This window comes from Paenibacillus sp. IITD108, from assembly GCF_036541265.1.
Classification (GTDB): domain Bacteria; phylum Bacillota; class Bacilli; order Paenibacillales; family Paenibacillaceae; genus Pristimantibacillus.
The window spans coordinates 1-324,935 of the sequence record NZ_JAZHCT010000002.1 but is presented as its reverse complement, the minus strand read 5'-3'; the positions used below and the strand labels follow the sequence as shown (position 1 = coordinate 324,935).

The window sequence follows — 324,935 nt, the reverse complement described above, 5'->3', positions numbered from 1 at the left end:
GGTACGCTTGGAACCAAGTAAAACTCGGTTGTTTTAGCGTGTGCACCGCGTTGTCTCAGCGGCGACTTTTATAATATATCACAGTCGCCTAATATAATGCAAGTGTTTTTTTGTTTTTTTTTATTTGTTTATTATACCCAATTCATAACCACTATATGTACTCATCTAAAGTTAATTATTATCTAGATGTTGCTTTCAGGCTGTTAAAAAACCGCAACAAGTATTTTGCAACAACGACAAACGTTGTTCGCGGGAAGAGCACTCACGCGCTAAAGCTAACATTTATGGAAAAGCACTCACACGCTAATGCTAACTACATTTCCTGTACTTAGTTTTTAGAAATTTGGAATTTTCAAAATTCTAAAAGGAAAAACCCAGGCTGTTGAAAAGTAGTTTGGAAACTCTAACAAATCCTAGTAGCGTTATTACACCGAAAAAGCTGGTTTTGAAAATGTAACGAATCGTGGTGTGCTTATCGGGTATAAAACGCTGCCCAAATGACCATTTGTTCACAGATAGCGTCTCTGTGATGCATTAGAATTTCAAAAGGGGCATTATATGCGAAATAACGTATTCAAACTTCGTTAAAAAATGAAAGCATCTCGAGTTCCGCTCTAGGTCCGTTATGTAGACTATTAAGTGCACAAAATGTACTTAACTTCCACGGGCATGGATGTAGCACCTGTCCGCACCTTTCCATTTCTTCATTGTATACTTTTCCAACAACTTGAGCTATAACCGTAATTCCTTGCTACAGTCTATCTACTGACTAAGCAAATAAAAAACGGACCTATTATAGAAGATCCGTTTCCTTTTTTAGTTATTCCATGTCGCCACTTACAATAACGCTGATTCCATTATACTCGCCTTTGTTGTTATAAGCCTTTTCTATACTATTTAATATTCCCGCTTCCTCCATTACAGCTGTTACAGGCAGATTCCCTATAACAAGCTTCTCACCCTTTTTAATATATAGATTATATTTAGCAATCGGATAGCCATTGTCAGACAGGCACTTGTGAATCTTCGTTACCTGTTCGGCTAATGCTTGCAGGTTTATTTTTTCTGCTTCATTCAGATCAATGTTTACATATAAGTAAGCATCAATCGGAAGCGCAGCATCAAATGGCATGTCGAGTTCCAGCAAGTCCTTGTATTTCTCAATTTGTTCTGCTGAATAGGCTGCCCGGATTTCTTTGTACCGCTTATCCACCTGCTCATGAAGAAGCTTTGTCACTTTTTCAGTATATTCATCGGATAATCGCATCAATGTATTAGAATATTCAAGCACATTCAGCTCATAATTATCCCACTGAACGATTCCATTCCGGGTGCTAATCATAAATTGCAAATCCTTGACGGTTTTGGACTGAACGACTGATACATAAGTTTTATCTTTAAAATTGAATTTCGCTTTTCTTACAACCTCCAAGTCAAGCTCACTGTATTGGTTTTCTATATATTTTTTAACCGCATGATTCGCTTTAGCCGCTGCAAGCGGATTTCCCGCAAACGATACTGTTATATAGCACAATAAACCGATCAATATAAAGGCTGCTGCTGCCGCAATAACTCTGCTCCATTTTCTGCGCGGACGCTTCATAATTCTGTCTCCTTCCCAAAGGCAAATTGTAATAATGCTCCTATTGCAAGCCCGATCCCCGCTAATACGGAGTATACCGAGCTATAAAAAATTGCGTCATTAAAGGCATACATAACATTGCCTTCCTCTATAAAAACCTTTGCGAACTTCCAGCCATACGCAATAACAAAAATAACGAGCGGAAAGCTGTACTTCCATTTGCTTCTAAAGCTAAAAACAGCAAGCGCTCCTACAAACGGCATTAACAAAAAGTTATAGAGCATTTCAAATGAATCGGTGATCGCTACGCCTATAACGGTGCCCGCTACAAGAATCATAAGCTGAGTAAGCATAATACTGCGCTTCATAGCATTAATAATACGAATATCTCTGGCTGGCGGGAGTGACAGCTCTTTATTTTCAAAACTAAATTCTTCGTATTGATCAAATTCATGCTTTAACTGTTCATCCTGCTCCAAGTAAGCATATACAAGCTTAACGGAATCCTCGCTGGCAACGCCATCTTTCACTAATGGTATTAAATCTCTTATTACGTCTGAGGTTACCTTCATACTAGTCCCTCCTTCTTCAGCCTTTCTCTGAGCCATTGCTTGGCTCTATAATCAATGACTCTGGCACTGCTTTCAGACAACTGAAGCTTTTCCGCTATTTCTTGAAAGCTGTACCCCTCCAGCCTCATTTCGACGACTAATTTTATGCGCTCTCCCTTTTCCTCTAATAAACTGCCTACTCTTTGCTGCAGCTCCGCGTTTATATAATGGGACTCCACACTTGTCTCAACATATCTCTCAAGCTGTTCATTATAAGAGATAACATGCTTTTTACTGCGCAAATGGTCCAGCCATTTGTTTCTGGCAATCGTAAACAGCCAGGTTTTGATCGAGGATTTACCGCGAAAGCTGGAAAGTGATTTTATAGCGCTAATAAAGGTTTCAGATAATAAATCCTCAGACAAGGTTGGATTTCGAGTTAGCGAAAGCAAATATTGATATATATCCTGCTTATGCAGCTCATACAGCTGCTCAATTGGCTTCATCTCCATCCTCCTTTGTCTATTAGTCGCATTCGATTATCGTTTCGTTACAATTTTTTTAAAATTTATTAATTTCCAAAAATAAGATAGCTTTACCGTTCTTTTTTTAAACTTACAATACAACAATACGAATATATGTAATATGTAATTAATGTTTTGCAAGCTATAAATTCTTATAATTTAAAAAGAAAAAAAGTGAGGCTGCTGCTGCAGCACTCACTTATGTTTTCACGATTTCCTTAATATGCAAATGTCTGTCCTTCGTCAAATTAATAATCTGACCATGAACTGAAACCCAAGGCCTAGTCGGATGTAAACGATCAGAAAATACAATTTCGCCGATCCGGTCATCGCTTAATCTGACTACGGTGCCTTGATGAAACTGGGTAACTTTTTCAATAAATACAGTAACATAGCTCGGATCAAGCTTACCGAATGCATCATTTTGCAGTTGCTCCAAAACCAAATATGGCGATTCAGCTTTTCTATAGGCTTTATTTAAGGTCATTGCGTGGAATATATCTGCAATACTTACGATTTTGGCATACGGATGAATTTTTGTAGAATCTATTCCGAGCGGGTAGCCCGTCCCATCAACTCTTTCATGATGCTGCAGGGCAGCCAGCTTCACACCTTCATTCAAAGCCGCAATATTTTTCAAAAGCTGATAGCCTTGAACGGTATGCTGCTTCATTTCTTCTGTCTCTTCACGAGTAAGCGGTGTAGGCTTAGTAAGTATAGAACGATCCAAGCGAATATTTCCGATGTCCTTCAGCAAGCCTGCAAGCGCGATTTGCATCCATTCCTTTTGCTTAAAGCCAGCCCACTGCGCTAATTGATACGACGTCAATGCAGAGCATACACTGTTATGAATATAATAGTCAGTCTCCGCAAAGCTTCTTGGTGCAAAGGAAAGTATATGGTAGGACTTCATTTGCAGCAAAAGCTTCTCAAGCTGCGTACGAATATCCATAATAGGGAAGCTTTGACCGCTTATATAGGAATTAAAAACCGTGCGAAGCGTCTTCACCATCTGATCATACTCATCGTGCAAATCGGATGATACCTGTGCCGCTGAAGGCTGCTGCGTATCATCCTGCACTGCAGTCATTTGACCCTTAGCTGCTTGAGCAGTATCTTCAATGACTGCACTGGACACAAGAAAGGCTTGCATAATTTCCATTGTCCTTGGTGTAATCACTTCACCCTTACGCAATAGTACACCGCCAAACGGAGTGAGGACATCTTCCCCAAGTTTGTCACCTGACTTTAATTGTGATAGCAAGACTGTGACCACATTTGTCCTCTCCCCATTGGTTTTTAATGAATTATACTATGTGCCAACTAAGATTATTCAGCAGCAGGACCATTCTCCTCATTGCCATTGTCCTGTATAATCTCTGTTTCTTCCAGCTCATTATCATTAGTATCCTCGCTGCGAGCTACACGGGTTACAGTTGCGACTGTATCATCGTCACGAGTATGGATCAGTCTGACGCCTTGAGTATTGCGGCCCATAGTAGAAATACCTTCCATGCTTGTACGTATTAATGTGCCAAGCGCAGTCATAATCATGAGATCCTCGTCATTTTCTACTACCTTCAGAGATACGATAGGACCGTTCTTATCTGTAACATTCAATGTTTTAATCCCTTTACCGCCACGGTTCTGGATACGATATTCATTCATAGGTGTACGCTTGCCGTAGCCTTTGGACGTTACGATAAGCACATCGCGGTCATCTACGACAACATCCATATCGATTACTTTATCTGTATCATCAAGCTGGATACCTTTAACACCAGTTGCCGAACGGCCCATCGAGCGAACATCCTGCTCGGAGAAACGAATCGACATCCCTTCTGCTGTACCCATAATAATCTCTTGGTTGCCATCAGTTAGCTTAACGCCAATCAAATCATCATCTTCACGCAGTGAGATAGCTATCAAGCCGACTTTGCGGATATTGACATAATCATCAAGCGGAGTCTTTTTCACTACACCTTGGCGCGTAGAGAAGAACAGATACTGATCTGAATTAAAGGCTTGAACAGGAATAACAGCATTTATCGTCTCGCCTTGTTCAATTTGAATCAAATTGATAATTGGCGTACCGCGTGCTGTACGGCTAAGATCAGGAATCTCATAAGCCTTCAGGCGATACACTTTCCCTTTGTTTGTAAAGAACAATAGGAAGTGGTGGGTATTGGATACAAACAAATGCTCTACGAAATCGTCATCCTTCGTATCCATGCCAACTACGCCGCGTCCTCCGCGCTTCTGGCTGCGATAAGTCGTAACTGGCAGCCGCTTGATATAACCGGAATGCGTAATGGAAATGATAACATCCTCGCGAGGAATAAGGTCCTCATCCAGGATTTCTTCATCGCTGGCTGTAATTTCAGTGCGACGCTCATCACCGAAACGCTCTTTCAGCTCCTCAAGCTCCGTGCTGATAATATCCAGAACTAGCTGCTCATCTGCAAGAATCGCTTTGTATTCTGCAATTTTGCGCATTAATTCTGCATATTCAGCTTCAATTTTGTCACGTTCCAAGCCAGTCAGACGCTGCAAGCGCATATCAAGAATCGCTTGTGCTTGCTCATGCGTCAGTGCAAAGCGCGTAATTAATCCTTCACGTGCCTCGTCAGCTGTTTGTGAAGCGCGAATTAATGCAATGACTTCATCCAGATGATCAAGCGCAATCCGCAAGCCCTCTAAAATATGCGCTCTTGCTTCTGCTTTTCTAAGCTCATATTCCGTACGGCGGCGAATAACCTCGATTTGATGCTGAATGTAGTGATACAGCATCTCTCTTAGATTCAGTGTTTTTGGCTCGCCATTCACAAGCGCAAGCATATTAATACCGAAGTTGGATTGCAGCTGTGTTTGTTTATATAAATTGTTAAGCACTACATTTGGATTTACATCACGGCGCAGCTCGATCACGATACGCATGCCGTTACGATCGGATTCATCACGCAAATCTGTAATGCCGTCTATTTTTTTCTCGCGAACAAGCTCCGCAATTTTTTCGATTAAACGGGCTTTAATTACCTGATATGGCAGCTCATGTACAATAATGCGAGCTTTGCCGCCGTTTTCTTCAATAATCGCTCTTGCTCTCATTGTAACGGAACCGCGGCCAGTCAAATAAGCTTGTCTGATACCTTGTCGTCCCATTACAAAGCCTGCTGTTGGGAAATCTGGACCTTTTACATATTCCATTAGCTCAAGCGGCGTTATATCGGGATTGCGAATAAGCGCCTGTGCTCCATCAATAACCTCGTTCAAGTTATGAGGAGGTATATTAGTGGCCATACCTACAGCGATGCCCGTTACCCCGTTAACAAGCAGGTTAGGGAAACGCGCCGGCAAAACAACCGGCTCATGCTCTTCACCATCATAGTTGGGAGCAAAATCTATAGTCTCTTTATTGATATCGCGCAGCAATTCCATTGCCATTTTGGAGAGACGTGCTTCTGTATAACGCATTGCTGCCGCCATATCGCCGTCAATCGAACCAAAGTTACCATGACCATCTACCAGCGGATAGCGCATAGAGAAATCCTGCGCCATTCTGACCATAGATTCATAAACCGCGGAATCACCATGAGGATGGTACTTACCGATAACCTCTCCTACAATTCTCGCTGATTTTTTATGCGGCTTGTCAGGTGACATTCCTAGTTCCGACATCGCAAATAAAATGCGTCGATGAACGGGCTTCAGTCCATCTCTTACGTCCGGAAGGGCGCGACTTACTATAATGCTCATCGCATAATCCATAAAGGAATCGCGCATTTCCGTTCCAATATCACGGTCTTTTATTGACATACGTTGTTCTTCCGCCATGCTTTACCTCCCTGGCAACATCAATCTGCATAACTTAAGCTATTATCTTTCTTTCACAAACAAGGTTAATATAAACCTGCTTGCGTATAGCTGCTATATTTTGCCTTATATTACATACAACTGCCGAATGGCCGATGCGATCCGCCAGGATGACACCAGCTCATGGTTTCATATACTTGGGAAAGCTTTATCCCAAAATTGCCCTATCTATTATTATAACATTCATTGCAGACTCTGTCTTGTAAAGGTTATGAAAGATAAAGCAATAATCATGTTTCACGCTTATAACTGCAAGATAAGCGGCTTAGCCATTGTTAGGACATGCGCGCAAGGATAAACGGCTCCGCCGTCCATTGGAATGGCGCGTTTACCGATGAATTATAAAATCTATAGAAAAAACTTATAAATTGTTATAATTTTAAGTATAAACAGCCATCCTGGCGAATGGCTGTCTATTGTTTCTATATATCGAGGTTTGTAACATAGCGCGCATATTTTTGAATAAAATCACGGCGCGGCTCAACGTTATCGCCCATAAGCGTATCAAACACGACATCAGCCTCAATGGCATCCTCAATCGTTACTTGAAGCATAGTGCGGCTTTCCGGATCCATCGTTGTTTCCCATAGCTGCTCCGCATTCATCTCTCCAAGACCTTTATAGCGCTGAACGTTTACCTTTACGCCTTCACCGAATTCCGCAATAATATCATCGCGTTCCTTCTCTGATTGGGCATAGCGGATTACTTTATTGCGTTCAATTTTGAATAGAGGCGGCTGTGCGATGTAAATATAGCCGGCTTCGATAATTTCCCTCATATAACGATAAAAGAACGTCAACAGCAGCGTGCGAATATGTGCGCCGTCGACATCGGCATCGGTCATAATAATCACTTTATGGTAACGCGCCTTCGTAATATCGAAGTCATCGCTAATGCCTGTGCCAAGTGCTGTAATAATCGCTCTGATCTCAGCATTGCCAAGAATACGATCCAATCTCGCCTTCTCAACGTTCAATATTTTTCCGCGCAGCGGAAGGATAGCCTGGAAATGACGATCCCGGCCTTGCTTCGCAGATCCGCCTGCAGAATCACCTTCAACGATGTACAGCTCACTTATGGACGCATCCTTGGAAGAGCAGTCGGCAAGCTTACCTGGCAAGGAACCAACTTCCAATGCGCTCTTGCGGCGAGTCAGCTCACGCGCCTTGCGTGCAGCCTCGCGTGCTCTTGCAGCCTGCAGGCCTTTTTCGACTATCCTTTTAGAGACAGAAGGGTTCTCCTCCAAAAATTCCATCAGCTTTTCCGCAAAGAATGATTCAACGATTCCGCGTACCTCACTGTTGCCAAGCTTGGTTTTTGTCTGCCCTTCGAACTGAGGATTTGGAATTTTCACAGAGATGATTGCTGTAAGTCCTTCACGCACATCATCTCCAGAGAAGTTGGAATCATTGTCTTTGATCAAGCTGTTCTTGCGCGCATAATCATTAATAATACGGGTCAAAGCACTTTTAAAGCCGGATTCATGCGTTCCGCCTTCATGCGTATTAATGTTGTTGGCAAAGGAATAAATATTTTCCGTATAGCTGTCATTGTATTGCAGCGATACTTCAACTTGAATATTGTCCTTCATGCCTTCCACATAAATAGGCGTTTCATGGAGCGCTTCACGATGTTTGTTCAAATGTTTAACAAACTCGATTATTCCGCCCTCATACAAAAATGTGTTCGAAACATCGGTTCGTTCATCCGTCAAAATCAGCTCGATGCCTTTATTCAAAAATGCAAGCTCGCGAATGCGCGTTTGCAATATATCATACTCAAAAATAGTTGTTTCCGTAAATATTTCTTTATCCGGCAAGAAGGTAACAATAGTACCTGTATCCGCCTCATCCGCCTGGCCTACAATCTTGATGTCGTATTGCGGGGCTCCGCGGCGATATTCCTGCTGATATATATTTCCTTCACGTTTAACCTGAACAATAACCTGCTCAGACAATGCGTTTACGACGGAAACACCAACGCCATGCAAGCCGCCGGATACTTTATAGCCCTCTCCGCCAAATTTTCCCCCTGCATGAAGAACAGTCATGACGACTTCAAGCGTAGATTTTTTTAGCTTTGTATTCTCGCCGACCGGAATGCCTCGCCCATTATCGATGACCGTTATGCTGTTATCTTTGTGAATAATGACTTCGATTCTATCGCAATAACCAGCTAGCGCTTCATCGATACTGTTATCAACGACCTCCCAAACGAGATGATGAAGACCTTTTCCGCTAGTTGAGCCTATATACATACCCGGACGTTTACGTACCGCTTCAAGCCCTTCAAGTACCTGTATCTGACTCTCGTCATACATTTGCTGTTCCAAAGACATGCAAGTTCACTACTCCTCTCAACTGCTCTTACTCAATTACTTTCACCGTTAGCCGCCTGTAACAAATTGATGTGCTCTTTTTTTCAAAGTGGAGGATGATATTGGCGAATAGTATATTTTTTTCTCCGTAACGACAATCGACTTGGGCTCTTCCTCGCCGATCGTTTCCACATCTTTCCGCTTGCGTGCACCCGCTACGAATTGCTTTGATAACTTAGAAGATTGCTCAATAGAAACATCAAATATAGCGACCAGCTCTGTCGCCCTAACAATCTTCTCCCCACCCAAATGGATGTACATGCGCTTCGTTTCACCTCTCCTAATTGCACATTAACGGCTAACCTTGCCGTTTTCCACATGAAAAATGCCTACATCCTGAAGTTTATCAAGACGTACACTATCAAGACTTGTAGTCGTAATAAATGTTTGCACTTTATCTTGAAAGGTTTCTATTAGCTGCGTTTGCCGATTATGGTCAAGTTCAGACAATACATCATCTAGAAGTAAAATCGGGTATTCGCCGATTTCCTCGCGAATCAGTTCAATTTCTGCTAGCTTTATCGATAATGCAGTCGTTCGCTGCTGACCTTGAGAGCCGAATATTTGGGCTTCCTTGCCATTAATAAAGAAGGCCAAATCATCACGGTGCGGGCCTACAAGGGTAACCCCTCTGCGAATTTCCCCATCTTTCACCTGTGATAACTTTATCATAAATTGCTGAAATAAAACAGTTTCTTCTTCTTCCGGCTCTGCTTCAAAAGAGGGGCGATAGTGGATCTCAAGCTGCTCCGTGCCATTTGTTATACCAAAATGAATTTGTTCTGCATAGGTTTGCAGTTTTTGTATAAAGTGTTGCCTCTTTTTCATAATTTTAACACCATGAGAAGCAAGCTGTTCATTCCATATATCCAGCAATGCTTGATTAAGCGCAGCGCGATCTGCGCTTTTAAGAAAATTATTTCGCTGCTGTAATACTTTGTAATATTGTTGCAGCGTATACAAGTAACCGGGCTGTACTTGTCCGATTTCCATATCGAGAAATCTTCTTCGCACGCCCGGCGTTCCCTTCACAATCTCCAAATCCTCTGGAGCGAACATAACCACATTCATAGAACCGACAAAATCACTTAGCTTGCGCTGCTCTAAGCTATTGATTTTCGCTTTTTTCCCTTGTGCTGAAAACATAAGCTCCAGCTTGACGCTGCCATATTTTTTATCCACAGTGCCTGTTATAGCTGCATGGTCTGATTGCCAGCCAATCAGTTCCTTATCCTTTGAAGTCCGATGCGACTTGGATAAGGCCAGCACAAATATGGATTCGAGCAAATTCGTTTTGCCCTGCGCATTAGGACCTAAAAATACATTAACCTGATGCTCAAGCGGCAGCTGGAGCTCGCTATAGTTACGATAATTTTGCAATTGAATTTGTTTTAAAAACACAATGGAACCTCCCGGCTCTGGCTCACTTTGCCTGTACGACAATGAATTTGCCGCAGCCCTCTACCACTACTTGATCGCCTGCATACAGCTTTCTTCCGCGGCGCTGATCCTGTTCCCCGTTAATATGAACGGTAGTTTCAGCTAGGAAGAACTTGGCCTGCCCGCCAGTAGCAATGCATTCGGACAGCTTTAAAAACTGCCCTAACGCAATATATTCCGTTGCGATTGCTATTTCTTTCATCATGTATTCTTCCTCTCTGTTCAAGGATAAACACCAAAATACTAGTTAGTTGTTCGGTAAGGCAGTATGACGTACATACTGAAATCATGATCAATAGGCTTAATAATAATTGGGCGCATCGCTCCGGTAAAGCCGATAAATATTTGCTCGCTGTCTACTGCTTTAAGCACATCCAGCATATATTTGGAGTTAAATGCAATTCGCAAAGGCTCGCCTTTAAACGATAAAATATCCTGCTGCTCCGTTACTCTTCCCAAATCCATTGAGCTGGATGAAATTTCAACGGTCTGCTCATTTAGCGTCGCAAGACGCACTACATTCGTCTTTTCCTCACGTGACATCAAATAAGCACGATCAATAGCATCCATTAGGCTTTTAGTATGCAGCACAAGCTCTGTCTCAAATACTTGAGGGATGATTTTTGATGTATCAGGGTATGTGCCATCCAATATCCGCGTATAAAAAAGCACATTATCGACTTTAAATAATACTTGGTTATCCGCTACTACAATATCAATCAGCGTGTTTTGATCCGGGATAATACGCGACAGCTCGCTCAATGTTTTGGCAGAAATAACGATATTGCTGAAATGATAATCGTCTGGCACATCAACGGATGTTGTTCGGCTAGCCAATCTATGGCGATCTGTTGCTACGAACTTAAGTTCTCCTGCGTGGAGATTCCACAGCACACCTGTTAGTATTGGCGTTTGTTCGCTTGTAGATGCAGCAAGAATCGTCTGTCTGATCATCGTTTTCAATAAATCGCCGGGAATTTGCAGCACTTCATTTTGTTCGATTGAAGGCAGCACTGGGAATTCTTCCGGATCAAGCCCGACCATTTGAATTTCTGTCGTTCCGGAACGAATTGTCGTTTGAAATTGAGCATTAACCTCTATTGTTACTTTATCGGAAGGCAGCTTTTTAATCATTTCCACAAAAAACTTAGCAGGCAGAACAACACTGCCAGGCTTTTCAATTTGGGCAATAATAATATCTTCTTGTTCTACCGGGATGAAGCTTTGAATAGATATATCTGTATCACTGGCTGTTAGTGTAACGGTTTGATGAGTTACGTCAATTTTAATACCGCCAAGTATAGGAATAGTAGGTCGGGAAGAGGTTGCCTTCGCCACTTGCTGTATAGCATCATTTAATTCATTTCTAGAGATCGATAATTTCATTATTTCACCTGTTTCTACTAATTTTGTGACATACGCATTAAATAATTATATCTATTATACCGTTTCTGCAGCATTTGGCGATATAGTCGGATTTGTTGCTGCCGGTTTACTTTTAACGCTGAATTTGGATGGCTGCTGCGTATGCGGTTTATGATGATATTTTATTAAAGATTTTAATAGCAGTAGTAGTAGGGGCTGTTAGTATGTGGATATGTGTAAAACATAGTGATAAATCAAGCCTATCCACATGTGTATATCGTGTGCATAGGCTTGTTCAAGTTATTCACATATTATTTTTGATTTTTTCAGTCAGGTTTTGCATGATTTTGTATAATTCAGGATCATCCTTGACGAGCTTTGATATTTTTTCGTGAGCGTGGATGACAGTAGTATGATCCCTTCCGCCAAAGGCTTCGCCTATTTTGGGTAATGAAAACTCAGTCAGCTCTCTGGAGAGATACATAGCAATTTGCCTCGGAAAAGCGATTGCTTTCGTACGCTTGCGCGCTTTGAAATCATCCAGCTTAAGGCCATAAAATTCGCCAACCTTAGCTTGTATATCCTGGATCGTTATAATTTTTGGCCGGCTTGACGGAATGATATCCTTCAAGGCTTCGGCTGCCAAATGCGAGGTTATGTCTGCATTAATGAGCGAAGAATAAGCAACTACGCGTATAAGTGCGCCTTCCAGCTCTCTTATGTTCGTATCAATTTGTCCTGCAATATAGTTCATTGCCTCATTCGGAATATCCAAATTTTCGGATTTGGCTTTTTTGCGCAGGATAGCGATTCTTGTCTCCAGGTCAGGAGGCTGAATATCGGTTATTAATCCCCATTCAAAGCGTGAGCGCAAGCGATCCTCTAGCGTTGGAATTTCTTTTGGAGGCCGGTCGCTTGATATGACGATTTGCTTCCGTTCTTCATGCAGGGCGTTGAATGTATGGAAAAATTCCTCTTGCGTCTGCTCTTTCCCCGCTAAAAACTGAATATCGTCGATTAATAAAACATCGATATTGCGATATTTGGTCCTGAAGCTTTCGCCCTGGCTATCGCGGATCGCATTAATAAATTCGTTAGTAAATTTTTCAGATGAAATATAAAGCACCTTTGTATTTGGATTATGCTCCATGATGTAATGGCCGATTGCATGCATTAAATGCGTTTTTCCGAGCCCTACACCACCGTATAGAAACAAGGGATTATACGCTTTTGCAGGTGCTTCGGCTACAGCCAGGGAAGCAGCATGCGCAAATCGGTTGTTTGCGCCGATTACAAAGGTATCAAATGTATATTTGGGATTAAGCATATGCGTAAATGGTTCTTCAGCTGGGGCTTGCGGCAGCACCGGCTTAGGTGGTACCACAATGCTTGCTTCTGTTCCAAGCGGCTCTTCAATAGAGAAGCGAACGTCAACCTGCCTGCCTAAATATTCAAATAAAGTAGTTCTGATTAATTTGGTGTAGCGTCCTTCCAGCCATTCAGCCGCAAAAGTAGTTGGCGCTGTGATCTCCAGTAAGGAATCGTCAACAAAAGAAGCTTTTGTCGCCTTAAACCAGGTATCAAAGCTTGGCTTACTTAGTTTTGTTTGAATAATAGAAAGGATTTGCTGCCATAAATCATACGTATGGCTGTCCACAGACTGTCACTCCTCTTATTTCAATCGTCGCGTGGGCGCAGTTGCAAGAAAAAGCTGTCGAATGAATGAATAAAGTTAAGAAATCATTCACATTATGACGGAATAAGTGTAGGTAAGTTATAAAGAGGGGATAACTTTGTTCACAATATTATCCACAGGATGTTAATAACTTTAAAAGAAAAATGACTCATCCACAGAGAAAACATAATAATCATAGCAAAAGATGCCTTATAATTCAACGGCTTTCGGGATATTATCCACAACCTCAATAACTTGTGTATAAAAGTTATCTACAACACAAGATATTGTTTATAGGTTGTTAAGAATTCGACAAAATTCTATTTTGTTGTGGAAAAACTGTACACATGTTATTAAATGAAAAATAAAAAGAGGGAGAGTTCCGTCGATTGTGGATGAATAATGAAAATCGAATTGGATATATGAATTGGATATATAATGTAACGGGTGCTATGATTGACTTTTGGGCTGTAGCGTGGTTTAATTATAAAAGCGATTTTTTGATATAGCGGGAGGTGCAGCGTAATGGGTCCTACATTTAGACCAAATGTAAGCAAGAGAGCTAAAAACCACGGTTTTCGTAAGCGCATGAGCACGAAGAACGGTCGTAAAGTTTTGGCGGCTCGCCGTCAAAAAGGTAGAAAAGTATTGAGCGCGTAAGAAAAAACTTGCACATGAGGTTTTTTCGTAAAATATAAGCTTAATGAGTTAGAATATATATAATCTTATATTTTAAGCAGAAGACCACCGAGTGTGGTCTTTTTTTTTGTCATAAATACGTTTACTATAGATAAGAAGTAATAATAATGGCAATACTTATTAGAACAATTAGGGATTAGGTGAACGTTACTCGTGCAAAGAAAACTGCGTCTGCGCAATCGAGCAGATTTTAGTCGTGTCTATAGAGGTGGAAAGTCCTTTGCCAATAGTCAGTTTGTTGTGTATTGGTCAAAGCATAAATTAGCGGAGCCATTCCGACTTGGCGTTTCTGTAAGCAAGAAGGTCGGCAATGCTGTCGTGCGCAATCGGATGAGGAGAGTTGTGAAGGAAATCGTTCGTCATTACGAAGGAAAAATTGCACCTCATACAGATTTGATTATAATTGTAAGAAAGCCTGCAACAGCAATGAAATTTACTGAATTAGAAAAGAGTATTGCGCATGTGCTTCGCAAAGCAGGATTGTTAACTACTAAATCATCTTAGAAGGTTATGCATGTAGTTTCCTTGCGCAGCAAATTATGTTATAGTCTATCTTGAAATAAAAAGTAGAATATAACTTTGCAAGGGCTCTCAGAGAGGAGATTTAATGTTGTTTCGGAATAATAAACAAAGATGGCTGTTAGTATTAGGATTGATCCTGCTTATGGGCTTAATCGCGGGCTGTGGCGGTGATATTAATAATACTAAGGAAACAGGAGATTTATTAACGGGTAATTTCTGGGAGAGAAACGTAGTTTATTATTTTGCTATTACCCTTGACGCGTTCGCTAGATGGTTTGGCAATTCGTATGGACTTGCGATTTTGCTGCTGACTATTATTGTTCGTACGCTTATTTTGCCATTAACACTTAAACAATACCGTAGTTCTAAAGCGATGCAAAAGCTGCAGCCACAGATGGCAGAAATTAAGAAAAAATATAAGGATAACCCACAAAAACAGCAAGAAGAGACGATGAAGCTGTTTCAGACACATGGGGTTAATCCTCTCGCAGGTTGTTTGCCGCTAATCGTACAAATGCCGATATTTATCGCGCTTTACAATGCGATTTATTGGAACAGTGATATTCGTACACATGAGTTTTTAGGCTTGATGCTTGGTGAGCCAAGCCCTTGGTACTTCTTGCCGCTGTTAGCTGCTGCAACTACTTTTATTCAGTCCAAAATGATGCAAAAACAGCAAACGCAAGCTATGCCGGGCATGTCTATGATTTTGACGATTTTCCCAGTATTAATTTTCGTAATGTCTATGTCATTCCCTGCAGCACTTCCGCTGTATTGGGTATTTAGCAATTTGTATACAATCGTTCAAAATTACTTCCTGTACGTACGTCAGTCTGACAAAGGTAAGGAGGTCGCTGCTAAATGATGAAAATCACCGCATCAGGCAAGACGGTGGATGATGCTGTTCGAAATGGTTTAACACAATTACAAGTAACTGAAGACCGTGTAAAGATTGTCGTACTGGAACAACCGTCAAAGGGATTGTTCGGATTGCTTGGCGTCAAAGAAGCTAAAGTTGAGCTGGAGCTTATACCGGATGCTGTAGAAGAGGCTGAGCAATTTCTATTAGAAGTAGCTGGAGCAATGGGATTGCAAGTATCGGTTGACCGCAAGGAAACGAAGGAAGGACATTATATGTCGCTTTCGGGCAGCGGAGATATGGGTATGCTTATTGGACGACGAGGACAAACATTGGATGCATTGCAGTACTTGACAACGATTGTGGCAAATCGCTTATCCGACAGCCATATCCGAATCGTTCTTGATGCTGAGGATTTTCGCGAGCGTCGACGCAAGACGCTGGAGGATTTAGCCGATCGATTGGCTGGACAAGTAATTCGTACTAAAAAAGAAGTGATGCTGGAGCCGATGACTCCGCTTGAGCGCAAAGTCATTCATTCGAAGCTGCAAAATCATCCTAAAGTTAAAACTTATAGCAAGGGCGAGGAACCTAATCGCCGAATCGTCATTATGCTTAAGTAATGAAGCACTAAACACAGCAATGGCTCTTAGCGGTCATTGCTGTTTTTCCATTTGAAATATAGGAAAGTATAACATTCTGCCATACTTTCTCTATATTTCTCCGGAATGAAACGCGTGATCGCCAAAGGACGGCGATATCCGTTTCACCTTGAAATATAGGAAAGTATATATTTTCACTTTATACATGTTCCTATATTTCATCGGTAAACGCGCTTGTCCAAAGGACGGCGGAGCCGTTTATCCTTGATATATAAGAATTTTAATATTTTTTGCATGTTTTTGTATGTTAATGATGGCATAGTCATCTAGAAAGGAGTGGTTAAACCGTGGAGCATGACACAATAGCAGCTATATCTACTGCTGTTGGAGAAGGTGGAATAGCTATTATTCGAATTAGCGGTCCGGATGCCATCAGCAGCACGGATCGTATTTTTAAATCGTCAAAAAGGCTATCAGAAGCTGATTCACATACGATCCATTATGGGCATATTATTAATCCGGAAAGCGGCGAATCGTTGGATGAGGTGTTAGTTACCTTAATGAGAGGACCGAAGTCCTTTACAGCCGAGGATGTCGTTGAAATTAACACACATGGAGGAGTTATTGCTGTAAAAAAAGTAATGGATGCAGTATTGCAGCTAAATGCAGTCAGAGTTGCCGAGCCTGGCGAATTTACGAAGCGTGCCTTTATTAACGGACGTATTGATTTGATGCAGGCTGAAGCTGTTATTGATTTGATTCGTTCCAAATCAGACCGGGCATTTTCTGTAGCAAAGAAGCAGGCTGAGGGCGTGTTGTCGCGTAAAATCAAAGCGCTGCGCCAGACGGTTATCGAGCTGCTTGCTCATATTGAAGTGAATATTGACTACCCTGAGCATGATGTTGAGGAATTGACAGTTGCTTTTATAGAGGAGCAATGCACAAAGGCTATTGCTGAAATAAATAAACTGCTAAAAACGGCTAGCGAGGGGAAAATACTGCGTGAAGGGATTATGACGGCCATTGTTGGTAGACCTAACGTTGGCAAGTCTTCCTTGCTAAATGTTTTGGCACAAGAAAACAAAGCGATCGTAACGGATATCCCTGGTACAACTCGTGATGTTATTGAGCAAATTGTAACGATTAACGGCATTCCGTTAAGGCTTTTGGATACAGCCGGCATCCGCGAGACCAGTGATATCGTTGAACAAATAGGGGTAGAACGATCTCGTGATGTGCTGCAGGAAGCTGATTTGATCTTATACGTGCTCAATTACAATGAGCAGCTGCAGCCGGAAGATAAATTGCTGCTGGAAGGTATGAAGGGACGTTCAGTTATCGTCATTGTCAATAAAACGGATTTAGAGCAGAAGCTTGATTTGTCAGAAGTTGAAGCTATATTGGACCGCTCCGTTATCGTTCTGATGTCGATGCTGGAGGAGAAGGGCCTTGAGGAGCTTGAGAACAAAATAAGCGAGCTGTTTTTTGAAGGACAGCTGGAAAGCGATGATCTTACGTATATAAGCAATGTAAGGCATATTGCTTTGCTGAAGAAGGCTCGCCAGTCGCTCCAGGATGCGATTGAGGCGTCACAGGCGGGCGTGCCTATAGATATTATTCAAATTGATGGACGGATGGCTTGGGAAGCGCTAGGAGAGATTTTAGGGGACGAGGCTGGCGATTCATTAATTGATCAAATTTTTTCACAGTTTTGTCTTGGAAAGTAGGAGGTAAATTATGGGATATGATGCTGGACAATATGATGTCATTGTCGTTGGTGCCGGCCACGCTGGCTGTGAATCAGCGCTGGCAGCAGCAAGAATGGGATGCAATACGTTATTGTTGACGATTAATCTGGATATGATCGCATTTATGCCTTGTAATCCGTCAATCGGCGGACCGGCTAAAGGGCATGTTGTTAGAGAAGTGGATGCGCTTGGCGGTGAAATGGGCCGCAACATTGATAAAACCTTTATTCAAATGAGGATGCTGAATACCGGGAAAGGCCCTGCGGTGCACGCGCTGCGCGCGCAAGCAGACAAGGTGCTGTATCAGCAGCAGATGAAGCATACGATTGAAACCACGCCTAATCTTACACTTCGTCAAGGCATGGTCGAAGATCTGATTGTTGAGGATGGACAATGTCTCGGGGTCGTAACAAAAACTGAAGCGAGATATTATGCTAAAGCAACGGTTATTACGACAGGCACTTATTTGCGTGGAAAAATAATTATGGGTGAGCTTGCTTACGAAAGCGGACCAAACAACCAACAGCCTTCAATTAAGCTTGCTGAAAGCTTGAGAAAAAATGGTCTGGAGCTAGTACGTTTTAAAACCGGTACACCTATGCGTATAAGCAAGCAATCGATTGATTTTTCCAAAACAGAAATTCAACCTGGGGACGAAAATCCGAAGTTTTTCTCCTATGAGACAGAATCCTCGGATAATGAGCAGCTGCCTTGCTGGCTGACCTATACTTCAGAGCAAACGCATAAAATTATCAATGACAATTTGCACCGTGCACCTATGTATACGGGAGCAATCGAAGGGGTAGGCACAAGCTATTGCCCTTCGATCGAAGATAAAATTGTCCGCTTTGCAGATAAGTCCAAGCATCAAATCTTCTTGGAGCCGGAAGGAAAGCACACGTCAGAATATTATGTTCAAGGCTTATCCACAAGCATGCCGGAAGATATTCAATTGAAAATGTTGCAATCAGTTCCAGGATTGGAAAAAGCTGAGATTTTGAGAGCGGGATATGCCATTGAGTACGATTCGATTATCCCCACACAGCTATGGCCATCGTTGGAAACAAAGGTGCTGCCAGGATTATTCACAGCTGGACAACTTAACGGAACATCTGGTTATGAGGAAGCTGCAGCTCAAGGTATTATGGCGGGAATAAATGCAGCCAGAAAAGTACAAGGGGAAGAGCCAGTAGTTATTTCAAGATCTCAAGGTTACATTGGGGTTTTAATTGATGATCTGGTTACGAAGGGCACGAAAGACCCTTACCGTTTGCTCACATCAAGAGCTGAATATCGCTTGCTTCTGCGTCATGACAATGCAGATTTAAGATTAACTGAAATAGGCCATTCAATCGGATTAATATCAGACGAGCGTTTTGAAAAGTATTTAAATAAAAAGGCGATGGTTGAAGCAGAGGTAGAGAGGCTGCGCTCGGCCAAAATTAAAGTTGATGATGCCAATCCGGTATTAGCTACAATTAATTCAACGCCTTTGGAGCATGGTACGGATGCCTTGTCTTTATTAAGACGTCCTGAAGTGACTTATGACATTATTGATCAATTGACTCCATCTTCAGAAGCTTTAACTGAGGAAATGAAGGAACAGGTTGAAATTCAAATTAAATATGCCGGTTATATTGATAAACAGCTGCTGCAAGTAGAAAGATTAAACAAGATGGAGAAAAAACGCATCCCTGCTGATATTGACTATCATGAGATTCAAGGATTGGCTAAGGAAGCCCGCCATAAGCTTAGCCAAGTTAGACCGTTATCTATTGGACAGGCATCTCGAATTGGTGGGGTAAACCCAGCAGATATTTCTATCTTGCTAGTTTATTTGGAGCATTACAATCGTGTAACAGCGGCAAGGGGAGCGCAATGAATCAAACAGTACAATGGTTTACTGCTCAATTAGAGGAGAGAGGCATGACTCTCTCTTCAGCCCAAATAGAGCAATTTGAAACTTACTATCGTCTCTTGGTACAATGGAATGAGGTTATGAATCTTACTGGAATTACTGAGTATGATGCTGTTTATGAAAAGCATTTTTATGATTCCATTACAGTTGCCTTTTTTGCACCAATGGATAATATAACGAGCATCGCTGATATTGGCTCGGGTGCGGGATTTCCAAGCATTCCTCTTAAAATCTGTTTCCCTCGCTTAAAAGTATTAATTGTAGATTCGTTAAACAAACGAATTCAATTTTTAAATACGGTAGTGAATGAGCTTCATTTGTCCGATGTTACTTGCCTTCATGGAAGAGCAGAAGATGTAGCTAGAATGGAACAATATCGTGATCAATTTGATCTTGTTACGGCAAGAGCAGTGGCAAGACTAAATGTGCTTAATGAATTTTGTTTGCCTTTTGTAAAAAAAGGCGGCAGCTTTATAGCGATGAAAGGGTCTCAATTAATAGAAGAGATTGCTGAAGCGGGCAAAAGCTTAAAGGAGCTGCAGGGAAGCATTCAATCGCAGCATAAGCTGCTGCTGCCCAAGGAACAATCAGAAAGACATCTTGTTTGTATTAAGAAAAATGCAGCAACTCCAAAAAAATATCCTCGAAAAGCAGGCACGCCTTTAAAGCAGCCGTTAATGTAAGGGGAGGCAGTAAATGTTTCACGTGAAACATTTACTGCTGCATTTTGGAAAGTAAAAACTTTCATCTTATAGCTACTCTTATATTTCTACGGAAATAACTAAAAAGTTAACTAGATAGATTTCCATGACCGTAAATATTAAAATGTTTTTGCTAGAAACAGAAAGTTATATGAAACAGAAAGTTATATGCAGCATGCATATTATTATACATTTCCTACTAACATGGAATCTTCCTTAATAAGAGGATAATTTCGTGCTGATTATCATTGAAAAATCGGGTATATCTAATAGTATTTCGTTGTCAAGCAGGAGTTCAAAATGATAAAGTAGAATTTGTTACATATAAAGATTCTTTTATCACATGATCGGGTGGTAATCATAAATATGAAAGAGCAACTATCTCGTTTGTTTGGACTTTCCGACCAGAAAAGTGGACAAGAGGAAGTTCGACAAATACCTATTGATGAAATTGATACTAGTCCTTTTCAGCCTCGTACTATATTTGACGATGAACGAATAGAAGAGCTTTGCCAAACTATTCGTACGCATGGTGTTATTCAGCCCATCGTAGTCCGGGTTCGTAATAATCGATATGAGATTATTGCCGGAGAACGCAGATGGCGTGCTGTCAGCAAGTTGGGTTATGCTACAATTCCAGCCATTATTAGAGAATTTAATGATTCTCAAACAGCATCGATCGCTCTAATTGAAAATTTGCAACGGGAAAATTTAACAGCAATTGAAGAAGCGATTGCTTACCAAAAGCTTATTGAACTGCATCAATTAACACAAGAAAGCTTGGCGCAGCGTCTAGGTAAAAGCCAGTCAACAATTGCCAACAAACTGCGTTTGTTAATGCTGCCAGAACAAGTTAAAATGGTATTGATGGAGCGTAAAATCACGGAACGGCATGCGAGAGCGTTGTTGTCGTTGGAAGAGGAAGAGCTTCAGCTTAAAGTATTAGAGGAAATTATAACAAAGGACCTTAATGTAAAGCAAACTGAGGTTAGAATAGCTTTTTTGAAGGAATCTACTAACAATAAAAAGGCAAAGCGTATCTCTTTCACTAAAGATGTTCGTTTGGCGCTTAATACTATTCGCCAATCCATTGATATGGTTGCTGGTTCTGGTCTGCCTATTAAAACGAATGAGAAGGACTATGAAGACCATTATGAAATTGTTATTCAAATTCCAAAACGCTAACTTTACCTTAAGCAGATATTGTTCAAGATAAAAGGATAACGAAAATTATGGGCCGCTCCTTAGGGGGCGGCGAAGCCATTTATACTAAAGTTCCAAACATGAGGTGAGTTAGAAGTGTCAAAGATAATTGCAATTTCCAACCAGAAGGGCGGTGTCGGTAAGACTACGACTTCTGTGAACTTAGCGGCCTGCCTTGCAACATTGGGAAAAAAAGTTCTGCTTGTCGATATTGATCCGCAAGGAAATACAACGAGCGGCTTAGGAGTTAATAAGGCAGACGTTCATAATTGTATTTATGATGTTCTTATTAATGAAGTCCATCCTAGCGATGCTATTGTTCAAACGGATGTTCCTGGTCTTTCTATTATTCCTGCAACAATTCAGCTAGCAGGTGCAGAAATTGAACTTGTTCATACTATTTCCAGGGAACAAAGATTAAAGAAATCATTACATTTGGTGAAACAAGATTATGATTATATTCTAATAGATTGCCCTCCTTCCCTTGGCATATTAACGATTAACTCTTTAACTGCTGCTGATTCGGTATTAATTCCAATTCAATGTGAATATTATGCGCTTGAAGGATTAAGCCAATTGTTAAATACAATCAGGCTTGTTCAAAAGCATTTGAATACAACGTTGCAAATCGAAGGTGTTCTATTAACTATGCTTGATGCGAGAACTAATCTTGGCATACAAGTAATAGAAGAAGTTAAAAAGTATTTTCAACAAAAGGTTTATCAGACGATTATTCCTAGAAATGTACGTTTAAGCGAAGCACCATCTCATGGTCAAGCTATTATCACATATGATCCAAGGTCAAAAGGTGCGGAAGTCTATCTTGAACTTGCGAAGGAAGTGATTATGTATGAACAAGCGGCTAGGTAGAGGGTTAGATGCATTAATTCCATCACTTTCTGTTAATGAAGAAGATAAAGTTATAGAAATATCATTATCTAAACTAAGGCCTAACCCATATCAACCACGTAAAACATTTGATGAAGAGTCGATTAAAGAATTGGCAGAATCGATAAAACAGCATGGTGTGATTCAGCCTATAATTGTACGTACAGTCGTAAAAGGCTATGAAATAATTGCTGGTGAAAGAAGATTCAGAGCTTCGCAATACTGCGGTAATGAAACAATACCTGCTGTAGTTCGCTCGTTTTCTGATCAGCAGGTAATGGAAATTGCTTTAATCGAAAATTTGCAAAGAGAAGACTTGAATGCGATTGAAGTAGCGATTGCTTATCAAGCACTGCTTGATAAGTTCAACTTGACGCAAGAGGAGCTTTCTTTAAAAGTAGGAAAATCGAGATCTCATATTGCTAATTTTGTCAGGCTGCTTAGTTTACCAGAAGAAATTAAACAAAATGTTTCACGTGGAACATTATCAATGGGACATGCCCGCGCGTTAGCAGGTATTAAAAATGAGAAAACGCAGTTAGAGATAGCGGATCAAGCGATTACGCAAGAGTGGAGTGTAAGGGAGCTTGAGGATGCGATTCAAAAGCTGGATAGCAAGCCTGTCGACACAAAAGAAGTGGCTGTAAAAACGAAAAGCAGAGACCCGTATATTGAGCATGTAGAAGAAGCATTGCGTGATCGTTTTAAAACAACTGTGAAAATTAAGCAGCAAAAAGATAAAGGTAAAATTGAATTACAATATTACAGCAAGCAAGACTTGGAGCGCTTATTGGAATTGCTTCAGCAGATGGCTTAGCAAGTAGACAATTGTTCAAGGCATATCTAAGTTGTAATCTTCATTCTGAAGGATTAAACTAAGATATGCCTTGTTTTTTTTGGAGTGAAGGATCGATAATCACGACTGTCCCGAGTACAACTCATAAAAATCGGACTGCAACAGTGGTCGGAATTCCAATCTTGATCGCAGTGGCACCCCTTTGATAGATGTTGTTTAATAGACATATTAGGATAGATGGAGGCTGAATAACAGTGCAGACTGAAAGTGCGTTTATTTATTTGGATAATGCAGCGACCTCATGGCCTAAACCGCCTGAAGTAATTGAAGCAGTTACCCAAACTATGATGTACGACGGAGCCAATCCGGGAAGAGGCAGTCATGCGATGGCCGTTCGAGCGAGCAGAGTGCTGTTTGATACAAGAAAGCAGCTTGCTAAATTGTTTCATATTAAAAACCCTAATGATATTGCATTTACAAGTAATACGACGATGGCATTAAATATGGCCATAAAAGGGTTCTTAAAGCCAGGCGATCATGTTATTGCAACTTCGATTGAACATAATTCTGTTAGAAGACCTTTATATGAGCTGCAGCAAAAATTAGGTATTGAGGTTACGTATATACCATCCGATGTAGAAGGTAATATTAATATAGCTTTGCTGAAGGCAGCGATTCAAAAAAACACAGTTCTTTTGATTGTTAACCATAGTTCTAATCTGCTGGGAACGATTTTGCCGCTTGAACAATTAGCCGATATAGCGAAAAAAAACCAAATAAAGCTGTTAGTTGATGCTGCGCAAAGTGCTGGGTTGCTGTCTATTGATGTGCAAGCGCTGGGAATAGATATGATGGCTTTTCCAGGCCATAAAGGGTTGATGGGTCCTCAAGGAACCGGGGGACTGTATATAACACCGGATATTGAATTGGAGCCTTTATTGCATGGCGGAACTGGCAGCCAATCAGAAACACCGCATCAGCCGACAGTCAGACCAGACCGATATGAGGCAGGCACGCAAAACACAAGTGGACTGGCTGGGTTAAAAGCCGGCGTAGAGTATATTCACAAACGATCTGTTGAAGCGATTGGGGGGCATGAGTGGAGCCTGTCGCAAAGGATAATAGAGGGACTAATGCGCAATAATGATGTAAGAGTATTAGGCCCGGCCCTTGGAAAGCCTAGAACAGGAATTGTATCTTTTACAGTTAATCATATAGAACCGTCAGAAATGTCATTTATATTGGATCAGCATTATCAAATTGCAGTCCGATCAGGCTTTCATTGTACGCCTTTAGCGCATGAAATAGCTAAGACAGATGCTACTGGCGCGATAAGAGCAAGTGTCGGCGCATTTTCAACTGAGAAGGAAGCTGATCATTTTATAGCTGCAGTTAATGAAATAACAAAACAGTATTCCAAGGCTTAGAGAAGAGGAAAAGAAATGATGGAATGGGTTGAGGAACCGATAGCAGCTATAGCTTTGGCTGTGGCGCTTGTAATGGCTCTAATTTTGTTTCTAATGTTAATTTGGGTAATAAGGCTGAGCGGCAGGCTAAAGAGGCTTACAAGGCAATACAGGGCGTTTATGGAAGGGTCGAGTGTCGACGATCTGGAACAGGTAATCATAAATATGAAAAATAATATTTTTCAAAATGAAGAACAAATCAAAATTCAAGGTCAGCAGCTTCAGCAGGTTCAAGCTAAACTGCCAACAATGAGCAGCAAAGTGGGGATTAATCGTTATAATGCGTTTGGCGACAGAGGGAATGATTTAAGCTTTTCTATTGCCATTGTTAATGAGACAGAGGATGGCATGGTGCTGACAGGCATTCATAGCCGTGAAACGACTTATGTATATGCGAAGCCTCTGGAAAAAGGCACATCAAACTATCCACTTACTCCTGAAGAGCTAAAAGCGATCAGGGAAGCCAAGTGAAAGCTTGATGAATGCCATCATGATCATTACTTGGGCATGCAAAGTGTGTAACGGTTGCTATAGCCGCTAAAGAGCTGATTTTAAGCAGTTTAATTTTTTAATGGTTGTTTTAGCGGTTATTTCGGCTTTTTGGCATGTTTTTAGCATAATTTTATTGAATAGCGGCAATAGCAACCGTTAGATTTTAAAACACCTTATTTTTTTAAAAATAGGCTCTATGGCAACCGTTATAAGATCCTGTATTCCTATGATATTACCTGTTATTATATTCCGACGGTAAACGCACTTCCTGCGTTCAAGCAAAGGAAGGAGGAAGCCGTTTATCCTTGGGTAGCGGCTGTATGTGCGGAAGCATCGCGATACGAGCGCGCATGAATGGATTGATAAAGACTTCTGCTAATCACTTCTGACATTTTGACAACCAGATGCAGCCGAGTATTTTGCAAAACAAAATACTCCATAAAGCCGCCTACGTTAACAATGCCAGTAATGTGAATATCACCAACCGGGGGAAGCTCTTTATTAACGCCTGCTCCGGGCCTTACAGGGCCCGAGCCTACTTGAATGCATCCAACACTCGCTACCTGTCCCAGGCAAGCGTCAATGCCTACCACAAAGGGGTTATGAAAGACTGTTTGTATATGTTCAATCGTTTCGGCCAGATTCATGGCATGGACAGGCTCTTCTAACGTTCCGAACAGGTGGAACGCAGTGCTGTTATATTTCGCTAGTGCAGATCCGATTAAAGGGCCTAATGAATCTCCTGTGGATCGATCAGTGCCAATACAAACAATTACTAATGGTTGTGCGGCGGAAGCTTGCTGAAAATGCTCAGAAAGACGTTTCGTTAATAGACGCACAATATCAGGTGACGTGTAAGGCAGCTTGAATGAACTGTCATTTAAAAAAGGTAGATTCATAGAATCCCTCCACTATTGAAAAGATAGTATCAGTATATGGAAAAATAAGAATGTTTATACCTGACGGGGGAAGTAAATAAAATTTGGTAAAACAGGAGGTAAGAGATGCTTATCGCATTCGACTCCACCCAGCAGGCGCTGCGTGCAGAAATGCTGCTGGAATATGCAGATATCGAAATTGATATTTGTCCGACACCTAAGCAAATTACTGCTGGCTGTGCCTTGTCGATTGAGTTTCCAGATGACCAACTAACTGCAGTACAAACGATACTAATAGAAGAAAACGTAGAGATTAGAGGTATATTTCAACGCGCAGACGATAACTACGAGCTTATTACTAATTAAAGCAATTTGATGGAGGGGAACGATATGGAGAAAAAGCAATTTGAGCTGGGCGATATTGTTCAAATGAAAAAATATCATCCTTGCGGCTCGAATGAAATGGAAATTATCCGTATGGGCATGGACATAAGAATAAAATGTGTAGGCTGTCAGCATAGTATTCTTTTGCCTCGATCAAAGTTTGAAAAGAACATGAAGAAAGTGCTGCGGACAAAAGAGGAGCAGTAAATAGAAAGTGCTTGCATCCTCATAATGGGTATGGTAATATATTTTCTGTTGCACCATCTCGCGGAGAAGTACCCAAGAGGTCCAAGGGGGCTGACTCGAAATCAGTTAGGCGTGTCAAAGCGTGCGTGGGTTCGAATCCCACCTTCTCCGCCACTTTTAAACTAAAATAAGCAAGGGCGTTCATTGTAGTATTTAACTACTCTGAACGCCCTTTTTGACGGTGTTTATGATGGTTTAGTATCTATTGAGGAGTTACTTTCGTCAATCGGAATCATTCAGCCCATGCTTCATTATTTCCAATGCGCAAGTTCATCAATTTTTTTCTTCTTACCGAGTAAGGAGTACAAATTGATCTCCGCATCCCATTAGAGCAGATAAACTGCTTTAATGTCTTGCACCAATCGATTCAACGGAACCACACCTCTCTTGCACCGTCGATAATTATAATGCTCTGTTTTATCGATTTGTATACAAACTGTATGCAAAAAAATTATTTCAAATATTTCCATTTTCGATTATGGTTCGTATTCTTAGGAAATGGCTCGCCTTTTGCAAGCTGTACCATTTGAGGATCTTTCACACCGTCATGATTGCCATTTTCGCCATCCTCGATATAAACGCCGGCTTTTGGAGCTTTGTTGCCCTCTGTAAACATTGAAACTTCACCCATTACGCTCATTCCTTCCTTATGATCTGTTGGGCATACACGGACCCAATTATAGTTTAACTGCATGATGGCTTTGAAATTCCAAGCAATTGTTAGCAAGAACAGTCCGATCAATAATTGCTTGAAACTAACGATTTTATTTGTTAATATAGAGTGATGCGGGCAAATGCCCGTTCCTTGCTCCAGCAATGGGGCCGTTTAGTCCAAAAGGAGGTGAAAAATATGCGCAAATATGAAGTGATGTACATCATTCATCCGGAAGTTGAACAAGAAAACGTTCAAGCTCTTGTTGAGAAATTTAATGGCATCATCTCCAATGGCGGAGAGGTCACTAAAACTGACGTTATCGGAAAACGCCGTCTTGCGTATGAGATCAACAAGCTTCGTGATGGTTATTTCGTTCTAGTTAACTTCACTGCAACATCTGAAGTTGTTAACGAACTTGATCGTAACATGAAGATTTCGGATAGCGTTATCCGTTCGTTGATCGTTAGAGACGTAGCTTAATTGCAGTCTGCTGACAACGCAAGAAGATTTATTGGAGGGAGGTCTGTACAATGTTGAACCGTGTCATACTGATTGGAAGATTGACGAGAGACCCTGAATTACGCTATACGCCTGCAGGAGTTGCGGTAACGCAATTTACGCTTGCAGTAGACCGTCCATTTACATCCGGACAAGGCGGCGAACGTGAGGCGGATTTTATTCCTGTTGTTACGTGGCGCCAATTGGCGGAAACTTGCGCAAATTATTTGCGTAAAGGTCGTTTGACAGCTGTAGAAGGTCGTATTCAAGTAAGAAATTACGAGAATAATGAGGGCAAGCGTGTCTATGTAACAGAAGTTATTGCTGACAACGTAAGGTTCCTGGAGTCTAACCGCGAAGGCGGTGCACCGCGTGAGGAAGGAAATAGCGGCAATTACGGAAGCAATGCTGGAGGCGGCGGATCATATGGTGGAAACACCAATAATTCGAACTCGAACTACGGCGGCGGAAGTCGAGGCAGTAACCAATCACGGGGCGACAATAATGATCCTTTTAAGGATGATGGACGCCCGATCGATATATCTGAAGATGATTTACCATTTTAAACAAGAAAGGATGGGTTAAGATGAGCTTCAAACAAAGAGAAGGCGGCGAAGAACGCGCAGATCGCAAATTCGGCGGCCGTAAAGGCGGACGCAACAAGCGTCGTAAAGTATGTTTCTTTACAGTTAACAAAATTACTCACATTGACTATAAAGATACAGATTTGCTTAAAAAGTTTATCAGCGAGCGCGGCAAAATTTTGCCACGTCGTGTAACTGGAACAAGCGCGAAATACCAACGCTTGCTTACAATTGCAATTAAACGTTCACGTCAAATTGCTTTGCTTCCATACACAACTGAGTAGTATATACTCATGAAAGCCTGATCTGGAGTTCATTCTCCGGACAGGCTTTTTTTGATTTTATTGCATAATGAGGAAATGTAAATATTGGAATATGGTAAATGTTGAAACAATTATGCAAGTTATTCGTCTGAATAAGTAGATCATTGAAAGGGCTTGGAGGTGAAGCGAGTTGCTCATTAAATTCAGCAGTGCCGCATTAATAAGGACCGCAGCCAGCATATCGATTAGCGTTGGCGTAATATATATGCTGGCTATTATGCATTTAACGGATTCATTAACTGGAGTCAGCTCCATTTTAGTTATGCTGGAAGGGCAAAATTTGGTGGCGAAGTGGGCGGCCTATGCTTTATTCGGAGGAATGGCTGTATTAATAGGCTCATTATTTATGAATAGTAAGAAATCAGTGCTGTTTAAACGTTTTATGCTAGGTGTTGCATTAATTGCCGGCTTGCTTCTGATTGTAGCTCAGCTTCCGCCGTTGTTTTGGTGGATCCTTGTAAACAGCTCTACATTTTCCTGGTCAGGCGGTTTATTTTTTATATTGCATTTAATTATTATGCTCGTTTCATTATGGCAATCTTTAGTTACCATTTATGCATTGGAACGGTCAATTGCAAAATAGTAATAACAAAAGATGCTTTGTCAGCGCCGCAAGCGGTTGCCGTCAAAGCATCTTTTTGTTGAACGATTAACCGATCATAATATTATCTTCCGGATAACCAATCTTACTTGTTGTTTTCTTTTGTGAAAGCGCAAAGGCAAGGGTTAGCGGACCGAGACGTCCTATAAACATCGTTATAGCTACAATAAATTTGCCCAAAGGGGACAAGTCATTGGTAAGCCCCATGGAAAGTCCGGTTGTGCTGAAGGCTGAAGTTGTTTCAAACAGCACCTCCAGGAAATGATCCTCCAGCATATCCTCTGTAATAGTGAGGACGAGCGAAATGAATAATACAAATGCTAAAGAGCTGATTACAACAGCAAGCGCGCGCAGAACGGTATCTTGAGATATTTTGCGTCCAAAGGCATGAATCTGCCCGCCGCCGCGAAACGTATTTAACGTAGCCAGCAAGATAACGACAATTGTATTTGTTTTAACTCCGCCGCCTGTTCCTCCTGAAGAAGCTCCGATAAACATTAAAATAATAAGGACAAACTGCGAAGTCGTCAGCATGCTTCCGATATCAATCGTATTAAAGCCCGCACTACGCGGTGTCAGCCCTTGGAAGAAGGAAGCCAGCAAGCGTTCCCCGACATTCAAATCGCCAAAGGTAGCCTTATTCCAGCTCTCAAGCATAAATATAATGAGAAAGCCGCCTATGGATAAGATAGCAGATGTAATTAAGACAACCTTAGTGTGCAAGGAAAGCTTTCTCCACGATCTTTTTCGGAAAATATCTACGATAACGATGTATCCAATCCCGCCAAGCACAAATAAGGTAACTATCGTAATGTTGATAACAGGATCACTTACAAAGCTGGATAAGCTGTCCGACCATAGTGAAAAGCCTGCATTATTGAAGGAAGATACGGTATGAAACAGGCCATAGTAAAAGGCTTTGCCTAAGCCCAGCTCGCCGCTCCAACGAAGGGTAAGAATAATCGTTCCGATAACTTCCAAAGTGAGCGAAATGAGAATCATATAAAGCGACAGCCTTACTAAACCTTTAGAGGAAGAGGACTGCGTTGTCTGTTGAATAATAAGGCGCTGTTTAAGGCTGATTTTTTTGCCAAGCAGGATGGCAACCATGACGCTGAAGGTCATAAATCCAAGCCCGCCGATTTGTATGAGAATCATAATAACAATTTGTCCGAACATGGAAAAGGCGGTTCCCGTATCTACAACGACGAGCCCATTCACGCATATCGCAGATACGGCTGTAAACAGCGCATTTAAAAGGCCTACGGATTGTCCATTGCCAGAAGCAAAGGGTGATGCGAGCAAAATGGTGCCAATCGCAATCAGTATGGCAAAGACAGAGATAATAAGCCTTGGCGGGCTTAATGGAACACGTTTTTTATCTTTTTTCTTATGATGATGATGCAAAATATGCAGTGTGTTATTTTGCTCGCTCATAGGCATTCTCCAAATCACGAATTTCTTCATTGCTGCCGATTATAAGCAGAATATCGCCAGTATGAATTTGATCATCCGCTCTAGGGGAAATGTTAATTTTTTGTCCAGTTTTAATCGCCATAATCGTACAGCCAAAATTAGCCCGAATATCGAGCTCTTTAAGCGATTTGCCATTCATCGCAGGCGGGGCTAAAATTTCTGCCAAATTGTAGTCAGCTGACAATTCGATATAATCGATTAAATTTTCCGAGCTTAACTGATTAGCAATCCGGGCACCCATATCGCGCTCCGGATAAACAACTTGGTCAGCGCCGATTCTTTTCAGTACTTTGCCGTGCATTTCATTTTTGGCCTTCGCTGTTACTTTAGGCACCTTAAGCTCTTTCAGCAGCAGCGTCGTCATGATGCTGGCCTGGATGTCATCGCCTATAGCGACGATCGCATGCGAGAAGTTGCTGACGCCAAGCTCCAGAAGTACCGATTCATCGCTGCAATCAGCCTGCAGCGCATGAGTGGCGATAGGAGCTATTTCCTGCACATAATGCTCATCTTTATCAACCGCGAGCACTTCATGCCCATTGGCGATCAAGGTGCGCGTTACGCTGGATCCGAACCGGCCTAATCCAATTACAATAAACTGTTTTTTCAATATGTCACTTCCTATCAGACGTTAATCCGGACTAGTTGAACTTTCATTGCTGCCTAACATGATAGGAGACGAACTTATATTTGTCAAAGGTTGAAAACACGAACAAAACCGATAAAATTCAATCTCCAAGGTGCTCAGTTCATTATTCTGCCATTACAGGCACAAATTTAATATATTCTCGAGGTAAATGAAGAGAGGCTGGATTTTGATTGGATGAAAACATAAATGGATTGCCTTCCGATGCTCGTACCTGCTCATATTGAGTATGATTGACCCATGTCAGCAGCAATGCAAGCATTGCGAAAATAAGGAGACAGACAGCGGATTTCAATCGCAGCATATGGTTCACACTCCCGCTTTATTCAGTAATAAACCGAATGTAATACACAAAGTAATCCCCAATTGGCGGTGTTTCCATTCCTAAACGATGATAAAATAATTTTGACAATCTAGGAAAGACGCGATATACTAAATTGAATTTTGGGAAAAATGAATATTGGGAATTAATTGGAGGAGCCTGTCACTAACAGGCTCCTTTTGTGTTTAAAAGGAGTAATTAGGAGGGAAAAGAGGTTGTCTGCGTATCATTTTATAATTATTCTTCCATTTATTGGCGCTCTTTTATTGCCGATTATTTATCGAAGCTTGCCACGTATTCATGCTGGCTGGTATGTGCTTCCCATTCCGGTTGTATTATTTATATTTCTGTTAAGCTCTATAGCTGATTTCAATGAAACAGGCAGCAGGAACGCTAATTGGTCCTGGATGCCGTCTTATGGCATTGATTTTAATGTATATATAGACGGGCTGGCTTTATTATTTGCTTTGTTGATTACAGGAATTGGAAGTCTGGTTGTCTTTTATTCCATTTTTTATATGGACAAAAGAAGGGAGAAGCTAGCCTCCTTCTACGTTTACTTATTGCTTTTCATGGGAGCAATGCTAGGTTTAGTGCTTTCGGACAATATGATGGTGCTGTACGGCTTCTGGGAGCTTACCAGCTTGTCTTCCTTCTTGTTAATTGCTTTTTGGCACGAGCGCGGCAAATCAAGGTATGGGGCGCTTAAATCGCTTGTTATAACTGTAGCAGGCGGCCTTGCGATGTTTGCCGGCTTCCTGCTGATTTACGTTATGACAGGAACGTTCAGTATAAGAGAGGTAGTCAGTCAGCTTCCTGCAATAAAAAGCGAAGGACTGTTTATTGCTGCTATGCTGCTTGTCCTTCTTGGCGCATTCACGAAGTCAGCCCAGTATCCATTCCATATCTGGCTGCCGGATGCCATGGAAGCGCCGACGCCAGTGAGCGCGTATTTGCATTCAGCCACGATGGTTAAAGCAGGGCTTTATTTGGTAGCCCGTTTTTCACCTGTTTTTTCAGGGCATATGCTTTGGTTTTGGCTTGTTTCAGGCATTGGCCTTGCGACATTAATTTATGGCTCATACAGAGCTATGAAGCAAATCGATCTAAAAGCGATTCTAGCCTACTCTACAATAAGTCAATTGGGTCTTATTATGTGCTTGCTGGGACTCGGCTCCGCAGCTGAGCTGGCAACCTCTGACATAGCTATCGCCACATTAATGAATGCTACGCTTGCTGCTGTATTTCATTTAATAAACCATGCTGTTTTTAAAGGCGCACTGTTCATGACAGCAGGCATCATTGACCATAGCACGGGCACTCGCGATATACGCAGGCTTGGCGGCTTAATGGCGATCATGCCGATCACTTTTACGATAGCTTTGATCGGCACCTTTTCGATGGCAGGGCTTCCGCCATTTAGCGGCTTTTTAAGTAAAGAAATGTTCTTTACAGCAGTTGTTAAAATTACCACACTGGAAGTGAAGCATTGGGAAGAGCTGCTTTATATTTTTCCTGTTGTCGCATGGATCGCCAGCGTATTTACATTCTTTTATAGCATTCGCTTGCTGCTGAGAGCATTTGGAGGCAAAGGAAATATCGAAAAGCTTGAACGAAAGCCTCATGAAGCGTCGTTAGGTCTGCTTATACCGCCTGTAATATTGGCATCGTTAGCCGTTCTGTTTGGCTTGTTTCCGAATGTGCTGTCCTATACGATACTTGAGCCTGTGCTGCATGCCGTACATCCGGCGTTAATCCCTGCAAATAAGCAGATACAAGTAGCTATTTCATTCTGGCATGGCCCTACTGTTGAAGTATTTATGACGATAGGCGTAATAGGATTAGGCTTAGCATTATATTTGCTGTCTCCGAGACTGGCTCTATTCGTTAAGCCGCTTGGCAGCCGCTGGTCGCTAAATAGTCTGTATGACCGGGGAGTTGCAGGCGCGCATCGACTGGCCGGCTTGGCAACAAGGCGATATATGACTGGTTCGATCCAGCATTATATGCTGTACATTTTGATTACGATGCTTTTGCTCACAGGAGTGACATTTGCACTCGTCAGCGCATTCCATATCGACACGACCGGATATGCGGATGCGACGGTTTTTGAGATCGTAATTATTGCAGCGCTTATAGCTGCTGCACTGGCTGTCCCCTTTGCCCGTACTCGATTAACGGCTATATTGCTGACGGGGCTTACAGGATATTTGGTTGTTCTGTTTTTCGTTATTTTTCGAGCGCCGGATTTGGCTCTCACTCAAATTATTGTGGAGACGGTGTCGGTTGCGCTCTTCCTGCTATGTTTTTATCACCTGCCTAAGCTGAAGCGGGAAAAGTTCAGACCTCGCTTTAAGCTATTGCGATTGTTGGTAGCCTTGGGGGTTGGAGTGACGGTTACAATCATTGCTCTAAGCGCCAGCAGCACAAAGCTGTTCGACTCTATTTCCCAGTATTATGTTCAAAATAGCGTGAAGCTTGCAGGAGGCAGCAACATTGTTAATGTTATTTTGGTAGATTTTCGCGGCTTCGATACGATGCTTGAGATTGTGGTGCTTGCGATTGCATCTTTTGGCATCTACTCGCTTATTAAAATGGGGGAGCAGGAAAAAACGTCCGACAATGCCGGCATGCCGGCAGAAGCTTCCAGCCCGACTTATTATCTCGGCAGCAATGATGTCATGCTGCAAACGATCGGAAAGCTGGCTGTCGTGATTATGCTTTGCTTCTCGCTGTATTTGCTTTATTCGGGACATAACCAGCCGGGAGGGGGCTTTATAGGCGCCTTGGTAGCATCCTCTGCGTTCATTTTGCTGGCGATGGCCTTTGGCATGAAAAGCTTTGAGCGCTTCGTTCCAGTTGATTTCCGAAAAATAACAGCCTTTGGCTTAATGATTGCATTTTTGACCGGTGCGGGCTCCTTTTTATTTAAAGTGCCGTTTCTGACACATAGCTTTGGTCATATCGAGCTGCCGCTTATCGGCTCGCTGGAGCTGGCAACCGCTATGATATTTGATCTAGGCGTTTACTTAACGGTGCTAGGCGTTACGATGACGATTATATTTACGATTGGGAGGGATCGAACATGATGGAGTTATATATGTCTGTCGCTATAGGCGTCTTGTTTACAGTAGGCGTGTATCTGCTATTGTCCAAAAGCTTACTGCGCATTATTCTCGGCATGTCGCTCTTAACCCATGGCGTCCATTTGCTTCTTCTGACGATGTCCAGCTTGAAGACCGGCTCGCCGCCGATCGCGGGCGAACAAGCGCAGCGTTTTGTCGATCCTTTGCCGCAGGCGCTTATATTAACATCGATAGTTATTAGCTTTGGCGTAACTGCGCTGTTTATCGTAATCGCTTATCGCGCGTATAAGAAGCTTCAGACGGATAATATGGATGAGCTGAGAGGTGGGCAGGATGAATAATATACTTGTTTTACCGCTTCTGCTGCCTTTATGTACGGCTGCTGTTCTATTATTTTTTGCCAAGCATGTTGCCGCACAGCGTGCAATTAGTTTGCTTGGCAGTGTATTGCAAATGATAGCGTCCATTTATATCGTTGCACAAGTCAAGGAGCATGGCGTTCTTACGCTTCATATGGGCGGCTGGCTTCCGCCTTACGGCATAGTGTTTGCAGCTGATATGACAGCGGCATTGTTAACGGCTGCCACAGCAATAGTGGGGGGACTGTGCCTGCTGTACGCCATGGGAACGATAGGGGAACAAAGAGAGCGCCATTACTTTTATCCGCTTGTCCAGTTTTTACTGGCAGGCGTATGCGGCTCATTTTTGACCGGAGACTTATTCAATCTGTTTGTATGCTTTGAAGTGCTTTTAATTGCGTCCTATTCCTTGCTCGTGCTGGGCGGGGAAAAAAAGCAGTTGAGAGAAACATTGAAGTATATGATTATTAATATATTTTCCTCAACGCTCTTTGTCGCTGCAATGGCCTATTTGTATGGAGTCGTGGGGACACTGAATATGGCCGATTTGTCGCAGCGAATCGCTGAGTCGCCATCTGGCATCCTGGAAGTGATTGCTGTACTGCTTATGCTCGTGTTCGCTCTTAAAGCCGGACTGTTTTTATTTTTTTGGCTGCCAGGCTCGTATGCTGCACCGCCTGCCGCCATAGCGGCTTTATTCGGAGCGCTGCTGACGAAGGTCGGTATTTACGCTTTAATAAGAACGTTCACGCTGTTATTTCCTTTGGAGGGCAGCCATATACAGCTTTGGCTGGGCATAATGGCAGGGCTGACGATGACGCTTGGCGCAATCGGAGCAATTGCCTATTCGGATATTCAGCGCATACTAAACTATAATGTCATCATTAGCGTAGGGTTTATCATCTTTGGCCTGACCGTGGCTGTTCGCGCCTCCTTGGAGGGGGCCATCGTTTATTTGCTGCATGATATGGCAGCCAAGGCACTTCTTTATATGCTTGGTGGACTCATTATATATGCTTCAGGAACGAATAAAATTACGGAGATGGGCGGTTTGCTGCGCAAATATCCGCTTCTCGGATGGATGTTTTTCCTTACTGCCCTCGCTATCGCAGGCTTGCCGCCGTTAAGCGGCTTTCCGGGCAAAGTATTGCTCATTAGAAGCGGGCTGCAGCAGGAGTATTATATACTTGCGGCGCTTTCCCTGCTGTCCAGCTTTATTGTGCTGTATTCCTTAATCAGAATCTTTATGCATGCCTTTTGGGGGGATGAAAGCAAGGAAGGTCATAAGCCGGCGCTTATTCCGCGCAGCGCCTTAGGCTCGGCCTTAGGCTTGCTAGCTATCGTTATCGGTATGGGGATAGGAGCAGAATGGTTGTACAGCTTCATTGAACAGGCAGGAGCGCTGCTTGTCAGCCCAGCACAATACATTGAGGCCGTTTTAAAGTAGAGGAGGGGCAATATGGCACTATTACGTAAAATCTGGCCAGCATTCAAGCTGCTGGCATTGTTTAATAAAGAGCTGTTTTTATCCAGCTATGCTGTGCTGCGCCATGTCGTCTCTCCACAAATGCGCATGCAGCCAGGCATCGTGGCGCTGGAAACGCAATTAACGTCCAAATGGGAGGTCACGCTATTATCCAGCTTAATTTGTTTAACGCCGGGGACGCTGACACTTGATATTGCTCCTGACGGGAAAACATTATATATCCACGCGATGGATATTGAAGATGCCCAGCAGCTTATCGATCAAATGAAAAATACGTTTGAGCGGGCGATTATGGAGGTGAGCCGGGCATGATAAAGCCGTTATTGATGATCGCCTTGGCATTGCTGGCGCTTGCGATTGCAGGCAGCATGTACAGATTGCTGAAGGGGCCGTCGATCCCGGATCGAATTGCTGCGCTGGATATGATCGGTGTGCTTATTTTGTCCATGGTCGCCATTATTGGCTTGCTGCTCGGGACGAGGGCTTATTATGATCTTATTTTGGTAATTGGAATCGTAACATTTGTCGGTACCACCGCATTTGCCAGATATATTGAAAGAGGAGGCGTGTTTGATGTGGGAGACGATAAAGACAGCTAGTGAAATTGTGCTTTCCTTATTCATTGTTGCGGGAGCTTTCATCAGCTTGCTTAGTGCAATTGGCGTCATACGCTTTGCCGATGTATACTTGCGTTCGCATGCGGCGACAAAAAGCGCCACATTAGGCGTACTCATTATTGTAACCAGTGTGTTTTTGGCGGAATGGATCATAAACGGACATTTTAGCATGAAGCTGATTTTAGGAATCATATTTGTGTTTCTAACCTCGCCTGTAGCGGGCCATCTTAATGGCCGTGCGGCATATCGGTCGGGAGTTCCGCTCTGGGGCAAGAGTGTAAGGGATGATTGGAAGGGAAGCAAAGAGGGACAGAAAAAAATATAATTGGAAGAAGAGCCTGCTGTGTGATAAGATCGCGCAGACAGGCTCGTGTTCATTGATAACCGCGCTGTCCAAAGGACGGCAAAGCCGTTTTTCCTTTGACAAGGCTTAGAAGCGTCGAACCTGCTCATCAACAAAGTCGCTAATAACGGGAATGCGAATCGTTCTGCCTTGCAAAGCAAGCAGCATAAGGGCAATCCACAAAATAAATGTCAGCGGTCCAACGATGATGCCTAGAAGCCAGCCAATAATTGGTATAAACGAAAGAATTAAATTAATGGCTGCCAGTCCGCCAAACACAACCGTTGACTGCATGGCATGGAATTTTACAAAATAGCTCTTCTTTTCTACAATAAGAAATATAATGCCTGTAATGAAGCCTACCAGATAGCATAGCAAGCCTGCTACTTTAGGGTCTAATCCCGTTGAAGACGGATCAGGAGTTACATGTACTGGCTGCATGGAGCGTCATCCTTTCTTGGACATATTCTTGCAATGATTGTATTCCATGCCAGCTGCCGTTATACCTTTTTTATAAGCCAAAAAATTTGTAAAATTTTGCAGAGTGTTGCAAGAACAATTATAATGAGGAAAATTTATATTCGTGATGCAAAAATATGTCGATCTGTAGTGAGCAACAGTTGGAACGAAGATATGCGGGCGGAGAGCGATTTATTACAATTTTTTAATGAGAAGTATTAAAATTGTAAACGGTTTGTAACTTGTTGCCCTGTTTGTTCGTTTAGAATAATGTCGATAATATTTGCTGCTTGATGTAAGATATTGCAGATTCTTGATTGGAGAGGAAACGACGATGAATAGGAAGAGATGGATCTATGCAGGCAGCGCTCTTGCTGTTGCATTGATTGCGGTGCTTTATTTGAATAGAGGAGCTCTGGCCATGCTCGGTTTTGACTGGTTTGTGGAAGGCCATGTTAAGGAGCAATTAGAGAAGACATACCAGCCACTAGAAGGCAGAGAAAATAATTACCCTACCAATGTTGTGAATAAAAAAGCAGACCCAATCGCGTTTCTTCTAATGGGAATTGACCAGAGAGGAAAGGAAACGGGCCGCTCAGACACTTTGCTATATGCAGTAGTTCGTCCATCAGACGGCAACATACTGCTTGTTTCTATTCCTAGAGATATGTATGTTGAGATCGTCGGACGCGACCGGAAGGATAAAATTAACCATGCGTTTGCTTTTGGCGGCGCAGGCATGTCTATGGATACAGTAGAAAAGCTGCTGGATTCTCCGGTGCATTATTATGCTTCAATTAATTTTGAAGGGTTTAAGCAGGTTATCGACGAGTTGGGCGGCATTGCGCTGCCAATCGAGAAAGATATCGAAAACAAAGACCCTAATCATGATTATTTCTTTATTAAAGGCGGCCAAAGTCTTTATAACGGTACAGATGCATTGAATTTCGTCCGATACCGCGAGGATGCCGGCGGGGATATGAGCCGTACGGAGCGCAATCAGCAATTATTAAGTGCAATGATGGATAAAGCTACCAATATGAATCAGTGGATGAAAATTCCCCAGCTGATTAATATACTTGGCAACAACTTTCAAACCGATATGAGACCGGATAACCTTGTCGACTTGGCTCAAGTCATGCTACAGTCTAAACAGAGGAATATTTATAATCACACGCTAGCGGGCGAAGGACATCGTCTGGAAAGCGGCGGAGCCTGGTATTATTTTGCTGACGAGAAGGATTTGAGCAAGGTTCAGGCCATGATCAAAAATTGGCTGGATCCATCCGTGAAGGATGCAAATTTGATTTTGCCTGAAAAATATTTGAAGGATAAGGAATCGCAGGTTCAGTCAATTACTAGTGCTGCTGATAGATCGGAGTGAAACAGTTCATGAATATAGCGTTTTTCTTGCTGCCTAAGCAAGAGGTGATTAGTGTGGCACATGATGCTACACTGAGGCAGACGCTTGAACGAATGGAATATCATCGCTACTCGGCTGTCCCTATTATTAATGATGAAGGCGGATATGTAGGTACTGTTACGGAAGGCGATCTGTTATGGTTTATGAAAAATCGTCCGGACCTCACCTTTGAGGCAACCAATAAAGTAAAGCTAAGTGATGTTCCGTTAAGGATGAATAACAAGACCGTGCAGATTGATGCTAATATGGAGGATTTGATTTCTCTGGCCAAGCAGCAGAACTTCGTTCCCGTTATTGATGACCGCAATCATTTTATTGGTATTGTACGCAGAAGTGAAATTATTGATTACTGCCAGAAACGTCAGGAATACTGGAAATAGCCAGTATTTCTGGCGTTTTCTTTTTTGTTGCTCTTATAGCTTGATCTCCGTGCGTTTCTGCATAGAATCGTCCAGGTGTGACCTGGTTGGTCAGACGTTCCGTTATAATGCTGAAAGTAGCAGTTTTAAGGAGGTAAAGTGACAGACGTTCCGTTATTGGCTAATAATTGGCTGAAATCGCCCCAATTATAGCTGCATAACGGAATGAGTGTCAGCGAAAATTGAAAAAAGGTGATTTTAGGGCAAATAGCGGATCGTATGACCACTACAGTTACCTATATAAAGCTATCTCTTCTGCATCAATTGCAATGTGACTCTCAACCGCTAACAACCAGCATTTTTGTATATAAAAACGCAGCGCCGCCAAAGCTGCACCATTCTTGGCTCACTTGAGTGGAATTAATATCTAATATAATGCGTTCAAAATGATTTATGTTATAATGGAGGAATAGTGATTTGATAAGCGGTATGCTCTGGAAAGCTTATAGAATGTAAGCTAATCTATCCTGGAAATAATAGAAAGTATAAGTTTTTAACTTATCCTGTTTCTATATTCATCGGTAAACGCGCCTGTCCTATGGACGACGAAGCCGTTAATCCTTGCATACTTTGATTTGAGGAAATTTTTTACACTTTCTTCATGAGCCAAACAAAAAATGAATATGTAAATTCTAAGAGGTGAATCGTTTGAAAACTGGCTTGAAACCAGTGCTTTGGAGTGCAGCCGCTCTAATTACACTATTGCTGCTTGTTGTGCCTGTACTAAACTTCCCCGCACTATGGTTCATTATGGTGCCTTTTGTAGTCCTCTACACGACATTGCCCAGGAAATCATTTGTATTATGTCTAATACCGATTGCGGTAATAGCAAGTATAATTATAAATTCGGCTATTATGATGATAGGGCTGTTTTTCGTTGTGCCTTCAATCGTCATGGGGCATTTATATCAGAAGGGCGCATCGGCAGGCAAAGTTATTCGCACAGTGTCGATCGTATTTTTGGCGCAAATTATGCTGGAGCTGTTATTGTTCAAGCTTCTGCTTGATTATTCTTTGATTAAAGAAATAGGCGACTATATACGCACGTTATTCCAGCAGCTGGCAGACAGCAACTTGCTTATGCCGAATTGGAACAGCGATATGACAGAACTGATGATTCGCACGGTGCTGAACGCAATTCCATTATCGTTTATTATGCTTTCATTTCTTTATACGGTATTTACTCATTTCATTTCCAGACGCATTCTTAACAAGCAAGGAATGGAAATTGCTGCATTTCCACAAGCTAAGGATTGGCGATTGCCGCGTATCCTTGTGTTCTATTACTTGATTGCTTATGTAGGGGATATGATGATTTCACCTACGGACCAGTCATTTATAGCGATTGCTTTGTTGAATCTAGTACCTCTGCTTTCCTATGTATTCGCCATTCAGGCCATCGGATTATTTTTCTTTATCGCTGATCAGCGCGGCTGGCACAAGTCAGTACCTTTATTGCTGGCCATACCTGTGCTGCTATTTCCGCCGCTTAGCCTGATTGGAGTGCTGGATACCGCATTTCCAATCCGCAAGTCATTTACGAAATCATAGCACGGGAGCGAGTGAGAAATGCCAAAGTTTTTGGTAGCAAAATGGAATGGAACGCATCAGCTGTGGCTATTTGCTGCCATGCTTGTCATGGCTGCCGCGCTAGCCTGGTTTAATTGGCTGCTTGGCGCTGCTGCGCTGCTGCTTGCTATTGCTACAGCCATATATTACATCATGGTTGAGAAACAAAACCGCAAGGAACTGAAAAATTATATTGCCACGCTATCTTATCGATTGCATAAGGCGGGGATTGCGATTAGCAATGAGCTCCCGTTTGGCATTATTTTATATAATGAAGATCGCAAAATCGAATGGCATAATGGATATATAGCGGGTATGCAGGAGCGGGAATCGCTGATAGGCCTGCCTCTTACAGAACTTTTTCCGACCTTGCAGCACGGCAAGGACCGGGATGGCATCGTAGAAGCGGCAGTCGGCACGCAAATGTTCAGCCTGCTTTTCAAGCCCAAAGAACGCATATTGTTTGTAAACAACATAACGGATTTATGGCAAATCAGCCGCAGGTACGAGGATGAAAAGCTGTCTCTCGGTATTGTGATGATCGATAATTTGGATGAGGTTACAACGGGGCTTGATGACCATCAGCGCAGCTCACTCCTGTCAAAAGTAACGACAGCCATTACCGAATGGGCGCAAAAGTATGAAATATATCTTAAACGGCTTAACTCTGACCGTTTTTTACTTATAACAGATTTGCAAAAGCTGCGGCAGCTTGAGCAGTCGCGCTTTGTTATTTTGGATGAAGTACGGGAGATGACTTCTGATCAAAAAATTCCAGTTACACTGAGCATAGGCTTTGCGGCACTCGCTGAGGATGCTGTGGAGCTTGGACAATGGGCACATATGAGCCTTGATATTGCACTTGGACGCGGGGGCGATCAGGCGGCGGTCAAGATTGGCAGCAGACAGTCATTCTATGGCGGCAAGTCGAATGCTGTTGAGAAGCGGACCAGGGTGCGCGCCCGCGTCGTGGCGCATGCGCTGCGGGATTTGATGAAGGAAAGCCACAACATTGTTATTATGGGACATAAAATGCCGGATATGGATGCGGTGGGAGCTGCCATAGGTGTGCTTAAAGCTGCACAGCTATTCGGCAAAGAGGCTTACATTGTGCTGGAGGGCATAAACCCAGCTATTCAAAAAATGATGGAGCTGCTGCGGGAGGATGAAAAGCTGTCTCGGCGATTTGTATCGCCAGAGCAGGCTGCCAATTTAATCGCGCCGCAATCGCTCGTTGTTGTGGTCGATACCCATAAAGCATCTATGGTGAAGGAGCCAAAGCTGCTGCAGCAGACCGATCGTATTGTCGTAGTTGATCATCATCGCAGAGGCGAGGAGTTTATTGCCAATCCGATTCTTGTATATATGGAGCCGTATGCTTCATCCACCTGTGAGCTTGTCACGGAGCTGCTGCAATATATTCATGATCGTGTTACCCTTGATGTACGGGAATCTACAGCGCTTCTAGCAGGAATAACCGTCGATACAAAAAGCTTCTCGCTCCGCACGGGCGCCAGAACCTTTGAAGCTGCTTCATTTCTGCGCCGTCATGGGGCAGATTCTGCGATGATTCAACGCATGCTGAAGGAAGATTTGCAGGAGTACATCATTAAGGCAGAAATAATTAAGCATGCTGAAGTTTACTATGATCATATCGCTATTGCTATCGCAGAGAGCGGCCGTCAATATTCGCAGCTGCTGATTGCGCAATCGGCAGATACACTGCTTAATATGACTGGCATAAGAGCTTCGTTTGTGATCGGCGAGCGTCCAGACGGCTTAATTGGCATAAGTGCCCGTTCTCTTGGTCAAATGAATGTTCAGGTTGTCATGGAGCGTATAGGCGGCGGGGGCCATCTAACCAATGCTGCTGCTCAGCTGGAAACAACAGTTGAGGAAGCTGCTGATCAATTGAAGGCTATATTAGCGCAAATTGAAAAGGAAGAGGGGTTATTTGAATGAAAGTAATTTTTCTTAAAGATGTTAAAGGTCAAGGCAAACGCGGTGACGTAAAGGATCTGTCCGAAGGCTATGTACGCAATTTTTTATTGCCGAAGGGCCTCGTTAAAATTGCATCGGAAGGCAATATTAAGACGTTAGAGGTACAAAATGCATCTGCAGAAAAGCGTAAAGCAGAGGAAAAACGCGAAGCGGAAGCGCTTGGCAAAAAGCTGGAGGAAATGACCATCTTAGTAAAAGCGAAGTCAGGCGAAGGCGGGCGTTTGTTCGGAGCGGTTACCTCTAAACAAATAGCGGAAGCTCTCGCTGCCAGCAGCATTAAAATTGATAAGCGTAAAATTGAGCTGGATGAGCCTATTCGCACCTTAGGTGTAACTCAGGTTTCAATTAAGCTTCACCCGGAAGTGAAAGCGAAGCTTAATGTTCAAATTGCTGAAGAATAAGGATAAATAGCTTTCGCATCCCATGCAGTTTGAAAGATGGTTAAAAATGAAGGAGTAGTGCGCAATGAGTAACGAGCTGATGTTTGATCGTATCCCTCCTCAAAACTTAGAAGCGGAGCAGGCTGTTATTGGTGCAATTCTTCTCGTGCCAGAGTCATTGATTACGGCTATGGAGAGATTGAGAAGCGAAGATTTTTATAGCTCAGCCCATCAGCGCATCTACGAGGCGATGATTGAGCTTGGCGAGAACAATCAGCCGATAGACTTGGTCACGCTCACTTCACATCTGCTCGATCAACAGCAGTTAGAGGATATAGGCGGCGTTAGCTACTTGGCCAAATTGGCCAATGCAGTGCCGACAGCCGCGAATGTAGATTATTATGCTCAAATCGTAGAAGAAAAGTCGATGCTGCGCCGATTGATACGAACGGCTACGAATATCGTATCCGATGGTTATGCGAGTGCGGATGATATCGGCGTGCTGCTAAGCGATGCCGAGAAGCAAATTCTTGAAATATCCAATAGACGCTCCAGCAGCGGGTTTATATCAATACGCGACGTATTGATGGAAGTTTTTGAGAAGGTAGAGTTCTTATATTCCAATAAAGGCGGAACCTCTGGCATTCCGTCCGGATTTGTGGATTTGGATCGTATGACAGCAGGCTTCCAGCGAAGCGATCTGATTATCGTGGCGGCCAGACCGTCCGTAGGAAAGACGGCGTTTGCCCTTAATATAGCGCAAAATGTCGGCGTCAGAGCTCGTGAAACGGTAGCGATATTCAGTCTGGAGATGTCGGCGGCACAGCTCGTACAGCGTATTATTTGTGCCGAGGCGAATGTGGATGCCACCCGTATGCGTACAGGAAGTCTTGAAGGCGATGATTGGGAGAAGCTTACGATGGCAATTGGCGCATTGTCGGAGGCTGAAATATATATCGATGACACACCTGGCGTGACCGTAGCGGATATACGCTCCAAATGCCGTCGTTTGAAGAAGGAACGCGGTCTGGGCATGATTCTGATCGACTATTTGCAGCTTATTCAAGGGCGCGGCAAGGCGGGGGAAAATAGGCAGCAGGAAGTATCCGAAATTTCTCGTACGCTCAAGATGATCGCGAGAGAGCTGGAAGTGCCGGTTATCGCTCTGTCACAGCTGAGCCGCGGCGTAGAGCAGCGCCAGGACAAGCGTCCGATGATGTCCGACCTTCGGGAATCCGGTTCGATTGAGCAGGATGCCGATATCGTAGCGTTTTTGTACCGTGACGATTACTACGATAAGGAATCTGAGAAAAAAAATATAATTGAAATCATTATCGCTAAGCAGCGTAACGGTCCTGTTGGCACGGTTGAGCTAGCATTTTTGAAAAACTTTAATAAGTTCGTGAACTTGGATCGTTCGCACCAGGAGCCGGCTTCATAATATATAATGGAATGGATAAAACCCGCCAGATGGAGAGGAACGAAATGTTCCTTATCCGCTTGGCGGGTTTTCTTCACTTTATATTTCTACAATTAAGCCATCATACGCTGTTGTAATGCCATGACGTTCGAAAATAGCTTCCAAGTCTTCATGCAGTAATTGTGCATTATGAGAGAAATGTGTGACTATGACAGGTGCATTTTGTTTCAATAATTGCTCTAGGCGCAGCTTGGCGACTGTTTCCAATACAGCGTCAACATTCATATGAGTAAGCCGATAATGGTTGTAACCCATTGTACACTCCAAAACAACCAAATCGAGCGGCAGAGCTTCCTGCTCCAGCCATTCCCACACATCAGAAGGGAAATCCCCGCTGTCATGCCCATATAGAATGGCTTTCCCATCCTTTTCAATATAAAAGATAAAGCAGGTCTCCAGGGGATCATGGCTTGCCGGCAGAGGAACTATGCTGGCCGTTTGCAGCTTTGTCCTTACAAAAGGCTGCAGTCTGTTCAATTGGAACTTTTGCTGCAAGCCACCGTTAACAGCCAGTATATGCATACATTTGGATAGGACAAGATCGTTTCCATAAAGCTGTAATGTATGGTCGAGCGATTTGCCATAGCCCGGCAAGCGGGCAGCAAGATCTTCCGCATAGAGATGGTCGGAATGAGAATGGGTGAATAGGATGTCTTTTACTTGCTCATAATTGAGTCCAAAACGGTGCATATGATGCAAGGAATCTGGCGGAAAATCGATTTTCAGCTCATTGTCGATCATAGCGGATGTGCGGGAACGAATATTTTTGCCGCCAAGCTGAATAGCTTTTTTACATAAGTCACAAGTACAGAATAATGAAGGAATTCCCTCAAAAGCAGCGGTTCCCAATAACTGCAGTTTCAATGACTTGACCTCCAATCCCTATACGTTAGCCCTTCACAGCTGAACTGACTGTCAGTGCTCGTTCCACTTGCTCAGAGAAAATCAAATATACGATAATGGTAGGCAAAGTGGACAGAACCATGACAGCTCCCATCGCTCCCCAATCTGAAGTAAATTGTGTTTGGAAATAGAGCAAACCAAGCGGTATTGTCTTGAGCGCAGTTTTACTGATCATAACAAGCGCTACTAAAAACTCGTTCCACGCATTCAAGAAAACGAAGATGCTGACAGAAGCAACAGCGGGCTTAACAAGCGGCAAGATAATACGAAAGAATGTCGTATAAATACTTGCTCCATCAATAGCTGCCGATTCCTCGATTTCGTAAGGCAATGATCGGAAAAACGCATAAAAGACGATGGATGCAAACGATAGCTGAAAGGCTACATAAGGCAATATTACAGCTAAATACGTATCTTGCAAATGAAGTTGCCTGTTTAGTATTAATAAAGGAATTAAAATAATTTGCATCGGGATAAACATACCGGCTGTCATATAGATCCGGCTGATCTCAGAAAATTTCCATGTCATGCGGGCGGTAGCATATGAAAACATTAATGCTAAAAATACAGTAATCGCGACCGTTCCTGCTGAGACAATTAAGCTGTTTTTAAAGTGCAGTATAAGATCAAACGCCGCAAAAGCATTTTTGTAGTTTTCAATCCGCCAAATCTCCGGTATTCCAAAAACGTTAGTTGAGAAAATTTCCTCATTGTTTTTAAAGGAATAAAAGAGCAGCCAAACTAGCGGATACAGGCTGACAATGACATAGAAGGATAACGGACCGTAAGCCAGCGCCCTCTTGGATGTTCGCATTAACATATGATCCTCCCCGTCCTAGTAACTGATCTTCTCTCGTGCTATTAATTTGTTAATAAGAATCGTCATAATCAAACATTGAATAACAAGCACAGCAGCAGCTGCAGAGCCATAGCCGTATTCACCGGAACGGAAGGCGGCTTTGTACATCATAAATGTAAAGGTGTATGAGATATTGCCAGGTCCGCCATTGGTCATAACGAACATGTTTTGGAAAGCATTCAGCCCGCCTGTAATAGCTATAACCAAGCAGAACTTATAGGTTTCGCCTAATAACGGGATAGTGATGCGTGTATGGGTTTTCCAAAAGGAGGCGCCATCGAGCGTCGCTGCCTCATACAAATGTTCAGGAATGGATTTGATCGCAGCATAAATGAGCACCAAATGGACACCCATATTTTGCCAAGCATTAGTAAATGCAATAGCCCAAATCGAAGTATGCTCTCCGCTAAGCCATGCTTGCTGATAATTAAACCCGAATAAGGAAAACAAGCTGTTCAATAGTCCGCCATCTGCGTTATATATCGCGATCCACAATTGAGAAACAACAACACCTGACAATACAACCGGGATGAAATAGCTTGTTCTAAAAAATTTGCGTCCACGCAATGTCTTGGAGCTCATCGCAATTGCGAGCACGGTGCCCAGTCCGATCTGATAGATAACGAGTACAAAGGCAAAGATGAACCCGTTCTTTAAGGAAACCCAGAAGTCATCGTCTTCCCAAAGTCTTGTATAGTTATCTGTGCCGATATAAACCGGTGCCGTCAGACCGTTCCAATCAAAGAAGCTTTTCTGAAAGGTTTGAATGATTGGATAGACAACCATGACAGTGAAAAATAGCAGGGTAGGGACAGTAAATACAAGGACAGCCAGTCTGTATTTCTGTTTTGCAGTCATAGGGTCCTCCTCGAAATAACAGGTTACCCCGGTTAGCACCGGGATAACCTGCTGTTGGTCATTATTTGCGCGCTTGCTCTAACACCTTGTTCGTTTCTTCAATAAATTTCTCTGGCGCTTGACCTGCAAGCAGTTTTTGCGAGTTATCCTCGATCATCGTCTTGAATTTAGCATTCTCATAACCCCAAGCGAAAGTAGTCATCGTTTGGAAATTAGCAGATTGCTCCGCATAAAATTTTTGAATAGCCGTGAATCCGCCGTTAGGCTCGATATCTTCTACCAAGATAGAGTTCGGGTCGCCGATTTGAATAACGCGTTGCTTGGCAAATTCGATAGAGAACAGTGCCGCGTATTCAGCTGCGATTTCTTTGTGCTTGGAATTTTTAGATACGGCAAAGCCTTGGTTGAAACCGCCGCCGCTTACATTCCACTTCACATTGTCGGCAATATCAGCATCCTTCAGTGGTGTGAACAGCATGCCCAGCTTATCGCCAAGCTTTTCTTCTATGCTGCCCATTCCCCATGAGCCATTAACGAACATCGCTGCTTTTTCGGAGGTGAACAATGCATTGGCATCGTCTGCAGTCGTGTTAAATGCATTTTTGGACAAAAGACCGGCAGAAACCAGCTCGGCTACTTTATGAACCGCTTTGGAGAATGCTTCGTCAGAGAAATTCCCTTCGCCATTGTCCAGTTTTTTGATGCCTTCAACATCGTAGCCGACAGTTGCCATATCCAAAAGCAGAACACCAGGCCACTTTTCTTTAGCAAATACAGACAAAGGAGTAATATCTGTTGCAGCAAAAGCTTTTACTGCTGCTAAAAACTCATCATAGTTTTCTGGAACTTTTACATTGTGCTTTTCAAATAAATCTTTGTTGTAATAAATAACGCCTGCCCACTGACCAACGTTTGGTACTGTGTAGGAGTGCCCATCCTTATTGCGAAGCATCGGTTTGGAGGACTCGTTCAGCAAAGATTCAATATTGTGTTTTTCTACATACTCGTCGAGAATCATCAAATGCTCGGATTTTTTCAACGTCTCAATCAAGCCGCTGGAAGCAAAGAAGATGTCTGGCAAAGTGCCTGCTGCGGCATATGTTTTAATTTTTTGCTCATCATCCTGTGCAGCTACTTCAAATTCTACTTCAACGTTCGGCATCACTTTTTTCAGCTCGTCGCGCGCTGCATCATAAACTCCTTTTTCTAAGCCGCTGTATTGAGCGTAGAAGTTAAGCTTGACAGTTTCACCGCTGTTGTCCGGCGGGTTTTTCGTTTCGGCATTATTGTTTTTCTCTGTATTGGACGGATTGCTTGATGGAGCAGGCTCCTTGCCGCCTCCACATGCGGAAAGCGTTAACATTACTAGCATAAGTGCAAACAGTAACAGTGAAGCTTTTTTGGCTTGCATGATTATTCCCCCTAGTTACGTGATAAGCCTATTGTATATAGCGGAGCTGGAATCGATAATGGACGATTCGGAACATCCATGTCTTTTTACGTTCTATTTTGAGCGCAGCACTTCAAATTCACTTGGTGACAAGCCTGTATATTTCTTAAATCGTTTGCTGAAATGGCTGGCGTCATTGTAGCCGCTCATTTCGGCTACATCGGTCAAGCGTAAATTTTGTCCGCTGCTGAGCAAGCTTTTTGCCTGCTCCATCCGCAGCTCCAAAATATAGTCACTGACGCTTTTGCCCAGCTCCTGATTAAAAATTTTGAGCAAATAACGAGGTTGTATATAGACATGCTTGGCTACATCCTCCACCTTTAATTGACTGTTAGTGTAGTGAACTTGAATAAAAGCCAGTGCCTGTTTGAGTAAACGGTTGGATTTGGAAGGCTTCGACTGTTTGGATTTATCGCATACCGTTATATAGAGCTCCCTGATCCAGCCGAAAGCTGCTTCGAGTGATGGCTGCTCCAGCACATCCTGCGGAGAAAACTGCTCTAGCAGCATATCCTCCGTTGATTTGCCCAATTCATAAATATAAGTAAGCGCTAATGATACGAGGCTGGATAAAATAAGCTGTGTATATTCCATTGCCAGCTGATGTGAAGTGACATGTGCTTGAATCGTTTTTAAACTGTTCTCAATTCCCGCTGTATCGTGGCTGCGCAGTTGAACTAGCAGCTTTTCATTAATTTCGCTTGGATAGAAGCCTGCATTGGCGAAGCGTTGCTTCATCTCCTCAAAATAGAGCACATCGGCAAGCTGCATCGTCATTTTGTTCGAAAGAGCAATTACGGCTTCCTTGTATGAGCTGCGAATACAGGATAGACCAAGCCCGGCACTGCCTGCACCGATCGTTACACTAAATCCGAAATGCCGTTTAATCAGTGAGCATAGCTTTAACAAAGCCGCGTTCGTTTGCTCCTCCTCTTCTTTCGACAATAATGCGGTATGATCGTATCGTGTTGTCTCCTTGTTGAATTGAAGCAACAGCACGACTCTGTTTTCCGGGCCGTTGCCAATATAAAATTGACCGTCGATCTTAATTAAATCTTGAAGCAGGTTGGCAATAATCGATTTAAATAACCGAATATCATGTGCGCTTGGTTCGTGATCCTGCAAATGATCAATTTCGACTGTGAACACTTGAAATACCCCATCGGTTTGTTGGAGATAAGCTGTAATTTGCTCACGCATCAAATCATTATTTTCTGAAAACTCGTTGCTAATTAATTGATTCAGCATAGTTTCACGCCAAACGGTTTGTTCTTTTAATGCTTTATTATGCTCTTGTCTTGTTTTTTCAAGTTTGCTTTTCACCTTGGCAAGCGCAGTTTGCAGTTCGTCCTCATCGAATGGTTTTAAAATATAATCATCCACATTCAGCTTAAGCGCCTGGCGAGCATACTCGAATTCACTATGCCCCGTTATCATCAGAATAGCTGTATGTGGGAACTGCTCTTTAATAGCAGCAGCCAAATCAATGCCGTTCATAAACGGCATATTAATATCAAGCAGTGCAATGTCCGGCTGTTTGTCCCGAATGAGCTCAAGCGCTTCTTTGCCGTTGCCAGCCTCCCCCACGATATGGAAGCCATGCGCCCTCCAATCAATGACATGCCAAAGAAATTTACGGTAAACCGCTTCATCATCTGCAAAAATAACTTTATACATAAGGAGTTTCTCCAATCATCGGAAATTCCAGCAGCACTGTTGTACCTTCTCCTTGCCTGCTGGTTATGGTTACGCCATATTGGTCGCCAAAGTAAAGCTTGATCCGCTCATGCACACTGTGAAGACCGAAGGAATCTTCATTGTTATCACCTTGTAACAGTCCAGCCAGCTTTTGCGGAGCAATGCCAAGTCCGTCATCGGTAATTTTTAATTGTATGATTTGCTGGTGCATAACGCCAGTGACGGATATATGCCCAGCTGTTCCGTTTTCTTTCAGCCCATGATAAATCGCATTCTCAATTAACGGCTGCAGCGTCAATTTGGGAATGGAGCCGTTCAGCAATTCATTTTGAATATGAACAGAGAAGGTAAACATATCCGGATAACGAGCCTTTTGAATATAAAGATAACTGTTCACATTGCGAATTTCTTCCCGAATTGAAATGATTTCCTTCCCGTTGCTAAGGCTTACCCGATAGTAATCGGCAAGTGCCTTGACAGCCCGGCTTGCCTCAATGCTTTCGCCAGATTTGCACAAAACATAGATCAAATCCAATGTGTTATAGAAAAAATGAGGCTTTATTTGCTCTTGGATTAAGGCAAGTTCGTATTCGCGCTTTTGTTGCTGTTCTTCCTTAATTCGTATAAGAAGATCGTTCACTCTGCCAAGCATCATATTCAGTCCCGCACCGAGAATGCCGATCTCATCACTGCTCCTTACCTGGACCGGACGATCTATATTTTCGTCGCGGATCCGATTAATATGCTTGGCAAGAGAAATAATTGGCGAAGCAATTGCTTTGGAAAGAATAATAGCGCCAAGCAAAGCAAGCAGCAAACAGATGCCGGCAGCAATTAGAATAACGGAGGATACTTTACGGGTTTGCTTTGTTAGCTCCATGAGCGGAATTTCATTGACGAGCGTCCAATCCATCTTGTCAAAATGCATTGTGCTTCGCAAAAATTGGTCTGAACGATCTGCTAGCTCTGAGTCGGACAAGACAGGTTGTAAAATCTGCTCACTTCGGGAGGAGGAAATAATCATTCCTCGATTGTCTGTAATGTAGTAACCATTCGATTGCACAGGTCCTACTGGAGCATAGACAGAAGATAGTGTTTTCTCATTAATGTTGACGAATAAATAACCAAGTAAATCAAGCGATTCGGTGTCATATATTTTTTTGCCTGCAGTAAGCACCGGCTCCTCGGGAGCAAGCGACCAAAACTCACGTTTTTCCATCGAAAACCAAATGGGCAATCCGTTGCTGGCAGCAACAGCTTCAAACATCGGGCTGGAGAATCCCTCGATAGAGCCTGCAACAAGCCGATGATCGGTCACATAAACATTGTAGCTGCGGTCAACAAAAACAGCGGATTCTACCTCCGGAAAAATAAGCTTGGCAATGTCCAGCTTCATTTCTATTTGGTTGCGGATAATATAATCCGGATTGATAGGAATTTGTGTCATAGGCTTGGGTGCTCCGTCTTGCAGCTTTAGTCCGGCTTCCTTGTTCAAATCGAGCATCGCATTATTGGCAAAGCTTTCAGCTGCTCCCAATATGGCATCAATACGGGTCGTTATAAGTCCGGACTCATCCCGCATATTTTTTTTGGTTTGGGCAATAACAGCGTCCGTATTGATCTTGTAAGAAAAAAAGCTGAGCAATAAAAGGGGAATGAGCACCAGCGGCACATAAATAATAATAATTTTGTATTGAATTTTTTGTTTGCGAAACCACGCAATCGCTTTCATCTGCTTTGTTCATCCTTCCTTTTCTGAACATATAAAAAGTATAAGGACGGCGGAAGCCGTTTCTGCTTGACAGCATAATAATTTGATATGAATTATAGGACTGAAATGAGGCGCAGACAAGAAGCAAGGAAAAAACATATGTCCATTTACCAAAATATCATAGTTTAAATTACATAAAAAAAGGATATTTTCACAGAAACGGCTGTCCAATAAAGTGAAATCGAAAGGCAGCAAGACGGGTATGCAACTCTTTCATGTTGACCATAATGAAAGATAACTAGATATTGTGAAACGTTATTCTATGAAATGTGTCTGCTCTGGCGGGAGGGATAGTGGTTCGTCGGAGGAAGGAGTGAGGGTATGTTTAAACGCGCTATAGAGATAATCAAATTGGCGGCAGCAGTCATTCTCATCAGTACGATAACGATATGGACAACGGGTATTATTGTAACCCATTATCTGGATTCGTTATTGAAGCAATATAATATCCCTTTTGATACGAAGCCTGTCGTAGTATCCGGTTTTTGGGGGACATTGTGGGGAGCTAACCCGCCAGTTAAGTCAAATTCCACTCAGGAGCCGGGTGATGCAGTAGAAGTATTTGGCCAGCTTCCAGACAGCCTTGAGACCGATTCTGAGTCTGATAATACGAATACAGGAACAGAAACGGAAACGGAATCGGAAACAGAAACGGATACAGAAATTGACGGCAATCAAACGGATCCTGCTGGCGCAGATGACGAAGGGGATCTGGACCCGCTTATTAACGGAAATAAAGGAAGCTCGGATATAGATGGCGTAGATACGGCTATGACTATGGAGGAAATAACATCCGTAAAGGACAGCATCAGCCCTGCGGATAAGGAGCAATTATTTGCGATGCTGGTAGGCAAACTGCCGGAAGAAACATGGCAGCAGCTATCAGAAATCGTCGAAGACGGCGTAACGGAGCAAGAGCTTTCGACGATTCAGCAGCTGATGGCGATGCATCTGGATAAGGCTGAATACGAGGAAATGATGAATATTCTGAAAAAATATTAATTTTGTGTTTAGTTTGTAAAGGTTGCCCCATTAAAGAATGATATGATACAGTAATAGGCGAGTGCTCCAACGGGAGAATTCGTCTTTTTTCTCGTTTGTACTCGTAAATCTATCAGCGGAAGTGCGAAAAGGAGACAATCATGACCGATTTCAGGGACATGAGTCGTATTAAGAAATTCTGGAATCAAACGATTCAGTATGTTCGTGGTACGCGCTCGCAAGACTTGAAGGGCAAGAGTGATCAACAAGAAGCCGCAGCAGTTGCAGCACCGCTTTGGCGTAGAAAGTCAGTTCAGATTATTGGCGGGGCAGTCATTTTATTGACAGCTGCTGGTCTAATAGGCTATCAACAATACACTCAATATATCAAAGCAAATACATTTGAATTTTTCCATGTTTCTATGAATGGACAGGAAATAGGAACCGTTAGCAGCACAGAGCAAGTGGATGAGCTGATTGCCAGCAAGCTAAGCGAAGTTAAAGCAGCTAATCCTGATCTTCAGATGGAATTGAATACTGGATTGATTACATATGAAAGCGAAAGTGCTTTTAAGCCGCAAATCGATGCTGACGCGACACTGTCGAAGCTAGGTTCTATGTTTACCTCTTATGCGGTAGGCGTTGAAGTCAAGGTAGATGGCAAGGTAGTCGGTGTAGTAAAGGACCAGGAAACAGCGGACAGCATTTTGCTTCGCATTCAAGGCAAGTATGCTCCGGAGTTAGTTGCACAAAGCAAAAACCCACGCTCAGTAATGGCTCTATCCTATAATAAGGATGGCGATGAAGAGAAGAGCGCAGATGCAGCTGCTGACGAAGAAGTTAAACCTGGCCGTGTGGTCAGTGAAGTAGAATTTGTTGAGAAGGTAGACTTGAATAACACAAATATCGATCCGGAAGCGGTTGAGGATCCGGAGCAGCTATATAAAAGATTGACGGAAGGCTCGCCTAAGCCTACAAAATATGTCGTACAAAAAGGCGATTGCGTAGGATGTATTGCCCACAAGTTTGATATTTCCCCACAGGTTATTTACGAGAATAACCCTTGGATCAAGGACGATATGATTCGTGTAGGCGATGAGCTTGATTTAACAGCCATTCAGCCTGAGATTACCGTTCGAACAGCGGAGAGCTTGGTCGAGGTTGAAGCGATTGCGGCACCTGTAGAGGTACAGAAGAACAACACAATGCCAGTTGGACAATCGAAAGTAATCCAGGAAGGTGTTGAAGGCTCACAGCGTTTAACATACCGCATATCCAAGGAAAACGGCTATGTCATTAGCGAAGAGCTTATAAGCAAGGAAGTGCTGCTAGAGCCGGTTCCTGAAATTGTCGAAAAAGGAACGATGGTAGTCATCGGAGAAGGCTCAGGCAAATTCGCTCTGCCGGTTACCAATTACCGTATTACGAGCAAGTTCGGTCAACGTTGGGGCCGTCTGCATAAGGGCGTAGACTTTACAGGCAATAAAACGATTCTTGCATCCGATGCCGGCGAAGTTGAATTTGTTGGCAGAAAGAGCGGTCTGGGCAATACCGTTATTATTAATCACAAAAACGGCTATAAAACAGTGTATGGCCATTTGAGCTCCTATAAGGTTAGCAAAGGCGATAAAGTGAAGAAGGGCGCTTCGATTGCAATTATGGGCAACACAGGCAACTCCACTGGAACGCATCTACATTTCGAAATTCATAAAAACGGCGTTGCACAAAACCCGTTAAAGTACTTATAAACTTATACTCATTATTTTAAACACTGCTCGCCATAATCTGTGGACATTAAGTTCCAGCTTACGGATGGGCAGTGTTTTTGTTTTGCTGACAAAGGGACAATATATAATTATATTTATGAACAAGCACTAGACGTATGTTAGAATAGAATTATTAAGGATAAGCGGACAGGCGGTGGAACGATGCACGGAAAAATATTAGTGGTCGATGACGAGCAGCCGATAGCAGATATATTGAAATTTAATTTAGAAAAGGAAGGTCATCAAGTCATTTGCGCATTTGACGGCGCCGAGGCAGTGCGGCTGGCTTTTGAAGAAAAGCCTGATTTGATGCTGCTTGATTTGATGCTTCCGCTTAAGGATGGCATGGATGTTTGCAGAGAGGTAAGAGCTAAGCTGCAAATGCCAATAATTATGCTGACGGCAAAGGATACTGAAATTGATAAAGTGCTCGGGCTGGAGCTGGGTGCCGATGATTATGTGACGAAGCCTTTTAGTACGCGGGAGCTGCTTGCCCGTGTGAAGGCTCATTTGCGCAGACAGCAAAAAACAAATGAGCTGGCAGAGTCGCCGGATGCTTCAGAAGAGCAGGAACAGCAGCAGGGCTTGAAGCTGTTTAATTTATTTATTGATACGGATATGTATGTCGTATATAAAAACGGTGAGCCGCTTGATTTGACGCACCGTGAATTCGAGCTTGTTTACTATATGGCTCGCAACAGCGGCAAGGTCATGACCCGCGAGCACTTGCTGCAGGCGGTTTGGGGCTTTGAATATTTTGGAGATGTACGAACTGTCGATGTTACGATCCGCCGACTACGTGAAAAAATTGAGGATGATCCAAGTCGTCCTGAATATATTATGACAAGACGAGGGCTTGGATATATGATGCGCAACGCCAAAAGTGGAGGCTTTGGTTAAGCATGAAAATATCCAGCTTTTTTCGTACTATTCAAGTAAAGCTCGTTATCATATACTTGCTGCTTATACTTGTAGCCATGCAGTTAATCGGCGTTTATTTTATAAGCACTGTTAAGCATTCCCTGATTACGAGCTTTACAAGCAATTTAAAGGAGCAAGCCGATATTTTGTCTAAATTCGCCGCTCCCAGCTTGTCGCCTAATGTAGAAGCGGAGGGTGATTCCGCAGAAAGCACAACAGAGGATTTGAATCTCATTGTTCGCAATTTGTTCAGCATTAGCGGCACGGAAGTACAGGTGCTTGATTCGAATGGAAAAATAGTAGCAACGTCATTGCAGGTGCATCAATCGAATATCGGAAAGAAAAACAAGTCGCTGGCAGTTAGCCGCGCATTGCAAAATATTCCCGATAACGAGGAAGAAATTATTGATGAAGACAATATCCGCAAAAAAATGATCGCTCAACCGGTTGTACATAATGACAAGGTCGTTGGCGCCGTCTATGTGGTGGCGTCAATGACTGAATTGTACGAGACGGTAAATCGAGTCAATCAAATTTTTATTTCTGGAACGTTGATAGCCCTTGGTTTAACCGGGGTGCTTGGCATTGTGTTGTCGCATACGATAACAAGTCCGATACAAGGATTGACCAGGCAGGCGGAAGCTGTTGCCGAAGGGCGTTTCGATTTGCAGGCACCGGTGCTGGGGGACGACGAGATTGGCCGTCTGAGCATGGCCTTTAATGAGATGACTATTCGGCTTAAGGAAGCATTATCCGTTAATGAGGAGGAAAATGAGAAGCTGTTCTCTATTCTTTCCAATATGAGTGACGGCGTGCTAGCTTCTGATGAGCATGACAATATAATCGTATGGAACCGCAGAGCCTTGGAGCTGCTGCAGATCAAGAAGTGTGAAGGCATCAACTTGTGGGAGCTGCTCGCTCTTACGGAGGAAAATCAAACAGAGCTGATGAGCGGGCGCAGACAAACGGTTATTATGAGAAGCAGTGCAACCGGTGATGCAGAGGATGACAAAGAAGACAGCCTGCTTCGAATTACTTTTACACCGATTCATCGCAGAGATGCAGGAATTGTAGGAACAATAGCGGTTATTCAAGACGTAACGGAGCAGGAAAAGCTGGAGCAATCGAGACGGCAATTTGTTGCCAACGTCTCTCATGAGCTTAGAACGCCGCTGACGACGATTAAAAGCTACGCCGAGGCGCTGCAGGATGGAGCGCTCGATGAGAGGGAGCTGTCGCAGCGCTTTGTAGGGGTAATCAGCAACGAAACCGAGCGGATGATCCGATTGGTTACCGACCTGCTGCACTTGTCTAGGCTCGATTCCAATACAGGGCCGCTTCGCAAGCAGCGTATCAATTTGCATGAAATGCTTGATGAGGTTGCGGACCGTTTCTCCTTCCAGCTGCGCCAGAAATCAATAAGAGCGGTTGTAACAGTTGAGCGAGGTCTTAAGACCGCGTGGATGGATAGGGATCAGATTGACCAGGTGCTCGATAATTTAATGTCCAATGCGATAAAATATACACTGGATGGCGGTTCCATCGTAATGGCCGCAAAGCGGTCAGCAAATAAATCTGATCTTGAAATTAGCGTGAAGGATACAGGAATAGGCATTCCGCATAAAGATTTGAATCGTATTTTTGAACGGTTTTATCGCGTTGATAAAGCTCGTTCCCGCAACATGGGCGGGACAGGACTTGGACTTTCGATTGCCCGGGAAATCGTGAAGGCGCATGGCGGATCGATTTCGCTGCAATCGGAGCTGAATGAAGGAACTACGGTAACGTTTACTCTTCCGTTAGTGCACGAAGGAGGAGAGCAGGCTTGATGGAAAAGTTAAAAACGACAGCGCTTATTTTTCTTGTTGGGCTAAGCTTGCTGCAAAGCTATTTTCTTGTATATCGCATGCCTGGCCTCGCTGCAACGATGCGCAGCGATCAAGATTATGTCAATACGGAGCCGATGGGAGCATCATCGTCGGTTGAAAGTTTAGTTTTTCCTGAAAAAATTATTATCCATCTTGGAGAAAATACACACACTGTTCTCGATCCCGGCACTCAATTTTACGATATGATTTTGAAGCAGCGCATCGTTGGCCGTGAATTTAAAGGCTTCCAGCGCGGTCCTGAATCGATGATTGATTGGGACGATGTTCGTAAAAACGATATCGGGCTGGAGCTGCGATTTTCCAATGGCATTGCTGTGGAGCTGCTGCAAAAGCTGTTGAAGCTTGAAGGTGATCTTTTGTTTTTAAATGAAAAAATAGATCGTATATGGATTTACAAGGTGGCAGATACCGAAGAAGTGCGCACTTTCTTTTTCAGCAGCGGCAACAAAATCGTTTACGAATCGGTACGAGCTGACTTAACCGTGCGAGATGTACAGGATTACGTAGGATTTGGACAATATTTGCCAAAATACGAAATGACTGCAGATGGTTTGTATATTCCGACTGAGCCCATTCAGGCAACGGAAATGGTGTTTGATTATGAAGCCTATTCTCCTGAGCAAATGCAGCGTAACTTTTTTGATCCAAGCACAACGCTAGCTGTAGAAGATCGCAGCGGCTCATTAATATATACAGACGGCAAGCGCGGTTTGCAGGTTGAGCAAAATGGCATGTGGATTAATTATACGAATCCGGCTGCCTCACAAAGCACTTCCAGTCATATAAGCGAGAATGTATATGCATCTATAGAATTTATTAACCAGCATGGCGGATGGGATGGTGTTAATCGTCTTGTTAACCCTGTTTCCTCCAGCTCGGAAAAATATGTTACATTCCGTAAATATATTGAGCAGTATCCAGTTATAGAGCTTCCGCCATTTCGTTATGGTTATATGAAGCTTACTTTGCAGCAAGGCGTCGTAACGGAATATGCCCGTTCGCTTATTACATTAAGCAGTACCGCCGAGGAGAGAGAAGCACGGTGGCTTCCAGGGGGACAGACGTTAAAGGATCAGCTCAAGGCTCATCGTAATCGAAAAGACATCGTCGGGTTATTCCCGGCACTGAAAGCAATGCCTATTGATGACAGTAAAATGAGTTTCGTTCCGGTATGGGCAATCAAGCTTAAGGACGGCTCTGAGCAAGTGTTGATGGAGGCTTATCCTGCAGGCTTTAAGCCTGGCAAGCTGCCGAGTGAGCAGCAGGAGGAAGCAGATAAGAAAGCTGTGGGGCAGGCTGTTGACAGCAAGTCTGATGAGTCCGCGGAAGAGCTTTCGGATAAACAAGCAAATTAGGTTAGCGGGGTGAAGGTAAGTGGACTGGGGTAGAGCGAAAAGCGTGCTTATATTTTCATTTCTCATGCTGAATATACTGCTTGGCTATCAGCTGTGGCTGGATATTCGCGAGCAATTGAATGCCAATGTAAATTCTGCGGAGCTGCCTGCCGATAAATTGCTTATTATGCAGCAAAAACGCATATCGCTTGCCGCTAACTTGCCTTCTGAAACCCCGGCGCTCGGCGATTTAACGTATTTGCTGCACTCGGAAAGCCGTTCGCAGAAAAAAACAAAGCTGAAAAATCCGGCAGATTCAGCGTTTATCTTTAACAAGTCAGAGCTTAAAAAAGCGTTTGGTCAAGAAATTGCGGAAATAGATTTATATGCCTACGACTTATTGGGCAGCTCAGAAGGCGTATTCGTCATGTACAGAATTGTAGATGGGTACCCTGTTTTTAATGTTAGGCTGGAGCTGTTCAACAGCAATTTAAAAATTACAGCCTATCAGCAGGACCGGATGGAGCTAGTGAGCCGCGGAGAAGCGAAGCAGGTGCTTCCCGCTAACAAGGTTGTAGCCAGCCTCATTGAAACGTATTTGGAGGACGGCTCGACGATATCTGATATTCAGCTTGGCTATTATGGCCAAATATTCGACTCGGACAAGCAGGTCTCTGCGCCGACATGGCGCGTGATGCTGGAGGACGGAAAAACGTACTATGTCAATGCTATTAGCGGAGAGGTAGCAACTGACGCGGAGAACGACGACCCTGATGCAGAAAACAAGGAATAAATGCGCAGCAGCGCCAAACATTTACTTTAGCATTAACGGGTCAGTTATGTTATGTTAGCGGGGAAAGGACAGGACAGACAGCTATGGGATTACGATTTACGGTTTTGGGGAGCGGTTCAACCGGCAATGCCACAATTGTACGCGGCAATGGACATACAGTCATGGTGGATGCGGGGCTGAGCATGAAGAGGCTGGAAGTGCTTATGAAGGATCAAGGATTAGCGGGTCATGACATCGATGCGTTATTTGTGACGCATGAGCATTCCGACCATATTAAAGGCTTGGGCGCTTTTGCGCGCAAGCATCAGCTGCCGATCTATGCCAATGAAGCGACCTGGCATGCGATGGAGCGGCATGTGGGAACGATCGCTGACGATAAGAAAATAAAAATCGAGACCGGTGAGGAAGTTTGCTTTGGCTCTATGAAGGTGCAATCCTACCCGATCTCGCATGATGCAGCAGAGCCGGTAGGCTACTGCTTTGTAGAGGATGGAGAAAAACTGAGTCTAGCAACCGATTTGGGCTATGTTAGTGATAGAGTTCGCAATCAAATCATAGATTCCGATGTGCTAGTGCTAGAATCCAATCATGATACCGAAATGCTTCGCATGGGCAGATACCCATGGAATATTAAACGCCGTATTTTAAGCGATATAGGACATTTATCAAATGTAGCGGCAGGAGAAGCGCTGCTTGAGCTGATGACCGATCGTACGAAGCGGGTATACCTGGCACATTTGAGCCTTGACCATAATCAAATTGATTTGGCCATGCTGACTGTTAATTCTATTTTGGAGAACAACGGAATATTTTATAAAAAGGATGAATTTCCTTTGCGAGCGACCTATCATGACCGTCCTACAGCTTGGGATGAGGTGCGCCGAAAATCATAGATTCCAGCTTTTTATCGATAGCGGAAGCTTTGCTTTCCAGCTCTTCCAGGGTTAAAATCTTTTTTTCAATAAGCAGCTCGAGCATTGCGCTAAGCGTGAGCACAGTATTGTAATTGTCCTGCTTTAGGTCAGCCAGCTTTGCAGCTAAATCGACATGCTCCCAAGTGGAAGAGTTTATGGAAGAAGATGAGGATTTCATAATGTTTTCTCCTTTATACGTCATATAAGGTTATAATAGTAGGCGTGGAACTGCACCTTTTCAGAAACAGATTCGAATCTATTAATAGTGTAGTCACGACTAATCACAAATATTCCAAATTTCAAAAATATAAGAGAGTATAAGTTTTCACCTTATACTTATATCAATGTTTACTATGGCGGTATAGAGAGAGGCGATAATGATGAGCTTGTTCGATGATGATTTTTACTCAACGAAGGTATCCAAACGCATAAAGCGAGAAACAAAGGGGACTTCGCTGAAGCTTCCGTTTCAATTCCGTTTTCGCTTTCGGGGATATAAATTATCAACTTTGCAAATTGCTCTGTTATCGTCACTAGCCAGTTCAGCTATCGTCGTCATCCTATTCGTGCTGTTCACCGGCGGCATTAGCGGCAGCGGAAAGCTGGGCGCCTCTACATCAGGCATCGATCCTTCAGAAAGAGCGATATATGCGACCTCCAAGGTAAGACCTGCTGTCGTAAGTGTGATTAACGAGCAAACCTTCCCCGTAGGGGCAGGCGGCAAAAAATCCGGAAAGTCAGAAGATGGGAATGGCATACTGCGAGAAGCTGGCGTCGGCTCTGGCGTTATAGTGGAGAAGAAAAATGGGAAAGCCTATATTATAACGAACCATCATGTTATTGCAGATGCGGAAAAGGTTAAGGCTGTGCTGACCAGCGGTGAGATACGCGAAGCGAAAATCGTCGGATCGGACCAGATTACCGATTTGGCTGTGCTCGAAATTGATGCCAAAGGCATCAATACCGTTGCTGAAATAGGCGATTCCTCCACACTGCGGGCAGCCGAGTTCGTTATGGCAATGGGCAATCCGTTAGGGATGGGCGAATCGATCACACTGGGCATTGTCAGCGTTATTCGTGAGGTAGTTCCAGTATCGCTTAGCCAAAATGGCATTATGGATTGGGAGCAGGAAGTTATCCGCGTAGACGCTGCCATCAATGAAGGCAACAGCGGCGGTCCGTTGATTGATCTCAACGGCAAGGTTGTCGGCATTAACAGCATGAAAATTGCTGATTTCGGCGTAGAAAGCATCGGTTACGCCATTCCAATTAACAATGCAATGCCAATTGTGGAAAGCATTATAAGCAAAGGCTATGTGCCAAGACCGTATCTTGGCGTTTATACGATAGATTTGGAACAATACTGGAGTCAACAGGAGCTGCAAAAATGGCTGGAGGAAGAGCAGCCTAGTGCAAACGAAGAGAATGAGGATGGCGAAGAATTGGGCGGCGATCAAGGGGATGGCAGCACACCTATGCCTAAGCTTCAGCTGCCGGATGAAGTATTTTCCGGGGTTATTGTGCTCGAAGCCGTTGGACCGGCCAAAGATGCAGGCCTGCAGTACAACGACGTCATCGTGAAGCTCGACAAGAAAAAAATCGGCAGCACAAGAGAGCTGCGCAAATACCTCTACAACGACAAAAAAATTGGCGACAGCATTGAAGTAAGCTACTATCGCGAAGGCGCGCTGCAGGTTACGTCGTTTAAGCTGGGGGATAAGGCGGAAGAGGAGTAGAGTTTAGCTCATTTTTCTCAAAGCAAACCTTAGTAATGTAAATACAAAAAGAACGGAATAACCGTAGCCCAATTTTTAAATACAAATTGACAAATTCCGCAGAGGCGACAGGCTTGTCGAAAAAAATAAAATAACCGAGATATAAAAGAAATAAAATGGAACCGGCAAACAATATATCGACAACACGTTTTAGCACTTTTATTGCCATACCATCACCTCTTTTCAAACTAACTATACTATATAACTTTTTTCCTGATTATGGAGGTGCAGGAAGGCGTTATGGCTTTATTTAACGACCGTGAGCTGAGGGCTTGCGGTTTTTTATTTCTTTAGGAAATTATGCATCAGTTAAAATTGTAGATAATTATGTCGAGCTCGAATTGATCCTAATGATGCGGACATTTATGGCCGTTAGCGCTCATTTTTCGCCAACTTCCACTTTCTAGCGGACAGAAATTTCCGTTAGCGGGAAAAAAGTTAGAAAATTCGACGGAAAGTTCTTCTAATGGTCATAAATGTCCGCATACGCAACAAAAAGGACTGCTTTTGGGTTCTAACGGTCATTGATGACCGCACTGCAATAGGAAGATATAAATTTTCACCATACACCTATTCCTACATTTCATCAGTAAACGCGCCAGTTAAAAGTAAAACAGAGCCGTTTATCCATGTATCAGTTATGTTTTGAGGGGGATGTGTAATGTTAATTTTATTAGCAGGTTTGATTTGCTTATCGGCCGTTTTATTCTTTGTCAATTTCATAACACTGCTTAAAAAAATGAAAGCTGATCAAAATATAACTAGACAGATTACGTTAGGTGTATTTTTTCTAGTGGTTAGTATAATATTGTTTCTTTTATTCGCAATGTTGCTTAATGAGTAAGATAAAGACCGAGATTGTCGATTAATTGTGGGCAACTATTGAATAAGCAATAAAGGGAGCGAAAGAGCGAGCTTGGGAATGAAGAAGCGATAGCGTCCGCCTTTGTAAGCCAATTAAATTCTTTTAGGCGTTATTCAACAAAAAATTGGACTACAACAGCGATCGTAATCCCAAGCTTGATCGCAGTGAATCCTTTTCAATTGCTTGTTGCCCTACCCAGAATTAATCGATAGTCTCAAGCCAATAGTTACTGCTTTCGAAGCATGTCGTTTTTTGATATGCTATATACATAAAGAGCGGAACAGCTCGCAAAATGAATCCACTAGATAGGAAGCGAATTATTGTATGTATTGTGTTTGCAAACCATGTATTGAAAAAGCTTTGGAGCGATTTGTCGACGAATATGAGGATGCTCCGGACGTAGTAGATCTAAAGGAGACGCAGTTTGCGGATTGGGATCCGCCTCGCAAATGTGATTTTTGTGATGCAGCTGCGGAATATTTGGTTGTATAACGTATCGTAAATAATGAGCCTGCTAATGCTATGACCCGTATGGTGAGTAAATTAGCGGCTTTTTTTATAATTATAAAGGATTATAAGTTATGGCCTTATACTTGTCCCGATATTTCTTCGGAGTCGTTTATCCTTGTAATAAGGCGAGTTAAAGGTATTCTTGAGGAAAACTGCATAATATGGCCGGTAAAAGTAGAAATAACACTAATAGCCTATCTGACATTAAGACATAAAATAAAGCAAAACGGGGATGTGTAGCATTTGCATATACAGATTGCAGCTGTCGGCAAGCTGAAGGAGAAATATTTGGTGCTTGGCATAGCCGAATATGCCAAGCGTCTCGGGCCTTACGTGAAGCTTACGCTCACGGAAGTGCCCGATGAGAAGGCACCGGAGACGATGAGTCCGGCGGAGGAGGCGCAGGTGCGCGAGCGGGAGGGGGAGAGGCTTCTGGCGCAGATTAAGCCAGATGCCCATGTAGTCGCGCTCGCGATCGATGGCGAGCTTTGGTCCAGCGAGGACCTCGCGGACCAGCTCGATAAGCTGGCCACGTACGGGCGCAGCCACGTGGCCTTTGTCATTGGCGGGAGCACAGGGCTCGCTCCCGCTGTGCTTGCGCGCGCCCAGCAGAAGCTGAGCTTCGGGCGCATGACATTGCCGCACCAGCTCATGCGGCTGGTGCTGGTGGAGCAGATTTATAGGGCGGTGAAGATAAATCGGGGGGAACCGTATCATAAATGACGCGAATTTTTGGCTTTAACCGCTTGCTGGGCGCGGAAAGTTGCCCAAGAGGGGTAGGATGGGGGATGGGCCACCCTGGGGGAAGATTACTGCGTAGGCGGCTCGTACGCTGGATCTGATGGGCAAAAATGATACGGTCTGAGTGTCGGGTGCAAAATTGAAAATGAAGTGATTTTCATGAAACCCTTCTGCCATGCGAAGGGTTTTTCGCTGTTCAGATGGAGTGGCAGCTCGCGGGAGGACGCATTAATATCGCTATTTAAGCAAACAAAGAGCAACAGGGGCATTTCTGGAAAATTTACTTGACAATGTTCCCGGTTGTTCCTAAAATAGGGAACAAGAGCAACCGGAACAGTCAGGAACATTGAGTGGGGAGCGTGAGGCTATGTATACTGCAAGGTTAACAAAAGGCGGAATAAACAGTTGGGCCGTTGAGTTTAGACATCCGGTATTGAAGGATCGCGAAGGTAAACAAGGAAGAAAGATAAGGCGAGGACTAGGCTCGGATCAGGGGGAAGCACAAGCGATCGTAGATGATTTAAACCACTTGCTTTCGGATGAAAGATACTGGTCTTTAAACGAGCAGAGGCAAGCAAATGTAGAGTTCCATAGTAAGGCGGTTGATATATTTTACGATCAGATGGAAGAGGATTTGGTGAAAGACCCATGGGACCTACGAAATGAAAAAGTAGGATTGCCGTCCAAAGATGAGGGTTACTCACGGGTAATGTTTCTAGGTACTACTGGGGCAGGGAAAACAACTGTCATTAGGCAAATGATCGGAACTGAGCCGGACGAGATTAGTTTTCCTGCTATTTCCTCAAGTAGAACCACGACTTGCAACACAGAGTTCATCTTTAGAGAAGGTAACTGGAGTGGAGTAGTAACCTTTATATCGCAGGCGCAGACGATAAAGTTGATTGAAGAGTGTGTATGGGAAGCGTTTCGAAGAGCAGTAATCGGAGAAGACGAAAAAACAATTGCAAAAGCCCTTCTATCGCATCCTGAACAACGGTTTCGATTAAGCTACTTACTCGGCCAATACAGGTCTTCGGGCAAGCATACAACCAGTAAACAACAAGATCAGGAACCGGAGATTCCTTATCCCGATCAACTGGCTTTGCAAACGGATATAGACTACATCATTAAGGAAGTTCAAAAGTTAGCAAAAGATGCACTCGACCAGTATACCCCAGAAGAGGATCAGGTCGATGAGGCAATTGATAAATTATACGAAGATTGGATTCGGGAAGAGACCGAGAGTTTTAACGAACTTGTCCATTACATTTTAAACCTGATCAAATTACGGTTTGATTTAATCAAAACAGGACGACTCTTTAAAGACACCCGTGGATGGCCCGTATATTGGTTTAATCAATCAGATGATAAAACCGAAGTGGTTACAATGATGAGATGGTTTGCTGGTAATGAAGGAAGAAGATTTGGTCAGCTACTTGCTCCGGTTGTAAACGGGGTTAGATTAGAAGGTCCATTTCAACCAAGTTGGTGGGAAGGTGATGTCCCTCCTCGTTTAGTACTGGTTGATGGAGAAGGAATAGGGCACGATTCCAATATAACAACAAGTATACCAATGGAAGTGACAAATAAGTTTAAAGAAATTGATGCTGTAGTACTTGTAGATAATGCCGTTCAGCCTATGCTGGACATTCCAAAGGTGATTTTGCGTGAAGCTTCTTCTCGCGGCCAACAAGACAAAATGATGGTTGTCTATACTCGCTTCGATCAAGTACAAGGTTCCAATATGCTGGATGAAGAAGACCGCCGCGATCATGTGTTAGGCATTCAAACGGGTGCTATCGAAGCCATGCAAGAGGCTTATAATTTAAATCCAAAAATGATACGTCAATTGAGAGATCATTTGGAACGTAATGCATTCTTCTTTCCAAATACCCAAGAGTTGAAGAATCCATCTGATGAGCTTATTGCTGAAATGGAAAACTTTATTGACTCCGTTCTTGCAAAAGCCGAGAAGCCTGGCTCCCAACTGCCGGTTGGTCTTTTGCCGGTACCTAAATATGACTATGGACGTTTGGTACTTGCGATAAGTGAAACCGAAGAGTTGTTTATGCAGAAATGGCTTGGCTTACTAGGGTTGAGGAACTCACAATTCCCTAAACAACACTGGACACGTATAAAGGCATTGTCTGTGCGTGTAGCCAATTGGCCGAGCGTCGTAGAATATAACGATTTGAAACCAGCAAGTGATCTTGCCGGGTATTTGATGCAACGGCTTAATGAATTTCTTAGTGTGCCCAAAGAATGGTCGGCCCTCGCATCAGATGAAGTAAAAAGCAGAACACTTCAAAAGCTAGCGGAAACTGTCGGTGATAAAATTAATCATCTGATTACTAGGCGTCTTAAGGTTGACTTACACTCTCAATGGATAACTGCACACAATTACAAAGATACGGGTTCAGCGGCAAAAAGGGCAAGTGAGATACGCAGTATTTATGAGAGGGCAATACCCCAACCGAGAATAACATATGATTCAGTTTCAGGTGATCTATTAGAAGAATTGAAAACAATTGTAAATGAATCAATAAAAGAACTTAATGATATGGCTGACAGTCAGAACATAGCTTGATCTAGGAACGGAGGGGCTACATGAATAAAAAGGATTCAGAAGTAATGGTTCGGCTAGCTAAGGAAGGGAAACATATCTCAAAGATCTGGACGGAGGACTTTCCTGAATATGACTATTTGGACATATATATAGAGGTCTACGGAGCGTGAGAACGAAGCTCGGTTGGAGTTATGGGCTAGTTGTGAATGCTGCGGAGCAATCCGCAGCTTCTTTTCTGTAGATTCCAACTAAACTTTGCAAAGTAAATTTTGCAAAGAATACTTGTCAATTACTGGACAAGTATGTTATATTTCCATTAAGCAAGGAGTGGTGAGTTTGGAACCCAAATTTTTATCTAAGCTAGGAGAGGCGAGGGCAGAGGCGGGTTTGTCACAGGAGGAATTGGCGCGTCGTGCTAACGTAAGCAGAGAGACTATTCGGAATATTGAAAACGGGTCGTCTGTTCCAAATGTTCTGCTCGCCCTTTTAATCGCTGGTATTGTTGGGTGGCTAGTTACGGATCTATTCAAAAATAAGGAGGGGTGAACATGAAAAAAGCGATGAAGGCTGCGGGGTTAATATTAGGGATTGTGATTGCAGTAGAAACTATTGCCTTGAATGTAAAGAAGCTGAGGAGCGTGTAGTTCTGGTTCTGAGGGAATACATATTTTAGGATAAGGAGAGGGACAATGGCTAGGAAGATGCGAAGTGATTGCACTGTACGAACCTTTGAGAGGAAGCATGGTCTACCCTAGGGACAATTAGGAATCCGAACGGCAGAGATACTCGGAGCGATAAACTTATCGGTACAATCATAAAAGAAGCTGAAAAAAGATCAAAATAATTAAAGGAGAGAGCGTGTATGGATAGGTATAGCAAAACAAAATTTCGCCGCGATGGAATGCCAAAAAAGTTGGCTCCGTTCCCTGCACTCTTACAGGAAGCTGGAGAAACTCACGGAGCCAACGGAACTGAAAAGGTCCAGAACTTTAAGAAAAACCTCGTGACTGAGGGCGCACTTATTGTTGCATCAGAGTTAAATCGAACTATAGAAACTTTAACAAATGAAGTTACGGATCTTCGAAGGGATCTGGATCTAAAGCCGAATATAAAAGTGGTGAAGAAGAAATCGAGCCAATAATAGATTCAGATACTCTACAAGATGAAACGGGCCAAAATTACCATGTAACCAAAGCACCGTCAACAGCGTCTCTTGAACGCTTTTGACGGTGCTTTTTCTTTGTGTTGCTATTAGACCTTTGTTGATTACTGATATTTGTTGAAGTAAAATTTACTTAAAAAGGGACAGAGAGGAAGGAATTTCATTGTTTGAGGATTTGATGGACAGTGTATTTAGAAGGGAACTGCGGGAATCACGCAATATAGAGTTTAAAAGATCGTATAGCTGGTCAAATGCAGAGCATAGGCATAAAATTGTTAAAACTGCTTTAGCATTTACGAACGTGCGTGATGGCGGTTTCTTGATTCTTGGGGTAGAGGATGGGAGTGGAAAACCTATTGGGATGCTGGATGACGACTATGAGCGTTTGAATAGTGACCACATAATGGCCGAAATAAATAACTTTGCTGATCCATTTGTGGAGATACAACTAGAAAAGGTCGAGCGCGAAGGGATGAAGTTTGCAATAATTAAGTTTTTTGAGTTTACCGAAATACCTGTTGTATGCAAACGACAAGGAGAAGCCAATTTGCGACAGGGGCACATATACACGAGAGGTACTAGGATGCCTGAGAGTATAGCTGTACCAGGACAAACTGAAATGAGGGAGATTATTGAACTTGCTGTCGATAAAGCTATTCGCATTTTTGAAACAAGACGATTACGGCAAAATCCCCAGTTGCAAGTGACACAGCAAATCAATGATTCCCGCAAATTTGAAGAAGAACTGGGGGGGATATAATTAATGACAAAGCAACAAGATATCATTGAAAAAATAAAGACAAAAGGTTACACCAGAGTTATTCTCCGTCCAAGTACTCATGAGAATGAGAAAATCAAATCATTAACTGAATGTCGATCAATAATTGAGCAGTGCAAAGTCAGTATGCGTGGCTGGGATTTCCCCCATATTGACCGGGATTTACACGGAAACGATCAAAGTTTTGTTTTTTCCGGAACTGATTGGAGCAGGTATAAAGAATTATGGAGATTTTATCAGAGCGGGCAGTTCGTTTATTTGGGAGGACTGTACGAGGACTGGGAAAATGAAACGGTTGGTTTATTCGGACCGCAGGATCATTCCCTAGGGTTCAAAGGTTATGCGATCGACGGTAATCTATACCGCTTTACGGAAATCCTTGAATTTGCTGCTCGATTAGTTCCCAAAGGTGTCTTTGATGGCCTTGTCAATGTTGAGATTACCCTATTTGATACTGCGGATCGAAGATTGTTTTTTTATGAACGAGGTCGACATTTAGTACAAGAAGCTAAGTCGATGATGTCTGAAATTAAATTTGAAAAAGCTTATACCGAAGATGAAGTATTGACTCGGGGGCATGAGATAGCAGTTGAAATTGCCCAGTTTTTCTTTGAAAGATTTAATTGGCAAAATCTTAGAATCGAAGTGCTAAGGGAGCTACAACATAAATTTATCTCGGGTAGATACTAAGATGTGGTGTAAATGCATTGTCATAAAGACATATCCTTGAAGAACCTCAACTTAACGCACAATGGTTGGATGTGGATTTGTCCAGCCGCACCTCACCGCACTGAACTCCCTTCTAAGCAACTCAGGGCACCCTTTATTTAGGGTGCTCTTGAATTTCGCTTTTTGATGATACGGTGAACGTACCCCAAATGACGCAAAATTTTTAGAAAGGAAATGGAAGGGAAGTGTCGAAAACACTTTAAGTGATCACATTTTTTCTAGGGAGATGCTATCCGTGAAACTCTCATCATTAATACTTAAACTAAAGGGTTTCTTTGGCTTCCTACGAAAAGTGGATGAGCAGGCAAAGGAATTTCCTCCGTTAAGAGAGAATGAGATACGGAAAAGGGATCTGGTAATTGAGACAGAGATGGATAGTCAAGTTGCCGAGGAAGCAGGTATTGAACGTCACCATTCTCACAAAAGTTTGGGTATTGTAAAGGCTGACAATATAGTACGCTCAAGTAATGACAATGAATCATTAACAGTTTACTTGCCTGTAACAGATGAACTTAGCAGTGAAGAATTACTTATCGATAACCATCAGAAAGAGAATGTTGAACCGACTGTAATCGATCAACAACCACAATTAATAGTAGAAACATTTGAATCTGAAGAAAGTAACCCTAAAGCAACAGAAAAGGAAACTCTAGATTTCGCTATATTAATTGAGCCCAATGAGGTCAATTTAATTGATAAAGATGGTAACACTATTCTAATGAGAAGCGCAATCGCTGGTGATTTGCGAAAGGCTAAGCGGGCTCTAGAATTAGGTGCTAACCCGAACCAGCAAAACAAGAGTGGTGCTACGGCAATAATACTGGCTACACGGGCAGGCCACATAAATATAGTGGACCTGCTTGTACATTCAGGTGCAGACATTCATTTAAAGACTAATCTAGGTCTGAACGCCATGGATATAGCCATTAAGAAAGACAACATGGAGATAGTGCGTGTCCTAAGAAAGGCCACCCACATTAATCCGATCAAAGAAACTAATAGACCTAAAGTAATTAAGGAAGATCAGCGTAAGGGTATAGTTGTAGTAGACAGACCCCCCAAAAATCCAATTACCCTCCACAAACAGAATAAAGCTGATCAACTTACGCAGTTTATTAAGGGGAAAATCCCGGAACAGACCAAATTAAAGTTTGATGGCTTCTACCACATGACTCACATGAATAACGCCGCCTCAATAATAAAAGAAGGTAGACTCTATTGCCGAGCAAAAAATCACATGAATGTAGATATGGCCCAAACATTGGAGACAACAAGTAGTGTGTTAAATAATACAGGTTTTACAGTGAAAAATTATTCGAGGCTGTACTTTAGACCCCTGACTCCTACATATTATTATTTTCAAAAATCAGGGGCAATGGTGCTTCTAAGATTTAGCGAACAACTTATAGGCTCTGAAGGTGCTATGTTTTCAGTGGGTAATGCCGGAAAATACACACCACGAATACTGCCTGTATCTATAGGGAATATAAAACAGCTCGATTTTGACTTGTTGTTCATGTCTTCAGAGGTAGCCACAACAGATTATGAAAAGGACCTCAGGCATACGGAACTGCTAATACCTAATTATGTTTCAATACGATACCTTGAAGAAGTTTACTTCATGACTAAATTGGATCTTTCTATTTTCTCTGAGACATATGGATTGGCAAGCGATATAAAGTACAGTGTCAATTTAGATAAATTTTTTCAGGAGGCGAGAAAGATTGTCTTATAATTATTATCCTGGCAGTGTGTTTGAATGTGCTGAAGAAAACAAAATTGATACGATAGTAAATACAGTTAACTGCAAGGGCTTCATGGGGGCAGGCTTGGCGCTTGAATTCAAACTTCGCTTCCCAGAGATGTACGTTGATTACGAAGAGAAATGCTCTAAAAGGGAAATCAAAGTCGGTTCAGTCGACCTCTACTACAGTCAAAGCACAAACACCAAAATATTGAATTTTCCAACCAAGGACGATTGGAAACAACCCTCAAGAATACAGTGGATTGAGAGAGGTCTCAGTGATTTTCGAGACTCCTATAAAAGCTTTGATATTAAATCAATTGCCTTCCCAAAACTAGGAACAAGTAATGGGGGGCTGGAGTGGAACCAAGTTAAATCTATAATGGAAAGGTATCTTTCGGGAATAGATGAATTGGAGATTTTTGTTTGTACTGATGAAAAGGTTCCAAGTGGAACAGAGGGTAGAATGCTTGAAATAGTCAACTCCCTGAGTGAAGATACGCTTAAGAGAATCGGGCTGAGAGCAAACGCTATTGATTCCTTGAAAAAAAATGTCCCTGTAAAAAGGTTTTTTATGATTAGCAAGGTAGATGGGATAGGAGTAAAGTCTTATGAATCTATACATAGGTACTGCTATCAAATAGCAAAAGATAATAATCCCGCAAGAAACAGTAGTGCACATTCAGAGCAAATTACATTTGATCTTTAAACACCCTCTCGAAAGTTTAAACCATACCCGGTGGCATGAATTATTAGTTACTGGTAAGGGGTGAGGCATTGAACGATACGGGCAGGTTGTTTAAAACTCGGACTCGTGTTCAATCGTATAATTTAATCAATTATGTTTAGCCACCCACAAGGTGGCTTTTCTTTTTGTGCCTGGGGACATTGAAGAATGCCCAAACGTAACGAGAAAATAATAAAATTTATATTATTTTCCTGATTAGTTAAACTTCATAATATCAAGGGGGTCGAGCTATGATTCTACTTAGAAGGTATTCGGACATTTTAAGCCTAAGGCGAAATTTTGAAGTCTGCACGGGTCTGACAGAGCATCTCGAAAACGAATGGGCAGAACTCTTCGATGAAACAGAAGAGGAAGGCGATGACCACGATACGTTTTTCTCTCAGCAACACACCCACGTTGCGATACTGGAGAAAGGTGACACAGACCTAAGGCCTGTAGGACTGCTAGGCAACCTTTGTGAACAGTGGTTGGAGTTTGTGGAGATGTTACGACCTGAAGGGGCGCGGGCATTCTACAGGATCGGCATACTCGCTGACAACGAATACTTTGTCCTGCTGTACGCAGCCCAAAACACGCTTGACCCCGAAACTGAATCATGGCTTGCCTATCAAGCCCAATCCTAGATCCCCTATTCCGCTTACGGAGTAGGGGATTTTCAATTCAAACATAAGGAGCGACTATACGAATGACCAATCCAGTCCAGCAAATCGAGATGTTCCCTGTTACCCAGATGACCAAAAAATCCTCCGCCAAACGCGTCAGTATTGTCAGCCTTAAGATGGTTCGCGAGTCCACCATCCTGTACCCCGAGAGGTCCATCCGTTCTCCGCAGGACGCAGCGCGGCTCCTTCGTCCTCTGCTTCAAAATGAGGATCGCGAGCATTTCCTCGTTGTCTGCCTCGACACTAAGAATAATGTTAACTCCATCACAACCTGTCATATCGGATCGCTTAACGCCAGCATCGTCCATCCTCGCGAATGCTTTAAAACCGCTATCCTCAGTAACGCTGCCTCCATTATCTGCGCACACAATCATCCGAGCGGCAACGCAGCTCCATCGCAGGAAGATATACAAATTACTTCTCGTCTCAAGGAAGCCGGTGAGCTACTCGGCATCGACCTGTTGGATCATCTGATCATCGCCGGTGATAATTTCTGCTCACTCAAAGAGGGCGGACACATCTAAATAGAAGGGAGTAAAGATGGCTTGTTCAACAACACACGCTACATGACACGGGGCATTCAGGAAGAGGTACACTTGGGACTCCAGATCATCATCTGGCAATTGATCGACGACTGCAAGGCGAAGGGGCTGAAGCTCGACTATCTTCAGGTGTTCGAACTCAGCACCGAAGTAGTCGGCGGACAACTCGTTCAGGTCATCCAACACCGGCAGGAGGAGCCCCTCTACCGGAGAACGCATCGATTTGCTCCCATTGAAGTGCCACAGGAAACTACGATATGGGCAATCGATGACGGTGACCATTCCACCATGCTCTTACCGAGCGAATATTAGAGAGGGGAAGCTGAAATGAAGTCGTGGATCGTCATCCTGCTTTACGTCCTACAGCTGATTTTGGAGGGCCTAACGAAAGAAGCGGCAGTCCAGAAGGCCGCAAGCCATTTCGGAGTATTAGCTAAAGACATTCGACGCAAACTGTGATCAACAAATCACAATTGACTTCGATTGGGGGAACAGGCACGCCCTGTTCTTTTTTTCTAGGGGGTTAGGGGGCAAGGTGGTTAGAAAATTTTTTTTTTATTTCATCAGCCCAGCCCGTCCCGGTGCCGCTCGATCAGACTGTCCAAAAGCGCCGATATGTTATCGATGCCGCCGCTTTCCTTCAAGCACTTCAGGTATTCGAGATTCTCCGGCTTCAGCATCGCGGTGAACTTCACGTGCGTCTGCTTGTAGGCCTCGGACGGGTCTTTTTTTGGCCGTCCCCTTTTCTCTATCTGCACTCCCGCCGTTTTGAGCCTCCCTAGCAGGATTGACTTTCTTTTCTCTTCAACCCGTAACCTATTCTGTAGATGGACTTGTTCGACGCGGGTCATTTCTTTGGCAACCTGCTTTCTTAACTTAACAAGCTCAGCTTGGCATAAGTTAAGCTCAGCTTTCCATCGTTGAATGTCCTTTTGCTTTCTCTCCTCAAGTTGTGCAGAGAAGGTGGAAAAGGACCGGATTCTGTGCTCCATTTCAATTCTCCCCTTAATTATTGCGAATGTAATGAATTGTTTTCGGGTCGACCAAATTTTTTGTAAAAAGAGGCCTTATTTAATAATCTAAGCTATGGTGTTACCATTTAGGAGACAACAGGCAACAGGAGGTTACCATGACAACAGAAACTAGCACCGTATCCCTACGAAAAATTGCTCTGGAATTGCTTGATGAGGAAATGAAACAGGACAAAGAATTCGAACGGCTTCAGGTCCTTTACGAGGAAAATAAGGCCAGCAAGAAGGAAAAAGAGCAATACGATGAGCTTTTCAAGAAATATACCGAAGCAAACTATTATCGAAACATTCAGCGATATACTGAGCAGATCATCCAGTTTAACCGGGACTTTGTAAAGGAAGATGGGCGGGACGAATACTTTATTGACGGTGACCAAGAATGGCTACTGAAAGTATTTCTGCGTGAGTACATGAGGCCGTTCAGCAAGAAATCCCGGAGTAAGCGTCTGACTCAGCTTACATTTGAAGAATTCGATAATTTTGTTCAAAGCATCGAGAGGGCGATTCAGGAGGCATTCCCGGACAATGAGGAGGAGCGGCAATACCAGCTACATCTGCTGAACCTGTACACGAACTACAAGACCCGCCGCGCTGTGTTCGCGACCAAGCAGGAAATCGAGAGGTTGGTTTCAGAAGGAATGGCCTCCACCAAGGGGATCCAGAACTTCCACGCTAGGCTTCAGTTCTTAGAAGAGTATCGGAAGGATATGAAGCGGCTTACAGAACACTTCAAAAATGAGGTCCACTTACACGTCGAGGCTGAGGAAGCTCTCCTAAATGACATGACCGATGAAGATATCCTCCTCACAAAAGGCCTGTACACGAAGGAAGAGGAGGATGCCCTTAAGGAAGCATTCGATCAGGATGTACACCAATCGCGGTTCGGGTACAGTGAAATGGATATCCGCGACATTCTGCGGATGCCTATCACGGAAGACGAGAAAACTAGACTGCAAGAGAAGCTGGAACAATGGCAAAAAATCATCCGAGCAGAATATGAATGAACCTACGGACAGGAGGAGACCCCTCCTGTTTTTCTATCTGTAGCCTCTTCTTTACCCCACGCCACCTAGCCACCTCACCCCCAGCAGTGCACAACGCCTATTCCTATGACAAAAAACAAAATGGTTTCTGTCCTAAAAGCCAGGCCTTCCAATCTATAAGATGAAGATATTCCAGCAGGGCAGACATCGACGCAGCAAACGAAGCTACGACAAAAAACGAATTGCTTTCTGTCCTAAAAACGCGGTGTCCCAACCTGTAGGATGTAATTATCCCAAGCGGGGCATGGCAAATGGAATAAACGTTTGCTAGCGTCCTGCTGCGAAATCACAGTTTTAGTGGGGGAGGGGTTTTTCTGAAAGCTCTAAATACGCTCCGCCAGCTTGGTTGCCTCCTTGCGGTTAAAGAGCGTCATATTCACTACAAGTTCCCGAGTAGTGTGGAGTTCAATCACAAGATTGTGGCGGAATGTTTGAATGAGGTACGCCGCCACAAGGGGCTGGCACTTGATCTGCTGACCCGTCCACTTGCGGAATTTCATCAGATTCTAGCAGTCGATCTGGAGACCAGCGGGGACGCCATTCGCCTCATCTCTTGGGCGGACGGCAAGAACAGCGGTGTTTCGGAGAATGCCAGCGTTCTGGCAGGTAAGTTAAGGGACCCTTCCATTCTAAAGGTGTTCCACAACGCTCTCTTTGACGTACCGTTACTGATTAAAAGTGGTTTCGATGTCAGCAACTACACCGACACCATGGTGTTAGCTCAGGTCCTGCACAATCGAGTCGCTCAAGAGAACAGCCTAGCCGAATTGGCGTGGAGGTACCTCGGGGTTACGCTTAACAAGGCCCTGCAAGCGGAGGACAATTGGGAAGGCGTCCTGACAGAAGGCCATTACGAGTACAGTAGGCAGGATGCAGAAGTGACCTACCGTCTCTACCATGTCCTGACCGATCGGATTGAGGACCGCTACCTGGAAGGAGTGGCTCGTCGCGAGATCGCCGCGTTACCGGCAGCGGTTCACCTCCAGATGGCCGGTATCCCCTTCGATTACGAAGGATGGAAGGCTGAGCTTCATCGTCTGGAAGCGGAACAACTGGCACTTCAAGGGACGATCGGGCTGGAACTGGGCCGTGAGGATATCAATCTTCGCTCCCCTCAGCAACTCAAAGAGGCCCTGCTCCAACTCAGCATCCCCGTCCAAGGCACTGCCGATGAGGAGCTCGCCAAGCACGAAGGTACACATCCGGTCATCACCAAGCTCCGCCGCTACAAGAAGATCCAGAAGACACTGAGCGCCTACAGCGAAAAGCTCCGCCAGCGGATCGAGCAGGACGGGCGAATCCGAGGAAAATGGCGGCTCATCGGAGCGAATACATCTCGGATGGCCTGCAACCAGCCAAATCTCCAGGGTCTTCCGAGCATCGCCAAGCCCTACGTAAAGGCCCCGGCGGGGCGGACGCTAGTTATCGCCGACTACTCGCAGATCGAGCTCAGGGTCATCGCCCAACTCGCCAATGAGGAGCGAATGATCGAAAGCTTCCGTTCTGGGGAAGACCTTCATTACAAGACCGCCTCCCTCATTCTGGGCAAACCGGTCGAGGAGGTGACGCCCGAAGAACGAAAGATCGCGAAGACGACCAACTTCGGCCTTCTCTACGGAATGCAGGCATACGGACTCATGAAGCGCATCCAGACCCAATGCGGGATCGACATCTCGCTTGAGACGGCTACGACGTTCCGTGACGGGTATTTCTCCAGCTACCCTGCCATCCATCGGTTTCAGGACCACGTCCTGCAAGCCGACAGGCTCGAGACGTTGGGAGGGCGTTACTGGTGTCCGGGTCATGCAGACCTCAAGAAAGGCGCTATTCAGCGGCTGAACTACCCTGTCCAGGCTACCGCGGCTGAAGGCTTCAAGGAGGCACTGGCCCTACTGATCGAGAGGCTCCCAGGCGGGTGGCTGCTGGTAGCCGCGGTGCATGACGAGCTCGTGCTCGAAGTGCCGGAGGAACAGGCCGATGATGCCGCAGCATTTTTGGCTGACGTCATGACGGAGGGCATGTCCAGTCTGATTGACAAGGTCCCCATCCAAGTTGATGTGCGGCTCAGTCCCTACTGGAACAAAGGCTAAAAACTATTTCCATCCTCGGCAACTCCCTTGCCACCCCACCCCTTGCTAGGGGGCAGGTGGCGAGGTCAATCATACAAAACCTAAAAAATACTAAGGAGCGTGCTCAGCATGACAACATCCAATATTCTCGAATTCGGCCCCCGCAAGCCAAAACTTGACCCTATTATCTACCGCGCCAAGATCGCCAATCATGAAGTTCTGACGAACTGCAATACCCCCTATGGGGTAAGGAACAAAGTTCTCGTCACCTTCGAAGTTGAGAAGCCGACCGGGACGGGTATCAAGGTTGTGATAATTCGCCAGTCCTACTTAGTTTCAAACCATCCCGGCTCCATGTTCGACAAGCTGGTCTTCGGCGTGACGGGGTGTCCGGTCGGCAAGCGGTTCGACCTGAACTCCCTGCTCGGGGCCGAAGTTATGATCCAAATTAAGCACCACGTCACCTCAGATGGTGACACGTTCGACAACGTCGATTCCGTATGGCGCGAATCGCAGGACCTGACACAAGGCGCAATCTAAAACCCCATACTTGAGAGGAGAAATGACCATGTCTACACAAACCCCATCCGTATCGCCTGCTACGCTGTCTCAAATGTCTCCCAGTACGTTCTGCACGTCGGACTTCCTTCGACCGTACAACCCTTCCTACCCGGCTCTCCTTCATAAGGTAGAGGCCTTCCAATGGATCAAGACGCAAATGGCCACCTCAGATTCGCCGATCTTTCAGACGGCGTTGTCTAACCTTCATCCATTGGGGGAAGACGGCCGGAGATTTCTGCACCTCTGGCTCCGAGATCAGCCCTCCTACTCGGCAGCTAGCGTGGACGAGAAGTTCCGGGCTGCCTGCTCGGAAAAGCCAGATCCCGCAACCTACGGGGATCTGGCGGCCCTCGGGTTCGTTTCAGATTACAACCTGGAGTCTACTCCGTTGGAAGATGTACGGGCATACGCGGTTAAGAAGCAGATGTACACCTATGGACTCTCTCGCGATGAGAAGGGGAAGCTCATCCTGAACGCTAACCTCTTCGTGCGGGGTTGCCTCAAGCGCATCAAACTATGCCTTGTGGGAGGGACGGACTTCTACGCGTACCATCAAGGCGGATTCTGGGTACAGCTAGAAGAGCTTCAGGTATCCCAGCTTCTTCGGGATATTCTGCACGAAGCAGCTCCCTACTCCTGGAAGACAAGCTACAACAAGGAGTATCTGGCGGCTCTTCGCCTCTCTATTCCGCAGGTTAAAGGCATGAACCAGAACCGAGCGTTCTTAAACTTGAAAAACGGCATGCTTAACACCCAGACCATGGAATTGGAGGCGCACCAGCCCTCGTACTTCTCGACCATTCGTATCCCGATTGAGTATCGGTTAGGAGCGACCTGCCCGAGGTTCCTTCAGTTCCTTCACGAGATTATGGACGGAGATCAAGAGCGTATTCTCCTTATTCAGGAGATGATGGGTTACTTCCTTACCGCAGAGACAATCGTTCAGAAAGCGTTCTTCTTCTACGGAAGCGGCGCAAACGGGAAGAGCCTGCTTGCCAAGATCATTACCCTGCTCTGCGGAGAAGAGAATGTGGCGAACGTTCCGCTCAGTGAACTGAGCAATCGTTTTGGTCTTCAGAACCTGCCCGACAAGACGCTGAACATTGCCACAGAGAACGAGTTCTCAGAGAAGGCTTTCAACACCTCCATGTTCAAAGCCATTACGGGAGATGACACCGTTCATATCGAGCAGAAATTCAAGAAGGCCTTCAGCTACAAGCTACTCTGCAAGCTGCTGGTGTTGCTTAACACGATGCCTCAAACGAAGGACCTTTCTCACGGCTATTTCCGGCGCATTCTCCTCATCCCCTTCAACAAGCGCTTCGAAGGGGCTGCAGAAGATAAAAATCTGCTGAATAAGCTGCTCGTTGAACTGGAGGGTATCCTGATCTTTGCTCTTGAAGGCTTGCAGCGACTCCGGACCAACAACTACGTGTTCACGGAGTCCGCAGCGGTGCAGGAGAGTGTTGAGGACTATCGCCGCGACCAGAATCCACTCATTGAGTTTGCGGAAGAGAAGATACGGCTGGTGCCTGAGGGACGCATCAAGCGTCCTGATCTTCCGAATGTCTTCCGTGACTGGTGTATCGCCAACGGACACGAAGACTGGGCCCGCAAAGATACGCAAATCTTCTGGTCCCTCTTCCGAATGACGATGGCTGAGAGAGGCTGGGAATACACGACAAAGAAGGTGCAGGGGACCGTTTACCTCGCCGGCCTAGCACTCAACCAGCTTCCACAAAGCCCGAATGCCGAGAATATGCTCCGCTTCGCCTAGTGTTGAAAGTGGCAAGCCCCCTCGCCCCCTATGCCACCAGCCTTTACTTTGGTGGCTAGGTGGCGCGGTAGCAGGCCGGTTGTAGCTTGCCACAATGCGTAAGTCCCAACGGTTGGAATATATATTATATCTTTGTAAATGTCTTACCATTCATTTCAGTCATCAGGGAGGTAACTTATGGCACATCCTACATCTACCAACACGTCTTACCAACTGGTAATTGACATTTTGGCCGACCTCGTGAAGGAGGCAATGGCTTCATATGACTCATTCGGTGACAAGCCAGAATCGGCCTCAGAGACAAAGAAGGAGTAACGACTAAAAGGAAGGGTGGTCTACACCATTAACATGACTAATGTAGCTCTTTATATACGAGTATCCACATATGAACAGGCTGAATATGGTTACAGTTTGGCAGCACAACTGGAGGCCCTGCAGGAGTATTGCAGGGCTAATCAGTGGACTGTCTTCGAGGCCTACGTGGACGAAGGCATTTCCGGGAAGCGGGCGGACAACCGTCCTTCTCTCCAGCGGCTCCTAGCAGATGCGGAGCAAGGTCGGTTCCAGTTAACCATGGTGTGGAAGATCAACAGGCTCTCTCGCTCCGCTTTGGATCTACTGGAGCTGGTCGAGCGCCTCAAGCAGCATAATGTTGCCTTGCGTAGCTTGACGGAGCCCTTCGAGACCCAAACCCCGATGGGGCAGTTCACCCTCCAGATGATGTCTGCTGTTGGAGAACTTGAGCGTAAGACGATCTCCGAGAATATGCGTCTTGGGAGGCAGCGGAGAAACCGGCTGGGGAAATACTGCGGTTCCCGAATTTTGGGCTACGATGTGGAGATGACGGGCTACCATTCAGCTCGCCACCAAACCACCGCCCTAACGATCAATCTGCAAGAGGCAGCTCTCGTGCAGCACATGTTCACCCTGTACGCCGAGGGAATGGGATATAAAGCCCTGATGAACCGTCTGAATCGCTCGGGGTATACGACGAAGGGAGGAAAGGCTTTTAGCCTGAATACCATTCGATCCATTCTCAAGAATGTTGTCTACGCGGGATACATTCGGTTTTACGACCCAGAGAAGCAAGCAGAAGAAGTGGTCCAAGGAGAGCATGAGCCCATTATTCCCCTGCCTTTGTGGGAGGAAGTGCAGCGGCGGCTTCGGGATAATTCGGGTCGACCGAAAAAACGGGTCTCCCATGAGTTTATTTTAGCCTCTCTTTTGCGCTGTCCAAGCTGTGGGGCAGGTATGGTGGGAGGCTACACAACGGCGAAGCGAAAAAATGGGACCAGTAAGCGGTATATTCACTATGTCTGCTCCCATTACCACAACAAGGGCCAAGCGGCCTGCAAGCCGAATCATGTGCAGGCAGCAGCGGTTGAGGGCGAGGTATTAAGCCGCCTAAAGCAACTCATTACTCACCCGAGGCTCCTCCGAGACATTGTGAACCGCGTGAACGATCAAACCAGGCAGCGGCTAAATGAGCTAGGTAATCAATTGCAGCGGAGTGACCGTCAGATCAAGGAAGAAGTCGGTCAACGGAAACGCCTATTCGATCTTTTCGAACAAGATCTCATTAGCCAGCAGGAGCTGGCCAAGCAACTCGGGAGCATCAAGGAATCACTGGCGGCCTTTGAACATGAAAAGGCCCGACTGGAGCACGAGCTAGAGATGGAACATAGCAGGGAGGTATCCTTGCCTCACATCCAGAAAGCTCTGGAGCAGTTCAATCTCCTTTGGCAGCCGTCCTCACCCGAACAGAAGCGGCAATTGCTTCGGAGCATGATCGAGAGAGTCACGATCGGGGAAGACAAATCCATTCAGGTTCACTTGAAAGAGGTGCTTCTCGAGATTTCCTTGCAGCTGGCTGATTCGGCGCAACAAGCTAGTTAATGCTCAAGCTTCACGAAAAATTTCCAACGCTAAGAAATGAACCGCACGATGATCAACCATTCGAAAAGGGGATTTCTATGTTAACCAATCATCGTATTGCTATCTATGCAAGGGTATCTACAGAGGAACAAGCGGAGTTCGGCTATTCCATCGACGCTCAACTTGACACACTCCGAGCTTACTGTAACCTCCATCAGAAGGTCATCGTTGGGGAGTACGTGGACCGCGGTGTCAGTGGTAAGTCGATCGAGGGCCGCTATGAGCTGCAAAAACTGCTCCGAGACGCAAAGCAAGGCCTCTTCGATGAGGTTCTTGTGTGGAAAATCAACCGCATTAGCCGCCGCACGATTGACCTCTTGAAAATCGTGGAGGAACTGAGCCAAAAAAGAATTACATTTCGTAGCTTCTCTGAGAACTTCGAGACGGAAACCGCCATGGGCAAGTTCGCCCTCCAGATGCTCGGTGCTGTCGGGGAACTAGAGCGTAATACCATTGTTGATAACGTAAGGATGGGTATGAAGCAGCGAGCTCGGTCTGGTCAGTGGAACGGTGGAAAAGTGCTCGGGTACCGCAGCAGCCAAGCAGTCCGCGGCCAAAGGCATCGGAAGGACTCCACCTTGGAGATCGTCCCCGAGGAGGCAGCCATTGTGCGGAAGATATTCGAGCTCTATGCATCCGGTAAGGGGCTCAAGGCCATTGCCAATCAGATCAATCGCGAAGGGCACACGACCAAGCGTGGAAATACCTTCAGTACGGATTCCATAAAGCAAATCATCTTGAATCCTGTCTATGTTGGGAAGATCCGATACCTACAACATGAGAACTGGAACGAGCGACGGAGAAAAGGCAAGAATGCCACCCCTATGCTGGAAGATGGTGGCCATGAACCCATCATCTCAGAAGAATTATGGGGAAAGGTTCAGATCCTTCAGAAGTCCAAAGCTGTTACAACATCAAGAACCTTCGACGGCAAGTATACCCTGACAGGCCTCTTACGCTGTCCCCAGTGCGGCGCAGCGATGGTGGCAAGCCGGACCGTCAACAAACTCAAGGATGGTTCAAGGATTGTCCGCCGCTATTACTCTTGCGGCAACTTCAAGAGCAAGGGCAGCTCTGTCTGCTCCGCCAATAGCGTAAAAGCCGAATATGCTGAATCGTTCGTTTATCAGCGATTGAAGGAGGTGATCAACAGTGAGCGGATTCTTGCGGACGTCATCTCCGCCATGAACCAGCACCGGAAGGGCAACACGATTCCGCTCCAGGAGGAGTTGAAAGCAATCCGTCAGAAGGTTGAGTCCATTGAGGGCAAGCGGCAAAAGTATTTCGGCCTGTTTGAGGACGAACTGGTGGACCGCGAAACCCTTGCCAACCGGCTGGAGGAACTGAAGGCAGAGAAGGAACGACTTCTCGCCAGAAAGTCTGAGATCGAGTGGGAGCTCGGCAACGACAATAGTCAGACGGTGGATTTCGATTATGTCCGGGCTATACTGGCCCAGCTTGACCAGCTTCTCTTCAAAGCCTCTACTGGGCAAATCAAGTCGCTGCTGCACCTGGTCATTAAGCAAATCAGCATCAAGAACCGTAAGATCGAAGCGATCGAATTGAACTTCGATGAAGATATGCAGAAGCACTTCTTGGCTGCCCCTTCCGACGATGAATCGGAGGGGGCTTTTTCTGTTTTGAGGCCACGGCCACTGCTGTACAAATTCAGCTTGGTCATTTGACCACCAAACGACGAAGGGAGAAAACACAATGAAAACCGTTAATGAACTGATTCTTGAGAGGCTGAAAGAGGAATTCGAGCGCAACGGGTACAACCCTGCCCAGCAAATGTTCGATGATAATGTATGGGTCATGACAGCAGCAGTAATCCCGTTTGAGGAAGAACTGGAGGTTGCGGATTTGCTCCCGTACTCACTGGAAGATGTAACGCTTCGGGAATCGTACTTAAACCAAGGTAAGCCAACCCATATAGTAAGGGTGGTCCTCCGAACAAACGGCTCTTACGGCCTTTGCGAGTATGTGGATGGGACGGACGTGTATTTTTCAGTCGACCGAAAAAAACAAAAAGCTGACTGCTTAGTTTGGTCCGATACTTGGGTTGAGGGGCCTCCTAAGTTTGAGGGAGGGAGCGTTGAATCATCGCTTTCTTGGGTCAGAAGGATGGGGGAGCCGTTCATCATTTTTGTTAAAGATCCTTTTATTTGATTTTGTATCATATTAACGCAGCAGGACTATCCTGACGATAGGGTAGCCCTGCAACTTTTAAATTGTAATGATGACCAAGCTATAACCACAAGTCATCATTAAAAATGAGTCTCTAAAGCAAAGACAATGAGATATTATATATTAGAGCGATGTCTGATCGACTGGCAATCAGGGATCACAGAAAGATTGCTTTCGTGGGTCAAAGGTATGGCTAGGCCTTCTATATTCAAGAGATAGACCCTTTCTTGAAGTAAGTGTTGTATAGAGATATTCAATGGCTGCATTGACCTTTTTAAGAAAGGATGCAGAAATAGCCGGAAACCTGTGGGTGGAGTCTGGCCTTTCCTATGGTGAGAACTAGGTCGATTATAGTATTTCATAGCAACGATACATTCTATAACTAGGTATTATTCCAACCTTTTATAAGAAACTAGAAATAATCCATTAATAAATGTTGACACTAACCATAATCCATTGTATATTTAAAACACAGAAATAAAATAACTAAGAATAATCCATAAACAACAAGTGGATTATACTAAGGAGGAAACAAAGTGGAGCAATTAGGATTTAGATTTTTGGATGAAGTACGTTCAACAGGCAAGGATTATTTATCAGAGTTTGATGTGATGCTCGATCAAATCATTTCTTACAAAAAGGGAGGAGTATTATCTCAAGAAGTTCAGTATCCGCACGTAATGAAGGAATTAATTTTTTTGCCCGCAATTCAACAAAATGAAATCTTAGAATTCATCCTTCGTAAGATCACCTCCAGTTCGGCATCAATGTCTGGAGAACATCAAGATACTGAATTCGTTACAGAATTTTTTAGCCAAATAGCAAAACATGTAGTTGGAAATCGCCAAATTACTATTGCTGATATAACTTCAGGGCTTGGTTTCACACAGAGAAGACTCATTAATGAGTTGGAAGTTACAGAGGCGATATCTTATGAGTTAAAAGAAGTGCTTGTAAGAATCCAACAAAAATTGGCTCTGTTATTAGATTTGAATGTTGTGGCAGAACAAAGGAATATTGTATCTGAAAATGTTGACGAGTCTGTTGTAGATCTTGTGGTTTATAGTGCCCCTATTGCAGGTAAGGTCCCAGCGGCGGACATTAATCTAGACGAAAGTGTTTTATTGGGGGAAATAAAAACGACTGAGGTTGATCTGCTGTGCCTTGATAGAGCAATGAGAATAGTAAAGCCTGGCGGACATGTGCTGACGCTGCTATCAGCGGGATTTCTTTTCAAAGGGGGAAGTACGCAAAAAGTTAGAGAATCTCTTCTGAAGGAAGCACATGTTAAAGCGATTATTACAATGCCGTCCAATTCTCTAATGCCATACGCAGGGGTATCAACCTGTATGTTATTACTACAAAAAAAGGCGGTTGGATTAGTTCAGCCGAAGGATGTTATAATGGCGGATTTCAGTCATGTGAAGCTAGACCGGAAACTGAAAACTAGCCCTGTGGATATCGACGAATTTAATGAACTATGCCAATTAATCGCTGGAGGAATGAACAATGGGAATTAAATTAGTCGAATACGATAAGTTGCAAGAAAGATGGGAGCCAATATTTTACCTTAAGCAGCCATCTGAAAAGATTTATGTTGAAACAAGGCTACTTGAAGAGGTGTGTAGTATTTTACCGGACAGTCGTCGGGTGAAATTTGATCAGGGAGAGGAATATTTGCAATACGTAGATGGGAGTTGTATCGATAAAAGGACCGGAATGATAACAGAATGTAAAGAGGTAACTGAGGAAGTTTCCAAAAGGCTGCGTTATCGTATGACGGCAGGAGATATGTTGATCCCACTAGTAGAAGTTGGGGTAATGGTCCCGACTATCGTCTCCTCACCTCAGGACCGGTTTATCCTGGTATCAGACATTTTTGCAGTCGTTACTCCAAAGGTAGACCCGCTTTATCTTTATTGGGCTCTAACGACAGAATATGTTAGGGATCAATTCGAGGCAAGAAGCAAAGGTGCAATGATCCGTAGAATCAGTTTGTCAGACCTGAAGGAGATAACTATACCTTGGCTAACTGAAGAAGAGAGGAAAGAAAAAATCCAAATGATTAAGCTGCAACTTAGTCATTTGGAAAATAAAGATAAGGAAACTATCTCAGAAAAAATCGATAAAATTGTTAGTAGTCATTATAACATAAAAGTTCCTAATGATGCTATTGGGGCAGTAGTTAAATTACCGTATTCAGAACTGATTGAAAATCCACTATGGACATATGCGGCACTTAATCCCCAAATTTCTGAGTTTCAAGAGATGATTCGGGGATGTGGGAATGTATCTTCATTGGAAGAGGTCTGCTTCACAATTGATACCGGGGTTAATCCGACAAAGGAAAAGAACGGAGGAATTGAAATTGGGATAGTGAAATCGAAGAACATAGAAGTATTTACGCTTAAGGATGAGTTTGACACTATTTTGGTAGAACACCCCCGAGATAAGGAAACCCTCAACGTGGATGATGTATTATTTCGGCATAAAGGTATTATCGGCCCAGCTGCAATTGTAGGGCGGGAAAACGAAGGACTTCTATTTCATGACCATTTATTAAGATTAAAAGTAGATCCAGAAATTATCGACCCGAATTATCTTGTGATTATGCTAAATTCTTTTGTGATTAGGGAACAAGTTAAACAATATGTAACAAGTAGTACTATTAGCTTCATATCCAAACAAAACTTTGGCAAGTTATTAATTCCGGTACCCACCATTTACGAGCAAAAATCGCTTGTTGACCAAACACATCGACACTAAAGGGAAATTGTAGCCCCCTGAGATATCCAAAATAATAAATCCATCTCAAGGGGGGCTACTTGTTAATAATAATCCAAAGGAACTACTTGTAAACATGGTTTTACAGGAACTAGAAACATCATGTCGAATTAATAATTATGAGCATTCTTGCGCTTTAACGAACATTCGTTTCCTGACAGCATAATAACATCATCACATGATAGAATGTTGAAGTGCATATTCAGCCTGTTAATGATGAGGTGGATATATGAAAACAAGCAACTTTGCTTTTCTAGCAGAAAAATGGCCGATCCTAGCATCACTCGGTCAATTAGCTGAGGAGTACCTTCTTAAAGACCCCAATACAGCGATGGTTAAGATTCGTCAGTTTGGGGAGACGCTGGCTCAGCTGATTTTAGCAATAGAAAAGGTAGCTGAGCCTGAGGACAGGTCACAAAATGCTCGGTTACAAGTATTTCGCCGGGAGGACTTGGTCCCTTCAGAGATGGTGTCCTTTTTTCACTCGATCAAAAATATCGGGAACAATGCCGTGCATGCTTTGCATGATTCTAAGGGTGACGCCAAAGCAGCCATTTCCTACGCATTCACTCTGGCGGTATGGTTTATGCAAACCTACGGCGATTGGAGATTTGAACCGCAACCACTTGACCTCACAAGAACAGAGCAACCGAGCACCGACAATGAGGTCATTCTGACCAAACTTTCCGCTGAGTACGAGAAAAAAATAGATGAACTGCAGAGTCAGTTGGAGCAATTCCGGCAGGCGCAATCTACAGTGGAAGAACGAAACAACCGTAGAAAACAGTCTGGTAAGGTTGCCGCTGCACTTCTAGACGAAGCGGAGACAAGAAGGCAATTCATCGACCTGCAACTACGGAACGCTGGCTGGGAAGTGGATTCAGATGGCTTGAAGTATTCAAAGGGTACACGTCCCGAAAAGGGAAGAAACCTGGCTATTGCTGAGTGGCCATCCAAAAAGGGGCGGGCAGACTATACACTCTTTGTTGGGCTGAAAATGGTCGGTATCATCGAGGCAAAGAAAAAGGCGAAAGACGTATTGTCTGACCTGGCCCAAGCTAAGAAGTATGCAAAAGAAGTACAGCATGGGGGAGAAGAAGAGTCTGTTGGAACCTGGGGAGAATATACGGTGCCGTTCCTGTTTTCTACGAACGGTAGACCCTATCTCCAGCAGCTTGAAACGAAATCAGGGATTTGGTTTCTGGATGCACGAAAGAACACTAATCATCCTCGTGCACTGAGGGATTGGTACGCACCTGGAGAACTTCTGGAGATGCTTAAGCAGGACATCGACGAAGCACAATCTAAGCTTCAGAGTGAACCGCTGGACTACCTTGGTTTGAGGGAATACCAGTATCGGGCGATTAAGGCCGTTGAGGATTACCTTGGTGAAGATCAACGTAACATTCTGATTGCTATGGCTACGGGGACAGGTAAGACGAGAACGACGATTGGGCTCATTTATCGCCTTATCAAAGCGAAACGTTTCAGACGCATTCTCTTTCTTGTAGATAGAGAGGCTCTCGGGCAGCAGGCACAGGATGCTTTCGAAGAATCTAGGATGGAAGACTTCAATACCTTCACAGAAATATTTGAGCTGAAAGGTTTGACTGATAAACGACCTGAGGCAGAGACTAAAGTTCACATTGCTACTGTGCAAGGGATGGTCAAGCGGATCCTATTCCCAAGCGATGGTGAGACTGTGCCAACGGCAGGTCAGTACGACTGTATTGTAGTTGACGAGGCGCACCGCGGCTACATCCTTGACAAGGAAATGACGGAACTCGAATACCAATTCCGCGACCAGAATGATTATATCAGTAAGTATCGGACCGTACTAGAGCATTTCGATGCTGTGAAAATTGGTTTGACCGCAACACCAGCCTTGCATACGACGGAAATTTTTGGACCCCCTGTTTTCACCTATTCATATCGGGAGGCCGTAATTGATGGGTATCTAGTAGACCATGAGCCTCCGCATCAGCTGGAAACCAAACTAAAGAAACACGGTATCCAGTGGAAAGTAGCTGAGCAGGTCGAGGTCTACAAAACGAATTCCAACACCGTGGAGACAGAATATCTTTCTGATGAAGTGAACATCGAAATTGAAGGCTTCAACAAGATGGTGATTACGGAAAACTTCAATCGAACGGTAATTGCCGGGTTGGTGAAGTATATTGATCCTGCCTTGGATGGCAAAACATTGGTGTTCGCGGCTACAGATACCCATGCCGATCTTGTGGTGAAGATCTTCAAAGAAGAGCTGGCCAAAGAATTTGGTGAGGTAGATGATGATGCCGTTCAAAAGATCACGGGCACGATTCATAAACCTTCGGAAGCCATTAAAAAGTTCAAAAATGAGAAATTGCCCAATATCGTCGTAACGGTAGACCTACTTACAACGGGCATTGACGTTCCCAAAATCACCAATATCGTGTTTTTACGAAGGGTGAAATCGCGTATTTTATACGAGCAGATGCTGGGGCGTGCTACCCGATTGTGCCCAGAGATCGGCAAGACCCATTTTTCAATCTTTGACGCGGTAGGAATATACGAGGCACTGGAATCGGTTAGCACAATGAAACCGGTTGTTGTAAACCCTTCGGTCACATTTAAGCAATTGGTTGAGGAGCTCCAGCATATTGAAGACTCAAAACAGCAGGAAGACCATATTCAGCAAATCATTGCCAAGCTGCAGAGGAAGAAAAAGCTGCAAAAACGGGAGCAACAAGAGGAGTTTAAGACACTCTCAGGCGGACGTAATGTTGAAGAGATGATCGAATGGCTGAGAAAAACGCCTCCTGCGGATACGGGGAAAGTATTGTATAACAACCAGCGTCTTGTTACATTTCTAGATGAAAAGTTTAGCGAGCCGACTAAGCTATATATTTCTCGCCATGAGGATGAACTTCTCAGTCATGAGAGGGGTTACGGGAAGGCAAAGAAGCCAGAGGATTATCTGGACCAGTTCGCAGTTTTTATTCGTGAAAACATGAATGAGATTCCGGCACTTCAGATTGTTTGCTCTAGGCCGCGGGATCTGACGAGACAGGATTTGCGTGAATTGCAAGTGATTCTTGCCCAAAAGGACTTTACTGAGACGAACCTTCGCACCGCTTGGGCACAAATGACCAATCATGAGATAGCCGCGGATATTATCGGGTTTATTCGCCAGAGAGCACTGGGAAGCCCGCTCGTTGGACATGAAGAGCGGATTAAAGCAGCGATGCGAAAGATCTATTCGATACGGGCATGGGACCCGAGACAAAAACAGTGGTTAGACCGAATTGAGAAGCAGCTGCTCAAGGAAACCGTCTTAGGGCCATCTGCACAAGAGGCTTTTAGTGTTGCCCCATTTAATCAGGATGGTGGGTTTAATCGGATTAATCGGGTCTTTGACGGGCAGTTGCAACAAGTACTAGACGATATCAATGAAGCATTATATGCGTGATGAAAGGACGATACAAAAACCCCTATGAATACACAAGAGATTGTACAGAAACTTTGGAACCTATGTAACGTACTGCGAGACGACGGCATCACTTACCACCAGTACGTATCAGAGCTAACTTATATACTCTTCTTAAAGATGATGAAAGAAACCGAGCAAGAAAAACTTATTCCAGAGGGTTATCGTTGGGATGACTTAGTTGATAAAGATGGCGTAGAACTAATGCGATTTTATCGACAACTGTTACTCGACCTCGGTACCACAGGGAATGCAAAGGTCAAGCAGATCTATGCTAATGCTTCGACGAATATTACTGCTCCGGCAAACCTGAAAAACATCGTTTCATCTATCAACAACTTGGATTGGTTTAGCGCGAAAGAGGAAGGTTTGGGGGATCTTTACGAGGGTCTTCTGGAGAAAAATGCGAATGAGAAAAAATCTGGAGCGGGACAATACTTTACGCCAAGACCTCTGATCAATGTGATGGTGAAGTTGATCGATCCCCAGCCGGGTGAGCGCTGCAATGACCCGGCAGGTGGTACCTTTGGTTTTATGATCTCCGCTGATCAGTACGTACGAAGCAAAACAGGCGATTATTATGATTTAGGCGAAAGGGAAGCAAGTTTTCAACGTAAAGAAGCATTTAGTGGTTGCGAACTAGTTCAAGACACTCATCGGCTTGCTCTTATGAATGCGATGCTTCACGGCATTGAAGGCGAAATTTTGCTTGGTGATTCGCTCTCTAACCTAGGAAAAACGATGGGGAATATGGATGTCATTCTAACGAATCCCCCGTTTGGTACAAAAAAAGGCGGGGAGCGTCCAACTCGGGACGACTTGACATTCGCTACTTCAAACAAGCAGCTAAATTTCTTACAGCACATTTACCGTGCCTTGAAGCCTAACGGCAAGGCTAGAGCGGCGGTTGTATTACCGGACAATGTCCTGTTCCAGGACGGCGACGGTCAGAAGATTCGGGCGGATTTGATGGACAAATGCAATTTACACACCATTTTGCGGCTTCCTACAGGCATTTTCTACGCCCAAGGTATTAAGACGAACGTGCTCTTCTTTACCCGCGGCGAAACAGATAAAGGAAACACGAAAGAGGTTTGGTTTTACGACCTGCGTACGAATATGTCGAAGTTCGGTAAACGTAATCCACTCACTGAAGATCATTTTAAATCATTTGTTGAGGCATATACTGCAAAAGACCGTTACCAAATATCTGATGAAAGATGGAGTGTGCTAACACGAGAGCAGATTCGCAATTTAGACGATAATTTGGACCATGGACTTATTGCTGATGAATCATCTTCAATATATGATAACCTGCCAGACCCACTGGAATATATAGATGAAGTCGTCGAGAAACTACAAAGGACCACCATAATATTACAAGAGGTCAGTAATAACTTAAAGACATCAAGCGATAATAATATCATCCTCGTGGAGGAAGCATTAGAAAATAATAAAGCTTTAATGACTCTTTTGGAGGCTGCAACTGTTTCTGAAGACGATTTCCCATATGACCTTCCGGAAAAATGGGTTTGGGTTGAACTTGGTAACATTGCAAAATTTATAAACGGGGATAGGGGCAATAATTATCCATCACAAAAGGATTTCATTAAGAGTGGTATTCCATTCATAAATGCAGGCCATTTAAAAAACGGTAAAATAGACATAGCTAAAATGAATTACATTTCAAAGGAAAAGTTTGAAGCTTTGGGAAGTGGCAAAGTTATGGAAGACGATGTTCTTTATTGCTTAAGAGGGACATTGGGGAAGGCTGCTATAGTCAGTAATATTGATGAGGGAGCGATAGCCTCTTCACTAGTTATTTTGAGACCTCACAAGGGTATTGTCTCAAAATATATTTATTATTACCTAATTAGTAGTATTGGAATGTCAATGATCAATATTCATGATAATGGTTCAGCCCAACCAAACTTATCAGCGGGCAATGTGAAAAAGTACTTAGTCCCTATTCCTTCTTATTATGAGCAGCGACGGATTGTTTCTAGGCTAGAGGCTACATTTAATAGGATTGACAATGCAAGACGTATAATTGGTGATCTTAAGGAATTCGAGATTCTTAAACATTCCGCATTATACAAAGCATTCCGAGGGGAGTTATTTGACCTAGTATTTAACGATTAGTTACTACAGTATTGTAAATAGACATATGATTTCTTTGTTCCAGGCACCTTATAGGTGCCTTTTTTTCGCCGTTACCCCCGTTACGGTGAACCGTATCATAAGTAAAGGAGATAGTTTCTATTTTCTTCTTTAACAATGCATATATAAGAATTTTGTTGGTGTAGATAATAATTTCACTTAATGTTAAAATATTCATGTTAATAAGAGTGTTTTTAAGGAGATATTAAATCTATGGCAATAGATACTATTTTGATAAATATTACATCTAATTTTTTGTATGATCTTATTAAATGTATTAATAATAGAACTAGGTTAAAAACGATAGAGAGCTTAGTGAAATCAAAAGAGAGTATACTATTGAAATCAGACCTTACTGAAAATTCAGGAAGTTTCTACAAATTTTTAGAATTAACGAGTACCAGAATGAGTTTTCTAAATTTCATAAGATACAATTCATTTAAGCATCACTATAAGAAAAATGATGTTAATTTCGGATTAAATAAGAATAAATTTTTGGAAAATTTATCGGAATGCGCAATTGTATTTGTGAAGAATAATTCTGGAAAAAATTTGAACGAACTAGAAGTGAAAAATTACTTTCATGATGTACTTGAAATAATTGAAGAAAAAATGATAGATAATTTACCCAAGGAACTATTGTCAATTCCATATTATTTATCTTTGGCTGTTCAAGAGTTGGAAGAAAAGATATTTGAAATAAATAGAACTAAAAGTGAAATTGCAAATATTAATTTTGAGCAAATTAGGATAGATTATGTGAAAAATTTAAAAGCAAGGTATAAAAAAAGCCATGTATACGGTATTGATAGATTAGATCTTACGGAATTTTACATTTTTCCAAAGTTTTTTATTGAACAGAGAATTGAAGACAATTCAATAACAATAAATAGTCAATCAAAAATTATTGATTGGCAAAATTCTTTGAATATATCTAATATTATTTCAATAATAGGTGGTCCCGGTTTCGGAAAAACACTATTTTTAAAAAATCTCATAAATAACTTTGAAGACTTAAATATATTTGAAGGCAGCAATTTACTACCGATATATTGCAATTTAAAGGAATATACTAACTTTTCAAAGAAAAAATCATCAGCATATTCAATAGAAGATTATCTGGTAGATTCAATGATCTTTAATACAGGAATTGATAATAATCTGATAACTAAGGATTTTCTTCGGTATTATATAAATAGTGGTAGATGTCTGTTGTTATTTGATGCATTGGATGAGGTTGATGTTGAAGAAAGAGAACATATTTCTGAGATAATAGTTAGCTTCTTTAAAACATCTAATAAGAATAATAAAGTATGTATTACTACAAGAGAAAGAGGGTTAATTCCAGAGACACCGGTTGTTCTTAGGGTATTACCAATAAAAAAAACAGAAATAGAATCTTATTTAAGGAAAATGTCCATTATAAATAAGTTTGATAGTGAAGATATTCCATTGTTTTTAAGTCAATGTGAAAGTTTAATTCAAAGGGGATTTCTAACAAATTTTCTAATGGTAGCGTTAATGGTGAATATTTTTAAATCCGAAAGAGAACTTCCCGAAAACAAAATTCAACTGTACAAAAGCTGTACAGATTATATATCTCGAAAACGTGAAATTAATGATAAAAGAGTTACTTATAAGTATGATCTTATTAGGACTCTTATAGGAAATGATTTAACATTTGAGGAGTTATCATTTTTATGTAAAAGAACAAACAAAGAAGCTGATCGTATTGCTATCGAGAAATGTTTATCTAAGGCATACAGGACGTTATATTTGGATGGTAATCAATTATTAAATGCTATTGACGAGTTCCTGACATTTTGTTCAGAAAGAACTGAATTATTCGTTCAAGGAAGTGAAGATCACTATAAATTCTTTCATCGATCCTTTTTTGAGTATTTTTATGCGAAGCATATAATTAAGACGCATAATAATAATGAGTTATTTGAGGAACTTCTGAACTTTACAGCTGATTCAGAACTATTTGAGTTAACAATTGCACTCTTAAAAAATGAGTACTACGGGCGTTATCAAGAGTTTTTAGACCACATTTTTTATATCTGTGAAACAACAGAAACTATAAAAGAGATTCCTATTGTAGTAACTATGCTACTAGAGTTTATGGTAGTTGCTGATGAAGAGTATTATTGGAAGAGATTTTATGGATTATGCTTCGGAGACAAAGAATTATTAAGTTATTTAGATGATGAATCAGATAAGGTATATAATGTGCTAACTAGGTTTGGTGATGTAAATACACTATATGAAAACTTAGTTAGATATTACAAAACTCATGTTATTGGAGAGTGTGCAATATTTTACCCACTTTCGAAGTTTATTATACCTCGTGTTATACATACGGGTAATAATGCTGCTAGATGGTTCGTAGGTATTGAAGCAATTAGTAAAAATAATGTAATTGAGAAGATGATTAAGTTAATTACTTTCGAAGAATTTCAGGAGGCCTTAAGTATGTTTTCTATCGAATATAGAAAACAAATTTCTGAAGAGGATCTCGAATATGAAGATGGAATTTTTACGGACCTTAGTGAGGAAAGCGAAAATCTTAGTGAATACATTTACAGACATATGACGGGTAGAATTGAATAAATTTAGACATTATATTGAGCATAGTAATGGTTGCTTTTTAAGAAATAGAGTGAACGGTAACATAAAAAAGATTAAAAATGAGGATGCTGATTTCAGCATCCTCATTTTTAAATGTTGTCCGCATACGACCACCGTTATTCTAGTTTATTGTGGTTTTCTTTAATTACTATCAGTTAATTATAGCTTATTTAAGCAATAAATAAATCTCCTTTAGATACACTACGGTGAACCGTATTACAAATAGTGGTAACGCGGAGGGTTGAGTTGAAGGTAGAAGCAGCGATGCTCAATCTGCGGATTGGAGCTTAAGTAAGTACTCGACACATGTGGAGAACTGTGTGTCGCTCGTAAGGAAGTAATATATCAGAGTCACATTTACCTGCCAGTCGATACCGAGCGTTGTTAGTACTTGGGCTTTTTATCTTCTAGACGTGCTTCACTACTCAAAGAAATGAAAATATATCAAAGGAATAATTTAGCTGGGAGAGCGCTTCGCTCACAATGACAAGTCAGGGGTTCGATTCCTTAAGCTTCATAAAGAAGAAAGAGGTTGGTCTGAGAATTAACTTCTTTCTTCCTTAGTACAGCTAGAGGGCGAATCTTGGACTGAATAAAAACATTCATAAAATTTTGTAGTAGTCCAATCTGATAAGAGCTTCTCTTAAGTTGTTCTATCTATTTAGAGTGAACACCCGTTAGGTCCACAAACCCTATCAGATGAACCAAAACTTTTCAGGTCAGGTTTAATCAACTTCTTCTTCAGCAACTTGTTGTAATGCATTTTCAAAAACCCCTTGGGGCTAACCGCCTGAAATAGCATATTTACGGTTAATAACAAAGAATGGAACACCAGTGATTTGCAATTTAGATGCTTCCACTTTATCATTTTCAAATTCAGCCCAATATGCATGGGCATCTTCGACAATTTTTCTTACAGCTTTTTCATCAAGACCTGCTTCATTTGCTAAAGCGATAAGTTGCTCATTGTCCGGAAGAAATTTATTTTCAGTAAATACCGCATAAATATCCGTTCTGGATATTCCTTTCCTTTACCGACTTCTTGCGCATACTTTGCGACACGGTGTGTGTTCAATGTATCTTGCCATATCATATTGTCATAACGATACTCAAGTCCTAAACCTTTCGCTTTTTGAGTTGTGCTTTCTAGCATTTCACGAGCTTTTTCTAGAGGCTGCCCTGTTTGTTTACTTAGTGCTTCCAATGTACTTATTGTTGGGGTAGTTGGGCTAATCCTACTAAGGAAGGAACATACTCCCAAGATATTGATTCAACTTCTTTCTGCATTCTTATAATTATCTTCTTTAACTCAATACGAAAAGCCTCATAAGTAATGGCAATGGTTTTTGGGGCGAAACCCGAATGTGCAATTAAAAAACGATAACCGCAGTTTTTCGATAGTAGGCAAAAATATTGGCGGTAATGTGCCGGGGCGCTCGTTCGTTCTATTAAGCTAACGGACAGATTTACCGAATGCTCGAAATTACTTAAAAAGGTAAAAATAAGTGTAGATATTCATTACTCCCAAAATTAGGGTGATACTAAATCACATAAAGGAACACTTGTTCCCAAACTGGTTATTTGTTAGTATAGATATATAACTAATCCAGTATTGGATTTTGGAGGTGAAGGGATGGCGGTAAAGCATACCCCGACAAACATTGTGCACAGTGGAGTCAAAGGCGGTAGAACTGGCTGTGGTTTTAACACTAATGAGAATCCAACTCATTGGGTTGATAGTCACTCCAAGATCACCTGTGACAAAAACGGTTGCAAAAACTAGGCATTTTTCCATCAAGAGCCCGTTCTCGTTATTGCTGAGGGGGCTCTTGTTATTTAATGTTAGGGTTGTCGAAGCACTAAACGGCAAGCTTTTTATCAAGGATTAGCGGGCAGGGGCTGTGAAAGACGATAGCGAATTATGAATGATGTACTCCTGCAGAGGTTGAGCTTGATGAATCGGATGACATGAAATTATTCCTGCTACTCTAGGAGAGGGGAGGTCATTGGGTGAATATGCTCGAAAATCTCAATAAAGCTTTAGACCACATTGAACAGAATTTGGAGAATGAAATCGAAGAACATGTTATTGCAAGATATGCGAATTGTTCTGTTTATCATTTCAAAAGAATGTTTTCCTACTTGGCGGATATTTCTCTTCATGAATATATTCGTCGCGCCGACGTCTAACTCTCGCAGCATTTGAACTAAGGAACAGCTCAGCCAAAGTTATTGATGTTGCCATGAAGTATGGATACCAGTCACCTGACGCTTTTATACGCGCTTTTCAAAACCAGCATGGAATGATACCAACAGAAATGAGAATATCGAATCAATCTCTAAAAGTGTATCCTCCAATGACTTTTCTATTATCTATTGGAGGTGGCGAACCGATGAAATTTAGAATTGAAAGCAAGGAAGCATTTCAGGTAATTGGAATAACCAATCGAAATGGGTGAACGCCCTGGTGTCGAACAAGTTTGGAGATCAACCGATCACACCACGTTCGCTGAGCTGAAATCGCTTAATAATGTAGAGCCTTACGGTATTCTTCATGTGGATGTAGCCGAGGGGGCTGGACGAAGAATGGCTGATTACAATTACTATTTATCAGTTGTTTCAACGAAGCCATGCCCAGATAAATTCTCTCAATTATTTGTACCGGCTATGACCTGGGTTGTAATTGATATAAAAATTCCTTGGGGGCCAGAAAAATGGAAATAAATTTACGGGGGATGGTTCCCAACTTCAGGGTATGAGCAAATTGAGGGACCTGCAATACAAGTAGGGCCAGAAATCCAAGTTGGTGTAGAGAAGCAGATCATTACAGAAGAAGTTGATGTCGAGCCTTGGATTCCTGTTAAAAAGGTTCGGTAGAGCAAGCAGATTACGTGATAGATGCATTAAGAGAGAGCCATCCTGCATCAGGGGTGGCTCTAAAGCATTCAGTTTTCAGACAGCGGACTGAACACTACATATAAAAGAAACGAAGCGAATCTATTTCGTATTAGTCGCTTGATTCACACTCTTTAAACCATCCGATCCTAGGAAGTAAATAAATATGTGATTCGAAATAAAGATAGGTAAGATAGAAGTCCAGCAAGCTCTTTGGCTGCATCGTGAAACAAGAGTTCACTGTTCTCTAATCATAGTCGGAATATGGACGTTCCAGCGGTTGAACGGAAGCGGCTTGCCGGATTGTGTGTCGTCCATAATCATGCCATCGTAAGCGAGAGTGTGAGCCAATGCCTCCATCGAATTCTAAGAAGGGTCGGCCTTCATGTAGCCGATATATTCCCCAGCAATACCAAGTGCTTCCGACATGTAATATTCAACCGCAACGCTTTTTCTGTCAGCTTCAATCTGTTCAAGTGCTCGACGTATTCTGCCGGAACCGGCTTATGGCTATCGTTAATAAAAAAATGAGGCTCATACAGATACAGCCTTGTGACCTGCTCTTCTAATGGCTGGCTGCCTTAAGAGCCAAAATTGCACCGGAAGAGCTTCCGAATAGAAGTGCTTTGCCCCCGGCCATTTGAATTAATGCCTTAACGCTTGCGCCAGACATGCATTGGCCTTGCAGGTTCGAAATCGCGCTGATCCAGCCTTCCGGAGAAGTGATGGACGTCAGTCCGGGCTGACCGAGCACCTCGCGCCGGGAGTCGCGAAAGGTGCCTGATCCAGCCGACTGAGCCGTCCTCTTTACACTAAATTTGCCTTATAAAATGATACGGTATGGAAATGAGCTCACGGTACGTTTCCGCCAGCTCATTTTTAATGCCTTAGTCTGCCTGCAAAAAAATAGATAGTTAAATCATCTCTTTTGCAAGTATCTTCGTCGAAGGTAATTCACCTAAATCGCCAATACCCCGTTAAGCTGAACCTACCACAAAAAAATATTTTTAAAACTTTTTAAAGCTGCTTTGCAGGAAAATACGGTTCCAGAATGGAATTCGTTGGTGGTATTGAGGAAGTCATACATGTTAGATTTAACCTTGAAGCAGCACCTCGAAAGACAGGAGGGAAATAAGATTATAGAAAAGTACGGAAATGACAAAGAGCGTTTTCTAAAAGACATAATGAATTTGATGGTGCTAATAGAGGGTGGATCCGTTGAACTGCGCGATTATATCAATATGAATAAATGGCTTAGTTCGGATTACACGTTATCAGACCCTGGAAGTGGAAGTAATAGAAAGGTTATTACATGGACGGAAACGATTGAACCTTTCTATGTAATGAAGTATCCGGTAACACAGCATTTGTATCATTTTGTACTGAACGAAGAAGAAGTAGAACCGAATGTGTGTAACCTCCCAATTACGGAAGTTTCGTGGATAGATTCGCTTGTCTTTTGTAACAAATTGTCCAGAATGCTTGGCAGGACTGAATGCTACAATATCGACAGTGAAAGTAAGAACACGATATATAACAACAAGGCGAATGGCTTTCGTTTGCTATCAGACGCCGAATGGCAGTATGCATGTAAAGCGGGAACCACGGGATATCGGTATGCAGCAATTGATCAAATCGCATGGTATCTAAAAAACTCCAATGGATCAGCTCAACATGTCGGAAAGCTGCTGCCTAATCCCTGGGGGCTTTACGATATGATCGGAAATGTGTGGGAATGGTGCTGGGATCTATATGATACTAATCGATATGGGAATTATAGGGTCTTCCGCGGAGGCAGTTGGGCTGAGGTTGAAAACAATTGTGGTTCAACGGTCAGAAGGAAAAGCATGCCTGAATTCAAGATAGATGACCTTGGTTTTAGAATAGCACTTACAAAACCTTGAGAACACGAGATCTAGAGAATACGATAACACACACACTAAATACATTTTCCCTAAAAAAGGAGGCTAATATGAACGAGACGACAGTTGATTTGCAGTTATTAGAGAATTTGAAGCCGGAGTTAACATCGTATTGCTACAGAATGCTTGGATCTATCGAGGACGCGGACGATGCTGTCCAGGAGACTAGCATACGTGTATGGCAAAGCTGGAACTCATTCAGGCAAGAATCCTCGTTTAAAACATGGGTTTACCGTATCGCAACTAACTTATGTCTGGATAAACTAAGACAAGCTAAACGCCGTATCCTTCCCGTTGATCTGTCAGATCCTGCGACCTCTATTATAGAACCCAGGAAAACGCTGCCTGACTCTTCATGGATATGGCTTGCTCCTGACTTTGGGGAGAATCCTGAAGATGCCCTCATTCGCAAAGACACCCTGCAGCTCTGCTTCATAGCCATCTTACAAGCCTTACCGCCTCGTCAACGTGCTGTGCTTATTTTGAAAGACGTATTTGAGTGGACCTCCAAGCAAATTTCTGAAACACTAGGCATGTCGCCAGCGGCCGTTAACAGCGCCCTACAAAGAGCTAGAGAGACGATGGACCGGACCAAACTGCGTTCCGACGAGCTCAGCCGAATGGATGTTGAGCCTGATCACGAGCTGCTGTCCCGGTATGTGGATGCTTTTGAGAAATTTGATATTGATGCGCTTGTTGCATTATTCCATGAGGAAGGCTGTATGTCCATGCCTCCATTCCCGATGTGGATACGTGGCAAGGACGATTTGTTCAAGTTCTTCTCACTGACTCGCTGGCATTGCGAGGGTTCCCGCTTTCAGCCGGTAGCTGTGAACGGAGGTTATCCCGCATTAGCACAGTATGCACCGAATCCTGAAGATACAACCATCCTGATTCCTTGGGGGATTCACGTTCTCGAAGTCAAGGATCAGAAAATACTCCATGTTCAAAATTTTATTAACACCAAATTATTTTCTCGATTTGGGCTGCCGGAGCAAATTCACCGATGAATTTTGAATTCGACTGACGTCTATATTATTGAGAAACAAAATAACGATGATATTAAGAGAGGTGTCGTTCAAAATGGATATAAGCAAATCGACAAAAGTAACCGTTCAGGCAGTAGTGAAAGCGCCAATTGAACAAGTATGGAGCTATTGGACAGAGCCGAAGCACATCACGAAATGGAATCAAGCATCCGAGGATTGGCATGCGCCGAGGGCGGAGAATGATTTGCGAGCTGGTGGAAAGTTTCTAACTAGAATGGAAGCGAAGGATGGAAGCATGGGGTTTGATTTTTTTGGGGTATATGATGAAGTACAGCAGCATGAGCTGATTTCATACACCATAGAGGATGGAAGAAAGGTCGAGATCACCTTCGAGGATCTAGGCGGCGAAACGAAGGTTGTTGAAACTTTTGATGCTGAAAGCACCCATCCCGTCGAATTCCAGCAAGCGGGCTGGCAAGCGATTCTGGACAATTTCAAACAATACACAGAAGAAGGGGTGCAAGGATGACAGTAAAGCTAACCCCTTATATAACACTGGAGGGAACTGCAAAAGAAGCTATTCAGTTTTATGAACAAACAATCGGCGCAAAGGTTCTCTCGATTATTACTTACGGAGAAATGCCGGAAATGCCAAATACTTTTAATGATGAACTAAAGAATCTCATAGCACATGCAAAGTTACAAGTAGGTGAGACGGAACTCATGTTTTCTGATGCTCCAGGAGGTCTGCATATAGCAGACGGAAAACGGGTTACCATATGCATTACAACAAACGATGTGGAAAAATCAAAACAAATTTATGAAGCCCTAAGGCAAGATGGGCAAGTCAATATCCCTTTTCAGGAAGAGTCTTTTAGTCCTGGATTTGGAGATGTAACGGACAAATACGGCGTCACCTTTCAAATCTTTACGGAATATCAAAACTAAATGAAGAATAAAGAGCTGTCCCAAGGTGAGCAGTAACAAGTGAATAGGATATAACTATAAAAGGCACCGAATTTGGGTGTCTTTTTCGTTCACTCTATAAAGGTAATTAGAAGCCCTTAACATATCACAACGTGCTAAGGGTTATTTAAATTTGATTTTTCAATTGGTATGAACACAACCACTTACATCATCGCTGTTTCCCGAATAGATGCACCATTTGGCGGAAATGATAGGTAAACCATCATTGAAAGATGCAAGTATTATCTACCTAATTCGTACCTAAACATGACAATTCAAAGGGGGTGAATGTATATGCAGGAAGAAGAAATTATACTTGAAATTCAAAAAACATCTAAGCCCATTAAGACGATGGAAGATCTACATATGGTCGTACAAGCCGTTGGTGATATTGAGATTGTTATGCAAGGTGCTCAATCAACCGCTTGGACATCGGGCAATTGACGTTGTTTACCACCCGGAATTTGAGTGTGGTAACTATGTGCCATCCATACTCCCAAGCCGGTATGATGCTTTTATCTATGTAGATCAGTCACGAGCACTGGAACCGCTTAGGCAGCCTGTTCTATAAATGGGCACTATGGTTTAGTTTCTTTAAATTTCGCCCTAATTTGCAATTTGTTCGTAATACTAATAAATGTCCACTTGCCATCTAACTATTGTCTACTACGAAGAGTTGAAATTCCGATTATGATTAGACTATTAACGATGGGAGGTTGTGGACAATGATGGCTCAAGGTATGAAAAGAGTATTATTTTGCATGGCATTAGGATTGGGGTTAATTACTTTCTCAAGTGTGATATGTGCGGCTGCAGATACTATAGAAGATATAGACAATAAGGCGGCGATTTATAGTTTGCGTCTGGTTGAAAGCGATTACAATGGACCGTTAATACAGGTAAGACGATCAAGCGACAATGCAGTAGAGGATATTTACAGTGCTGCTAATGGTGAATTGGCCATCGATGCATTGTTGAAATTTGTAGGAAACTCAAACGGTCATGTCGCGGTATGGTATGACCAGAGCGGGAATGGAGCTGATGCGGTGCAAGCCGTTTCCAATCTTCAGCCGCTGATTGTGAGTGAAGGAGCAGCTCAGTATGTGGATGGCAGGCTAGCCATTTACTTTGATGAGTACAATGAACTGTCTCTAAGCTCGATCAATACGCCTGCTCCGCTTTCAATTAACTTGGTAGGAAGAACAACGTTCGGGAATGGCAGCCGTTTTATATTTGATCCTAATGGCGCTGAAGTCTACCGTTGGAATGTTGCTCCTGCAGTCAATGAACTTCGAGCAGGCAATGCTGGTCATCTGATACAGGCCTCGGGTCTTGATTTTCGAGAAAGCTTCGTAAGCACCAGCATCATTAATGGTTCATCTTCTTCCATTTCATTGAATGGCGATGTTGTTCTCGGCAATATGGGGACAGCAGGACTTACATCTGCTGCAACCATCGGAAGCAATGCGATAGGAGTCGGACTGGTAGGATATATGCAAGAGGTGCTTGTATTCGCTGACGCATTGACTTCGGCGGAACGATCCGTCATTGAGGCCAATCAAATCGAACAATATTTGACGCCGGGTAAAGTTAGGAAAATAAAAGCCGCCGTATCCAGCAATCAAGTGAATATAAGCTGGGCAGCGCCCATCTCCTCTTATGCATCGGTCACCAACTACAGAGTCGAGTATAAACTTTCTGCTTCGGATACATGGCAGCTGCATAGCAGCACAGCTTCTAGATCGGCTATTGTGTCGGGACTGGATGCGAATCAATGGTATGATTTTCGAGTTCGGGCCGTTAATAGTTATGGCGCAGGACTTTCATCCGATGTATTATCTCGCAAACTTGGCGGTTCCTGGGGGAAGATTGCGGATGACTCCGCTCAATCTAATGTGCTGGCTTCAACCCTGATGTTTCCGGGAATTCCGAACAGTAATTTTATGTCCGCCTATACAGCGCTGCCATTAGAAACAGAAATGGGATTTCAGGAAGAAGATATCCGGCTTCAACTGCAGCGTATGAAATCGATCGGTATAAATGCGGTGCAAATCAGCTTTTTCGGCGCTGACACGTTAAGCGGTTCCAAGTTTCTTCCTATGAATGCATGGAGAAATCGTACTGATGGTCAAATTTACGAGGACTATGACCGCTTAATTTCATTAATTGAGGAAGAAGGACTATATTTCTATCCTCTCATTGAAACGTCAAGCACAATGCCCTTCTATTTGGATTTTGGCGTAAATAATGAAAACATAGTTAATAGAATTGGTTACTGGGCGGAACGCTGGGGAGATTCCCCGAGCTGGCTTAAGCTGTACAATCAAGATGGCGAGGCGAAACAGGTTGTATCCTTTATTGAATCCATAAAAATAGGGACATATTCGGCCAACTTTTTTAAAGACAATCTTACAAATATAGCGGAAGCTGTTGCAGAGCATTACGACATTGAAATTGGTTTTGCTCTGGATCCGACAAGACTGCCAAAAGAAACGGAGGGCGGATTGCTGCCGGGCGCATATGGACCGAGACCTGCGGATCTAGCTAATAATGAGTACGTTCTGTTAATCCATCCTTGGGAAATAACAGTTGATGGAAGCAGTGACGAAGCAAGAACGCGATGGGCTACAAAATTATTGAAGACATGGAATGATGCGGGGTTTCCGACAGCTTCCTTTGTTATTGCAGGTTACGATTCGACCAATGTATTCCCTGACAGCGATGTATATGGTAAAACACCGCAATGGCTGGAATTGCAGAAAACACTGGCTACATCGGGGCTGGGTTCGGCAGGAATCACCTTTGGTCCGTGGAATGGATGGACAGAATGGTTCCATATTACAACATCCAGAGGGAGTACAGGCGATACCAACCTGAATTGGGCAATGGAAAGTATTCGCATTAATCAGCAGCGCGCGAGCACCAAGCCTGGATTTGTAGAAAATTTAGCGGGAACAGGAGCAAGTTCAAGTCTCAAACTGACTTGGCATGCACCGATTTCTGATGGAGGAAGCGAGATTACCGATTATAAGATTGCTTACAGGGTAAGCGGCAGCGGCACTTGGTATGAATGGGCTGATGGCGTCTCGCCAATAACCGGGGCCACTATTACGGGACTTGCTGCCAACACGCTCTATGAAGTTCAAGTTAAGGCAGTCAATGTTAACGGAGATAGCGAAGGTATTACAGTCGTTCAACTAAGTACATTGTAGATGCAAACCAATTGGGAAGCTAAACACTTTCTCTAGCAGCATGTCATAGGATCGCATGACAGGAAAGCTATAATTAGCTAGTTTTAGTATGTTACTATATAAGAAAAAAATAGAATGGGGATATCCCATTGAGAAAAGCTATCCTTAATATGTCACTCTCCAACAAAATTGTGGCCATGGTATTTACCATGGTCATGATTCCTGTTTTTTTGATAAGCTGGTTTTTTTTCAGAGAAATGCAGCATTCGATTAGGCAGGAAGTAAGCTCGAACTATGTTCATTTTGTAGAACAGTATGCAGTAAATTTGAATTACAAATTGGAGATATACAAAAATTTGTTGCAAACATTATCATCTAATCAAAACTTTCAAACAATTATGCAACAGCAATATCAGTATGATACCAAAGATTTAGTCTATATTAGTAATTTTTTTACATCGGAAATGAAAAATGTTATCTTTTCTGACTATCCGGAGATTTACAATATTATGTTCTACGCCGAGAGTCCGCAATTTCCGAGAGATGGCAGGCATATTGCCAATCTTGAAGCTATGGAGGAGGAGCATTGGTATTCCGATGCTCTATCAACCTTAATGTTGGAATCTCTAGTTTTTGACTATCAAACATTAGGATTGAAGAAGAAAATTGTTTCTTTTACCAGTCCAATGAAAGATTTGAGCGATGGCACTTACAACCGCACGTTGGCTTTGATCAAGATTGATGTTGACGCCGCTCTGATCTTTGAGGAAAGCCTTGTAACGAATTATTCCAGTGATTATCAGTTTGCCATTAGAGATGGCAAAAATAATATTTTATTTGCTTCTCATGAGCAATTTACTGCTCAGCTTGACAACGATACTATGCAGAATAGAGACGCGATTGTGCATTTGACATCAGGAGAGGTTCTAATAAGGAAGCCCGTTGAAAAATTGAATGGAGAGGTTCTTTTTCTATTTCCTGATTTTGAAATCGAACAAAAAACGAAAGCCGTTTTTAGTAAGGTTGTCACATTTGTCATCGCCATCATTATTTTTACATTTGTGATGAGCTATTTGATGTCTCTCATATTAATGAAGCGCTTGCGACGTTTTATAAGAAAGATGGATAGTGTTAAGGAAGGAAAGCTGGAAATAACCGAATATATTGAAGGCAGAGATGAAATTGCCATTATCGACAGCCAGTTTAATACCATGGTGCGGAGACTGAATGAAGTCATTCAAGAGAATTATATTCAAGGGCTGTACAAGAAAAGAGCAGAATTGTCTGTTTTGCAAAATCAAATTAACCCGCATTTCCTGTTTAATACGCTGGAATCAATTAATTCCATGGCTTCGATTATGGAAGCCCGGGAAATCAGCGCAGTTACGGAGAGTCTGGGAGATATGCTGCGTTATAGCATTAATATAAGCGACAGTCTGGTTCCGTTAAGCAATGAGCTTAATAATATTGTCCACTATGTAAATATTCAAAATGTACGCTTCGATGACCGGTTTTTGCTCTCTATTCAGATTGCGGAGCATCTGCAGAATGTCAAGGTGCTGAAGCTTATTTTGCAGCCCATTGTTGAAAATGCAATACTCCATGCTTTTCGTGGAAGAAGAGGCGTCGGTCGAATTGAAGTGACGGCGGAGCAGCAGGACGGGCAGTTAAGGCTTGTTATTTCTGATAATGGCATAGGCATGTCTTCGGAGGTTTTACAGCATCTGAATAATACGCTTGCTTCCAGTGAACATCACAGCGACAGTATTGGACTGCACAATGTTCATTCCAGGGTTCATCTGACCTTTGGTCAGCAATACGGGGTACAGATTGAGAGTGTGCCAGGCGTCGGAACGAAAGTCGCAATAGTCATGCCATTTGCAAAATAGGAGAGGACAGCTATGTATAAGGTGCTTATTGTAGATGACGAAAAGTGGATTCGCAAGGGGATCGTGCATAAATTGCAGCAAATAAATGTTCCGTATGAATGGGTGAAAGAGGCTGCTGACGGCAGTATGGCGATGGATATCATTCAGGAAGAATGTCCCGATATTATTATTACAGATGTCAAAATGGATGATGTAGACGGTATTTCCTTGATCAGGCTAGTTAGGGAAGCGGGACTGGATGTGCGGTTTATGATCATCAGCGGCCATGCTGAATTTGAATACGCCGAGCAAGCGTTAAATATGGGGGTAATGGGTTATTTATTAAAGCCGATCAAGGAGGAACAATTCCGATCTATATTTGCTAATCTTTGTGAAGATGTGAAGAAAGGCAAGGAGAGGCAGCAGTCAGAAGCTAAGCGGGAGATACAAATGAAGAAGACCAAGCAGCTGATAGAGGAGCAAGTGCTCAATCATGCTTTGTCTCAGAACAAGACCAAGAGTGAAGAATATTTTCCTAGCGATCTGCTTGCAGAGTGGGAGCATACAGCTGCTCCGTTACCAGAGTATTTTCAACTTTTCGATCGTCCCAATATGCAATATACGCTTGTCATCGTTCATATTGATCGAACGAATTACAGTGGTGAACGATTTAAATATCAGGATTTGGGTTTGATGAAATTCGCGATTAAAAATATTTCAGAAACCTTGTTAATGGACAGGCAATTTTTGATCGGAAATAATTTGAAGGACCAAAATCAGGTTCACATACTACTGCAATTCGCACAAAAAGATGGGCACACAGCGCAAATTGAGCAATTTATTTTCCGCCTGTTTACAACCGTGACCAAGCTGTTGAAAATAACGGTTACCATCGGAATCAGCTCGACTTTGCCGCAGGTTTCAGAAGAATTGTACAAACAAGCCCGCGCAGCATTGGATTTGAGGTTTATTAAAGGGAATCATAACGTATTTTATGCCAAGGATGTATCTATGTCCTCACGTATAGATATTCCGATAGAGCAGCTCAGCCTGCTCAGCAAAGCAATCGAGCTATCGGATTTCAAAAATGTCGAAGTTATTTTATTAGAGCTGCTATCCAACAAAAAGCTTAAGGACGCTTCATTATTAGATTTTCGTTTGATTTACATGGAGATTATTCGGACTTTGATGCGATTATGCTCTCAGCAGCAATTAGAGCTGCCAGATTCGATTGATTTTGATTTTATGAATATGGATTTGGTGCAGCACTTTGATCGCACGGAAGATCTAGTGCAATATTTACTAACAACCATTGTCACCTTGGTCAAGCCGGAACATCGGCTGCCTATGGACTGCAGCGCAATTGTTCAGAACATTAGAGGCTATATGCAGGCCAATTACGCTGACAATTTAACCGTGAAGGAGCTGTCCAGAAAGTTCGCCATTAACTCTAACTATTTGTCAACCTTGTACAAGGCGGAAGCAGGCATTACTTTTGTCAAGGAACTAACGGGCATTAGGATGGAGAAGGCTCAGCAATTGCTGCAGCTTACTGGAATGTCTATTGCGCAAATTGCCCTAAGTGTGGGATTTGAGGACGTTCATTACTTTCACCGCAAGTTTAAGCAAATGTATGGGATTACACCGCTTGAATATCGGAATCAAGCAGCCAAATAAAGAAATGGAACCCCGGGATTGTCGATTTTAGAATCGATTTGAATCGGGTTCCTTTTTTTTATATCAAATCTGATAGAAAACGTATGAGTTTCGTCCAATACACAGCAAAGATTAATCCATTATGCAACTATCCAGAAAATTTTATGATAGATACATTAACACTTTAGAGAGGGCGATACTGATGTTTAACGGTTTGGAATTACATCCTAATAATTTGTGGAAGTTATCAAATGCAAGATCGAGATCCATTTCTCCTGAGAATCCTACAGGCGAAGTTGCAGGCGGAGCCAAAGCTGAAGCTGACCCGAATGGTCCCGCGAGAGAGCTTGGATTGGGGTGGAAATGCAGGCCTTGCGTATGGGTAAAGCCTGGGGAGACGCTGGTTTTAGCGGATATTCAAGATGAGGGTGCCATTCAAAGTATTTGGTTTGCTGGCACAATAGGAAGAGATTTTATTTTACGGATTTATTGGGATGACTGCGAGCAGCCGTCAGTAGAGTGTCCGCTTTCGGATTTTTTTGCAACTCCGTTTGCATTTATGGATCCGGCTGTGCCGACCAAGGGGCCATTCGCCCAAATCAGTTCAATGATGGTGGCGGTTAATCCGAACCGAGGCATGAACTGCTTCTGGGAAATGCCTTTTCGAAAACGCTGCTACATGACACTGGAGAATATTCATCCTTCTCAGGATCAGGTTATTTATTATCAGATCAATTACACGCTTACTGATGTGCCGGATGATGCAGCATACTTCCATGCTCAGTTCAGGCGGCAAAATCCGTTGCCTTATGGCGAAGTATACACGATTGTGGATGGAATTGAGGGCCAGGGGCAATATGTGGGCACTTCCATGGGCTGGGGGATTAATAACAACGGATGGTGGGGAGAAGGGGAAATCAAATTTTATCTCGATGGCGATGAGCAATTTCCTACCATTTGCGGTACGGGTACCGAAGATTATTTTGGCGGGGCATTCAATTGGGATGTAGATGGGCAATACCGGACTTATACAACGCCTTATATGGGTATGCATCAGGTACTAACTCCGGATGGGTTGTATCAATCCCAACACCGGCACGCTATGTACCGTTGGCATGTTGTCGACCCGATTCGCTTTCAGAATGATTTGAAGGTTACTATACAGGCTTTGGGGTGGCGGGACTCGGGACGTTTTTATCCCGGAACGCATGATATTAGTTCGGTTGCATATTGGTATCAGGCAAAGCCAGCTAAGAAATTCCCTGTCTTTCCAACACGTAATCAGGTAGAGATAGTATGATCTTGAAGAGGATATGGAGGTACAAATATTTATATTTATTTTTATTTCCGGCCTTGATCTATTACTTTATCTTTGCCTACATTCCCATGTATGGTGTCACATTGGGGTTTAAACACTTTCAGTTTAATAAAACCATGTGGGAGCTTCCTTGGGCGGGGTGGAAATACCTGGATCAGTTCGTTAACTACTATAAGTTTTGGGATTTGATCCGTAATACGCTTGTCATTAGCTTTTTGAAGTTAATGTTTGGCTTCCCAGCTGCATTAGGGCTGGCACTGCTGCTGAATGAAATAAGAAACCGATGGTTCAAACGTGTCATTCAAACAGTATCATATCTACCCTTTTTCGTATCCTGGGTTGTGATTATCACCCTGTTCTCGAAAATATTATCTCCGAATGCAGGTCCAATCAATGAACTGAAGGTCAAATTGTTTGGCGGAGATCCTATTTTCTTTATTGGAGATCCATCATGGTTCTATTCGATTGTGGTCATGTCGGACATATGGAAGCATGTAGGGTGGAACACAATTATTTTTTTGGCTGCAATATCCGCGATCAATCCCGATCTATATGAGGCTGCCAGCATGGATGGCGCCAAGCGCTTCCAGCGCATGTGGTACATCACGCTGCCAAGTCTCAAGCCGATTATCGGAATATTGCTCATATTGTCTATGGGAGGGCTAATGAGTGCAGGCTACGAGCAGATTTATTTAATGCGGCAGCCAAGCAACTTATCCGTGTCCGAAATATTGGATACGTACATTATCCATATGGGCCTTAGGCAAGGGTATTACAGTCTGGCTACAGTAGCGGGCTTATTTCAAGGCGTAGTTTCCTTGATCATTATTTTCACGGCTAATACGATCTCTAGGCGTGCGACGGGTGTTTCCTTATGGTAAACATTCAAGGAAGGGAGGTCTTACGCTAATTGTTCTACAAAGAAACGTTAGGTGAAAAATGGTTTACCCTGTGCAATTATGTCTTTCTTATCTTATTTGGATGCAGCACCGTGTATTTGTTTTATTACATCTTCGTGCTTTCCTTTAATGATGGGATTGACGCTTTGAGAGGCGGTATTTATTTCTGGCCGAGAGAATTTACACTGGCCAATTATGCGACTGCTTTTGGCAATCCCAATATAATAAGTGCATTTCAGCTTTCATTGCTTCGCACAGGGACAGGAACCATTTTATCGGTTATGCTGACTTCTATGGCGGCTTATGCGCTTCTGAACAAGGAGCTGCCCGGAAGGAAATACATTATTTTCTATTGCTTTTTTACGACCTTATTTAGCGGCGGAATTATTCCGTTATATATGCTGTATAAACAAATCGGCCTGATCAATTCCATCTGGATTTACATTATTCCGGGCATGTACAGCTTCTTTAATATCATCATTATTCGAACCTATTTTGAGAATATTCCCTACAGCCTGTCGGAGTCTGCCAAAATAGACGGCGCAAGCGATTTGCGTATTTTCTTTCAAATCTATTTGCCGCTGGCCAAGCCTGTTTTGGCGACCATAGCCCTGTTTGTGGCGGTAGCGCATTGGAATGATTGGGTGACGGGAGCCTTTTTTGTGAATGATCCCAATATGATTCCTGCAGCAACGCTGCTGCAAAAAGTGCTTGCGGAAACATCGTTTGAGGCGAATGCAATGCAGCAAAGCATGAATTCCGACTTGATGGCCAGAGCAGTATCCAATACAACGCCTGAGGCGTTAAGGATGGCTTTTGTTATCATCGTTACAATTCCGGTTATATGTGTGTATCCATTTTTGCAAAAGTATTTTGTAAATGGTGTTATGATAGGCTCGATTAAAGAGTAATAAAGTACAATTATTTTGAGGGGGCATTGGACGATGAACATTTGGCTTAAGAAAAGTTTCTCGCTTTGTATGATTCTATTGCTTTGTTCAGTTGCTGTAATGGGTTGTGCGGGAACAGATAATGGAGCTTCCCCAACTGTCTCGCCTAAGACGAATGCAAAAAGCGGCGGCAGCAGCGACGATAAACCGGAAGAGGTCACGTTGAAGCTGTTGGTTGCCTGGCAAGGCCTGTCCTTCTTGGCGCCTTCCGATCTTGTAAATAATCCTGTTGCCCAAGTTATTAAAGAAAAGACAGGGGTTACGCTTGACGTCGAGTGGATTACAATTCCTGAAATTGAGCGTTTGAATTTATTGTTTGCTACCGGCAACATGCCGGATATGGTGATGGCTCCTTATTGGGGAGGACAGGATGTGCATACGGTTGCGATCAAAAAGGCGGCCCGAGAAGGGTTGATCATGCCGCTTAACGATCTGATTAATCAGTATGGACCCAATATGAAGGATGCTTTTACTGTCGGTGTGGCTTCTGACTTCAGTGAAAACGATTTGGAGGATGCATCATTCAATGGCGAGCACTATTTCCTTCCTATGCACACTCCTTTGAGTCCTGATGACACGACGCAGTGGGCGTACAATGTATTCGTTAGAAAAGATATACTCGAAGCATTGAATGTTAAACCATCCGATATTCGTCATTCCGAAGATCTGTATCCGTTGCTGCAGAAAATTAAAGAAGGTGATTTCAAAGATACTGCAGGGCGTCCCGTTATTCCGTCGGGTGCATGGCAGAACGGCTGGAATTACTCTTCTATGCTCAATTCATTCTCTGAAAATAATTTTACTGCTTTCACAAAAATTGACGGCGAATACCGTCATGGCATCTTCTCGGAGTTGACTGACAAGCGAGTATTATTTATGAGAAAGCTGGTGTCAGAAGGTCTATTTGATCCAGAAGCATTCCGCCAAAACGATACGGTCGCCAAAGAGAAAATGGCAACAGGGCGAGTAGCTATGGTTAGCGCACACTATCCTCACATGAATACGGTTCTAAGCCAGTCTTTATATGTGGATCATCCGGAAATGGAATATGTACCTGTAGGACCGATTGTGGATGCAAACGGTGAAAATACGATGGTGGAGTCTAAAGTATTAAAAGGACAATCCGGCGTGCCGGGACTATTTATTACAAGTGACAGCAAAAATGCGGAAGCGGCGATGCGCTACTTAAACTTTATCAACAGTGAGGAAGGCAAACTCCTGGCATATTTAGGAATTGAGGGCGAGCATTGGACGATGGATGCGAACGGACAACCGAAGCACACGGAACAGTTCTTGTCCAACGCCAAAAACGACCCGAGTTATGCAGTTAATCAGGGGATTGGAAGCGTCTATACGTTAGGTGTATATGGTTTGCCGAATCGTATGTTCACAGCAGCCGGCGATACAGCAGATATTGACGAGTTGTATGAGACAGCGAAGAATATATACGGTTTGACAGTAGTGGACGGTTATCGCTTAAGTTATTTCAATGATGAATATCCGGAATTTGATAAGATTCAAATGTTGCTGGATAGCAATACCCAGCGTGACATCATCGAGAGCGCCTTTTTTGCTGGAAGTGATGATAAGGCACTTCAGATTTTGAATGATTACCGCGAACAATTGGTCAAGGGTGGCATTCAGGAATACGAGGCGTTTATGAACGAAAAAGCCAAAACCAGAGACGATATTATTCATTAATCTGCCTTTCTATCATGTTATCTCAATTCTCATCTGGTACTCTCAAGGAGAACGTCCATCACGGGCGCTCTCCTTTTACAATTTAACTTCCATTACAGTTGTTTATTGCCTGATGTATAACATCTTCTCTTCCCGTAAACGCTGAAAATATTCTATTTAACGAAATGCGGAATTCGGGGGGATAGTACATGCTAATCGGAAGTCACGTATCTATGGGCGGCAAGGAGATGTTGCTTAAAGCCAGCAAAGAGGCTGCTTCTTACGGAGCGAATACATTCCTGATATACACCGGTGCTCCACAAAATACGAAACGAAAACCGATCTCTGATTACAAGATTTCAGAGGGGCATGCGCATATGAAAGAGCATGGAATCAGCAATATTGTTGTTCACGCTCCTTTCCTAGTCAATCTGGCAAACTCCGTGAACAATCAAGTGATTCCAAGAATGAACGCGGCTCCCATAAAGATCGGCACGAGAATATCGGACATGGGTTCATAGGTCTGCATGCCTTGGACTATATTGTTCACCATCCTCAACTTTCTAATCTACCCAAACTGCTTGAAACCCCATCTATAGGACCTATTAAATACAAAAACCCTCCGTATAAACATGAAATTGCTTTACTGAGAAGAGAATTAACAGAACCAATAGAAAAGTAGCAGACTGTTGAAAAATAATTCTAACGAAGCTGACAAGCGTTATTTCAACGAAAATAGCTCATTTTAGATTGTAACGAAGCGTATCAGCTCTATGTGTGAACAAAAATTAGAATAGTATCCAATGCTATTGGTAATTATTATTTAAAGTTGGAAATTTAGGAGGGGCTTTTAATTGAAGAAAAATAATACTGAAGTATCAAAGGAATTGAAACGCGAAACCTTAACAAATAGACAAGGTCATCCGATTACGGATAATCAAAATTTACGGACAATTGGCAACCGTGGTCCTGCTACTTTAGAAAATTATCATTATATCGAAAAAATTTCGCATTTCGATCGCGAAGAAGTACCGGAGCGCGTTGTTCATGCGCGTGGTGCGGGTGCTTTTGGTTATTTTGAGACGTATGGCAAGGTTGGGCAAGAACCTGTTGAAAAATATACCCGTGCCAAAGTGTTTTCAGGTGCAGGTAAGCAAACCCCTGTCCTAGCTCGTTTTTCTACAGTAGCAGGCTCAAAGGATTCACCAGAAACTGCCCGTGACCCCCGTGGCTTTGCAATAAAAATGTATACGGAAGATGGAAACTGGGACTTAGTCGGTAATAATTTAAAAATATTCTTTATCCGCGATGCAATGAAATTTCCAGATATGATTCATGCATTTAAAGCAGATCCAGCTTCAAATATTCCAAATCCAGAAAGAATGTTTGATTTTGTGTCACGTACACCGGAAGCAACTCATATGATTACGTTCTTATTTTCGCCATGGGGAATTCCAGCGACTTATCGTCACATGCAAGGCTCTGGCGTTAATACGTATAAATGGGTCAATGATAAAGGCGAGGCTGTCTTGATTAAATATCACTGGGAGCCGAAACAAGGAATTCGAAACTTGACGCAAGAAGAAGCTGATGCAATTCAAGCAAAAAACGTTGGGCATGCAACACAGGATTTATATGAAGCTATTGAGGAAAGTAATTACCCTGAATGGGAGCTTTTCGTGCAAATGATGAGCGATGATGAGCATCCAGAGCTCGATTTTGATCCGCTTGATGATACAAAATTATGGCCAATAGATAAATTTCCTTTCTTGCCGGTTGGTAAAATGGTCTTAAATCGGAACCCGACAGACTATCATGCAGAGATTGAACTTGCTGCATTTGGCACAGGAGTATTAGTGGATGGGCTCGATTTCTCCGATGATAAAATGCTGCAAGGTCGTACCTTCTCTTATTCGGATACACAGCGTTATCGAGTGGGAACAAATTATTTGAAATTACCGGTTAATGCGCCAAAGGTGCAAGTTCGAACCAATCAGCATCGTGGCCAAATGGATGTACCTCGTGCAGAAGAATTCGGTGGAAATCCTCATATTAATTATGAACCGTCGATGATTGGTGGTTTGCAGGAAGCTGATTCAACTAAGCGGCCAAAGCATGAACCTATGTACAATGATAAATTGCAAAGCGCGCCAATTGATCGCCCAAATAACTACGGACAAGCTGGAGAGACGTATCGTAATTTTGAAGAGTGGGAACGAGAAGAGCTTATTAAAAATTTGTCGAATGCATTAGCTATTTGTGATGTGCGTATTCAAGAGGCAATGATTGAACACTTTACACAAGCAGATGAGGATTATGGTCGTCGTGTAAAAGAAGGCATTGCTGCAAAAATGAAAGAAATGCAAGTGTATAAGGCCCAAAAAGGCGAAGGTTCTATTTCTGCGAATGAGGCTGTAGATAAGGCTGAAAATGCGGGAACAAAAGCAGAACCATACTAAGTGGCTAGCGCTTCGGCAGCTGACATTTTTCCAGCGGTATCGGTGAAGGGCGACAATAAAGGCAACTTCAAGCCGCATCAGGCCACACTGTGCGGAGCTGATGCTTTGTTAAGAATGTCTGCTTGGTAAGCTCGGATATATGTAATTGCAAGGAAGCTTTTGCATGGTTCTTACTGTGCAACGGCTTTTTTTGCGTGAAACTGCGGAATTGTATGGCTGCGGCATCTCAGTATTCTTTTTGTAATGGAAGAAACGGCTGCAGCATAGTGTCGCTGGGCGAGTGAAGTCAACACATCAAATATGACTTTTTTGTTTTTTTACGTTATTGTATAAAGGACATAATTACAATGAAATGGATTGAATCACATGCAAGAATCAGAACAATGGTCGTCGAAGATTGGTTTTATTTTATCAGCAGCAGGATCAGCTATAGGAATAGGTGCAATATGGAAGCTCCCTTATGTCACCGGTATAAGTGGGGGAGGCGCCTTTTTTCTTCTGTTTATTTTATTTTCTTTGTTTATGGGTCTCCCATTGTTATTGGCAGAGTTTGTTATCGGCAGAAGCACGCAAAAGGAAGCAATTAGCGCTTATCGTAGTTTGGCTCCTAATAGCAATTGGCATTGGATTGGAAAAATAGGGGTATTTACTTGCTTTCTCTTATTGTCTTTTTATAGTGTAATTGGCGGTTGGATTGTTATCTATTTTGCAAAAGGTTTATTTGGCGGAATCATTAGCGAGGGAGCAGATTACGGTTCCGTTTTTAATGCGACGATTGAAAATCCGATCTTGGTTATTGCAGCGCAGTTTGTATTTTTAGCGATTACCGTTGCAGTTGTTGCAAAAGGGATTCAAAATGGAATTGAAAAAGCAAGTAAAATTTTGATGCCTGCTTTATTTGTACTTTTTATTCTTCTAATCATTCGCTCACTTACACTTGATAACGCAATGGAAGGTGTGAAGTTCTTTCTAGCACCGGATTTCTCGAATATTACATCTCGAAGTATTTTGTTTGCGATGGGACAGGCTTTTTTCTCCTTAAGTGTCGGAGTATCAGTAATGGTGACGTATAGTTCATATCTTTCAAAAAAGGAAAGCTTGATTCAACCAGCTGTTTCAATCGTTACAATGAACTTATTGATTGCTCTATTAGCAGGCTTAGCAATCTTTCCAGCTGTATTTTCATTGGGATTAGAACCAACTGAAGGACCTGGTTTGCTTTTTGTTGTATTGCCTGCCGTGTTTGATCAAATCGTTTTTGGAGAAGTGTTCTTACTAGCTTTTTTAGCATTATTTTTATTTGCTACATTAACCTCGGCCTTTTCTATGCTAGAAATCATTGTAGCATCTGTAGTGAAAGGGAAAGTAGAGAAAAGAACAAAATATGCATTTATGGTTGGTGCTCTAATTTTTGCAGTGGGAGTTCCCTCTGCCCTATCTTATAGCACTTTTGTTGATGTTTTAATTTTCTCAAACAATTTATTTGATTCGGCTGATTATTTAGTTAGTAATATTTTAATGCCGCTTGGAGTATTTTTGATTTCTATTTTCGTTACTAATAAGATTAAGAGAAGCACTTTGCGAGAGGAACTATTACAGCATTCTCGCTTAGGGGCGTCTGTGTTTCAAATATGGTTTTTTATAATGAGGTTTATTATCCCTTTAGTCATTATCGTCGTATTTCTTAATATTACGGGAATACTTGATAAAATAGTAAAGGCTTTCTAAATGAAGGGCATTACGATAACTTGAACAAAGATAAAGAAATTGCGAAGTTGGATAGGAGAGGACTTATGGGAATAATGGCCTGTTACTTGAGTTTAAATGATGCTCTGGCGGATGAAGTGGCACAACTGGACAATACAGCTATCCCTACCAAGATTGAGCAATTGATGGAAAATCGACTCTGTCCGGTTTACGAGATGGATAAATGTTGGGACGGGCTGCATTTTCTTTTAACTGGTGTATCTGCATCTCAGCCGATTGAAGATGATCCTTTGAGCGAGGCGATTGTAGGTGTCCATGTTCTGGACACAGAAGACTTCATAGCAGTCATTGGCTCGGACGAATTGCCGCGCATTGTCGAATCACTGCAAGCCGTCGATAGGATTGAGTTACGAAAACAATTCAAACTCTCAGCATTCAGGGAACAACAGATTTACCCGAACATTTGGGTCGACGAAGAGACAGATGAGCTTTTCGCAGAGTTAACCTTGGAACTGAAAAACTTGATTTCCTTTTATGAGCGCAGTCGTGACCAAGGGCATGATATATTGATTAGTATTTACTGATTTAAAGTCTTGACCCCTATATAGGCCCAACACGTTAGATCAATCGTTCCAATAAAGAATCGTTTTTGCACATAAAACCGCCTCAGCTCATTCCATGACCAGCCCGCCGGTAACGGGCGTATAGGTTCCGGTCAGAAAGCGCGCGCCGTCGCTGGCGAGAAAAGAAACAACGCCCGCCACATCCTCCGGCTCGGCGATTCGGCCCAGCGGCGTAAAGCTGCCTATCATGCGGCTCTCTTCCTCAGAGACCATAGCAGGCTCATCGCTTCGAATGAAGCCGGGCGCGACGACATTGGCTGTAATCCCGCAGGGGCCGAACTCCTGCGCAATGTAGCGCGCAAACGTATCAAGTCCGCCCTTCGCCGTACCGAATGCGAGATACGAAGGGGTAGGGTCTTTGCCCTCCGTGCTGGACAAATAGATGATCCGGCCGAATTGCTGTGCCGTCATCGCCGGGATGACGGCTTTTGTCGATTCGAACGCCGCCTTCAACTCATCGGTCAACTGCCGTTCGAACGATTCCCAGGACAGCTCGGCAAAGGTCGCGGCTTTAGCGCTACTGCCCGCATTGCATACGAGAACATCGATACGCCCGAAGGTGTGCTGCACGGCATCCGCAAGCCGTTTCATTTGCTCCGCGCTGCGGGCATCCGCTTGAATCGTCAATGCCTCGCCGCCATTCGCAACAATCTCGGACACAACGGCCGCGGCGGCCAGCTCATTTTCAAAGTCGTTGACGACAACCTTCGCTCCTAGTTTAGCAAGCTGAATGCACGTCGCTCGTCCGACTCCGCGAGCGCCTCCGGCAACAATAGCTACTTTTCCATGTAAGGACATCATGAGCAACCCATCCTCTCTGAACTTATTCCTTATCCAATCCGCCATACTGTTTCGCTATATCCAGAGCTATTTGCTTTACTTTTGCGGCCATATCGGCTGGCTCGAGCAGGGTAACATCGGTCATATAATGAAATACAGTACGAATCAGCCAACGTTCATTTGAATAGGTCGTTCGTACAAGAAGCTGACCGTCGGGCAATTGTTCAATATCTTTTTCATCAAAATGGTCCATGACAGACACGGCAGCCGACGCTTTGAACAGAAGGACAACTGCAAACCTCTCATTTGCCTCATAGATTGCAGGTATTTTCCATCTTTCGTTCAACTGCGCAAGCGACTCCGCACGACGCAAGAACGTTTCGGCCTGCAAGCTCAATTCGCGAATTCGGGTCAGCTTGAATATGCGATAATCGTCGCGCAAGCGACAGTAGCCGTGCAAATACCATGCATAATTTTTAAGTACAAGCGCCATCGGTTCGACTTCACGCTCTTGTTCGCCGCCTGTTCTGCTCGTGTATTTGAAGCGGATGAGCTTTCGCTCATTTATGGCCTGGCGAAGCGAATCGTAACGGCCTTGATCCTCCTCGCTATTTTTCCAAGGGGTAAAGTCGATATGAATACGGTCTCCTTCACCGGCCCGGCCTTGCTCGGCTTGCGCCACCATCGCGCCAACCTTGCCGAGGAGGAGATCCATATTCGAGCGGTCGTAAGCTTTTGTAGACTCTAGACCGCGAAGCGCAGTGGAGAGGGCGGTCAGTTCGTCGAAGGAGAGCAGCTGCCGATCCAACCGGAAGCTGTCCATAATCTCATAACCGCCCTCCATGCCGGTATAGGAGACGATGGGAATGCCGGCCTGACCAAGCGAATCAAGATCGCGATAAATAGTACGCAGAGATACCTCCAACTGATCCGCCAATTCCTGTGCTTGCACCCGTTTTCGATTGAGCAGCAAAATCGTAATCGTCATTAACCGTTCAAGCTTCATGGTCATCTCTCCTAAGTCGGCACGATGCGGCCTGCCGATATTTGAATTAGTGTGCGGTTGCGTATTCTTCGCTTTCGGCGGCCGGGTCCATCGTATCCCTTGTCATCAGGAATGCCGCAATCAGTGCAAAACCGGCGGGAATGACGCTCCAGGCAAAGGTTGATCCGATGGAGCCGGATAGTCCGGCGGTAATGGCATCCAGAAGCTGAGGATCGACAGACTGGCGCAACGCCGGGTTGAGCAGCGAATGGGGATCGCTTAAGTTCAAGTCGGCCGGAACCGCTATGTCGCCTTTGCCAAGCGATTCGGTGAGTTTGGACAGCAGGCTATGGCTTTGGACAATTCCGAAAATGGTAATGCCAAGCGCCATGCCGAGCGAACGATTGAAATTCAAAGTTGCGCTTGCCGCCCCGCGCTGCGCTGCAGGGAACGAATGAAGCACCGCAGTGCTTAATACCGAGAAGGAAGCGCCAATTCCCAGACCGATCAGAATCATAATTCCTGTAATTGAAAGTCGAGTAGATTCTACCGTAATTTGTGAGAGAAGAGCAAGACCCGTCAAAAGCATGGCCAGCGTCCCGATCATAATGGTCCGGTATTGCAGCTTCGTCATTAGAAAACCGCCAAGCGTCGCGGTGACAACCGAACCGACCATCATGGGCAATAAGGTTAGCCCTGAATTGGAGGCGGAACCGCCAAGCACGCCCTGCACGTAAATCGGAATGAAAATCGCCGCCGTCATATACGCTGCACCGCTGAGCATGGCGACCAAATTGCTTGTTGTGTAGAGTCTGCTGCGGAACAAGCTGAACGAGATGATTGGCTCCTCTGCTTTTTTCTCAATAAGAACAAGCAAGAAAGCGAGAATCGCGAAGCCGGCGAACAGCCCTATAATTTGCAGGGAATCCCACGCATACGTTTTGCCGCCCAGCTCAAGTCCAAATATAAAGCAGACGACAGCTCCTACGAGCAGAACCGAACCCGCCCAATCAATTTTTTGCCGCGAGTGCGCCGCCGACTCCTTGTAGAACGAGGCAATCAACAGCAAGGCAATGAAGCCCAACGGCAAATTAATGTAGAAGATCCACGACCAGTTGAGATGATCGGTGATGTACCCGCCGAGCAGCGGACCAACTACACTCGACAGACCGAACACGGCTCCAAATGCGCCCATCATTTTTCCGCGATCCTTTGGAGGCATTACATCAAACAATATCGTGAACGTAATGGACACCATCGCCCCGGCGCCGATCCCTTGCACAGCGCGATAGAGGCTTAGCTCGACGATGGATTGCGCCATGCCGCATAATGCTGAACCGATCATAAACACGATAATCCCGAAAATGAAAAAACGTTTGCGTCCATACATATCGGACAGCTTGCCGAAGATCGGCATGCAGGCCATTTCAGCGACCATATACGCTGTGGTGACCCATACAAACTTGTCGAGTCCTCCCATCTCTCCGACGATCGTGCCGATTGATGTTGATACAATCGTGTTGTCCATGGACGCCATCAGAAGGGCAAGCAACAATCCTCCAACGATTGCTGTCAATTTGTTTTTCATACACTTCCATTCCTCTCTTATTCCTGAATTGATTGGTGAACAATCATCTGAATCCATCATAAACAATCCTTGTTGACATCTGTCTGTCAGGGAAGAAAGGTTTGCTTGGGATTTTTTTTAACAGTTGTATAAACAAGTCACTGGCCAAGAGCGCCGAAGGCTAATAACTAAAAAAACTATTTCCTATACAGGATATTAATGCTACTATGGAACTAATTTAATATTGGGCATGCCTTGGCCGCTTCTGGCGGCAGGGGGAATGGGGTGTAAAGCCCCGCGAGTCGGTCACTGTGAAGCCTCTTTTGGAGGATAAGTCAGAATACCTTAAGGCTGTCCTTGTTTCTGCCGGAACCGGAAACTGCTTTTTTCGAACACGCAATCCGTGTTCTGGTTGTTTTATTTACATCTGTTTGCCGGTTCTGGCAGGCAGATTTTTATTTTTGGAGGAGAGAAAATGAAACAACGATTACTATCTCTATTTCTGACGTTGGTCTTGGCGGTGAATTTGATCCCGGCGACTGTTTTTGCGGCGGGCGCCTGGGACGGTTCTGCCCAAAGCCAACCAGCTGCCGATGGCGACGGCGTATACCAAATCGGTACGGCAGCTGAACTGGCGTGGTTTAGGGATCATGTTAATGTAGAAAAAGACTATACCGCAAATGCCGTTCTAACGGCCGATATTGACTTGAACAATCAAAGCTGGACCCCGATTGGCGGCGGCAACGGTTACGCCACAACCTACTTCGGAGGCAGATTTGACGGTCAGGGGCATGTGATTAAAAACTTTAATATAAACGCCAACTATAATTTTGCGGGCTTTTTCGGATATGTAAAAGGAACAATCACAAATCTGCAAATTAAAGATGCAGACATTTCTTCCAGCAGCAACAATGTTGGCGGCATTGCCGGGACTATTATTGATGGAGAAATCTCGAATTCTTCTTTTTCTGGAACGGTTACGAATACGAAGAGCAGTTCTGGATATGCGGGTGGTATTGCCGGATATGTGGGAAATACAAACGCCACTTCTCCCTTGATTCAAAGCAGTGCAAACTATGGCACGATTACTGGCCCTTATGCGGGCGGTATTACTGCTTATGCAAAATTTTCATTAGGCATTAAAAATAGTTACAATGCGGGAACGATTATAGGACCAGACAAAGCATCTGGCCGTGTGGGCGGTATCGCAGGGCAAGTTATGAACAACACTCCGATCGAGAATAGTTACAATATCGGAATTGTCAGCGGAACCGTTAATATCCCCGGCGGAATCGCTGGGTTTAGCGGTACTTCTATTACCAATAGCTATTGGCTAAATCCGGAAGTTGGGATCGGAGGCGGTACGGGAACAACAAGTTCCGTCGACAGAATCACCTCCCCGGAAGGCTTGCTTGAAAAACTGGGCAGCGCTTTTGTAGCTGACACGAGTAACGTCAACGGAGGCTATCCGATACTTGCGTGGCAGTCGGGCAGCGTTACGGCGCCAGATACAACTCCGTCAATTAGCCTGAAGGGCGATACGACGCTGTATGTTCAGCAGGGAGCGGGCAGCAACTACACGACGCTGACTGCCGTTAAGACCAATATGGATGATCTTGACGCAGGTGATGTGATTTGGAGTATCGAGAAAAAGGGCGGTGGCGATGCCGCTAAGATCGCAGTGCTCGAGGGAATTGAAAATACAAACGACAGCGTCATCGTCAGGGCGGTAGGCGGCGGCGTTGTCACTGTCACCGCAACGGTCGTTGCGGATGAAGTGAAATATACGGATTCGCGTGACATTACGATCATTCCGCAGATTACAACGGCGTCAATTGCGAACATTAATACGCCTGGTGCGGTAGCTGTTGGACAGACTGTTAAGGCGACGGTTTATGTAAATGGCGGCGAAGAGTACGATTACGATAACTATCCGTCGTTAACGTATCAATGGAAATATCGTTCAGCGAGCGGAAGTATGACCGACATTCCGGGCGCAACCGGACAGACCTTCACTATACCTGCGGCATATAACGAGTGGGATTTCCTGCATGTAGAGGTGAGGAGCGGCGGTACATTGGTTGTAGACGGAGCCAATGTCTATGTCAGCATTCGCTCTAAGGATTACGGTGAACTCTATCCAGTAGCTTATGATCCAGCCTTTACTCTCCCCGCTGATAAAAAGGACGACACTGCAATCGATTTGCCTGTTACCCATAAGATCAATGGTGTGACGTCGAGCATCGTATGGACTTCCAGCAATACTGACGTAATTGACGTTGACGGCACTGTGATGCCGCCTGAGAGCGGCAAGGAAGCAGTAACGCTGACAGCGAGGTTTGAATATGGCGAAAGTTATGCAAACCGCACGTTTATTATAACAGTTTGGTCGGAATCGGCCGTGGCTGAGGATACAGATAGTAACAGAACATACCTGCAACAAGCCGCAGCCGCTCTTGGCAATTGGTACAGCTTGGTTCCTGTTTATGGAGCTGACACCAATGTCGCGGCTATGCTGACCACCGATTTAGCTGCCAAGGGTTATGGGGATATTTCAGTGGCTGTTAAAGCTGCGACCGAGGTTTATGGCAATAGCAGCATTGCCTCGAACGGCGATATTACTTATTTCTATGCCGATCCGAACAGTATGCGGGGGTTGTGGTTCGGACGCTATGACGTGTCTTTTGTATTGACAAAGGGCGATGAAAGCCTGGACCTTAAAGATGTGCCCGTTACGATTCACTGGGATGTTAACGAGGTCAAGGCTGCTATGAGCAGTCAAATCCTGAGTGGAGTGGATGAGACTGCCATCCTTGGGACAAATACTGACAAAAATAATGTCATATCAAATCTGATTCTGCCTAAAGTGGTAAACGACAAGAAATGGGCGTTGATCTCCTGGACGTCCTCTGATGCGGGCGCTATTGCCATCAGCAATGAAAATCAAGGCACTGCCGACACATTATTTTCCCCATACATTGGACAGGTGATTCGAGGCGCGAAGGACAAGGATGTTACTTTGACTGCTGCCTTTACCTTCCAACGGACGAGCGCTGAGCCGTCTATTGTGATGTATAAAACCTTTACTGTCACGGTTAAGGCGCTGAGCGGGGCTGAGGCGGATGCTTTACGAGCTGAGCTTTTGCAAAAGCTGGATGCAGGCTTTTCGTCTGCCGGCTTGAAGGATTACGTTACGGGGCAACAACTGAATGCTGTAGAAGATGTTTATAGCGCCATGAACGATATCCAGCTGCCAACGACCCGAGATTTCGGTGTCGACGGGAAATACTATCCTGTGACGATTACGAGCAGCGATGAGGATACGATAGCCGCACCAGATGTGGCGAATGCCGCCCGAGTGATGGTCTATCGACCTCTTGCGGGGGAAACTGTCAAAACCGTTACATTGACGGTTACATTATCGGATAAGCAAAAGGGTGTAGCGGCCTCAAAGGAATTCCAAATAAATGTGCAGCCGCTGACGCAGGCGGAAATTGACGATGCGCTTGTGCTAATGGATATGGCAATTTCCGGATATTTCGACGGCTTGAACAATGGTAAATATGCGGATTCCTACTCAGTTACCGGAAACTTGAGCTCATTCAAGGAAGCGGTATGGAACGACACACATGATGCTATTGCTTGGGTATATTCCGAGCAGAACAGGCTACGAAACGGCATAACTTCTGACGAACTTGAGAATTGGGCGGAGCAGGAGGCTTGGCGGGTGTTCCGTTCAAGCGATCCGTCAATCCTTGCCCATGAGTCGCTTCATCTAGTTGCAAAGCCCGAGCAGGACACCTTTGTACGCGTCAATAGCGTACTTACGCATGAGGTGTTTGGAAAGTATTGGGATAAATTTGCCGGTGTTCCTGGCTATGAAGTATTCAAGCTGTTGTATAAACAGCCGGTATCCGAATATATAATGGTGGAAGGGAAAAATCATCAGAAGCAGCCACAAGATACTTTATTGGCTTTGCGCAATTTAGCGGTTGCCCGGATTGACACGCCGATAGAGGTCGGATTTACCTTGCAGGGGACTGGCGGCATGTTGATACAGACAACGGTAAGAGGCCTTAAATCGGGACCAACTGTTTTTGAGGTGTTCCGGACAGCGCTTGCCGAGGCGGGATATACCTATACTTCAAGGGGAAGTTATGTGCAAGCCATTACCGATCCGAACGGAAATACACTATCAGAGAAAGACGGCGGTCCGAACTCAGGTTGGATATATAAGGTGAACGGCGTTATGCCTTCGATATACATGAACGGGTTTTCTTTAAAAGACGGCGACAAGATTGTCGTGTCTTTCACACAGGATTACACAAAAGAAGACTTATTCGAGAATTCAAAACCAGATGGGAACTTGTCGGGAGGCGGTAATACAGAGCAGCCGAATATTACGGTTCCTGCAGGTGATGAAATTTCGCTGAATGCCATAAGGACAGGTAGTACAGTAGCCATCGATATGCCAAGCAGTATAGTAAATGATATGATCGATAACTCCAAAGATAGCACACTTGTCCTCGACTTATCGAAACTCACTGGTGTCACCGATGCGGTATTGCCGACATCGGCCGTGACACAGCTTGCAGACGCCAAGCTTGATCTAGAAATCAAGCTGCCACAAGGAACGATGACGTTTGCTGCAGGAGCGTTACAATCGATGAAACAGGCAGTCGGCACAACTATAACGTTGTCGTTGAACGCTGTCACACCATCAGAGCTTACGACGATACAGAGAGAGGCGGTCAAGTCTGGAGATTTGGTATTCAACATTTCGGCTTCGTCCGATGCACAAGCTATACACAATTTCGATGGAAAGATTACAGTAAGCGTGCCGTATTCTGGTGCGCTGCCAGTAGCGGTATGGTATTTAAACGATAGCGGAAAATTGGAGAAAATCCCTTGCTCGTATAACACAGAGGAAAAAACGGTTACGTTCGTGACCTACCATCTTTCATTGTATGTTGTGGGCATGTATCCAAATCCTTTTGCCGATGTGAAAAGCGAGGATTGGTTCTATAGCGCAGTAACATATGCATACGGAAACGGTCTGATGAAAGGTACGGAAGCTGACAAGTTCAGCCCGGAAAGCGGGCTGACGCGCGGCATGGTTGTAACGGTGCTTTACCGTTTTGCAGGAGAGCCGAACGCAAGCAGTTTATCCAATCCGTTTAACGACGTAGTCAATGGCAAGTATTACACTGACGCTGTGAAATGGGCGGCGGCAAATGGCATTGTGAGCGGATTAGGCAATGGCAGATTTGCTCCGGACGATTACGTAACGAGGGAACAGATGGCGCTTATGCTCCTGAACTACGAGCTGTACTCTGGGAAAATACCTCACGATATTGTTATGGACCGAGAGTTTGCCGACTGGAATAATATCAGCGATTGGGCCAAAAGCGCAGTAAACAGACTGACGATTCAAGGCATAATCAGCGGCAAACTGAAAAACTTGTTTGATCCAAAAGGTAATGCAACCCGTGCGGAATTTGCCACTGTATTATATAGATTTGCAGAGGCGGTTTCAGCCGAATAAGTTACGAGTAAAAAGGTCTCGACATCGTCGAGACCTTTTTTACTGAAATTTTAATATTGCTATCCAGCTCCAAGTTAAACAAGACCTTCCCCATTAATCTTAACACCGTCCAGTATCGTATTCCCCCAGGCAGGAAGCAGACTGGTCTCTCCCATAAAACGGCTTCCGGCTAATGAACTATTATGAAAAGAAGCCCCTTCAAAGCTGCACTCCTCAAACCGGCAATACATTAGCATTGCGCCTCGAAGATTAGCTTCGGAAAAATGGCATCGTATGAATGCTGCGTCGTTCGCTATTGCTTTGCTTAAATTACTTCCTGTAAAATCACAATTCTCAAATCGCTTACTTATTCTTGCATTATTCAGATTTGCCCCTCGAAACGAACAGTTGCTGAATTCATGAGTTACATATCTGCTATTCAGCTTGACTCCATCAAAGCAACAATTTGTAAATTTTGAAGTGTTTAAACTTGCAGTCTCTACGAAACGAGCGTATGACAAATCGACTTGTTGTACGGTCAGATATTGAATGGTCTCGGTCAAGACGACGCCTCGAAAATCTTCCAGCCCTGCATCTGTTTGTCCAAAGGGCGACGATGGAAAGACTCTTTCTTTTTTATGCAGGTTTTGTTTGCCCGTAACAGCAGCCAATGCCCGATTTGCTTCAGCGATCTGCTCATCATTCCATCTTGCAATTAGTTGCTTCTTGTTCAATATAACAACCTCCGCACCCTTGTTAGCATTTTTAACCATTATAACAAAGCTGGTAATTTACATATAGTTTCCAAGGATGTCCAGACTAAAACTAAAGGCATTTCTATCAAAAATCGTCGTTTTCTCATATAGAAAACATATTGAACGTTTACTAAAATTGGAATTGTGGTTGTACTTTCATTACAAGTGGAATCTGAAGTGAAACGGGAGGGGAAAGTGAAATGAAAACTGGAGGGAAGTCTGATGCTTTAGATGGTATGGTTGTTGGTCAAAGCCGGGTTCTTACCGATTCTCAAGTGACAACCTTATGGGGCGGAATAGATGCACAGTTTTCACCAGAGCATGCTGTTGCTGCCGTACAAAGTCTATTGCCGCAAGAGGAATATGAGCAGTTGTTCCCTTATCGAATTGGTTCGACGGAATGGCATAAATTGTCTGCTGATCAACCAAACTACAATGCGGAACAAACGGACTACTATTCTTACAGCAGTTTGATAGCCGCCGTTACAGAAGTGGCTAATATTAAATATAAGCTGGAATACAGGCAGGACGATATGAATAACAGCCGTGTATATCGATTAGATAAAGAGACAAAGAAAGAAACGCTTGTTTACCAAAATGCTAACTATAACACTCCCACAAATGTAAAGGTTCCGATCCTATCACAAACGGTCGATTTCGGTTCTTTTATTAAGGAAGGGTCTGACTTAAAGCGAAAGCATGAGCTGGCAGCTTTTCTCGCTAATATTTCTCACGAAACGGGAGGAGGCGGGCCAGCATCCACAGGAGGCCCGCTTGCATGGGGATTATTTTGGAATGAGGAAATCGCTTATATTAACACCAGCACTGTCAATTATGTTGAAGCTAATGAAAACTTCCCGCCGGTTGCAGGCAAATCGTATCATGGACGCGGGCCAATGCAGTTGAGCTGGAACTATAATTACGGATTAATTAGTGGAATTATATATGGTACCAAAGATAAGCTGCTGAAGCAGCCTGAGCTTATTGTGAATGATGGCAAGCTAGGCTATATGACGGCTATTCTGTTTTGGATGACGCCGCAGCCTCCAAAGCCTTCCGCCCATGATGTGATGATTGGTAACTGGTCGCCTTCTGAATCGGACATTTCTAAAGGATTATCGCAGCCTGGTTTTGGGATTACGATTATGATTATTAACGGTAATCTTGAGGGTAACCTGGATGAAAGTGATCGCCGAATCGGGCGTCGTGTTGGGTTTTATCGTAAAATTACAGCACAAATGGGGATTTCAATTGAAGGGGAGAAGATAGATACTTTGGGCATGAAACCTTTTTGAGCCCTAAAGAATGAACACAGTTCCTGCAATTAATATGTATTCAATCAGGGCGCCTTTGTTGAGGTGTCCATTTTTCGCTGCTTGTCTAATTGCCACAATACATCGAACAATTGCCGAAAGGCAAGCCATCACGTCAAGCGGGAGCATCCGTTGTTGGGATAATCGTTAAAGACTGCAAATTTCACATATGGAGAAAAGAAATGGCTTATGTACAATTTGAGCTTTCGTTTATTAAACTAGACTAGCATTCGAAAAAGATTGAAATGAGGGAACAAGCTATGCCGTTAAATGCTCAAAACCGTAAACAGATCTACTATAATGCTCTTGCTTCCTATAATGATGTAAGCGCTTTTCGTTTGGAGGGGGAGGCCTCCATATCATTTCCACATGGTGTTATGCGCATGGAAAATAAGCTGGATCCGGATGAAGGGCAAGCATCCAACTTCGTCTTTTGGTGTCCCGAAAATTTCCCTGCAGACATTGCGGTTACGTGGGATTTCCGCCCTGTAAGGGAGCCTGGGCTGTGCATGTTATTTTTTTCAGCAGCCGGCCGCAATGGAGGATTTGTTCGATCCGCATTTATCCCGAAGAACGGGACCATATGGGCATTATCATAGTGGAGACATTAATGCGCTGCATGTTTCTTATTTTCGCCGCAGGTATCCAGAGGAGCGGGCATTTCACACATGCAATTTACGCAAAAGCTATGGAGCACACCTTGTATGCCAAGGGGCAGATCCCATACCTAATGTAGAGGACACATCGGGTTTTTATCGTATGGAATTGATGAAACAGGGAGCGGACATCACTTTCTCAGTCAATGGTTTGCAAGTGTTCCATTGGACAGATGATGGCCATACATATGGCCCTTTGCTAAGCGGGGGTAAGATCGGATTCCGGCAGATGGCGCCGTTGATCGGAGAATACGCTAACCTTACCGTATATTCGCTGGAATAAGAGAATATTATGGCTTTATGTTTTATATGATCAACTGACTATTTTATTTATTATGTAATGCAGACTACTAAAGTTAACATCTTTTTATGGTAAATATTTATTTGTGGCTGTTGATGAATAGTGAGCAACGCCCAAACTTGATTATAGCGATCAACCGTTTCTACTTGCTTGTTGTATATCTAAAAATGGAGGTTATGCGATGAAGAAAAAAGTGATAATCTATTTGATCGTATCTATGCTAATGCTAATAACTGTACCGCACAGTGCTTCGGCAGCTGTCGATTTTACGGATATTGAAGGATCGTATGCTAGGGATGCGATTAAGGAATTAGCTGAGCGAGGTATTTTAAACGGCACTGGTAATGGAAGTTTTAATCCGACAGGGAATATTGAGAGGCAGGATTTTGCTATTATAATGGCAAAAGCGTTAGGGCTAAATCTATCTGAAGCTCCTGCTTCAGCTACATTCAGTGATGTGCCGAGCAGTCATTATTCCTATGCGGCTGTAGAAGCTGCAGTTAGAGCTGGTCTTATTCAAGGAATGGGTAATGGGGCGTTTGGCACCGATGCGAATTTATCGCGTGAGCAAATGGCGGTAATATTTGTTAGGGCGCTAGGATTAAACGCTGAAGGCAGCGGAGATAATCTGACTTTTTCAGATTCAAGCAGCATATCTTCCTGGGCCAGAGATGCAGTTGGAGCAGCAGCTAACCTTGGTTTAATAACAGGTAATTCGGATGGAAGCTTTAATCCGCGAGGAAATGCAGAAAGGCAAGCCGTTGCAGCTGTTGCAGCAAGATTTTTAAAGGCAGCAGAGGAGATATCTACACCTAAACCAACTGCAACGCCGGAACCGACGCCGTCTCCGTCTCCAACGCCAGAACCGACACCGGCTGCAACACCAACGCCGACTACAACACCTGAGTGGACACCTCCGCCTCAACCTAGAGTGGCAACACCGATTGCAAATTTGGTAAGTGGAGATGAAGAGTATATTAGAGTGATCGAGCTTTCAACAACGACTTCAGATGCAGTCATTTATTATACTACGGATGGAAGCAGACCAACATCTGCAAATGGTACAGTGTATAGCGAACCGATTGTTCTTCAATCAGATATAACTGCAACGATAACGTTAAAAGCTGTTGCTGTGAAAGCTGGATATGTTAATAGCAATGTAATGACCGAGAGCTACGAAATTATTGTTCCAGAAGAGGAAGGGCCAGTCATTAGCGAAGGGTTTCCTTTAATAGAAATCGTTGGCGAGACCGAGGAAGCAGAACAGCTCATCAACATTCATGTTCATGCTAGCCACGCAACTATGGCTTATTATGTTGTTGTCCCTAATAACACGGAAGCACCTACTGCGGAACTAATAATAAGTGGTTTAGACAGTACTGAACAACCTGCGATAGCCAACGGTAGCGAGGATATAGGTCCAAATACTTTAATATTCGAAACTGTACGTCTTTCATTAGATGTTACGGATTATGATGTGTACGTAGTTGTGGTGGATGCAGAAGAGAGAACAAGCGAAGTTCGTAAAGCTACTGTAATGGTCCCAGAGTACCCAGTAACATAAACTTCATAAACAATTTCTAAGCCTCAATAAGTGCGGTTAGCAAATAGCCAAAACTAATACCTAATGAAAAAGGCAATCACCTCAAAGTCACCAATTGTGATTTGCGGGTAATTGCCTTTTGAATTTTTATGTCTTGAGAATGGCAACTGACATTCAATAGAGAAGGATAATTTTGAATTTAATAGGTAATAATATAAATACCCATTAGTATGGCGATTAATTAATATTTAACCTATACTAATGTTGACTAAAGAGCAAAAATATACGATAATTAATGTATGAGAATTATAATTATTATAATCTGATCATTATTACATTACTTAATGTTGATTAGAGAGAAACGGGAGGAACTATCATGGCATTAATCGGCAAAGAGATTCAACCATTCGCAGCAAAGGCTTTCCAAAAAGGTCAGTTTATCGACGTTACTTCTGAGAACTTCAAAGGTCAATGGAGTGTAGTTTGCTTCTATCCAGCGGATTTCACTTTCGTATGCCCAACTGAGCTTGAAGATTTGCAAAACCAATACGCAACGCTAAAAGGCCTGGGTGTAGAAGTTTACTCTGTATCTACAGATACTCACTTTACACATAAAGCATGGCATGATCATTCACCTGCTATCGGCAAAATCGAGTACATCATGGTTGGCGACCCAAGCCACACCATCTCAAGAGCATTTGATGTATTGAACGAAGAAGATGGTTTGGCTGAACGCGGTACGTTCATTATCGATCCAGATGGCGTTGTACAAGCTGTAGAAATCAACGCTGGCGGTATCGGCCGCGACGCTTCTACAATCATTGGCAAAATTAAAGCCGCTCAATATGTTCGCAACAATCCAGGCGAAGTTTGCCCGGCAAAATGGCAAGAGGGCGCTGAAACATTGAAGCCAAGCCTAGACCTAGTAGGTAAAATCTAATTTAACATAGCAAGAAATAGGCGACAAAAACAATCTTTCCGGTTGATTTTGTCGCTCTATTTTTAATAATGTCCTTTTAATTATAAATTATAGATATACACGTGGAGAAAAGTGAGGTGAATGTCTGTTACGGCAAGATAGGATGGATCCTAGCTCGCCTAGGTAGCAGCACGATATATGCTATTGGATAATCAAATAAAAATACAATTACAGCAATATTTAACGATGCTTGAAGGCGATCTTGTATTAAAAGTGAGCGCTGGCAATGACAAAGCATCGCAGGATATGTTAGAGCTTGTAACCGAGCTGGATAAAATGTCTCCTCGTATTTCGGTGGAGAGAGTGCAATTAGAGCGTACGCCAAGTTTTAGTATTAATAAAGCGGGTGAAGAATCCGGCGTTATTTTTGCTGGATTGCCATTAGGGCATGAATTTACATCTTTAGTACTGGCGCTTCTTCAAGTAAGCGGTCGTGCGCCAAAGATTGATGACAGTGTGATTAAACGGATTAAAGCGATCAAGGAACCGATGCATTTTGATACATTTGTAAGCTTAACCTGCCATAATTGTCCTGATGTTGTACAAGCTTTAAATATCATGTCTGTTTTGAACCCGAATATTACACATTCCATGGTTGAAGGCGGTACGTTCCAGAACGAAGTTCAAGCAAAAGATATTATGGCTGTGCCTACTGTATTTCTGAACGGTGAAAGCTTTGCAAGCGGGCGCATGGAAATTGAAGATATTCTTAGCAAATTAGGCAGCAAATCAGACGGCTCTGAGCTCGCCAATATTGAACCATTTGATGTATTAGTGGTTGGCGGCGGTCCTGCCGGTGCAAGTGCAGCTATTTATGCTGCTCGTAAAGGTATCCGTACCGGTATTGTTGCAGAACGCTTTGGCGGCCAAGTAAACGATACTCTGTCTATTGAGAATATTGTAGGTACGAAATTTACTGAAGGCCCTCAATTTGTATCCAGCTTGGAAGGACATGTAGCGGAATACGATATTGACGTCATAAAGCCGCAACGTGCAGCCAATGTTACTCGCAAAGAGCTTGTTGAAGTAGCACTTGAGAATGGTGCGGTTTTAAAAAGTAAAACGGTTATCCTTTCTACTGGAACACGATATCGCCAGCTGGGTGTGCCAGGCGAGGAGAAATATAAAAATAAAGGCGTGGCTTACTGTCCGCATTGTGACGGTCCTATTTTTAAAGGGAAAAACGTAGCCGTAATTGGCGGCGGCAATTCCGGTGTCGAAGCTGCAATTGATTTGGCAGGCATTGTGAATCATGTTACGCTGCTTCAGCATCGTGCTGAGCTAAAAGCAGATAAAGTATTGCAAGAACGCCTGTATAGCTTGCCTAATGTAACGGTGCTGCTGAACGCATCAACACAGGAAATTACAGGTACAGATAAGGTGAATGGCCTGACCTATATGGATCGTGCAACCGGGAATACTCAGCATGTTGAGCTTGACGGTGTATTTATCCAAATCGGATTGCTGCCGAATACAGAATTTTTAAAGGGCACAGTCGATCTTAATGATCATAATGAAATCATTATAGACAAGCATGGCGCAACAAGCATGCCAGGCGTATTTGCTGCAGGCGACTGCACGGATACCGTATACAAGCAAATAGTCATCTCTATGGGTTCGGGCGCTACAGCTGCATTAGGGGCGTTTGATTATATGATTCGTCATACGGCAGCACCAACTCCAGAGCCGGTGGCGTAACTTTAATAAATAAGGAATGCTCAATAACAAAGTAACCTTCGATCGAGGGTTGCTTTTTTTATTTGGAATCATATAAAAAGGCCAGGCATACTGCTGCCGGGCCTTTTTACACACGAACATTACTTATAATGTTATCGTTTTGGGGCCAGTTCTATGGCGGAGCGTATTGCTGCGATCATGCTCTTCTCATCAGCGATATTTTTTCCGGCAATATCAAAAGCTGTGCCATGATCGACTGACGTCCGAATGATGCCGCCCTTCAAGCCGACTGTAATGTTTACTCCTTCTTCAATGCCCATTACTTTAATAGGCGCATGACCTTGGTCGTGGTAGCATGCAACGACGATATCGAACTCGCCTCTTCCTGCTCTGAAGAATAAAGTGTCGGCAGGATGCGGACCCGATACGTCTATGCCTTCACGCTGAGCTTTTTCAATGCCGGGCACCAGCTTTGTTTCTTCTTCTCCGTTGCCGAACAAGCCATTCTCTCCGGCGTGCGGATTAATGCCGCAAACAGCAATTTTCGGGTTCTTAAAGCCTGCATTGATAAGCGTATCATGTGCCAATTTAACAACGGTATAGGTTCTTTCCGGAGTAATGCTCTCTATGGCAGCAATGAGACCCATATGGGTAGTTAAGTGAATGACTCTCAGGTTAGGAGTCGTCAGCATCATAGAGAAGTCTTTGGTTTCCGTAAGTTCAGCAAGTATTTCGGTATGTCCTGGATAGAGATGTCCTCCCAAATGCAGTGCTTCTTTGTTAAGAGGGGCTGTACATATTGAGTCGATTTGCTTATCCTTGGCCAGTGCAATTGCTTTGGCTAAATATTGAAATGCCGCATCGCCTGCGGAAGCAGAAACGACCCCGAACGGCAAATCAGCAGGCAATAAATTTAAATCGATCACATCGATAACGCCATATTCATACTTGGCCTCAGAAGGATCTTGAATGGCATGGACCTTTAACGCGGAATTGACGATCGGCAGAACTCTTTCCAGTAATTTAGCATCACCTATAACTAATGGCTTGCAGCTCTCGTACATTTCTTGATGACCTAACGCTTTAACGATGATTTCAGGTCCAATACCTGCAGCATCCCCCATAGTAATACCGATAATTGGTTTCATTATTTATTTGCTCCTTTCAATTTGTTTATGGCATGCATAAACACGTTCTCTGATCCGAATCCGCCGGCTTTAGTGACTACATAAAGGTTATCCACCCCTAGAAAGGCAGAGATAGGGACTCCGATTTCCAATTCGTCCAAAAGTTCGAATCCCTTTATCCCCCACAAGCTGCAAATTTGTTTTGCCGTATCACCGCCGGTCATAATTACGCCTTTGAAGCTTCTCTTTTCGAGCAGATCTGCACAAATCATCCCCATAGCCTTTACGATCTCATTGCTGATAGCAGTATGATTAAGTCCGTTTGCTTCACCAGCTTGCCATGCCCGTTCAATGTCTGCTTGTTCTGCTGTCGAATAGATAACAACGTCATGACCTTGTTGAGCTTTTGTATAAGCCGCTTGCTTCACTTTTTCTATTTCTTGTTTTCTTTCCGATTCATTCGATACGGCTTTATAGGATTCAAACGGAATAGGATAAGTAGTTGTCGATTCAAGCAAGGCATTTAACTGCGCTCTTGAATTTTTATTGACACTTCCAATAACGGTTAAAATAGGACCTTGATTAGCGGGAATGGACAAGTTGTTTTGCTTCCCGGGTATTTCATAGTAAGCAGGCAAATAATTCGCGATACCTGCAGAGCCGACCCATGCAAACTGATAAGGCAGGCTTTTGGTGAAGCTTAAAATTTGCTCAAGCTGATATTCTTCAACAGAGTCAATAATGAGGTAAGGAATATTGCTTTTGAAATACTTTTGCAGCTTGTTTTGAATATGCTGTTCACCTTTTGCAAGATCATCGACTGTAACCGTTCCGATGTCACGCTTCGTCTGTTTTTTTAGTAGATCAGGAAGATAGGATACAGTTACTGGTGTCTTGGGATCTTTGGAAATTTCCGTTTCCCCTAAAGGAATGCCATTTAAAAAATGGGTAGATTGACGAATGACCCGGTTGTTTTTAGGATAACCAGGTGCAATCATCATAAAATCAGGCTGCAGTGCATCGTATACAGCGTCAATTTCCGCACCGATATTTCCCCGCATTGTAGAATCCAGCTTTTTGAATATCGATTTGAATCCTGATTTCAGTAAAAATTGAGCCGCCTGCTTCACTTTGTCGTAAGCTTCCTCGTGATCGATGGAGCGGCTGTCGGTATCAAAGACGACCGCTTCGTAATGCTTCACATTGGCTTCGTCCATGTCGAACAGCACGGTAGTTTTAAGGCCATGACGAGCTAATTGCACACCGCTATCGTTAGCCCCTGTTAAATCATCAGCAATAATCGCTAATTTCATAACAATCTCCTCCAAAATAATATAAAGCGTGGAAAGAGAAGAAGGTTGCCCCTCTTCTCTAAGTCCGTTCGTTGTATTTGGCTAATCCGCCATTTTTCTCGACATATTTGGCCAGAAAACCGATAAAGATCGGCAGTAAAATAGCGGTTGTTACTACGCTGGCAGCTACTTGTACAGTAGCAAGTTCGGCAATCGGAGCAAATGTTGCGTTGACGGCCGCAATTGCTGCTGGTGTTCCAACGGCATTTCCGGCTGTGGAGCCTTCCGAAGCGCCAACGACTGGATTCCAGCCAATCCATTTGAAAATAAAAAATCCGATGCCTCCTGTCAGGAGAACGGTAAGTACTCCGAGGAGAATCCCGCTTAACCCACCTTTAATGATTGCGTCAAAGTTAATCCCCATACCTAAAGCGAAAGCAAAAAACGGAACGAGCTTATCGCTGCCTTTATTTAAGAAATCACCCATCTCACGGTCGAGGTTACCTATAATGACCCCTATTAAAAGCGGCAGGACTACGGCTACCAAAGTCATAGCGGAGAACATGCCAGTTGCAAAGCCCATCGCTCCAAATATCGATAGGGATACCATCGTTAGAAACGGACCATCGCTCAGCGCTAGAAACGGATAGGCTGCTTTATCGTCTTCCTTGCCGTACTGACCTGCAAGTGCAATATATAGCCCGCCATTTGAGTTGGTCATGGCTGCTATAATCGCCATTGGCGCCAGTCCGAGGAACAGCCCGTTAGAATCGGCAAGCCAGAAACCGAGAAGTCCGATTAGGGAACCGAGCACCCATTTGAAAACTAAAAGTGTAACGCCTTTGCCTACGGACGATCTGGCTGTTTTTAAATTAATTTGTGTTCCTGCAATTAATAAGAACAAGGCAATTAAGGCGCTGGCGCTGTTGACAAACAAGGCTTCTGTAAAACCGCCAATCCTCAACAAATTTGGAAAAAACGTATTGATCGTTGCTGCTAATAAAAGGGGAACAACCATCATGCCCCCAGGGATTCGATCTAAAGTGGCTTTGATCTTCATCATCTTGACTCCTTATTTAGAGAATTGTAAATATTTAAAACGTTTACATCCATCATATTAAAATAACTAGTTTAAAAAAGCAACATATAAAATTTAGAAAAAGAATAAGTGTTCAAATTGTTTAAAAATGCAACAGTAAGTAGAAAAAAAAACAAACCTAAAATTATTCTTTAAGTTTGCGCCATAAAGTAGCCCGGTTTATTCCCAGTCGTTCTGCTGCTTTTGACTGGTTATTATTCTCTTCCATAAGGACATGTTTTATTATCTCTTTCTCTATTTCCCTTAAAGTACCATTTAACGAAATGGTGCCGGCGATATCCTTTGTTGAATCTGTTACTACACTTTGGATCGTGTCTGAATGAATGACAAAATCCTTTTCAATCAGAGCAATTTGCTTAACGATTTGTTTTAAGTCATCAATATTGGCGTTGCGAGTATAATCTTTCAGCAGCTGTAAGGCATCATTGCTGATTTTAACAGGTGCAGTGCCAAGACGCTGATGGAAATCGGCGAGGAAATATTGGACCAAAGGCTGAATATCCTCTTCCCGCTCAGCCAGACTTGGCATAATAAGCTTGTTTATGCGCAGCTTTTGAAAAAAGAGGCTTGCTGAAGAATCAGTTGTAATAATAAAAAGGTGAATGTTCTGCTTAAGACAAGCTTGGACGAGCTGTGCCACTTTTTTATGATCCTGAATAGGGTCTATATTTTTTATTTTAATGGTTCGAACATTGGTCAGCGCATCCTTATCGATATTGTCAAGCTGACATTGCTGACAATCAATCGTAATCAGCATACCGTCCTTCGTATATGCTTGATGAATGTAGCTCGTTATGAAATCTTTGCCCGTTCCTGGATCTCCCTGTAATAGAATGGGCTCATTTCTTTCGTACAGCACCTTTATCCGATCAAGGAGGAAACGGATAGGGGCGGAGATCGCCGCAATAGGTTCATTCAATGTATCGGCGTGCAGAGTTATTCCGTCTTGCTTTAAAATATTATATTTATTTTTTTGCAGCATATAAATTTTGTATAGCTGGCCATTAATGGATTGATAGTAACCGGCGATGTCTATCAGGCAATCATTCCACACGAAATTTCTCGTTATTTTATTTTGTTGAAGGTCAAGATCGGCATGCAAGAGCGAAAGCTGTTCTTCCGTTATAGGGCTGGAGAAAAAGTCTGTTAAATGCTCATAGATCAATTCATTGTTAGCGTCATAAATAAGTAAGTTGCGATTTTGCTGTAACGTAAACTGCTCCAGAATATAATTTATTTTATTGCTATTGTATAGATATCCATAGATCAGTTTTGCATCTTCCAGCGACCTGATGATCGTCTCTTTGCCGGATTGAATTAAAAAACCTTTAAGACCGTAGGCATTAGCCGTTTCAAGAGTAATAACATCGCCGGCGATTTGCTTGAAATTCAAATTTTTGAGCTCCAGCAATAAAGGAGCTACTTCATCCGAGCTATTGATGGTGAATACCTCCAGCGGCAATTCCAGCAAATCAATGATGGCTTGCGCACCCGAAGTAATGCTTGGAAATCCGACGATGGCGGTTTTATCCTCGAAATGACTGGCTAATGAGAGGGAGCGAATCATATCATAACCGGATAATTGCATATCAATAACGGGAATAGAAACGGCTTTTTTAATTAATTTTGCGGTACCGCCTCTGCTTATAATAATATCTGTCCCTTTTTTCTCTTCAGAAAGGGCAATTTCCGCACCTTTTGCCAAGTCGCCAACCGAATAAGCAATATCCAGCTCCGGAAATAAAGGTATGCATTCTTTAATAATGTATAGCATCGATTCATAAGGTGCGATAATATGTACTTTTATTTTCATGAAATCACCACTTTCTTATCCCGCTTTGCTGCACAATTTTTTTCAGTAGTTTTTCTTATTATAGCGCAACTGTAACGGATTCAACCAGTTGAAACGATTTCGAATAGACTGGCAAGCTCTATCCTGCTCCATAATTCAAGCCTGCTGCGAGAGGTGGATTTTAGCAAATTTTCAAGTCCAATAAAACAAACTAATTTTTTTGCAGATTTTGGTGATAATAATTCTCATTATTGGCTACACTATTTCTGAACAAAAAAACGGACAGCGATCAGGGCTGTCCGTCGTTCATGAAGCTAAACATCATTAAACCTTTGGTTCGAAGGTTTTGCAGTCGGTTTCTTCGGAATTGGATGCTTTCTTACCACGGTTGAAGACGACATAAATGGAAGAAGCTCTGCAATTGTTTCCTGTCGCCCAGTACTTGCAGGTGTTGACCTCACATAAAACGTCTTTTGCCAATGGACTCACCTCCTTTCCTTATCTAGGATGGACGGATGGAGTCCTTTTTTATACCTTGCCGAAAAACGATCTCTCTATATAGCAGTCCCTTCTGAAAAATAGTGGAAATAGCTCGATTAAAACTTGCAACTATCATATAATAGTAATAGCGTATTTTAATCTATATCTAATAGTGATACACTAATATTAAGTTATTATTGATCCAGAAAGATGTGTGACAAAGTCGCGCCCTGCTTCGCTGTGGCGCTTAAACATAGTGCCTGCATCCTTTCTGCAAATCGTAGGGTATAAGGACGGTAAAAATGAGCGACAGACAAACCAAAACAGATGTTATTTTAATTGGCGCCGGGATTATGAGTGCAACTTTAGGGGCACTGCTGAAGGAATTAGTACCGAGCTGGGAAATTAAGGTGTTTGAAAAGTTAGCAAGCGCAGGTGAGGAAAGCTCTAACGAATGGAACAATGCGGGAACAGGGCATGCTGCACTTTGTGAGCTTAACTATACCTCCGAAAAACCAGATGGATCGGTAGATATTAGCAAGGCAATCTCTATTAATGAACAGTTCCAAATTTCAAGACAGTTTTGGTCCTACCTTGTAAGCAGCAATTTGATCCGCAATCCTCAAGATTTCATTATGCCTTTGCCGCATATGAGTATGGTGCAAGGCGAGAAGAATGTTAAGTTTCTAAAGAAACGCCATGAAGCCATGTCCAACCATCCTTTGTTCCAGGGGATGGAATTTTCTGATGATCCGAATAAGCTGAAGGAATGGATCCCGCTAATTATGAATGGACGGACATCCAATGAACCGATCGCAGCAACGAAGATCGACTCTGGTACAGACGTCAATTTTGGCGCATTAACTCGCATACTGTTCGATTACTTGAAGAAGAAAAATGTGCAATTGAATTACAAGCATAGTGTAGATAATATCAAGCGTACTAGCGATGGCTTGTGGGATTTAAAGGTGCGTAACCTGGAAAGCGGTACGGTAGAACGTCATGCTGCGAAATTCGTCTTTATTGGCGGAGGCGGAGGCAGCTTGCATTTGCTGCAAAAATCCGGTATCCCAGAGGGCAAAAGTATTGGCGGTTTCCCGGTAAGCGGTCTGTTTATGGCATGTAAAAACCAGGAAGTTGTAGAGCAGCATCATGCGAAAGTATACGGAAAAGCTCCTGTTGGCGCTCCTCCAATGTCTGTTCCGCATCTGGATACAAGATATATCGATAACAAAAAGTCGTTGCTTTTCGGACCTTTTGCAGGATTCACTCCTAAGTTTTTGAAGAATGGTTCCATGCTCGATTTAATTACATCCGTAAAACCTGATAATCTCGTTACGATGCTAGCAGCAGGTGCCAAAAATATTCCATTGACTAAGTATTTGATCCAGCAGGTGATGCTGTCGAAAGAAAAGCGTATGGAAGATTTAAGAGGGTTTGTTCCTACAGCTAAAAGTGAAGATTGGGAACTGGTAGTTGCAGGTCAGCGTGTACAGGTTATCAAAGACACTGAAGCTGGCGGGAAAGGTACGCTGCAATTCGGTACAGAAGTCATAAGCGCTGCTGACGGTTCAATTGCGGCTTTACTTGGCGCTTCACCGGGTGCTTCTACAGCCGTTCACGTCATGCTGGAAGTAATCAAGAAATGCTTCCCGCAGCAATTGAAGGAATGGGAGCCGAAAATTAAAGAAATGATTCCTTCTTATGGCGTATCGCTGGCTAAAAATCCTGAGCTGATCCGCGAAATTCATGCTTCAACCTCTAAAACGCTTCGCTTGGCCGGAGAACTGCAAGCAGCCTCAAAGTAATCTAGTAAAAATAAATAGCCTTTGTCCTCAAATGGAGGATGAAGGCTTTTTTGTTGTACACACGATGCAGGTTTATCTATTTTCTATATTTATATTTTTTCCAGCACTAAAAAACGCAGTGACAGCAAGCAATTTGAATCTATTATCATTAACCGTGTGAAAAAAGAAGAGCAAGGAAAAAGTAAGATTTACTTTGGTGAAGCGCTTACATAAGATTGATTTTGCAGTGTAAATCACGTTGAAGGGAGAAAGAAACAGATGAACAGTCAACGATTAAAGAGGGGGTTGCGAAGGTTTTTATGTGCAGGGCTTTGTATAGTCATTGTGTTTTCAATGTTTGGCTATACTTCACCAGTGCGTGTAAGTGCTGCGCCTTTGAGCTTAACCAATCCAGGATTTGAAGACGGAATGGAGGGATGGACACTTGTAGTAGGATCACAAGATCAGGTCACGATTGACAGCACTATTGTGTCAGAGGGCTTAAAAAGTTTGAAAATAGCGGATACCAGCAAATCTGCCTCTTATATGGTGGAAAGTAATAAAATTGCGGTTAACGAGGGGTACAAATATACGGCAGCCGCAAAGTTTTATCAGAAAGGAAGAACGGCTGGTTACGCCAATATAAGTCTTGTATTTTATAATGCGGATCATGCGCTAATCCCGATTTCTCCTGTAGCAGAAGCAACTGCAACTTATCTCAATAATGCCTGGACAGACTTATCTGTCAGTCGGAATGCTCCTGACGGAGCGGCCTATGTCAGTATCAGGCTTGCCACAACAACGAGTTATGTCAGTGAAGGTGCTTATTTTGATGCAGTCAGTTTGGATGAGGATTCCGATGACTATAACATTGCTGAAAGTGACAGCCAAGCCTTGTAAATCGGTTTCGCACAAGGAGATAATGCGGATACTGTAAGGAATGGAGTAGAACTTCCAACGGCTGGCATGGCTGGATCAACCATAGCCTGGGATTCAAGCCACCCTGAGATTATTACGGCGGATGGAACGGTATTACGCCCATCATCGCTTATCGGAGACCAGCAAGTGACTTTAACAGCGATCGTGCAATTCGGGTCCGCCTCCGTAACAAAGTTGTTTCCTCTGACGGTGTTAAGCTACCCAGTTGTCTTAACAAATGCCGGGTTTGAGACGGGAGATCGTACGGGATGGAGACAAATTGCAGGCAGTGCAGCTGATGCTGTAGTTGTTAACACTCAAAAACATACGGGAAGCTATAGCATTAAGTTTACAGACAACAGTCCAACAGGAGCCTTGGGAGTAGAAAGTGAACGGCTTGAGGCAGGAGAAGGGTTATATTATACGGCTTCCTCCAAAGCTTTTATTGAACAAGGCAATTTTACGATTTATTTGCGTTTTTATGCGGAAGATGACAGTGTGCTCTATCAAAATGCGATTTCTTCCAAAGTTCTAAACAGCTGGCATACGATGCAGATTTCCGATATTGCACCGGCAGGCGCCAAATTTGTATCCGTCGTGCTGAGTTCGAATACGAGCAATGTCGGAATAAGTTATTTCGATGATATTGAACTTTCCTGTTATAAGGATACAGAAATACTGGAACTCGATAAGGAAGCGATTGAAATTGGATTTGCTGAAGGGGATTCGGCGGCATCTGTTACAGCGGATTTAACGTTACCAACAAGCGGCCGGTATTCAACCATTTCATGGTCATCGGATAATGAACAAGTTATTGCGGCGAGCGGTTCTGTCAGTCGACCTAGTATGGAAGAAGGCGATGCGGAGATTACGCTGACAGCTGCAGTTTCAGCCAACGGTCAAACGGTTACACGTACGTTTACTTTAATAGTCAGAGCAACAGGAATGACGACAACTCATGTTAATCTGCCGCTTGTAAACGCAGGTTTTGAGGACGGGTTGGCAGGTTGGACGATGATTGCAGGCACGCAATCAACTATCGATGCGGTATCGAATCGTGCATATGCCGGACAGAAAAGTTTGCTCATTGCTGATTCGGGCGCTGCACAGGCTTATACGTTGGAAGGTGTGAAGGAATTGGCTGCGCCCGATATAACCTATTCGGCCTCAGCGCAATTCTATCAATTGGGAAGAGGAAAGAGTTACGCTTATTTTTATCTGTACTTCTATGACAGTGGAAACAATCTGATTGAAACGAAATCGGCTACAGGCCCTTACAGCAACAGTACCGGAAACAATTGGACACCGGTGACCATAACAGCTACCGCTCCTGCTGGAACCCGTTTTGTAAGCTTGGGCGTCGGGACGACCACTATTTATACGGGACAGGTGTGGATAGACGATGTACAACTTGAGGCAAGCACACAAGCGGATAATACAGTAATAAGTGATAACGATGCAGTGGGCGCGGATGCAGGCTCTCTTTCTATTCGTTATATAGGCGGGGACTCGGCTGCAGGTGTATCCGGACCATTGGGGCTGCCGGTAGTGGGCGCCCATGACACTTTGATTGCGTGGAGTTCCAGCCATGAACATATTCTTTCGAGAACTGGCGTTATTAACCGTCCTGAAGCCGATACGGATGTTACCTTGACCGCACGTATCACACGAGGAGGGCGGTCGATGGAACGTGCTTTCTCGTTAAAAGTGATGAAGAAAGCGGTTGTGCAAGTATCCGTCGGAACCAGCTTGCAAAATTCCGGGTTTAGTGACGGAATAAACGGCTGGGAACAACTTACGGGTGATTCTGAACGGGTATCGGTGACGAACCAGGGCTATAATGGCCCAGGACTTGAAGTGAACTCACCAGGCACGGAGGCCATTGTTATTCAAAGCTCTGCTGTGCGTGCTGAGAAAAAGAAAGAGTATACAGCTAGTGCCAAAGCAAAAATAAATGCAGGAAAACTTTATCGAAAAAGATGATGTAGGCAATATTTATTTCTCTGATTTTACAGGTCTTGTAAGATACTCCTATATGGATAGCAACGCAATGCTGGATAGCGGGCTTGCTGCTGCCAAGCTTCATGCGGATGCAGAAGCGAATGTAATTGGCTATAGCGGCGGCGATCATGCCGGTCGAGTAACGCAAAATGTTGTTTTTGCGGCAAATGGTGTGAATGGGTCCATTATTAGTTGGGAGTCCGATCATCCCGAGTATATCAGCAATAGTGGAGTAGTCGTTAGACCTGCACCAAATGCCGGTAATGTCACTGTGGATATAAGAGCGACCTTTGAATTAAACGGCCTTGAGCAAAAGAAGCTGTTCCGCTTAACGGTGATCGCAGAAGAAGCGGGTAATGGAAATGGGAACAATGGCGGCAATAACGGAAATAATGGAAACAACGGGAATGAAGGAGGCTCAACCTCACCAGAAAATCCAGTCCAACAAGACAATGACCAGATTAAAGTAAGTTTTAAAGGAACGTATGTCGATATAAAGGCTGATGATTTAATAGAACTGCTGGAAGGGAAGAGCAAGATTTTAGTGGCTTCAAATTCAGAGGCTGCGTTCGAGTTTTCGTTGTCTGAGTCGCAAATAAAGGTGCTGGCTCCTTTCACTGATACGGAGTCGCTCAGTTGGTCCGCTCCTTATCTGGCTGCTGCCTTGCAAGATCAAATAGTACAAGGTAAACCGGGCAATCGGCTTGATCCGAAAGGAGTACTTACAAGAGCAGAGATGGTTGTTATGTTGAAACGCTTTTTAACCAAAGTCTCGTATGTATCAGAGTAAGAGCTTCAAGCCTGGCCAATCGAGCATCTGATGTTTTAGTATTTCTATTGTTATATTATTTCCACCCGCCCCAAACCCTTGATACATCAAGGTTTTGGGGATTATTTAGAAAGAGGAGCCGGGATATTGCTGCTCACGAATTCCTCTTATTTACGGAATTAAAGCGCTTACTTAATATATGAAATGTGTCACATAACAAATTTAAAAATGACAATCAAAATGGGAGGAAGCACTTCATGAAAAAGATTTCTTTTATTCTTGTTACAGCCATGATGATCTTATTGACCGCTTGTGGAGGAAATGATCCGAAACCGGCAGCAACAAACACAAATCAATCCGGGGGGAATGAAACCGTATCACCAACAACAGAGGTTGCAGCTGATTACGGTGATACAGGTGGATTGACGCTTCCACTAGTTGATAAACCGACAACGATTACATGGATGCTAGTGAGTGAAAATCCGGTACAAGACAAACTGATTGTAAAGGAGATTGAAAAGCGTACCGGGATTAAAGTAGAGTTTCAAACTTACTCCAAAGCCACATTTCAGGAAAAATTGCGCGTAACGCTTGGGTCAGGCAAATTGCCCGATGTTTTTCATGGCTTAACCCTGGCGGAAGTGAAAAAGCTTGGCAAGCAAAATGCAGTAGTTGCCCTTAATGATTATGCTGACCAGCTTCCTAATTTCTCCAAGCTATATCTTGAAGAAAACAGCTGGGTTATTCAATCGTATGGAGATGAGCACGGAAAACTGTATACTTGGCCTATATATAACATGAATCGTGATGTTAACCACGGTTTCTTATACCGCAAAGACATATTTGACAAGCATGGCATTCCGCTATGGACGAATACAGAGGAATTTTATCAAGCGTTAAAGGCTTTAAAGGAGCATTACCCGCAAAGCTATCCGTTAGCTTCCAAGACAGCAGCCAATTTGTTTAAAGATTATGCATATGGCTGGGGAATTGGCGGGGAGAGCTATCCCATGTATTATGACGAGGCTAATAAGGTTTGGAAGTTTGCTCCGATGCAGCAGCAAAACAAAGATATGCTTGATTTCTTAAAGAAATTGCTTAATGAAGGCTTGCTCGATCCGGAATTTTTGACTGATACATCAGACTCCTGGACATCGAAAATGACAACAGATAAAGCATTTGTCACTTTTGATTGGATCGGAAGGCTCGATTTGTTCTACAACCAAATCAGCAGTAAAAATCCTTCCTATGATTTGCGATACGGCAATCCGGTTGGTCCAACAGGAAATATTCGAACCTTGTTTCCAATTAACAACGAGCTGAATATTGCAGTTGCTAATAACGCTAACAAAGAAGTGGCTTTGAAGCTGCTTGATTATTTGTCCAGCCCATCTGGAGGAACTTTAATGTCAATGGGCATTGAAGGCGAGACTTTTACAATGGTTGATAATAAGCCTGTTTATCCAGAGTTGAAGGATGTACCACTGGTCGATATTAGTGTGCTTGACAACAAATATGGTTTATGGCTGGAAGGAGCCACACTGCGTCCTGACCGCAGAAGTGTCTACTACAATTTTACAGAGAAAGAACAAGAGGCACAGGATATGATGCTCTCTGCCAAATCCTTTGAGCCGCTTGATCCCATATTAAACTTTACAGATGAAGAAACAGCAGAAATATTGGAATTGCAGCAGGGCTTGCAAAAAGCAGCTGAAGAGTTCAATTCCAACTATGTGCTAAATCCAGCTTATGGCGAGAAAAATTGGGAGGATTGGCTGCAATACGCCGAGAAGCTCGGTTCTTCCAGCCTGGAAGCGACTTATAATCAAGCGCAACAGCGTTATGATGCAGCTGCGAAATAAATAAAAACGGGCATCAAGTAAAGGCGCCCGATTACGGGTGAATCGGGCGCTGCTTGGCAAAGGAGGAAGGTGCTGTGGCAAGATTGCGCAATGCATTTAAACATGCCGCACGGGATAAGCAGCTGCTGCTTATATTTTTACCCTGTCTGGCATTCTATATTATTTTCCGCTATGGCCCTTTATACGGACTGATTATTGCTTTTAAAGATTACAACGTTTTTGAAGGAATACTTAGAAGCGACTGGGTTGGGCTAAAGCATTTTATTAAGTTTTTTGAAAGCCGGGAGTTTCTGCAATTGTTTCGAAACACGTTACTGCTAGGCGTATCCACATTAGTATTCAGCTTTCCTTTTCCGATTTTGTTAGCTGTATTGCTGAATGAAGTGAGGGTGGAAAAATTTAAGAAAGCGGTGCAAACGGCAAGCTACCTGCCGACATTTTTGTCGGTTGTTATTATAAGCAGTATGATTATTGACTTTCTTTCGCCATCACAAGGCTTGGTAAATAAAATTATGATGCTGTTTGGCTTTGAGAGCAAATATTTTCTTGTTGATTCGAGCTGGTTCCGTCCAATCTATGTGCTGTCTGAAATATGGACGAATACAGGCTATGAGGCGATTATATATTTGGCTGCTATCGCGGGAGTGAACCCTACATTATATGAAGCTGCAAGGATAGACGGAGCAAATCGCTTTCATATGATGCGGCATATTACGATACCTGGCATTTTGCCAGCTATACTCATTATGTTTATATTAAAAACAGGTTCAATGATTCGCATCGGCTATGAAAAAGTGCTTTTGCTCTATAACTCTATGACCTATGATGTTGCAGATGTATTCTCCACCTTTGTATATAGAAAAGGCTTGCTGGAATCCAATTACAGCTATGGAGCTGCAGTCGGCATGTTCGAAGCAGTGATCGCAATGACGATGCTGTTGCTCGCACATTTTGTCAGCAAGAGAATAGGGGGCAGAGGATTGTGGTAGGACAACGCCAAATTAATGTTTTTACAGTGTTCAATACACTGTTGCTGCTTTGTGTAGGGATTGTTACGGTTTATCCGATTGTTTATATTACATCTATATCGATAAGCGATACAGCCAGTGTGATACAGGGAAATATATTTTTATGGCCGGAAGGAATTAATTTTGATGCATATCAGAAAGTTTTGATGGATAATAAAATTCCAAGGGCGTATTTAAACACTATATTCTATACTTCGCTTGGCACGTTTATTAATTTGGCCATGACATCAATTGCCGCGTACCCGCTTTCCAGGCCTGACTTTTTTGGACGAAAGTATTTTATGTTCGCAATTGTCATTACGATGTTCCTGCAGCCCGGTATTATACCGAACTATTTAATTGTTGAAAGATTAGGCTTGCTGGACTCTGTATGGGCGCTTGTTTTGCCGAACGCAATCTGGACATTCGAATTGCTTATTTTAAAAACGTTTTATGAGAATATGTCTGAGCAATTGCGGGAAGCGGCACTCATGGACGGTGCATCGGAGCTTCGTATATTATTTAATATTATGATTCCGTTGTCCAAGCCGGCTATTGCCTCCATCGGTCTGTTTTATTTTATCGGGCATTGGAACAGCTTCTTTCTGCCGATGATCTATTTGCATGACCAGACGCTGTACCCGCTGCAGGTCGTGCTGAGAGATATGCTTATTTTTAGAGACGGAAGCGATTCCAATCTGGTTGACGCTTCAGCGCTGGCGCCGCAAGCTATGAAGAATGCAACAATCGTACTATCTATGATCCCTGTGCTGCTGATTTATCCGTTTGCACAAAAATATTTTGCCAAGGGTGTCATGCTCGGCTCTGAGAAGGGATAATTCATATTTACGCTTAGGGGATACATTCATAATGAGAGGAAGCTGACTGTTGGTGAGACGATTGTTTACAAATCTAGGCATGCTGCAGGTGTTCATCTCGGGGCTGTTGGTTTTCGTCATTATGTTTGTATCCACCTTGTTTATTTATCGCAATTTAATATCCGGCATTTATGAAAAGGTGTCAGAAAATAACGGTCTAGTTGTGCAGTCAATCGTACAGTCATTGGACAATAGTTTTCGAACCATAAACAATATTATTTATACCATACATCGATTGCCGCCCTATGACAGCTTGGCGCTCACTGCAGATAACCATGTTCAGATGCTTAAAGTTCAAGAACTGGTGCAAAATTTGGAGACATTGATTTCTACTGTCGATTATATTGAAGAGGTTGTAGTTTTCTTCGATTCCTCCAATCTGGCAGTAACCTCCAAAGGAACCAGCAGCTTTGATTTGCTGTTTAACACAAAATATAATCATGCCTCCTATAATGCCGATTATTGGAGAGCATATGCTAAAGCGCAGCATCCGTTTAAGCTTTTCTCTGCAGAAGAGTACACGATCTATAGTGAAACTAATCGGCAAACGAGAACGGAAAACTTGATTATGGCTGTGGCTGGCAACAAAATGAGCGCCTCCAGCAAGCAAATTATTATTATGATCAATAGCGATGCTCTTATGAAGCATGTAAACCAGCAGCCGATGATACCGGGTGCGACTTTGACAATGCTTGATCAAGACCGGAATATAGTATACAGCACTGGCAAACAGCTGGATATTGTTGATATATTGAATGAAGCGACGCTTTCAGCTAATGCGGATACGTCTTTGACCAAAGAAAATTTTGAGTATAACTTCTATTATTCGGATTACAACGATTACACCTATATTGAGAAGGTTCCTTATCGATTTCAGAATCTGGGTACCGTCGAGAAAGCCAACTATATGATTATGCTGCTGGCATGTGTCAGTGCTATTGTGGTGGCTGTAAGCACAAGCTTGTACATGCATAGACCTGTCAGGAAAATTATCCGGCAGTTGGGCGGGGGGAACAGCAAGGGGGATGATTTTCGGAAAATTCATAGCGGTATTGTAAAGCTGCAATCAGAAAACGATACTTACCGCAAGCAAATTTCCAGCTATGATGCAGAACAGTTCAGGTATATATTTTTACGAGTGCTGCACGGACAACTACATCATGAAGAGCATGATTTTCAACTGCAGAAATATTATACTCGCTTCTTTAGTGAAAAGTATTTTGTCATGGTTAAATTTGAGCTTGATGTGTCTGACGAAGGAACTGTATCCGTCAAAACAGTTGAGGAGCTTGCGTCTGTATTGCAGGAAGGAATGAGCCAGCTGCAGTTGTCAGGTACGGTAATTTATGATCACACTGCTTATATTGCATTGATTGGAATGAAAGCGCCGGAGGATAAGGATGTATGGCTAAGGAGAGCACGCCAATCGCTTGCAGGTCTTGGCAAGCATGAATTAAATGGTTATAGCTGCAGGGGATGCGTCAGCAAAGTTTATATATCTGAGCTTGAGAATTGCCAGCATGCTTATGCAGAAGTTAATAATGCCAGCTTGCATCGTCAGGTGAATGAAGGCGATATTTTATTGGATGCCGAATCTGTTCGCCTGGTTTGGAACGCATACTTGCCTTTTGAGAGGCTCGAGAAGCTGTCGAATTACATTTTGACAGGAAAAGCGGATGAGGGCATTGCCATTATAAAGCAAACTATGCAAGAAAATATTGCGCGTAATGTCCATTACTATCAGCTTGAGCATATTGCAAAAACAATATTTTTCTATTTAATTAATATAGCTGGCGGACTTGGGAATGCTCCACAGCAACTGTATGAACTTGAGCATGAGTTCCTGCAGCAATTGGATAGTCGCTCGAACGGTGCTGCGATTGAGAATGCATTAGTAAAGGTAGCACAGCATTTATCGCGTTTAAGCAAAACAGAGCCTAAAAATAAGCTGAACCCGGTATATATTGCTCAGTATATCGAGCTGAACTATATGAAGGATTTATATTTGGATCATATTGCTGAAGTCATGGAGACCTCACCCAAATATTTCTCTTATTTTTTTAAGAAAAGCTTCGGTGTTAATTATGTCGAGTATTTAAATAAAGTAAGATTGACGCATGCCAGGGAGCTTTTGAAAGACACGAATGACTCCATTACAGAAATTGCAGAAAAAACCGGATATTCTACACTTTCATCATTTACAATTACGTTTAAAAAATATATGGGCATCTCCCCAACAGATTTTCGCAAGCAAATTGATCTGTAACACCACAAAGGGAGTGCATACTTTTCTGGGTATTTTGCAAAACTATGGTGTGGACGACATCATTCCATCGACAGGGAGGAACAATCACCTTGGCAAAACACTCAGATATAAGTTGGAAGCAGGATCATCCCAGCACCTTGTTAAGCAATTCTGTCCAAAAGGCAAACAATGCAGTGAAGCAAGCGATGTCACACCCGGCGGAGCAGGTGGTGGAGCAAGCTTACGATTCCATTTCCCATGCAGAAAACGCGCTGTATAATGCAGAGCAGCATCAAGAACATATGGACATTGTCGAGCAAAATAAAGAGCAGCTTGAGCGGTTGAAGCAGCAAATGCAAGAAATACAAGAAAGTCCAGATAATCGGTAAAAACATTATAACCTCCTTGCGTTTAACCAAACGTAAGGAGGTTATTTTAAATTATAGGAATGTATAAGTTTTTTTATAAACTTGTTCTTATCATTCATCGGTAAACGCGCCTTTCCAAAGGAAACAATACGAAATATTTGATCTACATTTAATCAACTATCAGTTAGAATGGATAAATAGGACATTCATTAAAAAGGAGGCTGTTGTAATGAAGCAGTGGACAAGCGAAATTGAAATACATAGTCCGATTGAGCATGTATGGTCGTATCTGGATGGTTCATTAGAGCAGATGCAAAAAATTATGCCTCAGGTAGTTGAAAATAAACCAATTAAAATTACGAAAGAAGGCGTTGGCAGCATTTACCGGCAAAAGTATCAGGAAGGCAAGCGCATCGAGGAGTACGATGTCCATACGCTGGATTATTCCAATCAACCGGATAATAAGAAAGTGAAAATTGGATTTACGTTGGCGAACAGCTTTGAGATTACGGCTTTATATGAGCTGCGTAAATTAGAGGACCAAAAGACATTGCTTCGGTATACAGCTGCCACTAAGCCCTTAAAGTGGTTTTTAAAGCTGCTTATGGTATTCGCAACGGAGAAGGTTGTCGTTTCTTTTTTGGAAAGGGTAAAAAAGGTTGCGGAATCCGAAACTAGCTCTTGATCATATAATGGGGGTATAAATGTCTATGCGATTCAACCCATTGTTTCATTTCGAAGATCATCTGATCATAGCTCGGAACCTGGAACGAAAAATCAGTCCGATTGTTTCGTAAGGTTTTATCCAGATTGACGGTGTCAGAAGGAAGGATATTTATGCTGTTTGCTTTAAAATGCTGATTAAAAAGCTGTAACAAATCGTATTTGCTTATGCTTGTATTGTTAACAAGATTATACAATCCCGTTAGTTGTTCCGCAGCGGCTCTTTCCATAGCCTTGGCCAAAGTTAGTGTAGTGACCCCAGTCCAAATAGCATGGGTATATCCATATATTGATTCTTTTTGCTTCATAAACCAGTTAAATAATCCGATTCCATCTTTTTTCATATCTGGACCGATAATAGAATTTCTGAATGTGAGCTGCTGGCCGTTATTTATTTCGCCTAAAGCTTTGGAACGGTCATAAAAGGTTTCGCCGTCATGCAGGCTGTTTTCGTTATAAGGTGCTGATTTCCCGGAGAAAACACAATCGGTGCTCATATGAAATAGTTTAGTTGGGGTGTTTTTTAATAGTTCAACGATTAGATGGGGGAAATAGCTATTCAGGTATACAGCGTTTGAGGGGTTTATGTCACATGCTTCGTTTAATACACCGATACAGTTGATAATAGCATCATAGCGGCCATTGGAGAAAATGGATGTCAGGAAAGTGCGATCCTGTAGGTCTCCATTAATATTGGCGCAAAAAGGGAATGATGCTCTTGAATAGGTCGTGACATCATGACCTCTTTCATGCAAATACAAGGAGATCGTGTGACCTGCCATACCTGTCGCTCCAAGAACTAAAAATTTCAACCGGCTCATCCTTTCCATTTCCGCAGTTCTTCTTGAATATAGGCAAGCTGGATCAGTTTTTTCTTTATTTCTTTGACGGAAAGAATTTTTGTATTATTAGAATTGTATTCATCCGTTAGCGTAATTTTGTGAGATCCGTTCTCCAGGTACTTTCCATAATTCAAATCACGATTGTCAGATGGAACCCTATAGAAATTGCCCATATCAATCGCTTTCGCAGCTTCTTCCTTCGTTAAAAGCACCTCGTACACTTTTTCGCCATGACGTGTTCCAATCACTTCAATTTTATTGCTTGCACCAAACAGTTCTTTTAATGCTTGAGCTAAATCGCCAATATAGGAAGAGGGAGATTTTTGAACCATAATATCTCCATTTTCTGCATGCTGAAAAGCATACAGTACTAATTCGACTGCTTCTTCCAGGCTCATAATAAAACGGGTCATACTCGGATCTGTGATCGTTAATGGTTTACCCGCTTTAATTTGCTCAATAAATAACGGTATGACGGAGCCGCGTGAGGCCATGACATTACCGTACCGTGTTCCACAAATAAGCGTTTTGTCAGGAGAAACGGTTCTAGATTTTGCAATAAAAGTTTTTTCCATCATAGCTTTGGAAATTCCCATGGCGTTGACGGGGTATGCGGCCTTGTCTGTAGAGAGGCAAATGACTTTTTTTACACCTGCCTGAATGGCGGCGGTTAATACGTTGTCTGTACCAAGCACATTCGTTTTTACAGCTTCTAAAGGGAAAAACTCGCAAGAGGGGACTTGTTTAAGAGCGGCGGCATGGAAAACATAATCGACCCCATACATTGCCGTATTTAAGCTGCTGATATCACGCACATCCCCGATGAAAAACTTGATTTTATTATTTTGGTATAAAATACGCATGTCGTCCTGCTTCTTCTCGTCCCTGGAAAATATTCTGATTTCCTTAATATCCGTATGCAAGAACCGCTCTAATACTACATTGCCGAATGATCCCGTACCGCCTGTAATGAGTAGTATTTTATCTTTAAACATAAAAATCTCGACACCTTTCCTTAGCGTGCGACATGAAAGCGTTGTGACAAAATAATGCCTTACTTTAGACCTCTTTGATACAAATCATATTCGGAATTTTCACGAGGGTAGTTATACCAATAGGCAAATATACCCGTATAATAACGAGATGGACTTTTATCCAGCAGGACTCTATTAAAATCGCAGTCTCCAGCCATATCATTTCTAATCGTGAACTTTGCATCGCCAATAAAGCTTCGCCGAATAATTTTAAATTGACCGCACCAGCCGTAACGATTGGATTCGTTGATTACGAATTGCAGACCCAATTTTGTAAGCATATTGTAGTAATAAATGTCATATCGGCCGTCAATCTTTGCCAGCACATCCCGAATAGTAGGCAAATACATATCATCGCTATCAATAATACCTACATAATCGCCGGTTGCCTCTTCGATACACCGGTTATAGGAGTAGCTTGCGCCCTTATTTTGTTCGTTTAACAAGATTTTTAATTGAGGGCAGGTTTTTTGATATTCTCGTAAAATATTTAAGGTTTGATCCGAAGAGCCGTCGTCACAAACGATAATTTCATAGGCATATTCTTTAGGAATGCTATCCAACATCGTTTTGAGCCATTGCTGACTATTATAGACGGGGCTTAAAAAGCTAAATTTCATAGAAATCCTCATTCCTTTATACGGCTAGTAACTAGGTTTCATCAATTCTGTCGAGTTACTATATGCGTAATAAGACGAGATGGTTCCTATAAATAGATTGGTAGGCGGACCAGAATGATGGACATAAAAAAGAACCATGCATTTAGCCATGGTTCTTTGTCTTGCTTTCTACTAATAAGCTGCCAATTTAAGTGCTCCAGTATTCACATCCTTGGGATAGCAGCCATTGCTTCATATCGGCAAACTCCTGTTGCGCAGCCTGCTCATACATGATGGCCACTTCTTGCTTGTAGGCGTAATTAAATCTAATATAGCCGCCCAGCCGTTGATAGAACAAACGGCAAGTATATTCATTTTCAACAATCAGATCAGGCGGAAAAGCCGCTCGGAACCATGCGGCCAGTTCCGGCAAATCAGGCAAACCCTGATTTGGCAGCAACCGCAAGAAGAGATGGCTTTGCGTATTGGAACAAGGCTCATAATAAACGGCTTCATCTTGTTCGCATCTATAAACCTGACGATAAATTTCGTCCAGCATGATAGCATATGTACGCTCGTCCTCTTGGGCCGGAGCCTGCAGCACATTATTCTGCTCAGTAGTTTACCACAATTGGCAGTTTGTGTACTGAGTCTTTTGTTTCACAGCGTGTTCTATAATCAATTGGACCTATGGGATTTTCTGGATTGTCACCTGGCATAGGCCCTTGGACTTGTTGTTTTTTACCAGTCCGTTTCCTATACTTTTTATAAGACATTGAGTGGGAGCGGGTAAAGATGATCAGTTTGAAAGATGTTGGGAAGTTCGAGGAGCTGCCTGAGATTGCGATGCATATTTCCAAAGGAAATATACCGGCATTGCAGGCTGCAATTGCAGACGGCTGGGATATGGAACAGAGCATCGTGCTTAGCAAGCATACTGCAATAAGCCCTTTGGACCTAGCGCTAATATCGCAGAAGCTGAGTGTAATAAAGCTGCTGATCGAGCATGGCGTTAATTTAAATGTCAAACATAATCCGGCCTTTTTGCGGGCGGTTCGTTATTGCAAGGAAGATATCGTTCGATACGTTGCAGCGCAGGGCGCCAGACTGGATCTGCTCAATCAAGTAGGGTCAGGCGCTTATTCCCAGGCCTACTATGGCCATAAAAACAATATTCCGCTTATTCATGAGCTCGGATTGGATATTAAGCAGTATGGCGGAGAAGTGCTGCGTCAAGCGGTATCCGATTATGATTTTAAGACGATTACTTATTTGCTCGATCAAGGAGTAGATATTAATTATAACAAGGCCGATATGGTTTATCCTTATCAGGCGACTCCGCTAACAGTGGCCGCGAGAATAGGCAATTTATCCATGGTAAAATTTCTAGTTGAACGCGGTGCGGACGTTACTTTAGCAGAAAAGGACGGGGAGCGGCCATATACGATTGCGGTCAGCAATAAAGATAAAGCGCTGGCTGATTTTTTGAAAGCATTGGAGCCGGCAGAGTTTCATCAACTCGAGAACAAGAAGCATGAGCTTAAAAAATATAAGTTAACGGATGAGCTGGTCTCTTTTCTGAACAGCGACAAGCTACGGCTTGAGCTGGCGAAAAATGAGTATGAACTCGGATATATCGATTTTTTTACATTCATGGATACGATAGAGATGAAGACAGGCAAGCAAAAGCTGCTGCGCATTTCAGCCAATATCGACAACTACCCCCATCTGCAGCTCGTATGGAATCCGAAGAAAAAAGGTCTCATAGGCTGTTACGATATGGAGCATGAGACGTATGCAGATTTATGCAGCTTTGAAGAGTTTCTCGAAAAGCCCGAACTTTACCTCATTCGGTTCATGGAGGGTGAATGGTAAGCAATAAGGAAGGGACACTTATTGGGTGTCCCTTTATTTATGGGGGCGGCCGAGAACGTATTAATTGTGAGTCATGCAGCACTGATGAAGATTAACAGCTCAACGCATGGGGATTTCCAACATTTATGTTATTATATATATACATATAGAAAGGTCGTCTATTGTAGCAGGACAGCAGGTGAATATTTTACTGGAGGGGTTTACAATGTATGACATAACAATGGACTTAACAGGCGATTGGATCAGAACGGTCAAGGAGATTGTTCAAAGCGCTGGTGAGTCACTTGAAGGAGAGCATTCGGAAAAAGAGCTGGCACTTCGATATTTTCAGCTGACCATGTCTGCCGAGGAAGCGGAAGCAGCGGCAAACGCAGCACTGCTGCGACTGCAGGAACTGGAAATCATTATTCGCAACAATTTGGAAGCGACGATTTTACCAGACATACGCAAGCGGACCAGCTATGAAGGCAATGCGTTTCACTTTTGCTGGGTTTACAATCAGGGAGAACATATTGTCGAATTGAAGTCAGAGTATAGAATACCGTTAAATGTAGAATAGATGGATTCATTTTGTGCAGCCATTGGCGAGCAACAAAAAAGGACAATGAATCGGATAGTCTCAGTCATACTGGTTAGCAGAATATAATGTGCGAGGGAGATGAAATTTAGTGAAAATTACTTTTTTGGGACATGCCGGCTTATTGGTAGAAGGGGCAGGCAAACGAATCGTGATTGACCCTTTTCTGAGCGGCAATCCAGTAGCTGTAATGAAGCCCGAGGAGCTGAAGGTTGATGCTGTCGTTCTAACCCATGGGCATAGTGATCATTCCGGCGATGCAGCAGCGGTTGCGCTCGCTAACCAATGCCCAATCGTGGCGGTAGTAGAACTAGCGGGGTTTTTAAGCGCAACTGGAGCTGATACGGTTGGGATGAACACAGGAGGCACCTATCGTATCGAAGACGGCATATCCGTAAAATTTACGCAGGCATTTCATAGCTCTTCTTTCGAAGTGGATGGGGTGGCATACTACGCGGGTCAGCCGCAAGGGGTAATACTTACTATGGGTGACCGTGCTTTATATCATATGGGTGATACGGCGCTATTTTCCGACATTCAATTAATTGGCCAGATGAACAAAATTGATATTGCCGCGGTGCCAATAGGAGACCATTTTACAATGGGACCTAAGGAAGCATTGCTTGCTGCGAAATGGACGGGCGCCAAGCATATTATTCCTATTCACTTTAACACATTCCCGCCGATCCGCCAGGATGGCGAGCAGTTTATTAAGCAGCTGGAGGCACAGCAACAGCAAGGGCACGAATTAAAGCCGGGCGAATTCGTTGAAATTTAGATATTTCCTTAAGCCCAATTACCTGAGACAAAATTAGATTAAAGGTCAATAATGGAAACCGACAATGGGGTAATATTGCACTCAACGAATTGCGGGTTTGGACGAATTAAATAAAATGCTTGCAAAAAGAGGTCGAATTCAAAACTCGGCCTCTTTGCACTTTTTCGATTGGTGGACACTCGTTCCGTTTTCGAAGTTTCATGGACATACGGAGACTGTCGATTAATTGTAGATAGAGCAACAAGCAATTGAAAGGGGTCCACTACGATCAAGATTGGGATTCCGACCGCTGTTGTAGTCCAATTTTTTTGATAAATAACCCCTGTAAAGGATAAAATCGGCCTACAAAGGCGGACGCTGCCGCTTCTCCATTCCCATTCTTGCTCTCCGTTCTCCCTTTCAAAGTATCTATCGCCTTAAATCTCCAGCCGCTCCAATCCATTCATATACTTCTGCAAAGCTTTTGGTAACCGTATTGACCCATCCTCCTCCTGATGATTTTCTAATAGCGGGATTAAAATGCGCGGTGAAGCGATTGCTGTATTATTAAGAGTATGGCAAAGCTGTGTTTTGCCATCTGCATCCCGGTATTTAATGTTCGAACGGCGAGCCTGAAAATCCAGCAAAATAGACGACGAATGAGTTTCCCCATACGCTTGCCGGCTAGGCATCCACGTTTCAATGTCCCATTGCTTATAATTTTTCTGTGATAAGTCGCCGGTGCAAACTGCCATTATACGGTATGGAAGCTCAAGCAGCTCAAGGATTTCTTCTGCATTACTCGTTATATGATGAAACATTTGCTCCGACACATCCACACTGTTCTCGCAAATAATGACTTGCTCGACCTTAGAAAACTGATGCACACGGTATAAGCCATGAACGTCTTTCCCTGCCGAGCCTACTTCGTTGCGGAAGCAAGGGGATACCGCCGCTAGCTTAACAGGCTCCGATACATCTACGATTTCATTATCATAATACGACACCAGCGGAACCTCTGATGTGCCGACAAGCCACTTGTCCTCGTCTTCGATTTTATAGGCTTGCTCTTGGCCGAGCGGAAAATAGCCTGTATTATACAGTGCCTCCGTACGTACCATTAAAGGAACCTCAAGAAGTGTAAAGCCTTTGTCTGCTAGCCAATCTAGAGCAAGCTGCTGTACAGCCCGATGCAGGGCAACGCCCTTGCCCGTAAGATAATAATTACGGCTGCCTGCCGTTTTTACCCCGCGCGGGATATCGATCATGCGATGCAGCTCTCCCAGTGTAACATGGTCCTTAGGTTCAAAGGCGAAGCTTGTCGGCATGCCTTGCCGTTTGATCTCGACATTATCTTTGTCAGATAAACCTTGCGGTGTATCTGGCGAGATAATATTAGGGACGTATAGCAGCAGCTGTTGGCATTGCTGCTCCACCTGCCTGTGCTCCTCTTCCAAGCTGCCCAGTTTTTGATTGATTTCCTTTACAAGCTGCTTGTGCTGCTCGGCTTGCTCGATGCTTTTGTTTTGAATGAAGGCCCGAATAGCTTCGCTTTTCTGATTTCGCTCCTGTCGAAGCTGCTCGATTTTTTGCAGCAGACGCAATCTTAGATCGTCCTGGTCGACCAAATGTGCGATAGATATCGCGATTCCTTTCTGATCTGCTGCTGTTTGAACGATGTCTTGATGCTGTCTAATCCATTTGATGTCTAACATGGCAACGCACTCCTTTTTAATAAAATGCAAAAAAGCGCTCTTCATCCCACATTGGGACGAAGAGCGCTATATTCTCGCGGTGCCACCCAAATTGATTAGACATTGTCAGATGTCCAATCCACTTAGTTCCGCGGTAACGGGCGGGCCCGGTTAACTTAGGGAGCAGCTGCCGCTCTCCTTGACGAAAACGCCTCCGAGTTGGATTCTCTTCACAGGCATGATGTCGATATTTTTTCTATTATAGCTGATTATGTGACTTTTATTCAAGTTATGCTTAGAATGCTGGGAATAGCACTGCGTGCAAGTTAAGGTAGAAGGCCGCTGTTGTACGTGGACACTGACGCTTCTCCAGTCTCAACCTTGCTCCCTGTCACCATTCCTTGCTTGCGAAGACATGGACACACGTTCCGTTATTTGCCTTAAAACCGCCATTTTTTTAATTTCGCGGTCACACGTTCCGCTACTCGGCCTCGAATGGGGCTTTTTCTGCGATTTATGGATCAATACCGGAACGTCTGTCACTTTGCTGCTTCAAAACTACGATTTTGGGCGTAATAACGGAACGACTGACCAGCTGGAGTGCTGTCGATTCATTGTCGACAGGGCAACACACAATTGAAAGTGGATTAGCACAACACGCGAGCTATACATAAAAAACAGTTCAATAGTCCCCCTCTTTCGATGTTCACTTGTCAATCATTCAGTTATAGAATACAAATTATATGATTTCGGAATTTTCCGAAGCTAAGCTTTGTTGGTCATATCACGATATTGAGGAGGTTTCACATTGCATATTTTGAAAGGGTTTTCAAAGAAATCAATCCGCTTCAAGTTGATCGTTGGTGTGCTTTTGCTTATCGTGCCGCTGCAATCCTTGCTTTTGTATGACAATTATTATGCGATGCAGGTCGTGCAGGAGCAGGTCGCTAATTCCAACCGTAATTTAACCGCTTTGTACATGGACCAGATTGACCATAATTTAGAGGAGGTATCCAAATATTTAAAAATGACGGTTGCATTTGAGAGTGATTTGCTGCTTATCGACGTCCCGCGGGAGGATAACAGCGATTCGTACAATATGGCCAGAATTTATCTTTTTAACAAAATCGAACGTGATATTGCCAATTATAGGACGATCGATTTGTTCTTTGTATACTCCTCTATTAATCAGGATTTAATTACGAACCAGCCATCTACGGAGAGTGTTGCGCAGCTCCAGGCTACACGCGCTGGTATTATACGTATGCTGCAAGAGAAGGTGGAGACTGATCCTGATCTTGCGGATCAATGGTTCACCTACAAGCTGGACGATCAATATTATTTATATAAAATTCAAAAGCTCGGACAAGTCTACATAGGCGCCTGGGTGCTGGCCTCCAAATTAATGGTGCCGATCAGCCTGCTGGATATGGGTGACGACGGCAAGTCGCTGCTCGTAACAGAGCAATATGAACCAATGGACGGCCTAACAACGTTAGGTGATGAAAAGCAATATTTGCATGTTAGCACGCCTTCCAGTCAAGGTAATTTCTCGCTCCTTATATTAATGCCATATCGGGATATTTTAGCGCATTTGCCTGATTTAAGGCGCGTATGGTATTTGGTTTTGATCGGTTCTCTCGTCATCATTCCCTTCTTCTATATGTTTCTAAGGCAGGTCATATTGCTGCCGATCAATCGGATTGTGACTGTTATGCGCAGAGTGCGGGATGGCAATCTGGAGCACCGCGTGAATAGCTCACCTGTTTCTTACGAATTTGAGCTGATGAATGATGTGTTTAACGGCATGGTTGCACAAATAAAAGATTTGAAAATCCATGTTTATGAAGAGCAGCTGCTTAAACAAAAAGCTGAGCTCAAGCATTTGCAGCTGCAAATTAATCCGCATTTTTTCTTAAATGCGCTTAATACGATCTATAATTTGGCACAGTTCCGCAACTATCAGCTTATTCAGGAGATGTCGGAGTATATGATGAAGTATTTGCGGTTCATGTTCCAAAGCAATATGAAATTTGTCTCCCTTGCGGACGAGCTGGCACATACTGAAAATTATTTGCGTATTCAGGCTGTACGATTTCATGAAGGCTTTACCTATGAACTCCGCTGTCCTGAAGCATTCTCGGGTATGCAAATTCCGCCTCTGCTTATACAAACCTTTGTCGAAAACATCATTAAGCATGCGATTACGATGAACGAACCGATTAAACTTGGCGTTGACATCCGACATAGCTCTGAGCATGGGGCAATGATGAGCATCATTATTTGGGACACGGGCAAAGGCTTCTCTCTGGAAGCGCTGCAGCAATTTCAGCAGGATGTGCCAACGATGACGGACGGAGACGAGCAAATTGGCATCTGGAATGCCAAGCAAAGATTGAAATTAATCTATAAAGAAAAAGCCAGTCTGCAGTTGTCCAATCGCCCTGATGGCGGGGCACAGGTTAAGCTGCTATTACCTCTTATAGAAGAAGCGCAGGAGGGATACAATGTTTCAATTGCTTATCGTTGACGATGAAATTCATGCAGTAAAAGCCGTGTATGCAGGTGTTGCATGGGAAGAGCTTAATATCGTTCGCATTCATACGGCCTATAATATTGGCCAAGCGAAGGAAATTTTTCAGACCTATCCGATCGATATGATGATATGTGATATTGAAATGCCGCAGGGGAGCGGAATCGAGCTTTTAGCATGGGTACGGGAGCAGTATCCGTTAACGGAATCGATTTTTTTGACGTGTCATTCTAGCTTTGACTATGCGAAAAAAGCAGTACAGCTCGGAAGCCTGGACTACATGCTAAAGCCTGTGAAATTTCTTGAGTTGCAAAACGCGGTGCAGCGGGGACTTTGCAAGGTTGCGGATAAAAGAGAGCAGCTGACCAATAAAGAAACGAGCCATTACTACTCTAAGTTATGGGAAACTCATCAACCTATATTAATTGAAAAGTTCTGGCAAGATTTGCTGGCTTACCGTATCTCCTCCAGCCCGGAGAAAATACAGGAGGCTTTGCACAATAATCAGCTTCCAATTACAGAGTCTGATCTCTTTATGCCTGTCGTCATAGCTGTTCAACGCTGGCTGCGCCCGCTGTCATCGCGGGACGAAATCATTATGGAATATGCGCTCCGAAATGCTGCTGACTATTTAATTTTCAATCAATACGACGGCCGGCTGATCCGGTACGGGGCTGATAACCGTCTAATGGTGCTGCTGTTTCCGGCAGGCAGCGGGGAGCATTCCTACAACCAGTCTGCTGCATTCAAGCAAGCTCTAGAAAGCTATATGAACTCATGCGCGCAATACTTTAATTGCGAGCTGGCTTGTTATGTTGGCGAGCCGGTGTTTGTCTACCAGCTGGCAGATCAATTTGCCGGCTTGCTTAAGCTGAGCAAACAGAATAAACGTAGTACGGGTCCGGCAAATGGCATTCAGTTTCTTCATGAAGCTGTTAAGCTTGCAGGCCCGCTTGAACAAACATTAGAAACGGTGCGCAGCTTTATTGCAGAGCAGGTGCATAACAGTATTTCGCGAGAGGATGTTGCGAGGCATGTCCATCTGCATCCGGACTACTTATCGCGGCTTTTTAAGAAAGAAACCGGCAAATCAGTTATTGAATACATTCTCGAGGAAAAGATGGAGCTGGCCAAACGGTTGCTGTCCGATACAGACATGTCAATTAGTGATATTGCCGTTTACTTAGGGTATTCCAACTTTTCATACTTCGCTCGTGTATTCAAAAATACTGTACAAATGAGCCCAAAGCAATATCGCAGACAAAGTCAGAATAATGACAGTAACAGGTCAGAAAAATAGCGGTTCTGCTTTTTTCCATCCACTACAATAATTTCAGAAGCCAGCAATCCACAATAATAGAAAGGAGGTTAAGTTCATGTTGAAAACGCTCACAAGATATAAAACGCTGTACTTGATGCTCATACCCGGCATAATCTACCTGCTCATTAACAATTACGCGCCTATGTTTGGGCTGATTATCGCCTTTAAGGATATCAACTTCGCAAAAGGTATTCTCGGCAGCGACTGGGTTGGCTTCAAAAACTTTGAATATTTGTTCAAAACAGCAGATGCTTACATCATTACGAGAAATACGATTTTGTATAACATCGTCTTTATCATTCTCAACTTGGTTGTTGCCGTAGCTTTGGCTGTGCTTCTCAATGAACTGCGCAGCCGCTTTTTTTCCAGGTTTTATCAAAGCGTTATTCTACTGCCGTATTTAATTTCTTCTGTTATTATCGGTTTTCTCGTTTTTTCTATGCTAAGCGCGGAGACAGGGCTCGTGAATAAAACAATTTTGCCCATGCTTGGCATTGATCCGGTCATGTGGTACAACGAGTGGCAATATTGGCCGTATATTTTAACCTTTGTCAAAGTGTGGAGCTCGGCCGGCTATTTATGTATCGTATATTTTGCTGCTGTAGTCGGCATCGACCAGGAATATTACGAAGCAGCGAAGCTGGATGGCGCCAGTAAAATGCAGCAGATCTTCACCATTACATTGCCTTTAATAACACCTGTTATCATCATTATGACGCTGCTCCAGGTTGGCCGTATTTTCTACTCTGATTTCGGATTATTTTACCAGGTTCCGCTGGATTCCGGCGTACTTATGCCAACTACGAACGTAATTGATACTTATGTATATCGTTCCTTGCTCCGCAATGGCGATATCGGCATGTCATCGGCCGCTGGGCTCTATCAATCGGTCGTCGGATTTATTATCATTCTCGCATCCAATTACGCTGTTAAAAAGATTAATCCTGAAAATTCACTGTTTTAGGGAGGAGTGAGCAACGATGAAGGTAAGCCGTCTTGAGCAGATCATTGTACACACTGTTTTTATTATTGCTGCTGGCCTATGTTTGATCCCTTTTCTGCTGCTTATTTCTGCCTCATTGACGAATGAACAGTCGATTGTTCAGTATGGCTATTCTTTATTGCCCCGCAATTTCAGTATAGAAAGTTATCGTTACCTGCTCAAGGAGCCTCAAATGATCGTCAATGCTTACGGTATTTCTATTCTTGTTACTGCAGTCGGAACAATGGTTAGCCTGCTTATTATGACCTTGCTGGCATACCCGATTTCCCGCAGAGATTTGCCGTTCCGCAACGCGATTGCGTTCTTCATTTTTTTCACGATGCTGTTTAATGGCGGGCTGGTTCCTACCTATTTGATGTATACCAATATTTTCGAAATCAAAAATACTTTAATTGCCTTTATTGTACCCGGACTGCTTGTAAGTGCCTTTTTCGTCATCTTAATCCGCACTTTTTTCACAATGAACATTCCTGTTGAAGTCATTGAGTCCGCTAATATGGACGGCGCCGGGGAATTCCGCATTTTTTATCAGATCGTTCTGCCGCTTTCCAAGCCGGTATTGGGCACGGTTGGTATTTTTCAAGTCATCAATTATTGGAATGACTGGTTTAATGGCTTAATCTACATTACAGACAGCAAACTGCACAGCATTCAAGTGCTGCTAAATACTATTTTGCTGAACGCACAATATTTAGTGACAAATTTGGAGGCGGCTGACCAGCTCAATCCAGGGGATGGCATTCCAAGTCAAGGCTTGCGGATGGCTATTGCAGCGATCGGGGTCATTCCAATCCTTATCACGTACCCGTTCTTCCAGAAGTATTTTGCTAAAGGTTTAACAGTAGGAGCGGTAAAAGGTTAAATCCGTTTGCTGCTTGCTTGACCAATATTTTAATGGGGGTTATTCCATGATTAGAAAAGTCGGCTTCGTCTGGTTAGCTATTATGCTTACGGCGGCATTGCTGCTTTCCGCTTGCGGTAATTCGAAGGAAGTGAATAGTACTCCAACAAATAGCGCCGGTGTGAAGGACGGGGATGGAAGCAGTCCAAAGCCTAGTGAGCTTCCGCCTTATGAAATTAATCTCGTTTTCTATGGGCCTGCGCAAAAGGATCTTGATCTCGTAGCTGAAGAAATGAGCAAAATTACGAAGGAAAAGATTAATGCAACCGTAAAGCTCGTGCGTATCGAGCCAGCAGCCTGGGATCAACAATCGATCCTCATGCTGACCTCCAAGGAGCAGGTTGATTTAATTGTAACGGGAGGCAGCAGCTATTCCCGCCAGGTTGCCCAAGGACAGCTTCTCCCGCTTGATGATTTGCTGCAAGAGCACGGGCAGGACATTATAAAGGCTTTTCAGCCTGAAGTTCTGGCAGCTTCCAAGGTAAACGGCCAAACTTACGCTGTTCCGAGCATTCGGGACTTCGCCTCCGACCCAATTGTCCTAATGCGGACGGATCTATTGGAAAAATACAATTTAAGTCTTGATAATGTGAAGAAGCTCGATGATTTGGATGCTATTTTCAAAGTCATTAAAGAGAATGAACCGAATATTAATGTACTGGGCAAGGCAAGCGCAGCTGCCTCGATCGGCAACCGGCTGTTAGAGACACAGTGGGATATATTGGGCGATTACATCGGCGTCCTGCCTAATCTGGATGAGCTGAAGGTCGTCAATCTTTATGAAACGCCCGAATATGCCGACATGCTTAAAACAATTCGCAGATGGTACCTGGCTGGCTATATTCACAAGGATGCTGCTACCAGCAATGAAACGGCTGTCGATTATATTAAGGCCAATGTTGGATTTGCCACAATTAGCAAAGGAAAACCTGGCGCCGTTGCTCAAACAGAGAACAGAACAGAAACAAAATTATCGTCTGTAAGTCTTGGGCATCAAATTACGAGCACAACGAATATTACTAGCATCATGCTGGGAATTCCTACTAACTCCAAGGATCCGGCACGTACGATGATGTTCCTCAATCTGCTTAATTCTGATCCTGATTTGGTTAACTTGATCAACTGGGGCATTGAAGGCAAGCACTACGCCAAAGTGTCCGAGAGCTCAATTGATTTTCCGCCAGGCGTAGACTCTACTAATAGCGGATTTAACTTGCGTCAAGGCTGGATGTTCGGCAATCAGCTGCTTTCGTATACATGGGCAACAGATATCCCTGAATTGTGGAAAGAAATGGAGGTATTTAATCGAGAATCGAAAAAATCTGCGGCTCTTGGCTTTACTTACAATCCGATTCCAGTGAAGACGGAGCTTGCTGCTATCAGCAATGTGACACGTCAGTACAGCATGGCGCTGGAAACGGGCACCCTGGACCCTGAGGTTAACCTTCCGAAGTTCATTGCTGCTCTAAAAGATGCAGGCATTGATAAGGTCATTGCTGAAAAGCAAAAGCAGCTCGATGAATGGGCTAAAAATAAATAATAGAGGAGTACTGCAGCTATGAAACTTTCAATTGGCGGTTATTCTTTCAATAATACTTTTCTTGCTGGAAAGATGGACGTATTCGGCTACCTGGAGTCGGTCAAACATCGTTATCATCTTAGCACAGTAGATTTGTATAACGGTTTTTTCGTAGATAAAAGCACCGATATATGGAGGCTGGCAGATGAAGCCTATTTGCGGAAAATTCGCGAAGCGCTGGATGAAAAGCAAATGACGGTTGTTAATATTGCCATTGATACGGCGGCATTATGGGATCCGGACGAGAACAAGCGTGAGCTGCAATATCAGAATGCATTGCAGCATCTGCATGCGGCGGCCATTCTCGGCGCCAAAACCGTGCGTATCGACACAGGAGGCTCCTATTCGAATGATCCGAACGGCGACTTTTTTAAGATGAATGAAGAGCAGTTTGAGCATATTGTTACCCGCTATCAGGAATATTGTCAGATCGCTGCTGATTATGGGTTTATGATCGGTCCAGAAAACCATATGGGCCCTTCGCTCAACCCGCATTTCTTAAAACAGATTGCCGAGGCGGTTAACCACCCTAATTTTGGAGTGCTCCATCACGTTGACCGCTGGAAGGTTGATCCTGAGCTAGGTGACAGCATTATTGCACCATGGGCATGCCATGTTCATTTTGGCGCTAATACATTAGCGAATGAGCAGCGCTCGGTACAAATTGCCCGCGTGCTTCTCGATGCTGGCTTCGACGGCTACTGGGCAATTGAGCATAATGCGCCAGACAATCAGTATGCGGAGGTTGAATGGACTCTGGCGGCCATGAAGAAAGTACTGCATAAAGCATTAAATAACTAAGGAACAGAGTGCCGGTTAATTATGGGCGGCCGAACCTTGCTTGTAGTAACCGCCCTTTTTCACCGTTGCTTTTTGCCTAATCTACACTCGGCACTCTTCAATAAACGACTGGAGGCATAATTGATTATGAAAAAAGTAAAAATTGGCGTTATCGGCGCCGGCTTGATCGGTCAGACTCATTTGGATAATTATGCTAAAATAAAAGAGTCAGAGGTCGTTGCGGTTTGTGATATTAATGAGGATGCTGCTCGTGCTGCTGCAGCTCGTTTCGGCATCCCTGATGTCTATACTGATTTTCGTGAGCTTTTGCAACGAAGCGATATTGAAGCGGTCGATGTCTGTTTGCATAATAACTTCCACGCACCTGTTACGAATGAGGCATTTCAGGCAGGCAAGCATGTTTACTGCGAAAAACCGATAGCGGGCACCTACTATGACGGAAAGTCGATGCTCGATGCAGCCAATGCTTCTAACCGAATGCTGCATATTCAGCTCAATACGCTGTATCGCAAGGAAACGAAGGCGGCAAAAGCTTTAATCGAAGGCGGCAAGCTCGGCAAGCTGTATCATGCCCGCTCTACAGGCTTCAGACGGCGGGGGCGTCCTTTCGTAGATGGTTATGGCACGAAGTTTTTCAACAGAAAAGAAACGGCAGCCGGTGGCGCTCTGTTGGATATGGGCGTATATCATATTGCTCAAATGCTGTATCTGCTCGATCTTCCCCAAGTAAGCAGAGTATCAGGTAAGATTTATCAGGAGATGGAAATGGATGCAGCAAGACAGGCTGAATCAGGATTCGATGTGGAGGAACTTGGACTCGGCCTTGTCCGCTTCGAAGGCGGCATAACGCTTGATTTAATCGAAGCATGGTCCATGCATCTGGGCGGCTTCGAAGGCTCCAGCATCGCCGGCAACCGCGGCGGATTGCGTCTTCCTGCTGCTTCTTATCCGGGGGTACCGGGCCCGCTTACTTTCCATACGACACAGTGCGACATCGATATGGATAGTGTAATCAACCTTGATGACATGGACTTGCGTTGGAGCAGATTGAAGGCGGATTATGATGCATACAGTTCTTCACAGCATCATTGGATTGCCGCACTGCAGGGGCGTGTTCCACTGCTGCCAACTGCTGAGATAGCCCTGCAAACGATGCTCATCAGTGAAGGAATATATTTGTCCGATCAGCTTGGGCGTGAAGTGACCGCACAAGAAATTATAGAGCATTCCACTACGACGAATGTAAATGTATAGCGAAGGGGATGAAATGATCGTGTCCAGCCTTACTGTCAGCCGGAACATGCTGCGGATGCTGAAAGTGTTCAATTTCGTTGTTTATGGCGCGATTGCGATCTACAGCACCTTTTTTGCTTTATATTTGAAGGAGCTCGGTATTTCCACTGTACAGATTGGCTTGCTCGTCGCCGGAGGACCGCTTGTCGGTCTTCTAGCCAATCCATTTTGGGCATATTGGGCAGATCGGTTGCGAAATAATAAGGTGATTTTGCTTATTTGTTTGATCGGTAATTTCATTTGTATGCAATTTGTATTCATGACGCAGGAATATCCGGTCATTTTTACCTGTATGCTAATGTTTTTTGCCTTTCAAACCCCTTTATTTACGCAGAGCAATAGCTTAATACTAAATGTTATTGAAGGCACAAAGCATAAATTCGGAGAGTTTCGGGTTTGGGGGTCGCTCGGCTGGGCACTGATCGCTGTCGCTGCCGGCCCCGTCATTGGCTGGCTTGGTATTAGCAGGCTCTGGATTGTATTTGACGTTATGATGCTGTTCGCTATCTTTTTTACCTTCTTAATGCCTAGCGGCAACGAAAGAGAATTGAAGGGCAAATTTTCAAATAAAGGGTATTTGCAGGTGTTTAAAAACAAATACTTTCTATTATTTGTGCTTCTCGGGGTGTTGATCTCCATTCCGAACTCTATCAATATGACATTTCTAGGCATACATATCCGAAATCTTGGCGGTTCGGATACACTGGTTGGCTGGTCAGCTTTCGCCACTGCCATATTGGAAGTGCCTGTCTTCCTGCTGCTGGACAAATATTTGAAGAAGAAATCACAAACGATGCTGGGATGGCTCATCATTATTTGCTTGCTGTTTTCCTTGCGCTGGCTGCTTATGTCCTTGGCAGCTTCGGCACTCCAGGTTGTATTTGTACAATTGCTGCATTCTGTGACTTTCGGCGGTTACTATTACATTGGTACACAGTTGACCTCCCATCTCGTGCCTGGCGAATATCGTTCCAGCGGGCAGGCCGTATACGGGTTGACGTGGGGCGGTATATCTGGAATTGCCGCAGGCGTTCTTGGCGGCTGGATGTTCGAGGAATTGAGCTCCGCTGTGTTGTACCGGATCTGTTTGGCCGCAACAGTAGTAGGAGCATTCGGTTTTCTGCTGCTGTGGCAATTTGTCAGATCGGCTGACAGCAGGCATGGCGTTCAAGGGAAAGCGAAATCGTTGCAGGGCTGAAAGGGAAGATCAAACATTTCATGAATACAAATCGTTGTTAAGCGATAATTATTGAAAACGATAAAGCATGCCCCGGCACCTTTGATGTGCTGGGGCTTTTTTAATCACAACGAAATTTACTGCCAAAGTTACTCTAACGGTTGCAACGAGCGCTATTATGCCATTTCTCGAGCAAAACAGTGTATTTTGGGAAATTAAGCGTAATAGGAACCGTTAGAAAATTGAAGCTGTCATTTTTGCACGAATAGCGTTTGTGGCAACCGTTAGAAGTTTATCATTGCTCAATACAAATTTAAGCTTCGAAAGTTGAGATAAGTTTTGCACACTTGTCCTATTCTGCCGTTTATCCTTGCCAATTATATGTTACGCTTAGTCTATTGAATGATCCAATGCTGAACGTTTATCATTTATCTCATGAATGAAGACAGGTTACGGGGGATTTAAATTGAAGTCTTATGTCATAGGGATCACCCTGCATATTGCAATGTGGGCGGCTGCTATGTATGGGTATTTATCTGATTTTGAAAGTGAATATTGGCGTTTATTTAGTTTATCGGGCTATTTTAGTGTTTTTTTTCTACTGCCCCTTTTAGAAGAAAAACAGAAAATATTAGCGGTGTTATTTGGAGTGAAAATAATTTTTGCAGTTATTACGGTTTATCCGGTAAATCAGGAAATGTTAACTCCCTATTTTCTGCTTATTGTGGCTTTAATAGTTGGGGAAATGGTGTACCGTCTTAAATCTCTATTTTTCTGCATCATTATAGCTATCGAGCTTGCAGCAGGGATCGGCGTATTGGTAATAAAGGCTGACGCAGCGCTATCCTTCAAGCTATTCTTTGCTTGCTATATGCTGCTGCTGTTTAGTGCTGCCACAGCTTATAAAATAAAGCTTGACGGAGAACGCTTCGCAAATTCGAGGTATGATGCGCTGCTGGCCGAATATAGGGCATTGAAACGAAAACAGGCATCCGAGGAAGAAGTGGCCAGACAGGAAGAGCGGATATTAATCGGTCGTGAAATTCATGATTCGGTAGGGCATAAATTAACAGCACTTCTGATGCAGCTGGAAATGTTTCGGTTAAATTCAGAACAAAATCAGCAACAAGTGCAGTCCCAAATACTTTCGTTAAAAAAGCTTGCTCATGAAAGCTTGGAGGAAACAAGACGGGCAGTAAAAACGTTAAAGCATAATGAGACGGGTGGACTGCAGGGTATTATGCGGTTAATCCGTAAGATGGAAAGCGACAGCTTTCTGAGGGTTCATTTTACGGTCAATCACGGTGCCTTTAGTGCGCCTCTTACTGGTGAGCAATCATTTGCTATTTATCGCTCTGTACAGGAAGCTTTAACAAACATTATGAAGCATAGCAAATCCAGAGAAGCCAAAGTGCTGTTTGAGATGCCTGGGGGCAGTGTTTTTCGGTTTGAAATTAGTAATCCTTATATGGAATCCAATGATTTCAAAGAAGGGTTTGGTCTTACGTCAATGCGGGAAAGGCTAAAAAAAATAAACGGCGATTTGGACGTATATAGAATTTCCGGCCAATTTGTGGTTAGAGGGTGGATAAGTTTAGTAGATAGGGGGGGCATTGGTGATTAGAATATTGTTAGCAGAAGATCAAGTGATGATCAGGCAAGGGCTGAGGTTCATGCTGGAGACCGACCCGGGCATTCGTGTGACAGGAGAGGCCAATAACGGCAAAGAAGCAATTGCGCTTTGCGAGAAGCAATTTTTTGATATAGCAGTACTGGATATTCGAATGCCAGAAATGGATGGAATCGAAGCAGCAAAAATAATTCATGACCGTTGGCCGAATATGAGGCTGCTGATCCTAACGACATTTGATGATAACGACTATGTCATGAACGCGTTAAAGATTGGTGTTAACGGTTATTTACTGAAAAATGGAGATACGGAGTCGTTGATTCGTTCCATTAAAAGTGCCTTTGCAGGCGGTTTGTCAATTGAAGACCAGATTGCAGCAAAGGTTATGCCAGTATTGCTTGGGAAGCAAGAAAAGAAAGCCGAAAAAAATGAGCCCGATCCATCACTAACCCCAAGAGAGCGCATAATATTGACTTGTATAGGCGAAGGCTTAAATAATCGTGAAATAGCCGACAAATTGGCTCTTTCCGTTGGAACCGTCAAAAATTATGTGACGCAAATTTTGAATAAGCTTGAGCTTAGAGATCGGACCCAGCTCGCTATATATGCGATCAGCCATCATCTCGTTTAAAAATAAATGACTAAAGTAATGCCTTAAACATGAACTTGTGACCAGAGAGAGTATCTGCTTTGGTCTTTTTTCATTTATGATGTAAAAAATGATCAAGTTACAGGAGGGTGTCCGATGCTGGAGACATACAAGCTAAGTAAGTCGTTCAAAGGCAAGGTGGCAGTAGATGAAGTTAATCTTTACTTGGATGAAGGGGAATCTGTTGGATTGCTCGGACCGAATGGTGCGGGAAAGTCAACAACGATCTCTATGATTTCAACGCTTATAAAACCGACTTCAGGCGATATAAAGTTTCAAAAAAAGAGCACGATTTCTAATCCTTCCGAAATTAGAAAGGTGCTTGGCGTGGTTCCGCAGGAAATTGCCTTGTATGAAGAGCTTTCAGCTTACGAAAATTTAAAATTTTTTGGAAGAATTTATAAAATGGAAAAAAGATTGCTAGCTGAGCGCATTCAGTATGTGCTTGATATGGTTGGACTTAGCGATCGGCAGAAGGATATTATAAAAACCTTCTCTGGAGGAATGAAGCGAAGGATAAATATTGCTGCTGCTTTGCTGCACAATCCAAAAATATTGATTTTAGATGAGCCAACCGTCGGTATTGATCCTCAATCACGTAATCACATCTTAGATATGGTAAGAAAGCTAAATATACAATCCGGGACAACTGTCCTCTATACGAGCCATTACATGGAAGAGGTTGAACAATTATGCAACAGAGTCTACATTATGGACCATGGCAAAATAATAGCTTCAGGCAGTAAATCAGAGCTGCTCAGCATTTTATCAAATGAAGATAAAATACATGTGCAGCTTAATCGGCCGAGCGAAGCATTTATGGCGGCTGTTAAGGCTTTTGCCAATGTACGTCATATTGAAGGCACAAAGGATGGCATTACGATTATTGCCAAAAAAGAAAGCAATCTTATTAGCCAATTAGTGCGGGAGGCTGATAAGGCTGGTACTGAAATGATTAATTATCAGCTGGTAACTCCTAGTCTAGAGGATGTATTTTTACATCTAACTGGGCGAACGCTTCGGGATTAAGGGGGGGGGGTAGCATGCTGAATTTTATAAAAAAAGACTTGCTGCTGTTTTGGAGAAATCGCAGGGAAACAGCTACAGTACTTTTATTTCCGATTATATTGATTGTTGTATTAAATTTTGCATTTTCAGGAATGATCGGATCGGATTCAAACCCAGTAGCTCTTAAGCTGGCAATCGTGAATGAAGATAATGAAGCGGAAGGGATCAAGCAATTTGAACAGCATGTATTGGCGATGGATATGAAATCGGAAGCTGCACAAGCGTTAGCTGCGCAAGCCGCTCAAAGTTCTCCGATCACGCTCTTGTATAATTACTTGCAGTATGAAGATCTATTACAGTGGCTAACGGTTAGCGAGCTGAGCGAGGCAGAAGCGATTCAACAGGTGAAGGAAGCGGCCATCGATGGCTTTATTAAAATTCCGCAAGGGTATACGTATGAAACCTTAAATGCAGTATTACTTGATCAAGGCGCATCGGTCTCCCTTCCTTTCTATGTGAAAGAAGATACTATGAATGTATTTATAATTGATAACGTGATTAACGAGTACTTTGACCAAATTAATTTACAAATAGCTCTTCATAAAGTGGCAGGCGAAGCAGTTGATTCCGCGTCAGCGGTTGGTCCATTGCTTGAAGGCGGCCGAGAAATCGTCGGAGGCTCAAAGCCTTTTACGATGCTTCAGTACTTTACACTCGCGATAGGCTTGCTCTTTCCCTTATTTATGGCATCAAGCGTCGCTGAAAAAACTGGTGCAGAAAAAAGAGAGCAAGTATTTAACAGAATCATGATAACGAATTCGAGACCACTCTCGTTTTTGATGGGTAAAACATTTGCTACTTTTTTATTAGTCTTTCTGCAAAGCTTATTAGTCATTATCGTTTCCCATTTATTGATGAATGTATTCGACGGAAAATCAATAGATTTCTGGATGGGGCTAATAATGGTGCTTACAGTCTATGCCATGTGCATGGCAGGGTTATCTGCGTTATATACCTCGATTATGTTGAAGTTAAATAGTACAGATGCTGCAAATGGTCTGTTCATGCTTATCACAATGGTACTAGGTCTAATCGGTGGTAATTTTGTTCCGATCTATTTATACCCGCAATGGGTGCAGCGAATAGGCGAATGGTCTCCAAATGGTTTGACATTAGCTGTACTTTCAAAGTGGATTCAATTTGAGGAGCTGGCAGCGATGAAAATGCCATTACTTGCGCTCGTTATTTTCTCTGCAGCGTGTATAGCTGCGGGGGTAGCGCTCTATCCCAAAAGAGGTGAAGGTTAATGTGGTCCATATTTATGACTCAGTTTGCAAAAGATCGACGAAGTCCGATCGTTGTTCTTCTTTTTATTGGTCTAAGCATTATATTAACATTACTTTTTGCCAGATCAACGCAAGGTCCGACTTCAATTATGATCTTTAGCGAAGAGGATAATTCGAAGCAGATTGAAGAAAAATGGGCTGAGCTGCTTAATGATGGGAGGGCCTACTACCATTTTAAAATCAATGACGCCAAGCTGGCGCGCCAACAAGTGCAGACTGGTCAAAGTCAAGTAGCAGTCAAGCTCATGGAGAATGATTATCGTATTATAGCTGTTTCCGATTCTTCGACCGTACAGCAGGTAGAGCAATATGTCCACAAAGTCTTTGAGCAAGAGCTGCTTATTCAAAGCCTTTCCAATGATTTGAATGAGACTAGAGAGCAAGTGGACCGTTATATGGCTGATCCGCCCTTTCGTATATCGAAGCAGATGGTTGACGGAAATGTTTTGTCGCAGCATAATATGGGCACTCAGCTTATGTTTGCTTTTACGTTATTAGTGGCCTTGTTTGTCGCTGGATTTAAGGTTAATGCGGTAACTCATGACAAGGCTTCGGGTATTTGGAATCGATTAATCCTTTCACCAGTGAGTAAAACAAGCATTTATTTAGGTTATCTGCTTTACAGCTTTTGCATGACGTTTTTTCAAATTTCTGTCGTATTAATCATTTTTCGATATGTGTTAAATTACGACTTAGGCAATCAATTTAGCTTAATTATAGGAATTATCGCCATTTTTTCATTTAGTATTATTAGCTTAGCAATGCTGATAACAGGATTCGTCAGCAAGCCGGAACAGTTTTATGCCATTTATCCTTCATTAATTCCTTTAATTCCATTAGTCAGCGGCGCGTATATGATGCCTGGAACGATGGATAACCCGATTTTAACGTTTATTGCGGACCTGTTTCCACTGGCGTATGCGATGGATGCGCTGATGCAGGTGGCCATCTATGATGCAGGCTTGAATGATATCGCGCTACCGCTCGCATTCATGCTTCTACTTGGCGTTTTGTATATGGGAGTTGGCATTAATTTAGTTGAGCGCAAAAGGAAGTCGTGATTCGATGAATTATATTTAATTGGCCAGTCACTGGAGATGAACCAGTGACTGGCTTTTTCATTTCAGATAACTTGAGAGCCTCTCAAGAGAGGTCGTCCAAAGGACGGCGATAGCCGTGTATCCTTGTTTGAAGGTTTAATTGAAATAAAGTGGGTCGATTGGTGTAACATTATGGAAATGAATGTTTGGCGCTAGATGTATGATATGCAGGTTTTTCAGTGAATTTCCGCGATTCCAGCAAAACATTCGTTTTAATCAAGTAGAAATTTTAGTAAAAACAGCGAAAGCCCTTACAATTTCTGAAATAAAATTTCAGAAAAATCGTTGACCTTCGAAATAAAAAATGATATCATTCATTTCAACAGCATAGGATATTGCTCAGCAGCGTTGGGCAGCCTACTGAATGTTAGTATCACATGATGCGTTATAATTAGAATCAGGGAGGTCATCCAAAGTATGTTTAAGAAAAAAAGCGCTCTCATTGTTCTTATCTCAGTCATGTTGTTAACGCTTACTCTTACAGCGTGCGGATCCAAAAACAACAATAATGGTGGACAATCATCACAGCCGTCCACAAGCCCTGGAGCAGAAAGCTCTCCTACTCCAGGTAAAGAAGAAGAACCTTTGAAGATTACAATGTTCTACTCTGATAACGCAACATTGCCATTCCAAAAAGATTGGCTAGTCGTTCAAGAAATTCAAAAACGTTTCAATGTTGATGTTAAGTTTGAAGTTATTCCAATTGCAGACTACCAAACAAAAGTTTCTCTAGCACTTAACACTGGTAATAACGTACCTGACGTTATTCTTTATCAGTCCACTAAGGGAGAGAATGCTTCTCTTGCCCTAAACGGTGCGATCGTTCCAATCAGTGATTATGCGGACTGGACACCAAACTTTAATGCAAAAGTAAAAGAGTTTGGTTTGGAGGATGCAGTAAACAGCTTGAACCTGAAAGACGGCAAGCGTTACTACCTGCCATCCCTATATGACAAGCCTTTCTACGATGGCGGACTTATCCTTCGTGAAGACTTGCTTGCGAAGTACAATCTAGAAGCTCCAAAAACATTTGACGATCTTTACAATGTATTGTCTACATTTAAGAAAGAAAACCCAGATTCTTACCCGCTAACTATTCTAGCCGGACCTCGCGTTCTATACCGTATGACAATGCCTTCATTCGGCGTCAGCCTAGGTAAAAACGGCGCATCTGGTACAAATACACTTAGCTGGGATTATGACACACAAACTTACTTCCCAGGTGCAATTAGCGATCAATACAAAGAGTATATGCAATTCTTCTCCAAGCTGTATGCTGAAGGTCTTCTTGACCCAGAGATGGCAGATCCAATCGATGGCGACAAGTGGTCTCAAAAGCTTGCAACAGGCAAATCCTTTGCAACTTATGCTTACTATGATCAAATTGGCGGCGTAACAAGCGGCGCTACAGAAGCTGGCTTTAAGCTTCAAATGTATCCACCGCTAGAAGGTCCGTCTGGTGCCCACCATCAGCAAAAGAGCAGCACGGGCTCAGGTATCATCTTCCCTAAGAAGACTGCTGACCGCAAAGATTTCGAGCGCGTTGTTAAAACTGTTGATGCGATGTTCTTCTCCGATGAAGGTGCTAAAATTTGGGGCCTTGGCGTGGAAGGTGTAACTTACACTATGGATGGCGACAAAATCAAGTATACAGATGAAATTGTGAACTCGGCAGACGGTATTTACAAGCATATGCAGTTGAAATACGGCGCAGGCTCTGACGTTACTCAATTGGTTTGGGTAAATGCTCGTGAAATGACTAAATATGATGAGAATTACGCACAAATTAATGCAACAGTAGCAGCCATGGATACAGCGATTCAAAATATTCCTCCAACTCCGTTGTTTGATGATATGACAGCTGAGGAAGCAAGCTCATTGCAAACGCCTTTACTTGATTCATTTGAAGTGTGGGCAGACGCTTTCCTAACTGGCAAGAAGAGCCTGGATAAGGATTGGGATCAATATGTTAACGATATGAAGAAACTACAAATTGAGAAATTCAACAAAATCTACAACGATAACTTGAAATAATTATGCATCTGAGAACTTTGAACATCCAAGAGCTTGAAGGCAGCTTCAGCTCTTGGAATTAAGAAAGCAGCTCAGCTTTTAAGAGATAGCAACACAAGGCTGGCGCTTTCTATGCAATCGACTCGAATAAGGACCTGCTTGAAAAATGGTTTAGAGTTGACCAACATTTTCAGCAGGTCTTTGTTCTACCGAGAATGCAAGCCCACTGTGTCTCAACCATGCGAAGAAGGTGATGGATATGACTGATACAACAATTTCTGGAAATACCAAAGGCGAAATAACCGTCCCGCGTTCTCGTAAGAGAAGCCATTTACGCCGTTACTGGCAGCTTTACGTCATGATGCTGCTGCCATTATGTCACTTTTTACTTTTCAAATATGCTCCTCTTATTGGTAACGTACTTGCGTTCAGAAGATATCGTCCTGGTATGGGGCCATATGGAACAGAGTGGGTAGGCTTTGCTTATTTTGAACGATTCTTTAATGATCCTACTTTTTGGAGTGCATTTAGCAATACATTGATTTTATCTTTTGCCAATATTCTAATTAACTTCCCTATTCCGATTATATTTGCATTGCTTTTACACGAAGTGCGCCATGAGCGTTTCCGGAAATTTGTACAAACAATTTCCTATATGCCGCGTTTTATTTCAACCGTAGTTGTTATTGCTATTATTAGCGAGCTTCTATCGCCTAGCTCTGGCTTGCTTAATAAATTACTAGGGTCATTATTTGGCATGGATCCTATTTACTTTGTGAATGAACCGGAGTATTTCCGTCCGATTTATATACTCAGCGAGACCTGGCAGTACACAGGCTGGACCGCCATCATTTATTTGGCAGCAATAACAGGCGTTAACCGCGAGCTGTTTGAAGCGGCCGATATTGACGGAGCAAGCCGATTCCAGAAAGTCATATACGTTACAATTCCATCGATTATGTCAACCATCATGGTTATGCTTATATTGAATGTTGGTTCACTTCTAAGTCTTGGTTTTGAAAAAGTATTGCTTCTTTACACACCATCAAACGCGATGGTCAGCGATATTCTAGACACACTTGTTTATCGTACGGGTCTTGCTAATCAGAACTATTCCTACGCGACAGCAATCGGACTGTTTAGCGGCGTTGTCGGTGTCATCCTTGTCTCCAGTACGAATTGGCTAAGTAGAAAATTCTCAGGAGAAAGTATCTACTAACTTAGAAAGGAGCGGCTACCTATGTCTGCACAAACTAAAAAACGTCCGATAACACTTGCTGATGTGTTGATTTACGGAGTAATGGGATTTGTTATTATCGTATGCTTCGTGCCATTTCTATATATGCTGGCTATTTCATTCTCCAGCCCGGAAGCGATTATTAACGGTAAAGTAACCTTGCTTCCAGTTGGCTTTAACTTTGAATCATACAAACAAATTTTTACGTATCCCAATTTCTTTAGAGCGTATGGAAATACATTTTTCTATACATCAGTCGGTACTTTTATTTCCTTGATGGTCACAACCATATTTGCCTATGCCATGTCCAAGCGTTTTCTTAAAGGACATAAGCTTGTTATGATGCTGATTGTATTTTCCATGTTTTTCTCAGGCGGGCTTATTCCAACCTACTTGCTGATTTCCAATCTGCATCTTACAGGTACAGTATGGGCAATGCTATTGCCGTTTGCGATCAATCAGTTTAACTTGATTATTTTGATTAACTTTTTCCGTGCCATTCCTTCAGAAATTGAAGAAGCAGCGATTATTGACGGTTTGGATTATTTCGGTATTTTGCGCCGAGTAATCTTGCCTTTGTCAACGCCTGCGCTTGCGACGATCGGTTTGTTTACAGCCGTATTCTTCTGGAACGACTGGTTTAACGGATTGATTTATCTAAATACAAGTCAATACCCAGTAATGCTATACCTGCGTAATATCGTTAATGGTACGACAATGGTTGGTGACGGCGCTGGGTCAGCAGATAAGAGTACGATTGCACTATCTATTAAATCTGCTGTAATTATTACTTCAACTCTTCCGATTATCATTCTATATCCATTGCTTCAACGTTTCTTCGTTGCAGGTCTAACGGTTGGATCGGTTAAGGGTTAAGCTTTACAATTTAGAATTGCACTATTTATTAAACGCAGAGCGTTCGACAGACAAACCTCTATCGCGTCCAAAAAAAGGATGGATGACTCATGACTTCATACTTCGCTCAATTAACAACGGAGATGATCAATCCGGCGACCACTTCCATTGATGAATGCGGTACTCAAGAGATGCTGCTTCTCATGAATGAGGAAGATCAGAAAGTGCCTCTGGCGGTATGTCAAGAAATTGATAAAATCGCTGATGCAGTCGACGTGTTATATAATTCATTAAAAAACGGGGGCAGGATGTTCTATGTTGGCGCGGGCTCTTCCGGCCGGCTAGGCGTACTTGACGCCAGTGAATGTCCTCCAACTTACGGTACAGATCCAACACTCGTACAAGCCTATATCGCAGGAGGCGATACAGCGCTACGTACCGCTGTGGAAGGCTGTGAGGATGATGCTGAAAGCGGCGCATCTCTCATTCGCGACAAGGGCATTGGGCCTAAAGATGTCGTGATCGGAATTGCAGCCAGCGGCTCTACACCATATGTACTAGGTGCGATCAGGGAAGCTAATCAACGCGGTGCTGCAACAGTAGGTGTAGTAACCAATAAGAATTCCAAGCTAAGTGAAGTGTGCGATATTTGTATCGCTCCTGTCGTTGGTCCAGAAGTCATTACAGGATCAACTAGACTAAAAAGCGGTACAGCCCAAAAGCTCGTGCTTAACATGCTTACAACTGGCGTGATGATCAAGCTGGGAAAAGTATATAACAATTTAATGGTAGATTTGAAAGCTAGCAACAGCAAGCTTTATGACCGTTCTGTTCGTATAGTGCGCGAAGTAACAGGCGCATCGGAGCAGCAAGCTGTTGAAGCTTTAAAGCAAGCAGGAATGCATGTGAAGACAGCTATTATGATGCTGGAGACAGAAACGGATGCCAGGGAAGCCTCTTTGCTTCTCGAGCAAAACGACGGCAGGCTTAAGGCGGCCATCCGCAAAGTTAAAGGTCAAGCGGTCCCAGGCAGCAGAATGGATCAAAGCGGCGAGCCGGTAGACGATGCAATTTAGCTTTCATACGGCATTATACTAACAATTCGGAGGAGCGGCACCGTATATACGGCTGCTGCCCTTTTAGTAATTAGGGGATTTCACAGCCTATGCTTGGAGGAATAATTATGAATACGAACTCATCGCTTATTTATCAAGTAGGACAACGAATGATGGCTGGTTTTGACGGCCCTTATTTGGACGAAGCCTTTATTCAGCTTATAAAAAAATGGAAGATTGGCAATGTAATATTGTTTGCTTGGAATATAACCGGTAAGGAGCAGCTTCGCGAGCTTTGCCGCGATATTCAGAAGCTGGTGCAAGAGGAAACGGGGCGTCCGGCATTTATCGCAATCGATCAAGAGGGAGGCGCAGTTTCCCGCTTGCCTGGCGATGCTACTCGCATACCGGGAGCTATGGCTATTGCAGCTACGGGCAACCCTGATAACGCCTATGCGGCAGGACGAATGACAGCGGAAGAGCTTCTCGCGCTAGGCGTCAATTTCAATCTGGCTCCTGTGCTGGATGTAAACTCTAACGATGCCAACCCGGTAATTGGTGTTCGCAGCTATGGAGAAAAGCCGGAGACTGTTATTCAATATGCTTTGCCTATGATGCGAGGCTTGGATGCTGGAGGCGTATTAAGCTGTGCGAAGCATTTCCCGGGACATGGCGATACAAGTGTGGATTCTCACTTAGCGCTTCCAACCGTCGATAAATCGGTGGATGAGCTTTGGGAAAATGAGCTTGTGCCTTTCCAAGCTGCGGCCAAAGCGGGCATTCCAGCTGTAATGTCCTCACACATCTTGTTTCCTAAGCTTGATGCTAAGCAGCCGGCAACGCTGTCTCGCAGCATTTTAACGGATCTGCTGCGCAAAGAAATGGGCTACGAAGGTCTTATTATGACCGATTGCATGGAGATGAAAGCAATCCAGCATACGGTTGGTACGGTACAAGGAACAGTTGATGCGATCAAAGCCGGAGCGGATATGGTGCTGATTTCGCATACCGCTTCTGTAGCGGAAGCTTCGGCGATTGCTATCCGGGAAGCCCTGGAGGCAGGAGAGATTGATGCTGCAGAGTGGGAGCAATCGTTAGCTCGTATTTCTGCGCTTAAAGACAATTATTTGGACCGGCCTGTACCTGATTACGCAATTGTTGGCTGCGAATCGAATATGGAGGCCAACTTCAAGCTTTTGCAGGAAACATTGACACCTATTCGCGTGCCTGGCGGCAAATTCCCTGAGCTGGGCGACAACCCGTACTTTCTCGGCTGTCCTGCTTTCCGGGCAACGATGGTCTCTAATCGGGATGATGATCCATTTTCTTTCCCGGTTTATATGGCGGAGAAGCTGGGCGGCACGGCCTTGGTCAGCTCTTCTGATCCTGCGGCTGAAGAAATTGCCGAGCTTGTTAAGCAAGCCTCTCAGGCGAGCTGTATCGTTGTAGGCACGTACAATGGCCATTTATATAAAGGTCAATTGGAGCTGGTAAACTCTCTGGCAGCCGGGTCGGCACCAGTTGTGGCAGTTGCTTTGCGCAATCCGTATGATTTAAGACATTTGAATCCAACTGTTTGGTCGCTGGCTGCTTATGAATATACAGATCAAGTATTTGATGCTGTCGCAAATGTGCTTCAAGGCAAAGCAGCAGCAACCGGTAAGCCAACGGTTACTGTATTGTCCGAGTAGCATTACGCTAATAGAGAATGTAATAAAATTGTATACCAGAAGAGGAGTCAATCTGATATGGCAGACATGCTAGTAAATCTACTGAATCTACCTCCTCAGGAGGAGCTTTTGGCTAAGCTGGAGCAGGAAGGGATACGTGTTCATCGTGCCCTGGCTCCTGACAAGCATCGCGTTGTGGAGTGGGTCGCAGAGCATTCTACCCGCAATGCGGCGAGTGAATGCGACGTATCCTTCTCCCGCGCACCAATTACCTGCTATTTGGCTACTAGAGGCGCAGATATTCTTGGTTACGCCTGTTATGATGCAACAGCGCTTAATTTTTTCGGTCCTACGCGAGTGCTTGATTCCGAGCAGGGAAAAGGGCTAGGTAAAGCGCTGCTGCTTAAAAGTCTTCACAGTATGCGGGAAGCGGGTTATGTATATGCCATTATCGGCGGTGTAGGTCCTGCTGAATTTTATGAAAAAGCGGTGGGGGCATCCCTGATCCCGGGTTCAACGCCAGGTATTTACCAAGATTTTCTTGGGAAGAGGGCTAAGAAAGCCGAGGCGAATAATTAATAATTAACTGTGCAAAGGTTTGGACAGAGCATATGCTCTGTCCTATTCGTCTTTCATGCTCCCTTTGGATACTCCCATCCAATCGGGATAATATGGGTCGACTGGTGTATATATATGGTGAATAAAATGATTGTAGAATTCTTTCTTTCCTACAACTTCAATCGTATATTTCGGAAAATTCGGTTCAAACTGTTTAATGAATATGGCCTTTAATGGTATGGATCTTGCATAATTAATCCCGATTTCCTCAAGCCCTTAAAACCGAAGGCCAGCCTGTAGCCCGAACTTCAACAAAAGGAAATACAAGAACAACTGTAAATCATAAGGGTAGCCGCAATATCATACACATAGCATTTTACATGACTTGCTGTGTGTATGTATAATTAAACAAATGATAATCAAAAGTAGGAAAGAGGTGACACAGATTGTTTGAAGAAATAGATAGGTTGTTCGCCAAGTTAAAGTCCTTACGCCCGCTTTCTCCAGAAAGTGTGAAGCGGTTAGGAGAGGATTTTATGATTGATTTTGTATATAACTCCAACGCTATCGAAGGCAATACATTGACGTTGGAGGAAACCGCACTTGTCTTGAAGGAAGGCATCACAATTGATAAAAAGCCGCTTCGTCATCACTTAGAAGCCGTTGGACATAAAGAAGCATACTATTATGTAGAAGAAGTGGTGAAAGAGAAAAGGGAACTATCTGAACAAATCATTAAAGATATTCATTATCTTGTGTTAATGGGGGCCCCCAGCGATAAAGGAGTGTATCGTCGCGTACCCGTAATGATTACAGGATCTAGCCATCAACCTGCGTCCCCTTATCTAATTCCTAGTCTTATGGAACGGATGATAGAGGAATATCATACAACTATGAAAGATATGCACGTAGTAGAGAGAGTTGCACTGTTTCATTTGAAATTTGAAAGCATCCATCCTTTTATCGACGGGAATGGACGAACAGGCAGACTGCTGATGAACCTTGACTTGTTATCAGCTGGTTATCCACCTATTAATATGAAATTTCATGACACACGCAGGTATTACGATAGCTTTAAATTCTACCACGAGAATGAGGGAGATCCTTCTAAACTTATCGAACTTGTACAAGAATATGTTCAAGCAGAATTAATACGATATATTTCCGTGTTAGAAATGGCAGAGGAGTTAGATTAGTTGTAAAGATTGATCAAAGGAACGAGTCATCGTTATTTCAGGCTGTCGAGGAGTCTCAACAGCCATTTTTAGTATCCACGAATAGCGATTAATTAGGTAGCGAAAGTTATCAAAATAGGAGCAAAGGGTAGCGAAACACACAATTTGATGTATGTTAAAGGTCTGGCCATGTGCCGGGCCTTTATTGTTAATAAGATGAATATTGTGTACATGTTTATTATGCTCGCGCTCGAAGCCGATGATTCCGCCTAATCAGCCGAAGTGTAATATGAAACATATCGTTACGATTGAGATTGATTTGGATCGACCTGATGCCGCATTGAAGGATAGAATGAAATATCAATTAGAAATGAACTTATCCTGTAACTGTTAACGGCACGCATTCCGCATTGTAATCGCCGGGGTTGAGCATATTGAAGATTTGCTCAAAGCCCAGATCGTTTTGCTATCTTGCAGCGGAAAGAACGCCTGCTTATTTATGCCATTTTACTTTTCTGCCGTAAGTCATTGTGTCCTCCGGTCCATATCGAGGTAAATGTCTTTAAAACTATTCTATTTAGCAATAAAATACCTTCTTGAATTAAGCTGCCGAAATTTATAAGAGGAAAAAAACATTTTGTTTGGTTATAATAAAATACGTTCGAGGTTTTCGTTAAATCATTACAACCAGGGGGAGGGGCAACATGAATCGTACATGGTTAACTCGGATGCTGCTGTCATATGTTCCAGTATTTTTAATTGTATCCGCTTTTTTATTTTTTATATTTTTCAGAATGCTAAGCACAAACAATAGTATAGCTGCACAGAAGTCAAACGATTTTGTTGCCAAACAAGCGATGATGGTGATCGATTCCTCACTGGCCGCCATTGATCAGAAAGTTACGCTGGAGATGCTTCGAAATCGAACCATCCTTCGTTATTTTACACAGCCATCTATCGAAAATGATCTGAGTCTTCAAGTGGAAGTGATGAATGAGCTCTCAGCGATTAAGATAGCAAATCCGCTGATTCATTCTGTTTATATGGTTCGTTCACAAGATCAATTAGTATTAAATATGAGTACGACCTATCATGTCGATCAATTTACAGATCAGGCCTTTATTCAAGAAAGGCTGCAGGAGCCTAACAGCAAGTGGTCGGATCTGCGAATGTACAAGGAGCTTTCCTCCGACAATGAAAGCGCGGTAGTTAGCTTAACGCGAAGTGTATCTATTTTTTCCGATAAATATGGTTTAATTGTTGTCAATGTGAATGCATCGAGTCTTCAAGCGCTGGTGCGCGATATGTACAGCCCGGATGTGACGCGACTGCATCTGTTGGATAAGCTTAACAATGATATGTTTAGTCTTCAATCAGGCGCATCCAAGGAAATTGAAGGTACAGGTGCAGCATCGTCAAGATCAATATCCGAATACACAGGGTGGAGCATAGTAAGCAGCCTGAAGGGCGCACGATCGATTCAGTTTTTTACTACTTTATTTGATGCTTGGTTTGTGCTAGGCGTTGTCGTCTGTATCATTTCACTTGGATGGATTATTTATGTGACGAGAAGGAATTACCGTCCGATTCATCGTTTAGTAACGCAGCTGGAAACCTACACATCAAGGGGTGTTTCTGAAGGGAAGCAAGCTTACGAGGGTGAATTCCAATTTATTAATGCTACTCTAGAATCCATGATGGATGAGAATAGCCGATTCCAGCAGCAGCTGCAGGACAATTTGAAAATAAAGCGCAATTTCTTTATGTACGAGCTATTGGAAGGCATTCGTACGTTGCCACTTGATAATTGGGCAGCAGAAGCCGAGACGCAAGGAGCGCCGGCAGAGTTTAAAAAGACCTGTATTTTTGTCATGGAAATTGACCGGTTGGCGGAATGGATTCGTACTTATACGCCACAGGAGCAGGATGCATGGAAGCAGACATTAGAGAAGCTGGTTTTATTTGGCGCAGAATCAGAACAATATTGGGTTTGGCAGCTGTGGACAACCCCAAGTCAAATGGTCGTTATGCTAATGGGTGAAAGCGGGCAGTCTGATGAAGACTTGCGGGCAATGATTCTGCAGTGGCATAATCGCGTCAAAGCCGAGCTGCCGTTCGGTGTATCGATTGGATTAGGCGAGCCAATTGAATATCCTGAAAATATTCGCGATGCTTATCTGGAAGCGTTGGAGGCGCTGCAATATAAATCAATTAGCGGTGGAAATGTTCTGCTGACTCCATCAACGGTGCAGCGTCATTCTGAGAGCGGGCAAGTGTACGCACATTTTCAGAGGGTAGATAAAATTGTCGACCTTCTGCAATTATCGGATTCGAAGTGGCGGGCCGAACTGCGGTCATTGATGCAGCAATTCGAAATGGCCCAGTCTTCTCGCAAGGATATTGAAAGTGTAATGAACTACTTCGTATTTACCCTGAACAAAAGTATCGAAGGGATGGGCGAAGAATATCAAAAGCTTTGGCGGACAGAAGTTATGCCGGCATTGCAAAGAACGCTAAAGGAAGTAGAAATGCTTGGAGATATCGCTCATGAGTTTTTATCAACTTTGGAGCTTTTTGAGACCCGCATTGCCAAGTCCAGAGAGTCACGCAATCAAGGGCAGCTTATTATGGAGGTCAAGGCTTATATTGAAAGCGATTTTGCTAATCCGGCTTTGTCGCTTGACTACTTGAGCGATAAGTTCGGAATGAGCGGTAAATATTTAAGCCGTGTATTCAAAGAAGAGTTTGGATTGAAATTTGTTGATTTTTTAATTGACCTACGAATGAAGGAAGCACAAACCTTGCTTGCCGAGACAACGATTCCGATTCAGGAAATAGCAGAAAAGCTTGGATACAGCAGTCCAATATCATTTGCGCGAACCTTTAAGAAAATAGTTGGCATGCCTCCAATCGATTATCGCAAAGAAAAGAACAGTTCCAATTGATCCATTTACTCCGTTCAAACGAGATGCTCGTTTGGCCGGATTTTTTTTTCGAGAAACAGCACCTCCTTAGCCGAAGAAACTATATGTTGTCTTGCTCCCTTCCTTTATCCTTATCCTGCACTAAAGTTTTGAGAGAAATCTGCATGCTCATGTTACGTGTGCTTTCATTTTTTTGTTAAATCGCAGTAACTACGCACTGTAAGGGGTTTCACGAAAAAAGTTGCAGGTAGAGAAAAGTTGGATCAGCGGGCCCGTTGTGAAAAAAATCATAGCGATAAAACGCTAACAATGGCAATTCATAACGGGTATTACGAGGTATAAAAGTTGGGTATAAGAAAACTGTTTATTGTATGCGCTATCATGTTGATGATTATATATAGCTACAGCAGACAGCGACAAAAGCTGCTGAATATGATTCAGGTGAAAGGGATGGTCGATCGATGGTAAGTAAATACAAGAAAGGCTTTACAGTGCTGACAGCAGTAAGCGTAATAGGCGCAATGCTCGCAGGTTGCGCAAGCGGTACCAATACGAATAAGCCAGATTCTTCGGCAAATGGCGGTAAAAACCCGAATAAAGTCACCTTAACGTTTGAAACTTCCGTATATGCGGAAGCGCCTCACAAGAGCGCCATTGATGCTTTGATTAAGCGCTACAATGAACTGAATCCTAATGTCGAGATTACGGTTCACGGCACAGATTACGAAAACTTCTGGGATAAGCTGACGACAGAAATTATTGCAGATACGCAAGGTGATATCGTACAGGTTTATCCTGAAAACGTAGCAACCTATAACGCGTTGCAAGGCGGAGGCACTTTTCTTAATTTAGATGATCGAATTAAAGGAACGGATTTAGAAAAGAATCTCGTTGGACAGGAATTAACTAAAGTAGACGGCTCTTACTATGCACTTTCTAATTATGCTTGGGGTTCAACGGGTATTTTCTATCGCAAATCATTGTTCGAAGCAGCTGGAATTGATCCTGCTTCTATTAAGACGCTAGATGATTTTAAAGCAGCGGCAATTAAATTGGGAGTAGACAAAGATGGGGACGGCAGATTGGATCAATACGGCTTCTCCAGCGTTGTCGGCTCACATCCTTTCATATCTTCTGAGTGGTATCGTCTGGTAGCTCGTCCAGTGTCCGGAGGCATCTACTTCGGCGATGGCGAAGCTGGTCCTTATACAGCTGACCGCATTAACGTCAACTCGCCTGCGAATGTATGGGCAGCTGAATGGTGGGATGATCTGATTAGCAACGAGAAAGCGACGCCTCCAGGAACTCGCGACAAAAAAGTGAGCCGTGAAATGTTCTGGAATGGACAAGCTGCAATGATGATGGATGGTCCTTGGTTTATTGGCATGACAGAAGAAATGGATGCGAAGCTGATGGAGGATATCGGACTATTGCCGCAGCCTGTAGTTGAATACAACGGCCAGTCTTATAAGCCTAATCCGCATAACAATCCGATCGTAGCCTTGATCTCCAAGAAAACTAAGCATCCTGATGAAGCATGGGCGTTTTTGGAATGGATGACATCTGATGAAGCGCAAGCGATTATTGCCGGATCAGGCATGATTCCAAGCAGCAAGGCTTATGCTGGCACATCTGAATATGCGCAAGCACATCCAATGGCTGCACAGTTCTTTGATTTCCAAGAAAATCTTTATGCTCCGCCAGTAATGGATCCGCCTATTCCAGAGCTTGGCACAATATCTCAAGTGCTGGTCAATGCAGCACAAGCTATTTTTATCGGTCATAAAGACGTTAAAGCAACATTGGACGACGCAGCTAATGAAATGAAAAATTCTTTTAATTAATATTTAATACTCCTATCCGGCGGCCTTTCGCCGGGTAGGAGCTTCCGAAGCAAGTTTTGCTTCACAAAACAAAGCGTATGCTTCCGAAGCAGTTTTGCTTCACAAAACAAAGCATATGCTTCCGAAGCAGTTTTGCTTCACAAAACTTTGAGGAGGGAAGGTATGAACAGCAAAGAAGTGCTAGTCACTAATCCTTCCGTAGGGAACAAGAAGTCAAAAGGACTAATGTCCTTTATTAAAACAGAGTTACGCACAATGAAGAAAAACCGTGTTGCTTATTTATTTATCTTACCGCTCATCATATCGGTGGGCTTGGTTTTGATTTATCCAATCATTAAGGCAGCAATTATGAGCTTTCAGTATTGGAAGGTAGCAAAGCCGATAGAGGCCGGCCATCCTTTCGTAGGCTTTGAGAATTACGCGAATGCGTTCAGCACAGGTTATTTCTTGCAATCTCTAGGTATTACGTTTGTATATATTGCAATTACTGTACTTGCTCGCTTCATTCTCGGCCTAGCGACAGCAGTACTGCTTAATACACCGTTCAAAGGAAGAGGTCTTGTGCGTGCGCTCGTTATTATTCCTTGGGCTCTTCCGGAAGTAGTAACTTGTCTTGTATTTATATTGATGTATGATTATCAATTTGGCGTTATTAATGACATTCTGATGAAATTCAATATACTTTCAAATCCGATTGCCTTTCTTGGCAACACCGATACAGCATTATGGGCGGCGATGTTCGTCAATGTATGGAAAGGATTCCCGTTTGCAGCCATCATGCTGCTCGCAGGCCTGCAAACTATTTCGAAAGATATGTACGAGGCTGCCAGTATTGACGGGGCGACGACCTGGAAGCAATTCTGGCATATCACATTGCCTTCCATTAAGCCTGTTTCCGTTATCGTATTTTTACTGCTTGTTATTTGGACGATTAAAGATTTTGCAATTGTTTATGTGCTTACCGGCGGAGGACCGAGCAGAGTTACAGAAATTTTAACAATCTTTATTTATCGCGCAGGATTCAAATCCTTTGATTTTGGACTGGCTGCAGCTGCAGGAATGGTCTTGCTTGTTATTTCTGTTATCTTCACAGTGTTCTACATGAAAGCGACAAAGGCGGGTGAAATGCAATGAAGAAACGGCATTCGCTATTCGTTTACGTAGGTGCAGTGCTTATTTCTTTGTTCGCTATTGCACCGTTTATATGGATGATATTGACTTCTTTGAAGCCACAAGCAGAAATTTACAGCAATCCGCTTATTTATTTGCCTCAGCAAATTAATACAGATGGCTACCAAAGTATGCTGGATCCACATGCGGATCCGAACGCCAATTTTATTAATTGGTTTAAAAATACAGCATTCGTGTCTCTTTTAACGACTATTTTATCACTTGTTATATCTGCACTCGGGGGATATGCGATGTCCCGATTCGGCTTCCGCGGCAGGATGGCGATCGGCTATATTATATTGCTGACTCAGATGCTGCCGGGATCATTGCTGATCGTTCCGCTCTATTTGATTATGAAGGACTATGGACTGCTGAATACCTATTTTGGACTCGTTATCGCTTATGCGACCGTCGCTATCCCATTCTGTACCTGGATGCTAAAAGGATATTTCGATGGCATATCTGCCTCGATTGACGAAGCGGCAAGCGTGGATGGAGCTGGTCGATGGATGACATTTACTCGCGTGATTCTTCCGCTTACCTTACCGGGTCTGGTTGTAACAGGGGTTTTCTCGTTTTTGACGAGCTGGAATGAATTTATGTTTGCGCAAACCTTTATTAGCGACTATGACAAGTGGACGCTCTCAGTAGGTATTGCAAGCTTCCAGGGGCAGTATGTCGTGAAGTGGGATTATCTGATGGCTGGCTCAGTATTCACCACCTTGCCAATTGTCATTGCATTCTGGCTTCTGCAGAAGCATTTGGTTAGCGGAATGACAGCAGGCGCTGTTAAATAATAATGAAGGGACTAATAAAAATGATTAGATTTGGCATCGTAGGGATGGGCAATCGTGGAAACTTATTTGCAGATACACTGCTTCAAAATCCGTATGCAGAGCTAGTTGCGGTTAGTGATGCTTTCGAGTCTGCTTTGGAAAAAAGCAAAGACAAATATGGAGTAGCCGGTTATGCAGATGTGAAGGATATGATTGAAAATGAACAGTTGGATGCTTTAGTGATTGCGACTCCGGATTTCTTGCATAAGGAGCCGGTTATGCTGGCGGCAAAGCATGGTATTCACTTCATGGTGGAGAAACCATACTCGACCAGTGTAGAAGAAGCTGTGGAAATGGATGAGGCCGTGCAAAAATCCAATGTAAAATGTATGGTTGCTTTTGAAAATCGTTGGAACAGCCCGTTTGTCGCTGTGAAAAATGCGGTAGAAAACGGTGAAATCGGCGATATCATTACAGTCAACTCTCGTTTGAATGATACTATTTTTGTACCTACACAAATGCTGAAATGGTCAAAAGGCTCCTCGCCTGGCTGGTTCTTGCTGCCTCATGCAACAGATATCGCTTTATGGCTGAAGAAAAATGCAGCTCCAGTCAGTGTGTACGCGGTTGGAACGAAGAAAAAGCTTGTAAGCATGGGAATTGATACGTATGACTCAATTCAATCGGTAGTGAGCTTTGACGACGGTACGCATGCAACATTTACGACAAGCTGGGTATTGCCAGAATCTATGCCGCTTATTTATGATTTTAAATATGAAATTATTGGCAGCGACGGTGCATTGTACGTTGATCTTTCTGATCAAATGGTGCGCAAAGCCGGTGGCGTATACAGCCATATGCACACTCTCGGCACACCGATTAACGGTCAATTCACTTCTGCGCCAAGCTGCATGCTGAATGCTTTCGTAGATCATATTCGATTAGATACTGCGCCAGAGGCGGATTCCAAGGCAGGCTTGCTGAATACGAAGCTTGTCCATGCGATTCATCGCTCTGTAGAGAACGGCACGATCGAGCAGATTTAAGATGATGATGGATAAGAAGACAGCGATAGTAGAGAAGGCTGCATGGATGGGCTATGAAGCTGTAAAGGCAGAGAGCGATAGTCTAATCATGACGGTCGTTCCCAAGCTCGGCAGCAGAGTTGTTTCGCTATACAGCAAAGCTAAGCAAATCGAACTGCTGCGAACGCCTCAATCCGAAGAAGCATATAGCCAAGCTCCTTTGCTTTACGGTATTCCGGTACTGTTTCCGCCTAATAGAATTGAGGATGGACGTTTCAGTTATCGTGGCCAGCATTATCAGTTTGATATTAATGATACTGCTACGGGCAATCATTCGCATGGACTCGTTCATGATAAGGAATGGATGGTAACAGAGATGAAAGCAGGCAACGGCCAAGCTGTTATCATAACGGAGTTCAATGCTGTTAATGATCATCATGTTATGAGGCAGTTTCCGCATCCTTTCCGGTTAGTTATGAAGCTGGTGCTTGAAGAGGGGATGCTGACGCAGACCGTAGAGGTTCATAACGACAGCAGTCAGGCATTCCCTTGGGGGATTGGCTATCATACGACGTTCCATTTCCCATTCCGGGAGGATTCTTCGGAGGCGAACAGTATCTTCTCAGCGCCAATCGGGCAGCGCTGGGAGCTTAATTGTCGGTTTCTGCCTACTGGCATTCCGGTTACGGATACGAGAAGCGGCCCGTTGAATGAAGGTATCGCTATTGCTGGCGTACAGCTGGATGATCTATTTCAAAAGGAGCCGGAAGCTGCCAATGAAGCGGTGCTCACAGATAAGGATGCAGGGATTCGAGTAAGATATATGGCGGATGAAGCTTTTGGCCATTGGGTACTCCATAATGGAGATGGTACTGGCCGGTATCTTTGTCCGGAGCCGTATACTTGTGTGACAAACGCTTTTAATCTTAAGCTCTCGCCTGAAATAACGGGCATGAAGGAGATTGAGCCGGGACGAAGTGATTCAGCAACCTGTGTGATTACAGTTGAACATACAGAATAATTTAAGATAGGGCTATCCCATCATCATGAAGATGACGAGGATGGCTTTTTTCTTAATTGATGATCTGTATCTTGCCTGATGAAATATTTAATATTCGTGGACGCGTATCATTTTTTGCAATAAAGATAGTTTCTCCGCGGTTGTTAAAGCAGTACGCAATAGGTATCGAGATATTAGAATCTCTAAACGTTCCATCGGCATGGCTCGTACCGATAATCATAGCTTGATGTTTGGCAGCGATTTTTTGAGCCGACTCTATCCATTCTTGGAATTGCGCTTCACTAAACATGCCTACGCCGATTGGATGTACAATGACATCTATGGTCATATCCTTTTCGTTTTTAATGCCTTGGATAATCAGCTCGTCGCATAGAATGTGCCCGACTGTAATTTCTTCAACTTGTGCATAGGCTGTATCGCTATATTTTACTCTGTCCAGCACAATCTCTCCTGCACGGTTAATGATGACAGCTCTATCCTTCGGACGCTCATTCATTTTTCTGTAACCGCCAATCAACACTGTATTGTATTGCTTTGCCAGGCGGCAAGCTTGTTCCAGATTTTCATTCAAATACCCTTCAGGTAATATTACAATATCAACAGTGTTTTGGCGCAGCTCCAGCTCGAGTTGGCTTAGGGCGTGCTCAAGCTTTGGTTGAATAATTAAAGCTCTCATATGCTCCCTCCAATATTAAATCGAAGAAAAAACTTCTCCGACTTCTGCAAATTTAGAAAAATCATATCACTGTCCGGAAGATTTGAGCAAAAGGCAAAAACAGACGTTCGCATTTTTAAAAACTAATGCAATATCTGATAGAGAGAGCTTTCAATCTGTTTTCAAAATTATGCATCTCTGTAATGCGCAAGATTGCTTCATTATTCGTAGGAAATTAAAAATCTTTAAAGAGAAACGAACAGCATGCATCATGAGATATTAGCTGAATATTGTAAGCAGCAGCAACAAATAATGAGTGTATATAGAAGGTTAAACCATTAAGCTACAAAAATCTGCAGTCGACTTTTTGGATCTATTTGCCGTAAAACATGCTAATTTTATGTAAATATATGGTACACTTTAATCATGGCGTCTGCCTTTTGATCCAAAGCTTGAATAAAAGTTTGATCTAGAAGAGGTGGTTTCATGAGAAATGAGCTGATGAAACGAAAGGATTATAATCCATACGAGGATAGCTCCCTTCATTCTACTCACCCCAATGAGATGCAGCACACGAATGGCAGAGAAGGCTTTAATGATATTATTAAGCATGTGGATAGAGTAAATGGCTTTCAATCGCCCAAGTCGATGGATGAGGTTCCGAGAAGTTGCTTGGGTAATTACATCTTAAACATAAATAATACGCAAAGAAGGATCAGACATGACAACAAATAATGAGCTAACAGAAGCGGGCTGGTCGTTTGATAACAGCTACACAAGCCTTCCGCAGTTATTTTATACCTTTACCAATCCAACGCCCGTAGCGGAGCCAAAACTTGTTAGGTTCAACACTGCATTGGCACGATCATTAGGCCTTCGCTCAGATGTTCTTAATAGTGAAGCGGGAGCTGAAATTTTTGCAGGCAATAGCATTCCGGACGGGGCTGAACCGATTGCAGAAGCCTATGCGGGGCATCAATTCGGAAGCTTTACGATGCTGGGCGACGGGAGAGCGATTTTGCTTGGGGAGCAGCTTGCCCCAGATGGCGAACGATTTGATATTCAGCTGAAGGGATCAGGGCCAACCCCATATTCTCGAAGAGGGGACGGGCGAGCGGCGCTAGGACCTATGCTCCGTGAGTATATTATTAGTGAAGCCATGCACGGACTAGGTATTCCGACAACCCGCAGCTTGGCTGTTGTAACGACAGGAGAGACTGTGTACCGGGAGACTAAATTGCGCGGAGCGATTGTGACTAGGGTGGCAGCCAGCCATCTGCGTGTCGGTACTTTTGAATTCGCGGCACAGTGGGGCAAATACGAGGACTTGCAGGCACTGGCGGATTATGCGCTTGAGAGACATTTCCCTGCTTATAAAAATGGAGAAAATCGTTATTTGCAGTTACTTCAGCAAGTCATTAGACGTCAGGCAGAATTGATCGCAAGCTGGCAATTGGCAGGCTTTATTCATGGTGTTATGAATACAGACAATATGGCAATTAGTGGCGAAACGATTGATTATGGGCCATGCGCCTTTATGGATGTTTATGATCCAGCTACCGTATTCAGCTCAATAGATCGAGAAGGACGCTATGCCTACGGCAATCAGCCTTATATTGGAAGCTGGAATCTTGCGCGGTTTGCCGAGTCGCTGCTCCCGCTGCTGCATAGCGATGAATCTGAGGCAATCCAGCTTGCAGAAGCTGCGTTAAAAGAATATTCGGCGATTTATTCACTAGCTTGGCTTGGGGGTATGAGGGCTAAGCTGGGTCTGTTCGAGGAAGAAGAGCAGGATGCGCAGCTTATCAAAGAGCTGTTGGAGCTGATGCAGCAGCATCGCGCTGATTATACAAATACGTTTGCTGCGTTGACGACGAATGAGCTGGAACAGACCGATTTATTTGCTGCAGAATCGTTCAAAAGCTGGCATGGGCAATGGCAGGATCGGCTAAATAAGCAAAATCAGACAAAAGACGAGGCGCATCAGCTTATGCGCAGGAGTAATCCAGCCGTCATTCCTCGCAATCATCGCGTGGAAGAGGCGCTGGAAGCCGCTGTGCAGCATGATGATTACACCGTACTCGAGAAGCTGCTAGCAGTTTTAGATGATCCGTATGCTTACTCTCAGGAACAGAAAGCTTATGCTGCCCTGTCAGAGACTTCGGCTATGCCTTATCGGACGTTTTGCGGAACATAAGTATAACAAGAATAAACAGCTTCCGCCGTCCTTAGGACGGGCACGTGCACCGATGAAATATAAAACAGAGCTTTTCTTTGTCCGGCTTGTGACAATGAAAAGCTCTGTTTTGTTTTAATATAAGGTAAACGTACCTTTCTAACGGACGGCGAAGAGCCGCTTATCCTTGGCGGATCGATTCGACTTTTATATGAATGGTTGATGTATGTGCTTGTTTCGCTTCGACTAGCTGAACGCCTTTGTTGACGTTCATGCCATTGACCGGAGCCATCCATGGCTCGATGCACACAAAAGGTGATCCTTCCAATGCCCAAAGAACGATATATTGATAGTAATCGTCAGCGATAAGCGTTACCTTTAAATTTCTGGCATGGTCGATCATTTCGCTTGCATTGGATTGCAGTTGATCATAGATTACGTTAGATACGGCTTGGTCGAAATTGAATCGATCATTTGTCATGCTGTTTCGCTCAAGGTCAGCATAAGCAGTTGAAGGGATGCGCAATTCGATTTTGTTTTTGTCAGGCGCATAGAAGTAAGGATGATAGCCCAGGTAGAACGGCATTGTTTTGTCATCCTGATTAACAACCGTTGCCGTTACTGTTAATCCGCCGGCATCCAGTGTATACTTCATGGTTAATGTGAAATGGAAAGGATAGCGGGCAAGCGTCTCTTCGTTATGAGTCATCTCAAGTGTAATGGAAGCGCCAGCTTCATCGGCGTGAGTAGAAACAACCTTGCCTGCCAGGTTGCGGGCAAAGCCGTGCTGCTTGAGCTGGTAAGCCGTATCGTTGTAATAGTAAGTTTCGTCAACTAAATAGCTGCTGATTGGAAACAGAATCGGGTTGCCGCCGCGCACATTTTTGGCTGGATCATCCAGCGTTTCTTGCTCCAAATAGAAAATAGGCTCGGCATTATGTACATATTTGCTTATAATACAGCCTCGTTCAGGAACTACTTCTATATAAGTTTGGCCGGATTCATTTTGCAATACATAAGTTTGGAATTGGTCTTGTCTGGTTGAGCATGTGAACATGGAAATTCATCCTCCTTATAATAGCTAAGATTTATGCTGCCCTAATCGTACCTAAATCAAGCCGAGCAATCAATAATTTACTAGATAGTCTCTGAATAGAACACTTTGGCGTATAGCAAGTCAATCGCTTGCTCGATGAGCTGCCGATCGGCTGCCGACGCATTTCCTATTCGTTCCTCGAAACGGGCTTGTATATGCTCAAATACTTGATTCATTAAAGCTTGTCCTTTACTGGAGAGCTTAATATATTGTTTTCTTCGGTCCTCGGAGGAGACAGATTTTTCACAAAATTGCTTTTCGATCAGTTTTTTTATTTCCCGGCTCGTATTGGGCATAGACATTTGCTGACAGTCGCTTATTTGACTCAGAGTAACAGGCTGACTTACAGCGATATATTCAAGAATGCCGTACTGCGCAGGCGTAATATCGTCCAGCCTAATATCTTTTGTAATATCATGCTTGACCTGATGCACAGCGGTTGTGAAGTGGACCATTTTTAAAAACAAAGCATGATCATTCATCGCACTCACCTCTTAGTGCAACAATAGCAAATTAATTATCAATAAACAATTATCATTTGACAACCAAAATGCGGCATGCTACCATTTGGTTGTGCTTTTTTTGTTATCAAATGATAAGCAAAGGATGATCGCCATGAATATGCTAATTATTTACACACATCCCAATCATCAAAGCTTAAGCTATGCTTTTCTACAAAAAGTTATTGCGGGCAGCCGTGAAAATGCTGCCATAGACGAAATTCAGGTACTTGATTTGTATGAGGAAAATTTTAATCCTGTTCTTGTTTTTAATGAGTACAAGCGCAGGCGGGATATGAAAAATGATCCTGCTTTGCAAAAATACCGTGAACAATTGCTGTGGGCTGATAAAATTGTGCTCGTATACCCGATTTGGTGGGGACGCCCTCCTGCTATGCTGATGGGATATATTGATCAAATGTTTGCTTCGGGGTTTGCATATCGGGATAAAGGCGGCTTGCTGCCTGAAGGATTGTTAAAGGGGAAGTCGGTAGTATGTGTATCCTCTATGAAGGGTCCTGCTCACTATCCCCTGCTGTGGTTAAACAATGCACATAAAGTATTAATGAGAAAAGCGTTATTCAACTATGTCGGAATAAAAAAGGTAAAGTTTTTCGAATTCGGCAGCATGGAAAGCAAAAGGGGGAGACATGATCAAAAGCTTAATAAGGTGTACAGGTATTTTCAGAAGGTCTAAAAAAGGGAATCCGAGCAATCGAGTAGAATAAAAGAATAGCTGCAATTTCTTATACATTTAATGATAATTTGAGGTGTGAAATGGATAAAATACAAATAAAATTCGACCGATTTCCCAATGGGCATACTAAAGCTGCATGCTTTAGCTTTGATGACGGGCGAGAACAGGACCGGCGTTTGGTTGATTTAATGAATCAGTACGGTTTAAAAGGAACCTTTCACTTGAATACAGGATTTTTGGGCAGAGAAGGCTATATTGCGGCAGAGGAAGTAAGGCAATTGTACTTGGGACATGAGGTGTCAGCTCATACGGTGAACCATCCATTTTTGGAGCAGTCTCCTCAGGAGCAGGTTATTGAAGAGATTTTATCTAATCGTGCCGAACTTGAGGCTTTGGTTGGTTATCCTGTCAGAGGAATGAGCTATCCTTATGGCACTTATAATGACAGCGTAGTAGCTGCCTTGCCTGCTGTTGGCATTGAGTATGCCAGAACGGTGCAGAGCCACGGTCAGTTTGTTATGCCAGCAAACTTGTTAACCTGGCACCCGACTTGCCATCACAAAGGAATGGTAGAGGCGGCTCGTCAATTTGTAGACAGCAAATCGCGATATTCTAGAATGGAGCTTCTATTTGTATGGGGGCATAGCTTTGAATTCGACAATGATAACAATTGGGAGCTGGTTGATCAGCTAGGCAGTGTATTGGAAGAAAGCACAGGCATCTGGATGGCAACAATGTCCGAGCTTGTATCTTATACGAATGCGCTAAAAAGCCTTAGATTTTCAGTTAATCGCAAAATAGTCCATAACCCTTCAGCAGTAGACGTTTGGATCAGTGCTGCAGGAGAATCGGTAGTTATTCCGGCGGGCGCTCTGGTTAATTTATAAGATTCCAAAAAACGCATAACTGTGTGGAGGGAAGATATGAAGCCATTTACGCAGCAGGTAATTGCTATTATTAAGAATATTCCAGAAGGCGGCGTCATGACCTACGGTCAAATCGCCGCTCTGGCCGGCAGCAGCAGAGGCGCAAGGCAGGTCGTCCGCATTTTGCACAGCATGAGTGCTTCTTACGGCCTGCCTTGGCATAGAGTTGTTAACGCCAAAGGGGAAATTGCCATTACGGATGATGAATCAAGATTCAAGCAAATACTATATTTAACATCGGAGAATATTAGTGTTGATGATCAAGGCCGTATCGATTTGGCTAAGTACCAATATTGGCCCGTCTCTAATTAATAAACCGATTGGACTCTATAATAGCATTAGTCGTCGCTTTAAGAGCAGGCAACAGCTGGAGCGCTTCGCGGCTGCGGCTCGCAAGGTCATGGTTCTTTCAAAAACTGCTGGCCAGATGATAATTTCCAAGCACAGCTTGGACCGATGCTAGCTGTTTGCTGCTCATATATGTTACCTCTATTAAAACCTCTTTATAAACAAACTTGCCAAGCTTCGGCGGTGCCTCCTCCTCAGTATCAATGACAACCATGACGTCAATATCCGAAGTATCCGGCACTTCAATATCCTCAGCCCAATCCAGCACCGAACCGCTAAAATAAGCCCCTTTGTAATTTTTCGCTAAACTCACATTTTCCGTTATCCATTTTTGTACAATATTTCGAGCTTTTGCCACATTCATGCTGTCTCTCCCTCTTTTATTTTGTCGTTTTATAGGCTTTATCGCCATTTTGGTGCCAACAGGGCACAGAATTTCAATTTATTTCATGTTAAAGTCGATATACTCGGTGATCGGCCGACGCTGTTATGGAGCGAAGCACTGCGTACTGGGGACTGCGCTCGGTGGTGTACTGTGGCTTGGACCGAAGCACTTATGTCGTAAATTCAATCGTCATTCTACGCTCTCCTGTCTTACACTGGTCCTTACATGCGATGTGAAGTGAGGGGTGTGTTTATAAATGCAAATATCGAAATAAGTATGAAAATAAATAAATGGTCGAATATTGTCCTTAATTGTAAGTGGACACACATCGGTCGTCATGTAATAAGCTAGTTATCCTCAACGCATTGGCGCTGAAAAATTAGTAACTGCAGCTGTTGAGGCCAAGTATGGTTATGTCGGTGAAAAACTTGTAACGGTTGCCACAGCCGCTAAAGGGCTGATTTTATGCTGTTTAATTTTTTAACGGTTGTTTTGGCGGATATTTCGGCATTTTGGCGTATTTTTAGCAGATATTGATTGAATAGCGGCAATGGCAACCGTTAGATTTTAAAACACCTTATTTTTTAACGAATAGGCTCTGTGGCAACCGTTATACCCTGCATTTCCGAGAAATTATAACGAGGAGTGAGGAGAAATTAGGTACGATATCGACAGTTCCTTTATATAAGAAAATTGCATATTTTCACACTAAAAATAAAATACGCATCTAAAAGCTATATAGTTTATAAAAAGTAAAAAACGGTTCATTCTGAGTCAGAGATGAACCGTTATAGTAGGTTTAATTATTATATTAAAGAGATAAAGTATCCAGTGGTATTTCGAAGGCGCGTTTAATAACTAAACCGGCAGCAAGCTTTGATTCATCCGGTTTGTTATGAAGGTAAATCATTTGTACGTTATTAACCGTTACAGGCAGCTGGTGCATCACTCTAGACTTTATTTCGCCGAACATTTCGGGACTGATAGTATGAATGACGCGGCCAGTCATAAGCAGGCTGTCTGGATTTATGAATGTAATAATGTTGGCCATAGCGATCGAGATGCCATCGACAATTTTTTCGTACAAGCTAAGAAATTTGGGATCTCCTGTTTTGATGCCTTCAGCAAACTCTTCCAGCGTACATTTGATCGATACACCCAGTCCGCTGCTGGAAGCAAGCGTCGTTAAGCAACCCGATCTGCCACAATGGCAAGGATAAGCGTCTTCCCCATAGAACCCTTTGTAATGCCCGAATTCCCCTGCGACAAAGTTGGATCCCGTTACAATTTGTTTATCGTGAACGATGGTTCCGCCTGTCCCATAATCAAATTTAATGGTGATATTGTTAGCGGATTCCTTCAAGCAGCCGTTCATATTCTCGTTGACGGAGAGAAGATTGACGTCGTTCTCGATGTGCACAGGAATATTATATTTATCTTCAAGCAATTGACTGAGCGGAAGGCGATGAAAACCTATGCCGGGTGTCCGGAGAACGATGCCGTGCAGAGAATCAACCAGACCTTGAATACTGATTCCGATACCTTTTACTTTAGAGGTGTTAGGCACCTGGGTAAGCAGCTCATCGATAACTTCATGGAGCAGTCTTAACAAGACATCTACGGAGCCATATCTGTTAATGGTCCGTTCAGCTGATGCAATTGTTTCTTGACGCAGATTGTACACCTTTCCACGAATGTATTTGCCGGCCAGCTCAAGACCGATGGCATAAAAGTGGCTGCTGTTAATGTGAAGGCCGACTCTCTTTCTTCCGCTTCCTGCTTCCAGATCGATAAGCTCTCCTACTACGATTATTTTTTCCTTTAACAGGCGGTTAACGATATTGGTAACCGTTTGTCTGCTAAGTCCAGTTTTTTCTGCAAGCTCTACGCGAGAGATCGGCCCTTCTGAATAAATAAGAAAAAGAACCTTCTGCTGATTAATTGATTTTAATAACATATGGCTAGTTTGTTTGACCGAATCACTCACGATATGCATCCTCTTTCCGACAACGTTTTATATAATAATCAAGATTCAAAACATTTGATAAATTATGCGCATACTTGCTTCAAGTGTAGCATTAATACGAGGCGAATAAAAGTTGTAAGTTGGATTAAGTCAATTAATGTACATTTTAAATTCTCTGAAAAACGACGATAAATGGCGGTTTTATGCAGCATAATTCGGACAAGGCAAAAACTCTTAATCCAAAAATACTAAAAAAATGCAACGAATTGTATTGACATTGTGTTAAAAAAAGATATTATTAATTTGTAAACTGATTTGATTAAATATAACAAATCATCGTCTAGAGGAGCAAGTCATGATATGGATTGGATGGATAATTGCAATAGCGGCGATAGCGGTGCTGACTTACATATGCTGGCTGCATGCAGTTATATTAAAACCTGGTAAAGCAGATGCGATTATTGTACTCGGCTATGTATCCAAAGATGGCCAAATACACCCCTTACTTAAGGAAAGACTAGATGAGGCTTACAAGCTATTTCGGCAGTATGGGCACAAATACATCATTGTATCGGGAGGAGCTGTTGGTTCACGTTGCTCGGAAGCAGAACTAATGAAGAAGTATCTGGTTGAGAAGGGCGTTCCGGCAAAAAGAGTGCTGGAAGAAGATAAGTCCTACAATACGGTTCAGAATTTAATTTTTAGCAAGCAATTAATGGAGCAGTACCAATTGAAATCTTTTATTATTATAACAAATTTATTCCATATCCGCCGCACAAAGTATATTATGAATCGTCTTGGCATAAAAGGCGGTTTCTGTGCTAATCGAAGTATTAGAAGCATAATTGCATTACAGCTGAAATTAACCTTTTTGGAAATTCGGGCATTTCGTTTAACGCTGCCGATTATTAGAAGGGCAATCAATGATCAAAACAATGGATAAAAAGGTGCTTGCTCGACTAATTTAGTAATCAAATTGAAAACGGTTACACGATTTTGGGGGGTGAGGCTTAAAAGGCCAAGTCCAGTAGTTATTTACAAATTATTTACCCTGATTTGATTGGCAATTAACAAAACACAGTTATGATTAAATAGTTAATCCAATTTATTTATTAATTAAAGGGGGAAGCAAAACAATGGTTAATGGAAAAATCAAACGAATAATGAGCACGGGTGTTGCAGCAATATTATCTTTAACAATGCTGGCTGCTTGCGGTGGAAACAGCGGAAAGAGCGAGCCTAGCCCAAGTACAACTCCTGCTGGCTCGGATAAGCCTGCTGCATCTGCAGAGGTAGAGGTTTATGAGAATGGATTGTCAAAAACTGAGAAAGTAACGCTGAAGGTAGGCTTTTTTGTAGGAGGATATGGCCGCGAGTGGTTCGATTATGCAGTTGAATCGTTCACAGCCAAGTATCCAAATGTCAAAATAGACATCACGGCTTCAGCTGATATGAAGACGATCCTTTCAACAAAAATCTCCGCAGCCAATGATAATGATATGTTTGATCTTTTCAATACAGCCCCAGCAGGAGGCATCGTATCGCTGGCTGAAGCAGGCAAGCTTGAGCCAATGGATGATATTTGGGAATACCCTCTTCCAGACGTGCCGGACAAAAAGGTTAAGGATCTTATGATGCCTGGCATGTATGAGTCAACGCAGTTGATTAATGGTAAAAGGTATGAGTTTACTACGGCGAGCAGCTTCGGTGGGCTGTTTTTCAACAAAAAGCTATTTGAAGAGCATGGCTGGAACCAAAACCCGAACACATGGGATGAGTTTAAAGCACTTCTAGCAGACATTAAAGCGGACGGCATTGCTCCAATTACGTTCCCGGGCATTCATCCAAGCTACCATAACTGGGCTTTCGGAACAGCCAAAAATTTTGAGCTGGCTGATATCAATGGACATGTCGACGAATTTATCAAAAATTATAGCACCTATGGCCTGCCGCAATATACAAATCCAGAGACGGTTGAAACCTGGACGCGCATATATGAGCTCGGTCAGCAAGGTTATTTTGCAGAAGGACTTCCTGCACTCAACCATACGCAATCGCAAATGCAGGTTATTCAAGGGCAAGCGGCGATGGTATCGACAGGGACTCATGTCGAGAATGAGATGAAGGAAGCAACGCCTGCGGATTTCGATTGGGGCTACATGGCTGTTCCTTTTAGAGATAGCACAGATCAGAAGCTTTGGATTCGAAGTGGAACTTCAAACTTTAATTATATTTGGGCGGCAAAGCCGGAGCTGAACAAAAAATGGGCCAAGGAATTGATCACATGGCTGGTTACACTAGAAAATCAACAATTTGCTGCCGAAAAAGCAGGCGCCCTGCCAATGCGCAAGGATTTAACGGAAGATCCTGCAAGGTCTGCTAAGCTTTCCAGCTCAGCCCAATCCGTTCTAAAGTACATTGCGGACAATAATGCTCAAACGTATAAAGCAAGCCGGTCTGTTAGTATTTCTGATCCGAATCTTGCTCAAGCAGAAAAATTAATGGATGAGAATATTGTGAAATTCGCTCTCGGCAAGCAGGATCCGAAACCAATTCTGGAGCAAGCTGAAGAGCTGCTGAAAAAAGCTGTAGAGGCAGAAAAGAAAAAATAAGACGTGATGGAGCGGGGAGGATTCATCTCCGCTCTTCTATTTTAAAATATAGGCTTCACACTGAAAATGACTTATAAACGTCTAGTAAGATAGGAGTTGACCTCTCGTGTCTAATTCAACTGTTGTGAAGACACCGCAGACCCCTGCACGAAAGATGGGTCTAGATAATGCGAAAACGCAGAAGTGGATATTTCTGTTCATAGCCATTGTACCTCCCTTTGGCGGCTATTTGCTTTTTACGTTGTTTCCGAACATTTTATCCGTTTATTATGCGCTGCTCGATTGGGATGGGTTTACGGATGCAACGTTTGTCGGACTATCTAATTTCATCACCGCATTTCAAGATAAATATGTGTGGCGCGCGCTTACCCACAACTTGATTTTTATGATAACAGTGCCCTTCTTTGTTATTATCATCTCTTTACTTCTTGCTTATTTAATTACAAATAAAACGTATAAAGAAAATAAATTTTTGAAGGTATTGTTCTTCTTTCCCAATGTATTATCTACGGTCGTAGTCGCTCTCCTCTGGGCTTTTATTTATGATGGCTCGTACGGTCTGCTGAATGGGCTTCTAAAATTCGTCGGAATTAATATCGGTAATTTCTATTGGCTGGGCAATGAAAGTACAGCGCTTGCGTCGATTATTCCAGCATGGGTGTGGGGCGGCGTCGGCTTGTATGTCATTATTTTCGCCAATGCGATGCTGGCCATTCCAAAGTCATTGTACGAGGCGGCGATTCTTGAAGGGGCCGGACATATGACGCGTTTGTTTAAAATTACAATGCCGCTCGTGACACCGATTATCCGCGTCAGCGCTTTGTTCCTCGTCGTCGGCACGATGAAGGGCTTCGAAATCATCCTTATTATGACGAATGGAGGGCCATACGGGTCGACGGACGTTATCGGTCTCTACATGTTTAATTTAGCTTTCGGCGAAGAGTATCGGAATTACGGCTACGCTTCCGCAGTCGGTATGATTCTGTTCGTTATATTAGTAACGGCGAAGCTGTTAATTGATAAATTTGTGCCGAACAAAGGCTACGAGTATTAGTTTCGATATGAAGGTTCGGAGGGATAAGTTTGAAGGAAAAACGAACGCTAATGGACGTTGTGTGGCGTGTGCTGCTTTATGCCTGGTCGCTGACCATTTTATTCCCGCTAGTTTGGGTTATCTATGAATCGCTGAAAAGCAATCCTGAGTTTTTTAAAGATATATGGGCTCTACCTTCAGAATTGAGATGGCAGAATTATACGAAAGCTTGGAATCAATACGGTTTTGGACAATCACTCTTAAATACCCTTTATTATGTCGGCGGAAGTCTAATGCTTGGTCTTTTCTTCACGACGATTAATGCTTATGCGCTTACTCGAATGAATTTCAAAGGAAGAAAATTGATTTGGGGCTTGATTATGCTGTCCCTGTTCCTGCCTGGCATCAATGCGCTTGTGCCTCAATATGTGATTATGCGCGAACTGGATTTGACCAATAGCTTAACCGGATTAATACTGCTGTCCAGTCTAGGGGAAAGTGTGTTCTACCTTATGCTGCTCGGGGGCTTTATGAGCTCTTTGCCTATGGAGCTTGAGGAAAGCGCAACGATGGATGGCGCTACTCTATTCCAAAAATTTTGGCGCGTTATCGTTCCTTTGTCCACGCCGGGAATTGTAACCGTTGGAGTATTTAAGTTCCTAGGTTTCTATAACAATTTCTTGGCACCTTTCATCTATTTAAGCGATCCAAAGAAATATCCGATTGCGGTGCAAATGTATTCCGCGAACAAGCAAATGGAATACACTGCGGATTGGGTAACTTTGTTTGCCGGCGTTACCATTGCCATGGTGCCATCGATCATTATTTACATTTTATTTCAAAAACTTCTTATGGAAGGCGCGACGATGGGAGCGGTGAAGGGATGAGTGTCATGCAGCAGGTAAAAGCAAAGTATAAGCTGATTGCATTGGATCTGGACGGGACTCTCTTGACAGATCGGGAGCAAATTACGGATGAGACTAAAAAATGGATTCAATATGCTGTAGATAACGGAGTCAAAGTCATATTTTCTACCGGAAGAGGCTTCCAAAATTCGAAGGGTTTCTGGGATGAGCTTGGGCTCGATTCCCCGATGGTGCTGCTAAATGGTGCAGAGATTTGGGAGGGACCGGGCAGGCTTAAAAACCGCGTCTTTATCCCTCGGGATACGATTCGCCGCATTCAGGGCATTGCTGCCGAAAGGGGCGAGTGGTATTGGGGCTATAGTGTGGAAAGCCTGACGGGTGCCAAGGACTGGACGCCGGAAATGTTCGAGCGGGATTGGATGAAATTCGGAATCGGCAGCAATGATCAACAGAAGCTTGCAGAAATAAAGGAAGAGTTGCTCAGCTGGGGGACGCTTGAGATTACCCGTTCTGCCCCTGTCAATATGGAGATTTCAGTAAAAGGCATTACAAAGGAAAGCGGAGTGCGCCAGGTTTGTCAGATGCTGGGCTTGTCTATGTCAGATGTTTTCGCTATAGGAGACAGCGATAACGACGCGAAGCTGCTGAAGGCGGCAGGTCTCGGTGTGGCGATGGGCAACGGCGAGGAGCATATCAAATCAATAGCGGACGTAATTACGGCTACTAACAACGAGGATGGCGTTGCTCAGGCAATTCGGAAGTATGTATTTCAAATTGAGTAGACACAGCAAACGTATGTTAATAAATATACTGGGGGAGTGGTTATAGATGGCCGTTCAATCGAAAGAGATAAACTTAGATCAACTGGGCGGAACTATATACCCAGAGACAAAAAATAGCGAACAGTTGAAATGGTATTCTCCGCTTGAGGCGCCCTTTCACATTGCAGGCTTCCACTGGCTTGCACAGGATGGGATTTATAGACGCCTGCCCCTTGCTTCCAGGGCTGTCTTGCCGCCAGCGGTTGATACGCTTGCTTATTGTACGGCAGGCGGACAAATTCGCTTTCGGACCAATTCCTCGCGATTGGTTATAAGGGTACGCCTTGCTGGGCCTGCCAATATGCATCATATGCCATCTACAGGGCAGTGCGGGTTTGATTGTTATCTTGGAGAGCCAGGAGAGCAGCACTTTATCTCCACGGCCATATTTAAGCCAACGGCAACTGAATACGAATCACAGTTATACCAATGGGACGTGCAAAAAAATGTGGCTGTCACCTTAAACTTTCCGCTCTACCAAGGGGTAGAGGAGGTATGGATCGGTGTAGATAAGGATGCTGTCATAAGCGATGCGCCTGCCTATGTAAGCAATAAGCCTGTTGTTATATATGGCACCTCGGTTACGCAGGGGGGGTGCGCATCCCGGCCCGGTATGGCTTATTCTAATATTCTCAGCCGTATGATTCCGGTAGAGTTCGTGAATCTTGGCTTTTCCGGAAATGGAAAGGGCGAGCCGGAGCTTGCGCATATCATTTCGGAAATCGATGAACCGGCGCTCTTCATTCTTGATTATGAAGGGAATACAGGCGAGGTGGAAAATATAACGCGTACGCTGCCTGAATTCATCCGTATTTTGAGAGCGCGGCATCCAGAAGTACCTATATTAGTTGTCTCTAGGATTCGCTATGCCGGAGACCGGTTCTATGAAGGGAAAAGGGAGCTTTATAATAGCCGCAGGCTGGTCCAAATCGAGAATGTTGAACAGAGGCAGGCAGAGGGGGACAATAATATCCACTTCGTTGATGGTACTAAGCTGCTAGGCGAGGATTCCGGAAGTGAGTGCACAGTTGATGGAGTACATCCAACTGATCTCGGATTTCTGCACATGGCAAAGTCGCTTGCGCCTGTCATTAGGCCATTGTTACGACTGTGAATAATAAAATAGATGATTTAAACAGCCTTCAGACTGCCATTTTTCGGTTTAGGGCTGTTTGTCATACGCTTCATGCAGCATTTAATAGTGACGCTTTAGGATCGTTTATGGATATCAGACACCTGATATTACACTTTGAGCCAAAAAGGAGAGGATCTTAATGAAGTCCAATAGTAGAAACCTGCCTTTAATCGTAATGGTTTGCTTTATTGCTGGAGTTGTTAGTCTTTGTTACGGCATTATGGCATTCGCGTCTTCTGAGAATGAAGATGGTGTTTCTAAAAAAGATAGAGCGGAGTACTTAGGCTCTACATTGTTCAAAGGCCACATGCATACCCACACCTCTCTCAGTGATGGGATATTGTTACCTGATGATGCTTACAATTTTGTGAAGGCTAATACAGATTTTGATTTTTATGCAGTGACTGAACACGACGTGACTTATGACATCAGTACGGGCAGTGATTTTATTACTAATGTTCAAGACTCTTATTCAGAAGAATACAAATTGCTGCATGAGCAATCAGATGCTCACAATAGTGATAACGAATTTATTACGCTGCCTGGTACGGAAGTCACTTGGTACGATGAATCGGGTCATATCAACTTATTTAATTCCGCATGGTTTGCAAGAACACATGGACTAGGTGCGGATGGCACGTGGGGCTGGAGCGACATAAAATACGATTTGCCAACCTTTTACGCAAGACTTGCCCAGGATCCTAATGCTATTGCTCAATTTAACCATCCACGTTCGTCAGGAAACTGGAGTTTCTCTGAATTTAAACACTATAACCGAGATGTTGACAGAAATCTTAATATGATAGAATACAAATCCTCAAATGATTTTGCAATCTATACCAAGGCATTGGATCGAGGCTGGCATATTTCTCCTGTGTTTGGCGGAGACGAGCACAAAGGGAATTGGGGTATGGTTCAACCCCATGTAACCGGTATGTGGGCAAACCATTTATCTAGAGAAGGCCTTTACGAGGCGATGCGAAATCACCGCACCTATGTATCATTTGATCGTAATTTAGAAATGGCGGTTTCAGCAAACGGTCAGATGATGGGGGCGATCCTTCCAGCTAGTACAAATGAAATTGAACTTTATGTACGGATAAATGACCCTGATGCTAACGATTATTTGGATAAAGTCGTTGTTTACAAAAACAGCGGCGAAATAGTCAAGGAGTACCGCAATATTGCCAGCAATCAATTTGAAATGGAAGAAACCTTTGCAAGCGCAGACGGGGATTATTTCATCGTTAGAGCTTTCCAAGCAGACGGTGAAGAAGCCATAAGTGCTCCAATTTGGATTGGTGACGAAACGAGAGGCACGGTGCATGCTCCTGAAATTACGGTCCATGGACAATATCCAGACACCATTGAGCTTGGAGATCAAGTAGAAGTGTTGAGCGCTTCGGCGAAGGATAATCGCGGTCAATCCTTATCGGTGGAAGCAACCGTTTTAAATGATAAGGGAGAAGTAGCCGTTGCAAATCAGCATTTCAAGGTCGATGTGTATGGGGAATATTTTATTAAGTATGCGGCAACCGATCATCAAGGAAATACACGTGTCGAACTTATCCGGTTACTTGTTGATCAACAAAATCTAGATGCCGATAAAATTCTTAATGAATTTCAACCAATCGTTAATATTGGTGCAAATGAACATGAAGTGGGAATTAATTTAGTGACAGATAAGGCATTAGAAGCATCGTATATTCAGTATAAACCTGAGTCTGAAGCGATGTGGGGCAATGCTGAAGTGGTACAAGCGGAAGTCTCTTATTTTCAAGTCGCCTATGGGGATACGTTTGCCAAGAGTAATTATCGTGTGCTTGCAGCTCATGAAGCTAATTTAACAGATCTCGACTTAGGGACTAAGTATGACTATCGGTATGGCATTTCACCGTCTGGACCTTGGAGCAGCAGTTATAGCTTTAGAACCGCGCCGGCTTCAGAGGAAGCCGTTATGTATGTAATGGGGGATCTTGAAGTTACAGAGCGAAAACCGGAAAGTTTCCGGCTCTTTAAAGATATGCTGGACGTTCTGAAGGAGAAAAATTCAAATGGACAGACTGTGATTCAAGTCGGAGACTTGGTCGAGCTTGGCGGCAATATGTATGCATGGGATGATGTGCTTAACAACATTTACAACAACGATATGGGCCTAATTTCTGCTCATATTGCGGGGGACCGTGAACGAGTGACGGATCGGAAATTTGGAGCATTTTCGGGATTTTTAAATTTGCCTAAAAACGGTGAAGGCAGTTACCTTGAAACGAATTATTCGTTTGATTATGGAGATATGCACATTGCTGTCATTAACTCTGTGTTAGATTTCGATAAGCAGCTGTCATGGCTGGAAAAAGATATGCGGGCAACCGATAAAAAGTGGAAAATTGTTATGGGGCATTATCCTTATTATGGCGGTCAATCTGGCGATGAGACCGGTATGAACATTATGAGAGTGAAATTGTCTCAAGCATTTGAACGGCTTGGCGTTAGTCTGTACATTGGCGGTCACGACCATGTGTATAAACGGACAACAATACGAAACGGTGTAAAAGATATATCCGAAGAAGCGATGAATCTGGGTACAACCTTTGTGACGGTTGGTTCATCAGGTCCAACGTTCTATGATAATAAATCATTTGATTGGGATCATATCGTTTATGATGAAAATAAGCAAACAGGTGTTATTTTAGAATCTAACGATCAATCTCTCACTTTGAAGGCTTATAACAACGACGGTGTTGAAATTGATTCATTTACGATTAAACAACCTGAAAATTATATGAACTTAACAAGCGCGATTGTAGAAAATAACGTCTTGAAGGGCGTTGGGGTATTAAATTACCCGAACTCGCTTGAACGTGTAACTATTATCGGTGAAAAGCGTGATCATACAGGTGAACAGCTGTTAGAAACGGTTATCCAGGAAGCAACGCTGGAACATCTCGGACGAGAACAAATCATCTTATTTGACAGCCCGCTTGCATTTGGCGATGAAAATACGATCGTCGTAAGACTGGTTAATAATCCAATCGACAGAGAGCCGTTAACGGATCCTTTAATAGCTAAAGAAGGAATGCTGGGTGATGGATCGGAAGATAACCCTTATCAAATTAAAAGTGCCAGCGGACTTAATAAAATGCATGAGTTCCCGGACAAACACTATATTTTAGATCGTGACATCGATGGTAATGGCATGTTTTTTGAAGCAATTGGCGCTAATGAAACTCCATTTACCGGGACGTTTGACGGGCAAGGACATACGATTACAGGCGTTATTGTTTCCTCAGGCGGTGCGGGTCTCTTTGCCGTTAATGAAGGGATTATTCGAAATGTAGGAATCATCAATGCTGACATCGATGTTCGCCGGAGTAATGTCGGGATTCTGGTTGATCAGAATGATGGAATAGTGGAATACGTCTACAGTACTGGATCGATTAGAGGCAATTCTACCGTTGGCGGGCTTGTGGGCTTCTCGAACGGTACCGTAAGAAACAGTTATTCAACAGCTCGTATCAGTGCTCGCGGAAAGCAAGCCGGCGGTATTATCGGGATTACAAATCGGGGCAGTGTCACAGAACAAGTCTATGCAATGGGAGCCGTTGTAGCAGAAGAATCAAATGCGGGCGGCATCAGCGGATACGGATATAACAATACGGTTATTCAAAATAGTATGGCATTAAATCCATCTATTGTTACAGGTACTGCATCTAATAGAATTGTCGGCAGAGTTTTAGCTGGAGATACCGCAACCTTAGTAAATAATTATGCAGATGAAAATATGTTTGTAAGCAGTGAGAATGTTACAGTGAACGATCCAAATAATGAAAAGGGACAGGGTGTAAGTATAGAAGCATTCACAAAGCCATCCTTTTTCGCGGAGACCCTCGGTTGGGACTTTGATTCTATCTGGATCTGGAATGAAGATGCGAAGCGCCCATTACTGCAAAGTAATTTGGAACAAATTAATGAAAATAATAGGCCAAAGCCGAAGCTTGATCAAAACGAAGATGGGTACTACATCATCCGTTCGATTAATGAATTAAAGACCATTTCAGAATTCCCGGATGAAAATTATATTTTGGAAAATGATCTAGATTTCGAAGGAAAGCTTTTTGAGCCTTTATTTAAAGGGATGCCTTTCCTTGGCGTTTTTGATGGAAATAATAAATCCTTATACAATTTTAAATCAGAAAATGGCGGCTTATTCCATCTTAATGGCGGAACGGTTAAAAACGTAGCCATGATAGATGCCAGCGTCACTGGCGGGAGTAATATAGGCATACTCGTCAATACGAACAATGGAAAGGTAGAGAATAGTTTTGTGACGGGCTCAATCGCAGGCTCCAGCACAGTGGGCGGTCTAGCGGGCTATTCCAATGGCATTGTGAGAAACAGCTATTCTACTGCAGATGTAACTGCGCAGCTGAACCAAGCTGGCGGTCTAATCGGAATTACAAACTCGGGCAGTTTAACGGAAAATGTATACGCGTCCGGAGCTGTTCTGGCGCTTAGAAGCAATGCAGGCGGAGTGACTGGCTATGGCTATAATGATACGGTTGTCAGAAATGTCATTGCTCTTAACCCTTCAGTCGTCACGCCGACCATGGCGAACCGTGTGGTGGGACGCGTTCTTGCCGGGCATACTGCGACGCTTGAGAATAACTATGCTTTTGACGGCATGATTGTGGATAAAGAAGGCGAAAGTATAGGAGCTGCTGATAACAGAAAAGGTTTAGGACTATCCCAGCAAGAGGTTGAAAACCCTAGTACGTATACCGACAGGTTGAAATGGGATTTTGAGTCGGTTTGGATGTGGAATGATGCTTTAAAACGTCCGGTATTAAGCAGTAATCCTGAAGAGGCAAAAGAGCCAGTAGTGCCACTGGAGAGAAATGAAGCAGGTTATTACAAAATCAAATCCATCGCAGATTTGAACGTTATGGAAGTCTTCCCGGCAGAAAAATTTATTTTAGATAATGATTTGGATTACTCTGGGCAAACGGCGGAATCACTTTTTAAAGTTGTACCTTTCACCGGTGTTTTGGATGGCGACGGGAAGAAAATATATCATTTTAATTCTTCGAGCGGCGGTTTATTCCATCTCAATGGCGGAGTGATTAAAAATATAGCTATGATCGATGCCAGCGTCACTGGCGCGAGTCGAATAGGTATACTCATCAACACGAACAATGGTGAGTTAGAGAATAGTCTTTCAACAGGCTCAATTACAGGCTCCAGCACTGTAGGCGGCTTGGTAGGCTATTCCAATGGTATCGTAAGAAACAGCTATTCTACCGCGGATGTAACCGCTCAGGTAAGTCAGGCCGGCGGCCTAATTGGAATTACGAACACAGGCAGCTTAACAGAAAACGTGTATGCGTCTGGAATCGTTCGGGCGATTACGAGCAATGCGGGCGGAGTGACTGGCTACGGGTATAATGATACGGTCGTCAGAAATGTCATTGCCCTGGGCCCTTCGGTTACAGCGCCAACTATGGCAAACCGTGTGATGGGACGAGTTCTTGCGGGGCACACTGCTACTCTCGAAAATAATTATGCATTTGACGGCATGATTGTGAATAAAGAAGGTGTGGCTGAAGGAGCATTAACAACCCTTAAAGGACTTGGACTTTCCGAAATTGAAGTGGAAGACCCGTTAACCTATATGGACAGGTTAGGGTGGGACTTTAACGATATTTGGTTATGGGATGATGTTGCTAAACGACCTGTTTTACAATCTGTATCAGAAAACGATGAAGAACCGATTACACTGACTGAGCTTGAATTCGAAGGGCCGGCTGCACTGGTTGTTGGAGAGAGTGATAAAACGACGACTACCGCTGTGTACAGCGATGGAAGCCGTGAAAAGGTGGAGACAAACGTCACCTATACAAGCAGTAATCCAAGTATAGCGGAGATCAGCGCTGCTGGTGTAATAACGGCGAAGTCGGAAGGGACCGTACTTATCACGGCGGAGCACGAGGGCTTAGTTTCATCCTATGAGCTGATCGTTGTCAAGCCTGAGCCTGAAAAGCAGCTGATTCGCTTGGAGCTTAGCGGATTGGATCCGCGTATGCAAGTGAAAGGTACCTTAAGCTTAGTCCTTACCGCAATCTATGATGATGGAACAAGACAAACGATAAGCGATGGTGTAACGTATACAAGCAGCAAGCCGCGGGCAGCAACTGTATCTGAATATGGTGTAGTAACTGCTCATCACCCAGGTGCAGTAACGATTACCGCTACTTATCAAGGAAAAACAGCTACCTATAAGGTAAGAATTAACGCAGCGGGCGGTATTTCCTTTTAAAATTGAGCTTCGTTTAAAATCAAATCGGCCAATTCTGGCCGAATAACGAACACTTCCAGGAAGACTGTTGATTCATTGTAGGCAACGATTGGAAGCAATGGCCAATTTTATCCTTCCAAGGGTTATTATTCAGAAAAATTGGACTACAACAGCGGTCGGAATCCCAATCTTGATCGCAGTGGCACACCTTTCTATTGCTTGTTGCCCTATTACAATTAATCGCAGTCTCCTAGGATTCGGTACGTTTTTCAGCACATCCCGTAGCTATATGTATCGGATCAGTCGCAGTCGATACCGGTGACGGTTGCCAGACTGCGACGCCTTTGCAGCAAAGCGTGGTTTACACAAAAACACTTTTGCTGTAGCATTTAATATTGAAATTGAGAAGAAGCTTTACTATAATTTGGTTATTTCTATTTATAATGGAGGGAACAGAATGAAAGCAGCAAAGCCGCTTGTAATTGCGCATCGCGGTGCCTCGGCGGAGGCTCCTGAAAATTCATTAGCAGCATTTATGCTGGGTGTTATGCAGGAATGCGATATGATCGAGCTGGACGTTCATCTTACGAAGGATAAGCAGGTCGTCGTTATTCATGACCATACTTTAGAACGCACGACTAATGGTGTTGGTGAAATTGCTAATCTGAATTATGAAGATATTAAAGGTTATGATTGCGGCAAGTGGTTTAGCGATCAGTATGCTGGAGAATATGTTCCTTTGCTTGAAGAAGTGTTGACGAAGGTGCCAGCAAATGTACAGTTTAATGTAGAAATAAAAGCCGCTGAAACACCAGGCATGGTAAGCTGCTTAATTGATGTTTTAAGAAAAACGGACCGCATCGGAAGCACAGTCGTATCTTCGTTCCACTTTGGCTGCTTGGCGGAATTGAAAAAACAATTGCCTGAAATCCGCATTGGCTTGCTTTATCATCCTGAGGTTGCGGATTTCAAAAAGTTTGAGGAGGAATCGGGAGTCGAGGTGTTTTCACTTCATCCGCACTTCCCGCTTGTAACGGAATCCTATATGGACATTGCAAATGCCGCTGGCAAAACCGTTTATCCTTGGACAGTTGATGGGGAAGCTGACTTGAGAAAACTCATTGATTTAGGAGTAGCGGGTATTATAACAAATAAGCCAGGTTTTTTAAGAATGATACTGGATAAATAATTAAAGAAGGGCTCTCGCTGGGCCCTTCTTTTGTTGTAGTTTAGGAAATTATGCATTCATTAATGCACATGGTGCAACAGGGACGATGATGGTGTAGTTCTGTATGTTTGGCGTACGGTGCGGCCGTTGAGCTCGATTGGATCCTAATGATGCGGACACTGATGTCCGTTAGCGCTCAATTTTCGCCAACTTCCACTTTCTAGCGGACAGAAATGTCCGTCAGCGAGAAGAAAGCTAGAGAATTCGATGGAGTTTTCTTCTAATGGTCATAAGTGTCCGCATAGGCAACAAAAAGACTGCTTTTTGGTTCTAACGGTCATGGATGACCGCACCGCCATTAGCGACGCATCGTTTTGTTCTAGAAATAGGGACTACACATTTTCTGATGGAAGTTTGAAAGTAACCTGGAAAGACGTTCCGCTATTGCTTGAACTCTCGGCTGTCCACGTACTCCATTCTGAAGTCAAAGCTGTACAGTTGAAAAAGGAAAAGCCGGCGGAAGAGTAACCGTCGGCTAGCAAGTTAGGTCACCAATAGGCGACTTTGTTCCTTTTACACGAAGGCAGCACAGCGAATGGCCGCCACCCTTAGCAGATAGCGGATGTATTAAGTCCGCGATTCTAGATGGAAGATAATCATTCGATTAACCGCGTTCATAGGCAACAGGAAAACAGTCCCCGGCGAAAAGCTCCCCTTCGTTAGGTTTGGCTAGTATGACCGCAATGTTGTCCTCCGAGGCTGTTCCCGACTTGTAGCGGGTATTCTCGGACATAAGGTGAATGGCGAGCGAGCGCCGGGGAGCAGCGGTTACATTCGGGCCGCTTCCGTGGAACGTCAAGGCGTGGTGGAAGCTGACCTGTCCTGCCTTCATATTGAGAGGAACGGGCGCGAATGTTCGCCCATCGGACTTACGAAGCGCTTCATCCTGTTTTTGTAAATCCTGTTCGTGAAAATCGCTTACATTGCATAGTCCCCATTTATGGCTGCCGGGTACAGCCTGCATACAGCCGTTGTCTAGAGTCACATCATCAAAAGCGACCCAAGCCGTAATCAACGTCGGTTCTGCGGCACATTGCCAGAAAAAGTAGTCTTGATGCCAGCCTACATTGGCGCTAGCCTGCGATGCTGGATCGCCCGGCTTATACAACAACTGATCGTGCCAGACGCGCACGCTGTTCGCTGCCAGCAGTGTGGCAGCGATCTCGCCGATTTGGGGATTAGTCGCTAATTGGCGAATCGTATCATCTGCCCAATGGCTGTTATTCGCTTGGCGCAATCCTGGTCCTCCGCTCCAATTCGACCAAGGGGCCCGCCCTGTAGTATATTCGCCGTTAAACACGCTATCCATACTCAACCTTAATTGTTCCAACTGCTCATCGCTAATTAACTTGGGAGAAATCCAATAGCCGTTTTCCTGATAAAACTCAAAATCATCTTTACTGAGTAGATTGCTAGTATGCATGCTTGCAGCTCCTCTCTAATTGTGCTTAGACAAAGTATAATCGAAAGTACATACGCTGTATGTCACGTCAATGCTCCCTAACTTAACGTTTTTGAACATATTGCTCGGCCTAGTCTGCTTCACGATATTGACGGGGAGATTGACCTGTGCAACGCTTGAAAAACATACTGAATTGATGGATGGAGTGGAAGCCCAAATCCTCCGCGATTTCGGTAATGGGGATGGAGGTTTCACGCAGCCAATACTTTGCTCTATCGCAGCAAAATCGGCGGATATACTCGCCGAGAGATATGCCCATCGCACGTTTGAACTGCCGGTCAAGATGAGTTCTGCTCCAATATACTGCTTGTGCCAATTTATCAACATTCAGACGCAAGCCAGCTTGTTGGTGGATCAGATCCATAACTAAGCGTATTTCTGGTGTAAGCGGCAAGGTGTTGTTTTCATATGCGACATGCCGCTTGAATTGTCTGAGAGTGGTGATCAGAAACTGGTTGAACAGACTCGTGACCATGTAATCATTCCAGCTTTCTGCAGATTGAACCTCATCGAGCATCGCGTTGAATAGCTGTCTGGCTATGCATTCTTGCGAGGATTTGATCGTATGCTCAGTCAGCGAATAAAATTCGGTCTCCAGATGGTGCATATGCGTCAACGTGAATCCAAGATAGTAGAGAGTATAAGGGCGACCGCCGCTTGCAGCCCCTTGATGAATATCTCCGGGTTTCGCTAGAAACAAAGCGCCTTCCTCCACCGGATAGAACTTGTCGCCTGCAGTAAACCAGCCCTGCCCCTGGCTGATATAGCAAATTTCAAAGTGATTGTGATAGTGGGCAGGCACATACCAAGTTTCGTTCCGGTTGACGCCGATATAGGCTAGGCTGTTCAATTGTTGATGGAAAGGCAGGTGGAAGCAAATCTCCTGATCGTTGCTGGCAATTCTGGAGAGGGTCGGTGTTTCGAACCTCGCAATCACTTGCTGACTGTTATCTTTCACGCAAATCCCCCCATATTTAGGCGTATGTTGTCGCTATTCAGTGTCGACAATTAATGATATGATAACTCATAGGACGAAGTTTGTCCCTCTTAATGAAAGTGCTTACTTGTATGTAAGATCCTGCAAACAAGGAGGAATTTCACTTGAAGCTGATCAGAGTTGAAGAGGACATGTTATCTCGAAAGAACGTGCACACGTTTATGTCGACTTCTGAAATGCAAGAGCAGTTGTCCTTGAAATTGTATAAAATTAATGAAACTTACGAAGCCTATCGACTTGACCATACGCATGACTATTTTCAGATCTGGTATGTCAATAAAGGCGAGTTTATGCATTCAATCGACCGCCACAAGTACAGAATGGTCAGAGGCAACCTGTTCGTTATTCCCCCGTTTGCCGTTCACCGTGTGGATCTGATTCCCGGCAAAGAGTTCGAGATCTACGGTTGCGAATTTCTTCCGCAATTTATTAATGATCGTTTCGACCAATTGCCGTTTAACAAGGACGTTTTCGATTTTGCCTATCTGGAGCATTTTCTCGTCGATGACGATGAGATTACACCGAAAATCGCTCTCGCCGGGCAGATTGATATCGATGTAAAGCAGCTACTCGAAGAGATGTTTAACGAATATCAGACTAGAAGGGCTTATTTCGAATTGGCCCTAAAAGGGAGCTTGCTGAAGCTGCTATCGATTATTATGCGTGAATATGCGTTGGGCGCTAATCAGGAATTAAACAATAAGCTTGATAAATATCGCCATGCAATCACCTCGGTGCTTGATGAACTCAAGGAGCGTTATCACGAGGATATCACGCTTGAGGAGATCTGCAAGAAGGCGCTGCTTTCAAAAACTTATTTTTACATTTTGTTCAAGCACTTTGTGGGCAAAACGTTCAATGAGTACATCATAGAGCTGCGTGTTCAGAAAGCGATGTCTCTGCTGCAGTCGAATTTGTCGGTCACGGACGTCTGTTTTTCCGTCGGATTTAATAGCGTATCTTATTTTTCGCGTGTGTTCAAAAAGATAACAGGCGTTTCTCCGTCCAACTATAAGAAAAACGCATTGATGTGAGGGGAGGGGGCGAGAATGAGAGCATAAAACATCCGCCGCCTGCCCCGCTGCTTATTCCAAAATAAAACCTTTAAAATCCACCCGTTGCAATGCTCCTGTGAAAACCTCCTGTCTATAAAGACCCAGCACCACATAGGCTGCTGTTCCGCCAAAATCCTATTCCAAGATCATTGGGCGAAGTGATGTCTCTCGCTTAACGTGTTTTCCGTCCAATCCGTCGTATTGGCGCCATCCACCGTACTGTCACCGAAAAAAGCGACCGGAAATTTACTCCCCTGCAGCCATACCGCCCAAGCATCATTTAATGTGTAAATTGTTCGCGGTATCAATGCTTCGGTATCATGCATAGTCCCACTCCCCAATCATTTATTGTCCATACATGCAGAATAGCACAACGACTAGTATCGCGGCAGTGAATAATAAGTTTGAAGAAATGTGCAAGTCGGGTGGAATCGGAGTAAAGCATTTGCAGCGGAGAACCGATATAATGACGTCATTAACTTCTGAGAGCTCTGCTGATACAGAAGTTGAAACTACTAGGAAAAGGGGAATGATATGTGCGCAAGTCAAAACTTTTTCTCATTTTATTGTTAACGCTTACATTAGTTTGGATTACGGCATTCAGCAAATCGAACACGCCAACAAATGCAGCCAGCCCGAGCGGTTCAGACATTTTCGACGACCCGAATTTTGTTCAGCCCGATTACCCGATCGACGACTACCTTAAAGCCGTCGTTAAAAGGGACGGCGAAAGGAAGATGATCTCAAAGGGTGCGGCGTACAGCTCCGACTTCCTGTCCAGCGAGCATTATCCCGATAACGAAGGCAAGGAATTAACCGACGGTCAGCGCGGTCAGCTTAATTTTATGGACCCCGAATGGACCGGCTTTGAGCTTAAGGGAGAGTCGGGACTGACATTAACGCTTGATTTGGGCGAAATGACAGACGGCATATCCGATATCGAGCTGTCCGTCCTCAGCTGGGCTAGTATCGGGGCGACGGCTCCCGATTCGGTCAAGTTTTCTTTCTCAAACGATGGAGAGAGCTTTATTGACCTAGGAACCACCTATATGTCGGGAAATAACATCGGAGTATACGATGAGCTGTTCACCCTCAGGTTAGGCAAGTCAGTTTCGGCAAGGTATATAAGGGCAATATTGCCGGCAGGAAGCTGGTGGTTATTTATGGATGAATTTGCAGTCTACACATACGAAGAAAAGGTTCAGACCGAAATACCCGTATACGGTGATTTAGGCAAGCTGCTTTATACCTCGGAACCGATCGCCAAGGTTGAGAATGAAACTTTTTGGGACTCTTCCGAAAACGACTACGAAAACGAGATCAACCTCGTAAAGGGACTTATCCAAAAAGTTTATGTCCCTCTCCCGCTGACCGACAGGTATTATACATCGTACAAAAACAGTACCGCCGATAGTCCTTTTTTGACCGACGGTATTAAGGACAGCAGTATATGGTCGGACAAATACTATAAATCCGTTCACGGCATCGAGCGCAATATCGTTTTTGACCTTACGAAAACTTCCGTTGTTTCTGGCGTAAACATCGGCATCGCGCAAAACGGCGCGTCAGGCATTTATCCTCCCCGCCTCGTAGAGGTTTGGCTTTCCGACAACGGAGTTGAATGGGAAAAGGTCTACCATCACGGAGCCGTAACCGGTCCAGACAATTCGAGATTCGACTTCAGGATCGACCTTGATAAAAAGTATAAAGCAAGGTTTATCAATATAAAATTGGGTATTTCCACCTTTGTGTACCTTGACGAGATCGAGGTTTTCGGCACGAAAAAGGTCGGCGGCGACGCGGTCGCTTTGAGACCAACAGGAAGCTTTGAAACAGAATTCAAAGGAGATTATGTCCGCCCCAACGAGGAAATATACTCCGGCGCGCAGCATGTGTTGCTCGCCCCGTTTATGAAGGATGCCTCAAAGCCCTCCGAAGGGATAACAGCCGAGCAATGGCTGCCTTATATCGCGTACCTCGACAAATCCGGCGCTGTTAAAGACACGATGTTTGACTCTGTCCTGATGGGCGAGTACAACACAACCTTCGGCAGTCAAAGGGATGCGGCGTCGCTGCGGAACTATATCGAAAACCTTTTTTCAGAAGGATATAATCTCGACGCTCTCGACAGTGTCGCGGAAGATGTCAAAAAGGCGTTAGGGCTTAAAGAGCTTAAAATCCCCGTAACGCTCAGCCTGCCGAGCCTGAACAGGAACTTTGTCAGCGGCGACTATAACGGCGACGGCGTTGTGGAGAATTTGTCTACGCTCGAGGGACTGAAAGCAGTCGCGGACTGGTTTATGAGCGAGGTCGAAAAGAGCTTCGGCGACGCCGAGTATAAAAACCTTGAATTCCACGGGTATTATTGGATGCATGAAGCCGTCGAATACCAGATGCCCTTTGAAACAGATCTTATCAGATATATTTCCGACAAAAGTCAGGAAAAGGGTTATCTGCTGTCCTGGATACCGTGGAACAACGCGAGCGGTTACCAAGAATGGGATAAGCTTGGTTTCGGCGTGACCTCGATGCAGCCGAACTACGCTTGGTATGACCATTCTAAAGAAGTCATAGAAGAAATCGCGATGGAAGCGAAGCTGCTCGGAATGAGCGTCGAGATTGAGATCCATCCGTCCGCGCCTTTTTCCAAACACTATTTCGATAATTATGCCGAATACCTCAGGGGCGGTATAGATTACGGATATATGGACGCGATCAACTTCTATTATCAGGGCGGAATGCCCGGCGAGTATTATGTCTCGTATTCGGATGGCAGCCTTTACGGTAGGGCTATTTACGATTATACCTACAGGTATATCAAGGGTACGCTGATCGCCGAAAAGCTGACCGACAGCGACCGTACGGTAAATCTGTTCGCGGGCAAGAGTTATAACGGCAAGCTTAACGAAGCTGAAGCCGAGCATGTCTTTTATGAGCTTGGGGTATCCCCGACTTACGGAAGTGTCAAGCTCAGCCCGAACGGTGATTTTACTTATATACCGATGGACGGTTTTGAAGGCAACGACTCGTTTACCTACACCTGCTACAACGGCTTTTCGGAGCAAAAGGATGTGAACGTAACGATCAAGGTCAGAAAAGAACTCGTCGAAAGCAGCGATGCTGATCTGAAACAGCTGAGCGTCGACGGCAAACCGATATTGGGCTTTGACCCGGCTGTCACGAGCTACACGGTCCATGTGCCGTATGCGAAGACATCGGTATCGATTGCAGCAGACGCGCACGATACGAAAGCAAAAGTGGCTATTGCAGGCGGCCACAATCTGGCGGTCGGCGCCAACGCCGTCACGGTCACCGTCACTGCGCAGGATAGCTCGACGAAAACGTATACGATCAACGTAATCCGGCAAGCGGCTGTGCTTGTCACTGCCGTTGACAATGGCAATAAGCAGACAACGGTACGCTTCCCTATCAAATCCGCCAACGGCAAGGGGTACTCGGTATATCTCTCCGAAAGCGGAGTCAACGGCAGCTTCAAGCGGTACGATAATGTCAATTACAACGCCAAGGGTGTGAACATCAAGAAGCTGACAAATGGCAATACCTATTATGTGTATATCACGTATGAGGAAAACGACATGGTAACGATGCAGAGTGCGGTGATCGAGCTCAAGCCCCAATGAGCGCATCAACCGCACAAAATGGAAGAGCAGTAAAATGAACATGCCAAAGGAGAATCTACGATCTATGCCGAAACGTCCAAAACCAATCGATGCCATCCACCTTGACTCGAACATGTCTATTAAGAAAACGGATAGCGGATCGCTGCAATGGTTGTCACCGCTCGAAAGCCCATTTCACATAGCGGGTTTTCCATGGTTCGCACAGGAGAAAAAATATCGTCGTATGCCGTCATCTCCAGCATTGCAAATGCCCACGCCCGTTGACTATCTCGCGAATTGTACGGCGGGAGGGCAAATTCGGTTCCGCACGAATTCATCAAGATTATCGCTAAAGGTGAAGCTATACGGACCTAGCGATATGTATCATATGCCGGCAACGGGACAAAGCGGGTTTGATTGCTATTTGGGAGAACCTGGGGAGCAGTATTATATCAGTACGGCACGCTTTGACCAAAATTGTTCTGAATATGAGGTTGAACTGTACAATTGGAACAGCAAACGGGAAGTTTGCGTAACATTGAATTTTCCGCTGTACCAAGGCGTGGAGGAAGTATGGGTCGGGGTTGACGAGGACGCGGAAATCGGCACCGCTCCAAGCTACGCCAACGATAGGCCAATCGTCATCTACGGCACGTCGATCACGCAAGGCGGATGCGCAACGCGCCCCGGGATGGCGTATCCGAACATTCTGAGCCGCTTGATCCCGCAGGAATTTATTAACCTCGGTTTTTCCGGAAGCGGCAGGGGCGAGCCGGAAGTTGCCCGGATGATTGCCGAAATTCCGAACCCGTCCATGTTTATATTGGATTATGAAGCAAATTCGGGAACGATAGAGGAAATTTCGACGACACTGCCGCAATTTATTCATATTTATCGCGAGCGCCATCCCGACGTGCCGATTGTGGTCGTTTCCAAAATACAATTTGCGGGGGAGCGTTATTACGATGAAATGCTGAACTTGCACGAAGGGAGAAAAAGGGTCCAGGAAGAAACAGTCATGTGGAGGCGCAAGGATGGGGATGTCAATCTCCACTTTGTTGACGGATCGAATCTGCTCGGTGAAGCTGCAGAAGAATGCACCGTTGACGGCGTGCACCCGACTGACCTAGGCTTCTGGCGCATGGCTAAGTCGCTTGAGCCCGTAATCAGTAAACTATTAGCCTCTTCAAGGGGCTAGCTGAAATCCCGTTCGTTCAAGAGGTAAATGATAGAAACGGATGATCGTGCGTGAAAAAAACGGAAAAGCGATTATACAACGATTGTTCACTATGATGAGAAGCGATGAATTAAAAAAAAGCGCGAAGAAAAAAATAACCATCTTATATGATGGTTATTTTTTTTACTAGAAAGTTTGAAGAAATGTGCAAGTCGGGTGGAATAGGAGTAAAGCATTTACAGCAGCGAATCGCTATAATAACGTCATCAGCTTCTGATAGTTTGCTGATATGGAAGTTGAAACTATAATAGGAAAAGGGGAATGGCAGGTGTATAAGTCAAAGTTTATTTTGGTATTAATGATTGCGCTTTCATTGGTTTGGGTCACGGCGTGCAGCAAAACGAATGGACCGGTAAATTCGGAAAGTCCAAGCGGTACTGCGCAGCAGAGTACGTCGAGCCCAGAAACAACGCCGAGCGATGAGCCTAAAGAGCCTGAAATCAATATGAATGGTGAAAAATTGACGATTCTGACTTTGGCGGCACCGCCGCAAGAAGATACGCCGATAGGCGCAATGCAGTTGAAACGATGGAAGGAAGTCGAGAAGAAATACAAGGTCAAAATTGACTGGGTTCAAGTGCCTTGGGGCGAAGCGATCAACATGGTAACGAATGCGGCTTTATCGGGGGACGCTGTCGCTGATTTTGTAATGATCGATTATTATCAAGCGATTCCGGCAATTAAGCAAGGCCTGTTTATGCCGTTGGATGACTTTTTTGATTTTAATGATCCCAAATGGCCGAAGAAGATGAAGGACTGGAGCTATTTTAACGGGCACTATTACAATGTCGTAGACAATTACTTTAATTCTTCCGGATTGTTCTACAATAAAACGATGTTACAGCGCGAAGGACTGCCGGATCCGCATGATCTGGTGGAAAAAGGCGAATGGACCTGGGAGACTTTCCTGAATCTGGCGAAGCAGGTTACGAAGGATACAAACAGCGACGGTGTGACTGACCAATGGGCGATTACAAGCTCGCTTGGACCGATGCTGAGAACTATTGTTTATTCTAATGGCGGGTCATTTATTCAAGAGAAAGATGGAAAATATGTATTTGCGCATGACGATGCGAAGACGATGGAAGCGATTCAGTTTTTCAGCGACCTCTTCAATACACATAAAGTAGCAGCACCGCCGCAGGGCGATCCCTTCGATTATGTCTACTATGCGGATGCGCAAACTCGGTTCAATACCGGCAAATCAGCATTTGTTGTTGGGGACATATGGGAAGGCTCGACGCGAGCGGACATGACTGATGAACAGGGCTTTATTTACTTCCCGAAAGGGCCGCAAAGAACCGACTCCTGGCAAGGCAGCATTACTAACTATGGCGGCTTCTATATGCCCGCAAGTGTCCAACGTGCGAAGGAGAAAGCGAAGATATGGGAAGAGATGCAACTCTGGGATCAAGTTGCCTCCTCGAATCGGGCAGCGGCAGAAAACCAGTTGCTTGCGGATGAGAAAGATATCGAGGTTATGCTGGATTCCTTGAATCATACAGAAGTTGTATATGCGATGACAGGCACGGAACATGACATTTTTTGGAACATTGCTAACCCGATCGTAACCGGTGGCGACAGTCCCGAAACGGCAATTGAAAAAATCAGGCAGACAACGCAGGATGCAATTGACCAAGTCTATAATACGGCTCCTTAATTGATTGGCAAGCAATGAATAACGGGGTGAGACCGTTTTATAGGGGCGGCGTTTACCCCGATGGGGGTGTATGGTGTGCGAAACTCGTATTTTCACAAGATGGGTTTTATACGGATGACGAAGGGGCTTATTATCGGTCTGCTAATCATGGTAGTTTTGAGCCCGTCCAGCTCGACAGCCTCGAACGGAATCGCGAGCAGCGTCTGCGGGGGCAACTCGGCTCCGTCAACATCTGCGCCGATTAACTTGGCTTTGCACAAGTCGTATACAATTGCAACGACAGCGCCGGATGAAGCGTTCGCTTCCGGTGATGCGAACTATCCGGATGGCGGAAAACTGACAGATGGGGTGTTCGGTTCCGATCAAGGCTGGTGGAGCGCTGGGTGGTTGGGATGGGCGAGACAAGACACACGGCAAATCGTCATCGATTTGGAATCGGTAAGCACTGTAAACAGCATCCGTATGCGGTTCTTTCAGGAACGCCAATCGGCAGTGCTTTTCCCAAGCCAGGTGAAATTTGAACTATCTACTGATCGCGTAAATTGGTTCGTGCTGGGCAATGCGTCGGCAGGTATACCGAATGATCAGGAAGGAACTTTGACGGAATGGATTACCTTGCCTGATCTGAATCATGCTGGCCGCTATATTCGAGTAACGGTCCCGGTGAGAAAATGGGTGTTTGCTGACGAGATCGAAGTTAGTGGACATATCGGGAAAGTGAATAATGCGGTGCAGCCGATCGGCAGCCCGGATAATGCGCTGAATAAAGGTTATCTGGACTCAGATACGCGCCAGATTTTGATTTATACCGGCTATAATCCAGCTAACCCTGATTTTGTGAATTGGACGGCGGAACACTTCAAGCCGTACGCTGGTTACGTGGATGTCAATGGCACGATTCAGGATACGATGTTCAACAGCTTTTTATTCCTGCCGTTTGAAGCGGCGGCGCCTTCCGGCAATCGTTATGACGGTGCGGGAGGCACAACGCGTGCAGATTGGCAATATTTTCTCGATCAACTATTTGCTTCCGGAAAGCAAATCGATGCGTTGAATGATGCGGTTGGCGAAGTTAGAACGGCTTTAGGCAACACCCTATTCACACCGACAGTCTATATTTCCATCCCTTATCCGGCGGAAGCGTCGACCGGTTGGGGGGATATCAACCAGGATGGTGTGGTTGATGAGTTAGACGGCTTCAAACCCGGCACGAATGTGGATGAAGTGACGGCGTTGAACAATCGGGCCGCCGCGATACAGTGGTACGTGGATGAAGTAGAAAGCCGGTTTGCCGCCGGATTGTATTCGAATTTAAAGCTGGAAGGCTTCTACTGGTTGTCCGAGGCAATTGATTATGAGTTTGGACCGAATGAAATGTCGCTACTCCAGCAGGTTTCCGATTTGCTTCATAATCAGAATTACAAGTTTGAATGGATTCCGTACTATCAGGCGAGCGGATTTCAGGACTGGGAGCAGGCTGGCTTTGACGCAGCGCTGATGCAGCCCAATCATATGTTTGACCAAACTTCTTATTCCCGGATTACAGGTACGGCAAACCTAGCCAAGCGTTTTGGAATGGGAATTGAAATCGAGATGGATGCGACGATGCATCTTCAGGGCGAGCGCGACAGGTATTATGACTATTTGGATGGCGGCGTCGAGTACGGCTATATGAACGGCGCATACCTGGCATGGTACGACTGGGTCAAGCATTTGCATGCGTTATCCGGATCAATCTACGGAGATATTCGCGAGGTGTACGATGAGACATATCGCTTTATTAAAGGAACCTATGTTGCAAGAGCCTGTCGAGTCAACTAACCTGGCGCTGCATAAGACGTACAAGATTTCCGTTCCGCCGGAGTCTGATTACCCAGATTTGGGTGGTGAACTGACAGATGGCATTTACGGTACGACGGATTTTATGGAAGCAAGCTGGCAAGGACATAGCGGCAAGGTTGATCGCAAAGTGATTATTGATCTTGAGACGCCGAGTACGATTGCCGCAATCAAGGCCAATTTCCTGGAAGATATCGGATCTTCGATCTTCGCGCCGGATATGCTGGGCATCTCCGTATCGATTGATGGTGAGAACTGGTCCGAAGTAGCCGTACTAGACAGACTGCCTGCCTGTGGATCGGAGGCAAAATTGGTGTCATTTCATTGGTCGGCTGCCGAGCACGGCGTTCCAGATGGAGCACCTGTGGGATCGACGATCTATGCCCGCTACGTCAAAATTCATGCGATCGTCAATGTATGGCTGTTTATGGATGAGATCGAAGTATGGGGCGTTGCGGGCAAACAGGCAGGAGCGGTAGAACTCATGCCAGGAAAAGATCAGGGCCCGGAAACCGATTATTTGAGGGCAGGCGAAGCGACCGGCGGAATTCGCGATCTGATGCTGTTTTACAACGGACAATATCCGAATGACGCTGGCAACTGGAGCGCTGCACAGTTTTTGCCCTATGTAGCCTACGTGGATCAGCAAGGCGCAGTGCAGGAATGGCTGTTCGACGGGGGAGTGTTCCTGGCGCTTTATTCGGACAAGATGCGCAGTTTCATGGAGGATCCCGGCGCGGAGCCATCCAGAATGGAAGACTGGCAATGGTATCTTAATAAAACGTTCTATGAACAGTCTGGCGACGCTGCCCAATTGAATGAGGCAGTGAAGCAAGCTAAAGCGGCTATCGGCGAACATGGCTATAAGATGAAAGTTGTATTTATGATTCCGTTCCCATCTAGTCAGCAGATGGAATTCGGCGATGTTGACGGAGATGGTGTGTCTGAAAATTTCTGCGATCCGCAGTCAGGACAGGCGGCACGCGAAAGAGCGATTCAATGGTATATTAGCGAACTTAATGCGAAGTGGGAGCAAGCGCAATACGCTCATCTGGAACTGGTCGGGTTTTACTGGCTCCAAGAAGCGGCTAATCCGGACGATCTGGCGCTTCTCGACTTTACGTCGAACCTTACTCGTAGTCAGGGAGCCAAATTGTTCTGGATTCCCTATTTCAATGCAGCTTCGTACTACAAGTGGAACAAGCTTGGAATTGACGCGATGGCGTATCAACCGAATCATTATTTTAACGCAGGTACAACTGCGGATCGGATCGAAGAAGCCGCGCGCATGGCTAAGCTGGCAGGCTCCGGCATCGAGATTGAACTTGATGAACGCGCGTTTCAACAGCCGGCCTTGCGGCAAAAGTACATCGACTATTTGCAGGGCACAATTGCAGCAGGCATAACGCCCGATGTATTCAAAGCCTACTATCAAGGCGTCCGGACGTTCTATCAGGCGGCTTATGATGCTGATCCTCGCAATCGACAGTTGTACGACTGGATTTACGATTATGTGAGAGGCCATCTGATCTGAATCGTACAAGCCGAAGTGGGAATTCACTCCACAGTTCCCATTTCGGACTTTCAACATTTACGACAAGGAATGAGGGTTAAACGTGAAATGGATAACCAGAAGAAAGCGGATTCTGATTGCCTCATTACTCCTGTTAGGGCTATGTCTGGTAATCCTGATTACTGCATCTGCGGGAGACGCCTCGAAGCAACCGCACTTGCTGGAACCGGCTAAAACAAAATGGATGATGACCGAAACGCCGACTTTATCGCAATTGCCAGTCAATCCAAGTTATGAAGAATATATGCGGTATTACGCAGGCAAACCGCGGGCAACCGCTGAACATACGATACGTGCCAGTCAGTTTTCGGCAGCGGATGACAGTGAAATCAAGGTCTGGCAAGCCGGCTATCAGGGGGATGAGACGGCAATCTGGACTGGAGATAGCGGAACGGTTCATTGGGATGTGTACGTTCCCGAGGAAGGCTTATATCAGATCGGCATACGTTATTTTCCCGTGGAAGGAAACAACTCGCCGATCGAACGTGAATTGCTGATTGACGGAAGCGCCCCCTTTATAGAGGCTTCCAGATTAGTGTTCTCAAGAGTATGGCGCAGCGAGCATGTCCAGGCGGAGAGAAATGCCAGAGGAGACGATTTGCGTCCCCGTCAAGTCGAAGAGCCGATCTGGCAGGACGTTGTATTGCGGGATACGGAAGGCTACTATAAGGAGCCATTTTCATTTTATTTGGCAGCAGGGAGCCACCGATTGTCTTTCAATGCGCTGCGCGAGCCGATGGTCATCGACTCGATCAGATTGTTCCGGCAAGAGGAAACGCTGTCCTATGCGGAAGTGTTTGAATCTTACCCCGAACTGGATGCGGGAGCGGAAGGCATAATGTTGAAAATACAGGGCGAGGATGCTGCGTTGAAATCAAATCCTTCCTTGTATCCGATCAATGATCGTTCCAGCCCGGCGACCAAGCCGTATGACGTATCCAGAATTCGTATGAATACAATCGGCGGAGTGAATTGGAAGGTGCCCGGACAATGGATAGAGTGGGAGATTGACGTTCCGAAAGACGGGTTCTATCATTTGGGCGCACGATACAGACAGAACGCGAATCGCGGCACTCATGTTGTAAGAAAGCTTTATATTGACGGCAAAGTACCGTTTAAAGAAGTGGAGGAAATTCCGTTCTCCTATGGTGGCGCATGGCAAATCGGTATGCCGGGCGAGGCGGGAGAGCCGTATCAGTTTTATTTGACCGAAGGCAAGCACACGATCCGGCTTGAACTTACCTTGGGTGAGGTGTCCGATGTTATTCGGCTTGTACGCGGAAGTATTCAACAGTTGAATGCTCAGTACTTGAAAATTGTTATGCTGACCTCGACGGTCCCGGATCCATTTCGCGATTATGAGCTGGAACGAAAAATTCCCGATCTGGTAAGCACTCTGATGGAGCAAAGCGAATTGCTTGATGCGGCGGCTGCTCGTATGAATGAAATCGTCGGAGAAACAAGCGGCAGTACGGCGATATTGCGTACAACCTCTTATCAATTAGCCGACATGGCGAGCCGTACGGAGACGATGACGTCCAGGCTCAAGCAATTCAAAGACAATATAAGCGCGCTTGGAACGTGGTTGTTAACGATCCATGAGCAGCCGCTGGAAATCGATTATTTGTTTTTGAAAACGCCGGATATGCCTATTCCCTCTGATCGCGTGAATTGGACGACGCAGGCTCGGCATGAGCTTATGTCATTTGTACGCTCCTTTACGGAAGATTACAATTATACGCCCGACATTGATCGGATCGGAGAGGAAATTACTGTCTGGATATCTTCCGGTCGCGACCAAGCGCAATTGCTGCGTTCGATGATTGACAATTCCTTTACGCCGCAGACAGGCATTCATGTGAACTTGCAGCTTGTCCATGAAGCTGTCGTACTGCCCGCCACGCTTGCCGGGAAAGGGCCGGATATTGCGCTTGCGCAATCGGATGTCATCAACTTTGCGATTCGCGGCGCGCTTCAGGACCTTACGGTATTTGCGGACTTTGAAGATGTACGGAGTCGGTTTTTCAACAGTGCTTTTGCCGGATTTACTTTTCAGGAAGGCATATTTGCCGTGCCGGAGACGCAGACTTATCCGATGCTGTTTTACCGCCAAGATATTTTGAATGAACTTGGATTGGAAGTGCCGCAAACGTGGACGGATATGTATAGCATTATCCCAGAATTGCAAAAACGCAATATGGAGCTTGCTTTGCCCCATACGACTGTTTTTGAAGGGATGCTCTATCAGAGCGGCGGTCAGTTTTACCAGGCAGACGGCATTGCCACCGATATCGATTCGTCCGTCGGCATAGAAACATTCCGTCGTTGGACAGAATTGTACACCAATTACAAGCTTCCGCTTGAGTTTGATTTTATTAACCGCTTCCGCACCGGGGAGATGCCGCTCGGTATTGCCGATTACACGACCTACAATTTTTTGACCGTTTTTGCGCCTGAGATTAGAGGGCAATGGAGCTTTGCGCCACTGCCAGGCAAAGAGCAGGCAGACGGCACGATTCGTCGCGAGGCGCTAAGCTCCGCAACAGGTACGATTATGTTCAGCAGAACTGAGAATAAGGAAGCGGCATGGACGTTCATGAAATGGTGGACGGACACGGAAGCGCAGCTCATGTTCGGAAGGGAAATGGAAGCCATTCTTGGGGAGTCGGCTCGTTATGCGGCAGCGGGAATTGAGACGATCCGACGGTTGCCTTGGTCAGCCAAGGAACTTGAAAAACTTATGACACAGATGAATGATGTGATTGGCAGACCTGCCGTTCCAGGCGGGTACTCCTTTGATCGGCATCTCAACAATGCCTTTTATGAAGTGTACAATACCGGCAGTGATCCACGCGAGACGATTGAAAATTATGCGCGGACCATTAATCAAGAGATTACGATAAAGCGGCAAGAGTTCAATCTGGAAACGATGCAGCAGTGAGAGGTGAGGCTTGGATGAATAGGTTGAAAAAAGCAGTCGTGCGAAACAAATCGCTATATCTGATGCTGCTGCCATACTACTTGATTTTCTTTACGTTTACTGTGTTGCCGGTGTGCTTGTCGCTATTAATCAGCTTCACTGATTTCAACATGTTGGAATTTCCGCAGTGGGTCGGCTGGCGCAATTATGCCCAATTATTTGTCCGCGATGATGTATTTTTGGTTGCACTCAAAAATACGCTGCTCTTCGCGGCAATTACCGGGCCGGTCAGCTATATTGCCTGTTTTGTGCTAGCCTGGATTATTAATGAATTTCCTCCAAAGATGAGAGCTGTGGCGACTCTAGTGTTCTACGCGCCGGCGTTGTCCGGGAATGCCCTAATCGTCTGGACGCTACTCTTTGCAGGCGATTCCTATGGCTATATTAATGCCTTTCTGATGAAATGGCATCTTATTCTGGAACCGGTCTTGTGGCTGAAGGATCCGCGTTATATGTTGACAGTCATTATCATCGTGCAGCTCTGGCTTAGTATAGGCACAAGCTTCCTGGCATTTATCGCAGGTTTTCAAGGTTTGGACAGAACGTTGTTCGAGGCCGGCGCGATGGATGGTATCCGCAATCGCTGGCAAGAGCTATGGTATATAACGCTCCCGTCAATGAGACCGATGTTGTTGTTCGGGGCAGTTATTCAGATTACCGCTTCATTCGCCGTAGCTGAAGTATCGACAGCGCTAGTCGGTTTTCCGAGCGTGCAGTACGCGGGTCATACGATCGTGACCCATCTGATGGATTATGGTTCGATTCGCTTCGAGATGGGGTATTCATCGGCGATTGCTACAGTGCTTTTCGCGATGATGCTTGGTTCGAACTTGATTGTACGTCGGTTACTTGCAAAGGTGGGTGATTAGCATGCCGCGTATCCGCCTGTTTCCTAAGCGTATTAATCGTTCATTGGGCGGTGATCTGCTTTTGTTCGCGCTGCTCGCATCCGTTGGCTGTTTCATGGTGCTGCCATTGATCTTTGTCGTGAACAATGCGTTCAAGCCTATTAACGAAATCTTGAAGTACCCGCCGGATTTTTTTGTTCGAGTGCCTACTTTGAATAATTTTAGCGATTTGTATTATCTGCTGTCGAACTCGTGGGTACCGATGACGCGCTATATTTACAACACCTTTTTTATTGCGCTTATCGGTACGACCGGTCATGTTGTGATTGCTTCCATGGCGGCGTATCCGCTAGCCAAACGCCGGTTTCCAGGTAGAAGCGTTCTGTTTACGATTGTCGTCCTTTCCTTGATGTTCTCGGCTGTTGTGACACAAATCACCAACTATATGACGATGTCCTGGCTCGGTTTTCTCGATACGCATTGGGCGGTAATTATTCCTGCGCTAGGTTCATCCCTCGGCTTGTATCTGATGAAGCAGTTTATGGAACAGGTGCCGGACGCTTTACTGGAAGCGGCGCAAATAGACGGCTGCAGCGAGTTTCGCATTTTCTGGCAGATCGTAATGCCGATCGTCAAGCCGGCTTGGCTGACCTTAATTATTTTTTCTTTTCAAGGGCTATGGGGAGCCGGGGCCTCGGCGGGCGCCTTGTTTATTTACAGCGAGCAGCTCAAGACAATTGATTACGCCTTCAGCCAGATTCTCGCTGGCGGAATTATTCGTACCGGACCTTCCATGGCAGCGACGCTGCTAATGCTGCTTGTCCCGATTATGTTCTTTGTTGTGTCACAGAGCAGAGTCATTGAGACGATGTCTACTTCCGGAATGAAAGAATAATAGAAAGGAGCGCTGCAGGTGAGTTTTTGGAGAAAAGTAGTATTGCTCTTTTCTATCCTGCTTCTATTGCCGAGCCTGACATCTGTACTGTCTGCCGCCCCCTACGAGGGGTACAATTATTCCTGGCGCGGAACGCCGGAACCGGCTCCGGTTCCTTATGTGTTTGAAGCAAGACTGACAGGCGAACAACTGGGCGTCGGCGGATTTCGCAGTCCGGAAGATATGGTTATTACATCGGATAACCGGATCTATGTGCTGGACAGCGGCAATAATCGCATTGTGCAAGTGGGCGCCGATTTTCACGTAGAACGGGTTATCGATTCGTTTACAGCCCATGGCGTCCTGGATCACTTTGCCACTCCGCAAGGGTTATTCGTTGCGCAGAACGGTCATCTGTATGTGGCGGATACCGGTAACAAGCGAATCGTCGAGCTTACGGCAGCTGGTGAATTTGTCAGGGTGATCGGACAACCGGAAGCGGATATTTTGCCTGCCAACTTTGTTTATCAGCCGATCAAATTGACGGTCGATTCAGCGGGTCGTCCCTATGTCATCGCCAAGGGAGTATTCGACGGTATTATGCAATTTGATGCAGGCGGGACGTTTACCGGGTTTATGGGGGTTAATAAAGTCCAGTTTTCGCTGGCGGATTTGTTCTGGAAGCGGATGATGACGAAGGAACAGCGCTCGAAGATGGTGCTGTTTGTCCCGATTGAATTCAATCACGTCGCTATTGACGAGGATGGGTTTATTTTTGCGACAAGCGCAGAACAGTCGGAAGAACCGGTCAAACGACTAAACCCTTCAGGCATTGATGTGCTCAAACGGTCGGGCTACTGGCCGCCAATGGGCGATAAGATTTATAGCTTCACGGGGACCAGATCCGATCCGTCAAGCATTCATTATGTTACACCGGACAAGAACGGAATTTACAGCATTCTTGATCAAACGCGTGGTCGAATTTTCACGTATGATCGGGACGGCAATTTGATGTACACGTTTGCCCGCTTCGGGGAGCAGCAGGGAACGTTCAAATCGCCGTCCGCTGTCGCCATGCTCGGCGACCGGATGGCTGTGCTGGATAAGGGAATGAATCATATCAGTTTGTTCAAGCCGACCTTGTACGGTCAAGCTGTTCGGAGCGCGGTCATTCACACGGACGAAGGCGACTCCGATCTGGCAGTAGAAGCCTGGCATCAGGCGCTGGAGTTGAACAACAACCTGGAGCTGGCTTACATCGGCATCGGCAAAGCGGAGTTAAGGCGTGGCAATTACATTGAAGCAATGCAGTATTTCAAGCAAGGTATGCATCAAGAATACTATTCCCGAGCGTTTGCCCATTACCGCAAGGAATTTATGTGGGACAACTTCGGTACCATACTGGCTTCGCTGGCAGCAATTGTTATTCTGCTGATTGCGGTGAGAAAAATGGTACGCAAGCGGGCGGGCGAGCCACAGGCGGTTGGCATGGCTTGGTATACGATGTTTCATCCCTTCAAAGGGTTCTGGGAGCTAAAGTATGAGAATAAGGGACGTGTTTGGTTTTCACTCGTTTTGGTGTTCCTGCTTGCTTTCCTGTATGTGCTCAAACATCAGTATAACGGGTTTTTATTAAATCCGATACCGCCTGTTTATGTGCTCGGCCAAGCCAAGTTCGTTCTGATCCCGTTCTTCCTTTGGTGCGTAGCGAACTGGTCACTGACGACTTTGATGGACGGTGAAGGGAAATTTAAGGAGATTGTTGTAGCTGGAGCGTATGCGCTGTGCCCGTTGATTTTGGTGCAAGTGCCGCTGATCATATTATCGAATACTCTGACTATTCCGGAACTACCTTTCTACAATTTACTGGAGGCGGTAGCTTGGCTGTGGTTTCTGGGTCTGCTGTTCGTCGGGATGCTGACAATCCACCAGTATACGGTCGGCAAAACAATTGTAACTTCTTTTCTGACCTTGATCGTTATTGGCATAATATTATTTCTTGCGCTGTTGTTCTTCAGCTTGCTGCAGCAGACGCTTTCGCTAGGCACAACTATATTCAAAGAAATTATTTTCAGAATAGGGGAGTGAGGAAGTCGTGCGAACATGCAATAAGTCGACTACGATAATATTGACTCTTCTATGTTTGCTGCTGCTGGCAACCGCTTGCACGGGGAACGGACGGAATGCCGCTTCGGATTCGGCGGATTTCCGTTCTCGGCCAACTGAAATAAAGACCGACCCGCAGGTGCGCATGATAGCGGCTGACGAGGCGGTATCCCCCGTATTGCCCGATATGGATGCCGTGATGGAAAATGATAGTCTTCGTTTGTACATCAATAGCCGTACTGCTGAGATTGCGGTGCTTGAAAAGCAAAGCGGTAAAATCTGGCGTTCCAATCCGCAGGGAAGGGAAGAGGATTCGATCGCAACGCCTTATTGGAAAGGCAAGCTTTCGTCTCAGCTTTCGCTTGTGTATTTGATGCACAACGGGCAGACCAAAGAATACGACAGCTACAACGACAGTGTGGCATACCAGCAGTTCGAGATTATTCCCCAGGATTCGGCCCTGACGGTCACCTATCGGTTCGGCAATCCTGAAAAAGGAGTGGAATCGATCCCGTTGCAGTTAACCGCAACTCGGTTTCAAAGCTTGCTGGAGCGGCTGTCTGACGATGCTGAACGCGACGAATTGAAGACTCGTTATCGTTATATTGAAGGTAAGGAAATATGGGAACGACGCGAAATTCCAAAAGCTGTCGTCAAAAGAGTGCTTAATTTGTTCGAAAAGATGGGATACAGCGAGGAGGAATTGCTGCAGGATAATGAAATTGCCGGGGGAGAGGGGGCGACGGCATCGGGAAATCCCAAGTTCACAGCGTCCATAACGTACCGTCTTGACGGCGATTCGCTGGTTGCGACGGTAGACACGACGCAAATACGGGAAGAGACTGCGCTTTATCGGATCCAGGCTGTCGGCATGCTGGAGCAGTTCGGCGCTGCCGGAAACCAGGATGACGGCTATCTGTTTCTGCCTGACGGTTCCGGAGCGTTGATGTCGTTCAACAACAGCCAGTCGGCAGCCCAATCGATTACGCTTAGCTTGTACGGTGAGGATGATGCCCTGGCGATTAAAGAAAAGATTGGGACGAAGCAAGCGGCAAGACTTCCTGTTTATGGTATGAAGAAAAACGATGCCGCTTTTTTGGCGAACATCGAAGAAGGCGACGGCTTGGCTCGACTGCAAGCGGATACTGCGGGCAGAGTTCACGGATTCCATACTATTGCCAGTCGTTTTGTCATCTTGCCTTCCGATGAAGTATCGCTTACACGCGATGATGCGATGATCAAGACTCCTGTACACAGCTATCAGGGCGCGTTGCAGATCCGCTTTCAGTTCTTGAGCGGGGAACAAGCCAATTACACCGGCATGGCGGCTGTTTACCGCGAGTATTTGGCTGACAAGTATGGTTGGACACTACGTGGAGCGGATCAGGATGCACCGTTTTATCTGGAATTGACTGGCGGATTTTCCGAACCTAAGAGCATGCTAGGCATTCCTTATGAAGCGTTTGTGCCGTTAAGTGACCTGGAGAGCGCCAACCGCCTGGTCGACCAGCTTGGACAGTATCAGCTTTCCAATATTAAACTTCATTATCGAGGCTGGTTTAATAGTGGCCTTAAACAACAATATCCGTCTCGCATTCGGCTGGAGCGTGCGCTTGGCAGCCAGAAGGAATGGAATGAACTTGCCAATAAGCTAATAACAATCGGCGGACGCCTATATCCTGAGTTGACGCTGCTGCAAGTGTATGACGGTTCGAAGGGATTCAGCCCGTCGAGGGATGCGGTACAGTTTGTTTCACGACAATATGCCCGCATGTATGATTTTTCTCTCGCGACCTACAGACGAACGGCCTTTTCCCATTACTTGCTGGCGCCGGCGCGTATTGAGAAGACGGCAGAAAGATTCCTGGACCAATATGCCGACTACGGATTTGATGCCATATCGCTGCGTGATCTGGGCGATGTACTCTACTCGGATTTTGCGCGGGGCAAAGAATCGACAAGGCAGGATACAAAGTCGGTTGCCGAAGCGATGATTGCACGCTTTGCCGATCAGCTTGACGAGGTCATGGCGCAGGGCGGCAATGCTTACGCGCTAGGCTACGCTGATCATCTGCTGCACGTTCCGCAAACAAGCAATGGCTATTGGTTGTCGAGCGAGTCAGTGCCCTTCTATCAGATTGTGCTTCACGGTTATATCGATTATGCCGGCAGCCCGTTCAATTTGGCGGACGATCAGAATGTGCGCCTGCAAGTGCTGAAAGCGCTTGAGTCGGGCTCTAATGTGTACTACAGCTGGATTACGCAATCTGCGTCCGTGCTGAAAGATACGGAGTTCAGCTATTTGTACGCACATGATTACCGAAATTGGCTGGATGAAGCCGTTCAATCTTACAAGGAAGTGAACGATGTCCTGCGGCAAGTTCGCGGTCAGCGTATTATCGCGCATGAGAAGATTTCGGAGCGGTTGTACAAAACGGAGTTTGAGCAAGGTGTACAAATTTGGGTCAACTATGGCGACACTGCGGTAACAGTTGACGGCGTCACGATCGAAGCGTGCGATTATGTCGTAAGGAAGGTGAAGCCATGAAGCGAATGATTTCGATCAATCTTGAACGAAAAAAACAACTATATGGCATGCTGTTCGTATTGCCCTGGTGTCTGGGGTTGATTCTGCTGATGGCTATCCCGCTAATCCAGTCACTTTGGTTCAGCTTTAACAAGCTGACGATTACCGAAGACGGATTTCGGCTCGATTACGCGGGTGTCGCCAACTTTCGTTACATCTTCCTGGAGGACGCCTGGTATGTTCGAAATCTGACCAATGTGGTGTTGAATACGGTGTTGGATGTGCCGCTGATCATCTTCTTCAGCTTGTTTACTGCTATGCTGATGACGCAGAAATTCCGCGGGCGGATGTTTGCCAGAGCGATTATTTTTCTGCCAGTCGTACTCACCTCCGGCGTGATCGCCAAGCTCGACAGCAGCGGAATTGTGGCGCAGATGATGGGGGTTGCGTCGCAAGGCATGGACAGTAATTTTGCCGGCATGAAAAGCGTTGAGTTGACACCGCTATTGCTGCAGGCTGGCGTCAGTCCGCTGATCGTCGATTATTTGACCGGGGCGGTAAACAGAATCTATCAGATCATCAGCCTGTCGGGCGTGCAAATTTTGATATTTTTGGCTGGACTGCAGTCCATTTCTGCTTCGCTATATGAAGCTGCCAAGATGGAGGGAGCAACGGGGTATGAATCGTTCTGGAAGATTACCTTTCCGATGATTTCACCGCTGCTGCTGACCAATACAATATATACAATTATTGACTCTTTCTATGATAGCAGCGTGACTAGCATGATTCAGCAAGCCGCGTTTACCAGCTTCAACTTCGGCGTCAGCGCAGCGATGGCATGGATTTATTTTCTCGTCATCTCCTTGCTGCTTATTATTTCGACTTACCTGATCTCCAAGCGAGTTTATTATCAATAATATTATGGGGGTTCAGCTAATGGCACAACAAACGGATTTACCAGATCGTCCAACGGGGGCAGATAGACGCGTCAAGTTTCTGGAATGGAGCACCAAGATCGTGGAATGGAGCAAGCGCTGGCTGTGGATTTTAACGCGAACGGTACTGATTTATGGCATTTGCATCGTCATTTTGTACCCTATTGCGCAAAAAATTTCCTATGCCTTTCGGGCGGAGATCGATTTGTATGACTCTTCGGTTTTGTGGATACCACGAAATTTTACGCTGGACCACTTTAAAGCCGTCTACGCATTGATTAAGTATCCGGATGCAGTGCTTAATACGTTTATTTTAAGCGTCGGTACGTCTTGCCTGCAGTTAATCTCATGCGCGCTTGCCGGCTATGGCTTCGCTAGGCTGAAGTTCCGCGGCAGCGGAATTTTGTTTGGTCTGGTCATCTTCACTATTGTCGTGCCTCCGCAAACAATTATGGTGCCTGTTTATTTACACTATCGCTATTTCGATCTGTTTGGGTTGTATGAGCTGTTTTCCGGCAACAAAGGAGTTAATTTGCTTAATAGCTTCTGGCCTTTTTTCATCTCTTCTATGCTTGCATCAGGCTTGAAGAATGGGCTGTACATTTATATTTTTCGCCAGTTTTTCCGGGCCTTGCCTAAGGAACTGGAGGAGGCTGCTTATGTCGACGGATCGGGTATACTCCGGACTTTCGTGAGGGTGATGCTGCCCAATGCGATTCCTGCCATTGCGACGGTTATGCTGTTCTCATTCGTATGGCAGTGGAATGACAGCTACTTTGTCAATATGTACGCACCGAACTATACGCTGCTTTCCCGCACGCTCGATTTGCTGCCCGGCACTGCGACAGGTCTTCTGGGCGTAAATGCTGCTGCACTCATTTCCATGTATTTGAATGTCGGAGCGCTGTTGGGCTTGACTCCTATTTTTATACTATATTTGTTCGCCCAGCGCTATTTTGTCGAGAGTGTGGAGCGGACGGGAATCATAGGTTAATTAGACTTGCAAGAATCACAAATATATAGATGAAGTGAGGCATAGAGTTCCTATGACTAAAATCGTTTTTTTGCCGCTGGATGAACGCCCCTGCAGCTTGTTGTTTCCGATGCATCTGGCGGCGTGTACCGACCTGCAGATGGTCGCGCCGCATCATTTGCTCGGCATGAAGAAGCAGCCTGCGCCTGTCGCGCAATTGGCGCAATGGGTTGAGCGTGAAGTGATTGGCGCAGATTATTTGCTCGTCTCGATTGATATGCTGGTGCATGGGGGGATCGTTCCATCAAGACTGCATCATGTTACTGTAGAGGAATGTATGGACCGGTTGGCGCTGCTTGAAAAGGTGCGCAAAAATCACCCGCATTTGAACATATATGCCTTCAGCTTGATCATGCGGACACCGCAATACTGTTCTGCCGAAGAGGAACCGGATTATTACGCGGACTATGGTCATTTGATCAGCAGATACTCCTGGCTGAGGAACAAAGAAGAGCGGAATGAATTGTCCCAAGTGGAGCAAGACGAATTTGTACAGGTGCGGAGCAGTATCCCGTCAGCTGTGCTGGACGATTTCATCGGAAGACGCACCATTAACCACGCCATTAATCGGCAGGCGATTGAATATGTGAATGACGGCGTCATCGACACCTTGTTGATCCCGCTGGATGACAATGCTCAATTTGGCTTTTCTGTAAGCGAGCAGCGCCAGCTTCGCCTTCTTGCAGAGCAGTATAATTTGATGGATAAGGTGTTTATACACTCAGGTGCGGATGAAGCCGGCTGTACGCTGTTTGCCCGTGCATTTTGCGATGCCAAGCAGTTTGCACCCGAAGTATTCATTCGCTATTCCTCAACACTTGGACCGTTGACAGTGCCGGATTTGGAGGAGCGCAGTCTGCATGAAGCGGTGAAAAGTCATCTGTCTGCAGCCGGCGGGTACACGCTGGATAACTCACAGGAGGCAGATGCGGTACTGGCTGTACATACGGCCGTCCATTCCGTGATGACTTCGGACAGCATTCATGACTTGCAGGATCGGCATGCCAGCTATTTTACAGAGATTAATATGAATGAGTTTGCTAGTGCGATTGACGGTTACATCCGCAGGGGCAAAGTGGTTGGCTTGGCGGACGCTGCGATTATTAATGGCGCAGATCATTATTTGTTGCAACTGCTGTCCAAGAGGGGGATGCTGAAGGATGTATCGGCATACGCTGGCTGGAACACCATTGGGAACACTCTCGGCACGGTGATCGCGCATATGATTATTGAAGCTTATTATAAGGGACAACCGCACAATGAGTTTGATCGGCTGCATCGCAGCAGAGAGTTTTATGCTCTAAGACTGCTGGAAGACTGGGGCTATCAGGCGGTTATTCGTAAAAAACTGTGTAAAGAACATCCAGTTGGTTTCGATGGTAAAAAATATGTAGACCTGTCCACGATGAAGGAGCAAGTGGATAGCTTCGTTAACAAAGAGATTCAACAGTTTGTGGAGTCATGGCTGACCGATGCAGTGGAAGGGAAAATCGAAGTGCAGAATGTGTATTTCCCGTGGAATCGTGTATTTGAAATCGGATTGGATTTGCAGATTGTCAGATAAGAGTCATGGATAAAGGAAGTGCATCTTTTGCCGGCAAAGCCCCAGTGATTTGTTGGACTTTGCCGGACAAATAATTAACGCTGTTTTTGGGTTCAGGACTTCATCGGCATGGATAACATTCTCTCTTTTCTGTATTGGCCAGGGCGGATATGGAATTCGCGATTGAACACGACGCTCATATATTCGGTATGCTTGAACCCAGTGCGTTCAGCGATGTCGGCGAGCGATAGTTCGGTTTCTTCCAGCAATTGCTTGACCATCTTTAACTTGATCGAAATAATTTGTTCGTGAGGCGTTCGTCCCAGTGCTTTAAGAAAACGGCTTTCCAAGACTCGCCGAGTGACAGGGATGTGATTTAAAATATCCTGCACCTGAATATTCTCGTGAGCGTGTTGGCGAATAAACCTTATTGCTTCGGAGACCGTCTTGTCCTCAACGGCCAGCACGTCGGAGGACATGCGGACCTGAAGCTGGAGGGGGTCGATCAAGTGGATTTCACTTCCAATTCGCTCGCCTGCTATTTGCCGGTCCAGCAACTGCGCAGCCAAGTAACCGGCCTGCTGTGGGTTGGTTTGAATACTGGACAACCGAGGCGTGGACAGATCGCATAAGAGTTCGTCGTTGTCGACGCCGATGACGGCGACCTCATCGGGCACATCGATCTCGGCCAGACGGCACGCTTCGAGCAATTGCTGGCCGCGTATATCATAGCAGCACATGATGCCAACGGGCTTCGGCAATTGCTTCAGCCATCGGACAAGCTCGTTGATGTGGTTTTCCCACGACGCCCCTTGCTGCGCATTGTCACTGGCTGCTTTAAAACTCAGACAATCAAAGCCCTTCGCGCCGAGATAAGAGCGATAGTGCTGGTCCCGATGAATCGACCACTGGAAGCGGTTGTCGCCATAGTAGGCAAAATGTTGGAAGCCGTTCTCCAGGAAATGATCGGCAGCCATGACGGCAATCGCCTGGTCGTTTGTTTCCACGCATGTCAGACCGGGCAACTTGCGCGAGGCGCTTAGATCAATGGCAGGCAGTCCGCTATTCATAATGTAGTCTGCCGTCTCGTCGGTTTCGATGCGTGCCAGGATGCCGTCGCCGTGCCAGTCGCTCAGCCAACTCATATCTTGGTTGTTGCGGCTGATTTCACCCAGGTACACGGACCAGTCTGGATGCTCCTGCAGGTAGCGGTTAATGCCGAGTAGCAGCCCGCGCGCGTATTGGTTGGAGGTTTCGATCAATAAGGCTACCTGCTTGCGCTGTTTCGGAGTGAATATCCTCATTTTATCCATCCTTGTACACTTATTAAATTCGTTAGCTATAGTTAAACAATTTCTAAGTAGATAGCGGAACTATGAAATTGACTCATCGTTATTTTACAATATTTTTTTGCTATATTTCAATGTTAAAAATCTCATTTTGTTAACGGAAATTCGCATCGACTTCTTCGCATTCGTTGTCTATACTGAGACTAAATTATAACATGAAAGGAAGGATCTTATTGCGTGAGAAAATACGTGTAGGCATTGCGGGACTCGGTTTTGGTGCTGAATTTATTCCCATTTATCAGAATCATCCCCAGGCAGAGATGTATGCGATCTGTCAGCGAAATCCAGACAGTTTGCATCAGATTGGCGAGCATTTTGGCGTAAAAGTAAGGTATACCAGCTTTGAGGAAATGATTCAGGATGACAACATCGATGCTGTGCACATCAATACACCGATTCCGGATCACGCCGAGCAAAGCATTGCAGCGCTTAAGGCAGGCAAGCATGTAGCTTGCACGGTGCCCATGGCGACCTCGGTGGAGGATTGCCGGCGAATCGTCGAGGCGCAGCAGCAATCGGGCAAGAACTATATGATGATGGAAACCTGCGTGTATACGCGAGAGTATCTCTATGTAAAGCATTTGCGTGATACGGGCAAGCTTGGAAAGATCCAATTTTTGCGCGGCGCGCATCAGCAAGAGATGGCGGGCTGGCCCGGATATTGGGAAGGGTTGCCGCCGATGCACTATGCGACCCATGCGCTCAGTCCGTTACTGGCGCTGGCTGAACGGGAAGCAGAGTATGTGATGTGTCTGGGCTCCGGACAAATTGCCAAGGAACTTGCCGACAAGTACGGCTCACCGTTCGCGGTTGAATCGGCATTGTTCCGCTTGCGCGACTCAAATCTGGCTATGGAGATCACGCGGTCTTTGTTTGAAACATCTCGCGAGTACATCGAAAGCTTTGATGTGTATGCTGACCGGATCAGTTTTGAGTGGCAGCAGCTTGAAGGTGAGTCGCCGGTGTTGTTTGTCGGGGAACAGGCTGAGCGGGTGCGGGTGCCGGATTATGCAGATCGGCTGCCAGAAGGCATCAGACCGTACACCACGCAAGGGGTGTACGATTTGACCGATCATGTTCATCTCTCGTTCAAGCAAGGTAGTGGACATGGCGGTTCGCATCCACATCTTGCACATGAATTTCTTATGAGTATTGTGGAAAATCGGCCTGCTTTCCCTGATGTATATACATCGGCAAATTGGACAAGCGCGGGCATATGTGCGCATGAGTCGGCTATGCAAGGCGGAGAAAAGGTGTTTCTGCCCAAATTCAGATAGAAGAGATAAAGGATCACAAACTTTGATTAATAAAGGAGAAACCCTAACATGCAGAATACCTCATCTTTAAGAGCAGAAAGCTCTGCTACTGTTATTCGCATCTTTCGGGGCCAGGAATTGACGCCGATTCTCGAACAGCATGCGCCTATGAACGAGCGTCCGTACATTCACCCGATTGTGGCTCCGGACGGCAAGGGCATATTGACAGAAAATGCGCCACCGCATCATCCTTGGCAGCATGGCGTGTATACGGGGTTGAATGATGTAAACGGGATTGGTTTCTGGGCAGAAGGTATCCATAACGATCCGAAGGACGGAAGCTTCAGACCGTTTCCGTTAACACAGGCAACAGCAGAGGCGAACCGGGTTATGTGGAAAGTAGAGGCGGATTGGCTGGATCCTTCCGGTGCAGTGATGCTGAAAGAGACACAAAACTGGGTTTTGAAAGATCACGGGAATACTTACTTCCTGGATATGGAATGGTCGCTTCATGCCGCGACGGATTTGACGTTTGGACAATACCCATACGGCGGATTGTTTCTGCGTATGCCGTTTCGGGATGAGACAGGCGGACAGGCAATTAATAGCGAAGGCCAACTGAACGGGAAAGCAGAGGGTCAACGAGCTCGATGGGTTTCGGTAAGCATGCCGATCGAGGGCAGGGATGATCAGGCGGGCATAGCCTATATGGATCACCCGACGAATACGGATCATCCTGTGCCGTGGCGGGTAGATTACCAGATGGGCATCTCGCCAAGCAGATGTATTGCGGGAGAATGGAAGCTCGCCAAAGACAAAATTGAAACCGCCCGCTATCGCGTGTTCGTGTTTTGCGGCGCTACGGATGTTGAAGTGATAAGCCGGAGTTGGGATGCGTTTGCGGCCCAATAACAAGAGAAAAGAGGAGTGAATTGTAGCATGCGAAGTGTCATTATTGTACATCCTACATTCGACTATGTGTGGTCCGTCGCAGCTGATCATCTGCATGCGTTGTGGCGGGAGCAGGGGGATGTCGAGTTCATAAGACTGCACCCGGATGAAAATCGCATCTTGGGCGAGATTGTTTCCGATCCGGGGAGCGTAATCAGGCTGATTTCTCTGTCTGTAAAAGTGACAAGCGCGTGCCTGGCATTGTTCACGCAGCTTGAGGAGGCGTTTGTGCAGGCCAAGCCGTATGAGGCGACAGACCCGGCATTACTGGCAGCTATGAGCGAGGCGGGGGTTAAGGTTTATCAGCATAAGTCTGAAGGTTTCTGGGGGCAGTCCGTATCGGAGTTTGCGCTGACGCTGACCTTATGCGGATTGCGTCGCATTCCGCAGGCCTATCACCGGATGCTCACCAATTTGGACGCATGGTATTACCCGTACGATCCCGTGACGAAAATCGGTGATCAGATGACGGATGATCTGCGTTTTGCTAATGGTACAGTCGAGGGCAAGCGCGTTCGCATTGTTGGCGCAGGTAATATTGCTTCACGGTATGCCAGCTTTATGCATATGCTGGGCGCAGATGTGGCGGCCTGGGATCCTTACGCCGCCGAGCCTTGCTTTCATCGCGCGGGAGCGCGCCGCGAGTTTCATCTGAACCGTCTGGTTCAGGATGCAGACATCTTCGTGCCGATGGTACCGCTGACCGATCAGACCGAACTGCTGGTAACGGCGGAGCATATCAGAGCATTGCCACAAGGTTGCATGGTCGTGCTTGTCACGCGAGCCGGTATTTGCGATATGGAGGCTCTGCGCGAACGGGTGCTGAACGATGAACTCAGCCTGGCGGCGGATGTTTTCGACATCGAGCCTGTACCGCTGGACGATCCGCTGCTGGGTCGACATAATGTCGTCCATACGCCGCATTTAGCGGGACGTACTGTGGGCGCAAATCAGCGTTGGGGTGAGATGCTGCTGGAGCAGTTTATGCCTCGCTAAGCTTGTCGTGCCGGTAAAAAATTACATTACAACGATGATTCTTTCGAGGAGTAGGTAGAATACTCCCTATTCCTCTTAAAGCCTCTCGTCAAGCACCACGCCCTAGGCGCTGTATGAGTGCTAAGGCATAAGCCAGGTGCAGCAACGATAACCGCTTCTTATCAAGGTAAGACGGCTAGCTATATGGTGAGAGTCAATGCAGCGGGTGGAATTCCATTCACGCTGCCAGTCGAACCGTAACTATATTATGGTATAATTACGATTATATTTTATTTCTATTTATAATGGAGTGAACATCCATGAAGACAGTAAAGCCTCTAGTCATTGCACATCGAGGTGCCTCGGCGGAGGCTCCTGAAAATTCATTAGCAGCATTTATGCTGGGTGTTATGCAGGAATGCGATATGATCGAGCTGGACGTTCATCTTACGAAGGACAAGCAGGTCGTCGTTATTCATGACCATACTTTAGAACGCACGACTAATGGTGTTGGTGAAATTGCTAATCTGAATTATGAAGATATTAAAGGTTATGATTGCGGCAAGTGGTTTAGCGATCAGTATGCTGGAGAATATGTTCCTTTGCTTGAAGAAGTGTTGACGAAGGTGCCAGCAAATGTACAGTTTAATGTAGAAATAAAAGCCGCTGAAACACCAGGCATGGTAAGCTGCTTAATTGATGTTTTAAGAAAAACGGACCGCATCGGAAGCACAGTCGTATCTTCGTTCCACTTTGGCTGCTTGGCGGAGTTGAAAAAACAATTGCCTGAAATCCGCATTGGCTTGCTTTATCATCCTGAGGTTGCGGATTTCAAAAAGTTTGAGGAGGAATCGGGAGTCGAGGTGTTTTCACTCCATCCGCACTTCCCGCTTGTAACGGAATCCTATATGGACATTGCAAATGCCGCTGGCAAAACCGTTTATCCTTGGACAGTTGATGGGGAAGCAGACTTGAGAAAATTCATTGATTTGGGAGTAGCGGGTATTATAACAAATAAGCCAGGTTTTTTAAGAATGATACTGGATAAATAATTACTGGATAAATAGTAACAAGGGTTCTCCCTGAATGGACAAGCCGATGTGGCAGGTACGCGTTGTAGATGTGAAGCGTCGAACGGTTCTGTATGAAAATTCATATACATTGTGCCGTTTTGATGTAGCTCTGACCAATTCTGTATGAAAATTCATATACAATTGTGTTTTTTGAGACATTTTAGCGTATTGTATATGAAAATTCATATACATTGAGCCGTTTTAAGGAAGTTCCGACCAATTGTGTATGAAAATTCATATACAATTGTGTTTTTTTAGACATTTCAGCGTATTGTATATGAAAATTCATATACATTGAGCCGTTTTGTTGTAGCACTGAGTTATGTCCATTAGCACGGACCGTTTCTGTATGATATTTCGAATAAATTGTTACCTAATGCTTCGTTTAAAGTTGCTCTAAATGAGCGAAAACCTGCCAGACAACATTATTGGGACAAAAGACACTTAAAATTGCATACGCATACACTGAGACAACAAAAGATCGCCTCCCTTGATTATTGAGATGGGGGCGATTTTCCTATATTTCCAGCACATTTGTGCTCGTTCCATGAAACCGAGGATACTACAGTATCGGAATCAACCGGAAATTACATTTTTGTAAAAGTTGATGATCAATGGAAAGTGTTCCGTTCTTTTTAATGGCGTAGAAAAAGGGCATCCCGTCATATTCATGACGTATGGGATAGCCCTTCGTTAAAAATATAGGATACTATAAGATCTCATTATATACCTGTTCCTATATTTCACTGAGAAACGGCACATCCTTAGCCGAGGATGTGCAGCGTTTCTTCTTGGAGTCAATGTGAGGTTGTTTTGTTACGGTTTTTCGCATCCTGGTGACGACGGTCCATCTTATCCTGCTGCAATTGCTGTGCATGGTGGCTGTTTACAACAGTTTGCTCCAAATCATCGACAACGCCGCTTAAGTTTTGATCAGGATTGTCTTTTGCTTTTTCCATAATATAAACCGCTCCTTTCTAATTGCAATTATGCATGTGTAAGGGTATGGAGTGCTTGCGCGCACTCGCGAATATGGCGCATATAATCATCAATTAATTGCTGGATCGTGTCTTGATGCTCGTCGACCGAACGTCCGGCTTCTTCCACATCTATAAAATCTACCTTTATTTCACGGCTATCCACGTATTCGACTCTGAAGTCAAAGCTGTACAGTTGATGACCAGCTGCTTCGATCGTAACGCGCAAGGCTTTATTATCTGCTCCATCTGCAATGACAGTAGCGCTGTCCGTTTCTGGAATTAAAGAAGGCAATGTTTTTTGCCAAGCCTCCACTAGCTGCTGCTGATTAATACGCAATTCATCCTGTTTGCTCATCCTTTTCCACCTCCATGACGATAATATGCGGCTATAAGTCCTTTTTTATGTAAGCATTGCATCGTATAATGCAATAAAAAAAGAGCTCCAAGGCTAAGTTAGGCCTGGGAACTCCATTACTGCTCTTCTATTTCATTAAGAAAAGCTGTGTGCTTTGGCTGGGAAGCCAAGGCGTTGTCTCATAATTGGGGTTTTTAGGTTAAGGTTTACGGCAAAATATTGCCTGCAGCAAGGTAAATGGCGTACCATTCCTCGCGCGACAAGCGAATTTCGCTGGCCTTACAGCAATCCAGCAAGCGCTGGATATTCATTGTGCCGATAACCGGCTGCATATTGGCTGGATGGCGCAACAGCCAAGCGATGGCAATCGTCGTATTGCTGACATTGTATTTCTCGGCGATTTCATCAATCTTTTTATTAAGCTCCGGGAATTTATCGCTGCCAAGAAAAACACCTTCGAAAAAGCCGTATTGGAATGGCGACCATGGCTGAATCGTAATATCATTCAAACGGCAGAAATCGAGCACGCCTCCATCGCGATGGACAGCCGCCTCATTTTCCATGTTGACATTGAAGCCGCTCGTTATCATAGTCGCATTTGTAATGCTGAGCTGAAGCTGGTTAGCTACAATAGGCTGCTTCACTGCTTTTTTAAGCAATTGGATTTGCATAGGCGATTGGTTGGAGACGCCGAAATGACGTACTTTGCCAGAGCTCTCCAATTGATCGAAAGCTTCAGCCACTTCCTCGGGCTCTACTAACGTATCAGGACGATGCAGCAGCAAAGCATCCAGGTAGTCTGTATTAAGACGCTTTAATATACCATCCACAGAGGCAATAATATGCTCTTTGGAGAAATCGAACATCCCTTTGCGAATGCCGCACTTGGATTGAATAATTATTTTTTCTCGAATATCGTCATTCATATGTATCGCTTTAGCAAAAATTTCTTCACTAGCGCCGCCGCCGTAAATATCTGCATGGTCAAAAAAGTTTGCGCCTGCTTCAAGCGCAGCTTGAACAAATTGTTCGGCCTGAGCATGCTCCAGCGAATTAATGCGCATACAGCCTACTGCAATGACAGGCACTTCTAGTGTGCTGGTTCCGAGCTTTATCGTTCTCATCAAATAAGCCTCCCTTATTCATTATAATCCTAGGATAGCATTAAGCATGTACGGCTATTATAGTCGCAAAAAAACAGTCCCGCAATAAGTGCGAAGACTGTTTTTGAAGTTATGCATGCTCATGCTCAGGAAGATGCTCGGGCTGCTGTTTAATAACGGAGCCGTCAGCAAGTCTCAGCCATGATTCGAGCTTCCGTGTTCCTTCCGTCAATCGAATGACGCGCCCGCCTCGCAGCATGCCTTCTTTTCCATAGGTGCTATAGCCTGTTGCTCGGCCGTAATAGAGCTGGATGCCATGGTGTGTGCCAAAGAAATCATTCACATGGTCATGGCCGCAGAACGTTGCCATTACATCTCCCTGCTCCAGCATAGCTGAGAAAAATCCAGACTGGATACGGGATGCGCATATGTGTTCATTTTTTTGACCGTAACAGACATTTGTGCGCCACATCATTTCGTACTCAATAAGCGGGATATGGAAAAATGCAAGGGCAGGCAAAGGCTGGCCGTTGTTTCTGGCTTTCCATTCTCTCGATTGCTCTCTGTACCACGCAATTTGGCTTTGGCGAATCCAGTCGTAGCCGTCGACATCAGGATGCTCGGAGTAGGCTCCGGAATCTAAACCATACAGAAGCGCAGCAGTGCTTGCACCATTAGAGCCAGCAATAGGGAGGACATAATTGCCAACACCATTAATATGCTCAGGACCTGGTTCAGAAAGGTTGAATGTCTGCGCTAAAACCTCCGTCATCAGCTGTTCTCTCGTAATTTCGTATTCTGTATCATGATTGCCAAATACAAGCGCCCAAGGTATTTTTCTTTCTTCTACGGCATGAACGGCTTCACGCAATGAGCGGTAAGGATCCTCGCAGCTGCTTGATCCATCTTTATTTTTGCACGCATATATAGTATCTCCCGTAAACATGACAAAATCAGGCTGCTCCGCATCCAGCACCTGCTCCATAGCAGCTCTCGACTGCCTATCTGTTTCGTTTCCATTTTGCCAGTGAATATCTGTGAATTGCACGATTGTAAAAGTTCCGTCTTTGCGAAATTGAAGTGAGTTGACTTGTTTCAATTTTAATACCCCCGTTTCTTTTCGAAATATAAGAATTAATATAATAAGTTTTAATTACTTATCGGCGAAGCCGTTTATCCTTGAAATAAAAGTTATGTGAAAGAAGCGATGATAATTATACCGATAACTACAGCTATTGATGCTGTTATTCTACGTAAGCCTTGAGATTCCTTCAAAACAATCAGCCCAAGAAACGTGCCAAATACAATGCCTACCTCACGAAGAGGCGCCACCATGGATACGGCTGAGTTTTGCGCTGCCAATAGGAAAAGAAAATAGGAGCCTGGCGATAGAATCGCGCCTAGCCAAATAATATTGCTATGTTTGCGTATAACCTGCTTGAGTCGATTACGCTGCAGCACAGATGGTGTCAAACCGAGCAAAAAGCCGATATTGGTTACTTCCAGCAAGGCGAGCGGTGAAATAAATTGAAGATTTGCTTTATCAATGATCGTGTAGGTTGTAATACATAAGCCTACAGAAACGGCAAGCAGTATTGGTTTTAATGCTGCCCGATTGTTAGCAAAGGCCGAAATTGGTCCAAGCATTATGAAAAAGCCCGCAAGCATGCAAAGTATTCCGACCCAGCCCCATACAGGCAAGGCTTCACCTAACAATAAAACGCCGAACGTCGGTGTCAGCAGTGTCGGTGTCCCTCTCATAATCGGATAAACCTGAGATAAATCTCCTGCCGTATACGTGTAGCTTAACAACGCGGCATACAGGCTCTGCATAACTAGGGATGCTCCCAGCAATGCCCATTCTTTGGGACTATAAGAGGCTGCGAGCAGCTCGGAAACAAGGAGCGGCGCCAGCACAATTGTTGCAGGTGCATAGATGGCCCATAGAAATACGGCTTTGTCTGTACTTTGTTTGGCAAACAAATTCCAGACGGCATGCGCGAGGCCGGAGCATAATACAAGAATTAAAGATAGTACAAGGATGAGAAGTCACACTCCTTTGATGAAATAAAGAAAGAGAAAAAACCACACAAAAACAATTAAAAACAACCAAATACAATATAACACGCTATGCTTTGTTTACACAATATTAAAATGGCGTAAGTCAAAGAAGATTTTTAATCTTGCAAATATAGAAATTAGTTTATAGCAATAATCATGGCATTCTCAATTTCTGTGAATGCAAAGTAAAGAAAAGATTAGTCATTATTAAGATATGAATAGTCAGGCGATTGTTAAATATATACAAGGAGAATAACCGCTTACTATTATGTAGCTTAGAAGTCGCCTGCAACTTTTGTAAGCGCTTCAATAGTATCAAGTGTAAACGGGGGGATTATATGCGAAGTAAAGTAAGTCTATTAGTCGTTGTAACATTGTTGGTTAGCTTTTTTCACCAATCTTCGACAGTGAAGGTTGTACATGCCGCTGAAATAACGGAAAACGTCATTCCTAATCCGGGATTTGAGCAAATAACTGCTAATGCGGCTTGGTTAAATGGCGAAGGAGCTGCAGGCTGGGGGATTTGGTTTGCTACGTCAGGAGGAGTCGTTTCCGTAGATAAGGGGACGAAGTATGGTGACAATCAGTCGCTCAAAATTACACACCCAGTCAGTACAGCAAGAACGAATGTTTCTGTAGATAATGGGGTGCCGATCCATGCAGGCGAGACCTATAAATTGAGTGCGTGGATTAAGACAGATCAAGTATCAAACAATGGATTAGTGTTCCGAAGCTACTATTATAAGGATAATGTAAAGGATTCGAACGGCCCATCACAAAAGCTGACAGGCACAAACGATTGGCAGCTTGTAGAGCTGATTGCGGAAGCGCCTGCCAATGTCAATATATTGCGTGTAGAATTTATGCTGGAGACAGGAGAAGGGACCGTATGGGTGGATGATGCTTCATTAGTTCCTTATAAAGCGCCTAAGCTATGGCTGGATCAATCGAATATAACGGCAAAGCCGAATGAGCAGTATACGCTTAAGGCTGAATACCAGCATATTGATGTGACTGAATCACCGCTTGAATGGACTTCATCGGACTCATCCATTGTGGAATTAGATCAACAAGGCGTCATTCAAACGCTGCGCGCTGGCTCGGCGACGATTCGAGTCTCGTCGGCAGAGACAGGGCTGTTCGCGGAACGCACGGTTGTTGTAGAATCGCCTGAAAAGGAGCAAATGATGGATCAGTTTCGTCTGCACTGGTTTAATAAGCTGACAGGCAATGATCTGTACGATTCTAATGATCATGAGATGCATGCCGCAATGATGGAAAATGTAGCGCGGGTAACGAATGGTGAGCAAGAGGGCGTATGGGATAGGCTTGATACGTCACCGTCAAGAACCTACCTATGGGATGATTATGGAAGTACGACGGTATCGGCACATATTACAAATTCTTATAGCCGATTGAAACTGATGGCATTGGTGTACTCCTATAAGGAGTCACCTCTTTATAAGAATGAGCAGTTAAAGGATGCGATTATATCCGGTTTGGACTGGATGTACGATAAACGATACAATGAGCGGATTCCAGCTATATATAACAACTGGTACGATTGGGAGATTGGAACGCCAAAAGTGCTGGGCGATATTATGGTGCTGATGTACGACGAGCTGACTGCAGAGCAGCTTGAGCGTTACATAGCGGCAATCGATCGCTTTGTTCCTGATCCTACGAAGAGAAAGTCTCTGGGCAATTATCAAGAAACAGGCGCCAACCTGCTGGATAAGGCGATTGCGGTAACGATTAGAGGAATTGTAGGGAAATCCGTCTTCAAGGTCATTCAAGGTTCAACCGCTATTGGTCCAGAGTACGCCTATGTAAAAGCGGGGGACGGCGTATATGAGGACGGCTCGCTTGTACAGCATACGAATATCGCTTATACAGGCGGTTACGGTTCAGTATGGCTGACGAACACAGCTGACATGATGTATGTGCTCAAAGACAGCCCTTGGGAAATTTCAGATCCGCAGGTCAATCATGTGTTTGAATGGATTTTTCAGACTTATGAGCCGGTTATTTATAAAGGATTAATGCTTGATATGGTCAATGGACGCGGTATATCGCGCGAAGCCGCAGGCAGTGCCAAGGGGACGATTCTAAGTATTATGCGCCTTGCGGAATCTGCTCCGGATTCGATGTCGCTGGCTATGAAACGCATGGTAAAAGAATGGGTCAGCTACGCCTTGCAAAGCGAGGATTACTACAGTACGATGTCTATTTTTGATATTGTTCGATTGAAAGCGATTATGAATGATCCTGCAATAGAACGCCGCGGTGAACTGGTGCGCAGTCGTGTGTATGCAGGAATGGATCGTGCGATTCATGCTATGGACAACTACAGCTTTGGCGTCAGCATGTTCTCGAATCGCATTTCGGCCTTTGAATATGGGAATGGTGAGAATAAAAAGGGATGGTACACCGGTATGGGGATGACCTACCTTTATAATGATGATTTATTACAGTACCGCGATGATTTTTGGCCGACTGTGGACGCTTACCGTTTGGCAGGAACAACGACGGATGGCTCCTACAAAGCGCCTGTTGCCTGGGCTTCCTATTATAATCCGCGCGAATGGGTTGGCGGGTCATCACTAGAGCAGCTGTACAGTGCGGTTGGTATGGATTTCTCATTGAAGGGCAGTACAGGCAGCTCGCTTGAAGGCAAGAAATCCTGGTTTATGTTTGATAACGAAATAGTCGCGCTCGGTTCAGGTATTACCGGTGGCGATGGCAGAGAAGTAGAAACGATTATCGATAACCGTAAAATAAAAGATGATGCCAGCAATCGCTTTACAGTAGATGATCAGGTACAGGATTTGACCGCTAATGCTTGGGAGGAAACTAAAGATGCTGTACGCTGGGCGCATTTGACAGGTAATGCGGCAGGCAGCGACGTTGGGTACTACTTCCCGGAAACGTCCGAAGCCGCGGCAATCAAGCTGAAGCGCGAGCAGCGTGAAGGCTCCTGGCAGGAAATCAATGATGGACAGGCTGCAGACCGCCGTACGAAAAATTACGTCAGCTTGGCATTCGAGCATGGAAAAAACCCGCATAATGAAAGCTATGCTTATGTTTTGCTGCCGAATAAGGATACGCAGGCAACGAAACAATACAGCATATCGCCAGATGTGGAAATCGTGAGCATGACTAATCAATTGCATGCAGTGAAGGAAAAGGCGCTCGGCATTACAGCGTATAACTTCTTTGCTGCGGCGCAGCATGATTATGTGCGTACAGCACAGCCTGCATCGGTAATCATACAGGAAAAAGGAAATCAATTGACTTTATCGATTGCCGATCCTACTCAGAAGCAGGACAAGATTCTGCTTGAGCTTGGAAAAGAGGTTACTGGTCTTATTAGCAAGGATGATACGGTACGCATCGTTCAATCGTCTCCTTATTTAAAGCTGGAGGTTCATACAGCCGGATCGGTTGGGACAAGCCATACGATTAAGCTTTCATACAAACAAGATAACAATGTGCCTCTTGAAGAGGAAGAGCCTGCTATTAAAATTTCTGTAAGCGAAGATGCTTATGTCAATGCTGGTGATTCCGCGAATAAAAATTTCGGTTCTGTGGGTTATTTAAATATTAAAAACGGACAGGGCAATTATTTGCGCGAAGTATTATTGAAGTATGACATTAGCGAGCTAACGGATATGGATGCGGTCGATACAGTCAAGCTGTTTGTCTATAGCCGAATTAATGACAGTCGCGGCGGCTCCTCGGATATTGGCGTATATAAGACAGATCACAATTGGGATGAGCATACGGTTACATGGGATACAAAGCCGGCCTTTGGCCAGTTGGCAGACCGCATTGCTTTTACAACGGAGCAAAAGTGGCGGGCATTCGATGTGACAGAGGCTGTAAAAACTATGACAGACTTGACGCAGCCAATCAGCTTGGCACTCAAGCAGCTGACAACAGATCTCAGCGCTGACATACGCAGCAAGGAAAATGAGAATGGTATTTATACGTCCTATTTGGAAGTGAAGCTTAAGAAGGTTGAGCCGGTAATGGAGGAGCTTTTAGTAACGGCTCCGTCTACTTTGTTGGCTGGTGAATCGGCGGCAGTAGCGGTTATCGGCCGTTTCAGCAATGACTCACGAACGATACTGACAGAAGGATTAAGCTACGAGAGCAGCAATGACGCTGTAGCTTCTATTACGACTGCGGGTATGCTGCAGACGCACGCGCCCGGAAATACTGTTATTACAATTAAATATGGCGCGCTTACGAAACAGATTAGTGTACAAGTAAAAACAAAAGAATCACCGTATCCGCCGATTATACCTTCAGTGCCAAGCGAGCCTTCGCTACAGCCGGGTCAGCTTGTTATAACAAAAGAGTTGCTGGAGCGGGCGAAGCTAGCGGAAGGCAAGCTGCTTCTGGAGATCGATGATGCGGTTGAGCGAATCGATGTGGAATTAGATCATGCAGCGGGATTAGACAAACAAGATTTAATGATACAAGCGCCTAATGTACAAATGATGCTTCCTGCAGGATGGTTATCTCAATGGAGCAAAAGTGGAACAGGAAAGGCCGACAAGGTTTCTTTGACAATTGAAAATGCAAACAATAACACTTGGGAAAATATACAGTCAGCGGAAGCGAAGCGGCTATATGCGGCCATTACGTCAGCGGCAGCTCCGATCCTTGTAAAAGCTGCCTGGATCGAAAAAGACGGTCAAATAACGGAAATAGCAAGCTTTACGTCGCCGATTATTATCTTTTTTGAAACAGCAGAGGCAATGGACCGTCAGTTAACAGCTGTATATCGGATTACTGAACAAGGCGAGTTGGAATATGTCGGCGGCAAATGGATAGGCGGTAATCTGCAGGCTGAAGTAAACCAGCCGGGAGAGTATATCGCATTATCTTTTGAGAAGAAGTTTTCCGATATTGCCGATTCGCACTGGGCAGCAGCGGTAGTGAAGCAGCTGGCTGCTAAACAGCTAATTCAAGGCGTATCCATAGACAGGTTTCAGCCGGAGCGCTCGGTCACACGCGCAGAATTTACCGCGCTGCTTGTAAGAATGCTGAATATACCGCAGGCAGCTGAAATCAGCTTTACCGATGTACTCGCCACTGATTGGCATTCCCATGAGATTGCCCTTGCGGTACAGGCTGGCATTGTGCAAGGAACAGGCAATGCGCATTTTAAACCGGATGCGGCAATTACACGCCAAGAGATGGCTGCTATGCTGGTTAGGGCATACGAGTATAAGACGAAGCAGAAGCTGGATAAGACAGTGATGCCTGACTTTAAGGATACGCAGCAGGTTCCGCAGTGGGCAGGCACAGCTATTGGACATGCTCAGAAGCTTGGCTTCATACAAGGGCGTGGAGATGGCTTGTTCCACCCGGCTGGACAAGGCACGAGAGCAGAAAGCGCTATGCTGATTTGGAGGTTTTTAGAAATCTCTGATAAGACCAAATGAGCATTTATTCACAAATAGCGACTCTACAGTGGGTGTCGATTAATTGCGGGCAACTATTGGCAAGCAAAAAGAAAGGGGGAACGAAGAGCAAGATTGGGAATGGAGAAGCGGCAGCGTCCGCCTTTGTAGGCCAATTTGATCCTTTACAGAGGTTATTTCATCAAAAAAATTGGATCACAACAGCGGTCGGAATCCCAATCTTGATCGTTAGTGGCACCCCTTTTTATTGCTTGTTGCACTATCTACAATTAATCGACAGTCTCAAACGGCAGCCTAACCGAGGAAATTAACGCGTTTTCTCAAGAAAAATGAATGAAGTAAAGAAATGCGAATGACCGTTTCTGCAGAAATGTATACGATTTCAAATGTTCAAAATATACAGCTCGCCGCGCGTCTTCTAGTATGGAATCTAAGATGCAGCTGATCGCGGCAAGCATCGACACAAGCATTGAATAGCAGGCAAATCGAACGATATGAAAAGGGGAGTACGGTATGAAGTCATTATTTTCAAAGAAAGTAATAGCTGTACTAATGGTTTTGTTGCTGGCAAGCAGTTTGGCTGCTGCGTGTGGCAAGAACAATGCCAATGAAGGCTCGAAAAACAACACAGGCAATCCGGCAACAAACAATGGCGGTTCTAAAGATTCCAACCAGTCATCAGGACCGGCCAATTTGACAGTGTGGCATCCGCTTAACCCGAATGCTCAAGCTGTGGTGCAGAGCCTAAGCGATGTGGCAATGGTACAGGAATGGGAAAAGAAAACAAACGTAAAGTTTAAGTTCGAGCATCCGACTGGAACGAATGCAGATGCACAGCAGCAGTTTGGTGTAATGGTAGCTTCTGGCTCTTATCCTGACCTTATCATTTGGCATATGAGCAACTTCCAAGGTGGTCCAGCTAAGCTGTACCAAGATGGCGTTATTATGAAGCTGAATGATCTGATCGACCAGCATGCGCCAAATTTGAAAAAAATACTGGATGAAAACCCGCTAATTGCAAAGCAGATTAAAGCGGATAATGGCGATATTTATGTATTTCCAAATCTAAAGATCGGCGATCACGGTAAATACAAAACGTTCTCCGGTCAAATGATCCGTGAGGATTGGTTGAAGGAATTGAATCTTGAAGCTCCGGAAACGGTCGATGAGTGGGAAAATGTACTCCGCAAAATTAAAGAGGCAAAAGGAATTTTCCCATACACGTCTGAAAAAGGAACGCTGCTAGGCTCCAGCAGCTCGATGGATTTCATTGGCGCATATGGCATTGGCAAAGATTTTTATTTGGAAGGCAAGCAAGTGCAATATGGACCGCTTCAGCCTGGCTTTAAGGATTACTTGGCACGCATGCAGCAATGGTATAAGGATGGGTTGATTGATCCGGATTATGCATCAAATGATAACGCAGCCAAGGAAGCAAAAATGACTTCAGGCAAAGCGGCAGCGACATTTGGATATATTGGGGGAAGTATCGGTTCATGGCTTCCTGCTATGCAGCAGTCAAATCCTGACGCTATGCTGAAAGGCGTGCAGTATCCTGTGCTTAATAAAGGCGATGAGCCTAAATTTACTGAAACAGGCTGGGATTACAGCAATACAGGCGCACTTCTTTCCAGTAAAATTAAAAACCCTGAAGCTGCGATTAAGGCGCTTGATTATCTGCTCAGTGAAGAAGGCTCGCTGCTGAAAAACTTTGGAATTGAAGGAACCACATACAACATGGTAGATGGCCAGCCGGTATACACAGATCTTATTATGAACAATCCGGACAAACTGCCGGTAGGTCAAGCAATGGCGAAGTACTTTATTGCCAACTATCCATTCCCTGGTGTTGATGATGACCGTTACAATGACCAGTACTATGCGCTTGATGCACAGAAGGATGCAGTTAAAGTATTTGCGCAATATTCCCATAATGCGGCTTCCGTATTGCTGCCGCCAATCGCATTGACGCCTGAGGAAGCATCTGAATACGGAAAAATTATGACAGATATTAATACGTATCGTGATGAAGTCGTTACTAAAATCATTATGGGAACAGCGAAGGTTGAAAGCTTCGACCAAGCCTTGGAGCAATTTAAGAAGATGGGTATTGATCGTGCGATCGAAATTCAGCAAGCAGCTTTTGATCGTTTCCAAAACCGTTAACAGCTAGTGGCGGAGGGCACCCCCTCCGCCAATTCCTTCAATGACTTGATGTTCTGGTCATTAGATAGTACGGGAAGTGAGAGTAGGCCCATGTTAAAAAAATTGAAAAAAGATTTAGTGCAAAATAAGGCGATTTATTTGATGGTGCTGCCGGTCGTATTGTATTATTTCGTATTTAAATATTTGCCTATGTACGGTTCAATTATCGCATTTAAAGATTTTAGCATTCCAAAAGGAATTTGGGGCAGCGACTGGGTAGGCTTTAAAAACTTCCAAACCTTTTTTGACAGCGTTTATTTTTGGCGTGTTTTACGCAATACCTTGCTGCTTAGCATTTATTCACTAGTATTCGGTTTTCCTGCTCCCATCATTTTGGCGATATTGTTGAATGAAATTCGGATGAAGCTGTTTAAGAGTGTCGTTCAAACCGTTACGTACTTGCCGCACTTTATTTCTTTGGTCGTTATTTGCGGACTCATTCTTGATTTCACCAACCGTGAAGGCTTTATTAGCGCCATTATTGAATTTTTCGGAGGTCAGCGAACTACGTTATTATCCGATGCTGCTAATTTCCGAACAATTTATGTAGCCTCAGGCATATGGCAGGAGCTAGGCTGGTCGTCCATTATCTTTTTGGCGGCGATTAGTGGAATCAATCCTGATTTGTATGAGGCGGCTAAAGTGGATGGAGCAGGGAGATTTAGGCAAATGTGGAGCATTACGCTGCCAAGCCTAGTTCCGATTATTATGATTTTGCTCATTCTGCGAATCGGCGGCTTGATGGATATCGGCTTTGAAAAGGTTATTTTGCTGTATAATCCAAATACCTATGAAACAGCAGATATTATTTCTTCCTTTGTTTATCGAAAAGGGATTGCAGAAGGGCAGGATTACAGCTTTACTTCCGCGGTGGGCTTATTCCAAGCGGTTATTAACCTAGCACTGCTTATTAGCGCCAACTGGTTCTCTCGCCGCGTATCCGGGAGCAAGCTTTGGTAGAGGAGGATTTTTGCGATGAAGGAAACAACAGGTGCAGACCGCATCTTTACTTTTTTTAATACGATTTTAATGCTATTGCTCATAGTAGTCACTTTATATCCGATCTATCATGTTGTAATGGCATCCTTGAGTGATTCGAATCGTTTGATTGCACACCAGGGACCATTGCTTGCGCCGCTTGGCTTTAGCCTGGAAGCTTATATGCGCGTGTTGAAAAATCCTAATATATTCAGCGGATATTTGAATACGTTTATTGTTCTTTTTGCCGGAACGTTCGTTAACTTGCTATTTACGGCGCTTGGCGCTTATGGATTATCCAGAAAATTCATGCTGCGCAAACCTATAATGCTTGCTATTATTTTTACGATGTATTTTAGCGGCGGATTGATTCCTACTTATCTACTTATTAATAATTGGCTGCAAATGGGCAACAACCTGCTGGCGCTTATTATCCCTGTAGCAGTCAGTACATGGAATCTTATTATTATGCGCACCTCCTTCGAGGCGCTGCCGGAAAGCTTAATCGAATCTGCCAAAATAGACGGCTCAGGGGAATTCGGCATTCTGTTCCGCATTGTAGTGCCGTTATCCATGCCGGTTATCGCCGTTATGATTCTATATTATGGCGTTGCTCATTGGAACTCATGGTTTAATGCCATGCTGTTTATTCGCAGCCGAGAGCTGTTTCCGCTGCAAATTATTTTGCGCGAAATACTAATTATCAATGATACGAATTCGATGCAATTAGGAGACGCTATGGCGGATCAAGAAGGAATTAGAGAAAGCATCAAATATGCTACAATAATAGTGGCTACGCTGCCTATCCTATTAATCTATCCGTTCTTGCAACGTTTCTTCGCTAAGGGCGTAATGATTGGTGCGGTAAAAGAGTAGCTGCTGCTAAGATGTCGACCCTAGCTCAGGTGGTGAATGATTACTATGAAACGAAAGGTTTTTAAGTTTTGGCTATATTCGTATTTATTTGTACTAAGTATTCCAATTCTAATCACCTTGATCGTTTTGTTGCAATCACAAAACATGCTGATCAAGGAGGTACGCAAATCGAATGATACGCTGCTTGATCAGGTACAGCAATTTATAGATAACCAGGTTACGGATATTCGGCGTCTTGGCACACAGCTTTCGTTCGATCCCACAATAACGGTTCATTTGAATCGTGACACGTATGATACAGCTGAAGCTAGATTCAAAAATATGAATATCATCTCTGTTCTTAGGGCGTACACCTTTGCCAACGGGAATATTCATGATGCCTATATCTATATGAAGCAAAATGATTATGCCATTACAACGACGACCTACATGCCAGCGGATGATTTGTACACCACCCTGCATAAAACGTTAGGCATTAGCTTTGAAAACTGGCAGGATTGGGTTAGACAAGGAAACCCGGGCACCTTTCTTTCTTTAAATGAGGATACAGTTGGAGCGGCAACAGCATCTGCGGAAAAGCCAACAGCAGTAGCATCCGCGAATGTCTCAGATGCTGCAGCATCCAATCCAGCAACGGCTCGAACGAATGGCGCCTTAGTTTATGTGCAGTCTCTGCCGCTGCAGGAGATGGAGCAATCTTCGGGAACGTTAGTCGTGATGCTTAACGAGGAGCGCTTCACTTCGGCAATTTCACAAATCGGGTTAGCCAATGACGGAGCTGTCTATGTACTTGATTCCGATGGACATATTGTGATGACGACAGGAACAAAAACGGATTTGGCAGCGTTGCCGTTAGCGCAAATGACCGGACAAAGAGGGTTTCTTATTGAGTCGATCAAGGGCGATAATGCAGCGATTTCGTATGTAAAGTCGAGTGAGACAGAGTGGACGTATATTTCAGTAATACCGGAGCAGGTTTATTTGGCGGAAGTTACGATGCTCAAGACTTTAATCTATCTTTCCATTGTATTATGCTTAGGCATCGGCGGATTTATTGCCTTTTGGATGACGCGTAAAAACTATGCGCCTATCAAAAATATGATGGACTTTGTCTCCTCCAAAGTGAAAACGAACTTGAAATCCATGCCGAATGAATTTGCTATATTGCAATCCTTTATGACAGAAAGCGCAGCTATTCAGGATGAGGCCAACAAGAAGCTGGAAGAACAGCGAGTTGTGCTGCGCAACCAGTTCCTTACTCGCTTGCTTAAGGGCAGGGTAGACACGGCTTCCGCATTGTCCCATGCTATAGAAGCACATGATCTGCAATTTAAGACCGATCGTTTTGCAGTATTGCTTGTGCAGATTGAAGACTTTTCTCCCTTGTTCCAGACGAATCAAGGTTTAGACGCGGAGAAGAAATACCAATTTGTATATTTGATCATTACGAATATATTCGGCGAGCTATTAGCTGATCATCATGATGTTTATTTTACTGAAATTGACGGTATGATTGCCTGCTTGGTGAATACGGAAGGCAACGAGAAGGAAGCGAAGAAGCAGCTGCTTGATATCACTTCACAGGCTAAACAATTTATCGAAGAAAGATTTTTTGTGCGCTTTTCTGTAGGGGTAAGCTCCATTCATCCATTATGGTCGTCTATACCGAAATGCTATGACGAGGCGAAAGAGTCATTGGAATACAAGCTGGTGCTGGGCTCCAATCAGGTTATAGCGTATGATGCGATCAAGCAGCCCAAAAATGAGTTTTATTACCCGCTTGATCTGGAACGGCAAATTATTAACTGGATTGGCTCCGGTGATTATGAGGAAGCGGCTGAAATTTTGCAGAAGGTGCTTATTGCTAATTTCGCAGAGGGAACGCTGTCGCTTCAAATGGGCAAGCTGCTTATGTTTGAGCTCCTCGGTACGATGCTTAGAGCTGTTGAGCAATTTCAGCTTGGCACGCGCGAGATTATGGATGTGAAGTCTGAGCTTGTTACGCATATTACCAACTGTGAGACGATGGCCGAAATGGAAGAGGCTATCCTCAGCTTCTTGAAAACCATTTGCGATTACTTGCAGCAGAAGAAGAAAAGTCATAACACGGACCTGAAGAGTCGTATCGTCGAGTATGTATTAGATAATCTTAGTGATCTGAACATAAGCTTGACGAGCATCGGACTTGAGTTCGACATTAACCCGACCTATTTGTCACGCTTCTTCAAGGAACAGACAGGCGAAAACTTTATTGATTTTGTCAATCAACGCAGGGTAGAAAAGACCAAGCAGCTTTTGATGGATACGGATGAACCGATTCAAGCGATTGCCGAACAATGCGGCTTTGCCAACAGCCAGTCTTTACTGCGTGTCTTCAAGAAGTATGAAGGCATCACGCCCGGCCAATTCAGAAAAAGCCGAGTAGGTTAGGCATACTGTGGAGGCTGTAGATTCATTGTGGGCAACCAGCGGTGGAAGCCCAAACTTGCACGCAGTGCTATTCCTTTCAGTTGCTTGTTGACTAAATCGCAATGAATTGGCGCTTACCTTGTGCACGATTCACTTGCCTTTTTTCATAAATATGTGATAGCATAAACACCTATATGGAAAGAGGAAGTGAATCTTCGTGATACTAATCACTGTACCAACACCGGATGTCACCATCTTCAAAAAAGTGAATCCCACAGAAAGCAATATTTACGGATTTACTGAATTTCATCTGATTTCGAGAGAGTTCGGCGGTATATTTATGTTTTACAACGACAAGGATGAATTAATGTTCGTAGGTAAAGCAAGAAAACTAAGACCTAGAATAAAGAAACATTTTGAGGATTCCGTATCCCCAATTAAAATGCACAGAGACAAAGTGGCAAAAATAGAAGTATTTATCGTAGAAGATCCTGTTCATAGGGAAATTTATGAGACATATATCATTAACAAGCTTAAGGCCAAGTATAACGAAGACAAAGTTTTCTTCAGATAATTAGCTACAATCATATTGTGAATGAACTCCAATAGAAACCTGCACAGGTTTCTTTTTTTATTGTTAGGAAATTGAAATATAGGGAGCGGCAGCACAAAGGGTATTTTTTTTCTTCGGCGGGAGGGCATCTTCTGCCGATTTTTTTATCATTGTTTTCATACAGTAATCATTTTTTGCGATAAGGAAAAGGAATGATTATTGCGGTTTATACAGTAGCATTAATACAATGAATACGCGGCCTTGATCCCAATCTTGATCGCAGTGGCACCCCTTTCTATTGCTTGGTGCCCTATCCACAATGAATCGACATCTCTATAAATGTATCATTTTGAGGAGGAACCTATGTACAGAACGGTAAAGAACATTAACGAGCTCATGACTCTATCATTAGGAGAAGGCAATGTAGTACGTACGCTTGGTTATTATGAAATTGGAGATGGAGGCGGCGCCGAGTATATTATTCAGAAGACCTCCTTAGCTGTGGATATGGGAAGCGTCATCCCGGTTCCTGGAGAGTTCCAAGCTCATCTCATCGTTCAGGATAGAGTTTATTATAAGGTTTTCGGAACCAAGAACAACGGAATATTTGATGATGGGATTGCGATTAAGAAAGCCCATGCTTTCGCTAATGCAAAAAAGCTGCCTATCATCAATCCTAGCGGTGAATACTGGATTAAAGACACTTATGACATTGAAATACAAACGGGCGTAGATTGGGGAATGTCTGTTTTTCATATCGATGAGGCTTTTAATCGTACGGATGCTTCTAGGTTTCTAGTGAGTGGGGAGAAACCGGCGATTGAACTGGAGCGTTCACGCCAGATGCAACTATTACCTTATTTGAGAAAGGGACAATATATCATACCGGAGCTAAAGGAATTCGCCAATCATATTGTTATTGTACGAGATGATCATTGTCGGGTCGGACATCGGAGTGGAGATATTCAGAAGTCATGGGCAATGGAAGATTTCTTCTACGTGGAAGAGCATGGACGCATACTTGGCGAGATTACATGGGATTTTGGTGATATTACTCATTTGGAATTGATCCCATGCGATCCTAATTATCTAGTGATACAGGGAGGATCCTTCTTCTTAACTGGTAATAACAGCGGTGATGGCGGCCAGTATAAGTGGGCGGGGTTTCAGATTATGCGTAGTCGTACCACGATAAGAAATCAGTACGTAGGCTTGGAGCCGGGATGCAGCGATATTTCGATGGATCCGAGGAAGGGCTTTTACGGGATTTACAAATGCGCGGACATTACGCTGGAGAATATCAGAATGATTCCTTCCGAATGCAGGAGAGGCGGCTCGTTGAATGTTCCTCACGGAACCTATGGTATTCATGGAGAACGTGTGCTTAATCTGCTTTTGAAAAATGTTATTGCAGAAGGCAGTCATATCCATTGGGGAGTTGTAGGCACTAACTTGATTAAGAACTTCAGAGTAGAGTCGTGTCGTATCAATCGAATAGATGTTCACTTTCACTGTCATAATCTTTATGTTAGAGACAGCACAATTGGCTTGAAGGGTATAACTGTTACAGGCGGCGGAGATTTATTTGTGGAGAATACAACGGTATATGGCAATACGTTTATTCAATTGAGAAGAGACTATGGGTCGCGCTGGGACGGCGATATTCGAATTCGAAATTGCAAATTAAGAGTTGCCGAGACGGAGGATCATAAATCGATATTGTCATTCGACCATGAAGACAAATATTACGGATATGATATTGTTTACAGCAGGACGATTAAAATTGAAGATTTCATTATTGACTACACGTCGGAGCCTTCAGATGATTCTGATATGCGGCTTGTTTATCACCCGTCATTGGACACAGCAGGCGGCAGAACTATTCAATTTCCGTTAAGCATGAAATTCAAAGATATTCTGGTTTCCGGAAGAAATAAGGGATTGAAATGGGAAGAATATCCTTATCTTGAATCATTATGTAAGGTAACGTTTGAAAATGTAGACCTTGATTGATGAATCACGATAGGTGCAGCGCTATTGCCAACTTCACAACATTCCTTTAAAATGTTCGTAGCTTTTATAACATGACAGCCTGTGAAGAATGGAGGAGTTGTTAGTGACGTTTAAGAGAAAGCTGATCATCTACTCGATTCTCATTAGCACGATACCCGTTATGCTGGTTGGGTGGTTAGCAACTTCCTTTGCGTCCAAGAGCATACAGGAGGAAGTACAATTGAATCATCAGCTGCTGCTGAAGCATGTCGAGTACCGCTTGGTGCAGTTTATGAATAATCTCAACACACAGGCTGTAATACTGGCGACAACGCCCATGATCGAGAGAGCTATAGAGACAGGCCCGTCTGAGAAGAAAAATGTAAGCGATTCCATGGAGTTGATTGAGACGCTGCGCAGACAGGTGAATTATTCGCTCATCCGTTATGACATTGCGCTTGTCTATAAGAAATATGACTATGTGTTCTCAACGATTCATAAATCCGTGTCGTATCAGGATTCTATCTATGAAAAGATACTGAAGAGCGCATCTGCTAATCGCAATGCTCCCATCGTCGTATCTCCACAAACCTATAATAATCCAGGTCTTATCCTTATTCGACCCATTCCATATTACTCGCATTATACCGATGGATTCATTGCGTTGAATGTAGACTCTCACGAACTGTCCAAGCTGCTGTTGCAGAGCGATACGGAGCCGAATTACCGGAGTGACATTATCATCATCGACGATTTGGGCAATGTCGTGATCAGTAACGGCGAGGTCGATTCAGGGGCGAAGCTTTTATCTTCTTCAGAGCTATACAAGTTCTGGCAGAAGCCGCAAGTTCAGACAGGCTTCTATTCCCAGAATGGGGAGAAATTCCAGCTTTCGGCGCTTAAGCTGCCAAGTTATAAGTGGACGATTCTTGCAAGCACGCCTATAAGCGAGCTTAACGGTAAAGCAAATAATATAAAGGCTGTTACTTGGGGAGTTATCGCTGTACTGATGTTGTTCTGGCTGATTGTCTCCATTACGAGTACGAATCGACTTCATGCGCCTATTGAGCGCTTGTTGATGCAAGTTCCATCAGCATATAAGCAGCATAAGTCCAATGAATTTCAAATTGTGGAAGAGCTTCTTCAAGATACGATCAAGGATAATCAGGAGCTGAAGCATCAATTCAATGCCCATCTCCCATCGTTGAAGGAGAATATGTCTCATCATCTTGTTTGGGGAGATATGTCAGAGGCTCAGATCCATCTGAAATCCGAGCAGTTGGGCTTGACTATTGAAGGCACTCATTATAGGGTGCTGCTTGTAATCGTAGATCAATTATCTGACTTTACAAATAGCTATATGGGACAGGATCAATCGCTCATTCACTATGCAGTTAAGAAAATGGTCGAAGAAATTTGCGAAGAGGACTATTCCTGTATTGCTTTCGTTCCACAGCCTGGACAAGTGGCGCTTATTGTAGGTGAACGTGATGCTATCAAGAATAGCGAGTGGGAACGAAGGCTATTGCATACTGCGGAGAAAATTCGTCAGGCAGTGTGTACATACTTCCGTTTTACGGTAAGCGTATGTATTAGTAGCGGTGAGACAGGATTGATGGGAATCCGATCATGCTACCAAGAAGCAGCGGACCTGTCGGGTTATCGTTTAATGCTAGGACCGAACATTACGATAACGAAGAACAGTCTGGAGCCATTCATTAAGCAGTATTCAAATGAAATTGTAGCACTCCAGAAGAAGGTGCTTTCCAGACTGACAAGCGGCAGGATACAGGAAGCGACAGTTCTGCTGCACGAATTAACAGAACTGATTGCGAGCAGGGTGCATCATCCAGATACCGTTCGTGGAATCTATTCACATCTATTGATTGAGCTGGACGTGTATTTACATGAGCTGGGTCATGAGCTGCAGCCATTGTTTACAAATAACTTGCACTCTAAACTGCATGAATGGGATACGGTTGAAGAAATTCGCGAATGGCTGATCCGGGAAGTGTTTACCGTTGTTAGTGATTACTTGGATCAATTATCGTTCTCCAAGCAGGATATGGCCGTTTTGGCTGTCATTCAGAGTGTTGATGAGAACTGGGATGCGGATCTCATGCAAATTGCTGAGCAGCACCACATCTCCGTACCAAATTTGAGTCGTGCCTTCAAGGAGAGGACAGGTGAGAATTTCTCGGACTACCTCATACGAACACGAATGACAAAGGCACAGGAGTGGCTGCGGAATACGAGTATGCCGATTGCGAGCATTGCAGAGCGGTTGCATTATTCGAATGTGCAAAATTTCAACCGTTCCTTTAAGCAATACACAGGCATTACGCCAGGCAGGTATCGCAGTGAGCAAGAAGCACAATCGGGTTAATGAGAGGAAGCGGAAAGTCGCAGTTTTATGCGATTCCCGCTTTTTTTATCGCAAATTTCAGCTCGTTATCATTTGTTGCAAGAGCCGCCAAAACGTGATTATTGCGGGTAATTTACACGCTTATTATGATGTATCCAGGTCCATACGGGCTTAATCCCAATTAACAAAGAATGAGGGGGAAGACAAGGATGTTGAAGATGGTTAGCAAGTCAAAGAAGACAGTGTCAAAAATGATTGTGCTCCTGCTCGCAACAGTAATAATGCTATCAGCCTGTTCATCAGCAGGGAATACGAACACACCAAGCATAGGTGGTGAACCAACTTCGAGTGCAACGCAAAATGCAGGGAAAGAAGAGTCTAAGGAACCAGTAAGATTAAGCATTCTTACGACACATACCAATTCCGAATATCCAATGAAAATGAAGGTTGCTGACGATCCGTTCATCAAGGAGTTGAGCAAATTGTCCGGTTATGATCTGCAATATGAATTTTTAGGTCATGCAGCGGATTTTGATCAACAATTAACCGTGCGATTCGCATCTGGCAATCTCGCCGATCTTGTACGTACGCCAAGTATTGAGCATGCGAGTCATCCTGGCGCTGTAGAAGAAGGGATCTTCACGGAACTAGGTCCACTGCTGGAGCAATATGGGCCGAATATATTAGCGAATATTCCACAGGAAGCTTGGGATAGTCCGCTGGTCAGCAAAGACGGCAAGATCTATGCCATTCCAATGACGACAGGGCTTCCTGCAAGCAAGGTTATCTATGTCCGACAGGATTGGCTGGATAAGCTGAAAATGGAGCAGCCGAAGACGATTGATGATTATCTCGCTTTCTTTGAAGCGGTGAAGGTTAATGATATGAATGGAGACGGTAATCCGAATGATGAATATGGGTACTACGTTCGCGAGAACTTGAGCTATGCGGATTTGTTCTTCCAGGAGTTCGGTGTCTCTCCGCATGCTTGGCATGTAGTTGATGGTCAGATGATTCCAGATATCATTCGTCCAGAGATGAAGGATGCGATTGCATTCTGGAAGATGTTATACGATGAAGGATATGTTAATCCAAACTTATTCACAAATTCAGGCGCCGATTGGTCAGCAGGAATTGTACAAGGAAAAGCCGGCGTATGGGTCCATGAAATTGCAAACTATAGCTTGGGCTGGTCTCCTGGCGTTTATGTCAATCAACCGGATGCCAAGGTTGATGTACTGGCTCCGCCTACAGGGCCTAAGGGACAAGGCGGGCTATCGCTCCGCACTAACGGTGTTGGTCATGTTTGGGTCATTCCTGCCTCATCGAAGAACGCAGTAGAAGCAATTAAATTTCTGAATTGGGCTTGGTCTGAGGAAGCGGATAACTTTTTCGCTTATGGTGTCGAAGGCTTTAGCTACGAGGTTAAGGATAACAAGGTGAATTGGAATCAAGCGGTATCAGTAGGAGATTTAAAAGTTAACCCATCCTTCTATCAGAGGATTATTAATGTGCGAGGTACTGGTGCAATGCATGATAATGTAATCGAGATGTCACCTGACAAAGATATCCTGAGAAAGGGTATTAAGATCGCAGAAGAAGCGATTATTGAGCACGATAGTCTCAACATGCCTGCCCTTGAAGCCTTCAGTACAAATCCAGAGCTCAGACCTGGTGATGGGTGGACATCTGGTGGATTGTTCCTCGATATGTTCGCCAAGGTCGTGACAGGCAGAGAAGAGTTGGATCCTGCATTTGATCATTTTGTCACTGAGTGGAAACGTCGGGGCGGCGATGCAGCAATTGCTGAGGCAACAGAGTGGTATAACAGCAAGAAATAACGAATAGCATGCATAATCACCCGCATGGTCGTTAGATCCTTTGCGGGTGTCTTCTTCTACATTAGGAAAAGAGGGGAAATTGTGCTTAAAAAAAACTTGGGAAATGACAAATGGATTGTTCTACTGTTAATGCTGCCTGGCATTCTGCATTTCCTGATTTTTAAATATTTGCCGCTAGGCGGCAACATCATTGCCTTTCAGGATTACAACATGTTCCGCGGCATTATGAATAGTGACTGGGCTGGCTTTAAGCATTTTGCAACGATTTTCACCTATGAAGAGTTTTACAATGTACTGCGCAATACGATTATATTTAGCTTTATGTCCATCCTATTTGGTTTTCCAGCACCGCTAATCTTGGCATTGCTGCTCAATGAGGTCATGAAAATGTGGTTTAAGCGTTCGCTGCAGACACTGCTGTATTTACCTCATTTCCTATCATGGGTCATTGTAGGCGGGATCTTCATTAATCTTCTATCGATAGACGGTGTCCTCAATACACTTCTCTCTTTCGTTGGTATACAGCCAATTGATTTTATAACGAGACCTGAGTGGTTCCGGGGCGTAATCGTGTCTATCGGAATTTGGAAAAGTATTGGGTGGGGCACCATCATCTATCTGGCAGCACTAGCTGGCATTAATCCGAACCTTTATGAAGCGGCCGTTGTCGATGGCGCTGGACGCTGGAAGCAGATGTGGTATGTAACGCTGCCTTCTCTTATGCCGACGGTTGTCGTCCTGTTTCTTCTGCAAATTGGCAATGTATTGGAAGCCAATGTGGAACAAATTTTGATTTTCCTCAATCCGCTTGTTCGAGATGTTGGTGAAGTAATTGATACTTATGTATACCGTGTAGGCTTGTTGAATGCCCAATTCAGCTATACCACTGCAATTGGATTATTCCAGTCCATTGTTGGATTGGTGATGGTCATGTCGTTAAATTCCTTAAGCAAGAAGGTTTCTGGCGAAAGTATTTATTGAGAAGGGAGTAGGAGTTATGGTTAGATCGAAATCAGACTGGGTATTCACCTCCATTAATGGAACAATCTTAATTCTTATTTCCGTATCGATGGTGCTGCCGCTTATTCATCTGCTTGCGGTGTCATTCAGTGATGCGCTGTATGCTAATGCGAAGCTGGTGTATTTCTGGCCGAAAGGATTTCAGCTTGATGTCTATAAAACGATTTTTGGCATGAACACCTTATGGCGTTCAATGGGAGTTACGATTTTTATAACGGTGGTTGGTACGCTCATCTATTTGATGTTTACAACCTCAATGTCTTATGGACTTGCGAGACCTTTCACGCCTGGCAAGAAAATTATTCTGCGTCTTGTACTTGTCACACTCGTGTTTAATGCGCCGCTTATTCCGAATTATTTGGTCATTAGCTCAATAGGGCTCGAAAATACGCTATGGGCATTAATGCTCCCGGGTGCGCTTAATGCGTTCGGCGTTATTATTATGAAAACCTTCTTCCAGGGATTGAGCTCCGAGCTGTTCGATGCTGCCAAAATTGATGGCTGCAGTGAGTTTGGCATTTTTACCCGGATTGCATTACCGTTATCCACGGCTGGTATAGCGACGCTTGCGCTTTTTCATGCGGTAGGGCTATGGAATTCTTACTTCGCCGCTCTCATTTATATTCGTACGAAAGAGCTGTTCCCGCTGCAAATTATGCTTCGCAGTCTTGTCGTTGAAGAGAATTTCATGTTCAATCCAAGTGGCGGAGAAATACTATCGGCTACACCAGAGATGATGAAGGCAGGAATCATACTATTTGCGACTGTTCCTATTCTGATTGTATATCCGTTTCTGCAAAAATATTTCGTGAAGGGTGCTACGCTTGGTTCGTTGAAGGAATAGAAGAATATGGGAGGATTGTCGATGAAAAAGTATTTTATTTGTATCTTTGCTTTCATCATAATGATAGGCTTATTTCCCTTTTTAGCTTCTGCAAACGCACCAAATGTATACGATAATTTACGATTAAAATATAGAAATACACTATTGGGCGGCACTTTGGATGCGACCGATCCTATAGTTGCTTCTAAGCTGGCAGTAATTGACGACGATACGGAAAAATATTGGGCAAGCCAAAATGTGGACGGGGTCTGGGATGAGTATGAGCAGTTTGTTGATTCAAACTCGGCGTATACGGCTTACTCTTTACGAAGGTTGAAAAATATGGCGATCAGCTGGTCACTTCCTGAATCGCAATATTATCAAAATTCAATTCTCTTAGCAGATATTTTGAAAGGAATGGATTACCTGTACACCGACCAATATAACGAAAATACTGTTCGCTATGGGAATTGGTGGTGGTGGGAGATTGGTACACCATTCGAGCTAAATGATCTCGTCGTCCTTCTCTATGATGAGCTGACTAGTACACAGAGTGCGAATTATATGAAGGCGGTTAAAAAGTTTGTTCCCAACCCAGTTAGAACGGGGGCAAATTTGACGGATTCAATCAAAATAGTTGCTGTCAGCGGTGTGATCAGTAAGGATAGTGTTCGAATCCAGGCAGCATCGGATGCACTAAGTCAGGTTTTTCCTTATGTAACGGCTTTGGACGGCTTCTACGCTGATGGCTCCTTTGTTCAGCATTTCTATTTCCCTTATGCAGGCGCTTATGGGGATGCATTGCTGGCCAGTATTAGCGTATCGATGAATTTGCTTGCAGGCTCGCAGTGGGAAAATACGGATCCGTTGAAAACGAATGTGTTTAACTGGGTGTTCGACACGTTCGAGAATGCCTTGAACAAAGGGACAATTATGCAGGCTTTTATGGGCCGCGGCCATTCGAGGTCTGCTAATTCAACGAATATATTAGCTGCCATATCAAACATCTCTCAAATGTCGGGCAATCCCTATGCTAGCGAAATGCAGGGACTGGTTAAATATCATATCCAGAACAGCGATGAGACGATGATCTATGAAGCGTTGTCTCTAGCGAACTATACGCAAATCAAGCAAATCATGGATGACACGACTATTTCGCCTAGACCAGCACCTGCTGGCAATCGACAGTTCTATAATCAAGATGTGGCAGTTCATCATGGTAATGACTGGACACTAGTTGTGAGAAACCACTCGACGCGGATGGCGACCTATGAGAGCTTCGGCGGTGTGAATCTGGAGCCGTGGTACCAAGCAGACGGTGTGACTTATTTATATAATGATTCGCTGGACTTTACGGATAACTATTTGACGACAGTGGATAATCATCGACTTCCGGGCATCACTGTCGATATTGACCGCTCCAGACCATCAGCGGGGTCAGACGGATTCAGGAGCGAGCAAGATATGACCGGAGGCGTGGAGCTGGATCGTTTGTTCGGCGTGACACTGATGGATTTCAAGCAGCACAATTATTCGAATATGGACTTGGAGGCGAAGAAATCCTGGTTCATGTTCGATGACGAAGTAGTAGCCTTGGGGTCAGGGATAACGAGCACGTCGGGAAGAACAATTGAGACGATCGTGGAGAACCGGGCACTTGATAGCGGCGGCTTGAATCCGTTAACGGTGGACGGAATAACGAAGCCTGCAAGTTCAGGCTGGCAAGAGACGATTGCTTCGACAGATTGGGTGCACTTGGCAGGTACGGGAGGCTTCTACTTCCCTAAAGGCGATTCGATTAAAATGTTAAGGGAGCAGCGTGCTCGAGAAGCTCGTGAAATTAATGCGAACGGCCTTCCAAGAAGCAGTGAGTTCGATAGTGCATCATTGCCATCTGCATGGCAGTGGACTCGTGAAGATTCTTCGCATTGGAAGCTGGAAAATTCAGCTTTAGTGCTTACGGCTCAGCAAGGCTCGTTAGCTGGAGCAGCAAATTCCACGAAAAATATTTTGACATTTGAAGTACCGCGTGGCGACTACACGATGTCGACTAAGCTGACGTTCGATCCAGTAGCTGATGGACAAGAAGCGGGAATCATAATGTACTTGGATGATGATAACTACATCTATCTATCCAGGGCGGGAACAGCCTCAGGGACGGAACTGCGTGCTGTCAATGAAGTGATGGGTTCAGCGACGGTGCATAGCAGCTTGGACTCGTTTAACAGCACGATGTATTTGAAGCTGGACAAAGACGGTGACCAATATTCGCTCTATGCAAGTAGCGATGGTGTGAACTGGGGAACTGTCATTCACGCCTTTACGAGGGAATTTGAAAGGCAGTTAGGTCAAAAGCTCACGATGGGGGTTTTTGCTCATAGTGGTACGGGTACCTTGGAAGCCGAGGCTGCCTTTGATTGGATTGAAACGCTTGTGACGAATCATTATGTCACGATATGGAAGGATCACGGCGAGGATCCATCTGATCAGATGTACAGTTATGTGATGTTGCCCAATATGAGCAGCACAGAGGTAGAGAGCTACTCCGTTAATCCAGATATCGAGATTGTGGAACAATCGAAACAAATTCATGCGGTGAGAGAGCGATCGCTCGGTCTATTAGGAGCTGTGTTCTGGGAGCAAGCAGGAGGCATGATCGATTATTTGTCCAGTCGCCAGCAAAGCGCGGTCATGGTGAAGGATACAGGGACAGAGATGCAACTCGCTGTATCGGATCCATCGCAGAAGCAGGCCAAGGTTGTTATCGAGTTGAACAGAAGCGGGACGGGTGTCATCAGCCAAGATCCAGAAGTAACTGTCGTTCAACTACAGCCGACCATCATTCTGGAGGTCAATACAGCCAGCACTCCGGGAAAATCTTTTGAAATCAGCCTGGCCTATGACGCGAATACAACTGCGTTGCCTTCAAATGCTCCTGTTGGTTTAACAGGCAATTACAATGGCGTTGACGAGAGCCATCGTTTATCTTGGAATGCGATTGATAGTGCAATAAGCTACAATGTGTATCGGAGTACGACTAGCGGAAGCGGGTATGTACAGCTGGCATCGGGTATAACTTCCCCTAGTTATACGGATGCCGCGATTGGTCATGCACCTTATTACTATAAAGTGACAGCAGTTTCGACCTATGGGGAAAGTTCTTATTCCGATGAGATTCGAGTGGAGAACGAATCGAACATTCGATTACTGCCTGCAGCTGACACTTTCGTGCGCGATGGAGCAGAAGAGGGCATTAATTATGGCAGTGATCGTGAACTGATTATTAAAAAATCAAATTCAGTTGGCTTCACCCGTGAAACTTTCATGAAATTCGATCTCAATGGCATTGATGCTGATCAAATTATATCTGCCACGCTCTATGCTTATGGGAGGGCCATTGATGGCACCTCCGTTCAGGTGCATGCTCATGGTGTGGAGGATGATAGTTGGGATGAGAACAGCTTGACTTGGCTCAATAAACCGACTCTATCTCCAATACAATCAACATTAGTAATTGACAGCTTGGCCGATCGGTGGAGGGCGTTCGATGTCACATCGCATGTGAAGAGTCAGTATGCAGGAGATGGTATGGTCAGCTTAGCATTCAGCTCTGCAGCAGGCGCTGGCGCTAACTTTGAAAGCCGTGAGGGTGGTGTAAGGCCATATTTAGAGCTAAAAGTAAGAGAGGATCGCGCGCTTACGCCTATGGCGGATGCCTATGTGCGGAATGGAGCGTACTCGGAGCAAAATTTTGGTTTCAAAGATGAACTTGTCATTAAGAAATCAAATTCCACTGGTTTTGCAAGAGAGTCATTTTTGAAATTTAATCTAGATTCGATTATGGGTGAAGAAGTGGCTTCAGCGAAGCTTTATGTGTATGGCAGAGTGGTAGATGGTGTTGACCTTACCTCCGATGTGGAAGCCTATGGGGTTGATGATGATAGTTGGACCGAGCATGGAATCACCTGGAGTAATAAGCCGCTATTAACCGCGCTGCAATCTACAGCAACTATTGATAGTACGAATGAATGGAGAGAATTTGATGTTACTGAGTATTTGCAAAGTCAGCTGGATGGAGACCGGGTCGCGACGATCGCTCTAAAGGATATAGGCGGTTTTAGATCCATATTTACAAGTAAAGAAGGAAACTTCCAGCCATACTTGGATGTGAAGATGTCAACGCTTGTTTCTACAACAGCAGATGCCTATGTCCGTGACGGGACTTATGCAGACGTGAATTACGGATCGGATCGTCAGCTTGTGACGAAGAAGGGGAATGTCGGCTTTTCTCGACGAGCCTATTTGAAGTTCGACCTTTCACATTTAGAAGGAAAGACTGTCTCTTCAGTAAAGCTGCTCCTATACGGTAAAGCCGAAGCAACTCACTTGGTTGCCAATGTAGAAGCCTATGGTGTCGAAGATGATACTTGGACAGAGAGCGGGATTACCTGGAATAACAAGCCCGCATTCACCTCGTTCCAGTCGGCGATAAGCATAAACGGTACTGATGAGTGGAGAGAATTTGATATTACTGCATTCGTGCAGAATCAGCTGGCGGGGGACATGATTGTATCTATTGGCTTGCTAGATGTGAGTGCGAATGGGTCGATATTTTCCAGCAAAGAAGGTATAAATAACAGCTATCAGCCCTATTTAAGTATTGTTCTGGAGTAGCTGCGGCAGAATTTACATCAATCTGGCAGGAGAGATTGATATGATATTAGAGATGATTTTATAACCAGGCATCTGAAACGCAATATTCAGTTCATCAAATTGAACAACCTTTCGTTGAACTTTATATTTTGCAGCAAGTCCTTGTCGGCAGAAGCGGAATCGCTCCTACCAAGACAGGGGCTTGTTTTGATTAAAATAATAGAAAGTATTAGTTTTAACTTATCCTGTTTCTATATTTCATCGGTAAACGCGCCTGTCCAAAGGACGGCGGAGCCGTTTATCCTTGTTCCATTCGGCCCTTCCTTATATAATGTCTGCTTTCTGGTATACTATATCAATAGATATATATAGGAGTGGAATTTAGAATGAGTAATGGAAAATTGCGCAGCAGCATAAAGCCGGGTCTCGAGGTCGATATTGTGCTGAAGCAGGATCAAAGAACTGGAAAACTGACGCGAGGGGTTGTGAAGGATATTTTAACGAACTCCGCACAGCATCCGCATGGCATTAAGGTTAGGCTGCAGGACGGGCAGGTAGGCAGAGTTCAATCTATTGTATCGCTGTAATAAAAAAAAAAGTAAGTTTTACAGATTGGCTATTTTAATATATTATATTAGTTAAGTTAATTATTAAATAGTTAGTGAGGAGTTCATGTTGAAGAGTAAAGCGGGGAACCCAAAATTAATCCGGTCAACTAATCTTAATTTGATAACAGATTTAGTTAGAAAACAGGGACCTATTTCTAGAGCTGATGTAGCTAAAATATTAAAATTGAGTGCGCCGAGCGTATCTTCCATCACGGAGCATTTGCTTGCCATGGGCATTGTGGAGGAGGTAGGGACGCGTGATTTGGTCGGCAGCGGCAGGCCTCCTATTATGCTGAGCTTTAATCAGCACTATGGTTATATTATTGCAATCGATTTGGCTGGTGACAAAATACGTCTTGCAGTAGGGGATTTGCAAGGAAACATCATCGTTGAGGATGAGGTTATGTTCTCTTTGCGTGCAAATATTACTAAGGATGATTTCACAACTGTCATGAATCGAATTAAGCAATTGCTGCAGCAGCAAAATATTTCAAATGAAAAAATACAAGCCGTCTGTGTAGGCACGCCTGGTATTATCAATAAGGAAACAGGCTTCTTTCAAGCTGCGCCTCGCTACAAGGAATGGAATAAAATTAATATACGCCAGCTCATTAAGCAGGAATTTCAATCTGATGTCATCGTGATGAATGATATTAATCTTAGCGTTATAGGCGAAAGCCGCTACGGAGCCGGCAGAGGCTTCTCTAACTTGCTGGGCATTAATATAGACATAGGTATTGGAGCGGGCATGATCATTCAAGGGCAGTTGTACGAAGGCAGCCGACTTGCTGCCGGTGAAGTAGGCTATTGGATTTGTGATACGCCTAGTATCGATGAGCCGGAAAATTTTCATAAGCATTATTTAGATTATCGTTTATCGCTTCATGCGCTTATGGGTAAAGTAAAACAGGACTTGCAAAATGGGCAAGCAAGCAAAATATTGGATTATTGCCAGCATAATTTGGATAAGATTACCTTTGAAGCCTTTTGCAAAGCTGTAGAAGATGGGGATGCCTATTGCATAAAGATGACAAAAGAACTGGTACAGTCGCTGTCCGTAGTATTGGCTAATATGAGCGTACTGCTTGATCTCGAGCTTATTGTAATTGGCGGGGACATTATTAAATTAGGCTATTCCTTCGTTCAGCCTTTGCGAGAACTGGTTAATCGGATGGTGCCGTTAACGACAACGATAGTATTTTCTGAGCTGGGCGAACGTTCAGGCATATACGGAGGCTTTGCTGTTGCCCTGGATCATGTAATGAGCCAGCTGTTTGAAGAATAGTCGACATAAAGAAATGAGAAATAGCAGGTTGACGAGTCTCATTTCATCCTTTATTATTAAGTTAAGTTAATTAATTAATTAGTTGAGAAGGGGGAAGCCATGCAGCGTAAGTGGATACTAGGAGCCTCGATCACTCAAATCTTGTTTATGATTTATGCTCTTTCGATTATTTACCCGTTTATTTGGATGTTTATTAATTCTTTCAAAACAGGACCTGAGTTTTATCAAAATATTTGGTCGCTGCCTGAGCAATGGAGATGGTCGAATTACACAAAGGCTTGGAATGATACCGGCCTGGGCACTTATTTTATAAATAGTGTTTTTATAACATCAGTAGGAACGGCGCTAGCTGTACTGTCCGCAGCGACATCTTCCTATGTCGTGGCTAAGTATAAGTTTCCTGGAAGCGGCATCATTTTCTTTTTTGCGGTATCTACATTTTTAATTCCATCTGTCGGATCTTTGGCAGCTCTGTACAAGCTAATGATTGATTTAAGCCTGTTTAATTCCCATTTGGGACTTTTGATATTGTATTCGGCTGGCTTGAGCATGAACTTTATTATATTGTACGGCTTTTTCAAGGGTGTCTCTTGGGAATATGCCGAAGCGGCTTATATGGATGGAGCGAATGATTGGCAAATATTTTTCCGCATTATGCTTCCGATGGCCAAGCCCGGCTTGGCGGCAGTTGGATTAGTTACGATGATTGGAATATGGAATGATTACTTTTTGCCGTATATATTTCTGCAGGACAGAAAGCTGTTTACAGTGTCCGTAGGGCTGCAGGATCTTGTGTTGAAGCAGCAGTATGCAGCCGATTGGACAACTTTGTTTGCAGCATTGACGATGTCTACCATTCCAATCTTAATCGTATACTTCTTTCTGCAAGACCGTTTGATTAGCGGATTGACAACAGGGGGACTTAAAGGATGAGAAAGATATATCTGATATCCTCGTTCGTAATTATATTATTGGTGGTGCTAGCAGTAATGACTTTATTCAAAAAAGACGAAAACAATCAGACAACAACAAACAACGAAGTATTTCCGATCGGGCTATGGGTTTCTCCGCCTGTTGATCAGATAACGATGGAACGCTATAAGGAAATCAAAGATGCTGGCATCACGTTTATAACGGGGTTTGCCGAATGGACAGGCGGCGAGGAGGCACAAAAAAAATCGCTTGATTTTGCCGCTGCCAATGATTTGAAAGTAATTTTGCGCGATCCGAGTATTAACGCACTTGGCATGGATGAACTGGAGCAAATGAAAGATAAAATTACTGCTTATTCCAGTCATCCTGCATATATGGGCCATGTTTTTTATGATGAGCCCTCTCGCCAGCAATTTGAATGGCTTACAGCTATGAAGGATGAATATAGCAAGCACGCGCCTAATGGACTAGCCTATATTAATCTATTTCCAACGTATGCTTCGGTAGAACAGAAAGGCGGAACCTCCGTAGAGTATGTGCAGGACTACTTGCAAACCTTTAAACCAAGCGTGTTGTCTTATGATCATTATCCTTTTCTAAAAAAGACCTCGGAAGATGAAAGCGCGAACATTACAGAGGATTATTACTATAATCTTGAACTGATACGCAGTGAAGCATTGAAAGCCAATACTCCATTCTGGCTGTTCATTCAGACGCTGGACTTTAACCTGACTCATCGTGATCCGACGGAGGATGAGCTGCGTTGGCAAATATATACCAGTCTTGCTTATGGCGCTAAAGGCATTCAATACTTTACTTACTGGACTCCTAAACCTGGAGGCAGTGAAACTTTTGGCAAGGGGATCATCGATCTTGAAGGCAATCAGACGAGACATTACGGAGAAGTACAACGATTAAACAAGGAAGTCCAGGCTCTCGGGCGTCAACTGCTGAATTTAAAATCAGAAGGCGTCATTCATCACGGGTTTGTTCCCCCTCTAATAGCAGAGTTAAAGGAATCCTTTGGTCCTATTGAAGAAATAGCAGGCGATCCAGCTGTTATTGGCTGCTTCAGCGATGATAAGGGACAATCCAGCATTTTGGTTGTTAATGCAAGCTATGAGAAGTCTTCATCTACGACAATATCTTTAAAGCCAAACATCAAAAACATAACGTTGTGGAAAAATGGCGAGCCCCAAACAAGTAAAGTAGTGGGCGGCAAGGTTGAATTGGAGCTTATACCAGGACAAGGTGTCTGGATCCAGCTTGGGAAATAAGGCGGCATATGCGGCTTTATATCATAAAAATATTAAGGGGTGTACGTCAATGAAGTCTACATTAACTCGTCATCGTTTTTTTGTAATAACCGCAATTGTACTCGTTATGATGCTTGCAGTAAGTGCTTGTTCCAGCGGCAAGGAAAACAACAACGGATCCGGCAAGGGATCAAACACACAGCAAGAAGGAGGAAAAGGAGAGGCGGCAAAGAAAAAAGTGCTGAAAGTCGCCTTTTTTCAGGGAGGTTTTGGTGACGCATGGTTTAAAGAATTAAAAGCAGGCTTTGAAGCCTTGCATGAAAATGTAACGGTAGAGCTGGAAGGCGACCCTGGCATTATGGAAAAGATGGGTCCGCGCTTTGAGTCGGGAGCTAATTTGCCAGATGTCGCTTTTCTTACAAATACGCATTGGCAAATGTGGGCGGCACAAGGATACTTGGCGGATTTGACGGACTTTTTCAACGGCCCGGGAGCTGACGGCGTATCGATTAAAGAGTCGTTAAACGCTGCAGCTCAGCAATACGCGGTATATCAAGACAAGGCGTACCAAATTCCATGGTCTGATGGCGTGCTCGGCATGGCTTACAACAAAGGAATGTTTGAGGAGAATGGCTGGGAAGTGCCAAAAACTTGGGACGAGTTTGCAGCGCTAGCCGAAAAAATTCAGCAAAAGGGCATTGCGCCAATCGTTTATCCAGGCAAAGTTGCCGGCTATTGGGACTTTGTGGTGAAGCCTATGATTGTACAAGCTGGAGGGTTTGAGTATTTGGATGAGTTTTTGAATATGACAACGCCTGAGGTGATGGGCAATCCGGCCAGATTGGCTGCTCTGCAGCAATTTGAAGCGATTTTCAAACAGGGCTGGACATTAAAGGGCTCGGAAGCTTTGAATCATACGGAAGCGCAAATGGAATTTGTAAATGGCAAGGCTGCCATGATTCCTAACGGAAACTGGCTGGAAATTGAGATGAAAGCTTCCACCCCTGAAGGTTTCCGTATGGGCATGATGCCCGTTCCTGCAGTGAGCAATGCCAAAGAGCCTAACGTTTATTTCAGCATGATCGGAGATATTACGGTAGTACCGGCAAAAGCAAAGGAACAAGAGCTTGCGAAAGAGTTTATCGCATTTGCAGCTTCCAAAGAAATGAACAAAAAGTTCACGGAATTGACAGGCAACTTTAGACCATTTAATTATTCTCTTGAAGGCGTGGAAGTTTCAGAGTTTACAAAAAGCGTGATGGACATTATGAATAACAACAAGCCGTTCACTTTTAACTCTAACCACCCTATGTTTATAAAAATGACCATGTATCCGTCGGGAGATGCATACGGCAATATCGTATTTGGTACCAAGACAGCTGAGCAGCAGTTTAATGACGACTTATCGTTTGCAAAAGAAAAATGGGATGCCTATAAAAAAGAAGTAGGAATGGAATAAGATGCAAGGGGGAGCCTGTCGGCTTCCCCGGCTTTGAAAGCAGGGGATATTGATGCGATGGTTTTCCAACCGCTCGAAACGGATGAGGCTTTTATTTATTTTATCAATGACCATCTATCCAGTGGCTCATTATTTATTGTTTACGATATATGTAAACTTCAATACCATTTTGTATTCTTTTAAACGCTGGAACATTTCGACCGGCAAAATCGATTGGGTCGGCTTTTATAATTTTACAGATATAATAGAAAAAATTGCGACTCAACCGCCTTACAAATATGCCATAAGAAATACACTTCTATGGATACCTTTAAACATAGCTGTTTTACTGCCGCTTTCTTTAGTGGTTGCCTATTTTTTCTCGAAAAAAATAAAGCTTCACAATTTTTATCGGATTGTGTACTTTTTTCCTTCTATTTTATCTATCGTCATCATCACAATGGTTTTTTCATTTATGGTTAGTCCTAATCTAGGTGTTGTGAATGCGGTTTTGGATGCGGTCGGACTTGAAAGCTTAAAGCGTTCCTGGCTTGGTGATCCATCCACTGCACTAGGAACAGTTTTTTTCTTTTGCGTATGGGCTGGAATAGGGTTCAACGCAGCTATATTGCTGGGTGCAATCGGGCGAATTCCTAATGACCTGTATGAAGTCGGCATGCTAGAGGGGATTACAAAAAGAAAAGAACTTATTAAAGTTGTTATTCCTATGATATGGCCGACGATTTCAACCTTAGTCATTATTGGAACAAGCGGCGCGTTTACCATTTTTCTGCAGTCCAAGCTGCTGAGCAACGGCGGGCCAAACTTTACTACCAATACAGCTGCGCTGCAAATAGTTAATTTAGTAAGTGACGGAAATTATGGCACAGCATCTGCATTTGGAGTTATGCTCGCTATTGTTGGCGGAGTTATCACTTGGATGATTAAGTGGTTCTTGGATAAAAAAACAACGGTTGAATATTAAAGCATAGGATGCGGTGCTAATGAAAATGTGTAAACAGATAGGTGAGGCTGTTGTATTTGAAAAAGAAGCGCCCCATTCGCTGGCTAATCACAATATTCAAAGCGGCAGTTTGAAATTGTATAAAAGATCGATTCAGTCTGAAGATGAGATCGTATATGTTCCTATCGTTGATTATATTGTGAACGAGCAGGAAGGAATCATTCAAAGGACAAAGGATAGCCGCATACCGGACTGGTCCCGCCATATTTTTTATGGGCAGCAAAAGTTCGACCAAACTGGCCTCAAGGATTACAGCAATGAGCCATTTACCTTGTATGCCGATTATTGTTGTCTTGGCGATATGGATGCAGCTGAAAACGTAAATGCGCCCACTATTGAAGAGGCGCTGCCTGTTTGCTCTGCAAGGCATCTTGCGGGAGAGCCTATTGTTTATGTCGTATATGGCGATAGTATCAGTACGGGAGCTGAGGCGAGTCAACAGCGCTATGCTTATTCCTACCTATTATATGAAAGCTTGAAGAAGAACTTCCCCAACAGCCCTGTTCATTACGAGATGAAGGCACTTGGCGGGGAAACGAGCAAGGGCGGCTTAAGCAGACTGGCCGACGATGTTATAGCTGTAAAACCGCAATTAGTTACGATTGGATATGGCATGAATGATCAGAATCGATTGCAGCCGCATAGCAATGATATACCTGTCGAGCAATTTGAGGGCAATATTCGGCAAATGGTCGAAGCGCTGCGTACCCAGGCTCAGACCGATATAATTCTGGTAACCCCATGCGCGCCTAATCCGCTTTGGAAATTCAGCAGCGGAGAAATCGGCCAGTATGCAGAGGCTTTACGTGCGATAGGAAAGGCATATGAAATTCCAGTCGCAGATGCCTATGCAGTATGGATGGAGCAGATAGAGGCCGGAAAAACGTATGAAAGCTTACTGTTAAATAATATCAATCATCCCAACGATTATGGACACTCCATTTACTTCCGATCCTTTGAACAATTATGGCAGTCCAGGCTTTAGTTAAACGGTGCAAGCGGTTTAAGCTGAATTAATAAATGGAGGGATTATTCGTGTTGAAGAAAAGCGCAAGTATGTTTCTTGCCATGCTATTGCTGGCAGCAAGCTTCTCCGAAATCGGATCGGCATACAGTCCAGCTATTCAATCGTTTCCAATCGGTATTTTTTGGCCGCCATCTCCTTCTAATACAACTAATGCCAACTATGCTGATATAAGCGCAATGAACGCCAACTTTATTGTGGGCGGCAATGGAGTGAGTGATTTTACCTCTAGTGATGCCGCTCTTGGCTATGCAGCTAACCATGGATTAACGCTGCTTGTTGATGATAGCCGCTTAGCTTGGAGAGATCATGTTGTTTCCCAGAACAGCTCTGGTCATGGATTGTTTGTCAGTTCAACAACTTCTTTGGGGCAAACCATTCGCACGCCTGCAGGGTCGGGATGGGGACTTAACCGGGTTCAATTCTATATCGACAAATTAAATTGGCCAGCTGGCACTACCATTACGCTTAGTATGTATGACAGTCCTGCCAAAAACCAGTTGATTGCTTCGGATGCGATTACAGCTCCTGCTTCTACCTACTATCCGGTCTTTAACTTGCATACTGCTGTTCAAAGCAATACCGTTTATTACTTGGAATTGACAAGCAACAGCTCTACGTCAATCGGCTGGGTGACGACTAGCACGTCTAACGTATACGCGGATGGACAAGCCTACATGAACGGCGTGGCACAGTCTATAGATTTATGGTTTAATCTTGAATATTCGCAGCGAGCTTATAATGATGGCAATCAGCCAGCCCATGCAGTTATTGACGATATAGCGAATCACTATCGCAATAAAGCTGCTTTGCAAGGCTACCATGTGCTGGATGAGCCGTCTGCCTTGCAAATGACACGTTTGCAGGACACAATTCGCCGTCTCAAAATGACGGATCCCAATCATATGTCCTTTGTTAATTTATTCCCAAACTATGCCTCTGCCAGCCAGCTTGGCTTGAATCAGCAAACAGGCGAATTTGTAACGGACGCTTTCTCGCTAGGCCAGACCTTTACAACGAAGAAGGGTCAGACCCAAATCGATACAGTGCAATGGTGGATTGATAAAAACACATGGGGAACAGGCGAACAGCTGACTTTAAAGCTATGGAGCTCTCCGGCAAAAACGAGTTTGATCGCTCAAAACACATTAACTACGCCTGCTACGGAGTGGCCGCAATTTCATTTAAATGCCACGGTTTCACAAAATACGCAGTATTATATGGAGTTAACGCATAATGGCGGCGGCGATCGTTCGGTCGGCTGGGTTATCCGGTCCAATACAAATAATAATTGGTATAATGATGGGTCCGCTTATTTGAATGGCTCGCCGATTGCTGCAGATTTTTGGTTTACAATTAATCAAAATATTACAGGCGCTTCATATGAGGACTATGTTTATCGATGGATGTATACGGAACCAGACGTGCTAGTATTTGATCATTATCCATACATGGCAAACGGGCAGTTCCGCGCAGACTATTATGACAATCTTGAAGTCATTCGACGCCAGGCTAAGCTGGGCGGAGTTGATTTCTGGTCATATATTCAATCTGTCGGGGTTAACGGCGTATGGAAAGCACCATCCGAGAGCGAGATGCGCTATCAAATTTATTCTAATCTTGCGTATGGAGCAAAAGGGTATATTTACTTTACCTATTGGACTCCGGATGCCAGCGGCGGAGAGAGCTTCAATAATGGGCTTATTTTGCCTAACGGCGTAAAAAATGCCTCGTACAATTGGGCTAAAAATATTAATGCGGAGGTGCTGCAGCTTGGCAGTACGCTGATGGGATTGGAGTCATTGGCGGTGTACCACACGGGGAACAGCTTGCCAGCATCAACGACGCAGCTTCCAGCTTCATTTGTTATGCAGCCTGGCAGCAACACGGTGCCGCTTGTCATTAGTCATTTCACGAATCAGGCGGGGCAGGAATATGTGATGATCGTAAACAAAAACACGGTGAGCCAACAAACGGTTTCATTTACGGTTCATTCATCAGTTAGCAATGTAAGAGAAGTATCTAAGATAGATGGACAGCTCATAGCCACTAATTTTAGTGTGGGCGGTATGTCTGTTCAGCTGGCTGCAGGGGAAGGAAAGCTGTTTAAGCTGGAGTAAGGGATAGGGAGCATTACTGCAAAGTAAGGAGGGCTCCCCGAGTTAAACTCCGCTGCTCTAACGGTTGCTATCGCTGCTATTTCGATTATTTTAGCCAGTTTGCTTGTGTGACGGTTGTGACAAGCGTTAATGCACCATTTTACGAAAAAAATAGCCGTTTTTACGATATTAAGCGCGGCTGCAACCATTAGAAAATTTTTTGCTTCATTTTCACATGATTAGCATCTGTGGCAACCGTTAGCAGTCGAGAAGAAGATACTCGTTGCTCTGTTGTTCGCTAAGGGAACTGATTTTGTGCCAGCGGCAAAAGTGAATCCTTTCTTTCGGAACCAATTCAATACCAGTACTTAGGGATTGCTGATTATTCGGCGGTCCTTTTTTTATTTTCCATTTTACCGATAATCATTTGATCTGATTATTTCTTTATTTAGAAATCGTTTATACACTTATCGCAGATACACTAAATGGCAGCAGGAAGGTGATTCATTTTGAAGATAGAAAATCTGGGCTCGGTTGTTTACTCCAGCTTTGGGCAAGGCGCAGCTATAAGACAGTATGAGGGCAAGAGCTCCATATGCTTCGTAGGCAATGGGCTGCCTGCCGTATTTTATGAGTTCGATTTATTTACAGGAGAATTATTGTTTTTACGGGAGCTTGAGAATCAAGATTGTGTATGGGCAATTACTCGCAATCCTGACGGCGAAGTGTATTTCAGCGGCACAAATGACGGTATTCTTTATCGTTATAGAGGAACTGGGCAGCTGGATAACTTAGGTGTGAACCCGGCGAATAATTGGGTCATTAATCTTGTATGGGAAGAACAATTTGTGTGGGGAGGAACATATCCGAATTCGAAACTGTTTTCGTATAATCATCAAACCGGAGAATTTAAAAATTATGGCACGATGGCAGAGCATGAACAGTATTCGCGCGGCATAGCCAGAGATGGCGATTGGCTTTATGTTAGCACCGGGAGCAGGAAGCATTTCTTCAAATATAATCTTGTTACAGGCGAGCAGGTGGAGATCCAGCTGGACAAGCTGACTGGCAGCAATGGTTTTCTGGACCGCTTATGGCTGGTCGATCAATATTTATTTGTAGCATCTGACTTCATTGATATGTATGTGTATGATCGAAGAACGATGGAGCTCGTCGATCAGTTTTCTTTTGATAATTTGCTGCTCACGGACCATCCGCTTGATCCGCAGCTAGTGCTCTACAAAGACGGGGCATCCTTACGGGGCTGGCATAAAAAAGAGCGCAATGCTGTGACCGTAGTAGACGGCGGATTGCCTGTAGGACGCTGCAAGGCGTTGGAATATATCAAGCACAATGACAACGAATTTATTGCACTTGTAACCGTAAATGCGGAGCAGGCGCTTATAAATTTATCGGATATGTCCATTTCACGAAGTATGCTTAAGATTGAACCTCAGCCGCTGCTTCAAACCTGCTTGGAAGTTGCGCCTGATGGGGCGGTGTACGTAGGCGGTTATCATAGGGGGTTAAGCAAATATAATCCGGATACGAATGAGATTGAATGGACGGTTGGGTTATTTCCACAGTCTGAAGGGATGACCTTCCATAATAATCAAGTGTATTTCGGTACGTATACGAAGGCCCATTTGTATAAGTATAATCCCGAGATGCCTGTAGCATTTGACTGGTCGGCAGAAGGAAATCCAAGCTGGATCGGACAAATTCAGCATCAGCAGGATCGTCCGTTTACGATGACTGCAGGCGATCATTATGTGTTTGCGGGTACAGTTCCTGATTACGGTCTTCAAGGCGGAGCTCTTGCAGTCTATAATACGCGCACTAACGAGCTGGAGACGTTTCCTCAGGTTGTGGAAAACCAATCTATTCTAGGGTTAGCTTACTGGAAAGGGCTAATATTTGGCGGCACTTCTGTTTGGGGCGGCCTAGGAGGCGAACCGTATGCTGGGCCTGCAAAAATTTTTGTGTGGGATGTAGAGAAAAAACAAAAAATCGCGGAGTTTATTCCTCAAATTCCAGGCGCTGCACAGCAGCCTTTAATGATTGGCGAACTTATGCTTGGCCCGGACGGATTAATATGGGGCGCCGATGATGGCACGATATTTGCTTTTGATCCCGTAACCTATGAAATTGTGAAAAGCAAAATCGTGTTTCCGACGGAATATGCGTACAGCAAATGGCGCCCGATCGTCGTGCGATTCGGCACAAACGGCTTGCTGTACACGACGCTTGCCCGCAAAATTATTGTGCTAAATCCGGAAACGCTGGAGCATCGGCAAATAACGGATGAGATTGTAGGGAATATGGCGATTGACGCAAGCAATCGGATTTATATAAACAAGGGCAGTGAGCTAGTACGCATTACAATGCCAGATAATCTTTTGAAATGATTATATCAATCGCAAGATTATATCCGTTATGATAGGCGTACATCTGAGACATCGCTGATTTATTGGGAAGGGAGCATGATCATGCAAGCGGATTCTTCTATAGACATTTCTGCTGAGTCTGTTCAGCCGCAGGAGCCAAGACGCCGCCGTTTTAAGCTGGGGTGGCTCAGGAGCGACTGGGATTTATATTTGATGCTGGTACCCGGTATTTTGTTTTTTGCTTTATTTCGTTATCTTCCAATGTGGGGGATTGTTATTTCCTTTCAGGATTACAATCCTTTCGGTGGAATTTGGAAAAGTGAATGGGTTGGTTTAAAGCATTTTATCGCCTTATGGAATTATGATGGATTTTGGTTAATTTTTCGAAACTCTATTATGTTGAGTTTGCTAAATTTAATTTTCTTTTTTCCAGTTCCGATTTTGCTTGCGCTTATGCTGAATGAGGTGCGGAAAAAGTATTTTAAAAATGTGATTCAATCTATTATTTATATGCCGCACTTTATTTCATGGGTAGTCGTAGCTGGTATTTCATATTTAATTCTGGCTACACAAGATGGCATTGTGAATGAATATTTGACGAGGCTGGGCGGCGAGGCACAAAGCTTCCTTACGTCAAGCAATTGGTTCAGGCCGCTCATTATTTTGCAAAGCATATGGAAGGAAGCGGGCTGGGGCACAATCATTTTCCTGGCTGCTCTGTCAGGGGTTGATCCTCAGCTTTACGAAGCATCTGTGGTAGATGGCGCTAACCGCTGGAGACAGCTGTGGCATATTACGCTGCCAGCAATTCGCAGCACGATCTTTATTTTGCTCATTTTAAGATTGGGGCATATTTTGGACAACGGATTTGAGCAAATTTTCCTTATGCTTAGCGCTACTACCTATAGTGTGGGAGATGTGTTCGAAACGTATGTGTACCGCGAAGGTCTTGTAGGCGGCAAATACAGCTATACAACGGCAGTCGGCTTGTTTAAGTCTGTTGTAGGCTTAGTCATGGTCGTGCTTGCGAATCGTCTCGCTAAAAAATTCGGCGAGGAGGGCGTTTACTAATGAACAAATTCCGCAGCCGTGGCGAGAAGGCCTTTGATGTATGTAATATTTTGCTGCTGGCCGCCGCCGCCGCCATTACGCTTTTTCCGTTTTGGTACATTGCAGCCGTATCATTATCTCCCATTGAACAAGTAATGCGCGGCGGTCTGATCTTATGGCCGGAGTCGCTTACTCTGGAATCGTATAAATTGATTCTTACCAATGCTCATTTCACCAGGGCGCTTTGGATAACCGTAGCTCTTACAGCGGTCGGAACACTTACTAATCTAGTGCTCACTGCATTAATGGCATATCCCTTGTCTAAAAAAAGGCTGAAGGGCCGCAGCGCGCTGCTGTTTCTAGTATTATTTACAATGCTGTTTTCAGGAGGCATGATCCCGAGCTATCTCGTTATGAAATGGCTGAATCTATTGAATTCCTTCTGGTCTGTTATTATACCAAGCGGAATCAGCGCATTTAACCTGATCATATTGAAAAACTTTTTTCAGGGTATTCCGGAAGAGCTCGAAGAATCCGGAAAGATGGACGGCTGTACAAATACAGGAGTATTGTTCCGAATCGTGCTGCCGCTGTCGATGCCGGCTATGGCGACCTTTACGCTGTTTTACGCGGTAGGGCATTGGAATCAGTTTTTTACATCAATTTTGTATGTTACCAATTCCAAGCTCTGGCCCATTCAGGTTGTACTGCGCCAAATGATTATTCAAGGCTCCACAGAGGAGTTTCAGGCGGCAATAGCAAATGAGACAACTGAAATTATGCCAACTACGATTAAGATGGCGGCTATTATCGTAGCAACTGTTCCGATCTTGTTTGTTTATCCGTTCTTGCAGAAGCACTTTGCAAAAGGCGTGCTATTAGGTTCAGTGAAAGGCTAGTATATTAGCTTTTTATAAAGATATAAGGATGACAAAGAGACTGTCGATTAATTGTGGGCAATTATTGATAAGCAATGAGAAGAGGGAACGGAGAGCAAGAATTGGACTACAACAGCGGTCGGAATCCCAATCTTGATCGCAGTGGGACCTTTTTCTATTGCTTGTTGCCCTAGCCACAATTAATCGGCAGTCTCACAAAAAATCGTTTATCCTTGTATATATTTTTCTACTAACAGGAGGGGTTCTAATTATGCAAAAAACAAGAAAAACGCTGGCAATGGCATTAACCTTTGTGCTTATGCTTGCTTTGCTGGCAGCTTGCGGTTCAAGCGAGAAGAAAGGCGAGGGCGGGGGCAGCTCGAATGGCACACAGCCAGAAAAAAATTCTACTGCGCCTAGCAATAAGCCAAAAGAAAGATTGAAAATCAGCATGATGTATCCGCTTAGCGGCGATGCGCCGCAAAAGAGTGAGGCTTGGAAGTATATGGAGGACTTGCTTGACGTGGAGCTGGATTTGATCGCGGTTCCCGCCAGCGGATATTTGGAGAAGGTTAGCTTGACTGTCGCTTCTGGTGAGCTTCCGGATCTTATGGTTTGGACAACATACCCGGATCCAGAGCTGATTAAATACATTCGCCAAGGTGCATTCAAGCAGCTTGATGATGTAGTCGGCAATTATAAAAATATTATGGAAACACCGGAGCAAACGTTTGAAAACGTAAAGGTGGACAAAAAGCTGTATTCGATTCCACGTACTCGTCCATTGCAAACATCCGCTGCCTATATTCGCAAGGACTGGCTGGACAATTTGAATTTGGAAATTCCGAAAACAGTTGAAGAATTCGCCGATATAGCGTTGAAATTCACAACTATGGACCCGGATCAAAACCAAAAGGATGATACGTTTGGCATTGCGCTTGGCGAAGAGCTTGTTTTCCTTGATCAATTGTGGATGGCATTCGACGCAGGCAATCAGTGGAGAGAGAAGGAAGACGGCACGCTGGAGAGCTGGCATGTATCCGAAGGCCGCAAGGAAGCAATTAATTGGGTGACAGAGCTTTACAAAAAAGGTGCTATTGACCGCGACTTCCCGGTACTTAACTATGCACAGGTTAATGAGAAATTCATTGCAGGCAAGATGGGAATTATGATTGGCGGCGGTGTTACGAACTATGGTCAGTTTTTGGCTGATGCACAGAAGCTGAATCCAAAGGCTGAGTTCATTATGATTGACCCGCCAGTAGGACCAACCGGTAAAACAGGTGTGATGCAGTCTCATGGCTTCTACGGCCATTGGGTAATCAGCAATAAAGTATCCGATGACAAGCTTGCAAAAATTATGGAGGTGCTTGATTGGCAGGCAACTCAGGAAGCTCTTGATTTCAAACGCGTAGGTATTGAAGGCATCCACTACAATATGGAGAACGGCGCACCTGTACTTACAGATCAGTATAAAGCTGACGGTGTATTGAACCTTGTCGCGCATAACAAATTCAACCCTTACTATACAACGCCAGGCGCTCCGGAAGAGGTTGCACAAGCTCAGCTGGACGAGTGGAAAAAAATCGAGAAGCTAGGCGTGCCTAACCCGGCAGTCGCAGTTCTTACGCCTGCTATGCAGGAAAAGCAAGCCGATCTGAATAAATTTGCAATGGAATACTACATCAGCGTTGTCGTTGGTCAAAAATCAATCGATACCTTTGATGCATTTGTAGAAGAGTGGAACAAAAAAGGCGGCGAGCAAATGACGAAAGAGGTTAATGAGTGGTACGCTGCCAATAAATAATTGAATAGCAATGGAAGAGGGAGAACGCTCCCTCTTTCTTCTATTTAAAGTACAGCATGAAATATGAAGAATTATCCTGTATTCATGCAGGCTAATCGTTTAATATAGAAAAGCCTGATGAAAGATTGTCGAATTTTTTTACATGAAGGAAGTGAAAGTTTGAGGTGGATAGCTTTAAATAATAGGCTGCGATTGAAGTTTATTATCGGGACATGTTTAATCGCAATTATTCCTATTCTTATCTTTAGTTTTTTTTCCTATACGATAGCATCCTCGAGCTTGCAGCAGGAGCTTGGGAGAGCCAAAATTGAAACGCTGAAGCAGGTGCAGCAGCGGATTGATGATAAGCTGATTACAATCAATAAAAATGCCATTCAGCATCTGTATACAGCTTCATTTGATTCCTTTCTATCGAAGGAAGATTTAACGACGGATCTTGCCACCTATAGAGATGTGAAGTCTTTGCTGAGCTCCATCGAAGTGCTTGTCGACAATGTAGAGTCGGCTTCTTTATATTTGAAAAAAACCGATCAGCTAATTATACATGATAGTATACGGCCTGCTGAGGAGTACATGGCGCCAATCTTATATGAAAAAATACAAAACAACAAAGAAGCTTATTTTTGGGTGGATGATCTGAATGAGCACTCCAGCCATAGACGTAGTCCCAAGAATATTACCTACGTACGCGCAGTTCCTCTAAAAGCTGAGGAGCCGCTCGGCTATATTATTATCCGTCTGAATGACCGGACTTTTTTTGAAGTTTACGATAAACAGGATAATACCTTTATGAGCGAGATGCTCATTATAACGCCGTCTGGAACGGTTTTTTCCGATTGGAATCGCGATATGCTGCAGGATGACTTGTCGCAGTATCCGCTTGTAACATCAATTTTGAATGGCGATGAGCAGGAAAGCTCGTTTTATGAATATATGGACAATAAAAAAATGCTGGTAAGCTATTGGCAGTCCCCGCTTAACAATTGGTCGTATGTATCGATTATTCCGACGACTGAGCTGATGTCCAGCTTCAATAAAATCAAAAAAATAACGATTATTGCTTGTTCAGCTTTAATTTTGGCTTGTTTGGCGGCAGCATTATTTGTCTCCAGAAATTTCTATAACGGCATAAAAAGCATCGTGGATCGTATTCGCGGAAAATCACAATGGTCAGGCTCCGGCGACCGCAAGGATGAGATCGGGCTGATCAATTCGTATATGGATACGCTTCAGGACTTGAATACTTCGCTGCATAATCAAGTGAAGCGGGATAAGCCGATTCTTGCCTCCGGTTTTGTACAAAGTATATTGCTGGAGCATGTGCGCAAAAAGGATATGGAGCAGCAGTTTGAATATTTTGATCTGCCGCGCGAAAGCTCGTTTTACTCGGCCCTTTGCGTGGAATTGAACGTCGCGGAGGAGCTGGATGAGAAGGATGTTCAGTTGTTCGTGTATGCGGCGACGAATATTTGTGAGGAAATATTCGCAGCTAACTCGCCAGGCATGATCACGAAAGCAGGGCCTAACCAGATTGCTCTTATTATGAATCATACTGCAGATTCTGTTCAGGGACGGATGAATGAGGCGTTTCGGGTGGCAGAGGAAATATCAGCGGCGATATTCGATTCTTTAAGCGTAGAGGCTACAATAGGAATTGGCCGCTGCTATGAGCGCATCGATATACGAAAATCATTTATGGAAGCGCGCAATGCGCTGCAATACAGGCTTGTCATCGGCACAGGCCATGTTATTTATGTAGAGCAGGTAGAGCCGCTGCAGGCGGAGAATGCTTATGAGTATCCGCACGAAATCGAGCAGCAAATGATGATGCAGGTAAAGGTTGGCAATTTGGAGCAGGTCAGCCAGCTGCTTGATCAATTTTCCAATAAGCTGCGCGAGGACTCCAACATAACTGCTGCACAAGTGCTGATGTCTTATACACAGCTGGTGTCGCATGCCGTCAGAGAGTTTTATAATATTGCACCGGAAGCAGCCGCCGCTTTATTTAGTTATAACGTATTTGATAAGCTGACAGAAATGCCGACCATGTCTCATATTCAGCAGTGGGTGTACCACCATGTATTTGTCAGTATGTCCAAGTACTTCGAATCGATAAGAACGGAGAAAAGCTATAAAACGATGGAGCAGGTGCTTACCTATATTGCCGAGCATTACGATGAGGACATTTCGCAGCCGCAAATGGCGGAGATGGCTGGCATTCCTCCGTCGCATTTCAGCCAGATGTTTAAAGACGAGCTTGGCATTACATTCAGCGATTATATTATTTTGTATCGGATGGATAAAGCAAAGGAGCTGCTGCTTCAAACCGATATGAAAATATTCGAAATTGCCGAGCACTTGCGCTATCAAAATTCGCAAAACTTTATTCGTACTTTTAAGAAGACGCATGGCATGACGCCTGGAGAGTACAGAAGCAAGGAGAAGAAGGACGGAGCGTAGAGGGAGGAGCGCTAGCTGCTATTGTTACTGCGTGTTGAAAAGCTATATAGCAGCTTAATTGCACGGATATAGGTTACAGAATTTGTGAGCAAACGTGCAAAAACCTGTGACATTCAGGTCGATGAAAACCCTTTATTTCGCGAAATGAGTTACTACAAAATAGTTTTGAGGAAGCGCCGACCAGTTCTGTATGATTTTTCATATACAATCGTGTTTTTTGGGGCATTTCAGCGTAATGTATATGAAATTTCATATACAATTAGCCGTTTCGAGGTGGCAGCGACCAGATCTATATGATTTTTCATATACAATTGTGTTTTTTGGGGCATTTCAGCGGAATGTATATGAAATTTCATATATAATTAGATGTTTTGAGGTGGCAGCGACCAGTTCTGTATGATTTTTCATATACAATTGTGTTTTTTGGGGCATTTCAGCGGAATGTATATGAAATTTCATATACAATTAGATGTTTTGAGGTGGCAGCGACCAGTTCTGTATGATTTTTCATATACAATCGTGTTTTTTGGAGCATTTCAGCGGAATGTATATGAAATTTCATATATAATTAGATGTTTTGAGGTGGCGCCGACACGGATAGTGCTGCTAATCTTCGCTCCAATCTAAAATGAGCTGTTTTCGCTGAAATAGTGCTTGTCAGCTTCGTTAGAATTATTTCCAACAGCGTTAGCAGGTAACTTTAGTTGAACAGAAGCTGGCTGCCCGTAAAAAGGGCTTAGCTTGGAAAGTTTAACAGCTCGTAATATTGCGACAAAATATGCTCAAGCTCATCGAAAAGGATAAAGCGCGCAGCGCGATACACTTCTTTGCCTTCGTAGAACAGAAGCAACAAAGGGGATGAAAAGGCTAGAAATTCGGCCGCGCTTTCTGGCGCATCCTCAACATAAAGATATATCCCGTTGATATTGCTGAATTGATTTTGCAGCAAAGCGTCGGCTTTGGCCTGAACTGCTTCGCATACCCCGCATTGTCTTGTTTTTAGTATAAGCAATGTGAGCGGATGCTCGGCGATGCTTTGCTTTACATCCTCTAAAGCTTGCAGCTGCTGCATAATAACGTCCTCCTCCACACGTTTTGATTCAAAAAGCCTCTTCGATTATTATATACGTCGAAGAGGCTTTTCAACATAGCCCGCTTATTAGCTTTTTAACATATTGTAGACTTGTTCAACGTCCTTGTCGCCGCGGCCGGACAAATTGATAATAATAATTTGATCCTTACTCATTGTAGGAGCAAGCTTCTTGGCGTATGCAACGGCATGCGAGCTTTCCAATGCAGGGATAATGCCTTCCGTACGAGAGAGCTCCTGGAAGGCTTCCAATACTTCTTCATTGCTTACGGCATAATATTCCGCACGTTCGCTAACCTTAAGGTGGCTGTGCTCAGGTCCAATGCCTGGATAATCCAGACCGGCTGCAATGGAATACGTAGGTTTCGGATTGCCATTCTCGTCTAGCAGCACCAGGCAGCGGAAACCGTGAATAACTTCAGGAACACCTTGTGTTAGCGTAGCGGCTTGATCAGGCTCAGCGCCGATCAAACGTACAGATGGCTCGTCCAAATAATGAGCGAAAGCGCCGATTGCATTGCTGCCGCCGCCTACACATGCGATAACCGCATCAGGCAGCCGGCCTTCCTTCTCCAGAATTTGACGCTTGGACTCCTCGCTGATGATGGACTGGAAATGCTTGACCATCGTTGGGAAAGGATGCGGCCCAACTGCGGAGCCAAGCAAGTAGAAAGTGTTTTTGTAATTAACTACGAGGTCATTGAGAGCTTCGTCGACAGCATCCTTCAGACGGCCTTGGCCGGCATGAACAGGTACAACCTTGGCTCCGAGCAGCTCCATACGGAATACGTTCAATGCTTGACGTTTTGTATCCTCGGCTCCCATATAGATGACGCATTCCATATTGAACATGGCACATACGGTTGCAGTTGCAACGCCGTGCTGGCCAGCGCCCGTCTCCGCAATAATCCGCTTGGCTCCCATGCGCTTGGCAAGCAAAATTTGTCCAAGCACATTGTTGATTTTATGTGCACCGGTATGATTAAGGTCTTCACGCTTTAAGTAAATTTTGGCGCCGCCCCAAGTTTTGGTGAGCTGTTCTGCGTATGTAAGCGGGTTTTCACGCCCCACATATTCCTTCAAATAATAGCGTAATTCTTCGTTGAACTCTGGGTCATCCTTGTAGGTATAAAATTGATCAGCCAAATAGTCCATAACCTCTTGCAGCTCGGGCGGAATAAAGCTGCCGCCAAACTCGCCAAAATAACCTGCTTGCTGTTGCGCTTCGCTCATAAAATTGCATACCTCCAATAGAATAAATTCGTTAATCTTCCCCATATCATACCATTATTTTTTAAATAAAAATATCCATTTAGCCAGGTGCAGCGTCCTATTTGCCCATATTTTGAAGGTGAAATGTGTCTGTCCAGCCGGACAAGAAAAAGACAAGCCTCATGGGAAAGAGACTTGTCAGGCTGTTGCGCTGCGTATTATAACCAACCAGTACTCATACTGCATACGCTGCCTCTGCTTCGTCAGCTAATTACTTTTCCTCAAGAATGCCTTTGAACGACTGTCTAATCACATCGCCGCGGCTAATGACGCCAACCAGCACGCCGTTTTTGACAACGGGCAGTTTTTTAATTTGCTTTTCGCCGAGAATAGCGGCAATGTCTTCAATATTGTCATCCCACTGTGCCGTGAGCACCTTTTTGGTTGCCAGCCTCATCACATTAACATCCAGCACCTCACGAATGCGATCTTCAAATTCATCTTGATCACCTTGAATGTAACTGAACATATACACCATATTGATAATAATGTCATTATGCTTACCAATATAGCTCATCACGTCGCCATCACTAATATAAGCTACAATTTCGTTTGCATCATTAACCACCGGCAAGCCGCTGATATTATGATCAATAAACTTTTTGACAACGGTACGTATGGTATCATCTTTCATTACTTTGTACACGTTACTTATCATAATTTCATGTGCTTTCATTGAATATCTCCTCCTGACTGAATCGTATAGAAACGCAGGTCATTCATGCACAAAATATTATGGCCTATCTTTATTATAACGGATTATAACCAAATTTTCATATATAGCTATTTCCTGAGTTGGTCATTTTAGTGAAACAAGGATAAATGGCTTCGCTATTGTTGCCTGCAACATTACTTAGGTGATCTGCGTCTATTAACCTGTAATCGAAGAGCTCCGATTACTAGAATTTTAGTGCAAGGAGAATAACCCCATGAAAAAAACAGCAATGTCTCTTCTAGTCGTCACAGCTCTGCTTGGCAGCTTGCTGACCGCGTGCTCCGGCAATACGAACAATAATAGCGCAACTCCACCTGCAACAAGCTCGCCGATCACAAGCGAAAGCCCGACGCCGAGCCCAAGCCCGTCTGATGAGCCGTCAAATACCGATAAGCCAGATGATAACAAAATTGAATCGTCTACTGATAAAATTATGAAAGCAATGCTAGACAAAATAGAACAACCGGGTCTCATGGACCTGACCTTGGACAATATTGACGCCTATTATGTCATCGATACCGATCTGATTGATGAATTTTCGATTAAAACACCGGCTTTCAACCTCAGCTCCAATGAAATTGCGATCGTCAAAGTGAAGGACAAAAAAGATATCGCTGAAATCAAAAAGAGCATGGAGCAGCGCGGAACTGACGTGCAGAAGATGTTCGAGCAATACTTGCCAGAACCATACAAGCTCGCCCAAGACTATAGAGTAGTCACAGTTGGCGAATATGTCTTGTTCCTGATTTCCGAAAAAGCCGATGAGCTGGAAAAAGCCTTCAAGGAAGCGGCAGCTAGCGCGTAACTTGTGCTCCTTGGCCAATTTTGTTAGAAAAAAAGATGCATCCACCTTCTATCCAAGAAGGCCGATGCGTCTTTTTTCTTTCCTATATTTAAAATGACCGGGCGCTAAAGGCACTCGGTCATTTCATTAAGGCAGCGCTGTTGGAGCAAGCCAGCTCAGCGCAGGTAAATTTCTTGCTATGCCATATGCTATCGCAAGCGTGAGCATAATTAGCATTGCTGTATTGCTTGTTCTTTTCCATTGATATTTATTGGCCATGTAATAAATGACGTATAATGGCGGAACAATGAATAGCAACGCATTATAACGCAGGCTTTGATATATGTCTAAATGCAGCAATGTCAAAGCCGCGCGCGTCATCCCGCATCCAGGACAATAGAAGCCTGTAACAGCAAGAAATGGGCAAGGGATGCCGATATGAGTCAGCGGAAGCCAAACAAGCAAATAGAAAAGCAGGAGCAGCCCAAGAACAATGATCCATACTAGCTTTGGATTGTTCTTTACAAAGGTTGTTACCCTATGCCAGCTTGTTGACGTCATTTTGTGCCAATGCATACGTAACGATACCTAAACCAAAGATCGTCAGAATCAGATAGACAGCAGAGTTGTCCGTTGGCTGATAACCGCGATGGTATTGCGCATGAGCGATATGCTTGCCTACTTGGTAGGACCAAATAAACGACCATATTCCACATGTTACTATAGTAAGCAAAAAGTGCTTGCCGCCTGTAAAGCTTGGATCATTGCTTACTTTACCAATATCATTGGTAAGTACAATGAACCAATAGATACCGTAGATTCCGCATGTAATAAATGTTAATACGATACATAATGCAATGTTTCTTTGGATAATCACATTTACACCTTCCTAATAAAATAGTTTGAATTTGTAGAACCTTGTAGAAATATGCCATCGTCATTATATGCAACAATATACAGAAAAACAAGACAAAAATTAGTTAAGTCAGCCCAAACTTGATCGCAGTGCTCTTCCCTTTTTGTTGTTTGCTCCACTATCCAAAACGAATCGGCAGTCTAGTCAGAAAAATACTTTTTCAAAGCCTAAAGATTTACTCTTACTTTTATTCGGTGGTAGAATGAAGTATACATATTATGAAAAAATGAGGGATGAATGATGGATTTAGGCAAATTGACTAATATGGCAAGCGGGCTTGGACTGGATTTGGAAAAATTGAATCTGGAGCAAATCATTACCGATAAATTTATTAAAGACAACACTATGCTTGATTCGGTACAAGCTTTTCTGGATAAGGTTGGCGTAGGCAGCGTGCTGGATTTGAAAAATATTTCTGCCGATAAGCTGGATGGAATTATTAAAGGAATCAGCAGCTTTGGTTCCTGGAAAGATTTCTTGGTGAAAGCAGCAGGAGGCCAAATTGGCGGCGGTCTTGGCGATAAGCTGGGCGGATTGTTCAAGTAATAAAAAGTGGCAAATAAAAAGCCGGGCGCATCATTCATGCGACCCGGCTTTTATCGAGAAACGGCACATCCTTAGCCTAGGACGCGCAGCGTTTCTTCTTGTAAACATAGCTTTCAAGTACTCGTTTTAATGTTGATATTTACATCGTAATAAAAAGACTTTATGATTTTGTATATGCAGGGGGGGAAACAGTGATAAAGAAACTAGCAAGAATAAAAAAGATTACCTTCAAAAAGAAAATACTTATCTATTGTTTATTTCTTAGTATCATTCCTGTTACTTTATTGGGAATGATTTCATCCTATACAGCAGTTAAAAGCATTCAATCAGAAGTGGATACGAATAACAGGATCATACTAAAACAAATTGAATATCAATTAAATGCATTTTTAGCTGAATTGAAAACGTTGTCATTACAGGTGTCAGAAGATTTAATTATACAAAATTCATTGCTGCTCGGCATTTCGACAACGCCAAAAGAAAGTTTTGAAGCTACCATGAATATGATGAGCACGGTATCGAAATATAGAAGTGTCACAAAAATCCCGTTTGGCGTAACTTTGGTTTACACTGACTATGATCAAATTTACTCAACTATTAAAGGACTGTCGTCGATAAGCAATTTTAATTACAGACAATTGATTCAAACCTATAATCCTAAATATTTTGGTGTATCGGTAATTACTCCCAACACCTATCTTAATCAAAATGAATTATTAATTGTAAAGCAAGTTTCTGTCGACTACAGTACAGCTGGAATCGTGATTTTACATGTGGATATCAAGAGAATGTATGAGTATTTGCAATCCATTGAGATGGGAAATATTCAAGTTTTAATTGTCGATGATCAAGGGAAAATTGTTTTGAGTCCAAGGGCAGAAGAAATTGGTGCCCGCTTGACATTGGAATCACCTATTTATAGCGTGTCGAAAGAAAAGGCGGGGATTTCCAAACAATTGGTTATCGCCAATGAGAAGTACAATGCTACGACCATAAAGTCGACCTATAATAATTGGACATATATTGCGATGACGCCCATGCGTGAGTTAACTAATAAAGCTAATGATATTCGCAACTGGACATGGGGAATGGCAGCGTTTCTCGTTATATTCTGGGGATGTATATCCTTTTTAAGTTATCGAAGCCTCTACATGCCTATTTATCGTATTATGCAGAAGTTGCCTCGAGTGATGAAGGCGGGCACTGATGATGTCCAAGCGATTCATTCGTATATGGATGATGTGGTAGAAAAAAATAATTATCTGAAAGATCAATTGCAACAGGAGCAGCAACAGGTCAGGGAGCATGTAATGAAAAAGCTGATACATGGGGAAATATCAGCGGCTTCTATACAGGGAAAATTACAGCAATATAATCTTGTTATTGAAGGAAAATCATTTTATATATGCGTAGTGGATGTTGATCAAGTGAATGCGTTTAAACAGAGATACTTGAATAATGACAGAAATTTAATTATGTACGCGCTTAATAAAGTGATTCAAGAGTTATGCGACGAGAATGATCAGATTCACTATATCACTTCTAATGTGCAAATTTGTCAAGTTCTGCTAATACTCGGGTTGCAAGACTCATCAGATGATTCGGAACAATTGATTAGACAATTATGTGGACTAATACGTTATAAAATTCAGGAAATATTCCAGTTCACGGTTTCGATTGCGGTAAGCAGAGAAACTAATGATCCCTACTATCAAATAAATGACTTGTATGAGCAGACGCTTCAATTGTTAGGCTATCGTCATTTGATTGGTGTGAACAGCACGATCTCGTGTCAAGATGTGGAAGCATTATCGGTTATTGATTTGCGAGATAGAAACTCTGCCAAATGGCATAAGATGACGATATCATGCTTAATGGAAGGGAATGTGAATGAAGCGGAGGAAATGTATATGTCCATGTTGGATATATTGCCTTTGCACGTCCCTGATTTTAAAATGTTTCAAGGAATACTGACTTACTCTCTGGATGATATCGGACAATTTATGTATGAGAGAATGGGCTGCACATTTGATGAAGTGTTTGAGAACGATGTTTATCAAGATATTTTTGCAACTACATCACTGGATGAAATGAAAGAATGGTTTTCCATTGTATTTTTTCCTGCCATCAGAAAAAAAATTGAACATATGGAGCTTATAAGTGATAGAAAAACAGTAGATCGCACAATTGAATATATTCATAATCATTATGAATCCGATCTTTCTTTGCAAGCCATTGCTTCAGAGCTTGGAATGTCCACCTCTCAATTAAGTAAAGTTTTCAAAAAACAAGAAAATATTAATTTTGTTGACTACGTCATTAATTTCAAAATGAATAAAGCGAAAGAATGGCTGGTTTACACGGATTTGTCCATTAAGGAAATCTCCGATAAGCTGCAGTATACAACGACTCAAAACTTCACAAGAGTATTCAAACAAATTACAGGGATACCGCCTGGGAAGTACCGAAGCGATTACAGATCCGGTAAATCCGATGAAGCAGAACGATTGGAATAATAAAATGAACAGCCCTCATCTTGCTGTAGAGATGGGGGCTGTTTGTTTTTGGACAAGGATCGGGTTAGCAGTTTCTTCTTGAACAGAAGTATCATCTTTTGCCTTATTTGTTTCAATTTTTGCCGAACTGTATTTTAAAAAATGAAACTATGCATTAATTATGTGATCCCCTATAGTGAAAGCAATAACAGGCAGAGAGAGGGAGATTGCAATGAGTGCGTTAAGGTTAGAGTCCCCAAAGAAATCATTATTAAAAGAGATTGCGAAGAACAAGTATATATATATCATTTTAATTCCGGGACTATTGTATTATGGCATTTTTTGTTACGGTCCCATGTATGGAGTTTTGCTGGCTTTTAAAGATTTTCGAGCAAACCTGGGCATATGGGGAAGCCCTTTTGTAGGTTTGGAGCATTACCGTTATATTTTCAATGATTATGAGTTTTGGCAAGCATTCAGGAATACGATTGAAATCAGCTTGAGCCGCATTGTGTTTCAATTTCCTGTTCCAATTATATTGGCGCTGTTAATCAATGAACTATGGGACGGGAAATACAAACGGTTTTTGCAAACGGTATTTACATTTCCTAATTTTTTATCGTGGGTTATTGTTTCGGGAATTATACTCAATTTATTAGGCAGTGAAGGGGTCGTCAATCGCTTTTACGCGTTGTTTGGCGCAGAAACGCAAATGTTTTTGGCTGATCGCGATTTGTTCAGACCGCTTATTTATATATCAGATATTTGGAAAAGCTCCGGTTGGGTGTGTATTATTTATTTGGCGTCAATTACTTCGATCAGTCCTGAATTATACGAGGCTTCTTATATGGATGGAGCAAATCGGTTTCAGAGAATGCTGTATATCACATTGCCTGGCATACGATCAGCCATCGTGTTGATGTTGCTCTTGCAAGTTGGAAATACGATGAATGCCGGTTTTGATCAAATTTTCAATATGTATAATGCTGCGGTTTTAAGTGTAAGCGATATCCTGGACACCTACATTTATCGCATTACATTTCAAACGTCAGGCGATTTCGGATTTAGTACAGCAGTAGGTTTGTTCAAGTCATTAATTAACTTTATGTTGCTTGTGGTTTTTGATCGTATCGCCAAACTGATGGGTGAAAGAGGAATTTTCTAGGGAGGTGCAATTGTTGAGAGTTAAAAAAAATCATATCTTCAATCTAATTAACGCTGTCTTGTTGGGAGCATGCGCCTTACTGATTATATATCCATTCTACAATGTCCTGCTAATATCGGTTGTATCGCAGAAGGAATATATGCAAACTCCGTTTATGATTTTTCCAAAAGAAATTACATTTGAAGCTTATCATTTTATTTTTCATAATCCACGTTTTTATCATGGCTATATCAATACGCTTATGATTCTGGTGATAGGTGTTCCTTATAATATGATCATTACAACTTGCACGGCGTATGCGTTGTCCAGGAGCAACTTCCCGGGAAAGAAGCTGATCACTTCCATGGTTATTTTCACCATGTACTTTAGCGGAGGCATGATTCCTCTCTATCTGCTTATCAAAGAGATGGGGCTGATGAACAATTTGCTGGCAGTCATTCTTGTTTCGGGTGCGAACACTTTCTATATGCTGCTTATTCGAAGTTATTTTCAATCCATATCTCCGGCTGTTGAGGAGTCGGCAAAGATCGATGGGGCAAATGATATTGTTATTTTGATACGAATTATGCTGCCTTTAGCATTGCCGATTATGGCTACCATCATTTTGTTTTTCTCGGTTGACCGTTGGAATGAATGGTTTAATGCCATGCTCTTTATAAGAGATGGTGATAAATGGCCATTGCAGCTTGTGCTGCGCAGTATTATATCGACCACTACGGTAGATATGAGCAGCGCAGGTATAACTATCGATCGCAATATATTTTCTGACGGGGTTAAGATGGCTGCTATTTTTATAACGATGGCTCCCATTATGGTGTTGTATCCTTTTCTCCAAAAATATTTTATGAAGGGCATTATGATTGGCTCTGAGAAGTCATGAACGAGTGATTTAAAGAGTTTCTCTTTAAATATAAAAAAATGTAGGAGGGTTAAAATGAAAAAGATTGTAATGGCTTGCTGGATTATTCTTCTCGCTACAGTATTGGCCGGATGCAGTAAAGGAAATGGCTCTGACAACGGCGAAAATCAACAACCTGCTCAAAGCCCGAAAACAGGCGATGAACAACAAGGCTCGCAGGAAGGCGCAACAGGATTCGAGAAAAGAATAACCTTTACAGCCACCTCTGTAGACGTTACGGAAAACGGAAATTATACGGAAGATGAAATTTTCAAGACGTTGGATGAAAAATTTAATTTTGAATACAAGCTGGTTCCGTTAAGCTGGGATAATTGGGCAGAGAGAGATCGATTATGGATTAATTCCGGTGACATGCCTGACATGATGTTTTGGGATTTTAATTATACTGACTATTTGAATTATAGCAAACAAGGCTTAATCAAGCCTCTGCCAGATGATTACGAAAGTAAATATCCGAATTTGGCAAATTCCATTAAAAAATCCGGAATCGGAGATTTCTTGAAAAGCCAGGATCCGGATGGTCGATTGTATATGGTTCCTAATGTCATTTACAATAATCCAGTTACTGAAACTACCGATATTATTATTGATTCGAAGGTATTGTATTACAGACAAGATTGGGCTAAGAAAGTCGGAATTCAAGTTGGCGACACGATCACAATGGAACAAATAGCTCAATTGGGGAAAGCTTTTGTTGAACAAGATCCAGGTAATAATGGTGCTGGTAAAACAATCGGACTGTCATCTGCACCGGATCAATTATTCGCTGCATTTGTTCAGCCATTCAATAAACACTACAAGATATTCCATAAGGTTGACGGGAAGTATGTATGGGGAGCTTTCGAGGATTCCACGCTGGAAGGCGTGAAAAATTTCGAATATTACTTTAAGCAAGGCTTCATGGATAAAGATTTTTATACGTTTAAAGCACAGGAACATTTGGAAAAATTCAATGCAGGCATTAGCGGGATGTTCGTATGGGGTGCTTCAGCAGCAAACGTGAACGAAAGAATGCAAGCATTTGACAAAGCAAATCCGGATTTGGATTCTTTGGAATCGATTGGTATCGCCACAATTGTTGGAGATGACGGAAAGTTTTATGGTGAGCAGAACTTAATGAATTTCTGGACAGGAGAAATATTCAGTCCGACTTTGGATGATGAAACTTTTGATAGAATTTTGACTATTCTGGACTATATAGCGACACCGGAAGGCCAGCGTCTGATTTTTGCCGGAATTGAAGGCAAAGATTACGAAATGAATGGCGAGGAGCTAGTGATTACAAGAGAGAAGGACAGTGCGGGCAATTTCAAATATATTGCTGACATGTATCCTTCCTACTATTTCTTTTATACCAAAGTCATATTGCCGGATGATTGGTCTGCGCGCGATCCATCCTTGCCTGCCGCGGTACGAGATAGAGCTATAAGCATGTTTCGAGTAAAAGAAAAAATAACAGACGTTGTACCACCAGACTATGAGCTCATATTGTTGTCTACGCCAAATAAAAACAAGTTTAGTATTAATGTGGTCGATGCGATTGTGCAAGCTTTGTATAGTGGCAAAGATATTGAAACAGCTTGGGAAGAATGGAAGCTGAGTTCAGAGCCGAAGGTTAGAGATGTATTGAATGAAATTAATGGAGCGCTGATAAAGTGACGAAGCACGTCCCAGTATTCCTTTGACTGTGAAGGAATACTGGGACTTTTTTATTGTTTGCGAAATTATGCATTGTTAAAATTGTGTTACCGATAGGTATTTTGTTGTTCGTCGACGTGCTTCAGCGCTTCGATGAGCAGCAGCTGCGTCATGGACTGCCCATATGTCATAGGCGAGATCGGAATATCCTTATAGAACTGGGCGTCGTAGCCTACCGGCGTGCCGTAGGAAACTTGCTGCACAACTCCGTCCTCGTTAATTTGAGCAAGAACTCCTTGCAGGGCAAGCATCCCATTATTTTTAAGCTCAGCAGGCAAATAGCCCAGCCGTACGCCCTTGAGAATGCCGTAGCCGATTGCAGCCGATGCGGAAGCTTCAAGATAAGAGCTTGGATCGTCAAGCACGGTATGCCATAAGCCGCTTTCATGCTGCAGCTCCACTAAAGCCAGTACTTGGCATCGCAGCGTATCCAATAAGTATTCCTTCAAGCCGGGCTCCATCGCTGCCGTATCTAGAAAATCAACGGCGCCGCACGTATACCACGCATTTCCCCTGCCCCAGTGAACAGCTCCGTAATTGTGCTTGCCATTGTAATCCCAGCCATGATAGAACAAACCACTTTTTTTGTTGTACAAATATTTGATATGAAGAAGGTATTGGCGCTTCGCTTCTTCGACATATCCCGGTTTTTCAAAATAAATGCCTGCTTTGGCGAGAAACATGACCGTCATAAATAGGGTATCGATCAGAATTTGCCCTTCGTTGGCATCGCCGGTAATCATATGCTGGAAAGCACGATCCTCGCCTGTACGGATGAGACCATTCATTACCCACTCTGACCATTCCTTGCATATATGGCGGTATTCTGGGTTATCAGTTTTTTCGGCTAAAGAGACAAGAGTAATAAGCGGTGAGCAGGTGTTGACATTACGCTCCGGCAAGCCAGCTGCAATGCGGCGGTCATACCAGCTTATCAAATATTGCAATACGTCGGGATCGGCGGTCGCTTCAAAATATTGATACATGCCGTATAATCCGACCCCTTGCGGCCATTCCCACAAATCAATATCGATCAGCCCAATCGGATATTGTTCATTCATAGAGCTGTTTTTAAGAGTTTTCATCGCTTCAGAAACTTTTTTTATAGCAGATAGCAGCTGCTGCTTATTAATGGCAGTTTGTTGCGGCATTATGCTTTCACTCCTTTGTTTGCTCATCCAACATCGTGAGCCGTCCCATTACGCCAGCTCCGTCCACCTTCTGTATTTGACCGTTAACGGTAAAGCCATGTTCCCAATAAAGCTCTGCTGAGCCATATTCGGGATCCTGCAGGCGGATATGAAGGCCAGGCTCGTTCTCAATTCCAGCAGCAAGCAAACTTGCGGCGAATTGCTGGAAGCTCCCAGCTTCTGCTACGTTGGAGCAGCGCATCACCCATGTATTAAACAGCCCGTCTGATACCCATTCCCGTCTTCGGTTAGCGCCTTGCTCCGTCATTTTCATGCCATTTGCCGTCCAAACACCGATATACGAGCAGTCCTTGCGGGCAAACAGCCAGTTGTCTTGACTGAACCACTCGTCGTATTCATCGACTGGCAAGAAAAGATGCGTATATCCGGCATCATGCTGCGGATTGATCTGATAGTGCAAGACGGCAAGTCCTTTGAACTGCGCGGCCTTTGGCAGGGTGCCATTGCCGGCCCAGAAGCTTGGGCGTCCGCTTCCATAGCTATGAAGCTCTCCGGGATGGTTAATCCAAGCTTGTGCGTACGGCGATGCCGCATAGTGGACGATGTGCTCTTGATAACCCGCATACCCCGGGCGGAAATCTTGAATGGAGGACATGACGCCATCCTTCGTTTTATAGTGATACAAGCGTGCGTAACCGTCTTTTCCTTGCTCATACTCAAAGATGAAGCCTTTTCCGGCAGGCTTTAGATAAGCAGCGTAGTCAGCAGGAGCTTCGTATGAGCAAAGGCTGAAAATAACATTGCTTAACGAGTAGCCATTCAATATGCCTTCGCCATAAGCAATCCAGCACATCGAGGAGGTGCCGGCTACATTGTGTCCTTTCAGCTCTTTTTCATAGCTTCTGCCAAAAGTCGTCATCAACCGTCCGCCATGCGCATGAACAGCTATATAATAGAACAATTGATCCATCGCTCGTTTGGCCGCTTGCCGCAGCTCAACCGACTCGGCCAAATCGTAAATATGGAGAAGCCCTAGCGCATCAACAGGGATATAGGCGTTAGAATTCCATTCTGCAAGACCTTCTTCAAAGAACCGCTCGAACCATTCGGCTAATCGGCTTTCAGCTTGCTTGCGATGCTCCTTGCCGGTTTTTCCGCTGTTGCTAAAGCGCTCATCTGGGAACAGCTGTCCGGCAAACAGCTCGCAGGCATGGAACAGCAGAGCATGGTTTTCACTGAAAAACCACATGACATCACTGCCCGGATCATCGATCCAATAGCGGAAGGAAAGCATGCATTCCTTCACCTGCTGCCAGAACTGACCGGTTAAATACGGATCATCGCCCCTGCCTCTGTATTCCTTCCAAAGCTTGAACAAACCCGCTAAATAAAAATCAGAGCAATCCTCGCGCGCATGAATTCGTTTCATGCCTTCGTACAAAATAGCCATCGTCTGATCAGAAGGACCATGTATGTGCAGCTGCGCGACGGCGGTATGAATATTTTGGCTGCCTTGATCGGCAATAAAGCGCAGCGCAGCCTGCTTTCTTTCTTTGATCGTGTTCGAGGCAGGAGGCGGGTCTAGCGTTATGCAAGCCTCCATTCCAATTCGCTTGCTCAGCTTCAATCCGTCAAGCCAGAAATCGAGCGTAAAGTAATGATAGCCCATACCGATTTCATCTGTATGACCTAGCTCAAGCTGCTTCATGCCCGGCTGCAGCATAATCTGCTTCTTCTGCTGGCCGTCAAAGAAATTGCCCCATGTCACGTCAACCTGGATCGGCTCGTGCAAAGGATTATCCAGCTGAAGCGCGATAAAGCCGTCCGTGACAGACTCCTTTTCAAAGTAGCTGGCTTCAAGCGCCATCTCCAGCTGCAGCCACTGCTCTGACCGTTCAGGTGCAATCGGAAGCAGGATGGAGGGCTCGCTAGTGCTATATTCATCCAGCTGAAAGTAGTACTCGGTATCCCGTTCCGCCAAATCCTCAAATCGTATTTCAAATAAATGCACGCCTTGCTCAAGCTCGAGCTCGAATTCGGTTTGCTGCACTTTGTTGCGCTTGTACGATACAAAATCTATAACTAATGTGCCATCGACCCACAGCGTGACCGCACCACAGGTGCGGAGACTAAATTTGTAACGTCCGGCATTATCATATTCAATTTGCGTCGCTGCATAAGTGGTAAGCAGTGTCGGCTCAAACCAAAAGCCGGAATGATCGACTCTTGGATTGTCCCAAGGACAATAGACGGACCAGCTTTGCTGCTCGCCCTCTTGGCTGACAGCAGCGCCTGGGCCCGGCATTTCTAGCTGGAAAGGATATTGAGGCGGCTGCTTGCGCCGCTCCTCAACATATTCTTTTCTGCAAGGATTCTCGTGAATAGAAAAGCCCTCCAGCAGCCAAGTATTAATTTCGCCCGTCATCGTAACAGGCTCGAATTGTATTTTTTTCTCAAAAGGGCCGCTTATTAACCAGCGATTGATAGATTTTACAGCACGGTTATGCCCGTTTGGGCTGAATTGGCCTGTTTGAAACGGTTTGTAGCTCACGGTTGTATGCAGCATCGGATATTCTGTCCTTTCCTTATTTCATTCCTGTAGTGGCCATCCCTTGCACAAAGTGCTTTTGGAACATTAAAAACACAGCAAGCACCGGAACCATCGTTACAACGGTCATCGCGAGCAGACTGCCCCAGTCCACGTCATATTGTCCGATAAAGTTGGAGATTGCCAGCTGTACAGTATATTTGTTTGGATCGCTGATTACGATGAGCGGCCAGAGAAAGTCATCCCAGCGCCACATAAAGGAAAAGATCGCGAGAACGGCCATAATAGGCTGGGCAATCGGCAGCACGATCCGCCAATAAATTTTCCATTCGCCCGCCCCGTCTATACGCGCTGCCTCTAGCAGCTCATTAGGGATCGTAAGCAAATATTGGCGCATCAGGAATACGCCGGTTGGCGTTGCAGCCGGAGGGATAATAATCCCCCATAGCGAGTTGTATAGCCCGAGCTTGCTGATCACCTTAAAGATAGGGATCATAATAACCTCGAGCGGAATCATAAGCGTAGAAATAAAAGCGATCAGAATAAAGGTATCTCCGCGGAAACGGTATTTTGCCAGTGCATAGCCGGCCATCGAGTTGATCAGCAGCAGCAGCAGGGTAGACACAATCGTAACGAATAAGCTGTTCATAAACAGCAAGCCAAATTTCCCGGCCTTAAAAGCTATTTCATAGTTTTCAAACGTAAAATGGCTAGGGAATATGGACGGCGGCCATTTGTACAATTCATTTTTGCCCTTAAAGGATGAGACGACGACCCAGAACACAGGGAAAATATATACGATGGACAGCAGCGACAAGGTGATGTACGTAAATGGTTTCGATCTCAATCGTATGCTCCCCCTTTGGACAATTTGAACTGCACAAATGCGAATGTGCCGATTATGGCGAACAGAACGACAGACATGGCGCTTGCCAGGCCAAGCTCGGTCTTTTCAAAGCCGATTTCATAGATGTACTGCACCATATAAGTCGTTGCTTTGCCTGGACCTCCGCTCGTTAAAGCATACATAAGCGGATACTGCTTGAAAGCGTCAATGACAGTTAGAATAAGCACAAGCAGGCTCGTCGGCTTAAGCAGCGGCAGCGTGATTTTGAAAAATATGCGGGAACGCGATGCCCCGTCAATGCGGGCTGCTTCATAGAAGTCTGTAGGGATGGAATGCAATCCGGCTATAAAAATAACCATATAGAAGCCGATACGCGACCATAGTGTTGCTGCCACGACGGATACTTTCGCCCAGAACGGATCAGTCAGCCAGCCGATTTCCGGCAGCCCCAGCCCTCCCAGAATATAGTTGAGTATGCCGAAGCTGCTTCCGAAGATCCATTTCCATGTCAGACCGACGATAATAAAGGAAATCATAACCGGCCAGTAGTAGACGGCGCGAAACAAGCCTTTAAAGCGAATCTGTTGCGCAAGAAGCAGCGCAATGCCCAGCGAGCAGATAAACAGCAGCGGCACTGCTGTACCTGCATAAAGGAAAGTATTTTTGAGCACCTCCCAAAATTGCGAATTGGATAAAATAGATTTATAGTTATCAAGGCCAATAAACTTCATTGGATTGAGCCCGTCATATTTGTGCAAGGAATAGTAAAACCCCAATATAGCCGGGATGACAATAAACACGCTGAAAATGATAATGTTAGGCAAAACAAACAAATAAGGCGTTATCAGCTGTTTGAATTTGTGCATACGCTTCGGTTTATTGGAACTGCTGTGAACAGCTGCCTCCATAGTCGCCCTCCTTCGAATTTTGTGAAGAAAGGCTGCCTATTTGGCAGCCTCTTTGATTGCGGCGTTAATTTTTTCAGCAACTTCATCCAAAGCTTGCTTGGAAGTTTTACCGCCGGTTAATACATCCACAATGCTGTCGCGAATTTCATTTTGAACTTTAGGAATAATTTCTTGCTTGGACCAGTCCATGGCTGCACTTGCAGGCGTATTTTGCAGCTCATCCGCAAAAATCGCAAACATATCCGATCCGAATTCATAATCAAGCTTTGCATTATCGATACGAGGGCTCATAAACAGAGACTCGCTCGTATACTTCGCATTTACTTCCTTGGAGGATAGATACTGAATGAAAGCAGCGGCTTCGTCTTCCACGCCGGAGCCTTGGAACGCCATTACGTATTTTCCGCCTGGAACGGAGGAACGCTGAACCTCTTTTGGCATATACGTAATGCCCCATTCAAAATTATCGATATCCTTGTAGTTGCTAATCATCCAGTTGCCAGAGAAGTGAGCGCCTACCGTGCCTGTGCGGAACAGGTTATTCGGATTTTCGCCGCCCAGCCATACCGACTCAGGCATTAGGCCGTCTTTATGCAGTTTAATAAAATAGTCTACAGCGCGAACGCCGTTCTCATCATTGATAGCAGCAGCTGTTCCGTCTTCATTAAAAATGCTGCCCCCGAATTGGTAAAGCTGCGTCGACCAGCGATGCGGTGTAAAATCCCATACCATGCCGTGTTTAGCGCCGCCCTTATCGATTACCTGTCTAAGCGCCTGTGAAAACTCATCCCATGTCCAGATCTCTTCAGGCGATTGCGGTACTTTGACGCCCGCTTTGTCGAATAGGGTCTTGTTGTAAATGAGCCCGTTTGCCGTTACGTCCATTGGCACTGCAGCGAGCTTGTTATTGATGTAGTAGTAAGGCTTAACCGATGATGCGAATTGCTCCATAAATTTTTCAACATCGCCTACATAGGAGGACAGATCCAGCGCTTGGTTAATATAGGCTCCCGGATTAGTCATCCGTGATAGCGCTGGCGGTTTGCCGCCCGCAATCATCGTTTTCAGCTTTGTTTCGAGATCCTTGTATGCAACCTCAATTAAGTTGATCGTAACATGGCTGTTTTCGGCGGTATATTGGTTAATGATGCTTTTCATGACTTCGCCTTCAATACCGTCTGTAAACCATACAAAATCGAGCGTAACCTTCTTTTTCGTATCCGTTTCAGTCTTGCCGCCCGTGGCATTGCTCTCATTATTTTTAGGCGTGTTTGAGCTCGTATTTGGGCTGTTGCCAGTGGTACCGCTGTTGCCGCAGGCAGCCGTCAGTATGAGCAGTAGCGCGCTAATTAATACTAGCAATAAACGTTTACGTTGCATGCTTGATTCCCCCTAAGTCATTTAGTTGAATACGCTTACAAGTACATTATAGGGGGAAGCCCTAAGGCTCCGCCTTCAATTGCTTCGGATGATCATCTTCATTTTTTTCGGTTTTGCTGGTACTCTAATGGGCTGAAGCCTGTTACTTTTTTGAACACCTGACTGAAATAATTCGGGTTTGAAAAGCCGGTAAGGCCCGAAATATCTGTAACTCGGATATCTTCGCGCTCGAGCAGCTGTTTAGCCTTTTCGATGCGAATTTCGGTTAAATAATCGCGGTAGTTTTTACCGATTGTTTTTTTAAACAGCTCAGATAAGTAGGTGGTATGCAAATGAAACCGGTCGGCCAAATGAGTGAGGCTGATTGTTTCGTCCGCATAATGCTCGTGCAAATAAGCAGCTGCCTGCTGAATGACGTCTTGGCCGTTATTTTGCTGGTTTTTAGCTAAATCAGATAGGATCGTTTCCATTATTTCGGTGAAAAAAGTGCCTGCCTCTCCTTGTGAAACACATTGCCACAGGCTTTCGGGCAGTCCGCCAAGCATGAATTCGGCTTCCTCCAGCTTTATTCCGTGCTTATGGGCCAAGCTGTCCAGCAGCAATAGCAGGCGCAGCATGCGTACCGATTGCTCCTGCAGCGTTGGCAGGCTGCTTAGTGAAGTCAACTGCTGAATAAGCAGTGCAGCTTTACTCCGGTTTCCTTCCTCAATCGCTTCGCTAAGCTGCTTTTCGGTCTGCGGCGGCAGCTCGGCACTGGCACCCTTGCCGGCAGAAGGCGTTTGCTGTGCGAATTGCATCCATTGCAAACGGCTGGACGTAAATCCCTTCTTCCACTGCTCAGGGCCTTGTACAGCTATACCAATTCCGATCTTCAGTGTTATGGTGAGCATGCCTTCGAGCTGAATGCGGAATTCATTCTCTAGCCAGCTTTGCAAGGCGGCAGTTTCATAGGGCTCAGTTTTGAAAACAAGATGCAGCAGCTGCGGCATGGCAGAGTCCCGGAACACATAGGCCTTGTCATGCCACTGCTCAAGCAGCTCAGCAGCCGTCAAATAAGCAGCTAACAGAAGCAGCGGATCGGGAGCTCCTTGCGCTTGCTGGCTGACGCTGGAAGGGTGCTGCTTGCATCTAGCATCCCCTATTTCGACAGCGGCGAAGCATACCCATGCCTCCGCATGAAGAAGCTCGCTTAGGCCAAGCCGCTCGCCTTCACTTACCCATGCAGCGGCGCTGGAGCCAGAGCGTACCGCTTGCAGCCAGAACTGCTCCCGCAGCCGCTCTGTATGCTGATTTAACTCGTGTTTCAGCTTTTCTCCCTTGGCAAGCTCCGCTTGCTTCGCATCCAGTTCTTCTTTTATGCGCTGTAAGAGAGATGCCAGCTCCTTGCGGATAACCGGCTTTAGCAAATAGTCGCTAGCTCCGTATTTCATTGCGGCTTTCACATAGCTGAACTCTTCGTAGCCGGATAAGACAATATAATAGCAGTCCGGGTATAAGGCTGCGCATTGCTTCAGCAGCTCTGCGCCGTCCATAACCGGCATGCGGATATCTGTAATGACGAGGTGCGGCCGTAATGCCGCGATTTTGTCCAATGCTTCCTTGCCGTCAGCTGCTTCGCCGCATATTGTAAAGCCGTGCTGCTCCCAATTGATTTTTGCCATCAAGCCTTGCCGGATTTGACGCTCATCATCTACCAGCATTACTTTGTACATAGCTGCTGTCCTCCTCGTTGACAGGCAACGTCAAGCTGATCGTTGTTCCCTGCTGCAATTGTGATTTAATATTCACGCTGAATGCTTCGCCGTAGTATAAACGACATCTTACGAGCACATTGCGAAGGCCGATTTTGCTGCCAGGGCTGCCGAGTACTTTCGCGGGGTCCTCAGAGTAAGCTACCACAATTAGTTCTTTTATTAGCTCTTCGCTCATGCCTTCGCCGTTGTCCGTAATGGAAAGCTCCATAAAGTTACTGCTTGTTCGCTGCATACTAATGCGGATATGAGCATAGCGCAATTTTTCCTTGCTGTATTTCACGGCATTTTCTATAAGCGGCTGCAGCATAAATTTCATAATGGTTGCCTTCTCCAGGGAAGGATCCTTCTCGATAGAGAAGAACAGGCTGTCTTCAAAGCGTGTTTCCATAATAAAGGTATAGTACTCGATTTGCTGCAGCTCATCAGACAGAAGAATTGTGTCCGAATCCTGCTTCAGCGAATGGCGCAGCATTTGGCCCAACGACTCCGTTACATCAAGCAGCTGCTCCGTTTTTTGCTGAGCGGCGAGCGCGCCGATCGTTTCCAGCGTATTGTATAGAAAATGCGGATTGACCTGCATTAAGAGCGCTTTGTATTCAGCGTCCTGCTTTCTAAGCTTCAGTGTAAACTCATCGTGAATCAGCTGGTTCAAACGGCCCGCCATCCGCTCGAAGGCATGCAGCAAATAGCCGGTTTCGCCTCTTCGGGCAACACTTACCTTCTCTGCTGCTTGAAAATCTCCCATCTCAAGCCGCCTCATCATTTGCGACAATTTGCTGAGCGGTCGGGTCATGCTGGCAGAAATCCAGTAAGCCGCCGCTAACGTCAAAAGCAGAAGACCAAGCCCAATAGCCAGCATCGTACGGCTCATTTGGTCAATTTGGCGAAACAGCTCCTTCTCGGTAATTTCACCTATAATAATCCAGTTAAGAGCATCAAGCTTGCGATAGAACCAATAGCTGGATGTGCCATCATCATTTTTAAGCTTGAAGGCATCTTTGGTTTGTTCGCTTTGCAAAATATGGCTCCATTGCGGGCTATTGAGCACATTCAGCAAAGCTTGCCCGGCGGGCTGTGCACCGAATGGATCAGCTGACCGCAGGGAATCGCTTTCATTCCCCGCCATAATAAGCCCTTGTTTGTTTACGAGCTGCACGGTGCGCCATTGCTCCATTTCAATTTTGGACAAAGGCTGCTGAATCAGCGAGGATTCCACATTAATTTTGATAATTCCTTGAACGGTCATTGAATCGAGCTCAACGAGCGGGATGATCAGACTGTTCACCGGAATATTTTGCAAGGAATGGGGCTGGTAAGGGTCCAAATGTGTTCCAACCCAGCTAGGACCATGCTCTAGCACGTAGCTGTACCAGTCCTTGTTATTGTATTTGACATGGTGGTATACGGAATCATTGCCAATGACAAAGCCGTTGCGGTCGCTAAGCGAGATAGAGGCTATATTGGTTAAATTTAAGGTTACCTGGGACAAGTATTCCTTCACTTCGGCATTAAGCTGGTACTGCTCGGTTTGCGAAGGCTCAATCCGCGTTCCGCTGCGGACGCCGATCCAGCGCTGAATGAGCTGGTTGCTGAGCACCTGGAAGGCAGCATCCTCTACCTGGCCGCCAAGCATATCCAGATATCCGGCATATTGCTCAAGTGTTTGAGCGGAGGACGATTTGGTGATCAATTCTACATTGTTTTTGGAATGCTGAGTAAAAATGACGGTCATCGTCAGAAGGGGCACAACTAATAAAAGCGAGAAGATTAGGATCAGTTTTGACTTTAACGTATAGAACAATAGTTTCCTCTCCCTCGATCGTTGAAGATGCCTATACCATAGCGCAACTGAAACAAAGTTGGCAATAAACAATTTTAGCCTTCGGTCGAAATGAAGAGCGTTGAGAACGCTGAATTTAGCAGGAATGGACAAAAAAGTGCCGGCGGCGATGCCGCTGGCACTTTTGACTATATGGTTTAGCATCTGCACGGGTCGAGTAAACGATGACGAAATTGTAACGGTTGTGAGAAGTGTTATTTAGCCCCAAAAGGCAGTTTTGAATTTGTAACGGTTGCCACCAGCGCTATTTGTGAATTTTTTGCTCAATACGCCAGATTTGAGGCAAATAAGCGTTTCTAGAACCGTTAGAGTTTTAAAAGCGGTTTTTAAGACCAAATAGCGCCTCCGGCAACCGTTAGAGTGAAATCGATGGACGAAATGATTACAAAGAATCCACATATTGACGAACGATCGGCGCTGTTTTTGTACCTAGCAATTCTATCGCGCGCAATACGTCCTTATGCGGCATTGTGCCGACATTAATATGCAGAAAGAAGCGGTTAATGCCTAGATTTTTGTGCAGCAAAATAATTTTCTCCGCTGTATACTCAGGATCACCTACATATAAAGCGCCGCGCGGGCTGCAGGCAGCCTCAAAGGCTTCATACGTATATGGCGGCCAGCCGCGCTCGCGCCCTATTACGTTCATTTGCGCTTGAGTTGGCGGGAAAAACAATTGCTTGGCATATTCCGAAGTGTCAGCAATAAAACCGTGTGAATGTGTAGCAATTTGCAGTTTATTCGGATCATGACCCGCTTTCTCTGCAGCCTCTTTATAGAGATGTACAAGCGGCGCAAAGCGCTCCGGCATTCCGCCGATAATAGCCAGCGCAAGCGGCAAGCCAAGCTGTCCGGCGCGAATAACGGAATCCGGGCTGCCTCCGCTTGCGATCCATACAGGCAGCGGCTGCTGTTCAGCGCGTGGATAAACTCCCAAATCGCGAATGGAAGGGCGATGCTTGCCGTTCCAGCTTACTTTTTCATTTTCGCGAATTTTGAGCAGCAGCTGCAAATGCTCCTCGAACAGTTCATCATAATGCTCCAAAGAGTAGCCAAATAAAGGGAAGGATTCGATAAAGGAGCCTCTGCCTGCCATAATTTCAGCTCTTCCCCCAGATAAACCGTCAAGAGTGGAAAAATCTTGATACACTCTTACAGGATCGGCCGAGGATAGCACCGTAACTGCGCTCGTCAAACGGATATGCTTTGTCATAGCGGCTGCAGCAGCGAGTATAACCGCTGGCGCGCTAGAAGCATAATCAGAGCGGTGATGCTCGCCAATTCCGTATACATCAAGTCCAGTTTGGTCAGCCAGCACCATCTCATCAACCGCTTGACGCAGCCGTTTTGCATGGCTCATAGGCTTGCCTGTTTCCGGGTCAATCGTCGCTTCCAAAAAAGTACTTATGCCAATTTCAATTTTTTTATTTGCCATGCTCATAAATTCCCTCCCAATCTCCTGTTGCCAGGTAGTATCTGCGAATTAATATGCAAATATTTCTCTTCTTTAATTAGACACCATTATACTTTATAATTTAATGTTTCTCAATAAAAGTTAGAAAGAATGATAGTGTGAGCGAGCAGGACATACAATGAAATAGCCAACATTCAAAATGAAACGTTGATACCCGCCAGTGGGCAAAAAAACACCCCAGATCTAATTGCCTGTGCAATTAATTCCGGGGCACTCTTAATTTTTAGAAATATAGCAAAGTGTAAATGTTTCTCCGTAACCTGCTCCTATAGTTCATCGGAATTACATTATTCAAAGGATGGTGAAGCTGCTGATCCTTATTATTTCGTATAGTTGTCGAAGTAGCCTTGGATGAACACGATCGGCGTACCTTTATCACCGCTGCCGGAAGTCAGGTCAGATAGCGAGCCGATCAAATCTGTCAGGCGGCGAGGCGTTGTACCCTGCGCTTCCATAGCGCCCACCAAATCCTCTTGCTTGTTATTAATATACTCCGCTACCGCTTTTTGAAGTTCTTCACCGCGTAAATTAGCAAAATTGTTATCCGCCAAATATTTCAGCTTCACTTCGTTAGGTGTGCCGTTAAGACCTGCTGTAAAAGCTGGCGATACGACTGGATCCGCAAGCTCCCAAATTTTCCCTACAGGATCTTTAAATGCACCGTCTCCATAAACCATAACTTCGATCGTTTTTCCAGTAATTTCTTTAAGCTTTGCTTGAATAGAATCTACGATAGGCTGACAGTCGCGCGGGAATAGCTTAATGCTGTCCTCCGTTGATTTGTTGGAGCCAAGCAAGCCGTATTGCTCGTTATAGCCGCTGCCATTCACAGGTGCTGACAGGATGGCATCCAAGTTGTAAACTTTTTCAGCGCCATTAGCATTCAATATTTTTTTCGTTCTTGTACGAGTATGGATATCGCAAGTTAATACGCTTTTTGTATAGTCAAGAATCGTTTTTGGATTGTTGGAAAAAATAATTTCACATTCCACGCCGTTTTCTTCGATAATGGAACGGTAATATTCAATATAATCAACGCCAGTGAACGTATGCTTATTGTAGCCAAAATGCTTGCGGAATTGATCTTCAGTAAGCACATCTGTCCAAGGATTGATTCCTTTAACATCCAGCTCGTCAATATCAACCAAATGGTTGCCTACTTCATCAGATGGGTAGCTAAGCATCAACACAATTTTTTTTGCGCCTTTTGCAATACCGCTCAAGCAGATAGAGAAACGGTTACGGCTAAGAATCGGGAATATAACGCCAATTGTGTCATCTCCGAATTTTGCTTTGACATCTGCGGCAATATGATCAACAGTGGCGTAATTACCTTGTGCTCGAGCTACGATGGACTCTGTTAATGTAACGATATCTTTATCTTGAAAAGCAAAGCCTTCTACTTCAGCTGCTTTCAGTACGCTATCTACAACGATTTGCTCGATTGAATCGCCTTGATTAATTATTGGGCAACGTAGTCCTCTAACAACAGTACCAACTACTCTTTCCACTATAATCTCTCCCTATTTCTTGAATGTGTGAATCATCTACTTGTAATATACACGATGGAAATGGTATAAGTAAAATGAATATATCAAATGGTAGGTATAAGGGGTGGTTATATGGTTAGTAAATTAGATTTATACAAGATCTTCCTAAAGGTCGGTCAGTGCGAAAGCTTCTCTCATGCAGCCAAGGAGCTGTTTATGACCCAGCCTGCTGTAAGCCAGGCTATGCTGCAGCTGGAGCGCGAGCTTGATACCCGTTTGTTCCACCGTACCCCCAAAGGTGTTACATTGACTAATGAAGGCAGCCTATTATTTGAATATGTTCATTCTGCGATTAATTTGATTGGCGTAGGCGAGCAAAAAATATTAGCATTTAAAAATTTAACGATGGGCGAATTGAAAATTGGCGTTGGAGATACGATTTCACGCTATTATTTACTGCCTTTTTTGGAGAAGTTTCATAATCAATATCCAAATATTAAATTCAAAATCGTCAATGCAACGACACTTGAGCTGTGCTCCATTTTAAAATCAGGCGGTATCGATATTGCCATATGCAATTTCCCGCTTGACGATCCTTCCCTTGAACAAATCCCCTGCAGCCATATTCATGATGTATTCGTATGCGGATCTGAATATAAGCATCTGAGCGTAGAGCCTCAGGAACTGACTGATATATTGAAGCAGCCGCTTATATTTTTGGAACCGAAGTCCAATTCCAGAAAATATGTGGAAAATTATATCGCTTCGCAAGGGCTGCAGCTGGCGCCTGAATTTGAGCTTGGCTCTCATGATCTGCTGCTTGAATTCGCCAAAATAAATCTAGGTGTAGCTTGTGTCATCAAGGAATTTGCTGCTGAATATTTGGATAAGCGGCAATTGTATGAAATTCCGCTGCTTGCGCCTATTCCAAAGCGCAGTATCGGTGTTTGCTATTTGAGAAGCGTCCAGCTTTCACTTGCTGCTACCAAATTTGTTGAAATTATTGAGCAGGGCTGACTACTATAGGATATCCATTTGGAAAGGTGCTATTCGATGTACCGTTTCTTTCCGATCCTTTGTACCATTTGTCAGAATATCAATAGTATGTCACTATAGAGGGTGAATGATGATGAATGGGGGATCTGAATAAAGATGTCTACTTTGCCAAATTGTCCACAATGTGGTTCCGAATATACCTACGAGGATCGAAACATGTTCGTTTGTCCGGAATGCGCGCATGAATGGACGCTAGCAGCTGCTGATGATCAAGGCGCGAATGACGCAGTTGTGAAGGATGCTCATGGCAATGAGCTTCAAGATGGGGATTCAATTACAATTATTAAAGATTTGAAAGTTAAGGGCAGTTCAAGCGTGCTTAAGGTTGGCACGAAAGTGAAAAATATTCGCCTTGTCGAAGGCGATCACAATATAGACTGCAAAATTGACGGCTTTGGCGCGATGAAGCTGAAGTCAGAGTTTGTTAAAAAAGCATAGTCTAGCTGTAACAGCTGCAAATGAGAACCTGCCTTGTTAGGATGTAACAAAACATCCTGGCAAGGCAGGGCCTTTTAATAGATCTGGCGAAACGAAGAAGGCTGGCGATTAATTTGCATTACCCGTTTTCCTGGCCATTTTATCGAGAAAACTCAAAAATGATGCAAAGGTCTGACTGTTGAAAAAGTATGCCATGTAGAATGGACAAGTGCTGCATCCATGCTCGTGATAGCTAAGTACATTTTATGCATCTAGATTCTCATTTTTTGCTGAATAAACGATTCTAGATGTATTTCATGTATCTAGTTTTATTGAATCACCCTATATCCTGTGAATTCCGCCAAACTAAAGGCAGTTTTTCCTCTTAGAATCACTAAAAGCCCAAATTTCTTCAAACTAAGTACAGGAAATACAGGCTGTTTCAATGAAAACAGCTAATTTTCTCTTATAAAGAAACTCAACAACCCTATGCGTGTCTGCACCACCTCAAAACGTCTCCATGTATATGAAATTTCATATACATTACACTGATATGCCCTAAAAAACACAATTGTATATGAAATTTCATATACAATACGCTGATATGCCCCAAAAAACACAAATGTATATGAAATTTCATACACAATACGCTGAAATGCCCCAAAAAACACAAATGTATATGAAATTTCATATACATTACACTGATATGCCCCAAAAAACACAAATGTATATGAAATTTCATACACAATAAGCTGATATGCCCCAAAAAACACAAATGTATACGAAATTTCATACACAATACGCTGAAATGCCCCAAAAAACACAAATGTATATGAAATTTCATACAGAATAAGCTGAGATGCCCCAAAAAACACAAATGTATATGAAATTTCATACAGAATTGGTCGGTGTCATTTCAAAATCTGCGCTTCCACAAAATAGAGTTTGCCATCGTTGCAAAGTACTTGTTGCGGTTTTTCAACAGTATGAAAGGTGCATCATTTTCTTCCATTTTCATGCCCGAATTACAAAATCCTGCGATTCTCAGGCTGTTGATAAATAATTCTAACGAAGCTGACAAGCGCTATTTCAACGAAAACAGCTTATTATAAATTATAACGAAGATTAGCAGCTCTATGTGTGAATAATCCACGTTTTGAGGCACCTTTTTATCCAAATAAGGCCGCCTATCTCCGTTAGATTTTTGACAACAACGTTTTTTGCAAA

General features: G+C 44.0%; 260 protein-coding genes, 1 tRNA gene and 4 pseudogenes. 194 read left to right on the top strand and 71 right to left on the bottom strand.

The genetic code is table 11. From position 1 onward, the window contains the following. Positions 1-820: 820 nt before the first annotated feature. The 11 genes from V1L65_RS03075 to dnaA all read right to left on the bottom strand — a co-directional run bounded on the left by V1L65_RS03075 (position 821) and on the right by dnaA (position 13,370). Complete coding sequence (locus V1L65_RS03075) at positions 821-1,603, bottom strand: YfjL-like protein (protein WP_331697584.1); 783 nt, start codon at positions 1,601-1,603, stop codon at positions 821-823. Continuing rightward, positions 1,600-2,154 (bottom strand): hypothetical protein, encoded by a 555-nt coding sequence (locus tag V1L65_RS03070; RefSeq protein ID WP_331697583.1) that lies wholly within the window; start codon positions 2,152-2,154, stop codon positions 1,600-1,602. The genes V1L65_RS03075 and V1L65_RS03070 overlap by 4 nt, the downstream gene beginning before the upstream one ends. Continuing rightward, positions 2,151-2,639: an RNA polymerase sigma factor gene (locus tag V1L65_RS03065; RefSeq protein WP_331697582.1), complete on the bottom strand. Its 489-nt coding sequence runs from the start codon at positions 2,637-2,639 to the stop codon at positions 2,151-2,153. Before V1L65_RS03065 ends, V1L65_RS03070 begins: the two co-directional genes overlap by 4 nt. A 217-nt stretch (positions 2,640-2,856) precedes the next feature. Then, entirely contained in the window at positions 2,857-3,819 is a 963-nt protein-coding gene (locus tag V1L65_RS03060) for an HD-GYP domain-containing protein (protein ID WP_331697581.1), read from the bottom strand. A gap of 167 nt (positions 3,820-3,986) precedes the next feature. Continuing rightward, complete coding sequence (gyrA, locus tag V1L65_RS03055) at positions 3,987-6,491, bottom strand: DNA gyrase subunit A (RefSeq protein WP_331697580.1); 2,505 nt, start codon at positions 6,489-6,491, stop codon at positions 3,987-3,989. A gap of 461 nt (positions 6,492-6,952) precedes the next feature. After that, positions 6,953-8,869 carry a DNA topoisomerase (ATP-hydrolyzing) subunit B gene (gene gyrB, locus V1L65_RS03050; protein ID WP_331697579.1) on the bottom strand — a complete coding sequence of 639 codons (1,917 nt, stop codon included), beginning with the start codon at positions 8,867-8,869 and terminating at the stop codon, positions 6,953-6,955. A gap of 48 nt (positions 8,870-8,917) precedes the next feature. Further along, a complete protein-coding gene (gene remB, locus V1L65_RS03045; RefSeq protein ID WP_331697578.1) occupies positions 8,918-9,169 on the bottom strand; it encodes an extracellular matrix regulator RemB in 252 nt (83 codons plus the stop codon). Positions 9,170-9,199: 30 nt separating this feature from the next. After that, positions 9,200-10,309 (bottom strand): DNA replication/repair protein RecF, encoded by a 1,110-nt coding sequence (gene recF, locus V1L65_RS03040; protein WP_331697577.1) that lies wholly within the window; start codon positions 10,307-10,309, stop codon positions 9,200-9,202. A 22-nt stretch (positions 10,310-10,331) separates the two neighbouring features. Beyond that, on the bottom strand, positions 10,332-10,553 hold the full coding sequence (gene yaaA, locus V1L65_RS03035; protein WP_432500931.1) for a S4 domain-containing protein YaaA: 222 nt from the start codon (positions 10,551-10,553) through the stop codon (positions 10,332-10,334). 38 nt (positions 10,554-10,591) lie between these two features. Then, positions 10,592-11,734 carry a DNA polymerase III subunit beta gene (dnaN, locus tag V1L65_RS03030; RefSeq protein WP_331697576.1) on the bottom strand — a complete coding sequence of 381 codons (1,143 nt, stop codon included), beginning with the start codon at positions 11,732-11,734 and terminating at the stop codon, positions 10,592-10,594. Between the two features lie 283 nt (positions 11,735-12,017). After that, positions 12,018-13,370, bottom strand: a complete 1,353-nt coding sequence (gene dnaA, locus V1L65_RS03025) for a chromosomal replication initiator protein DnaA (RefSeq protein ID WP_331697575.1) — start codon at positions 13,368-13,370, stop codon at positions 12,018-12,020. Positions 13,371-13,913: 543 nt separating this feature from the next. Here dnaA and rpmH point away from each other — a divergent pair. The 12 genes from rpmH (at position 13,914) to V1L65_RS02965 (ending at position 25,261) form a co-directional block, all read left to right on the top strand. Next, the gene (rpmH, locus tag V1L65_RS03020) at positions 13,914-14,048 is read left to right on the top strand and encodes a 50S ribosomal protein L34 (RefSeq protein ID WP_331697574.1); all 135 of its coding nucleotides are present in this window, start codon (positions 13,914-13,916) and stop codon (positions 14,046-14,048) included. 192 nt (positions 14,049-14,240) lie between these two features. After that, the gene (rnpA, locus tag V1L65_RS03015; protein WP_331697573.1) at positions 14,241-14,591 is read left to right on the top strand and encodes a ribonuclease P protein component; all 351 of its coding nucleotides are present in this window, start codon (positions 14,241-14,243) and stop codon (positions 14,589-14,591) included. Between the two features lie 103 nt (positions 14,592-14,694). After that, positions 14,695-15,474 (top strand): YidC/Oxa1 family membrane protein insertase, encoded by a 780-nt coding sequence (locus tag V1L65_RS03010; RefSeq protein WP_331697572.1) that lies wholly within the window; start codon positions 14,695-14,697, stop codon positions 15,472-15,474. Beyond that, positions 15,471-16,091 (top strand): RNA-binding cell elongation regulator Jag/EloR, encoded by a 621-nt coding sequence (jag, locus tag V1L65_RS03005; protein ID WP_331697571.1) that lies wholly within the window; start codon positions 15,471-15,473, stop codon positions 16,089-16,091. Before V1L65_RS03010 ends, jag begins: the two co-directional genes overlap by 4 nt. A 326-nt stretch (positions 16,092-16,417) precedes the next feature. Beyond that, positions 16,418-17,797 (top strand): tRNA uridine-5-carboxymethylaminomethyl(34) synthesis GTPase MnmE, encoded by a 1,380-nt coding sequence (gene mnmE / locus V1L65_RS03000; protein WP_331697570.1) that lies wholly within the window; start codon positions 16,418-16,420, stop codon positions 17,795-17,797. Positions 17,798-17,807: 10 nt separating this feature from the next. Beyond that, positions 17,808-19,700: a tRNA uridine-5-carboxymethylaminomethyl(34) synthesis enzyme MnmG gene (gene mnmG / locus V1L65_RS02995; protein ID WP_331697569.1), complete on the top strand. Its 1,893-nt coding sequence runs from the start codon at positions 17,808-17,810 to the stop codon at positions 19,698-19,700. Further along, positions 19,697-20,419: a 16S rRNA (guanine(527)-N(7))-methyltransferase RsmG gene (gene rsmG / locus V1L65_RS02990; protein WP_331697568.1), complete on the top strand. Its 723-nt coding sequence runs from the start codon at positions 19,697-19,699 to the stop codon at positions 20,417-20,419. Before mnmG ends, rsmG begins: the two co-directional genes overlap by 4 nt. A 384-nt stretch (positions 20,420-20,803) precedes the next feature. Next, on the top strand, positions 20,804-21,622 hold the full coding sequence (noc, locus tag V1L65_RS02985) for a nucleoid occlusion protein (protein WP_331697567.1): 819 nt from the start codon (positions 20,804-20,806) through the stop codon (positions 21,620-21,622). A gap of 114 nt (positions 21,623-21,736) precedes the next feature. Next, positions 21,737-22,510: a ParA family protein gene (locus tag V1L65_RS02980; RefSeq protein WP_331697566.1), complete on the top strand. Its 774-nt coding sequence runs from the start codon at positions 21,737-21,739 to the stop codon at positions 22,508-22,510. Then, positions 22,491-23,345, top strand: coding sequence for a ParB/RepB/Spo0J family partition protein (locus tag V1L65_RS02975; RefSeq protein WP_331697565.1), 855 nt, complete (start codon positions 22,491-22,493; stop codon positions 23,343-23,345). Before V1L65_RS02980 ends, V1L65_RS02975 begins: the two co-directional genes overlap by 20 nt. A 233-nt stretch (positions 23,346-23,578) precedes the next feature. Beyond that, positions 23,579-24,751, top strand: coding sequence for an aminotransferase class V-fold PLP-dependent enzyme (locus V1L65_RS02970; RefSeq protein WP_442955662.1), 1,173 nt, complete (start codon positions 23,579-23,581; stop codon positions 24,749-24,751). 15 nt (positions 24,752-24,766) lie between these two features. Continuing rightward, the gene (locus tag V1L65_RS02965; protein ID WP_331697564.1) at positions 24,767-25,261 is read left to right on the top strand and encodes a DUF4446 family protein; all 495 of its coding nucleotides are present in this window, start codon (positions 24,767-24,769) and stop codon (positions 25,259-25,261) included. A 320-nt stretch (positions 25,262-25,581) separates the two neighbouring features. Here V1L65_RS02965 and yyaC read toward each other — a convergent pair whose 3' ends face one another. Further along, positions 25,582-26,181, bottom strand: coding sequence for a spore protease YyaC (gene yyaC / locus V1L65_RS02960; RefSeq protein ID WP_331697563.1), 600 nt, complete (start codon positions 26,179-26,181; stop codon positions 25,582-25,584). 105 nt (positions 26,182-26,286) lie between these two features. On the opposite strand from yyaC, the gene V1L65_RS02955 reads away from it, so the two are divergent. From V1L65_RS02955 to V1L65_RS02945, 3 genes are all read left to right on the top strand, one after another. After that, positions 26,287-26,526 carry a DUF3343 domain-containing protein gene (locus V1L65_RS02955; protein WP_331697562.1) on the top strand — a complete coding sequence of 80 codons (240 nt, stop codon included), beginning with the start codon at positions 26,287-26,289 and terminating at the stop codon, positions 26,524-26,526. Between the two features lie 24 nt (positions 26,527-26,550). Next, a complete protein-coding gene (locus V1L65_RS02950; RefSeq protein ID WP_331697561.1) occupies positions 26,551-26,751 on the top strand; it encodes a DUF951 domain-containing protein in 201 nt (66 codons plus the stop codon). Positions 26,752-26,813: 62 nt separating this feature from the next. Beyond that, positions 26,814-26,904, top strand: a tRNA-Ser gene (locus tag V1L65_RS02945). A 337-nt stretch (positions 26,905-27,241) separates the two neighbouring features. On the opposite strand, the gene V1L65_RS02940 is transcribed toward V1L65_RS02945, so the two are convergent. Next, on the bottom strand, positions 27,242-27,421 hold the full coding sequence (locus tag V1L65_RS02940) for a YjzC family protein (protein ID WP_331697593.1): 180 nt from the start codon (positions 27,419-27,421) through the stop codon (positions 27,242-27,244). A 219-nt stretch (positions 27,422-27,640) separates the two neighbouring features. Here V1L65_RS02940 and rpsF point away from each other — a divergent pair, with 219 nt between their 5' ends. The 4 genes from rpsF (at position 27,641) to V1L65_RS02920 (ending at position 29,433) form a co-directional block, all read left to right on the top strand. Then, on the top strand, positions 27,641-27,925 hold the full coding sequence (rpsF, locus tag V1L65_RS02935; RefSeq protein WP_331697592.1) for a 30S ribosomal protein S6: 285 nt from the start codon (positions 27,641-27,643) through the stop codon (positions 27,923-27,925). Positions 27,926-27,975: 50 nt separating this feature from the next. Continuing rightward, positions 27,976-28,509, top strand: a complete 534-nt coding sequence (gene ssb, locus V1L65_RS02930; protein WP_331697560.1) for a single-stranded DNA-binding protein — start codon at positions 27,976-27,978, stop codon at positions 28,507-28,509. Between the two features lie 20 nt (positions 28,510-28,529). Continuing rightward, on the top strand, positions 28,530-28,811 hold the full coding sequence (gene rpsR, locus V1L65_RS02925; RefSeq protein WP_331697559.1) for a 30S ribosomal protein S18: 282 nt from the start codon (positions 28,530-28,532) through the stop codon (positions 28,809-28,811). A 169-nt stretch (positions 28,812-28,980) separates the two neighbouring features. Beyond that, positions 28,981-29,433 (top strand): hypothetical protein, encoded by a 453-nt coding sequence (locus tag V1L65_RS02920; RefSeq protein ID WP_331697558.1) that lies wholly within the window; start codon positions 28,981-28,983, stop codon positions 29,431-29,433. 66 nt (positions 29,434-29,499) lie between these two features. Here V1L65_RS02920 and V1L65_RS02915 read toward each other — a convergent pair whose 3' ends face one another. The 3 genes from V1L65_RS02915 to V1L65_RS02905 all read right to left on the bottom strand — a co-directional run bounded on the left by V1L65_RS02915 (position 29,500) and on the right by V1L65_RS02905 (position 31,877). Beyond that, positions 29,500-30,888 (bottom strand): TrkH family potassium uptake protein, encoded by a 1,389-nt coding sequence (locus V1L65_RS02915; RefSeq protein ID WP_331697557.1) that lies wholly within the window; start codon positions 30,886-30,888, stop codon positions 29,500-29,502. Next, positions 30,872-31,537 carry a potassium channel family protein gene (locus V1L65_RS02910; protein WP_331697556.1) on the bottom strand — a complete coding sequence of 222 codons (666 nt, stop codon included), beginning with the start codon at positions 31,535-31,537 and terminating at the stop codon, positions 30,872-30,874. The genes V1L65_RS02915 and V1L65_RS02910 overlap by 17 nt, the downstream gene beginning before the upstream one ends. A 142-nt stretch (positions 31,538-31,679) precedes the next feature. Further along, positions 31,680-31,877, bottom strand: coding sequence for a hypothetical protein (locus V1L65_RS02905; protein ID WP_331697555.1), 198 nt, complete (start codon positions 31,875-31,877; stop codon positions 31,680-31,682). A gap of 233 nt (positions 31,878-32,110) precedes the next feature. Between V1L65_RS02905 and V1L65_RS02900 the strand changes: the two genes are divergently transcribed. Genes V1L65_RS02900 through mnhG form a run of 6 tightly spaced genes read left to right on the top strand, consistent with a single transcriptional unit; the run spans position 32,111 to position 37,768 of the window. Next, the gene (locus V1L65_RS02900) at positions 32,111-34,984 is read left to right on the top strand and encodes a Na+/H+ antiporter subunit A (RefSeq protein WP_331697554.1); all 2,874 of its coding nucleotides are present in this window, start codon (positions 32,111-32,113) and stop codon (positions 34,982-34,984) included. Further along, positions 34,984-35,322, top strand: a complete 339-nt coding sequence (locus tag V1L65_RS02895; protein ID WP_331697591.1) for a Na(+)/H(+) antiporter subunit C — start codon at positions 34,984-34,986, stop codon at positions 35,320-35,322. Before V1L65_RS02900 ends, V1L65_RS02895 begins: the two co-directional genes overlap by 1 nt. Continuing rightward, positions 35,315-36,787: a Na+/H+ antiporter subunit D gene (locus V1L65_RS02890; RefSeq protein ID WP_331697553.1), complete on the top strand. Its 1,473-nt coding sequence runs from the start codon at positions 35,315-35,317 to the stop codon at positions 36,785-36,787. The genes V1L65_RS02895 and V1L65_RS02890 overlap by 8 nt, the downstream gene beginning before the upstream one ends. 12 nt (positions 36,788-36,799) lie before the next feature. Continuing rightward, positions 36,800-37,138: a Na+/H+ antiporter subunit E gene (locus V1L65_RS02885; protein ID WP_331697552.1), complete on the top strand. Its 339-nt coding sequence runs from the start codon at positions 36,800-36,802 to the stop codon at positions 37,136-37,138. Next, positions 37,135-37,425, top strand: a complete 291-nt coding sequence (locus tag V1L65_RS02880; RefSeq protein WP_331697551.1) for a Na(+)/H(+) antiporter subunit F1 — start codon at positions 37,135-37,137, stop codon at positions 37,423-37,425. Before V1L65_RS02885 ends, V1L65_RS02880 begins: the two co-directional genes overlap by 4 nt. Then, on the top strand, positions 37,400-37,768 hold the full coding sequence (gene mnhG / locus V1L65_RS02875) for a monovalent cation/H(+) antiporter subunit G (protein WP_331697550.1): 369 nt from the start codon (positions 37,400-37,402) through the stop codon (positions 37,766-37,768). The genes V1L65_RS02880 and mnhG overlap by 26 nt, the downstream gene beginning before the upstream one ends. A gap of 105 nt (positions 37,769-37,873) precedes the next feature. Here mnhG and V1L65_RS02870 read toward each other — a convergent pair whose 3' ends face one another. Then, on the bottom strand, positions 37,874-38,227 hold the full coding sequence (locus V1L65_RS02870) for a DUF4870 domain-containing protein (protein WP_331697549.1): 354 nt from the start codon (positions 38,225-38,227) through the stop codon (positions 37,874-37,876). A 352-nt stretch (positions 38,228-38,579) separates the two neighbouring features. Between V1L65_RS02870 and V1L65_RS02865 the strand changes: the two genes are divergently transcribed. From V1L65_RS02865 to dnaB, 6 genes are all read left to right on the top strand, one after another. Next, positions 38,580-39,629 (top strand): LCP family protein, encoded by a 1,050-nt coding sequence (locus V1L65_RS02865; RefSeq protein WP_331697548.1) that lies wholly within the window; start codon positions 38,580-38,582, stop codon positions 39,627-39,629. 8 nt (positions 39,630-39,637) lie between these two features. After that, on the top strand, positions 39,638-40,048 hold the full coding sequence (locus tag V1L65_RS02860) for a CBS domain-containing protein (protein ID WP_331697547.1): 411 nt from the start codon (positions 39,638-39,640) through the stop codon (positions 40,046-40,048). 687 nt (positions 40,049-40,735) lie between these two features. Further along, positions 40,736-41,638: a DUF2232 domain-containing protein gene (locus tag V1L65_RS02855; protein WP_331697546.1), complete on the top strand. Its 903-nt coding sequence runs from the start codon at positions 40,736-40,738 to the stop codon at positions 41,636-41,638. An 18-nt stretch (positions 41,639-41,656) separates the two neighbouring features. Further along, positions 41,657-43,618 carry a DHH family phosphoesterase gene (locus V1L65_RS02850; protein WP_331697545.1) on the top strand — a complete coding sequence of 654 codons (1,962 nt, stop codon included), beginning with the start codon at positions 41,657-41,659 and terminating at the stop codon, positions 43,616-43,618. Further along, on the top strand, positions 43,615-44,058 hold the full coding sequence (gene rplI / locus V1L65_RS02845) for a 50S ribosomal protein L9 (RefSeq protein WP_331697544.1): 444 nt from the start codon (positions 43,615-43,617) through the stop codon (positions 44,056-44,058). Before V1L65_RS02850 ends, rplI begins: the two co-directional genes overlap by 4 nt. A 64-nt stretch (positions 44,059-44,122) precedes the next feature. Next, on the top strand, positions 44,123-45,478 hold the full coding sequence (gene dnaB / locus V1L65_RS02840) for a replicative DNA helicase (RefSeq protein WP_331697543.1): 1,356 nt from the start codon (positions 44,123-44,125) through the stop codon (positions 45,476-45,478). A 78-nt stretch (positions 45,479-45,556) separates the two neighbouring features. On the opposite strand, the gene V1L65_RS02835 is transcribed toward dnaB, so the two are convergent. From V1L65_RS02835 to V1L65_RS02810, 6 genes are all read right to left on the bottom strand, one after another. Further along, positions 45,557-46,381 carry an MBL fold metallo-hydrolase gene (locus V1L65_RS02835; protein WP_331697542.1) on the bottom strand — a complete coding sequence of 275 codons (825 nt, stop codon included), beginning with the start codon at positions 46,379-46,381 and terminating at the stop codon, positions 45,557-45,559. Between the two features lie 25 nt (positions 46,382-46,406). After that, the gene (locus V1L65_RS02830) at positions 46,407-47,234 is read right to left on the bottom strand and encodes a carbohydrate ABC transporter permease (protein ID WP_331697541.1); all 828 of its coding nucleotides are present in this window, start codon (positions 47,232-47,234) and stop codon (positions 46,407-46,409) included. A gap of 21 nt (positions 47,235-47,255) precedes the next feature. Next, the gene (locus V1L65_RS02825) at positions 47,256-48,137 is read right to left on the bottom strand and encodes a carbohydrate ABC transporter permease (RefSeq protein WP_331697540.1); all 882 of its coding nucleotides are present in this window, start codon (positions 48,135-48,137) and stop codon (positions 47,256-47,258) included. A 61-nt stretch (positions 48,138-48,198) separates the two neighbouring features. Continuing rightward, on the bottom strand, positions 48,199-49,548 hold the full coding sequence (locus V1L65_RS02820; protein WP_331697539.1) for an ABC transporter substrate-binding protein: 1,350 nt from the start codon (positions 49,546-49,548) through the stop codon (positions 48,199-48,201). Between the two features lie 93 nt (positions 49,549-49,641). Next, on the bottom strand, positions 49,642-51,264 hold the full coding sequence (locus V1L65_RS02815) for a response regulator (protein ID WP_331697538.1): 1,623 nt from the start codon (positions 51,262-51,264) through the stop codon (positions 49,642-49,644). Further along, positions 51,257-53,017 (bottom strand): cache domain-containing sensor histidine kinase, encoded by a 1,761-nt coding sequence (locus V1L65_RS02810; RefSeq protein ID WP_331697537.1) that lies wholly within the window; start codon positions 53,015-53,017, stop codon positions 51,257-51,259. The genes V1L65_RS02815 and V1L65_RS02810 overlap by 8 nt, the downstream gene beginning before the upstream one ends. 360 nt (positions 53,018-53,377) lie before the next feature. Between V1L65_RS02810 and V1L65_RS02805 the strand changes: the two genes are divergently transcribed. From V1L65_RS02805 to V1L65_RS02775, 7 genes are all read left to right on the top strand, one after another. Then, positions 53,378-54,058 carry a hypothetical protein gene (locus V1L65_RS02805; protein ID WP_331697536.1) on the top strand — a complete coding sequence of 227 codons (681 nt, stop codon included), beginning with the start codon at positions 53,378-53,380 and terminating at the stop codon, positions 54,056-54,058. Between the two features lie 158 nt (positions 54,059-54,216). Beyond that, a complete protein-coding gene (locus tag V1L65_RS02800) occupies positions 54,217-55,785 on the top strand; it encodes a M23 family metallopeptidase (protein ID WP_331697535.1) in 1,569 nt (522 codons plus the stop codon). A 180-nt stretch (positions 55,786-55,965) separates the two neighbouring features. Then, positions 55,966-56,703 (top strand): response regulator YycF, encoded by a 738-nt coding sequence (gene yycF / locus V1L65_RS02795; RefSeq protein WP_331697534.1) that lies wholly within the window; start codon positions 55,966-55,968, stop codon positions 56,701-56,703. A 2-nt stretch (positions 56,704-56,705) separates the two neighbouring features. Then, positions 56,706-58,553: a cell wall metabolism sensor histidine kinase WalK gene (walK, locus tag V1L65_RS02790; RefSeq protein ID WP_331697533.1), complete on the top strand. Its 1,848-nt coding sequence runs from the start codon at positions 56,706-56,708 to the stop codon at positions 58,551-58,553. Next, positions 58,553-59,968, top strand: coding sequence for a YycH family regulatory protein (locus tag V1L65_RS02785; protein ID WP_331697532.1), 1,416 nt, complete (start codon positions 58,553-58,555; stop codon positions 59,966-59,968). Before walK ends, V1L65_RS02785 begins: the two co-directional genes overlap by 1 nt. A 64-nt stretch (positions 59,969-60,032) precedes the next feature. After that, positions 60,033-60,740 (top strand): two-component system regulatory protein YycI, encoded by a 708-nt coding sequence (gene yycI / locus V1L65_RS02780; RefSeq protein WP_331697531.1) that lies wholly within the window; start codon positions 60,033-60,035, stop codon positions 60,738-60,740. An 83-nt stretch (positions 60,741-60,823) separates the two neighbouring features. After that, a complete protein-coding gene (locus tag V1L65_RS02775) occupies positions 60,824-61,633 on the top strand; it encodes an MBL fold metallo-hydrolase (RefSeq protein WP_331697530.1) in 810 nt (269 codons plus the stop codon). On the opposite strand, the gene V1L65_RS02770 is transcribed toward V1L65_RS02775, so the two are convergent. Then, complete coding sequence (locus tag V1L65_RS02770) at positions 61,599-61,832, bottom strand: hypothetical protein (RefSeq protein ID WP_331697529.1); 234 nt, start codon at positions 61,830-61,832, stop codon at positions 61,599-61,601. The two genes, V1L65_RS02775 and V1L65_RS02770, sit on opposite strands and share 35 nt — an antisense overlap. Before the next feature lie 199 nt (positions 61,833-62,031). Here V1L65_RS02770 and V1L65_RS02765 point away from each other — a divergent pair, with 199 nt between their 5' ends. From V1L65_RS02765 to V1L65_RS02700, 14 genes are all read left to right on the top strand, one after another. Beyond that, positions 62,032-63,390 carry a S1C family serine protease gene (locus V1L65_RS02765; protein ID WP_331697528.1) on the top strand — a complete coding sequence of 453 codons (1,359 nt, stop codon included), beginning with the start codon at positions 62,032-62,034 and terminating at the stop codon, positions 63,388-63,390. A gap of 1,228 nt (positions 63,391-64,618) precedes the next feature. Beyond that, positions 64,619-64,786: a CxxH/CxxC protein gene (locus V1L65_RS02760; protein WP_331697527.1), complete on the top strand. Its 168-nt coding sequence runs from the start codon at positions 64,619-64,621 to the stop codon at positions 64,784-64,786. Positions 64,787-65,047: 261 nt separating this feature from the next. After that, positions 65,048-65,527: a 23S rRNA (pseudouridine(1915)-N(3))-methyltransferase RlmH gene (gene rlmH, locus V1L65_RS02755; RefSeq protein WP_331697526.1), complete on the top strand. Its 480-nt coding sequence runs from the start codon at positions 65,048-65,050 to the stop codon at positions 65,525-65,527. Between the two features lie 385 nt (positions 65,528-65,912). Continuing rightward, entirely contained in the window at positions 65,913-68,132 is a 2,220-nt protein-coding gene (locus V1L65_RS02750) for a hypothetical protein (RefSeq protein WP_331697525.1), read from the top strand. Between the two features lie 20 nt (positions 68,133-68,152). Beyond that, the gene (locus V1L65_RS02745; protein WP_331697524.1) at positions 68,153-68,281 is read left to right on the top strand and encodes a hypothetical protein; all 129 of its coding nucleotides are present in this window, start codon (positions 68,153-68,155) and stop codon (positions 68,279-68,281) included. 166 nt (positions 68,282-68,447) lie between these two features. Continuing rightward, on the top strand, positions 68,448-68,657 hold the full coding sequence (locus V1L65_RS02740; protein ID WP_331697523.1) for a helix-turn-helix transcriptional regulator: 210 nt from the start codon (positions 68,448-68,450) through the stop codon (positions 68,655-68,657). 316 nt (positions 68,658-68,973) lie between these two features. Next, the gene (locus V1L65_RS02735) at positions 68,974-69,252 is read left to right on the top strand and encodes a hypothetical protein (RefSeq protein WP_316141393.1); all 279 of its coding nucleotides are present in this window, start codon (positions 68,974-68,976) and stop codon (positions 69,250-69,252) included. A 184-nt stretch (positions 69,253-69,436) separates the two neighbouring features. Continuing rightward, positions 69,437-70,033, top strand: coding sequence for an AlbA family DNA-binding domain-containing protein (locus V1L65_RS02730; RefSeq protein WP_316141395.1), 597 nt, complete (start codon positions 69,437-69,439; stop codon positions 70,031-70,033). Positions 70,034-70,036: 3 nt separating this feature from the next. Then, positions 70,037-70,741 (top strand): hypothetical protein, encoded by a 705-nt coding sequence (locus tag V1L65_RS02725; protein ID WP_316141397.1) that lies wholly within the window; start codon positions 70,037-70,039, stop codon positions 70,739-70,741. Between the two features lie 274 nt (positions 70,742-71,015). Further along, on the top strand, positions 71,016-72,515 hold the full coding sequence (locus V1L65_RS02720) for a DarT ssDNA thymidine ADP-ribosyltransferase family protein (protein WP_316141399.1): 1,500 nt from the start codon (positions 71,016-71,018) through the stop codon (positions 72,513-72,515). Further along, positions 72,505-73,233, top strand: a complete 729-nt coding sequence (locus V1L65_RS02715) for a macro domain-containing protein (RefSeq protein ID WP_316141400.1) — start codon at positions 72,505-72,507, stop codon at positions 73,231-73,233. The genes V1L65_RS02720 and V1L65_RS02715 overlap by 11 nt, the downstream gene beginning before the upstream one ends. A 269-nt stretch (positions 73,234-73,502) precedes the next feature. Continuing rightward, entirely contained in the window at positions 73,503-73,895 is a 393-nt protein-coding gene (locus V1L65_RS02710) for a hypothetical protein (protein ID WP_331697522.1), read from the top strand. A 62-nt stretch (positions 73,896-73,957) separates the two neighbouring features. Continuing rightward, positions 73,958-74,458, top strand: coding sequence for a JAB domain-containing protein (locus tag V1L65_RS02705; protein WP_331697521.1), 501 nt, complete (start codon positions 73,958-73,960; stop codon positions 74,456-74,458). 21 nt (positions 74,459-74,479) lie between these two features. Then, complete coding sequence (locus tag V1L65_RS02700) at positions 74,480-74,788, top strand: DUF960 family protein (protein WP_331697520.1); 309 nt, start codon at positions 74,480-74,482, stop codon at positions 74,786-74,788. 251 nt (positions 74,789-75,039) lie between these two features. On the opposite strand, the gene V1L65_RS02695 is transcribed toward V1L65_RS02700, so the two are convergent. Then, positions 75,040-75,468, bottom strand: coding sequence for a hypothetical protein (locus tag V1L65_RS02695; RefSeq protein ID WP_331697519.1), 429 nt, complete (start codon positions 75,466-75,468; stop codon positions 75,040-75,042). Positions 75,469-75,605: 137 nt separating this feature from the next. On the opposite strand from V1L65_RS02695, the gene V1L65_RS02690 reads away from it, so the two are divergent. From V1L65_RS02690 to V1L65_RS02630, 13 genes and pseudogenes are all read left to right on the top strand, one after another. After that, the gene (locus V1L65_RS02690; protein WP_331697518.1) at positions 75,606-76,511 is read left to right on the top strand and encodes a hypothetical protein; all 906 of its coding nucleotides are present in this window, start codon (positions 75,606-75,608) and stop codon (positions 76,509-76,511) included. Positions 76,512-76,981: 470 nt separating this feature from the next. Next, entirely contained in the window at positions 76,982-78,640 is a 1,659-nt protein-coding gene (locus V1L65_RS02685; RefSeq protein WP_331697517.1) for a DNA polymerase, read from the top strand. A gap of 108 nt (positions 78,641-78,748) precedes the next feature. Then, on the top strand, positions 78,749-79,159 hold the full coding sequence (locus V1L65_RS02680; RefSeq protein ID WP_331697516.1) for a hypothetical protein: 411 nt from the start codon (positions 78,749-78,751) through the stop codon (positions 79,157-79,159). Between the two features lie 178 nt (positions 79,160-79,337). Next, a complete protein-coding gene (locus tag V1L65_RS02675; protein ID WP_331697515.1) occupies positions 79,338-80,957 on the top strand; it encodes a DNA primase family protein in 1,620 nt (539 codons plus the stop codon). A 348-nt stretch (positions 80,958-81,305) separates the two neighbouring features. Beyond that, positions 81,306-82,853, top strand: a complete 1,548-nt coding sequence (locus tag V1L65_RS02670) for a recombinase family protein (RefSeq protein ID WP_331697514.1) — start codon at positions 81,306-81,308, stop codon at positions 82,851-82,853. A 77-nt stretch (positions 82,854-82,930) separates the two neighbouring features. Further along, on the top strand, positions 82,931-84,577 hold the full coding sequence (locus tag V1L65_RS02665; protein WP_331697513.1) for a recombinase family protein: 1,647 nt from the start codon (positions 82,931-82,933) through the stop codon (positions 84,575-84,577). 28 nt (positions 84,578-84,605) lie between these two features. Continuing rightward, positions 84,606-85,061, top strand: a complete 456-nt coding sequence (locus V1L65_RS02660) for a hypothetical protein (protein ID WP_331697512.1) — start codon at positions 84,606-84,608, stop codon at positions 85,059-85,061. A gap of 554 nt (positions 85,062-85,615) precedes the next feature. Beyond that, positions 85,616-86,599, top strand: a complete 984-nt coding sequence (locus V1L65_RS02655; RefSeq protein ID WP_331697511.1) for an N-6 DNA methylase — start codon at positions 85,616-85,618, stop codon at positions 86,597-86,599. Then, complete coding sequence (locus V1L65_RS02650; protein ID WP_331697510.1) at positions 86,589-87,845, top strand: restriction endonuclease subunit S; 1,257 nt, start codon at positions 86,589-86,591, stop codon at positions 87,843-87,845. Before V1L65_RS02655 ends, V1L65_RS02650 begins: the two co-directional genes overlap by 11 nt. A 247-nt stretch (positions 87,846-88,092) precedes the next feature. Next, positions 88,093-91,314: a type I restriction-modification system endonuclease gene (gene hsdR / locus V1L65_RS02645; RefSeq protein ID WP_331697509.1), complete on the top strand. Its 3,222-nt coding sequence runs from the start codon at positions 88,093-88,095 to the stop codon at positions 91,312-91,314. A 24-nt stretch (positions 91,315-91,338) separates the two neighbouring features. Then, positions 91,339-92,754, top strand: a pseudogene (locus V1L65_RS02640) (N-6 DNA methylase); the annotation flags it as partial. Between the two features lie 42 nt (positions 92,755-92,796). Continuing rightward, the gene (locus V1L65_RS02635; protein WP_331697590.1) at positions 92,797-93,474 is read left to right on the top strand and encodes a restriction endonuclease subunit S; all 678 of its coding nucleotides are present in this window, start codon (positions 92,797-92,799) and stop codon (positions 93,472-93,474) included. A 231-nt stretch (positions 93,475-93,705) separates the two neighbouring features. Continuing rightward, positions 93,706-96,105: an NACHT domain-containing protein gene (locus tag V1L65_RS02630; RefSeq protein ID WP_331697508.1), complete on the top strand. Its 2,400-nt coding sequence runs from the start codon at positions 93,706-93,708 to the stop codon at positions 96,103-96,105. A gap of 800 nt (positions 96,106-96,905) precedes the next feature. Here V1L65_RS02630 and V1L65_RS28695 read toward each other — a convergent pair. Together V1L65_RS28695 and V1L65_RS02625 are read right to left on the bottom strand one after the other, a co-directional pair. After that, positions 96,906-97,079 carry a DsbA family oxidoreductase gene (locus V1L65_RS28695; protein ID WP_442955664.1) on the bottom strand — a complete coding sequence of 58 codons (174 nt, stop codon included), beginning with the start codon at positions 97,077-97,079 and terminating at the stop codon, positions 96,906-96,908. Beyond that, on the bottom strand, positions 97,070-97,276 hold the full coding sequence (locus V1L65_RS02625) for a hypothetical protein (RefSeq protein ID WP_331697507.1): 207 nt from the start codon (positions 97,274-97,276) through the stop codon (positions 97,070-97,072). The genes V1L65_RS28695 and V1L65_RS02625 overlap by 10 nt, the downstream gene beginning before the upstream one ends. A gap of 857 nt (positions 97,277-98,133) precedes the next feature. Here V1L65_RS02625 and V1L65_RS28690 point away from each other — a divergent pair. Then, positions 98,134-99,000, top strand: a pseudogene (locus V1L65_RS28690) (AraC family transcriptional regulator). 255 nt (positions 99,001-99,255) lie between these two features. On the opposite strand, the gene V1L65_RS02605 reads toward V1L65_RS28690, so the two are convergent. Next, on the bottom strand, positions 99,256-99,378 hold the full coding sequence (locus tag V1L65_RS02605) for a hypothetical protein (protein WP_331697504.1): 123 nt from the start codon (positions 99,376-99,378) through the stop codon (positions 99,256-99,258). A 205-nt stretch (positions 99,379-99,583) separates the two neighbouring features. Beyond that, positions 99,584-99,772 (bottom strand): hypothetical protein, encoded by a 189-nt coding sequence (locus V1L65_RS02600; RefSeq protein ID WP_331697503.1) that lies wholly within the window; start codon positions 99,770-99,772, stop codon positions 99,584-99,586. Between the two features lie 439 nt (positions 99,773-100,211). On the opposite strand from V1L65_RS02600, the gene V1L65_RS02595 reads away from it, so the two are divergent. The 18 genes and pseudogenes from V1L65_RS02595 to V1L65_RS02510 all read left to right on the top strand — a co-directional run bounded on the left by V1L65_RS02595 (position 100,212) and on the right by V1L65_RS02510 (position 119,207). Beyond that, positions 100,212-100,922, top strand: a complete 711-nt coding sequence (locus V1L65_RS02595; protein ID WP_442955663.1) for a formylglycine-generating enzyme family protein — start codon at positions 100,212-100,214, stop codon at positions 100,920-100,922. Beyond that, on the top strand, positions 100,919-101,950 hold the full coding sequence (locus V1L65_RS02590) for a sigma-70 family RNA polymerase sigma factor (RefSeq protein WP_442955661.1): 1,032 nt from the start codon (positions 100,919-100,921) through the stop codon (positions 101,948-101,950). Before V1L65_RS02595 ends, V1L65_RS02590 begins: the two co-directional genes overlap by 4 nt. Positions 101,951-102,023: 73 nt before the next feature. Next, a complete protein-coding gene (locus tag V1L65_RS02585; RefSeq protein ID WP_331697588.1) occupies positions 102,024-102,458 on the top strand; it encodes an SRPBCC family protein in 435 nt (144 codons plus the stop codon). Continuing rightward, on the top strand, positions 102,455-102,877 hold the full coding sequence (locus tag V1L65_RS02580) for a VOC family protein (RefSeq protein ID WP_331697500.1): 423 nt from the start codon (positions 102,455-102,457) through the stop codon (positions 102,875-102,877). The genes V1L65_RS02585 and V1L65_RS02580 overlap by 4 nt, the downstream gene beginning before the upstream one ends. Positions 102,878-103,189: 312 nt before the next feature. Beyond that, positions 103,190-103,339, top strand: a complete 150-nt coding sequence (locus V1L65_RS02575; protein WP_331697596.1) for a hypothetical protein — start codon at positions 103,190-103,192, stop codon at positions 103,337-103,339. After that, entirely contained in the window at positions 103,281-103,466 is a 186-nt protein-coding gene (locus V1L65_RS02570) for an erythromycin esterase family protein (protein ID WP_331697587.1), read from the top strand. Before V1L65_RS02575 ends, V1L65_RS02570 begins: the two co-directional genes overlap by 59 nt. Before the next feature lie 154 nt (positions 103,467-103,620). Further along, on the top strand, positions 103,621-106,107 hold the full coding sequence (locus V1L65_RS02565; protein WP_331697499.1) for a fibronectin type III domain-containing protein: 2,487 nt from the start codon (positions 103,621-103,623) through the stop codon (positions 106,105-106,107). Positions 106,108-106,235: 128 nt separating this feature from the next. Next, the gene (locus V1L65_RS02560) at positions 106,236-107,975 is read left to right on the top strand and encodes a sensor histidine kinase (RefSeq protein WP_331697498.1); all 1,740 of its coding nucleotides are present in this window, start codon (positions 106,236-106,238) and stop codon (positions 107,973-107,975) included. A gap of 12 nt (positions 107,976-107,987) precedes the next feature. Then, positions 107,988-109,631 (top strand): response regulator transcription factor, encoded by a 1,644-nt coding sequence (locus V1L65_RS02555; protein WP_331697497.1) that lies wholly within the window; start codon positions 107,988-107,990, stop codon positions 109,629-109,631. A 214-nt stretch (positions 109,632-109,845) separates the two neighbouring features. Then, entirely contained in the window at positions 109,846-110,910 is a 1,065-nt protein-coding gene (locus V1L65_RS02550) for a glycoside hydrolase family 172 protein (RefSeq protein WP_331697496.1), read from the top strand. A 134-nt stretch (positions 110,911-111,044) separates the two neighbouring features. Next, on the top strand, positions 111,045-111,809 hold the full coding sequence (locus tag V1L65_RS02545; protein WP_331697495.1) for an ABC transporter permease: 765 nt from the start codon (positions 111,045-111,047) through the stop codon (positions 111,807-111,809). 29 nt (positions 111,810-111,838) lie between these two features. Beyond that, positions 111,839-112,738, top strand: coding sequence for a carbohydrate ABC transporter permease (locus V1L65_RS02540; protein ID WP_331697494.1), 900 nt, complete (start codon positions 111,839-111,841; stop codon positions 112,736-112,738). A 33-nt stretch (positions 112,739-112,771) separates the two neighbouring features. After that, positions 112,772-114,478, top strand: coding sequence for an extracellular solute-binding protein (locus tag V1L65_RS02535; protein ID WP_331697493.1), 1,707 nt, complete (start codon positions 112,772-112,774; stop codon positions 114,476-114,478). 188 nt (positions 114,479-114,666) lie between these two features. Further along, positions 114,667-115,139 (top strand): annotated as a pseudogene (locus V1L65_RS02530) (hypothetical protein). 172 nt (positions 115,140-115,311) lie between these two features. Beyond that, positions 115,312-116,916: a catalase gene (locus V1L65_RS02525; RefSeq protein WP_331697492.1), complete on the top strand. Its 1,605-nt coding sequence runs from the start codon at positions 115,312-115,314 to the stop codon at positions 116,914-116,916. Then, positions 116,917-117,045: a hypothetical protein gene (locus V1L65_RS02520; protein WP_331697491.1), complete on the top strand. Its 129-nt coding sequence runs from the start codon at positions 116,917-116,919 to the stop codon at positions 117,043-117,045. A gap of 237 nt (positions 117,046-117,282) precedes the next feature. Then, positions 117,283-118,644, top strand: coding sequence for a sodium-dependent transporter (locus tag V1L65_RS02515; RefSeq protein WP_331697490.1), 1,362 nt, complete (start codon positions 117,283-117,285; stop codon positions 118,642-118,644). Positions 118,645-118,664: 20 nt separating this feature from the next. Further along, a complete protein-coding gene (locus tag V1L65_RS02510) occupies positions 118,665-119,207 on the top strand; it encodes a YfbM family protein (protein ID WP_331697489.1) in 543 nt (180 codons plus the stop codon). 87 nt (positions 119,208-119,294) lie between these two features. On the opposite strand, the gene V1L65_RS02505 is transcribed toward V1L65_RS02510, so the two are convergent. From V1L65_RS02505 to V1L65_RS02495, 3 genes are read right to left on the bottom strand one after another with little or no spacing between them, the layout of a single operon-like run. Beyond that, a complete protein-coding gene (locus V1L65_RS02505; protein ID WP_331697488.1) occupies positions 119,295-120,047 on the bottom strand; it encodes an SDR family NAD(P)-dependent oxidoreductase in 753 nt (250 codons plus the stop codon). Between the two features lie 22 nt (positions 120,048-120,069). Next, entirely contained in the window at positions 120,070-121,032 is a 963-nt protein-coding gene (locus V1L65_RS02500) for a helix-turn-helix transcriptional regulator (RefSeq protein ID WP_331697487.1), read from the bottom strand. Positions 121,033-121,078: 46 nt separating this feature from the next. Further along, positions 121,079-122,599, bottom strand: a complete 1,521-nt coding sequence (locus tag V1L65_RS02495; RefSeq protein ID WP_331697486.1) for an MDR family MFS transporter — start codon at positions 122,597-122,599, stop codon at positions 121,079-121,081. 454 nt (positions 122,600-123,053) lie between these two features. On the opposite strand from V1L65_RS02495, the gene V1L65_RS02490 reads away from it, so the two are divergent. Next, positions 123,054-128,123: an S-layer homology domain-containing protein gene (locus V1L65_RS02490; protein WP_331697485.1), complete on the top strand. Its 5,070-nt coding sequence runs from the start codon at positions 123,054-123,056 to the stop codon at positions 128,121-128,123. A gap of 74 nt (positions 128,124-128,197) precedes the next feature. Here the strand turns inward: V1L65_RS02490 and V1L65_RS02485 are convergent, their stop codons facing one another. Continuing rightward, positions 128,198-128,836 carry a pentapeptide repeat-containing protein gene (locus tag V1L65_RS02485; protein WP_331697484.1) on the bottom strand — a complete coding sequence of 213 codons (639 nt, stop codon included), beginning with the start codon at positions 128,834-128,836 and terminating at the stop codon, positions 128,198-128,200. A 221-nt stretch (positions 128,837-129,057) separates the two neighbouring features. Here V1L65_RS02485 and V1L65_RS02480 point away from each other — a divergent pair, with 221 nt between their 5' ends. From V1L65_RS02480 to ahpF, 5 genes and pseudogenes are all read left to right on the top strand, one after another. Beyond that, a complete protein-coding gene (locus tag V1L65_RS02480) occupies positions 129,058-130,152 on the top strand; it encodes a chitinase (RefSeq protein WP_331697483.1) in 1,095 nt (364 codons plus the stop codon). A gap of 278 nt (positions 130,153-130,430) precedes the next feature. Then, positions 130,431-131,109 (top strand): annotated as a pseudogene (locus V1L65_RS02475) (DUF1961 family protein). A 199-nt stretch (positions 131,110-131,308) separates the two neighbouring features. Next, the gene (locus tag V1L65_RS02470) at positions 131,309-132,691 is read left to right on the top strand and encodes an S-layer homology domain-containing protein (RefSeq protein ID WP_331697482.1); all 1,383 of its coding nucleotides are present in this window, start codon (positions 131,309-131,311) and stop codon (positions 132,689-132,691) included. A gap of 355 nt (positions 132,692-133,046) precedes the next feature. After that, a complete protein-coding gene (ahpC, locus tag V1L65_RS02465) occupies positions 133,047-133,610 on the top strand; it encodes an alkyl hydroperoxide reductase subunit C (RefSeq protein ID WP_331697481.1) in 564 nt (187 codons plus the stop codon). Between the two features lie 177 nt (positions 133,611-133,787). Then, positions 133,788-135,347 carry an alkyl hydroperoxide reductase subunit F gene (gene ahpF, locus V1L65_RS02460; protein WP_331697480.1) on the top strand — a complete coding sequence of 520 codons (1,560 nt, stop codon included), beginning with the start codon at positions 133,788-133,790 and terminating at the stop codon, positions 135,345-135,347. A gap of 131 nt (positions 135,348-135,478) precedes the next feature. Here ahpF and pdxA read toward each other — a convergent pair whose 3' ends face one another. From pdxA to V1L65_RS02435, 5 genes are all read right to left on the bottom strand, one after another. Continuing rightward, entirely contained in the window at positions 135,479-136,474 is a 996-nt protein-coding gene (gene pdxA / locus V1L65_RS02455) for a 4-hydroxythreonine-4-phosphate dehydrogenase PdxA (protein WP_331697479.1), read from the bottom strand. After that, positions 136,474-137,766, bottom strand: a complete 1,293-nt coding sequence (locus V1L65_RS02450) for a four-carbon acid sugar kinase family protein (protein ID WP_331697478.1) — start codon at positions 137,764-137,766, stop codon at positions 136,474-136,476. The genes pdxA and V1L65_RS02450 overlap by 1 nt, the downstream gene beginning before the upstream one ends. A gap of 58 nt (positions 137,767-137,824) precedes the next feature. After that, entirely contained in the window at positions 137,825-138,805 is a 981-nt protein-coding gene (locus tag V1L65_RS02445; RefSeq protein WP_331697586.1) for a 2-keto-3-deoxygluconate permease, read from the bottom strand. A gap of 163 nt (positions 138,806-138,968) precedes the next feature. Then, positions 138,969-140,657 (bottom strand): PrpR N-terminal domain-containing protein, encoded by a 1,689-nt coding sequence (locus V1L65_RS02440; RefSeq protein WP_331697477.1) that lies wholly within the window; start codon positions 140,655-140,657, stop codon positions 138,969-138,971. A gap of 303 nt (positions 140,658-140,960) precedes the next feature. Further along, the gene (locus tag V1L65_RS02435) at positions 140,961-141,116 is read right to left on the bottom strand and encodes a DUF1540 domain-containing protein (protein WP_331697476.1); all 156 of its coding nucleotides are present in this window, start codon (positions 141,114-141,116) and stop codon (positions 140,961-140,963) included. 302 nt (positions 141,117-141,418) lie between these two features. Here V1L65_RS02435 and V1L65_RS02430 point away from each other — a divergent pair, with 302 nt between their 5' ends. From V1L65_RS02430 to V1L65_RS02385, 10 genes are all read left to right on the top strand, one after another. Further along, positions 141,419-142,924 carry a malate:quinone oxidoreductase gene (locus tag V1L65_RS02430; protein WP_331697475.1) on the top strand — a complete coding sequence of 502 codons (1,506 nt, stop codon included), beginning with the start codon at positions 141,419-141,421 and terminating at the stop codon, positions 142,922-142,924. 258 nt (positions 142,925-143,182) lie between these two features. After that, positions 143,183-143,803, top strand: a complete 621-nt coding sequence (locus V1L65_RS02425; RefSeq protein WP_331697474.1) for a carbohydrate binding domain-containing protein — start codon at positions 143,183-143,185, stop codon at positions 143,801-143,803. Beyond that, a complete protein-coding gene (locus V1L65_RS02420; protein WP_331697585.1) occupies positions 143,804-145,804 on the top strand; it encodes an immunoglobulin-like domain-containing protein in 2,001 nt (666 codons plus the stop codon). After that, positions 145,776-146,612: an S-layer homology domain-containing protein gene (locus V1L65_RS02415; RefSeq protein ID WP_331697473.1), complete on the top strand. Its 837-nt coding sequence runs from the start codon at positions 145,776-145,778 to the stop codon at positions 146,610-146,612. The genes V1L65_RS02420 and V1L65_RS02415 overlap by 29 nt, the downstream gene beginning before the upstream one ends. A 236-nt stretch (positions 146,613-146,848) precedes the next feature. Further along, positions 146,849-148,453 (top strand): extracellular solute-binding protein, encoded by a 1,605-nt coding sequence (locus tag V1L65_RS02410; protein ID WP_331697472.1) that lies wholly within the window; start codon positions 146,849-146,851, stop codon positions 148,451-148,453. Positions 148,454-148,527: 74 nt separating this feature from the next. Continuing rightward, positions 148,528-149,442, top strand: a complete 915-nt coding sequence (locus tag V1L65_RS02405) for an ABC transporter permease (protein WP_331697471.1) — start codon at positions 148,528-148,530, stop codon at positions 149,440-149,442. After that, entirely contained in the window at positions 149,436-150,299 is an 864-nt protein-coding gene (locus V1L65_RS02400) for a carbohydrate ABC transporter permease (protein ID WP_331697470.1), read from the top strand. Before V1L65_RS02405 ends, V1L65_RS02400 begins: the two co-directional genes overlap by 7 nt. Before the next feature lie 52 nt (positions 150,300-150,351). Beyond that, the gene (locus V1L65_RS02395) at positions 150,352-152,604 is read left to right on the top strand and encodes a helix-turn-helix domain-containing protein (RefSeq protein ID WP_331697469.1); all 2,253 of its coding nucleotides are present in this window, start codon (positions 150,352-150,354) and stop codon (positions 152,602-152,604) included. Positions 152,605-152,693: 89 nt separating this feature from the next. Then, on the top strand, positions 152,694-152,972 hold the full coding sequence (locus tag V1L65_RS02390; protein WP_331697468.1) for a hypothetical protein: 279 nt from the start codon (positions 152,694-152,696) through the stop codon (positions 152,970-152,972). 208 nt (positions 152,973-153,180) lie between these two features. Next, positions 153,181-153,636 carry an SRPBCC family protein gene (locus V1L65_RS02385; RefSeq protein WP_331697467.1) on the top strand — a complete coding sequence of 152 codons (456 nt, stop codon included), beginning with the start codon at positions 153,181-153,183 and terminating at the stop codon, positions 153,634-153,636. Here the strand turns inward: V1L65_RS02385 and V1L65_RS02380 are convergent. The 4 genes from V1L65_RS02380 to V1L65_RS02365 form a co-directional block, all read right to left on the bottom strand. Next, positions 153,626-154,486, bottom strand: a complete 861-nt coding sequence (locus tag V1L65_RS02380; RefSeq protein ID WP_331697466.1) for an SDR family oxidoreductase — start codon at positions 154,484-154,486, stop codon at positions 153,626-153,628. The two genes, V1L65_RS02385 and V1L65_RS02380, sit on opposite strands and share 11 nt — an antisense overlap. A 5-nt stretch (positions 154,487-154,491) precedes the next feature. Beyond that, complete coding sequence (locus tag V1L65_RS02375) at positions 154,492-155,511, bottom strand: polysaccharide biosynthesis protein (RefSeq protein WP_331697465.1); 1,020 nt, start codon at positions 155,509-155,511, stop codon at positions 154,492-154,494. A 59-nt stretch (positions 155,512-155,570) separates the two neighbouring features. Next, positions 155,571-156,170, bottom strand: coding sequence for a glycosyltransferase family 2 protein (locus tag V1L65_RS02370; protein ID WP_331697464.1), 600 nt, complete (start codon positions 156,168-156,170; stop codon positions 155,571-155,573). Positions 156,171-156,357: 187 nt separating this feature from the next. Continuing rightward, positions 156,358-156,753 carry a hypothetical protein gene (locus V1L65_RS02365; RefSeq protein ID WP_331697463.1) on the bottom strand — a complete coding sequence of 132 codons (396 nt, stop codon included), beginning with the start codon at positions 156,751-156,753 and terminating at the stop codon, positions 156,358-156,360. A gap of 191 nt (positions 156,754-156,944) precedes the next feature. Here V1L65_RS02365 and V1L65_RS02360 point away from each other — a divergent pair, with 191 nt between their 5' ends. From V1L65_RS02360 to V1L65_RS02350, 3 genes are all read left to right on the top strand, one after another. Beyond that, positions 156,945-158,024 carry an ankyrin repeat domain-containing protein gene (locus V1L65_RS02360; RefSeq protein ID WP_331697462.1) on the top strand — a complete coding sequence of 360 codons (1,080 nt, stop codon included), beginning with the start codon at positions 156,945-156,947 and terminating at the stop codon, positions 158,022-158,024. 205 nt (positions 158,025-158,229) lie between these two features. After that, positions 158,230-158,583, top strand: a complete 354-nt coding sequence (locus V1L65_RS02355) for a hypothetical protein (RefSeq protein WP_331697461.1) — start codon at positions 158,230-158,232, stop codon at positions 158,581-158,583. Between the two features lie 109 nt (positions 158,584-158,692). Next, positions 158,693-159,379 carry a metal-dependent hydrolase gene (locus tag V1L65_RS02350; RefSeq protein ID WP_331697460.1) on the top strand — a complete coding sequence of 229 codons (687 nt, stop codon included), beginning with the start codon at positions 158,693-158,695 and terminating at the stop codon, positions 159,377-159,379. 416 nt (positions 159,380-159,795) lie between these two features. Here V1L65_RS02350 and serS read toward each other — a convergent pair whose 3' ends face one another. Continuing rightward, the gene (gene serS / locus V1L65_RS02345) at positions 159,796-161,073 is read right to left on the bottom strand and encodes a serine--tRNA ligase (RefSeq protein WP_331697459.1); all 1,278 of its coding nucleotides are present in this window, start codon (positions 161,071-161,073) and stop codon (positions 159,796-159,798) included. Positions 161,074-161,860: 787 nt separating this feature from the next. Here serS and V1L65_RS02340 point away from each other — a divergent pair. The 26 genes from V1L65_RS02340 (at position 161,861) to V1L65_RS02215 (ending at position 194,716) form a co-directional block, all read left to right on the top strand. Next, positions 161,861-163,582, top strand: a complete 1,722-nt coding sequence (locus V1L65_RS02340) for a sensor histidine kinase (protein WP_331697458.1) — start codon at positions 161,861-161,863, stop codon at positions 163,580-163,582. After that, on the top strand, positions 163,560-164,885 hold the full coding sequence (locus tag V1L65_RS02335; protein ID WP_331697457.1) for a response regulator transcription factor: 1,326 nt from the start codon (positions 163,560-163,562) through the stop codon (positions 164,883-164,885). Before V1L65_RS02340 ends, V1L65_RS02335 begins: the two co-directional genes overlap by 23 nt. A gap of 76 nt (positions 164,886-164,961) precedes the next feature. Further along, entirely contained in the window at positions 164,962-165,870 is a 909-nt protein-coding gene (locus tag V1L65_RS02330) for an ABC transporter permease (protein ID WP_331697456.1), read from the top strand. Positions 165,871-165,886: 16 nt separating this feature from the next. Next, positions 165,887-166,771, top strand: coding sequence for a carbohydrate ABC transporter permease (locus V1L65_RS02325; protein WP_331697455.1), 885 nt, complete (start codon positions 165,887-165,889; stop codon positions 166,769-166,771). A 46-nt stretch (positions 166,772-166,817) separates the two neighbouring features. Next, a complete protein-coding gene (locus V1L65_RS02320) occupies positions 166,818-168,350 on the top strand; it encodes an ABC transporter substrate-binding protein (RefSeq protein WP_331697454.1) in 1,533 nt (510 codons plus the stop codon). A gap of 18 nt (positions 168,351-168,368) precedes the next feature. Continuing rightward, entirely contained in the window at positions 168,369-169,190 is an 822-nt protein-coding gene (locus V1L65_RS02315; protein WP_331697453.1) for a sugar phosphate isomerase/epimerase family protein, read from the top strand. A 126-nt stretch (positions 169,191-169,316) separates the two neighbouring features. Continuing rightward, the gene (locus tag V1L65_RS02310) at positions 169,317-170,444 is read left to right on the top strand and encodes a Gfo/Idh/MocA family protein (RefSeq protein WP_331697452.1); all 1,128 of its coding nucleotides are present in this window, start codon (positions 169,317-169,319) and stop codon (positions 170,442-170,444) included. After that, positions 170,437-171,681, top strand: coding sequence for an MFS transporter (locus V1L65_RS02305; RefSeq protein WP_331697451.1), 1,245 nt, complete (start codon positions 170,437-170,439; stop codon positions 171,679-171,681). Before V1L65_RS02310 ends, V1L65_RS02305 begins: the two co-directional genes overlap by 8 nt. Before the next feature lie 445 nt (positions 171,682-172,126). Then, positions 172,127-173,284 carry a sensor histidine kinase gene (locus tag V1L65_RS02300; protein ID WP_331697450.1) on the top strand — a complete coding sequence of 386 codons (1,158 nt, stop codon included), beginning with the start codon at positions 172,127-172,129 and terminating at the stop codon, positions 173,282-173,284. Then, a complete protein-coding gene (locus V1L65_RS02295; protein WP_331697449.1) occupies positions 173,277-173,921 on the top strand; it encodes a response regulator transcription factor in 645 nt (214 codons plus the stop codon). Before V1L65_RS02300 ends, V1L65_RS02295 begins: the two co-directional genes overlap by 8 nt. Before the next feature lie 114 nt (positions 173,922-174,035). Further along, complete coding sequence (locus V1L65_RS02290) at positions 174,036-174,968, top strand: ABC transporter ATP-binding protein (RefSeq protein ID WP_331697448.1); 933 nt, start codon at positions 174,036-174,038, stop codon at positions 174,966-174,968. A 14-nt stretch (positions 174,969-174,982) separates the two neighbouring features. Continuing rightward, positions 174,983-176,254, top strand: a complete 1,272-nt coding sequence (locus V1L65_RS02285; RefSeq protein WP_331697447.1) for an ABC transporter permease — start codon at positions 174,983-174,985, stop codon at positions 176,252-176,254. Continuing rightward, positions 176,254-177,354 (top strand): ABC transporter permease, encoded by a 1,101-nt coding sequence (locus V1L65_RS02280; protein WP_331697446.1) that lies wholly within the window; start codon positions 176,254-176,256, stop codon positions 177,352-177,354. The genes V1L65_RS02285 and V1L65_RS02280 overlap by 1 nt, the downstream gene beginning before the upstream one ends. Before the next feature lie 456 nt (positions 177,355-177,810). Continuing rightward, positions 177,811-179,427, top strand: a complete 1,617-nt coding sequence (locus V1L65_RS02275; protein ID WP_331697445.1) for an extracellular solute-binding protein — start codon at positions 177,811-177,813, stop codon at positions 179,425-179,427. A 238-nt stretch (positions 179,428-179,665) separates the two neighbouring features. Further along, complete coding sequence (locus V1L65_RS02270) at positions 179,666-180,625, top strand: ABC transporter permease (protein ID WP_331697444.1); 960 nt, start codon at positions 179,666-179,668, stop codon at positions 180,623-180,625. Between the two features lie 21 nt (positions 180,626-180,646). Next, positions 180,647-181,519 (top strand): carbohydrate ABC transporter permease, encoded by an 873-nt coding sequence (locus V1L65_RS02265; RefSeq protein WP_331697443.1) that lies wholly within the window; start codon positions 180,647-180,649, stop codon positions 181,517-181,519. A gap of 89 nt (positions 181,520-181,608) precedes the next feature. Then, the gene (gene murQ / locus V1L65_RS02260) at positions 181,609-182,574 is read left to right on the top strand and encodes an N-acetylmuramic acid 6-phosphate etherase (protein ID WP_331697442.1); all 966 of its coding nucleotides are present in this window, start codon (positions 181,609-181,611) and stop codon (positions 182,572-182,574) included. A 107-nt stretch (positions 182,575-182,681) separates the two neighbouring features. Then, positions 182,682-184,244, top strand: a complete 1,563-nt coding sequence (gene nagZ, locus V1L65_RS02255) for a beta-N-acetylhexosaminidase (RefSeq protein ID WP_331697441.1) — start codon at positions 182,682-182,684, stop codon at positions 184,242-184,244. Positions 184,245-184,301: 57 nt separating this feature from the next. Next, positions 184,302-184,802, top strand: a complete 501-nt coding sequence (locus tag V1L65_RS02250) for a GNAT family N-acetyltransferase (RefSeq protein WP_331697440.1) — start codon at positions 184,302-184,304, stop codon at positions 184,800-184,802. Between the two features lie 425 nt (positions 184,803-185,227). Further along, positions 185,228-185,977 carry a Fic family protein gene (locus V1L65_RS02245; protein WP_331697439.1) on the top strand — a complete coding sequence of 250 codons (750 nt, stop codon included), beginning with the start codon at positions 185,228-185,230 and terminating at the stop codon, positions 185,975-185,977. A 683-nt stretch (positions 185,978-186,660) separates the two neighbouring features. Beyond that, positions 186,661-188,901 carry a helix-turn-helix domain-containing protein gene (locus tag V1L65_RS02240; RefSeq protein WP_331697438.1) on the top strand — a complete coding sequence of 747 codons (2,241 nt, stop codon included), beginning with the start codon at positions 186,661-186,663 and terminating at the stop codon, positions 188,899-188,901. Between the two features lie 440 nt (positions 188,902-189,341). Further along, positions 189,342-190,724, top strand: a complete 1,383-nt coding sequence (locus V1L65_RS02235; protein WP_331697437.1) for an ABC transporter substrate-binding protein — start codon at positions 189,342-189,344, stop codon at positions 190,722-190,724. Between the two features lie 162 nt (positions 190,725-190,886). Continuing rightward, complete coding sequence (locus V1L65_RS02230; RefSeq protein ID WP_331697436.1) at positions 190,887-191,858, top strand: carbohydrate ABC transporter permease; 972 nt, start codon at positions 190,887-190,889, stop codon at positions 191,856-191,858. After that, entirely contained in the window at positions 191,855-192,691 is an 837-nt protein-coding gene (locus tag V1L65_RS02225; protein ID WP_331697435.1) for a carbohydrate ABC transporter permease, read from the top strand. The genes V1L65_RS02230 and V1L65_RS02225 overlap by 4 nt, the downstream gene beginning before the upstream one ends. A 2-nt stretch (positions 192,692-192,693) precedes the next feature. Continuing rightward, positions 192,694-193,716, top strand: coding sequence for a Gfo/Idh/MocA family protein (locus V1L65_RS02220; protein WP_331697434.1), 1,023 nt, complete (start codon positions 192,694-192,696; stop codon positions 193,714-193,716). A gap of 1 nt (position 193,717) precedes the next feature. After that, the gene (locus V1L65_RS02215) at positions 193,718-194,716 is read left to right on the top strand and encodes an aldose 1-epimerase (protein WP_331697433.1); all 999 of its coding nucleotides are present in this window, start codon (positions 193,718-193,720) and stop codon (positions 194,714-194,716) included. Between the two features lie 52 nt (positions 194,717-194,768). Here V1L65_RS02215 and V1L65_RS02210 read toward each other — a convergent pair whose 3' ends face one another. Beyond that, on the bottom strand, positions 194,769-195,392 hold the full coding sequence (locus tag V1L65_RS02210; RefSeq protein ID WP_331697432.1) for a hypothetical protein: 624 nt from the start codon (positions 195,390-195,392) through the stop codon (positions 194,769-194,771). 465 nt (positions 195,393-195,857) lie between these two features. Between V1L65_RS02210 and V1L65_RS02205 the strand changes: the two genes are divergently transcribed. Next, positions 195,858-196,106 carry a hypothetical protein gene (locus V1L65_RS02205; protein WP_331697431.1) on the top strand — a complete coding sequence of 83 codons (249 nt, stop codon included), beginning with the start codon at positions 195,858-195,860 and terminating at the stop codon, positions 196,104-196,106. After that, a complete protein-coding gene (locus V1L65_RS02200; RefSeq protein ID WP_331697430.1) occupies positions 196,093-197,568 on the top strand; it encodes a protein adenylyltransferase SelO in 1,476 nt (491 codons plus the stop codon). Before V1L65_RS02205 ends, V1L65_RS02200 begins: the two co-directional genes overlap by 14 nt. Positions 197,569-197,728: 160 nt before the next feature. Here the strand turns inward: V1L65_RS02200 and V1L65_RS02195 are convergent, their stop codons facing one another. Together V1L65_RS02195 and V1L65_RS02190 are read right to left on the bottom strand one after the other, a co-directional pair. Beyond that, positions 197,729-198,604 carry an aldose epimerase family protein gene (locus tag V1L65_RS02195; protein WP_331697429.1) on the bottom strand — a complete coding sequence of 292 codons (876 nt, stop codon included), beginning with the start codon at positions 198,602-198,604 and terminating at the stop codon, positions 197,729-197,731. Positions 198,605-198,684: 80 nt separating this feature from the next. Further along, a complete protein-coding gene (locus tag V1L65_RS02190) occupies positions 198,685-199,125 on the bottom strand; it encodes a MarR family winged helix-turn-helix transcriptional regulator (protein WP_331697428.1) in 441 nt (146 codons plus the stop codon). A 133-nt stretch (positions 199,126-199,258) separates the two neighbouring features. Here V1L65_RS02190 and V1L65_RS02185 point away from each other — a divergent pair, with 133 nt between their 5' ends. The 3 genes from V1L65_RS02185 to V1L65_RS02175 all read left to right on the top strand — a co-directional run bounded on the left by V1L65_RS02185 (position 199,259) and on the right by V1L65_RS02175 (position 201,078). Further along, positions 199,259-199,840 carry an NAD(P)H-dependent oxidoreductase gene (locus tag V1L65_RS02185; protein WP_331697427.1) on the top strand — a complete coding sequence of 194 codons (582 nt, stop codon included), beginning with the start codon at positions 199,259-199,261 and terminating at the stop codon, positions 199,838-199,840. An 80-nt stretch (positions 199,841-199,920) separates the two neighbouring features. Further along, on the top strand, positions 199,921-200,727 hold the full coding sequence (locus V1L65_RS02180) for a polysaccharide deacetylase family protein (protein WP_331697426.1): 807 nt from the start codon (positions 199,921-199,923) through the stop codon (positions 200,725-200,727). 36 nt (positions 200,728-200,763) lie between these two features. Next, the gene (locus V1L65_RS02175; RefSeq protein ID WP_331697425.1) at positions 200,764-201,078 is read left to right on the top strand and encodes an MGMT family protein; all 315 of its coding nucleotides are present in this window, start codon (positions 200,764-200,766) and stop codon (positions 201,076-201,078) included. A 97-nt stretch (positions 201,079-201,175) separates the two neighbouring features. On the opposite strand, the gene V1L65_RS02170 is transcribed toward V1L65_RS02175, so the two are convergent. Beyond that, positions 201,176-201,478 carry a hypothetical protein gene (locus tag V1L65_RS02170; protein WP_331697424.1) on the bottom strand — a complete coding sequence of 101 codons (303 nt, stop codon included), beginning with the start codon at positions 201,476-201,478 and terminating at the stop codon, positions 201,176-201,178. An 832-nt stretch (positions 201,479-202,310) separates the two neighbouring features. Continuing rightward, positions 202,311-203,456, bottom strand: a complete 1,146-nt coding sequence (locus V1L65_RS02165; protein WP_331697423.1) for an ROK family transcriptional regulator — start codon at positions 203,454-203,456, stop codon at positions 202,311-202,313. 364 nt (positions 203,457-203,820) lie between these two features. On the opposite strand from V1L65_RS02165, the gene V1L65_RS02160 reads away from it, so the two are divergent. The 8 genes from V1L65_RS02160 to V1L65_RS02125 all read left to right on the top strand — a co-directional run bounded on the left by V1L65_RS02160 (position 203,821) and on the right by V1L65_RS02125 (position 217,413). After that, entirely contained in the window at positions 203,821-204,408 is a 588-nt protein-coding gene (locus V1L65_RS02160; protein ID WP_331697422.1) for a YdcF family protein, read from the top strand. 193 nt (positions 204,409-204,601) lie between these two features. Next, a complete protein-coding gene (locus tag V1L65_RS02155) occupies positions 204,602-206,077 on the top strand; it encodes an ABC transporter substrate-binding protein (RefSeq protein ID WP_331697421.1) in 1,476 nt (491 codons plus the stop codon). A 106-nt stretch (positions 206,078-206,183) separates the two neighbouring features. Beyond that, on the top strand, positions 206,184-207,131 hold the full coding sequence (locus V1L65_RS02150; protein WP_331697420.1) for a carbohydrate ABC transporter permease: 948 nt from the start codon (positions 206,184-206,186) through the stop codon (positions 207,129-207,131). A 29-nt stretch (positions 207,132-207,160) separates the two neighbouring features. Continuing rightward, a complete protein-coding gene (locus tag V1L65_RS02145; protein WP_331697419.1) occupies positions 207,161-207,997 on the top strand; it encodes a carbohydrate ABC transporter permease in 837 nt (278 codons plus the stop codon). Beyond that, positions 207,994-208,758 carry a Cof-type HAD-IIB family hydrolase gene (locus tag V1L65_RS02140; RefSeq protein ID WP_331697418.1) on the top strand — a complete coding sequence of 255 codons (765 nt, stop codon included), beginning with the start codon at positions 207,994-207,996 and terminating at the stop codon, positions 208,756-208,758. Before V1L65_RS02145 ends, V1L65_RS02140 begins: the two co-directional genes overlap by 4 nt. Before the next feature lie 46 nt (positions 208,759-208,804). Then, on the top strand, positions 208,805-209,911 hold the full coding sequence (locus tag V1L65_RS02135) for an SGNH/GDSL hydrolase family protein (protein WP_331697417.1): 1,107 nt from the start codon (positions 208,805-208,807) through the stop codon (positions 209,909-209,911). 160 nt (positions 209,912-210,071) lie between these two features. Then, positions 210,072-216,245, top strand: coding sequence for a CehA/McbA family metallohydrolase (locus tag V1L65_RS02130; RefSeq protein WP_331697416.1), 6,174 nt, complete (start codon positions 210,072-210,074; stop codon positions 216,243-216,245). A gap of 436 nt (positions 216,246-216,681) precedes the next feature. Further along, positions 216,682-217,413 (top strand): glycerophosphodiester phosphodiesterase, encoded by a 732-nt coding sequence (locus tag V1L65_RS02125; RefSeq protein WP_331697415.1) that lies wholly within the window; start codon positions 216,682-216,684, stop codon positions 217,411-217,413. A gap of 643 nt (positions 217,414-218,056) precedes the next feature. Here the strand turns inward: V1L65_RS02125 and V1L65_RS02120 are convergent. After that, on the bottom strand, positions 218,057-218,875 hold the full coding sequence (locus V1L65_RS02120; RefSeq protein WP_331697414.1) for a phytanoyl-CoA dioxygenase family protein: 819 nt from the start codon (positions 218,873-218,875) through the stop codon (positions 218,057-218,059). A gap of 109 nt (positions 218,876-218,984) precedes the next feature. Further along, positions 218,985-219,851: an AraC family transcriptional regulator gene (locus V1L65_RS02115; RefSeq protein ID WP_331697413.1), complete on the bottom strand. Its 867-nt coding sequence runs from the start codon at positions 219,849-219,851 to the stop codon at positions 218,985-218,987. A 164-nt stretch (positions 219,852-220,015) separates the two neighbouring features. Here V1L65_RS02115 and V1L65_RS02110 point away from each other — a divergent pair, with 164 nt between their 5' ends. After that, positions 220,016-220,945 carry an AraC family transcriptional regulator gene (locus V1L65_RS02110; protein WP_331697412.1) on the top strand — a complete coding sequence of 310 codons (930 nt, stop codon included), beginning with the start codon at positions 220,016-220,018 and terminating at the stop codon, positions 220,943-220,945. Positions 220,946-221,112: 167 nt separating this feature from the next. Here the strand turns inward: V1L65_RS02110 and V1L65_RS02105 are convergent, their stop codons facing one another. Next, positions 221,113-221,292, bottom strand: coding sequence for a hypothetical protein (locus V1L65_RS02105; RefSeq protein ID WP_331697411.1), 180 nt, complete (start codon positions 221,290-221,292; stop codon positions 221,113-221,115). 210 nt (positions 221,293-221,502) lie between these two features. On the opposite strand from V1L65_RS02105, the gene V1L65_RS02100 reads away from it, so the two are divergent. From V1L65_RS02100 to V1L65_RS02040, 13 genes are all read left to right on the top strand, one after another. Continuing rightward, positions 221,503-224,607: a DUF4855 domain-containing protein gene (locus V1L65_RS02100; protein WP_331697410.1), complete on the top strand. Its 3,105-nt coding sequence runs from the start codon at positions 221,503-221,505 to the stop codon at positions 224,605-224,607. A 112-nt stretch (positions 224,608-224,719) separates the two neighbouring features. Continuing rightward, positions 224,720-225,784 carry an SGNH/GDSL hydrolase family protein gene (locus V1L65_RS02095; protein WP_331697409.1) on the top strand — a complete coding sequence of 355 codons (1,065 nt, stop codon included), beginning with the start codon at positions 224,720-224,722 and terminating at the stop codon, positions 225,782-225,784. Between the two features lie 307 nt (positions 225,785-226,091). Beyond that, positions 226,092-227,483 carry an ABC transporter substrate-binding protein gene (locus V1L65_RS02090; protein WP_331697408.1) on the top strand — a complete coding sequence of 464 codons (1,392 nt, stop codon included), beginning with the start codon at positions 226,092-226,094 and terminating at the stop codon, positions 227,481-227,483. A 75-nt stretch (positions 227,484-227,558) separates the two neighbouring features. Continuing rightward, on the top strand, positions 227,559-229,304 hold the full coding sequence (locus V1L65_RS02085; protein WP_331697407.1) for a DUF4855 domain-containing protein: 1,746 nt from the start codon (positions 227,559-227,561) through the stop codon (positions 229,302-229,304). Then, positions 229,246-230,856: a DUF4855 domain-containing protein gene (locus tag V1L65_RS02080; RefSeq protein ID WP_331697406.1), complete on the top strand. Its 1,611-nt coding sequence runs from the start codon at positions 229,246-229,248 to the stop codon at positions 230,854-230,856. Before V1L65_RS02085 ends, V1L65_RS02080 begins: the two co-directional genes overlap by 59 nt. An 82-nt stretch (positions 230,857-230,938) precedes the next feature. Further along, a complete protein-coding gene (locus V1L65_RS02075; RefSeq protein WP_331697405.1) occupies positions 230,939-233,836 on the top strand; it encodes an extracellular solute-binding protein in 2,898 nt (965 codons plus the stop codon). Positions 233,837-233,850: 14 nt separating this feature from the next. Further along, entirely contained in the window at positions 233,851-234,744 is an 894-nt protein-coding gene (locus V1L65_RS02070; RefSeq protein ID WP_331697404.1) for a carbohydrate ABC transporter permease, read from the top strand. A 1-nt stretch (position 234,745) separates the two neighbouring features. Continuing rightward, the gene (locus tag V1L65_RS02065) at positions 234,746-235,618 is read left to right on the top strand and encodes a carbohydrate ABC transporter permease (RefSeq protein WP_331697403.1); all 873 of its coding nucleotides are present in this window, start codon (positions 234,746-234,748) and stop codon (positions 235,616-235,618) included. An 18-nt stretch (positions 235,619-235,636) separates the two neighbouring features. Further along, on the top strand, positions 235,637-237,685 hold the full coding sequence (locus V1L65_RS02060) for a YIP1 family protein (RefSeq protein WP_331697402.1): 2,049 nt from the start codon (positions 235,637-235,639) through the stop codon (positions 237,683-237,685). 7 nt (positions 237,686-237,692) lie between these two features. Beyond that, the gene (locus tag V1L65_RS02055) at positions 237,693-240,251 is read left to right on the top strand and encodes a DUF5696 domain-containing protein (protein ID WP_331697401.1); all 2,559 of its coding nucleotides are present in this window, start codon (positions 237,693-237,695) and stop codon (positions 240,249-240,251) included. Continuing rightward, positions 240,248-241,147, top strand: coding sequence for a carbohydrate ABC transporter permease (locus V1L65_RS02050; protein ID WP_331697400.1), 900 nt, complete (start codon positions 240,248-240,250; stop codon positions 241,145-241,147). The genes V1L65_RS02055 and V1L65_RS02050 overlap by 4 nt, the downstream gene beginning before the upstream one ends. 19 nt (positions 241,148-241,166) lie before the next feature. Next, positions 241,167-242,159 (top strand): carbohydrate ABC transporter permease, encoded by a 993-nt coding sequence (locus V1L65_RS02045; protein WP_331697399.1) that lies wholly within the window; start codon positions 241,167-241,169, stop codon positions 242,157-242,159. Positions 242,160-242,211: 52 nt separating this feature from the next. Beyond that, positions 242,212-243,762: a DUF4127 family protein gene (locus V1L65_RS02040; RefSeq protein ID WP_331697398.1), complete on the top strand. Its 1,551-nt coding sequence runs from the start codon at positions 242,212-242,214 to the stop codon at positions 243,760-243,762. Between the two features lie 92 nt (positions 243,763-243,854). Here V1L65_RS02040 and V1L65_RS02035 read toward each other — a convergent pair whose 3' ends face one another. After that, a complete protein-coding gene (locus V1L65_RS02035) occupies positions 243,855-245,045 on the bottom strand; it encodes an AraC family transcriptional regulator (RefSeq protein WP_331697397.1) in 1,191 nt (396 codons plus the stop codon). Between the two features lie 218 nt (positions 245,046-245,263). Here V1L65_RS02035 and V1L65_RS02030 point away from each other — a divergent pair, with 218 nt between their 5' ends. From V1L65_RS02030 to V1L65_RS02010, 5 genes are all read left to right on the top strand, one after another. Next, a complete protein-coding gene (locus tag V1L65_RS02030) occupies positions 245,264-246,367 on the top strand; it encodes a Gfo/Idh/MocA family protein (protein ID WP_331697396.1) in 1,104 nt (367 codons plus the stop codon). Between the two features lie 48 nt (positions 246,368-246,415). Beyond that, the gene (locus V1L65_RS02025; protein ID WP_331697395.1) at positions 246,416-247,258 is read left to right on the top strand and encodes a PmoA family protein; all 843 of its coding nucleotides are present in this window, start codon (positions 246,416-246,418) and stop codon (positions 247,256-247,258) included. A gap of 27 nt (positions 247,259-247,285) precedes the next feature. After that, positions 247,286-248,293 carry an NAD(P)-dependent oxidoreductase gene (locus V1L65_RS02020; RefSeq protein ID WP_331697394.1) on the top strand — a complete coding sequence of 336 codons (1,008 nt, stop codon included), beginning with the start codon at positions 247,286-247,288 and terminating at the stop codon, positions 248,291-248,293. A 117-nt stretch (positions 248,294-248,410) separates the two neighbouring features. After that, positions 248,411-248,533, top strand: a complete 123-nt coding sequence (locus V1L65_RS02015) for a hypothetical protein (protein ID WP_331697393.1) — start codon at positions 248,411-248,413, stop codon at positions 248,531-248,533. Between the two features lie 59 nt (positions 248,534-248,592). After that, complete coding sequence (locus V1L65_RS02010; protein WP_331697392.1) at positions 248,593-249,324, top strand: glycerophosphodiester phosphodiesterase; 732 nt, start codon at positions 248,593-248,595, stop codon at positions 249,322-249,324. 818 nt (positions 249,325-250,142) lie between these two features. On the opposite strand, the gene V1L65_RS02005 is transcribed toward V1L65_RS02010, so the two are convergent. The 5 genes from V1L65_RS02005 to V1L65_RS01985 form a co-directional block, all read right to left on the bottom strand. Then, positions 250,143-250,304: a hypothetical protein gene (locus V1L65_RS02005; RefSeq protein WP_331697391.1), complete on the bottom strand. Its 162-nt coding sequence runs from the start codon at positions 250,302-250,304 to the stop codon at positions 250,143-250,145. A 28-nt stretch (positions 250,305-250,332) separates the two neighbouring features. Further along, complete coding sequence (locus V1L65_RS02000; RefSeq protein WP_331697390.1) at positions 250,333-250,680, bottom strand: hypothetical protein; 348 nt, start codon at positions 250,678-250,680, stop codon at positions 250,333-250,335. Between the two features lie 206 nt (positions 250,681-250,886). After that, a complete protein-coding gene (locus V1L65_RS01995; protein WP_331697389.1) occupies positions 250,887-251,804 on the bottom strand; it encodes an aldo/keto reductase in 918 nt (305 codons plus the stop codon). A 109-nt stretch (positions 251,805-251,913) separates the two neighbouring features. After that, positions 251,914-252,882 (bottom strand): metallophosphoesterase family protein, encoded by a 969-nt coding sequence (locus V1L65_RS01990; protein ID WP_331697388.1) that lies wholly within the window; start codon positions 252,880-252,882, stop codon positions 251,914-251,916. Between the two features lie 92 nt (positions 252,883-252,974). Next, positions 252,975-253,766, bottom strand: coding sequence for a DMT family transporter (locus tag V1L65_RS01985; RefSeq protein ID WP_331697387.1), 792 nt, complete (start codon positions 253,764-253,766; stop codon positions 252,975-252,977). A gap of 416 nt (positions 253,767-254,182) precedes the next feature. On the opposite strand from V1L65_RS01985, the gene V1L65_RS01980 reads away from it, so the two are divergent. The 25 genes from V1L65_RS01980 (at position 254,183) to V1L65_RS01860 (ending at position 297,243) form a co-directional block, all read left to right on the top strand. After that, complete coding sequence (locus V1L65_RS01980; protein WP_331697386.1) at positions 254,183-259,300, top strand: polysaccharide lyase family 8 super-sandwich domain-containing protein; 5,118 nt, start codon at positions 254,183-254,185, stop codon at positions 259,298-259,300. A 492-nt stretch (positions 259,301-259,792) separates the two neighbouring features. Beyond that, complete coding sequence (locus V1L65_RS01975; protein WP_331697385.1) at positions 259,793-261,445, top strand: extracellular solute-binding protein; 1,653 nt, start codon at positions 259,793-259,795, stop codon at positions 261,443-261,445. A 90-nt stretch (positions 261,446-261,535) separates the two neighbouring features. Further along, positions 261,536-262,444 carry an ABC transporter permease gene (locus V1L65_RS01970; protein ID WP_331697384.1) on the top strand — a complete coding sequence of 303 codons (909 nt, stop codon included), beginning with the start codon at positions 261,536-261,538 and terminating at the stop codon, positions 262,442-262,444. Positions 262,445-262,459: 15 nt separating this feature from the next. Next, the gene (locus V1L65_RS01965) at positions 262,460-263,338 is read left to right on the top strand and encodes a carbohydrate ABC transporter permease (RefSeq protein WP_331697383.1); all 879 of its coding nucleotides are present in this window, start codon (positions 262,460-262,462) and stop codon (positions 263,336-263,338) included. A 144-nt stretch (positions 263,339-263,482) separates the two neighbouring features. Continuing rightward, positions 263,483-265,768: an AraC family transcriptional regulator gene (locus tag V1L65_RS01960; RefSeq protein WP_331697382.1), complete on the top strand. Its 2,286-nt coding sequence runs from the start codon at positions 263,483-263,485 to the stop codon at positions 265,766-265,768. 196 nt (positions 265,769-265,964) lie between these two features. Continuing rightward, complete coding sequence (locus V1L65_RS01955; protein WP_331697381.1) at positions 265,965-266,321, top strand: nucleotide excision repair endonuclease; 357 nt, start codon at positions 265,965-265,967, stop codon at positions 266,319-266,321. A gap of 342 nt (positions 266,322-266,663) precedes the next feature. Further along, positions 266,664-268,313, top strand: coding sequence for a hypothetical protein (locus tag V1L65_RS01950; protein WP_331697380.1), 1,650 nt, complete (start codon positions 266,664-266,666; stop codon positions 268,311-268,313). Positions 268,314-268,416: 103 nt separating this feature from the next. Beyond that, entirely contained in the window at positions 268,417-270,678 is a 2,262-nt protein-coding gene (locus V1L65_RS01945) for a helix-turn-helix domain-containing protein (RefSeq protein ID WP_331697379.1), read from the top strand. A gap of 188 nt (positions 270,679-270,866) precedes the next feature. Further along, entirely contained in the window at positions 270,867-272,498 is a 1,632-nt protein-coding gene (locus V1L65_RS01940) for an extracellular solute-binding protein (protein ID WP_331697378.1), read from the top strand. An 81-nt stretch (positions 272,499-272,579) separates the two neighbouring features. Further along, on the top strand, positions 272,580-273,479 hold the full coding sequence (locus tag V1L65_RS01935) for an ABC transporter permease (RefSeq protein WP_331697377.1): 900 nt from the start codon (positions 272,580-272,582) through the stop codon (positions 273,477-273,479). Positions 273,480-273,495: 16 nt separating this feature from the next. Further along, positions 273,496-274,362 carry a carbohydrate ABC transporter permease gene (locus V1L65_RS01930; protein ID WP_331697376.1) on the top strand — a complete coding sequence of 289 codons (867 nt, stop codon included), beginning with the start codon at positions 273,496-273,498 and terminating at the stop codon, positions 274,360-274,362. 21 nt (positions 274,363-274,383) lie between these two features. Next, on the top strand, positions 274,384-279,015 hold the full coding sequence (locus tag V1L65_RS01925) for a CBM96 family carbohydrate-binding protein (protein WP_331697375.1): 4,632 nt from the start codon (positions 274,384-274,386) through the stop codon (positions 279,013-279,015). 365 nt (positions 279,016-279,380) lie between these two features. Next, positions 279,381-279,581, top strand: a complete 201-nt coding sequence (locus V1L65_RS01920) for a YwbE family protein (RefSeq protein WP_331697374.1) — start codon at positions 279,381-279,383, stop codon at positions 279,579-279,581. 139 nt (positions 279,582-279,720) lie between these two features. Beyond that, entirely contained in the window at positions 279,721-280,887 is a 1,167-nt protein-coding gene (locus tag V1L65_RS01915; RefSeq protein ID WP_331697373.1) for an ROK family transcriptional regulator, read from the top strand. A 99-nt stretch (positions 280,888-280,986) separates the two neighbouring features. Next, the gene (locus tag V1L65_RS01910; protein ID WP_331697372.1) at positions 280,987-281,820 is read left to right on the top strand and encodes a carbohydrate ABC transporter permease; all 834 of its coding nucleotides are present in this window, start codon (positions 280,987-280,989) and stop codon (positions 281,818-281,820) included. Beyond that, the gene (locus V1L65_RS01905; RefSeq protein ID WP_331697371.1) at positions 281,817-283,097 is read left to right on the top strand and encodes a beta-galactosidase; all 1,281 of its coding nucleotides are present in this window, start codon (positions 281,817-281,819) and stop codon (positions 283,095-283,097) included. The genes V1L65_RS01910 and V1L65_RS01905 overlap by 4 nt, the downstream gene beginning before the upstream one ends. A gap of 49 nt (positions 283,098-283,146) precedes the next feature. After that, positions 283,147-284,535 carry an extracellular solute-binding protein gene (locus tag V1L65_RS01900; protein ID WP_331697370.1) on the top strand — a complete coding sequence of 463 codons (1,389 nt, stop codon included), beginning with the start codon at positions 283,147-283,149 and terminating at the stop codon, positions 284,533-284,535. A gap of 106 nt (positions 284,536-284,641) precedes the next feature. Continuing rightward, on the top strand, positions 284,642-285,499 hold the full coding sequence (locus V1L65_RS01895) for a carbohydrate ABC transporter permease (RefSeq protein WP_331697369.1): 858 nt from the start codon (positions 284,642-284,644) through the stop codon (positions 285,497-285,499). Between the two features lie 19 nt (positions 285,500-285,518). Further along, positions 285,519-286,523: an SGNH/GDSL hydrolase family protein gene (locus V1L65_RS01890; RefSeq protein WP_331697368.1), complete on the top strand. Its 1,005-nt coding sequence runs from the start codon at positions 285,519-285,521 to the stop codon at positions 286,521-286,523. A 50-nt stretch (positions 286,524-286,573) separates the two neighbouring features. Beyond that, positions 286,574-288,682, top strand: a complete 2,109-nt coding sequence (locus V1L65_RS01885; RefSeq protein ID WP_331697367.1) for a hypothetical protein — start codon at positions 286,574-286,576, stop codon at positions 288,680-288,682. 488 nt (positions 288,683-289,170) lie between these two features. After that, positions 289,171-291,069 (top strand): WD40 repeat domain-containing protein, encoded by a 1,899-nt coding sequence (locus V1L65_RS01880; protein ID WP_331697366.1) that lies wholly within the window; start codon positions 289,171-289,173, stop codon positions 291,067-291,069. Positions 291,070-291,150: 81 nt separating this feature from the next. Next, positions 291,151-292,119 (top strand): ABC transporter permease, encoded by a 969-nt coding sequence (locus V1L65_RS01875; protein WP_331697365.1) that lies wholly within the window; start codon positions 291,151-291,153, stop codon positions 292,117-292,119. After that, entirely contained in the window at positions 292,119-292,997 is an 879-nt protein-coding gene (locus tag V1L65_RS01870; RefSeq protein WP_331697364.1) for a carbohydrate ABC transporter permease, read from the top strand. The genes V1L65_RS01875 and V1L65_RS01870 overlap by 1 nt, the downstream gene beginning before the upstream one ends. A 250-nt stretch (positions 292,998-293,247) precedes the next feature. Next, positions 293,248-294,783, top strand: coding sequence for an extracellular solute-binding protein (locus V1L65_RS01865; RefSeq protein ID WP_331697363.1), 1,536 nt, complete (start codon positions 293,248-293,250; stop codon positions 294,781-294,783). Between the two features lie 159 nt (positions 294,784-294,942). Then, entirely contained in the window at positions 294,943-297,243 is a 2,301-nt protein-coding gene (locus tag V1L65_RS01860; RefSeq protein WP_331697362.1) for a helix-turn-helix domain-containing protein, read from the top strand. Between the two features lie 736 nt (positions 297,244-297,979). Here the strand turns inward: V1L65_RS01860 and V1L65_RS01855 are convergent. From V1L65_RS01855 to V1L65_RS01845, 3 genes are all read right to left on the bottom strand, one after another. Further along, positions 297,980-298,315, bottom strand: coding sequence for a thioredoxin family protein (locus V1L65_RS01855; protein WP_331697361.1), 336 nt, complete (start codon positions 298,313-298,315; stop codon positions 297,980-297,982). A gap of 87 nt (positions 298,316-298,402) precedes the next feature. Beyond that, positions 298,403-299,566, bottom strand: a complete 1,164-nt coding sequence (gene trpB / locus V1L65_RS01850) for a tryptophan synthase subunit beta (protein WP_331697360.1) — start codon at positions 299,564-299,566, stop codon at positions 298,403-298,405. 250 nt (positions 299,567-299,816) lie between these two features. Continuing rightward, the gene (locus V1L65_RS01845; RefSeq protein WP_331697359.1) at positions 299,817-300,281 is read right to left on the bottom strand and encodes a CBS domain-containing protein; all 465 of its coding nucleotides are present in this window, start codon (positions 300,279-300,281) and stop codon (positions 299,817-299,819) included. Positions 300,282-300,534: 253 nt separating this feature from the next. Here V1L65_RS01845 and V1L65_RS01840 point away from each other — a divergent pair, with 253 nt between their 5' ends. Next, positions 300,535-301,125, top strand: a complete 591-nt coding sequence (locus V1L65_RS01840; RefSeq protein WP_331697358.1) for a DUF4358 domain-containing protein — start codon at positions 300,535-300,537, stop codon at positions 301,123-301,125. A 126-nt stretch (positions 301,126-301,251) separates the two neighbouring features. Here V1L65_RS01840 and V1L65_RS01835 read toward each other — a convergent pair whose 3' ends face one another. Both V1L65_RS01835 and V1L65_RS01830 read right to left on the bottom strand, forming a co-directional pair. Then, the gene (locus V1L65_RS01835) at positions 301,252-301,680 is read right to left on the bottom strand and encodes a DUF2752 domain-containing protein (protein ID WP_331697357.1); all 429 of its coding nucleotides are present in this window, start codon (positions 301,678-301,680) and stop codon (positions 301,252-301,254) included. Continuing rightward, on the bottom strand, positions 301,643-301,981 hold the full coding sequence (locus V1L65_RS01830) for a DUF4234 domain-containing protein (RefSeq protein WP_331697356.1): 339 nt from the start codon (positions 301,979-301,981) through the stop codon (positions 301,643-301,645). Before V1L65_RS01830 ends, V1L65_RS01835 begins: the two co-directional genes overlap by 38 nt. A 276-nt stretch (positions 301,982-302,257) precedes the next feature. Between V1L65_RS01830 and V1L65_RS01825 the strand changes: the two genes are divergently transcribed. The 5 genes from V1L65_RS01825 (at position 302,258) to V1L65_RS01805 (ending at position 308,804) form a co-directional block, all read left to right on the top strand. Further along, entirely contained in the window at positions 302,258-302,566 is a 309-nt protein-coding gene (locus V1L65_RS01825) for a hypothetical protein (protein WP_331697355.1), read from the top strand. A 191-nt stretch (positions 302,567-302,757) separates the two neighbouring features. Further along, the gene (locus V1L65_RS01820; protein ID WP_331697354.1) at positions 302,758-305,082 is read left to right on the top strand and encodes an AraC family transcriptional regulator; all 2,325 of its coding nucleotides are present in this window, start codon (positions 302,758-302,760) and stop codon (positions 305,080-305,082) included. 211 nt (positions 305,083-305,293) lie between these two features. Next, entirely contained in the window at positions 305,294-306,226 is a 933-nt protein-coding gene (locus tag V1L65_RS01815; RefSeq protein WP_331697353.1) for an ABC transporter permease, read from the top strand. Between the two features lie 13 nt (positions 306,227-306,239). After that, complete coding sequence (locus V1L65_RS01810) at positions 306,240-307,106, top strand: carbohydrate ABC transporter permease (RefSeq protein ID WP_331697352.1); 867 nt, start codon at positions 306,240-306,242, stop codon at positions 307,104-307,106. A 54-nt stretch (positions 307,107-307,160) separates the two neighbouring features. Then, entirely contained in the window at positions 307,161-308,804 is a 1,644-nt protein-coding gene (locus tag V1L65_RS01805) for an extracellular solute-binding protein (protein WP_331697351.1), read from the top strand. 86 nt (positions 308,805-308,890) lie between these two features. On the opposite strand, the gene bglB is transcribed toward V1L65_RS01805, so the two are convergent. The 9 genes from bglB to V1L65_RS01760 form a co-directional block, all read right to left on the bottom strand. Continuing rightward, positions 308,891-309,994, bottom strand: a complete 1,104-nt coding sequence (gene bglB / locus V1L65_RS01800) for a beta-galactosidase BglB (RefSeq protein ID WP_331697350.1) — start codon at positions 309,992-309,994, stop codon at positions 308,891-308,893. A 7-nt stretch (positions 309,995-310,001) separates the two neighbouring features. Beyond that, on the bottom strand, positions 310,002-312,545 hold the full coding sequence (locus V1L65_RS01795; RefSeq protein ID WP_331697349.1) for a hypothetical protein: 2,544 nt from the start codon (positions 312,543-312,545) through the stop codon (positions 310,002-310,004). 34 nt (positions 312,546-312,579) lie between these two features. Continuing rightward, entirely contained in the window at positions 312,580-313,389 is an 810-nt protein-coding gene (locus V1L65_RS01790) for a carbohydrate ABC transporter permease (protein ID WP_331697348.1), read from the bottom strand. Continuing rightward, positions 313,386-314,297 (bottom strand): carbohydrate ABC transporter permease, encoded by a 912-nt coding sequence (locus V1L65_RS01785; protein WP_331697347.1) that lies wholly within the window; start codon positions 314,295-314,297, stop codon positions 313,386-313,388. The genes V1L65_RS01790 and V1L65_RS01785 overlap by 4 nt, the downstream gene beginning before the upstream one ends. A 36-nt stretch (positions 314,298-314,333) precedes the next feature. Beyond that, positions 314,334-315,677, bottom strand: a complete 1,344-nt coding sequence (locus V1L65_RS01780; RefSeq protein ID WP_331697346.1) for an ABC transporter substrate-binding protein — start codon at positions 315,675-315,677, stop codon at positions 314,334-314,336. A 98-nt stretch (positions 315,678-315,775) separates the two neighbouring features. Then, a complete protein-coding gene (locus V1L65_RS01775; RefSeq protein WP_331697345.1) occupies positions 315,776-317,389 on the bottom strand; it encodes a response regulator transcription factor in 1,614 nt (537 codons plus the stop codon). Further along, positions 317,364-319,232, bottom strand: a complete 1,869-nt coding sequence (locus V1L65_RS01770; RefSeq protein ID WP_331697344.1) for a cache domain-containing sensor histidine kinase — start codon at positions 319,230-319,232, stop codon at positions 317,364-317,366. The genes V1L65_RS01775 and V1L65_RS01770 overlap by 26 nt, the downstream gene beginning before the upstream one ends. A gap of 421 nt (positions 319,233-319,653) precedes the next feature. After that, entirely contained in the window at positions 319,654-320,706 is a 1,053-nt protein-coding gene (locus V1L65_RS01765; RefSeq protein ID WP_442955660.1) for an LLM class flavin-dependent oxidoreductase, read from the bottom strand. A 359-nt stretch (positions 320,707-321,065) separates the two neighbouring features. Beyond that, the gene (locus V1L65_RS01760; RefSeq protein ID WP_331697342.1) at positions 321,066-322,256 is read right to left on the bottom strand and encodes a coenzyme F420-0:L-glutamate ligase; all 1,191 of its coding nucleotides are present in this window, start codon (positions 322,254-322,256) and stop codon (positions 321,066-321,068) included. A 111-nt stretch (positions 322,257-322,367) separates the two neighbouring features. Between V1L65_RS01760 and V1L65_RS01755 the strand changes: the two genes are divergently transcribed. Together V1L65_RS01755 and V1L65_RS01750 are read left to right on the top strand one after the other, a co-directional pair. Then, the gene (locus V1L65_RS01755; protein ID WP_331697341.1) at positions 322,368-323,252 is read left to right on the top strand and encodes a LysR family transcriptional regulator; all 885 of its coding nucleotides are present in this window, start codon (positions 322,368-322,370) and stop codon (positions 323,250-323,252) included. A 135-nt stretch (positions 323,253-323,387) separates the two neighbouring features. Next, positions 323,388-323,729 (top strand): zinc ribbon domain-containing protein YjdM, encoded by a 342-nt coding sequence (locus V1L65_RS01750; RefSeq protein ID WP_331697340.1) that lies wholly within the window; start codon positions 323,388-323,390, stop codon positions 323,727-323,729. Positions 323,730-324,935 lie beyond the last annotated feature (1,206 nt).

Coding starts and splice junctions, on each gene's coding strand:
- V1L65_RS02885 (WP_331697552.1), top strand. CDS start 36,800: ATGGCACTATTACGTAAAATCTGGCCAGCATTCAAGCTGCTGGCATTG.
- nagZ (WP_331697441.1), top strand. CDS start 182,682: ATGAATACGAACTCATCGCTTATTTATCAAGTAGGACAACGAATGATG.
- yycI (WP_331697531.1), top strand. CDS start 60,033: ATGCTGAATATACTGCTTGGCTATCAGCTGTGGCTGGATATTCGCGAG.
- dnaN (WP_331697576.1), bottom strand. CDS start 11,734: ATGAAATTATCGATCTCTAGAAATGAATTAAATGATGCTATACAGCAA.
- V1L65_RS02895 (WP_331697591.1), top strand. CDS start 34,984: ATGGAGTTATATATGTCTGTCGCTATAGGCGTCTTGTTTACAGTAGGC.
- murQ (WP_331697442.1), top strand. CDS start 181,609: ATGACTTCATACTTCGCTCAATTAACAACGGAGATGATCAATCCGGCG.
- V1L65_RS02440 (WP_331697477.1), bottom strand. CDS start 140,657: ATGAAAATAAAAGTACATATTATCGCACCTTATGAATCGATGCTATAC.
- V1L65_RS01965 (WP_331697383.1), top strand. CDS start 262,460: ATGAAGGAAACAACAGGTGCAGACCGCATCTTTACTTTTTTTAATACG.
- V1L65_RS02215 (WP_331697433.1), top strand. CDS start 193,718: ATGATGATGGATAAGAAGACAGCGATAGTAGAGAAGGCTGCATGGATG.
- V1L65_RS01835 (WP_331697357.1), bottom strand. CDS start 301,680: ATGCATTGGCACAAAATGACGTCAACAAGCTGGCATAGGGTAACAACC.
- V1L65_RS02050 (WP_331697400.1), top strand. CDS start 240,248: ATGAAGCGAATGATTTCGATCAATCTTGAACGAAAAAAACAACTATAT.
- V1L65_RS02010 (WP_331697392.1), top strand. CDS start 248,593: ATGAAGACAGTAAAGCCTCTAGTCATTGCACATCGAGGTGCCTCGGCG.
- V1L65_RS01910 (WP_331697372.1), top strand. CDS start 280,987: ATGCAGCGTAAGTGGATACTAGGAGCCTCGATCACTCAAATCTTGTTT.
- V1L65_RS02305 (WP_331697451.1), top strand. CDS start 170,437: ATGTATAGCGAAGGGGATGAAATGATCGTGTCCAGCCTTACTGTCAGC.
- V1L65_RS02975 (WP_331697565.1), top strand. CDS start 22,491: ATGAACAAGCGGCTAGGTAGAGGGTTAGATGCATTAATTCCATCACTT.
- rsmG (WP_331697568.1), top strand. CDS start 19,697: ATGAATCAAACAGTACAATGGTTTACTGCTCAATTAGAGGAGAGAGGC.
- V1L65_RS02040 (WP_331697398.1), top strand. CDS start 242,212: ATGACTAAAATCGTTTTTTTGCCGCTGGATGAACGCCCCTGCAGCTTG.
- rpsR (WP_331697559.1), top strand. CDS start 28,530: ATGAGCTTCAAACAAAGAGAAGGCGGCGAAGAACGCGCAGATCGCAAA.
- V1L65_RS01865 (WP_331697363.1), top strand. CDS start 293,248: ATGCAAAAAACAAGAAAAACGCTGGCAATGGCATTAACCTTTGTGCTT.
- V1L65_RS02450 (WP_331697478.1), bottom strand. CDS start 137,766: ATGAAATTAGCGATTATTGCTGATGATTTAACAGGGGCTAACGATAGC.
- V1L65_RS02725 (WP_316141397.1), top strand. CDS start 70,037: ATGACAAAGCAACAAGATATCATTGAAAAAATAAAGACAAAAGGTTAC.
- V1L65_RS01920 (WP_331697374.1), top strand. CDS start 279,381: ATGAGTAATGGAAAATTGCGCAGCAGCATAAAGCCGGGTCTCGAGGTC.
- V1L65_RS02495 (WP_331697486.1), bottom strand. CDS start 122,599: ATGAAAAACAAATTGACAGCAATCGTTGGAGGATTGTTGCTTGCCCTT.
- V1L65_RS02580 (WP_331697500.1), top strand. CDS start 102,455: ATGACAGTAAAGCTAACCCCTTATATAACACTGGAGGGAACTGCAAAA.
- yycF (WP_331697534.1), top strand. CDS start 55,966: ATGCACGGAAAAATATTAGTGGTCGATGACGAGCAGCCGATAGCAGAT.
- V1L65_RS01905 (WP_331697371.1), top strand. CDS start 281,817: ATGAGAAAGATATATCTGATATCCTCGTTCGTAATTATATTATTGGTG.
- V1L65_RS02955 (WP_331697562.1), top strand. CDS start 26,287: ATGCTTATCGCATTCGACTCCACCCAGCAGGCGCTGCGTGCAGAAATG.
- V1L65_RS02665 (WP_331697513.1), top strand. CDS start 82,931: ATGTTAACCAATCATCGTATTGCTATCTATGCAAGGGTATCTACAGAG.
- V1L65_RS02670 (WP_331697514.1), top strand. CDS start 81,306: ATGACTAATGTAGCTCTTTATATACGAGTATCCACATATGAACAGGCT.
- rpmH (WP_331697574.1), top strand. CDS start 13,914: ATGGGTCCTACATTTAGACCAAATGTAAGCAAGAGAGCTAAAAACCAC.
- V1L65_RS02250 (WP_331697440.1), top strand. CDS start 184,302: ATGGCAGACATGCTAGTAAATCTACTGAATCTACCTCCTCAGGAGGAG.
- V1L65_RS01840 (WP_331697358.1), top strand. CDS start 300,535: ATGAAAAAAACAGCAATGTCTCTTCTAGTCGTCACAGCTCTGCTTGGC.
- V1L65_RS02105 (WP_331697411.1), bottom strand. CDS start 221,292: ATGCATGATACCGAAGCATTGATACCGCGAACAATTTACACATTAAAT.
- V1L65_RS02760 (WP_331697527.1), top strand. CDS start 64,619: ATGTATTGTGTTTGCAAACCATGTATTGAAAAAGCTTTGGAGCGATTT.
- V1L65_RS03065 (WP_331697582.1), bottom strand. CDS start 2,639: ATGAAGCCAATTGAGCAGCTGTATGAGCTGCATAAGCAGGATATATAT.
- V1L65_RS02035 (WP_331697397.1), bottom strand. CDS start 245,045: ATGAGGATATTCACTCCGAAACAGCGCAAGCAGGTAGCCTTATTGATC.
- V1L65_RS02430 (WP_331697475.1), top strand. CDS start 141,419: ATGAGCGACAGACAAACCAAAACAGATGTTATTTTAATTGGCGCCGGG.
- V1L65_RS01950 (WP_331697380.1), top strand. CDS start 266,664: ATGTACAGAACGGTAAAGAACATTAACGAGCTCATGACTCTATCATTA.
- V1L65_RS02425 (WP_331697474.1), top strand. CDS start 143,183: ATGAACAGTCAACGATTAAAGAGGGGGTTGCGAAGGTTTTTATGTGCA.
- V1L65_RS02375 (WP_331697465.1), bottom strand. CDS start 155,511: ATGTTTAAAGATAAAATACTACTCATTACAGGCGGTACGGGATCATTC.
- V1L65_RS01815 (WP_331697353.1), top strand. CDS start 305,294: ATGAGTGCGTTAAGGTTAGAGTCCCCAAAGAAATCATTATTAAAAGAG.
- jag (WP_331697571.1), top strand. CDS start 15,471: ATGATGAAAATCACCGCATCAGGCAAGACGGTGGATGATGCTGTTCGA.
- V1L65_RS02850 (WP_331697545.1), top strand. CDS start 41,657: ATGCCAAAGTTTTTGGTAGCAAAATGGAATGGAACGCATCAGCTGTGG.
- V1L65_RS03060 (WP_331697581.1), bottom strand. CDS start 3,819: ATGGAAATTATGCAAGCCTTTCTTGTGTCCAGTGCAGTCATTGAAGAT.
- V1L65_RS02660 (WP_331697512.1), top strand. CDS start 84,606: ATGAAAACCGTTAATGAACTGATTCTTGAGAGGCTGAAAGAGGAATTC.
- V1L65_RS02290 (WP_331697448.1), top strand. CDS start 174,036: ATGCTGGAGACATACAAGCTAAGTAAGTCGTTCAAAGGCAAGGTGGCA.
- V1L65_RS02950 (WP_331697561.1), top strand. CDS start 26,551: ATGGAGAAAAAGCAATTTGAGCTGGGCGATATTGTTCAAATGAAAAAA.
- V1L65_RS02675 (WP_331697515.1), top strand. CDS start 79,338: ATGGCCACCTCAGATTCGCCGATCTTTCAGACGGCGTTGTCTAACCTT.
- V1L65_RS02385 (WP_331697467.1), top strand. CDS start 153,181: ATGAAGCAGTGGACAAGCGAAATTGAAATACATAGTCCGATTGAGCAT.
- V1L65_RS03070 (WP_331697583.1), bottom strand. CDS start 2,154: ATGAAGGTAACCTCAGACGTAATAAGAGATTTAATACCATTAGTGAAA.
- V1L65_RS01970 (WP_331697384.1), top strand. CDS start 261,536: ATGTTAAAAAAATTGAAAAAAGATTTAGTGCAAAATAAGGCGATTTAT.
- V1L65_RS02270 (WP_331697444.1), top strand. CDS start 179,666: ATGACTGATACAACAATTTCTGGAAATACCAAAGGCGAAATAACCGTC.
- V1L65_RS02810 (WP_331697537.1), bottom strand. CDS start 53,017: ATGAAAGCGATTGCGTGGTTTCGCAAACAAAAAATTCAATACAAAATT.
- V1L65_RS02650 (WP_331697510.1), top strand. CDS start 86,589: ATGGGAATTAAATTAGTCGAATACGATAAGTTGCAAGAAAGATGGGAG.
- ssb (WP_331697560.1), top strand. CDS start 27,976: ATGTTGAACCGTGTCATACTGATTGGAAGATTGACGAGAGACCCTGAA.
- V1L65_RS01805 (WP_331697351.1), top strand. CDS start 307,161: ATGAAAAAGATTGTAATGGCTTGCTGGATTATTCTTCTCGCTACAGTA.
- V1L65_RS02565 (WP_331697499.1), top strand. CDS start 103,621: ATGATGGCTCAAGGTATGAAAAGAGTATTATTTTGCATGGCATTAGGA.
- V1L65_RS02170 (WP_331697424.1), bottom strand. CDS start 201,478: ATGAATGTGGCAAAAGCTCGAAATATTGTACAAAAATGGATAACGGAA.
- V1L65_RS02140 (WP_331697418.1), top strand. CDS start 207,994: ATGAGTGTCATGCAGCAGGTAAAAGCAAAGTATAAGCTGATTGCATTG.
- V1L65_RS03010 (WP_331697572.1), top strand. CDS start 14,695: ATGTTGTTTCGGAATAATAAACAAAGATGGCTGTTAGTATTAGGATTG.
- V1L65_RS02575 (WP_331697596.1), top strand. CDS start 103,190: ATGCAGGAAGAAGAAATTATACTTGAAATTCAAAAAACATCTAAGCCC.
- yyaC (WP_331697563.1), bottom strand. CDS start 26,181: ATGAATCTACCTTTTTTAAATGACAGTTCATTCAAGCTGCCTTACACG.
- V1L65_RS02690 (WP_331697518.1), top strand. CDS start 75,606: ATGACAACAGAAACTAGCACCGTATCCCTACGAAAAATTGCTCTGGAA.
- V1L65_RS01925 (WP_331697375.1), top strand. CDS start 274,384: ATGAAAAAGTATTTTATTTGTATCTTTGCTTTCATCATAATGATAGGC.
- V1L65_RS02020 (WP_331697394.1), top strand. CDS start 247,286: ATGCGAAGTGTCATTATTGTACATCCTACATTCGACTATGTGTGGTCC.
- V1L65_RS02625 (WP_331697507.1), bottom strand. CDS start 97,276: ATGCTAGAAAGCACAACTCAAAAAGCGAAAGGTTTAGGACTTGAGTAT.
- V1L65_RS02205 (WP_331697431.1), top strand. CDS start 195,858: ATGAGAAATGAGCTGATGAAACGAAAGGATTATAATCCATACGAGGAT.
- V1L65_RS02180 (WP_331697426.1), top strand. CDS start 199,921: ATGGATAAAATACAAATAAAATTCGACCGATTTCCCAATGGGCATACT.
- V1L65_RS02120 (WP_331697414.1), bottom strand. CDS start 218,875: ATGCATACTAGCAATCTACTCAGTAAAGATGATTTTGAGTTTTATCAG.
- V1L65_RS02680 (WP_331697516.1), top strand. CDS start 78,749: ATGACAACATCCAATATTCTCGAATTCGGCCCCCGCAAGCCAAAACTT.
- V1L65_RS02820 (WP_331697539.1), bottom strand. CDS start 49,548: ATGCAAGCCAAAAAAGCTTCACTGTTACTGTTTGCACTTATGCTAGTA.
- V1L65_RS02160 (WP_331697422.1), top strand. CDS start 203,821: ATGATATGGATTGGATGGATAATTGCAATAGCGGCGATAGCGGTGCTG.
- V1L65_RS02320 (WP_331697454.1), top strand. CDS start 166,818: ATGATTAGAAAAGTCGGCTTCGTCTGGTTAGCTATTATGCTTACGGCG.
- remB (WP_331697578.1), bottom strand. CDS start 9,169: ATGTACATCCATTTGGGTGGGGAGAAGATTGTTAGGGCGACAGAGCTG.
- V1L65_RS02595 (WP_442955663.1), top strand. CDS start 100,212: ATGGTGCTAATAGAGGGTGGATCCGTTGAACTGCGCGATTATATCAAT.
- V1L65_RS01900 (WP_331697370.1), top strand. CDS start 283,147: ATGAAGTCTACATTAACTCGTCATCGTTTTTTTGTAATAACCGCAATT.
- V1L65_RS02515 (WP_331697490.1), top strand. CDS start 117,283: ATGCAAGAATCAGAACAATGGTCGTCGAAGATTGGTTTTATTTTATCA.
- V1L65_RS02415 (WP_331697473.1), top strand. CDS start 145,776: ATGCAGGAAAACTTTATCGAAAAAGATGATGTAGGCAATATTTATTTC.
- V1L65_RS02500 (WP_331697487.1), bottom strand. CDS start 121,032: ATGAAGCTTGAACGGTTAATGACGATTACGATTTTGCTGCTCAATCGA.
- V1L65_RS01825 (WP_331697355.1), top strand. CDS start 302,258: ATGATGGATTTAGGCAAATTGACTAATATGGCAAGCGGGCTTGGACTG.
- V1L65_RS02185 (WP_331697427.1), top strand. CDS start 199,259: ATGAATATGCTAATTATTTACACACATCCCAATCATCAAAGCTTAAGC.
- V1L65_RS02480 (WP_331697483.1), top strand. CDS start 129,058: ATGAAAACTGGAGGGAAGTCTGATGCTTTAGATGGTATGGTTGTTGGT.
- V1L65_RS01845 (WP_331697359.1), bottom strand. CDS start 300,281: ATGAAAGCACATGAAATTATGATAAGTAACGTGTACAAAGTAATGAAA.
- V1L65_RS01960 (WP_331697382.1), top strand. CDS start 263,483: ATGCTGATCAAGGAGGTACGCAAATCGAATGATACGCTGCTTGATCAG.
- V1L65_RS02940 (WP_331697593.1), bottom strand. CDS start 27,421: ATGGGTGAAGTTTCAATGTTTACAGAGGGCAACAAAGCTCCAAAAGCC.
- V1L65_RS01975 (WP_331697385.1), top strand. CDS start 259,793: ATGAAGTCATTATTTTCAAAGAAAGTAATAGCTGTACTAATGGTTTTG.
- V1L65_RS02695 (WP_331697519.1), bottom strand. CDS start 75,468: ATGGAGCACAGAATCCGGTCCTTTTCCACCTTCTCTGCACAACTTGAG.
- pdxA (WP_331697479.1), bottom strand. CDS start 136,474: ATGAAACCAATTATCGGTATTACTATGGGGGATGCTGCAGGTATTGGA.
- V1L65_RS02445 (WP_331697586.1), bottom strand. CDS start 138,805: ATGAAGATCAAAGCCACTTTAGATCGAATCCCTGGGGGCATGATGGTT.
- mnhG (WP_331697550.1), top strand. CDS start 37,400: ATGTGGGAGACGATAAAGACAGCTAGTGAAATTGTGCTTTCCTTATTC.
- V1L65_RS02125 (WP_331697415.1), top strand. CDS start 216,682: ATGAAAGCAGCAAAGCCGCTTGTAATTGCGCATCGCGGTGCCTCGGCG.
- V1L65_RS02965 (WP_331697564.1), top strand. CDS start 24,767: ATGATGGAATGGGTTGAGGAACCGATAGCAGCTATAGCTTTGGCTGTG.
- yaaA (WP_432500931.1), bottom strand. CDS start 10,553: ATGATGAAAGAAATAGCAATCGCAACGGAATATATTGCGTTAGGGCAG.
- V1L65_RS02175 (WP_331697425.1), top strand. CDS start 200,764: ATGAAGCCATTTACGCAGCAGGTAATTGCTATTATTAAGAATATTCCA.
- trpB (WP_331697360.1), bottom strand. CDS start 299,566: ATGAGCGAAGCGCAACAGCAAGCAGGTTATTTTGGCGAGTTTGGCGGC.
- V1L65_RS02130 (WP_331697416.1), top strand. CDS start 210,072: ATGAAGTCCAATAGTAGAAACCTGCCTTTAATCGTAATGGTTTGCTTT.
- V1L65_RS02775 (WP_331697530.1), top strand. CDS start 60,824: ATGGGATTACGATTTACGGTTTTGGGGAGCGGTTCAACCGGCAATGCC.
- V1L65_RS02535 (WP_331697493.1), top strand. CDS start 112,772: ATGAACATTTGGCTTAAGAAAAGTTTCTCGCTTTGTATGATTCTATTG.
- V1L65_RS02545 (WP_331697495.1), top strand. CDS start 111,045: ATGTGGGAGCTTCCTTGGGCGGGGTGGAAATACCTGGATCAGTTCGTT.
- V1L65_RS02025 (WP_331697395.1), top strand. CDS start 246,416: ATGCAGAATACCTCATCTTTAAGAGCAGAAAGCTCTGCTACTGTTATT.
- V1L65_RS02630 (WP_331697508.1), top strand. CDS start 93,706: ATGGCAATAGATACTATTTTGATAAATATTACATCTAATTTTTTGTAT.
- V1L65_RS02890 (WP_331697553.1), top strand. CDS start 35,315: ATGAATAATATACTTGTTTTACCGCTTCTGCTGCCTTTATGTACGGCT.
- V1L65_RS02635 (WP_331697590.1), top strand. CDS start 92,797: ATGACTCTTTTGGAGGCTGCAACTGTTTCTGAAGACGATTTCCCATAT.
- V1L65_RS02310 (WP_331697452.1), top strand. CDS start 169,317: ATGAAAAAAGTAAAAATTGGCGTTATCGGCGCCGGCTTGATCGGTCAG.
- ahpF (WP_331697480.1), top strand. CDS start 133,788: ATGCTATTGGATAATCAAATAAAAATACAATTACAGCAATATTTAACG.
- walK (WP_331697533.1), top strand. CDS start 56,706: ATGAAAATATCCAGCTTTTTTCGTACTATTCAAGTAAAGCTCGTTATC.
- dnaB (WP_331697543.1), top strand. CDS start 44,123: ATGAGTAACGAGCTGATGTTTGATCGTATCCCTCCTCAAAACTTAGAA.
- V1L65_RS02275 (WP_331697445.1), top strand. CDS start 177,811: ATGTTTAAGAAAAAAAGCGCTCTCATTGTTCTTATCTCAGTCATGTTG.
- V1L65_RS02800 (WP_331697535.1), top strand. CDS start 54,217: ATGAGTCGTATTAAGAAATTCTGGAATCAAACGATTCAGTATGTTCGT.
- V1L65_RS02355 (WP_331697461.1), top strand. CDS start 158,230: ATGTATGACATAACAATGGACTTAACAGGCGATTGGATCAGAACGGTC.
- V1L65_RS02155 (WP_331697421.1), top strand. CDS start 204,602: ATGGTTAATGGAAAAATCAAACGAATAATGAGCACGGGTGTTGCAGCA.
- noc (WP_331697567.1), top strand. CDS start 20,804: ATGAAAGAGCAACTATCTCGTTTGTTTGGACTTTCCGACCAGAAAAGT.
- V1L65_RS03075 (WP_331697584.1), bottom strand. CDS start 1,603: ATGAAGCGTCCGCGCAGAAAATGGAGCAGAGTTATTGCGGCAGCAGCA.
- V1L65_RS02710 (WP_331697522.1), top strand. CDS start 73,503: ATGATTCTACTTAGAAGGTATTCGGACATTTTAAGCCTAAGGCGAAAT.
- V1L65_RS01930 (WP_331697376.1), top strand. CDS start 273,496: ATGGTTAGATCGAAATCAGACTGGGTATTCACCTCCATTAATGGAACA.
- V1L65_RS02005 (WP_331697391.1), bottom strand. CDS start 250,304: ATGGAAAAAGCAAAAGACAATCCTGATCAAAACTTAAGCGGCGTTGTC.
- V1L65_RS01940 (WP_331697378.1), top strand. CDS start 270,867: ATGTTGAAGATGGTTAGCAAGTCAAAGAAGACAGTGTCAAAAATGATT.
- bglB (WP_331697350.1), bottom strand. CDS start 309,994: ATGCCGCAACAAACTGCCATTAATAAGCAGCAGCTGCTATCTGCTATA.
- V1L65_RS01755 (WP_331697341.1), top strand. CDS start 322,368: ATGGTTAGTAAATTAGATTTATACAAGATCTTCCTAAAGGTCGGTCAG.
- V1L65_RS02470 (WP_331697482.1), top strand. CDS start 131,309: ATGAAGAAAAAAGTGATAATCTATTTGATCGTATCTATGCTAATGCTA.
- V1L65_RS02200 (WP_331697430.1), top strand. CDS start 196,093: ATGACAACAAATAATGAGCTAACAGAAGCGGGCTGGTCGTTTGATAAC.
- V1L65_RS01870 (WP_331697364.1), top strand. CDS start 292,119: ATGAACAAATTCCGCAGCCGTGGCGAGAAGGCCTTTGATGTATGTAAT.
- V1L65_RS01875 (WP_331697365.1), top strand. CDS start 291,151: ATGCAAGCGGATTCTTCTATAGACATTTCTGCTGAGTCTGTTCAGCCG.
- V1L65_RS02490 (WP_331697485.1), top strand. CDS start 123,054: ATGAAACAACGATTACTATCTCTATTTCTGACGTTGGTCTTGGCGGTG.
- V1L65_RS02330 (WP_331697456.1), top strand. CDS start 164,962: ATGTTGAAAACGCTCACAAGATATAAAACGCTGTACTTGATGCTCATA.
- V1L65_RS01855 (WP_331697361.1), bottom strand. CDS start 298,315: ATGCAGCAGCTGCAAGCTTTAGAGGATGTAAAGCAAAGCATCGCCGAG.
- V1L65_RS02880 (WP_331697551.1), top strand. CDS start 37,135: ATGATAAAGCCGTTATTGATGATCGCCTTGGCATTGCTGGCGCTTGCG.
- serS (WP_331697459.1), bottom strand. CDS start 161,073: ATGTTAGACATCAAATGGATTAGACAGCATCAAGACATCGTTCAAACA.
- V1L65_RS02735 (WP_316141393.1), top strand. CDS start 68,974: ATGGATAGGTATAGCAAAACAAAATTTCGCCGCGATGGAATGCCAAAA.
- V1L65_RS01785 (WP_331697347.1), bottom strand. CDS start 314,297: ATGGAGGCAGCTGTTCACAGCAGTTCCAATAAACCGAAGCGTATGCAC.
- V1L65_RS02915 (WP_331697557.1), bottom strand. CDS start 30,888: ATGAGCGAGCAAAATAACACACTGCATATTTTGCATCATCATCATAAG.
- V1L65_RS02225 (WP_331697435.1), top strand. CDS start 191,855: ATGAAGAAACGGCATTCGCTATTCGTTTACGTAGGTGCAGTGCTTATT.
- rpsF (WP_331697592.1), top strand. CDS start 27,641: ATGCGCAAATATGAAGTGATGTACATCATTCATCCGGAAGTTGAACAA.
- V1L65_RS02360 (WP_331697462.1), top strand. CDS start 156,945: ATGATCAGTTTGAAAGATGTTGGGAAGTTCGAGGAGCTGCCTGAGATT.
- gyrA (WP_331697580.1), bottom strand. CDS start 6,491: ATGGCGGAAGAACAACGTATGTCAATAAAAGACCGTGATATTGGAACG.
- V1L65_RS02505 (WP_331697488.1), bottom strand. CDS start 120,047: ATGATGTCCTTACATGGAAAAGTAGCTATTGTTGCCGGAGGCGCTCGC.
- ahpC (WP_331697481.1), top strand. CDS start 133,047: ATGGCATTAATCGGCAAAGAGATTCAACCATTCGCAGCAAAGGCTTTC.
- V1L65_RS02555 (WP_331697497.1), top strand. CDS start 107,988: ATGTATAAGGTGCTTATTGTAGATGACGAAAAGTGGATTCGCAAGGGG.
- V1L65_RS02280 (WP_331697446.1), top strand. CDS start 176,254: ATGTGGTCCATATTTATGACTCAGTTTGCAAAAGATCGACGAAGTCCG.
- V1L65_RS02605 (WP_331697504.1), bottom strand. CDS start 99,378: ATGGAGGCATTGGCTCACACTCTCGCTTACGATGGCATGATTATGGAC.
- V1L65_RS02165 (WP_331697423.1), bottom strand. CDS start 203,456: ATGTTATTAAAATCAATTAATCAGCAGAAGGTTCTTTTTCTTATTTAT.
- V1L65_RS01780 (WP_331697346.1), bottom strand. CDS start 315,677: ATGCAACGTAAACGTTTATTGCTAGTATTAATTAGCGCGCTACTGCTC.
- V1L65_RS02315 (WP_331697453.1), top strand. CDS start 168,369: ATGAAACTTTCAATTGGCGGTTATTCTTTCAATAATACTTTTCTTGCT.
- V1L65_RS02370 (WP_331697464.1), bottom strand. CDS start 156,170: ATGAAATTTAGCTTTTTAAGCCCCGTCTATAATAGTCAGCAATGGCTC.
- V1L65_RS02230 (WP_331697436.1), top strand. CDS start 190,887: ATGAACAGCAAAGAAGTGCTAGTCACTAATCCTTCCGTAGGGAACAAG.
- gyrB (WP_331697579.1), bottom strand. CDS start 8,869: ATGTCTTTGGAACAGCAAATGTATGACGAGAGTCAGATACAGGTACTT.
- V1L65_RS02410 (WP_331697472.1), top strand. CDS start 146,849: ATGAAAAAGATTTCTTTTATTCTTGTTACAGCCATGATGATCTTATTG.
- V1L65_RS01750 (WP_331697340.1), top strand. CDS start 323,388: ATGTCTACTTTGCCAAATTGTCCACAATGTGGTTCCGAATATACCTAC.
- V1L65_RS02805 (WP_331697536.1), top strand. CDS start 53,378: ATGTTTAAACGCGCTATAGAGATAATCAAATTGGCGGCAGCAGTCATT.
- V1L65_RS01775 (WP_331697345.1), bottom strand. CDS start 317,389: ATGTACAAAGTAATGCTGGTAGATGATGAGCGTCAAATCCGGCAAGGC.
- V1L65_RS02785 (WP_331697532.1), top strand. CDS start 58,553: ATGGAAAAGTTAAAAACGACAGCGCTTATTTTTCTTGTTGGGCTAAGC.
- V1L65_RS02865 (WP_331697548.1), top strand. CDS start 38,580: ATGAATAGGAAGAGATGGATCTATGCAGGCAGCGCTCTTGCTGTTGCA.
- V1L65_RS02265 (WP_331697443.1), top strand. CDS start 180,647: ATGTCTGCACAAACTAAAAAACGTCCGATAACACTTGCTGATGTGTTG.
- V1L65_RS02815 (WP_331697538.1), bottom strand. CDS start 51,264: ATGTATAAAGTTATTTTTGCAGATGATGAAGCGGTTTACCGTAAATTT.
- V1L65_RS02325 (WP_331697455.1), top strand. CDS start 165,887: ATGAAGGTAAGCCGTCTTGAGCAGATCATTGTACACACTGTTTTTATT.
- V1L65_RS01980 (WP_331697386.1), top strand. CDS start 254,183: ATGCGAAGTAAAGTAAGTCTATTAGTCGTTGTAACATTGTTGGTTAGC.
- V1L65_RS02210 (WP_331697432.1), bottom strand. CDS start 195,392: ATGAGAGCTTTAATTATTCAACCAAAGCTTGAGCACGCCCTAAGCCAA.
- V1L65_RS01995 (WP_331697389.1), bottom strand. CDS start 251,804: ATGAGAACGATAAAGCTCGGAACCAGCACACTAGAAGTGCCTGTCATT.
- V1L65_RS02770 (WP_331697529.1), bottom strand. CDS start 61,832: ATGAAATCCTCATCTTCTTCCATAAACTCTTCCACTTGGGAGCATGTC.
- V1L65_RS02235 (WP_331697437.1), top strand. CDS start 189,342: ATGGTAAGTAAATACAAGAAAGGCTTTACAGTGCTGACAGCAGTAAGC.
- V1L65_RS02135 (WP_331697417.1), top strand. CDS start 208,805: ATGGCCGTTCAATCGAAAGAGATAAACTTAGATCAACTGGGCGGAACT.
- V1L65_RS02195 (WP_331697429.1), bottom strand. CDS start 198,604: ATGTTCACATGCTCAACCAGACAAGACCAATTCCAAACTTATGTATTG.
- V1L65_RS01765 (WP_442955660.1), bottom strand. CDS start 320,706: ATGGCAAATAAAAAAATTGAAATTGGCATAAGTACTTTTTTGGAAGCG.
- V1L65_RS02745 (WP_331697524.1), top strand. CDS start 68,153: ATGAATAAAAAGGATTCAGAAGTAATGGTTCGGCTAGCTAAGGAAGGG.
- V1L65_RS02905 (WP_331697555.1), bottom strand. CDS start 31,877: ATGCTGCGATTGAAATCCGCTGTCTGTCTCCTTATTTTCGCAATGCTT.
- V1L65_RS02045 (WP_331697399.1), top strand. CDS start 241,167: ATGGCACAACAAACGGATTTACCAGATCGTCCAACGGGGGCAGATAGA.
- V1L65_RS01890 (WP_331697368.1), top strand. CDS start 285,519: ATGAAAATGTGTAAACAGATAGGTGAGGCTGTTGTATTTGAAAAAGAA.
- V1L65_RS02870 (WP_331697549.1), bottom strand. CDS start 38,227: ATGCAGCCAGTACATGTAACTCCTGATCCGTCTTCAACGGGATTAGAC.
- rplI (WP_331697544.1), top strand. CDS start 43,615: ATGAAAGTAATTTTTCTTAAAGATGTTAAAGGTCAAGGCAAACGCGGT.
- V1L65_RS01895 (WP_331697369.1), top strand. CDS start 284,642: ATGACCATCTATCCAGTGGCTCATTATTTATTGTTTACGATATATGTA.
- V1L65_RS02095 (WP_331697409.1), top strand. CDS start 224,720: ATGTCTATTAAGAAAACGGATAGCGGATCGCTGCAATGGTTGTCACCG.
- mnmG (WP_331697569.1), top strand. CDS start 17,808: ATGGGATATGATGCTGGACAATATGATGTCATTGTCGTTGGTGCCGGC.
- V1L65_RS02705 (WP_331697521.1), top strand. CDS start 73,958: ATGACCAATCCAGTCCAGCAAATCGAGATGTTCCCTGTTACCCAGATG.
- V1L65_RS02190 (WP_331697428.1), bottom strand. CDS start 199,125: ATGAATGATCATGCTTTGTTTTTAAAAATGGTCCACTTCACAACCGCT.
- V1L65_RS02065 (WP_331697403.1), top strand. CDS start 234,746: ATGCCGCGTATCCGCCTGTTTCCTAAGCGTATTAATCGTTCATTGGGC.
- V1L65_RS02000 (WP_331697390.1), bottom strand. CDS start 250,680: ATGAGCAAACAGGATGAATTGCGTATTAATCAGCAGCAGCTAGTGGAG.
- V1L65_RS02825 (WP_331697540.1), bottom strand. CDS start 48,137: ATGACTGCAAAACAGAAATACAGACTGGCTGTCCTTGTATTTACTGTC.
- V1L65_RS02750 (WP_331697525.1), top strand. CDS start 65,913: ATGTATACTGCAAGGTTAACAAAAGGCGGAATAAACAGTTGGGCCGTT.
- V1L65_RS02860 (WP_331697547.1), top strand. CDS start 39,638: ATGAATATAGCGTTTTTCTTGCTGCCTAAGCAAGAGGTGATTAGTGTG.
- V1L65_RS02335 (WP_331697457.1), top strand. CDS start 163,560: ATGTTTCAATTGCTTATCGTTGACGATGAAATTCATGCAGTAAAAGCC.
- V1L65_RS02830 (WP_331697541.1), bottom strand. CDS start 47,234: ATGCGAACATCCAAGAGGGCGCTGGCTTACGGTCCGTTATCCTTCTAT.
- hsdR (WP_331697509.1), top strand. CDS start 88,093: ATGAAAACAAGCAACTTTGCTTTTCTAGCAGAAAAATGGCCGATCCTA.
- V1L65_RS02220 (WP_331697434.1), top strand. CDS start 192,694: ATGAAGGGACTAATAAAAATGATTAGATTTGGCATCGTAGGGATGGGC.
- V1L65_RS02765 (WP_331697528.1), top strand. CDS start 62,032: ATGATGAGCTTGTTCGATGATGATTTTTACTCAACGAAGGTATCCAAA.
- V1L65_RS02070 (WP_331697404.1), top strand. CDS start 233,851: ATGAATAGGTTGAAAAAAGCAGTCGTGCGAAACAAATCGCTATATCTG.
- V1L65_RS02285 (WP_331697447.1), top strand. CDS start 174,983: ATGCTGAATTTTATAAAAAAAGACTTGCTGCTGTTTTGGAGAAATCGC.
- V1L65_RS02240 (WP_331697438.1), top strand. CDS start 186,661: ATGAATCGTACATGGTTAACTCGGATGCTGCTGTCATATGTTCCAGTA.
- V1L65_RS02585 (WP_331697588.1), top strand. CDS start 102,024: ATGGATATAAGCAAATCGACAAAAGTAACCGTTCAGGCAGTAGTGAAA.
- V1L65_RS02080 (WP_331697406.1), top strand. CDS start 229,246: ATGAGACATATCGCTTTATTAAAGGAACCTATGTTGCAAGAGCCTGTC.